The 456,660-nt window shown below is 61.5% G+C and carries 394 protein-coding genes and 94 pseudogenes (2 of these 488 running past the window's edge); 240 read left to right on the forward strand and 248 right to left on the reverse strand.

What is annotated here, in order from left to right; all coding sequences use genetic code 11:
- Together OMK73_RS07155 and OMK73_RS07160 are read right to left on the reverse strand one after the other, a co-directional pair.
- Nucleotides 1–424, reverse strand: partial view of a universal stress protein gene (locus tag OMK73_RS07155; protein WP_267601428.1) — the 5' portion only. Its footprint begins 8 nt before the window's first position; the window shows 424 of its 432 coding nt (coding positions 1–424); it begins with the start codon at nt 422–424; the stop codon falls past the left edge of the window.
- A 90-nt stretch (nt 425–514) separates the two neighbouring features.
- Nucleotides 515–628, reverse strand: a pseudogene (locus OMK73_RS07160) (universal stress protein); the annotation flags it as partial.
- Nucleotides 629–973: 345 nt separating this feature from the next.
- Between OMK73_RS07160 and OMK73_RS07165 the strand changes: the two are divergent.
- Nucleotides 974–2,155 (forward strand): methionine adenosyltransferase, encoded by a 1,182-nt coding sequence (locus tag OMK73_RS07165; protein WP_267601429.1) that lies wholly within the window; start codon nt 974–976, stop codon nt 2,153–2,155.
- A 399-nt stretch (nt 2,156–2,554) separates the two neighbouring features.
- Here the strand turns inward: OMK73_RS07165 and OMK73_RS07170 are convergent, their stop codons facing one another.
- Entirely contained in the window at nt 2,555–2,791 is a 237-nt protein-coding gene (locus tag OMK73_RS07170) for a hypothetical protein (RefSeq protein WP_267601430.1), read from the reverse strand.
- A 120-nt stretch (nt 2,792–2,911) separates the two neighbouring features.
- Between OMK73_RS07170 and OMK73_RS07175 the strand changes: the two are divergent.
- A pseudogene (locus OMK73_RS07175) lies at nt 2,912–3,382 on the forward strand (cell division protein FtsH); the annotation flags it as partial.
- Nucleotides 3,369–4,166 carry a polyphosphate kinase 2 gene (gene ppk2, locus OMK73_RS07180; RefSeq protein ID WP_267602051.1) on the forward strand — a complete coding sequence of 266 codons (798 nt, stop codon included), beginning with the start codon at nt 3,369–3,371 and terminating at the stop codon, nt 4,164–4,166. The pseudogene OMK73_RS07175 and the gene ppk2, both read left to right, overlap by 14 nt.
- Before the next feature lie 283 nt (nt 4,167–4,449).
- Here ppk2 and OMK73_RS07185 read toward each other — a convergent pair whose 3' ends face one another.
- On the reverse strand, nt 4,450–5,217 hold the full coding sequence (locus tag OMK73_RS07185) for an MFS transporter (protein WP_267601431.1): 768 nt from the start codon (nt 5,215–5,217) through the stop codon (nt 4,450–4,452).
- A 233-nt stretch (nt 5,218–5,450) separates the two neighbouring features.
- On the opposite strand from OMK73_RS07185, the gene OMK73_RS07190 reads away from it, so the two are divergent.
- Nucleotides 5,451–6,488: a dienelactone hydrolase family protein gene (locus OMK73_RS07190; protein ID WP_267601432.1), complete on the forward strand. Its 1,038-nt coding sequence runs from the start codon at nt 5,451–5,453 to the stop codon at nt 6,486–6,488.
- A gap of 445 nt (nt 6,489–6,933) precedes the next feature.
- Here the strand turns inward: OMK73_RS07190 and OMK73_RS07195 are convergent, their stop codons facing one another.
- Nucleotides 6,934–7,446 carry a TetR/AcrR family transcriptional regulator gene (locus OMK73_RS07195; RefSeq protein ID WP_324291683.1) on the reverse strand — a complete coding sequence of 171 codons (513 nt, stop codon included), beginning with the start codon at nt 7,444–7,446 and terminating at the stop codon, nt 6,934–6,936.
- Between OMK73_RS07195 and OMK73_RS07200 the strand changes: the two are divergent.
- Nucleotides 7,382–7,528: pseudogene (locus OMK73_RS07200) on the forward strand (YbfB/YjiJ family MFS transporter); the annotation flags it as partial. The gene OMK73_RS07195 and the pseudogene OMK73_RS07200 sit on opposite strands and share 65 nt — an antisense overlap.
- 262 nt (nt 7,529–7,790) lie before the next feature.
- On the opposite strand, the gene OMK73_RS07205 reads toward OMK73_RS07200, so the two are convergent.
- The 7 genes and pseudogenes from OMK73_RS07205 to OMK73_RS07235 form a co-directional block, all read right to left on the reverse strand.
- Complete coding sequence (locus OMK73_RS07205; RefSeq protein WP_267601433.1) at nt 7,791–8,933, reverse strand: hypothetical protein; 1,143 nt, start codon at nt 8,931–8,933, stop codon at nt 7,791–7,793.
- A gap of 859 nt (nt 8,934–9,792) precedes the next feature.
- Nucleotides 9,793–10,356, reverse strand: coding sequence for an NADPH-dependent FMN reductase (locus tag OMK73_RS07210; protein WP_267601434.1), 564 nt, complete (start codon nt 10,354–10,356; stop codon nt 9,793–9,795).
- A 109-nt stretch (nt 10,357–10,465) separates the two neighbouring features.
- Nucleotides 10,466–11,817 (reverse strand): annotated as a pseudogene (gene gorA / locus OMK73_RS07215) (glutathione-disulfide reductase).
- A gap of 144 nt (nt 11,818–11,961) precedes the next feature.
- The gene (locus OMK73_RS07220) at nt 11,962–12,924 is read right to left on the reverse strand and encodes a SphA family protein (protein WP_267601435.1); all 963 of its coding nucleotides are present in this window, start codon (nt 12,922–12,924) and stop codon (nt 11,962–11,964) included.
- 334 nt (nt 12,925–13,258) lie between these two features.
- A complete protein-coding gene (locus tag OMK73_RS07225) occupies nt 13,259–14,035 on the reverse strand; it encodes a cyclase family protein (protein ID WP_267601436.1) in 777 nt (258 codons plus the stop codon).
- Nucleotides 14,032–15,206 (reverse strand): annotated as a pseudogene (locus OMK73_RS07230) (alpha/beta hydrolase family protein). The gene OMK73_RS07225 and the pseudogene OMK73_RS07230 overlap by 4 nt, the downstream one beginning before the upstream one ends.
- An 80-nt stretch (nt 15,207–15,286) precedes the next feature.
- Complete coding sequence (locus OMK73_RS07235) at nt 15,287–16,216, reverse strand: 3-keto-5-aminohexanoate cleavage protein (protein ID WP_267601437.1); 930 nt, start codon at nt 16,214–16,216, stop codon at nt 15,287–15,289.
- 858 nt (nt 16,217–17,074) lie between these two features.
- Between OMK73_RS07235 and OMK73_RS07240 the strand changes: the two genes are divergently transcribed.
- The 3 genes from OMK73_RS07240 (at nt 17,075) to OMK73_RS07250 (ending at nt 20,026) form a co-directional block, all read left to right on the forward strand.
- Complete coding sequence (locus OMK73_RS07240; RefSeq protein ID WP_267601438.1) at nt 17,075–18,049, forward strand: VOC family protein; 975 nt, start codon at nt 17,075–17,077, stop codon at nt 18,047–18,049.
- A 58-nt stretch (nt 18,050–18,107) separates the two neighbouring features.
- Nucleotides 18,108–19,247 carry an FAD-dependent oxidoreductase gene (locus tag OMK73_RS07245; RefSeq protein WP_267601439.1) on the forward strand — a complete coding sequence of 380 codons (1,140 nt, stop codon included), beginning with the start codon at nt 18,108–18,110 and terminating at the stop codon, nt 19,245–19,247.
- Between the two features lie 71 nt (nt 19,248–19,318).
- Complete coding sequence (locus OMK73_RS07250) at nt 19,319–20,026, forward strand: glutathione S-transferase family protein (protein ID WP_267601440.1); 708 nt, start codon at nt 19,319–19,321, stop codon at nt 20,024–20,026.
- Between the two features lie 156 nt (nt 20,027–20,182).
- On the opposite strand, the gene OMK73_RS07255 is transcribed toward OMK73_RS07250, so the two are convergent.
- Complete coding sequence (locus OMK73_RS07255; RefSeq protein ID WP_267601441.1) at nt 20,183–21,133, reverse strand: LysR family transcriptional regulator; 951 nt, start codon at nt 21,131–21,133, stop codon at nt 20,183–20,185.
- Between the two features lie 828 nt (nt 21,134–21,961).
- Here OMK73_RS07255 and OMK73_RS07260 point away from each other — a divergent pair.
- The 9 genes and pseudogenes from OMK73_RS07260 to OMK73_RS07300 all read left to right on the forward strand — a co-directional run.
- A pseudogene (locus OMK73_RS07260) lies at nt 21,962–23,153 on the forward strand (IS3 family transposase); the annotation flags it as partial.
- Between the two features lie 115 nt (nt 23,154–23,268).
- Nucleotides 23,269–24,591, forward strand: a complete 1,323-nt coding sequence (locus tag OMK73_RS07265; RefSeq protein WP_267602053.1) for an IS4 family transposase — start codon at nt 23,269–23,271, stop codon at nt 24,589–24,591.
- A 582-nt stretch (nt 24,592–25,173) separates the two neighbouring features.
- Nucleotides 25,174–25,452, forward strand: a complete 279-nt coding sequence (locus OMK73_RS38925; protein ID WP_420715484.1) for a hypothetical protein — start codon at nt 25,174–25,176, stop codon at nt 25,450–25,452.
- 317 nt (nt 25,453–25,769) lie between these two features.
- Nucleotides 25,770–26,862: pseudogene (locus tag OMK73_RS07275) on the forward strand (IS5 family transposase).
- A gap of 207 nt (nt 26,863–27,069) precedes the next feature.
- Nucleotides 27,070–28,399, forward strand: a pseudogene (locus OMK73_RS07280) (IS701 family transposase).
- A 371-nt stretch (nt 28,400–28,770) separates the two neighbouring features.
- Nucleotides 28,771–29,679 carry a tyrosine-type recombinase/integrase gene (locus tag OMK73_RS07285; RefSeq protein ID WP_267602054.1) on the forward strand — a complete coding sequence of 303 codons (909 nt, stop codon included), beginning with the start codon at nt 28,771–28,773 and terminating at the stop codon, nt 29,677–29,679.
- A 143-nt stretch (nt 29,680–29,822) separates the two neighbouring features.
- Complete coding sequence (locus OMK73_RS07290; protein ID WP_267601443.1) at nt 29,823–30,254, forward strand: HU family DNA-binding protein; 432 nt, start codon at nt 29,823–29,825, stop codon at nt 30,252–30,254.
- A 318-nt stretch (nt 30,255–30,572) separates the two neighbouring features.
- Nucleotides 30,573–31,427 (forward strand): hypothetical protein, encoded by an 855-nt coding sequence (locus tag OMK73_RS07295; protein ID WP_267601444.1) that lies wholly within the window; start codon nt 30,573–30,575, stop codon nt 31,425–31,427.
- Nucleotides 31,428–31,563: 136 nt separating this feature from the next.
- Nucleotides 31,564–31,788: a hypothetical protein gene (locus tag OMK73_RS07300; RefSeq protein WP_267601445.1), complete on the forward strand. Its 225-nt coding sequence runs from the start codon at nt 31,564–31,566 to the stop codon at nt 31,786–31,788.
- A gap of 2 nt (nt 31,789–31,790) precedes the next feature.
- Here OMK73_RS07300 and OMK73_RS07305 read toward each other — a convergent pair whose 3' ends face one another.
- Complete coding sequence (locus tag OMK73_RS07305) at nt 31,791–32,243, reverse strand: hypothetical protein (protein ID WP_267601446.1); 453 nt, start codon at nt 32,241–32,243, stop codon at nt 31,791–31,793.
- A gap of 172 nt (nt 32,244–32,415) precedes the next feature.
- Here OMK73_RS07305 and OMK73_RS07310 point away from each other — a divergent pair, with 172 nt between their 5' ends.
- Nucleotides 32,416–33,039: a hypothetical protein gene (locus OMK73_RS07310; protein WP_267601447.1), complete on the forward strand. Its 624-nt coding sequence runs from the start codon at nt 32,416–32,418 to the stop codon at nt 33,037–33,039.
- 760 nt (nt 33,040–33,799) lie between these two features.
- On the opposite strand, the gene OMK73_RS07315 is transcribed toward OMK73_RS07310, so the two are convergent.
- From OMK73_RS07315 to OMK73_RS07350, 8 genes are all read right to left on the reverse strand, one after another.
- Nucleotides 33,800–34,588, reverse strand: a complete 789-nt coding sequence (locus tag OMK73_RS07315) for an SDR family NAD(P)-dependent oxidoreductase (protein ID WP_267601448.1) — start codon at nt 34,586–34,588, stop codon at nt 33,800–33,802.
- Nucleotides 34,589–34,679: 91 nt separating this feature from the next.
- Nucleotides 34,680–35,081, reverse strand: coding sequence for a cupin domain-containing protein (locus tag OMK73_RS07320; protein ID WP_267601449.1), 402 nt, complete (start codon nt 35,079–35,081; stop codon nt 34,680–34,682).
- A 118-nt stretch (nt 35,082–35,199) separates the two neighbouring features.
- Nucleotides 35,200–36,018: an enoyl-CoA hydratase/isomerase family protein gene (locus tag OMK73_RS07325; RefSeq protein ID WP_267601450.1), complete on the reverse strand. Its 819-nt coding sequence runs from the start codon at nt 36,016–36,018 to the stop codon at nt 35,200–35,202.
- 113 nt (nt 36,019–36,131) lie between these two features.
- The gene (locus OMK73_RS07330) at nt 36,132–37,403 is read right to left on the reverse strand and encodes an epoxide hydrolase family protein (RefSeq protein WP_420715485.1); all 1,272 of its coding nucleotides are present in this window, start codon (nt 37,401–37,403) and stop codon (nt 36,132–36,134) included.
- Between the two features lie 345 nt (nt 37,404–37,748).
- On the reverse strand, nt 37,749–38,741 hold the full coding sequence (locus OMK73_RS07335; protein ID WP_267601451.1) for a quinone oxidoreductase family protein: 993 nt from the start codon (nt 38,739–38,741) through the stop codon (nt 37,749–37,751).
- A gap of 293 nt (nt 38,742–39,034) precedes the next feature.
- On the reverse strand, nt 39,035–39,271 hold the full coding sequence (locus OMK73_RS07340) for a tautomerase family protein (protein ID WP_267601452.1): 237 nt from the start codon (nt 39,269–39,271) through the stop codon (nt 39,035–39,037).
- 65 nt (nt 39,272–39,336) lie between these two features.
- On the reverse strand, nt 39,337–40,263 hold the full coding sequence (locus tag OMK73_RS07345) for a DMT family transporter (RefSeq protein WP_267602056.1): 927 nt from the start codon (nt 40,261–40,263) through the stop codon (nt 39,337–39,339).
- A gap of 19 nt (nt 40,264–40,282) precedes the next feature.
- Nucleotides 40,283–41,724 (reverse strand): IS3 family transposase gene (locus OMK73_RS07350; RefSeq protein WP_420715504.1). Its coding sequence is split into 2 segments (ribosomal slippage): nt 40,283–40,944 and nt 40,944–41,724, totalling 1,443 coding nucleotides; the frame shifts between segments, so codons are not numbered across the junction.
- A 312-nt stretch (nt 41,725–42,036) separates the two neighbouring features.
- On the opposite strand from OMK73_RS07350, the gene OMK73_RS07360 reads away from it, so the two are divergent.
- Complete coding sequence (locus OMK73_RS07360) at nt 42,037–42,966, forward strand: LysR substrate-binding domain-containing protein (protein WP_267601453.1); 930 nt, start codon at nt 42,037–42,039, stop codon at nt 42,964–42,966.
- 352 nt (nt 42,967–43,318) lie between these two features.
- Here the strand turns inward: OMK73_RS07360 and OMK73_RS07365 are convergent, their stop codons facing one another.
- The 4 genes and pseudogenes from OMK73_RS07365 to OMK73_RS07380 all read right to left on the reverse strand — a co-directional run.
- Nucleotides 43,319–43,720 (reverse strand): hypothetical protein, encoded by a 402-nt coding sequence (locus OMK73_RS07365; protein WP_267601454.1) that lies wholly within the window; start codon nt 43,718–43,720, stop codon nt 43,319–43,321.
- Between the two features lie 114 nt (nt 43,721–43,834).
- A pseudogene (locus OMK73_RS07370) lies at nt 43,835–44,682 on the reverse strand (PRTRC system ThiF family protein).
- Nucleotides 44,663–45,319, reverse strand: a complete 657-nt coding sequence (locus OMK73_RS07375; RefSeq protein WP_420715486.1) for a PRTRC system protein A — start codon at nt 45,317–45,319, stop codon at nt 44,663–44,665. The pseudogene OMK73_RS07370 and the gene OMK73_RS07375 overlap by 20 nt, the downstream one beginning before the upstream one ends.
- Nucleotides 45,316–45,726 (reverse strand): annotated as a pseudogene (locus tag OMK73_RS07380) (PRTRC system protein B); the annotation flags it as partial. The pseudogene OMK73_RS07380 and the gene OMK73_RS07375, both read right to left, overlap by 4 nt.
- Here OMK73_RS07380 and OMK73_RS07385 point away from each other — a divergent pair.
- The 8 genes from OMK73_RS07385 to OMK73_RS07420 all read left to right on the forward strand — a co-directional run bounded on the left by OMK73_RS07385 (nt 45,691) and on the right by OMK73_RS07420 (nt 53,375).
- On the forward strand, nt 45,691–46,002 hold the full coding sequence (locus OMK73_RS07385; RefSeq protein WP_267602099.1) for a hypothetical protein: 312 nt from the start codon (nt 45,691–45,693) through the stop codon (nt 46,000–46,002). The pseudogene OMK73_RS07380 and the gene OMK73_RS07385 overlap by 36 nt on opposite strands.
- 221 nt (nt 46,003–46,223) lie before the next feature.
- Nucleotides 46,224–47,447: a PRTRC system ParB family protein gene (locus tag OMK73_RS07390; protein ID WP_420715487.1), complete on the forward strand. Its 1,224-nt coding sequence runs from the start codon at nt 46,224–46,226 to the stop codon at nt 47,445–47,447.
- Between the two features lie 26 nt (nt 47,448–47,473).
- Nucleotides 47,474–47,740 carry a hypothetical protein gene (locus OMK73_RS07395; RefSeq protein ID WP_267601455.1) on the forward strand — a complete coding sequence of 89 codons (267 nt, stop codon included), beginning with the start codon at nt 47,474–47,476 and terminating at the stop codon, nt 47,738–47,740.
- Nucleotides 47,741–47,907: 167 nt separating this feature from the next.
- Nucleotides 47,908–49,311: a UvrD-helicase domain-containing protein gene (locus OMK73_RS07400; protein WP_267601456.1), complete on the forward strand. Its 1,404-nt coding sequence runs from the start codon at nt 47,908–47,910 to the stop codon at nt 49,309–49,311.
- Nucleotides 49,312–49,414: 103 nt separating this feature from the next.
- Nucleotides 49,415–50,455, forward strand: a complete 1,041-nt coding sequence (locus OMK73_RS07405) for a DNA-methyltransferase (RefSeq protein ID WP_267601457.1) — start codon at nt 49,415–49,417, stop codon at nt 50,453–50,455.
- Nucleotides 50,456–50,635: 180 nt separating this feature from the next.
- Nucleotides 50,636–50,788, forward strand: a complete 153-nt coding sequence (locus OMK73_RS07410; protein ID WP_267601458.1) for a hypothetical protein — start codon at nt 50,636–50,638, stop codon at nt 50,786–50,788.
- Between the two features lie 143 nt (nt 50,789–50,931).
- On the forward strand, nt 50,932–51,918 hold the full coding sequence (locus OMK73_RS07415; protein WP_267601459.1) for a phosphoadenosine phosphosulfate reductase family protein: 987 nt from the start codon (nt 50,932–50,934) through the stop codon (nt 51,916–51,918).
- A gap of 638 nt (nt 51,919–52,556) precedes the next feature.
- Nucleotides 52,557–53,375 carry a response regulator transcription factor gene (locus tag OMK73_RS07420; RefSeq protein WP_267601460.1) on the forward strand — a complete coding sequence of 273 codons (819 nt, stop codon included), beginning with the start codon at nt 52,557–52,559 and terminating at the stop codon, nt 53,373–53,375.
- A 4-nt stretch (nt 53,376–53,379) separates the two neighbouring features.
- On the opposite strand, the gene OMK73_RS07425 is transcribed toward OMK73_RS07420, so the two are convergent.
- The 7 genes from OMK73_RS07425 to OMK73_RS07455 form a co-directional block, all read right to left on the reverse strand.
- A complete protein-coding gene (locus OMK73_RS07425; RefSeq protein ID WP_267601461.1) occupies nt 53,380–53,826 on the reverse strand; it encodes a hypothetical protein in 447 nt (148 codons plus the stop codon).
- A 72-nt stretch (nt 53,827–53,898) separates the two neighbouring features.
- The gene (locus OMK73_RS07430) at nt 53,899–54,528 is read right to left on the reverse strand and encodes a hypothetical protein (RefSeq protein WP_267601462.1); all 630 of its coding nucleotides are present in this window, start codon (nt 54,526–54,528) and stop codon (nt 53,899–53,901) included.
- A gap of 27 nt (nt 54,529–54,555) precedes the next feature.
- Nucleotides 54,556–54,789 carry a helix-turn-helix domain-containing protein gene (locus OMK73_RS07435; RefSeq protein WP_267601463.1) on the reverse strand — a complete coding sequence of 78 codons (234 nt, stop codon included), beginning with the start codon at nt 54,787–54,789 and terminating at the stop codon, nt 54,556–54,558.
- Entirely contained in the window at nt 54,786–55,700 is a 915-nt protein-coding gene (locus OMK73_RS07440; protein WP_267601464.1) for an integrase domain-containing protein, read from the reverse strand. Before OMK73_RS07440 ends, OMK73_RS07435 begins: the two co-directional genes overlap by 4 nt.
- A gap of 15 nt (nt 55,701–55,715) precedes the next feature.
- On the reverse strand, nt 55,716–55,958 hold the full coding sequence (locus tag OMK73_RS07445; protein ID WP_267601465.1) for a hypothetical protein: 243 nt from the start codon (nt 55,956–55,958) through the stop codon (nt 55,716–55,718).
- 354 nt (nt 55,959–56,312) lie between these two features.
- A complete protein-coding gene (locus tag OMK73_RS07450) occupies nt 56,313–57,248 on the reverse strand; it encodes a BRO family protein (RefSeq protein WP_267601466.1) in 936 nt (311 codons plus the stop codon).
- 109 nt (nt 57,249–57,357) lie between these two features.
- Nucleotides 57,358–58,116, reverse strand: coding sequence for a Bro-N domain-containing protein (locus tag OMK73_RS07455; RefSeq protein ID WP_267601467.1), 759 nt, complete (start codon nt 58,114–58,116; stop codon nt 57,358–57,360).
- Nucleotides 58,117–59,083: 967 nt separating this feature from the next.
- Between OMK73_RS07455 and OMK73_RS07460 the strand changes: the two genes are divergently transcribed.
- The 6 genes from OMK73_RS07460 (at nt 59,084) to OMK73_RS07485 (ending at nt 62,740) form a co-directional block, all read left to right on the forward strand.
- A complete protein-coding gene (locus OMK73_RS07460; RefSeq protein ID WP_267601468.1) occupies nt 59,084–59,326 on the forward strand; it encodes a hypothetical protein in 243 nt (80 codons plus the stop codon).
- 12 nt (nt 59,327–59,338) lie between these two features.
- Entirely contained in the window at nt 59,339–60,376 is a 1,038-nt protein-coding gene (locus OMK73_RS07465; RefSeq protein ID WP_267601469.1) for a hypothetical protein, read from the forward strand.
- Between the two features lie 436 nt (nt 60,377–60,812).
- Complete coding sequence (locus OMK73_RS07470) at nt 60,813–61,247, forward strand: hypothetical protein (RefSeq protein ID WP_267601470.1); 435 nt, start codon at nt 60,813–60,815, stop codon at nt 61,245–61,247.
- Nucleotides 61,248–61,515: 268 nt separating this feature from the next.
- Nucleotides 61,516–61,794, forward strand: a complete 279-nt coding sequence (locus OMK73_RS07475; protein WP_267601471.1) for a type II toxin-antitoxin system RelE/ParE family toxin — start codon at nt 61,516–61,518, stop codon at nt 61,792–61,794.
- Between the two features lie 12 nt (nt 61,795–61,806).
- Nucleotides 61,807–62,112, forward strand: a complete 306-nt coding sequence (locus OMK73_RS07480) for a HigA family addiction module antitoxin (RefSeq protein ID WP_267601472.1) — start codon at nt 61,807–61,809, stop codon at nt 62,110–62,112.
- A gap of 451 nt (nt 62,113–62,563) precedes the next feature.
- Nucleotides 62,564–62,740 (forward strand): hypothetical protein, encoded by a 177-nt coding sequence (locus tag OMK73_RS07485; protein ID WP_267601473.1) that lies wholly within the window; start codon nt 62,564–62,566, stop codon nt 62,738–62,740.
- A gap of 179 nt (nt 62,741–62,919) precedes the next feature.
- Here OMK73_RS07485 and OMK73_RS07490 read toward each other — a convergent pair whose 3' ends face one another.
- The 3 genes from OMK73_RS07490 to OMK73_RS07500 form a co-directional block, all read right to left on the reverse strand.
- On the reverse strand, nt 62,920–63,387 hold the full coding sequence (locus OMK73_RS07490) for a lytic transglycosylase domain-containing protein (protein WP_267601474.1): 468 nt from the start codon (nt 63,385–63,387) through the stop codon (nt 62,920–62,922).
- A complete protein-coding gene (locus OMK73_RS07495) occupies nt 63,375–63,986 on the reverse strand; it encodes a hypothetical protein (protein ID WP_267601475.1) in 612 nt (203 codons plus the stop codon). Before OMK73_RS07495 ends, OMK73_RS07490 begins: the two co-directional genes overlap by 13 nt.
- 227 nt (nt 63,987–64,213) lie before the next feature.
- Nucleotides 64,214–64,549, reverse strand: a complete 336-nt coding sequence (locus OMK73_RS07500; RefSeq protein ID WP_267601476.1) for a hypothetical protein — start codon at nt 64,547–64,549, stop codon at nt 64,214–64,216.
- 225 nt (nt 64,550–64,774) lie between these two features.
- Here OMK73_RS07500 and OMK73_RS38930 point away from each other — a divergent pair.
- The 4 genes and pseudogenes from OMK73_RS38930 to OMK73_RS07515 form a co-directional block, all read left to right on the forward strand.
- Nucleotides 64,775–65,077, forward strand: a pseudogene (locus tag OMK73_RS38930) (DUF7146 domain-containing protein); the annotation flags it as partial.
- The gene (locus OMK73_RS38935) at nt 65,069–65,461 is read left to right on the forward strand and encodes a toprim domain-containing protein (protein ID WP_420715505.1); all 393 of its coding nucleotides are present in this window, start codon (nt 65,069–65,071) and stop codon (nt 65,459–65,461) included. The pseudogene OMK73_RS38930 and the gene OMK73_RS38935, both read left to right, overlap by 9 nt.
- A 1,677-nt stretch (nt 65,462–67,138) precedes the next feature.
- Nucleotides 67,139–68,668: a replication initiation protein gene (locus OMK73_RS07510; RefSeq protein WP_267601478.1), complete on the forward strand. Its 1,530-nt coding sequence runs from the start codon at nt 67,139–67,141 to the stop codon at nt 68,666–68,668.
- 668 nt (nt 68,669–69,336) lie between these two features.
- Nucleotides 69,337–69,846 carry a hypothetical protein gene (locus OMK73_RS07515; protein ID WP_267601479.1) on the forward strand — a complete coding sequence of 170 codons (510 nt, stop codon included), beginning with the start codon at nt 69,337–69,339 and terminating at the stop codon, nt 69,844–69,846.
- A gap of 32 nt (nt 69,847–69,878) precedes the next feature.
- On the opposite strand, the gene OMK73_RS07520 is transcribed toward OMK73_RS07515, so the two are convergent.
- The 3 genes from OMK73_RS07520 to OMK73_RS07530 are packed head-to-tail and all read right to left on the reverse strand — an operon-like array spanning nt 69,879 to nt 70,920.
- Complete coding sequence (locus OMK73_RS07520; RefSeq protein ID WP_267601480.1) at nt 69,879–70,061, reverse strand: hypothetical protein; 183 nt, start codon at nt 70,059–70,061, stop codon at nt 69,879–69,881.
- The gene (locus OMK73_RS07525) at nt 70,040–70,213 is read right to left on the reverse strand and encodes a hypothetical protein (protein ID WP_267601481.1); all 174 of its coding nucleotides are present in this window, start codon (nt 70,211–70,213) and stop codon (nt 70,040–70,042) included. Before OMK73_RS07525 ends, OMK73_RS07520 begins: the two co-directional genes overlap by 22 nt.
- Nucleotides 70,210–70,920, reverse strand: a complete 711-nt coding sequence (locus OMK73_RS07530) for a ParA family protein (protein ID WP_267601482.1) — start codon at nt 70,918–70,920, stop codon at nt 70,210–70,212. The genes OMK73_RS07525 and OMK73_RS07530 overlap by 4 nt, the downstream gene beginning before the upstream one ends.
- Nucleotides 70,921–73,924: 3,004 nt before the next feature.
- Here OMK73_RS07530 and OMK73_RS07535 point away from each other — a divergent pair.
- Both OMK73_RS07535 and OMK73_RS07540 read left to right on the forward strand, forming a co-directional pair.
- Nucleotides 73,925–74,101 (forward strand): hypothetical protein, encoded by a 177-nt coding sequence (locus tag OMK73_RS07535; protein WP_267601483.1) that lies wholly within the window; start codon nt 73,925–73,927, stop codon nt 74,099–74,101.
- A gap of 160 nt (nt 74,102–74,261) precedes the next feature.
- Nucleotides 74,262–75,196 (forward strand): annotated as a pseudogene (locus tag OMK73_RS07540) (ISL3 family transposase); the annotation flags it as partial.
- Here the strand turns inward: OMK73_RS07540 and OMK73_RS07545 are convergent.
- A pseudogene (locus OMK73_RS07545) lies at nt 75,169–75,520 on the reverse strand (transposase); the annotation flags it as partial. The pseudogenes OMK73_RS07540 and OMK73_RS07545 sit on opposite strands and share 28 nt — an antisense overlap.
- A 1,230-nt stretch (nt 75,521–76,750) precedes the next feature.
- Here OMK73_RS07545 and OMK73_RS07550 point away from each other — a divergent pair.
- The gene (locus tag OMK73_RS07550) at nt 76,751–77,017 is read left to right on the forward strand and encodes a hypothetical protein (RefSeq protein WP_267601484.1); all 267 of its coding nucleotides are present in this window, start codon (nt 76,751–76,753) and stop codon (nt 77,015–77,017) included.
- 14 nt (nt 77,018–77,031) lie between these two features.
- On the opposite strand, the gene OMK73_RS07555 is transcribed toward OMK73_RS07550, so the two are convergent.
- A complete protein-coding gene (locus OMK73_RS07555) occupies nt 77,032–77,274 on the reverse strand; it encodes a hypothetical protein (RefSeq protein ID WP_267601485.1) in 243 nt (80 codons plus the stop codon).
- 116 nt (nt 77,275–77,390) lie between these two features.
- On the opposite strand from OMK73_RS07555, the gene OMK73_RS07560 reads away from it, so the two are divergent.
- From OMK73_RS07560 to groEL, 8 genes and pseudogenes are all read left to right on the forward strand, one after another.
- Complete coding sequence (locus OMK73_RS07560; RefSeq protein ID WP_267601486.1) at nt 77,391–77,546, forward strand: hypothetical protein; 156 nt, start codon at nt 77,391–77,393, stop codon at nt 77,544–77,546.
- Nucleotides 77,543–77,749 (forward strand): hypothetical protein, encoded by a 207-nt coding sequence (locus tag OMK73_RS07565; RefSeq protein WP_267601487.1) that lies wholly within the window; start codon nt 77,543–77,545, stop codon nt 77,747–77,749. Before OMK73_RS07560 ends, OMK73_RS07565 begins: the two co-directional genes overlap by 4 nt.
- A gap of 399 nt (nt 77,750–78,148) precedes the next feature.
- Nucleotides 78,149–78,589 carry an Hsp20/alpha crystallin family protein gene (locus tag OMK73_RS07570; RefSeq protein ID WP_267600488.1) on the forward strand — a complete coding sequence of 147 codons (441 nt, stop codon included), beginning with the start codon at nt 78,149–78,151 and terminating at the stop codon, nt 78,587–78,589.
- A gap of 15 nt (nt 78,590–78,604) precedes the next feature.
- Nucleotides 78,605–79,012 carry an Hsp20/alpha crystallin family protein gene (locus OMK73_RS07575; RefSeq protein WP_267600489.1) on the forward strand — a complete coding sequence of 136 codons (408 nt, stop codon included), beginning with the start codon at nt 78,605–78,607 and terminating at the stop codon, nt 79,010–79,012.
- A gap of 199 nt (nt 79,013–79,211) precedes the next feature.
- On the forward strand, nt 79,212–79,778 hold the full coding sequence (locus OMK73_RS07580; RefSeq protein ID WP_267602058.1) for an Hsp20/alpha crystallin family protein: 567 nt from the start codon (nt 79,212–79,214) through the stop codon (nt 79,776–79,778).
- A 271-nt stretch (nt 79,779–80,049) separates the two neighbouring features.
- Entirely contained in the window at nt 80,050–80,433 is a 384-nt protein-coding gene (locus OMK73_RS07585) for a hypothetical protein (RefSeq protein WP_035866346.1), read from the forward strand.
- A 164-nt stretch (nt 80,434–80,597) separates the two neighbouring features.
- The gene (locus OMK73_RS07590; RefSeq protein WP_267601488.1) at nt 80,598–80,885 is read left to right on the forward strand and encodes a co-chaperone GroES; all 288 of its coding nucleotides are present in this window, start codon (nt 80,598–80,600) and stop codon (nt 80,883–80,885) included.
- A gap of 39 nt (nt 80,886–80,924) precedes the next feature.
- A pseudogene (gene groEL / locus OMK73_RS07595) lies at nt 80,925–81,121 on the forward strand (chaperonin GroEL); the annotation flags it as partial.
- A 1,003-nt stretch (nt 81,122–82,124) separates the two neighbouring features.
- Here groEL and OMK73_RS38185 read toward each other — a convergent pair.
- The 4 genes and pseudogenes from OMK73_RS38185 to OMK73_RS07610 all read right to left on the reverse strand — a co-directional run.
- Entirely contained in the window at nt 82,125–82,277 is a 153-nt protein-coding gene (locus tag OMK73_RS38185; RefSeq protein ID WP_324291711.1) for a hypothetical protein, read from the reverse strand.
- A gap of 54 nt (nt 82,278–82,331) precedes the next feature.
- Entirely contained in the window at nt 82,332–83,537 is a 1,206-nt protein-coding gene (locus OMK73_RS07600) for a sensor histidine kinase (protein WP_267601489.1), read from the reverse strand.
- A gap of 205 nt (nt 83,538–83,742) precedes the next feature.
- Nucleotides 83,743–83,979, reverse strand: coding sequence for a hypothetical protein (locus OMK73_RS07605; protein WP_267601490.1), 237 nt, complete (start codon nt 83,977–83,979; stop codon nt 83,743–83,745).
- 376 nt (nt 83,980–84,355) lie between these two features.
- A pseudogene (locus OMK73_RS07610) lies at nt 84,356–84,577 on the reverse strand (IS110 family transposase); the annotation flags it as partial.
- 55 nt (nt 84,578–84,632) lie between these two features.
- On the opposite strand from OMK73_RS07610, the pseudogene OMK73_RS38190 reads away from it, so the two are divergent.
- Nucleotides 84,633–84,821: pseudogene (locus OMK73_RS38190) on the forward strand (NAD(P)-dependent oxidoreductase); the annotation flags it as partial.
- A 491-nt stretch (nt 84,822–85,312) separates the two neighbouring features.
- Here the strand turns inward: OMK73_RS38190 and OMK73_RS07620 are convergent.
- A complete protein-coding gene (locus tag OMK73_RS07620; RefSeq protein ID WP_267601491.1) occupies nt 85,313–85,687 on the reverse strand; it encodes a PHA-granule associated protein 4 in 375 nt (124 codons plus the stop codon).
- A 302-nt stretch (nt 85,688–85,989) separates the two neighbouring features.
- On the opposite strand from OMK73_RS07620, the gene OMK73_RS07625 reads away from it, so the two are divergent.
- From OMK73_RS07625 to OMK73_RS07650, 6 genes and pseudogenes are all read left to right on the forward strand, one after another.
- Complete coding sequence (locus OMK73_RS07625) at nt 85,990–86,313, forward strand: H-NS histone family protein (protein ID WP_267601492.1); 324 nt, start codon at nt 85,990–85,992, stop codon at nt 86,311–86,313.
- Nucleotides 86,314–86,807: 494 nt separating this feature from the next.
- A complete protein-coding gene (locus tag OMK73_RS07630) occupies nt 86,808–87,305 on the forward strand; it encodes a hypothetical protein (protein ID WP_267601493.1) in 498 nt (165 codons plus the stop codon).
- A 24-nt stretch (nt 87,306–87,329) separates the two neighbouring features.
- Complete coding sequence (locus tag OMK73_RS07635) at nt 87,330–87,704, forward strand: calcium-binding protein (RefSeq protein WP_267601494.1); 375 nt, start codon at nt 87,330–87,332, stop codon at nt 87,702–87,704.
- Nucleotides 87,705–87,771: 67 nt separating this feature from the next.
- Nucleotides 87,772–88,119: a transposase gene (locus tag OMK73_RS07640; protein WP_267601495.1), complete on the forward strand. Its 348-nt coding sequence runs from the start codon at nt 87,772–87,774 to the stop codon at nt 88,117–88,119.
- 511 nt (nt 88,120–88,630) lie between these two features.
- Nucleotides 88,631–89,875 (forward strand): group II intron reverse transcriptase/maturase, encoded by a 1,245-nt coding sequence (gene ltrA, locus OMK73_RS07645; protein WP_267601496.1) that lies wholly within the window; start codon nt 88,631–88,633, stop codon nt 89,873–89,875.
- A gap of 15 nt (nt 89,876–89,890) precedes the next feature.
- A pseudogene (locus OMK73_RS07650) lies at nt 89,891–90,634 on the forward strand (IS3 family transposase); the annotation flags it as partial.
- A gap of 32 nt (nt 90,635–90,666) precedes the next feature.
- On the opposite strand, the gene OMK73_RS07655 reads toward OMK73_RS07650, so the two are convergent.
- The 5 genes from OMK73_RS07655 to OMK73_RS07675 form a co-directional block, all read right to left on the reverse strand.
- Complete coding sequence (locus OMK73_RS07655) at nt 90,667–92,316, reverse strand: recombinase family protein (RefSeq protein WP_267601497.1); 1,650 nt, start codon at nt 92,314–92,316, stop codon at nt 90,667–90,669.
- Nucleotides 92,243–92,749: a recombinase family protein gene (locus tag OMK73_RS07660; RefSeq protein ID WP_267601498.1), complete on the reverse strand. Its 507-nt coding sequence runs from the start codon at nt 92,747–92,749 to the stop codon at nt 92,243–92,245. The genes OMK73_RS07655 and OMK73_RS07660 overlap by 74 nt, the downstream gene beginning before the upstream one ends.
- A complete protein-coding gene (locus OMK73_RS07665) occupies nt 92,746–93,039 on the reverse strand; it encodes a hypothetical protein (protein ID WP_267602100.1) in 294 nt (97 codons plus the stop codon). The genes OMK73_RS07660 and OMK73_RS07665 overlap by 4 nt, the downstream gene beginning before the upstream one ends.
- Nucleotides 93,008–93,511, reverse strand: a complete 504-nt coding sequence (locus OMK73_RS07670; protein ID WP_267601499.1) for a helix-turn-helix domain-containing protein — start codon at nt 93,509–93,511, stop codon at nt 93,008–93,010. Before OMK73_RS07670 ends, OMK73_RS07665 begins: the two co-directional genes overlap by 32 nt.
- Nucleotides 93,512–93,696: 185 nt before the next feature.
- On the reverse strand, nt 93,697–94,041 hold the full coding sequence (locus OMK73_RS07675) for a DUF5372 family protein (RefSeq protein WP_324291684.1): 345 nt from the start codon (nt 94,039–94,041) through the stop codon (nt 93,697–93,699).
- Here OMK73_RS07675 and OMK73_RS07680 point away from each other — a divergent pair.
- Nucleotides 93,981–94,178 (forward strand): annotated as a pseudogene (locus OMK73_RS07680) (integrase core domain-containing protein); the annotation flags it as partial. The gene OMK73_RS07675 and the pseudogene OMK73_RS07680 overlap by 61 nt on opposite strands.
- Nucleotides 94,179–94,491: 313 nt before the next feature.
- Complete coding sequence (locus OMK73_RS07685; RefSeq protein WP_267601501.1) at nt 94,492–94,650, forward strand: hypothetical protein; 159 nt, start codon at nt 94,492–94,494, stop codon at nt 94,648–94,650.
- Between the two features lie 154 nt (nt 94,651–94,804).
- Here OMK73_RS07685 and OMK73_RS07690 read toward each other — a convergent pair whose 3' ends face one another.
- The 3 genes and pseudogenes from OMK73_RS07690 to OMK73_RS07700 form a co-directional block, all read right to left on the reverse strand.
- Nucleotides 94,805–96,175, reverse strand: coding sequence for a Fic family protein (locus OMK73_RS07690; protein WP_267601502.1), 1,371 nt, complete (start codon nt 96,173–96,175; stop codon nt 94,805–94,807).
- A 190-nt stretch (nt 96,176–96,365) separates the two neighbouring features.
- Nucleotides 96,366–96,803: pseudogene (locus tag OMK73_RS07695) on the reverse strand (tyrosine-type recombinase/integrase); the annotation flags it as partial.
- 10 nt (nt 96,804–96,813) lie between these two features.
- On the reverse strand, nt 96,814–97,470 hold the full coding sequence (locus tag OMK73_RS07700; protein WP_267601503.1) for a TetR/AcrR family transcriptional regulator: 657 nt from the start codon (nt 97,468–97,470) through the stop codon (nt 96,814–96,816).
- A gap of 1,110 nt (nt 97,471–98,580) precedes the next feature.
- On the opposite strand from OMK73_RS07700, the gene OMK73_RS07705 reads away from it, so the two are divergent.
- The 8 genes from OMK73_RS07705 to OMK73_RS07740 are packed head-to-tail and all read left to right on the forward strand — an operon-like array spanning nt 98,581 to nt 108,499.
- Nucleotides 98,581–100,218, forward strand: a complete 1,638-nt coding sequence (locus tag OMK73_RS07705) for a DUF1302 domain-containing protein (protein ID WP_267601504.1) — start codon at nt 98,581–98,583, stop codon at nt 100,216–100,218.
- 35 nt (nt 100,219–100,253) lie between these two features.
- A complete protein-coding gene (locus OMK73_RS07710; RefSeq protein ID WP_267601505.1) occupies nt 100,254–101,621 on the forward strand; it encodes a DUF1329 domain-containing protein in 1,368 nt (455 codons plus the stop codon).
- A gap of 28 nt (nt 101,622–101,649) precedes the next feature.
- Entirely contained in the window at nt 101,650–102,795 is a 1,146-nt protein-coding gene (locus OMK73_RS07715) for a WD40/YVTN/BNR-like repeat-containing protein (protein WP_267601506.1), read from the forward strand.
- 34 nt (nt 102,796–102,829) lie between these two features.
- Entirely contained in the window at nt 102,830–105,292 is a 2,463-nt protein-coding gene (locus OMK73_RS07720) for an efflux RND transporter permease subunit (protein ID WP_267601507.1), read from the forward strand.
- A gap of 28 nt (nt 105,293–105,320) precedes the next feature.
- Nucleotides 105,321–106,286 carry a lactoylglutathione lyase gene (locus OMK73_RS07725; RefSeq protein WP_267601508.1) on the forward strand — a complete coding sequence of 322 codons (966 nt, stop codon included), beginning with the start codon at nt 105,321–105,323 and terminating at the stop codon, nt 106,284–106,286.
- Nucleotides 106,287–106,291: 5 nt separating this feature from the next.
- Nucleotides 106,292–107,137 carry an enoyl-CoA hydratase/isomerase family protein gene (locus tag OMK73_RS07730; RefSeq protein ID WP_267601509.1) on the forward strand — a complete coding sequence of 282 codons (846 nt, stop codon included), beginning with the start codon at nt 106,292–106,294 and terminating at the stop codon, nt 107,135–107,137.
- 17 nt (nt 107,138–107,154) lie between these two features.
- A complete protein-coding gene (locus tag OMK73_RS07735; protein ID WP_267601510.1) occupies nt 107,155–107,985 on the forward strand; it encodes an SDR family NAD(P)-dependent oxidoreductase in 831 nt (276 codons plus the stop codon).
- A gap of 7 nt (nt 107,986–107,992) precedes the next feature.
- Nucleotides 107,993–108,499 carry a DUF1993 domain-containing protein gene (locus OMK73_RS07740; protein ID WP_267601511.1) on the forward strand — a complete coding sequence of 169 codons (507 nt, stop codon included), beginning with the start codon at nt 107,993–107,995 and terminating at the stop codon, nt 108,497–108,499.
- A gap of 148 nt (nt 108,500–108,647) precedes the next feature.
- On the opposite strand, the gene OMK73_RS38940 is transcribed toward OMK73_RS07740, so the two are convergent.
- The 5 genes and pseudogenes from OMK73_RS38940 to OMK73_RS07765 all read right to left on the reverse strand — a co-directional run bounded on the left by OMK73_RS38940 (nt 108,648) and on the right by OMK73_RS07765 (nt 112,928).
- A complete protein-coding gene (locus OMK73_RS38940; protein ID WP_420715506.1) occupies nt 108,648–108,959 on the reverse strand; it encodes an oxidoreductase C-terminal domain-containing protein in 312 nt (103 codons plus the stop codon).
- An 81-nt stretch (nt 108,960–109,040) separates the two neighbouring features.
- Nucleotides 109,041–109,885: pseudogene (locus OMK73_RS07750) on the reverse strand (NAD(P)/FAD-dependent oxidoreductase); the annotation flags it as partial.
- Nucleotides 109,886–109,890: 5 nt separating this feature from the next.
- Entirely contained in the window at nt 109,891–111,171 is a 1,281-nt protein-coding gene (locus OMK73_RS07755) for an MFS transporter (RefSeq protein WP_267601514.1), read from the reverse strand.
- A gap of 156 nt (nt 111,172–111,327) precedes the next feature.
- Nucleotides 111,328–112,518: a thiolase family protein gene (locus OMK73_RS07760; protein ID WP_267601515.1), complete on the reverse strand. Its 1,191-nt coding sequence runs from the start codon at nt 112,516–112,518 to the stop codon at nt 111,328–111,330.
- Complete coding sequence (locus OMK73_RS07765) at nt 112,515–112,928, reverse strand: Zn-ribbon domain-containing OB-fold protein (RefSeq protein ID WP_267601516.1); 414 nt, start codon at nt 112,926–112,928, stop codon at nt 112,515–112,517. The genes OMK73_RS07760 and OMK73_RS07765 overlap by 4 nt, the downstream gene beginning before the upstream one ends.
- A gap of 193 nt (nt 112,929–113,121) precedes the next feature.
- Here OMK73_RS07765 and OMK73_RS07770 point away from each other — a divergent pair, with 193 nt between their 5' ends.
- From OMK73_RS07770 to OMK73_RS07840, 15 genes and pseudogenes are all read left to right on the forward strand, one after another.
- Nucleotides 113,122–113,784 carry an SDR family NAD(P)-dependent oxidoreductase gene (locus OMK73_RS07770; RefSeq protein ID WP_267602059.1) on the forward strand — a complete coding sequence of 221 codons (663 nt, stop codon included), beginning with the start codon at nt 113,122–113,124 and terminating at the stop codon, nt 113,782–113,784.
- The gene (locus tag OMK73_RS07775) at nt 113,784–114,281 is read left to right on the forward strand and encodes a bacteriohemerythrin (protein WP_267601517.1); all 498 of its coding nucleotides are present in this window, start codon (nt 113,784–113,786) and stop codon (nt 114,279–114,281) included. Before OMK73_RS07770 ends, OMK73_RS07775 begins: the two co-directional genes overlap by 1 nt.
- Complete coding sequence (locus OMK73_RS07780) at nt 114,281–114,427, forward strand: hypothetical protein (RefSeq protein WP_267601518.1); 147 nt, start codon at nt 114,281–114,283, stop codon at nt 114,425–114,427. Before OMK73_RS07775 ends, OMK73_RS07780 begins: the two co-directional genes overlap by 1 nt.
- The gene (locus OMK73_RS07785; RefSeq protein ID WP_267601519.1) at nt 114,406–115,284 is read left to right on the forward strand and encodes a fumarylacetoacetate hydrolase family protein; all 879 of its coding nucleotides are present in this window, start codon (nt 114,406–114,408) and stop codon (nt 115,282–115,284) included. Before OMK73_RS07780 ends, OMK73_RS07785 begins: the two co-directional genes overlap by 22 nt.
- Nucleotides 115,285–115,287: 3 nt before the next feature.
- Nucleotides 115,288–116,277: a Bug family tripartite tricarboxylate transporter substrate binding protein gene (locus OMK73_RS07790; RefSeq protein ID WP_267601520.1), complete on the forward strand. Its 990-nt coding sequence runs from the start codon at nt 115,288–115,290 to the stop codon at nt 116,275–116,277.
- A gap of 61 nt (nt 116,278–116,338) precedes the next feature.
- Nucleotides 116,339–117,075: pseudogene (locus OMK73_RS07795) on the forward strand (SDR family NAD(P)-dependent oxidoreductase).
- A gap of 24 nt (nt 117,076–117,099) precedes the next feature.
- Entirely contained in the window at nt 117,100–117,636 is a 537-nt protein-coding gene (locus OMK73_RS07800) for an acyl-CoA dehydrogenase family protein (protein ID WP_267601521.1), read from the forward strand.
- Nucleotides 117,636–118,373, forward strand: coding sequence for an acyl-CoA dehydrogenase family protein (locus tag OMK73_RS07805; protein WP_267602060.1), 738 nt, complete (start codon nt 117,636–117,638; stop codon nt 118,371–118,373). Before OMK73_RS07800 ends, OMK73_RS07805 begins: the two co-directional genes overlap by 1 nt.
- Before the next feature lie 12 nt (nt 118,374–118,385).
- Nucleotides 118,386–119,441: a phosphotransferase family protein gene (locus tag OMK73_RS07810; RefSeq protein ID WP_267601522.1), complete on the forward strand. Its 1,056-nt coding sequence runs from the start codon at nt 118,386–118,388 to the stop codon at nt 119,439–119,441.
- A gap of 50 nt (nt 119,442–119,491) precedes the next feature.
- Nucleotides 119,492–120,262 (forward strand): SDR family NAD(P)-dependent oxidoreductase, encoded by a 771-nt coding sequence (locus OMK73_RS07815; protein WP_267601523.1) that lies wholly within the window; start codon nt 119,492–119,494, stop codon nt 120,260–120,262.
- A gap of 19 nt (nt 120,263–120,281) precedes the next feature.
- Complete coding sequence (locus OMK73_RS07820) at nt 120,282–121,100, forward strand: SDR family oxidoreductase (RefSeq protein WP_267601524.1); 819 nt, start codon at nt 120,282–120,284, stop codon at nt 121,098–121,100.
- Between the two features lie 195 nt (nt 121,101–121,295).
- A complete protein-coding gene (locus OMK73_RS07825; RefSeq protein ID WP_267601525.1) occupies nt 121,296–121,673 on the forward strand; it encodes an amidohydrolase family protein in 378 nt (125 codons plus the stop codon).
- Nucleotides 121,674–121,683: 10 nt separating this feature from the next.
- Nucleotides 121,684–122,247, forward strand: a complete 564-nt coding sequence (locus tag OMK73_RS07830) for an amidohydrolase family protein (protein ID WP_267602061.1) — start codon at nt 121,684–121,686, stop codon at nt 122,245–122,247.
- A 28-nt stretch (nt 122,248–122,275) separates the two neighbouring features.
- A complete protein-coding gene (locus OMK73_RS07835) occupies nt 122,276–123,217 on the forward strand; it encodes a Rieske 2Fe-2S domain-containing protein (protein ID WP_267601526.1) in 942 nt (313 codons plus the stop codon).
- Between the two features lie 50 nt (nt 123,218–123,267).
- The gene (locus OMK73_RS07840) at nt 123,268–124,314 is read left to right on the forward strand and encodes an oxygenase (protein ID WP_267601527.1); all 1,047 of its coding nucleotides are present in this window, start codon (nt 123,268–123,270) and stop codon (nt 124,312–124,314) included.
- A gap of 15 nt (nt 124,315–124,329) precedes the next feature.
- On the opposite strand, the gene OMK73_RS07845 is transcribed toward OMK73_RS07840, so the two are convergent.
- From OMK73_RS07845 to OMK73_RS07890, 10 genes are all read right to left on the reverse strand, one after another.
- Nucleotides 124,330–125,136 (reverse strand): SDR family NAD(P)-dependent oxidoreductase, encoded by an 807-nt coding sequence (locus OMK73_RS07845; RefSeq protein ID WP_267601528.1) that lies wholly within the window; start codon nt 125,134–125,136, stop codon nt 124,330–124,332.
- Nucleotides 125,051–126,043, reverse strand: coding sequence for an alpha/beta hydrolase (locus OMK73_RS07850; RefSeq protein ID WP_267601529.1), 993 nt, complete (start codon nt 126,041–126,043; stop codon nt 125,051–125,053). Before OMK73_RS07850 ends, OMK73_RS07845 begins: the two co-directional genes overlap by 86 nt.
- Nucleotides 126,044–126,109: 66 nt before the next feature.
- A complete protein-coding gene (locus OMK73_RS07855) occupies nt 126,110–126,715 on the reverse strand; it encodes a thiamine pyrophosphate-dependent enzyme (RefSeq protein ID WP_267601530.1) in 606 nt (201 codons plus the stop codon).
- Nucleotides 126,712–127,248, reverse strand: coding sequence for a thiamine pyrophosphate-binding protein (locus OMK73_RS07860; protein ID WP_267601531.1), 537 nt, complete (start codon nt 127,246–127,248; stop codon nt 126,712–126,714). Before OMK73_RS07860 ends, OMK73_RS07855 begins: the two co-directional genes overlap by 4 nt.
- Before the next feature lie 121 nt (nt 127,249–127,369).
- Nucleotides 127,370–128,275 carry a LysR substrate-binding domain-containing protein gene (locus tag OMK73_RS07865; RefSeq protein ID WP_267602062.1) on the reverse strand — a complete coding sequence of 302 codons (906 nt, stop codon included), beginning with the start codon at nt 128,273–128,275 and terminating at the stop codon, nt 127,370–127,372.
- A gap of 38 nt (nt 128,276–128,313) precedes the next feature.
- Nucleotides 128,314–129,792: an aldehyde dehydrogenase gene (locus tag OMK73_RS07870; protein ID WP_267601532.1), complete on the reverse strand. Its 1,479-nt coding sequence runs from the start codon at nt 129,790–129,792 to the stop codon at nt 128,314–128,316.
- Nucleotides 129,793–129,854: 62 nt separating this feature from the next.
- Nucleotides 129,855–130,628 (reverse strand): fumarylacetoacetate hydrolase family protein, encoded by a 774-nt coding sequence (locus tag OMK73_RS07875; protein ID WP_267601533.1) that lies wholly within the window; start codon nt 130,626–130,628, stop codon nt 129,855–129,857.
- Nucleotides 130,629–130,638: 10 nt separating this feature from the next.
- Complete coding sequence (locus OMK73_RS07880) at nt 130,639–131,289, reverse strand: RraA family protein (protein WP_267601534.1); 651 nt, start codon at nt 131,287–131,289, stop codon at nt 130,639–130,641.
- A 206-nt stretch (nt 131,290–131,495) separates the two neighbouring features.
- Nucleotides 131,496–132,731 carry an MFS transporter gene (locus tag OMK73_RS07885; RefSeq protein WP_267601535.1) on the reverse strand — a complete coding sequence of 412 codons (1,236 nt, stop codon included), beginning with the start codon at nt 132,729–132,731 and terminating at the stop codon, nt 131,496–131,498.
- A gap of 246 nt (nt 132,732–132,977) precedes the next feature.
- Nucleotides 132,978–133,910, reverse strand: coding sequence for a LysR family transcriptional regulator (locus OMK73_RS07890; protein ID WP_267601536.1), 933 nt, complete (start codon nt 133,908–133,910; stop codon nt 132,978–132,980).
- A 201-nt stretch (nt 133,911–134,111) separates the two neighbouring features.
- On the opposite strand from OMK73_RS07890, the pseudogene OMK73_RS07895 reads away from it, so the two are divergent.
- The 5 genes and pseudogenes from OMK73_RS07895 (at nt 134,112) to OMK73_RS07915 (ending at nt 140,376) form a co-directional block, all read left to right on the forward strand.
- A pseudogene (locus OMK73_RS07895) lies at nt 134,112–135,541 on the forward strand (aldehyde dehydrogenase family protein).
- Between the two features lie 61 nt (nt 135,542–135,602).
- Entirely contained in the window at nt 135,603–136,517 is a 915-nt protein-coding gene (locus OMK73_RS07900) for an NAD(P)-dependent oxidoreductase (protein ID WP_267601537.1), read from the forward strand.
- A 201-nt stretch (nt 136,518–136,718) separates the two neighbouring features.
- The gene (locus OMK73_RS07905; RefSeq protein ID WP_267601538.1) at nt 136,719–137,921 is read left to right on the forward strand and encodes an ABC transporter substrate-binding protein; all 1,203 of its coding nucleotides are present in this window, start codon (nt 136,719–136,721) and stop codon (nt 137,919–137,921) included.
- A 439-nt stretch (nt 137,922–138,360) separates the two neighbouring features.
- Nucleotides 138,361–139,761 carry an aromatic ring-hydroxylating dioxygenase subunit alpha gene (locus OMK73_RS07910; protein WP_267601539.1) on the forward strand — a complete coding sequence of 467 codons (1,401 nt, stop codon included), beginning with the start codon at nt 138,361–138,363 and terminating at the stop codon, nt 139,759–139,761.
- A 54-nt stretch (nt 139,762–139,815) separates the two neighbouring features.
- The gene (locus OMK73_RS07915) at nt 139,816–140,376 is read left to right on the forward strand and encodes a 3-phenylpropionate/cinnamic acid dioxygenase subunit beta (RefSeq protein WP_267601540.1); all 561 of its coding nucleotides are present in this window, start codon (nt 139,816–139,818) and stop codon (nt 140,374–140,376) included.
- Nucleotides 140,377–140,445: 69 nt separating this feature from the next.
- Here OMK73_RS07915 and OMK73_RS07920 read toward each other — a convergent pair whose 3' ends face one another.
- Both OMK73_RS07920 and OMK73_RS07925 read right to left on the reverse strand, forming a co-directional pair.
- The gene (locus tag OMK73_RS07920; RefSeq protein ID WP_267601541.1) at nt 140,446–140,886 is read right to left on the reverse strand and encodes a hypothetical protein; all 441 of its coding nucleotides are present in this window, start codon (nt 140,884–140,886) and stop codon (nt 140,446–140,448) included.
- Nucleotides 140,804–141,196, reverse strand: a complete 393-nt coding sequence (locus OMK73_RS07925) for a DUF2889 domain-containing protein (RefSeq protein WP_267601542.1) — start codon at nt 141,194–141,196, stop codon at nt 140,804–140,806. The genes OMK73_RS07920 and OMK73_RS07925 overlap by 83 nt, the downstream gene beginning before the upstream one ends.
- Before the next feature lie 129 nt (nt 141,197–141,325).
- Between OMK73_RS07925 and OMK73_RS07930 the strand changes: the two genes are divergently transcribed.
- Nucleotides 141,326–142,126, forward strand: a complete 801-nt coding sequence (locus tag OMK73_RS07930) for an SDR family NAD(P)-dependent oxidoreductase (protein WP_267601543.1) — start codon at nt 141,326–141,328, stop codon at nt 142,124–142,126.
- Between the two features lie 51 nt (nt 142,127–142,177).
- Here OMK73_RS07930 and OMK73_RS07935 read toward each other — a convergent pair whose 3' ends face one another.
- Together OMK73_RS07935 and OMK73_RS07940 are read right to left on the reverse strand one after the other, a co-directional pair.
- Complete coding sequence (locus tag OMK73_RS07935; RefSeq protein ID WP_420715488.1) at nt 142,178–142,813, reverse strand: AMP-binding enzyme; 636 nt, start codon at nt 142,811–142,813, stop codon at nt 142,178–142,180.
- A gap of 11 nt (nt 142,814–142,824) precedes the next feature.
- Nucleotides 142,825–143,799 (reverse strand): AMP-binding protein, encoded by a 975-nt coding sequence (locus OMK73_RS07940; protein ID WP_267601544.1) that lies wholly within the window; start codon nt 143,797–143,799, stop codon nt 142,825–142,827.
- 259 nt (nt 143,800–144,058) lie between these two features.
- Between OMK73_RS07940 and OMK73_RS07945 the strand changes: the two genes are divergently transcribed.
- The 5 genes from OMK73_RS07945 to OMK73_RS07965 all read left to right on the forward strand — a co-directional run bounded on the left by OMK73_RS07945 (nt 144,059) and on the right by OMK73_RS07965 (nt 149,014).
- Nucleotides 144,059–144,748 (forward strand): TetR/AcrR family transcriptional regulator, encoded by a 690-nt coding sequence (locus tag OMK73_RS07945; protein WP_267601545.1) that lies wholly within the window; start codon nt 144,059–144,061, stop codon nt 144,746–144,748.
- 227 nt (nt 144,749–144,975) lie between these two features.
- Nucleotides 144,976–146,052, forward strand: coding sequence for an amidohydrolase family protein (locus OMK73_RS07950; RefSeq protein ID WP_267601546.1), 1,077 nt, complete (start codon nt 144,976–144,978; stop codon nt 146,050–146,052).
- Nucleotides 146,049–146,897: a fumarylacetoacetate hydrolase family protein gene (locus OMK73_RS07955; protein ID WP_267601547.1), complete on the forward strand. Its 849-nt coding sequence runs from the start codon at nt 146,049–146,051 to the stop codon at nt 146,895–146,897. Before OMK73_RS07950 ends, OMK73_RS07955 begins: the two co-directional genes overlap by 4 nt.
- A 42-nt stretch (nt 146,898–146,939) precedes the next feature.
- On the forward strand, nt 146,940–147,842 hold the full coding sequence (locus tag OMK73_RS07960; RefSeq protein WP_267601548.1) for a 3-hydroxyacyl-CoA dehydrogenase: 903 nt from the start codon (nt 146,940–146,942) through the stop codon (nt 147,840–147,842).
- Nucleotides 147,839–149,014 carry a thiolase family protein gene (locus tag OMK73_RS07965; protein ID WP_267601549.1) on the forward strand — a complete coding sequence of 392 codons (1,176 nt, stop codon included), beginning with the start codon at nt 147,839–147,841 and terminating at the stop codon, nt 149,012–149,014. Before OMK73_RS07960 ends, OMK73_RS07965 begins: the two co-directional genes overlap by 4 nt.
- A 189-nt stretch (nt 149,015–149,203) precedes the next feature.
- On the opposite strand, the gene OMK73_RS07970 is transcribed toward OMK73_RS07965, so the two are convergent.
- From OMK73_RS07970 to OMK73_RS38195, 4 genes and pseudogenes are all read right to left on the reverse strand, one after another.
- Nucleotides 149,204–149,551, reverse strand: a complete 348-nt coding sequence (locus OMK73_RS07970; protein WP_267601550.1) for a nuclear transport factor 2 family protein — start codon at nt 149,549–149,551, stop codon at nt 149,204–149,206.
- A 16-nt stretch (nt 149,552–149,567) separates the two neighbouring features.
- The gene (locus tag OMK73_RS07975; RefSeq protein ID WP_267601551.1) at nt 149,568–150,599 is read right to left on the reverse strand and encodes a hypothetical protein; all 1,032 of its coding nucleotides are present in this window, start codon (nt 150,597–150,599) and stop codon (nt 149,568–149,570) included.
- 162 nt (nt 150,600–150,761) lie between these two features.
- A pseudogene (locus tag OMK73_RS07980) lies at nt 150,762–151,940 on the reverse strand (cytochrome P450); the annotation flags it as partial.
- A gap of 95 nt (nt 151,941–152,035) precedes the next feature.
- A pseudogene (locus OMK73_RS38195) lies at nt 152,036–153,358 on the reverse strand (MFS transporter).
- A gap of 137 nt (nt 153,359–153,495) precedes the next feature.
- On the opposite strand from OMK73_RS38195, the gene OMK73_RS07995 reads away from it, so the two are divergent.
- The 8 genes from OMK73_RS07995 (at nt 153,496) to OMK73_RS08030 (ending at nt 160,320) form a co-directional block, all read left to right on the forward strand.
- On the forward strand, nt 153,496–154,503 hold the full coding sequence (locus OMK73_RS07995) for a helix-turn-helix domain-containing protein (protein ID WP_267601555.1): 1,008 nt from the start codon (nt 153,496–153,498) through the stop codon (nt 154,501–154,503).
- 124 nt (nt 154,504–154,627) lie between these two features.
- Complete coding sequence (locus tag OMK73_RS08000; RefSeq protein ID WP_267601556.1) at nt 154,628–155,872, forward strand: hypothetical protein; 1,245 nt, start codon at nt 154,628–154,630, stop codon at nt 155,870–155,872.
- 7 nt (nt 155,873–155,879) lie between these two features.
- Complete coding sequence (locus OMK73_RS08005) at nt 155,880–156,047, forward strand: hypothetical protein (RefSeq protein WP_267601557.1); 168 nt, start codon at nt 155,880–155,882, stop codon at nt 156,045–156,047.
- 7 nt (nt 156,048–156,054) lie between these two features.
- On the forward strand, nt 156,055–157,461 hold the full coding sequence (locus OMK73_RS08010; protein ID WP_267601558.1) for an acyl-CoA reductase: 1,407 nt from the start codon (nt 156,055–156,057) through the stop codon (nt 157,459–157,461).
- 130 nt (nt 157,462–157,591) lie between these two features.
- Nucleotides 157,592–158,320 carry an SDR family oxidoreductase gene (locus tag OMK73_RS08015; RefSeq protein ID WP_267601559.1) on the forward strand — a complete coding sequence of 243 codons (729 nt, stop codon included), beginning with the start codon at nt 157,592–157,594 and terminating at the stop codon, nt 158,318–158,320.
- 116 nt (nt 158,321–158,436) lie between these two features.
- The gene (locus OMK73_RS08020; protein WP_267601560.1) at nt 158,437–158,838 is read left to right on the forward strand and encodes a TetR/AcrR family transcriptional regulator; all 402 of its coding nucleotides are present in this window, start codon (nt 158,437–158,439) and stop codon (nt 158,836–158,838) included.
- Nucleotides 158,839–158,848: 10 nt separating this feature from the next.
- Nucleotides 158,849–159,469 carry an SDR family oxidoreductase gene (locus OMK73_RS08025; RefSeq protein WP_267601561.1) on the forward strand — a complete coding sequence of 207 codons (621 nt, stop codon included), beginning with the start codon at nt 158,849–158,851 and terminating at the stop codon, nt 159,467–159,469.
- 116 nt (nt 159,470–159,585) lie between these two features.
- Nucleotides 159,586–160,320 (forward strand): TetR/AcrR family transcriptional regulator, encoded by a 735-nt coding sequence (locus OMK73_RS08030; RefSeq protein WP_267601562.1) that lies wholly within the window; start codon nt 159,586–159,588, stop codon nt 160,318–160,320.
- Here OMK73_RS08030 and OMK73_RS08035 read toward each other — a convergent pair.
- Entirely contained in the window at nt 160,300–161,946 is a 1,647-nt protein-coding gene (locus tag OMK73_RS08035) for a phytoene desaturase family protein (RefSeq protein ID WP_267601563.1), read from the reverse strand. The two genes, OMK73_RS08030 and OMK73_RS08035, sit on opposite strands and share 21 nt — an antisense overlap.
- A gap of 214 nt (nt 161,947–162,160) precedes the next feature.
- Between OMK73_RS08035 and OMK73_RS08040 the strand changes: the two genes are divergently transcribed.
- Nucleotides 162,161–163,435 carry a cytochrome P450 gene (locus OMK73_RS08040; protein WP_267601564.1) on the forward strand — a complete coding sequence of 425 codons (1,275 nt, stop codon included), beginning with the start codon at nt 162,161–162,163 and terminating at the stop codon, nt 163,433–163,435.
- Between the two features lie 58 nt (nt 163,436–163,493).
- Here the strand turns inward: OMK73_RS08040 and OMK73_RS08045 are convergent, their stop codons facing one another.
- From OMK73_RS08045 to OMK73_RS08070, 6 genes are all read right to left on the reverse strand, one after another.
- Complete coding sequence (locus OMK73_RS08045) at nt 163,494–163,817, reverse strand: 2Fe-2S iron-sulfur cluster-binding protein (protein WP_267601565.1); 324 nt, start codon at nt 163,815–163,817, stop codon at nt 163,494–163,496.
- 41 nt (nt 163,818–163,858) lie between these two features.
- Entirely contained in the window at nt 163,859–164,983 is a 1,125-nt protein-coding gene (locus tag OMK73_RS08050) for an acyl-CoA dehydrogenase family protein (RefSeq protein ID WP_267601566.1), read from the reverse strand.
- A gap of 44 nt (nt 164,984–165,027) precedes the next feature.
- Nucleotides 165,028–166,101, reverse strand: coding sequence for an acyl-CoA dehydrogenase family protein (locus OMK73_RS08055; protein ID WP_267601567.1), 1,074 nt, complete (start codon nt 166,099–166,101; stop codon nt 165,028–165,030).
- A gap of 5 nt (nt 166,102–166,106) precedes the next feature.
- Nucleotides 166,107–167,255 (reverse strand): acyl-CoA dehydrogenase family protein, encoded by a 1,149-nt coding sequence (locus tag OMK73_RS08060; protein WP_267601568.1) that lies wholly within the window; start codon nt 167,253–167,255, stop codon nt 166,107–166,109.
- A gap of 115 nt (nt 167,256–167,370) precedes the next feature.
- Nucleotides 167,371–168,678, reverse strand: a complete 1,308-nt coding sequence (locus OMK73_RS08065; protein ID WP_267601569.1) for an amidohydrolase family protein — start codon at nt 168,676–168,678, stop codon at nt 167,371–167,373.
- A 326-nt stretch (nt 168,679–169,004) separates the two neighbouring features.
- The gene (locus tag OMK73_RS08070; RefSeq protein WP_267601570.1) at nt 169,005–169,862 is read right to left on the reverse strand and encodes an IclR family transcriptional regulator; all 858 of its coding nucleotides are present in this window, start codon (nt 169,860–169,862) and stop codon (nt 169,005–169,007) included.
- Nucleotides 169,863–170,127: 265 nt separating this feature from the next.
- Between OMK73_RS08070 and OMK73_RS08075 the strand changes: the two genes are divergently transcribed.
- From OMK73_RS08075 to OMK73_RS08095, 5 genes and pseudogenes are all read left to right on the forward strand, one after another.
- Nucleotides 170,128–170,334, forward strand: coding sequence for a ferredoxin (locus OMK73_RS08075; RefSeq protein ID WP_267601571.1), 207 nt, complete (start codon nt 170,128–170,130; stop codon nt 170,332–170,334).
- A gap of 45 nt (nt 170,335–170,379) precedes the next feature.
- Nucleotides 170,380–171,138, forward strand: a complete 759-nt coding sequence (locus tag OMK73_RS08080) for an SDR family NAD(P)-dependent oxidoreductase (RefSeq protein WP_267601572.1) — start codon at nt 170,380–170,382, stop codon at nt 171,136–171,138.
- Between the two features lie 56 nt (nt 171,139–171,194).
- Nucleotides 171,195–171,308: pseudogene (locus OMK73_RS38945) on the forward strand (2,3-dihydroxybiphenyl 1,2-dioxygenase); the annotation flags it as partial.
- 257 nt (nt 171,309–171,565) lie between these two features.
- On the forward strand, nt 171,566–172,153 hold the full coding sequence (locus OMK73_RS08090) for a VOC family protein (RefSeq protein ID WP_267601574.1): 588 nt from the start codon (nt 171,566–171,568) through the stop codon (nt 172,151–172,153).
- A 3-nt stretch (nt 172,154–172,156) separates the two neighbouring features.
- The gene (locus OMK73_RS08095) at nt 172,157–173,041 is read left to right on the forward strand and encodes a fumarylacetoacetate hydrolase family protein (RefSeq protein WP_267601575.1); all 885 of its coding nucleotides are present in this window, start codon (nt 172,157–172,159) and stop codon (nt 173,039–173,041) included.
- Nucleotides 173,042–173,071: 30 nt separating this feature from the next.
- On the opposite strand, the gene OMK73_RS08100 is transcribed toward OMK73_RS08095, so the two are convergent.
- Genes OMK73_RS08100 through OMK73_RS08110 form a run of 3 tightly spaced genes read right to left on the reverse strand, consistent with a single transcriptional unit; the run spans nt 173,072 to nt 176,088 of the window.
- Nucleotides 173,072–174,466, reverse strand: coding sequence for an MFS transporter (locus tag OMK73_RS08100; RefSeq protein ID WP_267601576.1), 1,395 nt, complete (start codon nt 174,464–174,466; stop codon nt 173,072–173,074).
- Entirely contained in the window at nt 174,463–175,185 is a 723-nt protein-coding gene (locus OMK73_RS08105; protein ID WP_267601577.1) for an SDR family oxidoreductase, read from the reverse strand. The genes OMK73_RS08100 and OMK73_RS08105 overlap by 4 nt, the downstream gene beginning before the upstream one ends.
- Nucleotides 175,186–175,227: 42 nt before the next feature.
- The gene (locus OMK73_RS08110) at nt 175,228–176,088 is read right to left on the reverse strand and encodes an SDR family oxidoreductase (protein ID WP_267601578.1); all 861 of its coding nucleotides are present in this window, start codon (nt 176,086–176,088) and stop codon (nt 175,228–175,230) included.
- Nucleotides 176,089–176,304: 216 nt separating this feature from the next.
- Between OMK73_RS08110 and OMK73_RS08115 the strand changes: the two genes are divergently transcribed.
- Nucleotides 176,305–176,598 carry a hypothetical protein gene (locus OMK73_RS08115; RefSeq protein WP_267601579.1) on the forward strand — a complete coding sequence of 98 codons (294 nt, stop codon included), beginning with the start codon at nt 176,305–176,307 and terminating at the stop codon, nt 176,596–176,598.
- A 516-nt stretch (nt 176,599–177,114) separates the two neighbouring features.
- On the opposite strand, the pseudogene OMK73_RS38950 reads toward OMK73_RS08115, so the two are convergent.
- Nucleotides 177,115–177,219, reverse strand: a pseudogene (locus OMK73_RS38950) (integrase); the annotation flags it as partial.
- 444 nt (nt 177,220–177,663) lie between these two features.
- Nucleotides 177,664–178,800: a Gfo/Idh/MocA family protein gene (locus OMK73_RS08120; protein WP_267601580.1), complete on the reverse strand. Its 1,137-nt coding sequence runs from the start codon at nt 178,798–178,800 to the stop codon at nt 177,664–177,666.
- A 515-nt stretch (nt 178,801–179,315) separates the two neighbouring features.
- Here OMK73_RS08120 and OMK73_RS08125 point away from each other — a divergent pair.
- The 8 genes and pseudogenes from OMK73_RS08125 to OMK73_RS08160 all read left to right on the forward strand — a co-directional run.
- Nucleotides 179,316–180,425 (forward strand): alkene reductase, encoded by a 1,110-nt coding sequence (locus OMK73_RS08125; protein ID WP_267601581.1) that lies wholly within the window; start codon nt 179,316–179,318, stop codon nt 180,423–180,425.
- 293 nt (nt 180,426–180,718) lie between these two features.
- Nucleotides 180,719–181,129, forward strand: coding sequence for an alcohol dehydrogenase catalytic domain-containing protein (locus OMK73_RS08130; RefSeq protein WP_267601582.1), 411 nt, complete (start codon nt 180,719–180,721; stop codon nt 181,127–181,129).
- Nucleotides 181,126–181,650 (forward strand): zinc-binding dehydrogenase, encoded by a 525-nt coding sequence (locus OMK73_RS08135; protein WP_267601583.1) that lies wholly within the window; start codon nt 181,126–181,128, stop codon nt 181,648–181,650. Before OMK73_RS08130 ends, OMK73_RS08135 begins: the two co-directional genes overlap by 4 nt.
- A 47-nt stretch (nt 181,651–181,697) precedes the next feature.
- Nucleotides 181,698–182,785, forward strand: a pseudogene (locus OMK73_RS08140) (IS630 family transposase).
- A pseudogene (locus OMK73_RS08145) lies at nt 182,782–182,901 on the forward strand (zinc-binding dehydrogenase); the annotation flags it as partial. The pseudogenes OMK73_RS08140 and OMK73_RS08145, both read left to right, overlap by 4 nt.
- Nucleotides 182,902–183,177: 276 nt before the next feature.
- Nucleotides 183,178–183,540, forward strand: a complete 363-nt coding sequence (locus OMK73_RS08150) for a PaaI family thioesterase (RefSeq protein WP_267601584.1) — start codon at nt 183,178–183,180, stop codon at nt 183,538–183,540.
- 384 nt (nt 183,541–183,924) lie between these two features.
- Complete coding sequence (locus OMK73_RS08155) at nt 183,925–184,815, forward strand: LysR family transcriptional regulator (protein ID WP_267602064.1); 891 nt, start codon at nt 183,925–183,927, stop codon at nt 184,813–184,815.
- A pseudogene (locus OMK73_RS08160) lies at nt 184,805–184,997 on the forward strand (transposase); the annotation flags it as partial. The gene OMK73_RS08155 and the pseudogene OMK73_RS08160, both read left to right, overlap by 11 nt.
- Before the next feature lie 286 nt (nt 184,998–185,283).
- On the opposite strand, the pseudogene OMK73_RS08165 reads toward OMK73_RS08160, so the two are convergent.
- Nucleotides 185,284–185,953, reverse strand: a pseudogene (locus OMK73_RS08165) (Tn3 family transposase); the annotation flags it as partial.
- Nucleotides 185,954–185,966: 13 nt separating this feature from the next.
- Here OMK73_RS08165 and OMK73_RS38955 point away from each other — a divergent pair.
- From OMK73_RS38955 to OMK73_RS08200, 8 genes and pseudogenes are all read left to right on the forward strand, one after another.
- A pseudogene (locus OMK73_RS38955) lies at nt 185,967–186,525 on the forward strand (sensor histidine kinase); the annotation flags it as partial.
- Between the two features lie 377 nt (nt 186,526–186,902).
- A complete protein-coding gene (locus tag OMK73_RS08175) occupies nt 186,903–187,304 on the forward strand; it encodes a hydroxyquinol 1,2-dioxygenase (RefSeq protein WP_267601585.1) in 402 nt (133 codons plus the stop codon).
- Between the two features lie 69 nt (nt 187,305–187,373).
- Nucleotides 187,374–187,793 (forward strand): organic hydroperoxide resistance protein, encoded by a 420-nt coding sequence (locus OMK73_RS08180; protein ID WP_267601586.1) that lies wholly within the window; start codon nt 187,374–187,376, stop codon nt 187,791–187,793.
- A 64-nt stretch (nt 187,794–187,857) separates the two neighbouring features.
- Entirely contained in the window at nt 187,858–188,412 is a 555-nt protein-coding gene (locus OMK73_RS08185; protein WP_267601587.1) for a thioredoxin family protein, read from the forward strand.
- A gap of 232 nt (nt 188,413–188,644) precedes the next feature.
- Nucleotides 188,645–188,836 carry a LysR family transcriptional regulator gene (locus OMK73_RS38215; RefSeq protein ID WP_324291687.1) on the forward strand — a complete coding sequence of 64 codons (192 nt, stop codon included), beginning with the start codon at nt 188,645–188,647 and terminating at the stop codon, nt 188,834–188,836.
- Nucleotides 188,837–189,073: 237 nt separating this feature from the next.
- Nucleotides 189,074–189,712 (forward strand): LysR substrate-binding domain-containing protein, encoded by a 639-nt coding sequence (locus tag OMK73_RS38220; protein ID WP_324291688.1) that lies wholly within the window; start codon nt 189,074–189,076, stop codon nt 189,710–189,712.
- A 127-nt stretch (nt 189,713–189,839) separates the two neighbouring features.
- Complete coding sequence (locus OMK73_RS08195; protein WP_267601588.1) at nt 189,840–191,132, forward strand: purine-cytosine permease family protein; 1,293 nt, start codon at nt 189,840–189,842, stop codon at nt 191,130–191,132.
- Nucleotides 191,133–191,137: 5 nt separating this feature from the next.
- Nucleotides 191,138–193,543, forward strand: a complete 2,406-nt coding sequence (locus OMK73_RS08200; RefSeq protein ID WP_267601589.1) for a hybrid sensor histidine kinase/response regulator — start codon at nt 191,138–191,140, stop codon at nt 193,541–193,543.
- On the opposite strand, the gene OMK73_RS08205 is transcribed toward OMK73_RS08200, so the two are convergent.
- Nucleotides 193,492–194,196 carry a response regulator transcription factor gene (locus OMK73_RS08205; protein ID WP_267601590.1) on the reverse strand — a complete coding sequence of 235 codons (705 nt, stop codon included), beginning with the start codon at nt 194,194–194,196 and terminating at the stop codon, nt 193,492–193,494. The genes OMK73_RS08200 and OMK73_RS08205 overlap by 52 nt on opposite strands.
- 198 nt (nt 194,197–194,394) lie before the next feature.
- Here OMK73_RS08205 and OMK73_RS08210 point away from each other — a divergent pair, with 198 nt between their 5' ends.
- Together OMK73_RS08210 and OMK73_RS08215 are read left to right on the forward strand one after the other, a co-directional pair.
- Nucleotides 194,395–195,855 carry an amidase gene (locus tag OMK73_RS08210; RefSeq protein WP_267601591.1) on the forward strand — a complete coding sequence of 487 codons (1,461 nt, stop codon included), beginning with the start codon at nt 194,395–194,397 and terminating at the stop codon, nt 195,853–195,855.
- A 33-nt stretch (nt 195,856–195,888) separates the two neighbouring features.
- Nucleotides 195,889–197,193, forward strand: a complete 1,305-nt coding sequence (locus tag OMK73_RS08215) for a purine-cytosine permease family protein (RefSeq protein WP_267601592.1) — start codon at nt 195,889–195,891, stop codon at nt 197,191–197,193.
- 381 nt (nt 197,194–197,574) lie between these two features.
- On the opposite strand, the pseudogene OMK73_RS08220 reads toward OMK73_RS08215, so the two are convergent.
- Nucleotides 197,575–197,805 (reverse strand): annotated as a pseudogene (locus tag OMK73_RS08220) (tyrosine-type recombinase/integrase); the annotation flags it as partial.
- 39 nt (nt 197,806–197,844) lie between these two features.
- Nucleotides 197,845–199,288 (reverse strand): IS3 family transposase gene (locus OMK73_RS08225; protein ID WP_420715507.1). Its coding sequence is split into 2 segments (ribosomal slippage): nt 197,845–198,952 and nt 198,951–199,288, totalling 1,446 coding nucleotides; the frame shifts between segments, so codons are not numbered across the junction.
- Nucleotides 199,289–200,042: 754 nt separating this feature from the next.
- Between OMK73_RS08225 and OMK73_RS08235 the strand changes: the two are divergent.
- Nucleotides 200,043–200,406 (forward strand): annotated as a pseudogene (locus OMK73_RS08235) (IS110 family transposase); the annotation flags it as partial.
- A gap of 229 nt (nt 200,407–200,635) precedes the next feature.
- On the opposite strand, the gene OMK73_RS08240 reads toward OMK73_RS08235, so the two are convergent.
- Nucleotides 200,636–202,846 (reverse strand): amylo-alpha-1,6-glucosidase, encoded by a 2,211-nt coding sequence (locus OMK73_RS08240; RefSeq protein WP_267601594.1) that lies wholly within the window; start codon nt 202,844–202,846, stop codon nt 200,636–200,638.
- Nucleotides 202,847–202,862: 16 nt separating this feature from the next.
- Nucleotides 202,863–203,942 carry a glycosyltransferase family 4 protein gene (locus OMK73_RS08245; protein ID WP_267601595.1) on the reverse strand — a complete coding sequence of 360 codons (1,080 nt, stop codon included), beginning with the start codon at nt 203,940–203,942 and terminating at the stop codon, nt 202,863–202,865.
- 228 nt (nt 203,943–204,170) lie between these two features.
- On the opposite strand from OMK73_RS08245, the pseudogene OMK73_RS38960 reads away from it, so the two are divergent.
- A pseudogene (locus OMK73_RS38960) lies at nt 204,171–204,380 on the forward strand (transketolase); the annotation flags it as partial.
- A gap of 418 nt (nt 204,381–204,798) precedes the next feature.
- On the opposite strand, the gene OMK73_RS08255 reads toward OMK73_RS38960, so the two are convergent.
- Nucleotides 204,799–205,128 carry a PRC-barrel domain-containing protein gene (locus OMK73_RS08255; protein WP_267601596.1) on the reverse strand — a complete coding sequence of 110 codons (330 nt, stop codon included), beginning with the start codon at nt 205,126–205,128 and terminating at the stop codon, nt 204,799–204,801.
- A 209-nt stretch (nt 205,129–205,337) separates the two neighbouring features.
- On the opposite strand from OMK73_RS08255, the gene OMK73_RS08260 reads away from it, so the two are divergent.
- From OMK73_RS08260 to OMK73_RS38965, 3 genes and pseudogenes are all read left to right on the forward strand, one after another.
- A complete protein-coding gene (locus OMK73_RS08260) occupies nt 205,338–205,694 on the forward strand; it encodes a response regulator (RefSeq protein ID WP_267601597.1) in 357 nt (118 codons plus the stop codon).
- Nucleotides 205,695–206,107: 413 nt separating this feature from the next.
- Nucleotides 206,108–206,320 carry a hypothetical protein gene (locus OMK73_RS08265; protein ID WP_267601598.1) on the forward strand — a complete coding sequence of 71 codons (213 nt, stop codon included), beginning with the start codon at nt 206,108–206,110 and terminating at the stop codon, nt 206,318–206,320.
- 307 nt (nt 206,321–206,627) lie between these two features.
- Nucleotides 206,628–206,731: pseudogene (locus OMK73_RS38965) on the forward strand (site-specific integrase); the annotation flags it as partial.
- Nucleotides 206,732–206,925: 194 nt separating this feature from the next.
- Here OMK73_RS38965 and OMK73_RS08270 read toward each other — a convergent pair.
- Nucleotides 206,926–207,107: pseudogene (locus tag OMK73_RS08270) on the reverse strand (transposase); the annotation flags it as partial.
- A gap of 177 nt (nt 207,108–207,284) precedes the next feature.
- Here OMK73_RS08270 and OMK73_RS08275 point away from each other — a divergent pair.
- The gene (locus tag OMK73_RS08275; protein ID WP_267601599.1) at nt 207,285–207,611 is read left to right on the forward strand and encodes a hypothetical protein; all 327 of its coding nucleotides are present in this window, start codon (nt 207,285–207,287) and stop codon (nt 207,609–207,611) included.
- Nucleotides 207,612–209,102: 1,491 nt separating this feature from the next.
- On the opposite strand, the pseudogene OMK73_RS08280 reads toward OMK73_RS08275, so the two are convergent.
- Nucleotides 209,103–209,292, reverse strand: a pseudogene (locus tag OMK73_RS08280) (phasin family protein); the annotation flags it as partial.
- 34 nt (nt 209,293–209,326) lie between these two features.
- Between OMK73_RS08280 and OMK73_RS08285 the strand changes: the two are divergent.
- Entirely contained in the window at nt 209,327–209,734 is a 408-nt protein-coding gene (locus OMK73_RS08285) for a hypothetical protein (RefSeq protein WP_267601600.1), read from the forward strand.
- Here OMK73_RS08285 and OMK73_RS08290 read toward each other — a convergent pair.
- Both OMK73_RS08290 and OMK73_RS08295 read right to left on the reverse strand, forming a co-directional pair.
- Nucleotides 209,703–210,035 (reverse strand): annotated as a pseudogene (locus tag OMK73_RS08290) (IS3 family transposase); the annotation flags it as partial. The gene OMK73_RS08285 and the pseudogene OMK73_RS08290 sit on opposite strands and share 32 nt — an antisense overlap.
- 204 nt (nt 210,036–210,239) lie before the next feature.
- Nucleotides 210,240–211,526, reverse strand: coding sequence for an NRAMP family divalent metal transporter (locus OMK73_RS08295; protein WP_267601601.1), 1,287 nt, complete (start codon nt 211,524–211,526; stop codon nt 210,240–210,242).
- Between the two features lie 670 nt (nt 211,527–212,196).
- On the opposite strand from OMK73_RS08295, the pseudogene OMK73_RS08300 reads away from it, so the two are divergent.
- Together OMK73_RS08300 and OMK73_RS08305 are read left to right on the forward strand one after the other, a co-directional pair.
- Nucleotides 212,197–212,745, forward strand: a pseudogene (locus OMK73_RS08300) (hypothetical protein).
- A gap of 254 nt (nt 212,746–212,999) precedes the next feature.
- Nucleotides 213,000–215,911: pseudogene (locus OMK73_RS08305) on the forward strand (Tn3 family transposase).
- Between the two features lie 255 nt (nt 215,912–216,166).
- Here OMK73_RS08305 and OMK73_RS08310 read toward each other — a convergent pair.
- From OMK73_RS08310 to OMK73_RS08335, 6 genes and pseudogenes are all read right to left on the reverse strand, one after another.
- The gene (locus OMK73_RS08310; protein WP_267601602.1) at nt 216,167–216,604 is read right to left on the reverse strand and encodes a hypothetical protein; all 438 of its coding nucleotides are present in this window, start codon (nt 216,602–216,604) and stop codon (nt 216,167–216,169) included.
- An 85-nt stretch (nt 216,605–216,689) separates the two neighbouring features.
- The gene (locus tag OMK73_RS08315) at nt 216,690–218,090 is read right to left on the reverse strand and encodes an ISNCY family transposase (RefSeq protein ID WP_267601603.1); all 1,401 of its coding nucleotides are present in this window, start codon (nt 218,088–218,090) and stop codon (nt 216,690–216,692) included.
- Nucleotides 218,091–218,501: 411 nt separating this feature from the next.
- Complete coding sequence (locus tag OMK73_RS08320; RefSeq protein WP_267601604.1) at nt 218,502–219,074, reverse strand: PIN domain-containing protein; 573 nt, start codon at nt 219,072–219,074, stop codon at nt 218,502–218,504.
- A gap of 2 nt (nt 219,075–219,076) precedes the next feature.
- A pseudogene (locus OMK73_RS08325) lies at nt 219,077–219,537 on the reverse strand (excisionase family DNA-binding protein).
- A gap of 722 nt (nt 219,538–220,259) precedes the next feature.
- Nucleotides 220,260–220,547, reverse strand: coding sequence for a phasin family protein (locus tag OMK73_RS08330; RefSeq protein ID WP_267601605.1), 288 nt, complete (start codon nt 220,545–220,547; stop codon nt 220,260–220,262).
- A gap of 546 nt (nt 220,548–221,093) precedes the next feature.
- Entirely contained in the window at nt 221,094–222,143 is a 1,050-nt protein-coding gene (locus OMK73_RS08335) for an IS30 family transposase (RefSeq protein ID WP_267601606.1), read from the reverse strand.
- A gap of 257 nt (nt 222,144–222,400) precedes the next feature.
- Here OMK73_RS08335 and OMK73_RS08340 point away from each other — a divergent pair, with 257 nt between their 5' ends.
- The 9 genes and pseudogenes from OMK73_RS08340 (at nt 222,401) to OMK73_RS08380 (ending at nt 232,430) form a co-directional block, all read left to right on the forward strand.
- Complete coding sequence (locus tag OMK73_RS08340; RefSeq protein ID WP_267601607.1) at nt 222,401–223,318, forward strand: LysR family transcriptional regulator; 918 nt, start codon at nt 222,401–222,403, stop codon at nt 223,316–223,318.
- A gap of 182 nt (nt 223,319–223,500) precedes the next feature.
- Nucleotides 223,501–224,933, forward strand: a pseudogene (gene leuC, locus OMK73_RS08345) (3-isopropylmalate dehydratase large subunit).
- Complete coding sequence (leuD, locus tag OMK73_RS08350; protein WP_267601608.1) at nt 224,933–225,571, forward strand: 3-isopropylmalate dehydratase small subunit; 639 nt, start codon at nt 224,933–224,935, stop codon at nt 225,569–225,571. Before leuC ends, leuD begins: the two are co-directional and overlap by 1 nt.
- A gap of 46 nt (nt 225,572–225,617) precedes the next feature.
- Entirely contained in the window at nt 225,618–226,835 is a 1,218-nt protein-coding gene (locus tag OMK73_RS08355; RefSeq protein WP_267601609.1) for a CaiB/BaiF CoA transferase family protein, read from the forward strand.
- Complete coding sequence (locus OMK73_RS08360; protein ID WP_267601610.1) at nt 226,832–227,827, forward strand: hydroxymethylglutaryl-CoA lyase; 996 nt, start codon at nt 226,832–226,834, stop codon at nt 227,825–227,827. The genes OMK73_RS08355 and OMK73_RS08360 overlap by 4 nt, the downstream gene beginning before the upstream one ends.
- Before the next feature lie 87 nt (nt 227,828–227,914).
- Nucleotides 227,915–229,273, forward strand: a complete 1,359-nt coding sequence (locus OMK73_RS08365) for an MFS transporter (protein ID WP_267601611.1) — start codon at nt 227,915–227,917, stop codon at nt 229,271–229,273.
- A 104-nt stretch (nt 229,274–229,377) separates the two neighbouring features.
- Nucleotides 229,378–230,058 carry an IS6 family transposase gene (locus OMK73_RS08370; RefSeq protein ID WP_267601612.1) on the forward strand — a complete coding sequence of 227 codons (681 nt, stop codon included), beginning with the start codon at nt 229,378–229,380 and terminating at the stop codon, nt 230,056–230,058.
- Between the two features lie 163 nt (nt 230,059–230,221).
- Nucleotides 230,222–231,457 carry a helix-turn-helix domain-containing protein gene (locus tag OMK73_RS08375; RefSeq protein WP_267601613.1) on the forward strand — a complete coding sequence of 412 codons (1,236 nt, stop codon included), beginning with the start codon at nt 230,222–230,224 and terminating at the stop codon, nt 231,455–231,457.
- A 40-nt stretch (nt 231,458–231,497) separates the two neighbouring features.
- Entirely contained in the window at nt 231,498–232,430 is a 933-nt protein-coding gene (locus OMK73_RS08380) for an IS630 family transposase (protein WP_267601614.1), read from the forward strand.
- Between the two features lie 110 nt (nt 232,431–232,540).
- Here the strand turns inward: OMK73_RS08380 and OMK73_RS08385 are convergent, their stop codons facing one another.
- The 10 genes and pseudogenes from OMK73_RS08385 to OMK73_RS08435 all read right to left on the reverse strand — a co-directional run bounded on the left by OMK73_RS08385 (nt 232,541) and on the right by OMK73_RS08435 (nt 242,829).
- Nucleotides 232,541–233,530 (reverse strand): Wadjet anti-phage system protein JetD domain-containing protein, encoded by a 990-nt coding sequence (locus OMK73_RS08385; protein ID WP_267601615.1) that lies wholly within the window; start codon nt 233,528–233,530, stop codon nt 232,541–232,543.
- Nucleotides 233,531–233,699: 169 nt separating this feature from the next.
- Nucleotides 233,700–234,422, reverse strand: a complete 723-nt coding sequence (locus OMK73_RS08390; RefSeq protein WP_267602065.1) for an SbcC/MukB-like Walker B domain-containing protein — start codon at nt 234,420–234,422, stop codon at nt 233,700–233,702.
- Nucleotides 234,377–237,295, reverse strand: a complete 2,919-nt coding sequence (locus OMK73_RS08395; protein WP_267601616.1) for a hypothetical protein — start codon at nt 237,293–237,295, stop codon at nt 234,377–234,379. Before OMK73_RS08395 ends, OMK73_RS08390 begins: the two co-directional genes overlap by 46 nt.
- A gap of 63 nt (nt 237,296–237,358) precedes the next feature.
- The gene (locus OMK73_RS08400) at nt 237,359–238,045 is read right to left on the reverse strand and encodes a DUF4194 domain-containing protein (RefSeq protein ID WP_267601617.1); all 687 of its coding nucleotides are present in this window, start codon (nt 238,043–238,045) and stop codon (nt 237,359–237,361) included.
- Nucleotides 238,038–239,303, reverse strand: coding sequence for a Wadjet anti-phage system protein JetA family protein (locus tag OMK73_RS08405; protein WP_267601618.1), 1,266 nt, complete (start codon nt 239,301–239,303; stop codon nt 238,038–238,040). Before OMK73_RS08405 ends, OMK73_RS08400 begins: the two co-directional genes overlap by 8 nt.
- Nucleotides 239,304–239,516: 213 nt before the next feature.
- Nucleotides 239,517–240,145 (reverse strand): annotated as a pseudogene (locus OMK73_RS08410) (DDE-type integrase/transposase/recombinase).
- Between the two features lie 316 nt (nt 240,146–240,461).
- Entirely contained in the window at nt 240,462–240,899 is a 438-nt protein-coding gene (locus tag OMK73_RS08415; RefSeq protein ID WP_267601619.1) for a helix-turn-helix domain-containing protein, read from the reverse strand.
- Entirely contained in the window at nt 240,884–241,168 is a 285-nt protein-coding gene (locus tag OMK73_RS08420) for a type II toxin-antitoxin system HigB family toxin (protein WP_267601620.1), read from the reverse strand. Before OMK73_RS08420 ends, OMK73_RS08415 begins: the two co-directional genes overlap by 16 nt.
- Nucleotides 241,169–241,913: 745 nt before the next feature.
- Complete coding sequence (locus OMK73_RS08430) at nt 241,914–242,162, reverse strand: H-NS family nucleoid-associated regulatory protein (RefSeq protein ID WP_267601621.1); 249 nt, start codon at nt 242,160–242,162, stop codon at nt 241,914–241,916.
- Nucleotides 242,163–242,394: 232 nt separating this feature from the next.
- Nucleotides 242,395–242,829, reverse strand: coding sequence for a hypothetical protein (locus OMK73_RS08435; protein ID WP_267601622.1), 435 nt, complete (start codon nt 242,827–242,829; stop codon nt 242,395–242,397).
- Between the two features lie 215 nt (nt 242,830–243,044).
- On the opposite strand from OMK73_RS08435, the gene OMK73_RS08440 reads away from it, so the two are divergent.
- Nucleotides 243,045–243,263, forward strand: coding sequence for a hypothetical protein (locus tag OMK73_RS08440; protein WP_267601623.1), 219 nt, complete (start codon nt 243,045–243,047; stop codon nt 243,261–243,263).
- A gap of 103 nt (nt 243,264–243,366) precedes the next feature.
- Here the strand turns inward: OMK73_RS08440 and OMK73_RS08445 are convergent, their stop codons facing one another.
- Nucleotides 243,367–244,341 carry an IS5 family transposase gene (locus OMK73_RS08445; protein WP_267601347.1) on the reverse strand — a complete coding sequence of 325 codons (975 nt, stop codon included), beginning with the start codon at nt 244,339–244,341 and terminating at the stop codon, nt 243,367–243,369.
- A 73-nt stretch (nt 244,342–244,414) separates the two neighbouring features.
- Here OMK73_RS08445 and OMK73_RS08450 point away from each other — a divergent pair.
- The 5 genes and pseudogenes from OMK73_RS08450 to OMK73_RS08470 form a co-directional block, all read left to right on the forward strand.
- Nucleotides 244,415–245,150, forward strand: a pseudogene (locus tag OMK73_RS08450) (transposase); the annotation flags it as partial.
- A gap of 466 nt (nt 245,151–245,616) precedes the next feature.
- Nucleotides 245,617–246,293, forward strand: a pseudogene (locus OMK73_RS08455) (IS6 family transposase).
- 246 nt (nt 246,294–246,539) lie between these two features.
- Complete coding sequence (locus OMK73_RS08460; protein WP_267601625.1) at nt 246,540–246,842, forward strand: hypothetical protein; 303 nt, start codon at nt 246,540–246,542, stop codon at nt 246,840–246,842.
- A 302-nt stretch (nt 246,843–247,144) separates the two neighbouring features.
- Nucleotides 247,145–247,405, forward strand: a complete 261-nt coding sequence (locus OMK73_RS08465; protein ID WP_267601626.1) for a transcriptional regulator — start codon at nt 247,145–247,147, stop codon at nt 247,403–247,405.
- Nucleotides 247,406–247,554: 149 nt separating this feature from the next.
- On the forward strand, nt 247,555–247,992 hold the full coding sequence (locus tag OMK73_RS08470) for a hypothetical protein (protein ID WP_267601627.1): 438 nt from the start codon (nt 247,555–247,557) through the stop codon (nt 247,990–247,992).
- Here the strand turns inward: OMK73_RS08470 and OMK73_RS08475 are convergent.
- The 3 genes from OMK73_RS08475 to OMK73_RS08485 all read right to left on the reverse strand — a co-directional run bounded on the left by OMK73_RS08475 (nt 247,980) and on the right by OMK73_RS08485 (nt 249,354).
- Nucleotides 247,980–248,414, reverse strand: coding sequence for a hypothetical protein (locus OMK73_RS08475; RefSeq protein ID WP_267601628.1), 435 nt, complete (start codon nt 248,412–248,414; stop codon nt 247,980–247,982). The genes OMK73_RS08470 and OMK73_RS08475 overlap by 13 nt on opposite strands.
- Nucleotides 248,415–248,520: 106 nt before the next feature.
- Nucleotides 248,521–248,901: an Hsp20/alpha crystallin family protein gene (locus OMK73_RS08480; RefSeq protein ID WP_267601629.1), complete on the reverse strand. Its 381-nt coding sequence runs from the start codon at nt 248,899–248,901 to the stop codon at nt 248,521–248,523.
- A gap of 18 nt (nt 248,902–248,919) precedes the next feature.
- Nucleotides 248,920–249,354, reverse strand: coding sequence for an Hsp20/alpha crystallin family protein (locus tag OMK73_RS08485; protein ID WP_267601630.1), 435 nt, complete (start codon nt 249,352–249,354; stop codon nt 248,920–248,922).
- 160 nt (nt 249,355–249,514) lie between these two features.
- Here OMK73_RS08485 and OMK73_RS08490 point away from each other — a divergent pair, with 160 nt between their 5' ends.
- The gene (locus OMK73_RS08490) at nt 249,515–250,468 is read left to right on the forward strand and encodes a DnaJ C-terminal domain-containing protein (RefSeq protein ID WP_267601631.1); all 954 of its coding nucleotides are present in this window, start codon (nt 249,515–249,517) and stop codon (nt 250,466–250,468) included.
- Nucleotides 250,469–251,076: 608 nt separating this feature from the next.
- Here the strand turns inward: OMK73_RS08490 and OMK73_RS08495 are convergent.
- The 4 genes from OMK73_RS08495 to OMK73_RS08510 all read right to left on the reverse strand — a co-directional run bounded on the left by OMK73_RS08495 (nt 251,077) and on the right by OMK73_RS08510 (nt 253,751).
- Nucleotides 251,077–251,706: a transposase gene (locus tag OMK73_RS08495; RefSeq protein WP_267601632.1), complete on the reverse strand. Its 630-nt coding sequence runs from the start codon at nt 251,704–251,706 to the stop codon at nt 251,077–251,079.
- The gene (locus tag OMK73_RS08500) at nt 251,621–252,091 is read right to left on the reverse strand and encodes an IS110 family transposase (protein ID WP_267601633.1); all 471 of its coding nucleotides are present in this window, start codon (nt 252,089–252,091) and stop codon (nt 251,621–251,623) included. The genes OMK73_RS08495 and OMK73_RS08500 overlap by 86 nt, the downstream gene beginning before the upstream one ends.
- A gap of 534 nt (nt 252,092–252,625) precedes the next feature.
- Nucleotides 252,626–253,075 (reverse strand): hypothetical protein, encoded by a 450-nt coding sequence (locus OMK73_RS08505; protein WP_267601634.1) that lies wholly within the window; start codon nt 253,073–253,075, stop codon nt 252,626–252,628.
- A 337-nt stretch (nt 253,076–253,412) separates the two neighbouring features.
- Nucleotides 253,413–253,751: a hypothetical protein gene (locus OMK73_RS08510; RefSeq protein WP_267601635.1), complete on the reverse strand. Its 339-nt coding sequence runs from the start codon at nt 253,749–253,751 to the stop codon at nt 253,413–253,415.
- Between OMK73_RS08510 and tnpA (OMK73_RS08515) the strand changes: the two genes are divergently transcribed.
- Genes tnpA (OMK73_RS08515) through OMK73_RS08530 form a run of 4 tightly spaced genes read left to right on the forward strand, consistent with a single transcriptional unit; the run spans nt 253,695 to nt 256,428 of the window.
- On the forward strand, nt 253,695–254,024 hold the full coding sequence (gene tnpA / locus OMK73_RS08515; protein WP_420715508.1) for an IS66 family insertion sequence element accessory protein TnpA: 330 nt from the start codon (nt 253,695–253,697) through the stop codon (nt 254,022–254,024). The genes OMK73_RS08510 and tnpA (OMK73_RS08515) overlap by 57 nt on opposite strands.
- Nucleotides 254,018–254,365, forward strand: coding sequence for an IS66 family insertion sequence element accessory protein TnpB (gene tnpB / locus OMK73_RS08520; protein WP_267601637.1), 348 nt, complete (start codon nt 254,018–254,020; stop codon nt 254,363–254,365). Before tnpA (OMK73_RS08515) ends, tnpB (OMK73_RS08520) begins: the two co-directional genes overlap by 7 nt.
- Before the next feature lie 36 nt (nt 254,366–254,401).
- A complete protein-coding gene (gene tnpC, locus OMK73_RS08525) occupies nt 254,402–255,913 on the forward strand; it encodes an IS66 family transposase (RefSeq protein WP_267601638.1) in 1,512 nt (503 codons plus the stop codon).
- A gap of 17 nt (nt 255,914–255,930) precedes the next feature.
- Nucleotides 255,931–256,428, forward strand: coding sequence for a hypothetical protein (locus OMK73_RS08530; protein ID WP_267601639.1), 498 nt, complete (start codon nt 255,931–255,933; stop codon nt 256,426–256,428).
- Nucleotides 256,429–256,486: 58 nt separating this feature from the next.
- On the opposite strand, the gene OMK73_RS08535 is transcribed toward OMK73_RS08530, so the two are convergent.
- Together OMK73_RS08535 and OMK73_RS08540 are read right to left on the reverse strand one after the other, a co-directional pair.
- Nucleotides 256,487–257,059: a hypothetical protein gene (locus tag OMK73_RS08535; RefSeq protein WP_267601640.1), complete on the reverse strand. Its 573-nt coding sequence runs from the start codon at nt 257,057–257,059 to the stop codon at nt 256,487–256,489.
- Nucleotides 257,060–257,810: 751 nt separating this feature from the next.
- A complete protein-coding gene (locus tag OMK73_RS08540) occupies nt 257,811–258,908 on the reverse strand; it encodes an IS5 family transposase (RefSeq protein WP_267601641.1) in 1,098 nt (365 codons plus the stop codon).
- Between the two features lie 786 nt (nt 258,909–259,694).
- Between OMK73_RS08540 and OMK73_RS08545 the strand changes: the two genes are divergently transcribed.
- Both OMK73_RS08545 and OMK73_RS08550 read left to right on the forward strand, forming a co-directional pair.
- A complete protein-coding gene (locus OMK73_RS08545) occupies nt 259,695–259,919 on the forward strand; it encodes a hypothetical protein (protein ID WP_267601642.1) in 225 nt (74 codons plus the stop codon).
- Nucleotides 259,920–259,995: 76 nt separating this feature from the next.
- Nucleotides 259,996–260,259 (forward strand): annotated as a pseudogene (locus tag OMK73_RS08550) (DNA cytosine methyltransferase); the annotation flags it as partial.
- 395 nt (nt 260,260–260,654) lie between these two features.
- On the opposite strand, the gene OMK73_RS08555 reads toward OMK73_RS08550, so the two are convergent.
- Together OMK73_RS08555 and OMK73_RS08560 are read right to left on the reverse strand one after the other, a co-directional pair.
- Nucleotides 260,655–260,927: a hypothetical protein gene (locus OMK73_RS08555; protein ID WP_267601643.1), complete on the reverse strand. Its 273-nt coding sequence runs from the start codon at nt 260,925–260,927 to the stop codon at nt 260,655–260,657.
- A gap of 93 nt (nt 260,928–261,020) precedes the next feature.
- Nucleotides 261,021–261,251 (reverse strand): hypothetical protein, encoded by a 231-nt coding sequence (locus tag OMK73_RS08560; protein ID WP_267601644.1) that lies wholly within the window; start codon nt 261,249–261,251, stop codon nt 261,021–261,023.
- Between the two features lie 32 nt (nt 261,252–261,283).
- On the opposite strand from OMK73_RS08560, the pseudogene OMK73_RS08565 reads away from it, so the two are divergent.
- A pseudogene (locus OMK73_RS08565) lies at nt 261,284–261,382 on the forward strand (DUF5131 family protein); the annotation flags it as partial.
- A 161-nt stretch (nt 261,383–261,543) separates the two neighbouring features.
- On the opposite strand, the gene OMK73_RS08570 reads toward OMK73_RS08565, so the two are convergent.
- Both OMK73_RS08570 and OMK73_RS08575 read right to left on the reverse strand, forming a co-directional pair.
- On the reverse strand, nt 261,544–261,807 hold the full coding sequence (locus tag OMK73_RS08570; protein WP_267601645.1) for a hypothetical protein: 264 nt from the start codon (nt 261,805–261,807) through the stop codon (nt 261,544–261,546).
- Between the two features lie 146 nt (nt 261,808–261,953).
- Nucleotides 261,954–262,331, reverse strand: a complete 378-nt coding sequence (locus tag OMK73_RS08575) for a hypothetical protein (RefSeq protein ID WP_267601646.1) — start codon at nt 262,329–262,331, stop codon at nt 261,954–261,956.
- A gap of 32 nt (nt 262,332–262,363) precedes the next feature.
- Between OMK73_RS08575 and OMK73_RS08580 the strand changes: the two genes are divergently transcribed.
- Together OMK73_RS08580 and OMK73_RS08585 are read left to right on the forward strand one after the other, a co-directional pair.
- The gene (locus OMK73_RS08580) at nt 262,364–262,717 is read left to right on the forward strand and encodes a hypothetical protein (protein ID WP_267601647.1); all 354 of its coding nucleotides are present in this window, start codon (nt 262,364–262,366) and stop codon (nt 262,715–262,717) included.
- A 28-nt stretch (nt 262,718–262,745) separates the two neighbouring features.
- On the forward strand, nt 262,746–262,946 hold the full coding sequence (locus OMK73_RS08585; RefSeq protein WP_267601648.1) for a hypothetical protein: 201 nt from the start codon (nt 262,746–262,748) through the stop codon (nt 262,944–262,946).
- On the opposite strand, the gene OMK73_RS08590 is transcribed toward OMK73_RS08585, so the two are convergent.
- Nucleotides 262,937–263,140: a hypothetical protein gene (locus tag OMK73_RS08590; RefSeq protein WP_267601649.1), complete on the reverse strand. Its 204-nt coding sequence runs from the start codon at nt 263,138–263,140 to the stop codon at nt 262,937–262,939. The genes OMK73_RS08585 and OMK73_RS08590 overlap by 10 nt on opposite strands.
- 32 nt (nt 263,141–263,172) lie before the next feature.
- On the opposite strand from OMK73_RS08590, the gene OMK73_RS08595 reads away from it, so the two are divergent.
- Nucleotides 263,173–263,712, forward strand: a complete 540-nt coding sequence (locus OMK73_RS08595) for a DUF1643 domain-containing protein (RefSeq protein WP_267601650.1) — start codon at nt 263,173–263,175, stop codon at nt 263,710–263,712.
- Nucleotides 263,713–263,997: 285 nt separating this feature from the next.
- On the opposite strand, the pseudogene OMK73_RS38970 reads toward OMK73_RS08595, so the two are convergent.
- A pseudogene (locus tag OMK73_RS38970) lies at nt 263,998–264,793 on the reverse strand (Tn3 family transposase); the annotation flags it as partial.
- Between OMK73_RS38970 and OMK73_RS08605 the strand changes: the two are divergent.
- Complete coding sequence (locus OMK73_RS08605; protein WP_267601651.1) at nt 264,738–265,319, forward strand: hypothetical protein; 582 nt, start codon at nt 264,738–264,740, stop codon at nt 265,317–265,319. The pseudogene OMK73_RS38970 and the gene OMK73_RS08605 sit on opposite strands and share 56 nt — an antisense overlap.
- Before the next feature lie 108 nt (nt 265,320–265,427).
- On the opposite strand, the gene OMK73_RS08610 is transcribed toward OMK73_RS08605, so the two are convergent.
- Nucleotides 265,428–265,571 carry a hypothetical protein gene (locus OMK73_RS08610; RefSeq protein WP_267601652.1) on the reverse strand — a complete coding sequence of 48 codons (144 nt, stop codon included), beginning with the start codon at nt 265,569–265,571 and terminating at the stop codon, nt 265,428–265,430.
- A gap of 716 nt (nt 265,572–266,287) precedes the next feature.
- Here OMK73_RS08610 and OMK73_RS08615 point away from each other — a divergent pair.
- A complete protein-coding gene (locus OMK73_RS08615) occupies nt 266,288–267,076 on the forward strand; it encodes a sensor histidine kinase (protein ID WP_267601653.1) in 789 nt (262 codons plus the stop codon).
- A complete protein-coding gene (locus OMK73_RS08620; protein WP_267601654.1) occupies nt 267,073–267,738 on the forward strand; it encodes a response regulator transcription factor in 666 nt (221 codons plus the stop codon). The genes OMK73_RS08615 and OMK73_RS08620 overlap by 4 nt, the downstream gene beginning before the upstream one ends.
- A gap of 416 nt (nt 267,739–268,154) precedes the next feature.
- Here the strand turns inward: OMK73_RS08620 and OMK73_RS08625 are convergent, their stop codons facing one another.
- The 3 genes and pseudogenes from OMK73_RS08625 to OMK73_RS08635 all read right to left on the reverse strand — a co-directional run bounded on the left by OMK73_RS08625 (nt 268,155) and on the right by OMK73_RS08635 (nt 269,590).
- Nucleotides 268,155–268,889, reverse strand: coding sequence for a hypothetical protein (locus tag OMK73_RS08625; RefSeq protein ID WP_324291713.1), 735 nt, complete (start codon nt 268,887–268,889; stop codon nt 268,155–268,157).
- Between the two features lie 216 nt (nt 268,890–269,105).
- Nucleotides 269,106–269,309 (reverse strand): annotated as a pseudogene (locus tag OMK73_RS08630) (transposase); the annotation flags it as partial.
- Nucleotides 269,246–269,590: a response regulator transcription factor gene (locus OMK73_RS08635; RefSeq protein ID WP_267601656.1), complete on the reverse strand. Its 345-nt coding sequence runs from the start codon at nt 269,588–269,590 to the stop codon at nt 269,246–269,248. The pseudogene OMK73_RS08630 and the gene OMK73_RS08635, both read right to left, overlap by 64 nt.
- A 779-nt stretch (nt 269,591–270,369) precedes the next feature.
- On the opposite strand from OMK73_RS08635, the gene OMK73_RS08640 reads away from it, so the two are divergent.
- Together OMK73_RS08640 and OMK73_RS08645 are read left to right on the forward strand one after the other, a co-directional pair.
- Nucleotides 270,370–271,773, forward strand: a complete 1,404-nt coding sequence (locus OMK73_RS08640) for a DUF3300 domain-containing protein (RefSeq protein ID WP_267601657.1) — start codon at nt 270,370–270,372, stop codon at nt 271,771–271,773.
- A gap of 5 nt (nt 271,774–271,778) precedes the next feature.
- Nucleotides 271,779–272,663, forward strand: a complete 885-nt coding sequence (locus OMK73_RS08645; RefSeq protein WP_267601658.1) for a DUF2950 family protein — start codon at nt 271,779–271,781, stop codon at nt 272,661–272,663.
- A gap of 165 nt (nt 272,664–272,828) precedes the next feature.
- Here the strand turns inward: OMK73_RS08645 and OMK73_RS08650 are convergent, their stop codons facing one another.
- Entirely contained in the window at nt 272,829–273,839 is a 1,011-nt protein-coding gene (locus OMK73_RS08650) for an IS5 family transposase (RefSeq protein WP_267602066.1), read from the reverse strand.
- Nucleotides 273,840–274,250: 411 nt separating this feature from the next.
- On the opposite strand from OMK73_RS08650, the gene OMK73_RS08655 reads away from it, so the two are divergent.
- Entirely contained in the window at nt 274,251–274,616 is a 366-nt protein-coding gene (locus OMK73_RS08655) for an EF-hand domain-containing protein (RefSeq protein WP_267602067.1), read from the forward strand.
- Between the two features lie 420 nt (nt 274,617–275,036).
- Here the strand turns inward: OMK73_RS08655 and OMK73_RS08660 are convergent.
- Nucleotides 275,037–275,465, reverse strand: a pseudogene (locus OMK73_RS08660) (transposase); the annotation flags it as partial.
- 213 nt (nt 275,466–275,678) lie between these two features.
- Nucleotides 275,679–275,897: a hypothetical protein gene (locus OMK73_RS08665; RefSeq protein ID WP_267601659.1), complete on the reverse strand. Its 219-nt coding sequence runs from the start codon at nt 275,895–275,897 to the stop codon at nt 275,679–275,681.
- Between the two features lie 494 nt (nt 275,898–276,391).
- Here OMK73_RS08665 and OMK73_RS08670 point away from each other — a divergent pair, with 494 nt between their 5' ends.
- The 3 genes from OMK73_RS08670 (at nt 276,392) to OMK73_RS08680 (ending at nt 279,284) form a co-directional block, all read left to right on the forward strand.
- Nucleotides 276,392–277,489, forward strand: a complete 1,098-nt coding sequence (locus OMK73_RS08670) for an IS5 family transposase (protein ID WP_267601660.1) — start codon at nt 276,392–276,394, stop codon at nt 277,487–277,489.
- Nucleotides 277,490–277,826: 337 nt separating this feature from the next.
- Complete coding sequence (locus OMK73_RS08675) at nt 277,827–278,447, forward strand: hypothetical protein (RefSeq protein ID WP_267601661.1); 621 nt, start codon at nt 277,827–277,829, stop codon at nt 278,445–278,447.
- A gap of 453 nt (nt 278,448–278,900) precedes the next feature.
- Nucleotides 278,901–279,284, forward strand: coding sequence for a hypothetical protein (locus OMK73_RS08680; RefSeq protein ID WP_267601662.1), 384 nt, complete (start codon nt 278,901–278,903; stop codon nt 279,282–279,284).
- Nucleotides 279,285–279,505: 221 nt separating this feature from the next.
- Here the strand turns inward: OMK73_RS08680 and gltS are convergent, their stop codons facing one another.
- From gltS to OMK73_RS08770, 18 genes and pseudogenes are all read right to left on the reverse strand, one after another.
- Nucleotides 279,506–280,678 carry a sodium/glutamate symporter gene (gene gltS / locus OMK73_RS08685; RefSeq protein WP_420715509.1) on the reverse strand — a complete coding sequence of 391 codons (1,173 nt, stop codon included), beginning with the start codon at nt 280,676–280,678 and terminating at the stop codon, nt 279,506–279,508.
- Between the two features lie 54 nt (nt 280,679–280,732).
- Nucleotides 280,733–281,950: a Na+/H+ antiporter NhaA gene (gene nhaA / locus OMK73_RS08690; protein WP_267601664.1), complete on the reverse strand. Its 1,218-nt coding sequence runs from the start codon at nt 281,948–281,950 to the stop codon at nt 280,733–280,735.
- A 121-nt stretch (nt 281,951–282,071) separates the two neighbouring features.
- Nucleotides 282,072–282,824, reverse strand: a complete 753-nt coding sequence (locus tag OMK73_RS08695; RefSeq protein ID WP_267601665.1) for a carbonic anhydrase family protein — start codon at nt 282,822–282,824, stop codon at nt 282,072–282,074.
- 918 nt (nt 282,825–283,742) lie between these two features.
- On the reverse strand, nt 283,743–284,363 hold the full coding sequence (locus OMK73_RS08700; RefSeq protein ID WP_267601666.1) for a response regulator transcription factor: 621 nt from the start codon (nt 284,361–284,363) through the stop codon (nt 283,743–283,745).
- Complete coding sequence (locus tag OMK73_RS08705; protein WP_267601667.1) at nt 284,360–285,892, reverse strand: sensor histidine kinase; 1,533 nt, start codon at nt 285,890–285,892, stop codon at nt 284,360–284,362. Before OMK73_RS08705 ends, OMK73_RS08700 begins: the two co-directional genes overlap by 4 nt.
- 418 nt (nt 285,893–286,310) lie before the next feature.
- Nucleotides 286,311–286,415, reverse strand: a pseudogene (locus tag OMK73_RS38975) (IS6 family transposase); the annotation flags it as partial.
- Between the two features lie 240 nt (nt 286,416–286,655).
- Nucleotides 286,656–287,966, reverse strand: a complete 1,311-nt coding sequence (locus tag OMK73_RS08715; RefSeq protein WP_267601669.1) for a mechanosensitive ion channel domain-containing protein — start codon at nt 287,964–287,966, stop codon at nt 286,656–286,658.
- Complete coding sequence (locus OMK73_RS08720) at nt 287,963–289,975, reverse strand: hypothetical protein (RefSeq protein ID WP_267601670.1); 2,013 nt, start codon at nt 289,973–289,975, stop codon at nt 287,963–287,965. Before OMK73_RS08720 ends, OMK73_RS08715 begins: the two co-directional genes overlap by 4 nt.
- Nucleotides 289,976–290,372: 397 nt before the next feature.
- A complete protein-coding gene (locus OMK73_RS08725) occupies nt 290,373–290,624 on the reverse strand; it encodes a hypothetical protein (RefSeq protein ID WP_267601671.1) in 252 nt (83 codons plus the stop codon).
- Nucleotides 290,625–290,673: 49 nt separating this feature from the next.
- Nucleotides 290,674–291,264 carry a PqiC family protein gene (locus OMK73_RS08730; protein WP_267602068.1) on the reverse strand — a complete coding sequence of 197 codons (591 nt, stop codon included), beginning with the start codon at nt 291,262–291,264 and terminating at the stop codon, nt 290,674–290,676.
- On the reverse strand, nt 291,264–292,895 hold the full coding sequence (locus OMK73_RS08735; RefSeq protein WP_267601672.1) for an intermembrane transport protein PqiB: 1,632 nt from the start codon (nt 292,893–292,895) through the stop codon (nt 291,264–291,266). Before OMK73_RS08735 ends, OMK73_RS08730 begins: the two co-directional genes overlap by 1 nt.
- Nucleotides 292,888–294,153, reverse strand: coding sequence for a paraquat-inducible protein A (locus OMK73_RS08740; RefSeq protein ID WP_267601673.1), 1,266 nt, complete (start codon nt 294,151–294,153; stop codon nt 292,888–292,890). The genes OMK73_RS08735 and OMK73_RS08740 overlap by 8 nt, the downstream gene beginning before the upstream one ends.
- Nucleotides 294,150–295,628: an efflux transporter outer membrane subunit gene (locus tag OMK73_RS08745; RefSeq protein WP_267601674.1), complete on the reverse strand. Its 1,479-nt coding sequence runs from the start codon at nt 295,626–295,628 to the stop codon at nt 294,150–294,152. Before OMK73_RS08745 ends, OMK73_RS08740 begins: the two co-directional genes overlap by 4 nt.
- 1 nt (nt 295,629) lies before the next feature.
- A pseudogene (locus tag OMK73_RS08750) lies at nt 295,630–298,865 on the reverse strand (efflux RND transporter permease subunit).
- 13 nt (nt 298,866–298,878) lie between these two features.
- A complete protein-coding gene (locus tag OMK73_RS08755) occupies nt 298,879–300,093 on the reverse strand; it encodes an efflux RND transporter periplasmic adaptor subunit (RefSeq protein WP_267602069.1) in 1,215 nt (404 codons plus the stop codon).
- A 222-nt stretch (nt 300,094–300,315) separates the two neighbouring features.
- Nucleotides 300,316–300,791 (reverse strand): annotated as a pseudogene (locus tag OMK73_RS38980) (YMGG-like glycine zipper-containing protein).
- Nucleotides 300,792–300,907: 116 nt separating this feature from the next.
- Nucleotides 300,908–301,501, reverse strand: a complete 594-nt coding sequence (locus OMK73_RS08765; protein WP_267601675.1) for a lipid-binding SYLF domain-containing protein — start codon at nt 301,499–301,501, stop codon at nt 300,908–300,910.
- 140 nt (nt 301,502–301,641) lie between these two features.
- On the reverse strand, nt 301,642–302,028 hold the full coding sequence (locus OMK73_RS08770) for a response regulator transcription factor (protein WP_267601676.1): 387 nt from the start codon (nt 302,026–302,028) through the stop codon (nt 301,642–301,644).
- A 434-nt stretch (nt 302,029–302,462) separates the two neighbouring features.
- Between OMK73_RS08770 and OMK73_RS38985 the strand changes: the two are divergent.
- A pseudogene (locus OMK73_RS38985) lies at nt 302,463–302,933 on the forward strand (patatin-like phospholipase family protein); the annotation flags it as partial.
- Here the strand turns inward: OMK73_RS38985 and OMK73_RS08780 are convergent.
- Nucleotides 302,853–303,149, reverse strand: coding sequence for a M20/M25/M40 family metallo-hydrolase (locus OMK73_RS08780; RefSeq protein ID WP_420715510.1), 297 nt, complete (start codon nt 303,147–303,149; stop codon nt 302,853–302,855). The pseudogene OMK73_RS38985 and the gene OMK73_RS08780 sit on opposite strands and share 81 nt — an antisense overlap.
- A 95-nt stretch (nt 303,150–303,244) precedes the next feature.
- Here OMK73_RS08780 and OMK73_RS08785 point away from each other — a divergent pair, with 95 nt between their 5' ends.
- Both OMK73_RS08785 and OMK73_RS08790 read left to right on the forward strand, forming a co-directional pair.
- The gene (locus OMK73_RS08785) at nt 303,245–303,421 is read left to right on the forward strand and encodes a hypothetical protein (protein WP_267602101.1); all 177 of its coding nucleotides are present in this window, start codon (nt 303,245–303,247) and stop codon (nt 303,419–303,421) included.
- A 365-nt stretch (nt 303,422–303,786) separates the two neighbouring features.
- Nucleotides 303,787–304,214: pseudogene (locus tag OMK73_RS08790) on the forward strand (Tn3 family transposase); the annotation flags it as partial.
- A 41-nt stretch (nt 304,215–304,255) separates the two neighbouring features.
- On the opposite strand, the pseudogene OMK73_RS08795 reads toward OMK73_RS08790, so the two are convergent.
- A pseudogene (locus OMK73_RS08795) lies at nt 304,256–304,545 on the reverse strand (IS6 family transposase); the annotation flags it as partial.
- 496 nt (nt 304,546–305,041) lie between these two features.
- Here OMK73_RS08795 and OMK73_RS08800 point away from each other — a divergent pair.
- Nucleotides 305,042–305,662, forward strand: a complete 621-nt coding sequence (locus tag OMK73_RS08800; RefSeq protein ID WP_267601677.1) for a hypothetical protein — start codon at nt 305,042–305,044, stop codon at nt 305,660–305,662.
- 453 nt (nt 305,663–306,115) lie between these two features.
- Entirely contained in the window at nt 306,116–306,499 is a 384-nt protein-coding gene (locus OMK73_RS08805) for a hypothetical protein (protein ID WP_267601678.1), read from the forward strand.
- A gap of 508 nt (nt 306,500–307,007) precedes the next feature.
- Here OMK73_RS08805 and OMK73_RS08810 read toward each other — a convergent pair.
- Both OMK73_RS08810 and OMK73_RS08815 read right to left on the reverse strand, forming a co-directional pair.
- Complete coding sequence (locus tag OMK73_RS08810; protein ID WP_267602070.1) at nt 307,008–307,568, reverse strand: c-type cytochrome; 561 nt, start codon at nt 307,566–307,568, stop codon at nt 307,008–307,010.
- 95 nt (nt 307,569–307,663) lie between these two features.
- The gene (locus tag OMK73_RS08815) at nt 307,664–307,861 is read right to left on the reverse strand and encodes a hypothetical protein (RefSeq protein ID WP_267601679.1); all 198 of its coding nucleotides are present in this window, start codon (nt 307,859–307,861) and stop codon (nt 307,664–307,666) included.
- 156 nt (nt 307,862–308,017) lie between these two features.
- Between OMK73_RS08815 and OMK73_RS08820 the strand changes: the two genes are divergently transcribed.
- Nucleotides 308,018–308,359, forward strand: coding sequence for a hypothetical protein (locus OMK73_RS08820; protein WP_267601680.1), 342 nt, complete (start codon nt 308,018–308,020; stop codon nt 308,357–308,359).
- A 465-nt stretch (nt 308,360–308,824) separates the two neighbouring features.
- Here OMK73_RS08820 and OMK73_RS08825 read toward each other — a convergent pair whose 3' ends face one another.
- The 7 genes and pseudogenes from OMK73_RS08825 to OMK73_RS08855 all read right to left on the reverse strand — a co-directional run bounded on the left by OMK73_RS08825 (nt 308,825) and on the right by OMK73_RS08855 (nt 316,934).
- Complete coding sequence (locus OMK73_RS08825) at nt 308,825–309,802, reverse strand: DNA-binding protein (protein WP_267601681.1); 978 nt, start codon at nt 309,800–309,802, stop codon at nt 308,825–308,827.
- A 192-nt stretch (nt 309,803–309,994) separates the two neighbouring features.
- Nucleotides 309,995–310,360, reverse strand: coding sequence for a calcium-binding protein (locus OMK73_RS08830; protein WP_267601682.1), 366 nt, complete (start codon nt 310,358–310,360; stop codon nt 309,995–309,997).
- A 50-nt stretch (nt 310,361–310,410) separates the two neighbouring features.
- Nucleotides 310,411–313,736 (reverse strand): annotated as a pseudogene (locus tag OMK73_RS08835) (SNF2-related protein).
- 39 nt (nt 313,737–313,775) lie between these two features.
- Nucleotides 313,776–313,958 (reverse strand): annotated as a pseudogene (locus tag OMK73_RS08840) (site-specific integrase); the annotation flags it as partial.
- A 436-nt stretch (nt 313,959–314,394) separates the two neighbouring features.
- Nucleotides 314,395–315,190 (reverse strand): annotated as a pseudogene (locus tag OMK73_RS08845) (tyrosine-type recombinase/integrase); the annotation flags it as partial.
- Between the two features lie 629 nt (nt 315,191–315,819).
- Nucleotides 315,820–316,584: an IS3 family transposase gene (locus tag OMK73_RS08850; protein ID WP_267601683.1), complete on the reverse strand. Its 765-nt coding sequence runs from the start codon at nt 316,582–316,584 to the stop codon at nt 315,820–315,822.
- Nucleotides 316,581–316,934 (reverse strand): transposase, encoded by a 354-nt coding sequence (locus OMK73_RS08855; protein WP_267601684.1) that lies wholly within the window; start codon nt 316,932–316,934, stop codon nt 316,581–316,583. The genes OMK73_RS08850 and OMK73_RS08855 overlap by 4 nt, the downstream gene beginning before the upstream one ends.
- Before the next feature lie 79 nt (nt 316,935–317,013).
- Between OMK73_RS08855 and OMK73_RS08860 the strand changes: the two genes are divergently transcribed.
- Complete coding sequence (locus tag OMK73_RS08860) at nt 317,014–317,352, forward strand: pirin-like C-terminal cupin domain-containing protein (protein ID WP_267602071.1); 339 nt, start codon at nt 317,014–317,016, stop codon at nt 317,350–317,352.
- Between the two features lie 17 nt (nt 317,353–317,369).
- Here OMK73_RS08860 and OMK73_RS08865 read toward each other — a convergent pair whose 3' ends face one another.
- The 6 genes from OMK73_RS08865 to OMK73_RS08890 form a co-directional block, all read right to left on the reverse strand.
- Nucleotides 317,370–317,822: a hypothetical protein gene (locus OMK73_RS08865; RefSeq protein WP_267601685.1), complete on the reverse strand. Its 453-nt coding sequence runs from the start codon at nt 317,820–317,822 to the stop codon at nt 317,370–317,372.
- 154 nt (nt 317,823–317,976) lie between these two features.
- Entirely contained in the window at nt 317,977–318,297 is a 321-nt protein-coding gene (locus OMK73_RS08870) for a helix-turn-helix domain-containing protein (RefSeq protein ID WP_267600531.1), read from the reverse strand.
- Entirely contained in the window at nt 318,290–318,655 is a 366-nt protein-coding gene (locus OMK73_RS08875; RefSeq protein WP_267601686.1) for a type II toxin-antitoxin system RelE/ParE family toxin, read from the reverse strand. Before OMK73_RS08875 ends, OMK73_RS08870 begins: the two co-directional genes overlap by 8 nt.
- A 256-nt stretch (nt 318,656–318,911) precedes the next feature.
- The gene (locus OMK73_RS08880; RefSeq protein WP_267602072.1) at nt 318,912–319,172 is read right to left on the reverse strand and encodes an H-NS family nucleoid-associated regulatory protein; all 261 of its coding nucleotides are present in this window, start codon (nt 319,170–319,172) and stop codon (nt 318,912–318,914) included.
- A gap of 259 nt (nt 319,173–319,431) precedes the next feature.
- Entirely contained in the window at nt 319,432–319,875 is a 444-nt protein-coding gene (locus OMK73_RS08885) for a hypothetical protein (protein ID WP_267601687.1), read from the reverse strand.
- Nucleotides 319,876–320,121: 246 nt separating this feature from the next.
- Nucleotides 320,122–323,034 (reverse strand): Tn3 family transposase, encoded by a 2,913-nt coding sequence (locus OMK73_RS08890; RefSeq protein ID WP_267601688.1) that lies wholly within the window; start codon nt 323,032–323,034, stop codon nt 320,122–320,124.
- A 286-nt stretch (nt 323,035–323,320) separates the two neighbouring features.
- Between OMK73_RS08890 and OMK73_RS38990 the strand changes: the two are divergent.
- A pseudogene (locus OMK73_RS38990) lies at nt 323,321–323,513 on the forward strand (Tn3 family transposase); the annotation flags it as partial.
- Nucleotides 323,514–323,766: 253 nt separating this feature from the next.
- Here the strand turns inward: OMK73_RS38990 and OMK73_RS08895 are convergent.
- The 6 genes from OMK73_RS08895 to OMK73_RS08920 all read right to left on the reverse strand — a co-directional run bounded on the left by OMK73_RS08895 (nt 323,767) and on the right by OMK73_RS08920 (nt 326,240).
- Entirely contained in the window at nt 323,767–324,201 is a 435-nt protein-coding gene (locus OMK73_RS08895) for a Fic/DOC family protein (protein ID WP_324291714.1), read from the reverse strand.
- Nucleotides 324,189–324,362, reverse strand: coding sequence for a hypothetical protein (locus OMK73_RS08900; protein ID WP_267601689.1), 174 nt, complete (start codon nt 324,360–324,362; stop codon nt 324,189–324,191). Before OMK73_RS08900 ends, OMK73_RS08895 begins: the two co-directional genes overlap by 13 nt.
- Nucleotides 324,363–324,364: 2 nt before the next feature.
- Nucleotides 324,365–324,532: a YhfG family protein gene (locus OMK73_RS08905; RefSeq protein ID WP_183030998.1), complete on the reverse strand. Its 168-nt coding sequence runs from the start codon at nt 324,530–324,532 to the stop codon at nt 324,365–324,367.
- Nucleotides 324,533–324,642: 110 nt separating this feature from the next.
- Nucleotides 324,643–324,948: an H-NS family nucleoid-associated regulatory protein gene (locus OMK73_RS08910; RefSeq protein WP_267601690.1), complete on the reverse strand. Its 306-nt coding sequence runs from the start codon at nt 324,946–324,948 to the stop codon at nt 324,643–324,645.
- A gap of 232 nt (nt 324,949–325,180) precedes the next feature.
- Nucleotides 325,181–325,624, reverse strand: coding sequence for a hypothetical protein (locus OMK73_RS08915; RefSeq protein WP_267601691.1), 444 nt, complete (start codon nt 325,622–325,624; stop codon nt 325,181–325,183).
- Nucleotides 325,625–325,670: 46 nt separating this feature from the next.
- A complete protein-coding gene (locus OMK73_RS08920; protein WP_267601692.1) occupies nt 325,671–326,240 on the reverse strand; it encodes a DNA-binding protein in 570 nt (189 codons plus the stop codon).
- A gap of 195 nt (nt 326,241–326,435) precedes the next feature.
- On the opposite strand from OMK73_RS08920, the gene OMK73_RS08925 reads away from it, so the two are divergent.
- From OMK73_RS08925 to OMK73_RS08940, 4 genes are all read left to right on the forward strand, one after another.
- Nucleotides 326,436–327,242: a glutathione S-transferase family protein gene (locus tag OMK73_RS08925; protein ID WP_267601693.1), complete on the forward strand. Its 807-nt coding sequence runs from the start codon at nt 326,436–326,438 to the stop codon at nt 327,240–327,242.
- Nucleotides 327,239–328,357, forward strand: coding sequence for a Gfo/Idh/MocA family protein (locus OMK73_RS08930; protein ID WP_267601694.1), 1,119 nt, complete (start codon nt 327,239–327,241; stop codon nt 328,355–328,357). The genes OMK73_RS08925 and OMK73_RS08930 overlap by 4 nt, the downstream gene beginning before the upstream one ends.
- 122 nt (nt 328,358–328,479) lie before the next feature.
- Nucleotides 328,480–329,463, forward strand: a complete 984-nt coding sequence (locus OMK73_RS08935) for a quinone oxidoreductase family protein (RefSeq protein WP_267601695.1) — start codon at nt 328,480–328,482, stop codon at nt 329,461–329,463.
- 28 nt (nt 329,464–329,491) lie between these two features.
- Nucleotides 329,492–329,725, forward strand: a complete 234-nt coding sequence (locus tag OMK73_RS08940) for a hypothetical protein (protein ID WP_267601696.1) — start codon at nt 329,492–329,494, stop codon at nt 329,723–329,725.
- A gap of 613 nt (nt 329,726–330,338) precedes the next feature.
- Here OMK73_RS08940 and OMK73_RS08945 read toward each other — a convergent pair.
- The gene (locus OMK73_RS08945; protein WP_267601697.1) at nt 330,339–330,956 is read right to left on the reverse strand and encodes a porin; all 618 of its coding nucleotides are present in this window, start codon (nt 330,954–330,956) and stop codon (nt 330,339–330,341) included.
- A gap of 59 nt (nt 330,957–331,015) precedes the next feature.
- On the reverse strand, nt 331,016–331,633 hold the full coding sequence (locus OMK73_RS08950) for a nitroreductase family protein (RefSeq protein ID WP_267601698.1): 618 nt from the start codon (nt 331,631–331,633) through the stop codon (nt 331,016–331,018).
- A gap of 241 nt (nt 331,634–331,874) precedes the next feature.
- Here OMK73_RS08950 and OMK73_RS08955 point away from each other — a divergent pair, with 241 nt between their 5' ends.
- A complete protein-coding gene (locus OMK73_RS08955) occupies nt 331,875–332,519 on the forward strand; it encodes a TetR/AcrR family transcriptional regulator (protein ID WP_267601699.1) in 645 nt (214 codons plus the stop codon).
- A 267-nt stretch (nt 332,520–332,786) separates the two neighbouring features.
- On the opposite strand, the gene OMK73_RS08960 is transcribed toward OMK73_RS08955, so the two are convergent.
- A complete protein-coding gene (locus OMK73_RS08960; protein ID WP_267601700.1) occupies nt 332,787–333,467 on the reverse strand; it encodes a DUF6884 domain-containing protein in 681 nt (226 codons plus the stop codon).
- 513 nt (nt 333,468–333,980) lie between these two features.
- Between OMK73_RS08960 and OMK73_RS38995 the strand changes: the two genes are divergently transcribed.
- Nucleotides 333,981–334,328 (forward strand): hypothetical protein, encoded by a 348-nt coding sequence (locus OMK73_RS38995; protein WP_420715489.1) that lies wholly within the window; start codon nt 333,981–333,983, stop codon nt 334,326–334,328.
- A gap of 7 nt (nt 334,329–334,335) precedes the next feature.
- Here the strand turns inward: OMK73_RS38995 and OMK73_RS08965 are convergent, their stop codons facing one another.
- The 19 genes and pseudogenes from OMK73_RS08965 to OMK73_RS09055 all read right to left on the reverse strand — a co-directional run bounded on the left by OMK73_RS08965 (nt 334,336) and on the right by OMK73_RS09055 (nt 351,006).
- Nucleotides 334,336–334,920 carry an NADPH-dependent FMN reductase gene (locus tag OMK73_RS08965; protein ID WP_267601701.1) on the reverse strand — a complete coding sequence of 195 codons (585 nt, stop codon included), beginning with the start codon at nt 334,918–334,920 and terminating at the stop codon, nt 334,336–334,338.
- Nucleotides 334,917–335,039, reverse strand: coding sequence for a hypothetical protein (locus OMK73_RS08970; protein WP_267601702.1), 123 nt, complete (start codon nt 335,037–335,039; stop codon nt 334,917–334,919). Before OMK73_RS08970 ends, OMK73_RS08965 begins: the two co-directional genes overlap by 4 nt.
- On the reverse strand, nt 335,036–335,437 hold the full coding sequence (locus OMK73_RS08975; protein ID WP_267601703.1) for a DUF4863 family protein: 402 nt from the start codon (nt 335,435–335,437) through the stop codon (nt 335,036–335,038). Before OMK73_RS08975 ends, OMK73_RS08970 begins: the two co-directional genes overlap by 4 nt.
- 23 nt (nt 335,438–335,460) lie before the next feature.
- Complete coding sequence (locus tag OMK73_RS08980) at nt 335,461–336,483, reverse strand: amidohydrolase family protein (protein WP_267601704.1); 1,023 nt, start codon at nt 336,481–336,483, stop codon at nt 335,461–335,463.
- Between the two features lie 42 nt (nt 336,484–336,525).
- Nucleotides 336,526–337,290, reverse strand: a complete 765-nt coding sequence (locus OMK73_RS08985; protein WP_267601705.1) for a 2-keto-4-pentenoate hydratase — start codon at nt 337,288–337,290, stop codon at nt 336,526–336,528.
- Nucleotides 337,287–338,330 carry a 4-hydroxy-2-oxovalerate aldolase gene (gene dmpG / locus OMK73_RS08990; protein WP_267601706.1) on the reverse strand — a complete coding sequence of 348 codons (1,044 nt, stop codon included), beginning with the start codon at nt 338,328–338,330 and terminating at the stop codon, nt 337,287–337,289. Before dmpG ends, OMK73_RS08985 begins: the two co-directional genes overlap by 4 nt.
- An 11-nt stretch (nt 338,331–338,341) precedes the next feature.
- Nucleotides 338,342–339,218 (reverse strand): annotated as a pseudogene (locus OMK73_RS08995) (acetaldehyde dehydrogenase (acetylating)).
- A gap of 68 nt (nt 339,219–339,286) precedes the next feature.
- Nucleotides 339,287–340,113 (reverse strand): annotated as a pseudogene (locus OMK73_RS09000) (2-keto-4-pentenoate hydratase).
- On the reverse strand, nt 340,110–341,600 hold the full coding sequence (locus tag OMK73_RS09005; RefSeq protein WP_267601707.1) for a 2-hydroxymuconic semialdehyde dehydrogenase: 1,491 nt from the start codon (nt 341,598–341,600) through the stop codon (nt 340,110–340,112). Before OMK73_RS09005 ends, OMK73_RS09000 begins: the two are co-directional and overlap by 4 nt.
- Before the next feature lie 203 nt (nt 341,601–341,803).
- Nucleotides 341,804–342,883, reverse strand: a pseudogene (locus tag OMK73_RS09010) (porin).
- Between the two features lie 134 nt (nt 342,884–343,017).
- Nucleotides 343,018–343,980, reverse strand: a complete 963-nt coding sequence (locus OMK73_RS09015; RefSeq protein WP_267601708.1) for a LysR substrate-binding domain-containing protein — start codon at nt 343,978–343,980, stop codon at nt 343,018–343,020.
- Nucleotides 343,981–344,100: 120 nt separating this feature from the next.
- A complete protein-coding gene (locus tag OMK73_RS09020) occupies nt 344,101–344,751 on the reverse strand; it encodes a flavin reductase family protein (protein WP_267601709.1) in 651 nt (216 codons plus the stop codon).
- A 35-nt stretch (nt 344,752–344,786) separates the two neighbouring features.
- Entirely contained in the window at nt 344,787–345,311 is a 525-nt protein-coding gene (locus OMK73_RS09025) for a 3-hydroxyanthranilate 3,4-dioxygenase (RefSeq protein ID WP_267601710.1), read from the reverse strand.
- A 27-nt stretch (nt 345,312–345,338) separates the two neighbouring features.
- Nucleotides 345,339–345,773, reverse strand: a complete 435-nt coding sequence (locus tag OMK73_RS09030; protein ID WP_267601711.1) for a RidA family protein — start codon at nt 345,771–345,773, stop codon at nt 345,339–345,341.
- Nucleotides 345,774–345,823: 50 nt separating this feature from the next.
- A complete protein-coding gene (locus OMK73_RS09035; RefSeq protein WP_267601712.1) occupies nt 345,824–347,425 on the reverse strand; it encodes an MFS transporter in 1,602 nt (533 codons plus the stop codon).
- Nucleotides 347,426–347,722: 297 nt separating this feature from the next.
- Nucleotides 347,723–347,902 carry a hypothetical protein gene (locus tag OMK73_RS09040; RefSeq protein WP_267601713.1) on the reverse strand — a complete coding sequence of 60 codons (180 nt, stop codon included), beginning with the start codon at nt 347,900–347,902 and terminating at the stop codon, nt 347,723–347,725.
- 110 nt (nt 347,903–348,012) lie between these two features.
- A pseudogene (locus OMK73_RS09045) lies at nt 348,013–348,747 on the reverse strand (IS6 family transposase).
- A 9-nt stretch (nt 348,748–348,756) separates the two neighbouring features.
- Nucleotides 348,757–348,888, reverse strand: coding sequence for a hypothetical protein (locus OMK73_RS09050; RefSeq protein ID WP_267601714.1), 132 nt, complete (start codon nt 348,886–348,888; stop codon nt 348,757–348,759).
- A 597-nt stretch (nt 348,889–349,485) separates the two neighbouring features.
- The gene (locus OMK73_RS09055) at nt 349,486–351,006 is read right to left on the reverse strand and encodes a hypothetical protein (protein ID WP_267601715.1); all 1,521 of its coding nucleotides are present in this window, start codon (nt 351,004–351,006) and stop codon (nt 349,486–349,488) included.
- Nucleotides 351,007–351,608: 602 nt separating this feature from the next.
- Between OMK73_RS09055 and OMK73_RS39000 the strand changes: the two are divergent.
- The 6 genes and pseudogenes from OMK73_RS39000 (at nt 351,609) to OMK73_RS09090 (ending at nt 359,186) form a co-directional block, all read left to right on the forward strand.
- A pseudogene (locus OMK73_RS39000) lies at nt 351,609–352,545 on the forward strand (GlxA family transcriptional regulator).
- 807 nt (nt 352,546–353,352) lie between these two features.
- Nucleotides 353,353–354,355: pseudogene (locus OMK73_RS09070) on the forward strand (formylglycine-generating enzyme family protein).
- 644 nt (nt 354,356–354,999) lie between these two features.
- The gene (locus tag OMK73_RS09075; RefSeq protein ID WP_267601716.1) at nt 355,000–355,290 is read left to right on the forward strand and encodes a transposase DNA-binding-containing protein; all 291 of its coding nucleotides are present in this window, start codon (nt 355,000–355,002) and stop codon (nt 355,288–355,290) included.
- Nucleotides 355,291–355,731: 441 nt separating this feature from the next.
- Nucleotides 355,732–356,529, forward strand: a pseudogene (locus OMK73_RS09080) (IS4 family transposase); the annotation flags it as partial.
- Between the two features lie 400 nt (nt 356,530–356,929).
- Nucleotides 356,930–358,081, forward strand: a complete 1,152-nt coding sequence (gene ltrA, locus OMK73_RS09085) for a group II intron reverse transcriptase/maturase (RefSeq protein WP_420715490.1) — start codon at nt 356,930–356,932, stop codon at nt 358,079–358,081.
- Nucleotides 358,082–358,103: 22 nt separating this feature from the next.
- Nucleotides 358,104–359,186 carry an IS630 family transposase gene (locus OMK73_RS09090; RefSeq protein ID WP_267601718.1) on the forward strand — a complete coding sequence of 361 codons (1,083 nt, stop codon included), beginning with the start codon at nt 358,104–358,106 and terminating at the stop codon, nt 359,184–359,186.
- Nucleotides 359,187–359,208: 22 nt separating this feature from the next.
- Here the strand turns inward: OMK73_RS09090 and ltrA (OMK73_RS09095) are convergent.
- Nucleotides 359,209–360,755 (reverse strand): annotated as a pseudogene (gene ltrA / locus OMK73_RS09095) (group II intron reverse transcriptase/maturase).
- Nucleotides 360,756–361,155: 400 nt separating this feature from the next.
- On the opposite strand from ltrA (OMK73_RS09095), the gene OMK73_RS09100 reads away from it, so the two are divergent.
- The 4 genes and pseudogenes from OMK73_RS09100 (at nt 361,156) to OMK73_RS09110 (ending at nt 364,004) form a co-directional block, all read left to right on the forward strand.
- The gene (locus tag OMK73_RS09100; RefSeq protein ID WP_267601720.1) at nt 361,156–361,455 is read left to right on the forward strand and encodes a hypothetical protein; all 300 of its coding nucleotides are present in this window, start codon (nt 361,156–361,158) and stop codon (nt 361,453–361,455) included.
- A 235-nt stretch (nt 361,456–361,690) separates the two neighbouring features.
- A pseudogene (locus OMK73_RS09105) lies at nt 361,691–362,098 on the forward strand (IS4 family transposase); the annotation flags it as partial.
- Nucleotides 362,099–362,676: 578 nt separating this feature from the next.
- Nucleotides 362,677–362,855 (forward strand): annotated as a pseudogene (locus tag OMK73_RS39005) (Tn3 family transposase); the annotation flags it as partial.
- Nucleotides 362,856–363,185: 330 nt separating this feature from the next.
- Nucleotides 363,186–364,004, forward strand: coding sequence for a DUF1206 domain-containing protein (locus tag OMK73_RS09110; protein ID WP_267601721.1), 819 nt, complete (start codon nt 363,186–363,188; stop codon nt 364,002–364,004).
- Between the two features lie 196 nt (nt 364,005–364,200).
- Here OMK73_RS09110 and OMK73_RS09115 read toward each other — a convergent pair whose 3' ends face one another.
- The 8 genes and pseudogenes from OMK73_RS09115 to OMK73_RS09145 form a co-directional block, all read right to left on the reverse strand.
- The gene (locus tag OMK73_RS09115) at nt 364,201–364,464 is read right to left on the reverse strand and encodes a hypothetical protein (RefSeq protein ID WP_267601722.1); all 264 of its coding nucleotides are present in this window, start codon (nt 364,462–364,464) and stop codon (nt 364,201–364,203) included.
- Between the two features lie 482 nt (nt 364,465–364,946).
- Nucleotides 364,947–365,009, reverse strand: a complete 63-nt coding sequence (locus OMK73_RS39010) for a hypothetical protein (RefSeq protein WP_420715511.1) — start codon at nt 365,007–365,009, stop codon at nt 364,947–364,949.
- 60 nt (nt 365,010–365,069) lie between these two features.
- Nucleotides 365,070–366,287, reverse strand: a complete 1,218-nt coding sequence (locus OMK73_RS09125) for a fatty acid desaturase (RefSeq protein WP_324291694.1) — start codon at nt 366,285–366,287, stop codon at nt 365,070–365,072.
- A 494-nt stretch (nt 366,288–366,781) separates the two neighbouring features.
- A complete protein-coding gene (locus OMK73_RS09130) occupies nt 366,782–370,159 on the reverse strand; it encodes a CheR family methyltransferase (protein WP_267601723.1) in 3,378 nt (1,125 codons plus the stop codon).
- Nucleotides 370,128–370,586 (reverse strand): annotated as a pseudogene (locus tag OMK73_RS39015) (chemotaxis protein CheB); the annotation flags it as partial. The pseudogene OMK73_RS39015 and the gene OMK73_RS09130, both read right to left, overlap by 32 nt.
- 148 nt (nt 370,587–370,734) lie before the next feature.
- A complete protein-coding gene (locus tag OMK73_RS09135) occupies nt 370,735–370,947 on the reverse strand; it encodes a DUF2188 domain-containing protein (protein ID WP_267601724.1) in 213 nt (70 codons plus the stop codon).
- A gap of 159 nt (nt 370,948–371,106) precedes the next feature.
- The gene (locus tag OMK73_RS09140) at nt 371,107–371,331 is read right to left on the reverse strand and encodes a hypothetical protein (protein WP_267601725.1); all 225 of its coding nucleotides are present in this window, start codon (nt 371,329–371,331) and stop codon (nt 371,107–371,109) included.
- Between the two features lie 940 nt (nt 371,332–372,271).
- Nucleotides 372,272–372,646 carry a response regulator gene (locus OMK73_RS09145; protein ID WP_267601726.1) on the reverse strand — a complete coding sequence of 125 codons (375 nt, stop codon included), beginning with the start codon at nt 372,644–372,646 and terminating at the stop codon, nt 372,272–372,274.
- A 1,433-nt stretch (nt 372,647–374,079) separates the two neighbouring features.
- Here OMK73_RS09145 and OMK73_RS09150 point away from each other — a divergent pair.
- The 5 genes and pseudogenes from OMK73_RS09150 to OMK73_RS39025 all read left to right on the forward strand — a co-directional run.
- Nucleotides 374,080–374,325: a hypothetical protein gene (locus OMK73_RS09150; RefSeq protein ID WP_267601727.1), complete on the forward strand. Its 246-nt coding sequence runs from the start codon at nt 374,080–374,082 to the stop codon at nt 374,323–374,325.
- Between the two features lie 89 nt (nt 374,326–374,414).
- Nucleotides 374,415–374,741 (forward strand): annotated as a pseudogene (locus OMK73_RS09155) (Tn3 family transposase); the annotation flags it as partial.
- Between the two features lie 261 nt (nt 374,742–375,002).
- Nucleotides 375,003–375,668 carry a DUF1206 domain-containing protein gene (locus tag OMK73_RS09160; RefSeq protein WP_267601728.1) on the forward strand — a complete coding sequence of 222 codons (666 nt, stop codon included), beginning with the start codon at nt 375,003–375,005 and terminating at the stop codon, nt 375,666–375,668.
- Between the two features lie 26 nt (nt 375,669–375,694).
- The gene (locus tag OMK73_RS39020) at nt 375,695–375,820 is read left to right on the forward strand and encodes a DUF1206 domain-containing protein (RefSeq protein WP_420715512.1); all 126 of its coding nucleotides are present in this window, start codon (nt 375,695–375,697) and stop codon (nt 375,818–375,820) included.
- Between the two features lie 367 nt (nt 375,821–376,187).
- Nucleotides 376,188–376,259: pseudogene (locus tag OMK73_RS39025) on the forward strand (cation-transporting P-type ATPase); the annotation flags it as partial.
- 11 nt (nt 376,260–376,270) lie between these two features.
- Here the strand turns inward: OMK73_RS39025 and OMK73_RS39030 are convergent.
- The 3 genes and pseudogenes from OMK73_RS39030 to OMK73_RS09175 form a co-directional block, all read right to left on the reverse strand.
- Nucleotides 376,271–376,438, reverse strand: a complete 168-nt coding sequence (locus tag OMK73_RS39030) for a hypothetical protein (protein WP_420715517.1) — start codon at nt 376,436–376,438, stop codon at nt 376,271–376,273.
- 79 nt (nt 376,439–376,517) lie between these two features.
- Nucleotides 376,518–377,068, reverse strand: a pseudogene (locus tag OMK73_RS09170) (hypothetical protein).
- A gap of 332 nt (nt 377,069–377,400) precedes the next feature.
- A complete protein-coding gene (locus OMK73_RS09175; protein WP_267601729.1) occupies nt 377,401–378,753 on the reverse strand; it encodes a cytochrome C in 1,353 nt (450 codons plus the stop codon).
- A gap of 684 nt (nt 378,754–379,437) precedes the next feature.
- On the opposite strand from OMK73_RS09175, the gene OMK73_RS09180 reads away from it, so the two are divergent.
- From OMK73_RS09180 to OMK73_RS09190, 3 genes and pseudogenes are all read left to right on the forward strand, one after another.
- Entirely contained in the window at nt 379,438–380,439 is a 1,002-nt protein-coding gene (locus OMK73_RS09180) for an amino acid--[acyl-carrier-protein] ligase (protein WP_267601730.1), read from the forward strand.
- Between the two features lie 270 nt (nt 380,440–380,709).
- Nucleotides 380,710–380,871: pseudogene (locus OMK73_RS09185) on the forward strand (DUF2188 domain-containing protein); the annotation flags it as partial.
- 1,523 nt (nt 380,872–382,394) lie between these two features.
- Nucleotides 382,395–382,751 (forward strand): hypothetical protein, encoded by a 357-nt coding sequence (locus OMK73_RS09190; RefSeq protein ID WP_267601731.1) that lies wholly within the window; start codon nt 382,395–382,397, stop codon nt 382,749–382,751.
- Between the two features lie 152 nt (nt 382,752–382,903).
- On the opposite strand, the gene OMK73_RS09195 is transcribed toward OMK73_RS09190, so the two are convergent.
- Entirely contained in the window at nt 382,904–383,071 is a 168-nt protein-coding gene (locus tag OMK73_RS09195; RefSeq protein ID WP_267601732.1) for a hypothetical protein, read from the reverse strand.
- An 876-nt stretch (nt 383,072–383,947) separates the two neighbouring features.
- Here OMK73_RS09195 and OMK73_RS09200 point away from each other — a divergent pair.
- Nucleotides 383,948–384,046, forward strand: a pseudogene (locus OMK73_RS09200) (NAD(P)-dependent oxidoreductase); the annotation flags it as partial.
- Between the two features lie 554 nt (nt 384,047–384,600).
- Here OMK73_RS09200 and OMK73_RS09205 read toward each other — a convergent pair.
- Together OMK73_RS09205 and OMK73_RS09210 are read right to left on the reverse strand one after the other, a co-directional pair.
- On the reverse strand, nt 384,601–384,858 hold the full coding sequence (locus OMK73_RS09205) for a hypothetical protein (protein ID WP_267601733.1): 258 nt from the start codon (nt 384,856–384,858) through the stop codon (nt 384,601–384,603).
- Nucleotides 384,859–385,203: 345 nt separating this feature from the next.
- On the reverse strand, nt 385,204–385,971 hold the full coding sequence (locus OMK73_RS09210; RefSeq protein ID WP_267601734.1) for a protein-L-isoaspartate O-methyltransferase family protein: 768 nt from the start codon (nt 385,969–385,971) through the stop codon (nt 385,204–385,206).
- Here OMK73_RS09210 and tnpA (OMK73_RS09215) point away from each other — a divergent pair.
- The 4 genes from tnpA (OMK73_RS09215) to OMK73_RS09230 are packed head-to-tail and all read left to right on the forward strand — an operon-like array spanning nt 385,891 to nt 388,597.
- The gene (tnpA, locus tag OMK73_RS09215) at nt 385,891–386,193 is read left to right on the forward strand and encodes an IS66 family insertion sequence element accessory protein TnpA (protein ID WP_420715513.1); all 303 of its coding nucleotides are present in this window, start codon (nt 385,891–385,893) and stop codon (nt 386,191–386,193) included. The two genes, OMK73_RS09210 and tnpA (OMK73_RS09215), sit on opposite strands and share 81 nt — an antisense overlap.
- Entirely contained in the window at nt 386,187–386,534 is a 348-nt protein-coding gene (gene tnpB, locus OMK73_RS09220) for an IS66 family insertion sequence element accessory protein TnpB (RefSeq protein ID WP_035863426.1), read from the forward strand. Before tnpA (OMK73_RS09215) ends, tnpB (OMK73_RS09220) begins: the two co-directional genes overlap by 7 nt.
- 36 nt (nt 386,535–386,570) lie before the next feature.
- On the forward strand, nt 386,571–388,082 hold the full coding sequence (gene tnpC, locus OMK73_RS09225) for an IS66 family transposase (protein WP_267601736.1): 1,512 nt from the start codon (nt 386,571–386,573) through the stop codon (nt 388,080–388,082).
- A 17-nt stretch (nt 388,083–388,099) separates the two neighbouring features.
- Nucleotides 388,100–388,597, forward strand: coding sequence for a hypothetical protein (locus OMK73_RS09230; protein ID WP_267601737.1), 498 nt, complete (start codon nt 388,100–388,102; stop codon nt 388,595–388,597).
- Between the two features lie 58 nt (nt 388,598–388,655).
- Here the strand turns inward: OMK73_RS09230 and OMK73_RS09235 are convergent, their stop codons facing one another.
- The 5 genes and pseudogenes from OMK73_RS09235 to OMK73_RS09250 all read right to left on the reverse strand — a co-directional run bounded on the left by OMK73_RS09235 (nt 388,656) and on the right by OMK73_RS09250 (nt 390,892).
- Nucleotides 388,656–388,829, reverse strand: a complete 174-nt coding sequence (locus tag OMK73_RS09235) for a hypothetical protein (protein ID WP_324291695.1) — start codon at nt 388,827–388,829, stop codon at nt 388,656–388,658.
- Between the two features lie 152 nt (nt 388,830–388,981).
- Nucleotides 388,982–389,651 (reverse strand): annotated as a pseudogene (locus OMK73_RS09240) (RsbRD N-terminal domain-containing protein); the annotation flags it as partial.
- Nucleotides 389,652–389,699: 48 nt separating this feature from the next.
- Nucleotides 389,700–390,418: pseudogene (locus OMK73_RS09245) on the reverse strand (Crp/Fnr family transcriptional regulator).
- A 169-nt stretch (nt 390,419–390,587) separates the two neighbouring features.
- Nucleotides 390,588–390,731, reverse strand: a complete 144-nt coding sequence (locus OMK73_RS39035; RefSeq protein ID WP_420715491.1) for a transposase DNA-binding-containing protein — start codon at nt 390,729–390,731, stop codon at nt 390,588–390,590.
- Nucleotides 390,732–390,734: 3 nt separating this feature from the next.
- Nucleotides 390,735–390,892: pseudogene (locus OMK73_RS09250) on the reverse strand (DUF3309 domain-containing protein).
- A gap of 357 nt (nt 390,893–391,249) precedes the next feature.
- Between OMK73_RS09250 and OMK73_RS09255 the strand changes: the two are divergent.
- The gene (locus tag OMK73_RS09255) at nt 391,250–391,768 is read left to right on the forward strand and encodes a DUF2141 domain-containing protein (RefSeq protein ID WP_267601738.1); all 519 of its coding nucleotides are present in this window, start codon (nt 391,250–391,252) and stop codon (nt 391,766–391,768) included.
- A 366-nt stretch (nt 391,769–392,134) separates the two neighbouring features.
- Here the strand turns inward: OMK73_RS09255 and OMK73_RS09260 are convergent, their stop codons facing one another.
- Nucleotides 392,135–392,461, reverse strand: coding sequence for a hypothetical protein (locus tag OMK73_RS09260; RefSeq protein ID WP_267601740.1), 327 nt, complete (start codon nt 392,459–392,461; stop codon nt 392,135–392,137).
- A gap of 276 nt (nt 392,462–392,737) precedes the next feature.
- Between OMK73_RS09260 and OMK73_RS09265 the strand changes: the two genes are divergently transcribed.
- From OMK73_RS09265 to OMK73_RS09285, 5 genes and pseudogenes are all read left to right on the forward strand, one after another.
- Entirely contained in the window at nt 392,738–393,355 is a 618-nt protein-coding gene (locus OMK73_RS09265) for a hypothetical protein (RefSeq protein WP_267601742.1), read from the forward strand.
- A gap of 98 nt (nt 393,356–393,453) precedes the next feature.
- A pseudogene (locus OMK73_RS09270) lies at nt 393,454–393,612 on the forward strand (polyhydroxyalkanoate depolymerase); the annotation flags it as partial.
- Nucleotides 393,613–394,327: 715 nt separating this feature from the next.
- Nucleotides 394,328–394,495, forward strand: coding sequence for a hypothetical protein (locus OMK73_RS09275; protein WP_420715492.1), 168 nt, complete (start codon nt 394,328–394,330; stop codon nt 394,493–394,495).
- Nucleotides 394,496–394,580: 85 nt separating this feature from the next.
- Nucleotides 394,581–395,255 carry a phasin family protein gene (locus tag OMK73_RS09280; protein WP_267601744.1) on the forward strand — a complete coding sequence of 225 codons (675 nt, stop codon included), beginning with the start codon at nt 394,581–394,583 and terminating at the stop codon, nt 395,253–395,255.
- Between the two features lie 757 nt (nt 395,256–396,012).
- The gene (locus OMK73_RS09285; protein WP_267601746.1) at nt 396,013–396,180 is read left to right on the forward strand and encodes a hypothetical protein; all 168 of its coding nucleotides are present in this window, start codon (nt 396,013–396,015) and stop codon (nt 396,178–396,180) included.
- Here OMK73_RS09285 and OMK73_RS09290 read toward each other — a convergent pair.
- From OMK73_RS09290 to OMK73_RS09305, 4 genes and pseudogenes are all read right to left on the reverse strand, one after another.
- A pseudogene (locus tag OMK73_RS09290) lies at nt 396,149–397,195 on the reverse strand (IS4 family transposase); the annotation flags it as partial. The gene OMK73_RS09285 and the pseudogene OMK73_RS09290 overlap by 32 nt on opposite strands.
- 476 nt (nt 397,196–397,671) lie before the next feature.
- Nucleotides 397,672–397,962, reverse strand: a complete 291-nt coding sequence (locus tag OMK73_RS09295; protein WP_267601747.1) for a transposase DNA-binding-containing protein — start codon at nt 397,960–397,962, stop codon at nt 397,672–397,674.
- A gap of 466 nt (nt 397,963–398,428) precedes the next feature.
- Nucleotides 398,429–399,501, reverse strand: a pseudogene (locus OMK73_RS09300) (zinc-binding metallopeptidase family protein).
- A 57-nt stretch (nt 399,502–399,558) separates the two neighbouring features.
- On the reverse strand, nt 399,559–399,735 hold the full coding sequence (locus tag OMK73_RS09305; protein ID WP_267601748.1) for a hypothetical protein: 177 nt from the start codon (nt 399,733–399,735) through the stop codon (nt 399,559–399,561).
- A 682-nt stretch (nt 399,736–400,417) separates the two neighbouring features.
- Between OMK73_RS09305 and OMK73_RS09310 the strand changes: the two are divergent.
- Nucleotides 400,418–400,549, forward strand: a pseudogene (locus OMK73_RS09310) (AAA family ATPase); the annotation flags it as partial.
- A 55-nt stretch (nt 400,550–400,604) separates the two neighbouring features.
- Here OMK73_RS09310 and OMK73_RS38250 read toward each other — a convergent pair.
- A pseudogene (locus tag OMK73_RS38250) lies at nt 400,605–401,129 on the reverse strand (replication initiator protein A); the annotation flags it as partial.
- 258 nt (nt 401,130–401,387) lie between these two features.
- Here OMK73_RS38250 and OMK73_RS09320 point away from each other — a divergent pair.
- A complete protein-coding gene (locus OMK73_RS09320) occupies nt 401,388–401,564 on the forward strand; it encodes a CsbD family protein (protein ID WP_267601749.1) in 177 nt (58 codons plus the stop codon).
- 227 nt (nt 401,565–401,791) lie between these two features.
- On the opposite strand, the pseudogene OMK73_RS39040 reads toward OMK73_RS09320, so the two are convergent.
- Nucleotides 401,792–401,936, reverse strand: a pseudogene (locus tag OMK73_RS39040) (DUF3309 family protein).
- 61 nt (nt 401,937–401,997) lie between these two features.
- Here OMK73_RS39040 and OMK73_RS09325 point away from each other — a divergent pair.
- Entirely contained in the window at nt 401,998–403,524 is a 1,527-nt protein-coding gene (locus OMK73_RS09325) for an IS3 family transposase (protein ID WP_267600725.1), read from the forward strand.
- An 896-nt stretch (nt 403,525–404,420) separates the two neighbouring features.
- The gene (locus OMK73_RS09330) at nt 404,421–404,624 is read left to right on the forward strand and encodes a cold-shock protein (RefSeq protein WP_267601750.1); all 204 of its coding nucleotides are present in this window, start codon (nt 404,421–404,423) and stop codon (nt 404,622–404,624) included.
- A 279-nt stretch (nt 404,625–404,903) separates the two neighbouring features.
- Here the strand turns inward: OMK73_RS09330 and OMK73_RS09335 are convergent, their stop codons facing one another.
- Nucleotides 404,904–405,350 carry a GNAT family N-acetyltransferase gene (locus OMK73_RS09335; protein ID WP_267601751.1) on the reverse strand — a complete coding sequence of 149 codons (447 nt, stop codon included), beginning with the start codon at nt 405,348–405,350 and terminating at the stop codon, nt 404,904–404,906.
- A 181-nt stretch (nt 405,351–405,531) separates the two neighbouring features.
- A pseudogene (locus OMK73_RS09340) lies at nt 405,532–405,609 on the reverse strand (H-NS family nucleoid-associated regulatory protein); the annotation flags it as partial.
- Between the two features lie 98 nt (nt 405,610–405,707).
- Between OMK73_RS09340 and OMK73_RS09345 the strand changes: the two are divergent.
- Complete coding sequence (locus OMK73_RS09345; protein ID WP_267601752.1) at nt 405,708–406,445, forward strand: hypothetical protein; 738 nt, start codon at nt 405,708–405,710, stop codon at nt 406,443–406,445.
- Nucleotides 406,446–407,299: 854 nt separating this feature from the next.
- On the opposite strand, the gene OMK73_RS09350 is transcribed toward OMK73_RS09345, so the two are convergent.
- The 3 genes and pseudogenes from OMK73_RS09350 to OMK73_RS39045 form a co-directional block, all read right to left on the reverse strand.
- A complete protein-coding gene (locus tag OMK73_RS09350; protein WP_267602075.1) occupies nt 407,300–408,121 on the reverse strand; it encodes a CHAD domain-containing protein in 822 nt (273 codons plus the stop codon).
- Nucleotides 408,013–408,831: a CYTH domain-containing protein gene (locus tag OMK73_RS09355; RefSeq protein WP_267601754.1), complete on the reverse strand. Its 819-nt coding sequence runs from the start codon at nt 408,829–408,831 to the stop codon at nt 408,013–408,015. Before OMK73_RS09355 ends, OMK73_RS09350 begins: the two co-directional genes overlap by 109 nt.
- Nucleotides 408,832–409,741: 910 nt before the next feature.
- Nucleotides 409,742–409,804 (reverse strand): annotated as a pseudogene (locus OMK73_RS39045) (DUF3309 domain-containing protein); the annotation flags it as partial.
- 90 nt (nt 409,805–409,894) lie between these two features.
- Here OMK73_RS39045 and OMK73_RS09360 point away from each other — a divergent pair.
- Nucleotides 409,895–411,287 (forward strand): annotated as a pseudogene (locus OMK73_RS09360) (IS701 family transposase).
- Here OMK73_RS09360 and OMK73_RS09365 read toward each other — a convergent pair.
- Nucleotides 411,268–411,387: a DUF3309 family protein gene (locus OMK73_RS09365; RefSeq protein WP_267601756.1), complete on the reverse strand. Its 120-nt coding sequence runs from the start codon at nt 411,385–411,387 to the stop codon at nt 411,268–411,270. The pseudogene OMK73_RS09360 and the gene OMK73_RS09365 sit on opposite strands and share 20 nt — an antisense overlap.
- A gap of 652 nt (nt 411,388–412,039) precedes the next feature.
- Here OMK73_RS09365 and OMK73_RS09370 point away from each other — a divergent pair.
- Together OMK73_RS09370 and OMK73_RS09375 are read left to right on the forward strand one after the other, a co-directional pair.
- Complete coding sequence (locus tag OMK73_RS09370; RefSeq protein WP_267602076.1) at nt 412,040–412,627, forward strand: YSC84-related protein; 588 nt, start codon at nt 412,040–412,042, stop codon at nt 412,625–412,627.
- Between the two features lie 806 nt (nt 412,628–413,433).
- A complete protein-coding gene (locus OMK73_RS09375; RefSeq protein ID WP_267601758.1) occupies nt 413,434–414,765 on the forward strand; it encodes an IS4 family transposase in 1,332 nt (443 codons plus the stop codon).
- 328 nt (nt 414,766–415,093) lie between these two features.
- Here the strand turns inward: OMK73_RS09375 and OMK73_RS09380 are convergent, their stop codons facing one another.
- Nucleotides 415,094–415,402 carry a collagen-like protein gene (locus OMK73_RS09380; protein WP_267601759.1) on the reverse strand — a complete coding sequence of 103 codons (309 nt, stop codon included), beginning with the start codon at nt 415,400–415,402 and terminating at the stop codon, nt 415,094–415,096.
- A gap of 664 nt (nt 415,403–416,066) precedes the next feature.
- Complete coding sequence (locus tag OMK73_RS09385) at nt 416,067–416,414, reverse strand: hypothetical protein (protein ID WP_267601760.1); 348 nt, start codon at nt 416,412–416,414, stop codon at nt 416,067–416,069.
- Between the two features lie 631 nt (nt 416,415–417,045).
- Here OMK73_RS09385 and OMK73_RS09390 point away from each other — a divergent pair.
- The 4 genes and pseudogenes from OMK73_RS09390 to OMK73_RS09405 all read left to right on the forward strand — a co-directional run bounded on the left by OMK73_RS09390 (nt 417,046) and on the right by OMK73_RS09405 (nt 422,631).
- Nucleotides 417,046–418,751, forward strand: a pseudogene (locus OMK73_RS09390) (ABC transporter ATP-binding protein/permease).
- A gap of 646 nt (nt 418,752–419,397) precedes the next feature.
- Nucleotides 419,398–419,877 (forward strand): Spy/CpxP family protein refolding chaperone, encoded by a 480-nt coding sequence (locus OMK73_RS09395; RefSeq protein WP_267601764.1) that lies wholly within the window; start codon nt 419,398–419,400, stop codon nt 419,875–419,877.
- A gap of 78 nt (nt 419,878–419,955) precedes the next feature.
- On the forward strand, nt 419,956–420,327 hold the full coding sequence (locus OMK73_RS09400) for a hypothetical protein (protein WP_267601765.1): 372 nt from the start codon (nt 419,956–419,958) through the stop codon (nt 420,325–420,327).
- A 321-nt stretch (nt 420,328–420,648) separates the two neighbouring features.
- Nucleotides 420,649–422,631 (forward strand): AI-2E family transporter, encoded by a 1,983-nt coding sequence (locus OMK73_RS09405; protein WP_267601766.1) that lies wholly within the window; start codon nt 420,649–420,651, stop codon nt 422,629–422,631.
- A 782-nt stretch (nt 422,632–423,413) separates the two neighbouring features.
- On the opposite strand, the gene OMK73_RS38255 is transcribed toward OMK73_RS09405, so the two are convergent.
- The 3 genes from OMK73_RS38255 to OMK73_RS09415 all read right to left on the reverse strand — a co-directional run bounded on the left by OMK73_RS38255 (nt 423,414) and on the right by OMK73_RS09415 (nt 428,640).
- On the reverse strand, nt 423,414–425,168 hold the full coding sequence (locus tag OMK73_RS38255) for a glucoamylase family protein (RefSeq protein WP_324291696.1): 1,755 nt from the start codon (nt 425,166–425,168) through the stop codon (nt 423,414–423,416).
- Nucleotides 425,169–425,213: 45 nt separating this feature from the next.
- A complete protein-coding gene (locus OMK73_RS38260) occupies nt 425,214–428,186 on the reverse strand; it encodes a hypothetical protein (RefSeq protein ID WP_324291697.1) in 2,973 nt (990 codons plus the stop codon).
- A 235-nt stretch (nt 428,187–428,421) separates the two neighbouring features.
- Nucleotides 428,422–428,640: a CsbD family protein gene (locus OMK73_RS09415; RefSeq protein WP_267601767.1), complete on the reverse strand. Its 219-nt coding sequence runs from the start codon at nt 428,638–428,640 to the stop codon at nt 428,422–428,424.
- A 688-nt stretch (nt 428,641–429,328) separates the two neighbouring features.
- Between OMK73_RS09415 and OMK73_RS09420 the strand changes: the two genes are divergently transcribed.
- The 11 genes and pseudogenes from OMK73_RS09420 to pgm all read left to right on the forward strand — a co-directional run bounded on the left by OMK73_RS09420 (nt 429,329) and on the right by pgm (nt 443,552).
- On the forward strand, nt 429,329–430,789 hold the full coding sequence (locus tag OMK73_RS09420; RefSeq protein ID WP_267601768.1) for a GH39 family glycosyl hydrolase: 1,461 nt from the start codon (nt 429,329–429,331) through the stop codon (nt 430,787–430,789).
- 488 nt (nt 430,790–431,277) lie between these two features.
- Nucleotides 431,278–431,981 (forward strand): annotated as a pseudogene (locus OMK73_RS39050) (glucoamylase family protein); the annotation flags it as partial.
- Between the two features lie 311 nt (nt 431,982–432,292).
- Nucleotides 432,293–436,288, forward strand: a complete 3,996-nt coding sequence (locus tag OMK73_RS09430) for a GH36-type glycosyl hydrolase domain-containing protein (protein ID WP_267601769.1) — start codon at nt 432,293–432,295, stop codon at nt 436,286–436,288.
- A 14-nt stretch (nt 436,289–436,302) separates the two neighbouring features.
- A complete protein-coding gene (gnd, locus tag OMK73_RS09435) occupies nt 436,303–437,331 on the forward strand; it encodes a phosphogluconate dehydrogenase (NAD(+)-dependent, decarboxylating) (protein ID WP_267601770.1) in 1,029 nt (342 codons plus the stop codon).
- An 85-nt stretch (nt 437,332–437,416) separates the two neighbouring features.
- A pseudogene (locus OMK73_RS09440) lies at nt 437,417–437,799 on the forward strand (glucose-6-phosphate dehydrogenase); the annotation flags it as partial.
- 126 nt (nt 437,800–437,925) lie between these two features.
- Nucleotides 437,926–438,717 carry a hypothetical protein gene (locus OMK73_RS09445; RefSeq protein ID WP_267602077.1) on the forward strand — a complete coding sequence of 264 codons (792 nt, stop codon included), beginning with the start codon at nt 437,926–437,928 and terminating at the stop codon, nt 438,715–438,717.
- A complete protein-coding gene (locus OMK73_RS09450) occupies nt 438,681–439,421 on the forward strand; it encodes an HAD family hydrolase (RefSeq protein ID WP_267601771.1) in 741 nt (246 codons plus the stop codon). Before OMK73_RS09445 ends, OMK73_RS09450 begins: the two co-directional genes overlap by 37 nt.
- Nucleotides 439,418–440,527: a transaldolase gene (gene tal, locus OMK73_RS09455; protein WP_267601772.1), complete on the forward strand. Its 1,110-nt coding sequence runs from the start codon at nt 439,418–439,420 to the stop codon at nt 440,525–440,527. The genes OMK73_RS09450 and tal overlap by 4 nt, the downstream gene beginning before the upstream one ends.
- Nucleotides 440,520–440,915 carry a hypothetical protein gene (locus OMK73_RS09460; protein ID WP_267601773.1) on the forward strand — a complete coding sequence of 132 codons (396 nt, stop codon included), beginning with the start codon at nt 440,520–440,522 and terminating at the stop codon, nt 440,913–440,915. Before tal ends, OMK73_RS09460 begins: the two co-directional genes overlap by 8 nt.
- A 34-nt stretch (nt 440,916–440,949) precedes the next feature.
- Nucleotides 440,950–441,912 (forward strand): 2-deoxy-5-keto-D-gluconate 6-phosphate aldolase domain-containing protein, encoded by a 963-nt coding sequence (locus tag OMK73_RS09465; RefSeq protein ID WP_267601774.1) that lies wholly within the window; start codon nt 440,950–440,952, stop codon nt 441,910–441,912.
- Complete coding sequence (gene pgm, locus OMK73_RS09470; protein WP_267601776.1) at nt 441,909–443,552, forward strand: phosphoglucomutase (alpha-D-glucose-1,6-bisphosphate-dependent); 1,644 nt, start codon at nt 441,909–441,911, stop codon at nt 443,550–443,552. Before OMK73_RS09465 ends, pgm begins: the two co-directional genes overlap by 4 nt.
- A 29-nt stretch (nt 443,553–443,581) precedes the next feature.
- Here pgm and tkt read toward each other — a convergent pair whose 3' ends face one another.
- From tkt to OMK73_RS09490, 4 genes and pseudogenes are all read right to left on the reverse strand, one after another.
- Complete coding sequence (gene tkt, locus OMK73_RS09475; RefSeq protein WP_267602078.1) at nt 443,582–445,660, reverse strand: transketolase; 2,079 nt, start codon at nt 445,658–445,660, stop codon at nt 443,582–443,584.
- 348 nt (nt 445,661–446,008) lie between these two features.
- A pseudogene (gene sdhB / locus OMK73_RS09480) lies at nt 446,009–446,200 on the reverse strand (succinate dehydrogenase iron-sulfur subunit); the annotation flags it as partial.
- A 198-nt stretch (nt 446,201–446,398) separates the two neighbouring features.
- Nucleotides 446,399–447,937 carry a cbb3-type cytochrome c oxidase subunit I gene (locus OMK73_RS09485; protein WP_267601777.1) on the reverse strand — a complete coding sequence of 513 codons (1,539 nt, stop codon included), beginning with the start codon at nt 447,935–447,937 and terminating at the stop codon, nt 446,399–446,401.
- 26 nt (nt 447,938–447,963) lie between these two features.
- Nucleotides 447,964–448,692 carry a hypothetical protein gene (locus tag OMK73_RS09490; RefSeq protein WP_267601779.1) on the reverse strand — a complete coding sequence of 243 codons (729 nt, stop codon included), beginning with the start codon at nt 448,690–448,692 and terminating at the stop codon, nt 447,964–447,966.
- Between the two features lie 192 nt (nt 448,693–448,884).
- On the opposite strand from OMK73_RS09490, the gene OMK73_RS09495 reads away from it, so the two are divergent.
- From OMK73_RS09495 to OMK73_RS09505, 3 genes are all read left to right on the forward strand, one after another.
- Nucleotides 448,885–449,922 (forward strand): IS630 family transposase, encoded by a 1,038-nt coding sequence (locus tag OMK73_RS09495; protein ID WP_267601780.1) that lies wholly within the window; start codon nt 448,885–448,887, stop codon nt 449,920–449,922.
- 233 nt (nt 449,923–450,155) lie between these two features.
- Nucleotides 450,156–450,743, forward strand: a complete 588-nt coding sequence (locus tag OMK73_RS09500) for a DUF488 family protein (protein ID WP_267601781.1) — start codon at nt 450,156–450,158, stop codon at nt 450,741–450,743.
- Complete coding sequence (locus OMK73_RS09505) at nt 450,733–450,948, forward strand: DUF2945 domain-containing protein (RefSeq protein ID WP_267601783.1); 216 nt, start codon at nt 450,733–450,735, stop codon at nt 450,946–450,948. The genes OMK73_RS09500 and OMK73_RS09505 overlap by 11 nt, the downstream gene beginning before the upstream one ends.
- 142 nt (nt 450,949–451,090) lie before the next feature.
- Here the strand turns inward: OMK73_RS09505 and OMK73_RS09510 are convergent, their stop codons facing one another.
- A complete protein-coding gene (locus OMK73_RS09510) occupies nt 451,091–451,240 on the reverse strand; it encodes a hypothetical protein (RefSeq protein WP_267601784.1) in 150 nt (49 codons plus the stop codon).
- A 200-nt stretch (nt 451,241–451,440) separates the two neighbouring features.
- Between OMK73_RS09510 and OMK73_RS09515 the strand changes: the two are divergent.
- Nucleotides 451,441–451,958: pseudogene (locus tag OMK73_RS09515) on the forward strand (DUF4142 domain-containing protein).
- A 23-nt stretch (nt 451,959–451,981) separates the two neighbouring features.
- A complete protein-coding gene (locus OMK73_RS09520; protein ID WP_267601785.1) occupies nt 451,982–452,347 on the forward strand; it encodes a cupredoxin domain-containing protein in 366 nt (121 codons plus the stop codon).
- 224 nt (nt 452,348–452,571) lie between these two features.
- Here the strand turns inward: OMK73_RS09520 and OMK73_RS09525 are convergent.
- The 3 genes and pseudogenes from OMK73_RS09525 to OMK73_RS09535 all read right to left on the reverse strand — a co-directional run.
- Nucleotides 452,572–453,042 (reverse strand): annotated as a pseudogene (locus OMK73_RS09525) (ISKra4 family transposase); the annotation flags it as partial.
- Between the two features lie 221 nt (nt 453,043–453,263).
- Nucleotides 453,264–453,536 carry a hypothetical protein gene (locus OMK73_RS09530; RefSeq protein WP_267601786.1) on the reverse strand — a complete coding sequence of 91 codons (273 nt, stop codon included), beginning with the start codon at nt 453,534–453,536 and terminating at the stop codon, nt 453,264–453,266.
- Nucleotides 453,537–454,667: 1,131 nt separating this feature from the next.
- Entirely contained in the window at nt 454,668–454,907 is a 240-nt protein-coding gene (locus OMK73_RS09535) for a hypothetical protein (RefSeq protein WP_267601787.1), read from the reverse strand.
- Between the two features lie 1,351 nt (nt 454,908–456,258).
- Here OMK73_RS09535 and OMK73_RS09540 point away from each other — a divergent pair.
- Nucleotides 456,259–456,660, forward strand: partial view of a diacylglycerol/lipid kinase family protein gene (locus OMK73_RS09540; protein ID WP_267601788.1) — the start only. The gene runs 567 nt beyond the window's last position; only the first 402 of its 969 coding nucleotides appear in the window; the start codon lies at nt 456,259–456,261; its stop codon lies beyond the right edge, outside the window.

A 456,660-nucleotide genomic window follows, 5' to 3' on the forward strand; every position in this document is an offset into this window, starting at 1 on the left:
CCTGCGGTGCCCTAACAAGCATGACAGGCATCTTGCACTGGCGTACAAGCGCTTCGGCCACACTGCCCATCAGCAGCCGGGTCACCCCGCGACGTCCATGGGTGCCGATCACGACGAGTTGAGCGTGGCTACCTTCCACGACTTGCCGGATCTGGTTGGCAACGTCACCGAGCGCCACGATGTCGTCGAACAGGACGACATGGCAGTGCAGGTTCTTGGCTTCGGCCTTCGCCTGTGCCACCGTCAGCAGTTCCTGCCCCCTCCTGACCAGGCCTGCCCGCACCTCTGCCAATTCATATCCGCTGTCAATGACGTGAACAATCTCCAGCTCCGCGCCGCAGGCACCGGCAAGATCGATCGCCTCTTCCAGGGCCTGATCGCTGCAGTGGCTGCCGTCGATCGCCACCGAGATTTTCTTGTACATGCGCCATCTCCTTCAGGATTGCTGCATTGTGTTCAGCCTGCGGCTAAGCGCCACGCCCCCCGAGGCCGCATCGCCCCATCTGCTGGCCAATCAGTCCGACAACAGCACTGGTATGGTCATCGACTCCAGTAGCGGGCGCGTTACGCCGCCCAACACAAGTTCGCGCATCCGCCGGCGCCCGTAGGCACCCATTACATTACGATCTGGTCTGCGGCCCGGGTGAACTACCTCTGGCCGACATGATCGCCGCTTACTGTCGCAGACTCAAGGAGATACGCCTCGACACCAGGGCGCGCTTCCTGCGACTGGATGGTGTAATAGCCACATTCCGTGAGGGGCAGGCGCCGCGGCGAATCTGGTTTTCCGCATTCATCCTAGGTTGCGCGGATAACAGGTATCTTGATTTCCCTCAACAACAGGTTAGTCGCTCGCACATAGGGTCTTCCAGACGACATGCCAATTGCAGTCAGGTTCGCTGAACCACATGCTTGGGCGCCTCGGGGCGAGGCATAAAATGATTACAGGGTGACCGCGTGGAGGAGGTTTGACATGCTGACCTCGGAGAAAATTGCGCTCAACGTTTCGAACGCACCATCACAGTGGGACGTGCGCACGGAGATGTGCGAGCACAAGGGTGTTGGTCATCCGGACAGCATTTGCGACGGGGCGGTCGAGGCTGGCGCCCGCGCCCTATGCCGGGCTTACCTCGAAGCGTACGGGGCAATCCAGCATTTCAATCTGGATAAGGCGCTACTGATCGGCGGCATAAGTGCGCCGAAATTCGGTGGCGGCGAACTGCTGCGTCCAATGCGATTGATAGTCTCCGGCCCGGTTACCGAACTGCCGTCGGCCAAGGCTGAGGCAGTCGTTGGACAGGCCATTCGCGAGTACTTGACAGCGAGCCTTGGCGAGATTGGCAATCAGATTAGCCTCGAGCCCATTCTGCGCCCCTCGGCGCCGAATCTCCGCCGGGTGACCGGCTCCTCCGTCCCACTGGCCAATGACACATCTTTTGGTGTCGGCTATGCACCCCACTCCAGCCTTGAAAGCTCGGTGCTGTCTGTCGCACACCTTCTCGACTCAAGTGGATTCAGGGACTCTTTCAAGGCGGCAGGCCACGACTACAAGGTCATGGGTAGTCGACTGGATGCGCATCACCGCCTCACCGTTGCCCTCGCGTTTGTCGACCAATATGTGCACGCCGTTGAGGAATACTTCGCGCTGAAGGATGAAGTCACGTCGCTTCTTGCCAGGCACATCCGCCCTTTGTGTGAGATTGAAGTCAATACCCTGGACGACCTCAGTGTCCGTGACGAAAGCGGAATCTATCTGACCGTGACGGGCCTGAGCGCGGAGCACGGTGACGACGGTGAAGTTGGTCGTGGGAACCGGGTCAATGGCCTGATTACACCCTATCGGCCAATGTCGCTTGAGGCTGCAGCGGGGAAGAACCCGGCTTCGCATGTCGGCAAGCTCTACAACGTGTTAGCCCATCGGCTGGCAGCATATATTGAGGCCAACGTGGATGGCGTGGATGTTGTCATCGTCCGACTTCTGTCATCGATTGGTCGCCCAATCGACCAGCCGCAATTGGTCGCCATCGATGTGGCAGCGGCAGATGGGCTCTCGGCCGCGCGCCAACAGCAAATCCGTTACCTCGTCGGGCAGCAACTGGCGGCGCTTCCCGCCCTGGTAAAGGAACTGGTCAGCGGGACGGTCGCGGTGTTCTGATTCCGCAATTGCTGGCCAAGTCTGCCCGCTCGGGGTGGCGGAAGTACCGGGCGGGCCACTTCAGCGTCTGCTACCTGTTCATGCACTGTTCTGCACTCTCCTCCCCTCACCCGCGACACTAGATCGCCGCGGCCGCGGCATTCCTTGATTGGCGTCAAGAGCAGAATCAGGTGGGAGCCGATACTCAAAATGCAAATGATGCATTTCCGATTGCTACTCGCCAAAGGTGAAGGGTGGACCGGCTCCCCCTTAGGAGTAAAGACAGGGGCACCGACGCGCAGACAGCCCAAGCGACCGCCGGTGGCACAGCGGCGCGCAAGCAAACTTTGCAAAGAGGGTCCATCAATGAACTCGCTTACACAGAATCCGGCATGGCTCCTGATTGCTGCGGCATTGGCGTTATTGATATGGCGCCTCTTCATGGCTCGCCGGAACAGCGAGCACAGGGACGCCTCGCACACAATCCAGGAGTACGGACAGGTTGAACACGACCCCGTCACCGGTAACAAGGTCGATGCCGCCCACGCCATCACGGCAAACTTCGAAGGGAAGACTTTCTTTTTCGAATCCGAAACTTCGAGGACGGTTTTCCAGCAGGACCCCGAACAATACGTCCGCAGGCACCACCGTGACCACGGCTGCTGTTAGCTGGAACCCAACAGTGCTAACTCCATCGGAGGCCATTCCCCCAAACACACCACAGCCCGCACAGTAAATTCATGAAGCCAGGTGACGCAAAGTCATTGACACGTTCCGCTACTCGGTGGCCGCGTCGCAGAACAAATTGCTTTCGGCGATGTCTCGGCCGGCGCGCAGAACGATTTGCGGCGCGCCACAGACATGGTGCGCCAGATGATTACCCAGTTCGGGATGAGTGAACAGCTTTGACTTGCAACCTATGAGGAAATGCGAAATCCCATGTCATGGGCGCTGGCATGATGCCGCGCGAGTGCAAAAATGCAGTGAAAGCACGGCGCAGATGATTGATGCCGAGGTCAGACAGATTCTGGCCGATGCGAACGCGCGAGTGAAGCAAACACTCCTGGCATCTCAAAACAAACTAGAAGCACTGGCGAAGCTACTACTTGAGCAAGAAGTTGTAGACCGGTCTGTTTAGACCTGCTGCTCTCCGACAAAGTTACCCCGCTAACACCAGGGAAGTCGTCTGCAGAAGTTTCCAGTACGCCAGATTTACGGAAGTGGAATCATGAAAATGACGGCAAGTAGCAAAGATTCCCAGCGCGAGGTCAGTGCGCTTTCCCATCAGGAGTACGAGGAAAGCCTGCACCTACTGCAAATTGAGCTAGTAAAGCTGCAGAAGCACTTCCTTCGCTGCAACGACAGAATACTGGTAGTTTTTGAGGGCCGAGATGCCTCCGGGAAGGACGGAACGATTAAGCGCATCGTTGAGCATCTCAGTCCGCGTGAAACTCGAGTGGTCGCCCTCGGGAAGCCTTCCGACCGCGACCGAGGCTCATGGTATTTCCAACGCTATACGACGGAACTGCCTGCCGCCGGAGAATTCACGCTCTTCAATCGCAGTTGGTATAACCGGGCAGGTGTCGAGCACGTGATGGGCTTTTGCACCGGCGCCGAATATGAGGAATTCATGTCAAGCGTCCCTGAATTCGAGGGAATGCTCGTGCGCTCCGGAATTCGCCTCATCAAGTACTACCTCGACATCACGAAAGCGGAGCAAGAGAAACGTCTTGCCGACCGCCGCCGGGACCCGCTAAAGCAGTGGAAAGTGAGCCCCATTGATGAGCAAGCGGTTGCACTCTGGAGAAAGTACAGCAAGGCTCGGAACGAGATGTTTGCCCGCACCAACACTACTGTGCCATGGAACGTCGTGAGCGCAGACGATAAGCGCCTGGCGCGCCTCAACGTCATCAAGGATTTGCTGAGTCGTCTACACTATGCAAACAAGGATGAGGGGTTGATTCGGCCAAGTCGGCAGATTGTGTTTCCCTATGCGGACGAGCACCTCCTGAACGGAGCCATTGCGAAATGAATCGTTGGCCGGACATTGTCTTTGTGCTCGCGGCGGTCGACATTTGCCGCGCGGTCGATACTGAATGATACGTCGCAGCGCAACGCCAGGCACTGTGCGCTTGCCATTTCCACTGCCACGCGCGCTTACTCCAATCCCGGCATGTCGATGTCACAAATCACCAGGTGCGCGCCCGCTTTGGCGAGGCCGACCGCGATGGCGCCCCGCCCATGCCGCGACCGGCGCCGGTGACCAAGGCGACACGCCCTTCCAGATTCTAGCTTTGATTTTGCATCATGATTCGTTACCTTGTCGTTTGTATGAGTTGAATGTCGATGGCCGGTTGCTTGCACGTAGCGCGCGCGGCCAGCAGCACGTGGGTCAGCGGCGCGGCGGTGCCGCTCGCCTTGAGAAGGTCGCTGGCGACGCCGACCGTCATGTTGCCGATGGCGATCGCGAACACATTGATGCACAGCATGCTGAAGCCGGAGATGGTGGAGCGCATCTTCTGCGGCGTTATGCCGGTAATCGCCGTATTGGCCGGGCCATAGAGCGCCAGCGGCAGAAAGAAGCCCGTGCACATGCCGGCATAGAACAGCGCGGAGCCCGCCGGCGCAAAGCGGTAGGCGATCATCAGCGGCGCGCAGGTCACCACCAGCAGCGCCATGAAGCTGGCATGGCCGCCCGGCAACTTGCGGGCCAGGCGGTCGCCGAGGATGCCGCCCGCCAGGGAGCCCAGCGTGCCGAATAGCAGTTGCAGCACGCCGATCCGCGTGGCGATGCCGGCGCCGTCCATGCCGCGCTCGTTGACCATCCAGAGCTGGGTGAACGAGAGCGCGGCAAACACGGCATGCACCAGCACGAAGCCGACGATGGTGAAGCGCAGCGCCGGGTTGCCGCCAACTACGCCCAGCACCGCACGCACCTGCTGCAGGAACGGCGCGCCGCGTTCCTGCGCCGTGGCCGGGCCGCGGTCTTCCTTCAGAAATGCCAGCGCCACGGCGATGGCGCGACTCCGATTCCGCCCAGGACAAAGAAGCTGGTGCGCTTGCCAAGCGTCGGAATCCAGCATGCCTGCAGCCCTCCTCGAATTAACATAAGAGTTATTGTGCTTTTTTAGGACTGTAGCGGCTAAGTTGTAATGTCCGGTTGAATCCTCAGGCCGATAGCTGCCTTCGAAGGAAGTGCCATCCGGCCCCAGAGGAAGCTGCTGACCGAGGTCCGAGTTCGGCCAGAAGGAGTCATTCGACAAGAGCTGCCGGGTGATCGACAATCAGTGTTCCGATACGACCACGCGAAAAGCTCATGAGGTGCCTGTTAAAAATCAGCTTGTTGCGTCAGGTGTTCGCGATCGGCCTGGCCGCAGCGGTTGCGTTACCCGTACTGTCTCATGAAATCTACAACAACCTCGCCTCCGGGCCGTCTGGGAAAATCTATTTCAACAGCGTCACCCCGAAGAGCAAATGGGAGCTAGTCCATCGTAAGTACGACAGAAAACCAACGACCGTTTGGGGCATGCTGTACATGCCCGAGAGCGTCGAAGGCAGAGTTCCCGCCATGGTGATCTCCCACGGGTCGGCGGGCGTACAGGAAAAGGACATCGACCGCTGGGTACGTGCGTTCAACAAGATGGGAATCGCAGCGTTCGTGGTCGACTCGTTTGGCGGACGCGGGATAACTGGCACCATGAATGACCAGTCGCAATTAAGCCCCGCCGCCAATGACGCCGATGCGCTATTTGCCTTGAAACTGCTGAGTACCGATCCGCGTATCGATCCGCGAAGAATCGGGCAGATCGGATTTTCACGGGGTGGGCACGTTGCGATGGATCTGGTGCTCGAATCGTTCCATAAAGGTGTCATCGACGACGATACACGGTTCGTTGCGCTGATTGGTTTTTACCCCGGATGCACTCAACTCTGGTGGGAGGTCCCGCCACCTCCGTTGACAGGGGCACCGTTGATGCTGGCCGTGGGCGAGAAAGATGACTACACACCAGCGCAGCCGTGCCTCAATGTCGCGGACACCATGAAGCGAGATGGGCAGTCGGTGGAGGTGCACATGTACCCCGGGGCTTATCACGATTTCGACAATACGCACGTCTACTTCAAGTACTTTCCCGGGGCCACGACGCTCCGCGATTGTCCCCAGGCTATCCTCGACGTTCGGCACGATGCGTATTACCGACTGCTGACCGGCGAGAAATATGCCAGCTTCCAGGCTATGGACGCTGAATACAGGCGCTGCATTGCTCGAGGCGTCTCAGCCGGCTCCAGTCTCGATCAAGGCAGAAAATCCGAGGCTGATGTAAAAGCGTTTTTGACGAGGGCAATGGGGTTGTAGCGATGGCGCTCTGTTCCCGTGGAAGCGGCAGGTTCGTTGGCGGCAGGCGACCGGCAGTTAAGGGTCGGAAGTCGTCTCTGGCGCCAAGAAGACCATGCGTGGGTTCGTCGAGGGTAGAGACCGGCCAGCAACGGACCTCAACCTGGAATTTGCTCGGTGTCCGTTCTCCGGCCGTTTCCGCGCGTTCTAACGCTGATGTTCATCAGAATCGATGCCGAAGACCCGCGCCGCCGCCTATTGCTGCCCTTCACGTGCCCATGAAGCATTTGCAATGCATAACGGCGCGCATTTGGGTAAGACAACTTGGCCGCTACATAGGCCGGCGCGCCGGTGGGCTCTCAGTCCCGCAGCAATAATGTCAGCAGCGAATCCGCCGTTGCGCGCATACGTTTCTCGTCGTGATAGATACGCTCGATGATGACCAGGCCACGTGTCATCGTGACGATTAGCCGAGCGGCCTGGCGTGCCGGCAGCGCAAGTTGTCCCTCCACGTCAGCGCGTGAGAGCCGTTCAAAATCGCGGCTTCGATATCGTCCAGCAGGTCCTTGAGTACGATCTGAATCGCGCCATCCAGATCTTCCGAACCCACCGCGGTTTTCGTACTAAGGCAACCACGCGTCGGCGTCCCGCTCGTCATCGACGTAATGACGAAGCCGAAGAACTTCCGCAACGACTCCCGTAGCCGCGCCTCGCCCAGCGCCTGGCGCATCTGGCCGACATACTTTTCACGGTAAAGCCTGAAGGCCCGCAACAACAGGGTCTCTTTGTCGCCATACGCGTTATAGAGCGAGCCACGCTGCACGCCTGTCGCCTCCGCAAGCTGCTGCATAGTCGTATTCGCGTAGCCCTTGCTCCAGAACAGCATCAAGGCCTTATCCAGCACGTCATCCTCTCCGCTGTCCTTTCTCTGGTACTTCAGTTGGCGCTTCATCTCAGGTGTGGCGGGCGGCGTGGTCATGGTGCTGGTGGCCGGCACGATCCTCCCGCATGTGCCCCAAGCACGTAAGGGCGCTGCGGGAGGCGCCATATTCCTGGGGCTCGATCCGACAGCCGGATATCGGTTGGGCGTCTGGAAGCCGCCTCAGGGGCCGCTCGGAGCACAGCAACCGCTTCGGGTCGTTCTGCGACCCTCAGTCACCCCGCGGATCGGCGAAGAACCATTTCTTGCCTCTCAGAACTTTCGCTCGATGTTGCCATCTCTATCATGAGGGGCCGCCCATGCCGGCCGGCTGCGTCGGTTGCCCCTACAGCATGGGCAACCGACGGGGCAAGGGCGCTGTCCGCTCGGTCGCCCTTTCCAACTCAGCGATACGAGTCGGGCGAGTTCCGCAGCCGCCGGATGGCCTCGAAAATCTCTCTTGCAATGCGGCGAGCAGTTGCGCCTTGCTCCTCGCCTATTGGTTCGAGTTTCACCCCATCCCGGCCATCGACAAACAATGGGCCGCCAATGTCGTCGTCATAAGGTGATCCATTCTCGTGGATGGCTACGTAGTCATCCTTCGTCAAATCGTTACCGAGCAGTTCCGCGAGATACACCCATGTCCAGCATCGTTGCAGGTCTTCGCTGTCATGGTTCTCGATCAACTTGAGCATGGCGTCGGTGTCGCCCTGTTTCGCCGCCTCCGTTAACCACTTCCTTGCATCCTCCGGTCGTCCCATGCGCTCCGCAATATCGGCAAGCCCTGAAGGATCGGCGTTCACTTCCCCGGTCGCCTGGTCAAAAAACGCGGGGTCGTCGAAACGATCCGCAAGTACCAACACTGCCTCTTGGTGCCCAAGCTTTGCTGCTTCTCGCAGATGCAGCGCAAATTTCTCGTCTTTTGCCAAACGAGCCGCATGAGCGTCCGCCCATTCCTGTTCCACACCCATCAGAACACGTCCGTTTCTGACCTGCTTATACCAGTAGTCGCTGCCGACTTCTGGGGCATCGAGCTCGCCTTCAGTTGGGGCATGGATCAGCGCCAACGCATAGTGAGCGGCAGCATGGTTGTTGTTCGCTGCCGCGTTGAGACCATCGACCATGAGTGGTGAGACCAATTCGTCCGAGGACGTCCACCACCTGACTTCGTTCTCGTTCCCTTGCTCCTCGTCAGGGAATGAACCGTACCCTGACTCGTCCCGCAGGCAGGCGATCAGATCCTCAATCGAGACAATCCCGATTCGTTGCTCGGTCAACAATGCCGGAAGCGCGATAGCTACCTTTGATGTCGTGTCACCCTGGTAGCCGATCGCTAGGCAACGACGCCTCAGATGCTCGCCAAAATTTGCTGGACGCCGACTTGACAGCGACTGCCTGGTAAAAACGGCTTCTGCACAGAGAGCTGCATAGGAATTAAAGCCAAAAGCTGCGGCCAGCAGTTCGTAGATGTGGGCACGTTTGAATTTCGTGCCGGTGGTGGCTTGGAGATGGTGCTGCGCGGTATACGCGAGTTCCTTGATCGTCATAGTGAACCTTCCTCAACGCCACGCCGAATTCGGGTCAGGCGCACACGTTTAAGTCCCCGACGACGAGGCTCAAAGAGAGGTCTGCAATGACGGAAGCAACGCCTTTTTTTACTCGTGTGCAAGTAGGGTGGGCACCCGGACCAAATTCTAGCCGTGGAGCCCCGATCCGTCTACAGCAGCATGCAAGCGAGTTGTTCCATAGCAGTTGCTAAGGACGGCGCACGACATGCTAAAGAACACGTCTGGCGTTGTAGCCAGCCTCCCCCAAACATCCTGCGCACCAATTGGGATAGTCGCCGACGTCTGGCACCAACTTCCTTTACTCGTCGAGCAACCGTTGCCTGTGCTACGTCAATCCAAACTACACGGATTTTCTTTGATACTGGCAGTTTTGCAGCAGGTCAGCCCCTTTCTCCTTCCATTTCAGCGGAGCTTGCTGATCAGATTAGCCAGACACCTTCAAACTGTGGAACAGCGCCAGTTCGTGTCTTGCCCTTAGCGCCGGATCGTACGCTTGAATACAACCCGGTCGGCTCGCCACCGACGGAGGTCCCTTGCCGGCCAGGAACCGTCATTCTCAGCAGCAAAGCGTATGGCCGCTACGAGGTGTACATCGGCCGCCGAGATAGCCGATGTTGACGAGTGCCAAAGGTCTGCCAGCGTCTTTCCCAGATAGTTTACGAGAGCGCGCGGCCGGGTTGGCTGCGCCTGCCCCGCATCGACCGCGGGCACCAAACTCTCGTATATTAATTTCTCATCGTCTACAGAAGCATGCGTCCAAAGTAGAAGGTGGGAAGCAGCCAGGAGGCGTTCAATATCACCCTCTGGCCTCCCCGCCCATGACTTAGCCCTGGATTCCTCAGGCGCCCGCTCGGTGGCAGTTCACCATCTCGAGAAGGCGTTGCACCGCTGCAAGGGCGAAGTTCAGTGAAGTCTCATCTGTCAGCATCGCGTTCGTGACCTTGCCGCCGATGCCGCCGATTGCTACAGGAGGCATGACGACTTGATTGGCCAATGTGGCCGCAAATAGCTGCTGCAGGTGCGCATGGGCCCGGATCCCGCCGGCTGCACCAGGTGACGCCGTAATACACACCACCGGCTTTCCTTTTAGGGGTGATTCAAAGGCCGGGCGCGACGCCCAGTCGATGGCGTTCTTCAGTACTCCGGGCAAACCACCGTTATACTCGGGCGTGACGACGATTAGACCGTCACTGCTTTCCACTGACGATCTGAACGCAGCCACCTCGGTGGGGCGCCTCTCATCATCGTCAATATCCTGATTGAAGAATGGCAGTTGACCGATTGCAGCGTGTTCGATCTGCACGTTGCCCGGCACACGTTCACTCAACGATCGAAGCACCGCCGTCGAAAATGACTGCGAGCGGAGGCTTCCTGAGATTGCTAGAAATGAGTAATTTTCCATGGCGATATCGCTTCTGTATGATTAAATCGAAGAATCTAATAGTAGCTTCTGAAAAGCAGCATACATCGGCGGCGCTTGCAAAGAACCGCCGCCGGTGCGTCGCCGAAATTCACCGTGCTTCACGCAGCGTAACGAACTCCTCAGCAATAGTCGGATGGACGCCAATAGTCGCGTCCATATCAGCCTTTCTTGCCCCGGCTTTAATCGCGATCGCTAAACCTTGAATGATCTCAGCGGCATCGGAAGCGACGATATGTGCACCGAGCACTTTGTCGGTGCTAGCGTCAACAATGAGCTTAATGAGCGCGCGCTCATCTCGATACGACAACGCTGCTGTCATTGGCCGGAATGAGCTACCGAAGACCCGAATATATGGATACGCCGCCTTCGCCTCTGACTCGCTCAATCCCACGGAAGCTGCCTGCGGCTGACTGAAGACTGCGTTGGGGACGTTTTCATGTAAGACTGCTCGCGGTCGTCCACCAAACACCGTATCTGCAAACGCATGTCCTTCTTGGACGGCGACGGGCGTAAGATTGATGCGATTTGTCACATCGCCGACCGCATAAATGGCAGGGTTCGTCGTGCAGGAAAACTGATCTACCTTGATTGCTCCATCACCGTCGACTTCTACGCCGACTGTGTCCAACCCGAGGTTGCTGGTGGCGCATTGGCGCCCTGCGGCAATCATTACAGTGTCGACGTCCAGGGTCGAGCCATCAGACAAGTAGACGGAAAAGTGATCGTGCGCGCGCTCAACGGCCGTAACCTGGATCTCGCAACGAAGGTCAACACCTCTCCGAATGATCTGGTCCGCGAGGTGGTCTCTTAGTTCATCGTCGAACCCCGGAGGATTTGCTTGCCTCGATGAAGCTGGGCAACCTGCGCCCCCAGGCCGCGCAAAATCCCCGAAAACTCGCAAGCAATGTAACCTCCTCCGACGATCGCTACACGGGTTGGGGCTTTACGTAGGCTGAAGATGTCGTCAGACGTTGCCATGAAATTCGCGCCGGGGATATCAGGCCTAACTGGTGCAGCACCGGTCGCGATAAGAATGGTTTTCGCAGTGACAAGCTGATCATCGACGTAGATACGGTTGGGACCGTCCAGTGCCGCTCGACCTGGGAACACTACGACACCAGCTCTATCGAGCAGCTCTCGATAAATGCCTTCTAGCCTATCAATCTCCTTGTCCCTAGCAGTAACCATGCGGGGCCAGTCGTGAGCAAATGACCCTTCGATGCTCCACCCATATCCCAGAGCATCCTCGAATGCATCCCGAAACTGAGACGCATACATCATGAGCTTCTTCGGAACACAGCCCCGGATCACACAAGTACCGCCCAGCCGATATGCTTCAGCAATGCCAACCCTGGCTCCGTGCGAGGCCGCAATACGACTGGCACGAACTCCACCGGAGCCTCCGCCAATCACGAATAGGTCAAAATCAAAACCATGCATGCTCTATACCCTCTTTGACTAAACGATCTTCTGCCATCTGCGGTTACGCTATAATTCATCAAACAAATACAACGATCTTTAATTGAGGATTCGCGTCATCTCATCAATATCTTGACGCGCCTCCCATCCATCCTTTATTTCGACTCATAGATCAAGCGGCAGCGTAAACTCAAGCCAGATTCTGTCGCCTTTCGGACGGTTGTGCACTTCGAATTCGTGCTGCCACTTCAATACAATTCCTGACCGCTTTGTAAAATTGAATCGCACCTGTGGGCCAATAGCGTACGCACGCCCGCGGAATCCATCGCCCGGCAATGCCGTCCCATTTTTTGAATCGTCGGTAACCTGTTGCAGCATATATCCTTGCACGCCCAACTGAAGATTCGGGAAGACTGAATACCCAACCATCCAGTCCACCACGGCGACATCCCCTGAGTGGTATCCGGTCGCATTGTTGCGGGAACTAATTTCATAGATGAAAGTTCCAGACACCTCGGCGCCAGGGATTGGGAACAATGTAAACTTGAACCCTGGGAGAAACGCATACGTATTGGAACTTGTATTTACCATCCTCTTTGGATCGTATGAACCAATAGGAAGTTGAAAATCTAAAGCGAGCAATCCAAAAAAGGTCTTTTCCGGATTAGAGTAACCAATATTCGCTGCATGAACCGTAAGGCTACTTAGGCCCCATCTGTTATCACTTCCAGAAGGCAACCTTGTCTGCGGATGCACAATGGTGAGTGCAAATCCCGAGGTTACCGTGAATGGACCGAGTGTTTTGCCCCACGTATGCAGCACACGGGGCGCAGTTGCGAACGTGTTAGCTTGGAAATTGGGAACGGCACTTTGCCCGCTCGACCCCGCAAACTTGCTGGCCGAATAAAATACCGTGTACTGATAATATTGCGTTTCCCCTAGCGCTGGGACAATTCCGTTTAGAACTGTATCGAGGCCGATCGGATAGTGTTGCTGTCCATTTTCCGTGGAGAGCGCTACACCAGGAATTGCAAGGCAACCGCACAGCGCGAGGCTCTTCACCACAGTCGTCCAATTCATCTCTGTCTCCAAAATAATAATATTATTTATTTTTATATTTTTAATCATCCTGGTTGCTGTTTAACGCCGGCTTTGGCTCCGGTGATTAGGCGGATATATTCGCCACTGGCCGTCACCATGTCTGAAGAAAAATAAAGAGATCGAGCCAGAAAAGCGGGTAGCCTCCACGCATACGTAGAATTAGCGCTTGGAACGCCGCCTTTTATACTGATGAATACTGCTTGTCGGATTAGCAGAAAACCGCCTCTCGACCAACGTGCGCAGGGATCCCTTTCGAGATTGACATTTAACGCCCTTTCCAACGACAGCCGCTTCCCGGTTTTGCGAATATTCTCTTCGATCTCTCTTATGCGACTTATCGCACGTTATTCTTGGTTAATAATCAGTTATCCAATATTCCCACTGCGCGAGTCCAGCCCGCGGAGGCGGATCGAATTTTGAAAGGAAAGCAGGCGATCGTAAATCCGTTCGCCGGAAGGGCCTCCAGATTGTGGAGTTTCTCTAGGTGACAATATCCGACTTGGCGTCCCGCCTTATGTCCCTCCCAAATCAATTTGGAATCACCTGTCTCCGCGAACTTCGTCCTTGTATGGACAAATGGGGCATCCCAGCTCCAGCCGTCGGTGCCCGTCACTCGTACGCCGCGTTCAAGTAAATAGAGCGTGGCGGCTGCGCCCATCCCGCAGCCCGCACTAACATAATCGTCCGCTCCGTATCGCATCCCGGCTGACGTATTTACCACCACAATTTCCAGAGGCTTCAGTTCATGTCCGATTCGCGCTAACTCAGCCTCGACATCCTCGGGCTTTACCACATAGCCATCAGGGAACTTCCGAAAGTCGAGTTTCACGCCAGGCTGAAAGCACCATTCCAGGGGAACTTCGTCAATGGTGATTGCCCGTTTGCCTCCGTCCATCGTCGATGCAAAATGATATGGAGCGTCAAGATGCGTGCCGTTGTGAGTAATCAGCTCAATCCGTTCGATTGCCCAAGCCTCTCCATCGGGGAGGTCTTCCGGCAGGAGCCCAGGGAAGAAGCTAACGAGCTCAGGGAGGGACTTGGTGTGATCAACGTATTCGATCTTTGGCCGATACACTGGCGGATCGGAAACGACGTCATTTTCCAGGAAGATTGAAAGATCAATGAATGTCTTGCTCATTTCCGAACTCCCAAAGCTCCGGCCTCAGCAAAAGTCTCGCTCACCCAATCGGCGATGTAGTCTCGCGTGCTGGTCATGTTGTCCGCAGCGCAATGTTCGACGCCCCCTTCCCTTTGGGTGAAGAATTTCAGTTCACGCTTTGGGCTGTTCACCGCGCCGTTGTATTGAGAATGTGCGTACTCGAGCGGAATTTGACGGTCGTGTGCTCCGTGCGTAATGAGAAATGGCACGGTAATTTTGTCGACTACATGCTCCAAGGAGATTCGGGAGGAAAATGATATGAATTCCTCGAGATCGTTCTTCCCCCAGACCCACTGCACGTGCTCCCAATAGTGCGGTACCGGGCGATCGCCTTCACGGGCCAGCCGACGCTTCTGGAGTTCCCCCAGTTGTAGTTGGCTCCCCATGCGACGCAGAGGCGATAGCGTTTCTCAAATGCCACCACGCGCGGTGCATAGTAACCGCCGAGCGACCAGGCGCTGACTCCGAGCATCTGAGGATCGACATCCTCACGAGTCTGCAGATAGTCAGCTACGGAACTTCCCCACACTTCACTCTCCACGACTGCATGCAGTCCGCGCAGACGCAGGGCCTCACCTACACCAGGCTGATCTACCATCAGGGTGGAGATTCCACGACGGGCCAGGGCTTGCGCGATGCCGGATCCATAGATCATCTCCTTCGTGCTATCCAGGCCATTGAAGTGGGCGATACACGGAGCAGGCGAGCCGTCCGCTCGATTGGCCTTTACGAATAGCCCAGCGAGAACTGTGCCCTGAAATGGAATTTCTACCCGCTCGCAGTTCTCCTCGTGGAGCACTGTGAACTTTGCAAAGCTATCCAACATCTTTGCGTAGGCGGCCTTGCGTGGCTCGTAGTCCCGGTTCTGCATGCGCTCGGCCGTTAGGTAGTATGTCGACGCCCGACCGAACTTCGCTCCCGCGCTGAGGCGGCAATCCTTTTTCAAGTCATCAGCGGCGAGTTCGACGAGACGGTCCGCCTGTTCGCACCACGCGTTGAAAAAGCTCTCCGTACCCTCGCTGTCGGAGAGTTCGGACGAATCGACAATCTGCCGGCAGATTGCATCAACCTCTCCGATATTGCCCCCCATCGCCAACGCGAGATTTGCGGAAAGATTCCACACGTAGTTCTTCGGAAAATATTCAATCATTTTTGGTCTTCACTTTTATATAGCAACGTTCTCGGCCGTACCAACTGATCCGGCGCGAATCGTGTGTCGAGAGGACAGGGTTAGAACGACGTCGAGCTTCGCCCTTTCAAGCTCAGCATTTCGCGAGCCTCATCCGGGGTTGCAACGTCGATAGACAGTTCTTCGAGAATTCGACGGATTTTGCGAACCTGCTCGGCGTTCGACGTCGCCAACTCTCCTCGTCCTAGATACAAGCTATCCTCGAGGCCAACCCGAACGTTGCCGCCCATGATCGCTCCGAGCGTAACGAGGGGCATTTGGTGGCGCCCGGCACCAAGAATTGAGAATCGGTAGTTTTGCCGACCAAACAGCCGATCAGCCGTCGTACGCATGATCGAGAGGTTCTCCGGATCCGGACCCATCCCACCCAGAACGCCGTATATGGATTGGATGAAAAGCGGTGGCTTGATCAGTCCTTCGCTCACAAAATGCGCCAGGTTGTAGAGGTGGCCAAGATCGTAGCACTCGAACTCGAACCTCGTCCCACACCCCTCTCCAAGCTCAAGAAGAATCTGGCCGATGTCACGGAAGGTGTTTCGAAAGATGATGTCTTCCGTTCCCTCGATGTACGGCCGCTCCCATTCATACCGCCATTCCTTGATCTTCTTGGCGGCGGGATGAATCGAGAAGTTCATCGAACCCATGTTCAGCGAGCACATCTCTGGCTTGGCAATGAGCGGGTAAGCAAGTCTCTCTTTCAGAGTCATGCTCGTGCTGCCACCTGTCGTAATGTTGATTACGGCATCGGTACTCTCAGCAATCCGCGGAACGAACGACGAGAATACCGCAGGGTCGGCTGTTGGACGACCGTCAACTGGGTTGCGTGCGTGCAGATGCAAGATTGCGGCGCCTGCTTCCGCAGCTTCGATGGCCTGGTCTGCGATCTGTTCGGGTATGAGGGGAAGATACTTCGACATCGACGGTGTATGAAGGGCCCCCGTCACCGCGCAACTGATAATTACCTTGTTCACGTCGTCTCCTTGGGAATAGACTTTATTGCCAACTACAACTACTCAAGCTTGAACGGCATAGAGTCCACTTTTTTGCTCAAGCCAAGACCGGACCTAATGAGCGACAGTCTCGTCGCACCCAGGCTCCGAAATTCGTGGTCAACGAAGTGATCGTGTTCAGAGCCGCGAGAGGCAGTTGCCCGCAGCAACGCAAACATCCCGAAGTTCTGCGACCTTTGGACGCTGCGGGCGACACAAACCGCTATGGCTCCGCAGTGCCCACGCCTCCCCGACTACAGCGACGAAGCGCAATCACGCCGGACCTGTACGGCAATGATCGGATCCGATAGACGTTTTCTCAACTTGATTCTTTGAATCCCATACATTCAGCAAATGAATGCATCGTGGGATGGGCGGCGAGGCCAGGTCTGTGATCTTTGCAGATGCACCTGCTCGGCAGCTCGTGTCGCTGCCCCGTTTGGCATCGTCTTGGGATTTGCGTGTAGGGCTTCCTGATATCGGAGGAAGCCATCATGTCTCGCGACTCGCACAGCGTGTTCGCATGTAACGCGCCGTATCGTTGACCAACAGAAATCATTCACAGGCCTGATAGATTCATGCCATGAATCAACCATATTGAAACAATCAAGTTGAGAAACGTCTAGAGTCAGTCGATCATGTAGTCACCCAGAACGCGCGCCGACCGCACCGGTAACGACGCCACAGGAGACAACTTCATGATGTGCGCATACCTTCACTGGCTACCGCGGCTCTAAGCGACAGCCTGCACACGGCCTTCGCTCGATTGCCGGCTTCCCACAAGGATCGCCGGCGACGCGCATCCCGCTTGCGTTGTTTCAGCTAATTCACAGGATCTCTATGCCGATCAATGGTATTAAGTCGCTCGTCTACGGAGTGGAAGACATTGCGTTGAGTACCCGATTCTTCCTCGACTTCGGTCTCCCGTTACGCGAAAGCGACTCAAACAGTTCGACGTTCCAACTTGATGAAGGCTCGACTGTTGTGCTGTTTGCATTGTCAGACCCGCGCCTTCCGGCCTCGGCGCTCGTGGGGCCCGGCGTTCGGGAAGTCGTGTGGGGCGTCGATTCCTACGACGAACTTAGCTTGTTAATCGATGATCTATCCAGCGATCGCGACATCACGTACACGGATGATGGCGTGGCTCATTTCCTGAGCGATTGCGGCTTGCCACTGGGGCTACAGGTCTTCAAGAAGGAACCTGTTGTGAATGCGCCAGATGTCATCAACGCACCAGGTGTCATCCGACGGCTCAATACTCATAGGAAGTGGCGAACGCGGGCTCGCCCGAAAGTTATCCAGCACGTTGTATTCGCTGTGAAGGATTTCCGGAGGTCGTTTGATTTCTTCCGTGATCGGCTTCATTTCCGACTATCCGACTACCAGCATCACTTCGGAATCTATTGTCGTGCTGCCGGTAGCAACAGCCATCACAGTCTTTTTCTCCTCAACGCGAATTCGCCGGGGATGGACGGCAATCCGTGCTTCCATCACGCGAACTTTGGAGTGGAGGACATTGATGAAATCATGATTGGCGCAAACCACATGGACCGCAAGGGATGGCAAAAGTCCGAATGGGGCTTGGGCCGCCATCGAATCGATTCGGCGCTCTTCTACTACATTCCATGCCCCGCAGGCGGAGAGGCCGAGTACGGCGCGGACGGTGACTATATTGACGACAGTTGGGTTCCCCGTGAATGGCCAGTACCACTGTTTGCGTTCGCCCACTATGTTCACAATCTTCCGGCTTGGTTGCAAGAATCGCCAGCGTGGGAATTCAAGTATCTCGAAGATGGAAAGTTGAAGGACGACTAACGTTTCACCGCCATTCAATTTTTCACACGAAGGCAAAAAAGAGGACCGGAGGATCAACATGCCCACTATTAAGAAGGCACTCATTGTAGGTGCCGGGATTGGCGGCCTAACTGCTGCGATCGCACTACGGCGCAAGGGAATCGAAGTTGAGATGGTAGAGCTGAACCCAGAGTGGTCTGTTTACGGGGTAGGTATTATTCAACCCAACAATATGCTTCGCGCACTGGATCGTATTGGACTTGCACAGGAATGCGTAAAGGTGGGTGCCGGTTTCGCGGGATGGCGTATCCATGACAAGGACGGCAATCACCTAATGGACGCGAGGTCGACGAGCGCAGCGGCGCCGCTCTTCCCTGAGAACAATGGCATCACCCGGCCACGCCTTCACAAAATTCTCTCGGATAGTGCGTTGGCGACTGGCGCCACAGTCACCCTTGGAACTACCGTCGATGCGATTCATGAAGATGAGGATGGGGTCCACGTGACGTTCCCTGACGGAACCTCCCGAAACTATGACTTGGTAATCGGTGCAGATGGCATCTATTCTCGAGTTCGCGGAATGGTCTTTGGCGAGAAGTATCAGCCGACGTTCATCGGACAAGCTGTTTGGCGCTACAACCTCCCTCGAGTATCGGATGTTGCTTGGGGCGAATTGTTCTTTGGCCCAGACAGTAAAGTCGGCTTGGTCCCAATGTCCGACCGCGAGATGTATATGCTTCTGGTGACTGCGGAGCCCGGTAATCCTTGGATGGAAAAGGAACTACTGGCAGACAAGATGCGGCAGCGATTAGCCGAATATACAGGCCTAATCGCCAACCTTCGAGAACTCATCACAGATCCTGCCGGCGTTGTTTACAAGCCGATGGAAACCATCCTAATGCCTGCGCCGTGGAACAAGGGGCGCGTCCTTCTGATCGGCGACGCAGCACACGCGGCCACACCCCATCTCGCCCAAGGCGCGGCGATGGCGATCGAAGACGCCGTTCTGCTCGGTGACTTGCTTGCAAACGACACACCCTTACAGGATGCCTTGAGCGACTTCATGCGGCGCAGATTCTCGCGAGCACGGTTCGTTTACGAATCCTGCAACCAGATCTCCGCCTGGGAGCAAGAGGAGTGGCGTGGGGAGGAGAATCCGAACGCCAAGCCAGGGGAACTGCTTCATAGCGCGATCCTTGAGCTGATGAACGAGTACTAGCTCGCTTAAGACTTAGAGACCGGTCGGATAATGTGCCGACCTATTTTAATTGGCTTATCGAGGAGATTCAAATGACGCAGATTGTTCTGCATTTCGCACCACATACTTGCGCCAGAGTGCCCATGATCGCGCTTGAGGAGATCGGCCACCCTTACGGGACAGAGCTCGTTTCGTTTGTACGGGGAGACCATCTCACAGCACGTTATCGCTCGCTGAACCCGAAGGGCAAGGTACCTTTGCTGGTTATTGACGGAGTTCCGCTAAGCGAGAACATCGCGATATTGACGTGGCTTGCGCAACGTTTCCCAGAAGCACGACTGCTTCCCCAGGTAGCCGATTCGTATGCATCTGCCCAGATTGTGTCAGATTTGGCCTACTGCTCAGCCACGCTACATCCCTTAGTAACGAGGCTGAGGGTTCCACAGTACTTCTGTGACATACCGGAAGCGATGCCCCGCGTATTTGCCATGGCAGAGGACACGATGCGATCCAATTTCGCTTTGATAGATGATCGTCTTTCCGAGAACCAATGGTGGTACGGGGACAAATGGTCGATCGTTGACGCATACCTGAACTGGGTCTGGTTCCGCGTCGCTGGGACGGACTTTGATACGTCTCCTTACCTCCATTTCGACCGGCACGACAATGAGTTGGCGAAGCGTCCATCGGTTCAACGAACGCTCGAAAGGCACCAGCAGGCCGCTGATTGGTTGGCGAGCCAAGGCCTGGAGGTGAAGTTCACTGGTCCAGGTGCCTTCCAGATTAAGCATCCGGGATAGCAAAGAGGGGCTCTGGTGTTTTCCAGCACCCTTGAGAGGTCCCTTCTTTCCTGGCATTCGAGATTCTCTTGGCGGGGGCACGCACTTGTGACCGGCTAGGACCGAATCGCCCTGAAACCCTCTCGGAAGCACCATAAGCGGCTTGCGCCTCTCCGTCTAATGGTCCTTCGGGGGCGCGGCCTTTCTCTTCCCGCTACGTTGGCTGGCTGCTATGGATGTGGTGCCAAAGGACTGGGCGACGCGCATGAGTAGTCCCCTAAACCAGGTGATGGCTGGATCCCGCTCCTGATACCTATGCCACTGCACCATTTCGACGATCTGCGGTGTAGGGACCGGACATGGCAGTACCCGCATGGGATAGATCTCAGACATGGCATTTGCAAGTCTGGTCTGAATGGTGGCTATGCGGTTCGTCCCTACAATTAACCGTGGAAGCACCGTGAAGCTTGGCGCAACAAGCTCGCGCCGTCGCAGAAATCCATGCTTCGCCATGAACTCTTCCTCTGCTGATACCAATTGTCCTGAACCCCATTGGACCGCTACATGGCCCATTGCCATGTATTTGTCCCTAGTTAGTCGAGAAGCGATCTCCGGGTTACCGTTCCAAACCACGCAGGAGAACGTGTCAGAAAATAGGATTTCTGATGGATGATTCTTCGACGCAAAGAACTCCGGTGCTAACAGCATCTCCACTTCACCGCTGTCGAGGTTCTCGTGAGACTGGGTACTGATCAAGCGAAGGTCAAACTGCATGTTCGGTGCTTCTTTCCAAGCGAGTTGCAGCACGTCCGCCAGAAAGACATTCATCACGTAGTCAGATGCCTCAATCGTGATCCGTCTCGTCGACGTAGAGGGATCGAAATTGGGGCGGGTGGTCGTAATTGCCTGCACTTGTAGCAGCACGTCGCGAACCGGCTTGACGAGGCTTTCACCCAGCGGGGTGAGGACCAGGTGCTTCCCTATTTGCTGAACTAGCTCGTCATCAAAGTAGTCACGCAGTCTAGCTAGCGCATTACTCATAGCCGGTTGGCTCAAGAAAACGCGATCTGCGGCACGCCTGACGCTGCGTTCAGCGAGGATCGCATCAAGTACAACCAATTGGTTCAAATCTAATCGATTAAATCGCACCGGCAGGCCCTCCCATTGGGTGTGACAAGTATAGCGACTGTAGGGCCCTAAAGAGGGAAGTTACAATGAAGAGAGATTACCCGTTTGACTGCGATCGTTGGTCCAGCATCGCGAGTTTGATCTGCCAGGCAAACAATCGGTTGAGCGCGTGGATAGATCAAGATCTAAAGCCGTTCGGCGTATCGTCTGTACAATTCGCTATCTTGTGCATTCTATGGCACGAGCGGTGTAAGACGGCGTCTGAGCTTTGCCGGGAGCTTGCCTAAGCCTGATTCATCGCCTTCCCCACGCCAACGATCCGCGGGCAACTCGTCTTGACCTCACGGAGAAGGCTAAGGAGTTGGTACCTGCTGTCCTTAGTCGACCCTCCGCCGACATCGTTCGCATTATGGGTCTCGATAGCAACGACGAACTCTAACATCTTGGTAGTCTGCTCACGCGAGTTTTCCTGAGCGATTAAATGCAAGCAAGCGATGTTGCAGGTCCATCTCCTCACTTCCCCCCGTGCCAATATGACGTGTGTCACCTATCCCTGATAGATTAGTGAGCAACGAGGTAGGTATGACCGTCAACAACTCATCCAAGGCAACGATGGCTGCCGTCAAGAATGTGTCCGATCCGGGCGCAACGCAAGGAGCCCGTAGGGCGACTGAAGAGGCGCCCGGATCGGCGACGCTGGCGTCAGCGTCCGGCACCGATTCAGAGGTCGTTGCTCGCGCTCGGCGCAGGCAATTTTCCAACGCCGACAAGCGCCGCATACTGGAGGCGGCTGACCGCTGCACCAAGCCCGGAGAGATCGGCGCGCTGATGCGCCATGAAGGCGTGTACTCGTCATCCTTGAGCACGTGGCGGCGCCAGCGCGAGGCTGCCGAACTGGCTGCCCTTGCCCCACAAAAGCGCGGACCCAAATTCGACGAGACTCGGGCCGAGGCGCGGCACATCGCGCAGCTCACGCGCGAGCGCGATAATCTCAGGAGGCGACTCGACAAGGCGCTGCTGGTGATCGACGTCCAAAAAACTTGCAGCCTTGCTGGGCAATCCGATCGACGACGACACCGACAAGCCGTAATGGCGGCTGTGCAAGAGCTCACTCCGGCCCTGGGCGCGAGCGCGGCCTGCCATGCCCTGGGCGTGCCGCGCGGCACGCCTGCCCGGCAGCGGGCCCACCTGCGTCGCATGGCCTTCATCGGTCCACTGCCACGGTCCACGGCCCGGCCCCGGCCACCGTTGGCTCTGGACGCCCTGGAAAACCAGGTGCTGCTGGACACCCTTAACAGCGAGCGCTTCGCCGACACCGCGCCGGCGGCGCTACACGCCACGTTGCTCGACGAGGGCCGCTACCTGGGCTCGGTGCGCACCATGTACCGGTTGCTGGCGGCCAATGGCGGCTCGCGCGAGCGACGCAACCAGCTTGTCCATCCGGCCTACGTCAGGCCTGAGTTGCTGGCGCGCGCGCCTAACCAGGTGTGGTCGTGGGACATCACCAAACTCAAAGGGCCAGCCAGGTGGACGTGCTTCCACCTCTACGTCATCCTGGACATCTTCAGCCGCCATGTCGTGGGCTGGTTGATCGCCGGGCGCGAGAGCGCGGAGCTCGCTGAACAGCTCATCGCCGACAGCGTGGCACGCCACGATATCGCCCCCGGCGTGCTCACGCTTCATGCCGATCGCGGTGCCAGCATGCGCTCTAAACCGGTGGCCGCGTTGCTGGTCGACCTGGACATCACTAAAAGCCACAGCCGGCCTCACGTATCTGACGATAATCCCTTCTCGGAGTCGCAGTTCAAGACGATGAAGTACCGTCCGGACTTCCCCGCGCGCTTCGGCTGCATTGAGGATGCGCGCGCCCACTGCCAGGCATTCTTCGCCTGGTACAACACCGTGCATCGGCACTCGGGCATCGGATTCATGACGCCGCACAGCGTTCATTATGGGCTCGCCCAGGAGCTTGCACCTCACCCGTCAGGCAGCACTCGACACAGCATTTAGGGCCACCCCTTTCAAGGTGACGAAAATTAGGGCACCCTCCGTGCTCTCGAACAGAAACCGGAGTCAATGGCGTGATAGTGGACGCAGTGGTGGAACGCTTTCTCGAACACAGCCCGATCAGCGTGATGGCGCGCCTGGGGTTGCAACGCGCCCTTGATCCGGCCTGGATCGACCAGTTGTTCGAGCAAGAGCGTGAAACGCAGTACACGCGGGAGCTATTGTTCTCGACGACGGTGGAAATCATGTCACTGGTCGCCGTGGGGCTGCGCCCGTCGGTGCATGCGGCGGCCAAGGCCAGTCCGGCGTTGCCGGTTTCCATCACCGCGCTGTACGACAAGATCAGCCGGACCGAGCCCGGACTGGTTCGTGCCCTGGTGCAAGGCAGCGCGCGGCGGCTGGGGCCGGTCGTGCAACCGATGTTGCGCAAGCAGCCGCCCTCGGTGGACGGCTATCGCCTGCGCATCGTGGATGGCAGCCATTTGCCGGCGAGCGAAAAGCGCCTGAAACCATTACGTGGGTTTCGGGGCGCGGCCTTGCCGGGGCAGTCATTGGTCGTCTATGACCCGGACACAGCGATGATCGTTGATCTGGTGCCCTGTGAAGATGCGCATGCCCAGGAGCGGGCCATCATGGAAACCCTGCTCGCATCGGCTCAGCCGGCCGAGCTGTGGATCGCCGATCGCAACTTCAGCACCCGGGCGATTCTTGCCGGCTGGCAGCGTCGCGGCAGCGCCTTCATCGTGCGGGAGCACGGCCGCAATCCGAGCCCCAGCGAGCTGGAGCCGTTACGCGAAATGGGCCGGGTCGAAACCGGCATCGTGTACGAGCAAGCGGTCAGCATCCCAGATGAATCGAACGCGCCGCTGGTGCTGCGGCGCATCGAGCTACATCTGGATGGCGCCACCGAGGACGGTGACACCGTCATCCGCCTGCTGACCAATGTCCCGGCCGCCCATCTGACGGCCGAGGCCGTCGCCCGGCTATACCGGCGACGCTGGAGCATAGAGAATATGTTTCAGCGGCTGGAATCGGTGCTCAACAGTGAGATTCGTTCGTTGAGCCAACCGCGCGCGGCGCTGCTGGCCTTCGGCGTGGCGGCGCTCGCGTATAACGTACTGAGCGTGATTGCGACTGCGGTGAGAATCCGGCATGAGCTGGATACCAGCGACATCGAGCTCTCACCGTATTACCTCGCCAGCGAAATCCGGGCAACTTATGCCGGCATGATGATCGCGGTGCCGCCCGAGGTGTGGCAGGCCTATGACCTCCTCACCCCAGCTCAGCTCGGTCGCGAGTTGATCAAGATGGCGACGCACGTTGATCCCCGCGCGATGCGCAAACATACGCGGGGACCGAAAGCGCCGAAGAAGAAAGGCTATGTGGCCGGATGCGTAGCACGGCGGCATGTTTCTACCGCCCGTGTCATCAAGGCTGGACGTGTCGTCTAATCACCTTGAAAGGGGTGGCATTTAGGGCGTCCCCAAACAGGTTTAAAGGGCGTCGCCCTGAACCACCGCGGCTGCCCACAGCAGTCTGGATCAACCCGCCGCCATCGGAGGCCATTACCCCAAACACACCACAGCCCGGCACAGTAAATTCATGAAGCCAGGTGACGCAAAGTCATTGACACGTTCCGTCCAAGCGCGGCAGGTTTCAACAAGAGACAGCGTGAAGAACCCTCGCAGAGAATTCCCAGGACCATCGCCGGAGGCCGGCACTGGCAGGTCTGTAGATTGGATCCAGTTGCGCATGTTCTTTGACTGGCTCGTAGGGTCGGTTGGGCTTCCTCTAGCCGCTTGCCACGTTGTGCATGACGTCCAACAGTATCCGTTGGGCAGCGCCGACGAGATTGGTGTTGAGCAACCATTAATGATGGTTCTGCGGAAGTAGGCCCCGTGGTCAACCATTGACCTCGACGCCCGAGCGGCTGCATTGCGTCAGATTGCTGCCATTGGTTGTGTGGAACCGAAAGACTCAGATGGGTCGGGAACGGCCTTCGGCCCAAGCTATTCCTCTCGTTTGAGGCGAAAATGCTCAATCGACTGCCCGGCATTGACGGGGCGCTGCAGCCAATCTGGCAGTTCGCCAACGCCATTCCAGGCGTGCCCATCGGCATCCCGGAATCGGATGACGCCCGTGGCAGGGCCTCCGGCCACGCCGGGCGCCTCGAAACAGCCTGCCGCCAGGAGGTGTTCGTAGGTCAGCCCGAGGCGGGTCATCTGGGACTTGATCCACAGGACAGCGTCAGCGCGCTCGCGCAAGGACTGAGCCCCGGAGATTTCAGGAAAGGCGGTTGGCATGGAGGGTGAAGAAAACGGCGGGAGGTCTGCTCACCCGTAGACCGAACTAAATGTGTCACCGTTGCGGCGGTAAATCCGTCGCCCGCCGGGCGATTTCGGTTAAGTTCGCGCCCGCCCTTGCTGGACAATCGTTTGCACGTTGCGAACTAATTTTTGTCACCGGCAAGCTGGGGCCGGAGGGCCAGTTCACTTCAGTATCGGCCGGGAGAGGCGTGCGCTTGCGAACGAGCGCGCGTTAACAGGCTGCTGAAATACCTCCGACGGAAGTCAGCGCCAAGTCTGGTTGATGCGTTGAAATGAGAACCTCACACGACCCTGAACATTCGATGCGCGGCGCAGATACTTTCACTGAGCTCGTTCAACATGCGACGTCTGGAAGACTTCGTCCCCCAGTCGCATCCGCTGCGCTCGATTCGCGCCATGGCCAATCAGGCGTTGGCAAAGATGGACCGCCTGTTCGCCGAGGTGTACGAGGCAGATATCAAGGGCGGTCGCCCCAGCATCGCGCCAGAGAAGCTGTTGCGGGCCATGCTGCTGCAGGTGTTTTACAGCATCCGATCTGAACGTCAACTCATGGAACAGACGCAATACAACCTGCCGTTTCGCTGGTTCATCGGTCTGGCCATGGACGACGCGGTCTGGGTGCCCACGGTGTTCACCAAGAATCGAGAACGGCTGATCAAGCATGATGCGGTGATCGAGTTCTTCAACGAAGTGCTGGCTATCGCGCAGAAGAAGAGCTGGCTGTCCGGCGAACACTTCAGCGTGGACGGCACATTGATCCAGGCTTGGGCTGGCCACAAGAGCTTTGTGCGCAAGGACGGTGAGGACGACGACAACGGCGGCGACTTCAAAGGCCGTAAGCGGAGCAACAAGACCCACGAGTCCAAGACGGATCCCCATGCTCGACTGTTCCGCAAAGGCAATACTGCCAGTGCACTGCGCTACATGGGACACACCCTGAGCGACAACCGTCATGGCCTGGTGGCCGGCGCCATGGTGACAGTTGCGGATCGTTGCGCAGAACGCGAGGCCGCCAAGGTCATGATCAACGATGCTCGGCAGGCCGTTGAGGATCCAAGCACGGTGCTCCCGCTCGGTGCAGACAAGGGCTATGACGCAGCGGAGTTCGTCGAAGCGTGCCTGAGGATGAGGGTCATGCCGCACGTGGCTCAAAACACCAACGGGCGACGCTCCGCGGTGCCCGATCCGATTGCTGCCAGCGCAGGCTATGCGATCTCTCAGCAAAAGCGAAAGCTGATCGAGCAAGGCTTCGGCTGGGCCAAGACGGTGGGTGGCATACGTCAAGTGATGGTGCGCGGACTGAAGAGAGTCGACCAGATGTTTGTGTTGACGATGGCCGCCTACAACCTCGTGCGGATACGATCGCTGGGACAAATCCGCCTGCAGCAGCGATAAAGGCGAAAAAGCGGGCGGAAAACAGGCGTCAGGCGGTCGAAAAGCCGACGAAATTACGCCTGAGTTTCAGGATGTGGAAAAAACAGAGCCGTCGCCACGCGAGCGGGAAAACTCGCGCGTTGCGCGGGACGTATTTCAGCTGTTAATCTTACTGTGTCACAAAAAATAGCGCATTATATGTACTTCTTCATTCGAAGTGGAGAGTGCATGAGCACGAGCGACCGATTTGCGGAGTACATGAACTACTTGGCGGAAGGATTGGGGCATGCAGATCGCCGGGCCGGCTTGGAAAGCTATTGCACTGGGCTGATGCTGCCGTTGTCACGCAAGAGTATCGAACCGATGGCGGCACGGGTTGACCCACTGCATGCCAGTGCCCGGCATCAGTCGCTGCACCACTTCGTCTCTAAATCTGATTGGTCGGATGCGGCGTTGATGAGGCGCGTCCGGGAATGGGTGCAGCCTTTACTGCAAGCGCCAAGCGGTCGTTATTGGATCATTGACGACACGGGCTTTCCGAAGAAAGGCAAACATTCTGTGGGTGTGGCGCGCCAATATTGCGGCCAGCTTGGCAAACAGGACAACTGCCAGGTGGCAGTCAGCCTGTCGCTGGCCACGGAGCAAGGCAGCCTTCCCATTGCATATCAGCTTTATCTCCCCAAGGAATGGGCCGACGATGCCGGTCGTCGCCAGAAGGCGGGAGTGCCAGACGAGATCTCATTTGCCACCAAGCCGGAAATTGCACTGGCGCAGGTACGCGAGGCGATTGCAGCCGGCGTGCCTGCCGGGGTCGTGCTGGCCGACGCAGCGTATGGCGATGAAACGGGGTTTCGCGAAAGCCTGACCGAGCTGGGTATGCTTTACGCAGTTGGGATTCGCTCCACGACGACGGTGTGGCCGCCGGGTATCTCGCCGTTGCCGGCTAAACCAGCCACCGGTCGCGGCAGACCACCGAAGTTGCTGCGTCGCGCACCGGGCCATGAGCCTGTTTCGGTGAAGACCCTGGCTATGACTTTACCCGCGAGTGCTTTCCAGGCGGTGACTTGGCGGGAGGGCACCAACACTGCCCTTACGTCGCGATTTGTGGCCGTGCGTGTTCGCCCGGCACATCGGGACTATTGGCGCAGCTCCTTGCGCGACGAAGAGTGGTTGCTGGTCGAATGGCCTGAAGGTGAATCAGAGCCAACCAAATACTTCTTGTCCACCGCACCGGCCGATGCGCTGATTGAACAACTGGTATTCGTGACCAAAATGCGTTGGCGTATTGAGCGCGATTACCAAGACTTGAAACAAGAGCTCGGTCTTGGTCATTACGAAGGGCGAGGCTGGCGCGGATTCCACCATCACGCGACGCTGAGCATTGCAGCCTATGGCTTCCTGATGGCCGAGCGACTCACCGCCGACAACTCTGAAGGGGTAAAAAAACTTCCTCGAACGCCAAGTCCCTGCGCTTCCCGCGGATTACATCCCCCGTGGCAGCCCTGCGCGCGCAGCGACACGTGACAAATTCGATCACCACACTCCGTCACCACCTTAGCTTCCACCTGATGCCCAGCCTTGGGCTTTGCCCATGCTGCGCTTCAATAGAGGGTCGGTTCAATTTATGACACAGTAGAACTAACTGGACGTTAGTAAATTAGGACACCAATGGCAGAGAAGGGGCGATAGGGGCCTGTCGCATCTCTCTTCTCAAGGTTTGTGGACACAACCATAGCCATCGCATCTCTATCCTCTGCATTCCGGATTCTCCAGCGCCAGCTAACACTGCAAGATGGAGAGCTTACCAAACGTCGATGGACCCCGGCACGCCCCTCCGGGCATTCGCCCCCGGCCCGTTTGGAAGCAGCAGCCGCCTCGAAGAGGCGGTAGGTGGTTGCGAAGATCGACTTTCAGTATATAACTTCTGGAATGAACCAAATCGACCGCCTCTGGCTAACTAATCCGACCCTCGCCTATGCCGACTGGCAAGCCCGCGAGGCCGCCGGCGCGGACCGGCGCCCGTTCTCCGCGCGCTCCATCGTCCAGCACGAGGCGATGTTCGAACGCTTCCGACGGCACCTGTTCGCGGTCGACGAGACCCTGGCCACCTTCGGCTCCGACCACATCGCCGCCTTCTGGCAGGTGCCGGAGGCTAGCAGCTACAGTGCTGCCACCCGCATGCGATACCTGAAACTGCTCGACCGGCTGTGCCGCCACCTGGTAGCCATCGGCGTGCGACAAGGCAATCCTGCCGAGAAATTGGTACGCGACGGTCAGTGGCCAAAGGACGATCCTGCTCCGATCTTCCTCCCAGAAGACGCCGATGCGCGGCTGCAGGCCTATGTTCAGCCGCATGCTGGCGACGATCTCGCGATGCTGCGCAGCAGAGCAATCGTCGCGTTTTTCCTGGGAACCGGTGTCACGGTCGCGGAGAGCCGAGTTGCCCAGGTGGTCGACCTGCAGCCCGCGGCCGCGCCGCCCTATCTTCATGTTCCTGCGCATGGCGCGCGTGTCACCCGCACCGTGCATCTGGACTCGTTCGCCGTGCCCATCCTTTCGGCATGGCTCGAACGCCGTGCCTCCCTGCCCTACTCCGGGGATCTGGTGTTCTCGCTCAAGCCTAGCGGCATTCCGATCGCGGAGATGAGCTTGGGAAGGATCGTGCGCGCAGCGCTCGGGATAATTGATTTCGAGGCGGACGATATGAGCCCCCGGATCCTGCGAAACACGTTCTGCCGACGCCAGCTGCTAGCTGGCCGCTCGAGCGAGGATGTCAGCAAGCTGATGGGCTTGGTCAGCTCAAGAACCTGCGACCGAATCGCCGCCACGATCGAATAGGCGTCGGCGCCTGATCGAGCCTGCAACAGTGTTGGAAACACGACGGTTGGTCACAGTTTGCCTAGATTTTGCTATCCTCCACGCAGCGCCAATGCCGCCGGCACGCTGGCGCCTCACTTAACCGACAACGAGTACCCGTCCATATGGCAACCAAAACTAAACCTGTCGCGAAGAACGCCACGCCTGTGGCCAAAAAGGTAGCACCGGCCAAGAAGGCGGCACCGGCCAAGAAGACTGCAGCAACAGCTGCACCCGTCGCCAAGCCACTGGCGGATAAATTCAACAAGTCCAGCCTGCTCGCCCACCTGGTCGCAAAGACCGAGCTGGATGCCAAGACCGTGAAGACCGTATTGGCTCATCTGGAAAACACGGTCCTGAGCGCCGTGCACAAGAAGGGCGCAGGCGAGTTCACCCTCCCCGGCCTGTTCAAGGTGGTGGCCACCCAGGTACCGGCGACCAAGAAGCGTTTCGGCAAGAACCCGTTCACCGGCGAAGACCAGTGGTTCGCAGCCAAGCCGGCAACCGTCAAGGTGAAGGTTCGCCCGCTGAAGAAGCTCAAGGACGCCGCCCTCTAAGCAACGCATCGCGCCGCCGGATACCCTTGCAGGGCATCCCGGCGCACGACAATTAGAACGTTTCGCAACCCACGGTCGCGAGACGCGTGCTGTCCGCCGAATCCGCCTGCCAAATCGCCGCAGAAGCCGCTATGATTGGAGCTGTCGCAACAGCGGCAGGAAGCAAACAGTACACCGACCCGTTGACAGATCAACCGCTCAACGCACCCCGCCAGCTTTGTCCATAGAGCGTCTGCCCATTCCAATTGGCATCGGCATGCGCCTCTCTTCGCGCTCATCTCCTTTTTAACGCCGAGATTTCGGCAGAAGGAGAAAACGTTGAATACCGCAATCGAAACTCAACCCGCCGCGCGGGTAGCAGGCCAAAACCAGATCTTCCGCCTGGAGGAGTTCGCGTCCGGCCGCTACGATGTCTACTCCGCGATCAATGGCCTGCGCGCCGGCTCGCTCATTGGCGGAGACGGTCAATGGTGCGCCGAGCAGGGCAGCAAGCCTCTGGGATATTTCGGGACCAAGGACGATGCCGCCATGGCGCTGATCCACGCCCGAGGGTTCCCGTCCCAAACGCTCTTCGAGCAGATGCGTGCCTTCGTCGAAGGTCCGCTGAAGCCGCTGCAGCACTACCAGGACGACTTCTACAAGCACGATCGGGCCTATCTGGATGAGTGGCAGAATGCCACCGACATGCTCTGGTTCGTGACCGCCACGGCGACGCATCTCGTCATGCTCGACCTGGACGAAATCACAAAGCGTGAGGGTAACGCCGTGCTGGAGGCCAGGGATCCGGCCATCACCGGCCATCCCCTGCACATCCATCACCTGGACGTTGGGACCGGCAGAATGCGCCCATGCACACAGGAGAAGGCGCTCGCGCTCATCAACAACCAAGCGCAGACCTACCGATTTGTCTCGGGCACCATCAAGAAGAACGGCGAGACCTTTGCGCGCGTGACGCTCACGGTGGAGCGCCGACCGGCACAAAGCCCGATCGCCAACATCGCAATGGCGGTAGCGCGCGAACCCTCCCTGAAGGAAATCGCAGTGCTACGCCGCTTTGCCGCCTACGCGGCCGTCCGCCACTTTGGCACCCTGTTCGCCGCCGTCGGTCATGTCCGTATCGCCGACGCCGAACGTGCCTACTTTGACTCGGCGAGGCCCGCGCCGAAGTCGTAACCCCTCTCCGCCCTGGCCTGCGCCAGGGCGGTACACCTGCTAGGCCGTTCGGAATCCTTTCGCCAGGCAACCGCCTTGGGACAGGGTTTCCCCTGCGCTTCTTTCAACTGCGTCGTATGACGCAAAGGAGCGAACGATGGACCTCAACAATACCCAGCTCGGCGACTGCCAGCCCCTCGACAGCCTGCAGACGGCCAGCATTGGCATCTGCCTCACCACCGATCCGCGCATCACGCACTTGGAAGACACGCCAATCACCGGCGCCGTCATCGTCTACGGACGCCCGGCCAAGCAAGTCTGGGCTTCGCAAGCGGCACGCCCGTTTGCCGACCCAGCTACGCCGTTCGTCCGACTGCAATAGGATCACTGCATGATCAACGAAATCCGGCAGGCTATCGTCGTCTTCCCAGGAACGTATTCGGGGAGTACCCTGGCTCCTCTACCGAACTCCCGATCATCTGGGACCAGACCGGCCACCACACCAATCTGACCGCACTGACCGGCCATCCTAGTCGCCAGCTTCCGGCGAGCAGCGCAATCGAACTGATCTGCCGGCTTCGGACACCCCTTACCGTGCGGGGACGGCTTCTGCAATACGGCCAACAGGTGAGTCCGGAGAAATAGCTGGCCACTTGGCGAACTGCCGTCCGGGTGTGCCACACCCGCATAGCGAACCTGCAGATCGCTGTCTCCGGCGTCGCCACCTTCGACCTCACCGTCGAGCGCTGCAATAAGGGAGGCTACCTCCTCGAGGAGTTGGGCATCGACGACATAGATGCCCTGCTTTCTCAGTATCCCGCGGATCCAGTCGGCCAACAGTGGCGAATCGAATTCGACCTCGCCTCACCACGGGCATGGCGCGTGTTCGCGCAATTCGCGGCCAGGAGCTACTACGATGCCGAGAGAATGACCCAACCCGCGCAGTTTCACTCCGGACGCGCGCACTGGCCGGAACCGCCCTGCAGCCCGACCTATTCGGAGAACTGGCATGAGCTACCGCATCGAGTATGCTCATCGCACCTTCAGAGTCGACGGTAGCGAGTTCCCGGATGCTCAGGATCGCTACATCGTCCTGGCGGAAGGTGGCGATAGCAATTGCTACGGCTTCGACAACAAGCGCTCGTGGTCATGGGGTGCCATCGCGATCGGCAGGCTAGAGGAAGTGCTCGAGGACGGCTGCCTACTCGCGGCCTCTTGCGAGAGTGAAGGCCTGCGGCTCAAGGGCCGCACATTGCGACCGGAGGGGTATCTGCGAGTCCTACGTGAGCAGATGCGGAACGCGCAACCCACCTCATCTGCGATGCAGCGGCTCGGATTGTACTGTCGCACCGAAATGGACGACGAGACGGACGTGCTACTGCGCTCGCTGCCGGGCGCCGGGCGGACCAACGAAAGGGACTGGAACAAAAGCCCGTTGTCGTCTACCACTTCGCAGAGAACGGCCAGCCGGATTTCCGCTTGTTCTTCTCGGTCTACCCCGCGATCCGGCGTGACAATCACGCCTGGCATTTTGTCGACTGCAGCAACCTCTGATGTACCGAGCCACGCCCTACCCGGGCGTGGCCTTTTTAAGGAGCTTCGCCGAATTGCCGGATGGTTAGAGTCACGCTGACAACCTGGCGCAGAATGGGGGCGACGGCCGCAGCCCCTTACGGACATTCGCCACCTCCGACCTGAAGGGCTGGTTTGGCTGGATAGTGTTGAAAAACTCGATACGAGCGGGTCGCCGTCCGTGACTGCCAGAAGTCGACCTCTCAGATCGGCCTGTATTGCACGATCGTCGATCGGTTGGGGGTTCGGGTACCCCTGAAATCTCGCCGGAAATGGGGTCTACAGAGTTTCTCAACACTATCGCTGATAAGCGGGCATCCGACGCTGGGCCGTCAAGTGTTCGCTGAAAGGCGGCAAGCGGCCGTTGGTGCCGGCCTCTAACAGGATCCGACTTTGATGCGACCTCTCGTCTTCAATCAAACGAACTGTCGTTTCAAGTTCGCGGCCCGCCAGCCCCAGGGTGTCATGCCAAACCGCGCCACGAACCAGCGCGCGAACGTTGCCTGGTGACTACAGCCCACCAGCGAGCCAACCCGTCCAATGGGTGCCGGCACCGCGGGTGGTCCTTGCTGCAATCAGTAGCGAGGCTGATGATCTAACCCGAATCCTGCTCCCCGTTCACTGACATGCTCAGGGCGTTTGCACAAGGATGTATCCACAGTTCTCCACCGTATCGAAGGTACTCGAACCAGGTTCTGCCTCGGCTGGATTGGCCGAGGAGAAAGTGATTTAACGGTTCGAACCAAACGGACTTCTACGTATGCGCGTACGTGGCGATGCCCGCTCGCGGCTAGTAGCGCCAAAACCTGGCAAGCCGGCCATCACATCTTGCGGCGATAACGAGTGGCAGCGTGCTCTTGCCTGAAGTTCGGCAACATCACAAGCCGAGCCGCGTCATATTGCTGCCATTGCTCAAGCTCGGGCAGCGTTGGAATCGTCACCGTCTCGCGGTTGTCGAACCCAACCAGTGCCGCATCCACCAGTTCATCGACCTCCATCATGCCTTCGATCTTGTTCACGTCCCGCCCGGCGTGTTGCCAGATTTCGGTGCGCGTCCCAGACGGCAGAACGGCCTGCACATAGACGCCTTTCGGGCCAAGTTCGAGATGCAAGCCTTGAGAAAGAAAAAGCACGAACGCCTTCGTAGCGCCGTACACGGTCATGCCTAGCTCCGGCGCGAGCCCGACCACCGAAGCAACATTGACAATTGCACCCTGTCCGGCGCGCCCAAAGCGCGGCGCCACCGCGCTCGCGAGCCGGGTGAGCGCCGTGACGTTCAGTCCGATCAGCCGCGTCACGTCGTCACTGCTCTGTTCGATGAAAGTGCCAGGCAATGCGGTGCCAGCATTGTTCACCAAGACGCCGAGGTTCGGGTCATCGCGCAGGCGCGTTTCGATCTTCGCGACGTCCGCGGGGTCATTTAGGTCGGCCTTGAGAATCTCGATCTCGACGCCTGTCTCAGCGCGTAGCCGTGCTGCGAGTGTCTGCATCCGCTCTGTATCGCGCGCGACCATCACGATCGGGTGACCGCGACGCGCAAAACGATCTGCGTATACCGCGCCGATTCCAGTAGACGCGCCCGTGATCAGGACTGCCGGCTTTTGCTGCATGATGTTGCCTCTTCGGTAGGATGTTTGGCAGAGGCCGGCCGCCCTATTACATGGCAGCCGTTTTGTGAATCAGGGTCACGTCAAGTTGCGCTCACCTGACCGGCGCGACGAGCGGTGCCCCTTTCTTGACGATGTACGTCGCGAGCTCCGCCGCCTTGCCACCGCCGACATTTTTCGCCGAGTGGGCAGTTCCGGCTGGGATGAACAGGTCGTCGCCGGCCTTGAGCGTGACCGGCGGTTTGCCCTCAAGCTGATACTCCAGGCTGCCTTCGAGGACATAGGCAATCTCTTCGCCTGGATGCGAATGCATGGGTGCGACCGCTTCCCGGTCGAAGTCGACACGCACCTGGACGACTTCGCGCTCGGGTACACCTAGATCGCGCTGCAGAAGATCGGTGCGCTGGATTCCCGGTTGTTGCGCCTGTGCGATGTGCAGCACCAATCCACTTCCGACGACCAGCAATGCCGCTGCGATGATGCGAGTCGATTTCATATGAACATCCTTGCGTAGTTTAGAAACGTGTAAGTGAACGCATGAGACCGACAAGGTCCACGCTTCGTCCCGAAGCAGGAGTACGTCTTGCTTCCGGAACATCAGCATCTACTGTCTGTCAGCGGGCCAGGTCGCCCAACATCCGGGCCAGCGTCATTTCCGCGTCTCGTGTCTGGAACCCGCGCTCCATTGCGGCTCGGATCCGCCCCTGCGCCTCCGGGCTTCGCATGCTCTCGCCGAAGAGATCGAAATCGCGGCGGAAGTCCTCGGCGGGCGCGAGCGCGATTGCATTGACCCGTTCCTTGACGACAACATGGCCGGCGGCCGGAAACCTCGCGATCCGACGAGCCAGCGATCTGACGAAATCGCTGATCGCGTCAGCCGGCATTGCTCGATTGATCCAGCCATACCGTTCAGCCAACTCCGCGTCGTAGTCCTCCGCGCTCAACATGACCTCGAGAGCCCGGCCGCGACCCATGAGGCGCGCGAGGTATTGGGCGGCGCCGCCGCCCGGGATCAAACCGAAAGCCGGCTCCATCTGACTGAAAATCGCCGACTCCCGCGCGGCAAAGCGCATATCGCACGCCAGCACGAACTCGCTGCCGGCGCCGCGTGCCCGACCTTCGATCTGCGCGATGGTGACGAGGCGGCTTGCGCTCAGATGGCGAAATAGGAGCGCGAGTGACGCTTCTCCTGGCAATTTTTCCGCCTCCTGCCGGTACTCCTTGACCCGCGTCACATCGACGTGGGAAATGAAATAGTCAGGATCGGCGCTCTTGAACACGAGCACCTGGAAGGCGTCATCGGCCTCGGCTCTCTGAATTAGGGTGACCAGGTCGCGGACCAGTTCGGGCCCCAGAAGATTCATGGGCGGAGCGGCAATCTCCACGAACAGAACCGCCTCTTCGCGGGCCACCTTGAGGGTCTCGAAGATCATGTGTGAGTTCCAGTCAGTTGCGTTGGTGCGTAGCGGCTGAAGGCATAGTCGCAATCCTTCACGACTGCAATCAGCGGAAAGACAATTCGTTGCATACGATGGCTCCGTCAGGGTTAGCGAAGCGATCGGAACGCCGCGCGAAGTTCCTCGGCAAAGAGCTGCGGCTGTTCCCAGGCAGCGAAGTGGCCGCCCTTGTCGGCCTCGTGGAAGTAGATCAGGTTGCGATAGGCGCGCCGGACCCAAGTCTCCGGGGGCCGATAGACGTCCTCGGGAAATACCGTGACGGCCACGGGCAGCGATATCTCGGCAGTCTTCTGTGCGGCCGCAAAAAGAGGGCTTCGTCCCATATTCTCCCAGTAGAGCCTTCCCGCGGAGGCTGCGCTGTTCGTCAGCCAGTACAGCGTAAAGTCGTCAAGCACCTCATCTTTCGTGGGCGACGTTTTGGCGTCGGCGCCGTACGTCCACCGGGCAAAGCCCGGATGCCCCAGCATGAAGGCCGCGAGGAAGGCCGGTGAATCCGTCACGCCATAGCCGATCGTCTGCGGCCGCGCTCCCAGCATCGTGCTATAGGCCGAGTTCCCCTGTTTGGCGAACGTGAGGAGCACGTCGAACGTCGCGCGTTCCTTCTCGCTCAGTCCCGCCGGCGCGGGCCCGCCGACGGTAAGCGCCGCGGCCTCCTCCGGCGGCACCGTTGCCGGCAGGTTGACGTGGATGCCTGCCAATCCTGTGGGCGCCTGGCGCGCCATTGCACTGGTGATGGGAGCACCCCAGTCGCCCCCCTGGGCGACGTAGCGCATGTACCCGAGGCGGTGCATCAGCTCCGCCCAGACTCGAGCGATGTGGTCCGGGTCCCAACCGGTGCCGGTCGGCTTGGCGGAGAAGCCGTAGCCAGGGATGGACGGGATCACGACATCGAATGCATCCCCGGCCTTACCCCCGTGCGCGCCTGGATCGGTGAGCGGGCCGACGACCTTGACGAACTCCAGCACGGAGCCTGGCCAGCCGTGGGTCATGATCAGCGGCAGAGCGTTCGGATTGGGGGAGCGCACCCAGATGAAGTGAATATCGACCCCATCGATGGTGGTCATGTACTGCGGCAAGGCATTGAGTTGGGCCTCGGCCTTGCGCCAGTTGTAGCTCGTTCCCCAGTAGCGAACCAGCTTCTGCAGCTTGGCTAGCTGCGCACCCTGTGACCGATCGGCAACCGTCTCCTGGTCCGGCCAGCGGGTCGTCGCTATGCGACTGCGCAGATCCGCGAGCGCCGTCTCCGGAACCTGGACGTGGAATGGACGGACGACCCTGGCGTCGTCCGCGGGGGCCGGGCTGGCCATGACCGAGAAAGAGAATGCAAGGGTGGCCGCAAGGGCTGCGTACGTACGCTTCATGTTTATGCCTCTAGTTCGGGGACGCGATGAGTTCGTCCGTGATCAGAATGGCGTGAGCGAAGGTGGGGCCGTTCAGCTCGTGCGCGGCATGCATCATTTCCGGTATTTGCGCCGCGGTCGTATCGCGCACGAGTGTGACGTGGTGGCCGAGTTCGGACGCGTAATGGGCGGCGCAATCGATTCGCCTGCGCCGTCAAGACCCATGACGGTTGGCTGTTACCGATGACGTGGGCCTTGCGCGTTCGAATCCTCCGCCGACGCAGCCGCGCTGGACCACCGTGAGAACCGGGATCTCCAGCCTGGCGAGGTGGTCGAGGGCTTTCTCGAGCACAGGTCCGCGAAGTCCTAGACTCGCATGATTACCCGCCCATAGGGACGGTCTTCGATCAGATACCGAACGGCCTCGGCGGCCTCTGTCAGCGGGAAGACCTTGGCGATCTTTGGCGCCAGCGCGCCCTCCTTCAGATACCCGAGGATCGTATTGTTGGCTGCCGCAACCGTTTCCGGCGCAAACAGCCTGAAGGTGAAACCGCGGATCGTCGCGGCCTTCCAGATGATGTCGGTGATGCTCACTTCCGCCTCTCGCCCACCGGCGTAACCGACTACGACGACCGTGCCGCCGAATGCGAGCGAGGCAAGCGCCTGGCCGGTCAGCTTTCCGCTCACGCCGTCAACCACGATATCGACGCCTTTCCCCTCGGTGATACGCAGCACACCGTCTTTAAGGCTCTCCTTGGACAGGTCAATCACATGCTCGTAGCCGTCTGCGCGAGCCTGCTCGGCCTTTTCAGTCGTACCGGCGGTCGAGATCGCGAGCGATGCGCCCAGGCGGCGCGCGATCTGAACGGTCTCCATGCCGACGGCGCTGCCAATTGCGGGGGCCAGCACTGTTTGGCCCTGCTTGAACTTCGCGATCTCCGTCAGAGCCAGGTAGCCGGTCAGATAGCCCGCGCCCGCGAGAAACGCTGCAGCATGATTGTCGTCCACGTCTGCAGGTACGTGGGCAAGCCCGGCTGCTGGCGTAGCCACGTACTCGCGCCATGTGCCATCGGCCACCAGACCCGAACCCTGTCCCCTGACGAAGACGCGATCGCCGGCTTTGAAATCAGCATTCCGTGTCTCGACCACGACTCCCACTCCCGACTGACCGCCAATGCGGGGCAGGTTGTCTGGGGTGGAAATGTAGATGTGCCCGGAGCGGAACGTATTGTCGAGAGGGTTGATCCCGACAGTGCGCATTTCCACGAGCACCTCGCCGTCCTTCGGTTGCGGACGTTCCAGGTCGACTAAACGGTTTTCTTGATAGCTACCGTAAGCTTGATATTGGATGGCTTTCATAGCGCTTCTCCATCAGTGGTTTGGCTATTGGGTCCGGCCGCCGAGCTGAAGTGCGCGATGAGAAAGCCCGGCTTGGGGCAATCGAGCACCGCGATACATAGCTCTGAATCAGACTCCGCGAGATGTAGGAGTTGCTCTCCAACTCCTGGCACGGAGCCGGCGTTGAACACATTGATCGGGGGATGGAAGGTCACCCGCCAGCAGGCGAGGGTTTCGCGGGTGATCTTGAGGCTGCTTGTAAGGGCGCATTCATCGGGTGTCTCCCAACATGGTTTGATATTGAAACAGCGCGATTACAGCTCGCGTGTCCGCCCTGCCCGCACGTGCCCATGCACAAACACCTGATTGTGTCGAAGTGCTCTGCCGCCCATGAAGTAGTTGCCATGCGGCATGTCCTGGGACATCACCTGCGCGAAGAACGTATTCGCGCAGGTGACCTGATTGTGCGATGCGGTAATCGAAGCCGCGAGTTCTTCCTTTGCCCGCGACGAAAGCAGTCCTGCGGCGGCGGACACGATATAGGTCGGCATGAATGTCTCCTTGATGATCAGCTGGAAAAAATCTGTCGGATGGCGGGACACAAGGGCACGAGCTTTCAGGTGACCTGGCGAACCGAGCGGGTCTGGCCGAACTCGTCGCATTTGGCTCCGAGTGATTTCGTCTTTGCATGCGTCCGACTTTGCAACAGATAGACGCCACTAAGGATGGCGGCCATGGCTACCGCGTCGACGGGCCGCAGCGATTCGCCCGCGATTGCCGTGCCCATCAGCAATGCGACCACCGGCGGGATGTAAGTGACGCTCGAAGCTCCCAGTGCACCAAGTCGCCCGACAATGAAGTAGTACTGGATGAACGCGAGCCCTGTGCCGGACAGACCGAGACCCAGCACGAGGCCAAGGAGCGCCCGGCTGTCGCCAGCAATGCGTGCGATGCCATGGAAGTCGGTTAGGCATGTGGCAATGACGAGCGCAAAGCCGATTTGCCATGTCGAAAGGGCGAGAGGCGATAGATCCAGGCCGGAAAGGAAGCGGCGCGCGTACACGAATGAGCACCCGACGCTCAGCGCGCCCGCGAGCATGTAGGCGACTCCAAGCGGATTCACGCCGGCATCGTTCGAGCCCCACGGCTGGGCGATCAGCAGAACACCGACGAACCCGCAGAGGATGCCAGCCAGCATCCGACGCGTGGGATGCTCCTGCCGCAACAGCGCCCAACCGCAAATGAACGAAACGAGCGGAATCGCGCCACTGAGCATGCCGGCCACGCCGGACGCGAGGAGCGCCGATCCTTTCGCGAAAGCGTAGTAGTAGAGCACCGTCGCAAGCAGCGACATCACGACAAAGTGATGCGCGTGCCGCAAGTGGCGCCATTTCAGCACGCCGGTGAACAGCGCGCATGCCAGTAGCGGCAGGAAGCCGAAGAGCACGCGCAGGAAGACGATCTGACTGGCGGAAAGATAGACGCTTGCCCACTTCATGAAGATGAAGTTGGTGCCCCAGATGAGGCCGCGGAACGTGTCAATGACTTTGCGTCACCTGGCTTCATGAATTTACTGTGCCGGACTGTGGTGTGTTTGGGGTAATGGCCTCCGATGGCGGCGGGTTGATCCAGACTGCTGTGGGCAGCCGCGGTGGTTCAGGGCGACGCCCTTTAAATCTGTTTGGGGACGCCCGGAATGCTGTGTCGAGTGCTGCCTGACGGGTGAGGTGCAACTCCTGGGCGAGCCCATAATGAACGCTGTGCGGCGTCATGAATCCGATGCCCGAGTGCCGATGCACGGTGTTGTACCAGGCGAAGAATGCCTGGCAGTGGGCGCGCGCATCCTCAATGCAGCCGAAGCGCGCGGGGAAGTCCGGACGGTACTTCATCGTCTTGAACTGCGACTCCGAGAAGGGATTATCGTCAGATACGTGAGGCCGGCTGTGGCTTTTAGTGATGTCCAGGTCGACCAGCAACGCGGCCACCGGTTTGGAGCGCATGCTGGCACCGCGATCGGCATGAAGCGTGAGCACGCCGGGGGCGATATCGTGGCGTGCCACGCTGTCGGCGATGAGCTGTTCAGCGAGTTCCGCGCTCTCGCGCCCGGCGATCAACCAGCCCACGACATGGCGGCTGAAGATGTCCAGGATGACGTAGAGGTGGAAGCACGTCCACCTGGCTGGCCCCTTGAGTTTGGTGATGTCCCACGACCACACTTGGTTAGCGCGCGCGCCAGCAACTCGGGCCTGGTGTAGGCCGGATGGACAAGCTGGTTGCGTCGCTCGCGCGAGCCGCCATTGGCCGCCAGCAACCGGTACATGGTGCGCACCGAGCCCAGGTAGCGGCCCTCGTCGAGCAACGTGGCGTGTAGCGCCGCCGGCGCGGTGTCGGCGAAGCGCTCGCTGTTAAGGGTGTCCAGCAGCACCTGGTTTTCCAGGGCATCCAGAGCCAACGGTGGCCGGGGCCGGGCAGTGGACCGTGGCAGTGGACCGATGAAGGCCATGCGACGCAGGTGGGCCCGCTGCCGGGCAGGCGTGCCGCGCGGCACGCCCAGGGCATGGCAGGCCGCGCTCGCGCCCAGGGCCGGAGTGAGCTCTTGCACAGCCGCCATTACGGCTTGTCGGTGTCGTCGTCGATCGGATTGCCCAGCAAGGCTGCAAGTTTTTTGGACGTCGATCACCAGCAGCGCCTTGTCGAGTCGCCTCCTGAGATTATCGCGCTCGCGCGTGAGCTGCGCGATGTGCCGCGCCTCGGCCCGAGTCTCGTCGAATTTGGGTCCGCGCTTTTGTGGGGCAAGGGCAGCCAGTTCGGCAGCCTCGCGCTGGCGCCGCCACGTGCTCAAGGATGACGAGTACACGCCTTCATGGCGCATCAGCGCGCCGATCTCTCCGGGCTTGGTGCAGCGGTCAGCCGCCTCCAGTATGCGGCGCTTGTCGGCGTTGGAAAATTGCCTGCGCCGAGCGCGAGCAACGACCTCTGAATCGGTGCCGGACGCTGACGCCAGCGTCGCCGATCCGGGCGCCTCTTCAGTCGCCCTACGGGCTCCTTGCGTTGCGCCCGGATCGGACACATTCTTGACGGCGGCCATCGTTGCCTTGGATGAGTTGTTGACGGTCATACCTACCTCGTTGCTCACTAATCTATCAGGGATAGGTGACGCACGTCATATTGGCACGGGGGGCCGAGCGCCGCGAAGGCGAGATGGGCGGGGTTCATGGCGAAGAATCTCGAACTGTGTTGCGAGTCTTCATTGTGGTAACGCCGCCGATGAACTACAAATGATTTAAATTTCCCCATGCAATAGAAAAACTGCATCATGCGACCCATTCCACCCTTGAAGGCCTTGTTTGTTTTCGAGGCGGCAATGCGACTCGGTAGTTTTACTCTTGCAGCCGATGAACTCGGGGTGACGCCCGGTGCGGTGGGTCAGCAGATCCAGAAGTTGGAAGACTGGCTCGGCGTGGCGCTGTTCGTCCGGCAGATCCGCCAGGTGACACCCACTGCGGAAGGACGCGCGTATATGGCGCAGATTCAACCTGCCCTTGCCGAAATCGTGCATGCGAGCCGGCGCTTGCGGGAGCGCAAGCATAAGGGCGTACGGCTATCCATGCCGCCCAGCTTCGCGGCAAAGTGGTTTGCGCCGCGAATGGCCGACTTCCTGCAGGCACATCCGGGCATTGCGCTGAGCCTGAGCACCTCAACCACGCTCGTGGATTTCGAGCTCGATGCAGTTGATCTGGCTGTTCGACACTTCAATGGGGTCGATTCCCAACTCTCGATACAACTGCTTTGCCCTGACGAGGCCCGCGCGTACTGCAGTCCGGCATATGCAGCGAAATGGGAACTGAAGCGGCCCGACGATCTTCAGGCGGCTACGTTGCTCCATAACACGCTTCATCCTCACTGGTCGGCCTGGCTGGCTCGCCACAGCGAACTCACCGACAGGCAAATCGAAGCCATCGCCGGCATCCAGTTCGACCAGTCCCTGATGGCGATCGGGGCGGCAGTCCAGGCGCAAGGGGTGGTGCTGACCAGTGCAATTCTTGTCGAGGCGGAAATTGCGGAGGGATTGCTGGTCGAACCGTTCAGCGAGGCGTTTCCACTATCGCTTGGGTACTACCTCGTGCACCCGAAGGCGGTGGAACTTCAGGAAGGTGGAAAAGCGCTGAAGCAGTGGTTTGCAGAAAGGATGGCGGCAAATGCATGGGCGCGTTCGCGCGGGACGTACGCGCGAGCAGAAAACTGATCTCCTGAAACGCATCGTCGAGGGCGTGAGCCAGATCGCCAATGTCCCCAAGGTCAATGTTTGGGGCTATGTCTCCGAGCTACCGCCGAGCCAGATGAATGGCTGTCTGAGCGCGAAGGCCAACGTCCGCAGCCGAACTCGGCCGTCCGATCGTCCCCTGAACTATACCGTCACCGCCGCAGCCTCGGCTCCCCCATCCCGCAAGCCGCCGAAAAACAAAAAAGCCGCCCCCACGAGGGGAGCGGCAGATTGCAGAGGGTCAGCCTCTAAACTACTAGCGCGTTACGCGCATGGCGCCACCGCTGGACACGAGCATCACCCGATCGCCAGGGGCAAACGGTTGATCGGCCTCTTACGTGACAGCCACTAGACGCCCCATGTCGGTACGGACAACGATCTCGTAGCCAGGCCGAGCGGGGTTCGACGCGCGCGCAGCAAGCTGCTGCGCTGCGAGACCCGCGACCGGGCCAGCGACGGCCGCGGCAACATACCTGCCGCGACCGCCGCCAATGGCTTGCGAGCCGATGACCGATCCCGCGATCGCACCGCCAATGCCGGCGATGCCCGAGAACGCGCCACCGTCTTGCGTCATGCCGCCCTGGATGACGACCGTACGCACCCGTACCACCGAGCCTTGCTCAATTTGCCCGCCGCGCAACGCTTCCATGCCTTGGTAGACATTTGAGGAGGTACGTTCGACGGCGCAGCCTGAGAGCGCAGCGATTGCGGTAAGGACTGCGAATAGCTTATGCATGATTTCACCTTTCTTGAGGGCGGGCGAAGCCATGCCATCGGGCATCGACATTCGCCCAATGGGTCTTGAGGAAACACGCCACAGAAAGTGGCGCGGGTTACTGCATTGCTGTGTTCAAACTGCAGTTGCCTGCGCCGGACCATTGCGGCCGCGCGGCAACTTGCCCTTCTTGCTGCTTACTTTCTTGCCCGGGCTTGGAGCTGGCTCAACGTACCCAAATCTCGCCCAGGCCGCCGGGTCCAGCGCCAGCGGATTGGTCCGGCCGGTAGCCAGGTTCACGAACACCCCCGAATACGGGAGTGCGCCGGTTCGATAGAACGTCCACAGCAGGTTGAAGGCTTGAACACCAATCGCCTGGTTGATGACCAATGACTGCTTGCGCAGTGCGTCGGCCATCGAGCAGGACGGCGCGGTGTCTTCCTTGTCGCCAGCCGGGTCGACCAGATCCGGGAACAGGTCCCCAACGTGGGGCAGGCGCCCCGGATGAGGTTGCCTGATTTCCCCCAGGATGACCTGGCCACGATCCGTTTCGTTGCCGCAGTCGAGGTAATAGGCTCCCCGCCCTTTCCGGTCGCCGACAGAATCGCTTCTCGCGCAGCACGGGTATCGACGCACCCGATCACCAGATCGGCGTGCAATGCCTCGGAGGCGGCGAGTTTGCGGGGTACCGCGACCCATCGTGTGCCCATGAGGACGTTGAGCCGGTTGACCAGCAACAGCGCCTTGTAGCCGCCGACGTCCTCAGGGTAGAAGCCCTGGCGGCCGACATTGGTTTCGCTCACGGTGTCGTCGTCGTAGACGGTGCAGTCAATGCCACCGGGATGTCCGAGCTCGAGCATGGCATGATGCAGTCGCGCCAGGTTCGGCAGCAGGGCGCTGCCCGTGCCGCCGGCACCAACCACGACCACCTTCCATGCCCCACTGATCATGCACGGCGGGATCCTATGTTGCAGCAACGTCATTGGCTTCTCCAACGGCATCCAACCAGGACACCGGAATGTTGTGGGAACGCTCGAAGATCCCCTTGGCGCAGAGCCGCAAGGCGACATCCATGCTTCGGGTATGACAGCGGCCAAGCACGACCGCGAACTTCACGTCGAAGCGATCGTCTTGGTCATCTGTCGTCGAGAAACCAGCGGCGAAGCACCCGTGTGAGTGGCAATCGACCACCAGGACTTCGTCGTCGGGGAGTTGCGGTCGGTCGTAACGGAGGCTGGCGCTGTCATGCGACAGCACGACCACCGGCACCAGGCGAAACGCCTTGGTCCCGGGGTTCCAGACAATCCACCCACCAGTTTCATTGGGGCACGCAGCCCTCGCCTGCTCAGCAAAGGCGCCGATCAGCTCCGGCGGAACTCGGCCGCACAGCAGTTCGGACACCTCCTCGACAACCCCATAGGGGATGGCCGTTGAGACCGCGTAGCTGCTGATGCGGCGGATGAGCCGGATCCAGGGCCGAAAGATCTCGATGAATACGCCGTTGCTGGCGACAAGCAAGCGCTCGCCTGCTGTTGTCATCCCTGCGACGGGCTCCCTCGTTGGGACCATGATGGTCGGGAAGGAGCGTTGCAAAGTGGAATCGAAAGGGTTCATGGTCATGTGAGCTCGTTGGCAATCAGATCGCCGAGAGTGTGTTTGAAGGGAACGAGGACGTCCTTTGGGTATGCCTTCCCGAACGCGCCGTCCAGCATGTCTTTCCAGAACGCGAACACGCCGCGCTTGTAGGCAACCCGTTTGCCGCCGTGGTTGGGGTGCGTGAAGGCCGAGTTGAAAAATGCATCCTCCCAGCCGGGAATCGCGCTCACGCCGATCTTCGCAGGGACCTTTGCGGAGCCAACGCAGATCTCTCCGGCGTCCCAGGTGTTGAAGTAAGGAGGCTCATAGAGCTTCGTCTTCGGCGTCGGCCGGCATTCGTCCCGCAGGGCGAACACGCGGAATCCGTCGACCGCGGCCTGAAACACAAGGCCGGGGTGCGGCACGATGCTGCTGCGATTGCCAAGCTCCTTCCCTGCAACGCGCCGCCGGCACCGGAGCTGGCCTTTGCCGACGCGGAGGAGAATTCCGATTGCGATGAGCCGGAAGAGCGATCGGAGGAATTCATCTATCACAACCTGGACGACACCGCTTCGATGGGTGCTGGCCTATCCTACTTCCGCAGCAAGCTTGCCGCACTTGGCGTCACCGTGCCGGAGACCATGTTCACTCAGGTCCTGCGCGACAAAGCACTCAACATCGGCAACCGCTATGTGGTCTATCGACCGGATGGCACCTTCGAAGGCTAAGCCGCGCCCGGCCCGTCCGCAAGGCAGGAAGCACGGCACAGACACCAGGCGTTCTCCGATCCCGGATCGGTACACCTGCACTGCCGCGTTTTCGGACTGCTGCTGCAGTCCCAAGGCGCGAAGCGTCTAGATGGTTTTCACAGCCGCCAGAGCGGCAAGTTAAGCCCAAGAGGGGAACCACTCCTTCACGGGTGGGTTCCCTCGCTATAGGAGAACCCACAATGCAAGAATCCGCAATGCTGCTCGAACAGCCGACTCTACCCTTGAGCCGGATCCGCACGAGCCGCTTCAATCCACGCCGGTTCTTTGATCCGGTGAAAATGGCAGAACTCGTTGCCGGCGTACGTGCGGCGGGATGCATCATGCAACCCATCGTTGTCCGCCCGGTTGAGGACGACCTCTACGAGATCATCGCCGGCGAGCGACGCTACCGCGCGGCGACCGAGGTGTTTGGCGTCGAGTACGCGATGCCCATCGTGGTGCAGGATGTCGACGACGAGACGGCGGAAGCCATGGCGATCATCGAGAACGTCTCCCGCGACGACATCGCGCCCTCTGAGGAGGCGGTGGCTGCAGCGAGGATGGTCGGCAAACTCAAGGGCGACCGAGACGAGGCGGCGCGCCTATTTGGCTGGTCCCGCGCGCAGCTCGACAGGCGTCTGGCACTGATGAATTGCAGCACTGCGGTGCTCAATGCCTTCAATGAGCGCAAGATCCTGCTTGGTCACGCCGAGCTGCTGGCTGCTCTCGCCAAGGACAAGCAGGACAAGCTTCTGCCGGTCATCATCTACGAGGCGAAGTCGGTCGCCGAGTTGAAGAAGACGATTGAGGCCGCTGCTTGTAGCCTCGCAACCGCCATCTTCGACAAGGCGGATTGCGCCACGTGTGCCCACAATTCCGCGCTGCAGACCGAGATGTTCGCGGAATCCATCGCGACCGGTAACTGCACTAATCGCGGGTGCTTCAACACCAAGACCGAAGCGCAGTTGACAGTGATCGCCGACGGCCTCAAGGATGACTTCCCTGAGGTTCGGATCGTCCGGCCCGGCGACAAGTACACGCGGATCCAGCTCGTCGTGGACGGGCCGACTGGCGTTGGCGAGGAGCAGGCCAAGTCTTGCCATGCCTGCAAGAGCTTTGGCGCGGCTGTCAGCAGCTTGCCCGATTCGATGGGGAAGACCTTCCGTGGCCAGTGCTTCGATACGGCCTGCAACTCGCGCAAGGTAGCCGCCGTTTCGGGCAATTCTTCGGGAAGGGCGAGATCCACCCCACCCTGGTCGTCTGGGTGCATTTTCATGATTGTTGGTTTTCCTTACTGTGTCTCGCCAACGCACAGGGCGGCGATCACGCTGCGGATGAGCTGTCTGCTGTATTCCAGGCGACTGCCGGACTGCACGCAGAAGTCGACGAGACGATTGGCGCCGTCCGTGACGATCGTGCCGTAGAGCACGAACGAATCCGGAGTGGCCTTGTGGAATTGATGGATGCGACCTTCGCTATCAAAAAAGCGCTCGTGATATCGCAAAAACGTGCGCGCGATGAAATCACGATGGTCGAATACGGGGAGCGCGCGGGCCAAATCCCGGCGCTGCAATGCGCCAATGGAATGGATCAGGCCAAGCTCGTCTTCTGTCCGGCAAGTGGGCGAAATGATCCGCGCAATATGCACGGGTTCGTCGCACTCGCGCTCGGGTTGAAGCTTCCCGAGCAGACGCATATATCCCCTGCCTACTGCTAATTCTGTCATTTCACCCCTTTCCGGTACATGCCGCTGCTGCGGCGATTTGAAAGCGGGGTAACGGGTTCAATTCTGCATCGTTTTCGGGGTGGCGCGCAAGAGAAACACCCAGAAAATGAATCGGAATTTGCGGTCGCACTCGCGAGATGCCGCCAGGAATCAAAGTGATGCAATTGACGGAAGAACAGGAAACCATCATCGCGGATCCACTGGGTAGCGACCTGGTGATGGTGATCGCCTTCGCCGGCGGGGCGAAGACCACGACACTGCGGCTCAAGGCCGCGGCGCACCCGAAAAAGCGCGGACTCTATCTGGCCTATAACCGGGCCGCTGCCATCGCTGCCCGCGAAACCTTTCCTCCTAACACCACCTGCAAGACAGTGCACGCCCTGGCTTATCCGCGGTTCGGCAGTCGCTACACCCACAAGCTGGTCGCCAACCTGCGCGTCGGAGACGCGATGCGGCTAATGGGGCTGGGCGAGGACTGGAAGCTGGGGCGCGAAGTGGTCGAGTGCGTTCAGGGCTACATCTGCTCGGCGCTCGACGAATTTCCGCAGCTGGCCGGCGTAAGCGGCGATCTCTCGCAAACACCGGCGCGACGCAAGCTTATCGCCGGGACTGCCAAGAGCCTCTGGCAACGGATGGCAGACCCGCGGGATGATGCGCCAATGGTGCATGATGGGTACCTGAAGTTATTTCAACTCTCCCGCCCGACCCTTCCCTTCGACTTCGTCATGCTGGACGAAGGACAGGACAGCAACCCGGCCACGTTGTCGCTGTTCCGCCACCAGAGCCAGCCGAAGATCATCGTCGGCGACCCCTACCAGAGCATCTATCAGTACCGGGGCAGCGTCAACGCCATGGACCCAGCCACGGCGTCTCGGGTCTACCATCTGAGCCGCAGCTTCCGCTTCGGGCCACAGATTGCCGACATCGCAACGAAGCTGCTGCAGGAGTTCTACGGGGAACAGCGCGTCATCGTGGGCGGCGGGCCCGATACCCAGATTCAAGACTTCCACCCGTACGGCCCTCACGCCTGGCTATGTCGTACCAATGCCGAGGTGTTCGCTCAAGCAGCCGCTGGTGTCCAGGCGGGTGAGTCCCTAGCCTTCGTCGGCGGCATCGATGGCTACAACTTCGCCCAGGTACTCGACGCGTATTGGCTCTTCATCGGGTGCCCCGATCAGATCCGCGACCCGCTCGTGCGCCAGTTCCGCTCCTTTGCAGAGATGGAGCGCTATGCCGATGCCGCCGAAGACCCCGAAACGAAGCGGCTCATCAAGGTGGTCGGTATCTATGGAGGCGACATTCCCGCCCTCATTCACGCGATCCGGCGCTCCCTCACGCCGGCGGGGCAAGCCGCCGATCGGACACTGACAACAGCCCATAAGTCGAAGGGACATGACTTGTCCCGCGTCGTCATGGCGGACTATTTCCCCGACCTGACGGATGACGATCTGGACCTGCAGGAAGCCAACCTTGCCTACGTCACGGTCACACGCGCCGTGCATTCGCTTCGCCCAAACAGCATGTTGCACGACTGGTTGTGCCAACTATCGTCTAGTCGTTAGGCCAGCGCTACTCCAATTGGACATTGAGAGCCGAGTCCCGATAGGCGCCTCCGGCGCGATGCACAGTCCCACTACGCGCAAAATCCGCTGGCACCAGATGACGATGAAGCAGTTGGGCATCATTGAACGCGTTGAAGGCGAGCGCGGCCTTTGGCGACTGAGCGAGAATGCACGCCAGAAGCTGCACAAGGCCAGCGCCGGTGTTCGGCTAGTCGCCTTCAGCACGGATCTCGGTGTAGCGGTCTGGGCCCGCTCACGGGACGTTTTTCCGCGCCTGGGAGAGCCGATCTCGCTCTGCGTTACGTCGCCGCCCTACCCGCTCCGCCAGGCGCGAGCCTACGGCAACCCGAACGAAGCGCAGTATGTCGACTTTCTCTGCGAGGCGTTGGAGCCAATCGTCCGCGAGCTGGTACCGGGCGGCAGCATCGTGATTAATATTGGGAATGACGTCCATCTGGCAAGAAGTCCTGCGCGATCCCTCTACGCCGAGCGATTGCTTCTCGCGCTGCATGATCGGCTCGGTCTCTCTCTCATGGACCGCATTCCCTGGGTCAACTACAGCAAGCCGCCCGGCCCAACCTGGTGGGCCTGCGTCAATCGCGTGCAGTTGAGCAGCGCGCACGAGCTGGTCTACTGGCTGACGAATGACTCGACCCGTGTTCGCTCGGACAACCGTCGCGTGCTGCAGGCGCATACCGAACAGCATAGGAAGCTGATCGCCGCCGGCGGCGAGGCGCGGACAGCAATCTATGGCGATGGCGCGTACCGTTTTCGACCCGGCTCCTTTGCCGGCGACACCGCGGGCCGATTGCCGCGCAATGTCATCGAGCGTGGCCACGCCTGCGCGGATACCCGGCTATATCGGAAGCGCGCGAAGGAACTCGGCCTCCCGATCCATGGCGCGATGCAACCCACGGACATCCCCGACTTCTTCGTGCGCTTCCTCACCGAGCCGGACGACCTGGTAGTGGATCCGTTTGGCGGCACGGTCCGTACCGGGCTGGCGGCGGAGAGGCTGGGGCGTCGGTGGCTAGTAACCGACTGGATACTGGAGTATCTGCGCGGCGCCGCCGAGCTCTTTCGAGGCTGCTCTGGCTTCGGCTTGCATCCGGCACTTGCATCCGCCAACTGGTCGGTATCCTAGGTTGGCCACAGCAAGCTCGAGCATCTCCACGCGAACGACCGGCGCGACAGCATCCTTGCGGTCACTTACGACCCTGGCTTTGCCACGATAGGTGGCAAGCCCTTTAAGCCCGTCCTGGACATCCATCCGGGGATCGATTGGGACGCCGGGCGGATCTTTCTCGATATCGGTCCGAAGCCGATGGCACCGAACGAGGACCTGGACAAGCTAAAGGCATTGGTCCGAGACTACTCCGAGGCCATCGGCTTCGTATTGCTCGCCTTGCGCAATACCCATCTCACCCCAGAGGCTCGATTGCAGGCAATCAGCCGCACTGTCGCGGGAATTCGCTGAGCACCTGGCCAGGTTCGGTGGCCGCAGTAGCCGCCCATGCCTGTGCCCGGGGCAATGAGTCGGGTTGCATCGGCGAAACGGTCCGTATCCTGGCCAAGGAGCCTCGGCATTGCGCCGCGGACATAGCGGAGGAGCGAGAGAGAATGGACCCGTGGCGCCCTATCCAGTTTATGCAAGGCCGCTCGCTCGTCGCGCCGGCAATGCAATCGAGGTCCAGCGCGACCGATTCGCCGGTCGCCGTAACGCCGGAGGTTCGCGCCCTCCTCGCCAAGGACTGCGTCGTCGCGATCGGTGTCAGCGGCGGGAAGGATTCCGACGCTTGCGCCATTGCCACCACACGCTATCTGGACCAGATTGGCCACGCAGGTCCGCGCGTGCTGATCCACGCCGATCTCGGCCGCGTCGAATGGCGCGATAGTCTACCGAGCTGCGAGCGCCTCGCCAAGGCGATCGGCTGGGATCTCATGGTGGTCTCGCGGAAAGCCGGCGACATGCTTTCCCGTTGGGAAGGCCGATGGGCAAACAATGTGGCCCGCTACGCAGACCTGCAATGCGTCAAGCTGATATTGCCGTGGAGTACGCCGTCCATGCGCTTCTGCACCAGCGAGCTCAAGGTCGACGTGATCACTGCCGCCCTCAAAAAACGGTATCCCGGCCAAGAAATAGTCAACGTTGCAGGGATCCGGCGCCAAGAGAGCGCCGCCCGAAGCAAGATGCCTGTCTCGGCGCCAATGGCAAAGCTCTCGCGGAAGGGCATCATCGGGCTCAGCTGGAACCCAATCATCGAATGGGATCTCTCCCAGGTATTCCGCACGATCGCCGGCGCCGGCCTGACGCTGCACGAAGCGTACACGCGATACGGCGCCAGTCGCGTCAGCTGCGCGTTCTGCATCATGTCCGCGGCAGCGGATCTGGCGGCAGCCGCGTCATGCGCCGACAACCATGACCTGTACGTTCGGATGGTCGAGCTGGAGGCCGTCAGCACATTCGCCTTCCAGGGCAACAGATGGCTTGCCGACGTGGCTCCCAGCCTGCTGCCGGCAGAGATTCGCGAGCACATTGAGCTGGCGAAGGTGGCGGCTACGGAGCGCCAAGCGATGGAAGCCATGCTGCCCGGCCACCTCCTGTAGTACGGCAGGATGGCCGACGTCGGTACCGACTCACGCCGAGGCAAGCCTGATCGCCCGGGTGCGCCGGCGCGTGTCCAGCCTGGTCGGCATCGACGCGCGGCATGTGACGCCGGATGCCGTCAGTGCGAGGTATGCACGCGAAGGCGGTGCTGTTGGTTCGGCCCGCATGTACACGCCAGACCTTTTCTCAGAGATCGCGAATCGGGAGATTTTGTTGTAATAACCATACATCTTGGTGGCATCTTGATTGACCGGAGTTCGGGCCGTCCAATGCCCATCTCGCGCGATCTCAGGAACTCCCGTCGCATGCCGCCAGAGGCTCAGAAACGCGCTGTAGGAGGCCCTCTACCCACCCATCCGCGGGAAAAGAGCCGCATTAGCCCTTCCGAGCAACAGGGCTATCTGGTTTTCGCTTTGTGCCCCGTCTGTCACAAACCTGCGGGACGCGGACATTCGAACCCCTCCCTACTCTTCTATCGTTTCTTCTTCATCGAGAAGCCGGGGTGTAAAGTCATCGCGACGCTCAAGCCGACGCAGTCTGTGGCGCGATCGCAATGCGGCGTTGGTGCAGCGGATTTCACTTTTGGAAAAGATGCCGGCGGGAGTTGATAGACCGGCATAACTAGGCAGGGAAAGCGATGACGGGTCAGTTTCACGACATTCTGACGGCAAGCAGTTACAGCGACAGCCGCAGCTATAAGCTAGCGTTCCACGGATATCGGGGAGTGTGGCAACAGGAACTTGGCCGCGCTAGCAACACATCCTTGAGCGCGAACATGGGAATACCCGTTGAGCGTGTTCCTCTCGCGGAGAAGGCCTGCTTCTTCGACACCGTCGTTCTGCAGCGCATCCCCTCCACATCGACCAGTCCGGTGCCCCCCGCAACGGTGTGGCCTGGCGTCGAGACACAAAGCACGCCCACCACTCCAGTCACACCCGCTAGGCAAGGCCTGACTGAGCGTCAACAGGACGTGCTCACCCACTTGCTTGAAGGGCTGCCAAATAAGCTCATCGCGCGCCGCTTAGGCCTGACGGTAAACACCGTCAAGGAACATGTCTCTGCCATCTTGCAGCGCCTTGGCGCACGCTCACGAACTCAGCTGCTATCGGGGATGAAGCCATTCCGCGCGCATGAGGTGCATGCCGGCAATGCCGCCAACTCGGCGGCGCATGATCAACCCGCCGGCGCCGCACTCAGCAGCACCCCAATCAAGCCGGAGGAGCTCGGCCTCACGAGCCGCCAGGGTACCGTATTACGCCATTTGCTCGACGGGCTATCCAACAAGGCGATCGCACAGCGCCTGGGATTGACGGAGAACACCGTCAAGGAACACGTTTCGGCGATCCTGGAACGGCGTGGCGCGCGTACTCGCATGCAGTTGATATCGCACATGAGGCAGGTCTTCACACCTCCGCCCGCTTCGGAGTCGGATAGCGACTGCCAGCAGGCCAGCTGAGGCGCTACACTTCGCAGCCGTCGCCTTCGGGGGATCTGGAAACCGTCCCGTTTAGCTTGGCGTTGTATGCGCGATAGGCTCGCTTCCGAGGCGCGCTGTTCGCTGTGATCGCCTCAATATCGAGCACCGTTCGGTAGCCGGCCGCGGAAGTCGTTCGCCGCGCTATCACGCACTTAACGCCTTGTTTGGCGGCTTCGGCAGCATCCAGCACCGCGCGAGCATTCCCCGGATCAAGCAGGAACGTTGCCTGCAGAGCACGCGCGAGCTGCTGTGCAGCAAGACGCTGTGGCGCCGAAAAGCGTTGCCCGGCAATCCACGCGTCGACATCGTCGCGGATCCCATTGGCCTCCGCGTCCAGCCCTCGTATGTCTTCGTCTTCCAGGCCGGCGCCGGCGACGACACACACTGCAGCTAAGGCGGCCGCGGCTACGATAGATTGCCAAACTTGCACCGTGTATCTCCCACAAGCGCCCGTGCGACAGAAGCGGCGACCAGCGTTGGTAGTGCGGCCGCCTGGGAGAGCTCAATTGACTAGCAGCTGCGAAACTGGCAATCCCGAAGACCAATCGACCTTGCGCAGGTAGTCCGGTCTCTGACAAGCCGTCACCAGTCTCTCGATCCCTGCGGCCTCCAGCCAACAACCGAGTGCCTTCCCTAGTTCATCGAACGCCAGCGGATCGCCCGGTGCGTCGAAGCCAATCAGGCAAAAGACCTGTCCCGTATCGTCGTTGTCCGCCCAGTCGATCCCATGGGCCAAAAGGCTCTGAACGGTCGACGTCACGAGCGCATCGCTGATCAGGTCGCTCAGATAGATCCCGACCGTTTCCGCCTCCTTTCTCAAGTGAGGCAACTCAAGATAGGGGTCGGCTTTGAGATAGCCCAGAATCGCCAGGGTGGCCCCGTCGCCGTCATTGTCCTGGGAGTGATCGACCACCAGCATCCCCCATTCGGTCCGGAGTGCACGCCGCGGGCGAAGCGCATCGTCCAATTGCCCAAAGTCGTCGCCGCCTTCGACGGCTGCCTTGGCCCTTGCAACGCCAATGACATATTCCGGCAACGACGTCAGCGGCCAGTTCTCCAGCGCCTCTGGGCCGATGCCCTTTGCCAGGATTCCGGCAACCTCTTCGGCCGAGTATTCGCGGTCCTCTCGCATTTCCTTCTCCAAGTTGATCGGCGACGATCAGTCGCCAGCGGGTGATCGATGGCTCGGGGCCTTCGCCAAGATGCGGTACAACGCCTGCCGTGAGATCCCCAGCTTGGCCGCGGCAGCCTTCTTCTCCTGGCCGCAGCTATCCAGCGCAGCCCTGACCTCCTCTCGTGACGGCGGTTGCCGGCGCGCCGGCGCATGCTTGCCCAGGTAAGCGTTGCTCTTGGATTCCCTGGAGTGGCCGGCGGCCTCAACAACCCGCTTCATCCCCTCACGGTGCAGGGCGTCCAAAGGCTTCGTTCCCCTTGGATCGCGGAAAATTCCCCGGTCACCCGGTGGTACAAGCCGTTGAGATATTGGTGCCGTAAGCCGTGCGAGGTGATCTGCAGCTCGCGCTTTGTCACCCCGTGGACCCTCAAGACGTAGTCATAGTGATTGCGCCACTGGTCTAGGCTGTACTCGATAGGAATCGTGGTGCCGCTCATGCTATTGGCCATCCGACATGCATCTTCGAGCAGCTTGTACTGCGCCTCGGTCTCGAGCTGCACCTTGCGTGGCCGCTTTGCTTTCGTTCCGTCGTCCACCCGCAACTGCCCATCTGCCGTTACTCGATGCGGCTTCAGCAGGAAGGACTCCTTTTTGCGAAGGCCGAAGGCGGCCTGAAGTCTCAATTGCGTCGCGACGTGCCGGTCGGACTGCTCGATCTTCCGCAACAGCCCATCGACATCTACCCCACTGGCGTCCCACGTCTTCTCAACCTCAGCAAAGTACGTGCGTCGGTAGTCATCAGGACGCTCAATGTAGTCGTCAAGCTTACCGACCAGGTTGTGCTTGCCCATCCAGGCGGCAATCGTCCGCAAGTACGTCAGCTTGTTCTCCACCGTCCCGGGCGCCTGCTTCAGCTCCAGCACCCATTTGCGCACAAGGTGCTCGATGTGCTTCTGCTTCAGGTTCCACGGACTGGTCAACTTGTAGCCGTCTTCCCGCAACTCCCGGAACGAGGCCAGCAGGTTGATGACACGCCGATACTGGGTCTCAAACGACACCGGCTTGTCGCTCAACCGATTTGGGCTGCGGATCTTCTTGAGGTGGTCGCCGGCGAGCAGCTTGAAGGCGTCGATAAAGGACGGCGGCAGGCCAGATCGCTCGGCGATGGCCGCGTAGTCGATTGTGATCACGCTGGCACTCCGAGGTCAGGGCTCGACGGGCGGATCCGTGCGGTCGCTGCGGCGACGCACCTCGATCTTCGCCTCGTGAAGCTCGAGGAACAGCGCACCCAGGAGCCCAACCAACAGCAGGGCGATCGCCGCAAGCTTTCCGGCCCGGTTGGGCCACAGCAAAAGGATCACCAATATGCCAACGGCAATCACGGTGCACAGTGCCACCACCTGCTTGACCAGGTTGGTTCCGTTTCCGTCCCTTTCTCTACTTGCCATCGAAAAATCCTGAGTACGTATGGGCGAAATGCCGTTAGTCGTCCGAGCTCCAGTCGCCGCTCGCCCCGCCGCCGTCGAACTGCCCGCCGTGACCAGTCACCTCGGCCGAGGCCCCAGCAGGGCGCTCGACCTCACTGGCGCTGGCGGAATCCGGCAGGCAGGCCCAACCGGCGTAGGTCGAGCCCACATCGTCCGCCGAACGTCAGGCTTCCCGACGAGGCCTCGCCCCACCCCGGGACTGCTGGCCCAGAGGCTTGATGCCGGCCTGCCCGCCCGGACGGCAGCGATTCGTGCCGCAATCGAGGGCGTGGGCTGGGCCACATCCGCGCCGTAGCGGAATCGGGTTCTCGCCATTTAGAACTCGCTATGCCGGATTGAACCTGACGGAAGCGGTTCCTGCGATCGCAGCCCCGGCCTTGGCGCAAGCTGGACGCCTTCCCAGTGTCGTTCCTGTTCGTACGCCGTCATGCCCGTGCCCCAGGCCTTGGGCCGCGGCGCAGGATCTGGCTCCGGAATAAGCGCAGGGCTAAGCTGTGGCCGCCGAGGCTCCTCGCCATCAGGCACCAGTTGGCCCAGCGCCCAGTCGAAGAAAGCCTCGGCCTCTGGCTTGCAGGACCGGAGTATCAATCTCCGAAGGTTGTACTCGCTAAGGAAGGTGATCTCCTGCGTGCCGCTAATAGTCTGGGTGGCCTTGCGCACGATACCCGCCGCAGGCAGGCAATGTTGAGCAACCATCGCGCTGCTGTTCAGAACGCCGAGACATCGGGCAACATCAAGCGCGCAATACCACCGACGGCCCTCGGTATCTCGGAACCCGCGGACAACCGCGCCAGCGCCGCCGAGTGGCAGAGGAGCAAACTCAACCTCGCCAGGATCAGAACTGCCTCGCCCCTCCCCGGTCGCTAGCCAGTTGTCCTCATGACGCACAACGGCGAGGCATACATCGGCGGCTACGCCAGGACGTTCGACGCCCCCGTCTTCGCTCTCCCGCGCGGCCGAGATTCGCGCCTCTGGCCCGCGCTGGCGCGGCGCCAGGTCGTCAAGCACCCAGTCCAGATATGCGTCTGCCTCAACCTTCTTGCACCGCGCAACCAGCCTTCGCAAATTGCCTTCGCTGAGGTACATGAGAGGCTCGCGCTTGCCACCGGTATCGGTGATCCGATGGCCAATTCCACCAGGCTCGCGACAAACACGCGTGATGGTCGCACGAAAATTCGTCAAACTGAGCGCACTCGCCGCGTCGATCGCGCAGTACCACTTTTCCCCCTGCGGGTCGATGAACCCGCGCACTGTCGCGCCCTGCCTCCCGAACGGAAGACGGCCTACTGGCTCGTTCCCCGCTTCGTCTGTCGCGTTCAATAGTTGATCTTCAGGGAGCTGTCCCATCGGCCACGCGCTCCTAAGCCGGCTGGTTGGCAAGTTGAAGCGCCACCAAGGCCTTCCAACCGCTCACGAGGATGTCGACCTTAGCTGCCTCGATGCCTAGCAGGTGCCCGATTTGCGCTGCTGTATTGCCCTTGTCGCGAAGCTCTGCGGCCTGCTTCATCTGCGCATGCCGCAGCTTCCGCGTGCTTTCCTGCCACTTTGCGAGATGCTCAAGCACCTTGACCTCGTGCTCCAGCTCGGCGATTCGCAGATCCTTCTCCTCCGCTTGAAGTCGGTACCGAATCGCATCCTGGCGGGCGAACGACAACTGAATTGGCAGCTTGCTCAGATCGGATAGCGCCTCCTCGAGATCTGGGCTCGCTGCGGGCAACTGCGGTGCTTTGCCTTCGTTCAACGTATACACGCCGCGCATCCGTAGCGCTGGTAACACCTCCCGCGTTACCCAGAGACGGAACGCCTTAGCTGCGGGCAGTTTGCACCCGAAGATGAGCAGGTACAAATTTGCTTCGTTCACAAACTGCAGCCTGCGGATGCCTCCGCTGGTGCTCGTGTCAAATTTCGTTACACCGCCATCATCCTCACAATGCGAACCGATGGCCATGCGGGAGTTGGCGTATCCGAGAACATCGCAGACATCGGTCGCACAAAACCAAGACTGCCCGTCCTTGTCAATCAAAGTGCGGACCGCATGTTCCTGATACATGAACTGGACTATGTCCTGTGGCCGCTTCGGCAGCCCCCCATCCCGGGCATCAAATACCCCATCATCCATACGAAACCTCCCTTCCAGAGCCGCTAGGAGCGTGTAATTCCACTAGCCCGCCTAGTGCGCCGAACGGCGCGCCACCCAATATTTATACAACGAAATTCTGGGCGAGCCGAAACCAAATTCGCTTGGATTTCCGATCCCATTCGGCGTCACCCAAATAAACCAAACAGCTCCGTCCTTTAGCGATTCCGCCGATGAGCCAGGCGCGTGGAGCAACGCAACCTGACCGTCGCAGCAACGTCTCCGTCACCGCTCCCACGCGCCCTACCGCTGGCCGTGGATTCTGATGGGCATTCTGTGCAGGCTGCCTTGGGCCTGTGTTGTCGGCTGAACCGCCGGGTGATTCCCATGCGGCCACCCCGTATGACCTCGCCATCCAGCCGCATCGCATCGGGCTTCGTGACCAGTGTCCCCGCCTCCTGGCGATCGGGATGTGTGTGTATTCGGTGTGCCGTTAGGCGTGTCCGTGTCCGGAGAAACTCTGTCTCATCCAGATGCATTTGCTAAAACAGACCGCTAAGCCAAGTGGTATCGCGTGTCCGGTGTCCTCAGTATTGGCAACCACAGGGCGCACCAGCTAATGAAAAGAAGCCAGTCACCGAAGGAATCGGACACGAATGTGCCGACCAACGACGAACTGGCTTTTTGGGAGGCACGCTGCGCGCAACGGGCGCAGGGCAATGCCTTGATCTAGGGACTACTGCTGATGACGCTCAGCAACGTTGAATTCGGGGCCCGACGTACGTTAGGCGTACGTCAATGATCGCGCATTTCAAGTCCTTGTGGAGTTCGAAACGTGCTGTTTTTTGATGAGTAATTGCTTTTGACCAGGTGGCATCGATAGGAAAAAATATTGCTCCGAGCATGCTCCGAACATGATCACTTAATTAGCAGTTCGTACTTCATTAGACACTCCATTTTTGCTTAATTTTTAAGCATGCTCCGAGCATGCTCCGAACAAGGAGAAAGCATGAAGAAAACCGATTCGATTTGCGTCGAAATCTGCATTAGTCCAAACGATGGCCCCTTGCACAACAGGCTGAAACAGTATCCAGGCTACGCTGGCAGCCGCGAGCGCGCGCAGTACGTCAAGTCACTGCTCATTCGCGCCTTCGAGACCCTGGAGCAAACTCCATACAGCGCCGTTTTGTCGGTGCATTCGCCAGTTGCGGCGAGCCAAACCGCATCCAGAATCGGGAAGCACGAATTTTAAGGAGAAGGGTATATGTCGACTCACAACGGCGCCCGCTTTGCGGTAGGGATGGATGTTGGCTTTGGAAACCTGAAGACTTGCTGGGGCGATGGCGAACTGATGTACCCCGCACGGACCAAGTCAGAGGGCGCTGCGCATAGGGGAGATTCGCATCGTCTGAATCGCAAGGAACATACCTTGGACGAGGTACGGGTTACCGTCGACGGGCAAACCTACCTCGTTGGCCCAGACACGCATCTCCACACCTGGGAACCGATGGTCGCGGACGATTTCTGCAACCGTCCGGGGTACAAAGCGCAGGTGATCGGCGGCCTCTATTACATGTTTCGAAAGACCGGCGTTCTTCGCCGCACTATCCCGGTTCTGGTCCTCGGCCTTCCGGTTTCGACCTTTAAGATCCACCGCGATCAGCTGCTCGATCAGTATCAGCACAAGGCACTCACCGTCCCGGTCCCGAGCTCGCTGCAGGGTACTTACGGAAGGGAGGTGATGGTCAGGGTCGAAGAGGTCAACATCCTCCCGCAACCGGTCGGCAGTCTGATCGCCTGGTCCGTGGACGAAGGACAAGATCGAAGTCGCGAGATTCAGGACGACCGCAACAACCTTACGATTGACCCTGGCGCCCGCACGTTCGATTGGTACGCCTCAAGAGGAACAAAGCCGGTCTACGACGAGTCCGGCGCAATTCCAGGTGGGGTGACATCGATCGTCTACTCGCTGGCCGACTACATGACCAAGGCGCTGGGAACCTACATTGATTATCGGACAGCCGAGATGTGCCTGTCGCGCCAGCAGTTGTCCGTTGTTGGACTAGGTAGTGTCGACATGCAGCCGTTCCATGTGCGAGCCAAGGAACTGGTCGACGAAATGGTTGACGGGTTCATGAACCGCATTAGGTCCTCTACGTTCGACAACGTGCTCCTCACCGGGGGCGGCCTGGGTCTGTTTGAGGAAGCGCTTCGCAAGCGTTTCCCGCCGGACGATATCCGCAAGGTTTCGAATCCGATCATGGCGAATGCTCGCGGCTACTACCGCTGGGGGATCTCCTGAGCGATAGCCGCGGCCGCCCCGCCAAGGCCAAGGATTCCGGCAAATAGTTGGCCAATTATTCGCCAGAATCGCCCGCATCAGGCAAGCAGAACGCGGTTGCGCTGGCCTCGAGCAAGTTGCCCACGTGGACAACTTTTGGCATGCTAACTCACTGATTCTATTGGGGACGAGTTTTCACAGCGGCGAAAAGATTGCTCAAATTTGGCCGATGTCAGATAGACTAGTGCACCATTTCGTCCAGGTTTCGGTGCTCTCGGCATATTCGCGCCGGCATATACTATCTCTATGCTGCATGTAGATTCCGGCAAATAGTTGGCCAATTTTTTGCCGGAATTCGGCTCGCCCCAAGGCCTTAGCGGTGGGAGTATTCTCCCCGCGGAACATTGTGCGCAGCTATCGATGCCGAGACGGTGCAGTCTCGCCTTAAACTATCCGGATGCCATCGCTATTTCCCCCACCACCTCCTCCTGATCGGTACTTTACGGTCGCCCAACTGGTAGAGCGCGGTTGGAACAAGTCACTCATCCAGAGACTACTTGGCGATGCCGATGATGCCTTCCGCCTCACGGATGCGGGCCGACCGTCGCTCATCTACTGGCGCTATCGCGTCCTGCATGTTGAGGCGTCGGCCGCATTCGCCAAAGCAAAAGAAACGGCCCGCGAGCGATCAGCTAAAGTCGCTCCGACACTCGAGCGCAAGCGCGCTCTCATCATGGAGGTATCGCAGCAAATCGCCATCGATGTGCCCGAGATCGCGATGCGGGAATTGCTCGTTGGTCGCTCCTATTTGCTATCGGACGCCGAGGCCGCTGTAAAAGCACTGGCGCGGAGGATGCGGGTGTTCGAGTACGAGATCGACCTCTATCACTGACACATCGGCATAAGGGAAGCGCGGAAGGCGTTGCGCCTGCGCATCCTCGCCGCTATCTCGGAGAAATACCCTGACTTGCGTGCGGCGTGTGAAGCGCGGGCGCTACTCGAGTCGGGGGCGGCCGATGGACAGCCGTTCGAGAACCAGCCTTCCATCTAAAAGGCCCTGCTTAAGCGACAAAGATGCGCTCAAATCTCATCTTTCCATTCGTCTCTTGTACAGGCCGGTTTCTTCTTGACAGATTCTGTTTTACAGAACATCATTAGACATGATCCGATCGTTCGCATGCGCAGACACCGAGGCGCTCTTCCATAGCCGCGCCGTGCGGCGCTTCAAGAACATCGAACGGGTCGCCCGCCGCAAACTGCTGCAGTTGCATGCCGCATCAGAGTTGGCCAGCCTTAGGATTCCGCCAGGCAACCAGCTAGAGGCGCTAAAGGGTGACCGCAAAGGTCAGCACAGCATCCGCATCAACGATCAATGGCGTGTGTTTTTCGTCTGGCTCGAGGATGGCGCGCATCACGTCGAGATTGTGGACTATCACTGAATGGAGAGCACCGTGGCTGAACTGCTAGATGAGATTCATCCAGGCGAGATTCTACTGGAGGAATTCATGAAGCCGATGGGCATCACGTCTCGCCGGCTCGCGGCCGATATCGACGTGCCGCCAAGCCGCATTAGCGAGATCGTGCATGGCACGCGGCCAATCACCGCCGACACCGCACTGCGCCTAGGACTTTTCTTCGAGATGGAGCCGCGGTTCTGGACCAACCTGCAGAGCGAATACGACATGCGGATTGCCACGCGCGAGCTAAAGGACAAGATCGCGCCGCGCATCCGCGTTTTCCATCCTGAGCAAGCGTAGCGTGTGCTACCTGGCCCGCAGACGCTCTGACCTCTCCAGCCCAGAATGCAGTTGGGTATCTCGTTTGCGATAACACTATTGGAATAGCGAAGAGATATTAACCCCATCTAAATCAGGATTAAATATTTCGCCAAATCCTCTATGCTAGATTCGTCGCCAAGCTCCCCGTCTCGGTCGACACTACATTAAGTCGCCGATCCTAGGACGGCGACTTTTTCTCGCCAGTCACCCGTTGGACAACCCTGGCCGTGCGGCGAGCACGAGCTCTGAAGGCGATCCCAGGTCGTGGTCGTGCGAAAGCGCCGTCCGATAATAGACTTAGGACTGCCGGCCCAGAGCAAAGAATCTAAATTGCGCAGAATTTGTGAGATTTGCGCTCCATTATGGCTCCCGCGCTTGCAAGGCATTGCGTTGCGGACAATAGTTTCCGTTCGCCCCCAGCAAAATCGACATGCAGCCAGATAACCAGCCGGTTCGAATTTCGCTCGAGGAATTGAGGTCGTTCGCCTCAGTACTAACCGACGGCTCTCTCCTCAAGCAAGCTACCTTGCGCGTGATCGCCGAACAAGACGGTCGTCACCGCATTCAGGTGGCGAAAGCGCCGGAGCTGCACATGCAGCCCAATTAAGCAGACAAGACGTGCCGCGGGGATCGAGGATCCCCTCTCGCACAATCGGAGCCCACTGTGCTATTCGCAACAGCTGCTGCAGGATGCGTCATCGTACTTCTCGCCGCGCTTATTGGCGTGGTCCGATGGATCGTACAAAACGATCCGATCCTGCGCGACGACTGAGGGACTGCAGGATTCTAGCGCACCACCCCAACCCAGCCATCGACTGCGGCCTTAACCTTGGGCCAATACGCATCCCGGTACTCCGGCGTCTCCGAATGGTAGGCGCCGACGGCCAGCCACGAGTTGCCGTAGCGATCGATCTTCTTCCTATATAGATAGGCCGCGACCATAACGTTCGTGCAAGGCACCATGAGTTGCGCCGGTGCAATGCCGAATCGTTTCAGCTCGCCCAGGTGCACGCTGTTAATCTGCATTGCGCCGTAGTCGATCGAGCCGTCCGTGTTCCGGCTTACGCTGTCGGCACGAAAGCCGGATTCGACAAAGGCTATGCCGCGCAGAACATATGGGTTGACGCCATACCGCGCGGCGGCCTCGTCGAAGCAAAAGGCTTGGACAGAGCTAGCAAGCGCGAGAAGGCACGCTGCGACCGCCAGCTGCGCCCTCCCAGTTCGTCGCCTGCTCTGCCCCATCAGTAGCGACATACCTCGTACCATTCCGAGCTGTCATAGTTCCCGTTTCCTATGTTGCCGCCGCGATACGCGCCCTTGTAATATCCCCAGGAACTCAAAGTGGCGTCAATCCAGGCCCTCGTCCTTTGCAGATTGTCTGGATCAAGGTTGTTCAACGCGCCGCCGGGCAAATAATCGGTATTGTTAAACACCCCGAAGCCTGATGTACCCCAGGCTACGCCAATCCCCGTGCCTGAACAGCCGGAATCCGCCCCGTTACAATTCCCAGGTCCGACCACCACCATATAATATGGATTGCCATTCGCATACTTGCAGACGGGCCCTGTCGGCGCGGCGTTGTAGCAGGTACCGACTCCCGGCACAAAGGTGGAGCCACCGCCTTGGTTCGTGGTGTAGAGGCCGTGGTTATTGCAGGTGTCTACTGGGGCCGGTGGTTGGTCAGGAACGCAACGGGCAATGCCATTCACGCGGCCCCAATGGTCACCGGGTCGGCAATCCGCGACGGTTACAGGCACGGCCGGAAGCGTTATAAGTTCCGCCTTGGCCACGGGTATAGATAGTGGTATGCCGATCGCAATCAATAGTGAAATGGGCTTCAGACGACTTTTCATGCGAACTCCGCGAATCGAGTGGTAAGACTTAATGGGCCTGGCGCGAGTCACCACGACTCCAGGAAACCAGTATGCGGGCGCGTGCGTTCCCGCAGAGATCGAATGCTGCCCAATCGACGCACGGATTTCGGGGTCGCACCAACTGATAAATGTAGCGCTCACCAATCAAAGCCTCGGCTCCCCTCTAGCGAGGCAATCCACCCAAGTTAAGCATCAACAATTAGGCATCAACAGGCCTTATAAGCAGCATGTCGATGAGGTTTGTGGCGAGGCGGACGAGGCTTGGCGCGATCCGGCCGCACGCGATGGATACGTGTTGCGATCACGGCCAAGGTCTCATTCAGAGCGGCCTTGGCCCAGCGCAAGCCGAGCAGCGCCGCTGACAGGACAGGTTTGAGGGCGGTGATGGCGTAGGCACGGTTGATCCGATGCTCCGAGCCAATCTCATATTCCTGTGCGGCGGTGAGGCAGCACAGGGCGTGGAGGTTGTCGCTCAGGATTTTGGCGCCGAAGTCCTGCCTGGCAGCCAACTGCGACAGGCCGGACAGGTGTTCGAGTGCCATGCGGTGTTTGAGACGTTTAAACGCCTCCTCCACCTACTTCTGCAATCACTGTGGTGCCGGCAATGGCTACACGCTCTTACGCGCATTCACAGGCATGAGTGATCGCGAGGCGCTTGAGTTCCTGAAGGACGATGCATGCAGTCGCCCGGTAGGACGGCCAGCCGCCCGCCCCGACGAGCGTAGCCTCAAGGCGAAGGCGGAAGCCAGGCCAGAAAGAAGCGGGCGAAGCTGAACGCGGCCTGGTCGGGCTCGGTGGCCATCATGGAGACTTCGCCCGTGTGGGTCTACCTCAGTCGGCGGGTGCCCGGCCTGCAACTCGCGTGGCTCGCCCCCGACCTTCGGTATCACTCGGCCATGGCCTACTGGGATACAAACGATGAAGACAAGCCGGTGAATCGCGGCGACTGGCCGGTCATGCTGGCCAGGGCAAGGCGCGCAGATGGGGCACCCGTCACGCTCCACCGCACCTACCTGAGCAAAGATGGCTACAAGGCGCCCTTCGCCGATGTGAAAAAGCAGATGGCCAGCCCCCAGAAGCTCGCTGGCGCCGCCATCCGCCTGAATTGCCCGACCGCCCAAAACCGCAAGGTCATTGTTTGCGAGGGTATCGAAACCGGCTTGGCCCTGGTGGCCGCCACCGGCAATCGCATCGAAGTCTGGTGCCTGTTGAACGCCGGCAACCTGGCCGCCGCCGACATCCCGCGGGATCGCTTCGACCAGGTGACCATCTGCGCAGACCGGGATCCCCTTGATCCGAAGCACAGTTGGCGCCCAGGTGAACACTATGCCGAGTTGCTGAAGGCCCGATTGGTCACCAAGGGCTTTGGCGTGCGCTTGCATGTGCCGAGGAACGAGGGCGAAGACTATTCCGACCTTTGGCTCAGGGCCGCGCATCTGCGGCTTGCGGCCTAGGCTTGAGCGACACCCCGGACTGGCGCCGGCTGCGAAACCTGCTGTACTTCACCGGCCCGTTGGGCCGGTTTTTTTCGTACGCCCGCGGGACGATTTCTACCGAAATCTCCACAGGATTCATACCGCAAGGAGCGAGCGTTCGATGCTAAATTTGAGTCATCATTGATGCTTTAGCACCCGAAACCATGGACCCCAGACGGAACATTACAGCGGTACCACCACTGGATTCCCTGGCGTTCGCCCCCAGAACCGTAGTCCATACTCCTGAGCGCGCGTGAGAATTGCCCCCATAGCCGTAGTCCATTGCGTAGTTCATGCTGGTTTGTTGCCCCATGCCCGTAGTCCTTAGTGCACCGGCAACACAATTTATCGCCGTTGGCTTTGTGCCTCCCATATCCGTAGGCCGTCCCGTACAAACCAAGTTATCCACAGAGCATCTATGGGCCCCATCCATGGGTGTAGGCCATGCCCCACAACCGTAGGCTTTAGCTCCCACAGACGTAGGCGATAGGGGCCCCACAAACGGGGGCTTAAGCCGAAAAGCCTACGGATATGGGCAGCATACTCCCCATGCCTGTAGGCCGTTATCGCAAAAAATGTAGCTAAGTCAATGAGTTAGCCCACGTTAACGATTTGATTTGATTTTTTACTGCTATAGACTCGATCACTTGCGCGAGACCTAGCAACCGAAACCCGTCTCCAACCGACTGCCGCCTAGTTGACGATCAAGAATATGTGCCCCGATCAAGGCTCACCGCATTCACATAGTCCTTCCACGCTATCGACCACCAAGGTGTTCTTCATGAAGGAACGTGAGCGCATACTTACGCAGCAAGTTGCAACGTGAAATGCCATAAAGCCCTATAAATCAGTATGTTAGAGGCGACATGGTCTCATCCGACGGTTCTTTGGCCTACAAATACCGGATATACCCGGTGACGTCTGGAAGACTGAGCATTGGAAGCCACCCCCGGAATCTGTAGGCCATAGCTGGATTGAACTGCGGACTGGCGGGGCTCAACAGACCAAATGTTCCCGAATTTTGTAGTCCTTGGGAGCTCGCGCGCCCTTCCTAGACCATTTCCCTCGTTTCCAGGCCTGGTTTGCAGCACATTCCCATCGACTCGGCTTCCCTGCGCCTTATCCCCGGAGTTTGTAGTCCATACGACAAGAGCCTGGGGCAGAATTGTGATAGCCACTTAACGCTAGGCAATGCCGTGCCGGCCGGCTTAGGCGTCCCTCGGCCAGTGTTGGGTTGTGCGCCGGAATTTGTAGGCCATTGCGCATCCAAGCTGAATCCGTTCGACACTCTCGTTGGGCATACCTGATACGAACCAGCACTCTATGGCCTACGTCTGTGGGATGTGCGTGATTCGCTCTGATCGGAGGCACGTCGGTGACGAATCAATCGGGCAACAAACGGCTGTCGCGTTTACGCGTCGGTGATCATTATTCGCCATGGACTACGTTTCTGGGAAAGGTTGCAAAGGCCTAGAAACAGCTCTTTCACTGAGCTAGCGTACCCGAACGATCACTGTGCAAATACACAGCTTCCTCCATGGACTACGTTTGTGGGCAATCAGTAGCGCCTTGGTAGTCCATCGCCTACGTCACCGATTTGACTTTGTAGTCCACATTGTTCATAGTCGAATTCAATAAAAATTCCGCCAACCTGTCATGGCCACGAGCAAAGCAACTCCCAAGGCAGTACCGGGGACTGAGGTCGCAATCCCGCTTTCAATACCAAGTGCAGATTCGGCGACGTTCGAGCTCGTGCTCGCTGAATCCAAGCCACCCGTGCGCGGTAGACGCAAAACTACCGCCGCGGTAAACGGCGTCGAAGCCGAAGTAGTCACTCCCGACGACCAGGCGGCACTGGAAAAGGCACTTACCTCGAATGACTTGGCTCGCTTCTACCTCTCCAACGAGAAGGAGGCCAGGCAATACTACAGCCGTAGCCTAGATCTGTTCGACGAAGGCACGTCCATCATCGACGTCGAAGAAGAACTGCTTCTCAAGAAGAGTAGTGAACGCGTGCGCTTTGTCCGCCCCCTGAAGTTACTCCAACGGCAGCTTCACAATACGTTACTCTTCGTCGCACGTCCGAACATGACGACGCAGGATACGTTTTCGGTCTCCCTGGACTACTTGAGTTGGTCGGTCGAGCACAATCATAACGACACCTCCTATCTGAAAAACTCGGTCGAGGAGATGCAGCAGTCACTGATGCAGATTTCGGAGAACTCGCGCTGGTTCTCTACTCAGATTCTGCAGGACGTTCTGATCGACGGGAAAACCCTTTACTACAAAATTCCGCCCTTGCTGCGGAAGCTGTACAGCGCACCGGAACGTTACTATCACGTCTCAATGCGCATGAACGCGCGCTTTCGCAGCAAGTACGCTCATGCGATGTACGAGTTGCTGCGCGAGAACCTTTGGCGTCGCCAGACAGGAGAACTATCGCTCGAGGAATTCCGCGAGCGGATGGGGATTGAGGATTCCGAGTATTTGGAGTTCAAGCGACTAACCGCGCGCGTCATTGTTCCTGCGTTGGCAGAGCTTGAACAATCGAGCGACTATTGCGCGACTCCCAAGTACATCACCAGAGGCCGCAAGGTCATTGCAATCAAGTTCGAGATCTGGGAGAACACGAAGAACCTCTTGACCATGAACGAGGAAGGCACTCTCGATCCTGAGCGCTTCACCGTCCTACGCGAGCAGTTCGGCATAAGCAGCCCCCAGATCCGCGAGCTGACCCGAAACTTCCGTCTGAAACGGATTGAGGAAGTAACGGATGTCCTTTATTTCCGCTATGTTCTCGCGAAGCGGAAGTTCACCAAAGGCTATGCACTCGTCACTAAGGCCTTGAGTGATACGGAAGACCAGTATTTTCTTACTTCCGCGGAAAAGACGGAATTGGCAGTTCATCGCGAACGTAACCGGAATGCGGTCAGGGAACTCGAGATACAACGACTCTCCACCGACACCCGCAAAACAGCGCTTGAGCGATTTAACGCATGGTGGCCGCAAGTTCCGACCGCCGAGAAGGCGGAAATCTGGCAGAACTTCCTCTCCGATGAGGCTAGCGTTGCTGTGATCGGCAAGCGCAAGCTGAAGAACGATGCGCCGGAATTGACTCATCCTCTTGTTCAAAGCACCTTCCTTGCCTTCGTAGCTAAGGTTGGCCTGATTCCGAATATAGCCTGATGGGCAGGACCAAGGTTTGCGTCTCGGCCCAAAATGAAGATCGAGCGGACCGCGGCATCCGCTGGTAGTGATTGAGCAATGCTCACTCAAGCCCATGGATTGACGACAGGTAGCGTTGTAGTTACTGATAGGTATCTGGTAGCTACCAGATACCTATAGGCCAGGACGCAAGGTAGATCCTAGCCCCTCTAACTCAAGGTCCCGCGCCACGCCCGTTCGGGCATCGACAGCTCTGTCACTAGCGCGGGCTACTGCGGCGACAGCAGTGCACCAGTCGGATCGATTATTTTGATCCGGTGCGCGGCAAACCTCTTCCTTTCAAGGGGAGGAAGGATAGCGAGGACGGCATAGCCGTCCTTGCACGCGTGAAAGCTGCTGCTCGGCTGCTGCCTGAAGAGTTGTTGCATCCTACACCCCGGCCAACGCCGAGCCATGCAGCGACTGCAAGTCGTCGGACGGCGACGCTTGCGGCCCCCTCTGACGGGCCAGAAGAACGGCCGGAACAACGCAGCCCAAAACAACAAAGCCCCGCGCGGAGGCGGGGCGGATGGCGCCACGCCGACGGCCGGCTGCTGGCGCGCGGATCGGCGTTTTAGGCCAAATTATCTACCAGCAATAGTTATTGATTTTGCATAATTGCTTTATAGCGCCCTTTTAAGGGCGACCAGGTGGCAGCGCGCTCTGGCGCAAGACGCTCGAGGACCGCGCTCGCCGGCGCCACTATCCGCCGCAAGCTCTCCGCGCTGTCCAGCCTCTATGACTACCTGTGCGAGCGCCACGCGGTCGAAGGCAATCCGGTCGCAGGGACCAAGCGGCCGCGCATCGACAGCCACGAGGGCAAAACGCCGGCGCTGGGCGATGGTCAGGCGCGCACGCTGCTCGACGCGCCGGATCCCGCCACGGGCGGCAGGCCACGCCGAACTGCCCACCGCCCCGCTCTTCCAGCCCCTGCATACCCGCGCGCGCGCCGGCGCGGCGCTCAGCCCAATGGCGTCTACCGCATCGTCGGGCAAGCCGCGGCGGCCGCCGGCGTCAACGCAGAATCGGCCTGGGCGTGCACGGGCTGCGCGCCACGTCGTCCGACTGGCGGCGCCCGTGCGGTGACCGCTGATCGCCCGGGCGCCGGGCGGTGTAGCCCGAGTCAACAAAGTGACCGTTACGAGAATGGTAGCTGGTAGCTATCAGATAACCAAGCTAGAAGACCGGTTGTTTAGCGCTCAGCATCCTCTAGGGCGGCGAGAGCTTTTTCCAGGAGCGCTCCGGCCGGAATACCCAACGCCTCTGCCTTGGCATTGAACCGAGCGATCGTGTCGGCGGTAGCCTTGATGTTAATTTGCTGGTTACGGCCAGTCGTATAGCGTCGGCGGCGCTTTACTGCCGGTAGTGAGTCCATTGGCTGCGGTTCTTGCTTTTTGGATCCCGGCTAACGAAACCGTTCTCTTTAGCCATCTTCTCCACATCAGCGCGGTCGGACCGCGGCCTCTTATCTTTCGCCGGCTCCAGCTCGAAGGCGTCGAGGGCTGCCAGGGGATCTACTCGGGTCATGCTGCGCCCTCCTCCGTTGTCTGTGCGCGGGCTTTCAGCAGAAGCCCAATGAGTTCGCCCGCGAATGCCTCGGCATTCTCGATTGCTTTTTCTACATTCGATACTTCTGACCGTCCCAATTTGTCGAGTGTTTGACGATACGAGAACATTGCCTTAAAGGCCGCGCGCTCATTCAATTCTGTGTTGAACACTGGAATTCCTGCGGCAGCGAAGCTCTTCCGAATATGCGCCGTGTCCCTGCTCTGAATTGCTACGGACGTCCTAGTGAATAGAACGGCGTAGGGAAGCTTATAGTCCGGTTTGTGTTTTTGAATACCGCGCTCATGCGCTCGGATCAGCCGAAATGCTCTGCCGGCTTGCTCCGCGTCTAACTGAGACCCTTGCGTAGGGACGACCACAAAATCCGCCTCGTTGATGGCATGGGCGACGATTGTCGCGGCGGTGCCCTCCAGGTCGACAATCACAAAAGCGGATTTTCTGGCAGCCTCTTCGATGCTGTCGGCGATGGTCTCTTCTGTCACGTCCGAGACGACGCTCAAGCTCGGCGGCGCGGCACCATCTTGAGCCCAGGTCTTCACCGGATGATTCGGGTCGGCATCAATGATGGTGACGCTTTTATCGCGGAGCGCAATCTGCGTCGCCAGAACCAATGCGGAGGTGGTTTTTCCTGCGCCACCCTTCGGGCTTACAAACACGACTGTCGGCATATGAGTCCTCGACTGTACGGTTGGAGACTTGGAGCAATGCTGCAAGATGGGCAAACGGCTGTCGGCTACCATTTGGGTAGCCGAAATATACTAGGTAGCTACTATGCTATCAAGATGGTAGCTGTTTAGTATCGGCTGGATGTTGCCTCGGCGCCACGAAAGATCGTCCTCCGCCCGTCGCGGAGGAGGCCAGGGGACAGCAGTGCCCAGGGCGGAATCGGCTGCTTGAATAGTCGTGCGGCGGATGCCAACGACGCTTGCTGCTACCAGATAGCTATCCATGAAGGGGCGATATGGGACACCCCCGCCCCCTGGCAGATCCTACGATAGCTACCAGATGGGTATCCGCGACTAGAAAGCTAGCCGATATCGCGTCTAGGGTTCGTCGAGAGGTAATCTCGGGCGTAGGGCACACTGCCCTTCCCCGCTTTCACCTCACCAACGCTTGCAACGTGACCGCTCTTCTGGTGATCGTGAGCCTGCCTGGCCAACGGCTAGCTAACTAGTAGCTGACAAATAGCGGATAGCTACCGTAGGGGCCGCTGGGAATCGGTGAGACTTAAATCTAGGACGCGCTTTGATAGCTATCTGGTAGCAGTAAGAGTAGCTGGGAGCCGCACTATGCCATCACAACGAACCTCAGATCCGATAGTCGGCTTGCTATCGATGCCAATGAATAGCTGGTAGCTACTAGCTACTGTTAGGGGCGGCCAGGAAGCCGAGATTGATCGCCGCGGCTTATCGGATAGCTATCTAGTAACCGTGAGGGGCAGGTATCCCTCAGGCGACTCCGATGGAGCGGATTGGCAAGCCATCTCTAGTTTCCAATGAGCAGCTACAGCAGAGCCTGCCAGAAGCCGAGGCTTATTGCCGGTACTTATCGGATAGCTGTTTGGTAGCCGTGACGGAGGTTTCGGCACGCAGGTGATTCCGATGGAGTTGGGGTATTGGCTAGCGATCTAGTAGCCAATGAATAGCTGGTAGCTACTGCGGTGGCAGCCAAGAGCCGAGGCGTATCGACGGTACTTATCGGATAGCTATCTGGTAGCTGTGACGGAGGTTTCGGCACGCAGGTGATTTCCGGTGGAGCTGGAGTATTGGTTAGCTATCTAGTAGCCAATGTGTCGCTTGTTGCTACTGCGAAGGCTGCCAAGAGCCGTGGGTCATTGCCGCCACTTAACGGATAGCTGTCTGGGAGCCGTGATGGAGGCGGGTAGCCCCGCATGCCAATTCCGATGCACGGACATATCGGCTAGCTATCTAGTAGCCGAGTGGCTTAGCTACTGCGATGGCGGCCAGAAGGCCCAGATTGATTGCCATGGATATCGGATAGCTATCTGATAGCCGTGAAGGCGGCAGTTTGCCCCGCAGGCGATCCCAAAGCATCGGGCGTATTGGCTACCTATCTAGTAGCCAATGAATAGCTGGTAGATACCGCGGTGCGGTCAGGCGGTCGAGAATGATCCTGATGGCTATCCGATAGCTATCGGATAGCCATCTGGTTGCCTGAATGTGCAGGTACCCCGCAGGCGATTCGGATGCATCTGGCGTATTGGCTAGCTATCTAGTAGCCGGGGAGTAGCTCTGCGGGGGAGGTGGCCAGGACGCCGAAGTGATCGCCATAGCTCGGATAGCTATCTTTAGCCGGCAGGGAGGCATATAGCCCCACAGGCGCTCGTGGGATAGCTATCTAGTAGCTAATGGATAGCGGGCAGCCACTGCCATGGCGCCCAGGCGGCTGAGAGCGTTTGCCATGGCTATCGGATAGCTATCCAGTAGCCCCGCAGACTGGCTTGTGGGATAGCTGTCTAGTGGCGGGGAGGGATGGCCCCGCAGGCGATTCAGATCGACCTGGTTTGTTGGCTAGCTATCTAGTAGCCAATAGATGCTGGTAACTGCGGTGGCGGCCGGGGGCCGAGAGTGATCGCCATGTCTTATCGGATAGCTATTTGGTAGCCGGGAGGCGGGCAGCCCTTCTAGCGATTCCGCTGGCCCTACTTATTTGGCGAGCTATCTAGTAGCCGATAGCTAGCTGGTAGCTACTGTGGTGGCGGCCGGGAGGCCAAGAGTGATCGCCATGGCTTATCGGCTAGCTATCTGGTGTTGGGTGGCAGGTAGCCCTGCAGGCGATTCCGCTGGACTGACCTGCTCGTTGGCTAGCTATCTAGTAGCCAGTGGTTAGCTGGTAGCCACTGCGGTGGCGGCCGGGAGGCCGAGAGTAATCGCCACGGCTTATCGGATAGCTATCTGGTAGCGGGGAGGCAGGTAGCCCCGCGGGCGGTTCCGCTGGCTCATTGGCTAGCTATCTAGTACCCAGTGGATAGCTGGTAGCCAATGCGGTGGCGGTAAGGAGGCCGAGAGTGATTGCAATAGCTTATCCGATAGCTATCTGGTAGCTGGAGGGGGCTGTAGCCCCGCACTTCCGACGGACCTGAGGGGCGAGGAGTCAACGAGGCTGGTCCCCAGCCTAGGAATGGCCGCTACGCTCGCTTGTGGCTGCTCATACCGACACCAAGCCACCGTGACGAACCCCGCGAGCGGCAGTCAGTTGCACCCCTGTCAGCCCAGGGTTGCGCCGTGTGGGGTCGTGGCGACCGGGGCTCCATCTACCCCTGTGGGCCGGCGCTCGCCGTGGCCATGGCTCGGCACGAAGGGGGCAGGGTATGACGCCGAAACAAGCCAACGGCCCAGTTGCCCCGGCCCGAAGTCGTGGCTTGCCGCCAGTTCTGCTGGCAAGCTTGGGGCTACTACTCTTTCCCCACCGACTGGGGCGGAAACACCATCCGCTCCGTACAAACCAATGGTTCCGACCGACCGATGCGTCAACGACCTTCGAGGTCTATTTAGACCAGGTCAAACTCCAGGCAGCAGGACTACCTCAACTAGGCGACTGGTCAAGAAAAGTGGATAGTGCCTAGCAACGCCTCCTGCGCTAAGTGCTTGAATCTTCAGAAATTCGCTCCATTGAAATAATCAACCGGCCCAAATTGTACAGAAGTAGTTAATGCCGATAATCTTCCAAGGCCATCCGCCCGAGCAGCCAACCACCGCCGCGTGCAGGCTGAGCCTGAGGCCAGCGCCGCTGCACGCAGCAGCGCTGGCCTCGCGCCTGGGCATCCGCCGCGTGATCGTGCCGCAATCGGCCGGCGTGGGCTCCGCCCTCGGCTGTGAAATGGAGTAAAGGTGCGACCTCAGGGCTTGAGCGAAAATCTCAACAAATCAATAAGTTAGCGATCCCTGCGAGGGCGTTGGTATCAACATTACGGGTCTTCCGCACTTTGTGTGACGGCCGCGTCGAGGGCTTGATTTCGTGCCGATCTAGCCCTACGTTGATCGTTACCATGAGCCAAGTTCTCGGTGGGATCGATCGTATTCTCGCCCGTGTGGGTAAGCGCGTCGTCTCCAGCGACGCGCGAGGGGAGACCATCACTGTCGAAGCCTGCAGTACGGTTCGCGCGGCACCTTGTCCTGCCTGCCGTCGTTGGAGTAACCGACTCCACGGCAGCTATGTGCGCAGGCTGGAAGAACGTCCGATGCTTGAGCAGCGGGTCGTTCTCGCCGTGGAGGTGCGTCGCTTCAAGTGTGCGAATGCCGGCTGCCCCCGTCGTACGTTTGCCGAGAACATCCACGCCTTGGCCGGTCGGCATCAACGTCGAACGCGATCACAGGCTCGGGCGTTGCACGCGCTGGGCCACGCCCTCGGTGGTGAGGCGGCAGCCCGGCTTGCTAACGTCTTGGGCTTGCGCACCAGTGCCGACACCGTGCTGCGGGAGTTGCGAAGAGCTCCTGGGCGCAAGCGCAAACCACGACCGCGGGTCGTCGGCATCGATGACTGGGCGATCGCGCGCGGTCACCAGTACGGAACGATCATCGTCGACCTGGAGCGACGTGAGCCGATCGAAGTGTTCGCCGGCAGGGAAACAACTGCGGTGACCGCGTGGATGCGTGCGCACCCATCGATCGAGATCGTCGCCCGGGACCGGGCGAGGGCCTACTCCGAGGCGGTCGACATCGCGCTGCCGGCAGCCAAGCAAGTCTCCGATCGCTGGCATCTGCTGTGCAACCTGCGCGACAACGTCGAGAGGCTGCTGTACCGACTCGGACCGCAACTGCGCCAAGCCGCGCAGCAAGTCGAGGTGGGTGGCGTGACCCTGGGCACTCCGGTCATGGCAGCGCCTGAGCGATCAGCGACGCGCCACGCGGCTGGCGCTGTACGAGCGGGTGATGGCGCTACGCGCCCAGGGCGGCACGATGAAGGGAATCGGGCGCGAGCTCGCGGCGAAACTTCAACAGCGTCGTTGCGTCCGGCACTGCTTCGACCGCCAGGTCGATCCCGGCAAAGGTCCGCATCGCCAGGCTGTCGTACAGCGCGTCTTCCAGCGCCTCGTCCGACAGTCCGTACCACTGCTGAAGGAAGTAGATGCGCAGCATCCGCTCCAGTCCAATCGGTGGCCGCCCACGTCTGCCCTTGGGGCTCGACCACCGCAATCAGGCGCGACCACGGCACCACGGTTTCCATCTCCGTCAGGAAGCGCTGGCGGCGTGTCACTCGCTTCCTGCCGTGGCTTTCCGCTTCCGCAAAACTGATCTGTCGATTCATCTCCGACTCATCTCTTGGGCATACACATGACAACGCTTACAAGCCACTCAGCGATGACTGTCGTGCTGAATTAGCGGGTAAGGAGGCGGCATCACTGCCGCCCCCTCCCCAAAGAACCGCCCAAGCGACTTTCACCGCAAACGGCTCAAGCACAGCTAAAGCATCATCCGTTGATACCGGTCGCGCCAGACTGCACAAGACCTTCGCAAACGCCATTTCATTGGTCCATCCCATTGCTGAGACGAGGGCGCCGAACTGCACAATACAGCAGTCTCTTCCAAGCTTCCCTACGTCGAACCTCAAATATGGGCCTGCGACAGCCGCACCACGCGGAAGTCTGCGCCTTTTCGGGCTGGGGCAAAGTTCGAACCCCTATCCGTTCCATTACAGAGCGGCATTCGCTTTTTCCGCGTTCTCTTACCCGCTTCCCCAACAGCTTCCCTCGCGGGTCGCCTGCCACCGATTCGATGTTCTGAACCGTGGCAGAGAATCGGGCTTACCACGTTCCCGTTCTTGCCGGCCCGACCGTTCCCGGGCCTATCCGTTTAGCGTCTGTCTTTCCCCCGGCAGCGCTTGTGACGACGTGCTCCTTCTGATTAGAGGAGCAACCGGCTGCACACCTTTTGGTCAGGGCCTGTCAGCCGTTTTGGCCCTTCGGAAATGACGAGGTTTATCAACAATTCACTTACGTTACGCACGCGGAACTTGCCAGGCACCTCACACCGCACGGCGGCTGGCAGTGTCGACCCTCTCCGTCACCGGGGTGAGCCGTCAATCGAGAGGCACGTTGTCTCCAAAGCTTCATACCCAGCCGTTACCAGTTGAGCATGTCTGGATAGGCAACTGTTGGTCGCACAACAGGTCGCAGTTCCAAACGCTTTCCTTCGGCGCTTGGGATGCGACAAGACAAGAACGAGCTTTGCTGCCCTTACTACTTGGCGTTCGACACGCTATGGGCAGCAGCACGTGTCGCACAATCAGTCTTTCCCTAGTCAGAGGCAGAGCCGCGGCGGGGGCGGCCGCCGTCATGTATTTGGCGGGCCGGGCGGGCGTCACCGGTAGATCCGGGTGTGTCCTATTGGGTGCGGGCCTGATGATACTTGTCGGTCCCCGCTAATTACCTACAATGATTTCGCGCAGTGGTCGCGCGGCGCCCGCCCCAGAGTAGGGGAGGGGCTCGCCAGTATCGATAGTTATGTTTGGGGCACATGACAAGATCTGGAGGCAACTATGTATCGGCATGAGCGCACGCTGGTGGTGATCTATCCACTCGAAACGGGCGAATGGTTGTTCGCTGAAGTCACCGGGCCAGATGTAATTCACTTCGGGCCATTCGAGTCCGAAGATGTTGCGAAGGTTCTACTCTCGGATATGTATCCGGAAACGCCGATTGTGGAGCTGCCTGCGCAATCCACGAAGCTAGACAACGACGGTGTGACGATCTTGGGATACGCCGCAGCACAGCAGCCAATGGTTCAAGAGGAAGCCGGCGAGTAGCCGCGGCAGCAGCCCTAGTCCACCAGCCACCTTCGGGTGGCTATTTCATGCCCGCCGCGAGCGGGCTTCCTTCTTTGGGGGGCACATATGTCGGAACCAATCAGCGGCAGCGCCGCAGCGGGGGCCGCGGGCGCGGCCGCATTCAAGGCGATCGGCGGCACAGCCGGCATGGCGGCCGGCGCCAGCGGCCTGGCGGCGATCGTCGTGAAGATCAATATGCTGCCACGCAGCACAGCGGAATGGGCCGTGGCGCTCATCTCGACGGTGGTGTCGAGCGTTGGCGGCGGCGGCGGTGATCCAGCACTTCAGCCTCCATGCCTGGGCGGGCGACTAAATCGGGCTGGTCTTCGCCTGCGGGCTGCGCAGCTGGGCGATGGTGCGCCGGCTCTTCAACTTCATCGAGCGGCGCCGAGACAAGGACTTGGCCGACATCTGGGCCAGCCTGCCGGGCGCCGGCTACGGGCAAAACAAGCACTCGCTGGACTACCTGCGCGGGGTGTATGTGGCAGCGGGAGGTGTGCTGGCATGAAGACGATCAACTGGGGCGCTTGCGGTCTGTCGGCGCTACTCGGCGCCGTGCTCGCCCCGATGCTGGCCTACCTGCTGTATTTCGCACCGCGGGCGGACGCAGACGAAGACGAAGACGGTCGAGGTGCCTGTGGCGCTACCGTGCTAGGTGCAGCGCATCGAGCGGCCCGTGTGGGCGCTCGGTCCGGGACGATACCCGTATGAGTCAAACACCGGTTCCACGATCGGCACATCAGGCGATCAACGTGGCTCGGCACAGATGTTGGGAGTACGAGTGATGCTAGATGTCGACATCAAGAATTTCTTCGGCGGTATCGCATAAAATGGCAATGCTTGTGCGCATGACCCCTTGCCCGCCGAGCCAAAATCCGTTCGGCCCCCTGCGCCAAGTCCTCGCATTCGAGAGATAGGGGCGGCTAGATGCCTTCAAGAGGAAATTGAATGCCTCCTCCTTGAAAACCGGCAACAGATTGCCTATTTTAATTTTGCTCAGGCAGTCGCGTTGTTGCGCGCTGCGTGTTTCTGTTTGTTTGCCAGCGGCTTGGCAGGCGGGTGGGAGCGCGTTGCCCGTTCGCCTCCTTGCTGCATCAGGAGGATACGACCATGAGTGATCTCTTTTTCGGAACCGATCTGTTCAGCGAGTTCGACCGCCTGCAACGGCAGATGGTGAGCTTGTTCGGCGGGTTCCCGTCCAGCATCCGCTCCGGCCGCTTCGGGGCATTCCCAGCCGTCAACATTGGCACGACGGACGACTCGATCGAAGTCGTCGCGTTTGCCCCGGGCATCAAGCAAGACAAGCTTGAGGTCTCGATCGACAAGGGGTTGCTGACGATCAGCGGCGAGCGCGAAGCGGCGCAGTCGGAGGATGACCCCGAGGCACGGCCGTACGCACAGGAGCGCTTCGTCGGCACGTTCCGGCGCGTCGTCGAACTGCCGCAGAACGCTGATCCCGACAAGGTGCAGGCGCGCTACGCCAACGGCTGCCTGTCGATCAGCATTGGCAAGCGCGAATCCTCGAGGCCTCGGGCGATCACCGTCCAGTAATGTGAGGAGAAAGCCATGAGCGACACTACCCAAGTCGTTGAACGCGACCAGAGCGCGGTTGCAAAACGCCAGGAAGACAGGCCAACGCCCAGAGTCACGCTGCTTCCCGCAGTTGACATCTTCGAGGACAGCAATGGTGTCACCGTCTGGGCCGACCTGCCGGGCGTCACCAAGGACAAGCTCAATGTGAATGTCCACGATGGCAACCTCCATATCGAGGCGGAAGCCGTGGTGCCGACACCGTCTGGCCTGCGGGTGCAACATGCGGAAATTCGCGAGCCGCACTTCGCACGCGCGTTTTCTCTGAGTCCCGAGTTCGATACGTCGAAGATTGACGCGCACCTGCAGGATGGCGTGCTGAAGCTGACGATCCCACGCCGTGACGAAGCGCGGCCACGTCGCATTGCGGTTACCGCCGGGTGAATGCTGGAGGGCCATCCGCGGCACTGGAAAAGGTGGCGTCCGGGTGGGCGCCACCGTCGCCCCCAAGAAGACGCGGATGACCATATCGGCGGCCCCACCACCATGGCTGGGCCTTGCGGCGTCGCCGATGGCCGGGCGCGACCGGTCGTTGCCGACAGTCATTCGTACCCATCAAATGAGCATTTGGCAGGAGGGTAAGATGAAAACGGAACTGGGCAAATGGAACCCCTTCAAGTTCCTACGGAAGACGACAACTGACAAGCAACCGATGGGGGATGCTTCCAACGTTTCCGCGCCGAGGCACGGCACGCCCGACTGGCCTGACGTTTCGCGGCTGTTTTTTAGCGATCCCTGGCGCGCGATGGGAGAATTCCTGCACGAACCGTTCGCGGGCTTCGGTGGTTTGGATCGATGGTTCGGCGACTTCAGTTCGTCTCGCTTCCAACCTCGGATCGATGTGGTCGACGATGGCGAGGCCCTGAGGATCACGGCTGAGCTGCCCGGTATGGACCGCGAAGACCTGCAGACCACCATCGAAGATGGCGCACTGCTCTTGCGGGGTGAGAAGAAGCAGGACATTCGGAGCGAAGAGAACGGCTGCTACCGCCTGGAGCGAGCGTACGGCGCATTCATGCGCAGTATTCCTCTGCCGGATGGTGTCGACGTGGATCACGTTGATGCGAAATTCGAAAGAGGACTGTTGACACTACGTCTACCCAAGACGGGGTCGTCGCAGTCTGCCGTGAGGACGATCGAAGTGAAGTGAGCTGATGTCTGCAATCCTGAGGCATCGCATGTATTTGCAGCGAAGCTGCTGCCCGCAGCCGGGCAATCCTTGCGGTCGTGGAAGGGGGCGGCTGACGCGGAACGCCAGAGGCGGGCGCAGCCCCTTTGGCGTGCGCGGTGCTTGGGGGCTGCACGCTACTGGCTTCCAATGGGGCTCATTGCAGCGGCGAACGTAGGCGCGACGTTGCGTTCTTGAAATCGCCGGACTCGCCCCTATTTTGGCGGCAATGTACTGTCGGATGGAGACTTCCATGGAGTTCGATTCTGAGTGGCTGACGCTGGGCAAGCATCGGGTGCAGCTCAAGTGCGCGCGCGGCTTCCCTACCGAGCGAACGCGGAGTGTGGCGGAGCTGGCCAAGATGGCCATTGAGAACAACCTGAGCGCGGGGGCCCGCTTGGTCGAGGTCACCGCAGAAGGCGAGAAGGCCTATGTGATCAGTGTCGGCACGACCTTCGCGAAAGACAGGGAGGCGGCGCCCCACCTGGAAGTGGCATTGGCCACAATGTTCGGCTTAGCGCCCGAGCAGGTCAACATAGACGTCGTCGTGGTCAGTCAAACGGAGGTGGATATGCACTTTGGCGTGTATGAGCGGATGCTGGCTGAAAAGCTTGGCGCCGTGCCACCAATCCAGTGAAGCGCGGTCCTGGCATCCGGCGCTACCTGCTGCGCGCCGAGGATCGGCTCGTTGTGTGCACGCGGCCGTGCATTGTGCTATCACAACAGCGCGGCGGGGATGAACAGGCGCCGGTCTGGCTGGCCGAGTCAAGCTCGTCATTGCGCTGAATGGGGAACAAGGCCATGAACATTCGTCCTTTACACGATCGCGTGATCGTCAAGCGGCTGGACGCAGAACATAAGACTGCTGCCGGCCTCGTCATTCCCGATACCGCCGCGGAAGAGCCGGATCAGGGCGAAGTCCTGGCGGTCGGCAGCGGCAAGCGGCTGGGCGATGGTGGTGTCAGCGCACCCAGCGTGGGGGTCGGCGAGCGCGTGCTATTCGGCAAGTATGCGGGCACCACCGTCAAGCTCGAAGGCGCGGAACTGCTGGTCATGCGCGAGGAAGACATTCTGTGCGTCGTCGAATAGAGAAAGAGAGAAACCTAGAATCTCGCGAGGAGTTTCATCATGGCAGCCAAGGAGATCCGATTTCAGGAGTCCGCGCGCAGCCGCATCGTGGCGGGTGTCAACCTGCTGGCCAACGCGGTCAAGGTAAGCTTGGTCCCAAGGGACGCAATGTTGTTCTTGAGCGGTCGTACGGGGCCCCGCTGATCAATAAGGATGGCGTATCGGTCGCCAAGGAAATTGAACTGCGCGACAAGTTTGTGGTTCAGGAAGGCACAAAGGACGTGGTGATGGGCCTGAACCCGATCGGATCTGAAGCGCGCATGGACCTGGCCCATCTTTTCGCGCAGGCAGCCGTGGTCTGCACCGAGGTGGCCCAGCAGTGCTTGGGCGGCGGGCAGCGGCACCTGGTGGTCGACCACCAGCATCGCCTTGACTTCACACGGTACAGCCCCCGCGGCCTGCGGCTGGGCGAAGCGCCCCGCGCGCGCCAGCCACGCCAGCGTGTGCGCGTCCTGGGTCACGAGCCACGGGCGCGGTGGAGCTGGGGCGGACGGGTCGACCGTAGCGGTCGGCGCTGCGGCCCGTTGGAAGCGACGCCGGTGGGCGTACAGCAGCCGTGCCCGCAACGTCTCCGGGCGCGGCGTCTGCCCGGCCTGCACTGTGCGTAGGTGGCCGCGCTCCCAGTACTCGACCGCGGCGTCATGCGCCAGCAGGAGCTTGAGCATGGCCGGCTGCGCGGCCTTGGCCTTGGCCTCAGCGAGCGATCCGTAGCGGCGCTTGACGCGCGCCAGCGTCCAGTGCGCGTAGACCGGGTAACGCGCCGTCGACGGTCGGCGGCAGGTGTCGCGTCGGCACGGTCGCCGTGTCGACCCAGTCGGCGGGGTTCATTCCCGCCTCCCGCGCTTGGTGCCTGTCTTGGTCGCCGCCTTGGTTGCAACTTTGACCGGGGCTTTGGCCGGTCCGGGCTGGGCGGGGGCGCTGCGGCCGCCAGCGTCGCGCGCAGCAGCTCGTCGAACTGGGCGCGCTGGCTGGCATTGACCGCCTTGAGCGCGCTCGCCTCGCCGGCAGCGTTCTGGCGCGCGGCGCGCTCGCTCGCCAGCTCGGTCTCGATCCGGCTGCGCTCTTGCTCGAGCGCCCCAATACGCCGCCCGGCGAACTTCAACTGCGAGGCGTGATGCTGCCCACGCCGGCCTGGATCGCGTCGCGCTGGTGCGCGGTTTCCTGCAGCAACTGTAGTTTGGACAGGGCCTCGTAGCGCGCCTACACGGTGGCGATGGCCTCGGCCTGGGCGCGTTCCTCGGCCGCAAGCTGCTCGTGCGCGGCGGCCAGCGCCGCTTTCAACTCGCCAGTGCGCACGACCGACCTTTCCGCGCGGGCCTGCCGGGTCGCCAGGACAGCGCGGGCCTCGGCCAGCTCCGCTCCAAGCCAACGGAAAGTGAACCTGTCGGCGCGTTAGCGGCCGCCGTACTAAAGGCAGTAGGGGAAGCGGATTTCGAAGGTCGTGCCTTGCCCTTTCCGGGATTCGAAATGGATTTCGCCATTCAGGACGCGACAAAGTTCCTTGACGATAGAAAGCCCAAGGCCCGCACCGGGTATTTCGTCCCCTGCGGCGCGCTCGAATTCGTCGAATACGCGTACCTTATCTGAAGACGCAATGCCAATCCCGGTATCGGAAACGCGCAGGTACCAGTGGCTCCCTTCGCATCTACCCATCGCCAATTCGATCTCACCAGCCCCCGTGAATTTTGTCGCGTTCGACAGCAGATTCAGCGCAACCTGTTTGAGCTTCAGGCGGTTCGACATCACTGATGTCAGGCTTGCATCAAAGACTCCTGCCAGATGCAGCCCTTTTGCCTCGACACTCGGCCGCGACGCCGCAACGAGTTCGTCAAACAGCGCCCTAAGTTCGACCTGCTCCACGGACAGCGGATTGCGGTCTCCCAGGATAATAGAATATTCCACCATTTCGTCGACCAGTCGCTTCATGTCCTCAGCCTGTCGGGTAGCCAGCGCCAAGCCGACTTCCGCCTTCGACGGGGCAAGCGCGATCAATTGTAGTGCGGTCGAAAACGCGTTGAGGAAGTTGCGCAGGTCGTGCACCACGCTGCGGGTGATCTGCATCCGCGATTCATACAAACCGCTGACCAGCCGCTGCTTCTCGGTTAGCTCATGATTGGCCTGCTCCAGCCTGCCGGTGTATTCGTTGATCTTTCGATTCTGCTCGTCGATGACTTCGCGAATCGACGTCAAGGTTACGAAACTGAGTGCCTCATCGATCAAGTGTTGGGTGCGCGCCTCGTGGTGCCTTGTGAAATAGCTGTGGGTTTCTGCGAACTCCAGGACGGCACCGGTCAGCACCTGCCGGAACAGGTCCAATTCGCGCACCAACTCATCAAGGTGATAGCCCTGTTGCCAGCGCACTTCGCCATGCTTCTTTGCGTTGCGCTCTATCGCCCCCTCGACCCGTTCGAGATCCCCTTCGTCGAGAGCCGTGCAGATCCCTTCGAGGATGGCCGGAAGATGGTCGGCAAGCTGTTCATGTGTCAGCTTGTCGGCCTCCACGAGGTCGGCATCGGCGCAAACTATCGCCATCCATTTTGCTGTCAGGCGGGCTTGCTCGTGGCGGAGAAACACGGCAAAGGCGCGCAGCGGTTTCACTTGCGTGTCAATCATAGTTCCTCCGGATAGCAATCTACAGCGATAGGGGGGCTTTCACCGCTTTTAGCAAGGCGGGCAGCGCGAAATAATGTGCATAAAGGGACTTATTGTCAGCAGTATGGACGTCCGGGAGCAAGACTTGCGATCCAGCAGTCATGGGCATTCGCGCCTCGCGACGTTGGGTGAGCCATCTGGCTTACGCCGCGAAGCATCGTGATGGTCAGACGGGGTAGCTGCCGGGCTCGATGCCGATCTGTACCAAGCCTCTGGTCTTGATTCGTTGGGCCCAGGTATCCGCGTCCAGTTCGACGCGAATGCTGTCTACCTTGAACCGGTCGCCATACGCCACCAGCGTCACAGACCAGGGTTCAGGGCCATCATCTTCCACTCGTGTGATGATGAAGCGGTCCCGCGCGCGGTCCCTCCATACCGAATGAAGTTCAGGTTTTCTGGCCATGGCACATTCCATTCTCTATTGGTCGAATTGAACCATGCTCGAATAACGGGCGGTGGCGCGAGACGGTGGCCGTCTGCTGCCGATGTAGTGAAAACGCATCATAGCGCGCCGGGTCGCGCATCTCACGATATTTAGTATAGAGATTGGCGACCACGGTAACGAACAGATGCGATCGGCGCGGGGGAGGGCTACCCGCAAACTACGAGCGATATCGAAATCCGCGCGTGCGCCGAGGCGCGAGCCACGCGGCTTTGGGCTGGCAGACCATGCACATGACAAGGGCGCCAACACTGTCGTGCTGGTGGAGCGGTGCAAGCGATGGAAGCTGCGAAGCATGGCAGGCAGCGGCACAGCGTTTGCGTTTCGTACTCGATTTCGCCTCCGCATCATTGCGGTCGTTCTTGTTCGTCTTGACGAACGGTGCGACATATCGCGGGCCGATCAGCCGGACTTCGAAGCCCAGCGACTGAAAACGTCGTGCCCAGTGGTGGGCCGTGCTGCACGCTTCCATGACCACCACCCTCGGCTTGAGGGTGCGCACGGATTCGAACGGCGAACCGCGGGAGACCTTCGCCCGGTGTACTGGTCGCCCGCGGCGAAAGAAACTGGGGGAGGGCGCCACATTGCGACTAAGGTGATGATGTGTCCTATGCCTTGCAGGCGCCTATCTGGATGTGTTCGCGCACGAGCCGCTGCCAGCGGATTCGCTGCTGTGGACGCTGCCCAAGGTCATTGCCACGCCGCATAGCGCGGGCTTCTCGGATGGGAATGCCGCGCGCGTGGCGGGCATCTTTCTGGACAACTTGAGGCGCTGGCAGGCGGGCGAGGGGTTACGCAATCTGGCCTGCCTGAGCTGGCAGGCTGGCTACAGGGCAGTCATTCGGAAGCGGGACACGCCTCGCGCGGGAGTGGCCAAAAGGAGGGGGAGGTCCGTCAGGAAGAGAGAGTATTGTCTACTGACACTACACAGAGCCTCCATGTTCATGTCGATCCGGGCCTGCATTGAAGGGGAGGGAACGCAGCCCTCCAAGATGATCACGGTCACAGTGATACGCCTGACAGGCGAATCGAGGGATTTGCGGCTTGAATCCCAGTGTCATAGACGGCGTTCCCAGATTTGACCACTCCCCGCGCGTGCTTGGGTTGCGCGTACGTTATCGTCTGCTTGTCTGCACTCAAAGTAGCAGGGTAACGAAAACCAGCGGCCTCGGGGGTCAAGCCCTTGCCATGGTGACACGGGACATTGCGCTGCTTTGGGTTCGAGTCTGTACTCGCCAGCGTTTTCTGCACTAACGTGCCAAGTACGGGGGCAGAGTGCCAAGGGGAAACGTGCTTACTCTCCCCATACCGCATCCACTTCCCGCATCAAGCGCCCGGCGAGAATGTAGTCTCCCAGTTTTGATGCCTTTGCCTCCAGACTCTCCAACTCATCTGCCGGCAGTTCGCTCAACTCAAACTGACAATAGAGGTTTCGCTGCCGGAAGGTCGCCTTTGGCCGCATCAGGCCGGCGACCAATGCCGTCGGCGATTTGACTGCGATGTTCTCTTGTCCGCGATATTCCACGCGTATTCCGGCCTTCTGACCGAGCCGACCCAGTTCAATCGCGTCCTGCCAGCCTGCCTCATAGTCCAGTTCCACCACCGTCACGCCTTCTGTCCCCAGGAGCCTTAGTGCCTCCCCTTTGGTGCCAGCTCGAGCTGTCGCCATTGACTTCTCCACTCACATTCTCGGCGCAGATAGGCCACATCCTACCCCCCCCAATATTGTAATCGCCGGCGGAGCCGTGAGCCCAATAGGGCTTTCCGGCGTTTGACCTCCGCGGGCGTGCGGAATGTGGGGGCGGATCGCACCCTTCCTGACAGGGAAGAATAGCCCGGAAGGATGCATTCACAGAAGGCTATTTCAGCACGGGCTTAATATCCTTCAGTCGGGGCTGGATTCACAGAGTCGCTGTAAATTCGGCGAAGTGCTGTAGGATATTAAATTGTGATTAATAGACGGAGATTGAGATGGCTACCTACAAACAATTGCTGGCAGATAAGGAAAAGTTGGAGGCCCAGCTTGCCGAGGTTCGTCAAAGCGAGGTCGCTGGCGTCATTGAGAAAATCCAGGCTTTGATGGCAGAGTACGAACTCACCGTCGATGACTTAGCGCCGAAACGACGCCGTGGACGCCCGGCTGCGAGTGACAAGCCCAAGGCTCCGACGAAAGAGAAGGCCTCGCTGCCGCCAAAGTACATGGACCCCAAGACGGGCGCCACCTGGACCGGACGTGGCCGGGCCCCGGCGTGGCTGGGGAAGAATCGCGACAAGTTTCTGATTCCAGAGGCATGAGCCGTTGGTGGGAAGATTTGGCGGGGCGAGGAGATGCAGAGTTTCCATGGACTAGCTTGGCGCGCAACGCACTGGGATGAGCAAGTTTTCTTGCAAGTTAGTCGGATGGATAACCAGGAAATTGGACACGGTGCTCGCCAAGCCGGAATCTACATGGCATGATTCTCATGCATCGTTCATCATGACTGGGCGACAGCGGTGAGCCGGAAACTAGCGGGACACGGTCGCGGTGGCATCCGATTCGATGACTTGAATGCGGGCGAAGGTGAAATGGCTTGGCGCAGGTCCGTGGTTGAGTCGGGCTACTGCCTTTGGCTTACTTCATGGGCGGCCAGCCACCGTGAATGATCCGTCGGACGGGGATCTGCCCCAATTTCGGTGTGTGCGGATAAACGTCCGCGGGCGATGGTAGACGCATACTCCAGCCAAACGCCAAACGCCAAACGCCAAACGCCAAACGCCAAACGCCAAACGCCAAACGCCGGAGGTGGCCGATGGGAAGGCAGGCCGGATCATCAACGGCCGCCCGCAGCGCATTGATGTTGCCGGTGCAAAAGGCAGCATGGATCTTCTCAAATTGCCGGCGCGTATCACTCGAGGTACGGCGGCGCCTGCATCTGGGCATGAGGGTCAACTATGTCGGTGATGATCCGATGGGGCCGCTGCAACACGGTAGCGTGATCGAACTCAGGCATACCCAGGCGGTGATCGAGGACACCTCGACACGGCGGCGCTGGGCTGTCCTGTATGCCGCCGTTGTTCTTGACCGCGATGGTGCTCCCGTGCAGCCAGAACCAGAACGAACGCCGCAGCGCGCGAAACGCGATGAGTTCTCCATTGGCGACACGGTCGTCTTCACTGACAAGTACCTGCACGAGCGCATTGGCACGATCGTCAGGCTCAACCAGAAAACCGCGTCGGTTGCCTGCAATGACACGGAAGGGCACTGGCGTATGTCTTATGCTCTACTGCGACGTATCGTCGATGCGTAACCCGCTCCATTGGTATCCTCCGTCATGCCCAAGCCAAAGCCCAGATTCGACAGCAAGCGCGAACATCGGATCACGATGGAAATTGTCGTCGATGCCTACAACGAAGAAGAGCGAGCGATGGGGTGGTACTGCTATCTCGAAGAACAACTCAGGTTTCCATTCGAAGCTCGCATCCGCCAAGCCATGGCTGCTTCACCGCTGCGGCCCAGTGAAACGGTCTCGGTCACCGGACTTGCACATGATGACCTGTGTCGGGTTGGTATCTTCGTGTGGGTTCGGTGGAACCAGCGTGATCTGGTGGTGCCCTTAGCTCAGCTTGTCCCGCTGAAATCCGATGAGTCGACACGAGTGGCCGTCACCGACTGGCACTACTGGCATGATCAAGGCTACGCGTTCTGACGTCCGGAATGTCACAGCTCTTGCACCACGTTCCCAGTCGAACGGGATTCGCTGATGGATACCTTTTGTGGAGTTGACCCGCTTTTTGGACACCGCCTATCTTGAATCGAAGGAGGTGCCCACCATGCACAAGCATCGAATGCCGTATGCCGCGGCCTTCCGGCAACAGATGATTGACCTCGTCCATGCCGGCCGTACGCCGGAAGACCTGGCCAAGGAATTTGAACCCACCGCGCAGACCATTTACAACTGGGTCGCGCAAGCAGATCGCGATACCGGCAAGCGTCACGATGGCCTCACCACGGCCGAGCGCGAGGAACTGACGCGGTTGCGCCGCAAGGTCAAACAGCTCGAGGTGGAGAAAGAGATACTGGCAAAAGCCGCGGCCTGGTGTGTGTCACGAACGCAGGCGTGAGCCTGCGGTGCTGTACTGAAGATGGGAGTAGGCCTCCCGAAGCCGGCCTGCAGGGGCAGGCTTCAAACCGCCCGGTGCTGCTGCGTCCAAAATACGTGGTGGTGAGCGACCGTGGAAACGCTATCCGAGTCAGGGTGGCAGGTAAGGATTGGGAAGTTGAGCGAAAGCGAACCAGCCGATGACGCATCGTTAGTGCTACAAGGTACTGTCGAAACCGCAGCAGACCAGGTTCTGCGGGACAAACCGGGACGACACCTGCTTACGGGCCCGGTGGCAGTCGGTGTAAAGGCGGCAAGAGCCCAATTCAGGCTTCAGTATGGAACGTGAGAACCTTACTTCGGATGCGAAGGGAAATGACGAATGGCAAACACCATGAGGAAGAATACCGATGCCGGGGTGAGGGGCGGAGCTGCTCGTAGTAGTGACGAAGCCCTTGTAATGAGGGTGGAGCGAAGGGGCAGCGTTATCCCGTTGACGAAGGTCACCAACCTGCTAGGCGGGGATGAGTGACATGACATCAACAAAACCTTATCGCATTGCAAAGCGAGCTGTGTGGGATGCGTACCAGTTGGTGAAGGCCAATCGCGGTTCTGCCGGCGTGGATGATGAAACTATCGCCATGTTTGAGCAGAATCTCTCGGGAAATCTGTACAAGCTGTGGAACCGGATGTCATCAGGGTCGTACTTCCCGCCGCCGGTTAAGCAGGTGGAAATACCCAAGGCGAAAGGCGGAACCAGAAAATTGGGCGTGCCCACTGTATCTGACAGAATTGCTCAGACTGTTGCCAAGCTCATGATTGAGCCGATCCTCGATCCGATCTTCCATGAAGATTCCTATGGGTATCGGCCGGAGAAGTCGGCGAAACAGGCGATAGCGGTGACGCGCAAGCGTTGCTGGCAGTATGACTGGGTCGTGGAGTTTGACATCAAGGCGGCGTTCGATCAGATCGATCATGCACTGTTGATGAAGGCAGTGCGATGCCACATCAGGGAAGACTGGATCCTGTTGTACATCGAGCGGTGGCTGACTGCGCCGTTCGAGACGGCGGATGGGGAGATCCTGCCCCGGACGCGAGGGACACCCCAAGGGGGTGTCGTCAGTCCGATCCTGATGAATCTGTTCATGCACTATGCGTTCGATAGCTGGATGAGGCGGTCACATCCGCAATGTCCCTTTGCACGCTACGCCGATGATGCGGTGGTTCACTGCCGCTCGGAGGCACAGGCCAGGGCCGTAATGCAAGACATTGCTTCACGGCTGGGCGAATATGGGTTGACGATGCATCCGGAGAAGTCGAAGGTCGTGTACTGCAAGGACAGCAACCGTACGAAGGCGTATCCGACCGTGCAATTTACGTTTCTGGGCTTTACGTTCCGGCCCAGGGAGGCGCAGAGCAAGCAGGGCCGGCGCTTTACCAGTTTCCTGCCGGCGGTAAGCAGCGAGGCGCTTAAGCGGATGCGTGCGGTAGTGCGGGGGTGGCAGTGGTCGCGCCGAAGTCCGGCGACATTGGCTGAGCTTGCGGAGCAATCCAATCCGGTCATCCGTGGTTGGTGGAACTACTATGGTGCTTTCTATCGGCGGGCGATGCGCGGCTTGTTTCGCTATATCGACCGCGGGTTGCAGCGATGGGCCCGGCGCAAGTACAAAACGCTAGTGCGGCGAAAGCAGCGCAGCGTGCAGTGGCTACGCACGATGAAGGAGGTCGAGCCATGGCGGTTCATCCATTGGGGATTGGCCGCAGCGACGGTTGGATAACGGGAGCCGTATGACATGCGAGTGTCACGTACGGTTCTGCGAGAGGCTCGGGGTGCGACTCCCCGGGCCTACTCACCTTGCCCGGGAGACCGGAACAGTACCCGACAAGGGTTCGCATTCATGAAGGCGAATCAGGCCACTTGGCCCTTGGCCACCATGGCACGGCTGCTCAAGGTCTCGCGCAGCGGGTTCCATGCGTGGTGTCATCACGTGCCCTCGGCCCATGCACAACAGGATGCCGCACTGCTTACCCGCATCCGGGCCATTTACCTGCGATCGCACGGCACCTATGGCATGCCGCGCATTCACGCGGTCCTGGCCCGCGAAGGCATCCACGTCGCGCGCAAGCGCGTGGCCCGACTGATGCGCGAAGTGGGCCTGCGCGGCGTCAGTCGGCGCCGCTGGGTCACCACCACCCGTCGTGCCGCCCGTGCCCGCCCGGCGCCGGATCTGGTGCAGCGTCACTTCCAGGCTGAGGCGCCAGATCGGCTGTGGGTCGCTGATGCCACCTACATTCCGACCGCTGCGGGCTTCTTCTATCTGGCTGTGGTGCTCGACGTGTACAGCCGCCGCATCGTCGGGTGGGCTATGGACAGCCACTTGCGTACCGCCCTGATGCTGCAGGCATTGGACATGGCCCTCGCGCAGCGTCGGCCCGATGGCGTCATCCATCATTCGGATCAGGGATGTCAGTACACTTCGATCGCGTTCGGGCTGCGCTGCCGCGAGGCCGGTGTACGTCCCTCGATGGGCTCAGTCGGTGACGCGTACGACAAGGCTTGCGTTTCACACTACACCTCCTCGCGTCGATCAGAAACGACGTCGGGATGGCGACGCCGGCAGGACATCTTGACGCCCATCGCCTTTCTGGGCGGGTTATTGCCCGGTGGGTCGTATAGGCACTCGTTCTTGTCGCTGTAGGCGTGACCGCGGATGAGTCCGCGACGGTTCCATATCTTCACGCTCGTCGGCGTGACGTGCAGCGCGTCGGCTATCTCCTGCAGCGTCAGGAGACCCGCTTCGCGCAACCGATCATAGCGTGGCTTCAGACCGTAGTTGCGCTGCAGGCGTGCGACCATTTTTGCATTGAAGGGCCTACCCGTTCCGGACGGGACGCCACGTTCGTTCAGGATATTCGCGATCTGCAGAACAGTATGGTGATTGAGCAGTTCGTCAATCTCCTCGATCACCGTGGCGGGGGTGACCCAGCGCTGCCACGATTTCAGCGGCAACGGCAGCCTGAGGGTCCGGTGAGCGCCGCCCTTGAAGCGGATCTGTGCGGTAACCTGCTGGTCCCGGTTCAGGGTGACGTCTTCCAGAAGTAGCCTGATCATGCGTTTGCGTTCCCGGTCGGGCGTGGCGGGATCACGCCATAGCCGGGGGAAGTTGGACGCCAGCGAGACGATGACGGCGCGCTGCTCATCCGTCAGAATACGCGCGTCCTGTTCGCTGCGACGCCGATATTCCTCGTTAGCCTCAGTCAGTGCTCGAAGCTTATGGTTCCAGTCTGCTTCGAGTGAGTCGGCAACCAGCCGATTCTCCGGATCGACGCGCATGTAGCGGCGCTGCGCCAGATCGGCTTCGTACTGGGCGCGCTCCACCTGCTTGTGACGCAGACAGTCGGCTTCCTCGATGCGGGACTGGAGTTCGCGCTGAACCGCCAGGCTCACCTCAATAGCAAGCGGATTAAGCGCTTCGACGAGCAGTTCGCCAATGGCCTCGTCGATGGCAGCGCCGTGGATGCGCTGGCAGATCGGTTCGGCCTGCTCGATGCCTTCGCGCTGGCAGACGTACTCGGGACACAGGTAGCCCTGGCGGCTGTGGTAACGAACCGTCATGCGGTTCCCGCATCGACCACAGACCACGAGTCCCTGAAGAAGTGCTGGACCCTCACGCGGTGCGCCTCGGCGCCGGTCGGCTCCGATCGCCTGTGCGCTCTCATGCAAACGCTTCTGATTCTGCTCATACTCTTCCCAGGACAGATAACCGGCATGGGCGCCCGGAATCAGCGTATCCCACTGGTCCCGCGGGGCGCGAATCACACGCGTGCGTCCATCGACTGTCTTGCGTGTATGGGTGCGACCATAGACGAATGCGCCGGCATACCTCGGGTTGTGGAGAATGCGCACTACCTGGCTGTGCCCGAGGCTGCCCCACAGCAATTCGCCCTTGTGCGGACCTTTGCCACACCGTCGCGGAAACGCCAGCTCGAGATGATGCGCGGCGCGCGCGGTGGCCATCGCCGATCCCGTACCTCGGAAGGTGTCGAACAGCCACCTCAGGCAGTGCTGGACCTGCTGGTCCGGATCGAGAACGACCGCGCCCGCGGCGTTGTACACGAAGCCGACGGGCAGGCGCATCTGCAGTTCACCGCGCCTGGCTTTGCTTAGGATTCCTCCTTGCAGGCGGGCCCGCAGCACGTGCAATTCGGCCTCGCTCATGGTGCCCTTGAGCCCCAATAACAGCCGGTCGTTGAAGTGAGCGGGATCGTACTACGCCATCCTCGTCAAGGATCAATGTGTCGGTGATTGCGCAGATCTCGAGCAGCCGATGCCAGTCGGTGGAGTTGCGCGCCAGGCGCGACACCTCCAGGCCGAGCACGATGCCGGCATGACCCACACCAACTTCGGCGACCAGACGCTGGAATCCTTCGCGGTCCGCCGATGACGCGCCGGACTGGCCGAGGTCGCTATCGATCACAATAATGCGATCCTCGGACCACCCCAGGGCGACCGCCCGTTGGCGCAGCGCATATTGGCGCTTGGTGCTCTCGGTGTTCTCGAACACCTGACGCAATGTGGATTGCCGGATATACAGATAGGCGTTGCGCTTCAGATGGCTCGCCTGGACCTTCTGATGAGGATCGCTCTTCATGCTGCTGCCTCCTGACACCGGTGTAAAAGCATTGAAGCCAGAATCAACGTCGCCTCCTGATGCAGCGTGAAGGGGATGATCTCTGCCTCACCAGGCGGCGGCTGCCGCCGTACAACCGTGGTCGCGCACTGGGCCCATGCCTGCATCCACGCTCTCATGCCGCTGCGCATCAACAGCACGAGGCCCTGGCCGCGAGGAATCTCGCACGGCAATCCAAGTGCCTGTTGCCTCAGATCTTCATAACGCGAGATCAGTCCGTCATTGCACAGCGCACGGTCCGGCAATGACACGGACGGTTTCGTTACGGTTTTTTTGGCGCAGGAACTGCCGTTCGATACTGCGCGGATGAACCTGTACGCCGAAGGTCTGGTGCACCAGACTCGCCAGTCGCTCCGCTCGCACAGTTGGCTCTGCAACCCGCGCCCGGTTCAGAAACTCCATCACTGCTGGAGTCAATTTGTGGCCGCTGCGCGGCCCGGTCTTCTGCGGAATCAAAGCGGCCAGTCCGCCCTGTTCGAAAGCCGTCTGAGCCTGATAGAACGACGGCCGGGAGAAGCCGAACGCCCGGGCCGCTTCGCTGATCGGCCGCTTGTCCACGCGTACCGCGCGCAGCATCTCGTACTTGACCTGCAGCAGATCGTGGGGATCGAAGAACTCTCCGTCCCGAAACAGCGGATGCGTCACGGCATCTGGACGCGGATTGAGGCTCGCCTGCTGCCGCAGCGCGCGATGCTTGTCCTCTTTGCGTCGGTCTGTCGCCATGCACGAACTCCAGAGAAAGTGGCCAAATCAGTGTAAATATAATTATGTACCATATTTCTGAAGATGCAAGTTAGATGTCTGGAATACTCGTGGAAATATAGCTGCCTTACGGCGATAACTCGGCTTGCTCGGCATAGTTAGCTTTACATCATCGGCGTATTTGGCTTTACACATACTCATGCTATTCATGGCTCCAGCGTGGCGATCAAACGCCCCAGCTCAAGCAGCTCTTCCACGCGAAACAAGGCGCGTCCGGCAGCAACCGCGTTGAATGGGTCCTCACCGACGACGCTCGTCCAACTGGCTGGCAGCGCCCGCAGTCGGCCATTCGCGTCGTGAAACCAAACTCTGTCCTCATGCCAGTTCTGGGCGTGGAGGACCAGTTCGAATTCTTGCAAATGAAGGGGATGGTACGGATGAGTTACCTGAAAACGTCGGCTTCCAGCGTCACTCACGGGCGCAGTTGTCTGCGGACTCCAATGCCATGTGTGAATCCTTCTTTGCCACGCTCGAGTGCGAACTGCTGGCACGTCGCCGCTTCGCTACGCACGACCAGGCGCGTCTGGCGTTGTTCACCTTTATCGAAGGCTGGTACAACCCACATCGCTTGCACAGTGCCCTGGGCTATCGTTCGCCACACGAATTTGAACAGATTCACCGCTGCGCACAATCCGACGCCATCGCCAGCGAGTTGCCCACCGCCGGGCGGCGTCGTGGGCGACACAGGCGCCCCGCCGCCCGCCCGTGGACAACTCGCACGACGCCATCAAAAGGAACCCAACTATCGACATAAAGTTCAAATGTAAGACTGTCCAACGAAGCGGGGTAACCTCATTGTCGCCCTAGGGCGCCGGGCGGTCCGAAAATAATTGTTATTACAACGATTGATCCGGCAATCGAGCGACCTACGATCGGACTGGGAAGGTGCGGCGATTTATACCCGGTCCCTCAACAGGTAGTTTTAGGGAGTGGGAGTCGGGGTGACAATCAACGTAGCGATTTCGCCTGGCTCTGCGACCGTGGGCACGGCGAGCATAGTTGTGCATGGCGAGCATCCCCTTGATGCAGAAAATGCAATTAATCGCATTTTGATGATCAAAGGATGCTCGCGCAGCCAAGCGGAAAAATCGCCGCGTTGATCGTCGCCCCGACGCTCTCTCCCGGAAGCTACAATAGGGCCAGATCAGGCGACACGAAATGAAGAAGCCAGACATCAAGCGATGCGAGGGATACCGGCAGTACTGACCAGCATGAGAAGGGTGCGCGCTTGTTACCCCACGCTGCGCAATGCAATCAGGGCGATGGTCGCGTTACTTGGGCTGTCTTCCAAGCGGTGAGCTCGGAGGGGCGCAAGCCGTAGCGGGCCAGCACGCCCTCGTGCAGTCGCCGGAGTTCTTCCACGATCAGTGCTTGTACGTTGTAACGATCAGCGTCCGGCACTTTTGCTATGACGGATTGCTGAATTACGGAAAACGCATCCTGATTGGGCTGCATCACGACGTCCCGGATCGTCTGTTTGATCACATCACGCCAGGCAAGGCGCAGCGGGTCCGGTTCTGCCAGATCCTGCTTGATAGCCAGATACTCTTGCGTCGACCGCTCGTAGGCCCAAACATAGAGATCGCGCAGCAGCTCGACGCGGGTCATCTCATACATGCCGAGAATGGCGCGACTGTAGGCGTGCTCCGGCACATCGAGGAAAGTGAGCGGACAAAGGTTTGCACGGAACAGCGGCAAATTGGCCACCAGGCGCGAGGTGCGTTTGTTGATGTCGGCGAATGGCTGCAAGTATGGCAGATGTACCATCACGAAGAATGACTGTTCGAAGGGATCGGCAATCTGATTGACCTTCTCGAGCAGGACATCTAGCGCCTGGTCGATCTGCTGTGGTGCCGACAGGGGACGGTAGACACTTCTGCCAATGTCCACGGCATGCTGGCGAATCCGGCCTTCATCAGCAGGGTTAGGCAACAGGTTCTCCGACAAGGCGCTATGTAGGTTCATCAATGTGTAGCGGTCAAAACCGACCGTATCGATGTTCTCCACCAGCAACTCGATGGCGGTCTTGTGGTTGAGGATCATCTGGGTTTCGATGGCCGCCTTGCCTTGCGCGGCTTTCCCGTGCTCGATCAACTCACGGGTGTCCAGCCGGGAATAGGTGTTGCCCTCCAAATGGCTCGACGCCCATGATAGGTCGATCAGGAGCCGGTTCAGAATTGCCCTGCTATAGGTTCCAGCGGGTGCATTAGCCTGCGTGGTCTTGCCCATCTTGTGTAGCTGACGCCGAAGCGATTCCGACAGATACCAAGTGACATTGGGCCGATAGGCGTCAAGAAATTCGCGTTGGTAACCGACGGGCTTCCGCGCCTCCAGAGGCTGCTCGATATACGCCACGATATCGCGGCTGTCGGCGGAAAGCGGGATGTAACTTGGGAACTGGTCTTCCTCTGTGGCAGCCGGGGCAATCGCTGCCGTTTGTAGCGCAAGATAACGGCGGGCGCGCCCTTCGCCGACCGCTCTGATCTGCCCACTCTCGATCAACTGGCTGATCCAGCGTTGTGCTGTCCGTCGCGCAACGTCTGGATGCTGTGCCAGCAACTCCGCGAGCATCAATCCCGCGGAGGCTTTCCGAACACTTTCTAGCAGTGCATTTGCGGTGGACATGTGGGCTGTGGCGCAGTTCGTTCAGGCGATGGCGCGATTGTGGCGCAGTTTGGCTAACTGCGCCACAAATTGGCGCAGATGTGGTGCAGTACAGGCATCAGCGCCACTATAGTGATGTTTGGCTTGCCTGACTCGGTCGCCGGGCCTTGTGTGAGGCTCAGGGGCTAGCGTGACGCGACGGCGGCCAGTGCTAGCGCTTCCAGCCAATCCGATGGCGCTCCTGCGTGGCTTCGTGTCGCGCATCGTCTTCCGTATGCAGATAAGCGCTGGTCGTGGCGATGGAAGCGTGCCCGAAATTGTCCCTCACGAACCGCAGGTCCACCTGCTGGTCGGTCATATGCGAGCCCGCGGTATGGCGTAGCCAGTGCGCCGAGGCGCTGGCCAGTACCTCGGCCCGGCTTGCCCATTCGTGGCCGCGCGCGCGACCGCTGGGCGGATAGCGCAAAGATATTCTTGAGCGCCAGGTGCAGTGCGCCGCGCGACAAGGGCTTTACCTTGCCAATGATCGCTAGCCCGAACTTTGACGGGCTAGCACGATCGGGCGATCCTCGTCTGGCAATGGCATTGACGGCAGGCTGTATGCCTCGCGATAGCGCGCCAGTTCCGCCATCCGCTCATCCGCGTTCGGCCTCCGTTTGCTAGGAGGCCTTGCTCAGCGCCTTCCAGACCACCTTGGTGGCCACGCGCAAGTCCTCGGGGTCAGGCGCGTTATGCCCGGCCCGGCGCGCATAGATCACAAGGCCCAGCAGGTGCGAAAGAATCAGCGCGCCACGAAGGGAGCATTCGGCCGTTGACAGCGACGGATTCACCCTTGCCACCACGGTGGCGAAGATGTCCTGCAGTTCCGCGTTGATCTCCGCCACAGCCTCCCTTGCAAACTCCTCTTTCTCCGCCAGGCTCCAGCATTGCAGGGCAAACGCCCCCACGCTGGCATCCGAGCCGTCCAGCGCCGTGAAAACGTTGTCGACGATGGCATCGAGCAAGGTGTCCGGCGACCGGCTCCGGTCCTTGAGCAGCGTGCGGTAGAGCTCGAACGACCGCCTAGAGCGCGCTTCAATCGTGCTGCGCAACAGTTCTTCGCGTGTGCCGAAGTAGTGCTGAAGCGTGCTCAGCCGGATACCGGCTTCGCTGGCAATGCGGCGCTGCGTGAAGCCAGCACTGCCTTCCGCCGCGAAGACCCTGGTCGCGACCTCCAGGATTTCGGGGACTCGGGTGTTCCTGTTGCCACGGCGCCTGGGCGCGTTGTCTTCCTTGTTGCCGAGGATATCGGCAGACGTGATCGTGAGTTCCTTCATCGATTGAAATCCCAGTGTCCTCTCATCCCGGGCGGCCTATCAGGCCGTCGCGGCAAGCCTGAGTTGGCGTGCGTGATCGCGTGGCGCGTCCTCTTTTTCTTCGCAGGTTTCAAGCCATAGAGATCGTGCTCCGTGGCGCATGATCTTGGAGCCTAGCATAGGTCACGGAACCAAATAAATGTAGTACGGGAAGTACTAGGTAGCCCCGACATTGTCTGTTTTATTAAACACTTTTCTGTAAAATGTGTCGATATAAGCCAAAACATAGGGATTTCCCGGGCCAGTCCAGGCTTGATCTGGGTCAAAAACTCTCTATTATTGGGTCACCAGACCAATTATGCAGGCGCGCCGGCCACACAGCAGCGCAGGGGCAGCCGCTAGGAGGAGTCCAAGTGCCGAGCAGTACCCACCGCTCACATGGCCACGCGCAGCCAGGGTTCCAGGCCTTGCCGGGGCCGTGCTCGTCACGATCCGCCATCGGTCGTACCACATCGGATACGGTCATTGGTCTGGTGCTAGACAGCCATCGCTGCCGCGCTGTCCCTGGCCTCTGCGTTGGCCGCAAGCCGCCCTGAGCGGCAGGCCACACCAATTTTCCGTATCGCAGCCTTGTCTGTTGCGTGCCAAGCCGCTGGCATGCCGATGGCTTTCGTCCTTTGCACGTGGGAAAGCACTTGCGTGCCATCGTGAATGGCCAGCGGTCGATGCCATAAACGGGGCGCGCATAGGCGCTCTGACTACGCGCGAACGGATGCAGGAGGCGTGGTGATATCGGTGGCGCGACACCTTGGGATTGGGTCAAAAGCCCCTTGCAAGATCTAGGTAAAAACTCGGGGTATCCTGCAAAAAATTCTAAAGTCAAAATTCGTATCGCACATTAGAATTTGTGTGGAGGGGCATCGAGAGCGGCGCGGCGGTCTTCCGGCGCGCCGCTGACAGGATCCGGGCCACCTCGATACGAGCTTCGCGCTGGCCACGGCAGTAGCAGGGGGAGTGGGGCTGGAAGCGAAAAAAGAGGACTCGGCACGATCCGGCCGCGCGCGACCGACACCTTGGTGCAGGCCCGGGTGCGAAGCGACCTCACAAAAGAAAACGGGATGGAGACGGCAGATGAATAGGAGCAACAACGTTCGGTGCGCGGCCCTGGCGCCGCGGGCCATGGTGGTGGCCCTGGCCCTGGCATATGGCGGGAGCGCTGCAGCATTCGAAGTCGATACGGGCAACACGGATTTCAAGCTGCGTTGGGACAACACCGTGCGCTACAACCTGGGCATGCGGATGGAAGGGCAGGACTCCAGGCTGCTGTCCAACCCGACCTACGACGAGTCGGACAGCAAGTTTGGCAAGCACTCGATCGTCACCAACCGCGTCGATCTGTTGAGCGAAGCCGACGCCAACTATAAAGGCCAGGTAGGTGCGCGCATCAGCGCCTCCGGCTGGTACGACGACGCCTACAGCGACCGCTCGGTCAAATCGCCCGCAGGCTTCCCGACCAGCTATTTCGGCAACAACTACAACGCGCAGGTCGGGCGCTACATGAACGGGCCGTCGGGCGAGTTGCTGGATGCTTTTGCCTGGTCCAACTTCAACCTTGGCGATGTGCCGGTCAACGTCAAGGTGGGTCGGCACGCGCTCTCATGGGGCGAGGGCTTGTTGATTGGCGCGCACGCCATTTCGTATTCGCAGGCGCCGATCGACGGCGTGAAAGCGGTCAACAGCCCCGGCATCGAGACCAAGGAGGTCTTCCTGCCTCTGGGCCAGGTTTCGTTCAAGGCTCAGGTCACCGACAAGATCTCGTTGTTCGGCCAGTACTTCTACGAGTGGAAGCCGACGCGCGTTCCCTACGGTGGCACCTACCTGATGGGCGCGGATACGGCACCCTATGTCGATCGCGTTGGCGTGAGCCCCACCGCGTCCCTGAACAACGCGGGCGGCGGCAAGCCCGGCAACACCGGCAACTGGGGCGTGGGCGCCAAGTTCGACGTGGACCCGATCGATTCGAAGATCGGTGTCTACTATCGCCGCTTCAATGACTACACGCCGGAGACCGGTATTCAGCTCCTGCCGAACGGACAGTTCCGCTTCGACTATGCACAGGATGTGGAGTTGTACGGCCTGAGCTTCTCGCGCCAGTTTGGCTCCGTGATCGTCGGCTCCGACCTGTCGATGCGCAAGAACACGCACCTGAACTCGGCGACCACGATGACGACCGATACCGGCGCGCGCGGCGATACCTTGCACTGGGTGGTCAACGGCATGTACGGCCTGCCCAAGACGCCGCTGTGGGACACTGGCGTGCTGGTGGCCGAGTTCGCTTATAGCCATCTGCTCAAGATCACCAAGAACGAGAACCTCTACCGGGGCGAAGGCTATAAGGGTTGCGAAACCACCGCGACGCCCAATGCCTGCTCGACCAACAACTTCTACCAGCTAGCCCTGAATTTCACGCCGCAGTACTTCGCCGTCTTTGCCGGCTGGGACCTGAGCGTCCCGCTCACGGTCAACTGGGGCATCAAGGGCAAGGCGCCCACCGGCGGCGGCGGCTTCGAGAAGGTGGTGTCCTATTCCGTCGGCGTAACCGCGACCTATCACTCCAAGTACGAATTTGGCCTGCGTTATTCCGACATGTTCGTGCCGACCCGCTACAACTCAGCAGGTACTACCGCGGTGGGTGGCGGCGCGCTCAACAGCGCCGTGGGGGCCACCGACCGCGGCTGGCTGGTCCTAACTTTCAAGACGGCCTTCTAAGGCCGCTCTCTCGCAACAACAGACAGGAGACCCTGATGAAACTGCACTATGCAATCTGCGCTGCCTTGATCGGTGCCAGCGGCGGTGCCATGGCGGCCGTGTCGGCTGACGAAGCCAAGCAACTCGGCACGACATTGACCGAGTTCGGCGCCGTCAAGGCCGGTAATGCCGATGGCACGATCCCGGCTTATACCGGCGGCCTGACCAAGGCGCCCGCCGACTACAAGCCGGACAGCGGCTTCTGGCCCGACCCGTACAAGGACGAGAAGCCCTTGTTCCGCATCGACGCGAAGAACGTCGACAAGTACGCTGCCAAGCTTAGCGAAGGGCAGAAGCACCTGATCAAGAAGAATCCCGGCACGTACTACATCGACGTCTACCCGACGCACCGCAGCGCGGCCTTTCCGGAAAAGATCCTGAAGGCGACCGTGCGCAACGCCACCGGATGCCAGACCATCAAGGATGGCCTGGCGATCGAGAGGGCTTGCCGCGGCGGCATGCCGTTCCCGATCCCCAAGACCGGCAATGAAGTGATGTGGGACCACATCCTGCGTTATATGGGGGACACCGCCATGGTCTCCAACCATGGCTCGACCTGGGTGGTCGATTCCTCGGGCAAGCCGACCCAGGCCTCGGAACAGTACACATTCCAGGACTATGTCTACTACCAGGTCGACCAGGCCGATCGCGACCCGGACATGATCTGGCGCACTTACTCCAACAACAAGGTGCCCGCGCGCCGCGCCGGCGAGATGACCGGCCTGATCGACTACCTCGACCCGGTCGACAAGCCGCGAAAGGCCTGGAACTACCAGCCGGGCCAGCGCCGCGTGAAGCAATCCCCGGAGTTCGCATATGACACGCCGGTAGGCAGCATGGGCGGCGTGACGCTGTTCGACGAACTGTTCGTCTTCACCGGCAAGCAGGACCGCTTCGATTTCAAGCTGGTCGGCAAGAAGGAGATGTACATCCCCTACAACAGCTACAAGATGTACAACAGCTGCACGTCCGAGGACGCATTGCAGCCCAAGCACGTCAATCCGGCGTGCGAACGCTGGGAGCTGCATCGCGTGTGGGTGGTCGAGGCGACGCTGAAGCCGGGCCAGCGTCACGTGTACTCCAAGCGCACCTACTACTTTGACGAAGACTGGTCTGGCGCATCGCTCTATGACGCGTTCGACCAGTCCGGCGAACTGTACCGGGCGCTGTTCCAGGGAACCATCCAGCTCTTCGGCAAAAACCTCCAGCCGTATGGCGTGAAGAACACGATCTACGACTTCAACAAGGGGATCTACGCCTATATCAATGATGCGTCGAAGTCCGGCTACTTTGTCCAGCCCTCGCGATTGAGCGAGCGCGAGCTCAATCCCGAGGCCGTGGTAGCACGCGAGACCGCGCGTTGATGCCCCGCCATTGACCAGGAGCCGCAACGTGCAACCACTGCCTAGTTCCCTTGCCGCGCCAGAAGGGGCGCGATCCTCGCGCCGCCTCCCGTGGCGGCTGGCGGCTGCGCTTGGCGTCCTGGCTGCCCTGGGCGTCTATGCTAGCGAGAGCGTCCAGTACGCCCCGATGCGCGACGTGCTCGACCTACCTGTCCAACCAGGCAAGCTTAACAAGCGCGCTACCGCTAGCAGCGTGGCCCGGGAGGGCAAGCGGCTGGTAGCTGTTGGTCCGCGCGGCTTCATTGCGCTGTCTATCGACGGCGGCGCGCATTGGAGCCAGGTTGGCAGTCCGGTGCAGTCCGACCTGGTTTCGGTGAAGTTCAGCGGCGCGGGTATCGTCTGGGCCGTGGGGCACGACGCCGTCGCGCTGCGCAGCACGGACGGCGGCGCAAGCTGGCAGCGCGTGCTGGATGGGCGCGCGCTGCTCAAGCTGCTGCGCCAGCACTATGCTGAGGGCGCCGGCGCGCCCGATGCCGGCAAGATCCGCCAGGAGGTGGAGCGCTGGGCGGCGCAGTCGGCCACGCCGGACGTGCTGCCCACGCCGTTCTTCGATGCGTCGTTCACCGATGCCAACGAGGGCTTCCTGGTTGGCGCGTTCGGGCTGATCTTGCGCACCGGTGACGGTGGCAAGACCTGGACGCCCTGGATGGAGCACACCGACAACGACAGCCGGCTGCATCTCTACGCTGTGGCCGGTCACGATGCGCAGCGCTACATCGCCGGCGAGCAGGGGCTGCTGCTGAAGCTCGACCGCGCGAGCGACCGCTTCGTCAAGGTAAGCACGCCTTACGAAGGCAGCTTCTTCGGCCTGGATGCCAGCCCGGGCCGGCTGCTGGCCTACGGCCTGCGCGGCAATGCCTACATGAGTACGGACGAAGGACTAGCCTGGCACAAGGTCGAAACCGGCATCGACGCCAGCATGGTGGCCGCCGTGCCCACGGATCCCAAGGGGTTGCTTTTGGTCTCGCAGGCCGGACAGGTGCTTTCGGTTTCCGCCGATGGTCGCAAGGCGGTACCGCTGCAGGTGCCTTACACCAGCGAAGTGATGGGCGCCACGGCGTCGGAGTCGGGCGCCCTTGTGCTGGCGCTCGTCGACGGTCTGCGCGTAGTCGACATCTTGCCCTCGGCCCCATGAGCGCCGCATCTCGAATTAACCAAGGATCTCAACGATGAGCGCACCCATCGGCAACCCCGCCATGCCGGTCATCCGTGACCTTCGCGACTTCGATCCGAAGTCGGGCAATCTGGCGGAACGCTTCATCTTCAACCACCGCGCGGTGGCGCTGGTGTTTTGCCTAGTGGCGACGCTGGTGCTTGGATTGTTCGCATGGAAGATCCAGGTCAACGCCAGCTTCGAGCGGATGATTCCGTCCTCCAGCCCGTATATCCGCAACTACCTGGACAACAAGGCCGAACTGCCCGGGCTGGGCAACAGCATCCGCATTGTCGTGGAGAACAAGAGCGGCGACATCTACGACCCGGCCTACCTGGAAACGCTGCGCAAGGTCAACGACACGCTGTACCTGATACCGGGCGTGGACCGCTCGTGGATGAAGTCGATCTGGATGCCGAGCGTGCGCTGGCGGCAGGTCACCGAGGAAGGCATCACCGGCGGCGCGGTGATGCCTTCCGACTACGACGGCAGCAAGCGGGCCGTCGACCAGCTGAGATCCAATATCGGCCGCGCTGGCGTGGTCGGCAGCCTGGTGGCCAACGACCTGAAGTCGAGCATGATCGTCACGCCGCTGCTGGAGCGTCACCCAAAGACGGGCGAGCCCCTAAGCTATGGCGAGTTCTCCCAGTCGCTCGAGACCAAGATCCGCAGCTTCGAGAGCGACCGGGTGGGCGTGCATATTGTTGGCTTTGGCAAGATTGTCGGTGACCTGATCGCCGGACTGAAGCAGGTGATGCTGTTCTTTGGCATCTCCGTGCTGGTAGCGGCGGTCTTCGTCTTCGTGTACACGCGCTGTGTGCGCAGCACCGTGCTGCTGGTGACGGTTGCCGTCGCGGGCGTGGTTTGGCTGCTTGGGCTGATGCAGATCCTGGGCTATGAGCTGGATCCGTATTCGATCCTGGTGCCGTTCCTGATCTTCGCCATCGGCCTTTCGCACGGCGCGCAGAAGATGAACGGCATCCTGCAGGACGTAGGCCGCGGCACGCACAAGTACGTGGCGGCGCGCTATACCTTCCGCCGCCTGTTCATGGCGGGACTGACGGCACTGCTGACGAACATCGTGGGCTTTGCGGTACTGATCATCATTGATATCCCGGTGATCCGCGATCTCGCCATCACGACCAGCATCGGCGTCACGGTGCTGATCTTTACCAAGCTGGTGCTGATTCCGGTGGCGCTGTCGTATATCGGCGTGAGCCCGGGCGCCGCAAAGCGCGCGCTGGTGGATGAAGGCGAGGTGGCGCAAGGCAAGGGCCTGCTGGCCAGGGTGTGGAAGGGGCTCGACCGGCTGACCGAGCGCCGGGCGGCGCTTGCGGTCATCAGCGTGACTGCGGTGCTGACGGTGGTCAGTGCGTTCGTGATGCGCGACCTGCGCATCGGCGACCTGGATCCCGGCGCGCCGGAGTTGCGCACCGAGTCGCGCTACAACCGCGACAACGCCTATATCACCCAGCACTACGGGTTATCGAGCGACCAGTTCGTGGTGATCATGAAGACCGCCGAGGATGGCTGCCGCTACTACGAATCCCTGCAACTGATGGACCGCCTGGCGCAACGCCTGCGCCAGACCCCCGGCGTGCAGGGCACCAGCTCGCTGGCCGAGACCACGCGCTTCATCACCGCCGGCCTGGCCGAAGGCAATGGCAAATGGATGACGCTCAGCCGCGACCAGCAGATCACCAACGCGGCGGTCTCCGCGGCGATGATCGCCACGCCCGATATCACCAATCGGGATTGCTCGGTCACGCCGCTGATTGCCTATCTTGGCGACCACAAGGCCGACACCCTGGCCCGCGTGCTGCGCACGGCCAATGACTTCGCGCTGCAGAACAATACCCCGGCGGATGCCAAGAAGCCCACGCGCTTCCTGCTTGCCGCCGGCAGCGCGGGCATCGAGGCGGCTACCAATATCGAGGTCGAGCACGGCATCGTCACCATGTACCTCGCGGTGTATGGCGCCACCGCCTTGCTTTGCCTGCTGACCTTCCGGAGCATCCGCGCCACGCTGGTGGCCATGATCCCGCTGGTCATTACCACCGTCCTGTGCAAGGCGCTGATGGTATGGCTGGGCATCGGCCTGAAAGTGGCCACGCTGCCGGTGATCGCGGTCGGGGTGGGTGTGGGCGTGGACTATGCGCTGTACCTGCTCAGCGTCCAGATCGCCATGCAGCGGCGCGGCGCCACGCTGGCGCAGGCCTACCGGCGCTCGCTCGATTTCACCGGCCGCGTGGTCGCGCTGATCGGGCTGACGATGGCAGCCGGGGTGATCACCTGGGTCTGGTCGCCCATCAAGTTCCAGGCCGACATGGGCATCCTGCTGACGTTCATGTTCCTGTGGAACATGCTTGGCGCGCTGATCCTGATTCCCGCGTTGTCGCATTTCCTGCTCAATCCGAAGCCGCCCGTGCCGGCTCCCGCGCCGCAACCGCGGCCGCAGCCGCATCACGTGGCCAACTGACTATCCCTGAAAACGACTGGAGAGAACAATGTTCGATTTGCTGATGAGCGCCGACATGATGATGCCGGACCCGGATGGCATGACGGAACTGCTGGTGGCCAAGCTTGGCATCCACAGCCACCCGCGCTGGCGCCAGGCGTTCGATGACCATCCCTACATCGCGCACTTCCTGCGCGTGCACAAGTCGCTGGCCATCTCGCCGACCCGCATCGAGCCGCAATGGCACCTCGACAGGCCGAACCAAGGCGACCCGATGTTCCACACCTTCCTGGATAGCCTGAAGGCGTACCAGGGCGAGCACCGCCCGATGCTGACGCACTCCATCGTGCTGACCCTGCCCAGCGAGCGCCTGGCCGTGCTGGTGGACAAGCTGATGCGCCGCAAGTTGCGCTTCCGGCTGGCGCAGCGCACGCCGGACATGCCGTTCGACAGGCTGTGGCTTGGCGTCACGCCGGAGGATCCTCACTATGAGCCGTCCGTGGACGGTGGCCTGTGCATCGAGGTGATGGCAAACGAGCCGCTGCAACTGCCGCCCGAGACGTTTACCGTACCCGCGCCGCAAGTGGTCAACCCGGAGCCGGGCCAGATGATCCGCGTGTCCGCGCGCGGCTACCTGGTGCGGGACCTGGACGAAACCCTGCGCCTCGTCTCCGCCAATCTCGACTGGGAGCCCAGCGGCCCGGTGCAGGAACTGACCAAGGAAGGCTACCGCAAGGCGACCATGAAATGCGCGCTGGCCAATAGCGCCACGCTGGACGTGATCGAGGCCACGCGCTGGAACAGCGATGCCGGCCTTTACCTGAATTCCTGGGGCCCCGGCCCGTACTACATTCGCATCGCGGTGAACGGGCTGGCGGCCAAGGCGGAAGACCTGCGCGCGCGCGGCACCCGCTTCACCTGGATCGAGGAATGCGAAGCCGTGGGCGGCAAGTCGCTGATCCGGGTCGATCCGGCGGACGTGCGCGGCCAGTTGTTTGAATTCCACGAGTTGTGAGCATCATGAAAGCCATCAGCGAAAGCGAGGCCAAGGCGGCATCGGGTGCCGCACTGCCAGGGGCCGCCACGGAGCCGGCGGTACGGCTGGAACGCGAAGGCAGGATCGGCTGGATCGTGCTGAACCGGCCGGGGCAGATCAATGCCATCAACGACGAGATCCGGCGCGGTGTGCCGCTGGCCCTGGCCGAGTTGGATGCCGACCCCGGTATCGGCGTGATCGTGATCCGCGGCGAGGGCGATCGGGGCTTCTGCGCCGGTGCCGACATCAAGGAGCGGCGCGGCGACGAGACCTCGCTGCAGGTGCGGCGGCGGATGGAACGGGCGCGCTGGATCGAGGCGCTGGACAGCACCGAGAAGCCGGTGATCGCCGCCATCCATGGCTATTGCATGGGCGGCGGCATGGAGCTGGCGCTGGCGTGCGATATCCGCTTTGCCTCGCCGGATGCCACCTTCGCGCTACCGGAGACCGGACTTGGCCTGATTCCCGGCGGAGGTGGCACGCAACGCCTGCCCCGCCTGGTTGGGCACGGCACAGCGATGGACCTGCTGCTGACGGGCGAGCGCATGACCGCCGTGCAGGCACGGGACATCGGCTTGCTGACGCGCATCGCCAGCGCAAACGATCAACTGTTGGTGGAAGTGCGCGCCCTGGCAACGCGCATCGCCGCCCGGCCTCCTATGGCCACCGCATTCGCTAAGCAAGCCACGCGTGCGGCGAGCCGCGTGGACCTGAAGAGCGGCCTCGACCTGGAGCTGGAATTGTTCTCGCTGCTGGCGCCGATGCAGGACGTCAGAGAAGCAGCGCAAGCCTTCAGCGAGAAGCGCCCGCCGCAGTTCTCGGGCCATTAAAAAACAAGGAGCAGGAAATGGCACAGGAAAAACTGGCCGGCAAGGTAGCGATTGTGACCGGCGCGGGCAACGGCCTCGGCGCTGATTGCGCCAAGGTCCTGGCCGGGCACGGCGCCAAGGTGGCGGTCGTGGATATCAACTTCGGCGCGGCCCAGGAAGTGGCGGCCAAGATCGAGGCGCAGGGTGGGCAGGCGATGGCCGTCAAGGCCGATGTGAGTGTCGAGGACGAGATCAAGGCGATGGTCGCCGCGGTCGACGGGCGCTGGGGCCGTATCGACGTGCTTCACAACAACGCCGCGGCGCTGGACTTGAAGACACGCTACGCGGACCGCGACGTCTGCAACGTGGAGGTAGAGGCCTGGGACCGCTCGATGAACGTCAATGCGCGCGGCGCCATGCTGTGCTGCAAGCACGTGATCCCGGTGATGCTGCGCGGCGGCAACGGGTCGATCATCCACAGCTCATCGGGATTCGGGGTGATGGGCGATGCCACGCTGACGTCCTATGCTTGCTCCAAGGCAGCGCTGCTTGCGCTGAGCCGCATGGTGGCGGCTCAGTACGGCAAGCAGGGCATCCGCTCGAATGCCATTGTCATCGGCTTCGTGCTTAACGAGCATGCACAGAAGGAAGTGGCGGACGAGATCAAGCAGATCCTGCTGGACCAGCATTTGACGCCGGCGCTGGGCAGCCCGCGCCAGATCGCCGATGTGGTGGCTTTCCTTGCCAGCGAGGAATCCTCCTTCGTCACCGGCCACGCCATGATGGTGGACGGCGGCTTTACCAGCCACGCACCGTCGCTGGTGCCGATCCGGCAATTCTTCGAGCGCAAGGGCGATAACAAATGGTGAACACGCAATGACTCTTTCCATTCATTCCGCCATTGTGGGCGACTACATCAAGATGCTGCGCAATATGCGGGCGTGGCTGGACAAGGCGCAGGCGCATGCCGATGCCAGGAAGTTCGACAGCGCTGGCTACTTGTCGATGAAGCTGGCGCCGGACATGCTGCCGCTCTCCGGGCAGGTGTTGATCGCGGGAGAGATTGCCAAGGTGGGCGTGGAGCGCTTTGCCGGACTAACAGCGCCCAAGGTCGAGCACGAGGATGCGAGCGTGCAGGATTTGCGCCAGCGCGTGCAGGGCGTCATTGACCATCTCGCGGCCTGTACGCCGGCGCAGATCGACGGCAGCGCGGTGACGGAGCTGGTGGTGCCGCAGCGCGGCAAGGCCCCGCTCGTGTTTGACCGGCAGGGCTTTGCGCACTGGTCGCAGGCGAACTTCTTCTTTCACGTGACGATGACCTATGCGTTGCTGCGGCACGCGGGCGTGGAGTTGGGGAAGGCGGATTTCCTCGGCTTGGGGTGAATGCGGTAGCCGTGCGCTGCGTACAAAGGGCGGCTCCGAAAGGGTCGCCCTTTGTTGTTGGACCGTTTTCCAAAGTAAAACACCCCGACGGCGTGGAGCGCGGGGTGCTGGAAATACAGTCTCACAGCGCGCGGAACTGGCGCGGCGCTCAGGCGACTTCCCGCGTGGAGGCCTCGTAGGCCTTCAGGTCAAAGCCTGGCTCGGCCGCCTGTTGCGATGTGAGTGGCGCCGCGCGTGCCAGTACCTTCCGCGCTGCCATGTGATCGGCGGGACGATTACACGACTCGACGGCAACGAGGCGTCCCTGCCGGAAGCACAGCACGTTTAGTTGCCGGGTCTCGGCATTGCCCACCAGCACGGTTTCGTCATGCCCATCCGACAAGCCGGCAATCTGCAATTTGAGATCCACCTGGTCCGTCCAGAACCAGGGCAGCGCGATGTAGGGCAGGGGCTTTCCCATCAGCCGCGCGGCGACGTTGCGGGCCTGGTCGACCGCGTTCTGCACGGACTCCAGCCGGATCGGCGCGCCGCAGTGCGGGCTGGGGAAGCTCACCGCATCGCCGATGGCCGAGATCGCGGGGTCGGCGGTCAGCAGCTGCGCATTGACACGGATGCCGTTGTCCACCACAAGCCCTGCGTCGGCCGCCAGCTCCGCGTTCGGTATCACGCCAATGCCGTAGACCACGAGATCGGCGGGCAGCCGGCGGCCGTCGCCGGTTTCCACCGCGGTGACCTTGCCGTCGGTGCCGACGATATTCGCCACCGTCTGCCCGAAATCCAGCGTGACCCCCAGCTCGCGTGCGCGGCGCTGAACAGTTCGGACATGGGCGCGGACAGTGCCCGCGCCATGGGGCGCGTGCCGAGTTCCACGACATGCGCCGCCACCCCTTTTGCTGCCACCACCGCGGCGAACTCGAGGCCGATAAAGCCGGCGCCGATCACCACCACGTGGCGGGCCGCGGCGACGCGCGGCGCTAGCGCATCGGCATCGGCCAGCGTGCGGATGCCGAAAACCCCGTCGAGATCGGCTCCAGGGATGACGGGCACACGGTTGCGCGCGCCCGTGGCCAGCACCAGGTGGTCGTAGAGCATGCGCTCGCCGCTGGCCAGTTCCACGCAGCGCGCGCCACGGTCGATCATGGTCACGCTGCCTTGCACGCGCTCCACGCTTTGCTGGTCGAACCACTCCGGCGGGCGGAAGCGCAGGGCCGCGGAGCCGACCTTGCCGAGCAGGTAAGCCTTGGACAGCGGCGGGCGTTGGTAGGGCACGCCGGCCTCATCGCCGATCAGGGCGATATGGCCAGCAAAGCCTTCCTGGCGCAGCGAAGCCGCTACCTGATAGCCGGCCTGGCCGGCGCCGACGATAACCACGTTGTTCAGTGACATGACAATTACGAAAGTTCGCTCGCAAGGTTGCGGGTGGTAAAGCTCGGATAGCGGCCAAGCGGCAACAGCAGCATGGGCCCGATCAGGAACGCCGTACCGCAGATGGCGAGCATGGTCGTGTAGGAACCGGTGGCGGTATAGATCAGTCCGAACAGCCACGGCGCCAGCGCCGCGGCAATGGTGATCAGCGCGACATGCACGCCGAACAAGCGGCCATAGTCGCGCATGCCGAAATATCGGGCCATCAGGTAGGCGGCAATATCGAACTCCGCGCCCGCGCCAATGCCGATGAGCAGCGTTGCCAGCGCCAGGGTGCCGGGCTGGTTCGCGCCGGTCGCGGAGAGCAGCAGGCAGCCTAGCGCCGGCATGATGAGAGCGACCGCCGCCACGCCGGGTGCCCACAAGCGGTCGATCAGGTAGCCGACCAGCACACGGCCGCCGATGAGCGACAGCCCGAAGCTGCCGAATACCTGGCTGGCCTCGGCCGCGCTCAGCCCCTTGTCGCGCAGCAGCGGCACCGTGTTGCTCACCATCGTGACCATGGCTGCCACTACCATCGCCAGCGCGATATTGATGGTCCAGAAGCGCGCCGAGCGCATGGCGTCGCGATAGGCCATGCCAGATGCCGGCGTCTGCGCAACAACGGTCTCCTTGGATGCCGCTTGCCGGTCTTGCGGCGTTTCCAGCCAGCGCAGCGCCAGCGGCACCACCAACACCAGCGGCAGAAGCGCCAGCAGCAGGAAGACCGCCTGCCAGCCCCAGCGCGCCACGCTCCAGGTCACGGCGGAAGGGATCAGCGACGCGGACAGGCCGGTGCCCGACAGCATCAGCGCGAGTGCCAGGCCGCGATTGCGATCGAACCAGAGGTTCACCAGGTGTGTCCAGGTGATATGCATGGTGCCCATGCCCGCAATCGGCAGCAGCGCGCACATCAGGTAGAGCCACCAGATGGAGCGGCCCATCAGCAGCATCAGCGCGAAGGTGACGGAGAGGGCGATCAGCGACAGCACCGTCACGCGCCGCATGCCCCAGCGCTGGTTGAACCAGCCTACCAACTGGGCGCCAACGACCGCGCCGCCGAACAGGAAGCTGATGGCCGGCTGCAACTCTCCGCGACTCCAGCCAAATGCGTTCTGCAATGGAATTACCAGCGCGCCGAAGGCATAGAGCAGCGAGGCGTTAGCGGCCACTGCCAGGCCAAGCATGGCGAGCAGCACCACGCGCCAGCCGCGGCGGAATTCAGTCAGGTCGATCGCAACGGATCGGGTATTGCCAGAGTTGGACATCAACTGTCTCCTAGGTGAATGCGTACTGCCAGTGCCGCACCTTTCTTTGCCTTGGGTGATACAGCCGGGCAATTTCTGGAATTCTGTATTTAGATTAATATTCTACATATGGATTCTAAGCCCGAGCTAGGTAGATGCCCTGAGGCACCCGCCTTGCTACTCCCTGACCAGCAACACGCTGCCGCCCAGCGGTCCGCCGCCTGCCGCCGCTATGGCTACCTGGTGCGGGGCAACCTGGCGTTCGCCGCCGCGTCCCCACAGCTGGGCGCAGGCCTCGTGGACGTAGCCCAGGCCGTGCGTGCGGCCGCTGGACAGTTGTCCGCCGTTGGTGTTGACCGGCAGTTGCCCGTCGCGCGCAATGCGTGTGCCGCCTTCGATGAAAGCGCCGCTCTCGCCGCGCGGACAAAGGCCCAGTCCCTCCAGCCAGAGCATGGTCAGGATCGAAAAACCGTCGTACAACTGGGCACTGCCCACGTCCTTCGGCTTCAGGTCGGTGCGCGACCACAGCATGCGGCCCACGTCGAAGCAGGCCATCTCGGTCAGCGATATCTGGTCCCAGGACCAGGGCTGGTGCAACGCCGAGCCGATCGCTTCCAGCCGAATCGGCGCGTTGGGGCCATCGCGTGCAGCGTCGGCACGCGACAAGATGATCGCGGTCGATGCATCGCAGTGCACATCGCAATCGAACATGCGCAGCGGGGTCGAGATCATGCGCGACGCAAGATAGTCGTCCATCGTCATGGGCGTGCGGAATACGGCCTTGGGGTTGCGCATCGCGTTGGCGCGGCAGGTCAGCGCGATCTGCGCCATCTGCTCGCTGGTGGTGCCGTACTCAAAGAAATGACGCTGCGCGTAGAGCGCCATCAGGTTGATCCCCGACATCACATTGAACGGCGTATACCACTGCCAGAAATAGCTGTTATCGCGGCCGACCGTCTTGTTGGTCAGCGCGCTGGCCGTTTTGTCCTTCTGCCGCGCGCTGGCTTCGGCGATGGTGCGAAACACCAGCACATGCCTGCACAGGCCGGTGGCGATGGCCATGGCGCCGTTGATCAGCCCCGTCAGCGGACCGGGCCCTTCATAGCCGGCGCCATACCAGTTCACCTTGAGGCCCAGTGCGCTCATCAGTGCGTTGGGACCCACCGGGGAAAAGGGGTTGCCGTTGTCGTTGTCGCCGGGCCAGCAGGCGATGCCGTCGATGTCGCTGCGTTGCAGCCCGGCGTCGGCAATGGCCTCCAGCGCGGCGTCGATGGACAGGCGCATGGCCGAGCGGTTCGACGGGCGTCCCACCTCGGACTGGCCGATGCCTGTGATGGCGACATGCTTCTCGAACAAGTCGGTCTTCATGCCTGGGCCTCCGCTTCATCGAGCACGAACAGCGGCAGCCAGACGTCCTCCACCTGCTCAAAGTGCACGCGCACCGGCATGCCGATGCGGATGTCCGCCGGCGCGGTGCCTACGATGTTGCTCAAGAAGCGCAGCCCCGGCTGCTCCGCGAGTTCGATGATCGCGACCACGTACGGTACGGCCGTCTCGGGCGTCCAAGCCTGGTGGTTGACCGTGTAGCTGACCACCTCGCCACGGCCCGATACAGCGCGCGGGCCGACGTCGGGCGTCAGGCACTGCGGACAGACCGGTGCGGGCGGGTGGAAGAGGTGCTGGCATTTGGCGCAGCAGCAGATGTTCAGCATCCCATTGGCGCCGCCTTGCCAGAACGGCGCGGTGACAGGGGTGAGGAGGGGGAGTTTTCTCGGCATGGTCTGTCGGTGGTCGTCGTTTGTCTCTCGAATTTCTTCTCGTTGGGTGGTTGACCGCATCCCGTCATCGATCATAATATATGAACAGAAAATAAAAAAATGTATTAATTTGGAAGCGGCCCTGTGCGGACCCGGCGGCAGCTTCCAGGAGACAAGCGAGACCCCATGCCCTCACACCAGCTGCTTCACCGCCATCGTTACCGGCGGCCTTGGCGCGCTTGGGCGCAGCGTTGGCGCCGTCCTGGCCTCGCGCGGCGCGCAGGTCGCGCTGGTCGACCGCCTTGCACGGACCGAGGTGGCCGGCGTCGCCATGGTGGCTGGCGGCGTCGACCTGGGCGACTTGACCGGCACCGCGAACGCGTTTGCCGACGTGGCGCGGCATTTCGGCGGCATCGATGCCATCGTCAATATCGCGGGCGGCTTTCGATGGGAAACCCTGGAAGCCGGCAGCCCTGACACGTGGGACACGCTCTACGCCATGAACCTGCGCAGTGCGGTGGTCGCCTGCCGGGAAGCGCTGCCGCACCTGTTGCGCCAGCCGGGCGGCCGCATCGTGAATGTCGGCGCGCTGGCGGCGGGCAAGGCCGCCCTTGGCATGGGCGCCTATGCGGCGTCCAAGGCTGGGGTGGCGCGCCTGACCGAATCCCTGGCCGAGGAGCTGAAGGACCGCGGCATCAATGTCAATGCGGTGCTACCTAGCATCATCGACACGCCGGCCAATCGCGCAGACATGCCGGATGCGGACGCATCGCGCTGGGTGTCCACGGAGGCGCTCGGCGCGGTCATCGCCTTTCTGTTGTCGGACGATGCGAGCGCCATCACCGGCGCCTGCCTGCCCGTGGCCGGGAGAGTGTGATGGTGACGAGCCCCAATCCTGCCGTGGCCGAAGCGCCGATGCGCTGGCGCGACGATTACCTGCTCGGCTATGCCGCGATGGATGCCACGCACCAGGAGTTCGTCGAATGCGTGGCCGCGCTGCAAACCGCAGCCGACGCCGAACTGCCGGCAAGACTGGCCGAATTCGCACAGCATGCCGAAGCGCATTTCGGGCAGGAGGAGCAGTGGATGCGCACCACGGGCTTTCCCGCGGCGCAATGCCATGCCGACGAACACGCTGCGGTGCTGGGATCGGTGCGCGAGGTGCAGGCGCTGCTGCAGCAGGGCGCCGCGCAGCAGGTCGTGCGCGACCTCACGCAGGCACTGGCCGACTGGTTCCCGGGGCACGCCGACTACATGGATGCGGCGCTGTCCCACTGGATGAGCAAGCGTGCCCATGGCGGCGCGCCGGTGGTGTTGAAGCGCCGCCTGGCGCAACCGTCTTCCGAACCTTCCCACGAAACGAGATCAAGCTGATGAGACTCATCACGTATCAGGCCACCGATGGCTTCCAGCGTGCCGGCGCACTGTTCGATGGCGACCAGGCGGTACTGGACCTGCGCCATGCCAGCCAGATCGTGCGCGGGGAGATGGCGCCGGCATGGCCAGCGTGCAGACGCTGATCGAAGGCGGCGACGCCGCACTTGCCGAGGCGCGCGCACTGCTGGCCCGCGCGCCGGGCGAAGCGGTACGAGAGCGCGCCACGGTCAAACTGCTGGCGCCGGTGCAACCGCCCACCCAGATGCGTGACTGTTCCTGTTTCGAGTTGCACCTGAAGCAGTGCTTCGCCGCGGCGCGGCGCGCGCGTGCCTTGCGCACGCCGGATCCCGAGGCCACGCTGAAGGCCATGAACACGCGTGCCGACGACCGCGTGATCGACACCTTCAACCGCCAGCCCATCTACTACAAGTGCAACCGGTTCGCGGTGATCGGCCCGGACGACGACGTGATCTGGCCGGACTACAGCGAGCTGCTGGATTTCGAGCTGGAGTTCGGCTGCTATATCGGCGGCCGCGCCAAGAACGTGCCGCGCGAGAAGGCCCGCGAGCATATCTTCGGCTACACGATCTTCAATGACATCAGCGCGCGCGATGCCCAGGGCCTGGAGATGGGCGGCATGCTCGGCCCGGCCAAGGGCAAGGACTTCGACACGGCCAACGTGATGGGGCCGTGCCTGGTCACGGCGGACGAGCTGGAGGATCCGTACAACCTGACAATGATCGCGCGCGTTAATGGGGAGGAGTGGGGGCGGGGCAATACGCGCGACATGCGCTGGCACTTCGAGGATGTCATCGCGCATATCTCGCGCTCGGAGACGCTGCACCCCGGCGAGTTCCTGGGCTCGGGCACCGTGGGCAACGGCTGCGGCATGGAGCAACTGCGCTACCTGAAGCCGGACGATGTGGTGGAACTCGAGGTCGAGGGCATCGGCATCCTGCGCAGCCGCATCGTGCGTCCGGCCAGCGGCGCGGAGGAATAGACCGTGCTTAAGGCCGTGCTCAACGTTGCGCCGCGCGGGGCAATTTCCGCTGTCATCGCCGCGCTCGGCGCGGCCCTCGCCACCGGCACAACGGCCGCCGCGTATCCGGCCAGGCTGATTACGTTCGTGGTGCCCTTCACCGCGGGCGCCGGTCCGGATGTGTTCGTGCGGGCCATCGCACAGGAGGTGGCAAGGGCCACCGGCGTGCCGGCCATCGTGGAAAACCGGCCCGGCGCCGGCTCGGCGCTGGCCGCCCAGACCGTGGCCAAGGCCAGGCCGGACGGCTACACCGTGCTGGTCACGGGGAACGTGGCGTTCACGGGCAACCTCTACACGCTCAAGAAACTGGCGTATGACCCGGTGGCGGGTTTCACGCCGGTGACGACTTTGGCCAAAGGGCCGATGTATCTCTACACGAACCCGCAGAAGCTGCCGGTGGCGAATATCGCCGAGCTGCTGCAACTGATACGCAAGAACCCGGGCAAGTACTCGTTCGGCTACACCAGCATCACCAGCCGCTTGCCGGCGGAGGTGTTGCAGCAGTCGGTGGGGCTCAGGATCCTCGGCGTGCCGTACCGCAGCGGCGCGGCCGCCGTGCCGGATCTGGTCGGTGGCCAGATCGACATGATGTTCACGGACTTCGCTCCCTGGCCGCACGTGGCGTCGGGCAAGCTGCGGGCGATGGCCGTCACCGACCCGAAGCGTAGCCCTTACGCACCGAAGCTGCCCACCTTCGAAGAGTCCGGCGTCAAGGGCATGAACATTGGCTTCTGGCTCGCCGCCTACCTGCCCGCGGGTGCTTCCCCGCAGGTGGTGACGCAGCTCCAGGGGCTGCTGGCCAAGGCGGTCAGGACATCCGAGGTCAAGAGCGTCTACCAGGCCACCGGCACGTTCGAGTTTGTCGTCCCAGGCACGGAAATGGCGAAGTTCCAGGCGAATGAAAGCGCGGCCTGGGGGCGGATCATCCGCGCCGCCGGCATCCAGCCGGAGTAGGGCGGCCCATGCGCAGGCACGAACGCACGAATCGAAAGCGACAGGAACGGAGACACAGGCAATGAACGAACTGGATTTCTCGAACAAGACAGTGCTGGTGGTGGGCGGCTCCAGCGGCATCGGCAATGGCATTGCCCATGCCTTTCGCGAACGCGGCGCCGCCGTGCACGTGTGGGGCACCCGTGCATCGGCCCTCGATTACACGGACTCTCCGGACTCCCGCCTGGACGGATTGGGTTACACCCAGGTCGACGTGTCGGACGCGGCCAATATCGAGCGATGCGCGCTGCCATTCGACCGGCTCGACGTGCTGGTGCAAGCGCAGGGTACCGTGCTTTACGACCGCCAGGAGTTCAAGACGCCGGGCTTCAGGAAGGTGCTCGACATCAACCTGACCAGCCTGATGGCCTGCGCCGACAAATGCTACGGGCCGTTGAGGAGGCGCGTGGCGCCATGATCGTGGTCAGCTCCGCCGCGGCGTTTCACTCCACCCGTGGCAATCCGGCCTACAACGCCTCCAAGACCGGCGCCTTTGGCCTGACCCGCACGCTCGGCGAGGCCTGGGCGCGCGAAGGCATCCGCGTCAACGGCATCGCGCCGGGCCTGGTCGATACCAAGCTGACCCGCGTCACGATCGGCAATCCGAAACGGTTGGAGGGCGCGCTGCGCAACATCCCGCTGGGGCGCCTGGGTACGCCGCAAGACATGGCAGGCGCGGCGCTGTTCCTGGCGTCGCCGCTCTCGGCCTATGTGCTTGGCCAGACCCTGTTGGTGGACGGCGGCATGTTGCTGGCCTGATGCGCACTCGATAAAGGAAGCAGCATGTCTTGGGAATTTGAAACCGATGCCGGGTTCCAGGCCGAACTCGACTGGATCGAGGCCTTCGTCCGTGATGAGGTCGAACCGCTGGAGCACGTGCTGGGCAGCCCGTGGGATATCCACGACCCGAGGTTCCAGGCGCTGGTGCGGCCCCTGCAGCAGCAGGTCAAGGCGCGCAAGCTGTGGGCCTGCCACCTCGGCCCTGAACTGGGCGGCGCCGGCTATGGCCAGGTCAAGCTGGCGCTGATGAATGAGATCCTGGGCCGCGCGCTGTTCGCGCCCATCGTCTTTGGCTGCCAGGCGCCCGACTCCGGCAATGCGGAAATCCTCGCGCACTACGGCACCGCCGAGCAAAAGCAACGCTTCCTGGCGCCGCTGCTCGCCGGCGAGATCGTGTCGTGCTTCGCCATGACGGAGCCGCAGGGCGGCGCCGATCCCAAGGTGTTCACCACCAGCGTCGTGCGCGACGGCGATGACTGGGTGATCAGCGGGCAGAAGTGGTTTGCCTCCAACGCGCGCTACGCGGACTTTTCATCGTGATGGCGATCACCGACCCGGAGGTTTCTGCCTACAAGGGCATGTCGATGTTCATCGTGCCGGCGGGTACGCCTGGGCTGAACATCATCCGCAACGTGGGTATGGCCGATGAGCCGGCGGCGACGCATGCCTATCTGGAGTTTGACAGCGTGCGCGTGCCGGCCAACCACATGCTGGGCGCGCCGGGCGAGGCCTTCGTGGTGGCGCAAGTGCGCCTGGGCGGCGGCCGTGTGCATCACGCGATGCGCACCATCGGCCTGGCGCAGAAGGCGCTCGATGCGCTGTGCCAGCGCGCGTTGTCGCGCCAGACGCAAGGCGGGCTGCTGGCGGACAAGCAGATGGTTCAGGAGAAGATCGCCGATTCCTGGCTGGAGCTGGAGCAGTTCCGCCTGCTGGTGATGCGCACCGCGTGGCGCATCGACAAGTACCAGGACTACCAGAAGGTGCGCAAGGACATCGCCGCGGTAAAGGCCGCGATGCCCAAGCTGCTGCACGATATTGCCGCGCGGGCGCTGCACGTGCACGGCTCCATCGGCACCTCGACAGAGATGCCTTTCGCCGGCATGATCTCGCGCGCGTTCCAGATGGGCCTTGCCGACGGCCCCACGGAAGTGCACAAGGTCACGGTGGCCAGGCAGTTGCTGCGCGAGTACCAGCCCTGCGAGGACCTGTTCCCGGCCTATCACCGCCCCACGGCGGCAGTGGCGGCGCAGAAGAAGTTTCGCGCACAGCTCAGCTGAATGGAGCCATCGATGACGAATACTGCATGGCAGGCCGCGGTGGACCTGGATAGGCTCACGCAATGGATGGATGCGCAAGGACTGGAGGAGGGGCCCATCACCGGCGCGGTGCCGCTCACCGGCGGCACGCAGAACGTGCTGCTGCGCTTCTTTCGCGGCGCGCGCGAATTCGTGCTGCGTCGTCCGCCCTTGCATGCACGGGCGGAGGTGTGCGCCACCATTGCCCGGGAAGCGCGCGTGCTGGCGGCGCTGGCGGGCAGCAAGGTGCCGCATCCGGCGCTGTTTGCTGCCTGTGTCGACGAGCAGGTGCTGGGCGCGCCGTTCTACCTGATGGCGCCGGTGGACGGCTTCAACGCCTCGGCCGGGCCGCTGCCGGCGCCGCATGCCGTCGACTCGGCCATGCAGCGCCGGATGGGCTTTGCCATGGTTGACGCGCTGTTGCGCCTGGGCGAGCTGGATCCGCTGGCTGTCGGGCTGGGAGACTTCGGCAAGCCGCAAGGCTTCCTGGCGCGGCAGGTGACGCGCTGGTGCAGCCAGCTGGAGCAATACCGGACCCATGCCGGCTGGCCGGGGCCGGCCTCCTTGCCCGGCGTGATTGAGGTGGCGCGCTGGCTTGAGGCCAACCGGCCCGAGCCTTCTCGCATCGGGATCCTGCATGGGGACTTCCACCTGGCCAATGTGATGTTCCGCCCGGACAGCGCCGAGCTGGCGGCCGTAATCGACTGGGAGCTGACGACGGTCGGGGATCCGCTGCTCGACCTGGGCTGGCTGGTGGCCACCTGGCCCGATGCCAGCGGGCAGGGCGCGGGCACCATCCGCGTGGCGCCGTGGCAGGGCTTTCCCACCGCCGCAGAGCTGGTGGTGTACTACCGGGACCGTAGCCAGCGGGACCTGTCATCGATCGACTGGTACGTGGTGCTGGCGCGCTTCAAGCTGGGCATCCTGCTTGAGGGCAGCTTTGCGCGTTCCTGCGCCGGCAAGGCGAGTGCGGAGCTGGGCCAGAGGCACCATGCCTCGGCGCTGCGGCTGCTGGGGCAGGCCAGAGACCTGATCGCGGAACTCGCATGAGTGCGGCGGTCCTGCCAAGAATGACAAGAACGAACGACAAGGAGACAAGCATGGATATCCATGGCAAGCGCGTGATCGTCACCGGTTCGGCTAGCGGCATCGGCGCTAGTGCGCTGAAAGCGCTCGTAGCTGCCGGCGCCAGAGTGGCCGGCCTGGACCTGACCGACGAGGCCGGCGCCGCCATTGCGGCGGCAGCCTCGCGCGGCGGCCCCGGTGAGGCGCATTACTTCCGCTGCGACGTGAGCCAGCGGCATGAGGTGGAAGAGGTATTCAACGCGGTGGCGCAGCAGCTGGGTGGGCTGGATGCGCTGGTCAATATCGCCGGAGTCGAGCGCAAGTCGCCCGCGGAGTCCATCTCGCAGGCAGAGTGGGACCTGATGTTCGACGTCAACGCCCGCGGCACCCTCAATACCAACCAGGCCGCCTTTACGCATTTGCGTGCCAACGGTGGCCGCATCATTAATTTTGCCTCCGCCGCGGGGGTGATGGGCGTGCCAGGCCTCGCGCACTACTCGGCATCCAAGGCGGCTGTGCTGGGCTGGACGCGCACGGCTGCCAAGGAGTGGGGCAAGCACGGCATTACAGTGAATGCCGTCGCGCCCGCCATGTGGACGCCGATGTACGAGACCTTTCGCTCCCGGCTGGATGCCGCCCAGCTCAAGGCGCACGACGAGATGATGGCCGGGCTGATTCCCCTTGGCGGGCGGCTAGGCGATCCGGATCGCGCCATGGCGCCGGTGCTGCTGTTCCTGGTCAGCGACGGCGCGCAGTTCATCACCGGACAGACGCTCGCCGTCGACGGCGGCCTGATGATCCCCTGAACCCGCAAGGAGCCGCACGGTGGAACGTTTAACAGAGCGCGTGGTGCTGGTCACCGGCGCGGCCAGCGGGATCGGCGCGGCAACCGCCCGCGCCATGGCGGCCCAAGGCGCCCGCGTGGTGCTTGCGGATATCGACGAGCAGGGCGGGCAGGCACTGGCGCGTGAGCTGGCCGGCGCCAGCTTCGTGCGTACTGATGTCAGCGTGGAAGCACAGGTGGCCGGGGCCGTGGAGCACGCGGTGCAGCTGCACGGCAGGCTCGATTGCATGGTCAACAACGCCGGGCTGGTCGGTGCCTTCGGGTCGATCCTCGAAACCAGCGGCGAAGCCTGGCACGCCACATTGGCGGTATTGCTCGACAGTGTGTTCTACGGCATCAAGCATGCCGGCCGGGTCATGGCCAGGCAGCGCAGCGGCTGCATTCTTTCGGTAGCGAGCACGGCCGGCGTGATCGGCGGCCTGGGCCCGCATGCATACACCACGGCCAAGCACGGCGTGATCGGGTTGACGCGCTCCGCAGCCTCGGAACTGGCACCGTTTGGCGTGCGCGTGAACGCGGTGGCGCCGGGGACCACCGTCACCAACATGATCGTGGCCGGGCGCGGCAGCCTTGATGCGGCGCTGGACGCCGCCGCGAAGGCTTCGCCGCTGGGCACGCCGCTGATGCCCGAGGAAATCGCTGCGGCGCTCGTCTATCTGGCGAGCGACGATGCACGGCATGTGACGGCGCACACGCTGGTCGTGGACTCCGGCGTGACCGTGGCCGGCGCATCCGGCAGCGGGCAATTCCACTGCAGGCCGGCTGGCTTCATGGGGAAGATGCCCTTGGTTCCGACCTGAACCGGGCCATTCAGGTTGTACGTTTGCTTCAAAGCTGTTCGCTACAAGACGGCCCGCACCAAACCATCCGGCGCAAGCCGGGCAGGCCGCCGTCGCGCCATATCCACTCAGGAGGAGACATCCCATGCTGATCGACATCCACGCCCATCTATTCACCCCCGCATGCTCAAGTGCCATGAATTCTGGGGCCCGTTCATGAAGACCAAGGGCCTGACCGTGGGGCATTTCTCGCTGGGCACGACCCAGCCGTCCAAGGCAAAGGACGACGACGAAGCCGAGGCCAATCTGCTGGCGCGCATGACGCACGCCGCGCGCCGCAAGCTGATGGCTGAGCGCGGTGTGGACAAACTGGTGCTGTCCACGCCTTCGCACGCTTTCATGTACTGGGCCGGAGAATTCGGCACGGAGTACGCGCGGATCTGCAACGATGAACTCTCCGCCTTCTGCGCGGAGGATCCCGATCATTTCGATTTCTGGGCGCATGCCAACCTGGCTCGCCCGGCGGATGCCGTGAAGGAGATCGAGCGCGCCGTGACCCAGCTCGGCGCCAAGGGCCTGTGCGTGGGGGGCTAACTTTGACGGGCTGGAGGCGCATAGCGAGGAGCTGTTCCCGGTGTGGGAGAAGCTGCAGCAGCTCGACGTGCCGATCATGGTGCATGGCTTCAACCAGTCCATCTACTGGGGCGAGAAGCACACCGACGACAAGTTCGAGACCACCTCGATCGTCGGCGATTGCTTCGACGAAACGCTCTTCTTCTGGAATCTGATCAACGGTGGCGCACTGGACGCGTTCCCGCAGCTCAAGACCTACATCACCCACGCGGGCGGCATGGCGGTATTCCAACTGGGCCGGTTGCACGACCTGAACCGGGTCATGGCACCGGATTCGCGCAACCAGCGCCCGCTGATGGATTATCTGCCGAACTTCTACTTCGACCTCGATATCCACACGCCCGGACTGCGCCGTGGCGTGGTGGAAGTCGTCGGCGTCGACAACCTCGTCTACGGCACCAACTTCGGCGGCGCCTACGATCATGGCGATCCGACCGAAGGCCTTGGCCTGTCCAATGCGGACCGCGAGAAGATCCGCAGCGGCAACGCCATCAAGCTGCTCAAGCTCGATGTGAAAGCGCCGGTTGCGGTCTGACGCACAAGATGCTTTTCGGAGCCAAGCCATGACAAACGGTAGCTGGTGGGCAGTCGCGCTCTCCGAATCGGTCAGCGGGACGAAGCCCCTCGCGGTAGTCTGTAACGGACAAGAGTTGGTGGTCTACCGCGACGCGGCGGGCGATCTGTTCTCGCTGGAGGACCGGTGCCCGCACCGACGGGTGCCGTTGTCGCTGGGTACCGTCAAGCCCGGCGGCCTGCAGTGCGGCTATCACGGCTGGACCTTCGATGGTGCCACCGGAGCCTGCCTGGAGATTCCCAACTTGCATGCGGGCGAGCGGGTGCCGGCACGCTACGGCGCGAGGGCCTTCCGCGTGGCCGAGCGTAACGGCTTCGTCCATGTCTGGCTGGGAGAGGGCAGTCCCGATGGCGAGTTGCCTGCGGCGGCGTCCAAGCCGGGCGGGCGCGAGTTCACCGGCTCGGCGATCGTCAGCATCTCGTACGAAGATTACCTGGGCGTGATGCTGGACGGCCCAGAATGCCTGCTTGGTTTTGACGGCGTGCGCATCACGGACTTCTTCCTTGGCGATCCGCGCGTTGAGGGCACGCACCTGGTGCTCGAACGCGGTGCGGTCTGGAAGACGGCGATGCTGCCGCCTGCTTTCGTCACCGATCACCCCCTCATCGTACGTACCGCCGTGCCTCTGGCCGGCGGCATGATTCGTGTCGATTTGCTGGGCGCCGACGAAACGCAGGTGCTTTCGATACGGATTGCCGCCAGCGCCAACCGGCGCGGCACCACGGGAATCTGCTGGCGCGGGTTCAAGCTCGGCAATGCACTGCGCGCAGCGCCGCGGCGCTGGCGCGCGGCGCGCGCGGCCGGCCGTGCGCCGTTCGCGCTGCTCGACAAGATCGACGGCGCGGCAATTGCCGCGCTGCTGGTCGCGCCATCGCGCGATCTTGCGGCTGCCCGCGCCGAGCGCGCTGCCTCTATGGATTCGGCGGCGTGAGCCAAGGCGCCGAACGGACTGAGATGGCATCGAATGCCAGGAGGATCGCAATGAACGCCACGACACTCGCAGCTACCGCGCCCGAGCCCCTGAAGAGCCGGCCGGCAAGACGCGACTGGCTCCCGGCCAACTACGACCTGCGCGACACGTGGTTCCCGGTCTCGCATAGCCGCGACGTTACGGAACAGCAGCCGATCCGCCGCATCATCCATTCGCAGCCATATTTCCTCTGGCGCGAGAACGGCCGGCCGATGGCGGGCGAGTTCCATCCCCATCTGCTGTCAGGCCAGCGCCACCATGCAACGGCTTTCACAGGGGGGACGGGTCTTTACCCTGTGGTCGAGCGCTACGGCTATCTGTGGGTCTGGTACGGCAACCCGGACCAGGCCGATGCGCTGTTGCTGCCGCATATTCCCTTTCTGCCGCTGGATGGCAGCCTGCCGGGCTATACGCAGCGGACCGTCCGCTTCGATGCCGCATCCGCGCTGTCCGTGGAAAACCTGATCGATCTCACCCACGCGGATTTCCTGCATGCGGGGACCATCGGCGATGGCATTTCGGAGTCCGACGTAGTCGAGGTGGAATGGACCTCGGAGACCGTCACGCGCACCCGCACCGTGACCAAGAAATCGGTCGCACCGATCATGCGCTGGGTGGGCGGCGTGCGCGCCCGTTACCAGGACTTTCGCGCCGTGCTGCACGTCCATCTGCGCAGCAATGTCTGCATTTCCTATCCCCGCTTCCGGCCGGGCTACGATGTGCCCAACCTGCAGCCCTTCCTGCCGGTGGGGCGGTACCGCTCACGCTGCGACGTCACCTTCAATACCACCGCGGCGCCCGTGCCTCTGCGCTACGTGATGCCGCGCATCGCTTTTGTGATCCAGCCGCAGGACAATTCTGTGGTGCGCCCGCAAAACCAGCGCTATTTCGACCCGGATCAACCGCTGGACCTGCATTCGCGCTTCGACACGCCCGGCACGCGCTACCGCTTCCAGATGGAGCAACTGGCGGCCCGGCAGCGCCGTGGTGATTTCTCCTACGGCGCGGATGCCGATCCGGGCCGCGATATCAGCGGCCTGCTGGGGATGCTGGACTGAGCGTCGCGCTCCGGCTCACGCGCGCAGCGCGGCGAACTGGGGCGTGGTCGGGGAATGGGCGAAGAAGCCGCCGTCCACCGACCAGGTCTGCCCGGTAATCCAGGCCGCACGGTCGGATGCCAGGAAGCTCACCATCTCCGCGATGTCCTCGGGCTCGCCCAGCCGCCCGGGCAGCTTGTGCGCGGTGATGATGTCGCGCATCGGCTCGGGCAATGCCCGCTGCATCGGCGGCGTGAGCACGGAGCCGACCAGCAGCGCGTTGCAGCGCACCCCTTGCTTGCCGCACTGCGTGGCTACGTAGCGGGTCAATGTGTTGATGGCGCCCTTGGACACCGCATAGGCGGTCTGGAACACGTCGCCGGCCAGTGAGGTTCCCGAGCTGATATTGATGATCGACCCACCGCCGCCCGCGATCATGGCTGGCAGGGCGTACTTGCACATCAGCATGGTGCCGCGCGCATTGACGCCCATGACTTGGTCCCAGACTTCCGCCGACATCGACATCACGTCGGTGTCTTCGCGCAGCCCCTTCATGGCGGCATTGTTGTCGAGCACATCGAGGCGGCCAAAAGTGCGTATGGTGTGTGCAATCAGCTCGCGGATGCTGGTCTCATCGGCCAGGTCCAGCACGTAGGCGCTGACAGCCAGGTCCTCCTGCCGCATGGTCTCGGCAAGCTGTTCCGCGTTCGCGCCGGGCAGGTCCGCAATCACCACCTTGGCGCCGCAGGCCGCCAGCTTAAGCGCGGTGGCAGCGCCGATGGCGCCGGCGCCGCCACTGATCAGGGCGACTTTCCCGTTCAGGTCTTCGGATGTGACAGACATTCTGTATCTCGGTTAGCAGGCGAAGTCCATCGACGCAGGAAGCCGGCGGACTATCGCGCGTGGATAAAGGCCAGCGCATCCTGGAAGAAGGGTGCGCTGGCTCGGCCAGCGCCTGCAGCACGTCGAAGTGGTCGCAGGCATCGACCCGATAGCGGGGCATGGCCCGCTTCGCGGTGGCGAAGGCCTGGGCGTAGTCGTCCGCTTGCCGATGGAACTCGCGTGACTCAGCCCCGCCGACTGCCAGCAGCTGCGGCGCATCGTCGACGGGAGGGTGCCGCAGTGGGCTGGCGGCGCGCGCCTGGGCGAGGCTCATTCGCAAGCCCTCGTTGTGCGTGGTTGCGCAGAGCGGTTCGAGGTCAAACAACGCGGAAACCAGGACCGCGCCGCTTAGTATGTGCCGCGGCAGGTCGTCGCCCAGTTCGGGCCATTGTGTAGCCATCATGCGCGCGGCGATCTGCCCGCCCGCGGAGTGTCCGCTGACCAACCAGCGTTCGCGCGAGCAGGACAGTTCCCCCGCATGGCGCCACAGCCACGCCAGCGCACGCTGCGCCTGCGCGACGATGCCGTCGACGCTGGCGGCCGGGCACAAGGTATAGTTGACCAGCGCCACCGACACACCATGGGCGACGAATGGCTCGGCTACGAAGCTGTAGACCGCCTTGTCGCCACGCTGCCAGAATCCGCCGTGGAAGAAGATCAGCAGCGGTGCGCCGGGTGTGCCGGCGGGGAAATAGTCAATACGCTCGCGCTCGTCCGGGCCATAGGCGAGGTCAAGGTGCGACACCGTTGCGCTGCGGAAAGCGGCTGAGCGGGCCAGCCATTGCTGCAGCATGCCGCGCTCGAAATCGGGCCGCAGGGCGCGGAGGTTGTACTGCGCCTCCAGTTCGGGGTGGATGCGGATTGTCATGAAGCTTCCGGAGCAAGGCCGACGCGATCACCTTCGATCGCGCCGGCACGGGTTGGGGCGATCGACCTAGAGCGGCGCGAAGCCCAGCGCTTGGCGGAAGCGGTTCTTCACATAGACACCGTCGCGCGGGGGCAGGGCGCGTGGCAGTTCATCGGCTTTCACATGAACCTGGGCGAAGCTCAGTCCGGCGCGTGCGTTGATGCGTGCCCCCAGTTCCTCCACGCCGTCCACGTGGTGGATCTCGCTGGCTTGCTCGATGCCGCAAGCCTTCGCCACCTGCGCCAGCCGCGTGCCAAGGCTGGTGTGGCTGCGCTGCATGCCGGTCTCGCCAAAGTGGCCATTGTCGAGCGCCACCAGGGTGAGGTTGGGTGGCTGCTGTGCACCCGCGGTGGCGAGGCTGCCGATGCCCATCAACTGCTCGCCGTCACCAGTGATCGCCACGACGGGGCGCTCCGGTTGCGCAAGTGCGAGCCCCAGCGACATTGCGGTCGAGCCGCCCATAGCGCCCCACAGGTAGAAATAGCGGTCGGTATCGCCGGCAGCGAACACGTCGTAGCTGGGCGAGCCCAGGCCCGTGACGACCAGAGCGTCCGGGCACAGTGCCAGAAGCCTGGCCACGAACTCGCGGCGATCAATGGTGGCGGCGGTTTGCTTGTTGGCTTGCATGTTCATTTGCGTTCCCACTTCTTGCGCCCGATCAGGCGTTGCGACAGCAGCACAGCGACTTGCTGGCCGCCTTCGAAAGCGGCATCCAGTCCGGCGGAGACCAGATCCTCGACTTCCTCGGGGGTCGAGGCGCGCAGTACGGTGATGCCCATCAGTTCCAGCGCCGCCTGCGTGGCCTGGCCCATGGGGCATTGCCACGGATTGAACTCCGCGTATTCGCCGCGCATAGTCACCAGTGTGAGGAACGGAAAGCGGCAGCCGCGCAGCAGCGAGAACATATTGACGCAGTTGCCCACGCCGCTGCTCTGCATCAGCAGCACGGCGCGCTGGCCACCAAGCCACGCCCCGCTGACCAGCGCCACGCCTTCTTCCTCGGTGGTTAGCACGATGTCGCGCATCTGGGGATCGGCCTGGGCGCTGCGGATCACGTGTGAGTGGCCCGCGTCGGGTACGTAGGCGACCTGGCGGACGCCGCCTTCCTTCAGGACGGAGAAGATATTCTCCTGCCAGCCTGGTGCTGGCGAGTGGGTTGTGCTCATGTCTCCTCTGGCTTCGTTTGGTTGTGCTTGGGTGTAGAGCAATCGTAAGCGTTGATCCATGCCGATCTCAAATAACAAACATTGCTGGACGCATCAGCTTTCGTTATGTAGCCGGTTTGGCTCACCGACGTGCGTCGCTATCCTCCAGCAACGCTTCGACCAGCTCGCGTGCGAAGGGTGGAAGCTCGTCGCGGCTGCGCATGCAGAGCTGGATATTGCGCAGGGCCCAGTCATCTTCGAGCGCGAGCACGTGCAGCGCCATGCTGGCGCCGTAGCGGCGCGCGGCGGACTCCGGCATCAGCGAGACGCCCACGCCGGCCTCCACCATGCGGCATGCCACTTCGAAATTTCTCACCTGGATGCGCAGCTTGACTGCCCGGTGTAGCTGCTGCGCTTGCCGCTGCACAAAGTTGTGGATGGCGTTGGCCTCCTGCAGGCCGATCTGGTCGAACTCCAGTGTGTCCCAGAACCGCACCGTGCGGAGCGCGCCCAGCGGATGCGCGACGGGCGCCGCCAGCACCAGCCTGTCCTGCCGGTAAGGCAACACCTCCAGCCATTCGGTGCTGACCAGCCCGGAGACAATGCCGATGTCGGTCTGCCCGTCGGCCACTGCGCGCACGATATCGCCGCTCAGTAGTTCATGCAGGTCCACGTTGACATCGGGGCGGCGCGCCAGGTAACCGCGCAGCACTGCTGGCAGGAACTCCGTGATTGCCGTGGTGCTGGCGGCGACCCGCAGATGGCCCTTGATGCCCTGTGCGTACTCCTGCATGTCGCCATCCAGGGCGTCCAGCTGCCGCAGGATCCGCCGCGCATGGTGTGCAAAGGCCTTGCCCGGCGGTGTCAATGTGACGCCCTGCGATCCGCGGTGGAGCAGTCGCGTGCCCAACTCGATCTCCAGGTGCTTGATGCGCCCGCTGGCCGCCGGCAGCGACAATTGCGAGCGCTCGGCACCGCGGGTCAGGCTGTCGCCGTCGGCGATATTGACGAACAGCCGCATATCGGTGAGATCGATGCGCATCCGCATTCCCGCGGGTGAGTTCGGCCTCGGCATGGTCGGCGCGCTTACCGCATCACGAAGGGATTGGCGCTGGCTGCGCCGGTATTGATCCAGACGCTCTTGGTTTGCAGGGACTCGTGGATCGCCTGCGCGCCGTTTTCGCGGCCCAGGCCCGAATCCTTGTAGCCGCCGAACGGCGACATGAAGCTCACCGCGCGATAGGCATTGACCCATACGGTGCCGGCCTGGAGCCGCTCGGAGACGCGAAAGGCGCGGCCGATGTCGGCGGTCCACACACCGGAGCCCAGGCCGAAGCGCACGTCATTGGCAATGCGCAGCGCGTCCTCTTCATCCTTGAATCGGATGATCGATAATACCGGGCCAAACACTTCTTCCTGCGCAATTCGCATGCCGTTATCGACCTCGCCGAAGATGGTCGGCTCGACAAACCATCCGCCCCCGCATTCCGGCAGCGTGCCCGCACTGCCGCCTAGCAGCAGGCGGGCACCCTCGTTCCGGGCCGTATCGATATAGCTCAGCACCTTCTCGTACTGCGGTCGCGTGGTGATTGGCCCCACCTGCGTGTCGGCAGACATCGGATCGCCCATGCGAGCACTACGTGCCAGCGTCAGCAGCCGCTCTACGAAGACATCGTGGATCGAGTCCTGCAGCAGCAGCAGCCGCGAGCCGGCGATGCAGGTCTGGCCCGTAGCGGCGAAGATGCCTGCCACCGCGCCGTTGACAGCATCGTCTAGGTTGGCATCTGCGAAGACGATATTAGGCGACTTGCCCCCCAGTTCCAGGCTGACATGCTTGAAGTGCCGCGCGGCCGCTTCGTTGATCGATCGTCCCGTGCTGTCGGCACCAGTCAACGTGATCTTCCGCACCAACGGATGCTCAACCAGCGCCGAGCCTACGTCGCGGCCAAATCCAGTCACCACGTTGACGACGCCGGGCGGGAAGCCCGCTTCTTCGAACAACCTGGCGAATTCCAGCGTGGAGGCGGAAGTGAACTCTGAGGGCTTGATCACCACGGTGCAGCCGGCGGCAAGTGCTGGCGCGATCTTCCAGGCGGTCAGCAGCAACGGCGAGTTCCACGGCGTGATTGCGGCCACCACGCCCAGCGGTTCGTGCAGCGTGAAATTGAAGTAGCCCTTCTTGTCCAGCGGGATGACGCGGCCTTCGATCTTGTCCGCCAGCCCGCCGAAGTAATAGAACCACTGCGGAATATAATTCAATTGCCCCCGCATCTCGGCCAGCTTGCCGTTGTCGCGAACTTCGATCTCGGCCAGCCGGCGGGCTTCGCGCGCGATCAGGTCGCCGACCCGGCGCAGCAGCTCGCCGCGCTGGGTGGCGGTCAGCTGTGGCCAGGCACCGCTGGTGAAGGCGCGGTGTGCGGCCTGCACCGCCAGATCGGCATCGGCGGCGGTGCCCTGTGCGATCTCGGCCCACGGCTCGCCGGTGAAGGGGTTGTGCGTGTCGAACCAGGCCTGGCTTTCCGGAGCCGCGTCGCGGCCGTCGATGTAGTGCAGGTATCGATGCATGGCGTCTCGTTTTATTGGGAGGGGCGCTCCCTCTTTGTGGGGCTGCAGGCGGATCGGGTCGCTCAGGCGGCTTCGTCGACCACCGGGTTGCGCAATGTGCCGATGCCGTCGATGGTGATGTCGCAGACATCCCCCGCCAGCAGCGGCCCGACGCCGGAAGGGGTACCGGTCAGGATCACGTCTCCCGGCAGCAGGGTCACGGCCTGGCTCAGGTAAGAGATGATGAACGGCACGCTGAACAGCAGGTCGGAGGTATTGCCTTGCTGCCGCAGCACGCCATTGACGTGCGCCCGCACGTCCACGTTCGCGGGATCGAGGCCGGTGGCGATCACCGGGCCGAGCGGGCAGAACGTATCGAAGGCCTTGCCGATCATCAGGCAGCCATAGGGCATTTCCCGGCCCTGGATAACCCGTTCGCTGACGTCATTGGCGCAGGTATAGCCAAGCACGTGATCGAGCGCATCTTCCTCGCGGATGCGGCGTCCTTTGCGGCCGATCACGATCGCCAGCTCCGCCTCGTGGTGTACCATTTGCGCCTCCAGCGGACGCACGATCGGCTCGTCCGGACCGATGGCTGCGGTGGTCGGCATCATGAAGATCTGTGGGATCTCGGGCGTCCTGGCCCCGGCCTCTGCGATATGCCCGATGTAGTTCATGCCGACTGCGAATAGCCGCGGCGCGGGCAGCGGGCACAGCAAGCGTGTATCGGCCAGCGCGTCGGTCTCGCCGCTGGGTGTCAAGCCGTCGAAGGGCGAGCCGGCCATGCGCTGCAGATGCTCGCCCTCGAGCGCGCCGTAATGGATGGCATCCTGTATTCGATATCGGGCGATTTTCATAGTCGTGCGCTCACAGTTTGCCGAATTCGACGAAGGCGTCGTATGGGTCGCGGCCGCCGCGGATCTCGGTGCGCATGCGTGAATCGGTCTGCATGGTCCTGACGGTCTCCGTGATGACGAACTCCGCATGCTCCTTGTCGATCAGCAGCGTGCCGTCGCGGTCTCCGAGGATGTAGTCACCCGGGTGGACGGGGACGCCTCCGATGACAACTGGTACGTCGGTCGCTTCCAGGCGCCAGCTGCCGACAATATCGATCGGGCTGGTGTAGCGGGCGAAGACGGGAAAGCCGATCTCCAAAATCTCGTCCGCGTCGCGTGAGCCACCATCGATGTAGTAGCCGCGGACGCCGCGCTGCTTGAGTGCTTCGGCCGCCAGGTCGCCCATTGCCGAGCGGGCATGGTCGTTCGGTTGGCAGACCACCACATGGCCACGCGGCGCGCCGGACAGCACGCGGGAGATAAAAAGGTCCAGCGATTCATGGACGCTGATGGTCGGGTCGGGCCGCCCGGTGACAGTAAACACCGGCCCGGCGAGCTTCATACCCGGGGAGAGCGCACGGATCTCGCGTGACAGCTCGCGGACCGGCAGGCCGTGAATGCGAAGTACGTCGAACAGGCCAGGGGTATTGCAGGTTGCCAGTTGTTCAGCCAGGGAAGTCATGGTGGTTGCTCAGGGTGCTAGGGTTGGCGGAGGGCGGCGGCAGAGCAGGGTTGGCATTGCATGCACGGCTTACGCTACAGCTTGTCCCGGCGTTCTGCAGCCCACGTGGAACGCCGCACACGATTGGCCCATTCTAGATTTCAGTGTTCCGGCGTGTCGAATGACAAATGCTGATTGAGCTATCACGGCATGGCATCGGCATCTATTCATTGCAATTCGACTTTCGCTACCGCTGCCGCATCGGGTTCATGCTGTGGCGCGATCTGCACGGAGACATGGCGGCTCAGCCAAAGCATGGCCAGGCTCAGCGCAGCAGAAGCTAGTAGCGCGATGCTGACTGAGGTGCGGCTAGCCACCTGGCCCCACAGCGCCGCGCCCGCCGCGCTGCCGCCCATGATGGCCATCTGGTAGATCGCCATGCCGCGGGCGCGCATCGCGTTCGGCAGCACGACCTGGGCAGCCATGGTGAGGGTGTTGACCACGCACAGCCAGACCCCGCCAGAGAGCGCCAGCGCCGGCGCGACCAGCCAGACCGAGGGCGCCAGCGCGGCGGTGAGGGTCGCCCCGGCATAGAGCAGCACGCCCGTTGCCACCACATGATCCGGGGAAGCGGTGGCCGCAAGGCGCGGCAAGGCCAGCGCCGACAGGATGGCGCCCACGCCCATCGATGCAAGCAGCAGCGTGTAGGTGGTGGCGTTGGCCTGCAGCCCCTTCGCCACCAGCGGCAGCAAAGCGATCAGGCCGATGGAGTGCAGGAAGAACAGGAAGGTGCGCACCAGGATATTGCGCATGGAGGGCGATTGCCTCACATAGGCAACGCCGCCGCGCATGGTCGCCAACAAGCCCTGGGAGACGCGCGCGCTGTCATGCGGCGGCGTCTTGCACCGGAGGATCAGCACGCACGACAGCAGCGACAGCGCGGCATTGAGCGCGAACACGGCGCCCATGCCGAGCGATGCCATGACCACGCCCGCCAGCAGCGGGCCCGCAATGCGCGACACATTGATGGCCAGCGCGTTGAGCGTGAGGGCGGCGGGCAACTGGGCGCGCGGCACCAGGGTCGGCACGATCGCGGAGAACACCGGAAAGCGCATGGCAAGGCCGATCCCGTTGGCAAAGCACAGCAGCAGCAAGCTGTTCGCGGTCATCCATCCGGCAGCGGCGAGCACCGCCAGCGCGATGGACACCAGCGCAATCCAGAACTGCGCGAAGGCATAGAGCCGCTTGCGGTCGAGCAGGTCGGCCAGGGCGCCGCTGGGCAGTCCCAGGAGGAACAGCGGGAGGCTTGCGGAGGCTTGCACCAGCGCCACCATCATCGGTCCGGTGGTGAGCTGGGCCATCAGCCAGGCAGCGCTGACGTCGTTCATCCACATCGTCATATTGCCGGCCAGCCAGGCCAGCCAGAGCATGCGGAAGACGGGCTGGCCCAGGGGCTGCAGCACGGAGGGTTGAGCGGAGGGCATCGGATCCTGCGGCCGGGGACATTCCATGGAAGTGGACGGCCCGGGCGCAGCCGGCCGCGCCGCTTGCACGGCTGCCTCCGGCACCTATGAATGGCTCTGGACCGTTGTTTGCGCGCAAGGCTGCAGCGCCGGCCGAGTGTAGCACTAAAATAAACACATTTTCATAATGTGTTTATAAATTGGGTGGGCAAGGAGCAGGCAAGCAAGGCCCGCCCCAAGTGCAGCTCAGTCGCCCAGCCAGCGCGCGCCCAGCCAATGGCCGCTGCGCGCAATGTCCTTTACCACTATCTGCAAGGCGGTCGTGGCGCAGCGCACCGCGGTAGGAACACGCCGCGTGGTGGGCAGCGCCAGCACGATCCGGCGCAGGAAGTCGGGGCCGTCGATGCGTGCCGCGCTCAGGATGCCGCGCTCGATCTCGTGGTGCACAGCAACGCGCGGGATCACGCTGAGCCCATAGCCTTGCGTAACTAGCGCCTTTTGTACGCTCAGCGCATTGGTCTCGGCCGCCACGGTGATCGGCACATCCGCCACGGCGCAAGCGTGTTCAACCAGGTTGCGCAGGCGATGCGGTGAGCTTGGCAGCACCAGCGGTGCACTCCCCAGCGCTTGCACCGGCACGGGTTCCTCATCGCGCAGGCCGAGCGCGGCCAGCCCCACGAGGCTCAGGGACTCCTCGACCAGTGGCTCCACGTCCAGCGCCGGAGAGGGGTTGGGGTCGTAGAGCAGTGCCGCATCGATCTCGCCGCTCTCCAGCCAGCGCAGCATGTGATCGGTATAGCCGACCGAGACCGACAGCCGCACATGCGGGTACTGCGCCTGCAGGGCACCCACCAGCGGGCCGGTCAGCAACTCGCAACTGCTGGGCAGCAGCCCGAGGTTCACGATGCCGGAGATCAGGCCGGGCGTGGGGCGGATCTCGAGGCGCGCCGCGTCCAGCTCGCGCAGCGCACGGCGGGCGCGCTCCATCAGGATGTGGCCGGCCTCGGTCAACTGCATGCCGCGGCGGTCCCGCTCGAACAAGGGTGCACCGACATCGTCCTCCAGCAGCTTGAGCTGGCGCGAAACCGCAGGCTGCACGACGTGCAGCAATTCCGCGGCGCGGGTCACGCTGCCGGTGTCGGCGATGGCAAGAAAGGCGCGGATCTGGCGGATGTCCATGGGGGTCCGGGTGCGATGGAAGCTAGGGCTGTTGCGGCCCGCCCGGATGCATGCCCGGGCGTGATGTTGCGATCAGTTTTTGTCATTCGACAACGATTTGCATGGAATTCTATGATGACCACTCACTTAAGCACCATAGCGAAAGCCCCTTAGCCAGGCGCATCGTGCCTTGGGGCAGGGCGCTCATCGGAGACAAAGCATATGACAGTCAAGCCCAACCTCATCGGTGGCGAATGGGTCGCCGGGTCAGGCGCGATCGAGAGCATCAACCCCTCGGACACCCGGGACAGCGTTGGCCACTACGCCATGGCCGATGCCGCGCAGATGCGCCAGGCGGTGGCGGCCGCACGCCAGGCCCAGCCGGGCTGGGCGGCAACCACCACGCAGCTACGCAGCGACCTGCTGCTCAAGACCTCGCTGGAGCTGGCCGCGCGCAAGGAGGAACTGGGCGAGCTGATCTCGCGCGAGGCGGGCAAGACCCGCGCGGAAGGCATCGGCGAGGTGCTGCGCGCCAGCCAGATCTTCCAGTTCTTCGCCGGCGAGGCGGTGCGCTACGGCGGCGAGAACCTGCCGTCAGTGCGGCCCAATATTGGCGTGCAGGTCAGCCGTGAGCCCATCGGCGTGATCGGGCTGATCACGCCGTGGAATTTCCCGATCGCCATCGCTGCCTGGAAGCTCGCGCCGGCGCTTGCCTTCGGCAACACGGCGGTGCTCAAGCCCTCGCAGGATACGCCGGGTGTGGCCTGGGATCTGTTCAAGGTGCTGGAACGCAACGGCCTGCCGGCCGGCGTGGCCAACCTGATCAACGGCCGCGGCTCGGTGGCAGGCGAAGCACTGGTTGCGGGCGTTGATGCCATCAGTTTCACGGGCAGCGTGGGCACGGGGCGCACGCTGGCGCAGGCGGCGGTCGCCAATATGGTTCGCATCCAGCTTGAGATGGGCGGCAAGAACCCGCTGGTAGTGCTCGATGATGCCGACCTGGCCGTGGCGGTCGAGTGCGCTGTCAACGGTTCCTATTTCTCCGCCGGCCAGCGCTGCACGGCTTCCAGCCGGCTGATCGTCACCGACGGCATTCATGATCGCTTCGTCGAGGCACTGCGCAAGCGCATGGCCGGCCTGAAGATCGGGCACGCGCTGGCCGCGGGCGTGGATATCGGGCCGGTGATCAACCAGGGCCAGCTCGACATGGTGCAGGACTACATCCGCATCGGGCGCGAGGAGGGCGCGGAGCTGGTCGAGGGCGGCGAGTTGCTGCAGGGCGACACGCCGGGCTTCTTCATGCGCCCCGCGCTGATGACCGGCACCGCCAACAGCATGCGCATCAACCGCGAGGAAGTTTTGGCCCGTTTGCCGCCGTCATTCGCGCCAAGGATTACGACGAGGCGCTGGCCCTGGCCAACGACACGGAGTACGGCCTGTCGGCCGGCATCTGCACCACGTCCCACCGCCATGCCAATCACTTCCGCCTGAACGTCAAGAGCGGGCTGGCGATGATCAACCTGCCCACCGCCGGGCTGGATTACCACGTGCCGTTCGGGGGCACCAAGGCTTCCAGCTACGGCCCGCGCGAGCAGGGCAGCTACGCGGTGGATTTCTACACCCAGACCAAGACTGCGTACGTTGGCTACTGAGTCGGCGACTGGGCCAGGGCCGGCGCATTCGCCGCGTTTCGCAAATCAACAAGGACAGGAAATGGAGAAGATCGGATTTATCGGGCTGGGCCGCATGGGCAAGCCCATGGCGGCAAACCTGCGCAAGAAAGGTTTCACTCTGGTGGTGATGGACCTGAACCGGGAGGCCGTGGCCGAGCTGGTGGCGCTCGGCGCCAGCGCGGGCGAGAGCGTTGCCCAGGTCGCGCGCGACTGCGCCATCGTGGTCACCATGCTGCCCAGCTCGGTGGAAGTCGAGCAGGTGGCGCTGGGCGCGGATGGCCTCTTTGCCAACGCGGCCGCCGGCAGCCTGCTGCTGGACATGAGCACCATCGATCCGCTGGCGACGGACCGCCTGCAGGCCGCGGCGCTGGAGAAGGGCCTGTCGGTAGTCGACGCGCCGGTCGGCAGGCTGGCCGAGCACGCGGACCGGGGCGAGTCGCTGTTCATGGTCGGCGCCAGCGATGCGGATTTCGGACGGGTCAAGCCGCTGCTCGATGCGATGGGCACCACCGTGTATCACTGCGGCGGTGTCGGCACGGGCGGGCGCACCAAGCTGGTCAACAACTACGTCGCGGTAACGCTGTGCCAGGTCAATGCAGAAGCCCTGGCGCTGTCGCAGCGTTTCGGCCTGGACATTATCAAGACCCTGCAGGTGCTCTATGGCACTTCGGCCAACAACGGCCAGCTGCGCATGAACTTCCCCAACAAGGTACTGGCTGGCGACACCACCCCCGGTTTCACCATCGACCTGGCGCACAAGGATATGTCGCTGGTGCTCGGCGCGGCGCATGCATCCAAGGTGCCGATGCCGGTGGCCGCCGCGGTCTATGAATCGTTCAGCCTGGCGCGGGCGAGCGAGTACGGCCGCGTTGATTTCTCGGGCATTGCCGATGCCATCTGCGACCTGGCGAAGATCGCGCGCGCCCGGGTGCCGAAGGGCTGGGTGGCGGGCTGACGGGCGCGGCCCCATGCAGGGCTTTCCGCAGACGGAACAGGGCGCGGTGGCGGCCGGCTCGGATGGGGCCGGCCGCGCCGCGCCTGTTGTCGTTGCCATGCATGGGCGGGCGCACGAGACAGAGATACCGGCACGGCGCTCAAGCGCCGTGCCGCCCATAAGGGCTGCTCTGGCCCAAACCATAAGCAAGGAGACAACATCATGGCATCAAGCATCGCAAGGCTCGCGGCATCGCTCGTCGCCGCAGCGGGACTGAGCGCGCCCGCCTGGGGCGCGGATGATGTACTGCGCATTGGCTTCATCACCGACATGTCCGGCGTGTACGCGGATTTCGACGGGCAGGGCGGCGCCGAGGCGATCAAGCTGGCGATTGCCGATGCCGGGGGCAGCGTGCTGGGTCGCAAGATCGAGCTGGTGACGGCGGATCACCAGAACAAGGCCGATGTGGCGGCCGCCAAGGCGCGCGAATGGTTCGACCAGCAGGGGGTGGACCTGCTGATTGGCGGCTCCAATTCCGCGGCCAGCCTCGCCATGGCGAAGGTGGCCGCAGAGAAGAAGAGAGTCTTTATCTCCGCAGGCTCCGGCACCACGCGCCTGACCAACGAGGAGTGCAATCCGTATACCGTGCAGTATGCCTATGACACTGCCGCCATGGCGCGCGGCACCGGCGCCGCCGTGACCCGGCAAGGCGGCAAGTCATGGTATTTCCTGACGGTGGACTATGCCTTCGGCACGTCGCTGGAAAAAGACACGGCCGACGTGGTCAAGGCCAATGGCGGCAAGGTGCTCGGAGCCGTCAGGCATCCGCTCTCCGCCGCGGACTTCTCCTCATTCCTGATGCAGGCACAGGCCTCCAAGGCGCAGGTGCTGGGCCTGGCCAATGGCGGCGGCGACCTGATCAACTCGATCAAGACGGCCAGGGAGTTCGGCATCGGCAAGACCATGACCCTGGCCGCGATGATGGTCTTCATCAACGACATCCATGCCCTGGGCCTGAATGTCACGCAGGGGATGTACCTGACCGACGGCTGGTACTGGGACCAGAGCCCCGCATCGCGCGCGTGGGCCAAGCGCTATTACGAAAAGATGAAGAAGATGCCGTCCATGTTCCAGGCGGCCGATGCTTCCTCGGCGCTGACCTACCTGAAGGCGGTCAAGGCCGTGGGCACGACCGACGCGGACAAGGTCATGGCGCAGATGCGTGCTGCCCCGGTCGACGACTTCTTTGCCAAGGGCGGCACGATCCGGCCAGACGGGCGGATGGTGCACGATATGTACCTGATGCAGGTCAAGACGCCGGCCGAGTCCAAGGGGCCATGGGATTACTACAAGCTGGTCAACACCATTCCCGGAGCGCAGGCGTACATGACCAAGGCCGAGTCCAAATGCGCGCTGTGGAAGTGACAGGACCTCGCCAGCGCTGAGCGCCACATAAGCTGGCCGGTGCTTGCGCCGGCCAGTCCCCGCCCGGCCGGATCGATCCCGGCGTCCTGGCCGATCAGGATTTCCCCGCGCAATTTCCCTGCTTTCAAGAGCAGGCGTGGTGGCACTCTTTGTTTACACAAAGGGTGCTTTCTGTCGCATTGGCCTCCTGGTTGTGTGGGCCCGTTTGCGCGCAAGCGCAAGGCAAGCCTAGGGTTTATCCGGAAGAAAAGGAGGAGGGCCGCCGGAGCGCGGCGCTGCGCGCGGCTTTGCAGGCGCCCGGGCCCATTGAATTGGGGTGGCCGCGGTCCGCCAGGGGCTTGCGCGCTACGGCAAGAATCCTGTAATTTATGTACACAGTTTTGAAAAGTGTTTATATTTAATATTCAAGCCCGCCCTAGGGAAAGTTAAGGAGACAAGCATGCTGACTCAGACCAGTCCCACACTGGCTGACGGGACCAAGGTCGCGGACCTGGTCAACGTCGAGACCCGAGAAGTGCAGATGCGTACGCTTTCGGACCCCGAGCTCTATGAGATGGAGATGGAGCGCATCTTCGGCAAGACCTGGCTGCTGCTCGGCCACGACTCGGAGATACCCAATTCCGGTGATTTCGTGGTCCGGGACATGGGCTCGGACTCGGTGCTGGTCACGCGCGACAAGTCCGGCGAAGTCAACGTGCTGTTGAACGTCTGCTCGCACCGCGGCATGCGTGTCTCGACGCTGGATGCGGGCAATACCCAGATCCACACCTGCATCTACCACGGCTGGGCATTTCGCCCGAACGGCGCCTTCCTGGGCGCGCCGGTCGAGAAGGAGTGCATGCACGGGAAGATCAGAAGCAAGGAGGAACTGGGCCTGAAACGGGCCCGCGTGGCGCTCTACGGCGGGCTGATCTTCGCTACCTGGAATATCAACGGTCCGTCCTTCGACGAATTCCTGGGCGATGCCAAGTGGTATTACGACATGCTGTTCAAGCGCAGCGACCGCGGCATCGAAGTCCTGGGGCCGCCCCAGCGATTCGTGGTGCGCGCCAACTGGAAGGCCGCGGGCGAGCAGTCGTCGGGCGACGGCTATCACACGCTGACCCTGCACCGCTGGCTGGGCGAGGTCGGCGCCTACTCGAAGAAGGGCGAAGGCGAGGGCGGCGGCGGTGATCTCAGCCCGGAGATGTATGGCGTGGAGATCAGCTCGCCGCACGGCCATGCGCTGCGCTGCATCGACCTGGGCCGCAAGATCCGCCGCCTGACCGGACTGGATCCCGACAAGCTGAGCATCGATGAAAAGCTGAATGCGCTGCCGCCGGCCGGCATGACGCTGGACATGGTCAGCCAGCTGAGGAAGAACCTGAGCGAGGAACAGCTTGCGGTGCAGACCAGCATGCCGCCGCAGGTGGGTGGCATGTTCCCCAATGTGCTGTTTGGTTTCCTCTACATCCCGCAGCCAGACGGCACGGTGGTCGGCTCCATCACGATGCACGCCTACGTGCCCCGGGGTCCGGACAAGCTCGAGTTCGTCAACTGGATTTTCGCCGAGAAAGATGCCCCGCCCGAATTGCGCGAGCGCATGCTGAAGCAGACCATCCAGATGTTCGGCACCTCGGGCATGGTGGAGCAGGACGACTCCGACACCTGGCCGCATATGACGCTGGCCGCCAAGGGCGCGATGGGCAAGCACATGACGATGAAGTACCAGGCGATCTACGAGACCGGCAAGCCCGAGGGCTGGCCCGGCCCCGGCATCGTCAACGAGGGCTTCACCAAGGACGATACGCAATGGCACTGGTGGCTGCATTGGCGCGAGCTGATGATGGCGGAGCAATAGGCCGCCAGCTTCCGCCAGTTGCTGTCATCGGATGCCAATTTAGGAGACAACGCCATGAGTGAAGTAAAAGACGAAGTTGCGCCGGCGACGCTGTCGGCGCGGGTGCCGATCGGAGCCCCGGTCTATAACGCGGTGCTGGAGTTCCTCTATGAGGAAGCCGCCATGTTGGACGAGATCCGGCTGGAGGACTGGGTCGCCACGTTGGCCGAGGACCTGGTCTATGCCGCGCCCTTGCGCCAGACACGGCCGCTGGCACAGCAGGCCGCGACGGTGATTCGGTCCATGCAGCACTACCACGACGACTACCGCTCGATCATGGGTCGCATCATGCGGCTGACCGCGACCAAGAGCGCCTGGGCGGAAGATCCGCCCTCGCGCACTCGTCGCCTGGTGACCAATGTGACGGTGCGCACTGGCGACAACCCCGGCGAGTTCGCCGTGCGCAGCAATCTGCTGATTACCCGTAGCCGCTTCAACTTCGACGAGTTCGATTTGATCAGCGGCGAGCGGCGGGATGTGCTGCGGCGCAGTGGCGATACGTTCAAGCTGGCGCGGCGGGAGATCTTGCTGGACCAGGCGGTGTTGGGGACGCCGAACCTGGCGATTTTCTTGTAGACGGCATCTGCTCCGTGCCAACGCCCCCCGGTTCCGGGGGCGTTTTACCTTTCAGGCCGCGGCGCGTGCTTAGCAGCCATCGGCATGCTCCTTGAAGCTCAGCCACCCGAGATCATCCGCACACAAGCGCTCCGGCGTGCAGGCGAAGTCCAGCGTCGATCCGACCACGCGCAAGGCTTCAGTGGCGCGCCGGGGCTGCTGCGAGTAGCAATTGCCGCTCGGCTTGGCATGGACCTGCGCATCGAGCGGCATGCCGCGCCCCAGCGAAATCACGGTAGCGCGGCGCAATACCAGCGCCGCCTCGGCGTCTTCCACGGACAGCGCGGTCAGGGCCCAGCGGGCCATGCCATGGTACAGGTCGACACCAGCGTAGGGCGACGGCCCCTCGATCACGCTGCCCAGTACTTCCCACGCGACCAGCTCGGCGTCATCGCGCCATAGCCGAGGCCGCGTGCGGCCCCGCTGCCGCACCGGTACCTCGATATCGTACTGGCGCAGCGCCAGTGCCACGCGCGGCGGCCGCAACCGCCAGCCCGGCCAGCTCGAACAGATGCGTGCATTGCTCCGTGGGATCGGTCACGCGGGTGACCTCGTGCGCGGTGAGCGAGAGCGGCATGCCTAGCAGCGCGTCCAGCCGCGCAACGGCATTGGCGCACAGCGTATAAGGCTGGCGGGGTGCCGCGCCGTCGAGGCGCGTCACGCGGCCTTCGGCACAGGCTATCTCGACCCGGAAATGATGGAAATCGTCCTCCAGCGCGGCGCGTACGCGGGTTTGCGTTCCCGCGCGCTGGCTGCAAATGATGATGCGGCGTCTAAACATGGAAAAAGCCCCCGGAAATGCGGCAAGACAAGGGCACCATAGCCATCCTCCGGCACCCGGATGCTGACACTTTACCGCTTAAAGTGTACGATATATGCAATTATGTTCAAAAAATACGGAGACTTCGACATGGCATTGCTCAAGGACAGGGTTGCGATCATCACGGGGGCGGGTGGCGGCATTGGCAAGGGCGTGGCGCGCGCCTTTGCCCGTGAGGGCGCCGCGGTGGTGATTGCAGAAATCGACGAGGCGAGCGGCAGGCAGGTGGAGCAAGAGTTGAAGGATCTGGGCGCCCGGGCGCGCTTTGTCCGGACCGACGTGACGAACAAGGCGTCGATCGAAGCGGCGGTGGCGGAAACAGTCGAGCACTTCGGCAGCCTGGACATCCTGGTGAACAACGCCTTTATTCCCACGCCCAATGTGCTGCTGGAAGACAAGACCGACGAGATGCTAGAACTGACGCTGACCTCGGCGCTGTGGGCAACGTGGTGGGCAATGCGCGCGGCCATGCCGCATATGCGGGATCGCCGTTGGGGGCGGATCGTGAACTTCTACTCGATCGATACCGAGACCGGCGCGTGGCTGCATGCCGACTACAATACCGCCAAATCCGGGATCGTCGGGCTGACGCGCAGCGCCGCCGCCGAGTGGGGACGCTTCAACGTCACGGTCAATGCGATTGCGCCGACCGCGATGGGCGCGACCTTCTTCAAGCTGGCCGCGGAGAACCCGGGGTTTGCAGAGCGCTCGGCGGCGGCGCGGCCGCTGGGCCGTTGTGGTGAGCCCGAGGAGGATATCGGGCCTGCGGTGGTGTTCCTGGCGTCCGAGATGTCGCGCTTTATCACCGGCGAGACCTTGCATGTGGATGGCGGGCTGCACCTGCCCGGATACAACTCGCGGCCGGCACACGTGCCTGCGCGGGAATACTGAGCAGCAATGGACGAAGGGCCAGAAGGGCCCCTTGGGGCCCTTCCTGTGATCTTACCGTTTGGCGACCTTGATGTCCGTCGCTTCCAGATCCCACGTATTCGCCGTCTTGCCCTCGTCGCGCAGCTGATACTTGAGGATGCGGCCTTGCGGATTCTTGGGCAGGGTATCGCGGAACTCGATGTAGCGCGGCAGCGCGTAGTAGGGAACGGCGTCCGTGGCCCAGTGGAACAGGGCTTCGGCGGTCAGGGCGGAGCCCGGGTTGAGGATGGCGGTGATCTTCACATCGTCCTCGCCCTTGTCGGAGGGCACGGCGTGGACCGCGACCTCCGCGATGTCGGGATGGGCGGAGAAGGCGGTTTCCATCTCGAAGCTGGAGATGTTCTCGCCGCGCCGGCGCAGGTAGTCCTTTTTCCGGTCCACGAAATAGAAATAGCCATCGTCATCGAACTTGCCAATATCGCCAGTATGGAACCACATGTTTCGCATCAGCTTCAGGGTCTCTTCCGGACGGCGCCAGTAGCCCATGAACATGATGTCCGGGCGCAGCGGACGGCAGACGATCTCGCCCGGCGTGTTGGCCGGCAGCTCGCGGTCCAGGTCGTCGACGATGCGCACGTCGAAGTCTGGCACGCGCTTGCCGGACGATCCGGGAGCGGCATATTCGCCCGCCGGCAGCGAGGTGATCACGCAAGCCTCGGTCAGCCCGTAGCCATTGCCCCCACCAGCTTGGCGCCGAAGCGCTCGCGCCAGATGGTCTTGCTTTCCTCGGTGAACGGGTTGCCGCGCACAGTGTGGATCTGGCCAAAGCAGCGCTTGGCCGCGTCACTGTCCGGTGCGTTGGCCAGCAGGCCGCCCATGCCGCCCAGGATCGAGGCGATGGTCGCGCCGCTGCGCTCCACCTCGGGCCAGAAGTTGGACACCGAGAAGCGCGGGACGAAGGCGACGCGCGCGCCGACGAGGATGTTCGAGATGATGCCCACCACCAGCGCGTTCTGGTGATAGAGCGGCAGCGGCGTGATCGTGATGTCGTCGGCCGTGGCGGGGCCGGAACGCAGTTGCAGCCGCGCCAGGTTGCACTGGAAGTTGTAGCTGATCATGCAGCCCTTGGACGGCCCCGTGGTGCCGGAGGTGTACATCAGGCAGGCCAGGTCCCAGGGATTGGGCTTGCGCGCAAGCGGCGTGTCGTCGGTGCCGCGGTGCAGGTCCAGCGGCGCCAGTTGCAGGCCGCCGCAAGACGATGCGCCGGCGCTGCCGCGCTGCAGCACCAGTTTGACGTCGGGCAGTTGCGCGGCCAGCGCGCCGATGCGCTCCACGTAGTCCGCTTCGCAGATCACCAGCGGGGCGCTGGCATCGGCGATCTGGTGGCGCAAGAACTCTCCGCGCAGCGCCGTGTTGACCGGCACGCTGACCGCGCACAGCTTGTTGATCGCGAGCCAGGAGATGACGGCGTCGATATTGTTGTCCAGCATGGTGACCACGGTCTGGCCGGGCTGGATGCCCAGGGCGGCCAGGGAGTTCGCCAGCCGGGTCGAAAGTTGATCGACTTCGCGATAGGTGTACAGTTCACCCGAGAAATCGAGCAGCACACGGTCTGGATGCGCGGCCACGGCACGGTCGAGCGCGGCGATCACGGTGTCCTGTTCGCCAAGCGACCAGGTATCTGTATTTCCCATCCCTGCCATATCATCATCTCCGAAATAAGAACCGGGTGCTGTCCCAGTAAATTCTAATACAAGAATTGTATTCTATGCCTTGTATTCCTTTATCGATCTGCGGGAAAACCCGCAAAACTTAGTCCAGACGATTCCTTCATGGCGAAACAGATGAACAGCGTGAGCAAAAACCAAGCCTGTCGAGACCGAAATCGAAACGGCACCAAAGCGGCGGGCCGCAGCGGAGAAGCCCGCGAAAGCAAAAGCGGCCCTGAAGGCAGTGGCCGCTGCGCCGGCGGAGAAGAAGAAAAGCGCCCCGGCGAAGAAAGCGGCGGCTGCAGCCACGCCCGCAGCGCCCGCGGCTGCAACGCCGCGCCGGCGCCGCAGCAACAAGCGCTCCCAGCAGACCATCGACAACATCTTCGAGGCCACCGAGAAGGTGATCCTGGAGTCGGGCGCCGAGCGCATTTCGATCCTCGAGGTCTGCAATACCGCCAGCATCTCGCGCGGCACGTTCTATCGCTACTTTGCCTCGCAGGAGGAACTGCTGGATGCGTTCTCGCGCTACAAGCGGGAGACCTTCCACAAGTTGCTGGCCGAGTTGCTCGAGCCCATCAGCGACCCGGACGAACGCTTCGCGACGCTGGTGAAATACCTGGAGGACTACATGGCCATCGGCAGTTCACGGCGGCTGCTGCTGGTGGCGCCGGAATTCGCCATGAGCTTCTTCAAGCGGATCTTCCACGACTCGGTAGTGCGCTTCCAGGATTTCCTCGCGCCGGTGTTTGATGCCTGGGATGAGCGGCTGGGCATCGCGCTGGACCGCGAGCTGATCTGCGACCTGCTGATCCGCATGGTGATGAGCGAGAACCTGGTGTGGGGCGAGTCGGATCACGGCGCCATGTCGCGCCGGATCGGGCGGATGGTGGAAGCGTTGCGCTTCGGCGGCGTGACGCGGGCACGGCGCTAGAGGGCAGTGCCGTGGGCTGCATGCAGCCCACGGCCTTCCTGTCCTTGAAAATTAAATTGAACACATTTGCATAAAATGACTAACATTGGCATGATGTTGTCGGTCTGAGCCCGCGTTTGCGCGACCAGTGTCCAGTGGTGTCCTTTGGTCCGGGCGTGAAGCGAGTGACAGACCGCTTTCCCCACCGCTGCGCGTTCCAGCGCCGCGTATGACAAAAGGAGACCTTCATGCTGATCGACCTTCACGCCCATGCGCCGCATCCCGGGTACTACAACCAACACCCGCACTGGGGTCCCTTCTTCGAGCAGCATGCCGATGGCGACGTCAAGCTGCGGGTTGGCGACTGGATCCTGACCCTGGGGTCCCCGGAGCGCAAGGCCGCGGTCCGCTCGGGCAAGGGCCTGAAGCTCGATGAGTACTTCGCACGCTGGGCGGATCCCAAGGTGCGCCTGGCCGGCATGGACGCCGCGGGCCAGAACGCGCAGGTGGTCTCGGTGCCGTCGCACTGCTACATGTACTGGGCGGAAGCCGATTTCTCCGTGCCGTACGCCCGCAAGGTCAACGACACCCTGGCGGAGTACTGCTCGGCCGCACCCGACCGGCTGATGTATTGGGCCCATGCTCCGCTGAACGCGCCGGAAGAGGCCGCCAAGGAACTGCGCCGCGCCTGCGGCGAACTGGGCGCCAAAGGCCTGGTTGCCGGCGGCGCCAACTTCGGCGGGCTGGAGTTCGACTCGCCGGAGATGGATCCGGTCTGGCGCGCCCTCTGCGACCTGGACCTGCCGATGTTCGTCCATGGCTATAACCAGTCGGTTACCTGGGGCGACAAGGCCAACACCGACCGCTATGAAACCACCGCCATCGTCGGCATGCAGTACGACGAAACGCGCTGTTTCTGGAACCTGGTCTGCGGCGGCGTGTTCGACCGCTTCCCCGACCTGAAGGTGTACATCACGCACGGCGGCGGCTACGTGCCATACCAGCTCGGCCGGCTGGCCCAGTGCAACACCAACCTGGATTTCGTGCACAACAAGAAGCCGGTGCTCGAGTACCTGAAGAACTTCTATTTCGACGTCGAGCTGCATGAGATCCCGATGCGCCAGGCGCTGGTCGACATCATCGGCGCTGACCGCATCGTCTACGGCAGCAACTTCGGCGGCAGCGACGCGGTGCGCCACGACCTGACCGATGGCCTGCGGCTGTCCGACGACGACCTGCAAAAGATCCGCTGGCAGAACGCCTGCAAGCTGCTGCATCTCGATGCTGCGAAGATTGGCGAACCGGTGCGTAAGGAGGCAGCATGAAGATCGCGCGCTGTACCGACGGCGGCGCGCCGTTCTGGGCCGTGGTGGACACCGCGCGGGGCGAGCTCACGCCGATTGCCGGCGCGTTTGCCGACTGGGCGCCCGCGCTGACGCGCGGCGAAGGCGCGGGCGCCTTGACGCTGGCTGGCGGGGCACGGCCGCTGGCCAGCGTGCGGCTGCTGCCTCCGGTGGAGAAGACCAACCGCGTGGTGGTGGCGGGCGCCAATTACGCCAAGCATCTCCGTGACGATTTCGGCATGGGTGGACACACGCAGCCGGTGGCGTTCCTCAAGGCCTACGGTGCGCTGATCGGTGCCAACGACCCGATCCGTTACCCGCCGCTCACGCGTGAGCTGGACCACGAGGTCGAGCTGGTCGCGGTGATCGGCGCGCAACGCGTCGACCGCAGCGATCCTTTGTCCAGCGTGCTGGGCTACACCGTTGGCAACGACGTCAGCGCGCGCGACCTGCAGCGCAGCGGCCCGCCGGGCGTGGGCATGGACCTGTTCTCCGCCAAGAGCCAGGACGACACCACGGGGCTTGGGCCGTGGATCGTCACCCGCGACGAGTTTCCCGCCGGCAGCCCGAAGCTGCGCATGACCCTGAACGTGAATGGCGATACCCGCCAGGATGCTTCGTCGGGCGAGATGACCTGGGACGTGGCCGAACTTGTGCGGTTCGTCGACGAGCGCTCGCGCTTCGAATGCGGCGATGTGCTCTACACGGGCTCGCCGGAAGGCACGGGCCAGGGTAGCGGACGATTCCTGAACCCGGGGGATGTGGTCGAAGCGAGCGTGGAAGGCGTTGGCACGCTGCGCAACGTCGTTTCGGAGATTACCTCATGAGGGGCATGCGCATCATGATTTCTTGAAACTGGAGACTGCCGAATGACCCTGATGAACAACAAGGTGATCGTGGTCGGTGCCGGCCTGATGGGCTCCGGTATTGCACATGCGTTTGCCAGTTCGGGCTTTGCCACGGCGCTGGTCGATACCGACGCCCAGGCGCTGGAACGCGCGCGAATGACGATCGGCAAGATCCTCGACGACGGGGTAAGGCTGGGTAAGCTTGACGCCGGGGTGGCGCAGGCCGCCAAGGGCCGCCTGACCGTGGAGACCGATCTGACCGTCGCGGCCACAGGCGCGCAACTGCTGGTCGAAACCGTATCGGAAAACCTGGCGGTAAAGAAGGCCGTGATTACGCAGGCGGCTGCGGTGATGGCCGACGGCGCGATCTATGCCACCAATACATCCGCCCTGAGCGTAACCGAGATCGCCGTCGCGGTGTCCAGCCCGGAGCGGGTGGTTGGGATGCATTTCTTTAACCCGGTGCACAAGATGAAGCTGGTCGAGCTGGTGCGCGGCCTGGCCACCAGTGACGAAACCGTGGCGCTGACGCGCGACTACGCCGACCTGATCGGCAAGACGTCGATCGTGGTCAATGAGTCGCCCGGCCTGACCACCAGCCGCATGTCGGCGCTGCTCGGCAATGAGGCGATGTGGATGTTGCAGGAGGGCACCGCCAGCGCGGAAGACATCGATACCGCGCTGCGCCTTGGCTTCAATCACCCGATGGGCCCGCTGGAACTCGGCGACCTGACCGGTTGGGATACCCGCTTGTCGGTGCTGAAGTACCTGCACCAGACCTTGGGCGACAAATTCCGGCCGTGCCCCCTGATGATCAAGATGGTGTCCGCCGGGCGGCTAGGCCGCAAGAGCGGTCACGGCGTCTACCGCTACGAGGACGGCCAGCGCATGCCCGGTTCCGGCTTGAAGGGGAGCGCGCTATGAGCACGGACGTGGTGATCGTCGGTGCGGTGCGTACGCCAGTCGGCAAGTTCCGCGGCAGCCTGGCCGGCGTGCGCGCCGATCATCTCGGAGCCCTGGTGATTGGCGAGCTGGTAAGCCGGGCCGGGCTGCGCCCGGATGTCGTCGACGACGTGATTTTTGGCTGTGTCACGCAGATCGGCGAGCAGTCCGCCAATATTGCCCGGACGTCGCTGCTGGGCGCTGGCTGGCCGGTCACGATCCCGGGCCTGACCATCGACCGGAAATGCGGCTCGGGCGAAGCGGCGGTGCATGTCGGCGCCGGTCTACTCGCCTGCGGCGCGGCCGACGTGGTGGTGGCTGGTGGAGCGGAGAACATGAGCCGTGTGCCAATGGGCAGCAACCGCGATCTCCACGGCGAGGCCTTCGGCTGGCTGGCCGCGGAGCGCTTTGAGCTCACAGGCCAGGGCGAAGCCGCCGAGCGGATGTGCGATCAGTGGGGCCTTAGCCGCGAGCAGCTCGATGCGTATGCGGTGGAGAGCCATCGCCGCGCGGCGGCAGCAGCGGCTGCAGGCTGGTTCAAGCAGGAGACCGTGCCGGTGCCCGTGGAAGCCTTGCGGGAAAAACCAGTCGAAGGCGCTGCGCCGGCTTTGCTGGCGGACGAGACCATTCGCGCCGGCACCAGCGCGGAGCGGCTGGCTACGCTGAAGACCAGCTTTCGCGCCGATGGCCGGATCACGGCGGGCAATGCCTCGCAGATTTCCGATGGCGCGGCCGCGCTGTTGCTGATGTCGGCCCGCAAGGCGGATGCGCTGGGGGTAATGCCGCGCGCGCGGGTCCGCGCGGTGGCAACGGTCGGCTCCGATCCCACGCTGATGCTGACCGGGCCGATTGCCGCTACCCGCCAGGTGCTGGCCAAGGCTGGCCTGGGCCCGGGCGACATCGACCTGTTCGAGGTCAACGAGGCCTTCGCGCCGGTGCCGCTGGTGTGGATGAAGGAACTGGGTGTCTCGCATGAGCGCCTCAATGTCAACGGCGGGGCCATTGCGCTAGGGCATCCGCTTGGTGCCAGCGGCGCGCGGATCATGACGTCGATGCTGCATGAGATGGAGAGGCGTGGGGCGCGATTTGGGTTGCAGGCTATTTGCTGTGCTGGCGGGATGGGGACGGCGACTATTGTTGAGAGGTTGGGGTGAGGGGGCGGTTTTAACTGCAACTGACTAACTTCAAAGGCTTAACATCGAGGCGTCGCATACGGGATGGCCCATCCCAACGCTCCCGCTGGTTGGCTCCCCTCTCCCGCAAGCGGGAGAAGGGCCGGGGAGAGGGCGGGCGCTAATCGGCGCTAGCGCACCCCGCAAGCCACGTTGAAGCCCGATGCCCCCTTACTGCTTGATGAAGTACCGCACGAACAGCCTGCCTTCTTCAAACCGGTACAGTTCAATTGTCACAATGGCGCGATCGGTGCCTTTGATGACGTTGCGGATATGGCAGGCAGCCTCGTTTCCATTGATGATCTTCATCACTGGCTCCACAAGGATCTTCGCCTGCTGCCGCTCCCACATCTGTTCCAGTACCGGCCAGCCGTCCTGCGGCGAGCGGCCGACGTATTCGATGCTGAGGCCCGCTGAAGCGACACGCTGGTAATCCTCTAGGAATGCCTGTTTGTCGCCTGCGTTCCAGTGCGCGGTCTGGTCGCGAAGGAAGGTTTCGATGCGTTCGGTTTCGGTCATGCTGATGGTCTCGCTGTCAGAGGTCGGCGCCGCGCACATTGCGCGCGGTGCCGTTGCGCCGGTCGGATTCGCCCCAGCCCAGCCAGCGGTCCGGCTCGCGGGTGTCGCCGACGCGCCGCCAGCGGCCTTCCTGCTGCGCCGTGACCGGGAAGCCGCCTACAAAGTCGATCATTTCCCCTTTGGGGCAGGGCAGGTATTCCCATTCCTCCTTGCCGTCGAGCACGATGCGCGCGCTCTCCACGAAGTAGCTGCCTTCCTTGTGCCTGACGCTTCCTTCGATGTCGGTTGTGGTGCGGATCTCGCCCTTGTCGTTCTGGAAGATGGCGTAGCCCAGGTTGTCGTGTCCCACCATGAAGGAGCCTACGTCCCAGCTGCCGTCCTTGTAGACGGTGGCGAACGACCACCAGATCACATGCATCTTGTTGTTGACGACCAGGTCCTTCTTGAAATGGATGGCGCCGCCTTCGGCCATGTAGGCCTGGTCGAAGGCCATCAGGCCCTTCACGCGCCGGCCTTCGCAGGTGCCGGCGATGTCGTAGATCTGGGAAACATAGAACGTTCCCCATTCCGGGCCGGGCAGATACCACTGCATGCCCTGGCCCAGCAGTGGGCCGCCGAGTTCGAACAGGCCGTCTTCTTTCCAGCTCAGGCACTCCCCGGATACCGTGAGCAGCCAGGGGGCGCCGGTTTCGCCTTCCAGGCTGGACCAGCACGCCGTGTCGCCTTCGAGCCAGCGCTTGGGAAACAGCGTCATGGCGCGCGGCTCGATGCGCGACTTGTCGATGCGCAGGTGCTCGCCGTCCACACAGGTGGACAGGTAGATGAACTTGGTGGGGTTAGGCGTGCTGCCAGGTTCGTTGACGGCGCGTACGAAGGCGTAGATCTCGCCCTCTTCGTCGCGCACGCAGCCAAAGGGCATGCCCTTGGTGGGCTTGAGCCCAAAGAACCCGCGCAGGTCGTGCAGGGCGCGGCCGCTGACCTTGTGCGGGCCGACCAGGGTCTGGTAAGCGAAGTCCCCGCGTTCGGGGAGTGTCGTAGGATGCTTCATGGCGAGTGGGGTATCCGTGGGTTTTTCCGAGGCAGGCGGGATAGGCGCATGCCCTGTTCAGTCCCAGATCACCGGCACCGACTTGGCGCCGCGCAACTGCGCACCGGTAATGCGCGGTGCGGCTTTGGACGGATCCAGGCGAATGTTCGGGAACAGGTCGAGGATGGCGTTGATCGCGCATTGCATCTCGACCTTGGCGAAAAACTGGCCTATGCACATGTGGGTGCCGAAGCCAAAGCCGAAGGATGGCTTGGGCTTGCGGTCGATATCGAAGGTATCGGGCTGGTCGAACGCCTCTTCGTCGCGGTTCGCGGAAACCACCATGCACTGGACCAGCGCGCCCTTGGCCACCTTGACGCCGGCAATCTCCACGTCGCGCGCGGCCTGGCGCACTTTGAAGGTGGCAACGGGCTCGAAGCGCACTGCCTCGTCGATGACCTTGGAGATCAGGCTGCGGTCCTTGCGCACGCGTTCCACCAGTTCCGGGCGTTCAAGCAGCAGTGTCATGACCGAGCTGAAAGTGCGGGTGGTGGTTTCGCCCGCGGCCGGCAGCAGGGAACGAACGAAGGTGGTGACCTCGTGGTCGTCGAGCTTGTGGCCCTCGTACTCGGCACGCATGAGGCGGCTGATGAGGTCGTCCCCGTCGGCGCCTTCGGCGCGGCGCCGTACGACGACTTCCTTGACCGCATCGTAGAGGCTCTTTACCGCAGCCGCCGAGATCGGGCCAAAGATTTTGATCTTCTCGGGATCGACCTGGTTACCCGCCACCATGGACAGCGCCCAGGTGGCGTACTGGTTGAACCTGGCGGGGTCGTCGGTCGGAAAGCCCATCAGGGCATACATCGCGCGTATCGGGAAGTACAGGCCGAAATCCATTAGGTCCGCCTTCTTCTGCGGCACCAGGGGTTCAAGGAAGTCCTTCCGGATCAGGCGATCAATCTCGGGACGCCAGCGGTTCACGGTCTCGGGCATGAACACCGGCTGCAGCAGGCCGCGGGCGCGGCGGTGCGCGTCCCCGTCCATCGCCAGAATGATGAGGCCATCGAAGAATGCCCCGAAGCCTTCGGCGATAAAGCCATTGGTGAAGGTGGCCGCATCCCGCATCACCGCCATCACGTCCCGATATTTGAACAAGGTCAGCGCGCACTTGGCGGCTTTTGCGCCGGCGTTGGTCGGGACGCCCAGATGCGTCGCGACAAAGTCGCCCTCCATCACCGGGTTGTTGTGACGCATCTCGCGGCACAGGGTCTGGAGATTCAGGTCGGGGCCGCGGAAGGTGTCCGAGACGGCGTGGTAAGCGGCCTCGAGATCAAGCACGGGAGCCTCAAGTGGTGCATTCATACTGTGTCTCCTTCATGAGCCCTGGTGGGCATCCTGAGTTGATTGTGTCAAGCTGATTTGCATCGTAGCGAGATGTCGCGCCGAAGTCCGCAGGCTTAGTTTGACGCGCCGTCAAACGCGGGAGCAAACGTCGGATAGCGGCCGAGCGTTAGCAGCAGCAATGGGCCGACTGCGAAGCAGATCACGGCATAGGCCAGCAGCCCGTCATAGGAGCCGCTGAGCTTGTAGAGGGCACCCACCAGCAACGGTGTCAGCGATGCGCCAATGGTGATGAGGCCGGTATGCGCGCCGAACAGCCGGCTGTACTCCCGCATGCCGAAGTACTTGGCAATCAGGAAGGATGCAACGTCGTACTCCGCCCCCGCGCCCACGCCGATCATGGTCACGGCCAGCAGCAAGATCACGTGATCGTGGCTGCCATAAGCCAGGATCAGGCAGCCCGCGCCTGGCAGGAGCAATGCCAGCGCCGCGATGCCCGGCGCCCATACCCGGTCCGCAAGGTAGCCCACCACAATACGCCCGACAATCAGCGAGACGCCGAAGCCGCCAAAGATCTGGCTGGCCTCGCCCGCCGTGAGGCCCTTGTCGCGCATCACCGGGATCGTGTTGGTGACCATGGCCACCACGCCGGAAACCGCAAGCACGAGCGCGATATTGCAGCGCCAGAACTTGCCCGAACGCAGCCCCTGGTGAAAGGTCACACCGGGCTCGGTGCCCGTGCCGTTTGCCGCGGGCCCCGTGCGGGTAAAGGTGGCTCCTGCCGGCGCTTGCATCCACATCAGCATCAGGGGTAGCGTCAGCAGAAGCAGGATCGCCGCCATGGCAAGAAAGCCGGCGCGCCAGTCCCAGCGCGTGACGCTTCACGTCACCAGGGCCGGCAGCACGGCCGCGGCAATGCCGGAGCCGCACAGCGTGATGGCCAGCGCCAGGCCGCGATTGCGGTCAAACCAGCTATTCACCAGTTGCATCCAGGTCAGGTGCAAGGTGCCCAGCCCCAGAATGCCCAGGCAAGCGAAGCCGAGATACAGCGCCCAGATCGAGCCGCGCAGGCAGGTCATGCCCATGAACCCCGCCGCCAGCGCCAGCACCGACAGCGTGGCGACGATGCGCGCGCCGTGGCGAAGAATCAGCCAGCCGGCCAGTTGCGCGGCGATGACGGTGCCGCCGAACATGAAGCTCATCGCCGCCTGCAGCGCCGAGCGCTCCCAGCTGAAGGCTTCTTGCAGGGGCACGACCATCGCACCATAGCCATACAGCAGCAACGCGGCGACGCCGGTGCCATTGCCGACCAGCGCGACGCACAAGGCACGCCAGCCGAGCTTGAACTCTCGCAGGTCGAGGGCGGAAGGCAAGGGCGGCGATGTCGCCGGGGATGCGGGCGCGGAAGGCGGCTGCACTGTGGTCATGCTGGGCTCCATTCGTATGTGCCCCGGCGCGCCTGCGGCAGGTCCCGGGGTTCGTTGATTCCGTCGGATATTAGACACTAATCAATATTGTGTGTATTATTTTGGGGATATTAAGGGTATCTCCGCACGTGCCTTCATCGGCCTTACCCATGGACCAACATGTCTCGAACGCTTCGCGCAGCGTGAACGCCACGGGGTTCGCCGGCGTCCCTGCCTCGGACCTCTATACGGTGGCGGGCGGCGAATTCATCCGGCGCCAGCGCATGCCTGCGCCGCGCCTGTCTGTGGATGCGCATATCTGCACGCCCAGTCTGGAGGTCAACGTCCGCACGCTCACACTGGATGAACCGCTGGATGCGGTGTTCCGGCCTTCGATGAGCTATATGGATCTGTGCCTGAGCGGACGTTCCGGCGCGGATTGCGGCGCGTTCCGTGGCGGCGAAGAAGCGCAAACGGCCTTCGCCACGCTGGGTGACAGCGTATTGGTGCCGGCCGGCCAGACGTTCCATGTCCGCTGCGGCCCGATGGACCGGCGCGTGGTTTGCTGCATGTTCGACGCCGCATGGCTCGACGGCCTGCGTGACTGGCAATGGAGCAATGGCGAACTGGCGCTGTGCCGCGACCTGCGCATCCCTCCGGTACGCGAAGCGATGCTGCAACTGGCACGCGAGGCGCTTGCGCCGGGGTTCGGCAGCGACGTGCTGGCCGAGTCGCTGGTGCTCTCGATGCTGGTGCACGTTGCACGCCATTTCAGGGGCTTCGAGGATTCGCTCAAGCTCGGCGGCAGCCGGCTGGCGCCATGGCAGTTGCGCCTGATCCGCGAGCGGGTGGAGGCGGCCAGCGGCCCCTCGCCAAGCATTGCAGAGCTTGCTCTCGCGTGCCGCATCAGCCCGCGCCATCTCGCACGCACATTCAAGAACAGTACGGGCAGCACGCTGGGCGCCTTTATGGCGGACGCCCGCATCCGCCAGGCTAAGGCGCTCCTGTCGCGGCGCGGGGTGATGATCAAGGCCGTGGCCTTCGAGTGCGGGTTCCAGAGCCCGGCCGCGTTTGGCGCAGCGTTCCGCAAGGTCACGGGGCGCAGCCCGCGCGAGTACCGGCTGGACGCACTCGGCCTGCAGGCCGCTCCAGCGCACGAGATGTCCGTCCAGCGATAGTTTGACTGGACAGAGAAACCGGTTCTGCTTCTGTTCAAGTCATGGCTTTCATAGGATTAGGCACGCACCGAAAAACAGAGTGCGCTTCGCTACGGCGACCCGCCATTCCACCTCTGGAGACACCATGACCGACCTGTATGCCAGGTTGCTGGACGAGCCCACGGCGCTCATCGGCGCCTGCTATGACGAGGCTTTCCGCCTTACGCCGGACCAGATCCGGGACATCCAGCTCAACGGCGTGCGCAAGCGTTTTGCCGAAATGCGCGGCAAGATCCCCGTGCTCGACAAGCTGGCCACGGAGCAGGGCATCGACGAGATCCGCAGCATTGACGACGTCGCGCCGCTGCTGTTCGCGCACACGGTGTACAAGTCCTACCCGATGTCCTATCTGGAACGCGGCCAGTTCGATAAGCTCACGCGCTGGCTCAACGGCCTGACCACCCAGGACCTGAGCCAGGTCGATGCCACGGGCGTCAAGCTGATCGACGACTGGGTGGACCTGCTGGATGCCAAGACCAGCCTGCGCGTGTTCCATACCTCGGGCACTACCGGCAAGCTATCTTTCCTGCCGCGCACCGACAAGGAATGGCGCCAGAACATCGAGCTTTCGGCCAATCGCATCCGCGACTGGCGCGGTCCCGGCACCGGCCCCGATCTCATCAAGAACAAGCGGCCGCTGATTGCGCCGACTTACCGCAAGGGCGCCAGCGCGGCGGCGCGGGGCAGCGGCTACCAGGTGGAGATGTACGCCGGCGGTGAGGACAATGCGCTTTTCATGTACCCGGACTCTCGCTTCTCGGCCGACGTTGCCTCCCTCTCCGGCCGATTGGCCGCAGCCGAGGCGCAGGGTGAACTGGGCACGCTGCAGATCTCCGACACGCTGCTGGCCAAGCGCGATGAGCTGGTGCGCGTGGAGCGCGAACGCCCGCAGCAGCTGAAGACGTTTTTCTCCGACGCGATCCGGCGCTTTGGTGGTAAGGACGTGTATATCGGCGCGGTCTGGACCATCCTTTACGACACCGCGGCCGAGGGCCTGGCGCAGGGCGCGCGCAGCGTGTTCGGCCCGGGCAGCGTGCTGCACACCGGTGGTGGCAAGAAGGGCAAGAACATGCCCGACAACTGGCGCGAACAACTGGTGGAGTTTCTCGGCTTCCACAAGCTTCTACGAGTTCTACGGTTGCAGCGAGCAGATCGGCTTCAGCATGCGCTGCGAACACGGGCACTATCACGTCCCCCCGACCACCATCCCGTTCCTGCTCGACCCGGCCACCGGCAAGCCGCTGCCGCGCAAGGACGGCCTGACCGGGCGCTTTGCCTCGCTGGACCTGCTGACCAGCACCTACTGGGCCGGCCTGGTGACGGGCGATGAGATCACCATGCACGGCTTCGAGAAGCCTTGCGCCTGTGGGCGCACCGGGGCCTACCTGCTGCCGGATATCCGCCGCTACAGCGAGAAGGAGGGCGGCGACGACAAGGTGATCTGCGCCGGCGCCCCCGCCGCGCATGATCAGGCCCTGAGCTTCCTGAACGAACTGTCGGAGTGAGACTGCAATGACTACCTACCAAGTCCCGCTGATCATCCGCGGCAAGGTGATCGAGGGTGACGAACTGACCTTTGGCGGCCGCCGTGGCGGCGTGTCGTTCACCGCGCCGGATGTCGGCAAATACGCCGACGAGCTGACGCTGCGCGCGCCGTCGATGATGGCCGACCTGTACACGCTGAGCCTGGACCAGATCGTCGACTATCTGGTCGAACTGGGGCAGCACCTCAACTTCTCGGACAACCGGCACCTGCAAGAAGCGTTTGCGCTGTCGTGCGCCACCTCGGGCCTGTCGGAGAGCATTCTGCGCTTCCACTACACGCGCATGCCACGCCTGTTCCACCGGGAGGAGCTTTACAACATCGTCGCGCGCTCGGTTGGCGCGGACTACCTGGAAGGCTGGGTGGAGCAGCCGGGCGCGCTGATCCCGGGCATCACGGCCCGGACCCGCGCCTTCGGCGCGCGCTGCGTGCATGTGATCGCTGGCAATGCGCCGGTGGTGGCCGTGCTGACCGTGATCCGCAATGCGCTGACGCGCTCCGATGCCATCATCAAGGCGCCTTCCAACGATCCGCTGACGTCGATGGCGATCGCGCGCACGATGATCGACATGGCGCCGGACCATCCGCTGACGCGCCACCTGAGCGTGGCTTACTGGAAGGGCGGCAATGAGCAGGTGGAGCAGCGCATCTACGACCCGCGCAAGGTCGAGAAGCTGATCGCTTGGGGTGGCTTCGATTCGGTCAAGCACATCACCCGATACCTGCAGCCCGGCCTGGACCTGATCACGCTGGATCCCAAGCTTAGCGGCACCATCATCGGCAAGGAGGCGTTCGAGGATGACGCCACGCTGGCCAGCGTGGCCCGGCGCCTGGCGCTGGATGTCGGCGCGCAGAACCAGGAAGCCTGCGTCAGCGCGCGGGTGGTCTACGTGCAATCCGGCACGGACGCGGCGGGCCTGGCGCGCTGCGAAGCGCTGGCACGCCTGGCCTTCGAGGCGCTGCAGACGCTGCCCGATACGCTGTCGACCCCGCACAAGGCGTTCGATCCCGCGCTCAAGGAGGAGATCGACGGCATCCGCATGATCGACGAGGACTACACAGTCTTCGGCGGCAAGCGCAACGAGGGCGCGATGATCGTGTCCAGGGACGGCGCGCCGGTGAGCTTCTCGCGCATCCTGGGCTGCCGCGTCGGCAACCTGGTGCCGATCGACGAGATCGATACCGCGGTGCGCTCGGTCAACGCCTATACGCAGACCATCGGCGTTTTTCCGGAATCCCTGAAAGTGGCGATGCGAGACAAGCTGGCCTTCCAGGGGCGCAGCGGCTTGTGTCGCTGGGGGCCGCAGCCACGCTGCAGCACAACCTGGACCGACAGGACGCGATCGAACCGATCCGCCGCATGGTCAAGTGGGTGACGGAAGAGGCAGGCGATTCCGCGTTGATCGAATCGCTGGCGGGCTGAACGCGCGGCCGGTGTCGATGCCGGCCGCAGTTCAGCATCACTCAAAGGCAAAATCGTTTCAAGACAGAAAGGAAGAGGAGACCATGGACGCAATCGAAGGCAAGGTCGTGATGATCACCGGCGCCAGCAGCGGCATTGGCGAGGCATGTGCGCGCCAGCTCGCCAGGCGCGGCGCCAGGCTGGTGCTGGGCGCAAGGCGGGAGGACAGGCTGGCGGCGCTGGCCGCCGAACTTGGCGACAACGTGCTGTGGGCCGCCACCGACGTCACCCAGCCGGCGGCACTGCAGTCGCTGGCCGATGCGGGGCGCAAGCGCTTCGGGCGCATCGATGTGCTGGTCAACAACGCGGGCATCATGCCGGTGTCGCTGATTGCACAGGGTTGCGTCGACGACTGGAGCCGCATGATCGATGTCAATATCAAGGGCGTGCTGTATGGCATCCACGCGGTGCTCGGCGGCATGCTGGCGCAGGGGGCGGGCCATGTCATCAATATCTCGTCCGTGGCGGGCCTGACGGTCGGCCCCGGCGGGGCTGTGTACTCTGGCACCAAGTTCGCCGTGCGCGCGATCAGCGAGGGGCTGCGCCAGGAATGCGTGGGCAAGGTGCGGGTGACCTCGATCTGCCCGGGGCTGGTGGCGAGCGAGCTGACCGAGAGCATTACCGTGCCGGCGTTCAAGGCGCGGGCGCAGCAACTCTATGAGGGCGCGATGTCGGCGGATGCGATCGCTGATGCCGTGGTCTATGCGATCTCGCAGCCCGGGCATGTGGCAGTGAACGAGATCGTCGTGCGGCCGCTGTCGCAGTCGTTCTGAGCGGAGGGGAGGGAATACGAGAGGGCATGTTTGCGCGGCTTCGGCCTTAGAATGCGGGAGCGGCGCCGCCGGCCATCGGCTGGCCGGTTGCCCGCCCCCATCTCATCACTCAAGCCATGTGTCCTCCCGGTCCCGATCCCGCGCCAGATGTTGATACGCCCGCCTCGCCATCCCGCAAGCGCGCCACCATCGGCCGCCTGCTCAAGGAGGCGCGCCAGGCATTCTCTGAAAAAGGGCTGGCCGGCGCGCGCGTGGACGACATCGCGCGCGCGGCGGGCGTGACCAAGCAGCTCGTCTATCACTACTTCAACAGCAAGGACCAGTTGTTTGCCAGCGTGCTGGATGAGTCGGCGCAGGATGTGCTGGCGGACCTGCTGGCGCTGGAACTGGATCACCTGCCGCCCACGCAGGCGCTGCGGGTGCTGCTGGAGCATGCCTTTGACCAGTACCGCCACGACCCGACCCTAGGCTCGTTGGCGCCGGCAGGGCCGCGCTTTCACGGGCAACAACGCCCTTGATGACGTCGCCATGCGGCTTCCAGGCCGGCGCGGCCCGCAACCCTGCAGTGGCAGCGGCGCCGGCGCGATGCCCGGCGCTGACCAGCATCGAGGCGCCCAGGAACGCGCAGCCCTTCGAGAGCGCCAAGCCCGCTTCGGGCGCATCGATGTGCTGGTCAACAACGCGGGCATCATGCCGGTGTCGCTGATTGCACAGGGTTGCGTCGACGACTGGAGCCGCATGATCGATGTCAATATCAAGGGCGTGCTGTATGGCATCCACGCGGTGCTCGGCGGCATGCTGGCGCAGGGGGCGGGCCATGTCATCAATATCTCGTCCGTGGCGGGCCTGACGGTCGGCCCCGGCGGGGCTGTGTACTCTGGCACCAAGTTCGCCGTGCGCGCGATCAGCGAGGGGCTGCGCCAGGAATGCGTGGGCAAGGTGCGGGTGACCTCGATCTGCCCGGGGCTGGTGGCGAGCGAGCTGACCGAGAGCATTACCGTGCCGGCGTTCAAGGCGCGGGCGCAGCAACTCTATGAGGGCGCGATGTCGGCGGATGCGATCGCTGATGCCGTGGTCTATGCGATCTCGCAGCCCGGGCATGTGGCAGTGAACGAGATCGTCGTGCGGCCGCTGTCGCAGTCGTTCTGAGCGGAGGGGAGGGAATACGAGAGGGCATGTTTGCGCGGCTTCGGCCTTAGAATGCGGGAGCGGCGCCGCCGGCCATCGGCTGGCCGGTTGCCCGCCCCCATCTCATCACTCAAGCCATGTGTCCTCCCGGTCCCGATCCCGCGCCAGATGTTGATACGCCCGCCTCGCCATCCCGCAAGCGCGCCACCATCGGCCGCCTGCTCAAGGAGGCGCGCCAGGCATTCTCTGAAAAAGGGCTGGCCGGCGCGCGCGTGGACGACATCGCGCGCGCGGCGGGCGTGACCAAGCAGCTCGTCTATCACTACTTCAACAGCAAGGACCAGTTGTTTGCCAGCGTGCTGGATGAGTCGGCGCAGGATGTGCTGGCGGACCTGCTGGCGCTGGAACTGGATCACCTGCCGCCCACGCAGGCGCTGCGGGTGCTGCTGGAGCATGCCTTTGACCAGTACCGCCACGACCCGACCCTAGGCTCGTTGGCGCAGGAAGGGCTGCGCTTTCACGAGCACAACGCCCAGCGTGCCAACCGCTTCCAGGCCCGCGCGCCCGCACTGGTGGCGCAGATGGAGCGCATCCTGCTGCGCGGCGCGCAGTGCGGCGAATTCCGGCCCGATATCGACGCGCGCCTGTTCTATGCCGCCTCGGCGCTGCTGACCACCGGCGGCTTTACCAACCGCTATACGGTGTCGGCGGTGGCCGGGTTCGATACCACCGCGCCGCAGGGGGTAGCGGCGTGGCGCCAGTTCTCGGTGGACTTCGTGCTGGCCGCGGTGCTGGCCGGCGAGCGCCCCTCGCTGCAGCGCCCGGCGGCCGATGCCGTGGCTTGCATACCTTCAGCCCATGCCCCACGCTGAAAGCACAGCACCGGCAATCGCTAGCGCGCTCATGCTGCTGCGCTCGCTCTTGCCCAGGAAGCGCTGCACGCGCTGGGCTGCGATACGCCCCGGCATGCCATTGACGCCGCCACCCGGGTGGATGCCCGCGCCGCCGAAATACAGGCCCGCCACCGGCAGCGTGTTACCTCCCAGGCCGTAGGCCGGGCGCAGCGTATTGGAGCGCATGGTGCTGGTGTCGATATGCACCACGCAGCCGTTGACGGTATTCAGGCGCCGCGTGAAATCCGGCGCGGCTTCCATCCGGCGGGCGATCTCTTGCGTCTTCAGGCCGTCGACGTACTGGCTGGCCTGATCGATCACCTGCTGCGTCACGCGCTCGCGGATGGCATCCCAGCCCTCGCGTGGCTGCGTCGGCATGGCGGGCGGATAAAGGTAGACCGTATCCTGCCCGGCGGGCGCCAGCGATGGGTCCACGGCGCTCGGCGCGGTAATGGTGAGGTAGGGCAGGGTAGGCACCTCGCCCCGCGCCGAAGCGCGGAAGTTCTCCAGCACGGCTTCGGTCGTGCCGATCAGCAGGCAGGTTTTGCGCAGGTCCAGCCCGTCGCCGCGCTGGTCCTCAAAGCGCTTGAGCGAGATCTGGCCGTTAAGGGCCATGTCGACCTTCAGGGGCGACGCGCCGTGCGCGTTGGCCGGCGCGTGCGTGATGCGTGTCAGCAGCCGTGGCTCGACCTGGCCCGCGGTGACGAGGTCCAGCGCCACCTTGGGGTGGCAGCTGGCAATCACGGCGCGCGCGTGGAACTCGCGGCCATTGGCAAGGCGCACCCCGCGCACGCGGCCCTGGTCGGCCACGATCTCCTGGACCGACGCGGACGTCAGGATCTCGCCGCCAAGTTCGCGCAAGCGGGCGGCCATCGCATTGGACAGCGTTTGCATGCCACCCACCACCCGGCCAACTCCGAAGCGGTGCAGGAAGCCGAGCAGCGCGTAGTAGATGCCGCTGCCGTCGCTGGTGATGGGGCCGGCCAGGCCGGTCAGGCAGCACATGGCCGAGATGGTGACCGGGTGCTCGAAACGCTCCAGCGCCGCCTGGTAGGCGGAGCCGGTGAGCAGCGTCATCAGCTCGGGCTTGAGCTTGCGGTTGCGCAAGGCCGCGCGGAACGCCTCGAACTTGGCGCCCACGTTCAGCTCGGCCGGGTCCACCCGCATCATGGGCACGGCCATATCGATGAAGGCCAGCACCACATCCATGAAGGTCAGAAAAGCGTCCGCATCCTTGGGGCTGAAGCGCCGGATTTCGTCGGCGGTCTTTTGGGGATCGCGCCAGAACACCAGCGAGGTGCCGTCCGGATGCAGGTAGACATAGCCCGGGGTCAGTTCGATCTGGCGGAAGCCATGGCGCTCAAGCTCCAGCTCCGCCGGCACCCGCGGATGCACGCGCATCGACATCATGTCCAGCGCGCAAGGGTGGACCAGGTGGCCAGGCGCCTCAGGCATCAGGTAGCCCGACGAGGCCATGCCGCCCACCTTGTCCAGCGCTTCGAGCACCAGCACCTTCTTGCCGGCGGCCGCCGGGTAGCAGCCAGCCGAAAGGCCATTGTGGCCGCCGCCGACGATGATGGCATCGTGGGTTTGCTTGCTTGTCATGTTGTCTCCATCCTGTTTGTCGTTCTGGGTGCAGCCTTGGCGCCCGGATGGCTCCGGTCAGTGCGTTTGGTCTTGCCCGTATCGCTTAAGTGGATCACAATTGCGAAAAGTGTTCAATAAAATATTGCTGACCCGGGGTCAAACGGTAATGCGGCCATACGGACGCTTCCCCGGTACGTATCCCCGGGCAATGACATCCAGTAAGGAGACCGAGATGAGCAACAGCGCAGCACCCGCCCTCGAGACGGCTTTTGCCGGCGTGGCGGAGAACTACCGCGGCAGCGATGTCGACCTGCATGCGATCTACCGCGACATGCGCAGGAATTCGCCGGTGATCGCGGAGGATTTCATGGCACGCCTGGGCGTGCCCACCATCGCCGGGCTGGACCCCGACCGGCCCACCTTCACCCTGTTCAAGTACAAGGACGTGATGGCGGTGCTGCGCGACGCCACCAATTTCACCAGTGGCTTTATCGCCGAAGGCCTGGGCGCGTTCTTCGACGGACTGATCCTGACCGGCATGGACGGCGACGCGCACCGCCGCGCGCGCGCCTTGCTGCAGCCTGTCTTCATGCCCGAGGTGGTCAACCGCTGGCGTGATGCCAAGATGGATCCGATCGTGCGCAACGAATACATCGTGCCGATGGCAGCCGCAAATCGGGCCGACCTGATGGACTTCGGCCTGCATTTCCCGATCCGGCTGATCTACTCGCTGATCGGCTTCCCGGATGACACGCCTGAACGGGTGGAGCAATACGCTGCTTGGGCGCTGGCCATCCTGGCCGGCCCGCAGGTCGATGCCGAACGGGCGGCCGCGGCGCGCAAGGCGGCCATGGCTGCGGCACAGGCGCTCTACGACGCAGTCAAGGTGGAGGTGGTCCAGGTCCGCAAGGATGGCGCCAATGGCGACGACCTGATCGGCCGGCTGATTCGTGCCGAGTACGAGGGGCGCCGGCTGGACGACCATGAGGTCGCCACTTTCGTGCGCTCCTTGCTGCCCGCCGCGGGCGAAACCACCACTCGCACCTTCGGCTCGCTGATGACGCTGCTGCTGGAGCGGCCTGCGCTGCTGGAGCGGGTGCGCCAGGACCGCAGCCTGGTGCCCAAGGCGATCGACGAAGCGGTGCGGTTCGAGCCGGTCGCCACCTTCAAGGTGCGACAGGCGGCGAAGGACGTAGAGATTAGCGGTGTCCTGGTGCCGAAGGGCGCGATGGTCCAGTGCATCGTCTCATCCGCAAATCGCGACGAGGAAGCCTTCGAGGACAGCGAGACCTTCGATATCGACCGCAGGCCAAAGCCTTCCTTCGGCTTTGGCTTTGGCGCGCATATGTGTATCGGCCAATACATCGCCAAGATCGAGCTTCAGGCGGCGGTCAACGCCATCCTGGACCTGCTACCCAATCTGCGGCTGGATCCGGACAAGCCGGCCCCCAGAATCGCGGGGGCGCAGTTGCGCGGGCCGCATTCGGTGCCGGTCATCTGGGATTAACTGCTGGGATTCACCGCTGGGAGGGGCGGGGGCGCTGCAAGCGCCCCGCTTGCTTCGCTCAGAGCTGGGAAGCAGGCAGGTGCACCACCAGGCCGTCCAGTTCCGGTGCCATCGTCAGCATGCAGGACAAGCGGCTGTTGGCGCGCCGCGGCTCGGCGGTGCTGTCCAGCATGGCATCCTCCATCTCGTCCACGGGCGGCAGCTTGTCCAGCCAGGCCTCCTCCACGAAGACGTGGCAGGTGCAGCATTGGCAAGCGCCGCCGCAATCGCCGCTGATGCCGTCGACGCCGCGCTCCAGGGCGCTTTGCATGACCGTGGCGCCGGTTGACACCTCGACATCGGTACGGGTGCCATCGTGGCGGATATACGAAAGCTTGGGCATCATTGTCTCCTCTGGGTCTTCTTGCGTTGCAGCCGGGCGCGCTATAGCGACCGGCTGATGATTTCCTTCATGATTTCGGACGTGCCGCCGTAGATGCGCGCAACCCGTGCATCCACCCACGAGCGGCCGATCTTGTACTCGCTCATGAAGCCGTAGCCGCCGTGCAGCTGGAGCAATTCGTCGAGCAGCTTGCCTTGCAGCTCGGAGCCGAGCAGCTTGCACATCGCGCCCACCTCGGCGGTGAGCTCAAAGCGCATCGCCTTGGCCAGGCAGTCGTCGACGAAGACGCGCAGCATGGTGGCCTGCGCCTTCACCTCCGCGAGCTTGAAGCGCGTGTTCTGGAAGTCGAACACCGGCTTGCCAAATACCACCCGATCGCGGGTGTACTGGATGGTCTCCGCCAGCAATGCTTCAATCGACGCGGCGGCGCGGATGCCGATGATGGTGCGCTCCCACGCGAGCTGGTGGGTCAGGTAGCGGAACCCCTGGTTCTCTTCGCCAAGGCGATTCTCCGCCGGTACGCGGACATGATCGAAGAAGAGTTCCGAGGTGTCCTGTCCCTTCAGGCCGATCTTCTCCAGCAGCTTGCCCTTGGAGAAGCCGGGCCGGTCTTCCTCGACGCAGATCAGCGTCAGGTCCTTGGATTTCGGGTCGAGCTTGGTGGCCGTGACCATCAGGCCGGCATTGCCGCCATTGGTGATGAAGGTCTTCTGCCCGTTGACGATGTAGTCGCCGCCGTCCCGCGTGGCGCTGGTGCGCATCGAGCGCAAGTCGCTGCCGATGCCGGGCTCGCTCATGGCGATTACGCCGATCAGTTCGCCGCTGGCCATGCGGGGCAACCAGCGCTGCTTCTGCTCCTCGCTGCCGTAGGCGACGATGTACGGTGCGACGATCTCGGAATGCGTGGTGAAGCCGATGGCGGTGGCGTTGACGCGGGCCAGCTCCTCGATCATGACGGCGGAGTGGCCGAAGTCGCCGCCGGCGCCGCCATATTCCTCCGGTACCGTTGCGCACAGCAGGCCGATCTCGCCGGCCTTGCGCCAGATCTCCTTGGGCACGATGCCGGCCCGCTCCCAGTCGGGCAGGTGGGGCACGATCTCGCTGTCAATGAAGCGACGCGCCTGCTGGCGGAATAGTTCGTGGTCTTCTCGGAATACGGTCCGCATGGTCAAGTCTCTGAGGATAGGCGTCGTTGAGGGTGATGCGTGGTTCAGGCCTGAACGCGCTCGTGATGAGCGGGAAGGTCCAGGCGGCAGGCCGTCAGCGCGGGCCACAGCGCCGCGGCGCCGGCAACGCACACGCCCTGGCCGAGGCGCTGCGACCAGGAGGTGGCATTGCCGAATTCACTGCGCCAGGACCAGAGCCGCCGCGTGGACAGGTGCAGCGCATGTTCATGGGTAAAGCCGATGGCGCCATGCACCGTGTGCGCGACCGACGCCGCCACGCCCGCGGCTTCGGCACCGCAGACCTTGGCCGCGGCGATGGGCAGGGTGGCAAAGCCGCCGGCGGCATCAAGGGACAGGGCGAAGGCGCATTGCGCCGCGACCGCGGTAGCGCCGGCGTGCTCGGCGAGGACCGCCATCTGCTGCTGCAGCGCCTGGAAGGCGCCGATCGCCTTGCCGAACTGGACCCGCTCGGTGGCGTAGCGCGTGGTCAGCGCCAGCACGGCCTGCGTGGCGCCGGCAATCTGCGCGCTGCGCATCAGCGCACCGCCGAGCTGGAGCACATCGGCGGGCGTTCCGGCAGGCAGCGGCGCACTGGATAGCGGGAACACATCATCGAAGTGCAGATCGTCGCGCGGCTCGCCGGCCGTGTTCTGGCGGGGTTGGCAACGCACCCCGGTGGTGTCCAGCAATACCACCGTCGGCTCGGGTCCGTCAGTCACCGCCACGACGCGCTGCACATGCCGGCCCCAGGGGATATCGCGCAGGGTGCCGCCGACGCGGCCACGCCGCAGGCTCAGCGCACCGCCAGCGGCGATGCCCAGAGGCTCGTTCAGTGCTTCCAGGCCGCTCTGCCCGAGCAAGGCGTTGGCAAGCAGCGTCTCGGGCAGGGGCAACGGCAGGTTGTGCCGGCCAGCGGCGCGGACAATGACGAACAGGTCCGCCCAGCTGGCGCCGGCGCCGCCCCGGGCCTCGGGGGCGGCGGCGACGGCAAAGCCGGAGTCCTCCACGCTAGCCCAGAGTGACGCGGGCCAGGCGCCGGTTTCGCAGGTGCGCAGCAGCTCTGCCGTGACGGTGTCGCCAAGCAGGCGCTCGATGGTGCTCTCGAAGATCTCTTGCATGGGATTCACCGTAGCCCGAGCCCGCGCGCAATAATGCCGCGCAGGATTTCGCGCGTGCCACCGCGCAGGGAAAAGGAGGGGGCCATTTGCATCAGGTAGGCCAGCACTTGGGCGTGGTCGCTGCCGCCGCCCACGCTCGGCGGCAGGTCCAGCAGCAGTTGCGCCACCTCCGGGATATCCTGCTCGAACTGCGTGCCGAGGTCCTTCACGCAGGAGGCGGCCCAGGCCGGATTGTTGCCCGCCGCCAGTTCCGCGGTGACGGACAGGGACATTTGCCGCAGCGTGAAGAGGCGGGCAGCCAGGCGGCCGATCTCCCGCGCCTGCAGCGCATCGGGATGCTTGCCGACGGCGTCGATCAGCGTTTGCAGCAGGGCAATGCTGCTGAGAAAGCGCTCCGGGCCGCTGCGCTCGAAGGCCAGCTCCGCCGTCACCTGTTCCCAGCCCTGGCCCTCGATGCCGACCAAGGCGTCGGCGCCGAGTTGCACGTCGTCAAAATAGACTTCGTTGAAATGCTCGCCGCCGGCCAGGTCCCGGATCGGACGGATCGTGATGCCTGGCGATTCAAGGTCGATGATGAACTGCGACATCCCCTGGTGGCGCGACGCGGGCTTCTCGCCGGTGCGCACCAGGGCAATCATGTACCGCGAGTAATGCGCGTTGGTGGTCCAGAGCTTATGCCCGTTGAGTACCCAGCCAGCGCCCCGGCGCTGGGCGCGCGTGCGGATCGAGGCCAGGTCCGAACCGGAATTGGGCTCGCTCATGCCGATGCAGTAGTAGCTCTCGCCGCGGCAGATGCCCGGCAGGTATTTGTCGCGCTGGGCCTCGGTGCCGTAGCGCAGGATCTGCGGGCCGCTCTGCCGGTCGGCGATCCAGTGCGCGGATACGGGCGCGCCGGCGGCAAGCAGTTCCTCGATCACGACATAGCGCGCGAACGGTCCCGCCTCGCCGCCGCCGTAGCGTCGCGGCAGGGCCATGCCCAGCCAGCCGCGACGGCCGAGTTCGCGGCTGAATTCGGGATCGGCCCCCATCCACGAGTCGGCGCGCTGCAGCGGCGACCGATCCTTCAGGACTTCGGCAAGAAAGCCGCGGACTTGCTCACGCAAAGGCTCGGCGTCGGGTGGAATGCTGTGATAGCGGAATGCGTGCGTGGACATGATTCGAGGTGGGCGCGAGGTGGGCGCAAGCCGGGCGGGTGCGGTGAATACCGCGAGGCGACGGTGCTGCCAACACCGCGGCAGCGTGGGCCACCGCGGCTGGGTGGCCGCTGACTTACAGCGCGGCTTGAGCGTCGGCCGCGGCGAACATGCGGTTGATGTCGCCTGACGTGACCGGCTTGTTGGGGTCTCGCACCGGCGCCGCGCCGCCCATGCCCAGCGCGGGCTCCACGCTCACGTGCTTGGCCAGCGCGCGCAGCGCGCCTACGGTGCAGTTCTCGCGGCCCAGGATCGAGAACGGGTCATAGGAGAACTCGCGCATCGCGTTCAGGTGGGTGATCTTGTTGATCACCTCGTCCGACAGGTGGCCGGCCTGCTGGTGGAACACGTCCGCCGAGCCCGGCCAGGTGCAGTCGGAGTGGGGGTAATCGCATTCCCAGGTGACCTTGTCGACGTTGATCGCGTCGAGGTTCTTCAGGCCGAACTGATCCTCGATGAAGCAGGTGATGATGTGCTCGTTGAAGATGTCGCTGGGCATCTTGCCGCCGAAGTTGGACATGGTCCATGCATGGTGATGGCGGTGCGTGAAGTCGGCCCGCTCCAGCAGGTAGGGGATCCAGCCGATGCCGCCTTCCGACAGCGCCATGCGCAGCTTGGGGAATTTCTTCCACATCGGCGCCCAGATCCAGTCGGCGGCCGAGTTGGCGATCGAGATCGGCATGGAGGTGATCCACGCATCGATGGGCGAATCGTCGGACGCATGCGCGGCCTTGGCGCCGGTGCCGATATGGCAGCAGACCACGACGTTGTTGTCGGCGCAGGCCTTCCATACCGGATCCCAGTAGTCGCTGTGGATCGAGGGGTAGCCGTGCAGCGTGGGATTGTCGGACAGCGTCAACGCGTGCACGCCTTGCTTGGCCATGCGCCCGATCTCGGCGGCCGCCGCTTGCATGTCCCACCAGGGCGCCAGCATCAGCGGCATGAAGCGGCCGGGCGCGGCGTTGCACCAGTCGTGCAGGTGCCAGTCGTTGTAGGCCTGGATGGCGGCCAGCGACACGCCGCGGTCGGCGTAGCCCTGGAAGCGTTGCCCGGCGAAACCCGGGAACGTCGGGAAGCACAGGGAGCCCAGCACGCCGTTGGCATTCATGTCATCCACGCGCGCCTTGATATCCCAGGTGCCGCGGCGCATGTGCTCGTAGCCGAGCGGCTCCATGCCGTATTCCTCTTTCGGGCGGCCTACGACCGAATTCAGGCCCATGTAGCCGGTGGCTTGTTCCTCGAACACCCACACGTCGCGCCCGCTGCGTTCGACAACCTTGGGTTCCCGGCCCTTGTACTTGGCCGGCATGTGGCGGGTGAAGGCGTTAGGCGGCTCGATCGCGTGGTCGTCTACGCTGACGAGAATGAGGTCTTCCAGTTTCATCGGTGTCCCCGTGTGTATGGGCTGCCACTGTCTGGCTAGCCGTGTTGTAGCGGATTGGCATTCGGATAGTAGTTAAAAAGTTAGACACAATCAATGCATGTGTACATATTAAAGATGGATTGCCGCTGGGTTTGAGGGTTAACGATGAGGCGAGTGCGCGCGAGGGGGCCTGCCACTGCTTGAGGCGGGCCGATGGAGATATGGGGGGACGTGTGCCGCGCAGGGGGCGGCATGGCGCGGCCGACGGGGTGTCGGCCGCTGGGGAATGGACGCGCGGGCTGGCGCGCGCTCAGGGCCGGCGCGGCCCCGGCGCTAGGATCAGCAGATCAGAACAGCACGGCTTCCAGCTTGTGGCCCAGGTCGCGCACGGCTTCGCCGAGCACCTCTACTTTGTCTTCGCTGCGGTCGCCGCGGATCATCACGGTGGACACGGTAAAGGCGATGTTGCCGCTCGGGTCGCACACCGGCGCGGCGATGGCGAGCACGCCGGTGGCGAAGTAGCCGTCATCGCTGGCCCAGCCGCGGCGCCGCGCGCGGTTGACTTCGCGCAGGTAGTTGTCGAACGAGATCGCGCGGACCCAGCGGAGCTGCTCGAACTCCCCGCGCAGCTGCGCCTCGGTGAGCCCGAGCCTGCCGGCGAACAGCCGGCCGCTGGCGCCCATCAGGATCGGCAGCCGCTGCCCGGCGGGCATGTCGATGCGCAGGTTGGTGGGGCTGGATTGGGAGCTGACCAGGACGATGCGGTCGGCCCCCAAGCGCCGCCACAGCGTCACCGTGACGCCGAACTCCGCGGCGAGGTCCTGCATGGGCGGGGCCGCCAGTTGCAGCCGCTGACCTTGCGTGACTAGCTGCTCGACCAGGCGTGCCAGCCCAAGCCCGGCGGAATAGGTCTTGGACAAGGCATTGAAGTCCACCACATCCTCGGCCACCAGGGTGCGCAGGATGTTGAAGCAGGTGCTGGAATTGATGGAGAGGTGGCGCGCGATGTCGGCGGCACGCTCCGGCGCGCCGGTCTGGGTAAGGTAGCGCAGGATGCGGATGGCATTGGACACCGGCTTCACGGTCACGGCATTGGCCATGGCGTTGGTGGCGGCCCTGACCTTGGGCTTTGGTTTTGCCGCCGGCGCGGCTGCGCTGGCGGGGGCGGTTCGTTTGCGTGCGGGTGCGGCGTTCTGTTGGCTCATGGGTTGGCTGTCTTCCTGGTTCGCGCTCTGACTCGGCACAGTTCTCATTCTGTATGCGGTAATTATATTCTGAATCGAGAATTCTACAGGGGAAACCGCCGCCCTCGGATTTACCCGTACCGGGCCTGCGCGCCGGGCTGAAAACCCGGGTCAATCCCGAGCTAAAAATCGACACTTTCGTAAAAACTGTGCATATAATTCCCTCCAAGGCGACAGCTCGCCAGCAGACACAAGGAGGAGGCATGGATTCGGAAAAAAAGCAACCATGGTGCTGCAGGTGCGCGCCGATCGCAGCCGTTGCTGCGGCTATGGACTGTGCGCGCAGCTCTGCCCGCAGATCTACAAGCTCGACGAGAACGGCCTGGTCTATTTAGAGGTGGACACGGTGCCGCCGGAGCTGGAGGAGGAGGCGCGCGAAGGCGCGGCCGCGTGCCCGGCCGAGGCGTTGGTGATCGAGGCGGTTTCCGCCTGACGCAATCAATGCACATAGCGCACAGGCAAGCGGGAGACAATTCGCATGGGACGTCTTGATGGCAAGGTCGCGCTGATCACCGGTACCGGAGGCGGCCAGGGCAGGGCGGCCGCGCTGCGCTTCGCGCGCGAAGGCGCAAGCGTGTTCGGCTGCGATGTCAACGCGCAGGCGCAGCATGAAACGCTCGAGCTCATGCGCGCGCAAGGCCACCGGATGGCGGGCACCGGCAACGTCGATCTCGGCGACCCGGAGCAGGCGCAGCGCTGGGTGGAAGCCGCCGTCGGCGAGTACGGCCGGGTCGACATCGTCTATAACAATGCCTCGGCGGCGCGCTTCGGACCGGTCGCGGACATGTCCGTGGACGACTGGCGCTTCACTATGCGCAACGAACTGGACCTGGTGTTCTTCGCCACCAAGTTCGCATGGCCGCATCTGGCGGTACGTGGCGGGGTGATCATCAATATCGCGTCGGTCGCCGCATGGGGCGCTTCCACGACCACCGGCATCGGCGCGCATTCGGCCACCAAGGCCGGCGTGGTGGCGCTTACGCGCCAGCTGGCGGTGGAGGGCGCGAAGCACCGCATCCGCGCGGTCAGCATCAGCCCCGGCCTGGTGGTGACACCGGGCACCGCCCCGTTTCTGAACAACCCGGCCACGCGCGCCGCGCTGGTGGACGGCATCCCGCTGGCGCGCCCCGGCGAGGCGGATGAGGTGGTGGCTACCGCCTTGTTCGTCGCCTCGGACGACGCTTCCTACATCACCGGCACCGATATCGCCGTGGACGGCGGCATGCTCGCCGTCTGAGCCACGCGGCGCCCGGTCTTGCACGGCAAAAGAGACAAGACACTTCAGGAGACAACATGGACATCATCGGCATTGGCTATCTCGGCTTCGAGTCGACCAGGCTGGACGAATGGCGAAGCTATGGCCCCGAGGTACTGGGCTTCCAGATCGGCGCCTCGCCGGAGGCGGACCCCGAATCGCTGTACTTCCGCATCGACGACCGCCGGCATCGCTTTGCCTTCCATCCCGGCCAGGCCGACCGGCTGGCCTATATCGGCTGGGAAGCGCGCGGCAAGCTGGAGTTCCAGGCCGCGGTGCAGCGCCTGCGGGACGCCGGCGTGGAGGTCACCGTGGGCGACGCGGCGCTGCGCGAACTGCGCGGGGTCAAGGAGGTGATCCGCTTCCGGGATCCGGTCGGCTACCAGCACGAGCTGTTCTACGCGCAGAAATGGATGCCGCGCTCCTTCATCCCCGGCCGGCCGCACGGTGGCTTTGTTGCGGGCGCGCGGGGGCTGGGGCACCTGGTTGTGATCACGCCGGAGTTTCCCCGGAGCTGGAGCACTTCCTCACCGAGCTGCTGGGCTTCCACTACTACGGCGCCGGCGCCGGCAAGGGCAAGACCGCGTTCTACCGTTCCCGCCTTAACGAAAGCACCAGCCACGATATCGCCTATGGCCATGGGCCGGGCAAGATGGGTATCCAGCATATCGGCCTGTTCGTCAAGAGCCTGCGCGACGTCGGCGAGACCTACGATATCGTCAAGCAGCGCAAGCTGCCGATGATGATGACGCTGGGCCAGCACACGCAGGACCCGCATGTGTCTTTCTACCATTTCTCGCCCGGCGGATTTGCCATCGAGATCATCACGGAGCTGGAGCCCTGGCACCAGGACGGCTTCGAGCTGAATCCCGAGAAGCTCAGCACCTGGGGGCATGAACTGGTGGGTCCCATCCTTGGGCCCAGCGTGCGCGCGCCGGAGGAAGTGCTGGACGCCGATGGCCTGGCCGTGCTGGCCGGCCTGCAGCGGGTGGTTTGAGCCATGAAGCTGGCACGCGTGCGCGACACGCAGGGCGAGGTGTTCTGGGGTCGGATGGCCGACGACCTGCAAAGCGTGCAACGCGTAGGCGCTCCCTTTGCGCTATGGGCGCCAGCCGTGGCGCGGCATGGGCAGGCAGCGCTGGAGCTGCGCGGAGGCAGCCTGCCACTCGCGTCGCTGCAGTTGTGCGCGCCGGTCCAGCCCGGCGCGCGCGTGTTCGGCGTGGGCATGAACTACCTCACGCACCTGACCCGGCTAGGCCGCACGCAGCCGCCGCCGCACACCATCGCCTATATCAAGCCGGCCTCGGCCATCGTGCCGCCCGGCGGCGAGATCCAGTATCCCGCCGTGACGCAGCAGCTCGACTATGAAGTCGAGCTGGTCGCCGTGGTGGCGCGCGCGCTGGGCGACGAGCGGCAGGCCAGCGCGTGCCTGCTCGGCTATACGGTGGGCAACGATATCAGCGCGCGCGATGCGGGCAAGCAGCTTGGCTCGCTCGACTTATTCACGCAGAAGGCGCTGGACCGCACCGCGCCGATCGGCCCGTGGATCACTACGCTGGATGAGTTCGGTGGCGCCGGCCAGCCGGCCGTGACGTTGAGCCTGCGCATCAACGGCGAGCAGCGCCAGCACGACAACACCGACCAGATGATCTTCCCGCTCGACGAACTGCTGAACTATGTCGACGCGCGCATCGCATTGCGCCCGGGCGATCTGGTGTTCACCGGATCGACCTGCGGCGTGGGGCTGGAAGACGGCCGATTCCTGCAGCCCGGCGACGTGGTGGAGGCGCAGATCGAGGGCATCGGCGTGCTGCGCAACACCATTGGCCCAAGACGCGTGCTGTCCGAGCACCGGGCGACGGGCCGCCTCGGCAGGCCCAGTTAAGGGCGGGGGCGGCCAGCGGCTGCGGCCCGCTTAGCCAGCGGACTGCAGCGCGGCGCAGGTCCGGGCGTACGGCCGCAGGCCCGACCCAATCAGCCACAGGCCGAACAGCGCCGACGGCGCCGCTGTCAACGCCAGCGAATAGCGCAACGCCGCATCGTTGTGGAAGACGTGGTCGGTAACCAGGGCCACGGCCGTCGGCCCAAGCCCGATCCCCAACAATCCCGCCAGCAACAGGTAGACCGCAATGGCCTGGCCCCGCATGCGATTGGGCACCACGGCCTGGATGGACGGCGGCGCAGCGGATTGCGCAAGGCCAAGCCCCAGCACCGTCAGGAACAACAGTGCGAAGGCCGGTGCCGGTGCGGGCACTAACGGCCACAGCACCGATGGCACGGTAAACAGCGCCGCGCCGGCCAGCGCCACGCGCAACCGTGCGGCCGGCATGCCGCGGCGCGTCCACCAGTCACTCAGGAATCCGCTGGCCAGCGTGCCCAACGCACCTGCTGCCGCGACGATGATGCCCAGCACGGGCCCCGAGCGCGTGGGCGGCATGCCAAAGCTGCGCTCAAACAGCGCTGGTGCCCAAGCGAGCGCGCCATACCCGATGATGGAGAGCAGCGCGGGATAGGTCAGCACGCGCGAGAACGTGCTGGCGTGCTGGCGCAAGTGGCGCAGAAAATCTGCCATCGTGGATACCTCGGCGGCGGCGTGCTGCGCATGGTCCTCGCGACGCGCGGGTTCGCGCACCGACAGCAGCAGCAAGACCGCCAGCGGCACGGCAGGCGCGGCGGCGGCCAGGAAGGCCACGCGCCAGGCCGGCATGGCGCCGAGCGGGCCCAGCGCCATTCCCTGCGCCGGAATGGCGGCCAGCAGCCACCCGCCAAGCAGCAGTGAGGCGCCCGAGCCGATCGCGATGGACACGTAGTACACCGCCAGCGCGCGTCCGCGCCGCGCCGGTGCCACGCAGTCGGCAATCAGGGAGTATGCGGCGGGTGCCAGCACGGCTTCGCCAATGCCCACGCCGACGCGCGCTAGCAGCAACTGGTGATAGGTCTGGCCAAAGGCAAACAGCGCGGTAGCACCGCCCCAGAACAGCAGCCCGATGAAGATCAGGTTGCGGCGGTTGCCCCGGTCGACCAGCCGCCCCAACGGCAGCCCGGCGAGCGTGTAGAAGACCGCGAAGGCATAACCCTGCAGCAGGCTGAAGGCAGTGTCGGAAATGCCGAACTCGCGGCGCAGCGGGCGTACCAACAGCGCGGGAAGCTGGCGGTCGAGCTGCGACAGCAACGTGATGGCGAACAGCACGCCAATCACGTACCAGGCATAACGGGCGGACGGGTAGGGCTGGCTCGACCGGGCCGGGGCAGGCGCTTCGGCGGCGTTCCGTTCCGGGTTGGCGGCCGGCTGCTGTACGCCGGCATTCATACCGACTCCGCCGAGGAAACCAGCAGCAGCCGCGCCACGTTGGCGCGCTCGGGCTGGGTCAGCATGAAACGCACGGCGGCGGCCACGTCGGCGGGATCGAGCGGCGGCGTCTGATCGGCGAGCACGGCCTGGCCGCTGGCGCGCAGGCGATCGAAAATCTCGGTCTCGGTGGTGCCTGGCGCAATCGTCCCGATCCGCACGCCTGAGCCTTTCAGCTCCACGCGCAAGGCCGAGGTGAACACCTCCAGCGCGTGCTTCAGGCCGCTGTAGGCGCCCACAGAAGAGGAGCTGAGGTAGGCACCGATGCTGGACACATTGACGATGGCGCCCGAGCCCTGGCGCTTGAAAGCGCGCGCGAACAGGTAAGAGGCGCGCACCACGGCGTCGAAGTTCACCCGCGTCATCCGCGCCACGTCGTCCATGTCGATGGTGTCCAGCGATCCGGCCACGAACATGCCGGCGTTATTGACCAGCACGTCGGCGCGGCCGAACTCTGCCATGGCCAGGTCCAGCAGCGCCTGCGGCGTGCCCGGGCCCTCGACGGCGGCGCACAGCCGGACGCTGGGGCCGGGCAGGCTGGCCGACAAGGCGGCCAGGCGATCCTCGCGCCGGGCCGTGATGACCAGGCTGGCACCCGCGGCGCTAAGCTCCCGCGCGATGGCCTGGCCGATGCCGGACGACGCGCCGGTGACGATGGCTACCTGCTTGCGCAGATCCATGGTGATCTCCTGTCAGCCAGGGAAGGGGCGGGTTTGCCGCGTTCAGGCCGGCTGCCCGGCGTTCGCTTCTTCACGCAGCCGCACGGCTTCATGGAAATCACGCTTGAGCGTGGGGTAGTAGGCGATCTGCCCGCCCATGCCGCCGGCGATCTCGATGGACGCCGCGCTAATGAAGCTTGCGTACTCGCTCGACAGAAACAGCGCCATCCCGGCCACGTCCTCTGGCTTGCCGAAGCGGCCGATCGGCACCACCTTCAACACCATCGCATCGAACTCGTCGCGGGTGCAGCCGGCCGGCATTTCCTTGAAGTGCCGATCCCACTGGCCGGTATCGATCCAGCCCATGTTCAGGGTGTTGACCAGGATGTTGTCCTTGGCCAGCGACATGCCCAGGGATTTCGACATGGCGATGCACGCCGCGCGATTGACCACCGAGGGAATGCCGTCGGGCGTCGGCACCACGCCGGCCAGCGCGTTGATCTCGATGATGCGGCCCCAGCGCTGCTTGCGCATATGCGGCACCACCGCCTGTACGAAGCGGAAATGCCCCATCTGCAAGACGTTGGCGTGCTCCAGGATCTGCTCGGGCGTCAAGGTATCCAGGTTGCCGCCGCGGCCCTGGCCGGCATTGTTCACCAGTACATCGACCCCGCCCCACTGCGCGGCAATGTGTTCGACGAAGCAATTGACGCCCACCGTGTCGGTGACGTCGACCACATGGGCAATGACGTCCTGCGCACCGCGCGAGCTCAGATCGGCTCCCGCAGCCTGTACGTCGGTTTCGCTGCGCGCGCAAATGGCCACGCGCGCGCCTTCGGCGGCGAAGGCGCGCGCGATGGCGCGGCCGATGCCGCGCGACGCGCCGGTGACAATGACTCGCTTGTTGCTCAGATCGATCTGCATACGCCCATGTCTCCTCACCCGGTTCATGCCCGGACTGCTTGGTTTGGAATATTGGTAAAGTACACAAAAATCGATAAACTGTACATATATTAAAACCCGCGCTTGGGATGCGCCGGATCAGGCCTTGGGCTCGTCGACGCCGAAGCAGGGACGCGGGAATGACGCAGTCCGCTGCGCAAAAGTGATGCGTCAACCCTCTTTGAAGCCGGGATTGGTATGTTGTCCAAGTTGAATGCGCTACGAAAAGAAGTCCGCGCCCTGAGCCGCAAGGCCGTTCTGACGGTGTCCAAAAATGCGCTTCCCGGTGGCCCGGCGTACTACGAACACCTGGCCAGGTTCTTCGATGACCTGATCCTGAGGGCCGCCGGGGAGCTGCAGATTGTCGGGCTTGCCGCGGCGGTGGAACTGGGCGTCGCGGCCCGGCATCACCTCACGTCTGTGGATCCGCCGCGCTGCGCAGCGATCGGGCAGAACTGCGCGTCCTGTACTGGGCACTGTCCCGGCGCATGACGACGTTCGCGCCCGATTCGATGTGCGACGGAGAGCCGCAACGCAGCCCTGGCCGGCAATCCGGTCCGGCGGCCGATTGCCCGGCGCCTTGCCAGGCCTGCAATGAACTGCTTCGGGAACCGCGCAGGGCGCATGGGCATGAAGGCATGCAGCCGCTGGACCTACCCGTGCGGCGCCGGCTCAGGTGCGAGACGGTATCCGAACTGCAGCCGTTTCGCTGCACCAGCTGCGGAGCGGCATGGCAGAGGAGCCAGTCGACATGCGAGCCTTTTGCAAACTGGTTTATACGACGTGCTTTGGGGCGGGCGGGATGTTGACCACGCCCGCCGGGATTGCTTCACGGCATTCGAACTGGGTTTCTAGGGAGATTGAGCCAGCGCGGTAGGTCACAGCGAGCGCTGGGCAGCTCCGTGCGCGGCGGACACATGCACCTTGGGGCTGGCGATGCGGCGAAAAATGCAATTAATCGCCAGCACTTTCCCTTAGACCACGAAAGGAGGGCTCAGCAGGATGGGGCTACCGCTTCCACCCAATCCGGTGACGCTCCTGCGTGGCCTGGTGCCGCACATCGTCTTCCATATGCAGGTAGGCGCTGGTGGTCGAGATGGACGCGTGCCCGAATCAGTCACTTGCTGACTGGTCCTTTTCCCCTGGTTTTGGAACGTTGGTCGGCCCCCGGCGCCGGTCAAGCGCGCCCGCGAGCACGGAAGCCCCCTGTTTCGACAAGATAATTAGATGTCTGCCCTCGTCTGCAGGCTGTGAGAGGTAGTGGCGCGTGCGGGCAGGCGTCGAACAATACTCGAGGGAGCAAACCGCGGGACACAGCGATGTGGCGTGCTGGGGTATGGCGATTGAAGCGTTTGCTCGATCAGCAGGGCCAGGGGATGTGGGAGGAAGCGTGGCGTGAAGCGGACCCAGGCATGGCGGGAGGTCGCGGCAGCGCAGGACCATGCCGCTCATGTGGTCCATCGCGCCACTCGATTGGCCGTTCGCAATGGGCAAATTGGGCACAGTCGAGCTCATGGAAGCGCATTCCATCTGGCACGATTCCCGAAGAGAAGTTTGTTACGTGGCAGTCGACACCCCCAAAAACTGCTGCGTACAGAACGAAGTCTGCGCACCTTCGAGCAGCCTATGCATCCGCACGGCATCCACAAATGTCGGCGCAGTGTGCGTGCCGTTCGCCACGTCGTCCGCATAGGCCCAATACAACTCGGCCAGTTCAAGCACCGAGGAAGGCAGATTCGAGGCTGGAAGACGCTGATAGTTCTCTGGAACCTGGAGCGTCTTGAGCGGCTGCTTGTCGCCGTGCGCACCGAGGATCTGGTAGTTCTCGCCGACATCACCGAACGCCGACGCGTTCATGATGCGCAGATCACCTTCCGTGCCGGTGACGTCAATCTGGACACCCGAACCGTTGCGTTTGCCACCCTCGATATGTACGGAGAGTACGGCGCGATGGGCCAGCAATCCCACGAGCGCGAGCTGATCGGGTGCCGATGTCGGCGTGGAATCGCCCGTCTCCTTGATCGTAACCACGGGGAACTGGTTCGACGTGAGCGCCGCAATTGAAATGGGCCAGCCCGTGGCTGCGAAGAGCATGTCGAGGAAGTGACCGCCGTAGATCGCGACAACTGATGAAAAATTCTCGGGCGGCACGGTCCATTGGAGTGAGCGTGTGCGCGTCGCCTGAAAATAGTTCACGCTCACGTGCATCCGCACTGAGCGTAGCGTGCCGACGTAGCCTTGCGCGATTAGCTCGCGGACGTAGCGATTGTGCGGCGCGAGGCGACGCTGTAGCCCAACGACATGACGCACGCTTCGCTCCCCAGCGAGTCGCAGCAGTTCCTCAGATTCGCTTACCGTGGTCGTCAAAGGCCATTCACAGTACACATCCTTGCCGGCCGCGATGACGCGCCGCACTGTCTGCGCATGTTGCGGAGCCGTGTTCAGCACTACCACGAGGTCAATGTCGGGACTCTCGATAAGGGCGTCGACCGAGGACTCAACCCGCCCAATCCGATAGTCGCGTGCCGCCGCTTCGGCGGCGTCGCGCCGATGGCTGAACACCGCGTCGAGCGAGTATTGAGGCAACAGGTCGAGCACGCGCAGGTGCCCGTGCTTTGCCCAGTTTCCGACGCCAATGATGCCCACACGCAGCGGCGCAACCCTAGGCGATTCCATGTCGTTCCAGTCCTCCACAAGCGGTCTCAGGTAGTGAGTTGGGGTGGTCCTATGCCGAATGCGAGGTCCGCTTCTGCAGCGGAACACCCGGGCGATCGGACAATTCATAACCCACGCGTGCCGGCAAATTTGCAGGTTCGACATATTCGTCACGCCGCCACATCGATTCCGCGCGATTGAGGCCGATCGCCTTCTCACGAATGCGAACTTCGTTCGCTCCGGAAACCAACGCGGCGGGTGTAGCCAGACAACCACGGACTCACCAGTTTCACCTGGAATTCTCCAGCGGCGCTCGTCGGCCAGCATTGCAGGTGGATCTGGCGCCACTTCATGCAGAATTCGCGGGCGAATGCGCATCGACTGGCATCAAAGACCGAACCATTGCGGAAATGCGTGTCCGGGGTGTCCCAACGCCTAGCCCATTTTTCTCGCGCAGACCGATCACTACATTGACGTCAAGCGTAGGCGGCCGTCGGCATGTCCCCGCGGCTTCCTTCCTGTGCTTGCTGAATAGCCTATTGTGGAGATTGTGAATGTCCAAGCTTTTTTCGAAAGTTGCGGTTGGTCCATATGAATTTGCCCATCGTGTCGTTCTTGCGCCCCTCACCCGCGTGCGCGCCGAGACGGGGGCACGCCCAGGGCCGCTAATGGCCGAGTACTACGCGCAGCGCACTTCGCCCGGCGCTCTCTTGATCGCCGAAGCCACCATCGTGGCTCCAGACGGCAACGGCTATTTTGGCGCGCCCGGTCTCTACGATGACGGTCAGATAGCGGGCTGGAAGGCAGTGACTGACGCCGTGCACGCCAAAGGTGGCAAGATCTTTCTGCAGCTGTACCATGCGGGTCGGCAGTCCAACGCCCTGCTACAGCCCGATGGCGGCCGCCCCGTGGGGCCATCCGAAGTTCCGCACGAAGCGCCTGCATACACGGAGGCTGGCTGGGTGCCCAACACGCCGAATCGCGCCCTGGAAGCCGCAGAGATCGTCGGTATCGTCGAGAGCTTTCGCGCGGCGGCCGAACGCGGCATGGAAGCGGGCTTCGACGGTGTGGAGCTTCACGCCGCGAACGGCTACCTGCTCGACCAGTTCCTGCAAGACGGCAGCAACAAGCGTACCGACGAATACGGCGGTTCTATCGCCAACCGCGCCCGGCTTCTCCTGGATATTGCGCGCGCCGTTGTCTCGATGTGGGGCGCGACCAGGATCGCCGTTCGCCTGGGCCCGAGCGGCTCGTGGGGCGAGATGTCAGACAGCCACCCGGAGGCCTTGTTCACCTATGTCGCTTCGGAGCTCGACAAGCTCGGCATCGCGTATCTGCATCTCATCGAGCCGCGCATCCGCGGCGTCGTGGAGGACGAGACACGTGACCAGAACCCCGTCGCAGCAAAGCTGCTCCGCACACACTTTCACGGCCCAATCATCGCAGCGGGCGGGTTCAATGGGGAAAGCGCCGAGGCGATTCTGCGGTCCGGCGACGCTGACCTGATTGCGTTCGGTCGGCACTTCATCGCGAACCCGGACCTGCCCAAACGTCTGCGTCACAACCTGCCGCTCAACGAGTACGACCGCGAGACGTTCTTCGGACGTACCGCAGTGGGCTATACGGACTATCCGTTCTACGACGAGGAGTCCGTCGCGGCGTGAGCTCAGCCGCCGCCGGCTAATGCGCGACCGCCTGTTCGCCGGCGCAAGCGCATATGCAGACGTCAGCCACGGTGGTCCGGACTGCAAGCTTTGCGTCGCGGGGCGGGGAAAGACACGGCTCGATGAGCTCGAGAATCTGACTTCCGACATCGATACGTTGACGCCGGCAGCCCGCCCGACGACGCTCAGGCCTTCCGTCGCGTCCGAATTCGGGCGGCTGAGAAACACCACACGGGTCCTGTCACGCTTAAACGGGTCGAAGTTGTTATGCCTGTCAAAGCCAACTGAGTTCGTTGGCGCCAACCAAGGAAATTTTAATGTCGCGCGTTATCAAGTTCGCCAGAATCGGCGGTCCGGAAGTTCTCGAATTCATCGAGACGCAGGTTCCCGCTCCAGGTCCCGCCGAAGTTCGCATCAGGGTCAAGGCTATTGGCCTCAACCGCGCCGAGTCGATGTGGCGAAACGGCCAATACATCGAACCGGTCATCGAGTTCCCAGCAGGTCTGGGATATGAGGCTGCCGGTGTTGTCGAAGCAGTGGGCACGGACGTGGCTGACTTCGCTGTGGGCGACAAGGTCAACGTACTCCCCGCGTACTCGATGAACCAGTACTTCACGTATGGCGAGGTCATCATCGCACCGGCTTACGCGGTTGTGAAGCATCCGAATTCCTTTCGTTTGAGCAGGCGGCCTCGGTGTGGATGATGTTCGTGACGGCTTACGCCGCGCTCATCGACGACGCCAAGGTGGGCAAGGGCGACTTCGTCCTCATTCCTGCAGCCTCGAGCAGCGTTGGACTCGCGGCGATCCAGATCAGCAACTATGCAGGGGCGACGCCCATCGCGCTGACGCGTACCTCGGGCAAAAAGCAGCAGTTGCTCGAAGCAGGCGCTGCGCACGTGATCGCCACGGATGAGGTCGATTTTGTGCAGGAGGTGATGCGCATCACGGACAACAAGGGTGCACGTATCGCATTCGACCCAGTCGGCGGCCCGAACTTCTCGAAGCTGATCGACGCGCTGGCCTACCAGGGCATCGTGTACATCTACGGAGCACTCGCCGAGGGTGATACACCGATGCCGCTGCTAGCGATGATCGCGAAGATGCCGGTTATCAAGGGTCATAATATCTGGGCGACGACTGGCGACGAAACACGCCGTAAGGCTGCAGTGGAATACGTCCTTAAGGGCCTAGTGTCCTGCGTCAGAAGTTCCTTGCATTATTGACACCACATAGTAGTCTGCGTTGAAGGCACGCAAACGGCGAGGCGGTGATGAGAGGAAGACCAAAGGCGGAACTCGTGTTGGATGAGGCCGAACGTGAGCAACTCAAGGCGCTGACGATGCGGCGCAAGACCGCACAGGCGTTGGCGTTACGCGCGCGCATTGTGCTGGCTAGCGCTGAAGGCTTGGACAACAAGACCGTCGCAGCAAAGCAGCGTGTCACTCAGCAAACCGTATCGAAATGGCGTGCGCGCTCTTCGTGGCGCATCGGCTCGATGGACTGCTCGATGCGCCGCGCCCAGGGGCACCGAGGTCCATCGATGACGCACAGGTGGATGCGGTTATTGCCAAGACGCTCGAATCCGTGCCAGCCAACGCCACCCACTGGAGCACGCGCAGTATGGCTCGCGCGGCAAATCTATCTCCGTCGACCGTGACGCGTATCTGGCGTGCCTTTGGATTGCAGCCTCATCGACAGGAGACCTTCAAGCTCTCCACCGACCCATTGTTCGTGGAGAAGGTGCGCGATATCGTGGGGTTGTACCTCGACCCACCGCTCAAAGCCATGGTGTTGTGCGTTGACGAGAAGAGCCAGATTCAGGCACTGGACCGCACGCAACCCATGCTACCGCTGGCGCCAGGAATCCCCGAGCGACGCACGCACGACTACATGCGCCATGGCACGACAACGTTGTTCGCCGCGCTGGACATCGCCACTGGAAAAGTTATCGGTGAATTGCATCGCAGACATCGCAGCAGTGAGTTCCTGCAGTTTCTACGCACGATTGAAGCCAACGTGCCACCCAAGCTCGATGTGCATCTCGTCATGGACAACTACGGCACGCACAAGACGCCGTCGATCAAGGCTTGGTTCGCTCGCCATCCGCGCTTCCATGTTCATTTCACACCCACCTCCGCCTCATGGATCAATCAGGTGGAACGCTGGTTTGCAGCCATCACGGAACAATACATCCGCCGCGGCACGCATCGATCAACCCGACAACTTGAGCAAGCCATCCATCAATACCTCGACCTGAACAACGCCAACCCCACGCCTTTCGTGTGGACGAAGTCCGCCGATGACATCCTCGCCAGCATCAGGAGATTTTGTCTGCGAATTTCTGACGCAGGACACTAGAGAATGGTGCACTGAAGCCGGTCATCGATCGCACATTCAAGTTTGATGAAATGGTAGAAGCTCATCGCTACCTGGAGGAAAGCGGTCAGTTCGGCAAGATTGTCGTAACGGTGTGATGTCGGACGGGGCGAGGTGCGCCCCATAACGCGCCAGAATTTTCACCCGCGAGGTACCCTGGAGAGGCGTTCCACGCCTCCTGGGCTTTTTTAAGGTCCATCGCCGATTTGCGGGGGAGGCCATGGGCGTCTCAGTACGCCCCTTCGTCTTCACGTATGATCGGTCTGATATCCACATGACCCTTCATCATGGCTCATACTATAGACCCCAGCTTCGCTGAACGCGTGCGAGCGAGCTTCTCTCGGCAAAAGGCAATGTGGTTGATAAGAGCCAGTATGCCGCTCGTCGAGAATGGACGTGCGGAAGTCCATCTCGAGCACTGGGACGGCGTCGAGCAACAGCACGGCTATGTTCATGGCGGCGTTGTCGGAATGATCGCGGATGCAGCAGCTGGCTATGCCGCGATGACTATTGTGCCCAGCAGCGCATCGATCCTGACTGTGGAGTTCAAGTTAAACTTTGTCGCGCCTGCACAAGGTGACAGGATTATTGCCAGGGGTGAAATTGTGCGTCCTGGGCGGACGCTCATTGTCACGCAAGCGAAAGTGTTTTCTGTCAAGAACGACCAAGAGAAGCTGTGTGCTTTGATGCAGCAAACGATGATGGTCATGCACGGGATGGAAGACGCTCCCGCCTAAACGAGGTGACCACGTCCAACGACGTGTGTTATCCCGCTGGCCTTCGGCGCGCAAGTCGACAAGCAGCCGCTTGAACCTTCAGGTTTCTGAACTATCAGAGCTTGCCTGCCTCTAGTCTGCATTCCTCCGCGCTCGACCCGGCCGAGATTTTTTGGCCTACGGTCATGACGTGGCGAACGTTACCCAAAGTGCGCCGACATCTGCCGATGCGGCGCAGATGCGCAGGTTGATCGAAGGTGTGATAACGTCGTTTTCCTTGCAGCGACGGGCGGCTGCGAAACGTTTTCCGAACGGAACAGTGTGATGGTCAAGATGGATTCCGCTTCTACCGAGGCAACCGCGCGCGATCTGCCAGTTGCCAATGTCGCGCGGTCAGGCGGCGCGATAGACCATATGAGCGGCATAGTCGTTTTTAAACGGGCGGCGGAAACTCTAAGTTTTGCGGAAGCAGGGCGGCAGCTCGGGATATCGGCGTCGGCGGTGGGCAAGGCCATCGCGCGGCTGGAAGAAAGCCTCGGCCTTCCCCTATTTCACCGCAGTACGCGCAGCATGCGGCTTACCCACGAGGGCGAGCTCTTTCTGGCCCGCTGCCAGCGTATTCTCAACGAATTAGTCGAGGCGGAGGCGGAGCTGGCAATCTCGCGCACGACGCCTGCGGGCCGCTTACGAGTCAGCATGCCGGTAGTGGGGATGCTGTTGATGCCAGTGCTGTCGGAGTTCATGCATAAGTACCCCGAAGTGCAGCTCGACATCGATTTCTGCGACCGCATCGTAGACGTCATCGAGGACGGCTTCGATGTGGTCATGCGTACCGGCGAGGCTGACGATTCGCAGCTTATCACGCGCACCCTCGGGCACTACTCATATGTAGTCGTGGGCTCGCCGGCGTACTTCGCGCGGCATGGCGTGCCAGCTACACCCGAGGATCTCGCGACGCATGCCTGTTTGCAGCATCGCTTCACGGAAACCGGGCGCTTGCGGCGCTGGTTGTTCATGCGCGACGGCGCAAAGTTCGAGGTCGAACTTCCGTCAACGGCCATTGTGAACGCGCTGGAACCGCTCATAGCGCTGGCCGAGAGAGATTTTGGCCTTATCTGTGTTCCTCACTTTGCAGTGAGTGCACAACTGGCCAACGGGTCACTCGTGGCCGTGCTCCGAGAGTTCGAGGAGGATCGCATTCCCTTTCGCGCACTTTGGCCCTCGAATCGGATGATGCTGCCGAAGGTGCGCGTTTTCGTGGATTTTATGAACCAGAACCTCTTCAGCGAATCTTGATATGCACCTCATCGTCGACAACTATGCGTCCCGTAAGCATCCGAAGGTCAAAGCGTGGGTCCAAACTTGCTCGCTACCACATGCACTTCACGCCGACGTATTCGTGCTGGCTGAATGAGGTCGAGCGCCGGTTCGGTTTGATCGCCCAGCAGGCAATTCGCCGCGGATCGATCGAGAGCGTGCCCCCGCCTTCAGGCGTTGACTTCGCGCGGAAGCGGTCATTGCTCGGCGGTCCCGGAGAAGGCAGCGCCGATGGCCGCTTGGCCGACGACTAGCCGGATCGAGTCTGTACCTGAATGTCCGGTACCCGGTTAAGCCGACGTTCAAGGTCGGCCCGAGAGAGCGGGCCACTGACCGTAATGGCCGATCTGAGCCATCGCCCGAAGTCGCATCTCCGCATTCAAACAGGCTTTCATCGGTCAGAGGCGCTTGACCCGCTCATCATCTCAACTGAAGAGCCTTATTGGGTCATGCTGTACGCCACGTCGACGGTGAGTTCTGCGTACTCGTCGCACTCGGCAGCAGCCGGTGCGCGTAGCGTGCAATCGGGAAATCGAAAGTACCACGCAAATTGATGCCTTCCAGACGAGTTGGCGCAATCTGGCGCAGATCCTCGGCACGCATGGATTCGCCGCCGATAGCTTCGATCGCCTCCAGCGCGTGCTGCATGTGCAGCTTGTTCCAAGCCATTACGGCATTGGACAGTAGGGTCAATGCCGACGAAACCGCCGCCAGCGACGCATCGTGCGATCAATACCAGCCGGACATCCGCGTCCGCCACTGCAGCCAATTCCGATGGAATCACATTTCCCCTGGGCACATGCAGGCGGCGATCACGCAAATGAGAAAGGCGTGGGCAGAGATCGAACCCGAGCAGGCGTGACAGGCTCATGGCGAAATCGGTGTAGCCATGGGTATCAACGGCAAGTTGCGTCACGTCTTCCCCGCCGTTCTGGCGAGTCACACCCTCGATGGCAGCGCCGGCCTGTCTCTCATTCAGGAGGATCGGCTGGTCATAGAAGATGCCCCAGCGATCGCGAACATGCGTGTACATGCCAATCGATGCGGTACGCCGACGCGGATCAGTCCGTGCTTGCCAGACCGAGCGCGCAGTCTCCAAGGACATCATGTCCGATGATGTTGAGGATTAGATGAAACTGCGCGCCGAGATGGCTGACGATTCCGAAGAAAAGCGCAAGATGGTTAGCAACCTCTCCGAGATCCAGACGCTGGTGCAGGAAGGGCTGGCCTATGCGCGCACCGCGAGCGGCGAGGGCGAGAAGGCATCGCGGATCGATCTCGGATCGTTTGTCGAAAGCCTGGGTATGACTACCAGGACACCGGCAAGGCTGTGACGATCGAGCAAAATGCGGGCGGCGCCATCGTGACGCGTCCGCACGCATTGCACCGCATCCTGACCAATCTGATGGACAACGCCATCAAGTTCAGCGGCGCGGCGGAGTTGTCCGTGCGCCGCGATCGCGATACGGTGCGGATCGACGTGATGGGATCGCGGTCCTGGCGTTCCGGAAGACAAGCTGGAGGCTGTGTTGCTGCCATTTTCAGGCTCGAAGGCTCGCGCGGCCGGAAGCCGGCGGCACGGGCCTGGGTCTGGCCATCGCTCATCAGCTTGCCGTGGCCGTTGGCGGTTCGCTGAAGCTGCGCAACCGCGACGGCGACGGTCTGATCGCCGAGATCCGTATCGGCTAAGGGCCGACATCACTCGGGCCATTTCGGTCACCGCGGCTCCGGCATGTCCGCGCCAGATTCTGGCGCGGACATATTGCTTTTGCGACACTGTGTGCCGCTTTCGCCTCGACTTTCCTGCTCTCCCGCGCCTTCCCATGGCTATTCCGGGACGCCTCGCCGCCGTTTCCTTTCCTTTTGTACGCATTTGTATCAGCCGACGGCACCGATACGTTCCCTGACACTAAGGCCCGAATTTCGCTACGGGCGCGATACGTGAGCCGTCTTAAATACGTTCCGTGGCAGCGCAACGCACAACCGACGAAGTGAAAACGCTGCTTCGCCATAGCTGACAACGCAAACCGCATTTCTGAAACCAATCAATGCAAAGGAAACTGATCATGTCCAAGAACTACGCCAAGCGCCTCGTCCTCGCCGTCGCCCTGGTTGCCGCCGCTGCCGGCGCGGAGGCTTCCGTCCTCGATGCCCGTGACCCGTACTTGGGTGGCGCCCGCTCCGTCCAGGATGCCCGCGATGTATTCAGTGAAGGTGCCCGTTCGGCGACAGACGCCCGCGACCCGTACACGGAAGGTGCACGTTCCGTGCAGGACCAGCGCAGCCCGTACTACGACGGCGCGCACACCATCGCTGGCATGGACCGCACCGGCGTGTCGGCCGATCCGGCCCGCGCCGTCGATCCGTACTACGACGGCGCCCGCACCATCGCTGGCATGGATCGCACCGGTGTGTCGGCCGATCCGGCCCGCACGGTCGATTCGTACCTCGATGGTGCCTATGCCTGATCGCCGCCCATCGCACAACCCTCGTCAATCCGCTGTTGAACACCCATTGAACTGTAGAAGGAGCGCATTATGACCCGCATCGAAAAAGTCCTGTACACCAGTAAGGTCCACATCACGTCTGGCGGCCGCGATGGCACGGCTCGCAGCGATGATGGCAGGCTCGACATCGAACTGTCGTCGCCGGGCAGCAAGGGGCAGGGCACCAACCCGGAGCAACTGCTGGCCGCCGGCTGGTCGGCATGCTTCATCGGTGCGATCGGCCTGGTCGCAGGCAAGCAGAAGATCAAACTACCGGAAGACTTGTCCGTGGATACGGAAGTGGACCTGGGCACTGCGGGCATCGAGTATTTCCTGCAGGCACGCCTGCGCGTGCATATCCCCGGTATTGAACGAGAGGTGGCTCAGGCGCTAATAGACACCGCGCACCGTACGTGCCCGTACTCGAAGGCGTTGCATGGCAACGTCCATATCGAAACCGTGCTGGTCTGATCCCTGCCCCCGTTGCCCGCCGTGCGGACGAGGGGCAAGACATCCAAACTCTGAAGCCTGAATCATGCGTAACCTTTTTCGCGCCATCCTGGTCGCAGCAGGCATTGCTGCGATCTATACCTTCGGCGTCGGCGTCCTTGCGGAGAGCCCCAAGGTGGGCGATCAGGGCAAGGCCCCGGAGTTCGCTAACATCGAGCACTGGCTCAATTCGGACCCGCTGACGATGCAGCAGCTGCGCGGCAAGGTAGTGCTGGTGGATTTCTGGACGTACTCGTGCATCAACTGCGTGAACACGCTGCCGTATGTCAAGCAGTGGCACGACACGTACAAGGATCAGGGACTGGTTGTAGTGGGCGTGCACACGCCGGAGTTTCCGTTTGAGAAATCGACGGACAACGTGCAGGCAGCGCTCAAGCGGTTCGACATCCGTTATCCCGTGGCGCAGGACAACATGTATGCAACATGGTCTGCGTTCCGCAACCAGTACTGGCCCGCTACGTACCTGATCGATGCCAACGGCCGCATCGTCTATCAGCACTACGGCGAGGGACGGTACAAGGAGACAGAAGCGGAGATTCAGAAACTCCTAGCGGAACGCAAGGCAGCGCAGATGCAGTGAAGGAGGCTGCGCCCGTTGCTCACAAGAGCTATCCTGGCCGCGCCATGCCACCCACAACAGCGCTGGTTGATATGAGCGACCAGGACGATCGCCACGCATCCATCGCGCGGTCGACTGGGCGCAGGCGCGGACGGATTGACAGAGAATTTAGGCATCTCCAGCTCCGTTGAGTAGCCGGTAGAATTGGGAATTCCCCTTTCATTGGTGGAAGGCCACGGATCGACTCGAGGCGATGATCATTTTGTTGGCGGCGATAGGCACCGGAAGCCTTTCCGCCGCGAGTCGGAAACTTCGCATTCCTCTGGCGACCGTGAGTCGACGCGTGTCCGAGTTGGAGGCATTCCTGAATGTGCGGTTGCTCGTGGGCGGTACCCGCAAGCTGGCACTGACGGAAGCCGGGCGCGGCTATGTGGCGTCATATTGACGGGTTCTGGAGGAGATCGCGGAAATCGAACGCACGGCTTGTGGCGAATATCATGCGCCGCAGGGAGAGCGTCCCTCCGGTGATGGGCCGCATCCACGTCATGCCGGTGGTCGTCGAGTTTCTGCGGGGCGTTTCCGCAAATCCGTATGCGCGTGCAGTTGACGGACCGGCTCGTCAATCTTCTGGAAGAGCGCGTGGATCTGGTGCTGCGAATCGGGGAGCAACCAAGCAGCAGCGTTGATCAGCACGCGTATCGGCCTGCTTCGGGAAGTGGTGTGCGCAAGCCCCGCCTACCTGAAGAAGCGTGAGGCACCGGGAACGCCTGACGATCTTCTGTCGCACGACTGCGTGACATACGAAAGGTATGCGGTCGGCAGCAACTGGGAATTTCCTTCGAGAGGCCGGTCACTGAAGGTAGAGGTCCCGTCCCGGCTTGTGGTGGACTCGGTGGAGGCTGCCGTCGTTGCCGCGGCGGAGGCGGCTGGCATTGCACGAGTAGCGTCGTACCAGATTGAAGAACTGGTGAAATCCGGTAGCCTCGTGATGCTTCTGGAAGCTTTCGAACCGCTGCCGGCACCGGTCAACCTGATGTACGCGGGCCAAGGCCAGATACCGCTCAAGCTTCGGGCATTTATCGATTTTGCGGTGCCGAGATTGAGGGAAAGGCTCGGCCTCGCGCATGCTGCAGGTCCGCGGACGCCACACGCAGGCGTGCAGCGTCGTCACAAGAAGCCTGAAAGTTTCCAGCAGCCGAGTCGTTTGCCTAGCGTATCGGAACGTTCGCCCCAATCCCGCAGATGTTGTACGCCATGCCGGATCGCCGTTGAGAACGCTGCAAGTGTCTGCGGTAGCGCCCGAACAATGCCCGAGGCCTGAACACAAGTGGTTGCTTCCAGTTGGAGCGTGTATTGGCCGGGACTCGGTCGGACATGCAGTCGCTCTATGTTTGCGCCAAACTATACTGGCGTAAGCCACCCCAGTTATTGAAGGGTCAGCAGCAACCATGGACCTCCTCCGCGAAACAAGCGACGGCACCAGCACCCAGCCGATCCCTCTGCCACAGCGGCGCGGGCTCATTTTCCCCGCGTTCGCGTGGTCCGGCTTCTCATCCGCGTTCGCCTCCATTATCGTCGGCAGTTACCTGCAGGCGTCGCTAGGCACGCTCGACGCGCTGTTTGCGGCGATCCTCGGCAACTGGATCCTCTTCATCTATTCTGCGGCGATCGGCTTCGCAGCAGGCCGCTGGGGCTTGAGTTCGCAACTCGTGCTCGAAGCAGTCTTTGGCCGCTGGGGCGCCGTCATGCCCGGCGCGTTGCTCGGGGCGCTCGTAACGGGCTGGTTCGCCTTCCATGTCGCGCTTACCGCCTCGATCCTTGCTGATGTACTGCATCTGCCGGGCGATTCGCCACTCGCGATCTGCGTGATAGGCATTCTTTTCGCGATACCGGTCATCGTCCGCATCAGCCGCGGCTTCAACATGACGGCGATCGCGATCCCAGCAATGATGCTATTCGCCGCTATCGTCCTCGCGCATCAACTCGCACCCAAATGGGCTGTGCTGCTGGACGGCCCGATCGGCGGCACGTTGCCGTTCGGCACGGGCGTGTGCATTGCCTTCGGCACCTTCGTCGTGAGCGGCACGATGACCGGCGACATCGTGCGTTACTGCCGCACCGGAAACGAAGCGGTGCAGGCGACCGCGTTCGGCTTCCTGCTGTCCAATCTCCCTTTCCTGATCCTCGGTGTGCTGGTCGCGGCGGCTGGTATCAGCGTGAACGACCTGTTCACCACGGGCAACGCGCTATCGTGGCTGCTGCTGGTGCTCGTCATCGTCTCCAACTGGACCACCTGCGATGCGTGCCTGACCAACGCCGGAGCGACGTTCAAAAGCGCGTTTCCCACGCTGCCGTGGATGGCGGTTGCGGTTGCCGCCACGCTGTTGGGCCTTCTGCTAGCCATCACCAACACCGTCGGCGACGTGTCCGGCTGGACGCTGCTGCTCACGACCATTGTTTCGCCGATTGGCGGCGTGATCGTCGCGGACTACTACGTCCTGCGTGTGCGCGTGGGGTTCTCGCTAACGAGGGTGGCGCCCGTCAATCTTGCAGCGTTGTTCGCGACAGGGGCGGGCATGACGGTGGCGTTTCTTTGTCACAGGATGATCCCCGACGTGATCACCCCTTTGATTAGCGCGCCAGCAGCCGGCTGCCTGTATCTCGTTCTGTCCGGTGTGGCGTCGCATCGTCTCGGCACTGATCTCGGCGCGCCTACTGCCGGGGCGGAAGCACTCGACTGACGCCCATGTTCGGCACCCGAACCAGAACGGTCACCCCGCGTCCTCCAGCCGAGGCGAGAACCGCCATTGTGGTGATCGTGCTGATTTCGTCGCTCGCGTTTCTGCTTTTTCAAGCACGCAAGGACGCGCTCGACAATCTTCTCTTGCATCAGGCACGTCTCGCGATCCAGTTTGCTTCTGCCGAAGCCCATGCCGATACGTCAGACGCTGTAACGCTCATCGATGACGATGTACGCCATTCGAGCAGCCTGCTCGCGGGCATCGCCGCATGGCCGGGGCAGAAGACAATCGCGATTGCGCTCGCATCGGGCTGCGCAGAAAGTCCCGTCTGCCAAGGTCTGGCAGACGCGCAGAATGAAGACACCAAAGGCAAGTTCGTCATCCGCAACGGCGCGCTGTTCGCGTCGCTTCGTGGCAGCAAGGTCGCCGTTTTGACGTCCGCGCCGCTTTCCGCGCTGGCGGCGGGCCTGTTCGGCCGCATTGCGATGGACATTGCCGGCGTGTTCTTCCTCGGATGCCTGCTGCTGCTCGTGCGCGAGAGCCGGTTGAGCGATTACTCGGTGCACCGCTTACTGGACGCGTCGCCAATTCCGCTTCTGCTGATTGATGCGCAAGGCCAGCTTGAATTCGCCAACCGCCAGGCGCTCGATCTCTTTCTGGACGATCCGTTGCGCTCGCCCGGCAAACTGCAGGAAGCCCTGCGGCGGGAGAGGCATCTGTTCACCTGGCTTATCTCTCAACAGGACACGGGCGGCGCAATCGAGACGAGCGAGTTCGAAACCAGCAGCGGTGCCGGTTCCGTCCGACACCTGCTGGTTTCGCGACAGTCGTTGCCGGTGCGCTCGAGGCGGATGATCATTGCGAGTGTAGCGGACATCACGGTGAGGCACGACGCCGAGACCGCACTCGTCAAAGCGAAGAACGCGGCCGAGGCGCTCGAACGGATGAAATCCGAATCGCTTGCGATGATGAGCCATGAGCTGAGAACGCCTGTCAATGGGGTGCTAGGACTCGCGCAACTGCTCGTCCAATATGACCTTCCCGAGGGCGCTGCGCAGATCGTGCGCCGGATGATTCAGGCTGGTAAGACGCTGGCGGCGATCATCAACGACATCGTCGACCTGGCATTGCTCGAAGTACGGCAGATCCGGCTCGACCATCGTCGCTTCGATTTGCGCGAAGTGATCACGGGCGCCGCCACACTGGCGAGTGCCGCCGCCGCAGAGAAGGGGCTGATGGTCCGTGTCAGCGCGCTTGCGCCGCTGCCGTCAGCCGTGTTCGGCGACCCTGCGCGCTTGCAGCAGATCATCATCAACCTGGTCAGCAACGGCATCAAGTTCACCGAGTCAGGGCATATCGAGGTCAAGACGGATGTCGCCGCGCGTCGCGACGATTGGATCGAAATCGTAATCGAAGTTACCGATACGGGGATCGGCATTGCCCCCGACGTCATCCCACGGCTGTTCCGGCCGTTCTCGCAGGCGGAAACCGGGCATGAAAAGCGCTTTGAAGGAACCGGGCTGGGTCTTGCGATCAGCAAAGGTCTCGCTGAAGCGATGGGCGGTTCGATTTTGGTGCGCAGCGAGATCGGGCACGGTTCGACCTTCGCGGTGCGTTTGCCGTTCGCATTGGCGGGGCGTGAGGAAAGCGCGCCAAAGGGCGCGCTGGTGTCGCGCGTGCTGGTCGTCGACGACGTGGCGCTCAATCGCGACGTCGTGAGTGAATTGCTGCGCACAGAAGGATGCGATGTGACTTCCGCCGGATCAGGGCAGGAAGCGCTGGATATCCTCAAGACGCAGCATTTCGACCTAGTGTTGATGGATATCCGCATGCCCGTGATGGACGGGCTCGCCACCACTGCCGCGATCCGGTCGAGCCGCGAGCCGCACCGGCATACGGGCCCGATACTCGGGCTAACCGCGAATCCGCTGCCGACCGACAAGCCACTTTATTTGCTGCGTGGCATCGACGGGATCATCGAAAAGCCAGTCGAGGTGGAAACGCTGCGCTCGGCGTTGAGACAGGTTGCGCTTCCGGCACAACCTGTCGCGATCGAAGAACCGGAGCGTATCGAACGGCTGCGCCAGACGCTGGGACAGAATCGAACTCTGCGCATTGTCACGGCGTTCGCGCAAACCGCCAGCGACGCCCTTGAAGGAATCGTAAGCGGATGCGCCCGGGCAGGCCTCGAGAAGGTAGCGGAAAATGCACATCGCCTCTCGGGCGCGGCGTCGAATGTCGGGTTTCAGCAGCTGGCGAAGGCCGCCGCGGACCTGGAGCAGATTGCCCGGACAGGGAGCGCGCTGCAGGTCTCCGATGCGGCGTTGACTATCGTCACCATCTACCGGGATGTGGAGCCCTACGTGCGCGCCCTGTTGTCGTCTGCGCCGGTCGGGCCCGAGAACAGATAGCCAGTGCCATGAACGGTTTTGATCAGGTGCGGGTTGTCGGGATCCGCTTCGATCTTGCGACGCAAGCGGCGCACGAGCGTGTCAATCGTTCTGTCCATCGATTCGAAGCGCCGTCGCTTGGTGGCCGAGATCAGCCGCTCCCGCGACATCACCTGGCCCGGGTTCCTGACGAATACCGAAAGCAGATCAAACTCAGCGGTTGTGAGGGGCACACTATTGCCCGCCGAGTCGGTCAGGCTCCGGCCGCGCGTGTCGAGCCGAAACTGACCGAACGACAGCATAGAAGGCGCGTTGACCGAACGGCTGTGCTCCACGCGCCGCAGCAGGTTGCGCACGCGCGGCAGCAGTTCACGTTCGTCGATCGGTTTCGCGATGTAGTCGTCCGCGCCGTATTCGAGGCCGAGAATGCGATCGACCTTGTCGTTTCGACCCGTGATCAGAATGATGCCCATCTCGGACTTCTCGCGCAGATCGCGCGTCAACGACAGGCCGTCGCGCCCCGGCAGCCGGATATCGAGCAGCACGAGATCCACGGGGCGGATGCGCATGATGCGGTCGAGTTCATCGGCATCGGCCGCGCAGCAGATCTCATAGCCTTCCGCTTCCAGAAAGCCTTCGAGTGTTTCGCGAATTGACTGGTCGTCGTCGACCACGGCAATGCGCTGGCCATTCCGCTTCTGCTGCATGGGTTCCTCGCGAATATTCCTGCATCGGCGTGTCCTGTAGCGCTTCCACGCTCTGTTCACAAATTTTAACAAACCGCCACAGCCTGTTCAATCGATGAGGGAGACTCGTTCACAAGCTCATCCCATAGTTAGCACACCACCAAGGAACCGGATCAGGAGATGAGCATGGACACCAAGCAACAGATCTGCGGCATGGACGCGGTTGCCCTCGCAAGGGCCATTCGCAGCAAGGAGCTTTCGCCCGTCGAAGTGGTCGAGGCGCACCTAGCGCGAATGGAAGCGCTCGAGCCGTCGATTCACGCGTTCTGCACCATTGCGTCGCAGGCGGCGCGCGAGCAGGCGCGACAAGTGGAAGCACGAATTCTGCGCGGCGAGGAGGTTGGGGCGCTGGCAGGCGTGCCGGTCGGCATCAAGGACCTGGTCTGCACGGCGGGCATCAGGACCGCGTCCGGGTCGCCTGCGTACAGGGATTTTGTGCCCGACGAAGACGACGTCGTCGTCGAGCGCCTGAAGGAAGCCGACGCGATCATCGTCGGAAAGACCAACGTGCCGGAATTCGGGTACAGCGGTGTTGGCCACAACCCGGTTTTCGAAACCACGAGGAACCCGTGGAATCTGGACATGACGCCGGGTGGCTCCAGCGCGGGTTCCGGCGCCGCGGTGGCGAGCGGTGAAGTGCCGTTTGCCATCGGCAGCGACGGCGGGGGATCGATCCGCATTCCGGCAGCGCATTCGGGAATTTACGGCATAAAGCCGTCGATGGGGCGCGTGCCGCTCTATCCCGGCTGCCGCGATGAACGCTACCCGGGCGTGTCGAGTTGGGAGAGCCTCGAGCATATCGGCCCGATGAGCCGGACGGTTGCGGACAGCGCACTGATGCTGTCGGTGATCGCGGGGCCGGATTCGCGCGACCGCCATTCGCTGCCGTCCGCCGGTTTCGACTGGTTGAAAGCGCTTGACGGCGACCTGAAAGGGCTGCGTGTTGCCTACAGCCCGGACTGGGGCTACGCGGCTGTCGACCCGCAGGTGCGCCGCGTCGTCGATGAAGCGGTCCGTGTCTTCGAGCGCGATCTGGGCTGCAGCGTCGAGATCGCGCATCCCGGGTGGAGCGATCCCTTCGACGCGTTCTGGGCAATCGTCGCGATGGACACCGACCTCAAAGGCATGCGCGAGATGGTGGCGCAATGGGGCAAAGAGATGTCGCCGCATCTGGTCGCGTTTCTGAATCATCCATGGACCGCGGAGGACTTCACCAACGCGATGGTGACCCGCAAGAGCGTGGTCAACAAGATGTGGCGCTTCATGACGAACTATGACCTGCTGCTGACGCCGACGCTGACGGTCCCGCCTTTCCCCGTTCATTGCCAGGGACCGGAGAAGACCGACGGCCGCATGGTCGCGCCGACGCAGTGGCTCTCGTTCACCTATCCGATCAACCTGACCGGCCAGCCGGCGGCCTCCGTGCCAGCAGGCTTCACCAGCGACGGGCTGCCGATCGGCCTGCAGATCGTCGGGCGCCATCTCGACGATCCGCTGGTGCTGCGCGCGTCGGCGGCGTTCGAGCGGGCGCGTCCGTGGCGCAACACATTGCCGCCGCTGCTGAGCGAACTCGGTCTTGTCCAGTAAGCGGGAAGGTAAATGGGAACTCAGGGGAACATCATGACCAGCTCCACCGAACAGCACGGGCTCGACGAAGAGTTCGAGCACAAGCCCGTCCCGCTCTCGCATCGTCACCGGTTGTCTTCCGTGGCGGCGGTGTGGTTCGGCTTTCCGATGATCATCACAAACGCGGTATTCGGCGGCATCATCGCCTATAACCTCGGCTTTTCGCGGGCACTGCTCGCGATCCTCGTGGGCAACGCCATTCTGCTTGCATACGTCGGCACGTTGAGTTTCATCGCCGGCAATACCGGCCGAAACTTTGCGCTGCAGGCCGAGCGTACGTTCGGCAAAAAGGGCTATGCGATCACCTCCGGCTTTCTCGCAAGTGTCGTTGTCGGATGGTATGCGTTTCAGACCGGGCTCACCGGGACGACGGTACATGCGTCGTTCGGTTGGAACGAAACGGCGACCATTGTCGCGGCCACGCTGCTCTACACCGTTGTGACGTTCATCGGCATCCGCGCGCTCTCGATCGTCGGCATGATTGCCGCGCCGCTCTATTTGATCCTCGGACTTGCGGCGGTGTATCTGATCGGATCGGAGCATTCGCTGTCGGCTGTGCTCCTTTACGACGGGCTCGGCGCTAACAGCCTGATGTCCTTCGGCGGCGCAGTCACGCTGGTGGTGGCGACGTTTGCTGATTCCGGCACGATGACCGCGGATTTCACCCGCTGGTCGAAGGACGGAAAGAGTGCGGTCTACGCGACCCTCACCGCGTTTCCGTTTGCGAACATGATCGCGCAGGTGTTCGGCATCGTGATCGTATGCGCGGGGGCCGCCACAGCGCCGGCGACAGCGGGCGGCGATTTCATGCCGATTCTGACTAGCCATGGCGGCGTGCTGTCGGCCATCGCGCTGATTTTCGTTTTCGTGAACCTCGGGTCGGTGTGCACGCATTGCCTGTACAACGGTGCGATGGGCTGGGGGCGCATCGCGAACAGGAAGATGAGAACCATGACCGTCGTTCTCGGGTTGCTTGGGGGGATACTGGCCGTGGCAGGCGTGTGGAGTCTGTTCCTGAACTGGCTGAACCTGCTCGGCGTGCTCGTACCACCGATCGGCGCGGTGATCATCGTCGATCAGATCGTGGTGCGGCATTACTCGTACAACGAAGACGTGCCGGACTTCCGCGCCAGCGCGTTCGCAGCATGGGCAATCGGCGCGTTGGTCGCGGTGCTCGTGCACGGGACGGCACCGTGGTTCTCCGATGCGGTCGCGGGGATGCTGGCGGGCGGAATTGCCTATTACGCGCTGTCCCAGGGGGCGAGGCGCGCGGTGCGCCAGGGCGATGGCTTGCTTTAGCGGGCGAGTCGCGGTTCCGGGCTTCAACAAACGGCGGGGCATGTCTCGGCGACAGGCCCCGAAAGCCTGGCGGGCAAAGATGACACGGGCATTCTCTTTGTGGTGAATGCCCCAAAGTCCAGGGTGACGTCAGGCCGGGTCCAAACCGGAATGCGACATGGGACCGCCCGAACAGCGACTCAAGGATCGCTTGTCGAACCGTTCGGTAAAGCGCTTCCGTTGCAGAACGGATACTACCTCGTACACCCCGAAATGGCTGAACTTCAACAAGGTGTGACATCGCTGAAAGCGTGGTTTGTCGACAGGATGCCTGCCGAAAGCATTCCCTCGGATGCGGAGAAACATCGATGAGCGGCAGCCTTTGGCAACCGCCTTATAGTCCTAGCGCTTCCACCCGATCCGGTGCCGCTCCTGCGTGACTTCGTGCCGCGCATCGTCCTCCGTATGCAGGTAGGCGCTGGTGGTCGAGATGGACGCATGCCCGAAATTGTCCCTGACAAAGCGCAGGTCCACCTGCTGGTCGGTCATATGCGACTCCGCCGTATGGCGCAGCCAGTGCGCCGAGGCGCTGGCCAGCACCTCGGCCCGGCTTTCCCAATCCGGTCCGCGCGCGCAGGCCGGAACGTGTCAATGACTTTGCGTCACCTGGCTTCATGAATTTACTGTGCCGGACTGTGGTGTGTTTGGGGTAATGGCCTCCGATGGGGGCGGGTTGATCCAGACTGCTGTGGGCAGCCGCGGTGGTTCAGGGCGACGCCCTTTAAATCTGTTTGGGGACGCCCGGAATGCTGTGTCGAGTGCTGCCTGACGGGTGAGGTGCAACTCCTGGGCGAGCCCATAATGAACGCTGTGCGGCGTCATGAATCCGATGCCCGAGTGCCGATGCACGGTGTTGTACCAGGCGAAGAATGCCTGGCAGTGGGCGCGCGCATCCTCAATGCAGCCGAAGCGCGCGGGGAAGTCCGGGCGGTACTTCATCGTCTTGAACTGCGACTCCGAGAAGGGATTATCGTCAGATACGTGAGGCCGGCTGTGGCTTTTGGTGATGTCCAGGTCGACCAGCAACGCGGCCACCGGTTTAGAGCGCATGCTGGCACCGCGATCGGCATGAAGCGTGAGCACGCCGGGGGCGATATCGTGGCGTGCCACGCTGTCGGCGATGAGCTGTTCAGCGAGCTCCGCGCTCTCGCGCCCGGCGATCAACCAGCCCACGACATGGCGGCTGAAGATGTCCAGGATGACGTAGAGGTGGAAGCACGTCCACCTGGCTGGCCCTTTGAGTTTGGTGATGTCCCACGACCACACCTGGTTAGGCGCGCGCGCCAGCAACTCAGGCTTGACGTAGGCCGGATGGACAAGCTGGTTGCGTCGCTCGCGCGAGCCGCCATTGGCCGCGAGCAACCGGTACATGGTGCGCACCGAGCCCAGGTAGCGGCCCTCGTCGAGCAACGTGGCGTGTAGCGCCGCCGGCGCGGTGTCGGCGAAGCGCTCGCTGTTAAGGGTGTCCAGCAGCACCTGGTTTTCCAGGGCATCCAGAGCCAACGGTGGCCGGGGCCGGGCAGTGGACCGTGGCAGTGGACCGATGAAGGCCATGCGACGCAGGTGGGCCCGCTGCCGGGCAGGCGTGCCGCGCGGCACGCCCAGGGCATGGCAGGCCGCGCTCGCGCCCAGGGCCGGAGTGAGCTCTTGCACAGCCGCCATTACGGCTTGTCGGTGTCGTCGTCGATCGGATTGCCCAGCAAGGCTGCAAGTTTTTTTGGACGTCGATCACCAGCAGCGCCTTGTCGAGTCGCCTCCTGAGATTATCGCGCTCGCGCGTGAGCTGCGCGATGTGCCGCGCCTCGGCCCGAGTCTCGTCGAATTTGGGTCCGCGCTTTTGTGGGGCAAGGGCAGCCAGTTCGGCAGCCTCGCGCTGGCGCCGCCACGTGCTCAAGGATGACGAGTACACGCCTTCATGGCGCATCAGCGCGCCGATCTCTCCGGGCTTGGTGCAGCGGTCAGCCGCCTCCAGTATGCGGCGCTTGTCGGCGTTGGAAAATTGCCTGCGCCGAGCGCGAGCAACGACCTCTGAATCGGTGCCGGACGCTGACGCCAGCGTCGCCGATCCGGGCGCCTCTTCAGTCGCCCTACGGGCTCCTTGCGTTGCGCCCGGATCGGACACATTCTTGACGGCGGCCATCGTTGCCTTGGATGAGTTGTTGACGGTCATACCTACCTCGTTGCTCACTAATCTATCAGGGATAGGTGACGCACGTCATATTGGCACGGGGGGTCCTCCCAGCAACCGAGCGTGGCCATCAGTTTGCGCATCCGGCCGCGATGCTGCAGAACTTCCTTCTCCAGCAGCGTTTGCAGCAGTGGTGTGTTGCCCAATGAGCGAAGGCGTGTGCAACCATCCACGCACTCTGCCGGCTTTCCCTTCCAAAGGCGCTCGCGAATGTCCTGGGGCGCGCTGACGAGCAAGGCTCGCAACTGATTGATAGCCTGCGTGTTTGCCTTGACGGCGCTACGTCTGGCAACAGAGACTGCCCGCATCGCTTCGGCTGCTCCGGACTGTGCCTTTGGAATGGCTGTCGCACTTCCAGATAGGACAGCTCGCGCGGCGTTCTCCGCAACGGTGGGATCAGATTTCCCCGGAGTCTGCGCGTGGCCCGGTCGGGGCGGTTCACTTCGAGCACCTCAATCTGATGATCTCGCAGGATGCGACGGCCACATTGCGCCTCCTGGCCAAACGCTGGCAGCCGCTGGCAGAAGAGCTCAAGACACTTGATGCCATGCTTGATCGCCTGACCAGCCAGCACGCCAGGCGTCTTCGGGAAAGATTCGGTGTCGGGCCTCAGACTGCCGCGGTGCTGGTTGCCGTCGCCGACATACACGGGTACCGAGGAACAGTGGTGGTGTCGCTCGAACTGGCAGCCGCGAAGTGGAAGGTCGCGTTACACGACGGGCAGCGCGAGCAGCCGGCGATACACACCGTCGCGCAGCCGCAGGCCGCCGCTCATTTGCAGGCCGTGCTGGACCTGATCGAACACCAGAAGCACAAGTGGTCGCTGCCGGCAGGCGTGCGGCTCGTCGTAGCTACGAAGCCGGCCAGGACGCATTCTGGATCTATCGCGCGCTGCAGGCAAACGTATTGACCGTTATGTCGTCGATCCAGCCAGCATTCCGGTCGAGCGCCATCAGCGACGAGCCAAGACCGACCGGCTCGATGCGATCAAGCTGGTGATCAGACCCGGCTACGCTGCTTGAGCGCGCCGCGGAGAACTGGACGAAGGGCACTGCATCATGAGAGGACGGCGGCCTGCTGGATCCGCAATCCTCAGGCGCCGGGTCAGGGCCGCGTTTCCTGACCTGACTCGTGGCCACGGGCGAGTGCACCCTGTCCATGCCACCGGCGCGGCATGGGTTCGAACTGGCGTAAAGGCACGGAAGCTGGCGCCGGCTAGTTCCGCGTGATTATCCGGATCGGCCCCTGCCGGGCCAACACGTCGACCACCACACGCTCGCCAGAGCGGCGCACCGCCACGTCGGCGCTGCCGCCACCGACGGCCAGGTTGCGGAATACCACTTCGTCGAGGAAGGGCGGCAGCGAAGGATCCTCGAAGGTGATCGCCGGCTCGCGCGTGTCGAAGTTCAGCCCCAGGCAGGCCTGCAACAGCAGCAGCGGAGCGGCGGCCGCCCAGGCCTGCGGCGCGCAGGCCACCGGATAGAACGTCGGGCCCTGGCTGCGCTGGCGCGGGAAGCCGCAGAACAGCTCGGGCAGGCGTCGCAGGTCGATATAGTTGGAGGCAGCGAACAGACCCTCGAAGATGCGGCTGGTTTCCGGATGGTAGCCGTAGCGCGCCATGCCAGCGGCGATCAGTGCGTTGTCGTGCGGCCATACCGAGCCGTTGTGGTAGCTCATCGGGTTAAAGCGTGCCGCATCGGCGGACACGGTCCGGATGCCCCAGCCGCAGAATGAAGTGCTTTCCATCAGCGTGGCCACCACCGAGGGCGCGCGCTCGGGGAGCGCGATTCCGGTAAACAGCGTATGGCCCGCATTGGAAGCACGTATGCGACAGGGGCGCTTGTCGCCGTCCAGCGCCAGCACGTAGGTGCCCAGCGCCGCGTCGTAGAAGCGCGCGTCGAACGCGTCGCGCAGCAATTCAGCGTTGGCCGCGTAGGCCGCTGCGCCCTCGCTGTCGTCCAGCGCCGCGCGGATCGACGCAGCGGCTTGCCAGGCGCCATAGGTGTAGGCCTGCACCTCGGCCAGCGCAATCGGGCCGGGGGCGAGCCGCCCGTCCTCATGGAAGACCGAATCGCGGCTGTCTTTCCAGCCCTGGTTGATGAGGCCTTCCGGCGACTGCCTGCCATATTCGACAAACAGGTCGCCATCGCGGTCGCCATAGTCGCTAATCCAGCCCAGCGCGGCCTGGATGTTCGGCCACAGCGTGCGAATGGTCTCGACATCGCCGGTGCGCCGCAGGTAGGCGCCGGCCAGCAGCACGAACAGCGGCGTGGCATCCACGCTGCCGTAATAGAGCCCGAACGGCACTTCCCCCAGTCGTGCCATCTCGCCATGGCGCATTTCGTGCAGGATCTTGCCCGGCTCGGCATCGGCCTCGGGATCGACTGTTTCCGCCTGCTTCGCGGCAAGGTATTGCAGCACGCCGCGGGCAATCTCTGGATCCAGCCAAAGCGTTTGCAACGCCGTAATTAGCGCATCGCGCCCGAATACCGTGCTGAACCACGGAATGCCGGCATACGGGTAGGGCCCGTGCACGGTGTTGGTCAGCAGCATGTAGAGGTCAGATACGCTGCGCCGCGCCACCTCGTTGAAGAGTTCGTTGGAGGTGGTGATGGATGCCGCGCGGCGTGTCGCGTGTCGCAGCTCCCGCCGCGAATGGAGAAGTGCGCTAAGGAAGGATTGCGTCTCCTCGGCCTCGCGCTGCACCGACGTGCAGCGGATTTCCATGCGAAGCACTTGGGAGCACGACGGCTCGAGCGTCAGGGTGAAACTCGCGCCGTTTTGACCTAGCTCGGCCGGCGCCGGGTCAAAGGCGAGCCGGGTTTCGCGCCGCCCCTGGTCCAGGCCGGTATAGCTCAGCGTGACCGCGGCGCCCGTGACAACCGGCGCATGCACGGTGCCGCGCCGCAGCCGCCGCGTGCCGCGCACTTCGAACAGGTCGGCGAAGTCGGCATTGAAGGCAATATCCACGCGCACGCGCCGTGACACCTCGTCATAGTTGCGCACGCTCAGCCGCTCATAGCAGGCGCCATTCCACAGGAAGCGCGACCTGCGCAGGTGGATCAGGTCGTGCTCGAGCCTCAGCTTGCCATCGTCATCAAACAGGTCGGGGTTGGTCAGGTCGCAGGTCAGCGCGGCGTTGTCGTCGCGCAGTGTTGACGACAGCAGCATCGGGCGCTCGCCGTCGATGGTTAGCCGCAGATAGGACAGGTGCCTGGTATCGAAGTGAAACAGTCCTTCGGGGCTGCCAGGTGCCCCGATCGCATCGCCGTTGTGGTCGAACAGCGCGAAGGTGTCGCCGTGCTTTAACGTGCGCGGGCGCCGCTCTTGCAGCGACGCCGCCGCTGGGATGTAGAACTGGGCGACATGGTTGGCACCGGCGACCAGCCCCGGGCTGACGGGTAGTTCATTGGGGTCCGTAAGCATGGTGAGATTCCTCCGTTCACGCGAGCGCCGGTTCGCCGGACCCGCCTTCCGACGCGTCTGCGTCGCCGGGTTCCGCCAGGCTCTGGTAGATGCGCACGTACTCGAGCCCCATCCGCTCGACGGTGAAACGCGCTTCGAAGGCTGCACGCACGGCGGCGCGCGGCAGTGTGGCCGCGCGATGCACCGCCGCCACCGCTTCATCAATACTGCGCACGATATAGCCGCTAACGCCAGCCTCAATCACTTCCGGCACCGAGCCGCACGCAAACGCGACTACGGGTGTACCGCACGCCATCGCCTCGATCATCACCAGCCCGAACGGTTCCGGCCAGTCGATGGGAAACAGCAGCGCGCGCGCATTGCCAAGGAAGGCGGCTTTGTGATGTTCGTCGATCTCGCCGATGTAGTCGACTTCCGGGTGCCCCGCCACCAGGGGGCGGATGGTGCTCTCCCAGTAGTCGCGGTCAACCTTGTCGATCTTGGCGGCGATCTTCAGCGGCATTCCGGCGCGTGCCGCAATCTCGATGGCAAGGTCGGGGCGTTTCTCCGGCGAAATCCGGCCGAGGAATGCCAGGTAGTCGCCGCGTGGATTGGCGCAGCAGGCCAGGAGGTTCGCCGGCAGGCCGTGGTGCACGGTGCCGGCCCAGTTCACCGGCGGCATCGGCGCGCGCTGCGCGTTGGAGACCGACACCAGCGGGAAATGCGGGAAGTGCACGTAGAACGGCTGCAGGTCGGGCAGGTCCAGACGGCCATGTAAGGTGGTCACGGCCCGCACGGGCACGCGCCGCAGCAACGGGAAATGCACCATGTCGATATGGAAATGCAGCACGTCAAAGCTGCTGGCACTCGCCATGACGCGGTCCAGCATCATCACGTAATACGGCAACCGATCCCGCACGCGCGTATCCAGGCGCAGCGCCATGTCGCAGCACGGTACCAACTCGGCACGCGTGGCCGAGTCGCCGCTTGCGAACAGCGTGACTTCGTGGCCCTGCCGCACCAGTTCTTCGGTCAGGTAGGAAACGATGCGCTCCGTGCCGCCATACAGGCTGGGCGGGCAGGACTCGGCTAGTGGTGCAATCTGCGCAATCCTCATTGGCACCCCGGGTCGTGTAGCAGTACCGCGGGTTGGATGACCGCGACAGGGCCTGGACTGATGAAAGGCAAAATAGTCGGCACTTCTTCACGCCGTCGTGCCCAGCGTGTAGGTGCGCGGCAAGGCGCTGCTCGGGCAGCGAGCGGAAGTCCTGTTTCCACATTAGTTCAAGGCGGCAGGAAGTTCGCCTTCATTAAACAAGATCTGCGGTTGGGTGACCCGCCAGCCGCGTCCGAAGCCGCTTCCCTCGCTGGCGATCTGTATTTGGGCAAGCTGATCTACCTGTATGACGACAATGGCATCACACTGTCCGCAAGCACGGGTATCACTTTTACCGAGGACACTGCGAAGCGCTTCGAGGCCTATGGTTGGCGTACCCTGCGGTCGCATCTCGGCTTCGGGGCTCCCAATAAGCAGGACACATTCGAAGCTGATGGCCCGGCATGAATCCTCCGAGACCTGAAGGCGGCGGGTTGCTTAGCCACATTGAGTCGCCGCCACCGGCGCACGGTTCAATCAGCCACTAGCGCAACGCGGAAAGTCAGACGTGTGACAGGCAGCGTGGAATGCTGGAGTCGCTGCTGCGGCAAGCAGTCATGCCTGGCAGATAGTGAACCACTTTCGGGTGTCGTGCAGGGAACTGAATATGGCCAAAGACGGCTCGATGTCAGGGCCTGCTGAAGCGACACAGCTTACGCGAAGGTTCATGGTCTGGACATGACTTGACTGATCGGACGGTTACGGAGGTACTGCAAGCAACAATCGAGCAGCCGATACAATTACCTGCGCTTGCCAGTCCGCGCTTAAGAAGCCGCGCGGACGAGGCAGCAGGATTAGGTTATATGCGCGGTTCGTCTCAATACGGTTGAGTGCCATAAAACGAATGGATTTGCATCGCCCAGGACTGGTCGGCCATATCTGGCCACTGGTCCTTATCGAATCCTGGTGCATTTTCGAGACTAGCCTTTTCCACGTTTAGCACGAAGCGCTTGTTCGCCGTGTCGAGCGTCAACGCGTTCCATGGCACGGCGAACAGCTTCTCCCCCATGCCGAGGAACCCACCGAATGACAACACCGCATAACTCACTTTGCCGGTGCGCATGTCCAACATGATTTCCTTGATGTCGCCCAGATCCTCGCCTTTGTGGTTGTAGACGTCGTTCCCAACCAACGTGTCGGCACCCATCAGGTGGGGGCCGGGCCCCCACCAAGGCGGCCTCGGTACATGCCATAAGTATCGCGCTCTTCATAGTTCATGTTCGTCTCCCTAAAAAATGAGCTAATCACATTTCCTGAGGGCACCCTTGAGATCACCATAGCCCGTTTGCAAACGACTCCCTTGGCAGCCTGTCAGGAGGTCTCCTCCCTTCTTATAACGTTAGTTTCTCGCCCCTCGTGTCCCAACAATTGTTACGAGATGCGGCGCTGCTCAGACTTTGTGGGCAGGTAAAAGTCGCGGAGGACGGCGAGGCCGCACAAAGCTACGTGCGAAGTTTTCGGCCCGACGTGGTACTGCTCGATATTGGGTTGCCTGATATGGATGGCTACGAGGTTGCGCATCGAATCCGCTCGATGCCAGAACACAGCCATGTGCTATTGGTTGCCCTCAGCGGATATGGGCAGGCGGAGCATCGGCGTCGGTCACGCGACGTGGGTTTCGACCACTATCTCGTTAAGCCCGCCGATCTCGGCGAATCGAACACGTTCATCGCTTCGTGGAGCAATAGGCCAAGTCGTTACCTCGCTACCTGAGTCCCCATAAGCCCGCCACCCCTCACTGTGCGGGCTTTCTTTCGCTCGTCCGCACAGCATGTCGGATAGCGTCTGATGGCGGAGCCGGATGGCCGTCCCACACTGAAAAAAATCACTTTCAGAAGACAGCCATGACCACCAATCCGAATATCCACGTCGTCCGCCATGGCGACGGCTGGGCGGTGTGACCGACGTCCTTTTAGCAGCCTTACTCCCTCGGCAGGTCCGAATGATCCTGCCACCGATTCCGCCCCGTGGTTCCGCCTTCTGCGCCGGCGGGGGCCCTGTTCGTGTGAAGGCTGTGCCACCTACCATTTTCAAGAAGTGCATACCGCCCGTCCGCCGCGATCCAGGAATCTGCCGCCTTCCGGGTCGAACAGGCAGTTCCACCCGTTAACCAGTAGGAGACTTCGATGGACCGAAATGACGGTGCACTTCAACCTGAGCCGGCCGACAAGAAGAACCGCCTTCTCGAAACCGCATTGGACGATTTACTACGGCGTGTCCCCTCGCTATCCGGCGAGACATTGGAACAAGCGAAGCAGGAGTTTCTAAGAACGGTGGCAAGATCAAATTCGGAACCGTCAAGCGGAACGGCGGAAAAAAGGATGGACCCAGTGCAATGAGCGGTTCACAGCGCTGATTACGGATCAGCCAGCGAGGGCAACTGCCATTGCACTTGGCCTTGGCGTCATAATCGGAGCGCGGTGCTTCCTTGGCCGTCGCTCGTCTGACAACTAGTGGGCCGTAACGTTTGAACTTGAAGTAATTCGCCGAGAAGGATCGAAGTATTTCCATTTCACGGGCTTGGGCTGCTTGTTGTAGTGGCGAATGTGGACCGAGAGCTCATTTCGGTCGCCTTATTGCACACCTTGATTCGATTCGCTGTCGGGGCGACGAATCGAGGCGTGCAAGCCTTTCCCTTATAAAGCGCCGGACTGGCTCAGGCACACGCATGCAACGCACGCCCTGGCGCGTGTGCGGAGCTGACCACGGCGCGGGACCACTTGCGCCATGCCTCGGTCTCGACGACCTCTCTGTTGCGTAAAACGGCCCCGGCAGCCTCCTCCTGGCTCGACCAGGTGGAGCTGTGGTTCGCCAAAAACGAACGCGATGCCATTGCTCGAGGCATCTTCACCTCCGGACCGACCTTAAGCGAAAACTCATGCGCTACTCAAGCGGCGTGGATTAGGCTTGAGGTGGCGTTAAACCAGAGGCCCAGAGCCACAATTGAGGGGTATGTTGGAGTGAAATGCATATGTACGTTGGTATGTTCGGCCAGAAAGGCATCGACCTGCTTGGTCTTATGGGCGGAGAGGTTGTCGGCGATCACATGTATCTCTTGACCGCGAGGCGATTGGCCACGACATCGGTCAAGAAGGCGACGAACTCCGCAGCGGTATGCCGTGCCGCCCAACGAAGGTATTGAATTTCAGGTCGGCCTCCTCGAAGGTGCTGCCCGCCGACATGCTGCCGCTCATCAAGCAAAAAGCCGCCTCCACGCATGCACGCGGAGGCGGCGCCTAGCGGCGGCATGGATTGCCGCCGCGAGCTTTTAGCCTCTATGCCAGCAGGTAGTCAGCGCTGGCCTTGCTGGCCACCCTTCTGGCCTTGCTGGTTCTGCCCAGCCTGATCGGCCTTCTGGCCCTGTTGTCCTTGCTTGTCTTGCTGGCCGCCTTGCTGGCCTTGACCACGATCCTGTTGCTGTTGCTGGCCGCCCTTCTGGTCTTGGCTGCCGGACTGGCCGCCTTGCTGACCGGATTGCTGCTGTTGCTTGCTTTGGTCTTGCTGACCTTGGCCGGGTTGCTGTTGCTGTCCCATCGTGCTCTCCATGGCGCGGCGGAATGCCGCGTTTTTGAAAGGGTGCAAGTGCCACGCTTCGGGCCGCATGCCACCTCTCGATCACTCGAAATCTAGCTACCCAATAATTCACACTAATTTCTGGCCAGCCAACGCGCTACCGGCAGCCCTCCGTGCAGGCCCCATTGGAGTACGCCCCGAATCACTTACCCGAGCTCCATCGGAGAACACGGCGCGCCGGTCAGTCACCCGGTCACCGTCCCCATAGCCTGCTAACCATGTGCGCCCAGCACCATGAGCAATGGGCCTGCGATCAGTACAAGGCTGACTCGTGGGCTTTCTGGGAAAAAAGCGGAGGGGCATTCCACGTGTCGAAGCCGAAAAACGATTAGAAATCAGTGGCTTACGAAAGTCGCGTAATAACGAATCCCGGTCGAATCCTCAAATAGACGGAGACGACCGGGATGGCTCGCCCTCGCGGGCTTGCCGTCACGCCCCGGCATGCATTGGAACACGTGCTGGCCAGATCTGGTCCCAACCCGGATGCGGTCTTTCAGTATAGGATGCGCTGGCGTTTCGTCCAGACCCTAGTGCAAGAGCAACTGCATTAGGAGAAGGCCGATTCAAGCAGGAGGCAGGTCAATACATTCTGTCTAGGTGTGAACTTGCCGCACTAATCTACCCATCGTCATAAGAAATGCGATTGATCACCTTGGTGGTAGCATCCTCGGGCCAGCGGCTGCAGTCACCGACGCTCCCCCGCGTCCCCTGAGAGCAGGTTCCACACCTCCGCCTGTAGATTTTTCACTGACTTGATCCGGGAAAGCTTGCTATCGGAGTTGGAGGCGGAGTGCGACACTACATCAGCGCCAACATGTGAGGACAAGAACACCTTGGTGAGATCGATACTGACTTATATCGACGCCCAACGATTACACAACGAAGACGAGTGCAATACCGCTATTACAGCGCTCGATCGGTTGCGCGCATTGCCTCCACAAGACCGCTGACGCTAGAGGGCTGCCTAACGCTGGCAAGCGTCATGGGCCGGCCTTTAGGATTGAGTTCGTCGACGTCGGCCGGCACGGACGCCGACTTGCGGGAGGAAACCGGGATGATTCTTCCGCGAGCCGCTCCAGGTCACACTGGAACAGATAGTGGCGGCTGTGGCACATCGGCTCTCCAACGCGCTTTTGTGTCCGGGACGCGACTTTGGTCGATCGTCGCCCCACCTGTATCTTTGCGCTCCCTGCCATGCAACCCGCCACTGTCAGCCTTTCCGGCGCTTTCCGGCGCTGCCTTTGGCTTGCCGCCTAGGCAGGCGGGAGTCCACCATTGGTCTCCGGCACGGCAGGCACGTCGTGCGGATTCCGCGCGAGTCCGCCGGGGTTAGTGGGGGTGGCCCCCGGCCATGTTCCCAGATGGCGCGCCCGGCCCCGGCATAATGCGGCTCCCTTTAGAGCCTTGGTCCGTACGCACGTCCGACGACTGAGCCATTTCCACGCCCGTGCTCACCAGGAAGGGGATCGCAGACAGCACGAGGATCATATTTTGGCACATAGGCTCCATGGACTAACCTGGGCACGCAGTGCGCCGAAGCGGGTGCCAATTGATCACCGACGCCAGCTCAGCAACGGCGGGTTCTGAGCCCGACCGCGTACTGTTCGCGACGTTATCGACGGAGTTCTTGCATCCCGCGATTGTGTGCTTCGTTTTGCGCCATGGCGACCTTGGCGAATTCGGCTCGCGTGGCTGACGCGATTTCGTTCAGTTGAAGGCCATACGACAGAATGTTCTCAAGTTCTCGCTGATCGGCTGCATCACAAGTTGACTTGAAGCGCGAGCAGTTCTATCAGCGCCCGCGGATGTGGGGCGAATCGGCCCACATGCCAAGCAGATCAGTGAGAAAAATGAGAACTTGTGGCGATCCCCGACCTAAGGCCAGGCATCTTGCCAAAGATATGGAACAATCGAGGGACCTCGACCACGAAGCGCTTCGTATGAAACTTACGATTACCTTAGAGTTTACGCCCGCCGCTCAGGCCGCAGCGAGGGACATCGCCTTGGATCTCACGCCTCACACAGGCGCGATTGCGCCGGTAATTGGGGACCTGATTCAGTTCCCCGGACAGCCAATCATTTTTGTGGTCATCGGTCGCATCTGGCAGCCGCGCGATCCCGACAATGTCGAGCTTCGCATCATGCTCGATCTGTCGCCTGCGCCGCTGTCTGTCGTCTGAGCCAACCGACGACTTCGCGATTGAACAGGCCAAGCACGATTGCTAGGTACAGCCAGCCTTCAGCGGTCCAGACATGTCCGCTGTCCAGACCTGATTCGGTGCAGCCGGCATGAAGTTGCGTTCAAGCCGGTTAGGCGCGATCGGCAGCGCGTGTTTTGGAGTCCGCCGTCGCCCGATAGCGGCGTTTGTGCCGTGCCCGGATATCGTTCTCACCCATCAGCCGCTCGACCCGCTCCTTGCCTGCTGGAAAACCACGCGTGCGAATCTCCCTGAGCCTCCTTGGCGAGCCGTACGCCGCCCGCCTTTAAGCTGCGCATGGCTGCGTGGTCTCCACGAAGGAGATCATGGAGACTCGAGCTTCGAATGGCCGCAAAGGCACCCGACGATCCGCCAGCCTCCGCTTGCAGATCGGCCGTGAGGGGTAGCGGTCGTCCAACTCGAGGTTGGCGATCCTCTCTGTCCGGACTGGGACCTATGTCGACGCCGCCAGAGTGAGCTCTCCTTCTCAGATGAAAATAAACATCGCGATCACGGCGGCAGCCATCACACCGGCAGAAAGCCATCCAAGAGCTCGAAGCCAAATGGGCGTGACGAATGTGCCCATGACCTTGGTATTCGACGCCATTAGCATCATTAGCACCATGATCGGCACCGATGTGACGCCATTGATGACGGCGCTCCAGAACAACGCCTTGATCGGGTCGAGTGACGTGAAGTCGAGCGCGAGGCCCACGACTGTCGCGAGCACGATGATTCCGTAAAATCGTTTCGCCAGTTGCGGTTCGAGCGCGAGGCTGTTTTTCCAGCGGAATGTGCCGGCCATTGCGTAGGCAGCCGAGCCCGCCAGCACTGGCAACGCGAGCAGGCCTGTGCCGCTGATGCCGACGCTGAAGAGCAGGTACGCAAACTCGCCCGCGATTGGTTTCAGCGCGGACGCGGCCTGCGTTGAAGTCTGTATATCGGTGATGTGGTGTGCATGCAGCGTGACCGCAGTGGTGAGAATGATGAAAAACGCAATGAGGTTGGAAAACGCCATCCCGATCGACGTATCCATGCGGATGCGGCTCAGGTTTGCCGGACCCTGCGACGGCATCCTCGTGAGCGCCTGTTGTCCTTCTTTTGCGTGCAGTTCCTCGACTTCCTGCGACGCCTGCCAGAAGAACAGATATGGGCTGATGGTGGTGCCGAACACGGCGACCACTGTCGTGATGTAGCCTGCGCCCCACGATCCGTGCGGAAACACCGCCCGCAGCGCCACCGTTGCCCACGGGATCTGGACCGCGAAGACGATCCCGACATAGGCGAACAGTGTCAGGGTGAGCCATTTGAGGACATGGACATACCTGTGGTACGGTACAAACACCTGCAGAACCAGCGAAAACGCACCCAGTCCGACCGTGTAAGCTCGCGTAGGTCCACCGATGAGCAGATTCACGGCCGCGCCCATGGCCGTCAGGTCGGCGGCGATGTTGATTGTGTTCGCAACAAGCAGCAGGACGACGGTGCCATACAGTAACCACCGCGGGTAATGGTGCCGCAGATTCGTCGCGAGACCATGACCACTCACCCGTCCAATTCTTGCGCTCACGATCTGAATGGCGACCATCAGCGGATACGTCAACAGGACGGTCCACAGCATGTTGAAGCCGAATTGCGCGCCCGCCTGCGAATAGGTGGCGATGCCGCTCGGGTCGTCGTCCGCCGCCCCGGTGATGAGGCCTGGTCCAAGCTTCGCAAACCACGAATCAGCTTCGCTGTCGACCGTTGAGGACGGGATCCTGTCGTGTTCCATAAACGCCTCGAAGTGGTGCGACAGTGGTTGATTGTAGAAGCGAATAAGCCATTCAACTTGCGCATGGGGCGACCGTGGCCATGTCGGCACCACCTTTAAGGCGCCGGCCTGTGAACGCGGACCTGCGCCCACTAGTCGTCATGGTGACTCTCGAAGGCTGGTTGGCGGGCTTGTGTCTCTGCTCGTGCGCCACAGTGTCCAGTATGTCCTCACGGATGCCGCGACGCTCGCTGAAACTCTTCACTCGCGGGATGGCGATTGGGCAACCGGCCGGCGGTCGTGCGCGGCAGAGGCGCCTGTGATCGCACGGATCTATAGCCGCGATGCCTGCTTGCAGTCCGGCGGCGGCTGTCTACATCGGCAGCAGGCCAAACAGCCACAAACGGGAACGCGGTGCGCTGCCGATAAAGTTGTCCGAATTGTCCGTCATCGTACCGACAGCGCTGCGGACTAATGTCAGGGTCTACTGGGCAGGGCGACGCCGAGTCGTGCAGATGCCTGGGAACAACCGAGGTCTTACTGTGACGCCTCGCGAAGGACATGCCGACTCAGGACGAATATCGGTGAATGGAGATCCCAATGGTGATCCGTGCCGCCGGGCACTCCATGCTGAAATGAGCGCCCGACGCGTGTTCTTACGCTCTTTAATTCACTATTAAGGATCAAGATCATGAATAAGGCTACCGCATCGACGACTTCTGCGCTTGCAAAAGCTGCGTCCGAGGGTGTGAAGGCAGACTACGACGCCGCGGTGAAGCAGGCCGACGCTCAATACAAGATGGCGAGAAAAAATGCGGCGACATGAAGGCCAACGCCAAGGATGTCTGCAAAGCGCAGGCCAAGCGGGATCGCGATGTTGCGAAGGCCAACGCCAAAGCCACGCGCGCCGGCACAGCAAAGGCGCAAGCAAAGGCACACAAGGTCAAGACCGACCGAGACTACGACGTGGCTAAGGAAATGTGCGGCGACAGGAAGGGCAAAGACAAGGATGTTTGCGTGAAGAAAGTCAAGGTGGCTCACAAGAAGGCGCTTAGCGCGGTCAGGGTCGAGAAGGCCGCCGCCACGGGCACCCGCAAAGATATCGCGGAGGCTAGTCGCGAAGCCAAGAAGGACGCCCTGGACGACTAAGTACAAGGCCGACAGGGAGGAATGCGATGCCATGTCCGGCGATGCCAAGGAAAAGTGTACGGTTGACGTGAAGGCAAAGCACGGCAAGTAGTCGGGCAGTGCCACCTTCCCGCCGCAAGCCAAACGTTGAGTGGCAGCGCTGGTAGGCGTTGTGGCGCCTTTTCCTCCATCAGCGCCAAATAGGATGAGCTTCCCGGGGTAGCTTTGATTTCGGTGCAATATGCGACGGTTCGCAAGCCCAGCAGCGACGCGGGGGCTCATGCCTAAGTTATTGATTTTTTGAGGTTTGCTGTTCGCTTCTGCTTGGCGTATCTTGTTTGGCCCTAGGCACGGGAGGCGCACGAGATGCAAGGCTGGCAGAGCACCTTTTGGGCGCGCGCGAGGTGCCGCGTGAACTCAGCAATTTCGAATTGCAGACGTTCTTCACATACAGCCACGCCGAGCACGAACTGATCGGGCGACGGCGCGGCCCAACGATGAAGCTGGGCCTGGCGCTGCACATTGGCTTTTTGCGCATGAGCGGCTGCCTATTGGATGCGTTCAGTATCCTGCCACCAGTCCTGCTTCGCCACCTCGGCACGGAACTCGGCATCAATACGCCGGATCTAGCGTCCTTGCGGGCGCTCTACGCGCGTGGGCGAACGCTCTCCGACCATCAACTGCTGGCCTGCCAGACGCTCGGGTTTCGTTGGATAACGGTACATCAACGTCGAGCCCTTGTGCGGGCGCTGCGTGATGAAGTGCTGCATTGCGCCGATCGGGACCGACTGCTGTCATATGCGCACCAGTGGCTGTATCAGCATCGACTGATCATCGTGCATGAGCGCGCCATCCGAAGCCTTGTCGCAGCGGCATTGACCGAGCTTGAGTCCGGTGCCTGCGCCTCGATCCATTCGGCGGTACCTCCCGCGACATGGCGAAGATGGCTAGCCGCAATGGAACAAGCACGACCGGATGGTCAGCACGTCCAGAACTGGCTGTGGGCGGTCCCGGCGAAGCACTCGACGCGACAGTTCGCCGAAGTGCTCGAACGTATCGAGTGGCTAGTCGAGATTGGCGTCGACCGCCATCGTTTCGGTCTCAACGATGTTTTGGTGCGCCGTTTTGCACGTCGCTTGGCGGCGCGGTCCCCATCGCTCAGCGCACGAATTAAGGAGCCGGCACGCACCGTCGAGCTGGGCTGCTTCCTGCGATATTGCCTGCTCACTGCCACTGACCAGCTGATCCTCATGTTTCAGCGCCGGGTGGCAGATCTATGGCGGCAGAGCGCGGAGGGTGTGAAGGCTCCCATCGACTGGGCCGCACAATACCGGCAACTGCTCGACGAGCTGGCCAGCTTGAGTAGCGATGGGAGTATTCCGGATGCCGAGCTGCGCCCGCATCTGGCCCAATTGGTGGCCGACAAGCGCACTCAGCGCACACCGAGCCGGTCGTCTGCGATCAGGCTGCGGCTGATCGACGCCATCAGGCCCGTACGCGCGTTACTGGTCGCCGTCGCCAAGCTGCCCTGGCAAGCCACCGGCGAACACCCGGTAATTGACGCTCTGGGCAAGCTGCGCCACCTGTATGCGAAGGCCGTTCGAAGCTTACCCGATGACGTGACCGCCCCTTGCCTAGGGCCAGCCTGGCTCGATGCGATCAGCGGTGCCGATCGCGAGCGCGCCTTCCGGGCACTTGAAGTCGCCACCCTGTTTGCCTTGCGCCGCGCCGTTCGCAACGGCTCAGTCTGGATCGAGCATTCATTGAGCTTCCGAGGTCGCGAGCGCTTGTTCCTGCCAGCCGAGCGTTGGCAGGCTGAAGCTCGGCGCCACTATACGCGGCTGTCGCTGCCAGCCCAAGCTGCCGACTTTCTCGGGCCGTTGCTTGAGCGCGTGCGCACAGGCATTGCCGCGGTCGCGGTAGCGACGCGCGCCGGCACGCTACGCGTCGATGACGAGTTGCACCTGGCACCGCTAGCGGCACAGGAAGAGGATCCCGAGGTCTCAAGGCTGCGGACCCGCCTTGACCACCACATCGGCGATGTTCAGTTGCCGGAGGTCATCTTGGCAGTGGACGCCCAGACGCGCTTCAGCTGGATCATGCTCGGCCGCGAGCCCCGGTCTGTGCAGGAACTGTTGATGGTCTACGCTGGCATCCTCGCGCATGGCACGAGTCTGACGGCGGCCGAGTGTGCCAGGATGATTCCACAATTGTCAGCCACGAGCATCCGCCACGCCATGCGCTGGGCGGGAGATGAGAGGCGGCTGGTTCAGGCCTGTAAGGCAGTTCTGGAGTTCATGCACCGCCATCCGATCGCGGCGAGTTGGGGCCGGTCGGATCTCGCCTCCTCGGACATGATGAGCCTGGAGACAAGCCAGCGCGTCTGGCAGGCACGGCAAGACCCACGTCGCCACACCGCCTCGGTAGGTATCTACACTCACGTCCGAGATCGGTGGGGGATCTTTCACGCCCAGCCGATTGTGCTCAACGAAAGGCAGGCCGGCGCGGCGATCGAGGGCGTTGTGCGGCAGGAGCGAATCGAGACCACACAATTGGCGGTCGACACTCATGGCTATACCGACTTCGCAATGGCGCTGGCCAGGCTTCTTGGGTTCGACCTGTGTCCCCGACTGCGAGAACTCAAGCAGCGTCGTCTCTTCGTACCTCGCGGCGTTGCTGTTCCCGATGAGATCGCATCCGTGTGTCTCGCCAATGTGGATTTGGCTGCGATCGAGGCGCAGTGGGACCCTTTGGTGCACCTGACAGCCTCCGTGATGTCGGGACACGCCAGCGCTGTGGCAGCCCTAGCGCGATTCGGCTCGGCCGCACGGGGCGACCCTATCTATGACGCCGGCGTGCAGTTAGGCAAGCTGCTGCGCACCGCGTTCCTTGCCGACTACTTCGTCAATGCCGGGTTCCGGCGTGAGCTGTTACGCGTGCTTAATCGCGGCGAGGCGGTCAACTCGCTAAAGCGGGCGATCTATACAGGCCGAGTCGCCCCCACGCAGGCTAGGCGCGCCGACGAGATGCAGGCCGTCGCCGACGCGCTAAGCTTGCTGGCTAACATCGTGATGGCGTGGAATACCGGTCAGATGCAGACAGTGCTCGATCGGCAAGTGAAACGACGGCAGCCCGTGGCACCCGAGTCGTTCGGGCGAATCGCCCCAACACGGCTAGAGGGCATCAATCTCCGGGGCGTCTTCCGCTTCCCAGTTGAGCGCTACGTCGGACAACTACTGCCGTCACAAACTGCACCCAAAACAAGCGCTGCGGGCTGAAATCGAACTCGCAATGACGCCGTTTGCGGTTGATCGATGGCCAAACAGAAATCCTCTATTAATCAATAGCTTACGAGGACACGTCCGCGCTGATGCTGGGCTTGCGAACCGTCGCAAATTGCACCGAAATCAAAGCTACTGTCAAGGACGTTCTGAAATGTCGCCCTCTCAGCTAAATTCAAATGTCCGGTCTTCAGCTAAGCTGAAATGTCCGGGTTGAAGCTTGGCGGCAGCGCTTTCCGCCGGGGCGGGATTTTAGGGAAAGACACGGCGCGCATGGCCAGAGAACGATGCGCATGCGCCACGCCAGAGTGCGCACCCGTAAGACTCCTCTGAGACAATCGCACGGCGCCCCGTCACTTTGATTCTTAGTCTGCAGACTTGGTCGGAGAAATATTTGTCTGTACTTTGCTCGGCAGCAATATAGGTGTCTTCTCCAATCCGCTTAGCTGTTGTCTCGATGTGGCCACCACAACTTATGTGCGTCACGTTCTCGCCGAAGTCGCCGTCTAGAAAGATCCTTGCTGTCCTCGGGTTGTTGGGATAGAGGACGAGCATTCCGCGGTCTTTGTAAAAACCGACGTAGATCTGTGGGCGTGCATCCGTAGCTGCGGTTGCTGACAAGATCAGAAGCGCTGGCGAGAGTGCTATTAACCAACGAATGAAATCCTGCTTCCAGAGCGGACGTGGCATGCTTCCCCCTTGCTGTAGATCTAGAAGCATGCCACGAATAGAAGAGCGCTAGAGATGATCCTGTTGGAATGGCACAACTAGCGAATCAGTTGTCGGTTCCGTTGAGTGGCCATGGCTGCTTCTGCAACCGCTGCAGCGCTTCCAGCATGTCATTCTGATCGAGCGATCGTTGGGCCTTCTTGCCGGGCGGCCTGCCGCGTTTGCGCGGTGTTCCATCCGTGCTTGGCACAGCCTGAGAGCGCCGGTTGTCACGCTTCTCCTGAACGTATTGCGCCATCTGCAGGACGTGTCCGATCCGCTTGTTGTCGACGATCGCACCTTGATCAATTTCCGACAACCGGTCGTAGATAGCGTAGGGAAGGGCGGCGCCATTCGCCCGCGGTTCTATGCGTCCATCCGGGTAGTGATAGACATCGATATAGCGACCGGCCAGCTTGCGATGCTCCGAGGTGTCGGCAAGCAGGTAGAGCATCTTGTCGTACTGAATCGTCAGGCTCTTGGACACGCAGCGCGGTTCGCGCCAAGTGAAGATCAGATCCAGATTCTCATCTGGTCGCAGCGGCCGATGCGCGTCGTGGCTGTTGCGCGGCACCTTAGCAAAGCGTGCGTTGTAGTCGGCGATGAATTCCAGCATAAAGGCGTTGGCGGCCTCCATCGTGCTGATACCACGCAGGCGCAGTTCCTTCACGAGTCGGTCCTGCAGGGTCAGGTGGGTCCGTTCCACGCGGCCCTTGGCCTGGCTGCTGTTGGCACAGATACCCTCGATGTTCAGTTCGAACAAGGCCCGGGCAAACTGGGTATGCCCGTCACCACCGGTCGCGCTCGGCTTGTTGACGCGGAATACGCTGGCTTTGTCGCTATAGAACGCCACGGGCTTGCCATGGCGCTCCAGGTAGGCCCGCGTTGCGGCGAAGTACGTGAAGGTGGCCTCCGAGTGGGTAAAACGCAGCTCCATGATCCGGCTGGTGGCGTCGTCGACATAGACCAGCAGCGTGCACGCCGGCGCCCGGTCTTCGAACCAGCGGTGGTCACAGCCATCGATCTGGATCAGTTCACCGAGACAGGCGCGCCGGTTGCGTGGCTGGTAGATCTTGGGCGGGCGCTGCTTGCGTGGAACCCAAAGCCCGGCGCCCACCATCATTCGGCGGATCGTTTCCTTGGACAAGGTCAGTCCATGTCGCTCGCGCAGCTTCTCGCAGGCCAGCGTCGGGCCGAAGTCGGCGTAATGTTCCCGGATCAGCCCAAGGGCCACGGATTCGCGGCCCGCCGGCATGCGGTTGTTGCTGGGCCGGCCGCGCTTGCGGGACACCAGTCCGGACGGGCCTTCCTGCCTGTACCGTTCCAGCAGCCGCCGGAATTGCCGATCCGTGATCTCCAACCGTTCGGCGGCCACGCCGAGCCGCAACTGACCATCCACGACCGCCTGGACGGTCTTGAGCCTGTCTAATTCACGCATGCTTACTGTAATGACCTCGAGTCTAGCCATCCTCTGGCGTCTCCATTGCATTCAACCGGGCAGGCTGAATACCATGAAGGGCGCCTCAGGCGGACATTTCAACTTTGCTGAAACCGGACATTACAACTTTGCCGCTACAGCTATGTCCAGGCATAATCGTTATTATGTTAAATTGTTATGCTATATAACAATGAGTGCGGCGATCCCATTGGTTTGAATGGGACCCCGACAGCCGCGAAAGCCTGCAGGCAGCGACGCCGCCCACGGCTCGATATCCAGCCGCGGTCTTGGGGTTGGCAGCAACGCGCAAGCCTGCGCAGATTGCTACTCGGACCCAGGCGGTGATGTCCGAGAGGATGAGCCCCGAGGGTATCTCCCGCGTGGAGTTGGACGTCCCGAACAATCGCTTCGTCGCCAGCGCATTGACCCGACCCGAGCGCGTTAGACCGCCATGCCGAATTGTGTAAGGATGGAAACCGTCTGCGTAAGGCCTTGGGCGGTCAAAGTGCTCAAATACTCGGGGACAGATTTCGGTGGGTTCTTGAGCGATGCACGGTGTTCTGCCACTGCGGCGAGAACTTTGCCTGCGTTCAGGTCAAGGAGATCCACGATGAAATCGTCTGGGTGGATCGCCTCGATGTTGAACTTGTCGAGCGCCGCCTTCGGGAAGTCCTTCATGTTAAACGTGATGATCGCTTCGGCCCCGCTATGGATGGCGGCAGCGACCACATGCCGATCATCTGGATCGGGCAAAACGACGGACGCAATCAGATGCTCATACCCGGCGACCAGCGACTCACGCACATTCTGATTCATCAGTGCACGTGTCCGTGCCAGCCGTTGCTCTGTGAGGTCTTTTCGCTTCGCTAATAGATTGCTCGTCCACTCATCATGGATTCGGTCCGTCCACTTGGCACGGTACAAGTCCGTCAGCGCAAGGCGCATCAAGAGGTCTCGCAATGGGGCTGGATAAAGAACGCAGGCATCGTATACAACTGCGAAATTAGACGCCATGCTCAATAGCCCATGTCAAGCTCTTGTGCCTGAGCGGAGAGCTCGTCCAACGCCTTGCGTCGCGCTTCATCGATGCGTTGTTTATAACTAACCACGTCCTGATAGAGCACGCGTCGATGCGTGTTCACCTTCCGGAACGGGATTTCCCCTTTTCCAGCAGTTGAACCAGATACGGCCGCGAAACGTTGAGCAGGTCTGCGGCTTCCTGTGTGGTCAACTCGGCATGGATTGGGATGATCGAAACAGCGTTCCCTTGCCCGATTTCGGCCAGCACTTCAACCAGAAGCTTCAGCGCCGAGGTCGGCAGGGTGACGCTGCGCATCTCTCCCTTGTCGGTCTTGAAGTCAAATTGCTGCGTTTCAGAACGGTTGTCCAGGACCACCGCAAGGCTACGGCTGGACTCACGGGCAATAGCGCTCTCATCTGCCGAAGGCAGCGCCGTATTGCTGATGGTCACATTCATGAAATTCTCCGGCTCAGTCTGAGTACGGGAGCATTGTAATTCGAAATAATCGAAATCGCAATATCCGAAATTGCGACCGGACTGAGACAAGAAAATCCTGGTGTGAAGTCCTTCCTATGATCGGCGTACCTTGACGGTGGGAAATGTCGTATACGACACCCATCCTCCAGGGTGACGGGGGATGGTGCGACTTCACATATAAGAGTTACGAGTCGACACTCTCGAAAATGCGCCTATTGCGGCATGTGCGAGAGGTCGAATGGCGCGTAAGTAGGGGTATCCGTACTTTTTACGCAAAATCTGGCGGTGATTGCCCAGAGGGCCGGTTGCAGCAAGGCTCCGCAGGCCCACCTCTTTCGCGAGGCAGGCAATTTAGCAAGTCCTTGATCCGTATGGGTTTTCGGATCAAAACCGCCAGATTTTGCGCAAAAAGTACGACGACCCCACCAAGCGCGATGTGTTGCGCGGTGAGCTTCGCGTGTGGCGACGACGGAGCGAGACCTGGTGGTGGAACGGCTCAAGGTGTACCAGCGCCAGTTGTTCGCTTGCAAGAGCAAGGCGCGGATCCGATTTCGTATAGGGTGGTCGTCGCGGCCATCGGCGATTGCCAGGCGGACACGGCGACCCCCGAACCAGCCGGAGCGCCGTTCGCGACGCCGTCGATGACGTCGTGCATCTTGCGCTTGTTCTCTTCGTATTGTGCATCGGCGACCTTCGCGAATTCAGCTTGCGTGGCAGAGGCGATATCGTACTGTTGACGTCAATTTGACGGTGCCTGCTCGCCAGTGCGCTGCAACAGATTCGCTTACAACCAGCAGTTGCTGCGGATCGTTGGCGGAGAAGGCCATCCGCGTGGGTTCGTCCGTTTCCGTCAAGGCCGATTTCATCGTCTGCAAATTTAGTTCGATCACTTTCTGGAAGGCGGAAAGGATCGTGTTCGTCAGATCGAACAGGATGTCGAGATTGGCGGCCGGCACAGCCGCAATCTGTTCGGTGGGCAAGGTAGGCACGATATGGCTCCTGAGTTGGCCCCTGCACGTCCTTGGGGCAGCGTGCCGCCGGATTGACGCGATAGGGTGGTTGGATCGGCCAACTGCTGGGAGCGACTCACCTGGCGAGGCGACAGCGCACGCAACCTGCCCTCGGCGGTCCGCAGGATCGCCGAGGGCAGGAAGGCCGCAATACGTTACGAGCGGACGGTGCCTTAGCGGCCCCGCCCGACGGCGTCAAGAATCGAATGTCCGCGGTGTGTGATGCGAGGGAAGGCTTGGCCAGAGGGACTTTTCTCCAGCATGACGAGCTGGTGACACAGCAGGGAGTCAAGATCCACGGGATCCAGGTCATGCGGATCCCGTTCCTGCCTGAGTAGGATCAATGTGGCGAATTCATGAGGACTCAGCATCCTTGTCTCCGATGCCTTATACGTTCGGTCTGCTGGGGAGCTTCACTACCGTCGCCGCGCCGGGCGCTTGGCCTGTGCGGTTGAGACTGCGACCTCTTTGCAAGGTCTTGACCCCCGGGCATCAATCCCGCGCCGGGAGAATTCATTGGCGGTTTCAAGTCCCAAGTGCAACACCCGCGTCAGTGAATTGAAGTTGGGGGTGAGAAACTTGTTTGAGCATACGAGCGAACACCTCCAGTGGGGAGTGGAACGCGTGCGTAGCACGAGGTCGCTTGTTCAAGCTGTCGGCAATTGCGTCGAGTTCTTCTTGTGTGTGCACGGACAAGTCGGTGCCCTTGGGCAGGTACTGGCGCAGCAGCCCGTTGGTGTTCTCACAAGTGCCGCGCTGCCAGGGGCTGTGCGGATCGCAGAAGTACACCTTGACGCCAGTGTTGGCGCTGAGCTCACTGTGGCGCGTCATCTCCTTTCCCTGGTCGTACGTCAGGCTCTGGCGCAGCGGCTCAGCAATCGAATTGAGCTTGGCAGAAAAGCCGGCCAGCGCCGAGGCCGCAGTAGCGTCATCCATCTTGGCCAACAGCACCAGACGACTGCTGCGTTCGACCAGCACGCCCACCGAAGACTTGTTGCCCGCGCCCTTGATGAAGTCACCCTCCCAGTGGCCCGGCATGACGCGGTCCTCGACCTCGGGCGGGCGCACATGGATGCTGACCATCTCAGGAATCTGCCCGCGTCGATCAACCCCGCGCTTGCGTGGCATGCGTGTGCTGCGGCCATGGCGCAGGCAGGCGATGAGCTGGCGGCGCAACTCGCCCCTGGGCTGCGCGTAAATGGCCGTGTAGATCGTCTCGTGAGATACATGCATGCTGGGGTCCTCGGGCCACACTCGCTTAAGGATACCGGCGATCTGTTGCGGCGACCACTTCCAATCCAACAAAGTCAGCACCGCGCCCCACCGAGCGTGTTGCGGATCGAGCTTCGCTACCGGGCGCGCCTGAACCCGCCGCGCCTGCCTCATGGCCTGCGCCGGCAGGCTCGCGTAGCCACGCAGCGCACAGCTGTTTCGCCTCAGTTCACGGCTGACGGTGCCCGCCGAGCGCCCGAGTGTGCGGGCCATGGCCCGCACACTCGAATCGCTCTGGCTCATGCTCGCAATCGTCATGCGCTCCTCAGGCTGAAGTTGTTGGTACGAAGTTCTGCTTTGCATCGGAGCACCTTACCCGAAGCAAGGTGTTGCACTTCAGATTTGAGGCCGCCATGGGTTAACCAATCAGCGAGCTCTTGATATAAGCCCCGACAACATCGTGGCCGAGCGAGTTTTCGAGATGGCGGTACGCAGCACCGAAGTGAACTCTACTGCGCGTGCGCTCGAACCCGATGTCCGAGCAGGAATGACGCTTGGTGAGTGCACAGCGTGCTCGGTGCGCCATAATTGACGTATCGCCACGGCCGGAGCATCAGGGCATGAATCTCCATCGTCTCGATCTCGTCTCACTCTCACTTTTCGCACTCGTTGTTCGCAGCGGCAGCATCAGCAAAGGCGCTGAGCTCGCCCATCTCGCGATAGGTGCTGCGAGCAAGAGAATTGCGGACCTCGAGTCCGCAATTGGCACGGAGCTATTCGAGCGACACTCCCGCGGCATTACGCTCACCGCGGCGGGCGAGGCGCTCAAGCGTCATGCGCAGCGCATCCTGAACGATGTGGACCTGATGACCGCCGATCTGTCGGACTATGCGGCCGGTGTTGTGGGCGTCGTTCGCCTGTGGGCCAACACCTCAGCGGTCACGCAGTTCCTGCCGTCGGACATTGCCGCGTTCGCCGCCGCGAATCCGGAAATCCGCATCGAGCTTGAAGAGCAAAACAGCGAGCAGATCGCATTGGCGGTGGTCGACGGACACGCCGATTTCGGCATCATGGCCGACCAGATGCCGACGCTTGGTCTTCAAACCACGTTATACCGCCGCGATCGTCTGGTGCTGGTCGTACCAGACGGGCATCCGCTCGGCCGGCGCAAGTCGGTGCGCTTCGACGACGCTCTCGAGTTCGACTTTGTCAGCCTGACGCACAACACGTCACTTGCGAAGCGGCTTCAGCTCGCTACCAGCGTGTCGGGCGGACGGTTGAAGCTGCGGATTCAAGTCCGCAGCTTCGACGCGATGTGCCGGATGGTGGACGCAGGGCTCGGTATCGCCGTGCTGCCGGACGCAGCGGTACGTCCGCACCTGTGCTCGATGGGCTTGCGCAAGATCGGTCTGTCGGAAGAATGGGCTGACCGGGACCTGCTCATCTGCGCACGGGATCTCAATGCACTGCCGAAGCCAGCGCGCCTGCTCGTCAATCACCTGATCCGTTCAACGCCGGATACCGCTTCCACCAACTGACAACTGACGGGACCTGCCTCGCGGCCGCTTTCGCGGTTCGTGAAAGCTCGCTTCCCCACTATTGCATTCCCACCGCGGCACCTCCCGCGGACAATCGTTCTCCATCAAGCACACTCCAGCCAGTCATGGCGGAAGAGCAGATAAAGAATCATTCCTTCATCTGAATGCATGGAGACACCGCAATGGAGTTAGCCAGTACGCCCCGCACGTTGTTCGACAAACTGTGGCAAAGCCACGTCGTGGCGGAAACACCTGACGGTCCGACGCTGCTCTATGTCGACCGTCACCTTGTCTACGAGGTGACGAGCCCGCAGGCGTTCGAAGCGCTTCGTCTGTCCGGGCGCAAGCCCTGGCGCCCCGAGACGGTGCTTGCGGTAGCTGACCACAACGTGCCCACGCTGGCATCGGAGCGCACGAGCATCGACGCGATCGCGGACCCGCTATCGCGCATCCAGGTCGCCCAACTCGACAAGAACTGCAGCGAGTTCGGCATTACGTCGTACGGTATTCGCAACCCCAGGCAAGGCATCATCCACGTGGTGGGTCCCGAACAGGGCGCGACGCTGCCGGGCATGACGGTCGTGGCCGGCGACTCCCACACGAGCACCCACGGTGCATTTGCGGCGCTGGCGTTCGGCGTGGGCACGTCGGAAGTCGAGCACGTGCTGGCGACGCAATGCCTGTCGGTCAAGAAGATGAAGTCGATGCTCGTGCACGTCGAGGGCACGCTGCCCCTCGGCGTCACAGCCAAGGACCTCGTGCTCGCGATCATCGGCAAGATCGGCACCGGCGGCGGCACCGGCTACGCGATGGAATTCGCGGGCAGCACGATCCGCGCCCTGTCGATGGAAGGCCGCATGACCCTGTGCAACATGGCGATCGAAGCGGGTGCCCGGGTCGGACTCATCGGCGTCGACGACGTCACGATCGACTATGTCAAGGGCCGCCCTTTGCGCCCCGCGACGCGCACGGGGATGCCGCGGTGGCCTATTGGCGCACGCTTGTCAGCGATCAGGGCGCCCGCTTCGACAAGATCGTCGACATCGACGCGACGCGCTTGCGGCCGATGGTCACCTGGGGCACGTCGCCCGAAATGGTGGTATCCATCGACGACACGGTCCCCAACCCGTCAAATGAAGCAGATCCCGTCCGCCGCGCCGGCATGACACGTGCGCTGACGTACATGGGTCTCGAGCCCGGCACGCCGCTCACGGACATCGCGCTCGACAAGGTCTTTATCGGCTCATGCACCAATGCGCGCATCGAGGACCTGCGCGCGGCCGCGGCCATCGTGAAGGGCAAACACGTCGCGCCTACCATCCAGCTCGCGCTGGTGGTGCCTGGCTCGGGGCTCGTCAAGGCGCAGGCCGAAGCCGAGGGTCTTGACGTCGTCTTCAAATCGGCAGGCTTCGAATGGCGCGAGCCTGGCTGCTCGATGTGTCTCGGCATGAACGACGACCGCCTGCATCCGGGCGAGCGGTGCGCCTCCACGTCCAACCGCAACTTCGAAGGCCGTCAGGGCCCCGGTGGTCGCAGCCACCTCGTTAGTCCCGCGATGGCCGCCGCGGCAGCCATCGTCGGTCACTTCGTCGACGTTTCCCGCAGAGGCCTCTGATGCAGCCCTTTACCAAACTGGAAGCACTCGTCGTGCCACTCGACCGCGCGAATGTCGACACCGATGCGATCATCCCGAAGCAGTTCATGAAATCGGTGAAGCGCACCGGCTTCGGCGTTAACCTGTTCGACGAGTGGCGCTATCTCGACCACGGTGAGCCGGGCCAGGACGTGTCGACCCGCCGGCCAGATGCCGATTTCGTGCTGAACCAGCCCCGTTTCGCGGGCGCACAGATCCTGCTCACGCGTGACAACTTCGGTTGCGGATCCAGCCGGGAGCATGCCGCCTGGGCATTGTCGGATTTCGGCATCCGCGCGCTGATCGCACCGAGCTTTGCCGACATCTTCTACGGCAACTGCTTCAAGAACGGCATGCTGCCGATCAAGCTTGACGAACGCATTGTCCAGAATCTGTTCGATCTCATTGCCCGCACCCCAGGCCTGCGCCTGGCGATCGATCTGGAAGCCCAGTGCATTCGGCCCATCGGCGGTGACCCAATCCCTTTCGACATCGAACCCGAACGCAAGCGCCGCCTGCTCAACGGGCTGGACGACGTCGCGCTGACGCTCGAGCAAGCCGAGCGTATCCGCGAGTACGAGCGTACCCGCCGCGCCCACGAGCCTTGGCTCTTCAGCTGAGGCAAAGCGCCCTCACGCGCCAACCGCAATTTCAGGAGCCTTCATCATGAGTGGTCAACCTTCGCTTCCAACCTCGCCCGCCGCGCTGAAAGGTGTGCGCGTGATCGAAATGGGCCAGCTGATCGCCGGTCCGTTTGCCGGCAAGACGCTCGGCGAGTTCGGCGCAGACGTCATCAAGATCGAGCCTCCGGGCGCTGGCGACCCGCTGCGAAACTGGCGGCTGATGAAGGATGGCACCTCAGTCTGGTGGCAGGTGCAGTCGCGCAACAAGCGCTCGCTCGCGCTGGACCTGCGCAGTACCGACGGCCAGGACATCGCGCGCAAACTGATTGCCGAGGCCGACGTGCTCATCGAGAACTTCCGGCCCGGAACGCTGGAAGGGTGGGGGATGGATTACGGGCAGCTGTCCGAACTCAACCCGCGGCTCATCATGCTGCGCATTTCCGGGTACGGCCAGACGGGTCCGTACCGGGATCTGCCCGGATTTGGCTCGATCGGCGAGGCAATGGGCGGGCTGCGGCATCTGACCGGCGAGCCCGGCCGCGTGCCCGTGCGCTGCGGTATCTCGATCGGCGATACGCTCGCCGCGCTGCATGGCGTGATCGGCGTGCTCACGGCGCTCTATCACCGGGACGCGAACGGCGGCAAGGGACAGGTCATCGATGTCGCGCTGCACGAAGCTGTCTTCAACGTGATGGAAAGCCTGATTCCCGAGTACAGCGCGTTCGGCGTTGTCCGAGAAGCCGCCGGCAGTGCGTTGCCCGGCATCGCGCCGTCCAATGCGTATCGGTGTGCTGACGGCTATGTGCTGATCGCGGGAAATGGCGACAGCATCTTCAAGCGGCTGATGACGGCGATCGGCCGCGACGACCTCGCCGAGGACCCGGCTCTCGCGAACAACGCAGGGCGTGTCGCGCGCGTCGACGAACTGGATCATGCGATTGAAGCGTGGAGCGCGCAACATTCGGCCGAAGATGTGCTGGCCACGCTGACCGACGCGCGCGTGCCCGCAGGAAAGATCTACACGGCACGGGATATTGCCGAAGATCCGCACTACCGTGCACGCGACATGATCTTGCGGCAGTCCACGCGCGACGGCTATGAAGTCGACGTGCCCGGCATCGTGCCGAAACTGATGGGCACGCCGGGTTCCGTGCGCTCGTCGGCGCCGAAGCTCGGTGACGACACCGATGACGTACTGCGTGAGATCGGCCTGTCCGACACGCGGATTGCCGAACTGCGTGAAAAAGGAGCAATAGCATGAACATCTGGAACGGTGAACACCAGCGTATTTACATGCAAGAGGTCGGAACGCGCGATGGTTTCCAGTCGGAAGGCGCGTTCGTTGAGACGCGCGACAAGATCGCGCTGATCGACGCGCTCTCGAACACCGGCATGGCCAAGATAGAGGTCACAGCTTTCGTGTCGCCGCAAGCGATCCCCGCATTGTGCGACGCCGAAATCGTGCTGCGCGAGATCGAGCGCAAGCCGGGTGTCGTGTACACCGCGCTGGTGCCGAACGTACGTGGCGCCGAACGGGCGATCGACGCGCGCGCGAACGAACTGAATCTTGTGATTTCAGCCAGCGAAAGCCACAACCTGTCGAACCTGAGGATGACGCGCGACCAGTCGTTCAACGGGCTAATGCAGGTTGCCGCCCTCGCACGCGACGCCGGCCTGCCTGTCAATATTTCGCTGTCCTGCGCATTCGGATGCCCGATGGAAGGCGATGTTCCCGAGGCCACCGTGCTCGCGTGGTCGCAGCGCTTCATCGATGAGGCCGGCGCGCAGGGCGTCACGTTGTGCGACACGACGGGGATGGCCTACCCGCAGCAGGTCGCAAGGCTCACGGCGCAGTTCGTCGAACGGTGGCCACGCATCGAACTCACGCTGCACTTCCATAACACGCGCGGCATGGGCCTCGCCAATGTGCTGGCTGCCATCGATGCGGGAGCTGACCGGTTCGACGCGTCGCTGGGAGGGATCGGTGGATGTCCTTATGCGCCGGGCGCCAGCGGCAACGTATGCAGCGAGGAAATCGTGCACGCGCTGGAACTGATGAGCTACGACACAGGCGTCGATCTCGGCGCGCTCATTGCCGCGGCGAGGCGCCTGCCATCGCTGATCGGGCACGATACCCCGAGCCAGATCGTGAAGGCAGGGCGCCGGCTTGACCTGCATCCGCTGCCGGCCGATTTCGCCGCGATTCGCGAGCGAGCGTTGCAACGGGACACCGCCGCTCGACCGCGAAGCTGAACACCACCTACTTTGTACATTTACCGGGGCCTCGCCCGGAGGCCACCAAAGAGATCGTAGAGACACCATCCTTCAGGAGACACCATCATGCAAGAAACCCACATTGCGCAGCCGCCGAAGGCGCACTGGTACGACGGCCTGACGCCCACGCACTGGCGCGTGCTGCGCGGAAGCTTCCTCGGCTGGATCTTCGACGGCTTCGAGGCGCTCGCGCTCGTCGTCGTTCTCGCGCCGATGCTCAAATCGGTGTTGACACCGGCGCAGGCACAATCGACGCCCGTCTACGCCGGGGTAATCATCGGCATCACATTGCTCGGGTGGGGCGTGGGTGGCATGGTTGGCGGCATCCTGGCGGACTACGTCGGGCGCAAACGCATGATGCTCTGGTCAGTGTTCCTGTACGCGCTGTTCTCCGGGCTGACCGCTTTCTCCAACACCTTTGTCGTGCTGTGCTCGCTGCGCTTTCTGACCGGGCTCGCGATGGGCAGCGAATGGAGCACGGGCGTCGCGCTGGTTTCTGAAACCTGGCCAGAACACGCTCGTGCTAAGGGTGCAGGCATTCTGCAGTCCGGTTTCGGCTGGGGCACGCTGCTCGCGGCCGTCGTCTGGTACGCGCTTGCATCGACGCAGCCGCTGGGGACAGAGACGTGGCGGCTGATGTTCATTGTCGGCGCGCTGCCTGCGTTCTTCGTGCTCTATCTGCGTCGTGGGTTGAACGAATCCGCGAAGTGGCAACAGGCGGTGAAGGAAAAGCGCTGGAACGCGACCTCCGACGATCGCCCCCGTCCCGTCTCCGGAGCGGGCAAGGAAGACAAGCGCCCTTTTACGCTCACGCAGCTGTTCACCGAGCGAGAGGCGCTTCGCCGCACACTGTTGACGACGCTCCTGTCGATCGTTGCGACGACCGGCTGGTGGGCAATCTCGAGCTGGTTGCCTACATTCACCGTTTCACTGGCTAAAGGGACGGGGGCGCTCGACGCCGCCGCTTGGGAGTCGCGGATTTCGATCATCTATACCGCGGGCGCGATCGTCGCCTATCTGGCATCTGGCTTCATCGTCGACGCGATCGGAAGACGGGCGTTCCTGTGCATGACGTTCGTCGGCGCGCTCATCACGACGATCATCACTTATCACTACACGGCGACTCTCAGCGGAATGCTGATCATCGCGCCGATCAACGGGTTCTTTACCCTTGGTTGCGCGTATGCGTGGATGGCAATCTATCCATGCGAACTGTTCACGCCGACTGTGCGTTCGACCGCGATCAGCTTCGTGTTCAACGCCGCACGCCTGATTGCGTGGGTGTTTCCGATCATTTCAGGCTCGATGATCAAGGCGTTCGGCGGCGTTGCGCATGCGGCGCTCATCATGAGCTCGTGCTACGTGCTGGGAATCGTCATCCCGTGGTTCTTGCCGGAGACCCGCGGCAAGGGGATGCCGGAATGATTGATCGGCGTATATCGGAAAAATCGGTATGACAAACAGGCTCTGGTGCAAATAGCGATGTCGAATCGGTTAGAGTGTCGGGCTGAACGAATTGAGAGCCGACGATGAGCAAGCGGAAGAGCCTGGACAAGTTGTTTGCAGGCCGTCACTTTGATCGGGATGTGATTATTCTCTGCGTTCGCTGGTACCTGCGCTACAAGCTCGGTCTGCGGGATTTTGTCGAGATGATGGAGGAACGAGGCTTGTCGCTGGCCCACACGACGATCCTGCGCTGGGTGCGGCGCTATGCGTCGGAGTTCGTCAATCGCTGTTTCGGCACGCCGACGGGACGGTCGTGGGGTGTCGACGAAATCTACCTGAAGCTTCGCGGCAAGTGGGTCTACCTTTATCGGGCGGTTGATCGGGCCGGCCAAACGGTTGACTTCATGCTCAGTGCAAAGCGCGACGTGGCCGCGGCCAAAGCCTTTTTCGGGAAAGCAATCAAATATCAAGGCCGGCCGCCGAAGACCATCACGCTCGATGGCTATGCGGCTTCTCACCGCACGGTGCGCGAAATGAAGGCCGAGGGCCTGCTGCCCGATAACCTGATCGAAAAGGACCATCGCAACGTCAAGTCCCGGACAAACGTCATGCTCGACTTCAAACGTTTCAGGAACGCCGCGATCACGCTCGCAGGCATCGAGTTGATGCATCGCATTCGCAAGCGGCGATTTGGAGTTGCCAGATTGCGACTCAAAGATACTGCTGCGCCCGCTGTCTGGAATACAGTCCTGTCGGCTCAATGAGATATCCTATCTATAGGCAACAGCTCGTCCATATGGGTTATTTGCACCAGAGCCGAGCTAAAAGTAAGGCGCTAAGCGGGCGCTAGCGAGCCACACGGAGCGCGCCGGTTTGCTGTACATTGGATCGTACGGGAGCCTGATCGCCAGGCATGCACTTTCCAACATGACTCAGCACAGACTCGCTTTGCCGCAATCGGCGCAGGAGCCGGAGCGGGCCGCCAGCCTGCCGCATACCCGCTTTGAAGTCGGTGGCGCCGCCGGCCTCCAGTCATCCACCGGACAAATCCTCGCCTGGCGGGATCGGGTAGGCCATGTCATTGACCTCGACCTGACAAAAGACCAAGTGGCCAGCCCCTTCGCGGCCACTATCGACAGGTACCTGGTCGAGGACATGGTCTTCACCGACTGCCGCTGCGACGGCGTCAGCCTGCATCGCACCCTGGCACGTATCTCCACCGATGCCATGCGGCACTATGTGTTCCAGGTGTTTATCGGCGGCAATGCGGGCCGGGTCGAAGGCCTGCGCCGCAATCCGATGCCGCGCCAGGGCGGCATCCTACTGACGGATCTCGGGCAGCCCGCTCGCATGGTGCGCGACACCTCACACGCCCTCACCTTCTTTGTGCCGCGCGCAGTGATGGAATCCATCTTTCCCGAAGCCGAGTCGGCGCACGGCCGCATGGTGGAAGCCAATACTTCCATGACGATACTGGCGGTCGGGCACGTGACTGCGCTGGCTCGCGACCTCCCCCGCATGACACCCGAGCGGGCAGCGCGGGAGTTGCGCGAAGCTATACAGTTGCTGGTGGCCGCCTTCCGTAAAGCGGCGCGGCTCGAAGACGATGCCCGTTCCGCCACCCGCAACGCCATGCTCGCGCATGCCCGCCGGTTGATCGCCGTCGGCGCCAGCCAGCCCCATCTATCGCCCAACAGCCTGCTTGTCGCGATGAACATTTCTCGGCCCACGCTGTATCGCCTGTTCGAGCAGGAGGGCGGCGTGCATGCGTATATCCGCAAGATCAGGCTCCGCGCCGCCTCAGCGGAGCTGGTGCAGTTTCCCAATCTTCCGGTGGTCGAGATTGCTTTTGGTCTGGGATTTTCCAGCGCGTCGGACTTCACGCGCGCGTTTCGGCGTACCTATGGCATGTCACCGAGCGACTTGCGCGTCGAGGCCACCAATCCACAACGCGAGGACCTGATGCGCGCCGCGCTCAAGGTACAGGGCCTGGAATACGAGCATTGGCTACGCCGGCATCTGACACCGAAGGACTGGAGCGTATCAACGACGGCGCCTACCCGGGCCCACGACCCTGACAATGGCAGCGCCGCCGCAACCGGCCCCGCAAGATCCTGGGCGTCACCCAGTGGCGGCACTGGCGACAATACTAGTGGATCGTAACGTTTAAATAGGAAGTGTCATTGTGCCCATGGAGGGCGTGATGAAACTGACCGATAGCGAACGCGCGGAACTTGAGAGACAGGCCAGAGCAAGGACGGGTCGTGCGGATTCTTCGCGCCGAGCACGACTGATCTTGCTGCTGGCAGATGGTGTCACCTGGGCCGAGATTCGGGCTAAGCTCGACTGCAGTGACAGCTACGTTGATCGTTGGAGCAAACGCTTTAACGCGGAGCGGTTGGCTGGCTTGTTCACTCGCCATGCCGGGCGTGAGCGCTATAAGGTGACCGACCGCGTCGAGGCCCATGTGCTGACACGGACAATCAAACACCAGCCCGCCGACGGTTCGACACACTGGTCTTCGCGAAAACTGGCCGCCGAACTAGGCGACATCTCGCATATGACGGTTGCGCGCATTTGGGCCAAGCACGGCATCAAACCGCATCGACTTGAGGGTTATCTGGCTTCCAACGATCCGAACTTCGAGGCCAAGGCGGCTGACGTGATTGGGTTGTACTTGAATCCGCCGGCGCACGCTGCCGTTTTCTGCGTCGACGAGAAGACCGCGATTCAGGCGTTGGATCGCAAAGACCCGGTGTTGCCGCTGTCGCCGGGACGGGCAGAGCGTCATGCTTTCGAATACTTCCGGCACGGCACGTTGTCGCTGTATGCGGCGTTCAACACGAGGACGGGCGAAGTGCTTGGCAAGACGGCAGTGCGCCCGGCGCCTGGCGGGCACCAGGCGACGCGTTGCGGTGGCCTCCGCCTGCGCGCGCTCGGCGCGGCGCAGCGCCGCTGCCAGTTCGGCCCGCAGGCTGCCCTGCACGGCCTCCCCTGCACGCGTGCCTGCTCCGCTGCCAGCCACTGCCGGCTGAGCGTGTCGCGCTCGGCCGGCAGTCGCGCCCGTTCCTTGGCGCCGGCCACGGCGGCGTCTTGTGCCCTCCTCTGCGCAGCCGCCAGTGCGGTGCGTAATTGAGGGATGGCCAAGTCCATGCTCACCAAGTCTTCGCCGAGTACGTCTCCAGCAACTACCAGAACCGATTGATGCTTTGGCTAACTTGACACAGCCTATTCGTAGCCGTGACGCTACAGACTCTCCTGGTCGACAAATCGGCCCAGCCTGCGTAGTGCTGGCAGCAGCACTTCATCCGCATAACGGCAGCCGGTAAGGCCCGGATCGGTCTGGCCCGACTTCCTTGCTTCATCCGGCGCGTGGGACTCCTCCGCGAGCAGGCGTGCAAGCAGCGCCTCGTAGCCAGCCTTCCACGCTTGCGCGCCTGGGAATACCACGCGCAACTCCTTGAGAATATCCATCCCGGCAAAATCCAGGTCGCCCCAGAAATGAACCGGGAGCGTGACGTCGGTGCCATGCAGCCATGCAAGAAAGCTACGCCCCAATGCCGCATTCCGCTCAAACACGCCCGGGGCAAAATAAACTGAGCTGCCACCCGGCTGGCGCAGCCGCCTCGCGCTCGCCTTGTATCCTGATGCGTATATCAGGACAAAACCTTCGGCGGCGCTAAGCCTCCCCGCCGCCATCGATTCGAACGTTGCGGCATTTTCCACAAACAGGATCGGGGCGGTAGGATCGGCTGTACGGGCGGCTACCAGCAGTTGCACCGGTTTGTCCGGAAAGGGGCAGACATCCGTGTCAAGCAACAGGGCAATGGTCTCCTGCTGGCCGTTGAGAATTTTTGACAAGCCCCAGAACTGCCGGCTTGCCACCTCATGGAGCATGAGGTTCTCGCCGGCAAGCGCCCGGATGCCCGCGAGGCGTTCCAGCACCTGCTCCGGTGAACGTGGCAGGATGAGGATCGGACGGGACAGCAGCCGCTCGCACAGCGCCACGTTGCCAAAGCGCGCCGGCACAGCCTGCCGCCACTGCGCCATCCAGGCGACCACGGCACTGGGCTGGCGCCCCGTCTCGTCTCGAAGAAACGCTTCCGCCTGCGCGGCAATGACGAGCTTCGGTGCGCGCTCCCAGATATCAAGATCCCGCTGGCCGCGACGCTGGTCGAGCATCAGCGCCAACCCGGGCTGCGCCTGCAGCGCTTCCAGAGCGCGCCACACGAACATGCGCTCGCCGTGGAGGGCGATCGCGAAAACTCCGGCCACGTCCCGGCACTCAACGGGAAGCTGATATCGCGGCGCCTCTCGGCAAACGGCTTCGCCTCGATGCGGTCCACGAGCGCATTCAGCAAAGCGGTGAGGGCGGCCGGCCGGCGCCCTAGAATACCGTCGGCGCTCATGTCCCCATGTCCGAGACCAACTGTTTGCGCGCCTCCTGCAAGTCGAACTGCCATGCCGCTTCACGCCGCACCGCCTCCCGGCGCTCAGTCCAGAGGGCATGCAGCCGGTCGGCCTTCAACAGGGAGCTGTCCACCTCGGTAATCTTATCGAGTTCCCCTGCCAGGCCCTCCACCTTCATCAGGGAAAAGCGATGCTCGAAGCTGAACAGCTCAAGCAGCGGGCCAGACGCGCGGGACGGCATGGCAACCACCAGTTGCAGGCCAAGGTTCTCATTGAGATAGCGCATCACCGCGGCGGTGCGGCCCTCATCCATCTTGTCGAAGGCCTCATCGATCATCATGAGCTTCAGGCTCGGCGTCTTCTCGAACTGGCGAAATGATTGGGCCAGCACGGCGGCCCGTACGAGATAGGCCGGCGTCATCAACTCGCCTCCCGAGAACGTCGCCATTCTCGCCAGGGACGCCTCGCGTCCATCTTCCGAATACTTGCGGATGTCGTACTGGCGATAGTTGCGGTAGTCCGCTATGTCCTTCAGCCTCCGTAACGCGTGGTCGCGGTTGGTGTCGAGCAATAGCAGCTTGATATCGTCCAGCGCCACGACGCTGTCGGCAGACAGCACGCCTTCGGCTGCCGAGAACAGATCTATCGGCGTTTGCCTCTCGGCCAGCCGGTTCAGGTCCTGGAACAGGTCGTAGTACTTCTTGTATTCCTTAACCATCTGGCCGTATTCGATCTCGAAACGGTCTTCGCCGAATGCCAGCCGCTTGAGCTTCTCATTGAGCCGCTTGAGCGGATCGATGCCCTGCTCCACCGCGGTGCGGACGGCCAGCGCAAAATGCGTGCTGAAGGTATTGTTGAAATTCTTCTCGGCTCCCCGCAACTCGCTGGTGTTGTTGAGAATGCGCACTTGGTCGAGCCGTTCGAGCATGGCCGAGATCTGACGCCGGGCGGCAGGTACTCCACCATAGGCTTGCCACTCGTACTCCCCTGCGTCGACTGGCAAGGCTGGAAGTCGACCCGCTCATCGAACGAGGAAGACAGGAGATTGTGTGCCTCCAGTTTCCGCTCGAACGCTTCGCGCTCCTGGCGGTACAGGCCGGCTTGCTGCCGTCGCCGCCCGTCGAAAGACGCGGTGGCCTGCTCCTTGGCGGCCTCCCGGGCGCGCCTGTCAAGCTGGACCGGATCGAAGTGCGAATTGAGCCGGATCAGTTCAGCCACGCGGGCGTTGACCCGCCTCACGCCGTCCTGGCAATCAGCGAGGCTCGCCTGAGCGGCAGCGATGTTGTCTTGCAAACCGCGCGCCCGGCCCGCCGCTTCACCCGCCGCGCGTGACGCGGCATTGGATAGGTGCTGGTGGCCGTCCAATAGCTGCTCCGCACGCACCACGCGGCGCTCCAGCACGATGAGGTCGGAGTCATCCAGACTGGCGAGCTGCGCCACGAGACTGCTCAGTCCGCGCTGCGTCTCACCCAACTTGTCCAGCATCGGCGCGACAGGCGTGAGCTTCAGGCCGAGCAGACGCGCACCCCATGCGGCCAACTCTGCGGCGCTTGCGCGATGCTCGTCCCTTTCCCGCGTCTTTTCGTCGATCTGCCGAGCAAGCCTCACCACGCGCTTGCGCCGCGCCTCGGCACCGAAGGCAAGCTCGCCGTCCTCCACCCATGACGAAAACATCTTGAACCCGCCGCTGGCCATGCCGTCTACCGTCAGTGCCTGTGGCGCGCCGCGCAGCGCCTGTGCATCCGCTACCTTGACATAACGGCCGTAGCTTGCAACCAGATAGGCGCGCGCGGTCTCATCGGCAATCACCAGTTCCTGCAGCACGGAGTCAGGCGACAGCGCCTGGTTCTCCGCCCGCCGCTTGGCCAGTTCACCCTGCACCACGGAAGCCTCTCGTGCTTGTCTAGTCGCAGGCAGTTCGTGCCGCAGCGCCCGGATGGCGCCCGCCTCGTACTGCGCGTCCACCAGGATCACGAAGCGGTTACCGCCCAGAAGCCCTTCGATAGCGTTCTGCCAGCGTGAGCCCTCCCGCGGCTGGACAAGGTTGCAAAGGACTCTGGGACGAGCGCCCGGCATCTGGGCTTGGAGATATCGGACCGCGGCCTCAACATGCGCCGGCAAGTCAAAGTGGCCATCTTCCAGCCCTTGCCGGCGCCGCTTCAGGTCATCGATTTCCCCTTGCAGGGCGGCAGCGCGATCCGATTCCCGCGCCTGCTCCTGTACCACCGCGCCATACAGGCCATCGGCGCCGTGTAAGCGCTGCGCAATGGGGGCCAGGACGGCATCCAGGCTGGCGAACCGGTCGCGCCGCAGGCTCGGCGGGTCGATCTGCGCACCAGTCAGCATCGCCGCTAGCTCGCGCGCGGCGGCCCGGCCGTCGGCGGCATCGATCGCCGCGGCATCCACAACCAGCCGCTCCACGTGGGGTGCGTAAGCGGCGGCCGGTCCTGCAGGCCGTTTGGCCAGGACGGCCAGTTCGTCCAGCACGCCGCGCAAGCCCCTCAGGGCGGCCAAGATGTCCAGCGCGATACGGGATCGACCTTCGGTGGCATCGGCTATCTCGCGGCTGAGCCGCTCACGATCCTGTGCCACCGGGTTGCCATTGAGCCGCCCCTTGGCAGCGCCGTGCAATTCCGTGGCGCGCTTCAGCGCTTGTGTATGCCGGTCGGCGAGCGCCTGCTGCTTTTCGACATCGGCCAAGGCAAGGTGCCGGGACGCCTCCAGCCTTTGGATCTCCTCCTCGACATCCTGCTGCCGGCGCAGGGCTTCGCCCAGTTCGGCCTCCATGGCCTCTTCGAACGCGGCAAGGAACGCATCCGCGTGTGCCTTCAGCGCTCCCAGCCTCTCACGGCACGCCAGCAACTCGGTGGCGATCTTCCGCAGCTGCTGCACGTTCTGCATGAGCGACGCGATATGCCCAATCTGGTCGGAGAAGTCAGGCTCGGCCAGCACTTGCTCACGGATCAGCTCGTCCACCGAGCCGACGGTCTTGCGGGCAATGGACTGGACGAAAGCCCGCGCCGCAGCTTCGGCCTCGCGCGGCCCGACCAGCGTCTTGCCGCCACCGCGAAACTCGGCATAGAGCTTGCACAGATAGTCTTCGATGCTGTTCTCGAACGGCAGGACGCGCGGATAGCGCTGGCGCAGCCGATGGTAGATATCCTCGACCTTCGCCGCTGTAATCGAATTCCCCCTGCGCGACTCGATGAAATCCGCCTCCATCGCACGGCTGCCCGGCAGCACAAAGTAAAGCTTGCGCGCCACTTCGACGCTGCGGCCTTGCTCGCGCGTACCGGACACGGCGGCCTCCACAGCCACCACGGCGGTGAATGGCTCGGAGGACTCCCCGGCATCGGGTGCGAAAACAGCGACGACATAGGTGTGCGACCCATACGGCCGGACGCAGAGGTTGTCGCGCATGCCTACCGCGTAGGACGCCAGCGTCCGCCTCACTTTGCCACCCGCGCGCAAGGCGCCGCTCTCGTCCTGCGCGGAGTTAAACACATTGATGTGCTGCTTGCCGCCGGTCATGACCAGTTGGATCGCGTCCTGGAAAGAGGACTTTCCAACTCCGGTCGAACCCGACAGCAAGGTGGTGTCGCCAAAGGGTATTCCCGGGACACCACGAAACCCCAGTTGACCAGGATGAGCTTCTCAAGCTTCATCTTCAGGCTCCGGCGACTTGACCGCCGGCGCGGGCGTCTGTGTTTCAGCCAGCAGGGCATCGATGGCGGAGTCCGCCACGAACTGCAGGATCGTTCCGCGAATGGCGACCAGGGCGTCAGCGTCTTCCACCTCGGAGTCCGCCCGGTAATCGATCAAGCGGGCACGCTTCAGGTCTGCAAAGAGCTTCTCCCGCGCAGTCTTGGCCGGCAGTGAGCGGCGCGCCTGCGCGGTCAGCGTGGCATTCAGGTATTCCACGGTAACAAGCGCCTCGTTGCGCTCGTTGATCGAGCCTTGCCGCAGGCTCTCGTTGTACAGCAGGCGCAGCACCAGGCAGCACGCGACGAAATCGGCGGAGAGCTTCGCCCGCACGGCGTCCACCACGGCAGCATCGTCCTCTGCGGGCAGTCCCGGCACGCGCGCGCCCGGCGGGTAAAGCCGAAAATAACTCTGATGCCGCTCGTGCAGCAGCCGGAACCCGCCCACATCGAAGTACGCATTGAGCAGGCCCTCAATACGCACGGCGTCGTCGTAAAGCTGACGCTCGATGGCGCTGTCCTCCCGGTGCAAAATGGACAGCCCGAGCAGGCGGCCGAGAATCTGCCGGAACGCCTCCGGCCTGACGCCCTTCGCCTTCAGTTCGGCTTCCACCAGTTGCGCGATCGTAATTTCATCCATGGCCGATGTGACGCCTCCTGATTGCATAGTCGGTGCCCGACATGATGGCATTGTCCAACTGCTCGGCGTCCAGCCGCTCCACCTCCAGTCCATCGTGGTCCCGCGCCGCCTCGACGGCCCGCAACAACGATAGCGCCTGGATGGCATCGTCGACCGGCAACTCGGACAGGCGCAGCGCGCCCGTGCCACGCATGGAACCGAGCAGGTAATCCACGACATCGTGATGCGACAGGGAGAAGGCCCGCTCCTCCGCTTGCCGCACGAATTGACGCAAACGCTCTTCTCGCGTGATCTCCGGAACAATGCTCACGGCTTGCGCCCGGTTACGTTCGGCGGCCTTTCTCGGCTGTACCGCCGCAGGATCGTACAGCGCCACGCTTACCGGTGCGAGCGCCGCTCCCTGCCGCTCCAGCCACGCGCCCTGCTCCCGCTCCGGCATTTCGCCCAGGCGGCGGATCAGGGTGGACAATGCCGCCCCGCTGCCCGATGCCCCCATGAACAGACTCTGCGACAACAAGACCACGTGGCGGCGGACATAGCTTTCCATGGCCCGGAACAATTCCGGCTGCTTCGTCCGGCAGGCCGCGGTCACCATCTCGTCGATCCGATCGAGCATCCATCTCAAGATAGCCCCGTCCGGCGCGGCCTGCACGGCCCATGCCGCGTGGTTGGCCAGGTCATTGTCAATGGCCTGTATCTCGGCCGCGCTCAACTCATTGAGACGTTCGATCAGCGCCCCGATGTCCAGCCGGTGGCGCTCGGCATTGTCATAGACTAGCCGGGGCGAGAACTCATCACGAAAACGTCGCTCTACGAACTCGATGAACCCATCCCAATTGCGCTGCACATGCGCATCGAGCAATATCTTGCGGGCCAGGTCGTAGAAGAGTTCGATGTCCTCGGAGAGGTCGGCAATGACCCGATCGGCATACTCGTAGGCGTCGAGCAGGTCCTCCACGTCGCGGCGCTCGATGAAGGCACCCAGAGCATTCTTGCAGGAACGCATATTGCGCTGGCGGGTCCGTTCGCGTGGGCGGTCGGCCAGCGTCAGCGCCTGAGCGAAGATCTTGCCGGCGCGGGTGAAGCGATAGGCGGTGACCAGTCGAACGCGATCCTCGGCGGTTTCGAGCCAGCCGTCCGCAACGAGGACGCGCACGATGGCGCTTGCCAGCTTCTGGTCGTCGGCAAGGTCACCGGCGGCGAATCCGTCTTCGCCATCTTCCCCGGCCGGGTCGGCCGGCAGCGTGGCGGACTGCATGGTCTGAACGAACAGGTCACGCAAGTCCTCGCGCCCGAGGATGGAACGGTAGTCGGCATGCGAGCCATAAAGCCGCGCATAGAATGCGCGGATGCAGGCAGCGATCAGCCGGCGCCTCTTCAGCGTCAGCGGACGAAAGAACTGCGGGTAACCCGAATCCACCATGGCGGCTGATGTCCCATCTCCTTGATACTCTGGCGTTGCACCTGCGTATCATCGACGCAGCGACCAAAAAGCGTACGATACCACCCCTGGCCGCACTGCCCGGGAGCGTTCGCGCCAGCTTATTCTTACGGAAGAGCGGAGATTGTGACAGAAACCCGCGCCATAACTCCAGCTTCTGCTCGAAACTCCAGGGTAGCTTTGATTTTGGGGCTCTGTCGCGACAAGGGTGTGGAGACGAGCGAAGTGGGCGAGTCGAAAGCCGCTCAGGCGGCCAAGGAATAGAATTGCTCTGCAGCGGACGGATTGCCCCTGTCGGGGGTACTTCATCTGGCCCTTGGCAATCATGTGCATGAGTTCAATGCCGCCCAAAAGGATGCGCGCGCAGCGAAAGGCTTTGAAGCTAAGCATCGGTCGGACGACGCGCTTGATCGCCCGATGGGCCTGCTCGACGATGTTGTTCAGGGTTTTGGCCTGGCGGATGACGATGGGTATCTCACGGTCGGCGTTGAGGTCGTGCAGCGCTGCCAGGTTGGCCGCGCTGCCGTCGATGGCCACCGAATTGGGCTCGCCGTTATGGTCGACGGCGTTCTCGAAAAAGCGCCGTGCCACCGCCTGTCTCGCTGGGCGCGCAGCAGAAAGTCGATGGTATTGCCCGCCTTATCGACCGCCCGGTACAGGTACTTCCACTAACCGCGCACCAGTATGTAGGTCTCGTCCATGCGCCAGCTTGTGCCCACCGGGCGCTTGCGACGACGAAACACCTTGTGCAGCGCTGGCAGCAACTGAGCGCCCAGCGGTGCACAGTCGAGTGATCGACTGAGGTGCCGCGCTCGGCCATCATTTCTTCGAGATGGCGCGTCCAGTGGCTAGTGCAGACGCTTCAACACTTTTGCAACTTCCGGATTCATGACCGCTGCCCACACATGCTGAATTCGACACCGGCCCATTCTACCGGGGCTTACTGCGACACAGCCACGCGGCGCTCTCACATCCTCACGCGGGAACCGGTGCATCGGTCGGAAAGAAGACAGATGTAGCGACATCAAAGCGGGCGGCGAGGGCCCGAATTTGGCGGACGTTGAGTTCGCGGCGCCCTTTCAGGATTTCCGAAACCACGCCCTGGCTACCGATTTCAGGGACTTGTGCTTGCGTAAGGTGGTGCTGCTCCATCAGGAATCGCAGGGCATCCACGCCGGTGACATCGGGGAAAGCGTAGTGTGCCTGGTCATAGTCTGCAATCAACTCACCGAGCGTAGCCACCAGATCCGCAAGAGGATGCGTTTCGTCCGCCGCGCCCGCATCGAGCAGAGCGTTCATAGCGTTGACGGCCTCATCGTAATCGTGTTCGGTCCGGATGGGGTGCAGAGGTACGACTTCGGACAAAGCGCGGAAGTGATCGATCAGCTCAGCCACGTTCAAGAGGGCTTCCATTTGTCGTACTCCTTGTGAGTTAAGACTTCGCGCACGTAGAGCATCTGGCGATCGAAGTGAATCGCGGTGATGAGGCGGTATTTGTTGCCACCGATGTCGAAGACATAAAAATTTCCCACACGATCCGTCGCATTGAAGGTCGCCTTCAAGTGGGCATAGCTGCCAAAGCTGGTAGCCTCGACCAATTTGCGCCAAGCCTGTAAGGGGACGTTGGCATCCGGATATCGGGTCGCAAAATCCACCAGGGTCTTGTTAGAAATCACGCGCATGGCGCCAGTATATCTCAAATTGAGATTTGAGGTGCATCGCAGGCTAGCGTCGTCAGCAGGAAGGCTGTGGCTGGCTGAGCCGCGCATTCTGGTCCCAGACAGCGCGGCCGTCGCACTCCGCCCGGCATTAACCCATCCGCCGCAGCCAATTCTGCAACATGCCCTACTCGTCACAGGTTTGTCCGCCCCGCGGCGGTTACGAATCGTCACCTATCCCTACTCCCTTCGGTGGCGCAAAAGAGCCGCCGCCCCTCCCATTCGCACAGTTCGTTGGACTTTAATTTGTCCAGCAGCAGCGTGCAAAGGTGGAACCAGCGCAATTGTGCAGCAGTCTGCTGCACAATTGCGCCGCTAAGCCAAGCCTCGGCCAGCGTGTGCATGTATGTATTTGAGGGCGCGCGGCGAGTATCCCTTCATGTCCGAAAACGTCGCCTGCAAATCACGTGCGAGCCAGGACATCTTCTGGCCCCCATCCCTGCTGCCGCTCAAGGATGGCATATCCGATCTGCCAAAAGAGCGTTACCAAGTCACGGTTGACCGAGAGAACTGCACGCTGGCGTGCCTACTCGACCCGAGTAATCAAATCATCGAGCCAAGCGGTGTAACTTGGGAAGGGAGCGTTGCGTCCGGCATTCGGTTTCATATCGGGATTGCGGGCCGGCGGCGCCAGTCCCCCTCATTATCCGGGTCGGTCAGCAATGCAAGGTCCAGGCCAGTTTCATGGGACGGCGTCGCCGCATGAGTGCTACCCGATGCGGAAATGTTCCACGGTCTGCCCGGCATTGACCGCTCGCTGCAGCCAGTCCGGCATGGCCCCACGGCCGTCCCAGCCCTGCCCGTGCGCGTTGCGATAGCGCACCGCCCCGGGCAATGGCGCCGGCGCCGGCTCGGTAAAGCAGCCGGCGGCCTGCAGGCGGGCCAGGGTCAGGCCGTGCTGGGCCATCTGGATGCGGATCCAGGTGATTGCTTCCGCGCGTTCGATCTCTATCGACATGGGTTAGGTGAACAAGTTTGGGGGGCGGACGTCCCGCGTGATTGTGCTCCGCCCTAGTGACGCCAGGCAGCCGGCGGTTGCCAGCGCTACCCGCCGGTAACCCACCTCCCACTCAAACAGGAATCGAGGCGGGCAAGACTGGAGGCGCGGTCAATGCCGCGGCGCGTGGCCACCGGCTGATCCCGCCCCAGTGTGAACGACGTCCTCCCTGCCTCACTGGTGGACACCGCCCTTACGGTGCTCCGGGCTTAAACTTGGTTTTCGTCGCCGGCGTCCGCTGCCTAGGCGATACCAGGCGGGGCGCCGCGGTGGCCTCGGCTTGCGCGCGCCGCAGCGCGGCCTCCAGGTCGGCCCGCAGGCTGCCCTGCACCGCCTGACCATCCGCCAGGTCCTGCTGCGCCTCCGCCCATTGCCGGCTGAGCGTGTCGCGCTCGGCCTGCAGCCGCGCCCGTTCCTCGGCGCTGGCCACGGCGGCTTCCTGCGCGCGCGTCTGCGCCACCGGCAGTTCGGTGCGCAGGTCCGCCACCGCCTGCTCGCCCTTCTGGCGCAGCGTGCGCTCCTGGTCGATCTCGCGCAGCGCGCAGCGCTCGGTGGCCTTCGCGAGTTCCTGCGACACCGCTACCTGCTCGCGGGTCTGCTCCAGGTCCGTCGAGAATTGGGTACGCAACTCCTGCAACCGCCGCTCGTGCGCCCCGACCTGGCGTGTGCCCTCCTCGTGACGCGCCTGCGCGGCCGCATGGGCCTGGCGCTTGGCCTCCGGTTCCCACTGGTATTAGTTTCATGGGTTCTGATAATCATATAGCCGGCCTCCCCTCCGTTCGGGTCGAACGGCTGGCGTAGAGTCGAGGTGCGAACACCGACGTGACGCACAGGAGGCCCGGCATGAACAAGTTTAGTGGAATCGACCTGCACTCGAACAACAGTGTGGTTGTGGTCAGCGATGAAGCTGACCGGGTTATTTACCAACGGCGGTTACCAAACGATCCGGTCCAGATCCGGGCGGCCCTGGCGCCACATCGTGACGAGCTGGTGGGGGTGGTAATCGAAGCCACGTTTAAGGCTACGCTGAACAAGCTGGGCAAATTGAGTTACGCAGGTTGATCAGGAGCCCGTTCGGCCGGAAAAATATCTGTGGCGACGAGAATTTGCCCTCGCGCGCCCCAATTGGGGTGTGTTGGCGGGGCGCCCGCCCCGCATTCGCCCTTTACGGGCGGACTGCTCCCATCAGATGCCCTCGACTCAAATAGAGATTGGCCAGCGCCAGCGCCGTGAAGGCTCGGCCGGCATTCTTCTTCAGGCCGCGGTAGCGGACTTTCGTGAAGCCCCACAGGCGCTTAACCACGGCGAAGACATGCTCAACCCGGGCCCGGATCTTCGATTTGTTACGGTTCTTCCCGCGTTGCACTTCGTCAATCTCCCCGTTTCTGCGGGTCCGCTGATTGGTGAAGTCCTTGGCGTGCGGCGCCTTCGATGCGATCAGCTCCTGCTGACTGGCGTATGCGCTGTCACCGTACACACGCCGCTCCTCCCCATGCAGAAGCTGGGGCAGCGCATGCTTGTCGTGAACGTTGGCCGGCGTCACCACCGCGGAATGGGCCAACCCGCTCTGACTATCCACGCCAATGTGCAACTTCATGCCAAAGTACCACTGCTGGCCTTTGCGGGTCTGATGCATCTCGGGGTCGCGCGACTTCTCTTCATTTTTCGTCGAGCTGGGCGCACCAATAATTGTGGCATCGACAATTGTGCCGGTCTTCAGCTTCACGCCATTGGCTTGCAGGAGTCGGCCAACCTCCGCGAACAGCCGTTCGGCAAGCTGATGTTTCTCCAGCAGCCGCCGAAACTTCAATACCGTGGTGGCGTCCGGCACCGGCTCACGACCCAGGTCAATTCCTACGAAGCGGCGCAGGCTGGCGCTGTCATATAGCGCTTCCTCGCAAGCCAGATCTGCCAGGTTGAACCAGTGCTGCAGAAAGTGGATGCGCAGCATCCGCTCCAGACCAATGGGCCGCCGGCCATTGCCTGCCTTCGGATAGTAGGGCTCAATCACGGCGCACAATGCCGCCCACGGCACGATCTGATCCATCGTCGCCAGAAACTCTTCACGTCGCGTTGGCTTGCGGTGTTGCTCGAAACCTGCACATTGATCTGCACCCGCTGCCAACGTCATCTGCTTCATGTTCATCTCTTTGCGCTCGTGATTCTTCAAATAACGCGCCTTCTCACGAATCGGAGGACTTGATCAGCATTGCCTTAATTGGTACTGGCTGGTTGATGGCCTGATGAAAGATGGCTACCAAGTGCATCTGGCGAACCCCGCAGCGATCAAGCAGTACGAGGGGCTGAAATACAGTGGGGACTTCGCGGATGCAGCCCATCTCGCACAACTGCTGCGTCTGGGGCTATTGCCAGAAGGCTATATTTATCCAGCAGAAGAACGTCCGGTGCGCGATCTCGCGCAAGCGCATGCAACTGGTGCAGTGTCGAACGGCCCAGATCCTCGCGATCGAGAACCTGTTCTCACGCCACACTGGTGGGCAAATGCGAGGTGAACGGGTCAAGCGTCTGGATCAGACACAGGTCAGCGAATTCGGCTTTGCACCGGATGTAGCGCTCGCGATGCAGGCCAATCTGGCGGTGATTCAAACCTTGCAGGAGCAGATCGGAATCCTCGAGAAGCGACTCATGGATCGGGTGAAACTGCAACCCGACTACGTGTTGCTAAACTCGGTGCCCGGCATTGGTCCGGTTCTCGCAACCACGATCATGCTGGAAACCGGAACCATCTCGCGTTTCACCGAGGTTGGTGATTTCAGTTCGTACTGCCGCTGTGTGGACAGCCGGCGCGAAAGCAACAGCAGGAAGAAAGGCGAAGGCAACACAAAGAACGGCAACAAGTATCTGGCGTGGGCATTTGTCGAGGCGGCCAACTTCGCCATGCGCTCGTGCCCGGAAGCCAGGCGCTTTTACGAGCGCAAGAAACGCGCCGACTGGTGAAACGCCATGGTTCTGATTGGGTCTTCCCTTTGCCCCGCCTCCTGTTTGCAGATAACCGGGTCGCCTAGACAATGAGCCACGCTCGACTGGCGTTGCGCAGGCAACAGCCACGGTTCTGAAACCCATTGGACCTTGTCTGGCACCAACGTTTCTCTGGGGCGGCACCGCCGCCAGGGCGATCGACAATTCATCGCCAATCGCTTGATCCCGATGGGTGTCTGGTGCGATCCGGTTCGCAACCAGCCGCGAGAAAACGGATGCGATACCGCTCCCTGCAGGCAGCAGCGACAGGATAATGGAAGGAATTTCGCCGGATTGCCATGATGATGAAAATGACCATCGTCATGGCAATCCGGCGACGGGGAGGATTTGTACCTTGACTTTGGCCGACTAATGGGTGTCGCGGTAAGCATCCGGTAGAATTTGGCGATATTGAATTCGGTGCAGTGATACGGGCATGAATCCGGAAGTCGCGAAGGTCTTGAAGCGCCTGCACTATCCGCTGGACGTGATGCTGACCTGCGTGCGCTGGTATGTGGCCTACCCGCTCAGCCTGCGTCACCTTGAGCAGATGATGGCCGAGCGCGGCATCGCAGTAGATCATTCAACCGTGCACCGCTGGGCGATCAAACTACTGCCGGCACTGCACAAGGTGTTCCGCCGACGAAAGCGGCCAGTGGGCAAGAGTTGGCGCATGGACGAGACCTATCTCAAGGTCCGAGGCGAGTGGAAATATCTCTATCGCGCGGTGGACAAGCGTGGCGATACCGTTGATTTTCTGACCACGCCGCCGCACGGCGCTTCTTCGACAAGGCGATTGACCAGAACGGCACCCCCGATACGGTGACCATCGATGGCAGCACCGCCAACCTGGCCGCGCTGCATGACATCAACCCCAAACGGGAGGCACCCATCGTCAATCGGCAGTTCAAATATCTGAACAACATCGTCGAGCAGGATCATCGGGCGATCAAGCGCGTCACTCGGCCGATGCTGGGATTCAAGGATTTCCGCTGCGCCAGCATCCTTCTCGGCGGCATCGAACTGATGCACATGATCGCCAAGGGTCAGCTGCGGCGTTCCGAGAGGAGCAATGCGTCCGCCGCTCAGCAATTCTACGCGCTGGCCGCATAAGCAAAACCACTCCCGCCGAGTTCGGCCGCCTACGCACCCTTATCGCGACAATTCCGCCCTTCGCCATGAGGGAGCGCGTTAGCTATACTCACCTAAGGAACTTGCGGACGATGGAGATAGCAGCACCAAGTCCCCCTGTGGCGCCACTAAGGTGGCAATGGCATTCTCCAGTTCGAGAAAACAGGCGTCACCGAACCCGCAGACCCAAAGATAGAGTGCTCATCCGCAACAGAGGCGAGCCTACCCATGACTGCAAAAGAATCCTTTCAGTCCCTTCGGTCGCACATCCTGTCTCTTGAAGACGAATTCACTGAGTGCCGTATCGTTGCCGTAGCCATCGCCAACGAGAACAATTGCTTCGCTCTGCGTCGCGTTGTTCTTGACAAGCATGGCACCATTTGGCTCGTCGGTTCGCCTACTTCGAGTAGTCACACCATCTCTGCTGCATGGAGTCATACCACCTACCAGTTTTGCGTCCAACCATCGACCGATGAAGTCCAGAAGGTCCAGTTTCTTGATCAGTCGGGTGCTCTCAAAAGTATCCTATAAGCATAAGGATTCGCGGGTTGCGGTCTGGCCCCTGGCTGTATGAGTGGTACCCGGTCCCGGAACGAGAAAGGCTGGGGAGCCGTGTCGAGCGGGATTTCCGTTAGCATCCCGACCACACGACGTGCCCAAGCAACGCCTCCTGGATGGCTCGTAGTGCCACTAGAATGTCTTTCCCGTCAAGGCTAACGTATGCAAAACGTCGAAGCGCTTCGCGGTATGGCGTATCAAACTTGTGGCTTGTCCGCCACTCACCAGCAGGATGCAAGCCGCCACGTCTGCGTTGGACGGACGAGGAGCCAACAATGAAACTGATTGAGCCGGACGAATATCGGACATTCCTTGCTGCCCTGCAGCATAACGGTCCGACAGAAGATGATTTCGAGCTTGCTGAAACCGATACGACGGACCCAAGGGGCGACGAAAACTTTGGTCTGCAGGGCTATGTCGCAGTAACCAGACGATCAACTCGAGTTACGCGGGAATACCCCATCGGCTACGAGACAGATTGGGTGCAGCGCTTCAGCAACGATCTGGGAGCCTGCGCATTCGATAAGCTGGAATGAGATACCCCAGGCCATGAGGCGCGGGGGTAGGAAAGCCCGCCACCTGGCAGATAGGGATATTAGCCGGGAAGGCAGCCAAACTCGAAGGTGGTTGGAGCGTGCCCGAAGCCGGCGGAAGCATACTGCACATTGTCAGTGGAGATAGAACCATGAGGGCGCAGATTGATGAAGGCACCCTGGAAATCTGGGGAGAGAACCCGACGGAAACCTGGGCGTTGGGCAGGTGGCATAAAGAACACCGAATCAGTGCTGGCACGGTCAGTATCTACCCGGTCTCGCCAGAGATAGAACATAAGCCGCTACTCGGGAGCATGGAAGGGCTGGTAGTGGACGCCCACGACCAAGAGACGGATATGCTCACGGTTAGCCACCGTCCCAATGGTCTTTTAGTGGATGCGATTGACTTGGCGCCGTTTCAGATTGCGCGCATTGCACTATCGATGCTCCTGGGAAGAAATCCGCTCTCTATCAAAGTGGGAGACGTTCTCGACTTTTATATCCATCCGCAGTTTGGTGAGTGGGTTGATGACTACAAGAAAGAGATGGAAACGCAAGCGACGAAGCGTTCGCTGACTTACCCGGGGTAATCGCGAGCGGAAGACTCCGCAGTCATCCTTGACCTTGCCCCGTTTCCATTCACGGCAAGCCATGCAGAATTTCTTATCCTTGAATTGACAAATAGGATATTGCAATCATTGCCGAGCAGTTTTGAAGCGGGCGAGTGAATCCAATCCCCTACGTGATGCGATATGAACCGTGCGGCCCGCACCGCCGAAAAGGAGGAGATAAAAACCAGCTTAAAAGGGACATCCGCAGGCACCTCCCGGAGCACTACCACGCGTTTTTCGTCTTCGAATACGTCGCCACCCGGCATGGCCCAGCCCGGGGTCGGCAGATAAAAGCTGTTTTCGATTTCGCTCTTGCCGGGCAGATTGGCATCTTCACTTGGGTTGAACCGGGTTGGCGCGCCAGCAGCAGTCTGCGTCGGATGGTGCCAGCCTTCGACCAAGTTGTCTCACAAGGAACCGAAACCCTCTTTCAAGGATTCCGGTTTCATGTCAGCCCGCCTACGTGTGGGCAGCCGTGGGCGATGCCCAAGGCCCGCTCGGCTTACATCACGCGACCTTGACCTCAATGCGGCTCGGTTGCGCGTATTCGGCTTTGGGGATGCGCAGCTTGAGCACGCCGTGGTTGAACTCGGCCACCACCTTCTCGGCATCTAGTTCCTTGGAGAGCGTGAACACGCGCCGGTAACGCGGCAGGGAAACCTCCACGTAACTGGCTTCCATGCCCTCCGGCTGATCCAGGACGACTTCGCCCTTGATGGTCAGGATATCGCCTTCCACCTGCACGACCAGCTTGTCCTTGGGCACACCCGGCAGATCGGCGTACAGGGTGATGCCTGCGGCGTCCTCGTACACATTCACTGGCGGGATCAGGGCCGCTTCAGCGCTGCCAGTGTCGGCTTGTTTGGTGACAGCAGTATTTTCGCTCATGGCCAGATCCTCCTCGCATCACTGGATGCTGATTTGGCGCCGCTGCGCTGCTTCGAGGCGTTGGATGCTGATGTGCAGCACGCCATCGCGGTACTTGGCTTCCACCGCATTGGGATTCACGTCGTCCGGTAGGCTCACCACACGACGGAAGCGGCCGGCGAAGCGTTCATCGATATGCAGGGAGGTTTGCTCGTCCTTGTCAGAGAGATCGGGCTTGCGCTCGCCGACAATGGTCAGTACGCCCTTCACCAGTTGGACGTCGATGCTGGCCGGATCGGTGCCGGGGGCAAAGGCGTAGATTTCCACCGAGTGGGGTGTGCCGCCTACATTCATGGCCGGAAAACTGACCCGACCACGAATACTGGGAGACTGCTCGAATGGCTGGTGCAGCTCGCGCTGCAGGCGTTCCAGTTCTGAGAATACGTCACGGGGAAACAGGGATCGATACATCATGTTTGCCTCCATTCGCTTTGGCGCGGGCGCCATATTCTGACGTCTCCGGTTGGAATGGTAAGGCTTCTCCCGAGGATATCAAGCTCTTGATTTGACTGATGTTCGCCGTCATTCTTTCGAGCGGAAGGGCAGCATTAGAGACGTGGAAAGGGGAACACGCATGGAATTCCAGGACTACTACAAGACGCTGGGAGTGACACGTGATGCCACCGCTGAGGACATCAAGAAGGCGTTCCGCAAGCTCGCGCGCAAGTTCCATCCCGACGTTTCCAAGCAGTCAGATGCCGAAGTGCGCATGAAGGAGCTCAACGAGGCCTATGCTGTACTCTCCGACCCGGAAAAGCGCGCCGCGTACGAGCAATTGGGACGAGGCCATCAGCCCGGCCAGAAGTTCCGTCCGCCGCCGGACTGGGACACCGGCTTCGAGTTCTCCGGTCGGGGCTTCTCGTCCCAGCAAGAGGCCAATTTCAGCGACTTCTTCGCCGAGCTGTTTGGCCACATGGGGCGCAGACACCGCGGTTTCCATACACACGGTGGCAAGTCCCCGTCGCGCGGTGGGGATCACCACGCCAAGGTGCTGCTGGACCTCGGAGACACCTTCACCGGCGCAACCCGTCAGCTTTCGCTGCAGGTGCCAAGCGTGGACGCCCAGGGCGGGGTGCAGCTCAGGAGCCGGACCCTCAGCGTAAAAATTCCCAAAGGCGTTCGCGAAGGTCAGCTCATCCGCCTGGGCGGGCTGGGTGCACCGGGGATCGGCGGTGCGCCGGCGGGGGATCTTTTTCTGGAGGTGCATTTCAAGCTGCACGACCAACTGAAGGTGAAGGGATGCGATCTACACCTTATCCTGCCGGTGGCGCCATGGGAGGCGGCGCTGGGGGCGGTGGTGCCCATTGATTTACCTGGGGGCGAGCTGAAGGTGCGCATTCCCGCCGGCGCCCAGAGCAGCAGCGAGCTACGCGTGCGCGGCAAAGGCATCCCCGCTAATCCACCAGGCGATCTGCTGCTGCACATCCAGGTTGTGTTGCCGCCGGCAAACACCCCTAAGGCGCGAGAGCTTTATGAAACCATGGCGCGGGAATTGGCCTTTAAACCGCGCCCGGATAGGAGCGCCTGATCCAGGCTGGATGACGACATTCTGATCGGCAGCTTGATGCAAGAGGCTTGGCCGACTCTGGAGCAAGTGGCCGCAGAAAGATACCACTGGGCCCGCTGTCTGGAAGGCGGTGCTTTCAGTTTTCCGAGGTCCCCGCAAGCGAGCCGTTCCTCGCTGGCCTTCGGCTTACCCATTAGTCGGCCAAAGTCAAGGTACAAATCCTCCCCGTCGCCGGATTGCCATGACGATGGTCATTTTCATCGTCATGGCAATCCGGCGAAATTCCTTCCATTATCCTGTCGCTGCTGCCTGCAGGGAGCGGTATCGCATCCGTTTTCTCGCGGCTGGTTGCGAACCGGATCGCACCAGACACCCATCGGGATCAAGCGATCGGCGATGAATTGTCGATCGCCCTGGCGGCGGTGCCGCCCCAGAGAAACGTTGGTGCCAGACAAGGTCCAATGGGTTTCAGAACCGTGGCTGTTGCCTGCGCAACACCAGTCGAGCGTGGCTCATTGTCTAGGCGACCCGGTTATCTGCAAACAGGAGGCGGGGCAAAGGGATGACCCAATCAGAACCATGGCTTTTCACCAGTCGCAGTACTGGGCTCGTTCCCCTTGCACCGCCTTTTAGCCAAAGCAGCGGGTTACGTCAAATGGCTTGTGCTCCCGAAGCATGTGATAGCAGGCGCGCGCCTGCTTGTGCGCCAGCGCCTTGATCGCGACAATCCCGTTACGTGCGCGTTTCTTGCGCTCGTAAAAGCGCCTGGCTTCCGGGCACGAGCGCATGGCGAAGTTGGCCGCCTCGACAAATGCCCACGCCAGATACTTGTTGCCGTTCTTTGTGTTGCCTTCGCCTTTCTTCCTGCTGTTGCTTTCGCGCCGGCTGTCCACACAGCGGCAGTACGAACTGAAATCACCAACCTCGGTGAAACGCGAGATGGTTCCGGTTTCCAGCATGATCGTGGTTGCGAGAACCGGACCAATGCCGGGCACCGAGTTTAGCAACACGTAGTCGGGTTGCAGTTTCACCCGATCCATGAGTCGCTTCTCGAGGATTCCGATCTGCTCCTGCAAGGTTTGAATCACCGCCAGATTGGCCTGCATCGCGAGCGCTACATCCGGTGCAAAGCCGAATTCGCTGACCTGTGTCTGATCCAGACGCTTGACCCGTTCACCTCGCATTTGCCCACCAGTGTGGCGTGAGAACAGGTTCTCGATCGCGAGGATCTGGGCCGTTCGACACTGCACCAGTTGCATGCGCTTGCGCGAGATCGCGCACCGGACGTTCTTCTGCTGGATAAATATAGCCTTCTGGCAATAGCCCCAGACGCAGCAGTTGTGCGAGATGGGCTGCATCCGCGAAGTCCCCACTGTATTTCAGCCCCTCGTACTGCTTGATCGCTGCGGGGTTCGCCAGATGCACTTGGTAGCCATCTTTCATCAGGCCATCAACCAGCCAGTACCAATTAAACGTGGCTTCGATTACCACCCCCACCAGCTCGTCACGATGTGGCGCCAGGGCCGCCCGGATCTGGACCGGATCGTTTGGTAACCGCCGTTGGTAAATAACCCGGTCAGCTTCATCGCTGACCACAACCACACTGTTGTTCGAGTGCAGGTCGATTCCACTAAACTTGTTCATGCCGGGCCTCCTGTGCGTCACGTCGGTGTTCGCACCTCGACTCTACGCCAGCCGTTCGACCCGAACGGAGGGGAGGCCGGCTATATGATTATCAGAACCCGCGTGCGCGCGTTGCATTCAGCAGCCCTCCAAGACAGGGCCGCGCGCCTCAATCGGCGGGAGACCAGCCCGGACGGACCTTTCCTGCCTGGCTCGCTGAGCAGCCGTCAGAATTGCCAATCGGTGATCTCCAGCCGCTCGCTAGAATCGGACATTACCGCTTAGCCGCTACAAGCAAGTTTCGTCGCATAAAAGTTTATTTTGAAAGAATGATGGGATGGCGCGCTGCCGCCTCCCGCCCCAGCCAGTGCAAGTAATGTGCGTTGGAAACGTCGCGTACCTTACTTAGACCGGCTGCACCCATAGGCTGCTGGGACTTCGCGCGGATCGACCGAAGCGCGGACATCCCCCTGCGCCTGGACGTCCCCGCCGGCGGCGCTTTTTGGCATTGAGCAGGGAGCCGGCCTCCAGTAGGTATGCGGGGCTCACCGCGACTCATCGGTTGTTCGCCGGGTCCCATCGATCGAGCTGCAGCTTCGATTTCGACGGATTGCCGCCCATTGGCAGCCGTCGCCAGTGTCCCGTGGTTGCTTGGTCGAAGTGATCGCCTGGATCACAGGCATAGGTAAAGCCCGGGAATGCCACCTCGCCCTGTTGGTCAATGAGATTGAAGTGGTACATCTCCTCATTGGGAAGGTCGGTCACCACAACCCGAAAACTCTGCGCCCGGATTTGGCGGTGATTCCGGTCATCAAGCCGGTCGGACGGGTCGATCGAGGCGTAGACCCGCATAAAGGCCCAGTCGCCATTCACAAACAGATGTTCCTGAGTGCTCCCTACAAAGCGAGCGAAGTGCCCCTCGATCGTGCATTTCTGGGGCCCTACCGCAAGCGCAGCAGGCATGGGAATCAGGCCCACAACGGTGATCAGTGTTCGTATGTTCATTGTTCGCCACTCATCGTCGGGGAGATTCCTGGGTAACACCCCGCCATTCAACCGTTCCCGTATTACAACCAGCGAGTGAATTGCGTTGCGGCGGACCAACTAGGCGCGATATCACTTTGCCTAGCCACCGCGCCAATCGGATAGGTCGCGCACAGTCCCGCAATCAGGTGAGACAGCGTCTTGTGTCGTGCGTTGCGACAGTTCACAACTCTGCCCGCTGGGTTCGAGGCGGCACTCATCCCGCCTTCTTGACCTTAATCGCGGAATCATCGCAGTAACGCTCTTCGCATCGAGATCCGTGCCATGCGAGAGCAGTGCGGCGGGCAGCGAAACGAGTTCACGCGCGTCTCGCGCGCGGGTCGGCCTTGGCGTGTTCGATCGCCTTAAGCGTTTCTGAGTCGAGCACTGCCTGGGCGTCGGACGGAATGGCAAACAGTTTGCCGTCGATGTCATGGACGTGGTAACCGTCAGCGGAACCCGGCTGGCGAGTCGTGGGCGCTGATGAGAAGGTTACGGCTTCACGGTAGGCGGGAGTGGAGTGATGGCCGATCAGCGCGAGGGTATGAGCGGACGAGCAGGGGCAAGGTATGACCGGCACGACGAAGCCTTCTGGCGCGAGATGCTCGCACAATGGGGTCACAGCGGCGGGAGCATTCGAGCCTTCTGCCGACAGCACGGCTTGGCCGCTAGCACCTTCGGTCTGTGGCGCAAGCGATTGAACCACGAGCCACCGGTGACGCCGCCCATGGCAGTGACCCCGGATACGGCATTCATCGCCGCGGCAACGACAGCGCTACCGAATGTCCTGCCGGCGAGCGACCCGGCACCATCGAAGTCACGCGACCAAGTGGTCGTCACGCTGGGCGGCGCACGTATCGAGATGGCCGGGGTGCATGCCGAACGCATCGTGCGCTTCGTGTTGGGGCAGTTGGGAGGCGGCCGGTGCTGATCAGCGGCGATGTGCAGGCTTTCATCTGCCGTGACGCGGTCGACATGCGCAAGTCCATCGACGGCCTGTCGTATCTGGTGGAGCCGTTGCTGGCCAAGAATCCCCTGTCGGGCCACCTGTTTGTCTTCGTCGGCCGCGATCGATCGAAGGTCAAGATTCTGTATTGGGACCGCACCGGCTTCGCGTTGTGGTACAAGCGGCTTTCGCGCGGCCGGTTTCCTTCGCCGGCGACGCTAGCCCAGCGTGGCTTCACGCTGGCCGAATTGAACGCCTGGCTCGAAGGCATCGAGATCCCTGCGGTTCGGCCCCACTGCACCGTCGCGGCCACGCGCATCTTGTGACTTGTAAACCTGCCGGCGCTGGCGCATCATGGCGCCATGCTTCCGGTACTGACACCCTCCGCCCTGCCAGCCGATCTCGAGGCGGTACGTACCCTCGCGCTGGAGCAGAACCGGGTCGCCCGCGCGCTGTGGGAGCAACTGGAGATATTGAAGCACCAGATCGCGCAGCTTAACCGCGCGCACTTCGGCGCCAGCTCCGAACGTCTGCCGGGTCAGGCCGAACTCTTTGCCGCGCCGCTCGATCTGCCGTCACCGCCAACCGCCTCAGAGGTCAAAGTGGCGGGCCACATCCGCAAGGGGCGCCCGGCACTGCCCAAGGACCTACCGCGCACGCGGATCGAATACGATCTGTCCGCGGCGGAGAAGGCCGCCTTCGATTCACTGCAGCGCATCGGCGAGGAGCGCAGCGAGACGCTGCATTACGAGCCAGCCAAGCTTACCGTCATCGAGCACATCCGCTTCAAGTATGCGGCCATGAAGAACGGTGAGTCCACCATCGTGACCGCCACCGCGCAGCCCTCGCCGTTACCCAAGAGCAACGCCAGCGCGGGCCTGCTCGCCAACATCCAGGTCAATACCTTTGTGGACCACTTGCCGATCCACCGGCAAGAGATGGGCTACGCCCGTCTGGGCATTCACCTGCCGCGTGCCACGCTGTGTGAATGGAAGCTGGGGGCCGCCGAGCTGCTGGAGACGCTCCTGCCATCCTTGCGCACCCACATCCTGCAGGCACCGCGCCTGCACCTGGACGACACCACGCTGCCGTTGCTCGAACGCGGGCGCGCCACCACCAAGCAGGCGCACCTGTGGGGCTACCTCGGAGCCGGTCAGCGGCAGGAGAATGGGCTGTGGGTCGATCACCCGCCGGCGGTCATGTTCGAGTTCGCCCAATCCCGTGCCGCCACCCATCCGCTCACATTCCTGCGCGAGTATCGGGGGTACCTGCAGGCCGACGCCTACAGTGGCCACGATGCCCTCTATCGCTCCGGCCGCATCATCGAAGTCGGTTGCTGGGCGCATTGCAGGAGACGGTTCTTTGAGATCGCCAAGGTGCAGAAGACGCCGGGGTTGGCGGCACAGGCGCTGGCGTGGATCGCTCGGCTGTATGCCATTGAGGCCGGCATCAAGGACAAGCCACCGGATCACAAACTGGCAGAGCGACAGGCCCAATCCGTGCCGCTGCTCGCGCAGTTCCACCAGTGGCTGCTAGGCAATGCACATGGTCTGCTGGCCAGGCAGCCGTTGGCGCAGGCCTTCGGCTATGCACTGCGGCATTGGCAGGCCCTCGTGCGTTATACGGAAAGCGGTATCCTGGAGCCGGACAACAATCGCCTCGAGCGCGCCATCCGCCCGATTGCCGTTGGCAGAGCGAATTTTATGTTCGTGGGCTCGCCTCGCGGCGGGCGTGCCGCCGCGACGATGTACTCGCTGCTGGGTACCTGTCGCCTGAATGGCATCGAGCCCTATGCCTGGCTCAAGCATACGCTGGAGCGCCTGCCAGCCCACCCCATCAGCCGGGTCCACGAATTGCTACCGCTGGCACGCTAACCGGTAAACTATGCGTCATGGACATTCTTGACGCACTGCGCCTCGCCCCGAGCGCCGACCTGTACCGCTTGTATCTGACCATCGGGCGGATGCTCGACGATCCGAAGCGGATCCTGGAGAGCCGCCGGCACCTGCATATCGGCATGACCGTCAGCTACGTCGCCGACGATCTCATCCAGCCGCTGCGGCAGGGTCGTATCCTCGAGCTGCGGCAGACGCAGGCCGTGGTCGAGGACACCGCCACGCGCCGGCGCTGGGCCTTGCCCTATGCCGCGGTCATCGCCGATGCCACCGCTGCGGCCCAACCGTCACCGCAGGCCTCTCCACCCCCGCCCCGTGCGCAACGTGCTGACTTCATGGTCGGTGACACGGTGGCCTTTACGGACCAGCACCTGCATGAGCGCATCGGCACCGTCGTGCGCGTCAACCAGAAGACCGTGTCCGTGCAGTGCAATCCCGACGAGGGCCACTGGCGGGTCTCCTTCGCGTTTCTGCGTAAAGTGGTCGATCTGTAGCCGTCACCCACGGTCAGAGGAAGGCGTCAAGTCCATTACAGATGGGTTCCGCTGACGCTTACTGGACGTGTAACTGCTCATGGGTGACAGCATCCGTCACCAGCGCGCGGCCGGTCAGACGCAGGGCGGCTTGGAGATGTGATTGTCCCGAGACGATCCGGTAATTACGTCCTTCTGATTGTCTCACCACCGCGTCAGTGGGGATCTCGCTGAGCTCGATAGTGCCGAATCCGGGGAGCGACATTTCCTCAATGCGATTCTTGATGCAGGCGACCATCACGGCGGCGCCGGGGCGCTCGGTTGCCGCAAGCCGTTCATATTGACCGAGGAGGATGTTGGCCTTCTCGATTGAGGGCGTCGTATAGACAAAGGATTGGATGGCGGTCGGCGGGCGAGTCAACCGGGTCGCCATGATCGCGAATGCCCAGTCCCTTTTGTAGTTGCAGTGTGGGCAAACCCAGGCGTACTTGGTGGCAATCAGGATGCCCGGGGCGCCGCCTTCGACTCCGTGGCGGTGATCGGCGCTGTTCCTGCAGGTGAAGGCGCGCAGAACCGGGCCGCCGAGGCCGACCTGGTTCTCGTTGAGGTGCTGGACCTGATCGTCGGTGAACGGTGCGCAAATGTAACTCATGGCATTTGAGAAGGCAGCTTCGGCGTGGCGTGGCTATCGCCGTGCAGCCGGCACCCGCCACGCTCGGGAGTCTGCCCGACGGCTAACAGAAACTCTGGGCGCCAGGACACACTGCGGCCGCCGCCTCCTTCCAGTTTATGCCCGGGAGAAGGTCTATGTTGCTTTGGCCGGGCCCGAACCTTTGTGTGCTGCCCGACCTCAATCCATTCCGCTTCCTCGAAGCAGCTAGGACAAATCTGCCCGTCCTGCTCGTGGCGGCGGGGAGGGGGAACGGAAGCTGCCGTCCCCTTTGCCCCGCCCAGGAAACCGGCCGGCGGATACGTGCCCGCAGACCACGCACCGGAAGCAGGTCACCGGCGCCCTGGGGCCCAGTGCTGCGTCAGCGGCCGCGATCTTTGGCATTGTCGATGGCCTCCCGGGTCGCCGCATCCAGCGCAGACTGCGAATCGTCGGATACGGCAAACTGCCGACCATCGACTTCGTGCAAGGTAATACCGCATACCGTGATGCGGTGGTTCGGAGTGAAAGTGGTGGATCGCTGGTTTCATGATGCGCCTCGGAAGGCTTGAGAAGTACCAAAGCCCTGATTCCAGAATAGGCCTAGCAGGCTGCTGAAGTACTCACCGCACAAAAGGCGAAGCTTCATCCTACAAGGCTGAAGGGCTCGCCATTTTTCACAATCCGGGAACCTGGCGTCACTTCATCGATTTTTTCGGTGATTTGACGCCCATTTCCAGCCTCATTTCCGCGATTACTGCGACTGCGGACGGATTTGTCCCAGGGAACGCATACGTACGAGGTTGTAGGCGGCCATGCTCAGCACGAACATCTGGTCGACCTTCTTCTGTCCGCGCACCATCACCTGGCGCATGCGCCCAACGGTCTTGGCCCATCCAAAACCTTGTTCAATCAGCTTGCGCTTCTGCTGTGAGATGGCATAACCCTCGCTGCGTGCGATGGCATCAGGGACGGCCGAGCGCCGCCCCGAGGTGTTTTGTGCGACACGCGGCGTCACCTTCATCTCCAGGCAAGCTTGAATGAACTCCTCCGCGTCGTAGCCCTTGTCCGCGCCCACGGTGACTTCCACATCGAGGTCCTCAGCCACCTGCCTGGCATCGTTGAGCATGACCTTCGCGGCCTCGCGCTCGGCGTATCCGTCAGCATTGGTCACCATGGCGCTGACCACCAGGCCGTGGCGGTTGTCGCTCAGGGTATGGCCCATGGAGCGCAACTCACTGGCGGTTTTGCCTTTGCGATAGAGCCGGGCATCGGGGTCGGTCTTGGACTGGAGCGTTTCGTTGCTGCGCTTGCGACCTTTGAAGTTGCCACCATCATTGGCTTCGTCCTCGCCGTCTTTGCGCACAAAGCTCTTGTGGCCGGCCCAAGCCTGAATGAGTGTGCCGTCCACGCTGAAGTGTTCGTCGGAAAGCCAGTCCTTCTTTTGCGCGATGGCCAGTACTTCGTTGAAGAATTCGATCACTGCATCGTGCTTGATCAGGCGTTCGCGGTTCTTGGTGAATACGCTGGGCACCCAGACTGCATCGTCCATTGCCAGGCCAATGAACCAGCGAAACAGCAAGTTGTAGTGCGTCTGCTCCATGAGCTGACGTTCGGAGCGAACGCTGTAGAGCACCTGCAGCAGCATGGCCCGCAACAACTTCTCAGGCGCGATACTGGGTCGACCGCCCTTGATATCGGCCTCGTACATCCCGGCGAACAGCCCATCCATCTTCGCCAGCGCCTGATTGGCCATGGTGCGGATCGAGCGCAGCGGATGAGACTTCGGTACAAAATCCTCGAGCCGCCGCATGGTGAACAGGCTTTCGGTGAAGGTGTCGGCGCCGCGCATGAAACGTCGTAGGGTGTGGGGTTCTCAGATCAACGCTTCAGCCAGTCCCCGCGCTGACGTCCGCTGGAGGTATTTCAGCGGCCTGCTAGGCCCCGCACAATACAGAGCAAGGTGCGTGCCATGCTGTCATGCTCATCCTTCCCGTTGCCCACGCGCGACAGTGAGTCCCACGCTGAATGGGAAACTGGCTGACCTGCCGGGATCCAGAGCGGGCGCGGAGCTTCATGCGGCCCTACCCGGCCGAGCTACGCCGGCCTACCTGGACCTCGAGGTAACTTTGCACAACATCGCTGCATCTAAGACATGTCGATGGAATGACCGCGCCAGTATCCAAGCACAGACCACACCGTTCTTCGGCCCTGGCGGCACCGCTTTAGAATAATCCCCAACCGCTTCGACTGTCATGGTCACATCTTTACCTTCGCCTTAGTCGCACCGCGTCTCCAATTGCAAAAGCGCTCATTTCACCCCCAAAGAAAGGCGAATATCTTGCTGGCCAGCTGTCTGCACGTATGTGATGCAACGCACAGAAGTTATCGATCCCGTCACCTAGCCCCCAGTTGTCGGCGGCTCGCTGACTTGGACGGCCCAAGAGGGGTCAAACGTCCAAACGCCCCAGCTGCGCAGTGATGGCACTGGGGCGTTCCTTTTCTAGCGCACGATGCCCAGCTCCCCTCCTCCCGCCGCCACAGCCGCTTGCGCCCTCACCCACTCCTGCAGCGCTCTCAGCTGCTCGGCTGTTGCATGGCAAGTGCCGTAGTTGTCGGTGACGGTAGCGGCAACGTCTTGAGCTGGGACGGCGAGCGCATCAGCAACTCCGGCGGAGTCGGGAAGCTCGCCCCGCGCGGCGGCGTCGTGCAGCACCGGAAGGCGCCCGCCAATCTGGCGGTGGTGACGCTGGACAAGCCGAAGGCCTTTATGCGGCTGGCCAGCGATGTGTGGGAGTTCGTCAGCACGCCCGCATGGCGGCATGAGTCCTTTTCCGTTGACTTCATCGAGGTGCCCCAATGAACCGCACGCTCGACGGCGGCACGGTCGCGGCAGTCACGGCGGGTCATGTTCCATACCTGTTCTTCGTGCAGATGGATTCACCACGTTAGAACTGGCCGCGCTGCAGTCGCTGATCGAGCCGGAGGAATACCTCGAGCTGGACGGTCTGAGCGATCAGGCCTGGCGCGAGCGCATCGGAAATGCTGTGCCGCCGGACGCCGCGCGCGCAATCGCGGAGGTCATGGGCACCACCCTGCTGCTGGCCGAGTCCGGCGAGACGTTCATGTTGTCCGCGACGCCGGTCTGGGTGCGGCCGGTGGCTGTGGCGCTGTCGGTCGCGCAGCCAGCGGAGGTGATGTAATGGGCTATTTTCCGAATAACAAACCGGCCACCGTCACAGATGCGGAAACGATAGCTATACCGAGAGCCCATTTCGAAATGCGGAGCGCTTGTCGCGCAGTCTCGGCCTGGTCTAGCGCTGCTCCTGCCGCCTGCTCCGTCGCCAGAAGCGCTCGTTGCTCGCGTACTCCGGCTCGCAGGCTGTCGATCCTAGCGAGGTATGCCCGAGCATTCTCCAAACGCGTGTTGCCGAACGCGTGGCGCTCTACGTTCAGCCGGAATCCTTCCTCACTGTGTGAGGCAATCCAATCAAGGATTTCGCTATCGCTTTCGAAGTTCGCCATGGCTTGCCCCACATCATTCCGGTGGATCGTAGCATGCGAAGGAAGCGAGGCGGATGGGGATAGCGGGGTGAGATCAACCAAGCGCAAGAAGCACGTCGATCGCTCGCTTGCCATAGTGCAATGCGGCCTGCTCGGCAGCTGCCTCGGTGAAGTAATCGCTATGGTCCGACGCGGGGCCGTAGATGGCGTCGTCATCGGGCTCGGCTGTGTATCGGATTTCGACTACATACCCCCATTTCTGGCCAGGCGGCGGCCTGGCGCCTGGGATGCCAACAATCCAGAAGGTCATGACATGGATGTACATCCCACGATATTCCTCGGATACCCATGCCATGCGCTCGCCCAAGGCCGTCTCCCTAGTTGGTTTCGCAGAATTCTAGCGAATGATGGGGACGGGGTGAGTAGAAAGCCGGATGTGGATCGCGGTATGTGCCTATTCCTAGACGCCCAGAATAACGTCCACCGCAGCTCTGCCCGCCACTTCCGCGACCAGATGCGCCCAGCGACGGGAGAACGGGCCGCCATGGACCTTGATTCGCTTGCCGAATGCTGCGGCGCCCGGCGGCTTCATCGGACCTTCGATCTGGAACCAGACATCGAACATGTCCTCGGAGGTGCTAACCAGATCAGCGTTGATCGCGAACCCACGATATTCGGTAAGGCGATGCATGACTATCTCCCAAGGCTGACAAGGATCGTAGCATGAGCGAGAGCACCAAAATCGAATGGACGGACGCCACCTTCAATCCCTGGGAGGGTTGCCAGAAGGTAGGCCCCGGCTGCAACCACTGCTACGCCGAGGAATGCCACATTGGATGGTTTGACGTGCAGACGTGCCAGCGAATGGTAGCCGTGTGCCAGCAACTCGCCAAGGAAGCGAAGCGGATGTGGGTGACAGCATGACCCACGCAGCCTCATTTAACCAACAGCGGCCAGCAGACGCCCAAGACGGGCGTCTCACATTAGGGCCTCCCAAAGGCCCCTGCTTGAAGCTCCGTTTCGAATGCCACAGTCCAGGCCGTTCCAGGCCCGGCATCGTACAAGCTAATCTTTCCATTGATCCATCTCAGGACCCTAACTTCTCTATGTATTGCCGCGGGTCCGACAGGATAAGCATCCTCATCAGTAATTTCGAAATCCAGCGGGATAAACCCAAATCGAGCGCATGCCGCCTTCACATCCTCTTGCTCGTCTGCGGGGAATTCATGGAAGAGGTGAACGGTCATGATTGTCTCCAAGCGCTTCGAGGAATCCTAGCATGACCAAAGAACGCCCCATCCTCTTCAGCGGCGCTGATGGTGCGCGCCTACGCGCCGGAGATGGCAAGCTGGTCGGCGAAGGAAGTCAAGCGGATCGAGGTGGCCGGATGACTTCAAGCGCCTATTGCTTCATCCCACATCGGCCACGTGTCAATGCGCCATGCCTCTTTGACGGCGTACCTCTTAAATGCTCTGCCTTCGTCGTATCCGACCATGCCTTGCAGTATGACTCGTCTGAGAGCACGCCGAGCAGCTTCCCTCTCCGGGGTCGCCAATTTCCAGTATGCGTTGAGGGCCTCATCGGAGAAGTAGATCGACACACTCCTAGAGTATTGCGCCAGATTGGCGGGTTGGTTCTTGAGGGGCCATCCGAAGAAGAAATTACGGCTGGATTCCGCGATACGCGTCCATACAGCGCCATCGGGAAATACGGACACGAGGACATCCGCAAGTTCAGCGAGACATCGGCTCCGGCGTTCGTCAATTGCCATATCGCTCTCCCATCGTTTCGGAGGATCGTAGCATGACAATAGTACGCCCCATCCTCTTCAGCGGCGCCATGGTGCGCGCCATCCTCGACGGTCGGAAGACGCAGACGCGGCGGGTGGTAAAGGAGCGCCATCTCGTCGCGGCCCCGCCGGCGTCGTTCTTTCAGTACCTGCGCGAAGCCTGTCCCTTCGGCAAGCCTGGCGACCGGCTGTGGGTGCGCGAAACCTGGGCGCAGCCCGCTGCGCTCGATCCGGGCCCGACCGTCTACCGCGCGGACTACCCCGCCTGCGTGCCGGCTGGGTACGAGAACGTGCCGCCGGTCGAGGCAGTCACTTGGAAGCCGAACATCCATATGCCGCGCCTCTGTCGCGGATACAGCTGGAGGTGACTGGCGTGCGCGTTGAGCGACTGAACGATTGAACGACTGCGGCGAGGTCGACGCCATCGCCGAAGGCCTAATCCGCTTTGGTGACGGCTGGCGAGGTGCACCGGATCTGCCCTGGTTCGCGTCGCCGGTTGCGGCCTACGCAAGCCTGTGGGACAACATCAACGACGCCGACGCTTGGCAGACCAATCCGTGGGTATGGGTGTTGGAGTTTCGGAGGGTTCAGCCGTGATCATCAACCCACGCTTTCGCCCAAACGATCCCGGCTACCGCAGCACGCTCAAACGAGGGGTAGTATCCCAAGGGATCCGAGCCTTCCACAAGGCGACCATCCTTTTCAACTGCACCGGATGCCTCGAAGGATCCATCGCCAAGCTGCTTTGCAAAGCCGCGGACGGTGTAGCCTTGGTAGCTCTCGATTGTCATGACGGCCTCCGATTGGGACGGGAGATCGTAGCATGAAGCACCTGACCACCCAGACCCTCGACGGCGAAGCCGGCGCCATCCTCTCCGACTGCGAGCAGTACCGCTACCGCCTCTGGCGCGAGTGGGACCGCAGCCGCCCGGGCCTGGGCTTCATCATGCTCAACCCCTCGACCGCCGACCACCAGGCCAACGACCCGACGATCACCCGCTGCCTACAGCGCGCGCTGGCCGGCAAGTACGGCCGACTGGAGGTGGTGAACCTGTTCCCGTTGCGCTCGACCGATCCTGACGGCCTGCTGGCCCACCCGGCGCCGCTTGGGCGCGAGGACACGGCGAACTGCTCGATCATGGACGCGCTCGATCGCTGCTCGCTGGTGATCTGCGCCTGGGGCGCGCACAAGTCGGCGCCGGCGCGCGCTGCGGAGGTGCTGCGCATCGTCAGGATGTGCGGCCGCAGCACCCTGCTCCATCACACCGGTCTGAACCAGGACGGCAGCCCGAAGCACCCCCTATACATCGCAGCCAAAGTTGAGGGTCGGCCGGGATTCGCAAAAAATCCGCCACATCCCTGACAACCCATTGATTTATCGAGGGAATTTAGCCTTTCCGGCACCCGGATGCCAGGATAGTGCCTATAGAGCAGCATATTTCCGCAAAGTGAGGCGGAAGGCAAGAGCGCCTGGCCCGTCAACCTGTCATCAAAGGCGGGCAAATTACTTTCCCTGGCACCGGCCTCGAGGGGCGGGGCGGTTTTGGCAGGGAGTAGACCTTGGCTGCCGCAAATGGCGACAGGACAATCTGCAACGATGACGAGGTCCGGTACGCGGCGCATCAATCTGAATTTGGTGCAGCGCTAAGAGCAGGGAGCGCTGCTGGCGGTACGGCGCCAGCATGAATGGCAGATCGAAGTTGCCAGCGTACGCGATATGCTCATTGCAGCGGGCAAGCGCGCCCGCTGCATCGTTGCCGAGCAGTTCACGCACCTTATCCAGCCGGAAGATGTCGGCAATGCCGTCATCCACCAGGACCTGCAGCACATCACGGAACTGCCTGACCAGGTCTTCCAATGTGTCCGCATGCGCGAGCTGATATTGCTGCAGCCGGGTCCTGGCGAGGGTCTCGAGCTTGCGCATGACCTTGATGAAGATTTCCGCCACATCATCGAGCGCCTTCTGCAACTGCGCTTGAATGAAGAGCACTGCCAAGGTGTATCGTTTGGCTGGCTTGAGCGACCTGAGCTCAGCAATGTCAAGCGCCCGGGCCTCCGTCACCAGTTGCGTGCGCTTGCTCACGGAAAGCAAGGCCGGCGCCTGCGGCATACCCTCGGCAAGGGTCCGCAGGGACTGGATGTGTTTGAGGAAGCTTGCAATTTCGCGCGCGGGAGGGCGCTTGGGCTCGCGTTTGAGCTGCTCCCACCCGGATTTGCCGACCTGACCGTTAAACAACGGCGATCAGCGCGCTATCGAGCGAATCCGAGATGGCGCGATAGATGGCGTCATTGCACCGGCTGCGGGCCTGAGTCGCTATTCGGTGCAGGCTGGCAAGTGGCGGCAGTTCGCACCGTACCCGGCTCAGCTCTTCGATCAGCACGTTGACGATGTCGGGCAATTCGACCTTGGTGTGCGCCGCATCGGTTGCGAGCGCCTCCAGCCATGGGCTGCATCCTTATTTCAGTGCCTTGAGGTCCAAATCCAGTTCGCAGGACAAGACGGTCCTGGTGGCACTGGCCTGGATACAGGGCTTCCGGACCTCACACCGCGAACATCTGCAACTCACCGACGACGATCTGATGAACCTTCCGCTCGACTGGATCCCGGCCAAGTGGGAGAAAGCCATCTTTCCGGACGGCCGGAGTACTCGTCTGCTCCATCGCAGGTACTTTGAGCTGTGCGTGTTCGATCAGGTCATGCGTGAGCTGAGTTCGGGCGATCTTTACGTGGAGGGCAGCGACCGTTTTGATGACTTCCGCGTCCATCAGGTATCGGAGGAGGTGTTCGAGCGGGAGCTACCGCACTACTGTGACATCGTTCGCCTGCCAACGGATGGCAAGAGCTTCATCAGGACGCTGTGGGACAGCCTGAGTAACCGCGCAATTGAGCGCATGAGAGTCGTTCTCGGCGAACAGGTGGGGTCGGGACGATCGAGCAGGATCGGCAATGTCCGATGGTATTCACGGTGAATACCCCCAAGGTCTGCTAGGGCAGGTTATGTACCGTGCATAACTCTTGATAACTATTCATTATCGAGAGTAATAGCGGCCTCGCCGGGCCACTCGGCCCAGACTCCATCAGGGGGCGCCGCGAACGCCGCCATCCGACGACTTGCAGTCGCTGCACGGCGTGGCGTGGGCCGGGGTGGCCGACAGCCACGTCAGGCCGAGCGCGCTCACCAGGGTAGCGAGCCGCGCTAACCTGCGCATCCAGGTGGTCATGGTTTGCTCCTAACCCATCCGTCCCTAGGGGTACCGCTACCTACCGCCGCCATCCGGGCTTGGGTCGTGGGGTAGCGACGCATGGCGTCCGCCGCCATCCTGGCTCGGGCAGGCGTGGGCCGGGGGGCCGACAGCCAGATCAGGCCGACCGCGCTGGCCAGGGCGGCGAGCAGCGCGAACCTTCGCATCCAGTACTTCATGGCTTGCTCCTAACGGAGCGAACATCGGGTCGCCGCGGACGGCTTCACGACCGAGGTTCGCAATCCCAAAGGATAGTGTTTTCGTGCGCCGCATCAAGCCATAAGCGCGGCAGCGGCGGGGCCATGCGCTTCCAGGCTCATCGCCTGGCGCTCGCTCTCGCTGGCCAAGTCGGCATTGACCTGCTGGAGCTCAGCCAGATCGGCCGCCCGGTCGGCATTGCCTGGCCCACGGAGTCGGCGATGCGGTGCCGACGGTCTGCGAAGGACAGCACCTGCGGAAATCCCACAAGAGGAAGTCGTGACAGCACCCTGCTCCAATGGACCAACGGATAGGGCGCCCATGGATGACAACATTCACGAAGCACACGGCCAAGATGCTGGCCAGTTGGTTGGTACAGGCGGCACTACGCGAGACGATGCACGTGGCCTGGCCAGTTCGCGCGACGCAAGGACGGCACCGAGTTCCCGGCGGAAATCACGACCAATGACGCCACGTTCGAAGGCGAGCCGCTTCTGTTGACCGTTGTCATCGACCGGACCGAGCGATACGAATTGCAGCGCAACCGGCAGGAGCTTGCCCATCTGACGCGTGTCTCCACGCTCGGCGAGCTGGCGAGTTCGCTCGCGCACGAGTTGAATCAGCCGCTTACGGCCATCTTGAGCAACGCACAGGCCGCCCAGCGCTTCATGTCGACGCAGCCGATCAACCTGACCGAGGTGCGCGAGATCCTGCAGGATCTCGTCGAGGACGACCACCGCGCGAGCGAAGTGATCCGCAGGATTCGCACGCTGGTGAAGAAGGGCGAACTCGAAGCCGCGCCCCTCAGTCTCGATCGCGTCATCGGCGACGTAGCGATGCTGGTGCACAGCGACGCGATAGTGCGCGGAATCCGCGTGGTCCTGAACACCGACCCCAGGCTGCCGTCGGTTCAAGGCGATAGCGTGCAACTGCAGCAGGTTGTACTGAATCTGTTGCTCAACGCGTTCCACGCAACCGAGTCCTGCCCGGCACACGATCGCGTGGTCGTGATCGACGCCACGCGCGAAGGCGCAGACATGGTTCGCGTGGCGGTGCGGGACCGCGGACCCGGCCTGAGCGCCGACAAGCTCGAGCAGATCTTCAAGCCATTCTTCACCTCAAAGCGCGAAGGGCTTGGCCTCGGCCTTTCCATCAGCCGATCCATCGTTGAAATGCACGGCGGACGCATCTGGGCGGGGAATAACAGCGACCAAGGTGCCACTTTCTGTTTCACGTTGCCGGTCGCAGCGAAAACAGAGCCCGCTCATTCGGGGGAACACCCATGAACAACGCCATGCCAACCGTCTACGTGGTGGATGACGACGACGCCGTACGCCGGGCGCTAATGCGCCTGATCCGCTGCGCAGGCTACCTTGTCGAAGGATTCGGCACAGCGCGCGAGTTCCTCGACAGCGGCGCGTCCAACGACTGCAACGCCTGCCTGTTGCTCGACGTGCAACTCCCCGACTTGAACGGACTGGAGCTGCAGCGTGAGCTCAATGGAGCAGGCAGGCCGCTGTCGATCGTCTTCCTCACCGGGCACGGCGATATCCCGACCAGCGTGCGCGCAATGAAGGCGGGCGCGACGGACTTCCTGGTCAAGCCGGTGTGCGACAGCGATCTGCTGAGCGCGATCGAATCCGCGTTGGGGCGCGCGTCGCAAGCACGCGCGAGCCGCATCGAGATCGAAGCCATCTACAGCCGCATTGACCGCCTCACGCAGCGCGAGCGGGAAGTGCTCACGCTGGTCGTCGAAGGCCGACTGAACAAGCAGATGGCTTGTGAGCCGGGCACGGCGGAAAAGACTATCAAAGTCCACCGGGCCCGCGTGATGAAAAAGATGGAGGCGCACTCGCTGGCCGAACTGGTGCGTATCAGCGATAAGGCCGGCATCCCCCATCCGCTCCTTCACCCGCCGCAGAGCGCCGCCACAGCCACGGCAACATGACATAGCCTGGCAAACCTCGCGCCAACCGCGAATCCTCAGTTGCATCCCTGATGGCGGGCCGTCTTGGCGCAGGTCTTTCCGCTCGGGCTTGTATAGACCCCCTTGCCATTCTTGGTCTTGGCCTCCCCGCCCTTGCTCGTCTGCGTCGTTGTCACACCGTTCTGGTTCTTCTCGGACGTAAAGCTGTTACCCGTGTTCCGGTTATACCCGGCTGCCGACTCTCCGTTGTTGCAAACGACAGCCCCACGCGCGTTGGTGGTGCATTCGGCAAACGCGTTCGCGCAAAGCATTGCGCATGCCAACATAGCTAGCATTTTCATGGCCACTCCTTGTTATGGCCGACACAAACATCCCGTGCCAGCACGTCCTCTGTTAAAGAGTAGGTCAGCGTCGCGCCGTCCGGGCCGCCTCCCGCGCTACAGGCCAAGATGGGCAAACGCGTCGTGCATGGGCGCAAGCGACACACTGACCATCCCATAGAGTGGCGTGCTCATCTCCTCGATCAGGAAGATAGCCCCTGAAGTCGACAACGCGCACATCATCAAAGCGGCAATGATGGTTCCGTTGCGGTCGGCGAACAGCCCGAACGTGCCGAACACAATGGACAGCCATAGCACCAGAACGACCAGCAGGGATATCGGGATCGAAGACTTTGTCTGCAGCAACGCGAGCCAGCGCGCCGCGAACACGCTATCGACAATCTGAAGGGCCTTCGCCTTCAATTGAACGTGCTCGTCGTCGCGCGCAGCCAGCGACTCGAGCTTGCGCTGAAAACCTTCCAGCTGGCTGACCGCCTCGGCATTGCCGAGCTTCGCCATCTGCGCTGCGTCACCCGAGTCGAGTACCTGGATCTTTTCGGCGTAGACGCGCTTGAGCAAGACACGAGCCTCCTGCGCGTCCGGGCCATACTTGGCCAGCACGCGATCGAGTTGAATGATGCTGGCGGAATTCTGCACAATCTCGCTGCTCACTGTGTCGAACGTGCCCTTCGCCGACGAAACCAGCAGCCCAAGCACCAACGCCGCCATCGTGGCAATCAGGCCGGTCGCCATCTTGACGACGCTGATGGACTGATCGCTAAGGTGGTGCTCAGGCAGCATGGCGCGCCCCCACATGCCCAGCAGTGAACTGCCGAACACACAGGCAAACACGATCAAGGCGATGACGAGGTGGTTCATGTCTCTCCCTCTAAACGGCGAGGCGGCAACGCGGCGACATCAGACCAAGCCCTAAGGAAGTGCTGATCAATGAGGTTTTCGCTTGATGTTGCACAAGCCAATGACCTGGGTTTTCGCAATGCGAGAGAGATCGGCCGATTCAAGCCGATTTTTTCTCGTTTCGCGCCTTTCCTGGCGCGCTTTGCGCGCTCAGGACGGACTGCTCCCCCGCAGCGCCAACAACTGCTTTTTGGCCAGCACCAGATTCGCCAGACCAAACAGGCTGAACAACTGCGCTGTGTTCTTGACCAGGCCCTTGTAGCGAACCATGCGATGACCAAACAGATTTTTTATGACGTGGAACGGATGCTCGACCCGCGCCCGAATCCGGGCCTTGGCTCGCTCGACGCCGAGTCGCGAACGCCCGTCTCGTCATGCGCGGTGATGAAGATCACGGGAATGCCGCTGCCAGCGAGCCGGCGTTGCACCTCAAGCCCGTTCAGGCCCGGCATCTGGATATCGAGCACGAGGCAATCCGGACGGTATGCCGGTATGGAATCGAACATGTCCAGAAACTCGTCCCCGGTCTTAAATGTGTCCGCTGACAGTCCGACAGAGCGCAGAAGCCGTTTGATGGCACGGCGCACCGATTCGTCGTCATCCACCACTGCGACGAACGGCTTGACTTTGCTCATGGCGACATTCCCCATACACAGGCGGCGCAGCACCCAGCCTGATTCGACGCTAGGTTGAGCGTATGACAGTTGTCTGGTTGCGGATATGGAACTTTGGTCTAACAGGCGGGGACGACGTCGCAAGAGCCTATGCCGTTGAGACGTGCAGGGCCTGGGTCCGGTGCCGCTGTCGCGGTCCAGGAGTGCCATACAGCACGCCGATGCCGTTTTCAACTACCGGCGCATTCAGGGACCATTTTGCGCAACCGAGACTTGCTGGACTACGTGCGCCTTGGCCGGACCGGAAATCCGGACTTAGCTGGATTGCTGCACAACCGACAAATCGTCGGCCAATCCTGCCATTGGAACTCAGGAGAGCGATCGGGACCCACGCTTGTCGAAGGGGCTGCGGCCGCGCCGCGCTCGAAGACCAAGGCAGGCAAGCTTGGAGGAGACCGTGGACGTGCGCGAAGAACGCGGGCGCATTGTCATGCGGCCGCGTTCGGCGAGGAAATCGGCTTGAGCGGCAGCCGGCGCGCATCGCCCGCGAGATCGCCTTCAGCAGCGCACGTCCGTGCAAGCCAATCTGGCCGATAATGACCTGACTCCCGAGCTTAGACTTGCGGCTTCCATGATCGCGGCAGGAATGCGTCTCCTGACCGGCGGACCCGTCCAGGTATCTGCCGCTATAGTGATTTTGTTGAATTCTCCACATGGACACACTGAATTTCCTTTCGCCTTGCGACTAGACTAAGTTACCGGCAGGGTTGCAGACCGGGCCTTCCGGCTGGGGAGTCTATATGCATCGCTTTCGACACTTCGTCGCCTGCTGCCTTTGCCTGGCTATGCTGGCCATGACTGCCGGCGCCGACGCCATCGCACAGGCATTGCTGGGCAAGCCCCAACTCGACCAGCTCACCGCGCCCATCGCGCTATATCCCGACGCGCTGCTCTCGCAGATACTGATGGCCGCGACGTATCCCGCTGACGTCGCCACCGCGGCACAGTGGTCCAAGGCCAATCCCAGCTTGTCCGGCGACCCCGCCGTCAAGGCGGTGTCCGGCGAGCCCTGGGATCCCAGTGTGCAGTCGCTGGTGGCATTTCCCTCCGTGCTGGACATGATGGGCCGCGAGCCCAAGTGGGTGGAATCGCTCGGCGACGCGTTTCTCGCCCAGCCCGACGGTGTGATGGACTCGATACAGCGCCTGCGCCTGCAGGCACAGAAGGCCGGCACTCTGAAGACCACTGAACAGCAAAAGGTGGTCACGCAGCGCAGCGGCAACGCCACCGTGATCCAGATCGAGCCCGCCAACCCGCAGGTGGTGTACGTGCCCGTCTACAACCCCACGGTGGTCTACGGCACCTGGCCCTACCCCACCTACCCGCCCTACTACTATCCGCCGCCGCCCGGTTCGGTCTTCGCCACTGCCGTGGTTGCCGGCATCGGATTTGGCCTGGGCGTGGCTGCGGTCAATTCGATGTGGGGCGGCTGCAACTGGAACAACCATAGCGTCAACATTAACGTCAACCGCTACAACAATACCTACGTGAACCAGCGGATCAACATCAACCAGTCGAACGTGAACTGGCAGCACAATCCCGTGAACCGCGGCGCCGTGCCCTACAACACCCCCGCTGTCAGCAACCGCTACGACCAGCAGCGCCAGGCAGCACTTGCCAATCGGCCAGCCGGGGGACAGCCGGGCGGGCAGCCGCCTGCCCGCGTGGGCAGTCCTGGCGGCACACAGGCTCCCAGCTCCCGCGAGGCCCAGCGGGACCGCGCCGCGCAATCGTTCCAGAGCCGCACTGGCGAGGCCGTGCCCGGACGCGGCGGCACCGGCCAGCGCAACCAGCCCTCGGCCACGAACCGCCCAAGCGCCAGTGGAGCAGGACAGCGCCAGCAGCCCAAGCCAGCCGGCCAGGATCGCCAGCGCGCAGACCAGGCGGATGCGCGCAACCGGGCGCGCGACAGCAACAGGGACAGCGCCCTGAACGACGCAGGCAATGGCAACCGCCAGCGCCAGCAGACCCAGCGCGCCGCCACCGCCCAGCAGGCTTCGCGCGCCACCGCCGAGCAAGCCCCACGCGCCCGCCCGCAGCAGGCCCCGCAACGTGGCGGCGGTGCTGGTGGAGGCAGTGGAGGCGGCATGCGGCCCGGCGCCGGTGGCGGTGGCGGTGGACAGCTCGGTCATGGCCGGAGGTAATGACGATGCATGAGACCAGCACATCAGCGGCCACCCGCGCATCGCGCACCCTAGCCACCGTGGCGGCGATCACGGTTGCCGTCGCGCTCTCGGCGATCGGGATCAGCCAGACGGCGCTTGCCCAGCATGCCTATCCCACCCCGGAGGCGGCGGCGGCCGCCTTGGGCGACGCCATCGCCCGCAGCGACGACGCCGAGCTCGGCGTGGTGCTAGGGCCAAACTACAAATCGCTGGTGCCGCAAGGCGGCGTGCATCAGGACGACATCTACGCCTTCCTGGCCGCATGGGCCCGCCACCACGCCATCGAGCCGGACGGCGAGCGCCGCGCCCGGTTGGCGGTGGGCGACAGCGGCTGGACGCTGCCTATGCCGCTGGTCAAAACCGCCACTGGCTGGAAGTTCGACCTCGTCGCCGGCAAACAGGAGATCCACAGGCGCAAGATTGGCCGCAATGAACTAGCCGCCATCGACAACCTGCATCAACTGGCGGATGCCCAGCAGCGCTATGCCGAACAGGTCGGCGGCGGCCGCTACGCCAGCCGGCTGGTGAGCAGCGCCGGCAAGACCGATGGACTCTATTGGCCGGCCGCCGATCAAGCCGACGCCAGCCCGCTGGGCCCGGATGCACTGGCGATGGGACCCGGCACCCCGCCGGACGCAGCCTTCCATGGCTACTACTTCCGCCTGCTGCCGGCCGCCCGGGGCGGCGACACCAGGTACGCCTTGGTGGCCTGGCCCGCGCAGTACGGCAAGACCGGCGTCAATACCATCGTGATGGGCAGCGACGGCGTCGTCTACCAGCGCGACCTTGGCCCGGCCACAGCCTCGCGGGCCAAGGCGCTGCGTACGCTCACGCCCGATGACGGGTGGGCGCGCGTGCCGGAGCATTGACGGCCTGCCGCACTGCGCTAGGGAATTGCTGATCAATAGCAGCCGCGCTGAAGGTCGGCGGCTGTTTGGCGTCTGATTTTCACCATGCGGAAGAAGGGAGAGGTCTGAGCCCGATTTCGCGCCGCATGCCCCCATCTCGTGCCCTTTCGGGCTCGATTTGCGTACTCAAGACGGATTGCCCCCCTGAAACGCCAGTAACGGCTTTTTGGCGATCACCAGATTTGCCAGACCAAACAGGCTGAACATCTGTGCCGTGTTCTTGGCCAAGCCCTTGTAGCGGGTCTTCTTGTGACCAAACAAGTTCTTCACCACGTGAAAGGGATGTTCCACCCGCGCCCGAATCTGGGCCTTCTTGCGTTCCACTGCCTTCGTCAGGTCCTTCCACCGACCTGCCGGCATCTTTTCAATCTTGCTGCGCTTTGCCGCTACGTGCCAGTTTATGTCAGCGCGGATCGTCCCTTGCCCTTGGGCTTGTTTGATCTCATCCCTGCGCTCCACACCCGTGTAACCCGCATCAAGATGCACTTGGCTTTCCTCGCCATGCAGCAGGTGATGGGTGTGAGCGATATCGCTTTCGTTCGCCGCCGTCGTGTGCAAGCTGTGCACCAGTCCCGAGTCGGCGTCGGCGCCAACGTGCGCCTTCATCCCAAAATGCCACTCGTTTCCCTTCTTCGTCTGGTGCATCTCCGGATCACGCGACTTGCCTTTATTCTTGGTCGAACTCGGTGCCGCGATCAGCGTGGCATCGACCATCGTGCCCTCTCGCATCAGCAGCCCCCGCTCACTGAGCACGGCCTTGACCTCATCGAACATCGCGGCAGTCAACGCGTGCTTCTCGAGCAACCGGCGAAACTTGAGCAGCGTGGTCGCATCGGGCGCCGACTCTTGCGGCAGATCCACCCCCACGAATTGACGCAACGCCTGGCTGTCGTAGAGGGCGTCTTCCACGGCTTCATCACTGAGACTGAACCACTGTTGCAGACAGTACATCCGCAACATCCTCTCCACGCCAATCGGCTGCCGCCCAACACGGCCGCTCGGCGGATACAGCGGCTCAATCAACGCGGTCCACCGTGCCCACGGCACGATCCGATCCATCTCCCCGAGAAACTTCTCGCGCCGTGTCACGCGCTTCTTCTTCGCGAACTCAACATCGGCAAAGCTCGTTTGTTTCATCCTTGTCTTTGTTTTCCATGCCTTCACCTTCAACGCGCCACGCTTTCCGCCGGATGACCTGTGGCTGAATTGATCAGCATTTCCCTAGCCTTTTCCAACCTCTTCCAACCTCTTCCAACCTTCCACGATCTTCTCCAACGTCCCACCCATGACTGCATTCATGACACCGCACCACACTCCTCTGCGCCGCCATAATCGCGCCATCGACGCCTGCGCTCGCCCACTTCGACACCTTCATGTAGATGGAAAAAGCACCCCCCTCATTGACCTACCCGTTACACAAAGGTGTTGGTAAGCGGGGCTTGACTGCCTAAATTCCCCTGTGAGGATTGGCATGCAGGAGATTTTCATTTGGCGAAGAATTTTTCGCAAGAAGACGATGTGGAACCAAAAATGCTCGAGGAGAGGGAAATGACCGTGCGTAGACTGTCTGCAGTTGGCTTAGTTGCGATGGCGCTCGCTTTTACCGGTGCGAGCGCGCAGCAGATGCAGGAATCGAAAGCCCAACAAGGAGCAGAATCAACCCAGATTCCGAAAATGCCGTCGACCGCCGCCGAAGCTAAGGCCCTGATTGCCGAGCGTTTCAAGGCGGCCGACGTCGACCATGACGGGAAACTGACCCGCGAAGAAGCCAAGGCGGGTATGCCGGAGGTGTACAAGCGCTTTGACCAGATCGATGCCAGGAAGCGGGGTTACGTAACAGAACGTCAAATCGGTGCGTACTGGCAGGCGAAGACCAAGGAACAGATGCAGAAGGAGAATCCCGTTTGGAACTGAGTTCTTGCCCCTCTGGTATGACGCCCGAAGCCGCCCCGGATCCGGACTGGAGCGTCCGACGCTCCGATCTGCGAATGGATCCGGCGTTCAGGGCGTTGAATCGTGGCTGGGCGTGTTGACCGTCCCGACACGTGCGATGGGAGCGGGCGAGATCTGGGCGCGTGGCGCGCTCAGCCCGGGCATGATTAGGGCATCAATGCAACAAGCCAACCTGCTGCTCAGGCCGGCTCGGATCTCAACAGATTGATTGATGGGACGGTTTGCCCCCTGAGGGGACTGGCTTGTTTGTGACGCCGGCCACACTATCCATCAACACCTTTGTGTAACGGGTAGCTCATTGACAATGAGGCGCCTATTAGCGCGTATTGCTGCGGAAAAGGGATGGTCCGCACGAGGCGGGCCACAGTACGACCTAACGGACTTGCCAAGTCCGCTGCCGTGGGACTGGCCACGCCGAGCGATTGAGATCGGGATGCCAGCGGCATGAAGCGGGCGACGATATTTGTCGTGGTCGTAGGCGTGATCAGCATAAAGCCGACCTGGTTTGCACAGAGGGCAATCTCGACATCCGCGGATAGCGGCGATCGCTTCGATCAGCCGTAGGAGTTGGGTAATGATATTGCGGTTCGCGCCAGTCAGGATGACTGCGATCGGCGTGCCGTTGCATCGGTGGCGACGTGGTGCTTGGAACCGGGGTCCGCGCGATCGGTGGGGTTCCGTCCTGAATGTGGGCCGCCTCAGTGCTCGAGTTGAAGAGGAGTCGATGATGACGCGAGATAGATCGATTCGATCGGCTGCGCGCAACTTTGCCAGCAAGATTTCGTGCAGGTGATCCCATACGCCCGTGCTCTACCCGTCGCGTAGCCGGCGCAAGCCAGGACAGTGCCGCACTCGCAGACGGCCGCGTCGCACATGGGCTGCAGGCGGGCGCCGAACACTAGTTGGACAGCGCCGTACGTCGCCGGCTGCGGGAAAAAGCCTCGCGAGGCTCCCCGCCGAGCACGAAAAAGCTCGCGCTCAGCATGAGATCGCCGAGCGCCTGGAACTGCCAGATGTTAGGCCTCAGCCCGGCCAGAACTGATCGACATAGGGCTCCAGCATTGCCGAGACGAGCGGCAGGCAGAACATCACCAGCCCGATTGCGTAGCGGGTGGGGCCAACAGTGTCGCTGGGGACCAGCCCCTTCGCATAGGCGAAGACGAAAAGCCGGCCTTGCCCATCACCGCAATACAGATCACCAGCAGAAAGGTGAAAATACAGATCCCGAGTTTGAAGCGCCATTCGCTCGCGAGGGATACATTGGCTTCAATATTTCAAGTTGCCATACCTTAATTCCCCTATACGTTCCATTCAAAGGCACCGAGGCGCCGTGAAAGGGTCGAATGTGATACTTGTAACCGTCTGCTGAGGCCTACCGGCTGACTGACTGCACTACGCGCTGGATCGATACTAGGCAGCCGCTTGACAACATCGGGAATGTGTTATGGCAGGCGATGATCATCGCCGATCGGCCGGGCGACAACGGGAAGGGTCGGGCCAAGCGAGACCGCGCGCCATGACGGCGTGAGAGCCGTCGTATCGAAGCAAGCAATACTTGATCCTGGCGCGGTAGGATGTAACGTTCCCCAGTTAACAAATAACCGAGTGCGGTGCTCAGGCAATTGGACCTTGGTCCCATTCGATCGCTTAGCAGGCCGCTGAAATACCTCCGACCGAAGTCAGCGCTTCGAGTGGCTGAAGCGTTGATCTGAGAGCCCCACACCCTACGACGTTTCATGCGCGGCGCCGACACCTTCACCGAAAGCCTGTTCATCATGCGGCGGCTCGAGGATTTTTTACCGAAGTCTCACCCGCTGCGCTCGATCCGCACCATGGACAATCAGGCGCTGGCGAAGATGGATGGGCTGTTCGCCGGGATGTACGAGGCCGATATCAAGGGCGGTCGACCCAGTATCGCGCCTGAGAAGTTGTTGCGGGCCATGCTGCTGCAGGTGCTCTACAGCGTTCGCTCCGAACGTCAGCTCATGGAGCAGACGCACTACAACTTGCTGTTTCGCTGGTTCATTGGCCTGGCAATGGACGATGCAGTCTGGGTGCCCAGCGTATTCACCAAGAACCGCGAACGCCTGATCAAGCACGATGCAGTGATCGAATTCTTCAACGAAGTACTGGCCATCGCGCAAAAGAAGGACTGGCTTTCCGACGAACACTTCAGCGTGGACGGCACACTCATTCAGGCTTGGGCCGGCCACAAGAGCTTTGTGCGCAAAGACGGCGAGGACGAAGCCAATGATGGTGGCAACTTCAAAGGTCGCAAGCGCAGCAACGAAACGCTCCAGTCCAAGACCGACCCCGATGCCCGGCTCTATCGCAAAGGCAAAACCGCCAGTGAGTTGCGCTACATGGGCCATACCCTGAGCGACAACCGCCACGGCCTGGTGGTCAGCGCGCTGGTGACAACTGCTGATGGGCATGCAGAGCGCGAAGCCGCCAAGGTCATGGTCAACGACGCCCGGCAGGTGGTCGACGATGCGAACGTGGAAGTCACCGTGGGTGCGGACAAGGGGTATGACGCGGCCGAGTTCATTGAGGCTTGCCTTGAGATGAGGGTCACGCCCCACGTGGCGCAAAACACCTCCGGGCGACGCTCGGCGGTTCCGGATGAGATCGCCTGCAGCGGGGGTTATGCCATTTCGCAGCAAAAGCGCAAGCTGATCGAACAAGGCTTTGGCTGGGCCAAGACCGTGGGGCGCATGCGTCAAGTGATGGTGCGCGGACTGAAGAAAGTTGACCAGATGTTTGTGTTGAGCGTGGCCGCGTACAACTTGGTGCGCATGCGCTCGCTGGGAGAAATCCGTCCGCAGTTGCAGTAATCGCGGTAATGAGGCCAGAAACGGGCGCCAAATCATCAAAAAATCGATGAATTGACGCGCAGCTTCCGGATTGTGAAAAATAGGCGGCACATCAACCATAGAGCGGGAAGTCTTGCCGCTTGTGCGGGTAGTACTTCAGCAGCCTGTTAGGCGAGCGCCTGTCTCGCCAGCGGTGAGGCCCGCAAAGCAGCATCGAGCGACTAGGGAGCGGCTATTGGACCAAAGTCCAATTGTTCTATTGGGACCCGGATATCACTATATAGTTTTGAGCCGGGAAGAGCGTTAGGCGGGAATGCGCTTTGCACCGTGTCGACATTTTCTGAATGGAGCACGCATCATGATCAAGAACCTTCGTCTCATTCTTGCGATTCCGTTCTTGCTGGTCGTTGCCATCCTGGCCTTGCTTGCGCAGTCGGTGATCGCGCAGCAGGCGCCGCAAACCACGGGCCAGGCCACAACTGCGCCCGGTAAGGCCGAGTTTTCCGAGACAACGAAAGTGACGGCAACCGTCATGGGCATCGATCGGGCGAGCCGGACCGTCACATTGAAGGGGCCGAAAGGCCGGGTGTTCAATCTTGTGGTGGGCGAAGAGGCGCGAAACTTCGACCAGGTCAAAGTGGGCGACGAGGTCGTCGTCGAGTACAAGGAGGCCCTTACGCTGGAACTCATGAAGGGCGGCAGCGATATTACAGAACGTACCGAACGCGAGGCGACGGCCCGCACTCTCGCCGGTGCGAAGCCGGGCGCAGCCGTGGCCAACGTAGTGACGATTGTTGCAAACGTTGTCGCGGTGGACACGAAAAAGCATCTCGTCACGCTGCGCGGTCCGAAAGGCAATACGGTCGACTTGAAAGTGAAGGACCCGGACCAGTTGAAGAATATCAAGAAGGGGGACCAGGTCCGGGCGGTCTATACCGAGGCGATGGCCGTGGCAGTGGAGCCCGCGCCCAAGAAGTGAGCCTGCGCAACGCAGGGGTCGCTTCGGAGCGCAGCCGCCGGACTTGGCCTTTTTCGCGACAAACGCCGGGGACGTCCGGATCCGGCGCATGGATTGCCACCGCGCCTGCTTTTCCTTCAACAGTTCAGTCGCCTTGTAGGAACAACTTCCACCGCCTCGCCAAAGGGCGGCGAACCAACCCTTTGGAGCGGAGTCGTGGAGGCGGAAACGGAGGCAGCCACGAAGCGGCCGTGGCCCAACGCGCAGCGCGTACCGATAGAAGACACTCCCTAGTTTACGGGAAAAGCCGCCGAAGCCAGGTCGGTGGGCGGAAGCCCACCGGGTGCCTCAGCGAGGCGTACAGCAAAGTTGTATCCTTTGTGAACGGCGTGCCGGACGCATCGCGCGGCTAGGCTGGCATCATGGCCATCAGCACGTTCTCAGTCACGGCACAAAAAGTACGGCGGTGTCGACATGAAGCGTGTTCACGCACTTGTTGTGATTTGCATCATGTTGGTTGCCTGTGTATCGACCGGCGTCGACGTGAAACCGGAGCAGTTGTCGAACTTCATGCTCGGTTTCTCTACCCTTGACGACGTTACCGCGCAGCTTGGGACTCCCACATCCCAGGCGACGCTCAGAAACGGATCAACGATACTGATTTATTCGTTCGCGACCTCCAAGCCTCACCCTGAGAGCTTTATCCCATTCATTGGTCCGCTGTTTTCCGGAGGTGAGATCCGATCGTCGACGGTCCTTTTCGAGTTCGACGAGAACGGTGTCCTCAGTAGTCAACGCAGGACGACATCGAGTGGTGTTTCAGGATGGAGTGTATTGCCTCCCAGTGCGCCGCTATAGGGGTTGAACCGATTGGGTTGCGAACCTGCGGTTCATGGGGTATTCGTACTATCCTTCCGAAAACTGGCGTTCGTCGCGTTTAGACAACCTGCTTCCAGTAGAGCTCTCTGACTTTGAGTACGGACAGTGGAGGCGGATCAGGCAGTTACCATGAAATCAATAGGTTACAAGACTGAAGCGCCAGAATTCGCATGGATAGTAGGTACTTTCGATGCGAGGTCTTATCCGTAAATCGGCAGCAACAGGAACAATTTGATGACGATTGCGTTTGCAATGTCGATAAAAAACGCTCCCACCATCGGCACCACCAGAAAGGCCAGATGGGAGGGGCCGAACCGTTCCGTAATGGCTTGCATGTTGGCGATCGCAGTCGGCGTGGCCCCGAGGCCGAAACCACAGTGCCCGGCGGCTAGCACCGCCGCGTCATAGTTGCGCCCCATGACCCGGAAGGTGACGAAAGTGGCGTAGCCAGCCATAGCAATCGCCTGCACCACCAGGATTGCGAGAAGCGGCAGCGCAAGCGAGGCCAGATCCCCTAAGCGTAGGCTCATCAGGGCGATCGCGAGAAAGAGTCCGAGGCTTACATTGCCGAGCAGCGACACTGCAAGTTCCGAGACCTGATACCAGCCGGGCACGGCGAGCCCGTTGCGCAGAACGACGCCGACGAACAAGACACACACGAATGCGGGTAGCTCGAATGCTGTGCCAGTCAACCAGGATCCGAGGGCCGAGCCGACAGCGAGACAAACGGCAATCAGCGCCACTGTTTCGATGACGGCGTCCGCCGTGATCGGGCGAACCGCTTTGGGTTGCTCGAAACCGGTTGTGCTTGCGACATCGGGTTCCGGGTTGGGAACAAGGGCATAGTGCGTGATTAGGAAACGCGCGACAGGGCCGCCGATCAATCCCCCGAGTATTAAGCCGAACGTGGCGCAGGCAATCGCAATCTCCGTCGCCGCTTGGAGCCCGTGATGCTCGGCGAACACCTTGGCCCAGGCTGCACCGGTGCCGTGGCCGCCTGAGAGGGTTACCGACGCCCCGAGCAGGCCGAGAATGCGCTCCTGTCCCAACGCCCAGGCGAGGCCGATCCCGAGCGCATCCTGCATCACGAGCAAGCCGACCACGGCACCGAGAAAGACAATCAACGAACGCCCGCCAGCTTTCAGACTTGCCAGATCTGCGTTAAGACCGATGGTGGCAAAGAAAGAGAGCATCAGCGGCGCTTGCAGCGCCGTATCGAAACGCACGTCGATTTGTAAGGTACTGCGTAACGCAAAAACCAGCAGCGCTACCAGTAGGCCGCCGACAACCGGTTCGGGGATGGTGTAAGTTCGCAAGATGGGTGTCCGGGCAAGGATCTGCCGCCCGAGCAGAAGAACCAGCGAAGCGGCCATCAGCGTTTCCAGCGTGTCGAGGCGCACCACGTTCTTCTCCAGTTGTCAGATCGATCAGTTATCCCCGTGCGATGGGGTTTTGCTGGAATGACCCGACGCGAACCTGAGAAACAGATAACCGGTAACGCCCGATAGCGTTGAACCCACGATCACCCCCAACCGGAGGGGCGTGAAATATTCGGGGCCTTCGAAAGCGAGGGAGCCGATGAACAGACTCATGGTGAAGCCGACACCACACAGTGCGGCGACGCCAACTAGTTGGGGCCAGCTTGCGCCCTCTGGAAGCTTGGCCAGACCGAGCCGAACCAGCACGGCGCTCGCCCCGCAGACGCCGACGAGCTTCCCAATGAAAAGACCCGCGGCGATGCCAAGTGGCAGTGGCTCTGCCAGCGCTGTAAGCGTCACGCCAGCGAACGAGACGCCGGCATTGGCGAAAGCGAAAATGGGCAAGACGCCGAAGGCCACCCAAGGGTGGAGGCTGTGTTCAAGCTGGTGCAGGGGAGCGTGGCCTTGCGCGTCCGTCGCCTTCAACGGCACGGCGAAAGCGACTGCTACTCCTGCCAGCGTTGCGTGAACGCCGGACTTCAGAACGAATACCCACAAAATCACGCCGACAATCACGTATGGCGCGATTCGCGTGATTTTCAGCAGGTTCAAGGCGATCAGCACCGCGATCGCCACGGCCGCGAAAAGTAGCATCGAGATGGAAAGTTCGGCTGTATAAAACAGCGCGATGATGACGATTGCGCTCAAATCATCGGCAATCGCCACTGCGGTTAGGAATATCTTCAGCGACACCGGCACCCGGTTGCCGAGCAGGGAAAGAATGCCGAGCGCAAATGCTATATCAGTGGCCGTGGGAATGGCCCAGCCGTTCAAGGTCGCGCCATTTCCGTAGTTAAGAAGGAGGTAAATGAGAGCAGGTACTACCATTCCACCCAACCCGGCGACGACAGGCAGCACGACCTGTGCGGGAGTGGACAGTTCACCTTCAATCACCTCGCGCTTGACCTCCAGTCCGATGAGGAGGAAGAAGACGGCCATCAAACCGTCGTTGATCCACAGTAGAAGCGGCTTCGCGAGGGCGAACGCTCCAAAGCGCACTTCCACAGGGATCTTCAGCAGATCGTCGTACGCGTGTCGAAGCGGCGAGTTGCTGCAGATCAGTGCGAGGGCTGCTGCGGCCACGAGCAGCAAACCGCCCGCCGATTCCAGTCTGAGGAAGTCGGAGATACCATCGGTCGCCTTGCGGATCGCGTTGCTGATCACCATGCCCGTTCTCTTGTCTGCACATCAACTCTTGAAGGTATCTGGATTTCCCGGCCGGCATTAGTGGCATGGAACTGTCTCGGCGGGCGCTCACGCAGGGCAAGCGCATGCGCCACCTCCCTTTTCAGACCAGGAATTCGACAACCCCACCGTCTAAGTGGTACATCGCTCCAACAATTTTTACTTTTCCATTCTTCTCCATCGGGGCCAGTACGTTACTGCCATTTCGTATTGCATCGATCGTGCGTCGAACATTGGTTTTCGCCACCGCATCGACAAATTCATCATTCTTACTGCTTCTGTCACCAGCGTATTGCGTTTCATCCACAGCCGGTCTGATCTTGACCAGGAGACCAGTCAGGTTTCCCAGTTCAACGTGATCAATGGCGCCCTTGATTGCCCCGCATCCGGTGTGCCCCATAACCAAAATAACTTTAGCGCCGGCCGCCGCACAGGCAAACTCCAGACTTCCAATGAGATCCTCATTGGCGATATTGCCCGCGATACGCGCGTTAAAAGTATCTCCAATTCTCGTATCCAGGATAATCTCGGCCGGAGCCCGGGAGTCAATGCAACTCAAGATCACTGCCGCCGGATACTGCCCGCCGGCAGTAGCTCTTTTTTGCGCCAAATAATCGTGGGGCAGCATCTTGCCCAAACGGAAACGTCTATTTCCTTGCTTAAGGTTCTCGATAATCTGGTCCGGTGTCAACTTGTCTCGCTCAGACTTCGATAGCGCCGCCGCGTAAGCTGATTCAACGCCCCACATGCTTCCCGCCAGCCCAACGGCAGCGACGCTCAGCGCAGTCTTCAGTACGGTCCGTCTTCCAACGCTCTTGGAGGACTCCGCCGGACAACAGTCAGTTTTCTTGTGCACAACATTCTCCTTAAACAACCCCCAAGAACATCATTGTTATCGGCATCACGGATGCTGTCGTGCATCATGGGGCGATTCTCCTCGCGCCCGCTCCCTGATAGGCGGCAGCAGATCGCCAAGCCACCTGCGCCGCAGCATGGAATAGCCCTAAACACATGGTATTTGCATTGAGGCTCTCAGGCCATGGGACTTTGGTCCCATAGAGGGAGGTCCGCCAGCGCCAGGCACGTGCAGCGAAAACCATTGACACCTGACTCCGATTACTTCATCTGACGGCGCCGCGAGAGGCGCACCTCGTTGTTGGCATTTTCCACCTCCGACACGAAGCGCCAGTCCTTTTGGTGAGAGCCTGCACGCGTGCCTATGGGTGCGCTACCTGCGTTTTGACCGCGGAAATGGCGCGGCCGCCTGGTTGCCTGCCGTCCCGCAATCTCTGCACAGGTCTTTACCTATGGCGATAGCGAGGTTGGCGATGTCGCCGCCCTCGTGAGCGAAGTTGTGAGTCCCGATTTCCACCGGCTGGCGGACGCCGCAGGCCCTGCCTTGGTCGTCCAGTAGGGGTGACGCCAATGTGGAATCCGCTATCATATGCCTCGTGGTTACAAGTAAGCCAACCATTCCATTAAATTTGATATAAACGCGGATCCGCTGGCCAGCCCCGTTGGCCAATGCACGGACTCCGCTCCCTTGCTCTGCTGACGGCCACCGGCGTCCACGTCAAGGACGGCCTTGCTCGGGCTTACTCCGGTTGGACGGGCACTACTATTGCAAATCTCTTTACCGATTACTCGGTACGGGTCTGCTGGCATTACGCCCGTTCCTTATTGATGCTTTGCGTGATCGCCTCCGGGTGCGAAGTCTCTTTCGGGAATGGATCGGCGCTTGGAATATTTTTCTGAACTGGGGTAATGACCACGCTCAGCGCGTGATGCCGGCTTTATCGGTGATGCGCACGAGCTCGGCCAACGAATGCGCTTCCATCTTCTCCATCACGCGGGCACGGTGGACTTTTATGGTCTTTTCGGCGGTACCCAGTTCGCAAGCCACCTGCTTGTTCAGGCGGCCGGCGACGACCAGCCCCAGCACTTGCCGCTCACGCGGGGTGAGGCGGGCAAGATGGTCACGAATCGAGTCGAGTTCGATTCGGCTCGCGAGCGCTCTCGAAGCGTGCCCCAGCGCGGTCTCTATTGCCCGCAGCAGATCGGTTTCGCAGACCGGTTTCACCAGAAAGTCCGTTGCACCCGCTTTCATCGCGCTGACGGTCATCGGGATGTCGCCGTGCCCGGTGATGAAGATGATCGACAGCGCCCTGCCCGCTCCGTTCAACTTACGCTGCAACTCCAGTCCGTTGAGATCGGGGAGGCGCACGTCGAGCACCAGACAGGCGGTGCAGTCCTCGGACGAACCGCATTCGAGGAACTCGCGCGCCGATCCGAACCCTTCGACGCGGTAGCCTGCGGAGTGGATTAACCGGGTCAACGCCCGACGGACTGCGTCGTCATCATCGACCACGAAGACGATTGGCGCCGACTGGTTCATGTCGGCTGCCGCGAGTAAGTGGGCCCCGTTGCGGCTTCTGTGGGCAACGTGAAATAGAAGGAGGCGCCTTTGTCCATATTGTTCTCCGCCCAGATGCGCCCGCCGTGCATTTCCACAATGGAGCGGCTAATCGACAGTCCGAGGCCGAGCCCGTCGCGCTTTGACGTACAGAAAGGCTTGAAAAGCTTGTTGAGCTGGTCGCTAGTCAGACCTGGTCCGCGATCGCGTACCGCGACGCGAACCAGGCCCGTGCTTTCGAGCGTAGCGCTAACCACGACCACGCGATCGTGCATCGAGCGGGGCTCCATCGCGTCGAACGCGTTGAGCAGTAAATTCAGCACGACCTGCTGTAGCTGCACACTGTCGCCAAGAACAGGCGGAAGATTGGGTGCAATGTTCAGGAGAACGCGGATTCCGCGCACGATCGCGTCACTGTGCACCAGCAGCACGACATTGTCGATGACAGCGGCAAGATCGAGGGGCGCGGCCTCGAGTTCGCCTTTTTTGACGAGCGCACGAATCCTCCTGATCACTTCGCTCGCACGATGGTTGTCTTGGACCAGGTCTTGCAATATCTCGCGCACTTCAACAAGGTCGATCGGCTGCGTCGCCATGAAGCGTTGGGCTGCCTGGGCGTTGCTCAAAATCGCTGTGAGCGGCTGATTCAACTCGTGTGCTAGCGAACCCACCAACTCGCCCAGCGTCGAGACGCGCGTCAGATGAGCAAGCTCCAGCCTGTTACGCCGCAGTTCGTGTCGCTCGGTCCGATCTATGACAACCGTCAGCGTCCGCAACTCCCCGTCGGACGAGACGTGATTAGTGGTGATCTCTGCTGGGAACTCCGTGCCGTCCTTGCGTCGCGCGAACTGGTCGCATGCGCCGTCCACTGCCCGAAACGGCGGCAGGACAAAGGCGTCAGCTTGCTGAGCGGCATTGAGATATCCTGGCAATCCCGGAATCAGCATGTCGGCAGATGCGCCAATCAACTCATCTTGACCATAGCCAAACAGCTTTTCCGTTCCCGTATTGGCCAACACGATCTGGCGATGCTGATTCGACACCAGAATGGCGAATGGCAACAACTCCAGCGTGCAGCGCAATTGCTCATCGCGCTGCAGTTGTCGTGCTGTTTCGCGGGGTCGATCCGGCATATTGACCCAGGGTTCCTCGCGACCGTCCTGCGCCCCACGGCGCGAGGCAACTCGACGGATGCGCTGGGCGAAAATCATCGCGAGCCTTGCGCGAACGGCTCCCCAACTCTGTCGCAAGGATTGGCGAGGACCACTCAACTCGCCGGAGGATGGCTGTTCTGGACATGCATCAGAATGGTGCGCGCTTGTCGCGTCGGCGGCACTGGCGCGCGAAAAGCCGAAATGCCCGTGCACCAGCTTTGACGATTCGATGCTCGCATTTGCAGGCGCCTTGCTTGTTGCTGACGCCCGGCCGGCGCGCGGGCGCCTAAACTGCAGCAATAGCAGCAGTGCAATGAGCGCAGCCTCCACGACTACGGCAGCTTGAACGATGGTCATGGCGCCGTGTTCCTGCAAGCAGTTCGCGCGGCCTGCACGAACCTGGTGCCGTCGGCCGAACGACGCCGGCGAGCAGAAGAGCAATTCAACGTGTATGCGGTCGAGTAAGGTGGACGTACCTTCACGACGAGGCGTTCGCCACCGCATATCTACGCTGGGCATGAATCGAACCCATCCCTATGTTTGTCTTTGAATTCTTAGTGTATGGCGTCCCCGGCGTCACAAAGGAACTCCAACCCTGCGTGCGAGTACTGCCTTTCCGTAGCGCGCTGGGGCGAGTCAAGCATCACCGGTAGCCACCGCCACTGGGCTGGAAAACTCCATATAAGCAAAAAAAGTCTAGTCACTGAAATCGCCTTTGTAAAAGGCATTAGTCTCGATGCCGCTATCACATTAGTGCAAACGGGAGCAATGCCGGCAGAGTATCGAGTTCGACATCATGGTGATTGACCTCCCGCCGCAGCACATAAGGCTCGCCAGGCCGTGTGACGAAGACCTCATCAAGGTGCCACGTGACGCCTACCGGTTGTCGGCCGCTACTTATAACGCGCTGCTGGTTTTTGCGTGGCGCAGCACCTTACAGTGACGTCTGGCAAGGGTAAAGCGAGGCGCCCGCAGTCCGTGACGCCGCAAGGACGCCCTAAATTATCTCGGCGCCCGGGCCCCTGCCCCCGCGGGCATCCGGTGGCTCATCCCTGACCGCGCCAAGGGGCTTCCCGTCTTGCGGGCAAATCCATTGAGATCGTAAGATCACAATACCTCACTAAGGTTTGTGGCTCATTGATTTGCCGGAGGCTGTAGCGCCCGCGGAAGCAGCGTTCTCTCTCCACTGCACCGCGTCGTGCGCCGTAGGCGCCGGGAATGCGGACTTGAGATGAACATCGCGCTGCGGGAACGGAATTTCAATTCCCGCTTGCCGTAACTCACGTTCGATCGCCGTGAGCACATCGTGGGTGGCAGGAACTCGTTGATTCACACCCGCGACGAAGAAACGCGCCTCCAAATCGAGGGAACTGTCGCCGAAAGCGAGGAAGAATACGCTGGGGGCGGGGTCCGCGAGGACGTAGGTCACTGAACGTACTGCTTTCAAGATCAATTCGCAGGTAGCCGCGGTGTCGGATCCATAGGCGACGCCAACCTTCAGCGCGACCCGCGTAATAGGATCACTCAGAGTCCAGTTGATGACTCGCTCCGTGATGACGGCCTTGTTCGGTATCACCACCTCCTTGCGATCGAAGTCGGTCACTGTCGTGGCACGCGCCTGCACACGGGTCACGACGCCGGTCAGGTCTCCCACAGTCACGGTATCGCCGATGCGGATCGGCCGCTCGAACAATATGATCAAACCGGAGACGAAATTTGCGAAGATCTCCTGCAGGCCGAACCCGAGGCCTACGCCCATGGCCGCGACCAGCCACTGAATCCGGGACCAACTGCCACCCAGCACACTGAACACCGTCATCACCGCCCCACCCACAATGACGTAGCGGGCCACGGCCTTGATCGCATAGCGGCTGCCTCCTGAGAGCCGCCCCCGCTCCGGAAACGCGATTTCAAGGAAGCCCCCGATGTTTTTGACCGCAATGACTGCGACAGATCCTATCGCCAGGGCGAGCATGACGCCCCCGACGGTTACGGCGCGCTCGACCGTTTGCCCCTCCTCGACATCGGCATAGGTCCAGAGAGAAATCTCGTTCAGCAGGCTCAGACCTGGCAATGCGCCGCGCCAGACCACCAGCACACCAACCACCAGCAGGATGGCGGACAAGGCGCGCAACAACTGCGTCGCCTGGGCTCCGATCGATGCGAGGTCGGGTCGGTCCAGGTTCTTGCGCACTCCATCGATGAGGACTCCTACTTCTCGATCCATGCCTTGCTTCCGCTCAAGGTCGTCGCGCTGATCGCGCAACCACCGCGCTCCCAACGTATGGAACAGGGCGATCGCTGCCGCAGTCAGGCAGCTGATCAGCGTGAGCCGGCCGAAGACCTGCGCCGCATGGTAGTAGCCAACAGCCGACAGCACCGCGAGTGCAAGCGGCACCACACACGCGAACATATAGATGGCATACTTCATGACCATGCCCCGGCCCTCTGCCCTGGGACCGAAATACCGCGTGAGAACTCGGCCCCCGGCCGGAAGGTCACGCCGATCACTCCGGCGCATACGATAAGGGCCAGCATATGGGTTAGCCGCCCCAGCGAGGCCCGCACTATGGGGTCATCGTACTGGGATGCGACCAGGTTGATGAAGCCAAGCGGCACCACGAGGAACGTGAACACGCGTGTTGCGCGTCGCAACACACGCACCGACCGGGCGTCGCGTCCGAATTGCAGTTCGGCAATGCCACCGGGCCGAAACAGCCGCGAGAAGAACATCCCTACGAGTACCCCCCACGCGGTGAGGCTGAGTGCTTCACCGACGGCATGAGCAAATTCCGAAGCCGTCGACGAGGCGACGATCAGGTTACCGATCGTCCAGATCGCTAGCGGCAGCGGCACGACGACGAGCAGCGCTGTCCCAAGGGCCTGCACAGTGGTGGCGACGTTGCGATCGCCTGCAGGATCCTTGCGCTCGGCCAGGCGCTGCAGGCGCGCAAGAAGACGCTTTCGCGAAGCCAGGATGGCGAGCACCACGCCAGACAGGACCAGCCCTCGTAGCGAGCGTTGCTGCGCCTGGGCCTCGATAGTATCGCCAACTTCGCGCCAGCCCTTTGGTGAGGCCAGCCACAGCAGCGTCCGCGGCAAATCACGGAAGGACCGTCCGGACAGGGGAGCGACAGGCACCCAGAACAGCGCCTTGTCGATCAGGCTGCGATAATCTTGCGCCGTGCTCAGGAGCTGGTCCTCAGCAGTGACGAGTTCGTCCAGCGCGTTCAGGTAGGTACGCTGCAAGGTCGATAGCCGATCGAGCAGTTCCTTGCGGTCCGCAATCAAGACTCTAGCCTCGTCGCGCAGGGTCGCCAACTCCGCAGGGCGCGTGCTCGAAGCCTCATTGCGCGTGCCAGTGTCAAGCTCCTGGTCCGGGTTGGCAAGCCGACGTTGCTCGCGCTCGACCTGGAAAGCAGCCGTAGCAATCGACTCGGCGGCCTGCGCCCGTTCGCCGCGCGCGCGACGGAACTGCTCCGCTTCCGGCAGCGCGGCACCGCGCTCCGCGAGTACCCGAGCCAGTGATTCTGTGAGCTTGCCGCGCTCCAGGCGGAGGCGCGCGCGCTGAAAATCGACCGCCAGGTTCTCCGCCTCCGCCGCGCGCTGATCGCGAGCTTGCCGTAACGACTCGATTTCCTTCGCCGTCTGGGCAAGCTGGGCAGAGCTTTGGACATTGGCTGCCGCCAACCGACTCAAGGCGGGACTGCGGCCCACCAACTGCCGTTGGCGCTCGGCGGCGGCGTCCTCGGCCCGCCGTGCGTCGTCTACCCGACGCTGATCGACCAGAGCCGCCAATCGCTTCAGGTCAGCATCGCCGCGCTGCAATTGCGCCCGAATACCTTCCTGTCGAAGTTGCGTCAGACGGGCCAACACAGGTTGTGCATCGATGCGGTTGCGCAAGACTTCAGCCTCAGCTTCACGAACAAGTAGAGTAGCCCGCCTCGCCTGTAACTCCGTCTGTGCGAGCAGAGTCTGACGTGACGCACCCGCAGCCGTCTGGATCTCTTCGCGCAACCGCTCCAGAACGGCTAGCGCGTCCCGCTGCGTGTTGCGCAACTCCGCGGGCTCCGTGTCAACGCGTTCGATTTCGAGGTCGAGCACCGCGAGGGCGGCGCGCGCCGCCGCCTGGCGAGTCTCGGTCTGGGCCAGCGCCTGCTCCAGCTCATTGAGCGGCCGGCCCGAGCTCGAAGAGCCGGAATCCACCTGGTCTAACTCAGAGCGCAGTGTTTCCAGCGTCCGCTCCAGGTCACGGATCTGGTCCGGTGCATCCCGCATCAACTGACGATAGTTCTCCGCCTGGGCACGCAGCTCGGGAACACGCTCCAGATCCGCGAGCGCCGCGCGGGACAGCTCCGCTATGCGTGCCTTGGTCGGCACATCGACGTCCTTGCGGGCCTCTGCTTCCCGTGCCGTGCGCCGCACCTGTTCGACGCTCAAGGCAGCGTTCGACTGAACGCTGGGAGGCTCCCCTGCGCCACCACAGCCGTCACGGCTGCTCCGACCAGCAACAGTCGCCCAATGGTCAGGGGACCAACCAGATGGGCTTTGCATGGGATTGACTTCCCGCAGCACGCCATCGCTTTGTCCAACATAGCGTTGAGAGCGAAGCCTAGCCGGCGCGTCGAGCTACTCATCGATGTTCGCCTTTTGGGTTAGAAAGCGCCGCTGCCCGCACGACCATTGACGCCTGGCGACATCTGCGCAGCGTCGCGTCTCCGTCTTTTAAAAAAGCCTAGGTACCTATGCAGCTGATCGGTCGCTAACGCCCGAGCTCGGGCAACGGAATTCCTGCGGACGGGCGGCGCTGCATGGGCCCGCGACTCAGGCCGACGCTTCAAGGGCCGCGCGTGACCGACAGGGCGACTGCCTCTGTATATTCGAGCGTCAACTGGTCGCCCTCTTTCACGCTGTCGAGCAATTCCGGATGTCGCACGCGCGCTTCGACCACGTTGCCTTGTGGGTCCTTTACCTTCAACAGCCCATGCTTGCGATCGACGCCGATCACGTCTGCAACGATCATTGTGCGCCGCGAGTGGCGTGTCCGACACGAACCAGCCGTGATGGCATTTGCCTTGACGGCGATCATTCGTCATACCCATCCCTGCATGCAGGCAGCCAATCCCATTGGCACAGTGTCACGGCCGACTTGCCGAGCGGATCGCGGCTGCGATATCGTGGCTGACGATCGCGAGCGCCCGGCTGTGCGCGGCGACCAGCGCGTCATAGCCGGGCGCGCCGGCGGGCTCGTGCACGACGCTCCGGCCGCTCACGAGTGCGCCCAGCTTCGGCGGCGGCCGCACCGACCACAACACCGAGACAGCCGCCGCATCGCCCGGTGCAGACTCGAAGCTCTGGACGTCAACCGACACCTGGTACGCCGTTGCCTGATCCGCCAATTGCGGATAGCTGGAAATGAGCGCACCCGGAAGGAGCTGCGCAAGATCGGCGGCGATCACACTCGGTATCTGCTTCTTCAGCGGCTCGGCCCAGCGGGCGAACTCGTCGATCCTTACCTGCGTCTCGTTGACCCGCAATACCAATTGCGGGCGGTCGACAATTTCCGGCACCGCCACGGGGCCAATCGCGATGGCGGGCGGCGCGCCGGCCTCCAAGCGCTCGTGTGGGCGCTCGGGACTCAAGGTATAGAACGCTGCCTGAGGCGAATTCGCACAGCCGCCGAGAAACGCAACCCCAAGTACCGCAGCGATCGTAAGGGATAAGTGCATCACTTTTTGTCCTCCGCCTTGCCGCGAAGCAGCGCTTCAGGATGGCGCTCGAGATAGTCCGCCAGCGCACGGAACGAAGCAGCCGTGCGTGACAATTCGCGCATGGTGTCGGCGGTACTCTGCGTCAACGCCGAGTTGGGCTGCATAGCACTGTTGGCCGAGTCAAGTGCAGCGCGCGCCGCAACCATCGCGGCACTCGCGTCCGGCGCCACTTCGGTACTGAGCGTCTTGAGCAGCGCATCCGCCTCTTGCAGAGTCTGGCGGACATCCTTGCCGATGCCCTCAAACGGCACCTTGTTGAGCTTGGCAACCAGACTGGTGACCGAGTCCTGCAGCGACTGCAGGCCGCCTGGAACGGTCGGGATTTCAGGCGGACTCGCGTTCCAGTCGATGATGACTTTGGGAGCCGCTGGGAAGAAATCCAGCGCGACGTAGAGCTGGCCGGTCAGCAGGTTACCGGTTCTCAACTGGGCGCGGAAGCCATGTTCGACAAGCCACTGGGTAAGCTCCTTGGGGTTCGCCGTCAGTCTGCCGCCGCGCTTAGCGCTCGACTCGTATCGAGATGTGAAGCGCTCTGGAAAGAGGTGCACTTCGACCGGAATGCCGAACTCCTTTTTGACTGGATCGAAACGCGTATAAATCGCCGTCACCTCACCCACCACGATGCCGCGAAAATCGATCGGCGCACCGACTGCCAGCCCTCTCACCGATTCTTTGAAGTACAGCACGTAGGTATCAACGATACTGTCGTGTCGTTTCATCGCCTCTACGCGGTCGTGGAACAATGGGAATTCGGCATTGGCTTCGGCTGGCGGCCCACCTGGGGAATCCGGTGGCGACTGGAACGCGAGGCCACCAACCAGGATGGCAACCAGCGATTGGGTATCGACCTTCACGCCGTTCGTGTCGAGCGCCAAGTCAACACCGCTTGCGTGCCAAAAGCGCGTGTCGGCATGCACATACTTGTCGTAGGGTGCGTTGATGAAGACGTGCAACGTGACACCATTTCCATCGGCGTCGATGGTGTAGGAGGACACCTGCCCGACCTGCAAGCGCCTGAAGAAGATGGGCGTACCGATGTCGAGCGAGCCCATGTCTTCGCTCTTCAGCACGAACTCCCGCCCAGGGACATCCTTGGCGAAAACAGGTGGGGTCTCGAGGCCGACGAAGTCGCGCCGCGCCTTGGCCTGGGTGCCAACATCGGCGCCAATATACGAGCCGGACAGCAGCGTGCCGAGGCCCGATATGGTGCCGCCGGAAATGCGCGGCCGTACCACCCAGAAGCGCGTGTCGTCGACCAGCATGCTCGTGGCTTCCTTGGCGAGTTCAGCGCTCGCAATGACACTCCGGCGATCCTTCGACAGCGTGACACTCTTGACGACGCCGATGTCCACCTCCTTGAACTTGATCTTGGTCTTGCCCGCCTCGAGACCTTCGCCGGTCTTGAAGCTGATGGTGATGGTCGGGCCCTTTTGCAGGATCGCCTGCACCGCGAGCCAGCCACCGATCAGCACCGCAACCAGCGGCACCAGCCAGACAAGTTGCAGGCGCCAACGCGAGCGCCCCGTGGCGACCGCCTCGGGGAAATCAGGTGAACCGGGCTCGTCGCCTTGTTCAGGAGGCCTAACCATGATCTTTCTCCGCAGCGTCCCAGATCAAACGCGGGTCGAACGACATCGCGGCGAACATCGTCAGCACCACCACCGCGCCGAACGCCATCGCGGCCGGACCGGCCTTGATCGTCGCGAGCGCACTGAACTGCACGAGCGCAACCAGAAAGGTGATGACGTAGATATCGAGCATCGACCAGCGCCCGACCAGTTCCACCAGGCGATAGATGCGCGTCCTATTTCCAAGCAGCCACGTCGACCGAAACTGGGCCGAAACGACGAGGAACACCAGCGCAATGATCTTGAGCATCGGGACCGCGATACTCGCGATGAACACCACGCTCGCCAGCAGCCAGGAACCCGAGGTCCAGAGGTAGGCCACGCCGCTCAGGATCGTGTCTTCCTGCGCGCCGAACAGCGAACTAGTGTCCATCACGGGCAGCACATTGGCCGGGATATACAGAATCATCGCCGCAATCAGAAACGCCCAGGTGCGCGCGATGCTGGCCGGCTTGCGAAAGTGCAGGTGCGCGCCGCAACGCGGGCAGCTACCCTCGTGGGCATGCGGAGCCGGTCTCGACAACAGTCCGCAGCTATGGCAGACGAGCAGGCCGGCGCGAGCGGCGGTGGCCGCCGACGCAACGGTCAGGCCGCCACCTTCGCCATCTCCTTTCGATGTCGCGCGTATGCGAGCCCACACATCGCGGGGATCGAACGCGGCGGACGCGGCGGCGATCAGGAGCATCACCGCCCCAAACGCCCACAGTGCGACACCGGGCACCACCGTGGCGATATGCGCGAGCTTGACCAAGGCGACCAGCATGCCGAGAATCAGGACTTCGGTCATGCCCCACGGCGCCGCCAGATCCAGCACGCGAAACGCCAGGTCGGGCCGGCGCGGCACCCGGTGCAGCCGCAGCGGCAATAGAATATATGCCAATGCCGCCATCCTCAGCAGCGGCATCATGAGCGTGGTGACGAACACGAGACCGGCGAGCGGCCACGCGCCGTCGCGATACAGTATTTGAACCGCGCCGAACAGCGTGCTCTGAACGAGATCGCCCTTCACCGACAACCCCACGACCGGGAACATATTCGCCACGGTGAACAACACCATCGCCGCCAGCGTAAAAGCGAGCGCACGATCGAGGCTCTCCGGGCGGCTCCGATAGAGTTCCGCGCCGCAGCGCCGGCAGCGCGCGATGCCACCGGCTGGCAGTGCGGCCTCGCGCTGCAGCAGATCACACTCGTGGCAGGCGATCAGGCGCGCGGACGTCATGGCAGTGGCTGGCTCGGGTTGGAGTCGGAATCGTCCCGTCGCGCGGACGTCCGGCCATCGGGATACGCCACCGAGGTCATGCGTTCCGCATCGACCACCCAGCCGCCACCCATCGCCTTGTAGAGATTCACGCTCGAAGAAAAGACCGTCCCCTGCGCTTGCGCGTAGCTCAGTTGCGCATTGAAGAGACTGCGCTCGGCGTCCAGCACTTCGATGTAGCTCGTGTATCCGCCCTCATAGCGCAACCGTGCGAGCCGCGCGTAGGTCCGCAGCGCCTCCACCTGGCGGCCCTGCACAACGAGCTTCTCGCGCGTCTTCTGCAGCGACACCAACGCATCCTCGACCTCCTGGAAGGCCACCTGGATCGCCTTCTGGTACGCGAACAACGCCTGTTGCTGCTGTGCCTCGGCCTGCATGACCTGCCCGCTGATGTTGCCCGCAGTGAAGATCGGCGCCGTCACCGCGCCGGCGTACGACCACAACCGGGCCGGGCCGGTGAAGAGTGACGAAAACTGGCTGCTCGCCGTGCCGAACACGCCAGTCAGCGAGATTGACGGGAAGTAGAGCGCGCGCGCCGCGCCAATCAGCGCATTGGCGGCGACCAGGTCCTGCTCGGCTTGCCGCAGGTCGGGCCGGCGTGTGAGCAATTCGGATGGCAGCCCCGCCGGCACCAAGGGCAAAACCAGATCGTCCAGTCCGCGGTCATGCGGGATCGGTTGAGGGTTTTGCCCCAGAAGGATGGATAGGGCGTCCTCCTGCTGCGCAATCTGAAGTTCGATCTGCGGAATCGTCGCAAGCGAGGACTCGTATTCGGACTGGCTCTGCGCCAGTTCCATCTGAGACACTTCCCCGCCGCCATACCGCAGCTGGAATACGTGCACTGACTCTTCCCGGCTTGCCACGGTGGCTCTGGCGATGTCCAGTTGCCGGTCGAGCGACAGCAGGTTCACATACGATGACGCCACGGCTGCCACCAGCGTCAGGATCGTCGCGCGCCGCCCCTCCTCGCTCGCCAGCAGGCTCGCCCGTGCGGCTTCGGTCTGACGGCGGAGTTTGCCGAAGACATCGAATTCCCAAGAGGCCGAGAGCGCTGCCTGGTACTGGTTGACGACCGGCCCGACACCGGCCGGCAATTGCGCCGTCCCGAGCGGCACGCGCCGACGCTGCGCGTTGACGCCCGCGGCGACCTGCGGGAACAACTGCGAGCGCGTGCTCTCGAACTGCCCCAGGAACTGCTCGACCCGGGCCGCCGCAATCTTCACGTCCTTGTTCTCGGCCAGCGCCGTAGCGATGAGCTCGTTGAGCGCCGGATCCTCGAACTGCACCCACCACGCCGTATTGGCGAGATCCTTTGCATCCGCCTCGGCGAAACGGAAGGCGGGCGGAGTATCGACGGCGGGCCGCTGGTAGTTTGGCCCTAGCAGGCACCCGCCAAGCGTAAGCACGGCAATTAGCGAGAAGGCCGAAGTGCGCATGTCAATCGTCCTCGCGTCGGGCTGACGGCGTGATCGTCGGGCCGCCCGAGCCTGCTCCAAGGGAACCCGATGCCGGCTCGCCCGGTGACCCGCCCTCAGGACCGGGAGTTTGCTTGCCGCCGCTCCTCCTCGCCGACATCGACTCCAGCACGTAGAAGAACATCGGGATGAAGAACACGGCGATCACCGTCGCGCCAAGCATGCCGCCGATGACGCCCGTGCCAATCGAATGCCGGCTGTTCGCAGACGCGCCGAGCGCGATCGCGAGCGGAACGCAGCCGAGGATGAACGAGAACGACGTCATCACGATTGGGCGCAGCCGCTCGCTCGCCGCCGTGACAGCGGAGTCGTACACCGATTCCCCGCCTCGCGGTTCAGCACCGCAAACTCGAAGATCAGGATCGCATTCTTCGCCGCCAGCGCGACCAGCATCGTCAGCCCGATCTGGAAGTAGACATCGTTCTGGAGACCGCGCAGCAGGATGGCGACCAGCGCGCCGAACAGCGCGAAAGGCACCGCCATCAGCACGCCAAATGGCAAACTCCACTTCTCGTATTGCGCGGCAAGGATCAGGAACACCATCACCAGACCGAACACGAAGACCAGCCCTGAGGTACCGCCGGCCTGTCTTGCTTCGTAGGCCTCACCGCTCCACCCGACGCCATAGCCGTCTGGCAGCACCTGTTCGGCGACTTCATCAAGCGTGGCGAGCACCTGCCCCGAGCTGTAGCCGGGCGCGGCATTGGCGGTGACCTTCACCGCCGGGAAATTGTTGAACCGCGTCACCAGATCGGGGCCGGTGACAAAGCGGGACGTCACCACCGCCTTGAGGGGCACCATGCTCCCGGTCTTGCTGCGCACGAAGATCTGGTTGAGATCCCGCGGCGCGAGCCGGTGCGACGGCTCGGCCTGCAGGATGACCTGCCACAGCCTGCTCGAACGGTTGAACTGCGACACGTACAGCGAGCCGAACATCGTCTGCATCGCGCTGTACACCTCCTCGATCGGGACACCCAGTGTCTCTGACCTGTCGCGGTCCACGTCGACCAGCAACTGCTGGGACGACGCATTGAAGGTCGACGTCACGCGCGCCAGTTCGGGCCGCGTTTTAGCCTTAGCGACAAAATCGTCCACCACCTGGGCCAGTTGCGCGATGGTGGCGTCGCCCTGGGCCTGAATCCACATCTCGGTACCGCCGGTGGTTCCCAGTCCCGGAATGGACGGAGGGTTGACCGGCAGGATGATCCCCTCCTTCACCTTGGACAGGTTCTCGTACGCACCGATCAGGACCGCACGCGCGTTCTGCGTCTTGATGTTGGCGAATTTGTAGCGCTCGTCAAAGCTCTTGAAGCCGATAAAAAACGCCCCCGCGTTGTTCTTGTTCTGGCTGTCGAGCAGGCTGTACCCGTCGACGACGGTGACGCTGCTCACGGCGTCCTGCTTCAGGAAGTAGTCGGTGACGTGCTGGGACACTTCCTCAGTGCGATCAAGGCTCGCCGCATCCGGCATGATGACCGCGCCGAGCAGGTAGCCCTGATCCTCCGGCGGCAGGAACGACGTTGGAATCGTCCTCATCATGACGACCGCAAGCGCGATCATGCCGGCAAACAGCAACAGGGCTATCACGAAGCGCTTGATAACCAGTTTCACCAGGTTCGCGTAGCCGGTCGTGATGCGGGCGAACGCATTGTCGAACCATCTGAAGAAGCCGCGCTTTTCGTGGTGCCCAGGTTTGAGCAGCAATGCGGCAAGCGCAGGCGACAGCGTGAGCGCGACGATGGTGGAGATCACAACCGAAATCGCAATCGTGATCGCGAACTGCTTGTACATCTGCCCGGTAATCCCGCCGAGAAACGCCACGGGCACAAACACCGCGCACAGGACGAGCGTAATCGCCACGACCGGACCAGAGATCTCATCCATCGCCCGTTTCGCGGCTTCCCTCGGACTCAGCTTGTGCACGTTCATGTTCCGTTCGACGATTTCAATCACGACAATGGCGTCGTCCACCACGATGCCGATCGCCAGCACCATGCCGAACAGCGTCAGCATGTTGATCGAGAAACCCATTGCCAGCATTCCCATGAAGGTGCCGACAATCGACACGGGCACCGCAAGCACCGGAATCACGGTGGCGCGCAGGCTCTGCAGGAACACGTACACGACGATCACGACGAGCACGAGCGCTTCAAAAAACGTCTTGACGACGTCGGAGATCGACGCACGGGTGAAGTCCGTCGTGTCCATCGCGATGCTGTAGTCGATGCCTTCGGGGAACGACTTCTTCATCTTGGCAAGCGTCGCGTGCACCTGCTTCGATACGTCAAGGGCGTTAGCGCCCGGCTGCTGGAAAACCGCAATGACGGTGGCCGGCTTGCCCTGGTACTTGCTGCGGATCGAGTAATCCTTCTGGCCGAGTTCTGCGCGGCCGATGTCCCTGAGTCGCACGATTGCCGCGGCACCGCTAGCTGCGCGGATAATGATGTTTTCAAACTCCGCCGGATCGCTCAGCCGACCGGTGGTGGTGACCGCAAACGACTGCTCGACCGGCGTACCGGTCGGCGACTGGCCGATGCGGCCGACGGCGAACTGCTGGTTCTGGTTGGCCACCGCCTTCTGCACGTCGCTCGCCGTGATGCCCAACTGTGCCATGCGATCCGGTTTCAGCCAGATGCGCATCGCGTAGTCGGGCGTACCGAAGATGCTCGACTGGTTGGCACCGGGGATGCGCTTGAGCGCATCGAGCACATAGATGTTCGCGTAGTTGGCAATATAGGTGGCGTCGTAGCGGTTGCCCGGTGAGTAGATGGCGATGACCATCATGAACGCCGACGACTTCTTCTGAACCTGGATGCCCTGCGACTGCACCGACGAAGGCAATTGCGGCAAGGCCAGGTTCACGCGGTTCTGCACATCGACCTGCGCAAGCTCGGGGTTGGTGCCGATCTGGAAGAAGGCGTTGATCGTAAGATTGCCCGTCGATGAACTCGACGAGTTCATGTAGATCATGTTGTCCGCGCCGTTGACCTGTTGCTCGATCGGCGCGGCCACATTGTTTGCGACCACGTCCGCGCTCGCCCCCGGGTATGTGGCAGCAATCGTGATCTGTGGCGGCGTGATATCGGGGTACTGCGCAATTGGCAGCGCCAGCATCGCCAGCGCGCCTCCAAGCGTGATGACGATTGAGATGACACACGCGAAGATCGGCCGGTCAATGCAGAAATGGGAGATGTTCATTTCGCGCGCCCGGTCACTTCGTCGCAGTAAGGTCGGTCTGAAGTGCCGCGAGTTGCTGCGCTTCGCGCCGCGACGCACCGGTGTCCGCACGCGGGCCGGGGGTCCCTACAATCTTCAGCGGCGTATCGGCCACGACGCGGATTGCGCCATCGACGACCACGCGCTCGCCGGGCTGCAGTCCGGCGGTGATGAACCAGTCGTCGCCGTGCCATTCGCCGACTTCGAGCACGCGTTGATGGCCTTTCGCGTCCTTGTCGATAGTCCAGACGAAATGGCTCTTCGACCCCTGCAACACCGCACGCCGCGGCACGAGAATCGCATTCGGGCGCACTGCGCCCGAGACCCGCGCGCGGACGAACTGCCCGGGGCGAAGGGTGCCTTGCGGGTTGGCAAACGAAGCCCGCACGAGAAAGGTTCCGGTTTGTGTGTCGAACGCCGGATTGGTGAAGTTGATGTGACCGCGACCGGGGAACTCGGTGCCATCGGCGAGCACGACCGAGACCTCGAAATCGTTGTCCGCCGGAAACTTCAGTTGTCCTTTTTCGATCTGATCGCGGTATGCCAGCAACTCGTTCTCGGAAACGCTGAAGTTCACCCACATTGGGTCGAGCTGGTAGACGTAGGTGAGCAACCCCGTCGCGCTCGCCGTCACGTAGCTGCCGTCCTGCTGCCTTGCAAAACTCGACAAGCCGGTGAGCGGGGACTTGATCGTCGTGTAGCTCAGGTTGAGTTCCGCGGTCCGGACCTGCCCTTTGGCGGCAATTACGGCGGCCTCCGCCTCCTTGTCGTTGCCCGTGGCATTGTCAAGGTCCTTCTGGCTGAGTGCGTTCTGGGCCGCGAGCGGAATCACGCGGGCCAGATTGGCCTTCGCCACGGTGAGCCTGGCCTGCTGCTGCGCAAGCTGACCCTTTGCCGACTGGAGCGCCGCTTCGAATGGCGCAGCGTCCATCAGGAAGAGCGTCTGCCCGGCACGCACCAGTTGCCCTTCGGTATAGACGCGTTTTTCCAGGAAGCCGTCGACGCGCGCGCGGATCTCGACTTCGCGCGAGCTTTGCGTCTGGGCGGTGAATTCGAAGTCGACGGGCGTATCACGCTGAGAAACGGTCATCACCGTCACTTCGGTTGCTCCACGCGGAAGCTCATTCGCCGGTTTTTGGCAGGCGGCGAGCAACACCAACGTCGCGCTAGCAAACGTGAGCCGCAGCCAGGTGCGCGTGTTCAAGCGCATGGAACCGGTCGTCACGATCCTCGGGGGTGATATCACCATGTGAGTCTCCCATGGGAACTCGGACTCTAGGAACTCAGCTTGAGCACGACCGGACCAGCAGCCTCGCTGGCGTCGAAGTCTGCGCCGGGCACGCGTGTCCCGGAACAGAGCAATACTGTCGCCCATACGGTTCGCCTTGGATTTGTCGTCATATGCGAATCCCCAGCCGACCGGCCCTTCTCTCTACTTGACCGTGTATCCCCGGCCCGTCATGCACGCCCCCACCGCCCGGTTGAACGTCGCCATCTGCTGAGAGGCTTGTTGCTGACCCGCTTGCTGCTGTTCTGCCGCGGCCTGGTTGCTGCGGCGCTGCCGCATGCCACCGGCCGCGGTGCCAGTGACCGCCCCGATCGCCGCGCCTTTTCCTGCATTGCCGCCGATCGCGCCCACCGCCGCACCTACCGCCGCGCCGCCGGCTGCGCCCTTGACCGCGCCCCCTTGCTTCTGTGGAGCACCCGGCTGGTTAGCCCCTGCTGCGCAATCGCGACCGGGTCAACCCCCGTGGTCTGCTTCGCCCAAAGCTGGCATGCGGCTGTATCCGAGTCTTGCTTCTGCGCACTCTGCCCTTTGGCGGGATAGATGATGGGCTGCTGCGCGGGAGCTGCGCACGTCATTGCCCATATCGTCAGGCCGATCAGTACTCGCTGCATTCGTTGCATGGCTTGAGGTCCCCTAATGTTCTACCGTCGGCCAGCTCGTTTGGCGTCGTGCACAACCGACACATCGCGTGTTAGCTGAAAGACGGCATCCGACTCGACAGGCACCGCCACCCGCTTCAGCGATTGAGCTTGGTAATCTTCTGGCCTTGCAAACCCATACCGGCCATCAACCCCTGCTGGCCAAAAATGAATGCGTAGACATCCGATTTCAGCGTTGTGGTCGTCATCGATTTTCCCATGCCCTCATCCACCACCACGATGCTCGGCCCCATACCCACCGACCACCCGTCGCTGCCGGCGAGATAGCTCGTGGCTGAGTCGGTCATGAAGTACATGGCCTCCGAGAAAGACTGGACGCCTGCCTGCAGGCCGTATGAAAGCGCCGTGGCGTTGTAGTAGCCAAGCACTTTTCCGTCAGCGTCGAACATCACCCCGTTGCCGCCCTGCGCGCCCACGATAAGGCCGGCCTTTACGATGTCCGGGAACACAAGAACCGCCTTCGCCCGCGTTTGAAGCTCCTTGGACTTGGGTGTCGTGTCATTCAGCTTTTGCAAGGCCGTACGCGCCTTCGCTTCCAGTGCCGGGTCACCTCCCCGGAGGACGAAGTCTGCTGCGTCGAACACGCCACCGCGACCAGCAAGAACGGGATTGCGAAGATAAGCCGGAGATACTTGATCATGATGGGTGCTCCATTCATAAAATGACGGCATGGTGTGAAACGCGTTCGCGCCTAAGACGCTTCTCGGGTCAGATAGTGAGTCAGATCAATAGTGATATAGGAGACCTCTCAAAACAATTGGACTTTGGTCCCATAACCGCTCCACAGCCGCGCAATAGCGGGTCGATTCCCTCATGCCTCGGGCGTCTGATTGATGGCCATACGCACCGCCTTGATGAAAACCTCATCGTTGAACGGCTTGCGAAGATAGGCCGCCGCGCCCGCCGCCAGCGCCTGCTCGCGAACGCCGGTTTCGTCATGCGCTGTAATGAAGATCACTGGAATGCCGCTGCCCGCGAGTCGCCGCTGGACCTCAAGCCCGTTCAGACCCGGCATCTGTATATCGAGCACGATGCAGTCTGGACGATATGACGGTATGGAGTTGAACATGTCTAGAAATTCATCCCCCGTTTTGAACGTTTCCGATGCCAGTCCGATGGAACGTAAGAGCCTCTTGATGGCACGGCGCACCGATTGGTCATCATCGACCACTGCGACGAACGGCTTGACTTTGCTCATGGCGAATTTCCCCATACAGGCACCGCAGGGCCCCACCCGATTCGACGCTCAGTTAAGACTATGACAATTGGTTGACCGCAGATATTGGACCTTGGTCCAACTCTGCCCGAGAGCGTGTGCGCTATCCTGACGCCCCAATCGAATGGGGCGAATGGGACCAAAGTCCAATTGCCTGAGTACCGCACTCAATCTATTTTTCAAGCTGACGGACGACGGTTACCGGCAAGTCGCTGGCCGCCAATTTGGGGACAGACGCGAATCGCCCCGTCGCCTGAAGCCAGCCTGCCACCCCTGGCTTGCTCTGATGAGCCGACTCGCTCTTGCGCGGCACCGGCACGCTTTCGGGGGATCACGCTGGGAGGCTCCCGGCACGGCACAAACCTCCCCGCTCAACGAAAATCACCGTCTTCTCAGTCGCATTCCCGGGGACCATCATGGAGAAACCAGGCCAAGCGGAACTTTCGAACGCGGCCTCGCATGGGGACAAGTTCGACCATACGGTTCTCGTCCTGCAAGGCGGGGACGCGCTGGGCGCTTACCAAGCGGGCATTTATGCCGGTCTCGCGGACGCCGGCGTGATGCGTGACTGGATTGCAGGTGTGTCGATCGGGGCGATCAACGCTGCCCTTGTCGCCGGCAATCCACCGGAACGCCGCGTGGCGCGCCTTAGCGAATTCTGTGACCGGATATCGGCCCATACGCCCTTCACGCCGCCGGCCCACATGGACCACTTGCGGCCGATACTGAATGTCTTCAGCGCTGCGTCCGCGGTAACGTTCGGTGTTCCAGGCTTCTTCGCGCCACGGGTTCCACCGCCCTTCCTGTCACCCGATGGCAGTATCGAGGCATTGATGGCGAGCGGGGCACTGCCACCCGGCTTCCCACCCATGGTCGTGGGCGGGGAGAAGCGCCTGCGCGCCGAGGGCCAGATCGTGCGGTGCCGTTTCTTCCGCCGCGTTATGACTGATCCCGCCTTTGCTTGGCACAAAAATCATCGCCGTGGGACAGTGCTCCGCCAGGTACATGGCGTCGTGGAAGGCGCCGGAGGTCAGGTGCAGCGGCCGCCCCATGGCTGACTGATCGCTGGCCCGCGCACAGGCGCGCTCGACCAGTGCCAGCATGGCATCCGGAAACAGCGTTGGCGTGACGCCGGAAGAAGCATGCGTATGTGACTCCGCCCACGCGGGGCCGCACCTGCGCAGTCACGGTGCGCAGCATGGCTTCGAAGCGTTCCAGCACCGCCTTGGGAGCGGCAGCCATCGGTCTTGTGTTCCCGGTGATCGCATTGATACTGTTCGTGATCATGGTTGTTTTCCATGCCGTCACCAGCGGGGGCATCCACGCGATCCCCTTTCTGGCGCGGCGACGGTCGCGCAGATCGAACGATAGCTGACCGTATTGCCTGTGGGAATAGACGTCACTCACTTTGCCTGACCCACCGATATCGGCAAATCCTCGCATGTATTGCAAGCGAGGATGCCCGCCTTGCGCTGGCCGTACATCGTCCCCGGTGACCAAGAGCTATGTTTCCGCGTCGCAGTAGCCAGCAGGCTTGCGTCAAGGCGGCATTGCCCCCGCCACTTGGCAAGATCGCGGCGCGCTCCTAGCCAGCGAATCCAGCAGCGTAGAGTCCGTGGGGCGTTTGATTTCGCTGCTCCACTACTTTCGACACAGATGTCAGGACACAGCACCGGCCTGCCAAGACAACGGCTCTGACGAGCATGACTGCCGATAAGGCTGATAATGAAACGATCGCCGACAATCCTGCGGCGGCTGGGCTCAGTAAGTGCCAAGAACAAGCTGTACTTTGCATTCCGCGAACTCGGCCGCGTCGCACGATTTACGCGGCGACGAACAAGAGCGAGCAGTTCAATGACTTCGCCCAGGGGCTGATGTTCGGCGGGGACTGTACCATTGTCGAAAACGCCCGGCACGAGCAGCGCAAGGTCATCAAGTACAACCATCTCGTCGCCAACATGGTCATCCTCTACAACGTCCAGTGGATGTCGCGCAAGCTCAAGGAACTGCAGGAGAAGGGACATCCCGTTGATGCCGAGGTGCTGAAGGTGCTTTCCCCTTAGCGGCGCGAGCATATCAATCGGCTCGGGGACTACCTGCTGGACCTCCAGAGACGGGCTCCGCCACTCGATCCAACGATCGATTTTCTTTTCAAACCAGCCGCTTAGCGGAAATGTGGCGGATTTTTTACGAATAGCGGCCAACCCTCATAGAGGTACTTCCATTGGCCTCGCACGAGAATATACGTTTCGTCCATGCGCCAACTCTTGCTCACTGGACGTTTTCGTCGGCGGAACACCTTGTGCAGTGCCAGCAGTAGTTTGATCGCCCAGCGGTGCACGGTTGAATGATCCACTGCGATGCCGCACTCGGCCATCATCTGCTCAAGGTGACGAAGGCTGAACGGGTAGGCCACATACCAGCGCACGCAAGTCAGCATCACCTCCAGCGGTAGTGCAGGCGCTTCAAGACCTTCGCGACTTCCGGATTCATGCCCATCTCACTGCACTGAACTCAATATCGCAGAATTCTACCGAATGCTTACTGCGACACCCGCTAGATCGATACTAGGCAGCCGCTAGACAACATTGGGAATGTGTTGTCGCAGGCGATGATCATCGCCGATCGGCCGGGCGACAACGGGAATGGTCGAGCCAAGCGAGACCGCGCGGCTTGACGGCGTGAGAGCCTTCGTATCGTAGCGCGCAATACTTGATCTTGGCGCGGTGGATGCAACGTTCCCAAGTTAACAAATAGACCGAATGCGGTGCTCAGGGAATTGGACCTTGGTCCCATTCGATCGCTTAGGCGCGCGCCTGTCTCCCCAGCAGTGAGGCCCGCAAAGCAGCATCGAGCGACTGGGGAGCGGCTATTGGACCAAAGTCCAATTGTTCTAGTGGGACCCGGATATCACTATATAGTTTTGAGCCGGGAAGAGCGTTAGGCGGGAATGCGCTTTGCACCGTATCGACATTTTCTGAATGGAGCACGCATCATGATCAAGAACCGTCGTCTCATCCTCGCGATTCCGCTCTTGCTGGTCGTTGCCGCCCTGGCCTTGCTTGCGCAGTCGGTGACCGCGCAGCAGGCGCCGGAAACCACGGGTCAGGCCATGGCTGCGCCCGGTAAGGCCGAGTTTTCCGAGACAACGAAAGTGACGGCAACCGTCATGGGCATCGATCGGGCGAGCCGGACCGTCACATTGAAGGGGCCGAAAGGCCGGGTGTTCAATCTTGTGGTGGGCGAAGAGGCACGAAACTTCGACCAGGTCAAAGTGGGCGACGAGGTCGTCGTCGAGTACAACGAGGCCCTTACGCTGGAACTCATGAAGGGCGGCAGCGATATTACAGAACGTACCGACCGCGAGGCGACGGCCCGTACTCTCGCCGGTGCGAAGCCGGGCGCAGCTGTGGCCCACGTAGTGACGATCGTTGCGAACGTTGTCGCGGTGGACACGAAAAAGCATCTCGTCGCGCTGCGCGGTCCGAAAGGCAATACGGTCGACTTGAAAGTGAAGGACCCGGACCAACTGAAGAATATCAAGAAGGGGGACCAGGTCCGGGCGGTCTATACCGAGGCGATGGCCGTGGCAGTGGAGCCCGCGCCCAAGAAGTGAGCCTGCGCAACGCAGGGGTCGCTTCGGAGCGCAGCCGCCGGACTTCGCCTTTTTCGGGACAAATGCCGGGGACGTCCGGATCCGGCGCATGGATTGCCACCGCGCGTGCTTTTCCTTCAACAGTTCAGTCGACTCGTAGGAATAACCTCCACCGCCTCGCCAAAGGGCGGCGAACCAACCCTTTGGAGCGGAGTCGTGGAGGCGGAAACGGAGGCGGCCAGGAAGCGGCCGTGGCCCAACGCGCAGCGCGTACCGATAGAAGACACTCCCTAGTTCACGGGAAAAGCCGCCGAAGCCAGGTCGGTGGACGGAAGCCCACCGGGTGCCTCAGCGAGGCGTACAGCAAAGTTGTATCCTTTGTGAACGGCGTGCCGGACGCATCGCGCGGCTAGGCTGGCATCATGGCCATCAGCACGTTCTCAGTCACGGCACAAAAAGTACGGCGGCATCGACATGAAGCGTGTTCACGCACTTATTGTGATTTGCATCATGTTGGTTGCCTGTGTATCGACCGGCGTCGACGTGAAACCGGAGCAGTTGTCGAACTTCATGCTCGGTTTCTCAACCCTTGACGACGTTACCGCGCAGCTTGGGACTCCCACATCCCAGGCGACGCTCAGAAACGGATCAACGATACTGATTTATTCGTTCGCGACCTCCAAGCCACACCCTGAGAGCTTTATCCCATTCATTGGTCCGCTGTTTTCCGGAGGTGAGATTCGATCGTCGACGGTCCTTTTCGAGTTCGACGAGAACGGTGTCCTCAGTAGTCAACGCAGGACGACGTCGAGTGGTGTTTCAGGATGGAGTGTATTGCCTCCCAGTGCGCTGCCATAGGCGGTTGAACCGAATGGGTTGCGAACCCGCGGTTCATGGGTTGTTACTATCCGTCCGAAAACTGGCGTTTGTCGCGTGTCGACAATCTGCTTCCAGTAAGGCTTTCTGACTTTGAGGTGCGGACAGTGGAGGCGGAACAGGGCGTTACCATGAAATCAATAGGTTACAAGACTGAAGCGCCAGATTTCGCACGCATAGTACGAATACGCCTACTACCGGACCCGGAAATGTTCCACCGTCTGCCCGGCATGGGCCGCCCTGGATAGCGTCAAGCAGGATGTCCGGTCGGTTTACCGACAAACAACTGGCCCGACGGCACAAAATGATTGTCGCCGCCCAGCAGCGCGTTTTACTTGCGTCTCCGATGACAGAAATCGTGTCGCAGCGTTGCTGGACACCCATCTAGGAAGCGGCTCTGGCCTGGCCGCGGGCCAATCCTGGCCTGTCGCCGAGCGAGGGCGCAGACCTTGAAACCCTGAGTCCTTGAAGCCCAAGGCAACGGCACGGATCACCTGGACTGCAGGTAGGCAGCCACAGCCCTGGCATCGTCGTAGCTCAGATCGTGTGCCACGGCGCTCATCACGGGCGAGTTCCCGCGCGAGCGGTTCCTGAACACCTCGATCTGGCGCAGCAGGTAAGCCTGGTGCTGCCCCGCCAGCCGTGGGAAGGCACCCGCGCCCTGGGCCTGGGCGCCGTGGCATGAGGCGCAGGCCGGCACCCCGCTGTCGGGGACGCCCTTCTCGAAGATGGCACGCCCCTTGTCCATCAGTTCGGGGGCGCCGGCCGCGCCTGGCGTCGCGGTCTGCCTTGCGTAATAGGCCGCCAGCGCCTGGATCGCCGCGTCGTCAAGCCGGGAGGCGACTCCCCACATATGCGTGCGCGCATCGGTTTCCCCGCGGCCATGCTCGCGAAACGCCTTGAGCTGCGTCCGCAGGTATTCGGGCGTCTGCCCATCCAGCCGCGGATACATCGGCGAATCGCTGTGGCCGTGCGGCCCATGACAGCTCGCGCATAGCTGCGCCAGCCTGGCGCTATCCTCGGGGCGCACGGGCGTCATAGTGAGCGCCATGCCGGCGGCAAGAAGCAAAAAATGCGTCCGCGCACTGGAGAAGGACAGTTTCATGGTCGTCTCAGGCCAGTAGGGTTGGGCAAGCGCCGGTCAGCTCAGAATGCGAACCAGGCAAGCAGATTCAAGGTGTTGTTATCGCTCGCGTTCCGGCCATTGCCATCGGAACCGGAACGCACGCCCCCGCGCCTGCAAAGCCATGCCGTCAGTGTAGGAAACGCCAGGGCGCTGCCGTTGACGTGGATCAAGCCGGTGCCAAACCGGACCAGCCGCCCGGCAACGGCGAAGTGCGTCATTCGCAAACGCGCGAAGCGGAATTTACAGACTCTTTATATGCGGGCGATACCCTTTACGCCAGTTCCACGCCCCATTTCTTAATCTGCTTACATGGGAACCGCGTGATGTATCCGATACCGGAACCGGATCCTCTCTATCTCTACAGGTATTAGAAAATGGTCAAGCTTCTCGTCCTCGCCGATGGCTCCGACAGCGCCCTGTCGGCTGTCCGGCATGCGGCCTTTCTGTTCCGAGAGGGCAGCGTCTCCGAAGTCATCCTGCTCGATGTACAGGCGCCAGTGGAACTCGGCCGCGCGACAGCGTTCCATTCGCTGTCCGAACTGCGGGCGATCGACGAGCGCGCGGAAGGCACCCGCGCCCTGTCCCAGGCATGCGAGATCCTCGACGATTCCGGCGTGAACTCTATGTGCCTGAGATCTGCACGTTGTAACCGCGATCCGCGTTCCCATCTCCGTCCCCGCAGGCTGCATCCGTCTCCTGCCAGCCTAGCAGGTTGAAACTTCCGCGCAAGCGCTGTTGGGCCATTCGCTCGACGCCCGCGAACTGGCACCCTGGTCGGCTGCGGCTGGCGCCGTGGATAGCGCACCGCCCCCGGCAGTAGCGGTGGCGGCTCGGTAAAGCAACCGGCGGCCTGCAGGTCGGCCAGGCTCAGCCCGTGCTGGGCCATCCGGATGCGGATCCAGGTGATCGCTTGCGCGCGCTCGATTTCGATCGACATGGTGGTGTAGGTGAAGCAATGTGGGGCGGCGCCGGATCCGGCGTTGTGCCGTCTTCTGGGAGCGTTGGACTTCAAGGTTGTCGAGAGATTACGGCTGTGAGAAACAGTGCCGGCGGGAAGACGTGACCGCCCTCGCTGCTTAAATTTTAGTCAAATCCGCAGAGACCGTCGGCTGTCTGCGCCCGCGCGGCTTGTCCACAGGCTTGTCCCCTCGTGCGGTGGACAAATCCCCGCCCTCGCCCCCTCAGGCCGGCCCGGGCTTGAACTTGGTGCGCGTCACCGGCACCCGGCGCTTGGCACCTACCAGGCGGCGCGTCGCGGTGGCTTGCGCATCGGCCCGCTCGGCACGCCGTACTGCCGTTTCCAGTTGCGCCCGCAGCCCGTCTTGGGCCGCCTGCCCTCGTCCGAGCGCCTGCTCTGCCTCCGCCAGTCGCCGGCTGAGCGTGTCGCGCTCTGCCTGCAACCGCGCCCGCGCCTCGGCGCCGGCCACGGCGGCGTCTTGCGCCCGTGCCTGCACGGCCGCCAGTTCGGTGCGCAGGTCCGCGACCGCCTGCTCGGCCTTCTGGCGCAGCGTGCGCTCCTGGTCGATCTCGCGCAGCGCGCGGCGCTCGGTGGCGCTGGCGCGTTCCTGCGCGACGGCCACCTGCTCGCGGGTGCGCTCCAGCTCCGTCGAGAATTGGGTACGCAGCTCCAGCAACTGCCGCTCGAGCGCCTCGACCTGGCGTACGCCCTCCTCGTGACGCGCCCGCGCGGCCGCGTGGGCCTGGCGCTCGGCCTCCAATTCGCCTTGCAGCGCCGCCCGTGCGCTCTGCGCCGCGTCGCGCTCGGCCTGCACAGCGGCGGTCTCCTGCTCGGCCACCACCACCGCGGCGCGCGCCTGGTCGCGCTGCGCTTGCGCCTCGCTCGCCTGCAACCGCGCTTCGGCCCGCAGCGCGGCCAGTTCGCCGGCGGCGGCCTCGTTGGCGGCCGACTGCACGGCGTTGGCGGCGATCGCCTTGAGCGCGTCCGGCAGCCCAGGGTGGTCGATGGTCACTCGCATCTTGTCGCGCAGGTCCTGCCAGAACTGCGCCAGCACCTCGGTGGGCGTGCCCATGCTGCCCTTGCGCACCACGCCGTAGAGCTTGTTGGCGGTGGGCGTGATGCCGTACCGGAAGAACAGCAGGACGCAGACCTCGCGGTAGAGCGCGCGGGTCTCGGGGAACTGCGTACGCAGGGTCGCCACGTCGGCGGCGAGCGTGGCCTGCAGGGCGGCGTCGGAAGACGCGTATTCGGCTATTTCTGCCCATCCCCCGAAAAGTGAAAATCTCCCGCCAGCCCCTGCCAGGCAAGGGCTCGCGGAGTGCGACTTGACCTGGTAGCGGCCCCGAGTGGGCCCTGCAACCTGCGCCCGGGGGATGTCAGATCGTGCGGGAGGTCAGAAGCTGTAACCTTGGTCGTGCCAGTAGTGCCAGTCAGAGACGGCAAGGCGCGTGCTCTGGTCGGCGCGGACGGGAACAAGCTGGGCAAGGGGCACGACGAGTTCACGCTGGTTGTAAAGTGCATGTACGAAGATGGCAACGCGGCACAACTGATCATGCGCGAGTCTGAGGACGGAGACTCTGTCACCTGAGCGCAGCGGGGAGGCTGCCATCGCCTGACGTACCCGCGCTTCGAATGGAAAGCTCAGACTGTCCTCGAGATGGCAGTACCACGCCATCGCGCATTCTTCTTCGGTGTACGCGTCGACCACGATCTCCATCGAGATGCGCTGTTCGTGTTGATTGTCGCCCGGTTTTGCCATTGGGGTTCGTGCTGGTCAGACCTCGACAATGCGTCGCGGCAAGGCCATTTTTATGTTCCCGTCCTGGTGCGGGATCGGGGCTTCGTCGCCGGTGCGACAACAGGTGGTGCGGCCGGGATCGGCTCGAAAAGCGCCTCGATGTCGTCAGCGGAGAACTTGACGGCGCCGGCGGCATCTTCCGACAGGATCGCGTTGGCAAGCGCCGCCTTCTGCTCCTGCATCGCGACGATTTTCTCCTCGACACTGCCGGCGGTGATCAGCTTGTAGACAAACACAGGCTTGTCCTGCCCGAGACGGTGCGCGCGGTCGGTGGCCTGATTTTCTACGGCGGGATTCCACCAGGGATCGTAGTGAATGACGGTGTCGGCCGCCGTCAGGTTCAGGCCAACGCCGCCGGCCTTCAAGCTGATCAGGAAAAGCGGCACCTCACCTTGCTTGAAGCGCTTGACCGGTGTGACGCGGTCGGTGGTATCCCCGGTCAGCATGACGTACGGAATTCCAGCTTTTTCCAGGGCCGCCGCAATGAGGTCAAGCATGCTGGTGAACTGCGAGAACAGCAGGATGCGGCGACCTTCCTCGATTAGTTCGGGCAGCATGTCGAGCAGTAGATCAAGCTTGGCCGATTCCTTGATCCGGGCCGCCTGTCTGATCTTGACGAGCCGCGGATCGCAGCAGACCTGGCGCAGCTTGAGCAACGCCTCCAGCACGATGATGTGGCTGCGCGCGAGGCCTTTTGCTGCGACGGCCGCACGGACCTTTTCCTGCATGGCGGCGCGCACCGTCTCGTACAGGTCACGCTGCGCGCCTTCGAGCTCGACCGTGCGCACAATCATCGTCTTCGCGGGCAACTCGGCGGCGACCTCATCCTTGCGCCGGCGCAGCATGAACGGTCGGATGCGTCGCGCGAGCAGTTCACGTCGAACAGCATCGCCGCCTTTCTCGATGGGCGTGCGCCAGCGGCGGGTGAAGTCCTGGCGGGTACCGAGGAAGCCAGGCAGCAGGAAGTCAAACTGGGCCCACAGTTCGCCGAGATGGTTCTCGAGCGGCGTGCCCGTCAGGCAAAGGCGGTGTCTTGCACGCAGTTCGCGGATGGTTGCTGCGGATTTGGTGGCGGCGTTCTTGACATACTGCGCCTCGTCCAGGATCAGCAGGTGAAAGTCGTGCTTGGCAAGAACTTCCTCGTCGCGCCACAGCAAGGCGTAGGTGGTCAGAATGAGATCGTGCTCGCCGATCTGGTCAAAGCGCTCGTGGCGTTGGGGCCCGTGCAGATCCAGGACGCGCAGCTTCGGCGTGAAGCGCTGCGCTTCCTCACACCAGTTGTGCATGAGGGTCGTTGGCACGACGATCAGCGCAGGCCGGTCCAGCCTGCCACGTTCCTTTTCAGTGAGGATGTGCGCAAGTGTCTGAATGGTCTTGCCAAGGCCCATATCGTCGGCGAGCACGCCGGACAGCTCGTGTTCGCGCAGGAACTGCATCCAGGCAAGCCCCTGGCGCTGGTAAGCACGCAGTTCGGCCTTCAGCCCACGCGGCACCGGCACATCTGTCACCCCAGGACCCGCCATCAGGCGTTGCGCGAGTTGCCGAATCGACGCATCGCCGTGAAATTGCCAGCGCCCGGTCTGATCCAGGGCATGGAGTCGTGCCGCATCCCACGCGGAAATGCGCATGCCGGAGCCGAGCGAGTCGAACAGGTCGATCAGCACGCGCACGACCGGCTTGAGCCGGTCGGCACGCAGGCGAAGCCGCTCGTTGCGGTCGGTTTTCAGGTCGATCGCTTCGTCGTCCGCGATGGTATCGAGCCTGCCCGACAGCCAGCGCTCATCGCGACGAAAGAGGTCTGCTAGCAGCGGCTCCAGGCGCACCGTGCGACCATTGACGGTAATGCCCATCTCGACGTCAAACCAGCCGTCGCCGGTCTGACGCAGGCTGCCGTCAATCGCATCGATCTCGATTACGTTGTGCCGAAATTCGTCGCTCATGACGACGCGCCAGCCGCTTGCCTGTAGTGCGGGTAGCACCAGCTTCACGAGATCCGGCCAGTCGTCGACATCTTCGGGGCCGAGGATGCCATCTGGAAACGGTTTGTAACCAAATGCACGGTTGGCCGGAATTTTTCTGAATCCGGCCTTTTGCAACTCGGTCAGACGTTTCCGCTCGAGATTGGCGTCTCTTTTGATCTGGATGACCTCGCTGCCAGCAGTGCGAACGAGGGTGGTGCTGCTGTGCGCCGGGAGGCTGTGGCCTGCGTAATCAAAGCTGACCGTCGCAAAATCCAGTGGCGACACTGACCAGGTCGGCAAGGTGTCAAGAGTCAGTACGGGCGTCGGTACGGTGTCGATCACCTGCACGGACGACGCGTCGGGCACGGGCGGCATGGGCAGGTCGGGGGCGACTTCACGCAACACATTGCCAACGAGCGCCGCCTCGTCCAGCGTGATGGCCGGCAACGACAGGAAATCCGTGACCTGTTCCGCTGGCCACGGCATGGCGAGTATGCCAGCTTCGCCAGAATGCGCGTCCACATACCAGCAGGGCTGGGTTGTCGTCAGCAACAGGGTGGCGGGTGGCTCGGCCTGCAAGACTGGCCGCACGCGCGTGTCGGGCTGCGCTTGCCAGGTCATCTTTGCGCCGCGCTCTGATCCGCAGTGCACCGGGCAGTGTGATCCGGGGTAGTGGGCGCCTGCGGGAGCAAAGGAAGTAAAGGCACGCCCGGTGGCGATGAGCTTTTCCAGGATGGCAGCGCCGGTTGTGCCCTGCAGAGCAAAACCACCTGTATAGGCGGCATGCGAGCGGCCCAGCCACAATCCGCGCAGGATAGACAGATCCTCCTCGGAAACAAATTTCGGCGGTTCGACCAGCGCTTTCTCGACGTTTTGCCACCGATCGTCGACCGAGCGAATCATACCGTCCGCCCCCACGCGGGCTTTGTAGAGGGAAATCTCGCAGCCGCGATACGATTGCCCGATCACATAGGCTAGTGCATGCGTGGCCTTGGCTGGCTTTTTCTTGGAAGCGGGATTGGCTGCCGTGCGTCGAGCGCGAAAATTTTCCAGCCAGGTCACCAGTTCCGCGCGCACGCCGGCGGCCGATGGCTTCGGCTGGTGGGCAAGGCCGGCGATCAGCAGCGCTGCCACGTGCTTGCAGTCAACGCCGACCGGACACGTGCATTCCCCTCCACCCACATGTCTTCGTCGATGTCGTGGAAATACGCACGCACGTCATACGGACGCGTATGGGTGCCTTGCACCAGTCCCGCCAAGGTATCCTCGTTGATCCAGCGCAACTCCGAGACAGCGCTCGCATAGGAGCGAGCCTTGGACACCGTGTGGGGGTCCAGCCATTCCGCGATTTGGCGGGGATCGTAGGAGACAGACATCGGCTGAGGGATTCAGAAGTTGACAACGCGGGGAGCATTCTACGCGGGGAGGCTCCCGGCCGGTACGGCAGCGGCTTCCGGTTCTGACCCCGCCTGAGTGGTCTGGGCATGCCGGCGGTCATCTTCGGCGTGCAAGTAGATCCCGGTCGTCTCGATCGAGGCGTGGCGAAGGTTCTTCTGGATAAAGCGGATATCGGTGCCGGCGTCAGCCTGATGCGAAGCCGCCGAGTGGCGCCTATGTCGTTGGGTACATAGGCGACACTATGTGCCCTTCCGGACTATGTCGGGTAACACGGACCAGTGCCTGAAGAATGCGTCGCCACGCCCGACTACCCAGCCAGTCGCACGACATAGGTTTCTCTTCTGACAAAGCCGCGGAGTTGGTCTGCCAGCTAGTAGCGTCCTGATTTGCGGTGTGGTCGGATGCCTTCTCAAGGGCCTGCGCATTCTTCTAAAGTGTTCCGTCAAGGGCGCGAACGGACTTTCACTCGGTCGTGAGAGAACGCCCGCTTATGAATGACGAAACTAATGACGCACTCCTTCCACGAAGCCAAGAGGCTGCTGTAGGAATAAAGACTATCTCTTTCCCATTCCAGCATTCGCCCCGCAAAATGCGGGCTATTGGAGGATTGCAAGACATAGTCAGGAAGGACACATAGTGCCGCAACCAGTGCGTCGAGGCCCGGCGCAGTGTGGCCGCGCCGATCGGATCGGTTGGCTCGAGTGTGTCGGCCGCCCGGCGGAACACTTCCTTGGCAATCAGGTAGATCGCCGTCGGCGTCAGGTGCCCCTTGGCGTCGCCGGCGATGCTCATGACGGCCGGCGTGCTTTCGGCCGGCAAGGGCATGGGTGCCAGATCATGGAATGCGCGGTAGCGCGCGAAGTCGGCCATGAGGGTGTCGGAGACTGGCACCTCGCCCTCGGCGCCACCCTTGCCGATGACGTGCAGCCACCAGCGGCCGCGACGCTGGAAGAAGTCCGCCGCCTGTGCGTTGGCGGCTTCGCTTGCCCGCAATGCGGTGTGGTACAGCAGCCGGATCAGCCATCGGCTGCGTTCGTAGTGCTGGCGCTCGCGGGCAGATGCCTGCGGCCAGGCCTCCATCGATTCCAGCACAACCTGCCAAAGCGCGTGATCGAGGTAACGTTCAATGCGGCGGATCCGTGCCGGCGTTGCCGAGGGCGAGCGCCGCAGCGCAAGCGGATTGCCGGCACCCGGCGGCCACCAGGTAATTGAGCAGCCCGCAAAGGATACCGAGGGCCTGGCGCCGGCTGCGCTCGGAGAGCGGCCCGTCGAACAGCCGCCGCGTGCCCCCGCGCCGTGGCAGGACGGGATCGGCCCAGTCTGCGGACGGTGCGGCAAGAAATTGCTCGTAAATCAGGAAATCTTCGCGCGTGAGGCTCGACAGCGGCTTGCCCAGCGTGCGCGTCGCCCAGACGAGCAGCCGCACCACCTCGAGGGTCGGCCGGGATTCGCAAAAATCCGCCACATCCCTGGCAACTCATTGATTTATCAAGGGAATCCAGCTTTTCCAGCACCCGGATGGCAGCGCCTGCCCCCAGCGAAGAACTCAATTTGCATCGGATGGTGCCTAGAGCGGCACATTTCCGCAGAGAGAGGCAGAAGGCAGAAGGCGTGAGTGCCTAGCCCGTCACCTGTCATCAAAGGCGGGCAAATTCCTTTCCCTGGCACGCACGCTGTTCGAGGGCGCCCGATATCGGCCTCGAGGGGAGGAGCAGTTTCTGAAGACTGGGAGTAGACCTTGGCTTCCCCAAATGGCGGCAGGACAATCTGCAACGATGACGAGGTCCGGTACACGCGGCGCATCAATCTGGAATTGGTGCGGCGCTAAGGATGCAGCCGATCCACGATACCGCCTATCCCGCGCTGCCGGCTGAGCTTACCGCCGCCGAACTGGAGGCTGCGTTCACGCCGACACCGACCGAAATCCGCTTCGCGCGCAGCCAGTCTCGTCGGGCCTCAACTTCTGTCCTGATTCGGACAACTCGCACGACGCCATCAAAAGGAACCCAACTATCGACATAAAGTTCAAATGTAAGGTTCGCCACACGAATTTGAACAGATTCACCGCTGCGCACAATCCGACGCCATCGCCAGCGAGTTGCCCACCGCCGGGCGGCGTCGTGGGCGACACAGGCGCCCCGCCGCCCGCCCGTGGGATTCACACATGGCATTGTCGTACGCGTCACCGACTGAGCCCATCGAGGGACGTACACCGGCCTCGCGGCAGCGCAGCCCGAACGCGATCGAAGTGTACTGACACCCCTGATCCGAATGATGGATGACGCCATCGGGCCGACGCTGCGCGAGGGCCATGTCCAACGCCTGCAGCATCAGGGCGGTACGCAAGTGGCTGTCCATAGCCCACCCGACGATGCGGCGGCTGTACACGTCGAGCACCACAGCCAGGTAGAAGAAGCCCACAGCGGTCGGAATGTAGGTGGCATCAGCGACCCACAGCCGATCTGGCGCCTCAGCCTGGAAGTGACGCTGCACCAGATCCGGCGCCGGGCGGGCCCAGGCGGCACGACGGGTGGTGGTGACCCAGCGGCGTCGGCTCACGCCGCGCAGGCCCGCTTCGCGCATCAGTCGGGCCACGCGCTTGCGCGCGACGTGGATGCCTTCGCGGGCTAGGACCGCGTGAATGCGCGGCATGCCATAGGTGCCGTGCGATCGCAGGTAAATGGCCCGGATGCGGGTAAGCAGTGCGGCATCCTGTTGTGCATGGGCCGAGGGCACGTGATGACACCACGCATGGAACCCGCTGCGCGAGACCTTGAGCAGCCGTGCCATGGTGGCCAAGGGCCAAGTGGCCTGATTCGCCTTCATGAATGCGAACCCTTGTCGGGTACTGTTCCGGTCTCCCGGGCAAACCAGGCCGCGGCTTTTGCCAGTATCTCTTTCTCCACCTCGAGCTGCTTGACCTTGCGGCGCAACCGCGTCAGTTCCTCGCGCTCGGCCGTGGTGAGGCCATCGTGACGCTTGCCGGTATCGCGATCTGCTTGCGCGACCCAGTTGTAAATGGTCTGCGCGGTGGGTTCAAATTCCTTGGCCAGGTCTTCCGGCGTACGGCCGGCATGGACGAGGTCAATCATCTGTTGCCGGAAGGCCGCGGCATACGGCATTCGATGCTTGTGCATGATGGGCACCTCCTTCGGTTCAAGATAGGCGGTGTCCAAAAAAGCGGGTCAACTCCAATAGGCAGGTTATCCGGCAGTCTTGATATGGGGCCGCAGCAGTGCCGGAGTCCTACAATGACTGTGGGCGCAGGGGCGGAAAGCAACACCGGGGCCGCTCGATCCCTCCTTTGAGCATGCGGTAATGGTGCTGCGCGGCGAAGCGGAGATTGAGGGCGAACGGATCGGGCCCGACACCGTGCTCTATCTCGGCAGCGCGCGGTCAAGCCGTGAGGTGAGTTGCCTCGTGGGTCCGACTCAGTTATTCCTCATCGGAGGCAAACCGTTCGAAGAGGAGATCCTGCTGTGGTGGAACTTCGTCGCGCGGAGTCTGGCGGAAATCGAGGCCGCAACGCTTGACTGGAACAGCAGGGCGCGGCGCTTCGGGGAGGTAACCAGACTGTCCAACGAAGCGGGGTAACCTCACTAGCATATAGCCTAACCGTGCTGCACTGCCGCTACACGCAGATGGAGTCCGGAGCGCTCACGACTGACTTCATATGAGGTTACGACCCGCTTATCCTGGGGAAACAGAATGTGCTTGCGCCGGATGAGAGCCAGGGTGGCCTCCCGGAAATCCTGTGCAGCGGAGCCGTCCGATGCACCGAGCACTGGGGTATTGCAGATGAATCGGTCAAGTTCGGCCTCTGCTTCGTCCGGCGTGTTGCTCGTCGAGGCAATGTTCCAGGCGATTACGCCCATGCCGACCAGCTTGCGCGTCCTATCGAGCGGCAGATCATCGCTGGCATACGGATCAATAAGGTTAATCAAGGCTGCCGAAATCTTGCCATACGGGTTGTATCCGGGAGCGAACGGGAGGTTGCTGAGCGATGCAGGCTGTGTTGATGCGACGGATTGCAGAGTTTTCTTGCGGCGGCTGGCTTTTCCCATTGGGGCCTCGTTCACGGAGTCAGGCGACTTGACGGCTGCCCGCGGTCCGGGGCGGCGGCTCACAGAGGATGGGAGCGTATCACGGCTTGTCGGGAAGGACATTGGGCGGCCCTGGTGATGGCCATAAGTGGCCCCGCCAGGGGCCGACCCTCACTCAGGCTATGACTGACAATCCGTGCTTCTGAACTACTTGCAGCAGTCGAGCTGCAATGCCGCTGGGCTTCTTATCGCCACGCTCCCATTGCTGGACCGTCGACGCACTAGTGTTCAGATAGTGTGCAAACACCGCTTGGCTAACCTTCACGTCTTTGCGAATGCGTGCGATAGCCTTGGCATCGAATTCGGGAGCCTTTTCGATGCACAGGTCGTCGTACTCACGCATGGTCTTCTTGCTGATGACCTTCATGTCGTAGAGGTCCGACGCCGCGCTATGGATTGCTTCAGACGCTGCGCTCTTAAACCGTGTCTTAGGCATTGCAAATCTCCACAAACTTCTTTGCTTCAACAAACTCGTCGACTTCAGCCATAGTTAACTTGCCGTAGTCCTTGGCAAGTTTCTTGAAGTCTTTCAGCTCTCGCTCATCAATGTTTTCCATATCCGACTTCGCGAACAGGAAGACAAACACCCAGAATTCCCCGATTTTATTGATGACGATTGAGCGCTGCGTGTTCTTACTGAGCCGCTTCTTCCAAACGTTGCCACCTAGATCATCGGCCTGACCTTCGATGAGTTGCTGCGCCGCTTTGCACAACTCTTTGTCCGTAATCCCGACATCCTTTGCCGCCTTGGTGAACCATTTGGTTTTGAAAACCCGCTGCGCGAGTGCCCTCATAGGCCGTTGCTGTTATTGGATGATGAATCATAGCACTATGTGTCATGCTATTCAACTACGTTGCACGCTTGCGAGGCATAGGCGGCGCGGGTCCGCGAGCGTCGGCTCGGCCTTCTGGCGCTGCGTGTGCTCAGCGCGCCGCGTGCGTCAACAGCATCGGCAGCTGCTTTCGATATATGTTTTAAGGACTACACCAAAAATGGTACCAGACGGGTACCAAATCGATAGCTATCAGATATCCTGGCTGCGACGCGCCTCAAGACGTCCCGTTGCCGATTCGAAAATGTTCCACCGTCTGCCCGGCATGGATCGCGCGCTGCAGCCAGTCCGGCATGGCGCCGCGGCCGTCCCAGCCCTGCCCGTGCGCGTTGCGATAGCGCACCGCCCCAGGCAACGTCGCCGGTGGCGGCTCGGCAAAACAGCCGGCGGCCTGCAGGTGGGCCAGCGTCAGGCCGTGCTGGGCCATCTGGATGCGGATCCAGGTAATCGCTTCGGCGCGCTCGATTTCGATCGACATCATTTTAGGTGCACAGATTTGAGGTAGCTGCGGAGCAGGATCCTGCATTGTCGTCTCGAAGACCGTTGGGCCTCCACATTGTGCCGGCGGCTCGCTGGTGTAAAGCCACCCGCCCGCATGGGGATTGGGAATCACGTGCCCACCCCTGCTCAAAAATGCATCAGGCCCGAGGGGCCCGCCGGGCATCTGATCCTCGCGCGGTTTGTCCACAGGCTTATCCCATCTCGCGGTGGACAAATCCTCGTCCTCGGACGCACCGTCAAGCGGGCCCCGGCTTGAACTTCGTCCGCGTCGCCGGCGCCCGGCGCTTGGCACCTACCAGGCGGCGCGTGGCGGTGGCTTCCGCATCGGCCCGCTCGGCGCGCCGTACTGCCGTTTCCAGTTGCGCCCGCAGCTCGTCTTGGGCCGCCTGCCCTCGTCCGAGCGCCTGCTCTGCCTCCGCCAGTCGCCGGCTGAGCGTGTCGCGCTCTGCCTGCAACCGCGCCCGCGCCTCGGCGCCGGCCACGGCGGCGTCTTGCGCCCGTGCCTGCACGGCCGCCAGTTCGGTGCGCAGGTCCGCGACCGCCTGCTCGGCCTTCTGGCGCAGCGTGCGCTCCTGGTCGATCTCGCGCAGCGCGCGGCGCTCGGTGGCCTCAGCGCGTTCCTGCGTCACCGCGACCTGCTCGCGGGTGCGTTCCAGCTCCGTCGAGAATTGGGTACGCAACTCAACCAGTTGCCGCTCGAGCGCCTCGACCTGGCGGGTTCCTGCCTCATGACGCGCCTGCGCGGCCGCGTGGGCCTGGCGTTCGGCCTCCAGTTCTCCCTGTAGGGGTAGCTTTGATTTCGGTGCAATTTGCGACGGTTCGCAAGCCCAGCATCAGCGCGGACGTGTCCTCGTAAGCTATTGATTAATAGAGGATTTTTGTTTGGCCATCGATCAACCGCAAACGGCGTCATTGCGAGTTCGATTTCAGCCCGCAGCGCTTGTTTTGGGTGCAGTTTGTGACGGCAGTAGTTGTCCGACGTAGCGCTCAACTGGGAAGCGGAAGACGCCCCGGAGATTGATGCCCTCTAGCCGTGTTGGGGCGATTCGCCCGAACGACTCGGGTGCCACGGGCTGCCGTCGTTTCACTTGCCGATCGAGCACTGTCTGCATCTGACCGGTATTCCACGCCATCACGATGTTAGCCAGCAAGCTTAGCGCGTCGGCGACGGCGTGCATCTCGTCGGCGCGCCTAGCCTGCGTGGGGGCGACTCGGCCTGTATAGATCGCCCGCTTTAGCGAGTTGACCGCCTCGCCGCGATTAAGCACGCGTAACAGCTCACGCCGGAACCCGGCATTGACGAAGTAGTCGGCAAGGAACGCGGTGCGCAGCAGCTTGCCTAACTGCACGCCGGCGTCATAGATAGGGTCGCCCCGTGCGGCCGAGCCGAATCGCGCTAGGGCTGCCACAGCGCTGGCGTGTCCCGACATCACGGAGGCTGTCAGGTGCACCAAAGGGTCCCACTGCGCCTCGATCGCAGCCAAATCCACATTGGCGAGACACACGGATGCGATCTCATCGGGAACAGCAACGCCGCGAGGTACGAAGAGACGACGCTGCTTGAGTTCTCGCAGTCGGGGACACAGGTCGAACCCAAGAAGCCTGGCCAGCGCCATTGCGAAGTCGGTATAGCCATGAGTGTCGACCGCCAATTGTGTGGTCTCGATTCGCTCCTGCCGCACAACGCCCTCGATCGCCGCGCCGGCCTGCCTTTCGTTGAGCACAATCGGCTGGGCGTGAAAGATCCCCCACCGATCTCGGACGTGAGTGTAGATACCTACCGAGGCGGTGTGGCGACGTGGGTCTTGCCGTGCCTGCCAGACGCGCTGGCTTGTCTCCAGGCTCATCATGTCCGAGGAGGCGAGATCCGACCGGCCCCAACTCGCCGCGATCGGATGGCGGTGCATGAACTCCAGAACTGCCTTACAGGCCTGAACCAGCCGCCTCTCATCTCCCGCCCAGCGCATGGCGTGGCGGATGCTCGTGGCTGACAATTGTGGAATCATCCTGGCACACTCGGCCGCCGTCAGACTCGTGCCATGCGCGAGGATGCCAGCGTAGACCATCAACAGTTCCTGCGCAGACCGGGGCTCGCGGCCGAGCATGATCCAGCTGAAGCGCGTCTGGGCGTCCACTGCCAAGATGACTTCCGGCAACTGAACATCGCCGATGTGGTGGTCAAGGCGGGTCCGCAGCCTTGAGACCTCGGGATCCTCTTCCTGTGCCGCTAGCGGTGCCAGGTGCAACTCGTCATCGACGCGTAGCGTGCCGGCGCGCGTCGCTACCGCGACCGCGGCAATGCCTGTGCGCACGCGCTCAAGCAACGGCCCGAGAAAGTCGGCAGCTTGGGCTGGCAGCGACAGCCGCGTATAGTGGCGCCGAGCTTCAGCCTGCCAACGCTCGGCTGGCAGGAACAAGCGCTCGCGACCTCGGAAGCTCAATGAATGCTCGATCCAGACTGAGCCGTTGCGAACGGCGCGGCGCAAGGCAAACAGGGTGGCGACTTCAAGTGCCCGGAAGGCGCGCTCGCGATCGGCACCGCTGATCGCATCGAGCCAGGCTGGCCCTAGGCAAGGGGCGGTCACGTCATCGGGTAAGCTTCGAACGGCCTTCGCATACAGGTGGCGCAGCTTGCCCAGAGCGTCAATTACCGGGTGTTCGCCGGTGGCTTGCCAGGGCAGCTTGGCGACGGCGACCAGTAACGCGCGTACGGGCCTGATGGCGTCGATCAGCCGCAGCCTGATCGCAGACGACCGGCTCGGTGTGCGCTGAGTGCGCTTGTCGGCCACCAATTGGGCCAGATGCGGGCGCAGCTCGGCATCCGGAATACTCCCATCGCTACTCAAGCTGGCCAGCTCGTCGAGCAGTTGCCGGTATTGTGCGGCCCAGTCGATGGGAGCCTTCACACCCTCCGCGCTCTGCCGCCATAGATCTGCCACCCGGCGCTGAAACATGAGGATCAGCTGGTCAGTGGCAGTGAGCAGGCAATATCGCAGGAAGCAGCCCAGCTCGACGGTGCGTGCCGGCTCCTTAATTCGTGCGCTGAGCGATGGGGACCGCGCCGCCAAGCGACGTGCAAAACGGCGCACCAAAACATCGTTGAGACCGAAACGATGGCGGTCGACGCCAATCTCGACTAGCCACTCGATACGTTCGAGCACTTCGGCGAACTGTCGCGTCGAGTGCTTCGCCGGGACCGCCCACAGCCAGTTCTGGACGTGCTGACCATCCGGTCGTGCTTGTTCCATTGCGGCTAGCCATCTTCGCCATGTCGCGGGAGGTACCGCCGAATGGATCGAGGCGCAGGCACCGGACTCAAGCTCGGTCAATGCCGCTGCGACAAGGCTTCGGATGGCGCGCTCATGCACGATGATCAGTCGATGCTGATACAGCCACTGGTGCGCATATGACAGCAGTCGGTCCCGATCGGCGCAATGCAGCACTTCATCACGCAGCGCCCGCACAAGGGCTCGACGTTGATGTACCGTTATCCAACGAAACCCGAGCGTCTGGCAGGCCAGCAGTTGATGGTCGGAGAGCGTTCGCCCACGCGCGTAGAGCGCCCGCAAGGACGCTAGATCCGGCGTATTGATGCCGAGTTCCGTGCCGAGGTGGCGAAGCAGGACTGGTGGCAGGATACTGAACGCATCCAATAGGCAGCCGCTCATGCGCAAAAAGCCAATGTGCAGCGCCAGGCCCAGCTTCATCGTTGGGCCGCGCCGTCGCCCGATCAGTTCGTGCTCGGCGTGGCTGTATGTGAAGAACGTCTGCAATTCGAAACTGCTGAGTTCACGCGGCACCTCGCGCGCGCCCAAAAAGGTGCTCTGCCAGCCTTGCATCTCGTGCGCCTCCCGTGCCTAGGGCCAAACAAGGTACGCCAAGCAGAAGCGAACAGCAAACCTCAAAAAATCAATAACTTAGGCATGAGCCCCCGCGTCGCTGCTGGGCTTGCGAACCGTCGCACATTGCACCGAAATCAAAGCTACCCCGCAAAGGGACATTTTCCCCCGCGCTTCCGTCGAACGATGGGCATGAGGTTTGGCAGCGAGACTTTAAGGGATCCTCTAGCGTGTTCTCGATACTGTTCACTTCGCAACACAGCGCGAGCCGGGTTACAGCATTCGGGTGCAGTGGATGTCGCGCAAGCTGATGGAGTTGCAGCAGCACGGACTTTCCCGTCGTCGCCGAGGTGGTCAAGGCTCTATCGCCTTACCGGTGCGAGCACATCAACCGGCTTGGGGACTACCTGCTGGATCTGCAGCGGCGGACTCCGGCCCTCGATCCAAGAATCGATTTTCTATTTAAATCAGCAACTTAGACGAGATGTGGCGGATTTTTTATGAATCCCGGCCAGCCCTCAAGACGGGCCGACTGATTGCTATCGAGAATGCTGTTAACCGGTGGCGCCTACAAACCTTGTGACCATCGCACCAATTCCGGTCGACCTCCTCCGTATCCCTGAACCGAAGGAGGCCATACAGCGTGCGCAGGCAGCATCAGTTCATACGTAACCTGTGGCGCGCGCCGGTCTTACCCACCTCCGCCTTCAGCGAGGGGGCGGCATGCCACAATCAATCGCCAATCCGCTGTCCGATGCACCTTTCGAACACCGCTTCCAGCGGGCGGTAGTCGCACACGACCGCCGCGACATTGGCGTCGATCCACTCGGACGCTTCGACGGCCCACCAACTGATTTCGAAGCCGACATTGACGATGATGTGCTCGAATAGGATGCGCTGGGCGCGCCCGTTCCCTTCCCTGAAGGGGTGGATCATGTTGAGGTCACCGAAATGCTCAGCCATGGCGCAGACCAGCTGAGGGCGCTCCCAATCCTCGAACCATGCTCGCCGCGCCATGGCGCGGAAGATCTTGTCAGCCTCCGGCTCGATTCGGCTGACGTTGCAAAAGCGTGTGCTTCCCTTCGAGATGTCGATGGTGCGAAAATCGCCCGCCCAGTCGTAGACATCGAGAAACAGCGTGTGGTGGATATGCTTCAGGTAGGCCAGATCGTAAGGGGAAGCGAGAAATCGATCTGGCTAGCGGCAATCTCGGAGAGATCACGCTCGGCTTGCGCAAGCAGCGCATCGTTCTGGATGCCCAGCCGGTTACGCAGTATGTGCGTCTCCGGGTAGCAGTACGGATCCTGGCCGGTGCCGTACTTGTCCAAGGTCAGGCTGGTTTGCGATAGGTTTGCAGCACAGCTTCACGCGAAGGTAGCTTGCGCTTTGACTCAGCTGGCGTGACGTCGTAGCCCTCAAGACGCAGGCTTGCAGCATAGTTGGAACGGCGCGTCTTGGCGCAGTAGGCGAGCTTGGCTTGCAGGTCGGGTTTCTTCACAGGAAACAGCTCGTTTGCAGTTTGCAGATGACGGTTCCCATTATAACGGACCGCGTACGAACGCGTACCAATCCTCACCCACTGGGCAGTGGCGCATACTGCACCGCTCGTTAACCGCTCGATTTCAGATCGGAACTCCCCTTCACGGCGCGCCCCGTGACTCCCGCGACTGGCACGCGGAAATGTTCCACGGTCTGCCCGGCGTGGATCGCCCGCTGCAACCAGTCCGGCATGGCGCCGCGGCCGTCCCAGCCCTGCCCGTGCGCGTTGCGGTAGCGCACCGCTCCTGGCGTTGGAGTCGGCGGCGGCTCGGCAAAGCAGCCGGCGGCCTGCAGGTCGGCCAGGGTCAGTCCGTGCTGGGCCATCTGGATGCGGATCCAGGTAATCGCTTGCGCGCGCTCGATTTCGATCGACATGATGTAGGTGAATGGCTTTGGGGCGGCGCCGGATCCGGCGTGGTGCCGTCTGGCGGCAGCGTTGGATCGGGGTTGTTCCAGATGATGGCTGCAGTGGGAATCCGCGCTGGCGCGCCAAATTGCTTAAATTTTAGTCAAACCCGCTGATGCCGTCGGCACTCGGCCCCCGCGCGGCTTGTCCGCAGGCTTGTCCGTGTGTGCGGTGGATAAATGCCATCCGACCCCCGCCCCCTCAGGCTGGCCCGGGCTTGAACTTGGTGCGCGTCACCGGCGCCCCGCGCCTAAGCGATACCAGGCGGCGCGTGGCGGTGGCTTCCGCATTGGCCCGCTCGGCGCGCCGTACTGCCATCTCCAGCTCCGCCCGCAGCTCTTCTTGTGCCGCCTGCCCTCGCTCGAGCGCCTGTTCCGCCTCCGCCAGTTGCCGACTGAGCGTGTCGCGCTCGGCCTGCAACCGAGCCCGCGCCTCGGCACCAGTCACGGCGGCGTCTTGCGCCCTCACCTGCACGGCCGCCAGTTCGGTACGCAGGTCCGCGAGCGCCTGCTCGGCCTTCTGCCGCAGCGTGCGCTCCTGGTCGATCTCGCGCAGCGCGCGGCGCTCGGTGGCGCTGGCGCGCTCCTGCGCCACCACCACCTGCTCGCGGGTGCGCTCCAGGTCCGCCGAGAACTGCGTATGCATCTCGCCCAGTTGTCGCTCCAGCGCCTCGACCTGGCGCTTGCTCTCGTCATGACGCGCCTGCGCGGCCGCGTGGGCCTGGCGCTCGGCGTCCAGTTCCCCTCGTAGCGCCGCGCGCGCGCTGGACGGCGTCGAGCTCGGCCTGCACAGCAGCCGTCTCCTGCTCGGCCACCACCACCGCAGCCCGCGCCTGGTCACGCTGCGCTTCCGCCTCGCTCGCCTGTAGCCGCGCCTCCGCCCGCAAGGCGGCCAGCTCGCCGCTAGCGGCCTCGTTGGAGGCCTGCCAAATCGACTGCACGGCGTCGGCCGCGATCGCCTTGAGCGCATCCGGCAGCCCGGGCTGGTCAATGGTCACGCGCATCTTGCCGCGCAAATCCTGCCAGAACTGCGCCAGCACCTCGGTCGGCGTGCCCATGCTGCCCTTGCGCACCAGGCCGTAGAGCTTGTTGGCGGTGGGCGTGATGCCATACCGGAAGAACAGCAAGGCGCAGACCTCGCGGTAGAGCGCGCGAGTCTCGGGGAACTGCGCGCGCAGGGTGGCCACGTCGGCGGCGAGCTGGGCCTCTGGGGCGGCGTCGCTAGGCGTGGGCGGCGGGTGATCGAGCGGGCTGGCGGTCATGTTCGTAGCGCGCCGCGCGCTGGCAACGCAGAATGTTTTTACTAGCAGTCACTAGGTTTTGCTTGCAATCAATTTTGCGTTACCCTATTATCCTAGTGCTCACTAGGAAATACAGCGAGGAAAGAACAGTTTTCCCACACTTGGCCGCAAATGAGTAGGTCAGCTAACAATTAACGATCACGAGGAAGTTAGAAAATGATCAAAATTCCTGTTTACTCGAATCCTTACGATGCTGTCGACCGCGACGCACTGTCTAGACTGAAGCTGCACTACTTTGGAGTTGCAGACCCGGTGGCCGCGCGGTTGGTACCGACGTTATCACCCTTCTCGGCCAAGCTCGCCGCCTATCTTCGATTCCAGAAGATCCCCTATGAAAGCGTCTACGAAATGGGCGTGGACAATGCACCTCGCCGCAAGGTCCCGTTCATTTCTGTGGACGGCGTAAAGATGTCCGACTCGGATCTGATAATCGGGTTTCTGAAAACGATTACCCCCGATCCGGATGCCGCGCTGAGCGCGTCGCAGCGCGCCATCGGCCATCTGGTCCAACGCGCTCTTGAAGATCACTTGTACTGGGTGGTGTTGTATTACGAGTTCTACGACGATGCCGGACGCGAGGCATTCTTCAAGGCCGGTTTTGGTGGCTTTTTGCCCGCGTTCCAGCCTCTGGTCGATGATTTCGCAGACCGAATGTACAAACAAGGCATCGGTCGTTATCTGCCAGATGAGGTGATTGAAAAGGCAAAGAAGGATCTCGCGGCAGTGGCGGAGGTTCTTGGCGACGAGCGCTATCTCCTCGGCACCGATAAACCGACGTCGTTCGATGCCGCCGTATTCGGAATGACTGTCATCATGTTCCAGATTCGCGACATGCATCCGGAAATCACTGATTACTTCCGAAGCCTCCCGAAGCTTCGTGCCTATATCGAAAACCTGCTGCGCGAGTTCTTCCCAGAATTGGAATCGGCCGCCAAAGCTCATGAAGTGGAGTCAGCAACGTGAGCGCCAACAACACGAAAAAGATCCGCCTCGGCCTGATTGGTGTAGGGAATTGGGCTAACAACGGGCACTTTCCGGTCCTAGCCCTGTTTCCACAGTACGAACTGAGCGCCATCTACAGTCAGCGCGCTGACGCGGCGCAGGAAGCAGCGCAGAAGCACGGCATCAAACACGTAGTCAAGACACTTGATGGCCTTGTCCGTCATCCCGAGGTCGATCTGGTGCTGGTCCTGACCACCGGTCCGCAGCACGAGGAAGGGATCAGAGCCGCTATCGCCGCGGGCAAGGACGTCTATTGCGAATGGCCGCTAACTCCCGATGTCAAAACCTCCGCAGAACTGGTCGCTCTTGCACACGTAGCGGGGGTGCGAACCATCCTCGGTGTGCAACGTCGTTTCGCCCCGGCCTTTCGCTACCTGCGCGATTTAGTTGCCGCCGGGTACGTCGGGAAGCTTCGTTCCGTACGCTTGCATGTCAGCGTAAACTCGTTCGGCCAGCGCCGCCCTAGCGGGCTGCGTTGGAGTGTGTTTCCGGAAAACTTCATGGGCGTCACCTCGATCTTCGGCGCGCACCTGATGGACCCACTCTTCTCAGTCGTCGGTCGGCCAAAAGAATTCTCCGCACTGATGCTGAATCAGATTCCAGAAGTAATCATTGCGGAAACCGGTGAACAACTGAGAACGGACGTGCCCGATCAACTGTTGATGAGTGGAACCTTGCAAGGCGGTGCCGTGTTCAGCGTACACATCGAAGGCGGCAAGCATAATGGCTCAGGGGTGCGGCTCGACATCACTGGTGATAAGGGCGACCTGCAGCTGACCAATACGTCTGCCTTCGGGGGACCCGATGAGCACTATCAGATCTTGGGCGCCTCAGGTGAAAACGTTCCACTGAGCGCCCTTCCTATCCCTGCGCCTTACAAAGTCGTCCCCGATTCGACAGGCCTGCCGACTGGCGTCCTAGAGCTTGGCGATCTCTACGCCCTTCACGCGGCCGACGTCGAAAACGATACGCGTACGTTGCCATCGTTCGACGATGCACTCTGGATGCAACAACTACTGGAACTTGCTGTTGAGTCGTCCACAACAGGCCGTCGAGTAGCCGCCCCCATCTTATAGGGCTTACTGGCCACTGTCGAAACCCCATCAATCCAAAAGCGGCGGTCGCGCTCCATGAGCGCGCCGAGAGTTCGTCACGCCAGTTGGCGGAGGCGCACGACCATTCAGAAGAGAAGCCCGTCATGCCCATTCAAGCTACAGCTGTTCGTATCCATCAATATGGCGCCCCCGAAGTGCTGCAATTCGAAGACATTTCCGTAGCCGATCCCGTCGGCAATGAAGTTCGAATCCGCAATAAAGTCATCGGTCTGAATTTCGTTGACGTTTACTACCGCCGCGGCTCGATGCCAGTTCCAGAATTCCCCGCTATCCTCGGCAATGAGGGCGCCGGCGTGATCGAGGCTGTTGGTCCCAATGTCACCTCAGTTAAAGTCGGTGACCGTGTGGTCTACGGGCACCCTTCTTACGGCGCTTACGCGAGCGTACGAATCTGCGATGCAGACCACGTGGTTGTTATCCCGGACGGCATATCCGACGAGCAAGCCGCGTCGAGTTTCCTCAAAGGATTGACATCGCGCTACCTCGTAAAGGAGATCGTCGCACTGACGCCAGGCGACACGGTGCTCTATCACGCCGCCGCAGGCGGTGTGGGCCTGATGTTCGCGCAGTGGGCGAAGTCGATTGGAGTGCGTCTCATCGGGACCGTGTCGGACTCAAAGAAGGCAGAAGCGGCGAAGGCGGCCGGCTTCGATGAGATCATCAACTACCGCACTGAGGATTTCCTGGCCCGTACCTTAGCGCTTACGAATGGCGAAGGCGTGAAGGCAGTCTTCGACTCGGTCGGCAAGGATACGCTTGAAGGTTCCTTGGCCACATTGAAGAACCGAGGAACGCTCGCGCAGTTCGGCATTGCGTCCGGAGAGTCACGCCCTATTCACTTGTTGGAGCTCGCGCCCCGGTCCCTGATGGTTACCTGGCCCAGTCTGCCCTCCTTCATTGGCGCGCGCGCTGAATTGTTGGCCGCAGCCAAGGATTTGTTCAACGCTATACAGACTGGAGTTCTCGACGTTACCCCGACTCGTGTCTATTCCTTCGAAGAAGTAATCACAGCACACCATGACCTCGAGTCGCGTCGCACAGTCGGCTCTGCAGTACTGCGCGTCTAGATTGGACCGCCCAGTCGGAATCTGGGCCTTGCCCACCGTAGATAAGGTGGGCGTGAACATAGTGGGAGAAATCAACATGTCACGTGGCAATGACTACGCCGGGTTGCAAGTCTTTCATCACAAGGTTAGTTTCACTGTTGAAATGCATCCGATCGATGACAAGCGCGCTCGAGCTGCTGCAGAGCGACAAAGCATGGACTTCAGGGAATTTTTTACGCTCGCCATACACCGCGCAGTACTCAAGGCCGAAGAAGATCTTTGATGTCCCGGAAGCGCGGTGGCCGATTCGCACAGTCAAAAACAGGTCGATGACCGGTTCAAGCGTATGCGTGATCGTCCTGAAACATCAGACAGATGCGCTCAAATTACGAGAGCGCTTCGGTCGCCGTAGCCCGAGCGTGACCGCCTCGACACGTCGCAGACCCGCCGCCGGCTTACGCCAAAATGCCGCATCAAGTCTGTCGCGAATGCACCATCTGAGTCAAAGATCGTTGGAGTCGACACAATCGCAACCAGGAAAGTCGATATCACGTTGAATAATTTGTCCATCGAAACCTTTCACTGCAAGATAACTGCTGCCACTTGGTTTGACTGCAATACGCATTCACGGGCCCTGATCTAAATCGCCGTCAGTTCATTCGCGTCTCTTCGCCGATACAGTTCGTTGCGATCCCGCGCATTAGTGGCTCCGACAGCACGATAGCCTGTCAGGCTAGCAGCGCTGAAAGTGTCGGACGGCTTCTTCTATGCAGAAGATCGGTCCTAGAAACAGGCCGCAAATTAGACAGCCTAGCCCAAAGTCATTCTCGCTGTTGTCATAGGATAGTCCTTCGAATGTCTCGAAGACACCTACCGATTTCGTTAGTCTTAATCGGTCAGAATTTATGTCGAACACCAAATCGAACGCCGAACTGTTTATCCGTAGCGGATGGTGTGAATCCGGCGATCGAAGCCACCGAGGCCTGCCCGAGTGAGTCGTGGCCCACTGCGCGCTGTGCCACCGCGAGCGCATAGAGATCGGTACTTTTCGAGATCGAGTAATCGATCCCAAGATCCACTTGCATGAATTTCGCACCACCGTCATTGCGGATGGAATTGCGGTCCGTATAGTCGAAAGCCGCGCCGAGCAGGATCGCGGGTGTCACTCGAACACGCCCTAGGAAATGCTCGGTCAATCGCTTTGCAGGGTCGATCAGCACAAAGCTCCCGGGATCGAAGCGTCGATTGATTCCGTCCTGCTCGATCACCAATGAGCCACTCGTGATCGTTTTCAGGATAAGCATCTCCGCTATCCAACGGTGGTCGCCGTCATTGACGGAGGACCAGCTCTGTTCGGCAATATCGAGATCCAGAATCGTCAATTCGCCAGCGTTCCAGAGCTCGGCCCGAGACGGTTGGACCGAACGCACATCCGTTGAGCATCCCAGCCCGCAATGGGTTGACAATGCAAGGAGCCATTCGTCCCATCCCGACGCATTGTCAATGCGTAGCATCGTCTGTTCTCCCATTCATGAGTCACATCCCAAGGGGAATTGATGCCCTTCCGAGCCTGTCAGACCAAGGTCAGGACTTGCGAAAGCGGACGACGTGGCTTCTGCGGCCAGTTGTTTTCTGCCGCGAACCCTACCGCGAGAAGCATGACCGGCACCTCGTCCGCAGCCAGCTCGAACTCGCGCGCAACGGCGTCGGGATCAAAGCCGATCATTGCTGATGATGAAAGGTTATACGCCTGCGCGGCCGAAATTAGCGCACCCGCACCGAATGTCGCGGTACGGATCGCCTCATCACGCTGCGTTTGAGGTTTCCCGAAGTAGAGACCCTTTGCCGCACCTTCCCACCCTGCAACCATCTCGGCTGGCATCAACCCTGCTTCAACCGATGGCGCAAGGCGCTCGGCCATGACACTATGTTCCGCGAGTTGCCCACAAACAATGAACGTCACGGCAGCGTCGCTCACCTTCGCCTGGTCGTATGCGAGCTTTCGCAGTCGAATTTTCTCAGCTACCGTACGGACGGCGATGAAGCGCCAGTTTTGCAGATTGAAGGCGGTGGGAGCCAATGTTGCCAGGGAAATTAGTTCGCCGATCCGTTCGTCAGTGATGCCACGCGAGGCGTCAAAGATGTTTGTGGAGCTGCGCTGCTTGATTGCTTCAATGATTGCATTGTTCATTTTCAATTACCTCAACGGAAAGTGACGGTCTAGATTTTGAGTACGACAGAGCCCACCGTGCGGCGGGTTTCGAGATCGCGATTTCACTTTGCAGTCCTCTGTTATAAAGCATTTCTGCAACCATTTTTATCGTGTGCAGACACTTTCGCAGCGGCAACCCGCTACCTCTATCAAACGCTTTACTATTTAGCTAACGAATGCTAGCATATTAAAAACGGTCAACGAAAGCAAGGAAAACCTAGTGACTGCTAGCGAAAAGTCTGAAGCACCCGTTCGCGGCCGCGGGCGGCCCCGCCTTTTTGACCGGGCCGAAGCACTCTCCCGTGCGTTGCCACTCTTCTGGGAGCAGGGCTACGAAGGCACATCAATGGCTCAATTAACCGCCGCGTTGGGCATCAATGCACCGGCGCTCTATTCGGCATTTGGATCAAAAGAAGCGCTGTTCCGTGAGGTTGTCGGGCTCTACTTTAGCGACGGAGTCGGTTTCAACCCAACAATCTACTTCGACGAACCCACAGCCTACGATGTTGTCGAACGCATCCTGTACGAAGCTGCGGCAGCCTACACCGCAACGACGCATCCCCGAGGTTGCATGGTCGCGACTGGAATGCTCGGATGTGCACCGGAGCATCGGTCGATTGCGAGCGAGATTGCAGAGTTTCGACGCGCAACCAAAAAAGCACTCGAGATCCGGTTTCGCGAGGCCCGTCTCTCTGGTGACTTGTTGGCGGACACCGATGTTGCGTCGCTGGCAGGTTTTTGCATGGCGGTACTCCAAGGCTTATCGGTACAAGCAAGAGATGGCGCGGACTACGAGTCGTTAAAGCACGTGGCGGCGGCAGCATTGCACACAATTCGAGCTGCCTCCACATCCATTGCGTCCTGAGGCACAACCGGCAAAAAAATAAAAAACGTTGCCGATTTTAGTCTCGATCAGCACAGCGACGACATCGCTCATGGCGGATGGTTTGTTGCGAGCCGAGCCCAGCTATTTCGGTAGCGCTCAACGTATCGCTCGGACGGATAATTAGGATCGTCAGACGCGCCTGGCGAATCGCGTCCTCTACATGCTGCACGGCCGCATCGATGACAGTGTTCTCGCAATCGGTTGTACGGTCGGGTTCGCGCCGCCGTCCGAAGATACCAGTGGTTACTACTGACCGATTACGCGACGCGCGCGGCGTGCGAACGACCGTTGTTTGAAGGCAAACCGACGTTCGAGTGTCCTGCTCCGTGCGGGGTCGCGCTCGCCCACCGTGAACGGCCCAGCGCGGCGGAAGCAAAGCACCCCGTTGGGAAAGCGCCCGATCTCTTCGGAGGGTTCATTGGTTAGGCCGTCCAGATATTGGCCGAGCTGGGAGCGCTGCATCCCGATGCCGCCGCTGGTTTCCATGATCGTCGGCGCAGCACTAACCGTACGCGCCCACCGCTCCACGGCTGCGCGCATCACCCGACGGTAGTGCATGCCGCCGGCGAGAAAGACCAGGCCGACCTGGTCGGGCCACGCCGCACCGGCCATCGCCGTCGACAGGTCCGAGAGCATGGTCTCCGCCCGATCCGCGGTCATACGGGCATCGTAGGGGGCAATCTCCGCGTCCGGCTGGATAAAGCCATGCTGCGCCGAGAGGATGATGACCTGGGGCTGCGCATCGGCACGCACGTGGGCGCGGAACGTTTCATACATGACGCCGCGGTACAGATCCATGGCCGGAGCGGGGCGGTCGAGCTTCGTGGCCGAGCAGGCCATCAGCACCAACGGGCGAGCCGGCGATCGTGCGACGGATGCGCGAGCGATGTCATCAAAGAGGCTGAGTTGCGTGGGGTGGGCCTGCATCGGAAGCACCTGGGTGATGGGATATACATCCAATCTACAGGGGCAGGCTCGAAGTCAAGGCCGGACAGCCGGGGGGCCGTCAAATGTCCCGTCCGGCGCGCTTGGCGTTGCGCGCTCTGACAAGCGAGGCCTCGCTGCGCGTTGCCAGCTCGGGGATTGGCACCTGCATCATGTCTCGTGCGGCCTCGCGTATCGCGCTGGTGAGGCACTCACGTCTGCCAGCCAATTCAACATTCCCATGGTTCCGGATCAGGCGGGTCGCGTTGAAGCGCCAGGCGGGAAGCCGTGCAGTGGCTCCGACCTCGGGAGCCGCGCTTATGCCGACGGTTGCGTGGCACACGCGGTCCATCCCCAGCTGTACGTAGCGCAGTGGATCACCAACACCGATCCCGCCGCACTGAAGAATCGTAGGAACTAGATGGACGGCGCCCCAAGGAGCTAACGATTGACGGACGCACAGTACGGCGCTGCAGGCCAGGTGCTGCGCTCGGATCCTGTCACCGATTACTCATCGTGCACCAACGTTTCCTGGCGGCGGCGCGTCCCTTCCGCAGTGCACCGTCCCGTCTCGCGCCGTGTGGCGAGAGGCTTCTGGCGATTGCCGAAGCCCTGCGAGCGAGGGTCTTGAGCACTACTCTCCCACCGAACCATCTTCTGACTGCCATCATGGCCCTGGCTACGGGATGGACTGTCGCGAATCCGTTAGGCCCTTCCTTGGACCCGGAAGGGGCCAGCGACCTGGACACATTGCGTCAGAACGTGTCGGTTGCCGTACGCCTTCTGACCGGGGCCCACGCCCCACAGCGCCGGTGCCCCCAACACGCCACGAACGAAGGCCAGCATCGGACAAGCCGACGCTGACACACAACTAGGACTTGTTCGCCAGGCGCTCCGCCGTTCGACATAGCGAGAGGCCAACATTTGCAACTGCCTTTTCTGCGCCCTTGTCCTTGAGACCCACCTCATCGTCGAACGCAACGTGCGCCATCCCTAGTGCAAACGCATCGGGGATCACAAGGACGCCGAGTTTGTCCAGTACCGTACGCAATGCAAGTTGGGAGCGTAGTCCTCCGAGTGGACCCGGAGACGCTGATACTAAGGCTGCGACTTTGCCTGCCAACAGTGTGACACCCGAAGTGCCATCCTCTCGCGGCCGGCTCACCCAGTCCAGTGCATTCTTCAGCATCGCCGTGTAGCCGCCGTTGTACTCCGGCGTGGCGATAAGCAAAGCGTCATGCTCGGCAATCGCACTCTGCAAACGCTTCGCGCCCTCCGGCAGTCCATGGTCGGCTTCGAGATCGCTCTCATAGATTGGCAACGCATAGTCGGCCAAGCGAACTGACGTCACCACCGCGCCCGCATTTCGCGAACCGTGCACTGCAATGTCGAGCAGTTTCTGGTTGAGCGAACCACGACGCGAGCTTCCGCTCAAAGCAAGAATTTTGATGATCACAGATGCTCCTGAATAAACAATGAAATTACTGGGCAGGGGGAGCGATACTCGATCTCGCCACCCGGTAGAAAGTACATCATCAGAGCCTTGCCATTGACCGTGGGAAAGTGCTCGCTCATGGGGGAAACACTCGCCATCCGGCACCGTGCCCGCAGAACTGGGCGCCAGGCTCCAGCGGGATGATCATGTTGATCTCGCCCTGTGTGTGGCAGTGGTACTGGCCTTTCACGTCGCGCAGCAACCCACTTTCCACGCTCATCTGGGCCGTCTCACGAGACGGATCGGCAATCCTCCCACGGCGGTAGCAGTCTCCGTCGATCTCGACGTAGCCAGCCCACCCCTCCTCGACCCCCATCTTCAACAGCCGACATAACTCCTCATAGGCTTCGGTACCTGCACCAAATTCGTGGTTCAAGTACCCCTCGAGGTCTTGATCAAGCGGACGTGAACGAATTTCATCGCACAGGCGGCGAACCCATTGAAGCATCTCCTCTTTGTGTGGACCGTGCGGCAGCATATGGCTCTCCTTATTTAAATGAACTATTCGCGTCCGCGCATATCCGCGGGCAGATTAAAAAACTTGGCTGCATTAACCCCAAGGATGCGATCCTTAGCCTGATCGCTCAGCGTCTCATGGTTCCCTACCAGAGATCCAATCACCTCCTCGCCAAGCGGGTACGGATAGTCCGAGCCAAGCATGACCCGCTCCTCTCCCATTACGTCGACCAGCAAGCCTAGAGACCGTGCATCAAATACAGCGCTATCCACCGAGAAGCGGTCCACGTAAGAGGACGGCAAGTTGGGACAGCTTTCCCGTACGATGTCCCGATGCCGCCATGCGTTATCAACGCGACCGAGCAGAAATGCGAAGCTGCCTCCGCCATGCGCAAAGCATAGCTTCAAAGAGCGTGGAATACGCTCGAAAGCCCCGGACAGGATCAGGGAAAGAATGCCAAGTTGAGTTTCCGCAGGCATGGCCACGAGCCATGGAAGCATCCAGCGCTTCATTCGCCCGTCGGTCATCATGTCCCACGGGTGCACGAGCACCGGAATTCCTTCACTTGCGCAATGGCATAAAAACTGGACCAACCCTTCGTCATCCAGATCCCTGGGGCCAACGTGATTACCGATCTGAACACCGCGATGTCCTTCGGAAAACGCACGGGATGCTTCCCTGCAGGCAGACTCCGTGTCCTGCAATGGAACCTGGGCCAACGGCATCAAACGATTCGGCGCAGCAGAACAGAGTTCGAGGGCCTTGTCATTCATGCGTTGCGTCCACTGCAACGCAGTGCTCGCGGCATACCGATAACCGAACATCACTGGCGTCGCGCACATCAGCTGCACGTCAATTCCTTGCTCGTCCATCTGTTCGATGCGTCGCCGCGGATCCCACAATGGTCGCTCGACCGGCCTGAAGGCCCGGTCTCCGAGCATGATCATCCCGGACTCGCCATCGTCGGACACTGCAAGCCAAGGTACGTCTGGCTGGTCGACCCGCTCAGCCTCCTCCCTTGAGATCGTCGGGAAGAAGTGGGAATGCATGTCAATTCGTAGTGTCATGGTTTCGCTGTGCCTTCACTGATCATGAGGATATACATACGTCTACCGAGTCGAGAACTCGACCTCGCCGATACCATTCACCACCGCTTGCACGTGCTTTCCCGGCATGAGGGCGTGCGCCGCCGTCGCCGCTCCTGCCATGATGAGCGACCCCGCTGGCAGGGCCGTCTCCGACGAACTCGCAAGTCGGGATGCTTCCACCACGGCACGTAGCGGATGCCCGAGGATTGCTCCCGTCGACCCGATCTGAACATCTTTGCCATCCATCCGCAGGATCACTCCAGCGTTGCGCAATCCATCGAAGTCCTTTGCCCAGCTCCCGACCACCAGCCCTGCGCTGGAGCAGTTGTCGGCAACAACATCTTCAAGCGTAAAGCGGAAGTCTCGGTATCGAGAGTCGATGATTTCCATCGCGGGGGCGACAGCTTCGAGAAAGTCCTTTGCTTCCAGCGCGGTGAGCGGCCGGTCAATTGCCCTCCGCGTGAGAAAGCAAACTTCAGGTTCGACTCGGGGATGGATGTACTGGCTAACGTCGACCAGACCGCCATCGTCTTCGAGCATTGCATTCGTCAGCCATCCCCAGATAAGACTATCCACACCCATCTGGACCATCTTTGCGCGGCTGGTGAACCCTAGCTTGATTCCGATACGGCGCTCTCCCCGCCTCACGCGCCGCATAATCGATGCACGCTGTATCCGATATGCATCCTGCACGGAGAAGGCATCGACGGCAGTGAGCTGATTGATGGCGGTGGAACTCATTGCTGCATCGTCGACCAGGCGCGCAGCGGTTTCGATATCGATCACGCTGCTGCCCTCGCCTTTTGCTCGCTACGTTGAACAAGATCAAGCGCAACATCAACGATCATGTCCTCCTGGCCGCCCACCATCCGCCGGCACCCAAGCTCCACAAGGATGTCGAACGCCGAAATGCCATACTTAAGCGAAGCCGCCTCCGCATGACGAAGAAAGCTTGAGTAGACACCCGCATAGCCAAGTGCCAAGGTTTCGCGATCCACGCGCACCGGTCGCTCCTGCAGCGGGCGAACGATATCGTCGGCAGCATCAATTAGCTTCTTCACGTTGCAGCCGTGATTGAGCCCCTGCCGGTCCACTGCAGCGATAAATACTTCCAGCGGTGCATTTCCAGCGCCCGCCCCCATGCCGGTCAGTGACGCGTCGATACGATCACATCCCTCCTCTATCGCCACCATAGAGTTCGACACACCCAGTGACAAGTTGTGGTGCGCGTGCATGCCCGTCTGCGTTGCAGGATCGAGCGCATCCTTGAGTGCGCGGAAGCGCTCGGCAACATCCCGCATATTCAAGGCGCCACCGGAATCCACTACATAGACGCACTGTGCCCCGTAGCTTTCCATGAGCTTCCCTTGCTCGGCAAGGCGTTGCGGCGTCGTCATGTGGCTCATCATCAGGAAGCCCACCGTGTCCATCCCAAGCGACCGCGCGTACTCGATATGTTGTCGCGAGATATCCGCTTCGGTGCAGTGGGTTGCCACTCGCACCACGCGCGCCCCCGCGTCATACGCTTCGCGCAAGTCATGCAATGTGCCGATGCCGGGGATGAGCAATGTCGCCACCTGCGCACGCTTCACAGTGCCTGCCACCGCGGCGATCCACTCGTAGTCGGTATGCGCCCCGAAGCCATAGTTGAAGCTGGATCCAGCGAGGCCGTCACCGTGTGCTACTTCGATGCTGTCCACCCCTGCATCGTCCAAGGCCTGTGCGATTGCCACTGCATTTGCCAGCGAGTACTGATGACGTACTGCGTGCATGCCGTCCCGGAGCGTGACGTCCGAGACATAGATTTTTCTGATATTGCCGGTCATCATTTTCTCCTTCAGGCAGCCAACCGTTTCGCCGCCATCTGATCTGCCGTACGCAAGGCAGCCGACGTCATGATGTCGAGGTTTCCGGCGTACGACGGCAGATAATGCGCCGCACCCTCGACCTCAATGAATACACTCACTTTGAGACCGGATGCGGGTGCACCGGTACTCGAAAAGCGCGGCGGGAGGGAAACACCGTCGAACTGAACGGCCTGTTTCAGACGATAGCCGGGTACATAGGCTGACACTCGCTCCACCTGCGCGTGGATAGCGCTCTCGATCTGGTCTGTATTCGCATCCTCGTCGACCAGGCAATAGACGGTATCGCGCATGAGCAACGGTGGCTCAGCCGGATTTAGCACGATAATGGCTTTACCCACCGTCGCCCCACCGATGATCTCAATGGCTCGCGACGTCGTTTCGGTGAATTCATCGATATTGGCGCGCGTACCCGGCCCGGCTGAGCGACTGGAGATCGACGCCACGATCTCACCGTAGTGGACGGGCGTCACATCAGATACGGCGCGGACGATCGGAATCGTTGCCTGTCCACCGCACGTCACCATATTGACGTTCGTAGAGTCGAGATGTGCTTCCAGGTTGACAGAAGGAACCACGAAAGGGCCGAGGGCCGCCGGGGTCAGGTCGATCACAGTGACGCCGTGTCGCGCAAAGACTTCGGCGTGACGGGCATGCGCCCCAGCCGAGGTCGCATCGAAGGCGATTCGGATATCGCGGAACTCGGGCATCTCGACCAGACCGTCAATTCCACCTGCCGTCGTGGCCACGCCCAGGCGCGCCGCGCGCGCCAAGCCGTCGGAGGACGGATCAATGCCGACCATCACGGCCATCTTCAGATGCTCGGCGTTACGCAGCAAGCTTGATCATTAGATCGGTGCCAATGTTTCCCGAACCGATTACGGCAACGGAAAGTCTGGATTTGTCGTTCTTGTCGTTCACGATTTGAACTCCGTTTGATTTGAGAAGACCGCACGTACCTCGCCGAGCCCTTCGATCTTCGCTGTAAGCACATCGCCTGGCGCTACGGCTGCCATCGGTCCGAGCGCTCCGGTCAAGACTACATCTCCGGCCTGCAATGGTTCTCCCATGCGGACCATGGTATCGGCAAGCCAGATGGCTGCGTTAAGCGGATTTCCGAGGCATGCGGCACCGGCACCGACGCTAACCTGCTCCCCCTACGCTCCATTAACATTCCGCAGTTGACCAAATCGAGCGCGTCGAGCTTGACCGGCTTTGTGCCGAGCACGAACAGTCCGCTTGACGCATTGTCGGCGACGGTATCGAACAGGCGAATATTCCATTTTTCAATCCGGCTGCCGACGACTTCGATGGCCGGTATCGCAAATGCTGTTGCCCGAAGGATGTCCGCCACAGTATGGCGCCCGTATGGCAAATCACGCTCCAGCACGAGCGCAATCTCGGCTTCCACCTTTGGCTGATGGGTGCGCGAGAACGGCATCTCAGCGCCATCTCCATACGCCATGCTATCGAGGAGAACACCAAAGTCCGGCGTGTCTACGCCGAGTTGCACCTGCACCGTCCGCGAGGTGAGACCGATCTTCCGACCGACGCGTCGCGCTCCCGCCGCCACCTGGCGTGCAATGTTGATCTGCTGGACGCGGTATGCGTTCTCCAGCGGAAGCCCGTCGATCTCCTCAATCGCGTCTCGCACCGGACCAACGGGCACGAACGGTTGACTCCCATGCGCCCGCCAGAGCGCATCGGCAATGGCGTGCAGCGATTGGTTTGTTTCCACCGTCATGCAACCCTCACACAGATATTGGTCAGCTCCGAATAGAAGTCCATCGAGTGGCGTCCGCCCTCGCGGCCAAAGCCGGATAGTTTGGCGCCGCCAAACGGCGTGCGGAGGTCCCGGGCGTACCAGGCATTCACCCAAACGATGCCGGTCTCTATCCGCTGCGCGACTCGGTGACCACGTGCAAGATGCGTCGTCCATACACATGCCGCCAGGCCATAGTTGCTGTTGTTGACCCTAGCAACCACCTCGTCCTCAGCATCGAAGGGCGATATGTGGCAGACCGGGCCAAATACTTCCTCGTTGACGCAACGTGCGCTATCTGGCAGTCCAGTCCAAATCGTCGGCTGGACGAAGGCTCCGTTGTCACAGGCGTTGTCGAACTTGGGTACATTGCCGCCTGTGACGACGTTGGCACCCTCCTCGACAGCCAACTTAAAGTAGCTCAGCACTTTGTCCCGATGCGCCGAAGAGATCATCGGACCGGTCGTTATGCCGGACTCATACGGCGAGCCAACCCGGAGTGCCTCGGCGCGTGTCTTGAGCTCCGAAACAAAGCGCTCGAAGATGGAGCGCTCGACATAGACGCGCTCCGTACACATGCAAACCTGCCCCGCGTTGATGAAACTGGATCGAAGCACACCCTCCACCGCGGCGTCAAAGTCAGCGTCTGCGAACACGATGGCCGCATTCTTTCCGCCGAGTTCGAAGGAAACGTTCTTCACGCCGTTGGCCACGGCCTTCATGATCGTGCTCCCGGTCCTGGACTCGCCGGTGAACGTGATGGCGTCGATTTCCGGGTGCTTCGTTAGCCATTCGCCTGCTGCATTTGGCCCGTGGCCATGAATCAGGTTGAATACGCCGTTGGGCAAACCGGAATCTCGAATAACCTCCGCGAGCAACGTAGCGCTGGTCGGCGATTCCTCCGAAGGCTTTGCCACAACGGAGTTCCCCATCGCCAGCGCCGGGGCAACCTTCCACGTAAGCAGCAGAAGCGGGAGGTTCCATGGAGAGATCACTCCGACCACCCCTAAGGGCTTGCGGGTGACGTAGTTGAGCAGTTGGGTGCCATCCGCGCCGACCGATTCGAAGCACTCGCCATGCGCGGTACTTACCAGGTCGGCGAACGTACGAAAGTTGGAGATGCCGCGCGCGATGTCGAGGGCCTTCGCCTGGGCGATCGGGCGCCCTGTGTCTGCCACCTCCGCGGCGACAAACTCGTCGAAGCGATCCTGGATGCTATCTGCAATACGATGCAGAGTTTCGGCGCGTTGCGCAGTGGTGTACTGCCGCCACGGACCCTGCTGGGCGCGCCGTGCCGCCCGCACCGCCGCATCCACCGCAGCAGCGTCCGCCTCTGCCACGTGTGAAAGTTCTCTTCCGTCGATAGGGCTGAATTTCGGGAACGACTGGACGGATTCGACGAACTCCCCGTCAATAAAGTTCCGCAGTCGTTTGGGCAATCCCTCTGCAACCTCAGCGTAGTAATCCATGGGCACTCCGGCTAACTGGTGATGAGTGGAAGTGTAGGATTGCCTATGTGCCTTGAACAATCAATCCTTGGGCCGCTGATATAAGCACGCGGAATAGCGGCTTATAGCCCATCAGTTTCCGGGAACCCAAGCAACAAGGCCGGCCCATTAATGCCAGCCTTGTTGCTTGGCAGCGATATCGCATGCGCCCGGCGGACAAACGCTTAACAGATGTGCTTGATACCAACCATCGCGCCTAGCTGGTTGCCGCCAGACGGATTGGCCGCCGGTGTGCCGCCGGAACTTACCGACAGCGCCAGTTGACCGCCGTTATCGATAAAGCCGGCGGTGGTGTAGACCGTCGTACGCTTGGAAAGTGCATAGTTGGCCCGCGCGGCGTAAAGCCATGCCTTGTTTGCACGATTGTGATAGCGCAAGAAGAAGACCTACCCGTCCAAGCTGAAGGCCGGCGTGACCGCGTAAGAGACGCCACCGTACCAGAGATCACTACGCGGAGTGACCACGTTAGCGTCGTTGTCGCGTCGAATCCAGCCGCCGCCAATCTTCGCCTTTCCGACATTGGTGTAACCGCTCAAGGAGAGGCGATCGTCCTTCATCCCGCTGCTCGTCAGATTGCCCGCTGCGGCCGCCCCTCCCCGCAAGGAGTCGTAGGCAATGGCGACACCCCATGCATCGGTGTTGTAGCCCAGGAGCGTCGACCATTCGCGGCAAGCACTTTGGTCACCGGGATTCTCCCCTGCACAACTGGCGCCCGCCGGGGCCGCGTCTCGACCAAAGCTGTAGGTCGCGCCGATGGTTACACCGCCGAATTTCCCCTTATAGGAGATCGCGTTATCCGCGCGCGGATTGCCCATATAGCTGTCGAGCGAGGACGATCCAAACGTATTGGGCCCAAGCATATCCGCGTCCAGCGTCGCCCAGAAGAGCATGGAGTACTGCCGTCCGAGTGCCACTTGCCCCCAGGGGCCACTGAGCCCGACCCAGGCTTGCCGCCCGAAGAGCCGCCCAGCTTGGTTCGACACGCCCGAATCTGGAGCGAATCCGGACTCAAGAACAAACGCCGCCTTCAGGCTGCCGCCTAGGTCTTCCGACCCGCGAAGGCCCCAGCGTGAGGGCACGCTAGCGGAAAGATTGTTCATCCTCACAAGGCCGTGGTCGCCTCTGCTGGTTCGGTTCAAGTACTCTATCCCTGTATCGACCACTCCATACAGTGTCACGGACTGTGCAAAAACCATTGTCGGGACAACCATCCAGCCTGCACAGATTGCTTTGCTTAGCTTCACTTCCACTCCTTCTTCGCATGTAGCTGTTTATTGCTTTAGTACTTCATGGAAACAGGCAATGCGATACCCTCCCAGCCTGCCTGTTAGAGCATGTCTAAGGGATTTGCGAGGTGACTGCTGGAGGAGTCTTGGTTTCAGCCGACCTCGTTGCGACCGGCGACCTCCCTTAGACACTCGATAAAGACCTCACACGCGGGTGTGAGCTCCTTATTGGTTCTGACTGAGTAGCCGACCGTCCCAAAGGCCCCCAGTTCTGGAATTGAAAGCGTTCGTAGCAAACCAGCCCGAACAAACTGTGTGGCTGCCACCCGTGGCATGACTGCAACACGGTTGGTGGTCAGTAGCAGGCCTAGATTTGTCAGAACGGACATGGACTCCACAAGATCGCGGGGTAGCGCGATCCCTGCGTTGCGGAACATGCGCTCTACCGAGAAGCGTAAAGGGGAGTCTTGTGTCGGCAAGATCCAGGGGTGGCGATCCAGTTCATGCAACGAAGTGACTGACTGGCGCACGACCTCGTTTGAGCTGCCTACCACCACCTCGAGTACGTCCTCAAACAGCGCTTGATGCGTCAAGGGAAACGCTTCGGAAATAGGAAGCTCTATCTCTGGCAGCCTGCCGACAACGATGTCGATTTCACCTGTTGCCAAGGCGGGAAACAATAGCGCCGTTGGCCCCTCCTGTACGGTGACAGTGACGTTCGGCGCGCGCTCCTTAAAACGAGCGATGGTGGATGGCAACAGATGGGCAGATGCGGCAATCATCGTTCCGACGACGATCCTGCCAGCGGTCCCGAAGCGAAACCGGTCAAGCTCCTCGGTCATGTACCGGAACTCCGCGAGAAGCGATTTCACGCGGCGAGCAAGAACCAGGCCCAACTCCGTAGGAACAACACCGCGATTGGAGCGGGCGAAGAGGGCACCATCGACGCCCGCCTCAAGTTCCTGGATGATCTTCGTGACCGCAGGCTGGGTAAGCCCCATGTCATGGGCAGCATGCAATATCGAACCGGTCTCGATTACGCGCTCGAAGACCAACAACTGGCTCAGCTTCAGGTTCCGGCTTAGTCGGATTAGTGTTAGCGGACGAATCTGCATAGGGTAACCACCTCAAATAGACACGAATCCGATTTTTTCCTCAGTCCGTGACTTCCCGCGGTGCAGCCTTCCGTCACCTAAGCTCGCGGCGGAGTGGACTCCCCGTCTGGATGAGTTTGCTCACTCCCTGGCAACACCAACCGCCGGCAGATAGGTGGGAACGGGAATCCTGCGACGGTCAGACGTCCGGCAATAGTTGGGGCCACCCAGGCGACCAACTGGCTCAAATCGATCGACCCTTACCCGGAGCTTCTCATCATCGAAGAGATCTTCGCGGATGTACATCGAAACTATCTCGCCGAAGACAATGGAGCGCTGCGCAGAGAACTCGAAAGTCTTGAATAGGCGGCACTCCCATGCGATGGGCGCCTCGGCAATCCTGGGAACCGCAACCGTGTCGGAAGCCGCAAGCGAGAATCCGACCGCCTCGGCCTCGGAGATCCCCGCCGGATAATCGGTCCCGCAAAGCACCGCGCGGTCCACGATGGAATCATCGACCATGTTCACGACGAACTCGCGCTTCTCGAGAATATTCTTGAGGGTATCCTTCAGTTCCCCTGGGCGATGACTCTCGTCGCCATAGTGATCCACCGCGATCGCGAACAGAGGTGGACTCTCCCCCATGTAGTTGAAGGCACTGTATGGTGCCGCGTTGCAAATGCCATCCGCACCGACGCTGGTTACCAGTGCAATCGGGCGCGGCCCGATGCTGCCGGTAATTAGCCAGTACTTTTGCCTGGCCGAGAGCCCGCACATAGCGACGCTTGTCATAGTGATTTCTTTCCCAAACCGACGTGATTCGGACGCTATGCGCCGCGACCAGGATGAACGAAGCCGCAGCTCTTGCAGCGCCGCTTTTCTTCTGACGCATAGAACTCGGCGAACAGAGGTGGAAGGTCATCGACAATACTCTTGAGTTGCACCTCCACTCGATGAACCAACCCGCCGCAGCTATCGCAGTACCACTCGAATCCGTCAACAGCCCCGAGAGGACGCTGCCTCTCGATCACGAGACAGACACTGCCTTCCTCCGGTCTCTGCGGGGAATGGCGGACGTGGGGTGGAAGAAGAAACATGTCCCCCTCCCGAAGGTCGACCCGCTCTCGCTTGCCGTCGACGATGAGGCCCAGGTACGCGTTTCCTTCAATCTGGTAGAAGAACTCCTCAAACGGGTCGTCGTGATAGTCCGTTCGAAGGTTGGGTCCGCCGACAGCGGTCACAATGAAATCAGCGTCCTGCCATACCTGTTGATTCCCGACAGGTGGCTTCAGGAGATGCCGATGGTCCTCCACCCATTTTGTCAGGCTGAAAGGCGCTCCGTACTTCAACATAGTCTTCTCCAATCGATACTCGCAGAACTACCCCGCCTTGGCCAGCGGAGCGTAGGCAATCGCCTTGATCTCGATAGTCAGCAGCGGGTGGGGCAATTGATGGACTGCGACAGTCGTTCGGGTGGGACCGCCTTCGTCGAAGTACTCTGCGTATACTTCGTTATAGCCGCCAAAGTCATTCATGTTGACAAGGAATGTAGTGATTTCCACCACATTCTTGAGGTTCGCCCCCTCTGCCTGCAAGATGTCTTGGATATTCTCGATCACGGCACGGGTCTGCTCCCTGACATCAACGGAGGACGTACCGAATTCGTCTGCGGAAGCACCGACGAAGCTGTTGTCTGGACGCCTCGAGCTAGTCCCGGAGACGAACAGAAAATCACCTGCGCGCACGACGTGAGGGAACTTACCGCGAGGAGTTGCTTTGCCTTGCACCAATCGTGCCTGAGTCGACTGCGTCATGAAATCACTCCAGAGCCTTCTATCTTAAGAGGGTGACCAACTAACTCACCCTACTGATTCACATCAACATCCTTGGTTTCCTTCAGCACGAAAATGCCAATGGCAACCGAGATTCCGCCCACGACAATCGCGTACCACAACCCTCCAAGGACGTTCCCCGAGTTGACAGCCAGGGCCGTCGACATAAAAGGAGCCAACCCGCCGAAGTAGCCAGCTCCAATGTTGTAGGGGATGGAGATGGATGTGTAGCGAATCGCCGCGGGGAACAGCTCAACGTAGTATGCGGACATGGGGCCATAAGCCATCGCTCCCCAGACCATTAGCAGGAACAGCAGCGTGTACATCAGAGGGCGATTGATCAGCTTCTCATCCGCGACGGGCGGATAGCCCGCGGAGACCAGCGCTTCCCGATAGATCTTCGCATCAAAATTTACCAGCGCCTTGTCTCCAATGTGCGTGACCAACGGCTCCCCCGCCAGACCTGGCTCTACGCGGTAGGACAGGCCGGCTTGAGTCAGAAAGTCGCGAGCTTTGTCGCATGCAGCATCGGCGTTGGAGAACATGCTGCGGCCGCAATCAGAGGAGACAACACGGATGACGACGGATTCCTGGAATTTGGCGAGACTGGGATTCACGGCTTTTCCCAGCTGCGAGAAAATTGGCACGAAGGTAAGTACCGCCATTCCGCAGCCAATGAGCACGATCCACTTGCGGCCAACCTTGTCCGACAGCCAGCCGAAGAACACGTAGAGCGGAAGCGAGAAGATCAGAGCCACAACGAGATGGCCGTAAGCGTCGCTCGGAGGGACTTTGAGCGTCGAAGTCATAAAGTACAGAACATAGAAGTTGCACGTGTACCAAACAACGCCGACCGCGGCTTGTGCGCCAAACAATACCGCCAGCATGCGCCGCACGTTCTGACCGACCATGAGGCTGTCACGCAGAGGCGCGCTTGAGGTCCGATTCTCCGCCTTCATGCGCTTGAAGACTGGAGATTCCGATAGGGTCGTACGAATGTACGCGGATACGGCAAGCAGCAGCAGCGACGCTAGGAAAGGCACCCGCCATCCCCACAAAGCAAAGTCATCTGCGGGAATCCAGATCCGGCAGATCTGCGTCACTGCCAGGGACAGCAGGAATCCGAAAGTCGCCGTAGTCTGGAGCCAGCCTGTGGCGTAGCCCCGACGGCCAGCCGGCGTATGTTCGGCGATGTAGGCTGCCGCGCCACCGTACTCCCCGCCCAGAGCCAATCCTTGCAAAAGTCTCAAAACGATAAGAATGGCTGGAGAAGCCCAGCCAAGCGTCGCGTAAGACGGCAGCAAACCGATACCTGCCGTTGAGATGCCCATTAAGATCACCGTGGCAAGAAAGGTGGCCTTTCGCCCGGCCTTGTCTCCAAACCGACCGAATACTACCGCGCCTAGCGGGCGGATGATAAACCCAATACCAAACGTCGCCAGCGAAGCAAGATAACTAGCGGTTGAATTCCCTGCAGGGAAGAAATGCGACGAGAAAAATATCGCTAGGCTTCCATATAGAAAGAAATCGTACCATTCGAGGACGGTGCCGACGCAAGCGCCTATTACGACCTTGATCTCCTCACGTCTGGCAGCACCCCGTGTCCGTACATCAGCTGTCAGTTCAATGTTCATTAGATTCTCCTCCACACATTCTTCGGCCTAAAGGCTACGGAGCGCAGTTGCTACCGTTGAAGGAGAGTCTAAAAGCTACGTTCGGGAGACCATAATCAATCATAGATCCATTGCTATTCCACGCTGGAATATCAACCCTATCAGGCCCTTTTGATCACATTGCGGCGACTTGTTTGGTGCCTATCAATGGTGTGCAAGGTAGGTCCTCGATCACGCTCCGTGGACCGATCTCCTGCGCGGAGAAGGGGCGGGAGAGCTGCTTTCACACCAATGGTGCAATTGGCCTCGCGTTGTGCTTTAGCTCGCCGTGCGGCGTGCTTGCTGCCCCTCCTTGTGCCGCAAGTAGCGCAAGCCGTACTTCTGCTGGAGCCGAGCGACTTGCTCGGGGTCCGGCTTTCGTGACTCGGCGGCCTGGATGAGTTCGCCAGCCTCCCTAAGGAAGCCATCTGCGCCACCGGATAAAGGGGTTATTCTCATCGTCATCCTCCTCGTGCACATGGCGTAGCACGATTCCTCCGGGTGGTAGGCTTGAGGGCACTGTCAACTTGCCGGTACCGAGACGAAACAGCGGCAGGCATGACCACGGCTCAGAAAGCAGTTGACGGATTTTGGGTGACTCCGGTGAATTCGTGCCACGCAGCGAACCGAGCTGCAAGATGTTTGCGGTAGAGAGAAGCGCGCAACAAATGTCGCTTGAGGGCGAAGTGCTGCCGGATCGGGCCGAAGCTCGAGAGGAATGCCTGCGTGCGTTTGCGATCGCGAAACCCACGCATGCGGCGCTCACGTTCACGTGTGGGTTGGTGGCTGTTCTCGGCCCGATTATTCAAGCGTGCAGCGGCTTTGACGAACACGTGTTTGACGTTCGCCAGTTCCGGGATGTCGGCCTTGGCGGCCGCGTAGCTGCGCAATTGGTCGGTGACGATCTTGCGAGGCACGGGACAGGAACGAAGCACTCGTAAGAAGAAGCGCTTGGCTGCGGCCTTGTCGCGCCGCTTCTGCAACAGGATGTCCAGTTCCGCGCCGTGCTCGTCGACCGCCCGCCACAGCAGATAGGGCTCGCCGCGCAGCGTCACGAACATCTCATCGAGATGCCACGTGCTGCCTGGCTTGCGCGGTGCGGCCTTCACGCGCTGGGCATAGCCGGCGCCAAACTTGTCTCACCAGCGGCGAATGGTCTCGTAGGTCACGACCACAGCGCGCTCAAACAGCAGTTCCTCGATGTCGCGCAGGCTCAGGTTGAAGCGAAAATACCAGCGCACCGCTTGGCTAATGACCGCCGCCGGGAACCGGTGGCCGTGATAGAGCGATTTCGTTGTCGTCATCGCGTCATCTTACGCGACCGCTACGTCAACGTGACAGAACCCCGACGCGATGTCGCCGGCCACCACCAAGCACCGGCTCGGCGCGCGCACGCCGCCGCCCAGCGACAGCTTCCAGCTCTTCTCGCCGAGTTCGAAAGCCACGTACAGCCGGCCAGTGATGGTCGTTTGCGTGCTCCTTTAAAACGAGACTCCGAATCCTCGTTTTACTCCAAGGGGCTCAACTCTGCGGGCCCTTCATAGTTTCTATAGTTACTGAACGCTATACACCACCGCGCATCCCGAGTTAGCTGCTAGCTGGTTGAACCCATGCAGACTTTCCTGAAGTCTGGATCAAGCAGCAAGTCTTGAGCTGAAGTCGGCGCTGTGAACTGCACCCACTTGGGCATCCCCTGCAAGCACTGCTGAAAGCGCACGTACTTCGCGTTATCAGAGGGGAGAGTGGCGTAAAGCAGGCCGCCGCCCCCCAACCTCGCCGCAGATTTGCGTCCGTCGCGTCACTCGTCATGAGTAAAGCATAACCAGAAGTCACCGCCACTCGATCAGCGCGGGAAAAGGGATGCTCCGCTAGCAGTGCAGCGGTTAGAGCATCCACCTCTTGGGCGCTCACCCCGTGGTCCGTACCGCAAGTGCCGTCAGGGAGGCAGCGCATGTTACATAGCGGATAAACGCGTGGCGAGACTGCACAGCTGGCCAGTGCCAGCACGACTGTCATCGCGATGAGATAAGTTAGCATGCGGGTCATGACTGCGCCCTTGCCGCATCTTCATCCTTGAACCTAATCCCCTCAATGCCCTGAATCGCCGTCTTTATGAAGGCAGTGTTCTTCTGAGCCAAGTAGCCGACCACCCGAAGGGTGTTTTCACCGTCGTCGAAGGTTAGGGTGTCCCCATTGGTCTCGACTACATGCTTTTCTTGGTGTTCATGGCGCTTATAGCCTCCTCCTAGGCCGATCCCGAAGAAGCGGGCTGAAGCGCTGCCGCCCACGGAGAAGTCGTGGGTATAGTCGTACTTCCAACCATTGGTGGATTTAAAATTGATCTTGAAACCACGCATCAGGATCAAACCCTTCGGGTAATACAGCAAACTGCCGCCGGGACCCAGGTAGCGCAGGAATGAACTCTTGTTCTGCAGGATAAGGTTGTTCGAGAACAAGTTACTGTTGAACCAGGAGGGCAGCTGGATAGCAGCTACAAAGCACGAGCGGCAGCCGAGGGTCACATCCTCGGTGTGGGAAAATTCCTCCTTGATCGCGGTTGACTCCGAAGCGTTCACAGAGGCGCTGAACCAGCCGTAAGAACCGGATACTGACCCCGACCAGTCGGACTCCATGCTTTCGGTCGCTTTGCGCGATTTGTTGAAAGCTATGGAAAATTCGCCAATCTGTGTCGTAGCGATTGCGCCGACGGTAAGCTGGGGCAAGATTACAGGGCGATCAGCAAAAACGGCCGTATCACCTGTCGGAAGAGATGCCAGATACGGCAACGTGAAATGGGAACCATCCGGATAGGCCCCATCTTCCATTCGGGGATAGCGGATGCGAGCACCAACGCTAATCAACTTGTCCCAGGCTTCCTTGATTTCACGCTGATCGGCGTCCGCATATTCTGTACGGCGCAGCTGTTCAAGATCGCCATAGAGCGAAGCAAGTTTGGCGGCATCGCCCTCGATGTCATTGGCGTTGCCATAACGGTTGCTCCACTGAATGTATTGTGCCAAATCTCCGTACGGAATGCCCCGCAGGCTGGCGTAATCCTTCCAGGCCACCGCGTCCTCACGTACCAGGCGACGAATGTCAGCTTTAAGGTTCTCGATCTCGACTGTTTTTGCATTGATCTGTTTGATGACCTCCGGAGAGAGAGCCTTGGCCTCGATCAGCGATAGTGCTGTTTCGACGAATCGGCTGTACTCGGCAAACAGGGTGCGATCGGTAATCGTGAACTGGTCGCTCAGCGGCACGGGAGCAAGGAGCTGATCAACCTTGCACAGGTAGTTGAACAGTGAATAGAACGGATACTTGCTGCTCAGATCAAGAGGCTCGGCGATCGTTTGTAGTTGCAGGTACTGATCCTGTTTTAGGTCACCTTTCACCTGGCCCTTCACAAATTCATAAAACAGGTTAAAAGTCGCCTTGTAGTCAGCCAAAGGATTGATTTCCTGAAGACCTGCTATGTGCGGCATCGCCATTCCCTCCTGAAGAACCCCCATCAAGGGTGTGCAGACAGCGTAGGAAAGCTCTTCAGGTTGTACAAGGGCGAGCACCCCCCTTTCGTAGTAGAAGCAGGGCCGTGCTCGCTGCCGTCCTTGGTGCTGTCAATGACAATGTACTGCTACTTCTTCGACATCACGCCCACGTGTAGAGGTTGGGTTAGTCCGCCACGCCATAGATTGCCTTTGCCACAGTGAGTAGTGAAGTGCGCCGGCGACTCGAAGCGCGCCGGCTCGGAGAAACCCAGATTTGGCCACGAAAGACACCACCGAAGCCGGCGACACGGACAGCGGAGCATGAACAGGGAACCCTGTTGAAGGCTAGTCTCGATGGCCAAATCGAATGCCGGTGCAGCATATGGGTTTCCGCTTCCACGGAGGCGCGCATGAATCCGCTCATACTTACCAGGCTCAAGTCGGCGGTCGCGGGCGCTGCTACCACCGGGTTTCCGGATGTTTTTGAGCGGATTCATGAGTCCGTACATCCCCCACTCTTTGCGCGCGATTTCGTAGAGGTGACTGACGAGCTGGAGTTCTAGCCTGATCGTGTTCTCGGCTCGACCGTCATCGCGCCGTTGATCGCGATAGCGTGCAAAATCCGCTCCGCGGAGAGCGCCAGTATCCGGTAGGCGAGCTCGTGCCGCTGCCAGCGGGCAATACGGGTGTTTTCTTGCTTAGGGGCTGCGCGCCGTGTTGCAATTCTGCTGTTCGACGGCTTTTCGTTGCTTGGCGCAGGACTCGTCGCAGAATTGTTTCATATGGCCAACAAGATCTCCTCGTCGGATGCTAGCGATGATTTCGTCTACGAAGTTTGCTTCCTCTCCCTCGAGGGCGGCAACATCGCGTGCTCCTCGTCCGTCCGGATCTGGACCGAGGGGCTCGATGCTGGCGACTACATCGGCTTCGATGTCCTCTTCATCGCGGGCGGGGTTGGAGCGCACAGCGCCGCAGGCAACGAGCGGCTGCTTTGCTGGCCGCGCACCATCTATCCCAAGACCGCCAACGTCACGCCGATCGCGGAAGGCTGCGCAGTGTTGGCCGCCGCCGGCCTCGTCCGGAACCGCGAAGCACCGCGCGAGCCCCGCGCGTGCGCGATACGTTCGCCCAGCGAATCCGGCATCCACCATGATTCCTTGAAGAGTGCGCTGGCGATCATCAAGCGCGACCTGGGGGGCGACGTCGCGCGCGGCGTTGCAGATCGGCTGATGCCGGCGTGGAGCATCGAACTGGTGCCGCGGCTGAACGACGCGGGCACCACCAGTATGGGCGACAAGATCCGCGCGTCGGCGCGCTGGCTGCATGAGAACTGCGAACGCACGATCTCCGTCGCCGATGCCGCCGAGATCGCGGCCATGAGTGAGCGCCACTTCTTACGCTGCTTCAAGCTAGAGATGGGGATAACGCCTTCGGATTACCTGCTGCAAGCGAGGCTCGATACCGCGTGCAGCTTGCTGAGCGAAACCGAATTGCCGATCGATAAGATCGCGCAGCCGGATTGGAATGAGCAACGGCGACCGGCTGGCCAAGATTTTCCGCAAACGGATGTCCATCTCGCCGGGCGAGTTCCGAAGGCACATTCGCCCTGTGGGGTAGGAACGGCCGCGCCGTTGAGCAAACGCATTCAGTTAGGAGGCCGGATGAAGCGATTCATAGAGGGTGAAAGCCGCAAGCAGGTTACGCTGCATCCAGAATGCCTTGATGACTTCATTGCTGAGGACAACCCCGTCACAATCATCGAGGCTTTCAGCGAGGAACTAGGCTTGGCTGGCGGCCAGAAGCTTCTCCAACCGGATCTGGTCGCCTTCGGAAGTCAAATTCTCCCGGTTGCGCAGCAATAGCCAGCGTGAAGTCTTGACAACTTTGCGGATATCGAGCGGCCACCTGCAAGCTTGAACTTCCGTCCAATTATTCCTGCGACAACGAACTCGCAATCCGCGCCGACTCGATCCCCTTCGTGCCTTGTCGATGGCCGGACACGTTGAGCGCGTCGTCGATGCGGCCACAATCTTGAAATTCCGTTTTGACGTCACGCACCGCGCCATCGTCGGAAAGAGTACAGCTTGCCGCCGACTCCGTCCCGGAAGTGGCTCGTCCTATGGCGCACGGGATTGTCCGAGATGGTACGCAGCAACGCGGGTCAATGACGCGACGCTTGAGGTTCAGGGCCCTACCGTTGCCAGCAGGCACGTCCTGTCCGGCTTCGTCTACGATTGCCGCCATGATGCCCGGCAACGGCAGCGTACACGAAGCCGTCCAGATAGACACGATCCTAGGGAAGTCACTAATTGGGTAACCCTCTCCACAATTGCAATCTCATGGCCATTGGTCGACACGACCGACAAAGAAGCCAGACCCAGGCCTGCGGGACCGAATTGCCTATCTTTTATCTTTGAGCCCAATATGTGGAAATATGCAACGGTGTCGATTCTGGCTTTGCTCGCGATCTCAATCGGGAGGTTGACTGAGGCCGGGGCGGAATCACCTAAGGTCATCGAAAACTCCCTCGGGATGAAGTTCATCTTGGTCCCGTCTGGGGAATTCATGATGGGTAGCAACGAGTCGCCAGAAGAACTTGCCAAGGCATTTCCGCAATATGAGCGTGACCGGTTGCTGGGAATTGGCGACGAAGCACCGGTGCACAAGGTTCGCGTCACTCGGTCGTTTTACCTGGGGCAATACGAAGTCACGGTGGGCCAATTCAAGCGGTTTTTGGAAGCATCTGGCTACACGCCCGAATCGGAAACTGATGGCACGGGCGGCTACGGCTACAACCCCAAATACGACCCCGAGAAATCGGATCGGCGCGATGCCTTTGAGGGGCGGAGTCCAAAGTATTCATGGCGCAACCCTGGCTTTCGCCAGGGTGACGATCATCCAGTCGTGAATGTCATCTGGAACGATGCCGTGGCGATGACAAAATGGCTTAGCGAGAAGGAAGGGAAGACATATCGCCTCCCAACCGAAGCCGAATGGGAATATGCCTGCCGTGCCGGCACCAGCACACGATATTACAGCGGAAACGATCCGCAATCGCTTCTTAAGGTCGCAAATACGTTCGATGCCGATACCCAAGAGAACTGGCCGAAGTGGAAGAGCTATGCGACGCAGGGGCACGATGGCTTCCGATTCACCGCGCCGGTGGGCAGCTTCGCACCAAACGCACTGGGCCGGCAACGCGTGGGAATGGGTGGCGGACTGGTATGACGAAAACTACTACGCAAGAGCGCCCATTGAAGATCCCCAAGGTCCTGCGTCCGGCGACGTGCGCGTGCGCCGCGGTGGATCGTGGCACACTTGGCCGTTCTACGCCAGGTCGTCGTATCGCAACTGGAACACGCCGCAGACGCGCTACGCGCTGGTCGGTATGCGCCTCGTAAGGGAAACGGATGTGGATGCGCGATAGCCGCTGATGCCGATACCTCGACCAGCGGGCAGCGAGAAGAAAGGGCCTTCGTCGGTCTTTTGCCCTCCGTCTCACCTGGGCCGAGATTCGGGATAAGGTCGACTACAGTGACAGCTACATTGGATCGTTGGAGCAAGCGCGTTAACGCGGAGCGGTTGGCTGGCTTGTTCACTCGCCATGCCGGGCGCGAGTGCTATAAGGCCATCGCCGATTGGCTAGCCTATATTTCAAGTTGAGCGTTCTTGAGCTTCCCAATAGTCTTCTCGATGCGATCCCTCACTTCCCCGCGCAGCTTAGAGCATTTATCCTTGCTGGCTGCCTCCGACGATGGACGAGAAAGGCCTCGCCGGCACCGGGTGGAGCGGCGAGGCGAATGAAAGGTTGAGAGGAACCTTCCAATGGGACTTCTAGGATGCACTTGGCTCGGCGGCGCGAATGTCTGCTAACGCACCTAGCAAAAACGCGTTTCGGCGGGGTCCTCCTCTGCCTTATTCTGAAGGCACGACCCTCCCTTAGGGCATCTCCTTATACAGAAGTAAGACCGTCTTCGCAGCGAGGTAGGAAGCCCGAGGCAGCGGAAATTTCGAGGTAGGGGGTTGTTAACTTCGCCGGACTCGCGTTTACTCTCGGATTTTCGCGCAGTTATGAGCAACGAGTCGGGGGCGTGGGTGGACGAGGAATTTGAGAGTCTGGATCTTGGTGATCCGCGGCGGGATCGGCGCGCCAAGGAGTTGCTCAAGCGGTTTGCGGCCATGCCTACGGCGAGCATCCCTGGCGCATGCGATGACTGGTCGCAAACCATTGGGGCGTATCGGTTTCTCGGCAATGAGCAGATCGACTGGCGGGACGTGATGCAGCCCCATTGGGAGCGCACTGCAGCGAGGGCCGCGCAGTTTCCGGTAGTGCTGTGCATCGCTGATACGACCGAGCTGTAACGCCGTGCACCGCGTTACAGCTCTAACGCAGAGTGTATTTTAATGCGGAGTAGTTCACCGAAGACAATGTAACTGGACTTCTCTCAAAGCAGATCGAGTATCGCGTTTGTTCGGCATTGCTCCGCATAATATTGACATCTTTCTGGCCCCGGCTGGAGACTTCTGCTCAAGGAGGTCGGCACACTTGTGCGTTGTCCGTCTTGCAAGTCACCAAGGATCTCAGAAAGGTTTCGCTTTGGCTCGGCAACGCACACATGCAGACGAGCGAGGTCTACTCACGTGCGGACCCATCGGTAAAAATGGAAGCGCTCGACGCAATCGTCTCGCCAAATCTGCGTTCCCGACGCTTCAAGGCTACGGATGAACTCATCGCCCCTCTAAGATCGAGTTCCCTTATGCGGAGAAAAAAGTAGTCAAATTCATTCGCCAACGGGGCCTCCACGAACGGGGCTCCGCATTAAAATACACTCTGCATTAGAGCTGAACTTCAATGGCCAGGAAATCGAGGGGCTGGGGCCGCTGAGCTACGAAGCCCAGCGGGGCATGTATTTACATCCGACCTACGCGGTGACGCCTGACCGTGAACCGCTGGGAGTGATCGATGCCTGGATGTGGGCTCGGGAGCCGAAGGACGCCAACGGCAACCGCGGCGGGATCAAGGAAAGCGTACGCTGGATTGAAGGGTATGAACGGGTTGCGGAGCAAGCCGCGCTGTTGCCCCAGACACGGCTGGTGTATGTGACGGACCGCGAGGGTGATATTGCCGAGTTGATGGCGCGCGCCCAGGAACTTGGCCAGCCAGCCGACTGGTTGATCCGCAGCCAACACAACCGCAACCTTGCCGAGGGCGGCAAGTTGTGGGATAGCGTCGGAGCCAGCCCGGTACTTGGGGAAATCACCTTTATCTTGCCGGGGCGTGCAGGCCAGAAGGCGCGCGAGGTCAAACAGGAGCTACGCGCCCAACGTGTGAAGCTGCCGGGCCTGGCCGGAGCGGCACTCACCTGTGTAGAGGCCAGGGAAATCGGAGCGCCTGCAGGCGTCAAGCCGGTGGTTTGGCGGTTGTTGACGAACCGAGAAGCGCAGGACGCCGATGCTGTCATCGAACTCGTCGACTGGTGTGTGTCACGAACACAGGCGAAAGCTTGTGATGCTGTATCAAAGATGGGAGATGGCCTCCCGAAGTCGGCCTGCAGGGGCAGGCTTCAAACCGCCCAGTGCTACTGCGTTCAAAAGGCGTGGTGGTGAGCGACTGCGGAAAAGGCATCGTAAAGATGTCAGGTACGTGTTGAGAAGATGAACGCAAGTGAACCGTCCGATGACGCATCGTTAATGAGTAAAAGTACTGTCAAAACTGGAGTCGACCAGTTGCTCCAGGATTAGTCGGGACGATACCTGCTTACGGTCCCGATGGCAGTCGGTGTATAGGCGGCATGAGCTCAATACAGGCTCTGATACGGAACGTGAGAACCTTGTTCTGGATGCGAAGGGAAATAACGAATGGCAGACACCATGAGGAAGAATACCGATGCCGGAACGAGGGGCGGAGCTGCTCGTAGTAGTGAGGAAGCTTTTGTAATGAAAGTGGAGCGAAGGGGCAGCGTTATCCTGCTGACGACGGTCACCAACCTGCCATGTGGGGATGAGTGACGTGACATCAGCGAAACCTTATAGCATTGCAAAGCGCACCGTATGGGAGGCATACCAGCAAGTAAAGGCTAACCGGGGAACTGCCGGCATCGACGATGAAACAATAGTCGAGTTCGAGCGGAACCTGTCCGGGAATTTGTATAAGCTGTGGAACCGGATGTCGTCGGGGTCGTATTTCCCACCACCGGTCAAGCAAGTGGAAATTCCGAAGGCAAACGGTGGCTTCAGAAAACTCGGTATTCCAACCGTTTCAGATCGGATTGCGCAGACTGTCGCCAAGCTCATCATCGAACCGATACTCGACCCAATGTTTCATCCAGACTCATATGGATATCGGCCGGGGCGTTCGGCGAAACAGGCGGTTGCTGTCACCAGACAACGGTGCTGGCGATATGACTGGGTGGTTGAGTTTGATATCAAGGCGGCCTTCGATCAAATTGATCACGGCCTATTGATGAAGGCGGTCCGCACCCATATCAGCGAAAGCTGGATTCTGCTGTATATCGAGAGGTGGCTGACTGCTCCGTTCGAGGCGGAAGACGGCACTCGTTTGCCGCGGGAACGTGGTACCCCGCAAGGGGGCGTGGTCAGTCCGATCCTGATGAACCTGTTCATGCACTATGCGTTCGACCGCTGGATGCATCGCACCTATCCGCAGTGCCCTTTTGCCCGCTACGCCGACGACGCGGTAGTTCACTGTCGCAATCTAAAGCAGGCGGAAGCCCTGATGCAGTCCATCGCATCGAGGCTAGAGGAGTGTGGACTGACGATGCATCCGGAGAAATCGAAGATCGTATATTGCAGGCAAAGCCGCCGTCGCGGAACCTATCCGCACGTGCAATTCACGTTCCTCGGTTTTACTTTTCGACCGAGAGCGGCGCTCGACAAGCAGCACCGGCAATTCACCAGCTTCCTGCCGGCTGCGAGTACGGATGCCATCAAGCGGATGCGGCAAACGGTGCGTGGGTGGAAGCTACACCGTCAGACTCCGGCGACGCTTGCCGAACTGGCGCAGCAATACAACCTGACGATACGTGGGTGGTGGAACTACTATGGGGCGTTCTATCGGACAGCAATGCACAAGCTCTCTGGTTATATCGATCGAAAACTAGTACAACATCCCGGAAATAGCTTGAATAAATAATCGCCTCGGATATCATGGCGGGATGAGTCGAGGCCGCTATGCAACGCCAGTGAAGCTGGCGAAGAAAGAAAGACAGGAACTGTTATCGCTGATCGAGCGCAAGACGGCGCCGCAGCGAGATGTGATGCGCGCGCGAATCGCGTTGTGGGCCCACGAGGGCCACGCCAATACAGTCATTGCGCGGGAACTGGGTGTATCGGTGCAAACGGTCTGCCTGTGGCGCAAGCGTATTGCCCAGCAAGGTGCCCAAGGCATTCGCGAGGGCGAGCGCAGCGGCCGTCCGCCGCGCATCACGCACGAGGCGCGACTACAGTTGATCGCGCTGGCTTGTGAGACGCAGGAACCTGAGGGGCGGGTCACGCCCACGCTCGATGAGATTGTGGCGCGCGCCGTGGAGCGTGGCGTTGTCGAGCAGATCAGCCGCAGCCAAGTGCAGCGCATTCTGCAGGCCGGCGACGTGCGTCCGCACCGGGTCCAGCAATGGCTACATAGCCCAGACCCCGCCTTTCGCGAGAAGGTCAACGGCATTTGCAAACTGTACCGCAAGGCGCCGCGAAACGCGGTGGTGCTCAGTATCGACGAGAAGACCGGCATTCAGGCCATCGAGCGTAAGCACCCGGGACGGGTACCCGCGCCGGGGCGGCTGCGTCGGCGTGAGTTTGAATATATTCGTCACGGCACCCAGGCGTTGATTGCGGCGCTTGACGTGCATACCGGACAGGTGCTGGCAGACTGCCGCGACCGGCGCACCCAGGACGATCTGGTCGCCTTCATGGAGCGCGTGGCAAGCGCGTACCCGGGCAAACAGGTGCACGTCGTCTGGGACAACCTGAACACACATTGTGCCCAGGCCGTCTGGCAGGCGTTTAACGCGCGGCACGATGAGCGGTTTCACTTCCACTTCACGCCGTTGCACGCAAGTTGGGTCAATCAGATCGAACTCTGGTTTGCCCGCTACACGCGCCGGGTACTGCGCCATGCGAGTCACACCAGCATCGCGCACCTGCGCGAGCGCACCGAGCAGTTTATCCGCGCGCACAATCAGGCGGCACGCCCGTTCAAATGGAGCTTCCGGGGCTATCCGCTGCAAACCGGCGCATCGTAATCGGTCGGAGTAGGAATGCCAGTCACCCAGCACCCCCTCCACAGATCCGTACGAGCGGAATTACCGCATACGGCTCCTGCCTTGGGTCGTAACGATCAGACGCTGGTTCGGATAGGGATGGCAAATGTGAGTACAGGGCAACCAATGGGCAACGAGCCGATTCATCTGCTGCCAGCGCAGTCGGCTTTTCTGACTTCGGCGGTGCAATGCGCGATACCACACGCGGGCCACGAGCGCCCGGAAGCGGGCAAGACGCGGCCCGTTCCGCGGCACGCCGAAGTACCGCATGTGTCCATTTACCACGGACCCCAAGTACTTGCCTTGTTCCGCGATGGTCTGGTGCATGCGTCGTCGCAGTTGTTGCTTGACTGCCAGCAGCTTGGCGCGCATGCGCTTGGCGCTGGTCAGCCTCAGGACCGCAAACCGTCCCTTATGTGTCTTCCCACAGCAATGCGTGAATCCAAGGAAGTCGAAGGTCGGCGGCTTGCCCCCATTACGGCGTCGGCAGTTCTCGCGCGCGAAACGCCCGAACTCGATCAGCCGCGTTTTGCCCTCGTGCAGTTTCAAGCCGAAGCGGGCCATCCGCTCGGTCACCTCGCGCTGGAAACGCTCAGCGTCACCGATGTACTGGAACCCTGCGACCCAATCATCGGCATAGCGCACGATGACCATATCGCCTTCGGCATGCCGCGCACGCCACTGCTTCACCCACAGGTCGAACGCGTAATGGAGATAGATATTGGACAGCAACGGGCTGATGCTTCCGCCCTGAACTGTCCCCACCTCGCTCTGCGTCAACCTCTCGTCTTCCAGCACACCAGCGTGCAGCCACTTCTTGATGAGCCGCACAACCCGTGTGTCCGCTACCCGGTGCTCGATGAATCTGACCAGCCAGTCGTGTTCGATTGTGTCGTAGAACTTGCTGATGTCCGCATCGAGTATCCAGTTCACCTTTCGTTGTTCCACCCCCACGCTCACGGCGTCCAGTGCGTTGTGCGCGCTCTTGCCGGGACGGAAGCCGTAACTGAACCCGAGGAAATCCTGTTCGTAGATTGCGTTCAGCACTTCGACCGTGGCGAGTTGGACGAGCTTGTCCTCCAGCGCCGGCACGCCCAGCGGGCGCTTGCTGCCGTCGGCCTTGTCGATGTACACGCGTCTGACAGGCTGGGGCCGGTAAGCCCCTCGGGCCAGCCGGTCGGACAGGTCCAGAAGGCGAGCCTCAAGGTCCAGTCCGTACGACTGCCACGTCTGACCGTCCACCCCGGCCGCCGCCTTGCGCGTCAGCGCAACGTAGGCTGCCCGCAGGCGGTCGACTGCGTAGATGTGATGCATCAGGGTGGTGAACTTCGCACCCGGTCGGCCTTTGGCCGTCTGTCGTATGCCGTCGAGCGCCGTTCCCATGTCATATGCCCGCCCCAATCTGCGGGACATGCGCGCTGCGACTGCATTGCCCTTGGCCCGCCGCCTTCCCTCCACCACCTCCGCCACCGCAGGAATTGCACCCGCAGTCTTGTTCGGCAGCTTCTCAGGTACTACGCAGCAGTCCGACTTCCCACGCCCGTCGCTCATCGTCGTACGCCCTCAGGCTTCACGATGCGCGCTACGCCCAACGCTTCCCAGCGGGACGTAGCAGGGCGCGGGATCTCCCGGTTCCCGAGCAAAGTGTTTCTGCGCGTGCACGGGGTCTTCGACCGCGCGGGGTCCGATGCTGCCTCGCCAATGCGGCAGCACCGATGTGACCTTCGGCTTAATCCTAGAGCCTCGGCACCCCGTTCAACCCGTGCCTTGCGGCACGGGGCATGTATTTCGCGGCTCAATACCCGGCCCGCGCGTACCCCTGTCAACGCTTCGCCTGCACCCTTGCGGGTACACACGCATGACTCGGGGCCGCCGTGGCTGGCTAGACCTTCAACGTATGACTCTTTCATTCACAACACTTTGCCGGTTTTGACCGGCGCACAGAATCGACATGCCAGCCTTACCCACCAAACTTTACGCTGCCAAATTGCAGCAGCAACTGCGCAGCCTGCTCGGCCACGAGCAGATCATCACACAAGCCTACGGGCGTCACCTGCTGATCAAACGTCTGGACGACGAGGAGCCGACCGTGGTGGCTCGGCTGACCGAACTCGCCCGCAATCGTTATGGCGCCGCCTTTCGCAACCATAGCGGGCGTTGGGAACCGTTGCCAGGCGAAGGCTCGCTCGACGAGATGGCCGAGGTGGTCGTCACGCTCCTGCACCTATATCTGCAGCCCGATAATTATTAAAGCTATTTACGGGATGTTGTACTAGAGCAATGGGCCAGACGGAAATACAAAACACTGACGCGGCACAAGCGGCGCAGTGCGGAATGGCTTCGCAAGATGAAGGAACTCTACCCCACATTGTTCTTCCACTGGCATGTCGCAGGAAATAGGGTTGGATAACGGGAGCCGTATGAGGCGCGAGCCTCACGTACGGTTCTGCGAGAGGCTCAAGGTGAAACTCCTTGGGCCTACTCACCATCGAGCCAGATGGGAAGTGGAGATGTTTTTCCATGTCCTGAAGACCGGCTGCAAGGTCGAAGCGCTACAGCTCTCGCACATGGATCGTGTGGAGCGGGCCTTGGCGCTGTACATGGTGGTGGCGTGGCGCGTTGCCCGCTTGATGCGGCTGGGCAGAACCTGCCCGGATCTGGATGCGTCCCTATTCTTCGACGCCGACGAGATTCGGGGGGCATACGTGCTCGCCAAGAAGGCCCGCCCGAAGACACCAGTCACACTCAATCAGATGATTCGGTTGGTTGCTTCCCTGGGTGGGTTCCTCGGGCGCAAGAGCGATGGCGAGCCCGGCGCTAAGACGATCTGGATCGGCATGCAGCGAACCATGGACGCCGCGCTCACCATTCAAGCACTGCGGGAAGAGTCATGACTTCTGTATAAGGAAATGCCCTTAGGGGCCGTGCTTTTTGTCGAGCAGCGACCCATGGAAGCCATCGTGGCACCAGCCGCAATATAGGGAACGCCCTTTGCCCGTACTGCGCGCCGGTGTCGTCCACTATCTCGATTTCATATCGTTCCCCTCTGCTGGACCTCATCCTTAAAAGGGGCTCGAGGCAATGCCTTCCACAACGGAGCCGTGGCCAACGATCCAGCAAACTCTCCGAATTCCCGTTGTTGTCTTCTTCTGCGCCTGCTCGGTGCCATTCGTGGCACGAAGACGCCCCCCGCAATTTCCACCGCCACGAGCCGAGGTGTCCCGGCGCGAGCGGAAGCGGCGCCGGGGTGCAGCAGCCGCGGGAGCACCGTCTCCGGGCTCGGCGCCTGGTCTGCCGGGCCGTGCGCAGGCCGCCCGCGCTCCGAGTATTCGATCGCCGCGTCGTTGCGCCAACAGCAGCTTGAGCACGGCCGGCTGGGCGTCCTGCCTCGGCCAGCGACCCATAGCGGCGCTTGACGCGCGCGAGCGTCCAGTACACGTAGACCGGATGCCCCAGCGCCTCGGCCATGGACAGGCGCGAGATCCACACGTTGTTGAATCGCGGCGAATCTGTTCATCATCTTCATCGCGCGATTTACTATGGAAAAGTCGCACACGAGCGTGGCCGGCGCCGCGACGAGATGAAAGTAATCTCGGGATCGCATGCGCTGCTGACCAACATTGTGTTCTGGCGTGGAACACCGCCCAGATGCAGAGCCGGAGCGCTACGCGGACGCGCTTCTACAACGAATCCCGGACGGCGACGCGGCGGTCTGAGTGAGTCCGAGAGTACGAGGAGTCCTTGCACTCAGGTTGCGAGCCGAGCTAAGGTTGAATCAGCGGCGGACTTTCAAATCTCTTCGTCGGACGTACGGCGCCTATCTTGATTCAGCGCGCTCCTACGCTGCTCAAGTCGAGCAAGGGGTCGATAACCCTCGAAATGCCAGTCTTCGCCCACCTGGGATCGTTTTCAACAACATGTTGTAGGTAGAAAATGTTGGATCCCAGGTTGCGTTTGACAACTCACGAGGCGGGCCCCGCGATGGCACCCAATTCCGGTGGCAAGGCCGAACAGGCCGGCGACAGCGCGTCGCTGAAGGTGCTCGCCCGCGTCGGGTTGATCGCTTACGGCGTTGTGCACCTCTTGATCGGCTGGCTGGCGCTGCAGATCGCATGGGGCGCGCCGGCCGGCAAGAGCGCCGACATCTCCGGGGCGCTGAGAACATTGGCTGATCAGCCCTTTGGCAGGATCCTGCTATGGCTGGTTGCGGTCGGCATGGTGGCGCTCGCGCTCTGGCAGGCCAGTGAAGCCATCTGGGGCTATCGCAACCGCGTAGGTGCCAAACGGGTCCGCAATCAAGTCACCAGCGGGGCCAAGGCCGTGATCTACGCCGCCCTGGGGGTCAGCGCAGCTTCGGTCGTGCTCGGCTGGGGATCGTGGGACGCGCAGTCCCAGCAGCAAACCACCTCAGGTGTGCTGGCGTGGCCCGCCGGGCGGGTGATCGTCGTGGTCACGGGGCTGATCATCATTGGCGTCGGCGTGGCCGGGATGGTCAAGGGCGTGAAGAAATCCTTCAACGAGGAGATTGACACTTCGTCGATGTCCCCAGTTGCCCGGAAAGGCGTGGCGCGACTGGGCCAAGTCGGATACATCGCCAAGGGGGTGGCACTGGGCGTGGTGGGGGGCCTGCTCAGCTATGCGGCGCTGACCTTCCACCGGCAGAAGGCGCCGGGGCTGGACGGCGCGCTGCATGCGATCCTGGCGCAGCCGTTGGGGCGGTTTCTGCTTACGGCCGTGGCGCTTGGATTCGTGGCCTTCGGCCTGTTCGCGATGCTCGAGTCACGCTACCGCCGGATGTAGCCCTTCTGGACGATCACCCCGTTCTGGAACGTTGGAAGGCGGCGAAAAAAGACCACTCAGCAAGTAACTGATTTGATTGAGGTTTCAGCGGGGCATCGCCAGGAAACCCGCCTGGAGGCTAGGGGTGGCTACCCCGGCAAACTGCAAGGAAATCAAAGGGACACCCGTTGATGCCGCCACGTAGGCGGATAAATCGTCACTTCCGGCCGTGGCGCCTCGCCTGGCAGGCCCAGTTGCCCAGTATTAGGACAGCCTCGTCATCGAGCCATGCCCTTTGCGGCGGCAGCAAGATCACCAGCCGTTCCGGAAACAGGTGCATGGCCAGCACTTGCGGCTGCATCTCATGCGGAAACGGGCCGAGCTGAATCACTACCGGACCTTTGACCTCGACGATCACACAGCCGGTCGGCACCCAATACAACACGACAAAATGGGAAAGCCGTGCATGCGGGTCGGTCATAGCGAAGGGCCAAGTATTGGTCGATGCGCGAATGGTACCCAGGACCCGCGCCGTTTGTCTTTGCTGAATCCCCCTGGGGGCGTTTTCCTCCAATTCTGTCCCGGGTGCGGCGCAGCATATTGAGGATCAAGGCACGCGTCTGCACATTCGACCGCCACATCGAAGGGCATGTCGCCCAGCGGCAGGTCGACGACGAAATGCCGAGTGTGATTCCTAGTGGCAATAAGCGTGCCGCCGCCGTACTAGGAAGCGCTGTGCACCGAATCGTGCACTCTCAAATGTGCCCGTTATCGGAATAACCAGCCCACCAGGACGCCACTGAAACTTGTCATGGGAGGCACTGGCTCGTGACTCATGCGGCCATTTTTCCGCAAGCACGTTATATCAGCGATGGCAAACGTGTGCTCTTCTACAGGAATGGTGATCCCCGGTAAGCAAAATCGAAGTAATGCGCTAAATCTTGCCCATCAGCCACAGAACAATCAGGACCACCAACACCAGCCCCAGCCCCGGCTATGCGGCCAGGCTGGAATTGTGCCTATCAGATAGCAGCACGAGAACGACTAACAATATCATTCCCAATGTCATTTCATGTCTCCCAATAGTTAAGCGTAGCAGCGAAGCTTGCGGGAGAACTCCTGCAACGCGCCGATTCCGCTCTCCTCGGCGCGCCTGCACCATTCCTCCAGCCGTTTGACCTGTTGCTCCTTTGAGGCGGCGGAAAGGCTCCACAGGGCAGTGAGTTCCTGGCGCATCGCGTAGATGGAGCGCAGCGACTGACTGGAATGCATTGCCTGAAGCAATACTACGCGCTCATGCGCCGGGAGCGCGTCCTCCTCCCGTTGCAGCCAGTGTCTGAGCGCCTCCCGCGTTCTGGACTCATTCAGCACCGGGACCGCGCAAGCCCCCAAGTTATGAATTTCCTCCAGGGCGGTTTGCTGCAGGGACTTGGCGAACTTGGCCAGCACATGGTAGCGGTGGGTGGTGACGGCCTGCAGGGTCTCCGCGTCGCAGCGTGTCTTGGCCGGATCGAAGTGGATCTTGGGCGCCACCTTGCGCACGGTGGCCAGGCGCAGCGTCGCCAGGAGACGGATGTACGTCCAACCGAGGTCGAATTCCCACCACTTGTTGGACAGCTTGGCGGAGGTGACGTAAGCGTGGTGGTTGTTGTGCAGTTCCTCGCCGCCGATCAGGATGCCCCACGGCACGATATTCTTGGAAGTGTCGTTCGGTGCGAAGTTCCGATAGCCCCAGTAGTGGCCGACGCCGTTGATCACGCCCGCGGCGAAGAACGGGATCCACAGCATCTGCACCGCCCAGATGCTGAGTCCGATCGGACCGAACAGCACCAAGTCGATCGCCAGCATGATGCCGATACCCAGGCCGACGTGCTTAGCGTAGAGCTTGCGCTCGATCCAGTCGTCTGGAGTACCGCGGCCGTATTTCTGAAGCGTTGCAGGGTTCCTGGCTTCCCTGCGATAGAGTTCGGCGCCCTCGAACAGCACTCGCCTGAGGCCGTAGACCTGCGGGCTGTGGGGATCTTCCGGGGTCTCGCATTTGGCGTGGTGCTTGCGGTGGATCGCCACCCACTCCTTGGTCACCATCCCGGTGGTGAGCCACAGCCAGAAACGCAAGACGTGGCTGGCGATGGGATGCAGATCAAGGGCCCGGTGGGCTTGGTGACGATGCAGAAAGATGGTGACCGACGCGATAGTGACGTGGGTCAAGCCCAGCGTCGCCAACGCATAACCCCACCATGGGAGATTGAGCAGGCCAAGTTGCATCACCGGCTCCTTCGCAGGATCGAAACGCGTAAGGGACATGTATTCCTAGTGCGCCGTCAATTCTGTCCGCTGGCGCACATAGGCTAACCCAGGCGCGGCCGCAACCGCGCGTCCGCTGGGAGACTACCGACTAAGCGGTAGTTCTTGGACGAATGCAGCTGCCACCTTCCATTCCCCGTCAGTTCCTGTATCTGTTGGTGATATCAGCTATCGACCACTTCAACGCCGCTTGTCAGCGTCAGCCACCGCCCGATATTGCTTAACGACCCCGCAGTGCGGGTTGCCGCCCCGGGCTCCTCGTCTCAGCTAGCCGCGGCGTCCGTTCGCGGAGCCATCGGCCGCCGCGCGCGCCTGAAGCCATGGAGAACAATACCGAGCCGATCGGCGAGTCTGTCCCGGCGCTGCTGTGCTTGAACACGTGCGAGCAGAATTGCGCATGAAAGACGCTCGATTGGAGCGCGCTGAACCGCTTGCACGACAGGGGCATTTTCATTATCCGGTGAGTCGCGCCGCAACACCCAGGACGACTTCCCCTACTTCCTGCCCCCAAAATCTGGACTATTGTGCCAAGACGCGATGAGAGTATCCAGCTCGCGAAGATCCGCGGGCTTGACGAGGTGATGGTTGAAACCCGCTTCACGAGAGCGAACCAAATGCTCCGCTTGCCCGTACCCACTAAGGGCGACCAACAGCACGTGGGCGTGACCGGGCATTGATCGGATTCGGCGCGCCACCTCATAGCCGTCCATGTCTGGCAAGCCGATGTCCAGAAGCACCACGTCGGGCCTGAAAGTGTCCATCAGGTCCAGCGCGGCCTGCCCCTCGGCGGCGACTTGCACTTCATGTCCACTGAGCCGAAGCAATACCGCGCTACTTTCCGCCGCGTCGTCATTGTCATCAACGACCAAAATCCGCTGGGCCACGACGTCCACCCCCTCGCGGCGATCCTCTGCTGCAGAGCGTTCCGGCTCGGTGCCCTTGGGCAACGCGGGAAGCCGCACGACGAACTTGCTGCCGCAATTCAGGCCGTCACTGCGAGCATGCACGGATCCGCGGTGCAACTCAACCAGGCGACGCACCAGCGCGAGACCAAGCCCAAGTCCTGCAGAGCGCCGGTCGAGCGACCGCTCCGCTTGCACAAAAATCTTGAAAATGGTAGGGATGAACTCTGGCTCCATACCGATGCCGTTGTCGATGACTGTCAAAACGGCGTCACCCTCACGACGCTCCAAAATGAGCTGAATATCTCCGCACGCGGGTGTGTACTTGATCGCATTGGCCAGGAGATTATTCACGATCTGCTCAAGTCGCGTTGCGTCGCCGCTGACGACCAAGGGTTCATCCGGCATCGTAAGGGTCAACCGATGTTGACGCGCTTCGGCATCTGCGCGCAGCGATTCAACTGCGTGCTGCACAGCGATCACGAGATCGACACGTCCGGACTTGAGTGAAATGATGCCGCGCGTAATTCGCGAAACATCCAGCAAATCATCTACCAGTGCGATCTCGTGCTCCAGCTGCCTCTGGACTGCCGCTTGCGCCGATTTGATCGTTGCCTCGTCGGCGCTTCCGCTTTGCCAGATCTGCAGACCATTGCGAATCGCCGCCAAGGGGTTCCGTAATTCGTGAGCCAGCGTGGCGAGAAATTCGTCCTTCTGGCGATCGGCTTCCTGCAGCCGCACCATATCCTGACACTGCTGGGTGATATCCTCGATCGTCAGCAGGATCAGCGCTTGATCGAGCCATGCCACCCGTAACGCATTCAAGCGCATCGTGCGCAAGCCGATGCGGGGAAACGGTTGCGTGATCTGATAGTCGCGGACGGCGGTTTTCTCCGGAAGAATGTCCTCCAGCAATTCGCGCAATGCGGGAAGATCCCACTGTCCGTTGCCGAGCGAGTAAAACCGCGTTCCAACGGTATCCTCAGCTGTCGTTGCAAACATGCGCATGAAAGAGGAGTTGGCTCGCGTAACACGAAGATCGGCGTCAAGCACAACAACCGGTTCCGAGATGGTCTCGATGATGGCCTCGGCAAAGTCCCGCGCCCGCATCACTTCTTCGTGCAGATCCTTGAGTTCGCGGACGCGATAGCGCAGTTCGTCGTTAGTCGTGGAGAGCTCCTCGTTGACGGACTGGAGTTCTTCCTTGGCGGTCTCCAGCTCTTCGTTTGTGCTGCGAAACTCCTCATTGCTGGACAGCAGCTCTTCCTCGCTCGACTTCAATTCCTCGCGCGCGCTTTCGTGCTCCTCGAGTGTCGCTCGAAGCCGCTCACGGGTGGCGTTCAGCTCTGCCGTGAGCCGCGCGATCTGTCCGTCCTTGTCGTCGGCGGAATGCACTGCCTTATGGCCAATCCCCTTTTGCAAGGCCTGAAGCATCCAGGCCTTAAACGGCCCCGGCGCGGCGGCAGACATGAGGACAGATCGCGGTTGCACATCGCCAAAGAAAACCAGAAACCATTTTCCGTCAATACCAGCGATTTGCACGGGATGCACTTCCAGGCTGGCTTCTGATGCAGCTCCGTCGGCCACGGCCATGCGCAAGCCCGTCTTTCGAACTGGGACACCGCCCTGACAGACTTGCTTGACCGCTTCCGTCACCGCCAGGAACACTTCGGGCTTGGCGAGCCGCTGAAGATTGCTGCTTGGCGGCCCGTCAGGATTCGCGAGCCACGCGCTCGTGTCACCACGATAGTCAACGATATTGAGATCCTCGTCGCACAGTACAGAAGGCGGTGCGTAGCGCGCCAATGCCTTGCGGTCTGCCTCCAGGCGGAGCCGCGCCGCACTCGTGGGTTCCCGATTGCCGCTGGACAGTTGGGCCACGCCTGCGGAGGATGTCGGTGTAGCGATCCCGCTCGATGCGTCGTTGCGTGATCGATCCGGGCGCGGCTTCCTGATGTACAGCCTGGCGCGCTTGTTCTCTAGCACGCCAAAGTACTCGGAGAACGCACCTACCGTCTCGGATGGGCCCAGCATCAACACGCCTTCAGCGCGCAGCGCGTAGTGAAATACCGGAATGACACTACGCTGCAGGACCGGGTCAAGGTAGATCAGCAGGTTGCGGCAGCTCACCAAGTCTATGCGAGAGAACGGCGGATCGGCGGCAACGTTATGGCGCGCAAAGGTACAGAGATCGCGGAGGGACTTGTCGATCCGGTAGTCGTCGCCGTCGCGCACAAAGAATCGCTTCAGCCGCTCGGCGGAGACGTTGCGGGCGATGTTCTCGATATAGCGTCCCGCCCGCGCGGTCTCCAAGGCATCCACGCTCACGTCGGTTCCGAAGATCTGGATGGGCGTGGTAGCGGCGCGTCCGCCCAGATACTCAACGAGACACATGGCGAGGGAATACACCTCTTCACCGCTTGCGCAGCCAGGGACCCATATGCGGATGGCGATGTCGGCATTGCGTTCCCCCAGGATGCGCGGAAACACCGTTTGGACTAGTGCATCGAATGCGTCGGGATCGCGGAAGAACTCTGTCACGCGAATCAGCAGGTCTCGCCCGAGCGCAAGTGTCTCGCTCGGATCGGTTTCCAGAACGGCAATGTAATCCCCCAGCGACGAAAGCTGCCGCAGTCCCATTCGCCGGGAAAGCCTGCGTTCCACCGTGCCGCGCTTATAGTGAGCGAAGTCAATGCCGCAAGCGTTCTCCAGCAGCCCAAACACTTGTCGCAACCCGCGCCCGCTGGCCTGCTCTGGCCGGCTGTCGTTGCTGTCGCTTCCCGACGCTAGGTGCGGCTGCCCCACAATTCGCTTGATCTCTTCCGCGATCTCCCGGGGCGACATGACGAAATCGACACAGCCGGTGCCGACAGCGGCATTCGGCATGCTCGCAAACTTTGCGGAACGCTCGTCTTGCGCGAAGGTGATGCCGCCCCTCGCGCTGGATCGCCCGCAGTCCAAGTGCGCCATCCGACCCGCTGCCTGACAGGACCACGCCGATGGCGTGTGAGCCCTGATCCGCCGCTAGCGAATCAAACAGGTCGTCTACGGGCATGGGCGGCCCCAGTGCCGCTTCACGCGGCTGCAGGCGGATGCGTCGCTGGACTACCAGCATGCGGGTATTCGGCGGAATGACATACACGTGGCCCGCATCGATCGACATCCCCTCGGCCCCCTCCAGGACCACCAGGTCGGTGTGCGAGGAAAGGATGTCGGGCAGAAGACTATGGCGGCAGGGATCGAGATGCTGCACCACCAGAAATGCCGCACCGCCCGCAGCGGACATCGCCACGAGGAGTTCGGAAATCGCCTCAAGGCCGCCTGCGGAGGCGCCGATGCCAACGATCGGAAAGGAGGGGGAAGTGGCCTCCGGATTTACTGGGGACGTGTCACTCACAAGTGCGTACCGGGTGATAGGACGGTCGGTGATGACTCTCGCAGACTTAACTTCGGCGCCTTATTGAGCCTCATACGACACAAAAAATCGCATCTATTGACGCAATGCGCACTTGCTACGTGTCCAGGGAGGAAACCTTGCTCTTGGCCTAGATTTCGCGTGGTGTGTCGTCAAAGCTGTTGCGCAGACGAATCTGCCCCGCGCCGTGAACCTGCAATTCGACCCTGTCCCGTTTCGCACGGGCAGTGGCGGCCGCGATGGCCTCCTCTTGCGTCGCGTGGTGCGACTCCGCATACCGCGCATTTTCCTCGGTGACGTCCCAGCCGTCCTTATGCGGGACCACATGGATATTGTTTGGCATTGTTTGCTCCTTCGGTGCCGCCAAATCCAGTTCTAGGCGCGACCGACGGGATTTTCAATGGGACAGGGTCTAACAGGCGTGGCGGCGTCTCCAGCGTAGCCAGCGCCCGCAGGGGGAAGGACGCGGAAACAGCCGTTAATGGTGGGATAGGGCCGTGTGTCAGTCCGGTGCAGGCCCAAATACACCTCTCGACAGGTCATGCTCAAACTCTGCAGACCAGAAATCGCCGGGGTCACCCGCGTACTGCATGCTCATCCTCAAAGCTTTCCGTTCGGCAGTCACCACCCGAGGAGTCAGCGAGGTGCTTGCACGAATGCCTTCGGTCGCGCTGACATTGAAGTCGTCTGGGATAAAGCCGTACCGTCTACACGCGATGCCGAACACCGTGCGCTCGTGTGAAGGGAACCCGTGATAGCGCACTTGCCCCATAACCATCTCCCGGTACATCCTAACATGCTACCTGAGCCTCGAACTTACGGCGATCGGCGCGCCGGCCAGCCTGCGGCGGTCGGCAATCATCGGCCGCTCTAAGGCAGGTGGCCGGCGGCAGCTGCCGTCGCACTCGGGCTTGCCCCAAACGCGCTCACCTTCCCCAAATCGTTATACCTTTCGCAGGTTCCTTGAGATCGGGCGCGCCGCGGCCGTTGCGTGCGTGTGCAGATGGTCCAGCATGGCTTTGCAGTGGCTGACCTGAAGGCGGCGGGTTGCTTAGCCACGTTGAGTTCGCCGCCGGCACCTGGTTCATCAACCACTATCGCAACGGAAAGTCAGAGTGGGAGAGGCAGCGTGAAATGCCGGACTGGAATGGACTGGCTACGGCGAGCGGTCAATGCCGGGCAGATAGTTGCCTACTTTCGGGTGTCGTGCGAGAGAACTGAATTTGGCAAAGAACGGCTCGTGTCAGGGCCCGCTGAAGCGACAGCTCACGCGAAGCTTCTGGGCATGACTGATACGGAGGTAGGGCAAGCAACGTCAGCCGATACAATTACCTGCGCTTGCCAGTCCGCGCTTAAGAAGCCGCGCGGACGAGGCAGCAGATTAGCTCATATGCGCGGTTCGTCTCAATACGGTTGAGTGCCATAAAACGAATGGATTTGCATCGCCCAGGACTGGTCTGCTGGTGCTGGCCAGTTGGGTCGAAGCCTTGCCAAAGTGGGGGGCCGGCCTTGGGCGTTCTGCGTCTTGGGTACGCCCGGAAGCCCGATCAAGGGCGGCCAGGCCAACCAGAAGGAATCGCCGGCGGTTATCGGTCCCGCCAGTAGTGCCGCCAGCTGTCATCGTCCAGATCAGCCCTCGGGGACCCCGAAGAACAGCGGTAAGAATTTCATGACTGCGGCGCGTCGTGCACACATGGGAAGGCCGTGTTGCCGAGGAGCTCATGAACGGCCCGCACCACATCGTCGGGCAGGCAGGGTTTCGGGCAGTAGCGGACGGTCGGATTGGCGATCACAGGTTGTAGTTTGCAACCGGTCGAGATCACGATTGGCGTGGCGCTCAGGCCTGGCTCGCCCAGCAGCATTTTGCAAAGCATCGCGCCATCGGCATGCGGCATGATCCAGTCGGTCACCACCACGCTCGGATGAACGCGCTGCGCAGCGGCGAAGGCACTGAGCCCGTCCGCTGCCTGTTCGACAGCATAGCCTTCGCGCTCGAGCGCGCAGGCCAACGCATCGATCACGCCTGATTCGTCGTCGACCACGAGAATTGTATGCACGGGATCTACCTTGCTTGGAGGGCTACGTTCACCCCTCCCGCAGTGAGCGCAAGTTCCGGGCCAGAGGGCCACGGCTGAAGCGACGCTTTGGTCGACGCACGCGAAGCGAAGCGAAACGTGACGCCCGCGCATCTATTCCGCGGGACTTGCGTGAGCGCCCGTGTCGTCGCTCACCGCCGAGGACGCGATTGCCTACTGAAGCTTTCTTCGCCGGCCGCCCCCGCGCGAGCACTGGGTGGGCCGCCAGCAACGCTACCTGCAGGCCGCCCGAGCCTGCTGGAAGTGGCAACCGCCACTTTCCGGCGCAGCGCGAAGCTACAATTGCAGCTGGCTTTACCGAGTATTTCTGCAAGCCAAGCGACCTGGCAAGGCTTCTGCGTATCCTTGACGCGGTGCTTGCGCCGGCAGGGCACTGCGCGGACAGGCCCGCCAGGTAGTAACCGCGATAGCAGATCGTGTATGAGCAGCAAAGCTTCTGGCGCGTAAATTGCTGGTCACCTCGTTCAAGCCCCAGCCCCCCTGAAGTTCAAGTGCGTTGGACAACAATCTCGAGGACTCCCACGACGCAATCGCGCCGCCGGCTTCGGGCAATGGCGCTATGCGCATCGCCAGACGCGCTGACGCTCACCAGGCTAGTCGCAGTTGCCGCAGCGGGAACGTGCCTACTGCTGGCGCGGGCGCCGATGCTTGCGTGGTTGGACTCCCTGCCGAGACCAGTTATCCAGGCCCTTGCTGTCCTGATCACCGTCTTAGTGGTCGCAGGAATCTGGCTTGGCATCCACATGTGGCGCCGCGTGGGCTGTGGACGCCAGTCGGCCGGGGGCAATCATGGTCATGGAGTGCTGCTGCAAAAAGCAAGCTGAATGTACGGTCCGACCGAAGGAGGAAAATATGCGACACATATTGTCATTGGCCATCATCCCCGCTTTTCTCGGTTCGGCAGGCCTGGCCATGGCCCAGTCATCGGAAGTGCGCACCGACCAGGGCCCGAAAGGAAGCAACATCACCCCCGGACCTGGCAGGCCGCCCGGTAGCACACCTGGCGGCGCCACCCCCACTAACCCGGGCGGCCTTGCCAAGAATCCCCACGATGTGCCGGCCGTGCCATACACGGAGGGTGGGCTGCCGCGCGCACTGGGGGTAAGCCTAAGCCGGCGTCGGAGAGCGCCGGGAAGGCCGATACGGATGGGCTGCATGGGAGGGCGCGCAAAGGCACCGGAGGCGGTACTATCGACCAGACCAGAGTCCCGGACGCCAAAGGCCGCTAATATCAAACCTGCTTTGATCAGCCCCTTTGGCATGTGACCGCTCTTCCAGCGGCCGCCGCCGTAGCCGAATAGCGATTCATAGACTGGTCGCGTCCGCTGGCGGATGGCGGGGTATGTGCGGATTTCTCATCGGAGGCTTCCGAGTTGCAGTTGGAGACATTTTCAACCATTGTGCGCGGCGCATTCTCCAGCGCATGCCGGCGTCACGGCTTTATTGCGGCCGACTTCCACGTATGCGACGCCTCGGATGAAGGGACGTTGGGCGTTCGTCTGGTCAGCGTACTTCGCCCTGAAACTGGCGCATCCATGCTGTATGCCGCCGGACCCCGCGACTTCTGGCCTGCGGAGTTCGAGCACGACTTGATGACGGAAATATTTGGGACCGCACCAGACTGAAGGCTGCCACTCCGGACGCGGCACAGCCCCGCCAAGATGCCGGTTCGCTGGCCCGTTCGGGTCGAAGCCACCCCCGGGTTTTTGCATGGGGGCTGAAGCTACATCATCTTCTGCGCGCGATTTACCATGGAAAAGTCTCACACGAGCGTGGCCGGCGCCGCGGCGAGATGAAAGTAATCTCGGGATCGCATGCGCTGCTGACCAACATTGTTCTGGCGTGGAACACCGCCCAGATGCAGAGCCTGGTCGACCGGCTGCGTAAGGAAGGCCAGGTCATCGAAGATGGCTGGCTGCGTCGCATGGGCCCGGTCCATTTCAGCCACATCAATTTCCGGGGCACTTTCCGCTTTCCTGTGGAGCGCTACGCGGACGCGCTCCTACAACGATCCCGGACGGCGACGCGTCGGTCTGCATGAGTCCGAGGGTACGAGGAGTCCTTGCACTCAGGTTGCGAGCCGAGCTAAGGTTGAATCAGCGGCGGACTTTCAAATCTCTTCGTCGGCCGTACGGCGCCTATCTTGACTCAGCGCGCTCCTACGCTGCTCAAGTCGCGCAAGGGGTCGATAACCCTCAAAATGCCAGTTTTCGCCCACCTGGGATCGTTTTCAACAACATGTTGTAGGTAGAAAATGTTGGATCCCAGGTTGCGTTTGACAACTCACGAGGCGGGCCCCGCGATGGCACCCAATTCCGGTGGCAAGGCCGAACAGGCCGGCGACAGCGCGTCGCTGAAGGCGCTCGCCCGCGTCGGGTTGATCGCTTACGGCGTTGTGCACCTCTTGATCGGCTGGCTGGCGCTGCAGATCGCATGGGGCGCGCCGGCAGGCAAGAGCGCCGACATCTCCGGGGCGCTGAGAACATTGGCTGATCAGCCCTTTGGCAGGATCCTGCTATGGCTGGTTGCGGTCGGCATGGTGGCGCTCGCGCTCTGGCAGGCCAGTGAAGCCATCTGGGGCTATCGCAACCGCGTAGGTGCCAAACGGGTCCGCAATCAAGTCACCAGCGGGGCCAAGGCCGTGATCTACGCCGCCCTGGGGGTCAGCGCAGCTTCGGTCGTGCTCGGCTGGGGATCGTGGGACGCGCAGTCCCAGCAGCAAACCACCTCAGGTGTGCTGGCGTGGCCCGCCGGGCGGGTGATCGTCGTGGTCACGGGGCTGATCATCATTGGCGTCGGCGTGGCCGGGATGGTCAAGGGCGTGAAGAAATCCTTCAACGAGGAGATTGACACTTCGTCGATGTCCCCAGTTGCCCGGAAAGGCGTGGCGCGACTGGGCCAAGTCGGATACATCGCCAAGGGGGTGGCACTGGGCGTGGTGGGGGCCTGCTCAGCTATGCGGCGCTGACCTTCCACCGGCAGAAGGCGCCGGGGCTGGACGGCGCGCTGCATGCGATCCTGGCGCAGCCGTTGGGGCGGTTTCTGCTTACGGCCGTGGCGCTTGGATTCGTGGCCTTCGGCCTGTTCGCGATGCTCGAGTCACGCTACCGCCGGATGTAGCCCTTCTGGACCGAGTGAACGTACGCTGGTTCAGCAGTCGGGAGCGGGCGTGCGTCCCGACCGTCATCTCCAAGAGTCCGCTGCGCGAGGTGCGGAGAAGCTCGGAAATTGTTTGCGGCAGAGGGGCTCGCACATCAAGGACCTCAGGAGGGTTGGCCGCTATCCGTCTTTTTGGGGCCTTCCTGCGCACGCGCCGGGTCACCCACCTTTTCCAGCGGTTGGCTTTGTTCGAGTCGCTGGGAGAGCCGGGGCCGTCGCGAGCCATGCCGGAGCATTTGACGCGCGACCTCAAGCGGGCGGCCAAGGAAGACGTCGCCGCCGCGCTGGTACGATTGCACGCGCATGAAGACGGCCTTCCAATGCCGAAGTGGAGGAACGTCTCAGGCGCATCGGCCCCAATGAAGTCGACCACGAAAAGCCACTGCCGGCATGGCTGCACCTGTGGCAATCCTATCGGAACCCCTTCAATCTGCTGCTCACGGTGCTGGCGGCAATCTCGTATGTGACCGAGGACTTGAAGGCGACCATCGTGATCGGCACGATGGTTATCCTGTCGAAGCTGATCCGCTTCGTGCAGGAGCGTCGTCCGAACCAGGCCGCTGAATCGTTGAAGGCCATGGCCATCCCCTTTCAAGTCGCGTCCACCAGCGCTGCCACTTGGCGTTTGGCAGGGCGGCGGGAAGGTGGCTCTGCCCGACTACTTGCCGTACTTTGCCTTCACATCAGCCGTACACTTGTCCTTGGCATCGCCGGACATGGCATCGCATTTCTCCCTGTCGGCCCTGTACTTAGCGTCCAGGGTGTCCTTTTGGCTTCGCGACGAGCCTCCGCGACATCTGTGCTGGTGCCGGTTGAGGCGGCCTTCTCGACCCTGGCCGCGCCAAGCGCCTTCTCGTGAACAACCTTGGCTTCATTCAAGCAAACATCCTTGTCGATGCCCTTCCTGTCGTCGCCGCACATTTCCTTAGCCACGTCATAGTCTCGGTCGGCCTTGACCTTGTGTGCCTTCGCTTGCGCCTTTGCGGTGCCGTCGCGCGAGGCATCGGCGTTGGCCTTCGCAACATCTCGATCCCGCTTCGCCTCGGCTTTGCAGACGTCCTTGTCGTTGCCCTTCCTGCCGCCGCACTTGTTGCTCGCTGTCTTGTAGTCAGCGTCGGCCTGTTTCAGCGCGGCGTCGTAATCTGCCTTCCCACCCGCGGACAAGGCTTGTGCGAGTGCAGAACTCGCGCGCACGGTCACCTTATTCATGATATTGCTCCTTAAGAATGAGTGAATTACCGAGCATATGAACACACGTCAGGCGCTCAGTTTCAGCATTGGAGTGCCCGGCAGCACGGATCCACAATGTGATTTCCAAGCAATGAGTCGCGCCGATAATCTATATCCTTCCTGAGTCGTCATGTCCTTCGCGCGGCATCTCCGTAAAATTCGGTGGTTCCCGGGCATCTGCACGACTCTGCGTCAATCTGACCAGAAAGCCTGGCATTTAGTCCGCAGCGCCGTCGGTACGATGACGGACAATTCGGACAACTTTATCGGCAGCACACCGCGTTGACGAGTTGCTTGGTCACCGGGGCGCCTCAGAACATGAGCCACGCGTAGAAGAAGAAGGTGTTGTTGTCCGCTGCGCGTCTCAATGTTCCGTCGTAGTTGGAGTGGCTACCATTGAACTTGGTATAGCCCGTATATTGAAAGCCGTAGCGAACGTTCATCTGCGGGTCCCACACAAACTTGAATTTCGGCCAGTAGTTCAGCTCGACGATATAGCCCGTCGTATCCGGCTTACCGGATGTCGTGCCAAACCTTGCGAAATCCGCGTCTCCCGTCACTTTGAACGCGCCGGCGGTGATGCCGTAGGTGCGGTCGAACAGATAGGTGACCTTGGCCCGGGCCGAACGCAGGGTGGAATTGGGGTTGTCCTTGCTGCCGTTAGGGAAGCCAGACCGCCAGTCGGTCTTCTCGTGGATCAGGGCAGCCTGCGCGCTGACGATATGGCGGTCGTCCCTGCTGAAGAACTGGTACTGGGCATCGAATCCGAGATCGCGGAACCGGTCCCCGGCTGTCGCGCTGTCCGGTACCTCCACTGTCGCTATCGATCCAAAGTGGCCGATCGTGAAATTCTGATGCTCGCTGCCGAAGGTATAGGCGATGCGCCAGTATGGGTTGGCGCCATTGAGTGAAACTCTTTGATTGTCCGGCGAGCCGGCGCGGAGAACCGATAGCGCGCCTTTCGCCGTGTGATAGGAAGTCGCCTCCAGGTAGAGCGAATCCAGCAGGTAGGCATAGCCGCCAATCCCGGCTACCCGCACACCCGACTCCAGGAACGTTGAGGTGCCTCGGCCTGGCGCCGCGATACTCGGGCTCCAGTACGGAAAGCTCCATGCCGAGATGGTGTTGAAGACGTCCTGAACGGTGGGGTTGTTATGCAGGGTCAGACCGAAGAGCGTTGGCTTCTCCTCCGACCCGAACAGTTTCACCAGGCGCAGATCGGTATTGTCGAGCGCGCTATGGCCGGAGAACGTCTGGCTATCCGTGGTGCTGACATTGATGTAGGTCCACTGGATGAAGGCCCCGGCGTTATCCGTGATCTTTCCGCCGGAAAACAGGCTGACGGCCTCCGCAACAAATTCGTTATTCTTGCCGAACAGCTTGTCGCCGGTCGACTTGTCGGTATTGCCGTTGATCGAATTGCGTGAGACCACTGCCATCAGGGCAAGTGGCACCTTTTCGCGTTCCCCCAGGGCGTAACCCGCAAGCTTGAACTGCCGTCCGAATGGTGCCAGCTCCGGATAGACCGTATGGCAGCCGGAGCAGTTCAAGCCGGTTTGTCTGGCAAAAAGCGGATTGGCTTCCGTACGCTGAACAAGGCCAAGACTGGCAATCGCGCATAGTATGACGATGGCGCCTCTGATGCATGCGCGATGGGTACGCATTCGGCTGCTCCAGTTCTGGGCTTGGCTCCAGCTTGCAGGCAAATCTTAGGTCGCCCGGTCCCGATCTTTTAGGGGGAGATCTACTCCCGTGCGGCTGGGTGTATCACTACGGATCTCGCAACACATTGCGCCCGCTTCGGGGTGCGCCGCCGCCGCTGGAGCCGAACGTGGACTTGTCCTACCGCGAACGTAGGGAACCAACCCATGCCGCGTCCCGTTACTTGCCTGCCAAACTCGAAGAACGGGCGGATTTCCTCCCGCCACCGGCCACGTTCCACTCATAACACGCGCTTGCACGAGGGCTCGACGATCGCCGTGGCATAGCGACGACCGGCATGGCGGTGTCTGCGCAAAGAGACGACGTCGACCTCCTGCGCGCCACGTACGCGGGACAGAACAAACCATCCGCTTCCGCATCCGTGTGTGCGCAGGCAAACATACCCCACCCGCAGGCAGCACAATCATGGTCCTCGTCGCAAGCCATGTTGCCTGGTGGAGGAGCTTCATGTCGACGGTCCACGCTTTCGTTTCGGAGTGGCAGGCCACGGCAGTCCGCTGCATCCCGTACCGCGGTCACGTCATCTGCACGATTTCGGTCGGCGCCGCCAATGTTCTGCAACGAGCGAATCTAACCAATAACGTCAGGCTTCTGCCGGCGTGAGCGTTTCAACGAAGGGACATGACATGGATACCAAAGTCAGTGCGCGCGATGGCGCGAATTCCGCGTCGGTGGTCGATGGCGACTTCCCGGCTGCCACCGCTCCGCAATCTTTGCAGGCAGGACAGCATCATTACCAACAGGCGCTGATCGAGGCCGGACTGCTGATCCCGGGCGGGGTCGATGGCGTTTACGGTCGCAGCGCCGAGTTCGAGGCCATTGTGGACGGACTGAATATTGCCTTCACCGCGCTTGGCGTCGACCAGCACGCTGAGGTGATGCGCTTTCCTCCGGGGATGTCCCGCATTGACTTCGAGAAAAGCGAATACTTGAAGAGTTTCCCGCAGTTGGCCGGCACTGTGCATAGCTTCTACGGCAACGATCGCGATCATCATCGCCTGCTGGCGCGCTTGGAGGACAGCGAGGAATGGGCCGACGAACAACGGCCAACGCGCGTGGTGCTGACGCCGGCGGCATGCTATCCGATCTACCCGGTGATCGCGCGGCGCGGCGCCATGCCGCCAGAAGGGTGCGTGGTTGACGCGATGTCCTATTGCTTCCGCCACGAACCTTCGCTAGACCCGATGCGCATGCAGATGTTCCGCCAGCGCGAGTACGTCCGTCTGGGCAATGCCGAGCAGGTGATCGCGTTTCGTCAGCTCTGGATAGAACGCGGCCAGCATTTCGCGGCACTGCTCGCGTTGCCGCACGAGGTGCGGTTGGCCAACGATCCCTTCTTCGGCCGCTGCGGCAAGATCGTGGCCGATAGCCAGCGCGAGCTCAAGCTCAAGTTCGAGCTACTTGTGCCGATCTACGACGGCGCGCCGCCCAGTGCATGCATGAGCTTCAACTATCACATGAACCACTTTGCCCAGGTGTGGGCGCTGCGCACTGCCGACGGCTCGCCGGCCCATACCGGCTGCGCTGGGTTCGGCATCGAACGCATGGCGCTAGCGCTGCTGCGTCACCACGGCTTCGATCTGGCGCGCTGGCCGAAGGGGGTGCGGGCCACGCTCGGCGGATTGTGAAGTCGGCCGAGCCCCACCCCCTAGCCGCGAGCGGCAATGAAGGACTTGCATCTCGTCAACGCGTCTTGCCTGCGGGGGTACGACTCAATCTGTATAGGAACGCAGTGCGCAGCAGCTTGCCTAACTGAGATCGCCCACTTTTAGCGAGTTGACGGCCTCGCCGTGATTGAGAACGCGCAACAACTCACGCCGGAGCCGGCATTGACGAAGTAGTCGGAAAGGACAAGGTGAACAGGGTGGCGACCTCAAGCGCCCCGAAGGCGCGCCGAGGAAAATGCGCGGTATGCGGAGTCGCACCACGCGACGCAAGAGGAGGCCATCGCGGCCGCCACTGCCCGTGCGAAACGGGACAGGGTCGAGTTGCTGGTTCACGGCGCGGACGGACAGATTCGTCTGCGCAACAGCTTTGGCGACACACCACGCGAAATCTAGGCCAAGGGGGCATTGCGGTTACGTGAGCGCTTCGAGCAGGCATTCTGGTCGAAGGAACTCGGCACGTACGCGATCGCTCTCGACGGCCAGAAGCAACCCTGCTGCGCATACTCATGCAATGCTGGGCAGGTGTTGTGGAGCGGCATCGCCAGTCCACGGCATGCAATGCGCACGGCGAGACCTTGCTCACGCCGGCGTCCTTCTCCGGCTGGGGCGTGCGGACCATCTTCCAAGGAAAATCCCGTTACAACCCACGGGCCCATTGCGATCAGCGCGTTGTCGTGCGGCCAGACCGAGCCATTGTGATAGGACAGAGAGCGCCGGGAAGGCCGATACGGATGGGCTGCATGGGAGGGCGCGGAAAGGCACCGGAGGAGGTACTATTGACCAGACCAGAGTCCCGGACGCCAAAGGCCGCTAATATCAAACCTGCTTTGATCAGCCCCTTTGGCATGTGACCGCTTTTCCAGCGGCCGCCGCCGTAGCCGAATAGCGATTCATAGACTGGTCGCGTCCGCTGGCGGATGGCGGGGTTGCGGATTTCTCATCGGAGGTTTCCGAATTGCAGTTGGAGACATTTTCAACCATTGAGCGCAGCGCATTCTCCAGCGCATGCCGGCGTCACGGCTTTATTGCGGCCGACTTCCACGTATGCGACGCCTCGGATGAAGGGACGTTGGGCGTTCGTCTGGTCAGCGTACTTCGCCCTGGAACTGGCGCATCCATGCTGTATGCCGCCGGACCCCGCGACTTCTTGCCCGCGGAGTTCGAGCACGACTTGATGACGGAAATATTTGGGACCGCACCAGACTGAAGGCTGCCACTCCGGACGCGGCACAGCCCCGCCAAGATGCCGGTTCGCTGGCCCGTTCGGATCGAAGCCACCCCGGGTTTTTGCATGGTGGCTGAAGCTGCCGCGGCAGGACCTCGCAGGCCGATTGCAGACTTTGCTTTTGGTGCGGGTCATCTGATTTGCCCGCTCGACGCAATTTACCTCGCTCGCTGCGATGCGCACGAAAGCTGGCGTAAAACCTATCGACTCGGGGCTCTGGGTGGCATCGTCCACGGCCCCCGCAACAGCCAACTGGCTGATCCAGCTGGCAGGCGCCAAAGCGCTGTATCGCGGACGGGCGATGTGTGCTTCCTGGAATGGCTGGAGGGCCCCATTCGTTGGTAACGACGGACACGCCTTACGGCATGGTACATTGCAACGTCATATAAGGAGTGAGGCCGCCAAGGGGAAACTTCTTGCTGGCTATCCTAAACTCTAAGGTGCAACCGCTTATCTTGGAATGAAATGGGACACAACGAAGAAACCAATACGGGCCTCGCGCAATTGAGTCGACATGCAGACAACTGTTCGCGTTTCCTCGCTGCCGCCGCGAAAGCTACGGCCGCCCCCAATTCCGAGTTCTGTTCATCTTCGGGTGATCGGGATCCGACCGAATCGTCGCTCCTTTGAACCTCGCCGTGGCGGCTCAGCGCAGAATTTGGCGGACTCGGGGAAAGACGGAACGATCGGCTTGGATTGGCATTCCACGATAGCCTCGTCGCAAAAAATGCGATTGATCACCTTGGCCCTGCTGCTCTGCATCCCATGGTCGGCGGCTGATGCAGCCGGGGTTCCTACCGCGTCCGCCGAGACCAGGGTGCACCCCACCGCCTGCCAGTTCTTCATCGACATCATCCGTGAGAGCTTGCTATCGGAGCTGGAAGTGGCGTGCGTGTCTACGTCATCGTCCCAGTGTGAGGACAAAAACCTCGTGGTGAGATCGATACTAATCTACATCGAGGCCCAACGACTGCACAACGAAGACGAGTGCAATACCGCGCTTGAAGTGCTTGAGCGGCTGCGGGCATTGCCTTCGCAAGACCACTGACTTCAAGCTAGCGGTTGACGGGCGTTTGCAAATGCGTCATGGAACGCGTAAGGCGCATGCGAACTCGTTCGGCCGATGCGCGTTTGACTTCGGACCGAGCACGTGGCTAAGCCGAAGAATGCCAGACGCGTACCGAAATCCCTTAGGTGCTCTCATTGCGCCCGGCTACGCCTAATGATTCCAGAAATCTCGTCCAGCAAGATTGGCACTTTGTCCCCGAGATCCACGCCGTCAAACGTGGTCAACGACTCGAGCCCGCATCCAATGGCAAAGACCTCTGCAAGCCACTCGCCCGGTGCGTTCGATTCGATGATGAGCAAGTTGAATTCCACTGAGGGGTCCGACTCGCTATGAGCCGTGACTAGGTCACCTTTCGCTGGTCCTTCGCCGCGTTGGACGGTCCGGCCAGCTGCCACCGCCAGGATGCCAGCCAATTCCAGATATCCTCGCGCAAACTTGCTCGCGTGCATGTCGCCCCCATTTCACATCCTGTGGTTCATCCTTCATAGTCTAAGCAGAATAGAAGTGCAACGCGAAGATTATGGGCGACCCAGCGCTTTGGCTCGAGGAATCTAGTCCATCTCGTCCGCGACCATCCTCGATTCCGGTCGCCGCGGCCGCCGGCACCCCTTTTCGCCTACCCCCATGCCATGTGCCGCAGAAGCCATGGATCACCTCATCAATATCTCACCAGAGCCGGCAGCATTACCGTTAGGCTGCGCGCCGCGCGCACGGGGACATGCTGGGTCAGAATCAGGCGCGCCGGTCATAGCTCAATGACAGTTTTCCCGAGGCGCTGGGCGGCATTTCCTTGATGAGGGACGAGAAAAGCCCCGCCGGAACTCGGAAGAGCGGCGAGGCAAATGAAAGGTTGAGAGGAACCTTCCAATGGGGCTTCTAGGATGCACGTGGCTCGGTAGCGCGAATGTCTGCTAACGCACCTAGCGAAAGCCCATCTCGACGAGTTCCTGTTCTGCCTAACTGACAGTACGGCCTTTCCCCCAAGGGGGCCGTCCTCCGCCTACTGCGGCATTCGGCGCCTCGCCTTGCCGCGCGGCAGAAGCTATCGAGACCGTCAGCGAGGCGCCCGCATGCATAGCCCTCGAGCCCACTGAGGATGAGGTCCTGCAGATGGGGAGCGGATGAAATCGCGATAGTGGACGGCCCCGGAGCGCAGTACGAGCGCGCCGCAGCTGCGCGATCCCAGGCACCAATACCCCTGCCCGCCCTTCGCCGAACAGACCCAACAGTGGACCGGACTTGCGGGCAAAATGACGCTGCGGCCGGACCATGGTGGATAGCGTCAAGCAGGATGTCCGGTTTACCGACATCTTGGCCGACCGGACAAAATGATTGTCGCCGCCCACCATGGCGAAGTTAGCTATGGGGGCCAACCTGTGACAAGTGGACGACAAGCTGGTGCGCGCCATGCAGGCAGTTTTTGGCTCGTGCGCTGGGTCTCTAGGGTGCCGCATTGAGGGAGCGGTCACGCCCTGACGCCGCTCCACCACGCGAAGTGACCGGCCGGGCCTAGGCGGCGACTTGGGGAAGAAAAGGCCTCGCCACCGGCATCTGAAGGAGAGCGGCGAGGCGAAGGAAAGGTTGAGGGTCCCTTTCCAATGGGACCTCCATGTTGCTTTCTGCGCCCTCGTTCGAACGTCTGCTAACGCACGCCTAAAGTCGCTTTTGCCTTATTGCGGGTAAGGCTTGCATTACGGAGTGAGTGCACCGCCTGCTGCTGCGGGCGCGCTCGGGGTCGGCCCGGTACGCCTCCGGCGCACATGACCTTGGTGCCCAATTTGGATATCGCGACCTGACACAGTCGGTTGCGGAGTCGGCAGATGGCGCGCTACTCCGCCCCTGGTTTCTGGATGGCCCGGTTGCCCAGGATCAACACCATGTCGTCATCCAGCCTCGCCGGGTGCGCCGGCAGCGCGATCACCGGCAGTTCCGGAAACAGGCTTGCCACAAATGCAATCAGCTGCTCATCCTCCGGAAACAGGCCGAGCTGGTACACCGCCGAGCCCTCGATCTCGGCAATTATGCAACCCGTTGGCACCGCGTACAGCACCACAAAATGGGACAGGAGGGCTGGCGAGCTAGTCATAGTGAAGGGTCTGGTAGTCGCGTCTTACGATGCTACCCGACAGACCCGGGGCCGCTTTCTAACTTCTACCCGACTGAGTGCAGGGGCGTTTCCCTACTTCTTCCACCCTCCTTCCACTCCTTCTCGGGAGTTTGGGCCAGAAAGCACCTCGTTATGTACGGCGCTGACGTGGCTGCTGGATCAGGACTACGCCGCATTCGCGGACATCTCTCAGGGCGCTACGCCAGACGCAGCTCTGATAGGACCAGCACCACGCGGCTGTCCGCGAACCGCGCGAAAGGGATCCGGGAAGCCTGCATCCCTGCGGCGCGCGCAGTGGCGGCGCGGGCGGCTCGCAGCGCGGCATCATTGGCAGATTTCAGGGATGGGCGGCACCCCGGCGTCCGCCCAGCCCTGCTCGCCCACCAACGGCACGAACGCCACCCGGCCAAGGGTCTCGCACGCGAAACCGCCGTCGGCTTGGCGCGTGACCAGTACCAGGCGTTGCCGTGTGGGCGTATCGCCAACCGGCATCAGCGGCCGCCCGCCCACGGTCAGTTGTTCGCGCAGCGCGATTGGCACGCGCGGTCCGCCAGCGGCGGCGATGATAACGTCGAACGTCGCTTCCCGTGGTAAGCCCTTGCTCCCGTCGCCCTCGTGCACGGCAATACGGCCCTCATAGCCGAGCGCATGCAGCAGCCGGCGCGCCGTGGCGGCCAGCGGCGTATGCCGCTCGATGGTATCGACATGTGCCGCCAGCTCTGCCAGCGCCGTGGCCGCATAGCCGGAGCCGGTGCCGACCTCCAACACGCGGTCTGCCGGACCGATGCACGCTGCCTGCGCCATGGTGCTGACAATAAAGTAACCGTCCGCGGAACCCGTCTGGCGAGTAGAGGGTGGCGATGAGAAGGTATGAGCTTCACGATCTCTGGGAGTGAAGCGATGGCCGATCAGCGGGAAGGTAAGAGCGGACGAGCCGGGGCAAGGTATGACCGCCACGATGAGGCTTTCTGGCGCGATCTGCTGGCGCAATGGCGGAACGGCGGCGGGAGCATTCGCGCCTTCTGCCGGCAACACGGCTTGGCGGTCAGCACTTTCGGCTTGTGGCGCAAGCGATTGAGCCAAGAGCAGCAATTGCCGGTGGCGCCGCGAATGGCAGTGACTGCGGACACGGCATTCATCGCTGCGGCAACGGTTGCGGTGCCGAATGTCCTGCCGACAAGCGACTCAGCGCTATCGAGGTCACGCGACCAGGTGGTCGTTACGCTCGGCGGCGCACGTATCGAGATGGCCGGGGTGCATGCCGAACGCATCGTGCGCTTCGTGCTGGGGCAGTTGGGAGGAGGCCGGTGCTGATCAGCGGCGATGTGCAGGCTTTCATCTGCCGTGACGCGGTCGACATGCGCAAGTCCATCGACGGCCTATCGTATCTGGTGGAGCCGTTGCTGGCCAAGAATCCCCTGTCGGGCCACCTGTTTGTCTTCGTCGGGCGCGATCGATCGAAGGTCAAGATTCTGTATTGGGACCGCACCGGCTTCGCGTTGTGGTACAAGCGGCTTTCGCACGGCCGGTTTCCTTCGCCCGCGACGCTAGCCCAACGCGGCTTCACGCTGGCCGAATTGAACGCCTGGCTCGAAGGCATCGAGATCCCGGCGGTTCGGCCCCACCGCACAGTCACGGCCACGCGCATCTTGTGACTTGTAAACCTGTCGGCGCTGGCGCATCATGGCGCCATGCTTCCGGTACTGACCCCCTCCGACCTGCCAGCCGATCTCGAGGCGGTACGTACCCTCGCGCTGGAGCAGAACCGGGTCGCCCGCGCGCTGTGGGAGCAACTGGAGATATTGAAGCACCAGATCGCGCAGCTTAACCGCGCGCACTTCGGCGCCAGCTCCGAACGTCTGCCGGGTCAGGCCGAACTCTTTGCCGCGCCGCTCGATCTGCCGTCACCGCCAACCGCCGCAGAGATCAAGGTGGCGGGCCACACCCGCAAGGGGCGCCCGGGACTTTCCAAGGACCTACCGCGCACGCGGATCGAATACGATCTGTCCGCGGCGGAGAAGGCCGCCTTCGATTCACTGCAGCGCATCGGCGAGGAGCGCAGCGAGACGCTGCATTACGAGCCAGCCAAGCTTACCGTCATCGAGCACATCCGCTTCAAGTATGCGGCCATGAAGAACGGTGAGTCCACCATCGTGACCGCCACCGCGCAGCCCTCGCCGTTACCCAAGAGCAACGCCAGCGCGGGCCTGCTCGCCAACATCCAGGTCAATACCTTTGTGGACCACTTGCCGATCCACCGGCAGGAGATGGGCTACGCCCGCCTGGGCATTCATCTGCCGCGTGCCACACTGTGCGAATGGAAGCTGGGGTCGGCCGAGTTGCTGCAGACGCTCTTACCATCCTTGCGCATTCACATCCTACAAGCACCGCGCCTGCACCTGGACGACACCACGCTGCCGTTGCTCGAACGCGGGCGCGCCACCACCAAGCAGGCGCACCTGTGGGGCTACCTCGGAGCCGGACAGCGGCAGGAGAACGGGCTGTGGGTCGATCACCCGCCGGCGGTCATGTTCGAGTTCGCCGAATCCCGTGCCGCCACCCATCCGCTCACCTTCCTGCGCGACTATCGGGGGTACCTGCAGGCCGACGCCTACAGTGGTCACGATGCCCTCTATCGCACCGGCCGCATCATCGAAGTCGGTTGTTGGGCGCATTGCAGGAGACGCTTCTTTGAGATCGCCAAGGTGCAGAAGGCGCCTGGGTTGGCCGCGCAGGCGCTGGCGTGGATCGCCCAGTTGTATGCCATCGAGGCCGGCATCAAGGACAAGCCACCGGATCACAAACTGGCCGTGCGGCAGGAGCAATCCGTGCCGCTGCTCGCCCAGTTCCACCAGTGGCTGCTAGGCAATGCCCATGGCTTGCTGGCCAAGCAGCCGTTGGAGCAGGCCTTCGGCTATGCACTGCGACATTGGCAGGCCCTCGTGCGCTACACCGAAAGCGGTATCCTGGAGCCGGACAACAATCGCCTCGAGCGCGCCATCCGCCCAATTGCCGTTGGCAGAGCGAATTTTATGTTCGTGGGCTCGCCGCGTGGCGGGCGTGCCGCCGCGACGATGTACTCGCTGCTGGGTACCTGTCGCCTGAATGGTATCGAGCCCTATGGCTGGCTCAAGGATACCCTGGAGCGCCTGCCAGCCCACCCCATCAGCCGGGTCCACGAACTGCTACCGCTGCCACGCTAACCGGTAAACTGTGCGTCATGGACATTCTTGACGCATTGCGCCTCGCCCCGAGCGCCGACCTGTACCGCTTGTATCTGACCATCGGTCGGATGCTCGACGATCCGAAGCGGATCCTGGAGAGCCGCCGGCACCTGCATATCGGCATGACCGTCAGTTACGTGGCCGACGATCTCATCCAGCCGCTGCGGCAGGGCCGTATCCTTGAGTTGCGGCAGACCCAGGCCGTGATCGAGGACACCGCTACGCGCCGGCGCTGGGCCTTGCCCTATGCCGCGGTCATCGCCGATGCCACCGCTGTGGCCCAATCGCCACCACACGACCCGCCGCCACCGCCCCGTGCACAGCGTGCTGACTTCATGGTTGGTGACACGGTGGCCTTTACCGACCAGCACCTGCACGAGCGCATCGGCACCGTCGTGCGTGTCAACCAGAAGACCGCGTCCGTACAGTGCAATCCCGACGAAGGCCACTGGCGGGTCTCCTTCGCGCTCCTGCGTAAAGTGGTCGATCTGTAGCCGTCATCCACGAGCAGAGGAAGGCGTCAAGTCCATTACGGATGGGTTCCGCTGACGCTTACACAATAAACGGCTGCGAAATGGTCTGTTCGCAGGCGATCGGCAGCGCCGTGTCCTCGTACGCGAATTCCTGCACCGCGGACGGCACGAAGACATGGCGCGGCACTCGCCGCCTCGCCGCCAGCACACGTGGGTCGCAAATACCACGAGCCCGCAGTTGCAGGTCGACCATGGCGTGGCGCCGCGCCATCGAGCACTCGTCGCCGGCCGGGGACGGAGAGTGCGCGAGGTGTGCCGTGGCGTCTTGCCTTTCCGGGGGCAAATCTTGTTTGGATCGACCAATATCGCGACTGAGGGCGCATGGCAGGGCTAGGAGCTTGGCGACGCCTCCAGATTGATCCCGTGGCCCGGATGCGCAGCGCATAACTGAGTTAGTTCTTCAGTAAGCAGATTCGCTAGGTCGACTTTGTCCAAGCCGAGATTGATACGTAGACCCAGCGTGGTTCGATTGAAATCAAGCAAATCGTCCAGGAGCGCTTCAGGCGAGCACCGCTCTTGACCAGCCGCATGTCGTGGCCAAGCATTCCCAGAAACAGGTTGCGAGGCCTGGTCCACTTGCACAATGAAGACATCGATCGATTCTGCGGGCGCCTGATCCATGGCCTCATTGAACCGGATGATTTCATCGAGATCACGCGAGTCAGGCAGACAATCGTCTATCCACAGACGAAGAACGCTTGCACGCAGAGCCCGGTACTCAGCGGCTAGTTGATTGATGTCGAAGCCGCTTCGCGAACGAAGATGGGCATGCATTTGTGCGGCAGTTTCCGGAGCATCGATCAATTGGGGCGCCAGCCCCTCGACTTTTCTGCCTGGGCGGCTTTGGTCTGGAGAGTCGACAAATCCTTTGTATTGCGCGCCGAATTTGTTCGGTGTGGTCGCGCAATGCGAGTGGGTCAATACTCGCCGCAGCCGGTAATTGGGTGCCTGTAAGCGCTTCCCACTGCGCCAGGATAGTTTCCATGTCGCGCTGAATGAAGTCAGCCAGCCGCATTGTTGCCATCGGGATCTGGGGTGGTTCGCACGTGCAGAGCGGAGACACTCAAATCGCTCGCAAATCGGGCAACAGGCGATCGCACTCTTGCTTCACGACGGCATAACATTCGCACACGCGCTGCTCCAGCCCTGGCCGGTCGAGTACCTCGATATGCCCGTGGTGGTAGCGGATCAGGCCGGCGCTCTGCAGTTTCAGGGCCGCCTCTGTCACGCCAGATCTTCGCACGCCCAGCATGTTGGCGATTAACTCCTGTGTCATCCGCAGTTCGTTGGACGGCAAGCGGTCCATGCTCAGCAACAGCCAACGGCAAAGTTGCTGGTCGATTGAATGATGCCGATTGCAGACAGCTGTCTGCGCCATTTGCGTGATCAGTGACTGCGTATAGCGGAGCAGCAGCCGCTGCATGGGGCCGCCTCGATTGAATTCTTGCTTCATGGCAGCGCCACTCAGCTTATAAGCACGGCCACCGCTTTGCACGATCGCTCGGCTCGGTGTGGTTTCTCCCCCATAAACAGGGCAACCCCCACGATGCCTTCGTTACCGACGATTGCAATCTCGGCTGACGCCCCGTCCTCCATTACGTAGAGCAGCGATATGATCGACGTAGTAGGGAAATACACGTGATCGAGGCGGTCCCCTGACTCGTAAATAACGTGGCCTAGCGGCATATCGACCGCCACCAGTAGCGGAGTTAGGCGAGCCCACTCCCCTTCGGGTAGAACGGACAAGAGATGGTTTTCCCTAGGATTTTCAAGCGTCTGCATGCGTCTGGCCTCTTTGCTCGTGAGATGCCCTTTGCGGCACTTATACGCCGGCAAATGGCGGGGCGGTGCCGCAATCTAAATATACGCCGACTAGCGAACGACTAGAAAGGGATCTTTACCAGTTACCGGGCACGCCAAAATTCTTCTTACCCGGCCGGTCTTGGGACTGCTAGAGTGCAAACCGCTTGAGCAGTTCCTTCGCCCGTCGGTCCCGCCTGGGATCGCCTCGATTCAGCCCTTCAAATTCTTCGTCCACCCACGCCCCGACTCGTTGTGCATTCGCACTTGAGGGGTGACTTCGGTATAACGACATGGGTTAAAGCCGGGCCAGGACCAGTAAAACGATGATGATCCGCAACACGAGCCTGGCACGCCGCTGGGCGCGTAACCCCAACTGCGGCTGTGTGGCCAAGCGGGAATCACACCGATCAACACCAACACCGAAACGATCAAGAGAATGGTTCCTAAGCTCATTTTGCGTCTCCTTGTTCAGCCAGTCGTCGGTGGCGTCAGAGGCTTGGGTTGCTGCGCACCGTTACAAGCACCAGCAGACTGGATGGATGCCTTAGCTTAGTTTTGGCAGATTCCAGCGGAATGACTTGCACAACGATAGCTGCGAAGCGCCCGGGATTCGATACCGGAGAGGGGCTGTGAAATAGACCTCAGCAAACGGATGGGGGCTCGCGGCGAACTGAACCATCAGAACATGGATCCGCTCCGTATGCGCTCTTCGTTGACGCCAAGCTGACGCTGGAATTAGAGTTAGCTCAGTGGCCATCCATCCACAAGAAGATGGTGGGCGATTCCCGACGTGGCAACCACGAGAAGATCATGAACGCTCAGACTGATCGGACTGGGGTATATCCCTCAATGGCCCATGCTCCGGCTAGATCCCTCGCCATCGCCATTCGCTATACGGCACTGCTGGCCGTAACGGTAATCTTAGGGTATCCGGATTCCACCTTCTCTCAATCAACACATCCCGGAATTCACGTTGCGGTTCTAAATATTAGAAACAGCAACGGAATGGTTGCTTGCACTCTTTTTGAGTCACCGATAGGGTTCCCGAAGGACTACCTGCATTCAGCAAGGAGTATCATGTCAATCAGAATTCAGAATAAGCAGGCGCGCTGCGATTTTGAAGACGTCCCCCCGGGGACATATGCGATCGCGGCCGCTCATGATGAGAACATGAACGGCAAGCTGGATACCAACGCGCTGGGGATTCCGACGGAAGGCTATGGCTTTTCAAACGACGCAAAAGGCTGGCTCAGCGCACCTTCCTTCTCCGCAGCCAGCTTCCTGTATGACGGACAGAACTTGGACATGACGATCACGCTGCATTACTGAACCTGCTTTCAAAACGTCATTGGTGCACATAAAGGTTTCGGCTACGCCCCAGCATGCAGGCGATGAAGCTTGTCGCGCCTCATTCTCTCCGTTGACTTCCGTGCCATAGGAGGCTCCCACGGCGAGCCGGCCGACAACAAGCGCCGGATTGCCACTCTCGAAACCGCTTTGGACGATCTCATCCGGCGCCTCCCCTCGCTGTCTGGGGAGTCACTGCAACAAGCGAAGCAGGATTTTCTACAAACGGCTGCAAGGGCGAGTGCGGATCGCTCTATCGCCGAACGATGGCAAAACTGGTGGACTCGCTGCAATGAACGGGTTACAACGCTGATCACCGATCAGCCGGCGAGGGCGATTGGCATCGCACTAGGCCTTGGCATAATACTGGGAGCCCGGTGCTTCCTCGGCCGTCACCCAACAGACGACTAAGGGACTGCTCGTGAGCGGGGGGCGTTCGCGAAGGTCGCACAACCAGTTGGGCGCTGCAATCATCGCAGGAAGTGCTCTTCCGGGTGTTGCTGCGCGAGGAACGAGGTGCAGCCAGACGACGACGGACCGGACCAGCACCGCTTCATACCAGGCATCTTCTGACTGGACAACAAAATCGATGTTGTATGTGTCAAACTTGGCCACGGCTTCCCAGAAATCGGCACTCTGCCAGTTGAGGACCGCTTTGATCGTGTCGGATGCCATGGCCAATCCCTCCCTGATAGGAGAAGATTGCTTCGGAAGGGCTGCTCCGTCAATTGGCCAATCGGACTAGGGAGTAGGCACTAGGCCGGCGATTGACATCGCTCGGGTCCCATCCGAACGCCTCTCTCCACGCCTGCGGAATCTTGTTCTTAGACGTGAGGCAGCCCTGCGCGTCGTCCTGGGCGAGCAACTGCATGAACCCGGCCGACTTGGTTCCACCCCGCCACCTGCCGCCGAGAGTGGGCGCGGCCCTGGCCAACTCTAAACCAGCGGGAAATGACCAGTCAGACTCGTTTTTCAGACGTGGGCAAAACTTTCGCCGCGCGCTTAGCCGCCGCGGCGTTCACGGTGTGCGGCTCGGGCCGCGCCGCCGCGAGCCCTGCGCGCAACAGCTCATCGAGCTGGGTGCGCTGGCTGGCGTTGACCGCCTTCAAAGTACTGGCCTCGCCGGTGGCGCTCTGCCGCGCGGCCCGTTCGCTCGGCAGGGCCCGCCTCAGCGCGTTGCGCTTCTGTTCCAGCGCCGCGACGAGGGCGTTCGGCGAACTTGAGCTGGGCGGTCAGCTGGCCGCGCTCGGCCTGCACCGCGTCGCGCTGGTGCGCGGTCTCCTGCATCAGTTGCTGCGACAACCCCTCGTGGCGCGCCTGTATCGAGGCGATCGCCTCGGCGTGGGCACGTTCTTAGGCCGCCTGGCGCTCGTGGGCAGCGGTCAGCGCCGCTTCAAGCCGGTCCAGCCGCCGACCCAGCGTGCGGACCGCTCCAGATCTGTGGCTCGAGACGCTGCCTACTCCCATGCCCCGCGAACAGATCCGCGCCGCCCACCGGCGGAGCGCTTCCGCCACGTGGTGTCGGTGCGCAAGCTACCCCGCTCGCTGGCGGTGGTGGCGAGCCTCTAACGCTACTGCTACTACTGGTACGACACGGGCTGTCTGCACGCCTACCCGGCGTCTGGCCTGTCCGGCGGCAGCCGGGCTCGGACCGGGTTCGTGCCGACGCGGTTGGTCAGACCGAGGCGGCGCAGGAGCTGTGCAGCAAGCTACGGTCCAATCTGAAATCTCACCATGTCCAGACCGGCGCCGGACACTACGGCGTGTTCGCCGGCCGGCGCTGGGCGACGCAGATCTATCCGCTCCTGCGCAAGCAGAATCACGATGGCAGCGAACAACCATTTCGTCATCATGTCGACCTCCCTATCAGTCGTCGGATTCTTCTGCTTGGCGTACCCGACCGTTCCTGGCGCGGTTCTGCGAAGACTAGGCAGAAAACTGTGCCGCCCACAGGCATGGAGTCAGCTCGAGCATGAAACATTTGCATTGCAGGTCGAAGGTCGGCGCAGGCCGGGGCACGGCGAACAGTTTCCCGCCAACGCCGAGGATTTGGCCGAAAGACCCAACCGGCCAGGCAACCGCGTCCACCAGGCAACAGCATGGGCCTCTCCGGCGGAACCGCCGAGTCAACAGCCCCTCCGGTTATCCCGCACTGCAACATCGATTGGCCTAAGATCTAGTCACAATTTAGGATGGCGATGTCAGGTATTCAAACATGCGGTGCATGGCAGAGGCCGCGATGGAGTCGCGCGGTCTGGACGATGTACAAGCGATCCAGGATGCGACAGTTGGACGTCGGCCAGGCGAAGGCTGTCCTAAAAAACATGTCACACCTTGATAATGCGTCTGGGACGGTATTGAATAAGTCTTCCGGGCGTGCGCGGTAGGGCCCCGTGGTCGAGGACCTCGTACATAGGAAGTCACAGTCTCCGCCGCTTCCCATGCGCACAGTGCGAGGACTGCAAGTGATGCCTCCCAGAAGACCTGAATTTAAACATAGGAGACAACAGGATGCTGAGTCCTCATGAATTGGCGACCCTCATGCTGATCAAGGACGGCCCGGCCGCCACTGAACTGGATCGCGCGGATCTTGACACCCTCCTCGAACACCAGTTCGTCAACCTAGAGGAGCTCCCCTCCGGACACCAACGTCCCCGCATCACGGCAAGGGGCGGTACCGTCCTCAATGCCATCGCGGGAATTCGCTGAGGGAGCTGGAGACGTTGTACGCGGCCCTCATGACGGCACTGTAGGCGAGTGGTTCGCTTGATCGTCATCGCTGATGGGTGCCTCGATGCGTTTAACCCGCCCGAGGTTGCATTGCATCGTGATACTCCCCGGTAGTCCAACACACATCCTGTCGCACAAACATAGTCGTCCGATTCTCTCGGACACGCGTCGAGTCGAATTTCAGGAGCTTCATGATGAATCCGCTACCCCCGAGCAAATCGCGGCATTTGAACAAGCCAACCTCGCCATCCTGTTTGGATTGGCGAACCAGGCCTTCGCAGGCTTCGAGAGACTGGTTGCGCTGAATCTGGAGGTAATGAAGTCGACGCTGGCGGAAACCCGGGAGCTTGCACAGAAGTCGTTAGCTGTCAAAGACCAGCAGGAGCTACTCGCGCTGCAAGCCAGTCTGATGCAGCCGATCGGCGAGAACGTGCTGTCGTACAGCCGTCAACTGTACGACATTGGGTCCGCCACGCAATCCGCATTCGCCAAGGCCATCGGGGTGCAATGCGAGGTACTCGTCGAGAATCTTGCGAACAGCACGCCGGCGGGTTCGGAGCCCGCCGTTACCGCGCTGACGTCGGTGATCACCGCCAACAACAAACTGTCAGAAACAATATACCAGACCGTGAAACAGGCGATCGAAGTCGCCGAAAGTAATTTCAATGCGGCGAGCAGGACAACGCCGAAGGCGGCCAAGCAGACCGTCGAGCATGCGTCGCGCGCCGCCAAGACGTAACGCCTGAGGCCTAATGTAGCGCCAATCGACCCAAGATAAGTCGCTAAGAAATCGCGAGCGGTGTGCGTCAGCCAATCGCGACGCTTCGAGTCACCTATTCGCGGTTAGGACACAGTTGCTCCAGTAGTCGTAACGCTGGCACGGTGATCCAATCGCTCAATTTCTCGATGGCGGCCTCGGCTTGGGCGCCCAGGGTTGGGCGCCCGGGTCCGACAACCCAGCGCTGTTGATGACCGTATGCGTCATGCCATGCCATCGCAGCAAGGCATCTCGCAAGCCAGCCGGATTACAGCAACGAGGCCCGATGGTGGGAAACAGCTCTACCACGCGCAAGTGCCGAGGTGTCGCCCTTGCCATAGTGCGTCTGGGTTTCTGGCAGGACGGGGCTTCCGGCCGGAGTGGGCCGGGTCAACGAAAAGGCTGTCGCGAATCCAGGCCTCCGGCACCCAGCGTCCGTCACGTCGATCTTGACACCTTCCTTCATCCTTCGCGCAGAGTGCAGCTGAAGCTAAATTCTCGGCCAGCCACTCGGCTGGCCTGGTCTTTCTGGCTATCCGGAATCGTCTCACTGGGTAACCTCGCGGCCTAGTCGGAGGGTTGGAGCCTGGCAAGCGCAGCTGCTAAGCTGAAATCATTGAGGTCGAAACCAGGAGTGGTGATCAGTACCGAAGACATTCCATGCCTGCGCGACAAGGCCCATAGACGCATTCGGTGAGTTCGACGATGGTACCGAGTGCACACGATCGGAGACATTGCCATGCGCAACACCAAGACCGACTCGCGATACGCAAGCGCTAGTGAAATCCGCGAGATTATTGGTCCATTTGAAGGCGAAGTGATTGCACGGATTCTGGAGATCGAACCCACCCTTGAGGCATTTCCTTATACAGAAGTCATGACTCTTCCCGCAGTGCTTGAATGGTGAGGGCCGCGTCCATGGTTCGCTGCATACCGATCCAGATCGTCTTAGCGCCGGGCTCGCCATCGCTCTTGCGCCCAAGGAACCCACCCAGGGAAGCAACCAGCCGAATCATCTGATTGAGCGTGACCGGTGTCTTCGGGCGAGCTTTCTTGGCAAGCACGTATGCTCCCCGAATTTCGTCGGCGTCGAAGAACACGGACGCATCCAGATCCGGGCAGGTTCTGCCCAACCGCATCAAGCGGGCAATGCGCCACGCCACCACCATATACAACGCCAAGGCCCGCTCCACACGATCCATGTGCGATAGCTGTAGCGCTTCGACCTTGCAGCCAGTCTTCAGGACATGGAAGAACATCTCAATCTCCCACCTGGCCCGATACCATTCAACCAGCTCGATGACCGCATCGGCATCCTGTGCTTCACGGTTCGTCAACAGCCGCCAAACCACTGGCTTGACGCCTGCGGGCGCTCCGATCTCCCTTGCCTCTACACAGGTGAGCTCCGCGCCGACCAGACCCGGCAGCTTCACACGTTTTGCGCGTAGCTCCTGTTTGACCTCGCGCGCCTTCTGGCCTGCACGCCCCGGCAAGATAAAGGTGATTTCCCCAAGTACCGGGCTGGCTCCGACGCTATCCCACAACTTGCCGCCCTCGGCAAGGTTGCGGTTGTGTTGGCTGCGGATCAGCCAGTCGGCCGGCCGGCCAAGTTCCTGGGCGCGCGCCATCAACTCGGCGATATCACCCTCGCGGTCCGTCACATACACCAGCCGCGTCTGGGGCAATAGCACGGCTTGCTCCGCAACCCGTTCATACCCTTCAATCCAGCGTACGCTTTCCTTGATCCCGCCGCGGTTTCCGTCGGCGTCCTTTGGCTCGCGAGCCCACATCCAGGCATCGATCACCCCAAGCGGTTCACGGTCAGGCGTCACCGCGTAGGTCGGATGCAAAAACATGCCCCGCTGGGCTTCGTAGCTCAGCGGCCCCAGCCCCTCCATTTCCTGCCCATTGAAGTTCAGCTCTAACGCAGAGTGTATTTTAATGCGGAGTAGTTCACCGAAGACAATGTAACTGGACTTCTCTCAAAGCAGATCGAGTATCGCGTTTGTTCGGCATTGCTCCGCATAATATTGACATCTTTCTGGCCCCGGCTGGAGACTTCTGCTCAAGGAGGTCGGCACACTTGTGCGTTGTCCGTCTTGCAAGTCACCAAGGATCTCAGAAAGGTTTCGCTTTGGCTCGGCAACGCACACATGCAGACGAGCGAGGTCTACTCACGTGCGGACCCATCGGTAAAAATGGAAGCGCTCGACGCAATCGTCTCGCCAAATCTGCGTTCCCGACGCTTCAAGGCTACGGATGAACTCATCGCCCCTCTAAGATCGAGTTCCCTTATGCGGAGAAAAAGTAGTCAAATTCATTCGCCAACGGGGCCTCCACGAACGGGGCTCCGCATTAAAATACACTCTGCATTAGAGCTGTAACGCCGTGCACCGCGTTACAGCTCGGTCGAATCAGCGATGCACAGCACCACCGGAAACTGCGCGGCCCTCGCTGCAGTGCGCTCCCAATGGGGCTGCATCACGTCCCGCCAGTCGATCTGCTCATTGCCGAGAAACCGATACGCCCCAATGGTTTGCGACCAGTCATCGCATGCGCCAGGGATGCTCGCCGTAGGCATGGCCGCAAACCGCTTGAGCAACTCCTTGGCGCGCCGATCCCGCCGCGGATCACCAAGATCCAGACTCTCAAATTCCTCGTCCACCCATGCCCCCGACTCGTTGCCCATTGCAGCCTGAAAATGCAAGAGTAAACGCGAGTCTGGCGAAGTTAACAACCCCTTACGTCGAAATTTCCGCGGCCTCAGGCTCCATGCCCCGCTGCGGGGACGGTCCTACTTCTGTATAAGGAGATGCCCTTGAGGATGTGCAGCGGGCAACTAGATGGCTGCGCTCCGATGAACACTTGTTGCGAAATCTTGAATCCAATCTAGGAAGAAAGGCGGAAGAGGTGTTCGAGATACTTGACGACGAATTTCCTGATTTCGATTCATCTGGCCATCCAGGTTAGCCAGAGGGGAGGCCGGCTATATGATTATCAAAGCCCCAGCACACCTGCTCGACGGTGTCCAAGCCAATTGCTATCTCGGGGTGATATTGGGCCCCGTCTCTGAAGGAAGGGAGCAAGGTCCGCGCAACCTTCGACAAGGTCAATGGCGTGGAAACGGTGGCGATTATCGAGCCGGAATAAGCGCCTTACGGATTAGGCAATGCGGCCTGCGGCCCGGCCGACACCACCTCGTGCACGAAACGCAGCTTATCGACCACGACAGGACTCAGCGCGAACAGGGAGACATCCGGCACGCCCAGGCTCCGGTTCAGGCTGTTGAGCACGTAGGTGAGCGGAAACCACCGGTCCATCAGGCTTTGGAAGCTGGCATCCCCGAGGGGCGTCTGGTCCGTCAGGGTGGGCTCTCCTGCCGTGCCTGGCTTGAGCGCAAGGCCGCATGCCGCGGCTGTGTCCACGGTATCGACGATGTGGAGATAGTGTGCCCAGGTTTCGGCCCAGTCCTCCCACGGGTGCGTGGCCGCGTAGGCGCTGACGTAGTTTTGCTCCCAGCCCTCCTGCGCGCCCTTGTCGTAGTGCGCCTTCAACGCTTCGCCATAGTCCGCGCGCTCATCGCCAAAGCGCTCGCGAAACGGTGCCTGCCAGCGGGTGCCGGCGATCAGGCGATCGAAATAGTAGTGGCCGATCTCATGCCGGAAATGGCCCAGCAAGGTGCGGTACGGCTCGCCCATCAGCGAACGCGTCTTTTCCCGATGGGCGTCGTCGGCCTCGGCAATGTTCATGGTGATGAGGCCGTTGTCGTGCCCGGTCATCACGCGCTCCTCGCCAACGTCTTCCAGGAAGTCGAATTGCAGCCCGAATTCCGGAGCGGCCTCGCGGGACACGTGCGGCAGGCCCAGGGCGGTTAAGGTATAGAGGACGCGGCGCTTGGCGACCTCAAGCCGGGCCCAGTAGAGCCGGTTGTTCGGCGTATCCAGGCATGGCGTGGTGCGCGTTAGCTTGCATGACTCGCAAAGCACGTCTTCCGAAGTGGCCGGGATCATGCCGTTGCACACACCTGCCACAGCGTAGTTCTGGCATTGCTTGTAAAGCTTGTCTTGCGCGCCGGCATTTAAGCTGCGCCACAGGTTGCCTTCCGCGGGTTCGAACGCGCAGATCTGCGAGATGTCGTAGACGTAGCCAAGCAGTGCCTGGCAGCGCTCACAAGTGACGTTCTCAAAAAAACCAGGTTGGAGCAACTGCCGCAGTGAAAGGTTTTCATGGATTTTTTCACCTGGCGAAGAATATTTACACGCCCCATCCGCTGCAAGAGCCGCCGCTAGCGCTCCAGCACCTGCTCGCGGGAGGTGTTCGCCAGATCCGCGGGCTGCTCGCTTTGCGGGTCGTGCTCGCCCGGCTGCGTGGTTTTGCGGCCTTCTCCCGGCTGCTCGATATGGCCGCGGGTGCAGGGCTTGGCCCGTCGCTTCGAATCGGGCCTGCCATTCTCGTTTGTCATCGTCGAGCTCCTGTGTGGTGACGGTTACTGAACCGTTTGAGCCATGCTCCAACCCGCAAAATATGTGCCTGGCGCAGGGCACTTGCAAACCGGCACCGATGAATGGTTGGCGTACCCGGTCAGCTCGTGACATTGGCCATCACGGGTGTCTCTACCTGACCCTTCGGGTGCATCTCGCAGGGCGTAGCCGGAGGGCTCTCGCTGCAATGGTAGGCCGACACTGAGGAGGTGACGGCTCTCGACGGAGCCCCTTCGACTCCCGGGAGCAAGACAGGCGCCGCGTCGGGACACTCATCACCGCAGAATCCTTCCAATCTCTGACTCTTGATAGGAGCGTGCTGTTTCGGTGGACAATCTCGAAACAGCACGGCCAGGCCGGCTTTCCGGCAGGGAGGGCCGCGCCATGATCCGGACTGGCTACGGCGAGCGGTCAATGCCAGGCAGAACTTTTCGTCGCGATAGCGGTTGATTGAACCAGGTGCCGGCGGCGAACTCAACGATGGCTAAGCAACCCGACGCCTTCAGGTTTGGACTAACCTGGTCGTCGAGTGCATGTGGCAGCGCATCAGAACGGCGCGTGAGCCGAGCAACCCGACCGGTCTGTGTGCGCTGCCGTCACCCGAGCCTCCGGCGGCGTGTCGGTCGGCGGCGACGCTCGGCACGCCCGCTCACGTCCGCAACCATTGCGCTGCTCAACCAGAAAGGCGGCGTCGGCAAGACCACGCTTGCGACGCACATCGCCGGCGAGCTGGCGCTACGCGGCCAGCACGTCGTCCTGCTCGATGCCGACCCGCAAGGCTCGGCCTTGGACTGGATTGCAGCCGGTCGAGCGCGGCCTTGAGGCGCTGGTAGTCGCGCGAGATACCCCGCGCCCGATGAAGCGCAAAATCTCGTAGGGCGTGACGTGCATCAGGCGCGACGGGCGGATTCCCGCGTCGCGCGCTTCGCGCTTCCACGATCTGGCTGGCCGCCCAGATCAGGATGTCCGCATCCCAGATCGTGGTGATGCCGTGCTCCTGCGTTCCTTCGACACGGATGGTGACGGTCCCGCTGCGGAAGTCGATCGGCGCGGTACGCCGCGACTTCGCCAGCGAGAAGAACGGATACGCCATCAAGTCCTGGGCATCGCGCGGCGCCATGTCGCGCGGCAGCGCACGGAACACGGCGAGGGCGCGCCGCGTTCGGTCCGCGCCCAATATGCAACGGGTGTCAAGATGGTGCGGCATGAGCCGCCATCTTATTGACTTTACCTTGCGAGCGGGGGTGCCTAGCAGGCCCGCCCGACTCGCAGCTTTAGCGGTCTCGGCGTGCCCAGGCCATGCATGGCGCGACCTGTAGGCGCCACAGACGGGAACGTGGTGCGCTGCCAATGAAGTTGTCCAATTGTCCGCCATCGTACCGACTGCGCTGCGGGCAAAATGTCAGGCTTACTGGGCAGATTGACTCAGAGTCGTGCAGATGCCCGGGAACGACCGAATCTTACGGAGATGTCTCGCGAAGGACACGATGACTCAGGAAGGATATTGATTATCGTCGAATCGTCGCTTGGAAATCACATTGTGGGTCGGTGCTGCCGGACACTCCATGTTGAAATGAGCGCCCGACGCGCGTCCATATGCTCGGTAATTCACTCATTCTCAAGGAGCAATGTCATGAATAAGGATCAAGTGAAAGGCCGCATTGAGGAAGCAAAAGGGAAAGCGAAGGAAGTTGTCGGCAAGGCCACGGGAAATGAAAAAACCGAGGTGAAGGGCATGGCCGAGCAAATTGTCGGCAAGACACGAGCCTCATACGGCGATGCGAAAGAGACGCTTAAGAAGCAGTCATAGGGTACTCGCGCGTGCAGCAACGTTCTAAGCACTGCTGCGTAATGCGAACTAATTGTTCCCATAACGCCATTCTGAATGTGCACACCTGAATATAGGACCGGTTCGCCAACGGACCGGTCCTCGCGTTTGCGAGGAAAAATCCGCTTGAGTGCTGCCAGCGCTGTCGCCGGGAGAGCAATCGCAGCTGGCACATGCGACAGATGCTGGCCCTTTTGCGAAGTAATGCGCTAAATCCTGCCCATCAGCCACAGAGCACAGGAGCACCAACACCACCCCCAAACCACCACTCGGACCATAGACCCAGCCCCGGCTATGCGGCCAGGCTGGAATCGTTGACAATCCCCCCGTGCCAATATGACGTGCGTCACCTATCCCTGATAGATTAGTGAGCAACGAGGTAGGTATGACCGTCAACAACTCATCCAAGGCAACGATGGCCGCCGTCAAGAATGTGTCCGATCCGGGCGCAACGCAAGGAGCCCGTAGGGCGACTGAAGAGGCGCCCGGATCGGCGACGCTGGCGTCAGCGTCCGGCACCGATTCAGAGGTCGTTGCTCGCGCTCGGCGCAGGCAATTTTCCAACGCCGACAAGCGCCGCATACTGGAGGCGGCTGACCGCTGCACCAAGCCCGGAGAGATCGGCGCGCTGATGCGCCATGAAGGCGTGTACTCGTCATCCTTGAGCACGTGGCGGCGCCAGCGCGAGGCTGCCGAACTGGCTGCCCTTGCCCCACAAAAGCGCGGACCCAAATTCGACGAGACTCGGGCCGAGGCGCGGCACATCGCGCAGCTCACGCGCGAGCGCGATAATCTCAGGAGGCGACTCGACAAGGCGCTGCTGGTGATCGACGTCCAAAAAACTTGCAGCCTTGCTGGGCAATCCGATCGACGACGACACCGACAAGCCGTAATGGCGGCTGTGCAAGAGCTCACTCCGGCCCTGGGCGCGAGCGCGGCCTGCCATGCCCTGGGCGTGCCGCGCGGCACGCCTGCCCGGCAGCGGGCCCACCTGCGTCGCATGGCCTTCATCGGTCCACTGCCACGGTCCACTGCCCGGCCCCGGCCACCGTTGGCTCTGGATGCCCTGGAAAACCAGGTGCTGCTGGACACCCTTAACAGCGAGCGCTTCGCCGACACCGCGCCGGCGGCGCTACACGCCACGTTGCTCGACGAGGGCCGCTACCTGGGCTCGGTGCGCACCATGTACCGGTTGCTGGCGGCCAATGGCGGCTCGCGCGAGCGACGCAACCAGCTTGTCCATCCGGCCTACACCAGGCCCGAGTTGCTGGCGCGCGCGCCTAACCAAGTGTGGTCGTGGGACATCACCAAACTCAAGGGGCCAGCCAGGTGGACGTGCTTCCACCTCTACGTCATCCTGGACATCTTCAGCCGCCATGTCGTGGGCTGGTTGATCGCCGGGCGCGAGAGCGCGGAACTCGCTGAACAGCTCATCGCCGACAGCGTGGCACGCCACGATATCGCCCCCGGCGTGCTCACGCTTCATGCCGATCGCGGTGCCAGCATGCGCTCCAAACCGGTGGCCGCGTTGCTGGTCGACCTGGACATCACTAAAAGCCACAGCCGGCCTCACGTATCTGACGATAATCCCTTCTCGGAGTCGCAGTTCAAGACGATGAAGTACCGTCCGGACTTCCCCGCGCGCTTCGGCTGCATTGAGGATGCGCGCGCCCACTGCCAGGCATTCTTCGCCTGGTACAACACCGTGCATCGGCACTCGGGCATCGGATTCATGACGCCGCACAGCGTTCATTATGGGCTCGCCCAGGAGTTGCACCTCACCCGTCAGGCAGCACTCGACACAGCATTCCGGGCGTCCCCAAACAGATTTAAAGGGCGTCGCCCTGAACCACCGCGGCTGCCCACAGCAGTCTGGATCAACCCGCCGCCATCGGAGGCCATTACCCCAAACACACCACAGTCCGGCACAGTAAATTCATGAAGCCAGGTGACGCAAAGTCATTGACACGTTCCGATCAGTAGCAGCGAAAGAACTACTAACAATACCGTTCCAGGCGCCGCAGCTTCAACCGAACGCACCCGTCGAATGCCGTCGGAACAGGATCGGTTCGGCTACTTATAGCGTTTGAACGGCGTGGCGGCCACGTGAGCGCCTCCTTACTTAGATCGCCCGTTCGTCGAAGGCCGGCGTCTCATCTTCTAACGGTATCCCGTCCAACGAGTGGTGGCTAGGCCCGTGTCCAGCTGCACGGTCGATATAGCAGTAATAGCTCTTTCGTTATGTGCACAGGCGCACATGCTGACCTGCCGCAGAATGCTAGGCTCCCTACTCAGGCTTGGCACCGCACCCAGGCTGGCGATCCCGCCGCCGCTCGCACCGCATCGCCCTGGCGCTAGCACTGAAGCTTGAAACCCATCCCCACGAACACTTATTTAAAAGCGATACATTAAGAAGAGGCGTCACGGAGTCGTCTGGCCCGAGGAGCCCCGGCTACGTTCTCGAGACTAGGCTCCATCGTGCCGGAGCGGTTCGAATTCATAACTGGACCTTCTGGGACGGCCAATCGCCGGTTGGGTTCGCGTTTGTCACCAGCGACGTGGCAGATGCTCTGCCCGCGGCGGGCAAGGCAGCTAGCATTCACTTTTCCAGACCTGGACTGCGCCAACATCTCGTTTCGCGTCGCCCTCTTTGTCGTCCCGGCGCGCTTGACTCTCATGGAAAACCCCAGCAAGCGCGCGCCTTGGCTTTAGTCGCAAGATTCAGCTATGCTTGCGACGCAGAGCGCACGCGGTCGTTGCCCGCGAAATCCCCTCCACGTTCTGCACAATTGACTTCTGTTCACCGTGTAGGTTTTTCTGCGTAGATGCGAGGACGAGATGACGACTGGAATCGTGAAGTGGTTCAACAACGAAAAGGGTTTTGGCTTCATCACGCCGGATGGTGGCGGTAAGGACTTGTTCGCGCATCACTCGGAAATCCTAGGCACTGGATTCAAGTCCCTGGACGAAGGCGCCAGAGTCGAGTTCGAGGTAACGCAAGGCCAAAAGGGTCCACAGGCTTCCCAGATTCGCAAGCTCTAACGCACGCCGCACCTCTGCAGCAAACAAAAAAGGCCTTCGCATTGGCGTAGGGATTTTTCGTTTGCTGCGCCCTCGGCCACTGTGGCCTGGCTCCAGCGTCAGGCTTGGGGGCCTGGCATTCAGAGGTAATGTCGTCACTGCCTTCGAAGCTGGCGCGGATTTGCACGCGGTGCATGGCGACGTTGATGTCGACGTAGTGTCTAGTGTTTCCTAGCTAGCCCTCGGCACGGACGTGCGCGGAATATTGACTCATCCCGGTACGTCGCGCGCAAAGCTAGCCTATGCCCTCCACCCGCCAAATCTTCGCAGGAATGCCTTGGATAGACTTACTTCCTCAGGCATGGATTCGAGCTCGGCGAGCGAGAATTCGCAGTGATTAGCAAGGCCGAGCCGGCCAGCGGTGATGAGAACCGCCTTAGTACAGCCATCTGCGCGAGCGCGCGTCAGTACGCTGCCGACAAGCTGAGTCGCGATTGGGTGGCCGCGATACTCTTGAAGCACACCGACGGACCGCACGACAACCGTCTCTCCATATTGCTCAGCACAAGCACAACCCACTACCCGCTCACCTAATACAGCGATATGAAAGAAGCGCAATGTCTGGTCGAAGACGTCGTTAGGCAATCCACAACACTCGAGAACATCCACGATGGCAGGCCAATCAGCTTCTTCTGCCGCCCGAATCTGCATGCCTCTCATCATTTCCGGCATCTCCTCGTCTGACATGCGAGCTGAAAGCGGAAAACACTTGAAATTTCTTTCGTACAGATTGCGTTTCTAGGTTAACACTTCCGCCAAGCGAATGGATTACGGGAAAACCCAGATACATCGGTGTAATGCCGTGCCATCGACGCCGAGAGACAGCTTTGGCGGCAACCTGGCAAACAGATGCCGGCGTTCCCTCTGGAATCAAAAACTTGTCGCGATTCCCCCCGAGCCAGGCCGGTGCACGCTCGCGACCTGACCAGGTGGCGCCCGTTTCGGGGCAAGGTACTTCGGCGAATCTGGATCCGCCGCTATCTGTGGCTTACTCGTCGTGGTCCATTGGAGGCCAGTTCCGTCATCACCCTGGAGTCAATACCCATGCGCTGCTCCCCTCTTGTCAATCTTGTGTTGCTTCTTGTCGTCGCGGGCTGCGGTAAGCACATCCGGGGCAATGCTGCGCCGACGACCTCTGTTGAGTCTAATGTGCTGCCGTATCCCGGTGTTGATCTGAGTTTGGGCGAAAATCTGTTTCCGGATGAAAAGTCCCTATCTGTCCAGATTGCAGATGCCATTGAAGGATCCATCCGCGATAAATACCGAGCTGGTAACGCTCGGCGCGACGCACACACCGTCAGCAGCAAAATTTCCAACCCGCTGAATACCCGCTACTGGTCGATGGTTCCCTATCAACTCGGTACGGGTCCTGACCGGCGTGCTATCAAATTTTCTGCCAGGAATTGTTCGTCTGCAGCGGAACCAATGCCGAACAACCCCGGCCATAATTACTTACGCGACGCGTTACGTACTACGCTTGAACAGGACGATGCTTGTATGGAATTTCTGGTGCAACCCAGAACCTCTGACAGTATGAACGTCGAAGATTCTATGATCGAATGGAAAGAGGCACAGGCTCCTTTCTATAAGGTGGCAACTATCCTCATTCCCCGACAGCATTTCGATACCGCAGCGCAGAACCAATTCTGTGAAAATCTAACTTTCAGCCCGTGGCACGCATTGCCGGAACACCGACCGCTGGGGGTCGTTAACCGCTTGCGCAAGGTGATTTACGACCGCATCAGTCGAGTGAGGCATGAAATTAATTCTACCGAAGCTTAGGATCTATTCGAGCTACTGGCCTCTGGTTTTCCCTATGATGGTTCGCGAACCCAGCAGCGGCGCGGGCGATACGGTGTAACCCGTTGATGGAAAATGGATTTATGTGGGGCCCATGTCACGCCACCCCGATTGTGCCACCGATTCCCCGGCGTTGAGCACCCGTTGCCTAGGCCGGGATCTCGCCCTGCCCGTCCCACTTCTGTCCTTCGGCGTTGCGGTAGATACACGTCGGCTCGGGGCTCGCCGGCAGCGTCGCAGCTGCGCCAAAACAGCCGTCCGCCTGCAGGTCGGCGTCAGTGCCATTTTAGCCATTTGGACGCGAATCCAGACGATGGCCGCAACGTGCTCGATTTCAGCCGACATACGATAGGTGTAAGGTTTTGGGGATCGTCAAGGTGCAGGGATTTGGGACGGCCGACGATCAATCGCCCGTGCCGGCCTTCCACACCCTCTGCATGGCCTCCATCCGCCGCGCTGCCTCGGTCGTCACGCAACGCGTGGTGGTGTCCCGCGAACGTTGCCGGCATGCTGCACCACCTCCAGCGGCGCCTCGGCCGCCAGCGCATGCGAAATATGTGTGTGCCGCCAGCCAGTGCGTCCTGGCGGCTTCCAGACGGTGCGCTCCCCGCGGGTCGGTGGACCGCAGCGTGTCCGCCCAGGCCGTGCGGAATCCCTTGATCTGCTCCATGTGAGCGAGCACAGGATTGCTGCTACAGCTAGAACGATGCGTGGGCCGGGATTTGGAGGATCGTATGTCCTGCAGCGCGTCCAGGGCATGCCTTGCAACGTTCTCGGCTTTCGCTAAAACTTTCGCGCGCGGTACTCGCGCCGAAGGGGCGCAGGATCGGGTGCGACTATTGGGGGAGGGACAAGCGCTTGAAGTGCTTCCACAGCGCCCGGAGCGCATCATGGTCGGCCGCCACGCACGCCGCGAGATAGCCGCGTGCATAGCCTGCACTAATACCAGTCTCCGGCCGTCCCGACTGCAGTTGGCGCAGGAGGCCATCGGCCACCACCACGTCGTTGCGCCAACCCAGATCGTCCTGCAACTTGGTAAGCCAGGCCTTATAGCGGCGCACCCCTTGCCTGGGGTACAGCGAGGCAAAGAACTCAGTTGCGTAGCGCAGCTTCTTGGCCGCGATGCGCGCGCGGTGGCGCCGCTGCGCATCCAAGTCCGCCAGGCCGCGGCCACGCCTGATCACCTTGCGGTGTCGTTCGCGCAGCGTCTTGGTGGCGAACTTCCGCAGCGGGAACTCCAGCACCCGGCGTTGCTCGTCGTTCGGGTTCTGGCGCCAGCCGGCCTGCTCCAGCCAGCGGCTGAGTTCAATGATGAGCCGTGTGTATCGCACTGAGTCCACTGCCTGCGCAGCGCGCTGGTGTTTCTCCCGTGCGATCTCGCTGGCCGCTTGCTTGACTGCTTCCGCGTCCACCTCCTCCGGCTCACCGGAAAAGGCGTCGGACAGGGTGGAGGTGGCCAGCACCTCCCAGTCGCGCGCACCGCCGAGTTCGCCGGCGATCCATTTGAGCTCTTCCTGCAGGAAAGTCGGACACACGACCGCGGCTCCCATCAGATCCATCGCCGATCGCAGGCGCCGAAGGCCCACCCGCATCTGGTGCACACTCGAAGGGTCCTCGCCGGATATGACGTTGCGTTCATTGCCCTGGATCTGCTCCATACAGTTTTGCGCGATGCACTGGAAGGCGCGCTCCACGGTGTCGCGTTTGTTGAGCTCGAGCGGCTGCGCGCGTACCACCTCAGTTGCTCGCTGGCTATCAGTGCGTAGCCCCGCTCACCCTTGCTGCGCCGGCTTATGCGTAGCGGCACGGCGTCGAGCAGGCCCAAGGCCAGATCGTAGAGATGGCCTGGCTCGCCGGCCTTAAGCTCCATTTCAACTTCCTGGAACGCCGCGTTGGCGTTGTCGGCCTGGACCGTCCCATCGTCCAGCGCCAGCTCCACCTCGTCGCCTTGCGGCAGGCGCAGTAGCGAGACGGTGCGCTGCACATTCGTGGTGAAAACCGGCACCAGGCGCCCGACCAGTTGACCGCCGCCGATCAGCTTGCCCGCCACCGAACCCTTCGGCACCACGCTGCGCAGGACGTCAAGATCAGGCGCCTCGCCCTCTATCGGGGCCTCGAACTCGTCACGCTCGTAGAGTCCGGCTCGAGTCGAGCCCTGTGTCTTCAACGTCTGCGCGTGGTGATTCCCTGTCTTCCTAACGCGCAACGATACGTGGTGGCAGTGCAGGTAGAGGTCAGGGGTATCAAAGTACGTGCTAACTAGATGCTCGGAGTGTGGTCGCTCGGTGCGCAAGGATTTCAGCAAGGGCAGGCCGCGTAGCTGATCGACCTTACCTTCTACCAATTCGAGTTTCAGTTCGCGTTCCATGGCACGGCCTTGGCAAGTAAAGGGTGGAAGCGGTACGAAGACCCACCAGACTCTACTCTAGGTCAAGCGGAGTTCTGTTGGTCCATGAGGCGGCGTGCACTCCGATAAGACTGCGCTTAACGCACTTGCCATGGCGCTGCAGATGTGTGCGTGAAACGCCGGCTGCTGCGCAATGCAAAAAGCGACCCGATCATCGAACCAGGAGATTCTCAGTGGTGTGCGTCTGCCAACAGTCGGCTTTCTCCCGCTATCCCCTCTGCATGACGCAGAGGTCGCCTCCCAAGCGCGCGCAGTTTGGCGACTGCGGCCAGAATATGACCTCCGACAGGCGCAGCCCGGGCGCCAAGCGCGCGAGGCCGCCGGTCACGAAAGCCCACTGGCCTGCGGTCAAGATCCGGCCCACATCCCGTTCTGACCGAGCCTCGCGCGCGGCACGTGGATGCCATGCCACGGGTTGCCCATCAGGTAGTTCTGCTCGACCAGGAAGCGGTATCGATTGGGCGCGAGGCGACAGCGGCCCCTCGAAGGGCCGCCAGACCGGGCTTCACCGTTCGCGCGCGGGGCGCAAGAGTCCTGCGAGAGTCCGCGCATCAGACGGCACCTAGCATATCTCGGCTGCTCGGGAATGGTATAGCATCGAAAAGCCAGCCTCGCGGACGATCAAGGACTGGCAGCCATCCTCACAACCATCACCGAGTCCGTACGAGGCTAGTTATGCCAGAGGTCATCACGAGGTGGCCCGTTTCCCGTGTGAAACCATCGAGATGGACCTCAACTTTACCCGCCCCGACGCTGGTGGTGCGCGGCATTGCGGCCGACCACGTGGACGCGCTGAAGTGGATGCCGGATCGGATCTCCGTCCGGTGCGTCCCTTAGCGGGAAGCACCGTTCTCATTGATGTCGCTCCGGCTTAAAGCCGGCCCATCAAGAACAGAATCAGCACCACCACCACTACCACGCCCAGCAGCCCACTAGTCTTACTGTGTCACAAAAACGACAATTACTGTGTCAATAATATTGAATTTCAGTTATAACCAAGATTCCATCGTGGCAAGAGGCGGCAATGGGAAATCTGGCGGAATTCGATCGTTATATTGAGTACCTATGCGTGGCGTTGGATCATGTGGATCGAAACGTCGGATTGCAGGACTATTGTCGAGGCCTCATGTTGCCGATCCAGCGCAAGAGTGTTGAGCCTCTGGCTGCGCATACCGATCCGCTACACGTGGCTGCCAAGCACCAATCGTTACATCACTTCGTGGCCAAGGCGGGATGGTCGGACAGTGCCGTGATGTCGCGCGTTCGCGACTGGGTTGTGCCACACCTCGGGTTGGACAGTGGCTGCTACTGGATTATCGATGACACCGGGTTCCCGAAGAAGGGAACGCATTCAGTTGGCGTCGCGCGCCAATACTGCGGTCAACTGGGCAAGCAGGACAACTGCCAGGTGGCGGTCAGTCTTTCGCTGGCCAGCGTCCAGGGCAGCATTCCTGTCGCCTATCAACTGTATTTGCCCAAAGACTGGGCGAGTGACCCGGTGCGCAAGAAGAAGGCCGGGGTGCCGGACGGCATGACGTTCGCGACCAAGCCGGAAATTGCTCTGGCGCAAATGCGTGAGGCGCTCGCCTCGGGCGTGCCGATGGGCGTGGTGCTGGCGGACGCCGGGTATGGCGATGAAACCGCCTTTCGCGATGGCATTACTGAGATGGGCATGCCGTATGCAGTCGGCATACGGCCGGGGACTACGGTATGGGCGCCCGGCACCGCGCCGCTGCCGCCCAAGGCATGGAGCGGTCGCGGCATACGGCCGACGAAGCTGCGTCGGGAGCCTGGACACCAACCGGTGACGGTGAAGGCCTTGGCGATGGACTTGCCGCAGCAAGTCTATCGCACGGTCACCTGGCGGGAAGGCTCCAACACTGAACTGTCCTCCCGCTTCGCCGCCGTGCGGGTTCGCCCTGCTCATCGCGACTACCTGGGCACGCAGATGCGTCCCGAGGAGTGGCTACTGATCGAATGGCCCGAAGGAGAAGCCGAGCCGGTGAAATACTTCCTCTCTACCGGTCCGTCCGATGCCACCCTGGAACAATTGGTCTTCGTCACCAAGATGCGCTGGCGTATCGAGCGCGACTATCAGGAACTCAAGCAGGAGTTCGGCCTCGCGCACTATGAAGGCCGCGGCTGGAGGGGCTTTCATCACCATGCCACCCTGTGTATTGCGGCCTACGCCTTCCTCGTCGCTATGCGCCTCAATCAGAGCACCTCAAAAAAACCGTGCTCAACCAGAAACGCCTTCCTTACCCAAGGATTACGTCCCTCGCGGCAGCCGGACGAGTGCAGCGCCACGTGGCTGAGTCGATTTCGACGCTGCGGCTACTCATCGCTCGTGCCATTATCAACCGGCTCCGCCGGTGTCCATGCTGCTGGGATGTGAAGCTAAATTTGTGACACAGTAAGACTAGGGTAATAACCCCAACTGCGACTATGGGGCCAGGTTGGCAATGCACCGACCAGCACCAAGATCAAAATGATCAGCAGAATGGTTCCGATACTCATATACACTCCTTTCCCCCTTGCATGAATGGACGGAAAGGTCTCATGCAAGGCAGATATCACACGTCTTTCCTGCTGCCCACCACTTGGCCCCCAGTTGAAGTACTTGAGGAGCGTCGCCGCGCATACAAGTGCCCGCCCGGAGAACAGAGGCATCGTTACGGACTCGACAATCCAGCTAAGCACACATTCCTTCTGTCACGCAGCCGTCTCGAGGGGAAGGATCCCGCGCGCATCCTTCTCGCCGTTTCTTCGAGCTTGTCTGGACATCGCTTTGTGCGTACTTCCAATCGACCACAGAGCGCTTCCGAAGCCCACAAACAATTTCCTCCATGATCGCCATTGCTGTCTGTACGGTGACGGACGGGCGACGATCGGCTATGGATGACGGTACGTACTCCGCAACGGATCCGGTGCATTGCCGCCCGTTGATCTGCCGTTGGCGACGCTACCCGCTACGACTTGCGCAAACCGTAGCTCGCCTGACGACGCATCACCCACCATCGACAGCTCCTAACGCGCCTTGGGCGTGTTAGGAATCGGAGCAGAGACACCGATCGAAGGATGTCTCCTGTTTCCGTACGCTGTCGTACCGCATCCGTATCCGCTTTGACGTACCTTAAAAGAACGTCGGGACATCCTGGAGATGATGATGATGCCAAGACGAAGATTCATATTGATGACGACCGAATCAGCCATTGCAATCGGCCTCACGACTCTGGGCTGCACGACTACGGGGACATCCGACACCAGTGGCCACCAGGTCGACAAGCGTCACACGATCGACGCGGGTGTCGAATCGACCCTTGCACGCCTTTACACCGCTGCCAATGGCTCGCGTGAACTCGTCGGCAAGGCCCGCGGCGTGCTGGTGTTCCCATCGGTCATCGCGGCCGGCTTTGTCCTCGGAGGCCAGTACGGTGAAGGCTCGCTGCGCGTCGGCGGCAGCACGGTCGGATACTACAGCACCGCGACCGCTTCGATCGGGTGGCAAATCGGCGCTCAATCGAAAGCCATCATCTTCCTGTTCATGACCGAGGACGCACTGGACCGATTCCGAAATAGTGACGGCTGGTCAGTAGGCGGTGACGCGTCAGTTGCGGCACTGAAGGTGGGCGCGAACGGCAGTATTGACACGACCACCGCTACCGGTCCGGTCCAGGCATTCGTGCTCACCAACAGCGGATTGATGGCCGGCGTGACGCTCGAAGGTACGAAGGTCACGAAGCTGAAATCCCTGTAGTGCGCAAACCAGGCATAGTCGTGCATTCATTGATGACCGTCAATCTTACGGAGTCCCTATGCGCATCCTCACGAGGGCGGTCCATTGACGTCGCTGATCGCCGGCATTCTCATTTTCTCAATGCCTTGCCTGCCGAATCACATACCCGATTGTCAGCTGGCCGCTAGGACTGTTCGGTGGGCATCTGCCCGCGGCCGCCATGACGAAGGAAGACAATTCCAATCTGAGATAGTTATGTCCAATCCTATGGACCCGTGCTCTATTCGGCCAGCGGCGCTCACCGAGCCTTTTGATCCCCGGTGCGCACGGTTTGATCAGACTCGCCGTCGGCGTGACGGGCGTTTCTGGCCGATATTTTGTGGGACGTCCTGATGTGGATCACTGTGCCACGGCATCGGCCGTCACCAGGTTTGGCCTCGAATTACGGGGGCGAGCGATATTCGATGAAACTAGTAGATTGAGAAGTAAAGACTACCTCGATCCGGTCATTTAGATCTTGACGGAGAGTTAATGCATCAGGCTCTGGAAAGCTAACGGATGTCAAAGGTAGTTCGTCGCGCCGCCATCGTTATCTATGGAAGTAATCCAGTGCGGTTGGTGCTTCGCAGAAGGTAGACGCAGCTGAATCTACCGCTTCAAGCCGTTTGAGAGCGAAAGGGTCGTTAGCGACATCCCTTTGGGCATCTCCTTATACAGAAGTCCAGCGTCCTGACCGGGCGCAGTGCGGCCAGAATTTGATGGGACTTGGGCGGGAGGGGTTGTAAACTCGCGCGGACTCGCGTTTACTCCTGGATTTTCGAGCGCGAATGAACGACGAGTCGGGGGCATGGGTGGACGAAGAATTTGAGGTGCTGGATCTTGGCGATCCAAGGCGGGACCGACGGGCGAAGGGGCTGCTGAAGCGACTGGCTGCGAGGCCGACTGCGAGCATTCCGGGCGCATGCGAGGACTGGGCAGAGACCATCGCTGCCTATCGATTTTTCGGCAACGAGGAAGTCGAGTGGACAGACATGATGCAGCCGCATTGGGAGCGCACGGCAGGGCGGGCGCGGCAATTCCCGGTGGTGCTGTGCATTGCAGACACGACCGAGCTGAACTTTAACGGCCAGGAGATCGATGGGCTCGGGCCCTTGAGCTACGAAGCGCAGAGGGGGATGTATCTCCATCCGACCTATGCTGTGACGCCGGATCGGGAACCACTCGGTGTGATCGACGCCTGGATGTGGGCCCGGGAGCCGCTGGATGCAAACGGGCAGCGGGTTGGTATTACAGAGAGCGTACGGTGGACTGAAAGCTACGAACGCGTTGCAGAACAGGCCGCGATGTTGCCTGAGACTCGCCTGGTCTACGTGGCGGATCGGGAAGGCGATATCGCTGCGATGATGGAGCGTGCTAATGAGCTCGGCAATCCTGCAGACTGGCTGATACGTTCCCAACACAACCGCAGCCTTGGTGAGACAGGCAAGCTGTGGGACACGGTAGACGCCAGCGAAGCTCTGGGGGAGATCGGCTTCATCCTGCCGGGGCGCGCAGGCCAGAAGGCGCGCGAGGTCAAGCAGGAGTTACGTGCGCAACGCGTGAAGCTGCCGGGTAAGACGGGGCCCGCCGTCACCTGCATTGTGGCCCAGGAGATCGGCGCCCCGGCAGGCGTTACCCCTGTCGTGTGGCGACTGCTGACCAACCGGGAGGCGCAAGATACAGATGCCGTCATCGAGCTGATCGATTGGTATCGAGCCCGGTGGGAGATTGAAATGTTCTTCAATGTCCTGAAGAACGGGTGCAAGGTGGAAGCTTTACAGTTATCCCACATGGACCGCGTGGAACGGGCTCTGGTGTTTTACATGGTCGTGGCGTGGCGCATTGCCCGGCTGATGCGTTTGGGCAGAACCTGCCCTACCCTGGACGCGTCGCTATTCTTTGATGCCGATGAGATACGAGGCGCGTATCTACTCGCGAAGAAGGCGCGTCCAAAGACGCCCGTCACGCTCAATCAAATGATTCGCTTGATCGCGTCACTGGGTGGTTTCCTGGGCCGCAAGTGTGATGGCGAGCCCGGCGCCAAAACGATCTGGATCGGCATGCAGCGAACCATGGATGCTGCGTTCATGATCCTGGCGCTACGGGCTGAGGACTCATGACTTCTGTATAAGGAGATGCCCTTTGGGCTGGAAGGGCGTAGGCGCCTGCATCAGCCTCCTCCTCCTGGCGAGCACTCTTCAGTCGAGGCATCCAAAGCTGGATGGCGCGAGGAACAATCTTTATCGCAACGCCGAACCGTCGCCTCTTGCATGAGCGTCTGCATTCAGTATGGGCGTCAGTAGCGTCCGCCGGTACTTTGGCGCCAGCGAGCGTGCCTGGTGCGGGTTGCATTGCAGAGACGTCTGGTGCCGATCATCGCTCAGCACTGGACTCACCAGCGCCGGCATCTCGATTTCTGGATCCTAGCGATGGTCGGCTCTACTGTGCTCAGCGAGGAACGACGATCACAGTACTGTCAGCAGTACCTCCTCTTGCACCGGTGCTGCCGGTGTTGCCCTTTGCTCCCGTGTTGCCGGTTGCGCCCGTATCGCCCGTAGCGCCGGTGTATCCTGTTGCGCCAGTGCCGCCGGTCGCCCCGGTGCTTCCGGTTGCCCCGGTGTAGCCGGTTGCGCCCATGTATCCGGTGCTTCCTTTCTCACCAGAACTGCCTGTTGCGCCTTGCGGCCCGGCCGGGCCCGTACAAGCCAATACAGCGAGTGTCATCAGTGTTGCGACAATCAGGTTCGAATATTTCATGACAATTCCTTCCTCTTTGCCAACTGAGTCGCCCACGAAATTGTGGGCAATCTTCCAGATCAGATCGGCCTCTGGCGGTAACAAGCAGGAGCAACGGTTCAGGTCAGCTCCGCATGGGGAGGGATCGGCAACCAGCCTTCGCCCGTCGAATTGGGGAATTCCCGAGATGAGCGCACCGCCACCCTAGTGACAGTACGCGAACTCCGACACTGTGTCGGTACGCTAGCGGGCATGGATGTCTCCGATATTCGCTTCACAGGCAGGAAATTTCGTCGTTCATGACAAGCCTCGTTACTCCTCCGTCACCATATTGAGTTAGGCTGAGAATTGTGGTGTCCAACGTTACGTAGAATGTAGTGAACGGACAACACAAATGGAACGGATACCCCGTAGGGTCTACACGCCGGAATGTCGGGAAGAATCTGTCAAGCTTGTTGAGGGAAAGGGGTGCGATTGTCGATGCCGCACAGCGGTTATCGGCTCCTTCCGGCATTGGCTGCACGCATCAAGGACGCGCCAGTTCCGGGAGGTTGGCAGGATCTGATAATGATCTAGCCGGCCGCTCCTACTCGACTGGAAGGAGGCCGGCTAGATGATTATCAGAGTCCGCCGAAATCGAAATGCCCGCGCCGCGCGGCCGGTGCGGGGCGAAGGAGACTGTTCCTCACGCCATCCAGACTTGGATGCGTCGGCTGAAAAACGTCTGCCAGGAGGAGTCAGAGTGGGTTGCAGGGGCGTGCGCCTTTCCAACCCCACGAGGGCTGGGCGGCGGTAGACAGCCGATCCCTTGCGCTGTGCGTAGCAGGGTGGCATCGTCGCAAACGATCATTGCGGTGATGGTTTCACGCAGCAGGTTGGTTGGGTAAATCACGGGAAGGACATCGTTAACGATCCTTTCGCTCTCGAACGGACCGAAGCGGTATATGCAGCTACCATCCACTTCTGCGAAGAACCAACTGTCCGGACTACTTCGATAGATAACGACGACGGCGCGACGAACTTCCTTTGACATACCACTACCCCCAACTTTCCGGAGCTAGGTCCGTTAGCTCGTCGTAAATATATAAATGGCGGATTTTTAGCATCTTTATTTTGATATTTAACTATCCCATCGAATATCGATTCCCGGCAATCCGAAGCTGAAATTGGTGGGGCACCATGTCGGACATTTTCCATAAAATCCCGACGCCGACTTTGGTATGTTGCGACATGTGCGCCCCTACGTTTACTTATAGTTAGTTCCGGCCATAAGTGCTGTCCGCAAGCGTACCGTTTGTCGGAATTATCTGATCGCCGATTGATGCGCCGTCGACAGGCTCCCGACGCCCGGCGAAAAGCATCCATCGCCAATTGGCTCGCCTATATTTCAAGTTGACCGTCCGATGTCCACCATCTCATCGCAGGCATCTCCTTGACGATGAGCGAATGTGCCCGATTAGGTACCCGATGAGGGTGAGGAGCAACGCATCATGAACATGGCGGGTGCCTGGGTGACCTCGGCGTGCTCGGCGTGCTCGGAGTTCGCGCCGCACCTGCGCCAGCGTTCCGAAGCAGGCATTCAACGGCCGTCACCCGGTTAGAGAAAGGCCTTGGCCGCCCTGGGATGCAGCATAGAAGTCTCGGGTTCAGGAAAGAGAAGGATCATGGGAAAAGTTGGCGGTCACCTGTGGATGCGATTCTGGGACATCGCGAAACCTTACTGGTTCTCCCATGAAAAATGGAAGGCCAGGATCCTACTTGTCGTACTGATTCTGCTGCTCCTGGGGCAAACCGGAACCAATGTACTGTTCAACGAACAATCCGGGGAATTCACATCGGCATTGGCAGCAAAAGATGCCGGAAGGTTCTGGCACTCCATTGGCGTATGCGTCTATGTCCTGATCGCGGCCGTACCGATCTACGCCTTCTACTACTACGTTAGGAACAAGCTTGGCATCCACTGGCGGCGCTGGCTGACCGGCCACTATTTGGAAAAATATTTCAAGAATCATGCTTTCTATAGGCTTAATTCCAGTTCAGCGATAGACAATCCAGATCAGCGGATTTCGGAAGATATCAACACATTCACGAATCGATCTCTCTATTTTTTGTTGCTGAGCCTTGGCGCTCTCTTACAGCTGTTTGCTTTCAGCGGCGTGCTCTGGTCGATCTCCAGGGAGCTGGTCCTGTTTCTTGTGCTCTACGCGATCGCTGGCACGCTGGTCTCGATCTTCCTGTTTGGGCGAGTCCTGATCGGACTGAATTTCTACCAACTGAAACGAGAAGCAGATTTTCGCTATAGCCTGATCCGGGTACGCGAGAACGCCGAGTCGATTACCTTTCATCGTGGCGAGGCACATGAGTCCCTTCACGTGAGGGGCCGCTTCGACCATGTCTTCGCGAATTTCAACAAGCTTATCAAATGGCAGCTGAATCTCAATTTCTTTCAGTATGGTTACGGATTCCTAACCATCATGCTGCCGAGTGCCATTGTCGCTTCACGCGTCCTTTCCGGCGAGCTCGAAGTCGGCCGGGCTATCCAGGCGGCCGGCGCATTTGCCGCGATACTGGCCGCTCTTACCGTCATTGTCGATAATTTTGAAAGCCTGAGTCGATTCGTCGCCGGACTCGACCGGCTGAACACATTTTCGAGTTCGCTGGCGGAAACACCAGCAGCGCCTCGCCAAGCCGGGAACAGGATCGAAGCCATGCGAGACTCTCGCCTGGCGCTCGAGCATGTCACCTTGCACACGCCAAATTTCGAACGGACGCTCGTCAGGGATCTCACCGTTTCGATCAACCCCGGGGAGGGATTGCTTATCGTGGGTGCAAGCGGCGGCGGTAAAAGTTCGCTGATGCGCGCGATCGCGGGGTTGTGGAACAGCGGTACCGGGCGCATCGTGCGGCCGGAAACCGAGCAAATGCTGTTCTTGCCGCAGCATCCCTATATGGTGCTGGGAAGCCTGCGCAGCCAGTTGCTCTACCCCAATCACAATGGCCGGAAGGTATCCGACGCGGAACTCTTGCTGCTGCTAGAGATGGTAAACCTTCCGGACGTCGCGGAAAGATTCGGCGGTCTAGATGCGGATCTTGACTGGGGGAAGGTTCTCTCCGTGGGAGAACAACAGCGCCTCACCTTTGCCCGCGTGCTGCTTGCAAAACCACGGTACGCCATGCTGGATGAAGCCACTAGCGCCCTCGATCTTCAAAACGAAGAACGCCTTTACTTCCAGCTATCGAATGCGTCGACGACGCTGGTCAGCGTCAGCCACCGCCCCACACTCCTTAAGTATCACCAACAGGTGCTGGAGCTGACGGGAAACGGGGAGTGGAGGCTGCACCCTCGCAGAGCTACCACTTTAGCTGGTAGCCGTTGGTGCCCTCTCGCACGGCGGCAGAGCCGATCTGAGAAGGCTGCTTTCGCAATGCCTGCACTTGAACGCGCCACGAAGCAACGCGTCAGAGCAGCTCCCGCTGGCGCCGCCCTACGGCTGCTTCCTGGTTTCTCCTTGGCGTCACCATACGAGGCCTGTGTCGTGCCGACGATCTGCTCGATCTTGCCAGTCATCTGGGTCTTTGTTTCCCGTACCTTTGCCAAACAGTTCCTTGATCCTCCCCTTAGTCTTCTCGATGCGACCGCTCACTTGACCTTTGTTCATGACATTGTCCTTGGTGAAAACGGATGGGCGACCAGCTTGACGCTTACCGGTCGTCACGCGCGCCAGGCGCGCCTCTTTCGGGCGCCACGCCGGTGATCATTGTTGAGGAAATCAGGTTGGCATTGATTCGACGCGATGCCGGTACGAGGACGGACATTGGCAATGTCTCTACTTCTGGCCCGTGCCCGGGATCGCCGAGTGTCGAGTACCGAAGCGACGTCCTGCAACGCCGCTTCCTCGTCCTTGTCCGGTGGCGGACAGACGCGAGCCGGGATTCGGCGCACAAGAACTATGCGATCGCGCCGCCAATGCTGGTGAGCGCCCGGCGAGATCAATCAAGTTCCACGGAGATCGATCATGAAACTCACTGCACCTTTATTCCGGCCGAAGACTGTATTCGTGCTGTTAGCCACGCTACTTTCAGTGCTGGCGCTGGCGGGCCCCGCCGGGGCCATTACGACCACGGATTCGCAGGGGTCCGCACAAGTTTTGAAGATGGCGAAGCAGGACCGCATCGAGGCACACATCAGCGATCTTCATACGAAGCTCCAGATCACCGCCGCCCAGGAACAACTCTGGCAGAAGGTCGCGCAGGTCATGCGCGATAACGCGAGCAAGATGGAATCGCTACGGCAAGCGCGGGAAAATAATGTCAAGGACATGACCGCTGTGCGCGACCTCCAGTCCTATGGGGAGATCGCCGACGCGCATGCCGATGGCATCAAGAAGCTAACGCCCGTGTTCCAGGAACTATACGACAGCATGTCGGACGTCCAGAAAAGGAATGCCGACCTGATCTTCCGGACCAGGCACCCGCACGCTTCAAGGAATGGCTGAGGGCTGAACCTGGGCAGCAAACGCAGACGCAAGCCACGCGGTGCGGCTCGGGCTCCCGCTCAAACACTGGAGATCATTGTGAAAACCTCAATAGCTTGGTCAAGTCGGACGCGCTCGGCAAGCGCGAGGATCGTCAAGGCATTTGGCCTGACGATGGTAATTGGTGGCCTGTGGGCGACGCCGGCGTTCGGCGAAGACAACCACGACCATCCCAGCCAGCAGCGGCGCGGCCAAAATCATGACTATCAGCATCGTCCGGGCCAGCAGGAGCCTGGCGGGAACTGGCACGGCAATCAACGCTACGACCGCCGTGGCGGCAATGGCTATGGCAACCAGCGCTATCGCTATGACGACCAGCGCTCTGGCTACGTCTATGCGCCGCCCCCCGTCACCTACGTGCCGCAACCGTCACCCGGAGTCACCCTGGTCTTTCCTCTGCAGTTTCGCTAACCGGGTGAGCACAGCTGGCATACCTCGGCAGCGCTTGGCCTCAAGCAACGCCGCGAGATAGTGGCTAGTGCCCGTGCCCTGGGGCAGCTCCATCCTTTAGCGTGGCGCTACCTATCGGCTTCCCCTGCTCATGTCGCGTCTCCGTACGCTGTCGTACCACATCAGCGTCCGCGTTGGCGTAGCCTTAACAAATGGGGGCACAGCCCCGAGACGATATTGCGGAGCGAATAGTTCAAACTGATTGCGATTGGACCGGTTGTTGCTGCCCACACTGGGCTGTTGCGCATGAAGAGGAACGACATCGCAAACCTATGAGTAGTTATGTCTGATTCAGAAGATCCGCGCTTTGCGAGGCAAGCGGCGCATCTCAAGCCTTCTGATCTCTCCAGCGTGCAGGGCCTGATCAGCCTCGCCGTCGGCGTGACGGTCGTCGCCGGTCTCTATTTTGGGCGAGACGTTCTGATCCCGATCACACTTGCGATCCTGCTCAGCTTCCTTGTGGCACCTCTGGTCAATTTCTTTTGTCGTATAAAGCTAGGCCGGATTGTTTCGGTTCTACTCGCTGTGATCATTTCGGTTTCGGTGATGGTCTTGTTGGGGGTCGTGATCACCGCGCAGATTACGGATCTCGCCGTCGGCATCCCTCGTTATCAGGCCACCATCGAAGAAAAGATTCATACCGCGCATCGATTGACCGTTGGAAGGCTCAGCAGTCTGGCCGGCACCGCTGGCAAGGCGTTTCAGCGGGCAACCGTGGATCTGCCACAGGCGACTCGCGGACCCCAGTCCATCTCGTCGGAGGCTCAACCGCCCGCAGCGCTTGCCGTCGAAGTGCGCGAGCCGGCTCCGACGGCTTTTCAGTTGGCACGGCAAGTGCTATCTCCCGCCATCAGGCCGCTTGAGACCGCCTTCATCGTATTCATCGTGACCATTTTTATCCTGCTGCAGCGTGATGACCTGCGAGATCGGGCAATCCGGTTATTTGGCTCGGGCGATTTGCATCGGACCACCACCGCAATGGACGACGCCGCGCGGCGTCTCAGTCGATACTTCGTTTCGCAATTCGGCGTTAACGCGACCGTGGGCGCTGTTATCGGGACAGGGCTGTTCTTCATTGGCGTACCAAGCCCAGTGTTGTGGGGCATCTTGGCCGCGCTGCTGCGTCTTGTACCCTATGTCGGAATCTGGATCGTCGCTATTCTCGCTACCGCACTCGCCGCCGCAGTCAGTCCTGAGTGGTCCATGGCGATCTGGTCACTGGCGCTTTTCGCGACCGTCGAACTGCTAGCCGCTCAGGTCGTTGAGCCGATGTTATATGGCCATAGCACCGGCCTTTCCCCGTTTTCAGTGGTGGTCGCTGCGATTTTCTGGAGTTGGATATGGGGCCCGGTCGGACTCATCCTGTCCACCCCGCTGACTCTTTGCCTGGTTGTCCTCGGCCGACATGTTGGACGACTCGAAGTTCTCGACGTGCTGCTGGGCGACCAGCCGACGCTGACTCCGGTTGAGAATTTTTACCAGCGAGCGCTCGCCGGCGATCCGGATGAAGCACTTGAGCAAGCCGAACTCCTGCTGCGCGAACGATCACTCTCCTCCTATTACGATGAGGTCGCCCTCAAGGGATTGCAGCTCGCGGCCAACGATGTGTTGCGCGGCGTTGTAACAGCCGCGCAACTGGCGCGAATAGAGGCCACAACGAACGATCTCGTCGAGGGTCTGGACAGCTTCGTGGACATTGATCCGGTTCCAGCCGAAGCTAATGGCCACGAGTTCGCGTTGGCACCGTACGTCGATGAACAAGGAGCTCCGCGCCAACCAACTCCATACGGCCCGTCGCCAAGCATCGAAAATCTTACGGCGCGAAGCGCCGAAAGCCTCGTCCTTTGTATAGCAGGAAGGGGACCGCTCGACGAGTTGGCATCGACCATTCTTGTCCAACTCCTTGGAAAGCACGCTCTTGATTGCCGAGTTGTCCCCCACGAAGCGGCCTCGCGCGCCAGAATGCACAATCTGGACGTCACCGCGGCGACGATTGTGTGTATTTTTTACCTAAACATTGACGGCATTCCGTCCCACCTGCGCTACCTTGTGCGGCGCGTGCGGCAACGTTTTCCGGACGCGTCGATCGTCGTGGGCCTCTGGCCAATAGGCGATACAGATCAGTGGAGCGAAGCTCTCCAGAGCGCCATCGGTGCCGATCACTATGCCACTTCGATTCGGGGTATGGTTAGCGCCTGTTTGGCCTCCACCAGAACTGCAAGTGCGATCGACCATGAGCCACATCTTGGCGGCGTGGTGACGTAAAACCAGGCACGCCACACAAGGGAAAGATCACACACCATATCGAGCCATTCTTCACCGCATGCCACAGTCAAGACTAGTCAGCAACAAACGGTGAGTGGCGATCTACCCGCCTCCAAAACCGTATCCCGTGAAGTCTTCTCCATCCCCAGGGTTGATCGCCAACGCTCGATGCGTGCGGAGACGAGAACGCTGCTCGAGCCATGTTCTTCGGCTGCTTGCGCATTGGGAATATCGGGCTTAGCGCCGCGGCGTCGCGCGCGCCGAACCGAACCCTTGGAAAACCGTCGAAAAGCTGAATCTGAGCACGCGCAGACCAAGCAGCGCGAATCGCTTCCGGTGCGAAGGCCTTACCGGCATCCTGTCTCGCGAGCGCGGCTGTAGGCCCCGCAATCGTGCGCCGGATCGCGGCCTTGCGGCTCATCCCCCGTGCAGCCGACTTGGGCCCGATGCTCGTCTGCGACGGACATCCTGTGCCCAGCTAAATCGTCGGCGCAGGCTGCCCCGACGTGGGCAAAGACCGCACCGACGTCGGAGGCACGTTCGATCTGGCTTGGCCAGCTGCGGCTGTTAGCTAGCGATACGCGACGGGCTTCACCGGCTTCCTCGCAGCCATCGCGACGAGTGGAGTCGGCATGATTACCTGCAAAGGCGATTTCACTGCCCAGTCTGTGATCCTCTGCATCGCGGCACCTCGACTGCGGGCCGGCATATCAGATGCTTTCGCTGTGCCAGCCTAGCAGGAAGTTAAAGGAGGCCGAGTCGTCGCGGGTCACGTGTTTCCACTATCGTGTCACGGCGAGGTCGCGTCTGCAGCTGTACGCCGCCCCGGTGGCGGCCTGCACTCTCGTGTAATGTCGACTCGATAGCGCAAGCATGATCGGGGGCTGCAACCGCTGGCAGCTTGCGCCGGCGCACCATCGAATGCCAGAGATTGGCGCCGAACACGGACTCCCTCCCTCTTCGGTCATTGGGCGCGAACTGGCGACGTTCCGCGGCACGCGCTCCTGAAGCAGGAATACACTGGCCTGGATCATAGGCTCGCGATGGAAGCGCTCCCGCATCTTTCCACCGTGAAGCGTGTTCGCGATGGCAACAATGGTCATACCTTGATGGTGAGCCATGAAGCTGCGGACGATCTCGACGTTCTCGCTATCGGAAAGCCGTGTCCGAGTAAAGTCGAGGGCCTCATAGAATCCGTAGCGTCCGCTCGCTCCTATCTCGGTCAGACGGCTATAGTTTCGTCGCGCGCCTTGCGGGTCCACCATAGCCGCCAGGGCCGTCGCATAGGGTGCAACCACCACACTATCGCCAAGGCCGCGCTTCAGCCCAAGCCCGGGAACACCGAAATTGGAATACTGATAGGTAAACTCCATATCGCGGGCGTTGTAAGCCGACTCGGAGATGCCCCAGGGAATCCCCAGCGACTTTCCATACGACTGCTGGCGTCCCACGACGAGGCGATTGGTCTGCTCAAGCAGGCTACCCGGGGGTGCGCACATCACCAGCGAAGGCATCAGGTACTCGAACATCGAGCCTGACCAGGAAATCAGCGCTGATCCCGTCCCCAGAGGTATCGCCATCCGGCCCAGGCAAAACCAATGGCGTGTCGGCACGTCGCCCTTGGCGATGGCAAACAGACTGGCGAGCCTGGCTTCGGAGGCGAGCAAGTCGTAGCAGCACGTGTCCAAGCGGTTGTCCTCCAGCGAGTATCCGATCGACAGAAGTTTGCGTTCCGCATCGTAGAGGAACGCAAAATTCATCGCCAGCGCCATTTCGCGTGCCGTACTGGAAAGCGCCTTTAGCCTGGCCGCCAGCATGTTTGCCGCATCGGCGAGCTGAATCTGGTCGCGGTCATGTTCGGCCGCCGTATTCCTGAGCGCCTCAGTCCAGAACACCAGGTCAATGGACATTTCGTCATCGCCAGGGGACGGGATATCGCGAGCCGCCCTGGCGGCCTCCTCCGTCAGGCCCCTGAGCGTTGGCGAGAGCGTTGCGGTTGCGGGTGTCTCACCCAATTGGGCGTCGATCCGCGCAAGGAGGTCGTGGATCGGACATCCTTGCCAGCCGCTCCTCCGAGACAATCCCGCAGCGGCCTCGCGCGCCAGCCGCACGGCGTCCACCATGCCGAGCCGGGTATCCGGCGCAACAGGGGCAGCGACCCACTCTTCACAAGCATTGGCGAGCACAATCAGATGGCCGGCGAGATTCCCGCTATCGACCGATGAGATATAGGCGGGGTCCAGCGCATGCAAGTCCCGTGTCCCGTACCAATTGAAGAAATGGCCCATGCAGCGGGGCAACTTGCGCATGGCCCCCAACGCCGCCTCTAGCCGCTCAACGGTCTGCATCGTGCCAGCCCAGCCGAAGTCACGCGCGGCGATGGCGGAGAGCAAGTAGAGGCCAATATTGGTTGGCGAGGTCCGGTGTGCAATGGTCGGCTTCGGAATCTCCTGGAAATTGTCGGGTGGAAGCATATTGTCTGCCGGCGTCACAAATGTCTCGAAGAACCGCCAGGTGCGGCGCGCGGCCAGGCGCAAGTCGCCCGCATCGGCATCCGAAACCGGGCGCCCGTGCGCGAGCGTTCAGGGGCGGCTACTCCACTTGGCGAGCGCAGGCGCGCCAAGCCATAGCAGCGCGAAAGGTACGAGATACGGCCAGGAAGAGGGCGCGAAGCCAATGCCCGCGGCGATCACCAACAACGCGAGTAACGTGCCGCCCGCCATCTGCCGATAGAAGCCGGTCAGATCCAGTCGCGGGCTTGTCATCGACTGCGCGGCGGTGGTCCATTCGAGCAAATGCTGGTGAGTGCCATACAGACGCGCCAGTGTTCTTAGGATGGCATCGCCCATCCGGAAGGCCTGGTCGGGCAGAAAAGCAAGCGTAAGGAAGGTCTGCGTCGCCGCGAGTTGCAGATCGGCTACCAGCATCCAAAAGCGGTAGCGCAGGCGAAAGCCGGCGCGATGCGGCAGCAGCGAAAGTAGGCTGGGAAGGAATGCCGGGATCGCAACGACGGCGAGGAGAAGCCGCGCGCCCCACGCACCGGAAGGCATGGGCGGCAGCCAGCTCGCACCAAGCGCCGGCAACAAAATAGGCGAGAGCAGAGAGCGCCGCAGGTTGTCCAACATCTTCCAGCGGCCCACTATCGGCACCGTCCGACTTCCCGTGCCGTGCCCGAAAATCCAGGCCAGGAGTTGCCAGTCGCCGCGTGTCCAACGATGCTGGCGCTTGGCGCAGACGTCATAGCGCGATGGAAAATCCTCAATGACCTCGACGTCGGAGGCAAGGCCTGCGCGGGCGAATATGCCTTCGAGAAGATCATGACTGAGCAGTGCATTCTCCGGGACTCGGTCACGCAGGGCTGCCTCGAAGGCGTCGACATCGTAAATGCCCTTGCCGGTATAGGAGCCTTCGCCAAAGAGATCCTGATAGACGTCGGAGGCCGCCGCCGCATAGGGATCGATGCCACCAGGGCCAGAGAAGATCTTTTGATAGAGCGAACCGTCGCAGCCGAGCGGAAGCGAGGGCGCGACGCGTGGCTGAAGAATGGCGTAGCCGCCCACGATACGCTGCGATGCATCATCGAATCTCGGCCTGTTTAGCGGGTGCGCCATCTTGCCGATCAGCTTGAGCGCCGCATCCCTTGGCAGCCGCGTATCGGAATCCAGGGTGATTACGTAGCGCACCGCGTTAGGCACCCGGGGCGCGTGCCCGGCGACTGGCGTGTAGCTCGTATCGGTGGCGCCGCGTAGGAGCCGGTTGAGTTCGTGCAGCTTACCTCTCTTGCGCTCCCACCCCATCCATTTGCCCTCGGCAGCATTGAAGACGCGCCGACGGTGCAGGAGCAGGAAGCGCTCGCCGACGGGTCCCGGCCCGTGGCGGCAATTCAACTCCCCAATTGCCTCGGAAGCTACCGCTAGCAGCCGTGCGTCGCCCGGCTGGATTTCCTGGTCGGAATCGACCCCGTCCGATAGTAGCGCGAAAGTCAGATCACCGCTCCCGCCGGCGAGGTAGTGGAGTCCCAGCCCCTTGATCTGCTCCCGAAGGGCCGCTTCGTTGGTCAGCAGGGTTGGCACGGCAACTAGCGTGCGCAGCGATTGCGGAACGCCTGACTTGAGTTCCAGACCTGGCAAGATCTTCGCGCCAAGCCTCCAGGCCACTGCGCGATTGACGAGCGCGGTTGCTACCTCGCTGACGGGCAGGAACCAGAGAAGCGCAAGCAGCGCGCGCCACTGGCCCACCAAGCCGCGCATCGGCAGCGCCCACAGCGAGATAGCCAGCAACCCCAGCGTGACGAGCAGGATTGCGCCGACATAACCGCCAATACCTAAGCCAATGCCAAAGCGGCAGATCCGTAGCCGCGCAGGGGGCCGAAAGCCTATCGAGCGCTCAAAAGCCGGCCGCCCCTCGGCAATCAGGTAATAGCCGGGATCCCCGGCACGCTCCGTCTGCACCGCATTGGCCGCGCCAGCTGCCGCGGTCTCGGCAAGTTTCAACACCAGGTCGGCTATATCGAGCTCCGACGCTGACGAACCCCGCGCCAGTTGTTCGATCGCGCTTCGGTAGAGGTTTCGGGTGGGAAAATCCATCGCGGCAAACGCGCTTCCCGCGTGCAACCGCGCATCAACGAGGCTCACGCTCTCGAAGAGCGCAGCCCAGTCGATCGCGGAAATCAGCCGCATGCTGGTGATGACATTGCGTACGGAGACATTGCACGCGCGCTGTGTGCGTTGGGCGTGCAGCACCACCTCATCGATTGAAATGTCCTCCAGTCCAATTCGCTCCGCCAGCCAGCCGAGTGCTGCAGTGGCGTTCGGAACCTGGGCCTTCAGCTGTTTCGCGACCTGCGCGACGAAGAGATCGGACAAGGGGGCGGACGAGCGCATGGCGATATCCGTGTCGAGGATGGCTCTGGTGCATCCCGAGCCGCGCATCCGCCTAGCCAGCGCATCCGCGTTGCCGCGGTCGATTATGCCGGCCACGATCTGTTCGGCCAGCCGGCGCAGATTCTCGATCAGAACGATGCGCAAGGTGATTGCCACGGCCCACAGCTCGGCGATCGTAAGCGGCTGCACCTGCTGATAAGCGGCGATGAAGCGTCGCAAAGTGTCCGCATCGACATGGCTGTCGGTATGGGCGACAAAGGCCCAAGCTATTCCGAACACCCTCGGATAGCCGGCGAACTGTCCTTCGGCCAGCTTCGGCAGCTGGCGATCATAGCCGTGGGGCTGATCATCCCGGATCGTGCGGATCTGCACCTCGACGAAGTGATAGTTGTCGAGCAGCCATTCTGCTGCCGGTAGCCCATCCGGTCCGCTCGTCAGCTCTTTAGCACTTGCGCGGTAGGCGGCAAGCAGAACGCTGGCGTTGTCGTTGAGTCGGCTACGCAACGAAGTGACATGTGGCGGGGTTATCGTTACCGACTGAGCCATTGCCAGGCATTGCGCGTGCAGTTCGAGTTGTTCGATGTCGAACGGTTCCTCCCTGACTGGTGCCTTGCTACTCCATGGGGACGATGAAGAGGGGTTGCCGAAAGCGCGTCGCAGAACGAAACGCATGAGCGACTTCCTAACCGGCGCGGGCACGGGTGGTAATGGGCCGGCTCGGCCAGGTTTATCCGGGGTTGCACTATGGCGCACCTTCTGGTGGAGTTCCACAGACAGATTGTCGGTACTCTGCGCCTTCATTGCCGCCTCCGTTCCATGCCAGAACCGTTCTGGTTCGCTAACAGAATCCCCCAGTTGGTTCCGCATGCTCGCCTGGTATCACTCCTCTTTCCAGGATGGTGGCTCCCTACGCTGTCAAGTCCAATACTTGATGATCAGCGCTATCAGCCCTATGGCCGCCGCTTGGATTCTGCTTTGCATCTCCATACGAGATTTGCGTCCGGCCGAAGCGTTGCTCGGCCTTGCCGTTCAACTCGCCCGTCCTGTCTTCCTTGCCATCGGCGAATACCTCCTTCACTCTTCTCTTTGCCCGTTCGACGCGGCCCTGCATTTGAGCTTCGTTCATGACGATGCTCCTTGATAAAGATGGATGACCGCTCGAAACGGTCGGTATTTCGCGGCCTATACCCCGCCAAGCAGCACAGCCACCAGTATGAACAACAGCGTTCCTATCACACCGCTGGAAACTATCGCCAGGACCGGTTGTAGGGCCAGGTCGGCATCGCGCCCCTACTCGACACTGTAAGGCTGGCAGCCGTTTTCCCTGCTGTCGGTACGATGACGGACATTTGCGATGGCTCTTTGCTGTCGTCGCGGGTTCGCAGGCGCCGCTTATCTGCGAGCAGGCTGCGGGGGAGCCGGTCGCGAGTCCATCAGCCGGACTCCGCCATAGCTAGGTCCGACGCGGGGAAACTAGAAGGTCACTTAATGAATATAGGGCAGCAACGCAGCAAATAGAACAAGACCGGCTCTGACATTCAAGGACGGAACCGTGCAACTGTGCCGCCTAAACCGCTGATGAAAATTATCCGAACTGTACGGCCCCGGACGGCGGCGGGTGCCTGGGACGGGCTATACATAGAGGAACGAATGCACCCAAAGCCTTGCGGATCACGTGAGTCCCGACAAGATACGTCTTGCAGGATTGAAGTCATCCGCGCCACATATGGGTAAAGTGCAGTCATGACGCCATTCGGGGACTACGCATCGGACTTGCCTGCTTGCCTATCACTTCGTCTTCCTCGCCTTCAGTCATGGTCACCACTTTCAACTGCGATTTCGCCGCGACACCGCTCCCACTGGCACACCCCTGGCGACACACCGTGGGAAGCTGTCACGCACCCATAGCGCTGCGCGCCGATTGGCAAGCTCAACTGTGCCGTGCACATCTCGATCTCGGCTTCCGCCACGTGCGCTTTCACGGCATCCTGTGTGACGACATGAGTACCGTCAGTTATGGCGGCAACCGGTGGTCGTACTCTTTCTTCAATGCCGACCAGATATTCGATTTCCTGTTATCGATTGGCATGAAGCCGCTCATTGAACTGTCATTCATGCCGACGGCGCTGGCCTCTGGCACGGCTACCGTATTCCACTATCGTGCCAACATAACCCCTCCAGGGGATTATCGGCAGTGGGGCCTGTTGATCCATGAACTGGTAAGCCATTGGGTCGCGCGCTATGGCATCGCCGAAGTCTCCCAGTGGCTGTTCGAAGTCTGGAACGAACCCAATCTGCGACAGTTCTGGACCGGCGACCAGCAGGGCTATTTCGCGCTCTATCGCACCACAGTCGACGCGATCAAGCGCATCGACGATCGCCTGCAGGTCGGCGGCCCCGCCACCGCGCAGAATGCCTGGATTGACGAGTTCATCGGCTATTGCGAGCAGAACAGGCTTGCCGTCGATTTCATCAGCACACACTATTACCCCACCGACGCGTCTCCTCAATTTGGCCCAGACTCAATTTCGCAACTGGAACACGCGCCGAAGGATGTGATGCGAGAGCATGCCTTGCAAGCACGCGCCCAGGCGCGCGGACGTCCCCTTCTGTATACCGAATGGAATATCACCGCCAATCCGCGTGATCCGCTGCTCGACCAGGCATTTGCCGCGGCGCTGGCGGTGCGGATTGCAATGAGTGTGGACGGCATCGTGGATGCGTATGGCTATTGGACGTTCTCCGACCTCTTCGAGGAAGGCGGCTTCCCGAGCGTTCCCTTTCATGGGGGCTTCGGCTTGTTGACTTTGCACGGCATTGCCAAACCGGTTTATCGGGCATTCCAGCTGATGCTGCGTCTTGGCGATGGTCGCCTTCCCGTCCTGGGCAGCCATGAGACAGTCGCCGTCTGGGTAGGAAAACTGAACACTGGCCCGCGCCCCACCTCCAGTGTATTGCTGGTCAACCAGGCGATGCCGCGTCATCCCATTTGCAGTGAAACGGCACAGCTGAGGCTCTCGGGGACGGCCGGCCGGCGCCCGTGCCGGGTAACCGTATCGCGCATCGACCCGGATCATTGCAACCCGGTGGCGGCGTGGCGCGCGCTTGGGCAACCGGAATACCTGATCACTGAAGATGTCGAGCGAATCAGTGCCGCGGCGACGCTTTCGGATGACGTGCATGCCTTCTCTTTCGATCGCGAAACGACAGTGATCGAGGTCGTCCTGCCGCCCCAATCGGTGGCATCGCTGCGAATTGAATGGAGCCAGCCGTGACGGATGTCGTTCGCCAGGAGCAGAATTCCGCAACTGACATGCTGCAAAGCCTGCAGCGGGATTCGTTTGCGTACTTCATACACGAGGCGAATCCGGCAAACGGTTTGGTGCTCGACAAGACGCTCGACAACTGGCCGGCCAGCATAGCGGCAATCGGCATGGCGCTCACGGTCTACCCGATCGGCGTCGAACACCATTTCATATCGCGCAACCACGCCGTGCAACGGACGTTGGCGACGCTGCGGTTCCTGGCAGGCAGCGAGCAGAGCACTGCGCCCAATGCGAGCGGCTACAAGGGGTTCTATTATCATTTCCTGGATATGGCGTCAGGTCGCAGGGCCTGGCATTGCGAGTTGTCGAGTGTCGATACAGCGATCCTGATCGCCGGAGTGCTGACCGCTGCCGCGTACTTCCAGGAGGCTTCAGCCGGCGAAACCGAGATCAGGCAGCTGGCGGATATGCTCTACAAGCGGGTTGACTGGCGCTGGATGCTTGGAGCCGCTCCGCTTGTGTGCCACGGTTGGACACCGGAACATGGATTCCTGAAATGGCATTGGGAAGGTTATGACGAAGCGCTGATCCTGTATGTCCTCGCGCTTGGGTCGCCGACCTTTCCCATTCCCGAACGCTGCTACCCGGCATGGTCCAAAACCTATCGATGGAAGACCATTTACGGGATCGAGTATCTATACGCCGGTCCGTTGTTCATCCATCAGTTGTCGCACGTCTGGATCGATTTTCGCGGTATCCGCGACCCGTTCATGCAGGAGCATGAGTGCGATTATTTCGAGAACAGTCGCCGCGCCGCCTTTGTACAGCAGCAATATGCGATGCGGAATCCGCTCGGATTCATGCAGTATGGGGAATTCTGCTGGGGCACGTCCGCCAGCGACGGACCCGGCGCGGTCACCAGGAACGTCAACGGCGTGCCGCGCATCTTCTTCGACTATGTTGCGCGCGGGGCGCCCTTGGCCCCGATGACGGCACACTCGCACCATGGGCCGTGGTGGCGTCCCTGCCGTTTGCCCCCGAGATCGTATTGCCGACGATCGAGCACTTTAACCGGCTCCGGCTCTGTGAAGCCAATCCTTATGGCTTCAAGGCGTCTTTCAATCCAACGTTCCCATGCGAACCCGCCCGCAAAGCCGGTTGGGTGTCGCCCTATCACTTCGGCATCAATGAAGGACCGACGGTCATCATGATTGACAACTACCTGACCGGGCTGGTCTGGGCGCTCCTGCGGCAATGTCCCTACATCGTAGGCGGCCTGCGCCGCGCCGGCTTCAGCGGCGGATGGCTGGACTGAATCCCGGGACTAGCGGGTACACCGGAGCGCCATCGACCGTCCGCATGTGTTGCCGGCAGCAGGAGCCGTGGGGGCCGGCCCGGCCGACGGCCAGCGCAACCGTACGTTGGCGGACCGAACTTGCATATCCCTTGCGGTAGATTGCTCACCATACGCTACCCGCCGCGCGGCCCAGCCAAGAATTGAGCCGCTTCATCATGGCCCACGAAGTAGACGACGAATCCGCGCATGCCGGTGGATCTTCGGACTCGGTTCTGGGGAGCACGGCCATGGCCGCCGCTGCCCGGACAATGCCTTGCCGCAGCTTCGACAGTCCTGCCGCGCCGGCCCCGCAAGTACACCTTCTCTCGAACGGCAACTACCACGTGATGGTCACGAGCGCAGGGGGCGGCTACAGTCACTGGGACGATATCGCGCTGACGCGATGGCGCGAAGACGCAACCTGCGACAACTGGGGCTCATTTTGCTACGTTCGCGACCTCGCGAGCGGACACTTTTGGTCCTCCACCTATCAGCCGACGTCAGCGCAGGCGGATGCCTGGGAAGCAGCATTCCCGGAGGGCCGCGCGACATTCCGGCGCTGCGACCGCGATATCGAAACGACGACCGATATCGCGGTCGCGCCGCAAGACGACATCGAGGTGCACCGGGTTCGCGTCACCAACCGTTCGCTCGCCCACAGGAAGCTCGATCTAACGAGCTATGCCGAGATCGTGCTGGGCCCGCCGGCGGAGGATGCCGCCCACCCTGCCTTCAACAAGTTGTTTATCGAAACAGCGATCGACCGGGAGCACCAGGCGATCCTGTGCACCCGACGGCAGCGCACCCCCGACGAGGCAACGCCATGGATGTTCCACATGCTCGCCGCGCGTCCGCCGACAACGGGCGACATTAGCTACGAGACGGATCGCATGCGTTTCATCGGCCGCGGCCATACCACGGCGGATCCCCAGGCGTTGCGCGGGAATGCAGCATTGTCCGGGAGCGCCGGGCCTGTCCTGGACCCGGTGGTCGCGATACGCTGTTCGATTACGCTGGGCCCAGGCGAAACCGCGACCGTGGATCTGGTCAGCGGCGTCGCGGCAACCCGCGAGGCATGCCTTGCGCTGCTCGGGAAATGCCAGGATCAGCAGTTCGCGGACGGCGCTCTCGCCGCGGCGCCCGCCTATGGCCGCGCGCTCCTCAACAAGCTCCGTGCCACCGAGGCGGACGCGCAACGCTTCGAGCGCCTCGCCAGTTCCGTGATTTACGCCAATGCCTCGCTGCGTGCCGGCCCGGACATTCTCGCCAGCAACCGGCTAGGCCAGTCTGGCTTATGGGCCTACACCATCTCCGGCGATCTTCCGATCGTGCTGCTGCAAATTGCAGATCCGCGGCACCTCGAGCTTGTACGCCGGCTGGTGGATGCGCACACCTACTGGCGCTTGATGGGACTGGCGGCTGACCTTGTTATCGTCTGCGAAGACCGCGCCGGCCATGAGCCCCTGCACGAACGGATCACGGCCCTTGCCCGCGCCTGCTGCGTCATCGATGCGCCCGGCCGGCATGGAGGCATCTTCGTGCTCCGCGCCGAAGCGATCGACGATCAAAGCCGGACCCTGCTGCAAACGGTTGCCCGGATCGTGATAAACGATGGCGACGGCGCGTGGGAGAACCTGGGCGAAAGAAGCCTCCCTGCCCGGCAATCGATTCGCCCCGTACCGGCCGAGCGTAGCGCCGACGCGACCGCCGCTGCTTCCACCGCTACTTCTGCGGACCGGCCGCAGCGGCCCCTGCTCTTCCCCAACGGGCTTGGCGGATTCACGCCGGACGGGCGGGAGTATGTGATAACGGTGGCGTCCGGAAAGCCAACGCCGGCGCCGTGGGTCAATGTGCTAGCGAACCCGTCGTTCGGTAGCCTGGTCTCAGAGAGCGGCAGCGCCACCACCTGGAGCGAGAACGCACAAGAGTTTCGTCTCACGCCGTGGTCGAATGACCCGGTCGGCGATGCGATTGCCGAGTCGTACTTCCTCCGCGACGAAGACACCGGCCACTTCTGGTCGGCCACACTGCTGCCGAGTGGCGGCAAGGCGGCGTACGAAACGCGCCATGGTTTTGGTTACAGCGCATTCGAACACGACGAGGACGAAATCGAATCCGAACTATGTGTGTACGTCGCGCTTGACGCACCGGTAAAATTCGTACGCCTGACCCTGCGCAATCGCTCGCGTCGCCCCCGCAGGATATCCGTCACGGGCTACCTGGAATGGGTGCTCGGCGACCAGCGCGAGAAGACGCGGATGCACGTGGTCACCAGTCTCGATCCCAACAGTGGCGCCTTGCTTGCCCGCAACCCCTACAACACGGACTTTGCCGGACGCACGGCCTTCTTCGATACCGACGACCAGGCGGAGCGGAGCTTTAGCGGAGATCGCGAAGCGTTTCTCGGCCGCAACGGTTCGTTGCGTCATCCCGCGGCAATGTCGCAGCTTCGGCTTTCCGATACCGTGGGCGCAGGGCTCGACCCCTGCGCCGCGATTCGTGTCTGGCTGGATCTGGCCGAGGGCCAGGAGCGCCAGATCGTCTTCCGTCTTGGCGCCGGACATGGCATCGAGGCGGCCCGCGAGCTGATCGCCCGCTTCCGTGGCGTCGCTGCCGCGCACCGCGCGCTTGCGGCGGTCAAGCGTTATTGGCTGCACACGCTGGGCACCGTGCGGATAAGAACACCGGACCGGGCTCTTGACGTACTCGCCAATGGCTGGCTTGTCTATCAAGTCCTGGCTTGCCGGCTGTGGGGACGCAACGCGTTCTATCAATCGAGTGGCGCATTCGGCTTCCGCGATCAATTGCAGGACGTGATGGCCCTCGTGCACGCCACGCCGGAGCTGGTACGAGAGCACCTGTTGCGCAGCGCGTCCCGCCAGTTTTCCGAAGGCGATGTCCAGCACTGGTGGCATCCACCGGCCGGACGCGGGGTGCGCACCCGCTGCTCGGATGACTACCTATGGCTGCCGCTGGCGACATGCCGCTACGTGGCGGTTACCGGCGATGCCGGCGTGCTGGACGAGCCCGTTCCGTTCCTCGAAGGCAGCGCACTGAAGGCCGGCCAGGCGTCCAGCTACGAACTGCCACGGCAATCGCAAGAGGTGGACAGCCTGTATGGACACTGTGTGCGGGCCATCGAGCACGGCTTGCGCTTCGGAGCGCACGGCTTGCCGCTGATGGGGTCCGGCGACTGGAACGATGGTATGAATCTGGTCGGCGCTGGCGGCAAGGGCGAAAGCGTGTGGCTCGGCTTCTTTCTGTGCGCGGTGTTGACGCGGTTCGCCGAACTCGCGCATCGACACCACGATCCATCGTTTGCCGAGCGCTGCCTGGGCGAGTCGGCCCGCCTGTGCGCTGCCATCGAGCGGAGCAGTTGGGACGGTGACTGGTATCGCCGCGCCTGGTTCGATGACGGTTCGCCATTGGGCTCCGCGGCAGACACGGAATGCCGAATCGACTCGATCCCGCAGAGCTGGTCGGTCCTGTCCGGCGCGGGCGATGCCCAGCGCGCGCGCCAGGCAATGGACGCAGTCGACCGGCAACTCGTGCACCGCGAGGCAGCGCTGGTCCAATTGCTGGATCCTCCCTTCGACCAGTTCGAACCCGATCCCGGTTACATCAAGGGGTATCTGCGTGGGGTGCGCGAGAACGGCGGCCAATACACCCATGCGGCGGTCTGGGCCGCGATGGCGTTCGCGGCCCTGGGCGACGCCGGGCGAGCCTGGCAACTGTGCGAGATGATCAATCCGATCCATCACGCCGCATCGGCGGCCACCATAGCGGTCTATCAGACGGAGCCTTACGTGCTGGCGTCGGATGTCTATGCGCGTGCGCCGCACATGGGGCGCGGCGGCTGGACGTGGTACACCGGCTCGGCCGGCTGGATGTACCAGTTCATTGTCGAATCGCTTCTGGGCGTGACACTTGCGGAAGACCAAATGGATGTGGCGCCGTGCGTGCCAGCTGACTGGACGTCATTCGAGGTGAGCTACCGCTATCGGAGGACGCCCTACCACATTACCGTCCTGCCGCACTACACGGACGGCAAGCCGGGAATGACCATCGATGGTATCGAGCGGCCCGGCCAGGCCATTCCGCTGGTGGACGACCACCGGCCACATTCGGTCGAGATCAGGATCCAGGGTGGATCGCGTCGCAACGTTCCTTGAGCAGGAGGTACAAGATGCAACTCGGCGTGATTGGACTAGGGCGCATGGGCGCCAACATGGTGCGGCGCTTGACGAAGCACGGCCACGAATGCGTGGTCTATGACGTGCGCGGGGAGGCCGTCACCGCCGCGCTGCAGCCCGGTGTCGCCGGGGTGTCTTCCCTGAAAAACCTGGCAGCCGCGCTGCGCAAGCCGCGCGCGATCTGGCTGATGGTACCTGCCGCCGTTGTCGATGAAGATCTGGCGATACTTGTACCGCTGCTCGACGCCGATGACATCATCATTGATGGGGGCAACTCTTACTATCGCGACGACATCCGGCGCGGTGCCGCGATGGGATCACGCCGGATTCATTACGTGGACGTCGGCACCAGCGGCGGCGTGGCCGGATTCGAGCGTGGCTATTGCCTGATGATCGGTGGGGAAGAGGCAGTTGTCCGGCATCTCGCCCCGATCTTTGCCGCGCTCGCCCCAGGCAAGGATGCGGCCCCGCCCACGGCCGGGCGGCAAAAATCGGACAGCACAGCCGAGCACGGCTACCTGTACTGCGGCCCGCACGGGGCGGGACATTTCGTCAAGATGGTTCACAACGGCATCGAGTACGGCATCATGGGAGCGTACGCGGAAGGGTTGAACATTCTGCGCAACGCCAGCGTCGGAAAGCGGAAAAGCAATACGGACGCCGAAACGACCCCACTGCGAGACCCGGACTACTACCAATATGACCTGGATCTTCCGGAGATCGCGGAGCTATGGCGCCGCGGCAGCGTGATCGGCTCGTGGTTGCTTGATCTTACCGCCAGCGCATTCCTGAATGACCCGAACCTGGAGAGCTTCACTGGCCGCGTGTCGGATTCCGGAGAAGGCAGATGGACGATTACCGCCGCCATCGACGAAGCTGTCCCGGCCCCCATCCTGAGCGCCGCGCTCTTTGAACGCTTCAGCTCGCGCGGCGATGCCGACTTTGCCAACAAGGTATTGTCGGCCATGCGCCACGGTTTCGGCGGCCACGTGGAAAAGACTGCCGCGGCATCGGAGGAATGATGACGGCATCCCTTTCCGACGCCTTGGTCTTTTCGGCGCCACCGGCGATCTGGCCTACAAGCAGATATTCCCGGCGCTGCAGGCGATGATCAAGCGTAGCCACCTTGATCTGCCTATTATCGGGGTGGCGAGATCCGGCAGGAATCTCGATGAGTTCCGCAACCGCGCGCGCGACAGCCTGGAGAAACATGGCGGTCTGGATGCCGTTGCGTTTGCTCGGCTCGCGGCCCGGCTCCAGTACATCGGCGGCGACTACCGGGACAGCGCGACATATGAACAACTGTGCCGGGCCTTGGGCAACGCGGCGCGGCCGCTGCACTATCTTGCCATTCCGCCCAGCATGTTCGAGCCCGTCACACAAGGTCTGGCCAGATCTGCCTGCGCCCGGAATGGCCGGGTGATCGTCGAGAAACCTTTGGCCGCAGCCTTGCTTCGGCGCAGGCGCTCAATCGGACATTGCACGCCTGTTTTCCCGAGGAGGCGATTTTCCGTATCGACCACTATCTCGGCAAGGAAGCAGTTGAGAACCTGCTTTATTTTCGCTTCTCCAACACATTCTTGGAGCCGGTCTGGCACCACGGCTATGTGGCAAGCGTGCAGATCACCATGGCCGAACAGTTCGGCGTGCAGGGACGCGGCGCCTTCTATGAGGAAGTGGGGGCGATACGCGACGTGGTACAGAATCACATGCTCCAGGTGATGGCGCTGCTCACGATGGAAATTCCCATGGATGGCGGTCCCGATGCGATACGCGACGAAAAACTGCGTGTCCTGAGTTCGATGCGCCCGCTTTCCCCGAACGAAATAGTGCGCGGACAGTTCTGCGGATATCGCGACGTGACAGGCGTGCCGCCCGACTCGCAAGTCGAAACGTTCGCGGCGCTGCGCCTGCATATCGACAACCCGCGATGGGCCGGGGTGCCCTTCTATATCCGGGCCGGTAAGCGATTGCCGATCACCTGCACCGAAGTCACGATCGAGCTCAAGCCGCCGTCGCCCGCTGTGTTCGACGCCAATGGTCCCGGCCAGTCGAACTATTTCCGCTTCCGGCTCAGCCCGGATGTGGTGACGACCATCGGTACACGGACCAAGGTGCCGGGCGAGCCGATGGTCGGCGCGGCAACGGCGCTTGTCGCCCGACACTATCCTCGCGACGAAATGACACCGTATGAACGCCTGCTAGGAGACGCTCTGCGCGGAGATGCTGCATTATTCACGCGCGGCGACACGGTCGAAGCGGCCTGGCGTGTGGTAGACCCGATCCTCGGCGACGCGGTGCCGGTTTTCGAGTACGAGCCGGATACGTGGGGGCCGCCAGCGGCCGGCCGGATCCTGGCTGGCGACGATCGATGGCACAACCCCACATCAGAGGAGGTTTTGCCATGAAAACGCGAGAGAAGCTGGTCTTCCTGCTGGACTGCGATAACACGCTGCTTGATAACGATCGCCTCCAGGACGATCTCCAGGCACACCTCGACCATGCGTTTGGCGCCGCGAACCGGGAGCGCTATTGGCAGATCTTCGAGGCGTTGCGTGCCGAACTGGGATACGCCGATTACCTGGGCGCGTTGCAGCGCTACCGCCTCGACAGCCTGAACGATCCGCGCCTGCTGCTGATGTCTGCGTTCCTGGTGGACTATCCGTTTGCAGACCGCTTGTACCCCCGAGCGCTCGAGGTCATCGAACACCTTGGCGCCTGGGGGCCCACGGTCGTCCTGTCCGATGGCGACGTGGTTTTCCAGCCGCGCAAGATCCAGCGTTCCGGCTTATGGAAAGCAGTCGAGGGGCGCGTGTTGATCTATATTCATAAGGAGACCATGCTCGACGACGTCGAGCAGCGCTACCCGGCTCGTCATTACGTCATGGTCGACGACAAGCCGCGCATCCTGGCGGCAATGAAGGCGGTATGGAAAGACAGGCTCACAACCGTCTTTCCGCGGCAGGGGCACTACGCCCACGACCCGCATGCCGTGACCGCATATCCAGCCGCCGACCTGACGGTCGAGCACATCGGCGACCTGCTCAACTATGACTTGGCGGTCCTGCTGGATGCCGCCCGGGCGAATCATACCGAACAGAGGTCTCCATGAACGCCACCGAACGTCTTCAAGCACTGGGTCAAAGCCTGTGGCTCGACAACATCTCGCGCGGGCTGCTGGAAAGCGGTACGCTGCAGCGCTATGTGCGCGAGTTCTCCGTCACCGGGCTCACTTCGAACCCCACGATCTTCGATCATGCCATTCGGAACACGAATTTCTACGATGAGGCAATTCAAGCAAAGACTGCTGAAGGGAAGTCAGGGGAGGCCCTCTTTCTCGAGCTGGCGCTGGACGACCTGACCCGTGCCGCCGATCTCTTCCTCCCCATCCATGAGGCGACGGCTGGCGTCGACGGCTGGGTCTCGCTGGAAGTCTCTCCCTTACTGGCAAACGATGCGGCGGGCACGGTGCGCGAAGCCGCGCAACTCCATGCTCGCGCGCGGCGGGCCAATCTCTTCATCAAGATTCCGGGCACGCCTGCCGGCGTCATCGCCATCGAAGAATCGATCTTCGCCGGCGTGCCGATCAACGTCACGCTGCTGTTCTCCAGTGAGCAGTACCTTGCGGCGGCGGCGGCCTACCTGCGCGGCATCGAGCGGCGCATCACCGCCGGTCTCGATCCGAAGGTCGGCTCGGTCGCCTCGATCTTCATCAGTCGTTGGGATGTGGCGGTCAAGGACAAGATTCCCGGCGCGTTGGCCAATCGTCTTGGCATCGCCATTGCGCGGCGCGCATACCGGGCCTATCGCGAACTATTGAACTCGCCGCGCTGGCGCAAGCTGGCGAACGGCGGCGCGCTGCCGCAACGCCTGCTGTGGGCCAGCACCGGCACCAAGGATCCTGCCGCACCGGACACGCTATATCTGGAGGCGCTCGCCGCACCCGACACCATCAGCACCATCCCCGAAGCCACCCTGCTCGCTTTCGCCGATCACGGCGCGGTGACCGGCACCATGGCGGCGGATGGCGGCGATGCGCAAGACGTGCTCGCCGCCTTTGCACAAGCCGGCGTGGATGCAGCGGCGCTGGCCAGCCGGTTGCAGCGGGAGGGCGCAGAATCCTTCGCCAAATCCTGGGCCGATCTGATGGCTGTCCTGGCCAGCAAAGGGGCGGCGCTCGCGCACAGCGAATCGGGCGGCGTTGGCGATCATGTTTGACCCGGCATCCATCCCCGACCCGCGGCCGTCCGATCGGCCGGCGTGGCCGGCGCTCGCGGCGCATCACTGGCAGGTGCGTCATCTGCACCTGCCGCACATCTTTGCCGACGATCCGCAGCGAGGCGAGCGCCTTATCGGCAAAGCCGCCGCCATCTATCTCGAGATGGAAAGCAACGGCAAGCATGTCACGCTGGAGGGCGATCGCCGAGCCCCTGACCCCGAGGCGCTGGGGACACTGGTCGCTCGAGCACCGTGTTTTGGCGCAAGGGTGAGCTGGCGCATCGTCTCCTTCGAGCATTGGGGGGACGAACTTGGCTGCGCATCATTCCGGAGCTTGAGGACGCCCGGGAGCCGACGCACGGACACGACAGTTCCAACAACACATTGATCCGGCGTTGTCGCCGGCTTCAGGAGGGACCATCATGAATCTCGGCTACAAATCACCGCTCTACCTATTGCCGTTCGATCATCGCCAATCCTATGTGACCGGCATGTTCCAGTTCAAGCCGCCGCTGAACCAGCACAAGACGGTAGCGGGCAGCAAGCAACTCATCTACGATGGCTTCAGGGAAGCCGTCGACGATGGGGTGCCGGCGTCTTGCGCCGGCATTCTGGTTGATGAAGAATTCGGCGCCGGCATTCTTCGCGATGCGATACGCAGTGGCTACGTCACCGCGGTCTCGGTCGAGAAGAGCGGTTCGGACGAGTTCGAGTTCGAATATGGCGAGGCGTTTGCGGAGCACATCGATGCCTTCAGACCGACCTTCGCGAAAGTGCTGGTGCGCTATAACCCGGATGGCGATGCCGCGCTCAATTTGCGGCAGACAGCCCGCCTGAGACAGCTGACCGACTACTGCCGGAAGGCTGCGCAACGCTTCATGTTCGAGTTGCTGGTACCGGCCACGAAGGTACAGTTGGAGCAGGTCCAGGTGGACAAGGATGCCTACGATCGGCGAACTCGCCCTGCCCTGATGCGCCAGGCCATCCGTACCCTGCAGGATGCGGGCATCGAGCCCGATGTCTGGAAGATCGAGGGACTCGATCGCCGCGAAGATTGCGAACAACTGGTCGAAACCGTGCGGCGTGACGGACGGGGTGACGTCGGCTGCATCGTGCTGGGGCGCGGCGCCGACGAGCCGCGCGTGGTGGCATGGCTCGAAACCGCGGCGCGGGTGCCGGGGCTGATCGGCTTCGCGGTCGGACGGACCACCTTCTGGGACGCGATCGCCGACTACGAATCAAAGAAGATGACGAGGCAGGCCGCCGTTTCCCGCATCGCCCAATGCTATGGCGAATGGGTGGCAATCTTCGAACGGGCGCGCACGTCCCGCCCTGGCGCGGCGCCCGGACTCTCGGAAACCACGGCACCAAGGACAGTGCCATGAAGATAAGTCTCCTGGCCGGCAAACCAGCTCCAAGGGCAATCCTGGTGAATGTTCCAAGGCTCGTCACGGCCTACTACACGGATGCGCCCGATCCTTCGGTGGCTGAGCAATGCGTGATATTCGGCACGTCCGGCCATCGAGGATCGTCCCTGGAAAGGAGCTTTAACGAATGGCATGTGCTCGCCATCAGCCAGGCCATCTGTGAGTACCGCGCCGGGCAAGGTATCAACGGCCCGCTATTCCTCGGCATCGACACGCACGCGCTGTCGACCCCCGCCTGCGCCAGCGCGGTCGAAATTCTGGCCGCCAACGGCGTGGACATCATGCTTGCCGAGCACGACGAATACACACCCACGCCTGCGATCTCGCTCGCCATCCTCGCGCATAACCGTGGACGCACCGCCGGCTTCGCCGATGGGATTGTCGTCACGCCTTCGCACAATCCGCCGGACAATGGGGGATTCAAGTACAACCCGCCCAACGGCGGGCCGGCCGATACGGCCGTGACCAGCTGGATCGAAACCAGGGCCAACGCGTTTCTAAAAGACGGGCTCACAGGTATCAGAAGGGTGCCCTTCGAGAAGGCACTGAGCCTGGCCACGACACATCGGTACGACTATCTCAACGCCTACATGAGCGAAATCGGGCAGATGATTGACATGGCCGCGATTCGTGAATCCGGCATCCGTCTCGGTGTGGACCCGCTCGGCGGCGCCGGCGTTCACTACTGGAAATCCATTGGCGAGCGTTACCGCCTACGCCTGACCGTGATCAGTGACGAAGTCGATCCTACGTTCCGCTTCATGACGGTCGACTGGGATGGCCGCATCCGCATGGATCCGTCGTCGCCCTACGCCATGCAGCGCCTCATCGACCTGAAGAGCCGTTACGACATTGCCTTTGCGTGCGACACCGACCACGATCGGCACGGTATCGTCACCCAGAGTGTGGGATTGCTGCCCTCCGATCACTATCTCGCGGTTGCCATCGACTATCTCTTCCAGCACCGCGCAAAGTGGTCCGGGGAGGCCGGCGTGGGAAAGACCGTCGTCAGCAGCCAGATGATCGACCGTGTGTCCGCGCGGCTCGGCCGTAGGCTGTACGAGGTGCCGGTTGGCTTTAAATGGTTCGCCGATGGCCTAGGCACCGGAACCCTGGGTTTTTGCGGAGAAGAAAGTGCGGGCGCATCCTTCCTGCGTCTTGACGGTTCGGTCTGGACGACGGACAAGGACGGTCTTGCGCCGGCTTTGCTAGCGGCCGAAATCACGGCGCGCATCGGCCTCGATCCGGGCGAGATTTATCGCAAGCTGACGCATGAACTCGGCGACCCGGTTACCACCCGGATCGAGGCGCCCGCCACGCTGGCGCAACGAAAAGTGCTGTTGGAGCTCTCGCCACAACAGGTGAAATGCACGGACCTCGCGGGCGAGAAGATTCAAACCATCCTTACCAGGGCACCTGGCAACGATGCCCCGATCGGTGGCATCAAGGTCATCGCCGAAAGCGGCTGGTTCGCCGCGCGGCCGTCAGGCACGGAAGATATCTACAAGATCTACGCCGAGAGCTTGCATGGCGAGGATCATCTGCGCCGGATCGCAACGGAGGCGCAGGCGATTGTCGATGCCGTGCTTGGAACCTGAGAAGGCCGCCAGTGCTCACACAGCCTCTGCTACGGGCGGAGCAGCAAAGCCGCCCGCCTGCAAACGTTCTCGACGGTAAAACCGAATTCGCGCATCACGATCTCGCCCGCGGCCGATGCACCGAAGCGGTCTACCGCCAGCACATCGCCGCGGTCGCCGACAAAGCGGTGCCAGCCTTGCGAGACGCCTGCTTCGACCGCCAACCGTGCAGCGACCTCAGGGGGAAATACCGCCTCACGGTACGCCTTCGGCTGGGCATCGAACAGTTCCCAACTTGGCATCGAGACAATACGTGCCTGGATGTTCTCCCGCGCCAGTTTGATCTGTGCAGCGACGATCAGCGAGACTTCCGAGCCGCTGGCTATCAGGATCAATTCCGGATTGCCGTTCGGGGCGTCGGCCAGGATGTAAGCGCCTCGCTGCAAGCCGTCGGCGGCGGCGAATTGCGTACGGTCCAGGGTGGGAACGTCCTGCCGCGTGAGCACCAGTGCCACCGGCCGGTCGCAAGTTGCCAGCGCGACGCGCCAGGCGATGGCGGCTTCGTTGGCATCCGCAGGACGAATCACGACTAGGCGTGGCAACGCGCGCAAGCTGGCAAGCTGCTCCACTGGCTGATGCGTGGAGCCGTCCTCGCCCAACGCGATGCTGTCGTGGGTGAAGACGTAGATAACGTGCAGGCCCATCAGCGCGGCAAGGCGAATCGCGGGGCGCATGTAGTCGGAGAAAATCAGGAAGGTCGCGCCGAAAGGCACCATTGCGCCGTGCGCCGCCATGCCGTTCATGATCGCGCCCATGGCATGCTCTCGCACGCCAAAATGCAGATTGCGGCCGGCGCGGCTCCAGCCCCCGCCGTTGGAACCCTGTCTGTCAGCTGCGCTAATGTTGGTTGGCTCAAAGTCCCCCAACCCTTTCAGCGCGGTATAGGTCGACGGGTCCAGATCCGCCGAGCCGCCGATCAGCGCGGGAAACAGCGGAGCGATGGCGTTCATGACCTTCCCCGATGCGGCGCGCGTGGCCATGCCTTTGCTGCCCGCGGGAAATTGCGGGATCGCCGCCTCCCATCCGGAAGAGTCCCCAGTGACTCCGCCACGCATGCGTTGTCCTAGCTCCACCGCAAGATCAGGGAATTGCTTTTCGTAGGCGGAGAATTTTTGGCGCCATTCCCCTTCGGCCTGCTCTCCCTCCTCGCTCGCCTCAAGAAAATGCGTGCGCGCCGGTTCGGGGATGTGGAACGGCGGATCCACCGGCCAGCCGAGGTTTTGCTTGGTCAATCGGACCTCTTCCACGCCGAGCGGCGAACCGTGCGCTTCGAACGTGTCTTGCTTGTTGGGCGACCCATAACCGAGATGCGTCCGCACCAGGATTAGAGACGGTCGCCTGGTCTCGGCGCGGGCGGCATGCAGTGCCTGCTCGATGGATGGCAGGTCGTTGCCGTCTTTAACCAAGTGGGTATGCCAGCCATATGCCTCGAAGCGCTGCGCAGTGTCCTCGGTAAAGGTGATACCCGTGCTTGCGGAAAGCGTGACGCCATTGTCGTCGTACAGGTAGATCAGCTTGCCCAAATGCAGATGCCCAGCCAGTGAGGCGGCTTCGGACGCGATGCCTTCCATCAGGTCGCCATCGCTCACGATGCCGTAGGTAAAGTGGTTGATGATCTCGAAGCCATCGCGGTTGTAGCGAGCGGCCAGATTCGCTTCCGCCATCGCCATGCCCACGCCGTTGCCAAATCCTTGACCGAGCGGTCCGGTTGTCACTTCGACACCCGGCGTCAGGCCACGCTCCGGGTGGCCCGGCGTGATGCTGCCCCACTGCCGGAATTGCCGAAGCTGTTCGAGCGGCAGATCATATCCTGCGAGGTGGAGAAAGCTGTATAGCAGCGCCGAGCCGTGGCCTGCGGATAGCACGAAACGGTCCCGGTCGAACCAAAGCGGATTGGCCGGATGATGCTTGAGAAAGCGGGTCCATAGCACATAGGCCATCGGCGCCGCACCCAACGGCATGCCGGGATGGCCGCTGTTGGCGTTCTGCACGGCGTCGACGGACAGGAAACGAAGCGTGTTGACGCAAAGGTCATCCAGTGCGGCCGTCGGGAGGTCGGTAGAGCGCATTGAGTTCAATCTGGAGCCTCTGGATCCTGACGGAATGCCGCGCCAATCTCTCGCGGCGCAGCAGAAAAACATTCCCGATTGTTCAGCGCAGAGAGCATTCTCCCGCTTGCACAAGATTAGTGCGTCCAGTACGCCATTTCAAGGCCCGCGCCGTTGCCACCAAATCCCGGATTGGGATGGCGGCGTCCAGCATCGGATCGACCAATCGCGACCAGCGCATCTATCTGCGCAACGAGGAACGGACGGCCTCGTCGATCTGGGTTCGGAAATCGATACATAGATGCAAACCATGGTCAACGCGGATTGAGCCCGGCATCACACCATGCGGCGCGCAAGCATGGTTCTGATCTAGGCTATCGCATAGGCGGGGTTCAAGTTCTTCGGACAAATGTCTGTGCAGTTCAGAATGCTGCGACAGCGAAAGAGACGGTACGCCTCAAGACTATCGAGCCGCTCGGCGGTGGCCGTGTCGCGTGAGTCGACGATAAATCGGTAAGCCTGCAACAGGCCAGTTGGCCCGACATATTTGTCAGGAGAATAGACCAGAGAGCATGAAAACCGTCACCCCGCCGAAGGTGTCGCCCCCAATCGCCGCCGTAGTCCCGCGAAATCAACCAATCCGAACGCCTTCCGCGACGATGGACACGGACTCACCACATCGTCGCAACAACAGACCGCCTTCACTTTGCGAATAGAATGGGGCTGTGTGAGCCGCTCATCCCCCACATTGAGTTGAGTCTAGTGCCCTCCACGCCGGTGCACGGCCAGCCAGCCCTTGAGCGCGGCGATCACCAGCGGCACCGCGCCGAAGACGATGAATACCAGGTCGCCGGGGAGACGCAACCATTCGATCAGGTGCGAACGGGGGCTACCGGTGTAGGCGAAACTGCGTGCATGCCAGTAACCTTGCTCGATCACATCCCAAACCTGCAGTACCCCGCCCGGAAACAGGCTAAGTGCGACCATCAGCAGCAGTCCTATGTTGGTGCCCCAGAAGGCGACACGCACATACTTTTCGATCTCTTTCCAGTGTATGTCGTCACTGGTCTCGCGCAGTACGAATACCAAAAGCGCGATCGCCAGCATGCCGAACACGCCCATCAGCGCTGCATGGGCATGATTCGGTGTGAGGATGGTACCTACCTCGTAGTAACTAACGATTGGAAGGTTGATCAGGAAACCAAAGACACCAGCGCCGAGGAAGTTCCAGAAGCCCACTGCCATGAGGAACCCAAACGTCCACTTGTGCGGAATCGCGATTGGCCTTCCGTACTCGTCGCACACGCCGCGGGTGGTGCGTACGAAATCCCATGCGTCAAGCGTCAGTAGCGTCAACGGCACCACTTCCAAGGCAGAGAACATCGCCGACGCGGCCATGTTGATGTTGGTCTGACCGGTGAAGTACCAGTGGTGGCCGGTGCCAATCAGACCGCCGAGGAAATACAGGATCGCGTCCAGATAGATCACGCGCAGCGCGGTGTTGCGCTGGGTCAGCCCGAGTTGGAAGAGCACCAGCGCCACCACTGTAGTGGCGAAAAATTCGAAGAACCCCTCGACCCACAGGTGAATGATCCAGAAGCGCCAGGTGTCGACCACCGTGAAATTGGTATGCGCGCCGTAGAACAGCGCCGGCACGTAGAACACCGGAATCGCTAGCGCCGCCAGCAGGAACACTTTCGCCAGCGGCTTTGCCGCCGGATTGGCGATCTGACGCGGGTCAGTCACCCAGAGCAGCAGGGCGAACCAAGTGAAGAGACCGAGTATCAGAAGGATTTGCCAGAAGCGGCCGATCTCGAGGTACTCCCAGCCCTGATCCCCGAACCAGAACCACCAGCGCCCAAGCAAACCAGACATGCCCGCCCATTCGCCAAGCAGGCTCGCCCCGATCACCACGGCGAATGCGGCAAACAGTAGGTGCACCCAGCCAGCAAAACCTTTCGGCTCATCGGCGCGTAGCGAGCGGCCGAGGAATAGTGCCGCGGCGACGTAGGCGGTGGCGATCCAGAAGATGGCCGTCTGCAGATGCCAGGTGCGCATCAGGTTGCTGGGAAAAACTTCGGCCAGGCGGAAGCCGTAGAAGCTGCCGGGATCGGCGCGATAGTGTGCCGTCGTGCCACCTACCAGGGCCTGCATCGGAAGCAGCACAGCCACCACCACGAAGTACTTCACCAGTGCGCGCTGCCCCGGGCTGGCGTGCCCCGGCAGCCGTTGCGAGCGCACCTGCCTTCCGGGGCTCACCCAGCCCAGATAGTCGAACTTACCGAACACCAGCAACACCGTGGCGATGCCGCCCAGCAGCGCAATCAGGCTAAGTGCACTCCACAGCAGCGCACCGCCGGTGGGCGATTCCCGACGCTGGGATCGGATGGGAAGTTGTTGGTATAGGAGTAGCCGGCGCCGGGGCGATCGGCCACGGAAGCCCATGCCGCCCAGCTGACGAAGGCAGTGAACTGCTTCAACTCCTGCGGATTCGTGATGAGGTCAGGTGCCAGGCCCCCGTTCGTTTCAGGGTGTTGGAAATAGTCGGTCCAGCGATGGATCTGCTGGCGATATGCCTGCGCCTCCGCTAGTGTCAGTGTGAGTGCGCCGGTGGCAGCGTTGTAGCGGTTGGTCTTCAGCGTCAACGCAACTTCCGCCCGGATCGCGGCCTGTTGAAGCGGCGTGACTGCAGCCACCGGTTGGCCATACTGCTGCATGGCCAACGCGGTGGCCGTGTCGTCCCCGATACGATGCAGCGCCTCGGCCGAATAGTCCGGGCCGAGATAGGCTCCATGGCCCCAGATCGAGCCGTTGTCCATCAGACCGTATTTCAGAAATACAGCCTGACCGGCGCGAATATCGTCGCCGCTGAACACGCTGACACCGCTCGCGTCGAGCACCTGGGCCGGGATCGGTGGTGCATTGCGGTAGGCCAGAGTGGTGATGGTCAGCAGTGCGGCAAAACCCAGCACTATCACGATCAGCACGCTGCGCACCCACCAAGGCGATAATGCCGGCTCGGCGGATTCGGTGGTTCCGACAACGGTGCTCATCTATCCCTCTGTGCGCATCAGTGACGCCAGCCCGCAGTTGGCGTGCATCGACTTTTTCCCTATAGGGTCAGGTCACCGCCGATCCCGCATCGGGAATCGATACCGGCCCAGTTGTCACACCCCATTCTAAACATGACGACATAAGTATTGCAGCATGTATGATTGCGTGGTTACTCTAATGGAGAGGCAGCCATGCGCAGACTCGAGATTGCAGACGCACAGATCATGCAGTTGGCGATTCGACAGGAGATCGAGCGAAGCGAGGAGTCGCGGTATGACCACCGCCTGCACGGGGTGCTGCTGGTCAGCATCGGTTACTCGTGCACTGAAGTGGGCCAGATGTTCGGTCAAGCGGCCACGACAGTTCAGCGATGGGTCCGACGTTTCGAGCGGGGCGGTTTCGACGGATTGCGGGAAGGTGAACGGCCCGGTCGCCCGCGTGCGTTGAATGACTCGCAATGGCGTCGCATCGAGGCGGATCTGCGCAAGACACCACGCGACTTCGGATTTGAAGCGGGCCTGTGGGATGGGCCCGTTCTATCGGAGCACTTGCGTCAGCGCTATGGCATCAAGCTGGGCGTGCGGCAGTGCCAGAGGCTGTTTCGCCAGATGGGTTTCCGGCTGCGCAAGCCGCGCCCGCAGGTCGCCCAGTCTGATCCTGTTCGCGTTGCGGCGGTAAAAAAACTGCGGCGACTGGCAAAGCGCGACGACATTGAGTTATGGAGCCTGGACGAATGCCATTTCCAGCAACACGGATCGCGCTGTCGCATGTGGGTGGCCCCGGAAATCCGCGATCCGGTGTTGATGCATGCGCCGACGCGAAAGTCGGTGGCATGTTTTGGCGCCGTCAGTCTGAGCACGGGTCGCTTCGTCTGGCAGGTATGCCCTGTCTTCAACGCAGAAACGTTTGCATCCTTTCTTCGCCAACTACTGCGCCATCGACGTCGCGGCAAGCGCATCGTCGTGGTCCTGGACAACGCCAAGTACCACCATGCCGTTCTGCTCAAACCGTTACTGCACAAATACAGGCGGCACATGACGTTGTTGTTCCTGCCACCATACAGCCCGCAACTGGCGCCTATCGAACGCGTATGGAAACTGACACGGCGCCTGGGGTTACATAACCGGTACTTCGCCACCCTCGTAGAAGTTCTCTCGGCAGTCGACGCCTGCTTCCAGCAATGGAAGAGACCAAACGAGGTACTACGACGACTATGCTGCATTATTTAAGACGTTGTGTTTAGTCAGTATCCGCAATAACTTAACAGACCACGCGCCGACATTGGGTCGGGTGCCAGTAGATAGGTATCGTAGCGGGCAAAGGCGAACAATTCCGCCTATATTCCAATGAGATCTCGCGTGGCTGGAGTTGGACATGCTGGCGCCAGGTCTGCAAAAAATCAGCCGAAGTTGCGATCTGCACGGTGCACCGGATTGTTCGCGACTGGGCATCCGAGACGCGAATGCACTACTCCCAGTCCATCGTATTGACCGTAGGCCATTCGACGCGCTCCCTTGGAGAATTCATTCTGTTGCTTGCGGCGCATTCAGTGACGCAGCTTATCGACGTGCGTACTGTGCCTCGCTCTCGCCGAAACCCTCAGTTCAATCGTGACACCGTCGGGCTTGCACTTGAAAGCATCGGCATCCGCTACGAGCATGCCGCCGGACTAGGAGGCTTTCGACGCACTCACCTGGGGTCCCAGAATATGGGATGGCGAAATGCATCCTTTCGTGGTTTCGCCGACTATATGCAGACTGCCGAATTCGAGGAGAGTCTGGCGGACCTCATCGAGCGAACCAAGCGGGAGCGAATTGTGCTGATGTGCGCGGAGGCTGTGCCATGGCGTTGTCATCGTTCACTGATCGCCGATGCACTGGTTGTCCACGGAATTTGCGCCATGGAGATTGTCAACAGAACACGTTTACAAATGCACACACTCACACCTTTTGCCAAGGTGGACGGCTCACTCATCACTTATCCGCAACAAGAATCGTCACCCGAGCAACTGAGCAAAACCTTAGTGCCAAAAGACCATCATGACAGCTAACTTCAAGGTAGGTGATCACGTGACATGGAACTCGGAAGGAGGGCGCGTGAGCGGAATGATCATCAAGGTGCACACAAAAAATGTCGATTACAAGGGATACACGCACCATGCGAGCATCGATGACCCACAGTATGAGATCAAGAGTGACAAGACAGACCACATCGCGATGCACAAGGGCGCTGTGCTAGCGAAGAAAGGCGACTGAGGCATCGCAGTCCGGCAAGCTGGGCTATGGTCGAGACACCCAAGGCCTGGTGGCCGACAAAAGCATTGCCGGATGACTGGTCCGCATAGCCCCGGCCTGCGTGCTAGCCGATGGAGATCAGGACGCGCTGACCAAGATCAGCTCAGATGAAGATCAGGCAGCAGGCGTATTTGGCTGCCGCTGGCGTCTGGGCCTGTAAGTGCATTGCAGCAAAATTTGTCACCCACGGCACAGCAGCCTGCCATTGTGTGTTTCTCGCTCGTGACGCCGCTTCAGCAAATTTGTTCGTCAAGGCATTTCCTGGTGTGGCCCGCTTCGCCCCGGCATGTAAATTGTCTTCGCCTAGCCTATATTCTATGTGCTGCCGTAGCGCCTTTAGGGATAGCCCAACGCTTCTGCGGGTGCCGCTAAATCCACGCACGGGATCAGCACCAAGCCCACTGCCATGCGGGGCAAGAATGCGTGGCTAAGTCCTTGCTGAGGAGCAGAACAATGAAAAACACCTCCATAACTCTTGGTGCCATCTTGGCCCTCGCCGCAATCGGAGCTGCGGCCCAATCACCCAACGATGCGCAGATCGCAGCGATCGTCGTAACTGCAAACCAAGTCGACATTGACGCGGGAAAAATTGCAGAGAAGAGCGGTCACTCCCGCGATGTAAAGGCTTTCGGAAAACAGATGGTCACCGACCATACTGGTGTGAATAAACAGGCCGTGGCACTGGTCAAGAAGTTAAAGGTCACTCCCGAAAAAATCCAACGAGTGAGAGCTTGCAGTCTGGCGGCGACGAGAACATACAGACCCTGAAGGGACTCAAGGGCGCGAGTTTCGACAAGGCATATATTGATCACGAAGTGACGTATCACGAACAAGTGATTGATGCACTCGACAAGACGCTCATTCCCAACGCGCAGAACGGTGAGCTAAAGGCGCTGCTGGTTGCTGTGCGCCCCGCGTTTGTGGGGCACCTGGAGCATGCGAAGCAGATCCAATCCTCGCTAGCCAAGTAATTCTCTGCACGAGCATGACGTCCATGCGCCAACTACCGACACGACCCGATGGGCGGCAGCGAAGACACCTGCTCGCGGTTGCACTGGTCCTTGCGTGGGGCTTGCTCTGCGTTGGTCCCAGCGCAATCGCGGCCGAGAAGACAGCAAGACACACGGTGGTGATCCAGGGCGCGAAGTTTGAGCCCGAGGCCATCCGCGTCAAGCGAGGCGATACGATTATGTGGGTCAACAAAGATCCGTATCCCCATACCGTCACCGCACCAGGGGTGTTCGACTCGCGCAGCATCGTTGCTGGCGGGTCGTGGCGATATATTGCGCACAAAGCAGGCGAGTTCCCCTATGCCTGCACGCTGCACCCGAATATGAAGGGTATGCTCAAAGTCGAATAGTCGGCTATATCGAGCGTGCGACTCCGGGTGGTTGTGTCTTCTGGCTACAAGCGTGTCCGCTGGTAAGTGTCAGCGGAACCCGTGTGGCGAGTACCGGGCGGTGATGAGAAGGCAACGACTTCACGGTAGGCGGGAGTGAGGCGATGGTCGGTACTAGCGGACGAGCAGGGGCAAGGTATTGCCGACACAATGAGGCCTTCTGGGAGACCTTGCCAAAGCGAGGGCTAAGTGGCGACGCGATGAATGCATTCACCAGCGATGGAGGGATGCCATCGTTCGAAGTGCGACCGGAACTGTTCATTAAGCAAGGCGGTCCGGATTTGCAGAAGCGCATGCGCTTGCAGTGGGAATCATCCGTACAAAGCGCTTGCTGAGCACCAGGTTGACGACCGACTCGACGAAGCCGGAGGCAATCGGCTCGCCATGGCGATAGCGATCACCGTAGTTCACGATGAAGCGCTGGTTGTTCTCCAGGTAGACGATGAATTCCTCGAGCTTGGCAAGGAGCTTCGCCTCCTCGGGACTGGCCTCGGCATGAGATCCCAGCCGAGCCTTTCCAGCCGTTGCAATGCTGGATAGGGCCAGCCGTGCCAGAGGTGCCCCTTGGCCCCTCGCAGCGCCTTGATCAAGGTCGCGTTGCTCGGGCCTTCGCCGTGTGCTAGCCGGCCCTTGATCATCTGTTCAAGGTTCTGCAGCGCTCGGCTTCCGAGAGAGCAGGTGGCGTGTTCAGCAAGGTGCAATCAGCAAGCGTACCGGGCAGGCCTCAGACGGCGCCGCGCTGGATTGGTTTGCCGGTGTTTAATGCGAGCGAAACGGCTTTATCAACTGAAGCGCGAGGCGTTGGAGGCGATACCTCGCGTCGGGCGTGGGCGACACCGACGCGCAGCCGTATGCGCAGGTCGTGCAGCCCACTGGATCAGTCAGCGGCAGAAGAGCGACGCGAACTCGCGTCTTCCGATAGGCACTCCCAACTGATAAACGAGACCGCGCCAAAAAGCACGAATCCGACAAGGCAAATCAACGCATCAACCGGGTCGATTCCCTCGTGGGAGGTCACTCTGAAGAGCTGCCACCCGACCAAGCCAATCCAGATCACCGCCGCCAAAGCGCTAATGACACCAAGGCTCAAGCAGAGCCTGGAAACCATCGTGCGCCATGGCAGGTGGAGCGAAGCGGTGATCGTATTCATGGAATACTCCTTGCCCTATGTAACGAGCAGCTTGTCCGCTGGCGTGGATGGCCCGGTGGTAGTTGTAATTGGCGTACCGAAGAGGCACTTCTGTTCTCCTCAGATACCTACCTGTGAGGAATTCGCCTGCTTCAGGAGTGGTCGCCAGTGTTCGATGCGCGTGGCGAATTCTCTAAAGGCGAATCCGACCATAACGGACCGGATAGCGATGACGAGCTCTCCACCTTGGACGACGGCCTTACCTCAATCCCAAATAGCCAAGCAAGAACATAACAATAACCACAGCTCCGACAAGCCAGACGATGTTCATGACGCTCTCCTTAAATTTCCCACTAGCTTAAGCAGTTGTGCGATGCGTGGGTCACGGGCCCACTCACGAAACGTGCAGCGAGAGCTAGCGCTCCGTCACAACAAAGACCTGCGGCGCTACTAGTTACGGGATGTGCGACGATACATGCCTTGTGTGCGCTTTCCTAGAACATCGCTGGTGCGCGCAGGGTGTAGTAGAACCCTCTCACATGCCACACGGGTGTGTCTGTACGGTAGTAGTCAAAACGCCCTTCACCCGATGCGTCAAGTCGCTGTTCCTGTCCCCTCGGGATGATCAAGTCACTTAGGCCGGCCGCAGCACGCGCTATGAAAACTGAGACTTTGCAGATCCAACTCGACACGCGATATCCGAATGATGAACTACGGGATCGGGGACGGGAATGATGCTTCAGTCGTGTTCAGCGGCCGCTTGCTCATACTAAACACGGGCGTCTGCGTCCGGTCCGGACAGGTCCAGCGGTTTCGGGTGGTGTCCTCAATGCAATTGAGTGACAACCTGTCGCACAAATGATGGTGTAGGAGTAGCCGACGCCGGGGCGCGGGCTTGGCCCCGCACTGCGCCCGCCCCGGCTGCTCACGCCTTCCCGCTGGCCCCTTCGCAGGGCGGCGCGAGTTAATGCCGATCTTGCCCTTCTGAATACTGAAGGACTGCATCCTCGCCCTAACTTTCCAGACTCGCTCGCGCGCCACTTGGATGAGCATGGCCGCATCGCAGTGCGGTGGCACGACCAGATCGAAGGACAGGGGAAGAGCCGCGTAACAGCTGCGCAGCTCTCTTGTGGATGCCCGAAGGTCCAAGGATTACGTGCCAGTCACGTAGACTAAAGCCGTCAGGTCCGCGCCGATTACGTTGGTCTGGATCGTCGGACTCAGGCACAACTCCTTTACCAGCCAAGACTTGCCGGCGGCGTCCGGCAGGCGAATGACCACACCAATAGCGAGGTGAGGGATGGGCGCGTCTGCGGTCAACTCAGCCACGAGAACAGGAGCGCCGGCGGGCGTGGCGTTGGTTACATCAATGAAGGTGTATTTGAAAGCCATAGGATCTCCAAGGTATTGTCTGTTGCCGCACCAGAGCCACGACGTTTCATCTTGAAACAGCTGCTTCTTGGTGAATGGCTGGAGAAATTGCTTCGTTTGGGCGGCTCCGGTTTGGCGAGACAGAAACGATCACTGGCCACAACCCGGCGCGCAAAGTTTGCGACACTTTGAAAGCACCGTCGGCACTGGAAACTAACTCCACCATTATTTTGGTCCCCACTTGGTACGATACCGGCCGTGGGCGCGGTGCTCGCCTACCCAGTGTCCGTGCTCGCCTCATTTAGCCCTTCGGCCACTCGCTCGGAGCATGACCACTATTTCATTAGGTAAATCACAATGACAATCACCGCGATTGCCGCGAGGGTAACGAGAACGAAGGGAAGCATCGGCTTGTCCAACAACTGAGTTCTTCAGTCTCGTTTACACCACACGCAAATGCTATCGGGCACGCACTGATTTCATACCGGATTCGTCCTACAAGTCTCGGTCTATGCGGGGCGGCATGGCGGCAGGCCGGATAGCGAGCCTGTCGCATCTGGGCTGATCTGGACTTCGGTACCTAGGCCGCACGTATTGAGTTGGGATCCCGACCGTGCACGTCGAGATGATGCCGGTCGGCTGCCCTTTGAGCTCTGACCGAGCCGCCGACGAATCCGTGCCCGGGTCCCCGCCCAGGCGTGCGCTCGTCGAACGTAAGTTGCCTCCACTGGGCAGACCATTGAACCTAACAATCGCGACGACGATCCTTGCGGCGATATGGTGCGTCTGCGGAGGAACGGCCGGCGCGGATGGCGCGGCATCACCGCTTTGCCGGGTCTAGAAATTTGCCGGCGGCAGCGTGTATGCGAGCTTTACCGAGTGTTCGGCAGCCCGACGACCCCTTTGACTGTTTCGATACCGCAATCAGGCACCGCACGCGGGATGCGCCTCTGCCGCAAAGTCCTCGCAGATGTGACGCGTGACACCTTTTACCTGGCGAAATCAAACGCATTCACTAGGGCGCGACTCGGGACGCCAAGGTGCGCCTCTGTCAGGATTATCGGAGCCACTGAGGTGAACATATCGTTCCCGGTATTCGCTCGGAAGCGTCCGCTATCAGAGCGGCAGAGTGTGATGATTGAGAAACTCCAATTTTGATTCGCCTACGCACAGTGAGCGATGGGCTGGATGCTTCGCGGGACAAAAAACTGCAACGCTGTGGTGTCTCGACGGAAGCTGTTGCCACGGTACGTCTCTGTTCAGATCTCGTTGATATCCAATGCTGGTGGCTTTATATCTGGGCCAGGCGCCGCACCATATTGTTGGCTTCGAGGGCTATCATGTGTCACCACGTTTACTGGCCGACGACTAAATGCCTCCCACTCCGGTCGACGCTGCAGCGCCATTTCATATCGTCCTGAACGTAGGGTCCGGCAGCAACGATGCTGCCGCCACGCGCAGCACGATCGAGACCATCTTGGCCCGCGCTAAGCGCGAGCACCACGTGCGCATGATCGAGCGGCCCGAGAAGCTAGACCAAGTCGCACGGCAGACCGTCGATGAAGCACGCTCTCGCGGCGGCGTGGTGGTCGCGGCCGGCGGTGACGGCACGATCCGCACGGTCGCGCAGGCGACACTCGGAAGCGGTTGCCTGTTCGGCGTGCTGCCACAAGGTACCTTCAACTATTTCGGCCGGACCCATGGTATCCCGGCCGACACGGCTGATGCGACGCAACTCCTGCTGTCGGCACATGCGTATCCTGTACAAGTCGGG

It is taken from the genome of Cupriavidus sp. D39, assembly GCF_026627925.1.
In the GTDB taxonomy this organism is placed as follows: Bacteria; Pseudomonadota; Gammaproteobacteria; order Burkholderiales; family Burkholderiaceae; genus Cupriavidus; species Cupriavidus ulmosensis.

Bases quoted from the DNA above. Each gene is read 5' to 3' on its own strand.
- OMK73_RS07165 (WP_267601429.1), top strand. From the start codon at position 974: ATGCTGACCTCGGAGAAAATTGCGCTCAACGTTTCGAACGCACCATCA.
- ppk2 (WP_267602051.1), top strand. From the start codon at position 3,369: ATGACGGCAAGTAGCAAAGATTCCCAGCGCGAGGTCAGTGCGCTTTCC.
- OMK73_RS07185 (WP_267601431.1), bottom strand. From the start codon at position 5,217: ATGCTGGATTCCGACGCTTGGCAAGCGCACCAGCTTCTTTGTCCTGGG.
- OMK73_RS07190 (WP_267601432.1), top strand. From the start codon at position 5,451: ATGAGGTGCCTGTTAAAAATCAGCTTGTTGCGTCAGGTGTTCGCGATC.
- OMK73_RS07195 (WP_324291683.1), bottom strand. From the start codon at position 7,446: ATGACCACGCCGCCCGCCACACCTGAGATGAAGCGCCAACTGAAGTAC.
- OMK73_RS07205 (WP_267601433.1), bottom strand. From the start codon at position 8,933: ATGACGATCAAGGAACTCGCGTATACCGCGCAGCACCATCTCCAAGCC.
- OMK73_RS07210 (WP_267601434.1), bottom strand. From the start codon at position 10,356: ATGGAAAATTACTCATTTCTAGCAATCTCAGGAAGCCTCCGCTCGCAG.
- OMK73_RS07220 (WP_267601435.1), bottom strand. From the start codon at position 12,924: ATGATTAAAAATATAAAAATAAATAATATTATTATTTTGGAGACAGAG.
- OMK73_RS07225 (WP_267601436.1), bottom strand. From the start codon at position 14,035: ATGAGCAAGACATTCATTGATCTTTCAATCTTCCTGGAAAATGACGTC.
- OMK73_RS07240 (WP_267601438.1), top strand. From the start codon at position 17,075: ATGCCGATCAATGGTATTAAGTCGCTCGTCTACGGAGTGGAAGACATT.
- OMK73_RS07245 (WP_267601439.1), top strand. From the start codon at position 18,108: ATGCCCACTATTAAGAAGGCACTCATTGTAGGTGCCGGGATTGGCGGC.
- OMK73_RS07250 (WP_267601440.1), top strand. From the start codon at position 19,319: ATGACGCAGATTGTTCTGCATTTCGCACCACATACTTGCGCCAGAGTG.
- OMK73_RS07265 (WP_267602053.1), top strand. From the start codon at position 23,269: ATGGCGCGCCTGGGGTTGCAACGCGCCCTTGATCCGGCCTGGATCGAC.
- OMK73_RS38925 (WP_420715484.1), top strand. From the start codon at position 25,174: ATGCTCAATCGACTGCCCGGCATTGACGGGGCGCTGCAGCCAATCTGG.
- OMK73_RS07285 (WP_267602054.1), top strand. From the start codon at position 28,771: ATGAACCAAATCGACCGCCTCTGGCTAACTAATCCGACCCTCGCCTAT.
- OMK73_RS07290 (WP_267601443.1), top strand. From the start codon at position 29,823: ATGGCAACCAAAACTAAACCTGTCGCGAAGAACGCCACGCCTGTGGCC.
- OMK73_RS07300 (WP_267601445.1), top strand. From the start codon at position 31,564: ATGGACCTCAACAATACCCAGCTCGGCGACTGCCAGCCCCTCGACAGC.
- OMK73_RS07310 (WP_267601447.1), top strand. From the start codon at position 32,416: ATGAGCTACCGCATCGAGTATGCTCATCGCACCTTCAGAGTCGACGGT.
- OMK73_RS07315 (WP_267601448.1), bottom strand. From the start codon at position 34,588: ATGCAGCAAAAGCCGGCAGTCCTGATCACGGGCGCGTCTACTGGAATC.
- OMK73_RS07320 (WP_267601449.1), bottom strand. From the start codon at position 35,081: ATGAAATCGACTCGCATCATCGCAGCGGCATTGCTGGTCGTCGGAAGT.
- OMK73_RS07325 (WP_267601450.1), bottom strand. From the start codon at position 36,018: ATGATCTTCGAGACCCTCAAGGTGGCCCGCGAAGAGGCGGTTCTGTTC.
- OMK73_RS07330 (WP_420715485.1), bottom strand. From the start codon at position 37,403: ATGAAGCGTACGTACGCAGCCCTTGCGGCCACCCTTGCATTCTCTTTC.
- OMK73_RS07335 (WP_267601451.1), bottom strand. From the start codon at position 38,741: ATGAAAGCCATCCAATATCAAGCTTACGGTAGCTATCAAGAAAACCGT.
- OMK73_RS07340 (WP_267601452.1), bottom strand. From the start codon at position 39,271: ATGCCGACCTATATCGTGTCCGCCGCCGCAGGACTGCTTTCGTCGCGG.
- OMK73_RS07360 (WP_267601453.1), top strand. From the start codon at position 42,037: ATGCGACCCATTCCACCCTTGAAGGCCTTGTTTGTTTTCGAGGCGGCA.
- OMK73_RS07365 (WP_267601454.1), bottom strand. From the start codon at position 43,720: ATGCATAAGCTATTCGCAGTCCTTACCGCAATCGCTGCGCTCTCAGGC.
- OMK73_RS07375 (WP_420715486.1), bottom strand. From the start codon at position 45,319: ATGACCATGAACCCTTTCGATTCCACTTTGCAACGCTCCTTCCCGACC.
- OMK73_RS07390 (WP_420715487.1), top strand. From the start codon at position 46,224: ATGCAAGAATCCGCAATGCTGCTCGAACAGCCGACTCTACCCTTGAGC.
- OMK73_RS07400 (WP_267601456.1), top strand. From the start codon at position 47,908: ATGCAATTGACGGAAGAACAGGAAACCATCATCGCGGATCCACTGGGT.
- OMK73_RS07405 (WP_267601457.1), top strand. From the start codon at position 49,415: ATGAAGCAGTTGGGCATCATTGAACGCGTTGAAGGCGAGCGCGGCCTT.
- OMK73_RS07410 (WP_267601458.1), top strand. From the start codon at position 50,636: ATGGCACCGAACGAGGACCTGGACAAGCTAAAGGCATTGGTCCGAGAC.
- OMK73_RS07415 (WP_267601459.1), top strand. From the start codon at position 50,932: ATGGACCCGTGGCGCCCTATCCAGTTTATGCAAGGCCGCTCGCTCGTC.
- OMK73_RS07420 (WP_267601460.1), top strand. From the start codon at position 52,557: ATGACGGGTCAGTTTCACGACATTCTGACGGCAAGCAGTTACAGCGAC.
- OMK73_RS07430 (WP_267601462.1), bottom strand. From the start codon at position 54,528: ATGCGAGAGGACCGCGAATACTCGGCCGAAGAGGTTGCCGGAATCCTG.
- OMK73_RS07435 (WP_267601463.1), bottom strand. From the start codon at position 54,789: ATGAAGCGGGTTGTTGAGGCCGCCGGCCACTCCAGGGAATCCAAGAGC.
- OMK73_RS07445 (WP_267601465.1), bottom strand. From the start codon at position 55,958: ATGGCAAGTAGAGAAAGGGACGGAAACGGAACCAACCTGGTCAAGCAG.
- OMK73_RS07455 (WP_267601467.1), bottom strand. From the start codon at position 58,116: ATGGATGATGGGGTATTTGATGCCCGGGATGGGGGGCTGCCGAAGCGG.
- OMK73_RS07460 (WP_267601468.1), top strand. From the start codon at position 59,084: ATGAAGAAAACCGATTCGATTTGCGTCGAAATCTGCATTAGTCCAAAC.
- OMK73_RS07465 (WP_267601469.1), top strand. From the start codon at position 59,339: ATGTCGACTCACAACGGCGCCCGCTTTGCGGTAGGGATGGATGTTGGC.
- OMK73_RS07470 (WP_267601470.1), top strand. From the start codon at position 60,813: ATGCCATCGCTATTTCCCCCACCACCTCCTCCTGATCGGTACTTTACG.
- OMK73_RS07475 (WP_267601471.1), top strand. From the start codon at position 61,516: ATGATCCGATCGTTCGCATGCGCAGACACCGAGGCGCTCTTCCATAGC.
- OMK73_RS07485 (WP_267601473.1), top strand. From the start codon at position 62,564: ATGCAGCCAGATAACCAGCCGGTTCGAATTTCGCTCGAGGAATTGAGG.
- OMK73_RS07490 (WP_267601474.1), bottom strand. From the start codon at position 63,387: ATGTCGCTACTGATGGGGCAGAGCAGGCGACGAACTGGGAGGGCGCAG.
- OMK73_RS07495 (WP_267601475.1), bottom strand. From the start codon at position 63,986: ATGAAAAGTCGTCTGAAGCCCATTTCACTATTGATTGCGATCGGCATA.
- OMK73_RS07500 (WP_267601476.1), bottom strand. From the start codon at position 64,549: ATGGCACTCGAACACCTGTCCGGCCTGTCGCAGTTGGCTGCCAGGCAG.
- OMK73_RS38935 (WP_420715505.1), top strand. From the start codon at position 65,069: ATGGCCAGCCCCCAGAAGCTCGCTGGCGCCGCCATCCGCCTGAATTGC.
- OMK73_RS07510 (WP_267601478.1), top strand. From the start codon at position 67,139: ATGGCCACGAGCAAAGCAACTCCCAAGGCAGTACCGGGGACTGAGGTC.
- OMK73_RS07520 (WP_267601480.1), bottom strand. From the start codon at position 70,061: ATGGACTCACTACCGGCAGTAAAGCGCCGCCGACGCTATACGACTGGC.
- OMK73_RS07525 (WP_267601481.1), bottom strand. From the start codon at position 70,213: ATGACCCGAGTAGATCCCCTGGCAGCCCTCGACGCCTTCGAGCTGGAG.
- OMK73_RS07530 (WP_267601482.1), bottom strand. From the start codon at position 70,920: ATGCCGACAGTCGTGTTTGTAAGCCCGAAGGGTGGCGCAGGAAAAACC.
- OMK73_RS07535 (WP_267601483.1), top strand. From the start codon at position 73,925: ATGCCGATAATCTTCCAAGGCCATCCGCCCGAGCAGCCAACCACCGCC.
- OMK73_RS07550 (WP_267601484.1), top strand. From the start codon at position 76,751: ATGTATCGGCATGAGCGCACGCTGGTGGTGATCTATCCACTCGAAACG.
- OMK73_RS07555 (WP_267601485.1), bottom strand. From the start codon at position 77,274: ATGAGCGCCACGGCCCATTCCGCTGTGCTGCGTGGCAGCATATTGATC.
- OMK73_RS07560 (WP_267601486.1), top strand. From the start codon at position 77,391: ATGGTGCGCCGGCTCTTCAACTTCATCGAGCGGCGCCGAGACAAGGAC.
- OMK73_RS07565 (WP_267601487.1), top strand. From the start codon at position 77,543: ATGAAGACGATCAACTGGGGCGCTTGCGGTCTGTCGGCGCTACTCGGC.
- OMK73_RS07570 (WP_267600488.1), top strand. From the start codon at position 78,149: ATGAGTGATCTCTTTTTCGGAACCGATCTGTTCAGCGAGTTCGACCGC.
- OMK73_RS07575 (WP_267600489.1), top strand. From the start codon at position 78,605: ATGAGCGACACTACCCAAGTCGTTGAACGCGACCAGAGCGCGGTTGCA.
- OMK73_RS07580 (WP_267602058.1), top strand. From the start codon at position 79,212: ATGAAAACGGAACTGGGCAAATGGAACCCCTTCAAGTTCCTACGGAAG.
- OMK73_RS07585 (WP_035866346.1), top strand. From the start codon at position 80,050: ATGGAGTTCGATTCTGAGTGGCTGACGCTGGGCAAGCATCGGGTGCAG.
- OMK73_RS07590 (WP_267601488.1), top strand. From the start codon at position 80,598: ATGAACATTCGTCCTTTACACGATCGCGTGATCGTCAAGCGGCTGGAC.
- OMK73_RS07600 (WP_267601489.1), bottom strand. From the start codon at position 83,537: ATGATTGACACGCAAGTGAAACCGCTGCGCGCCTTTGCCGTGTTTCTC.
- OMK73_RS07605 (WP_267601490.1), bottom strand. From the start codon at position 83,979: ATGGCCAGAAAACCTGAACTTCATTCGGTATGGAGGGACCGCGCGCGG.
- OMK73_RS07620 (WP_267601491.1), bottom strand. From the start codon at position 85,687: ATGGCGACAGCTCGAGCTGGCACCAAAGGGGAGGCACTAAGGCTCCTG.
- OMK73_RS07625 (WP_267601492.1), top strand. From the start codon at position 85,990: ATGGCTACCTACAAACAATTGCTGGCAGATAAGGAAAAGTTGGAGGCC.
- OMK73_RS07630 (WP_267601493.1), top strand. From the start codon at position 86,808: ATGGGAAGGCAGGCCGGATCATCAACGGCCGCCCGCAGCGCATTGATG.
- OMK73_RS07635 (WP_267601494.1), top strand. From the start codon at position 87,330: ATGCCCAAGCCAAAGCCCAGATTCGACAGCAAGCGCGAACATCGGATC.
- ltrA (WP_267601496.1), top strand. From the start codon at position 88,631: ATGACATCAACAAAACCTTATCGCATTGCAAAGCGAGCTGTGTGGGAT.
- OMK73_RS07655 (WP_267601497.1), bottom strand. From the start codon at position 92,316: ATGAGCGAGGCCGAATTGCACGTGCTGCGGGCCCGCCTGCAAGGAGGA.
- OMK73_RS07660 (WP_267601498.1), bottom strand. From the start codon at position 92,749: ATGAAGAGCGATCCTCATCAGAAGGTCCAGGCGAGCCATCTGAAGCGC.
- OMK73_RS07670 (WP_267601499.1), bottom strand. From the start codon at position 93,511: ATGGCGACAGACCGACGCAAAGAGGACAAGCATCGCGCGCTGCGGCAG.
- OMK73_RS07690 (WP_267601502.1), bottom strand. From the start codon at position 96,175: ATGTCCACCGCAAATGCACTGCTAGAAAGTGTTCGGAAAGCCTCCGCG.
- OMK73_RS07700 (WP_267601503.1), bottom strand. From the start codon at position 97,470: ATGAAGGAACTCACGATCACGTCTGCCGATATCCTCGGCAACAAGGAA.
- OMK73_RS07705 (WP_267601504.1), top strand. From the start codon at position 98,581: ATGAATAGGAGCAACAACGTTCGGTGCGCGGCCCTGGCGCCGCGGGCC.
- OMK73_RS07710 (WP_267601505.1), top strand. From the start codon at position 100,254: ATGAAACTGCACTATGCAATCTGCGCTGCCTTGATCGGTGCCAGCGGC.
- OMK73_RS07720 (WP_267601507.1), top strand. From the start codon at position 102,830: ATGAGCGCACCCATCGGCAACCCCGCCATGCCGGTCATCCGTGACCTT.
- OMK73_RS07725 (WP_267601508.1), top strand. From the start codon at position 105,321: ATGTTCGATTTGCTGATGAGCGCCGACATGATGATGCCGGACCCGGAT.
- OMK73_RS07730 (WP_267601509.1), top strand. From the start codon at position 106,292: ATGAAAGCCATCAGCGAAAGCGAGGCCAAGGCGGCATCGGGTGCCGCA.
- OMK73_RS07735 (WP_267601510.1), top strand. From the start codon at position 107,155: ATGGCACAGGAAAAACTGGCCGGCAAGGTAGCGATTGTGACCGGCGCG.
- OMK73_RS07740 (WP_267601511.1), top strand. From the start codon at position 107,993: ATGACTCTTTCCATTCATTCCGCCATTGTGGGCGACTACATCAAGATG.
- OMK73_RS38940 (WP_420715506.1), bottom strand. From the start codon at position 108,959: ATGGGAAAGCCCCTGCCCTACATCGCGCTGCCCTGGTTCTGGACGGAC.
- OMK73_RS07755 (WP_267601514.1), bottom strand. From the start codon at position 111,171: ATGTCCAACTCTGGCAATACCCGATCCGTTGCGATCGACCTGACTGAA.
- OMK73_RS07760 (WP_267601515.1), bottom strand. From the start codon at position 112,518: ATGAAGACCGACTTGTTCGAGAAGCATGTCGCCATCACAGGCATCGGC.
- OMK73_RS07765 (WP_267601516.1), bottom strand. From the start codon at position 112,928: ATGCCGAGAAAACTCCCCCTCCTCACCCCTGTCACCGCGCCGTTCTGG.
- OMK73_RS07775 (WP_267601517.1), top strand. From the start codon at position 113,784: ATGGTGACGAGCCCCAATCCTGCCGTGGCCGAAGCGCCGATGCGCTGG.
- OMK73_RS07780 (WP_267601518.1), top strand. From the start codon at position 114,281: ATGAGACTCATCACGTATCAGGCCACCGATGGCTTCCAGCGTGCCGGC.
- OMK73_RS07785 (WP_267601519.1), top strand. From the start codon at position 114,406: ATGGCCAGCGTGCAGACGCTGATCGAAGGCGGCGACGCCGCACTTGCC.
- OMK73_RS07800 (WP_267601521.1), top strand. From the start codon at position 117,100: ATGTCTTGGGAATTTGAAACCGATGCCGGGTTCCAGGCCGAACTCGAC.
- OMK73_RS07805 (WP_267602060.1), top strand. From the start codon at position 117,636: ATGGCGATCACCGACCCGGAGGTTTCTGCCTACAAGGGCATGTCGATG.
- OMK73_RS07810 (WP_267601522.1), top strand. From the start codon at position 118,386: ATGACGAATACTGCATGGCAGGCCGCGGTGGACCTGGATAGGCTCACG.
- OMK73_RS07815 (WP_267601523.1), top strand. From the start codon at position 119,492: ATGGATATCCATGGCAAGCGCGTGATCGTCACCGGTTCGGCTAGCGGC.
- OMK73_RS07825 (WP_267601525.1), top strand. From the start codon at position 121,296: ATGAAGACCAAGGGCCTGACCGTGGGGCATTTCTCGCTGGGCACGACC.
- OMK73_RS07835 (WP_267601526.1), top strand. From the start codon at position 122,276: ATGACAAACGGTAGCTGGTGGGCAGTCGCGCTCTCCGAATCGGTCAGC.
- OMK73_RS07840 (WP_267601527.1), top strand. From the start codon at position 123,268: ATGAACGCCACGACACTCGCAGCTACCGCGCCCGAGCCCCTGAAGAGC.
- OMK73_RS07845 (WP_267601528.1), bottom strand. From the start codon at position 125,136: ATGTCTGTCACATCCGAAGACCTGAACGGGAAAGTCGCCCTGATCAGT.
- OMK73_RS07850 (WP_267601529.1), bottom strand. From the start codon at position 126,043: ATGACAATCCGCATCCACCCCGAACTGGAGGCGCAGTACAACCTCCGC.
- OMK73_RS07855 (WP_267601530.1), bottom strand. From the start codon at position 126,715: ATGAACATGCAAGCCAACAAGCAAACCGCCGCCACCATTGATCGCCGC.
- OMK73_RS07860 (WP_267601531.1), bottom strand. From the start codon at position 127,248: ATGAGCACAACCCACTCGCCAGCACCAGGCTGGCAGGAGAATATCTTC.
- OMK73_RS07865 (WP_267602062.1), bottom strand. From the start codon at position 128,275: ATGCGGATGCGCATCGATCTCACCGATATGCGGCTGTTCGTCAATATC.
- OMK73_RS07870 (WP_267601532.1), bottom strand. From the start codon at position 129,792: ATGCATCGATACCTGCACTACATCGACGGCCGCGACGCGGCTCCGGAA.
- OMK73_RS07875 (WP_267601533.1), bottom strand. From the start codon at position 130,628: ATGAAAATCGCCCGATATCGAATACAGGATGCCATCCATTACGGCGCG.
- OMK73_RS07880 (WP_267601534.1), bottom strand. From the start codon at position 131,289: ATGACTTCCCTGGCTGAACAACTGGCAACCTGCAATACCCCTGGCCTG.
- OMK73_RS07890 (WP_267601536.1), bottom strand. From the start codon at position 133,910: ATGGACATCCGCCAGATCCGCGCCTTTCTTGCCATCGCCGACACCGGC.
- OMK73_RS07900 (WP_267601537.1), top strand. From the start codon at position 135,603: ATGGAGAAGATCGGATTTATCGGGCTGGGCCGCATGGGCAAGCCCATG.
- OMK73_RS07905 (WP_267601538.1), top strand. From the start codon at position 136,719: ATGGCATCAAGCATCGCAAGGCTCGCGGCATCGCTCGTCGCCGCAGCG.
- OMK73_RS07910 (WP_267601539.1), top strand. From the start codon at position 138,361: ATGCTGACTCAGACCAGTCCCACACTGGCTGACGGGACCAAGGTCGCG.
- OMK73_RS07915 (WP_267601540.1), top strand. From the start codon at position 139,816: ATGAGTGAAGTAAAAGACGAAGTTGCGCCGGCGACGCTGTCGGCGCGG.
- OMK73_RS07925 (WP_267601542.1), bottom strand. From the start codon at position 141,196: ATGTTTAGACGCCGCATCATCATTTGCAGCCAGCGCGCGGGAACGCAA.
- OMK73_RS07930 (WP_267601543.1), top strand. From the start codon at position 141,326: ATGGCATTGCTCAAGGACAGGGTTGCGATCATCACGGGGGCGGGTGGC.
- OMK73_RS07940 (WP_267601544.1), bottom strand. From the start codon at position 143,799: ATGGGAAATACAGATACCTGGTCGCTTGGCGAACAGGACACCGTGATC.
- OMK73_RS07950 (WP_267601546.1), top strand. From the start codon at position 144,976: ATGCTGATCGACCTTCACGCCCATGCGCCGCATCCCGGGTACTACAAC.
- OMK73_RS07955 (WP_267601547.1), top strand. From the start codon at position 146,049: ATGAAGATCGCGCGCTGTACCGACGGCGGCGCGCCGTTCTGGGCCGTG.
- OMK73_RS07960 (WP_267601548.1), top strand. From the start codon at position 146,940: ATGACCCTGATGAACAACAAGGTGATCGTGGTCGGTGCCGGCCTGATG.
- OMK73_RS07965 (WP_267601549.1), top strand. From the start codon at position 147,839: ATGAGCACGGACGTGGTGATCGTCGGTGCGGTGCGTACGCCAGTCGGC.
- OMK73_RS07970 (WP_267601550.1), bottom strand. From the start codon at position 149,551: ATGACCGAAACCGAACGCATCGAAACCTTCCTTCGCGACCAGACCGCG.
- OMK73_RS07975 (WP_267601551.1), bottom strand. From the start codon at position 150,599: ATGAAGCATCCTACGACACTCCCCGAACGCGGGGACTTCGCTTACCAG.
- OMK73_RS07995 (WP_267601555.1), top strand. From the start codon at position 153,496: ATGGACCAACATGTCTCGAACGCTTCGCGCAGCGTGAACGCCACGGGG.
- OMK73_RS08000 (WP_267601556.1), top strand. From the start codon at position 154,628: ATGACCGACCTGTATGCCAGGTTGCTGGACGAGCCCACGGCGCTCATC.
- OMK73_RS08005 (WP_267601557.1), top strand. From the start codon at position 155,880: ATGCACGGCTTCGAGAAGCCTTGCGCCTGTGGGCGCACCGGGGCCTAC.
- OMK73_RS08010 (WP_267601558.1), top strand. From the start codon at position 156,055: ATGACTACCTACCAAGTCCCGCTGATCATCCGCGGCAAGGTGATCGAG.
- OMK73_RS08015 (WP_267601559.1), top strand. From the start codon at position 157,592: ATGGACGCAATCGAAGGCAAGGTCGTGATGATCACCGGCGCCAGCAGC.
- OMK73_RS08020 (WP_267601560.1), top strand. From the start codon at position 158,437: ATGTGTCCTCCCGGTCCCGATCCCGCGCCAGATGTTGATACGCCCGCC.
- OMK73_RS08025 (WP_267601561.1), top strand. From the start codon at position 158,849: ATGCGGCTTCCAGGCCGGCGCGGCCCGCAACCCTGCAGTGGCAGCGGC.
- OMK73_RS08030 (WP_267601562.1), top strand. From the start codon at position 159,586: ATGTGTCCTCCCGGTCCCGATCCCGCGCCAGATGTTGATACGCCCGCC.
- OMK73_RS08035 (WP_267601563.1), bottom strand. From the start codon at position 161,946: ATGACAAGCAAGCAAACCCACGATGCCATCATCGTCGGCGGCGGCCAC.
- OMK73_RS08040 (WP_267601564.1), top strand. From the start codon at position 162,161: ATGAGCAACAGCGCAGCACCCGCCCTCGAGACGGCTTTTGCCGGCGTG.
- OMK73_RS08045 (WP_267601565.1), bottom strand. From the start codon at position 163,817: ATGCCCAAGCTTTCGTATATCCGCCACGATGGCACCCGTACCGATGTC.
- OMK73_RS08050 (WP_267601566.1), bottom strand. From the start codon at position 164,983: ATGCGGACCGTATTCCGAGAAGACCACGAACTATTCCGCCAGCAGGCG.
- OMK73_RS08055 (WP_267601567.1), bottom strand. From the start codon at position 166,101: ATGCAAGAGATCTTCGAGAGCACCATCGAGCGCCTGCTTGGCGACACC.
- OMK73_RS08060 (WP_267601568.1), bottom strand. From the start codon at position 167,255: ATGTCCACGCACGCATTCCGCTATCACAGCATTCCACCCGACGCCGAG.
- OMK73_RS08065 (WP_267601569.1), bottom strand. From the start codon at position 168,678: ATGAAACTGGAAGACCTCATTCTCGTCAGCGTAGACGACCACGCGATC.
- OMK73_RS08070 (WP_267601570.1), bottom strand. From the start codon at position 169,862: ATGAGCCAACAGAACGCCGCACCCGCACGCAAACGAACCGCCCCCGCC.
- OMK73_RS08075 (WP_267601571.1), top strand. From the start codon at position 170,128: ATGGTGCTGCAGGTGCGCGCCGATCGCAGCCGTTGCTGCGGCTATGGA.
- OMK73_RS08080 (WP_267601572.1), top strand. From the start codon at position 170,380: ATGGGACGTCTTGATGGCAAGGTCGCGCTGATCACCGGTACCGGAGGC.
- OMK73_RS08090 (WP_267601574.1), top strand. From the start codon at position 171,566: ATGGATGCCGCGCTCCTTCATCCCCGGCCGGCCGCACGGTGGCTTTGT.
- OMK73_RS08095 (WP_267601575.1), top strand. From the start codon at position 172,157: ATGAAGCTGGCACGCGTGCGCGACACGCAGGGCGAGGTGTTCTGGGGT.
- OMK73_RS08100 (WP_267601576.1), bottom strand. From the start codon at position 174,466: ATGAATGCCGGCGTACAGCAGCCGGCCGCCAACCCGGAACGGAACGCC.
- OMK73_RS08105 (WP_267601577.1), bottom strand. From the start codon at position 175,185: ATGGATCTGCGCAAGCAGGTAGCCATCGTCACCGGCGCGTCGTCCGGC.
- OMK73_RS08110 (WP_267601578.1), bottom strand. From the start codon at position 176,088: ATGCAGATCGATCTGAGCAACAAGCGAGTCATTGTCACCGGCGCGTCG.
- OMK73_RS08115 (WP_267601579.1), top strand. From the start codon at position 176,305: ATGTTGTCCAAGTTGAATGCGCTACGAAAAGAAGTCCGCGCCCTGAGC.
- OMK73_RS08125 (WP_267601581.1), top strand. From the start codon at position 179,316: ATGTCCAAGCTTTTTTCGAAAGTTGCGGTTGGTCCATATGAATTTGCC.
- OMK73_RS08135 (WP_267601583.1), top strand. From the start codon at position 181,126: ATGATGTTCGTGACGGCTTACGCCGCGCTCATCGACGACGCCAAGGTG.
- OMK73_RS08150 (WP_267601584.1), top strand. From the start codon at position 183,178: ATGCCGCTCGTCGAGAATGGACGTGCGGAAGTCCATCTCGAGCACTGG.
- OMK73_RS08175 (WP_267601585.1), top strand. From the start codon at position 186,903: ATGTCCAAGAACTACGCCAAGCGCCTCGTCCTCGCCGTCGCCCTGGTT.
- OMK73_RS08180 (WP_267601586.1), top strand. From the start codon at position 187,374: ATGACCCGCATCGAAAAAGTCCTGTACACCAGTAAGGTCCACATCACG.
- OMK73_RS08185 (WP_267601587.1), top strand. From the start codon at position 187,858: ATGCGTAACCTTTTTCGCGCCATCCTGGTCGCAGCAGGCATTGCTGCG.
- OMK73_RS38215 (WP_324291687.1), top strand. From the start codon at position 188,645: ATGATCATTTTGTTGGCGGCGATAGGCACCGGAAGCCTTTCCGCCGCG.
- OMK73_RS08195 (WP_267601588.1), top strand. From the start codon at position 189,840: ATGGACCTCCTCCGCGAAACAAGCGACGGCACCAGCACCCAGCCGATC.
- OMK73_RS08200 (WP_267601589.1), top strand. From the start codon at position 191,138: ATGTTCGGCACCCGAACCAGAACGGTCACCCCGCGTCCTCCAGCCGAG.
- OMK73_RS08210 (WP_267601591.1), top strand. From the start codon at position 194,395: ATGGACACCAAGCAACAGATCTGCGGCATGGACGCGGTTGCCCTCGCA.
- OMK73_RS08215 (WP_267601592.1), top strand. From the start codon at position 195,889: ATGACCAGCTCCACCGAACAGCACGGGCTCGACGAAGAGTTCGAGCAC.
- OMK73_RS08240 (WP_267601594.1), bottom strand. From the start codon at position 202,846: ATGCTTACGGACCCCAATGAACTACCCGTCAGCCCGGGGCTGGTCGCC.
- OMK73_RS08245 (WP_267601595.1), bottom strand. From the start codon at position 203,942: ATGAGGATTGCGCAGATTGCACCACTAGCCGAGTCCTGCCCGCCCAGC.
- OMK73_RS08255 (WP_267601596.1), bottom strand. From the start codon at position 205,128: ATGGGTGCCGACACGTTGGTTGGGAACGACGTCTACAACCACAAAGGC.
- OMK73_RS08265 (WP_267601598.1), top strand. From the start codon at position 206,108: ATGGACCGAAATGACGGTGCACTTCAACCTGAGCCGGCCGACAAGAAG.
- OMK73_RS08295 (WP_267601601.1), bottom strand. From the start codon at position 211,526: ATGGAACACGACAGGATCCCGTCCTCAACGGTCGACAGCGAAGCTGAT.
- OMK73_RS08310 (WP_267601602.1), bottom strand. From the start codon at position 216,604: ATGCCACGTCCGCTCTGGAAGCAGGATTTCATTCGTTGGTTAATAGCA.
- OMK73_RS08315 (WP_267601603.1), bottom strand. From the start codon at position 218,090: ATGGCTAGACTCGAGGTCATTACAGTAAGCATGCGTGAATTAGACAGG.
- OMK73_RS08320 (WP_267601604.1), bottom strand. From the start codon at position 219,074: ATGGCGTCTAATTTCGCAGTTGTATACGATGCCTGCGTTCTTTATCCA.
- OMK73_RS08335 (WP_267601606.1), bottom strand. From the start codon at position 222,143: ATGCAAAGCAGAACTTCGTACCAACAACTTCAGCCTGAGGAGCGCATG.
- OMK73_RS08340 (WP_267601607.1), top strand. From the start codon at position 222,401: ATGAATCTCCATCGTCTCGATCTCGTCTCACTCTCACTTTTCGCACTC.
- leuD (WP_267601608.1), top strand. From the start codon at position 224,933: ATGCAGCCCTTTACCAAACTGGAAGCACTCGTCGTGCCACTCGACCGC.
- OMK73_RS08355 (WP_267601609.1), top strand. From the start codon at position 225,618: ATGAGTGGTCAACCTTCGCTTCCAACCTCGCCCGCCGCGCTGAAAGGT.
- OMK73_RS08360 (WP_267601610.1), top strand. From the start codon at position 226,832: ATGAACATCTGGAACGGTGAACACCAGCGTATTTACATGCAAGAGGTC.
- OMK73_RS08365 (WP_267601611.1), top strand. From the start codon at position 227,915: ATGCAAGAAACCCACATTGCGCAGCCGCCGAAGGCGCACTGGTACGAC.
- OMK73_RS08370 (WP_267601612.1), top strand. From the start codon at position 229,378: ATGAGCAAGCGGAAGAGCCTGGACAAGTTGTTTGCAGGCCGTCACTTT.
- OMK73_RS08375 (WP_267601613.1), top strand. From the start codon at position 230,222: ATGACTCAGCACAGACTCGCTTTGCCGCAATCGGCGCAGGAGCCGGAG.
- OMK73_RS08380 (WP_267601614.1), top strand. From the start codon at position 231,498: ATGAAACTGACCGATAGCGAACGCGCGGAACTTGAGAGACAGGCCAGA.
- OMK73_RS08385 (WP_267601615.1), bottom strand. From the start codon at position 233,530: ATGTTCGTGTGGCGCGCTCTGGAAGCGCTGCAGGCGCAGCCCGGGTTG.
- OMK73_RS08390 (WP_267602065.1), bottom strand. From the start codon at position 234,422: ATGGTTAAGGAATACAAGAAGTACTACGACCTGTTCCAGGACCTGAAC.
- OMK73_RS08400 (WP_267601617.1), bottom strand. From the start codon at position 238,045: ATGGATGAAATTACGATCGCGCAACTGGTGGAAGCCGAACTGAAGGCG.
- OMK73_RS08405 (WP_267601618.1), bottom strand. From the start codon at position 239,303: ATGCAGTCCGCCACGCTGCCGGCCGACCCGGCCGGGGAAGATGGCGAA.
- OMK73_RS08415 (WP_267601619.1), bottom strand. From the start codon at position 240,899: ATGGAAGCCCTCTTGAACGTGGCTGAGCTGATCGATCACTTCCGCGCT.
- OMK73_RS08420 (WP_267601620.1), bottom strand. From the start codon at position 241,168: ATGCGCGTGATTTCTAACAAGACCCTGGTGGATTTTGCGACCCGATAT.
- OMK73_RS08430 (WP_267601621.1), bottom strand. From the start codon at position 242,162: ATGTCGATAGAGATCGAACGCGCGGAAGCAATCACCTGGATCCGCATC.
- OMK73_RS08440 (WP_267601623.1), top strand. From the start codon at position 243,045: ATGAACAAGTTTAGTGGAATCGACCTGCACTCGAACAACAGTGTGGTT.
- OMK73_RS08445 (WP_267601347.1), bottom strand. From the start codon at position 244,341: ATGAAGCAGATGACGTTGGCAGCGGGTGCAGATCAATGTGCAGGTTTC.
- OMK73_RS08460 (WP_267601625.1), top strand. From the start codon at position 246,540: ATGACTGCAAAAGAATCCTTTCAGTCCCTTCGGTCGCACATCCTGTCT.
- OMK73_RS08465 (WP_267601626.1), top strand. From the start codon at position 247,145: ATGAAACTGATTGAGCCGGACGAATATCGGACATTCCTTGCTGCCCTG.
- OMK73_RS08470 (WP_267601627.1), top strand. From the start codon at position 247,555: ATGAGGGCGCAGATTGATGAAGGCACCCTGGAAATCTGGGGAGAGAAC.
- OMK73_RS08480 (WP_267601629.1), bottom strand. From the start codon at position 248,901: ATGAGCGAAAATACTGCTGTCACCAAACAAGCCGACACTGGCAGCGCT.
- OMK73_RS08485 (WP_267601630.1), bottom strand. From the start codon at position 249,354: ATGATGTATCGATCCCTGTTTCCCCGTGACGTATTCTCAGAACTGGAA.
- OMK73_RS08490 (WP_267601631.1), top strand. From the start codon at position 249,515: ATGGAATTCCAGGACTACTACAAGACGCTGGGAGTGACACGTGATGCC.
- OMK73_RS08495 (WP_267601632.1), bottom strand. From the start codon at position 251,706: ATGCAACTGGTGCAGTGTCGAACGGCCCAGATCCTCGCGATCGAGAAC.
- OMK73_RS08500 (WP_267601633.1), bottom strand. From the start codon at position 252,091: ATGAACAAGTTTAGTGGAATCGACCTGCACTCGAACAACAGTGTGGTT.
- OMK73_RS08505 (WP_267601634.1), bottom strand. From the start codon at position 253,075: ATGAACATACGAACACTGATCACCGTTGTGGGCCTGATTCCCATGCCT.
- tnpA (WP_420715508.1), top strand. From the start codon at position 253,695: ATGCTCGCACAATGGGGTCACAGCGGCGGGAGCATTCGAGCCTTCTGC.
- tnpC (WP_267601638.1), top strand. From the start codon at position 254,402: ATGCTTCCGGTACTGACACCCTCCGCCCTGCCAGCCGATCTCGAGGCG.
- OMK73_RS08530 (WP_267601639.1), top strand. From the start codon at position 255,931: ATGGACATTCTTGACGCACTGCGCCTCGCCCCGAGCGCCGACCTGTAC.
- OMK73_RS08535 (WP_267601640.1), bottom strand. From the start codon at position 257,059: ATGAGTTACATTTGCGCACCGTTCACCGACGATCAGGTCCAGCACCTC.
- OMK73_RS08540 (WP_267601641.1), bottom strand. From the start codon at position 258,908: ATGCGCGGCGCCGACACCTTCACCGAAAGCCTGTTCACCATGCGGCGG.
- OMK73_RS08560 (WP_267601644.1), bottom strand. From the start codon at position 261,251: ATGCATCGCCTTACCGAATATCGTGGGTTCGCGATCAACGCTGATCTG.
- OMK73_RS08570 (WP_267601645.1), bottom strand. From the start codon at position 261,807: ATGACCGTTCACCTCTTCCATGAATTCCCCGCAGACGAGCAAGAGGAT.
- OMK73_RS08575 (WP_267601646.1), bottom strand. From the start codon at position 262,331: ATGGCAATTGACGAACGCCGGAGCCGATGTCTCGCTGAACTTGCGGAT.
- OMK73_RS08580 (WP_267601647.1), top strand. From the start codon at position 262,364: ATGACAATAGTACGCCCCATCCTCTTCAGCGGCGCCATGGTGCGCGCC.
- OMK73_RS08590 (WP_267601649.1), bottom strand. From the start codon at position 263,140: ATGACAATCGAGAGCTACCAAGGCTACACCGTCCGCGGCTTTGCAAAG.
- OMK73_RS08595 (WP_267601650.1), top strand. From the start codon at position 263,173: ATGAAGCACCTGACCACCCAGACCCTCGACGGCGAAGCCGGCGCCATC.
- OMK73_RS08605 (WP_267601651.1), top strand. From the start codon at position 264,738: ATGTCGGGCAATTCGACCTTGGTGTGCGCCGCATCGGTTGCGAGCGCC.
- OMK73_RS08610 (WP_267601652.1), bottom strand. From the start codon at position 265,571: ATGACCACCTGGATGCGCAGGTTAGCGCGGCTCGCTACCCTGGTGAGC.
- OMK73_RS08620 (WP_267601654.1), top strand. From the start codon at position 267,073: ATGAACAACGCCATGCCAACCGTCTACGTGGTGGATGACGACGACGCC.
- OMK73_RS08635 (WP_267601656.1), bottom strand. From the start codon at position 269,590: ATGAGCAAAGTCAAGCCGTTCGTCGCAGTGGTGGATGACGACGAATCG.
- OMK73_RS08640 (WP_267601657.1), top strand. From the start codon at position 270,370: ATGCATCGCTTTCGACACTTCGTCGCCTGCTGCCTTTGCCTGGCTATG.
- OMK73_RS08645 (WP_267601658.1), top strand. From the start codon at position 271,779: ATGCATGAGACCAGCACATCAGCGGCCACCCGCGCATCGCGCACCCTA.
- OMK73_RS08650 (WP_267602066.1), bottom strand. From the start codon at position 273,839: ATGAAACAAACGAGCTTTGCCGATGTTGAGTTCGCGAAGAAGAAGCGC.
- OMK73_RS08655 (WP_267602067.1), top strand. From the start codon at position 274,251: ATGACCGTGCGTAGACTGTCTGCAGTTGGCTTAGTTGCGATGGCGCTC.
- OMK73_RS08665 (WP_267601659.1), bottom strand. From the start codon at position 275,897: ATGGCGCTTCAAACTCGGGATCTGTATTTTCACCTTTCTGCTGGTGAT.
- OMK73_RS08670 (WP_267601660.1), top strand. From the start codon at position 276,392: ATGCGCGGCGCCGACACCTTCACCGAAAGCCTGTTCATCATGCGGCGG.
- OMK73_RS08675 (WP_267601661.1), top strand. From the start codon at position 277,827: ATGATCAAGAACCTTCGTCTCATTCTTGCGATTCCGTTCTTGCTGGTC.
- OMK73_RS08680 (WP_267601662.1), top strand. From the start codon at position 278,901: ATGAAGCGTGTTCACGCACTTGTTGTGATTTGCATCATGTTGGTTGCC.
- gltS (WP_420715509.1), bottom strand. From the start codon at position 280,678: ATGGCCGCTTCGCTGGTTCTTCTGCTCGGGCGGCAGATCCTTGCCCGG.
- nhaA (WP_267601664.1), bottom strand. From the start codon at position 281,950: ATGGTGATCAGCAACGCGATCCGCAAGGCGACCGATGGTATCTCCGAC.
- OMK73_RS08700 (WP_267601666.1), bottom strand. From the start codon at position 284,363: ATGAACCAGTCGGCGCCAATCGTCTTCGTGGTCGATGATGACGACGCA.
- OMK73_RS08705 (WP_267601667.1), bottom strand. From the start codon at position 285,892: ATGACCATCGTTCAAGCTGCCGTAGTCGTGGAGGCTGCGCTCATTGCA.
- OMK73_RS08715 (WP_267601669.1), bottom strand. From the start codon at position 287,966: ATGAAGTATGCCATCTATATGTTCGCGTGTGTGGTGCCGCTTGCACTC.
- OMK73_RS08725 (WP_267601671.1), bottom strand. From the start codon at position 290,624: ATGATCGCCGTCAAGGCAAATGCCATCACGGCTGGTTCGTGTCGGACA.
- OMK73_RS08730 (WP_267602068.1), bottom strand. From the start codon at position 291,264: ATGCACTTATCCCTTACGATCGCTGCGGTACTTGGGGTTGCGTTTCTC.
- OMK73_RS08735 (WP_267601672.1), bottom strand. From the start codon at position 292,895: ATGGTTAGGCCTCCTGAACAAGGCGACGAGCCCGGTTCACCTGATTTC.
- OMK73_RS08740 (WP_267601673.1), bottom strand. From the start codon at position 294,153: ATGACGTCCGCGCGCCTGATCGCCTGCCACGAGTGTGATCTGCTGCAG.
- OMK73_RS08745 (WP_267601674.1), bottom strand. From the start codon at position 295,628: ATGCGCACTTCGGCCTTCTCGCTAATTGCCGTGCTTACGCTTGGCGGG.
- OMK73_RS08755 (WP_267602069.1), bottom strand. From the start codon at position 300,093: ATGCGCTTGAACACGCGCACCTGGCTGCGGCTCACGTTTGCTAGCGCG.
- OMK73_RS08765 (WP_267601675.1), bottom strand. From the start codon at position 301,501: ATGCCGTCATTTTATGAATGGAGCACCCATCATGATCAAGTATCTCCG.
- OMK73_RS08770 (WP_267601676.1), bottom strand. From the start codon at position 302,028: ATGAGCAAAGTCAAGCCGTTCGTCGCAGTGGTCGATGATGACCAATCG.
- OMK73_RS08780 (WP_420715510.1), bottom strand. From the start codon at position 303,149: ATGCTGGCACTGGTCGAGCGCGCCTGTGCGCGGGCCAGCGATCAGTCA.
- OMK73_RS08785 (WP_267602101.1), top strand. From the start codon at position 303,245: ATGGCTTCGAAGCGTTCCAGCACCGCCTTGGGAGCGGCAGCCATCGGT.
- OMK73_RS08800 (WP_267601677.1), top strand. From the start codon at position 305,042: ATGATCAAGAACCGTCGTCTCATCCTCGCGATTCCGCTCTTGCTGGTC.
- OMK73_RS08805 (WP_267601678.1), top strand. From the start codon at position 306,116: ATGAAGCGTGTTCACGCACTTATTGTGATTTGCATCATGTTGGTTGCC.
- OMK73_RS08810 (WP_267602070.1), bottom strand. From the start codon at position 307,568: ATGGCGCTCACTATGACGCCCGTGCGCCCCGAGGATAGCGCCAGGCTG.
- OMK73_RS08815 (WP_267601679.1), bottom strand. From the start codon at position 307,861: ATGACGCACTTCGCCGTTGCCGGGCGGCTGGTCCGGTTTGGCACCGGC.
- OMK73_RS08820 (WP_267601680.1), top strand. From the start codon at position 308,018: ATGGTCAAGCTTCTCGTCCTCGCCGATGGCTCCGACAGCGCCCTGTCG.
- OMK73_RS08830 (WP_267601682.1), bottom strand. From the start codon at position 310,360: ATGGCAAAACCGGGCGACAATCAACACGAACAGCGCATCTCGATGGAG.
- OMK73_RS08850 (WP_267601683.1), bottom strand. From the start codon at position 316,584: ATGAAGGCGAATCAGGCCACTTGGCCCTTGGCCACCATGGCACGGCTG.
- OMK73_RS08865 (WP_267601685.1), bottom strand. From the start codon at position 317,822: ATGGGAAAAGCCAGCCGCCGCAAGAAAACTCTGCAATCCGTCGCATCA.
- OMK73_RS08870 (WP_267600531.1), bottom strand. From the start codon at position 318,297: ATGCCTAAGACACGGTTTAAGAGCGCAGCGTCTGAAGCAATCCATAGC.
- OMK73_RS08875 (WP_267601686.1), bottom strand. From the start codon at position 318,655: ATGAGGGCACTCGCGCAGCGGGTTTTCAAAACCAAATGGTTCACCAAG.
- OMK73_RS08880 (WP_267602072.1), bottom strand. From the start codon at position 319,172: ATGTCGATCGAAATCGAGCGCGCCGAAGCGATTACCTGGATCCGCATC.
- OMK73_RS08890 (WP_267601688.1), bottom strand. From the start codon at position 323,034: ATGCAAGGCTGGCAGAGCACCTTTTTGGGCGCGCGCGAGGTGCCGCGT.
- OMK73_RS08910 (WP_267601690.1), bottom strand. From the start codon at position 324,948: ATGTCGATCGAAATCGAGCGCGCGCAAGCGATTACCTGGATCCGCATC.
- OMK73_RS08915 (WP_267601691.1), bottom strand. From the start codon at position 325,624: ATGCATACGCAGTTCTCGGCGGACCTGGAGCGCACCCGCGAGCAGGTG.
- OMK73_RS08920 (WP_267601692.1), bottom strand. From the start codon at position 326,240: ATGACCGCCAGCCCGCTCGATCACCCGCCGCCCACGCCTAGCGACGCC.
- OMK73_RS08925 (WP_267601693.1), top strand. From the start codon at position 326,436: ATGATCAAAATTCCTGTTTACTCGAATCCTTACGATGCTGTCGACCGC.
- OMK73_RS08935 (WP_267601695.1), top strand. From the start codon at position 328,480: ATGCCCATTCAAGCTACAGCTGTTCGTATCCATCAATATGGCGCCCCC.
- OMK73_RS08945 (WP_267601697.1), bottom strand. From the start codon at position 330,956: ATGCTACGCATTGACAATGCGTCGGGATGGGACGAATGGCTCCTTGCA.
- OMK73_RS08950 (WP_267601698.1), bottom strand. From the start codon at position 331,633: ATGAACAATGCAATCATTGAAGCAATCAAGCAGCGCAGCTCCACAAAC.
- OMK73_RS08960 (WP_267601700.1), bottom strand. From the start codon at position 333,467: ATGCAGGCCCACCCCACGCAACTCAGCCTCTTTGATGACATCGCTCGC.
- OMK73_RS08970 (WP_267601702.1), bottom strand. From the start codon at position 335,039: ATGAGCGAGCACTTTCCCACGGTCAATGGCAAGGCTCTGATGATGTAC.
- OMK73_RS08975 (WP_267601703.1), bottom strand. From the start codon at position 335,437: ATGCTGCCGCACGGTCCACACAAAGAGGAGATGCTTCAATGGGTTCGC.
- OMK73_RS08980 (WP_267601704.1), bottom strand. From the start codon at position 336,483: ATGACACTACGAATTGACATGCATTCCCACTTCTTCCCGACGATCTCA.
- dmpG (WP_267601706.1), bottom strand. From the start codon at position 338,330: ATGACCGGCAATATCAGAAAAATCTATGTCTCGGACGTCACGCTCCGG.
- OMK73_RS09005 (WP_267601707.1), bottom strand. From the start codon at position 341,600: ATGGATTACTACGCTGAGGTTGCAGAGGGATTGCCCAAACGACTGCGG.
- OMK73_RS09015 (WP_267601708.1), bottom strand. From the start codon at position 343,980: ATGCAGATTCGTCCGCTAACACTAATCCGACTAAGCCGGAACCTGAAG.
- OMK73_RS09020 (WP_267601709.1), bottom strand. From the start codon at position 344,751: ATGACAAGCGTCGCTATGTGCGGGCTCTCGGCCAGGCAAAAGTACTGG.
- OMK73_RS09025 (WP_267601710.1), bottom strand. From the start codon at position 345,311: ATGTTGAAGTACGGAGCGCCTTTCAGCCTGACAAAATGGGTGGAGGAC.
- OMK73_RS09030 (WP_267601711.1), bottom strand. From the start codon at position 345,773: ATGACGCAGTCGACTCAGGCACGATTGGTGCAAGGCAAAGCAACTCCT.
- OMK73_RS09035 (WP_267601712.1), bottom strand. From the start codon at position 347,425: ATGAACATTGAACTGACAGCTGATGTACGGACACGGGGTGCTGCCAGA.
- OMK73_RS09040 (WP_267601713.1), bottom strand. From the start codon at position 347,902: ATGAGAATAACCCCTTTATCCGGTGGCGCAGATGGCTTCCTTAGGGAG.
- OMK73_RS09075 (WP_267601716.1), top strand. From the start codon at position 355,000: ATGAGCAACGAGTCGGGGGCGTGGGTGGACGAGGAATTTGAGAGTCTG.
- ltrA (WP_420715490.1), top strand. From the start codon at position 356,930: ATGAGTGACGTGACATCAGCGAAACCTTATAGCATTGCAAAGCGCACC.
- OMK73_RS09090 (WP_267601718.1), top strand. From the start codon at position 358,104: ATGAGTCGAGGCCGCTATGCAACGCCAGTGAAGCTGGCGAAGAAAGAA.
- OMK73_RS09100 (WP_267601720.1), top strand. From the start codon at position 361,156: ATGCCAGCCTTACCCACCAAACTTTACGCTGCCAAATTGCAGCAGCAA.
- OMK73_RS09110 (WP_267601721.1), top strand. From the start codon at position 363,186: ATGGCACCCAATTCCGGTGGCAAGGCCGAACAGGCCGGCGACAGCGCG.
- OMK73_RS09115 (WP_267601722.1), bottom strand. From the start codon at position 364,464: ATGACCGACCCGCATGCACGGCTTTCCCATTTTGTCGTGTTGTATTGG.
- OMK73_RS09125 (WP_324291694.1), bottom strand. From the start codon at position 366,287: ATGTCCCTTACGCGTTTCGATCCTGCGAAGGAGCCGGTGATGCAACTT.
- OMK73_RS09130 (WP_267601723.1), bottom strand. From the start codon at position 370,159: ATGGCGCACTTGGACTGCGGGCGATCCAGCGCGAGGGGCGGCATCACC.
- OMK73_RS09135 (WP_267601724.1), bottom strand. From the start codon at position 370,947: ATGCCAAACAATATCCATGTGGTCCCGCATAAGGACGGCTGGGACGTC.
- OMK73_RS09160 (WP_267601728.1), top strand. From the start codon at position 375,003: ATGGCACCCAATTCCGGTGGCAAGGCCGAACAGGCCGGCGACAGCGCG.
- OMK73_RS39030 (WP_420715517.1), bottom strand. From the start codon at position 376,438: ATGGCCTTCAACGATTCAGCGGCCTGGTTCGGACGACGCTCCTGCACG.
- OMK73_RS09175 (WP_267601729.1), bottom strand. From the start codon at position 378,753: ATGCGTACCCATCGCGCATGCATCAGAGGCGCCATCGTCATACTATGC.
- OMK73_RS09180 (WP_267601730.1), top strand. From the start codon at position 379,438: ATGGATACCAAAGTCAGTGCGCGCGATGGCGCGAATTCCGCGTCGGTG.
- OMK73_RS09205 (WP_267601733.1), bottom strand. From the start codon at position 384,858: ATGACTAGCTCGCCAGCCCTCCTGTCCCATTTTGTGGTGCTGTACGCG.
- tnpC (WP_267601736.1), top strand. From the start codon at position 386,571: ATGCTTCCGGTACTGACCCCCTCCGACCTGCCAGCCGATCTCGAGGCG.
- OMK73_RS09230 (WP_267601737.1), top strand. From the start codon at position 388,100: ATGGACATTCTTGACGCATTGCGCCTCGCCCCGAGCGCCGACCTGTAC.
- OMK73_RS09235 (WP_324291695.1), bottom strand. From the start codon at position 388,829: ATGGTCGACCTGCAACTGCGGGCTCGTGGTATTTGCGACCCACGTGTG.
- OMK73_RS39035 (WP_420715491.1), bottom strand. From the start codon at position 390,731: ATGTCGTTATACCGAAGTCACCCCTCAAGTGCGAATGCACAACGAGTC.
- OMK73_RS09255 (WP_267601738.1), top strand. From the start codon at position 391,250: ATGAACGCTCAGACTGATCGGACTGGGGTATATCCCTCAATGGCCCAT.
- OMK73_RS09260 (WP_267601740.1), bottom strand. From the start codon at position 392,461: ATGGCATCCGACACGATCAAAGCGGTCCTCAACTGGCAGAGTGCCGAT.
- OMK73_RS09265 (WP_267601742.1), top strand. From the start codon at position 392,738: ATGACCAGTCAGACTCGTTTTTCAGACGTGGGCAAAACTTTCGCCGCG.
- OMK73_RS09275 (WP_420715492.1), top strand. From the start codon at position 394,328: ATGCTGATCAAGGACGGCCCGGCCGCCACTGAACTGGATCGCGCGGAT.
- OMK73_RS09280 (WP_267601744.1), top strand. From the start codon at position 394,581: ATGCGTTTAACCCGCCCGAGGTTGCATTGCATCGTGATACTCCCCGGT.
- OMK73_RS09285 (WP_267601746.1), top strand. From the start codon at position 396,013: ATGCGCAACACCAAGACCGACTCGCGATACGCAAGCGCTAGTGAAATC.
- OMK73_RS09295 (WP_267601747.1), bottom strand. From the start codon at position 397,962: ATGGGCAACGAGTCGGGGGCATGGGTGGACGAGGAATTTGAGAGTCTG.
- OMK73_RS09305 (WP_267601748.1), bottom strand. From the start codon at position 399,735: ATGACAAACGAGAATGGCAGGCCCGATTCGAAGCGACGGGCCAAGCCC.
- OMK73_RS09320 (WP_267601749.1), top strand. From the start codon at position 401,388: ATGAATAAGGATCAAGTGAAAGGCCGCATTGAGGAAGCAAAAGGGAAA.
- OMK73_RS09325 (WP_267600725.1), top strand. From the start codon at position 401,998: ATGGCCGCCGTCAAGAATGTGTCCGATCCGGGCGCAACGCAAGGAGCC.
- OMK73_RS09330 (WP_267601750.1), top strand. From the start codon at position 404,421: ATGACGACTGGAATCGTGAAGTGGTTCAACAACGAAAAGGGTTTTGGC.
- OMK73_RS09335 (WP_267601751.1), bottom strand. From the start codon at position 405,350: ATGTCAGACGAGGAGATGCCGGAAATGATGAGAGGCATGCAGATTCGG.
- OMK73_RS09345 (WP_267601752.1), top strand. From the start codon at position 405,708: ATGCGCTGCTCCCCTCTTGTCAATCTTGTGTTGCTTCTTGTCGTCGCG.
- OMK73_RS09350 (WP_267602075.1), bottom strand. From the start codon at position 408,121: ATGGAGCAGATCCAGGGCAATGAACGCAACGTCATATCCGGCGAGGAC.
- OMK73_RS09355 (WP_267601754.1), bottom strand. From the start codon at position 408,831: ATGGAACGCGAACTGAAACTCGAATTGGTAGAAGGTAAGGTCGATCAG.
- OMK73_RS09365 (WP_267601756.1), bottom strand. From the start codon at position 411,387: ATGAGTATCGGAACCATTCTGCTGATCATTTTGATCTTGGTGCTGGTC.
- OMK73_RS09370 (WP_267602076.1), top strand. From the start codon at position 412,040: ATGCCAAGACGAAGATTCATATTGATGACGACCGAATCAGCCATTGCA.
- OMK73_RS09375 (WP_267601758.1), top strand. From the start codon at position 413,434: ATGAACGACGAGTCGGGGGCATGGGTGGACGAAGAATTTGAGGTGCTG.
- OMK73_RS09380 (WP_267601759.1), bottom strand. From the start codon at position 415,402: ATGAAATATTCGAACCTGATTGTCGCAACACTGATGACACTCGCTGTA.
- OMK73_RS09385 (WP_267601760.1), bottom strand. From the start codon at position 416,414: ATGTCAAAGGAAGTTCGTCGCGCCGTCGTCGTTATCTATCGAAGTAGT.
- OMK73_RS09395 (WP_267601764.1), top strand. From the start codon at position 419,398: ATGAAACTCACTGCACCTTTATTCCGGCCGAAGACTGTATTCGTGCTG.
- OMK73_RS09405 (WP_267601766.1), top strand. From the start codon at position 420,649: ATGTCTGATTCAGAAGATCCGCGCTTTGCGAGGCAAGCGGCGCATCTC.
- OMK73_RS38260 (WP_324291697.1), bottom strand. From the start codon at position 428,186: ATGCGTTTCGTTCTGCGACGCGCTTTCGGCAACCCCTCTTCATCGTCC.
- OMK73_RS09415 (WP_267601767.1), bottom strand. From the start codon at position 428,640: ATGAACGAAGCTCAAATGCAGGGCCGCGTCGAACGGGCAAAGAGAAGA.
- OMK73_RS09420 (WP_267601768.1), top strand. From the start codon at position 429,329: ATGGTCACCACTTTCAACTGCGATTTCGCCGCGACACCGCTCCCACTG.
- OMK73_RS09430 (WP_267601769.1), top strand. From the start codon at position 432,293: ATGGCCCACGAAGTAGACGACGAATCCGCGCATGCCGGTGGATCTTCG.
- gnd (WP_267601770.1), top strand. From the start codon at position 436,303: ATGCAACTCGGCGTGATTGGACTAGGGCGCATGGGCGCCAACATGGTG.
- OMK73_RS09450 (WP_267601771.1), top strand. From the start codon at position 438,681: ATGGCACAACCCCACATCAGAGGAGGTTTTGCCATGAAAACGCGAGAG.
- tal (WP_267601772.1), top strand. From the start codon at position 439,418: ATGAACGCCACCGAACGTCTTCAAGCACTGGGTCAAAGCCTGTGGCTC.
- OMK73_RS09460 (WP_267601773.1), top strand. From the start codon at position 440,520: ATGTTTGACCCGGCATCCATCCCCGACCCGCGGCCGTCCGATCGGCCG.
- OMK73_RS09465 (WP_267601774.1), top strand. From the start codon at position 440,950: ATGAATCTCGGCTACAAATCACCGCTCTACCTATTGCCGTTCGATCAT.
- pgm (WP_267601776.1), top strand. From the start codon at position 441,909: ATGAAGATAAGTCTCCTGGCCGGCAAACCAGCTCCAAGGGCAATCCTG.
- tkt (WP_267602078.1), bottom strand. From the start codon at position 445,660: ATGCGCTCTACCGACCTCCCGACGGCCGCACTGGATGACCTTTGCGTC.
- OMK73_RS09490 (WP_267601779.1), bottom strand. From the start codon at position 448,692: ATGAGCACCGTTGTCGGAACCACCGAATCCGCCGAGCCGGCATTATCG.
- OMK73_RS09495 (WP_267601780.1), top strand. From the start codon at position 448,885: ATGCGCAGACTCGAGATTGCAGACGCACAGATCATGCAGTTGGCGATT.
- OMK73_RS09500 (WP_267601781.1), top strand. From the start codon at position 450,156: ATGCACTACTCCCAGTCCATCGTATTGACCGTAGGCCATTCGACGCGC.
- OMK73_RS09505 (WP_267601783.1), top strand. From the start codon at position 450,733: ATGACAGCTAACTTCAAGGTAGGTGATCACGTGACATGGAACTCGGAA.
- OMK73_RS09520 (WP_267601785.1), top strand. From the start codon at position 451,982: ATGCGCCAACTACCGACACGACCCGATGGGCGGCAGCGAAGACACCTG.
- OMK73_RS09530 (WP_267601786.1), bottom strand. From the start codon at position 453,536: ATGAATACGATCACCGCTTCGCTCCACCTGCCATGGCGCACGATGGTT.
- OMK73_RS09535 (WP_267601787.1), bottom strand. From the start codon at position 454,907: ATGGCTTTCAAATACACCTTCATTGATGTAACCAACGCCACGCCCGCC.